Consider the following 452,352-nt stretch of genomic DNA (forward strand, 5'->3'; position numbering starts at 1 on the left):
GGCTCAGTCGGTAGAGCGCACCCTTGGTAAGGGTGAGGTCCCCAGTTCGATTCTGGGTATCAGCACCATGATTTTGTTTGACGGCAATAGCGCAGTGGCACCACCTGTACCCATGCCGAACACAGAAGTGAAACGCTGTAGCGCCGATGGTAGTGTGGCATTCGCCATGCGAGAGTAGGACACTGTCAAACTCCCATTCCAAAGCCCGCATCTGCGGGCTTTGTCTTTTGGTTTCGAACGAAACATTTTCCTATTTTTTTAGCCAGCTCTCACTCTGAGAAAGAAAGCTGTTTGGCAGGCAGAGAGTGTGAGATCGGGCAGATTTTCCTGTTCGTGCTTTTGGTTTAATAGCGCACTGAAGGGTTGTTATAAAACCCTCATAAATTCAAACCGATAAACAATGAACGAAGGAAAGTCTATGTTTAAGAAAACGCTGATGATGGTATTCGCTGCCAGCGCCTTGGTTATGTCTGGTTGTGCTTCTGATGGTAAGACCGCAGCTGCTGGTGCTACTGCTGGTGCCGGTGGTGCTGATGTATTCGGCAAAGAAATCTACCTGCGCGGCGAGATGAACGATTGGGCTGCTCTGCCAGAGTACAAAGTTGTCATGGTTGAGAAGGGTGTTTACAAGGCCAAGGCTAACTTGAAGGTGGACTGGGCTCCGTACAAGTTCAAGTTTGCAGATGGCGCTTGGACTCCAGGCACCAACTTCGGTTACGCTGAAGTTCCTGGTGTGTTCGAAATCGGTAAGGATCCTGTTGTCCTGAACCCGAACTCCAAGTTCGAAGAAGTGAAAGTCACTCCGCCGACTGATGGCGACTATGACTTCTACATCGACATCCGTGGTGAGAAGCCTGTCACCTACGTTAAGCCAGCTGGTCAATAATCGACCCTGAGCTTTACCGAAAAATTTAAGCCCGTCCTTGAGACGGGCTTTTGCTTTTTGCCGGGCTGCCGGAAACAAAAAAGCATTATAAATAAACCATTTGCATCAATCGGATAAAAAACGGACTGCCAAATCGCTCCATCTTCCTTACAATGCCGCCCCTTGAATTGTTGCACAACTCGTCACGAAAACACATTATCTAGTGATTCAAATTAATGTGGCCACACTATGTGGTGTTGGAGGCGAATTATTGATTCTGGTTTCTGGCTCAAATTTTTGTTCTGCCCGGCCTGCTAGAGTCGCTCAGTTTGTACGGACAGGAACTCATCACTTCGGGAGGATGCAATGGCAACGCAAAAAGTGGACGGTATGATACAGCTGGAACACGAGCTGGCCCCCGATATCCCGCTGCAAGAGACGTCACAGGAGATTTGGGATACGAAATACCGTTTGAAGAGCAAAGACGGTACGCCGGTCGATAGTGATATCGATGCTACCTATCAGCGCGTTGCCAAGGCGTTGGCGGCCCAGGAGCAAGATCCGCTTGCCTGGTATGAACCCTTCCTCTGGGCTCTGCGCAATGGAGCCATCCCTGCTGGCCGCATCACCTCTAATGCCGGTGCCTTTGAACACAAACCTGCGACCTCGACCATCAACTGTACCGTATCCGGAACCATCCATGATTCGATGGATGACATTCTCAACAAGGTGCATGAGGCAGGCCTGACGCTGAAGGCCGGGTGTGGCATTGGCTATGATTTTTCGACGCTGCGGCCGCGCGGTGCCTTTGTCTCTGGTGCGGGAGCCTATACATCGGGTCCGCTGTCGTTCATGGATATCTACGACAAGATGTGTTTCACCGTCTCGTCGGCCGGTGGTCGGCGTGGCGCCCAGATGGGCACCATGGATATCCGTCATCCGGACGTGCTCGAGTTTATCCAGGCCAAGCGTGAAGATGGCCGTCTGCGCCAATTCAATTTGTCGTTGCTGATTACCCGTGACTTCATCGAAGCGGTAAAGGCGGATGCCGACTGGCAGTTGATCTTCCCGCTGAACCGCAAGGAAGTAGAGCAGGATGGCATCGATCTGCAACAGGACGGGATCGTCTGGGCGGATTGGCCAAGCAAAGGGGAGGCGGTGGTCAATGAGACCGGCCTCGTCGCCTGCAAGGTATACAAGACGATGCCGGCGCGCCGCTTGTGGAACGTGATCATGACATCGACGTATGACTACGCCGAGCCTGGTTTCATCCTGATCGACAAGGTCAACGAGATGAACAACAACTGGTTCTGCGAAGACATCCGCGCCACCAATCCCTGTGGTGAGCAGCCGCTGCCGCCGTATGGCGCCTGTCTGCTGGGCTCCATTAATCTGACCAAGTTCATCCGCGAGCCCTTTACCGGGCAGGCGCACTTTGACTGGAGCGCGTTCCGTCGGGTTGTCAGTCTGTTTACCCGTATGTTGGATAACGTGGTCGAAATTAACCAGTTGCCGCTGGAAAAGCAGCGTCAGGAGATCCTGAGCAAGCGCCGTCACGGTATGGGTTTTCTCGGTCTCGGCTCGACGCTGACCATGCTCGGCATCAAATACGGTTCACCAGCTTCCGTGGCCTTTACCGAGCAGGTCTCCCAAGAGTTGGCAATGACGGGATGGCGCGAGTCGCTGGCTCTGGCCAAGGAGAAAGGTCCGGCACCGATCATGCTGCAAGAGTTTGAGCTGACTGCCGATCTGCTGCGCAAGCGTCCCGAGCTGCTGGCCGATGGCTATAAATTGGGTGACAAGGTGCCAGGACGGATCCTGCACGCACGCTACAGTCGCTACATGCAGCAGGTCGCGGATGTCGAGCCGGAACTGGTTGCGGCGCTGGCTGAACACGGTGGACGTTTCACCCATCACAGCTCGATTGCGCCGACCGGGACCATATCGCTGTCACTAGCTAACAACGCCAGCAATGGCATCGAGCCGAGCTTTGCTCACCACTATGTGCGCAATGTCATCAAGGCGGGCAAGAAGACCAAGGAGAGTGTCGATGTCTACAGTTTCGAGCTGCTGGCCTATCGCGCGTTGATCAATCCCAAGGCGATGCCGTACAGCAACGAGGCGGAGGCCAAGCTGCCTGAGTACTTCATCACTGCTGATGACGTAACCCCGACCCAGCATGTCGACATCCAGGCTGCAGCCCAGCGCTGGATCGACTCGTCGATCTCCAAGACAGCGAATGTGCCGACTGACTTCCCGTATGAGGAGTTCAAGCACATCTACATGTACGCTTATGAGCAAGGGCTCAAGGGGTGCACCACTTTCCGTTTCAATCCGGAGGCGTTTCAAGGCGTGCTGGTCAAGGAAAAAGATCTGGAGAACACCCTGTACGAGTTCACGCTCGAGGATGGTTCCGTGGTGCAGCTTAAAGGCAACGAAGAGGTGGAATATGATGGTGAGACCCATACCGCGGCCAACCTCTATGATGCGCTGAAAGAAGGTTATTACGGCAAGTTCTGATTTTGTGGCCGCAAGGCCCCCACTGATAAGTGATGCCAACATGGTCAAAAAAATTCAAAGCAAGATTGTCGGCTACAAGGTCAAAAGTAAGGAAGATCAGGCGCAGCAGGAAGCGGCGCGCGTGATCCACATGCACGAAACGGTGCAACGTCCGGAGAAACTGATGGGCACCACCTACAAGTTGAAGACGCCGGAACATATCTCCGAGCATTCGCTGTTCATCACCATCAATGACATGGTGTTGAACGAAGGTACCGAGCATGAAACGCGCCGTCCGTTCGAGATCTTCATCAATTCCAAGAGCATGGAACACTACCAGTGGATCGTGGCGCTGACGCGGATCATCTCGGCGGTGTTTCGCAAGGGGGGGGATATCACCTTTCTGGTCGAGGAGTTGCGTTCGGTGTTCGATCCGCGGGGGGGCTACTGGAATAAGGGCAAGTATGTGCCTTCGCTGATTGCCGAGATTGGCAACGTCATCGAGCAGCATCTGGTGGACATCGGCATGCTCAGGAGTGCCAGTCTGGATGAGCATCAGAAAGCATTCCTCGAACAAAAGCAGGCCGAACTCAATGACGAAGTGCCGAGCGAGGAGGCTGTCAGCAGCTTTCCGCCCAATGCGACCCTGTGTTACAAGTGTCACACCAAGGCGGTGATCCAGAAGGATGGCTGCATGACATGCTTGAACTGCGGTGACTCTAAATGCGGTTAAGACGGGACTGATGGTCTCGAAAAGCCAGTCGGTTTCAGCCGGCTGGCTTTTTCATTTCTGGCCAGCTTGTTAAGTGGGAGCCAACATGGATATTGCCGAGCTGAAGCTTGGCTTCGACAGCCATCCCGTTAGCATAGGAGGATGACTTTGCCGTATCCGCGGGCCAACGACCTTGCTGACTGCCAACTTAACTGTTACCGATCCTGCCGAACCCTACCGACAAACAGAGTTTGTCGAGCACTTGGTGGCGCAACTGTTGCTGTCGGCCGCCAGCCATCTACCGAACAAAAAGATCGCCTATCGGCACGTGCAGTACGATGCGCTGGATATGGTGCGTATGCTCGATTACGTCCTGGTTGCACACAACAGCATGATGGATGGCATCAATGTATGGGCCCGATTGCTCCCCTTGTTGGATGTGCCGGTCGAGGTCAAGGCGCGCCGTACTGACACATCGCTGACCTTGTTATTTCAGGGGTGCGATACGGTTCCTCCCTGGCTGTTCTATTTGGTGCAGGCGTTGCATGTACGCTTGCTGACGTTGTCATTACCTCCGGTCTGGAGTTGGGATCCGGGCAGTGGCAAGCTGGATGTTCCCCTGCCTGGCAAGCTTAAAATTGCCATCCCAATCGTTCGCGATGATCAGGGTGTCAGCCTTACCCTGCCTCGCCCCCTGTTATTGCAGCGTTATGTGCTCCCGCTGCCCTCGATCGGTGAGCTGCTCGTCCAATTTTTGGACTGGTTAACGCCAGAGTCGTTTGGCAAATTTGGTACTGTCGATGCCATCAAGCAGCAAATGGTGTCGCTGCTGCCGCGCATCCCGACCATAGAAGCGTTGGCCGATCACCTGTGTATCAGTGCCAGAACATTGCAGCGCCGGCTACGCCAACAGGGCTACACCTATTCGCAGTTGAGCGATGAGGTCCGCTATGCCGAGGCGATGCGGTTACTGGCCACGACTGTGGCGCGGGTCTCGGATATCGCGCATCAGTTGGGCTTCAGTGAAGCCAGCAGCTTCCAGCGCTCATTCCGTCGTTGGCACAGCGTGTCACCCAGTCAATATCGGGCGCAATTGCGGGTTGATCCGCAACATCTCGGCGATGAATTACCTTTGCAGTTGTTCTATGCCGAAAACCGGATGCGGGAGCAGCGACTGATTGTCCGACGCACGGCTCGGGTCTGGTTGCTGGTCAGTAATCTTGGATTTGAAAAAGAAGTCAGAGTTCGTTGTCTGGATATGGATGGCCTGTATCGTGAATATGATGCCAGCTTCGAATGTTTCATTTCTCCCAAGCTGGAATTATGGGCGACAGCTAATTTACCGGTGGCAGAGCCATTACATTTTATGACGTCTTTGCGTGTGGCTGGCCGTTATTATGTCGATGATAACCATGGCGCGGGATATCGTCTCGATAGTGAAGAGCAGATATTATTGGGCCAGCGCGAACTAGTCCATCCGCAAAGCCACTTGCAGTCTGTTGGCGAACAACGCTGGCTCTTGTGTGGCAGCTTATATCGACCAATAACCCACACAACAACACTCTTTATTCTGTTAAAAGAGGACATGCATAAAAAGCATCCTGTACATGCGGTATTCAGCGCGAGTAAACAGGTTGCAATTTTTCATTTCTCGATTCAAATAGTCGATCCGGATGTTAGTTACTTTATTGTCGAGCAAAATAAAAATGGAGATGAAAATATAATTGATGGTCCCTTTTCTGCGACATATATATAGCGTGATAGATGACTGGAATAATGCTTTCCGGCACCACTCAGGAAAATTTTGATAAATCTCTCCTGTATATACAGTCGCATACTCAATGGAATATGCAAAGTCACAACATGTTATCCCTCTCACACTCACTGTTTTATGTCGCTTGGCGTCATTTATTTTGTCGTGCAATGTCATCCTGTTGTGTGCGTCACCCTGACTAAACTCACTCCTGTTGCGTCACCTTGTGCTGTTTTTTTGCACAGCTGACTGCAGTAACCAAGCACCGTTGATGCCATATTCCTTGTCATGTTGACCTTCCCCCTGCTTGCAGGGGGTATTTTTTCCTGACAACGAGCCCTTTACAACCGTGTCTCTCCGGTGCGGCTAGCTGCAGATCAGGGCCCGAGGTTGACGGCACCGGCTGCTACATTTGACGTCTGATCGGTTGCACCCCCCTGGCATGGAGGCTGAGTCAACGGCGATGAAGAGGAGCTCGGACAGCCGATTTTGGCGCTCGGTCTGGCACGTGGCGTTGCCCGTTACCCTGCAAACCGTCGTCATGTCGTTATTGTCGATGACCGATCAGGTGATGGTGGGACAACTTGGCATCACCGCAGTGGCGGCGACGGGGGTGGCGGCCAAGCTGAACGCCATTGTGATCGTCGTGTTATCCGGCCTATCCAGCGGCATTGCCATCTATGCGGCCCAGTTTTGGGGGCAGGGACGGCCTGAGCGGTTACCGCCTTTGTTGGGCTATGGTTTCATGGTGGGGATACCACTGGCTGGCGTAATGGTGTTGCTGATCTCGTTCTGGCCTCAGCACGCGATAGCATTGTTCTCTGCCGATTCCCACGTCCAGCAGCAAGGCGCCACCTATGTACTGATCGTGGCCTTCAGCTTTGTGCCACAGATGGTGACCCTGCTCTATTCCGCTCTGCTGCGTGCCACTGGCGATGCACGGTTGCCGCTGTTTGCCAGTCTAGTGGCCGTGTTGCTGAATCTCCTGTTCAACTATCTGCTGATCTTCGGTCATGCCGGTTGTCCCAAACTGGGATTGTCGGGGGCAGCGTGGGCTACCTTGCTGGCGCGCAGTGTAGAACTGGCGGTGATCCTGCTGGCACTGTACTGGCGCGGCCATGTATTGGCCATCTTTCATTGGCGGGCATTGTGTGGCCTCACCAGCCACGTGCGGCGTGGTCTGCTGTTCACGACGATGCCGCTGATTCTGACGGAGGGCGTTTGGGTCTTGGGCGAGAGCGCGTATGCGATGGTGTATGGCCATATGAGCACCCTGGCCCTTGCGGCGATGACCATGACCTACCCGCTGCAGGGGCTGAGCATCGGCCTGCTGTGCGGCCTGTCGGCAGCGGCGTCGGTGCTGGTCGGCCAGCGCCTCGGTGCCGATGACTTCCGTGGCGCCATCAGCTGTGCCCACCGGCTGTTACGGCTCGGAATGGCGGCGTCACTGCTGGTGGGCTTGTTGTTGCTGGCTGGGGCGGGCAGCTATGTCGGCCTGTATGACGCCAGTGCCGAGGTGCTGTTACAAGCGCAGTGGTGTGTCTGGGTGTTTGCGTTGCTGCTGTGGGTTAAGGTCGGCAACATGATCATCGCTGGCGGCATCCTCAACAGCGGGGGCGATAGCCGCTTCGTGCTGGTGATGGAGTCGCTCGCCACCTGGCTCATCGGCGTGCCGTCGGCGTATATCATGGCGTTCTGGCTGCAATTGCCGATCCACTGGGTCTATCTGGTGCTCTCGCTCGAGGAGCTGGTGCGCCTGGCGGTTGGCTACTGGCGGTTGCGCTCACGACGCTGGATGCGCAACCTGGTGGCGACACCGGTCGACGACGCGGTAGCGCAGCCCTCCTAGCTGCGATTATTAAGTCAGATTTAATAATCGCGGCGTGCAGTCAGCCGTTTTGACGAGGAATCTGTGCACTCTGCTGCCCGCAACCCTTCTGCTCCCCACGGCCGGGCGGCATAATGGCTCCCTGTTTCCACATGGTGAGTGCCTATGTCCAGTCTGATTGACCGTTTTGTAGATAGCTTGTGGCTTGAGCGTGGCCTGTCGGCCAATACCTTGGCCGCCTACCGCAATGACCTGGGCAAGCTGGCGGCGTGGCTGGATCAACACGGCTGTTCGTTGCTGACGCTGCAGGCGCTGGATTTGCAGGCCTATCTGGCCTGGCGCGTCGATCATGGCTTCAAGGCCACCTCTACCGCGCGTCTGCTGTCGGCGCTGCGCCGTTTCTATCAATATCTGATTCGCGAACAGTTGCGGGCCGATGATCCGACGGCATTGCTAGCGGGTCCGAAATTGCCACAAAGGTTGCCCAAAGATCTGGACGAACAACAAGTCGAAGCGCTGCTCACCGCTCCGCAGGTTGATAATGCGCTCGAGCTGCGCGACAAGGCGATGCTGGAGTTGTTGTACGCCACCGGGTTGCGGGTTTCCGAATTGGTCGGTCTGACCATCGAAAACGTCAGCCTGCGTCAGGGGGTGGTGCGCGTCGTTGGCAAGGGCAACAAGGAGCGGCTGGTACCGATGGGCGAGGAGGCGCTGTACTGGCTGCAGCAGTATCTGCGTGCGGCGCGTACCGAGCTGCTCGGCGGTGTCAGTTGTGATGTGTTGTTCCCCTCCAGCCGGGCACAGCAGATGACGCGGCAGACGTTCTGGCACCGCATCAAGCTCTACGCCGAGCGGGCCGGGATCCGCGTCAACCTCTCCCCGCATACGCTGCGTCACGCCTTCGCTACCCACTTGCTGAACCATGGCGCCGATCTGCGCGTGGTGCAGATGCTGCTCGGCCACGCCGATCTGACCACCACCCAGATCTACACCCATGTCGCCCGCGAACGCCTCAATGCCCTGCATCAGCAGCATCACCCGCGGGGCTGAGCGGGCTCGGTTATAGCGGCAACCCCTCGGACTCGGCTTGTGCCGCCTGTAAAAACGCGCGCAGCAACGCCAGCTTGGGTTCGGCTTCGATCCGGGCTTGCGGCAGCAGCAGATGCGGCGCCAGCAGCAGTGCCTGCTGCAGCACCGGCAGTATCTGGCTGAAGGTGGCGTAGCGGGTATCGCGCCCCACCTTGCTCAGGCTGCGCAGCAGGCCGATGGCACCGAGCTGCTCCAGCAGGTCGGCATCATGCAGCAGCTGCGCCTCGATGGCCGTCGGGCGCGCCTCGGGGTGATGCTGGGCGATGGCCTCTTGTACCGCGCCGATCTTGTGGGGCGCAAAGCCCCAGCGGGTGAGCAGGCCCGGCACAGTGGCGATGGCGTAGGCGACGTTATCCCACTGCGCCAACGCGGCCGGATCGGCCGGACGATGGCCGATGAAGACCCCGAGATCGTGCAGCCAGCAGGCGGCAAACAGGATGTCATCATCAAATAGCGCATCGCCTGCCAGGCGGCAGGCCAGGGCATAGAGTCGCGGCTGGTGACTGAATTTGTCGCGCGGTTGCGCGTGCTGTGTCAGGTAATGCTGCAGGGCGTGGCGCCACTCCGACATGGCCGGCTCCTTAAAAAACATCAGGCCGCACTGGGCGGCCTGAATCACCGGACTAGAGTCCGAGTTTCTTGTGCAGGTAGTGGATGTTGGTTCCACCCTGCTGGAAGTGCTCGTCACGCATGATCTCTTTTTGTAGCGGCACATTGGTCTTGATGCCTTCGACGACAATCTCGTCCAGCGCCTGGCGCATGCGCGCGATGGCGATGTCACGGTTTTCGCCGTAGCAGATCAGCTTGCCGATCATCGAGTCGTAGTACGGGGGCACTGTGTAGCCGCTGTAGATGTGGGAATCCCAGCGTACACCCGGACCGCCCGGCGCGTGGAACCACTCGATCTTGCCGGGCGCCGGCAGGAAGGTGTGGGGATCCTCGGCGTTGATCCGGCACTCGATGGCATGACCCTTCATGCGGATGTCTTCCTGCTTGATGGTCAGCGGCTGGCCGGCGGCGATCTTCAGCTGTTCCTTGATCAGGTCGATGCCGGTTACCAGTTCGGTCACCGGGTGCTCAACCTGGATACGGGTGTTCATTTCGATGAAATAGAACTCGCCGTTCTCGTACAGGAACTCGAAGGTGCCGGCGCCACGGTAGCCGATCTCCAGACAGGCACGCACGCAACGCTCGCCGATGAACTTGCGCATCTCTTCGGTGATGCCCGGAGCCGGCGCCTCTTCTACCACCTTCTGGTGGCGACGCTGCATCGAGCAGTCGCGTTCGCCCAGATACAGGGCATTGCCCTGGCCGTCGGCCAGTACCTGGATCTCGATGTGGCGCGGGTTCTCCAGGTACTTCTCCATGTAGACCATGTCGTTGTTGAAGAACTGGCCCGCTTCGGACTTGGTCAACGCGATGGCGTTCACCAGCTCGGCTTCGGCACGCACCACACGCATACCGCGACCACCGCCGCCACCGGCGGCCTTGATGATCACCGGATAGCCGATGCGCTTGGCGATGGCGGCATTTTCCTTGGCATCATCGCCAATGGGACCACCTGAGCCCGGCACGCAGGGCACACCGGCCTTCTTCATCGCATTGATGGCCGAGACCTTGTCTCCCATCAGGCGAATGGTATCGGCTCTGGGGCCGACGAAGATAAAGCCGGATTTTTCCACCTGTTCGGCGAAATCGGCGTTTTCGGAGAGGAAACCGTAACCCGGGTGGATCGCCACGGCACCGGTCACTTCGGCGGCGGCAATCAGCGACGGCACATTCAGGTAAGACTCCTTGGCCGACGGCTTGCCGATACAGATGGTCTCGTCGGCCAGCTTGACGTGCTTGAGATCGCGGTCCGCGGTTGAGTGAACCGCCACCGTCTTGATACCCAGCTCCTTGCAGGCACGCAGGATACGCAGCGCAATCTCACCGCGGTTGGCGATGACTACTTTGTCCAACATGGTCAGACACCCCTTATTCGATGATGAACAGCGGCTGATCGAACTCGACGGTTTCGCCGTTGTTGACGAGGATGCTCTTGATGACGCCGGCCTTGTCAGACTGGATCTGGTTCATCATCTTCATCGCTTCGACGATGCACAATGCATCACCGACCTTGACCTGGCTGCCTTCCTCGATGAAAGGACCGGCATCCGGGCTGGCGGAGCGGTAGAAGGTACCGACCATCGGAGAACGCACGACATGACCGCTCAGGGCCGGAGCTGCGGCAGCAGCAGGCGCGGCGGCAGGCGCCGCAGCCGGTGCCATCGCTACTTGCGGCGCGGCATAGGCAACCGGAGCCGCCACGACACCACGACTGATTCGGACCGATTCTTCACCTTCGGTGATTTCCAGTTCGGCGATGCCGGACTCTTCAACCAGTTCAATCAGCTTCTTGATTTTACGGATATCCATTTGCATTCTCTGTCAACTTCTCTAGCTGTTAGTTGGAAGACCGGCGCAGGGTGCGCACGGCCGCTAGTAAAGCAAATTCATAGCCATCGGCTCCGAGGCCGCAGATCACTCCCTTGGCCACATCGGACAGGTAAGAGTGATGGCGGAACGGCTCACGGGCGTGGACATTGGAGAGGTGGATCTCGATAAACGGGATGGCCACCCCCAGCAAGGCATCACGCAGTGCCACGCTGGTATGGGTAAAGGCCGCCGGATTAATCAGGATAAAATCGACCTGACCCATCGCCTGGTGGATGGTGTCCAGCAGCGTAGCTTCGGCATTCGACTGGCAATGGAGCAACTCCACGTCCAGCTCTGCCGCGCGTTGTTGCAAGCGGGCAACAATGTCGTCGAGGGTATCGGCACCATAGATAGCCGGCTCGCGTTTCCCCAGCAGATTCAGGTTGGGGCCATTCAGCAGCAGGATACGTTTTTTTGCGGCCATCGTGCAGTTATCCTCGGCAATCATGCGGCGATCTTACCAAAAACTGGGATTAAATCACCTGTTGTCCATTTTTTAGGCTTTGAGTTGCCTGCCAGCAAGCGAAACTTCGCAATTATAGTGATTTCGTGAAAATTGGCAGCACTTTACTGGTCTAATCACTACAAGAAGACCCTTGGAGCTCGAATTTGGTTCCCTAACGAATGGCAGAGTGGACGTTTTTAGCGCAATTGTTGCCATCCTGTGCTATTCAGTCGCCGGTCAGCAAGGTAGAATGTGACCAACCCCCCAATATCATTACGCTAGAGTCAGGAGAAAGGGATGCTGAAGCGTGACATGAACATTGCCGATTACGATGCCGAGCTGTGGGCGGCGATCACCGATGAAACCGTGCGTCAGGAAGAGCACATCGAACTGATTGCCTCCGAAAACTACACCAGCCCACGCGTAATGCAGGCCCAGGGTTCACAGCTGACCAACAAGTATGCCGAAGGCTATCCAGGCAAGCGCTACTACGGCGGTTGCGAATACGTCGACATCGTCGAGTCGCTAGCTATCGAACGCGCAAAGCAGCTCTTTGGTGCGACCTACGCAAACGTTCAACCGCACTCCGGCTCACAAGCCAACAGCGCCGTGTATATGGCTCTGCTGCAACCGGGCGATAAAGTGTTGGGTATGAACCTGGCCCACGGTGGTCACCTGACTCACGGCTCTCCGGTCAACTTCTCCGGCAAGCTGTATGACATCATTCCTTACGGTATCGACGAGACGGGCAAGATCGACTACGTCGAGCTGGAACGTCTGGCGCTGGAACACAAGCCGAAGATGATCATCGGTGGTTTCTCGGCCTACTCTGGCATCGTTGATTGGGCCAAACTGCGTGAAATCGCCGACAAGATCGGGGCTTACCTGTTCGTCGACATGGCTCACGTTGCCGGTCTGGTTGCGGCGGGTGTCTACCCGACCCCGGTTCCACATGCCCACGTCGTCACCTCTACCACTCACAAGACGCTGGCTGGTCCGCGCGGTGGTCTGATCCTCTCTGCCGAAAACGACGAAGAGCTGTACAAGAAGCTCAATTCTGCCGTCTTCCCGGGTGGTCAGGGTGGTCCGCTGATGCACGTTATCGCCGGCAAGGCTGTTGCGTTCAAAGAAGCGATGGAGCCGGAGTTCAAGGCGCTGCAGCAGCAGGTCGTCAAGAACGCCAAGGCGATGGTCGAGGTGATCAAGTCTCGCGGTTACAAGATCGTCTCCGGTGGTACCGATAACCACCTGTTCCTGATCGACCTGACCGACAAGGAACTGACCGGTAAGGATGCCGATGCCGCACTGGGCAAAGCCAACATCACGGTCAACAAGAACTCGGTACCAAACGATCCGCGCTCTCCGTTCGTGACCTCCGGTATCCGTATCGGTTCGCCGGCGATCAGCCGTCGTGGTTTCAAGGAAGGCGAAGCCCGTGAACTGGCTGGCTGGATCTGTGACGTGCTGGATAACGCCGCGGATGAGAAGGTGCTGGCGGATACGCGTGAGAAGGTACTGGATATCTGTCGCCGTTTCCCTGTCTACGCCTGAGTCTGATTGTCGTGATATCGAAGAGCCGCTGATGCGGCTCTTTGCTTTTCTGCTGTGGCCAGTGCACCGGAGTGGGTTCAACCGGTTAGGGTGGCTCTGTTACACTGCAGTATCTGATTGACGGCGAGGAGTCCGCAGCCCATGCATTGTCCCTTCTGTAATGCCGATGATACCAAGGTGATTGATTCGCGTCTGGTGGCCGAGGGGCATCAGGTGCGTCGTCGCCGCGAGTGTGTCGAATGTCATGAACGTTTTACCACGTTCGAAAGTGCTGAGCTGGTGATGCCGCGGGTGATCAAGAGCAATGGCAGCCGCGAACCCTTCAATGAGGACAAGCTCAGGGGCGGAATCCAGCGGGCGCTGGAAAAGCGGCCGGTCAGCATGGAGTCGGTGGAGGAGAGTCTGAACCGCATTGAATCGCGCTTGCGCGCTACCGGTGAACGTGAGGTGGATGCCAAGCTGATCGGTAATCTGGTGATGGAGGAGCTCAAGATCCTCGACAAGGTCGCCTATATCCGGTTTGCCTCTGTCTACCGTAGTTTTGAGGACATTCGTGAATTCGGCGAAGAGATTGCCAAGCTGGAGAGGTAAGTATGTCACAACGGGATCGCGACTGGATGCAGCGGGCCTTGATGCTGGCTGCGCACGGTATCTACACCACCCATCCCAATCCGAATGTGGGGTGCGTGCTGGTCGATGCCGATGGCGTGGTGGTGGGTGAGGGCTGGCATCACAAGGCTGGCGAGCCCCATGCCGAAGTCCATGCGCTGCGCCAGGCCGGGCTCAACGCGCGCGGTGCCACGGCCTATGTGACACTGGAACCCTGTTCACATTTTGGGCGTACGCCGCCCTGTGCACTGGCTCTGATTGAGGCAGGTGTGAAACGAGTTGTGGTGGCGATGCAGGATCCCAATCCGTTGGTGGCGGGACGAGGCCTGCAGATGCTGCAGCAGGCCGGGATCGCGGTCTGCTGCGGCGTGATGCAGGCTGAGGCCGAGGCCATCAATCTCGGTTTTCTCAAGCGGATGCGTACCGGATTGCCCTATGTCCGCTTGAAGCTGGCAGCATCGCTGGATGGGCGCACCGCGCTGGCCAACGGCCAGAGCCAGTGGATCACCGGCCCCGCAGCGCGACGTGATGTCCAAGCCTGGCGGGCGCGTAGCAGCGTTATATTGTCCGGTGCCGATACGGTGCTCAGCGATAATCCCTCGCTGAACGTGCGTTGGGATGAACTGCCCGCAGAGGTACAGTCTGTCTATCCATACCAGGCGTTGCGCCAGCCGTTGCGCGTCTTGGTGGATGGCCGAGGCCGGATCCCGGCCTCGGCAAAATTGTTCTCGCTGCCGGGGGAGGTCTTGGTGGCCCGGCAACAGGCTGTGGCGGCCTGGCCACAGGCATTGACCGAGTGGATTGGGCCGACGGCCGACAATGGCAAACTGGATCTGCAAGCCTTGATGCAGGAGTTGGGGCGTCGAGGCTGCAATGAGGTTTGGGTCGAAGCCGGGCGTCAATTGGCCGGGGCGCTATTACAGGCCGGCTTGGTAGATGAATTGTTGCTTTATCTGGCTCCCAAGGTGCTGGGGGACTCGGCGCTGGGCTTGTTGCACATTGCTGAATTGGATTCTTTGGCGCAAGCCCCGCAGTTGATCTGGCACGATGTGCAGCAGATCGGTGATGACCTGCGATTGACGCTGCGTCCGGCAGTGAAGGAGAAGTAAGATGTTTACCGGAATCATCGAGGCAGTTGGCGAGATTGTCAGCATGCAGAGCAAGGGGGCGGATGTGTCGTTGCGCGTTCGCAGCGGTACACTCGATCTGGCGGACGTCAAGTTGGGTGACTCCATCGCCACCAATGGTGTCTGTCTGACCGTGGTCGCGTTGCCGGGGGATGGTTATGTAGCCGATGTGTCGGCAGAGACCATAGCGCGCACCGGCTTTGCCCACTACCGGAAAGGTCAGCGCGTCAATCTTGAAAAGGCTCTGCAACCGAGCAGCCGGCTTGGCGGACATCTGGTATCCGGGCACGTCGACGGTGTTGGTGAAGTGGTGGCGGTCTCACCGCTCGGGCGGGCCATGGAGTACTGGATTGCGGCACCAGGCGAACTTGCCCGTTATATTGCAGAGAAAGGCTCCATTACCGTCGATGGAATCAGCCTGACGGTAAACAGTGTCGAGGGGGCGCGTTTTCGCCTGACAATCGTCCCGCATACCTCACAGCAGACCACGGTGGCTGAGTGGAAAGTCGGGACGCGTGTCAATCTGGAGGTGGATGTCATCGCGCGTTATCTGGAACGTCTGGTCTTGGGTGACAAGGCGGCAGAGCCGCAAACCCAAAGCGGTGTGACGTTGGCGATGTTGGCAGAACAGGGTTTCATGCGTTGAGTAACGCTAAGGATGAATCGAAATGGCATTAAGCACTACCGCGGAAATCATTGAGGAATTTCGTCAAGGCCGCATGGTCATCCTGATGGATGACGAAGATCGGGAAAATGAAGGCGATCTGATTATGGCCGCCAGCATGGTGCGTCCTGAGGATATTAACTTCATGGCGCGTTATGGTCGCGGGCTTATCTGCCTGACGTTGACGCGCGAGCGTTGTCAGCGTTTGAGTCTGCCGCTTATGGTGGGCAACAATGGCGCTCAGTTCTCGACCAACTTTACGGTTAGCATCGAGGCCGCGGAAGGGGTCAGTACCGGCATCTCGGCAGCAGATCGCGCGCGCACTGTGCTTGCGGCGGTGGCGCCGGAGGCTAAAGCCAGTGATCTGGTACAACCGGGGCATATTTTCCCGTTGATGGCGCAACCCGGCGGGGTGCTGACCCGTGCCGGTCACACCGAGGCCGGTTGTGATCTGGCGCGGTTGGCCGGGCTGGAGCCGGCGGCGGTCATCGTCGAGATCCTCAATGAGGACGGTACCATGGCGCGGCGTCCGGATTTGGAAAAGTTTGCCGCCGAGCATGGTATCAAGTTGGGGACCATTGCCGATCTGATTGAGTACCGCAATCAACACGAGACGACGGTGGTCGAAGTGGCTCGGGCGATGTTACCGACCGAACACGGCGAGTTTGAGCTGGTGACCTTCCGTGACACCATCGATAACCAGTTGCACTTTGCATTGTGCAAAGGTGCGGTCAGCAGTCAGGACGCGCCGCTGGTGCGAGTACATCTCCATGATTTCTTCCGTGATGTATTGCTCAGCGATCGGCTGGCAGCGCGTAGCTGGCCAATTCCCAAGGCGATGGCCAAGATCGCCCAGGAAGGCGGTGTGCTCGTCGTGCTGGGACATGACGGTGGACAGCAGGAGCTGCTGGCTCAAGTAGAGCAACTTGCCGCCGGAGCGGCTGCGCCGAAACGGGCGCAAGCATCCCGTCGGGTGGGTGTTGGCTCGCAGATCCTCAAGGCGCTGGGGGTCACCCAGATGCGGCTGTTGAGCAGTCCTACGCGTTACCATGCCCTGTCCGGCTTTGGCCTGGAAGTTGTGGAATATCTGTCGGAATGACCCGACTGCGCCGGGTAAATGTGTGTGACCCGGCGCACAGGCTTTTGTCAACGCCGTCTTGTGCTAGAATACGCGCACTTTCACGCCATACAGACAGGATTTCCCATGAAGGTCATCGAAGGAAACATCGCCGCTCCCGAGGCGCGTATCGCAATCGTGGTCTCCCGTTTCAACAGCTTCATCAACGAACGCCTGATCGACGGGGCTCTGGATGTGATCAAGCGCCAGGGATTGGTACCGGATGAGCAGATCACCCTGGTGCGTGTGCCAGGTGCGGTGGAAATCCCGCTGGCAGTGAAGAAGCTGGCCAAGAGCGGCAAGGTTGATGCGATTGTTGCGCTCGGTTGTGTCATCCGTGGTGATACCTACCACTTTGAACTGGTGGCCAACGAAAACAGCAAGGGCATGGCGCAGGTGATGCTCGAGCATGAGATCCCGGTCGCATTTGGCGTCCTGACCACTGATAATGTTGAACAAGCAATCCAGCGCGCGGGTACCAAGGCGGGTAACAAGGGTGCAGAGGCAGCACTGAGTGCGCTGGAAATGATTAACGTCCTGAAGAATCTGGACGTCGAAGGAGTCTCAGAGTGAAACCATCCGAACGCCGCAAGGCTCGTCATTTTGCCGTCCAGGCCATTTATCAATGGCAAATGACACAGGACAACGTGGCGGATATCGAAGAGCAGTTCAAGCTGGAACAGCCGATGAAAGGTGTTGACATTGGTTACTTCGGTGAGTTGTTGCTAGGTGTTGCCACTAATGCCAACAAGCTGGATACCACCTTTTCGCCATTCCTCTCGCGCAAGCTTGAAGATCTGGATATGGTCGACAAAGCGATTCTGCGCCTGTCGACTTTCGAACTGCTGTATCGCAAGGATGTACCGTATCGCGTCGTCATCAATGAAGCGATCGAGCTGGCGAAGGCCTTTGCCGCCGAAGACAGCCATAAGTTCGTCAATGGTGTTCTCGACAAGGTCGTGAAGTCATTGGAAAACTAAGCGTGCTCGTCTTCAGGAACATCATTAAGCCAGCACATGCTGGCTTTTTGTTTTATCAACGCCAAATCAGGAGAATCAGACGTGGGTGAATTTGACGTAATCCGTCACTTTTTTCAGCGCCCTCCACGGCGTAAGGATGTCGTGACCGGCTCGGGTGACGATTGCGCCTTGCTGCGCGTACCCGCTGATGCGTTGCTAGCCATCAGCACTGATACGCTCGTGTCCGGAGTGCATTTCTTTGCCGACGCCGATCCGCTACGCCTGGGTCACAAGGCCTTGGCTGTGAACCTGTCCGATCTGGCAGCGATGGGCGCCGAGCCGCGTTGGGTCTCGCTGGCGCTCACGTTGCCTGAGATCGACGAGGCCTGGCTCGGTCGCTTCGCGCAGGGGTTTCTCGAGCTGGCGGATTTTTTCAATGTCGATCTGATCGGTGGTGACATGACGCGAGGCCCCTTGTCGATCACTGTTTCGATTCAGGGGGTTGTTCCAGAACAGGGCGCGCTGCACAGAAATGGCGCAAGCCCGGGTGATGCCATCTGGGTGACAGGTGAACTGGGTGCAGCAGCGCTGGCACTACAACATCAGTTGGGACAGGTTGCGTTGTCAAATGAGCAGTGGCTGCCGCTTCGGGAACGGCTCGAGAAACCAGCACCTCGCATCCTGGCGGGTATGGCATTGCGTGGTTTGGCCAGCAGCGCGCTGGATATCTCCGATGGGCTGGCGTCCGATTTGGGACATATTCTGGCCGCATCCGGTGTCGGCGCGCAGGTGGAGCTGGAACGGCTACCCTTACCACCCGCCCTGCTGGCGCAACCTGATGCGTTACGCTGGCAATTGGCCTTGGCCGGGGGAGATGATTATGAACTCTGCTTTACAGTGCCGGAGGTACAACGAGGGGCGCTGGCGACAGCCTTAGCCGGGGCAGGGGTCAAGTTTACCGAAATCGGTCGCATTGTGGCCGGTGAACCGCAGATAGAATGGTTGTATCACTCCACGCCGATGACGTTGACGTTACGGGGCTGGGATCATTTCAAGGAGTCGACATGATTAAACCAGAACTGCGCCGTCTGTCGTGGCGCAATCCACTACACTGGCTGGCAACAGGCTTTGGTTCCGGCCTCTCGCCCTGGGCACCGGGGACCATGGGGACCCTGATGGCGATACCGCTCTATCTGCTGTTGCCCCCCCTGAGCTGGCCATATTATCTACTGCTGCTGTTCGTGGGCGCCGTGGCCGGTATCTGGATCTGCGAGTCGGCGACGCGAGCCATTGGCGTGGAGGATCACGGCGGTATTGTTTGGGATGAGATCATCGGCTATGGCATCACCATGCTATTGGCCCCACCGGGGTGGCCATGGTGGGTGATCGGTTTTTTGCTGTTCCGCCTATTCGACATTGTCAAACCCTGGCCGATTCGCTGGTTTGATCAACATCTGTCTGGTGGCCTGGGCATCATGCTGGATGATGTGGTCGCCGGAATCTTTGCCTGTCTCTGTCTGCAATTCCTGGCACATTTCGTGCTTTCTCTCTAATGCTGGCGCGCTTGCTGACCGGATAATCTTCCGGTCAGCAAGCGACAGTCTCGAGCAAAATATCATCAATATTCATTTTTGTCGCATAAGGTGCGAATTGTGTCCGCCTGAGTCTTTTTGATAAAACAGAAAGAAACACTGGCTGTCACACACATCTTGGTAGATGACTCGATAACTGGACAAACCTTTCGACGATGATACTGGTGTTGGTCAGGATGCTGGCATATTACACTGCAATATTGGTTGATTATAGTGAATTAGTGCATATCTATCTGTAAAGATGCGATTTACACAGCATAATAAACGAAGTAATTTAAACCAGTTTGTCATCAAAATGCAGAATAAACTGCCTCTGACCCCCAGTGTTCGGAGGCTTTTCCAGGAAGAAATACGCGGGGGCGTCGCCCCTGCCGAGGTTGTGTCATGTCCTTGCTTGAAGTCAGGAACCTGCGGATTGAATATCCGTCCCGTCGCGGCGTGATGGCGGCGGTCAAGGATCTCTCGTTTACCATTGAAAAAGGGGAGATCCTCGGTGTCGTCGGTGAATCCGGAGCCGGTAAATCGACGATCGGGAATGCGATCATTGATCTGCTCAGTCCTCCGGGCCGGATTGCCCGTGGCGATGTGTTCCTCAATGGTCAGCAGATTTCCGGTCTGAGTCCCCAAGAGATGCGCAAGGTGCGTGGCGCCCATATCGGTTTTATCTTCCAGGACCCGATGACCTCATTGAACCCGTTGTTTACGGTTGAGCGTCAATTGGTCGAAACCATTGAGGCCAATACCGAACTGCGTGGTGATGCCGCCGTGGTTCGCGCCATCGAGCTGATGGCTGCCGTAGGGATCCCGCAGCCGGAGATCCGCATCAAGCAGTACCCCCATCAATTTTCGGGCGGCATGCGGCAGCGTGTCGTGATCGCGATTGCGCTTTCCGGTGATCCGGAATTCCTGATCGCCGATGAGCCGACAACCGCACTCGATGTGTCGATTCAGGACCAGATCCTTGAACTTATCAAGACGCTGTGCAAAGAGCGCCAGGTTGGCTGCATGCTGGTGACACATGACATGGGGGTCGTGTCCAACGTGACGGATCGTGTTGCGGTCATGTACCGCGGTGATCTGATGGAGATTGGACCCACGGCCGACGTGTTGGGCAATCCACAGCACCCCTATACCAAGAGTCTGATTGCCGCGGTACCGCGGTCAGATGTCAAACTGGTCCGCTTCCCGCTGGTCAGCTATATCGAAGAGGCGGGAGAGAGCTCGACACTGGATCTTAAGCATCACTGGTTAGGACAGGCCCAGGATCAGCGCAGTTACGACGGTGCTTTGTTGCGAGTCGAAAACGTCAGCCTGCGTTTTGTGACCAAAGATTCCTTGTTTGAGTCACGCCGTCAGTATGTTCAGGCTAACAATGACGTCAGTTTCGAGATTCACGAAGGTGAAACCTTTGGTCTGGTTGGTGAATCCGGTTCCGGCAAGTCGACGATTGCCCGCGTGATTGCCGGTCTGTACCCACCCAACGAAGGTAAAATTGTTTTCGAAGGGATCGATCTGACGGCGCTAAAAGGTGAGTCAGAACGTCGTCCCCTGCGTCGTCAGATGCAGATGGTATTCCAGAATCCCTATTCTTCAATGAACCCGCGCATGAAGGTGGCTGACATCATTGCCGAGCCGATACGTTTCCACAAGTTGGCCGAAAATGAGCGCCAAATTGAGCAGATCGTTGCCGATCTGCTGGACCACGTCGGGCTGGGGCGGATGGCTGGCTTCAAGTACCCGCATGAGTTTTCTGGTGGGCAGCGTCAGCGCATCTCCATTGCGCGCGCCTTGGCGACGCGTCCTCGCTTGTTGATCTGTGATGAGCCGACATCTGCGCTGGATGTCTCGGTACAGGCACAGATCCTGAATCTGCTCAAAGACCTGCAGGATGAACTAAAGCTGACCATGCTCTTTATCAGCCACGATCTGCCGGTGATTCGTCAAATGTGTGATCGGATTGGGGTCATGCAGAAGGGAGCCCTGCTGGAAGTGGCTCCGACCGAACAACTGTTTACGGCCCCCTCTCATGAGTACAGCCGTAAATTGATTTCCCTGATGCCGGAGTTCAAGGGGATGAGTCGTGACGGACTGCAGATTGCAGGCTGAGCACGTAACCGGTGCCAACTAACAACAACAGCAACACGGAGTAAGCAATGAAGAAAGGATTTACCAAGATCGCAGCCGCGCTGTTTGCTGCCGGCATGAGCTTCAATCTGTATGCAGCCAATGTCACAGTGGCACTGGACGCAGATCCGGAATCTCTGGACGTCTACGAGCAACTGTCTGGTGGTATCCTGCAGTTCGCTCACATGTCCTACGATCCGCTGGTGCGTCTGACCAAGGATATGAAGTTCGAAGGCCGCCTGGCCGAGAGCTGGGAACAGCTGGATCCCAAAACGGTGCGATTCCATCTGCGCAAGGGCGTCAAGTTCCACTCCGGCAACCCCTTTACCGCCGATGATGTCATCTGGACTTACAACCGCATTCTGAAGTCCGAAGACTATAAGGGCCTGTTCGAGGTCTATGAAGGCATGAAGAAGGTCGATGACTTTACTGTTGATCTGGTGGCCAAGGTTCCGTATCCGCTGGTGTTGCAGAACGCGACCTACATCTTCCCGATGGACTCCAAGTTCTATACCGGCACGACTGAAGATGGCAAGGACAAGGCTGAAATCGTCAAGGCCGCGGGTACCTATGCTGCGACCCACGTCTCCGGTACTGGCCCATACAAGGTGGTGACCCGTGAGCAAGGCGTCAAGCTGGAGCTCGAACGCAATGCGGACTACTGGGACAAGGCTTCCGGCAGCAATGTCGACAAGCTGAAGATCGTCCCGATCAAGGAAGATGCGACTCGCGTAGCGGCGCTGCTGTCCGGTGACGTCGACATGATTGCTCCGGTGGCACCGAACGACCAGGATCGCATCAAGAAGGCGGCGAACGTCAAGTTCGTGACCGAGTCCAGTGACCGTATCGTCATGTTCGAGTTGAACCAGAAGACCCAGCCGGCCTTTGCTGACAAGCGCGTGCGCCAAGCGGTCAATCTGGCCGTCAACCAGAACGGTATCGTTGATAAGATCATGAAGGGCTTCGCCACCCCGGCCGGTCAATTGAGCCCGGCAGGCTACCTCGGGCACGTGGAAGATCTGAAGCCGGGCTACGATCTGACCAAGGCCAAGGCGCTGATGAAGGAGGCCGGCTTCGAGAAGGGCTTCAAGGTGACCATGATCTCCACCAACAACCGTTACATCAACGATGCCAAGATCGCGCAGGCCGTTGCAGCCATGCTGTCCAAGATCAACATCAAGGTTGAGCTGAAGACGATGCCGAAGGCGCAGTACTGGCCGGAATTTGACAAGTGCGCCAGCGACATGCAAATCATCGGTTGGCAGTCTGACACCGTCGACTCAGGTAACTACTTCGAGTACCTGGTTCAGACCCGTGACGATAAGACCGGTAAGGGTCAGTACAACTGCGGTGGTTACTCCAACGCCGAAGTGGACAAGCTGATTGCCGACTCTAACGCCGAAGTGGATGTGGCCAAGCGTTCCGAGATGCTGAAGAAGATCGAGAAGATCCTGGCTGACGATGCAGCTGTACTGCCTATCCAGTGGCAGAACCTGGCCTGGGCCGGCAAGAGCAAGCTGAACGTTGAAGAAGTCGTCAATGGCCGTGATTTGCCGGTATATGGCAATCTGAAGGTCAGCGAGTAAGTAAACTGTGCCGGCATGTCGCCGGCCAGTGTGATTCGACAGGCGTCCTGCCCTCCATGGGGGCAGGACGCCCTGTCATGTGAGTAGCAAGAAAAACACCCTGGCCTCAGGTTCGGGTGTGGCAAGGACACTCCTGCATGTTTACGTTTCTGATAAAGCGGCTGATTCAGGCCGTGGTTGTGATGTTTGTCATCAGCCTGGTGGCGTTTGCCATTCAGGATAATCTGGGGGATCCGCTGCGCGAAATGGTCGGGCAGGGGGTATCGGAGGCCCAACGCGAGGCGCTGCGCGACAAGCTTGGACTCAATGATCCCTTCATGGTGAAGTACAGCCGTTTCCTGGCTGGTGTGGTGCATGGTGACTGGGGAACGTCCTTTATCTTCAAGAAACCCGCTTTGCAGGTGATCCTCGCCAAGTTACCGGCAACCCTGGAACTGGTGCTGGGGGCGACACTGATCATCGTGGTGCTGTCTATTCCGCTCGGGGTTTATTCGGCCATTCATCCACGGAGCTGGCTCACCAAAGTCATCATGGGGGCGAGCATCATCGGGATTTCGGTCCCCGTATTCCTGACGGCTATTTTGCTGATGTTTGTCTTCTCGGTGCAGTTGGGCTGGTTGCCTTCGTATGGTCGTGGCGAGACCCTCAATCTGCTGGGCTGGGAGTCCGGTTTCTTCACGCTAGATGGCCTGTTGCATCTGATCCTGCCATCCATTGCCCTCTCGTCCATCATGTTGCCGCTGTTTATCCGGCTGGTACGGGCCGAGATGCTGGAGGTTCTCAGTTCCGAGTACGTCAAGTTTGCCTGGGCCAAGGGGCTCGACAAGAATAAGGTCTGGTACCAGCACGCATTGAAAAACACCATGCTGCCGGTGATTACCGTTGGTGGTGTGCAGGTGGGTACCATGGTGGCGTATACCATTCTGACCGAAACCGTGTTCCAGTGGCCGGGTACCGGCTTCCTGTTCCTGGAGGCGATCAACCGTGTCGACACGCCGCTGATTACCGCCTACGTGATCTTTGTCGGTCTGATCTTTGTCGTGACCAACACGCTGGTTGATTTGCTGTATGGCGTCATCAACCCGACTGTCAATCTGACCGCCAAGGGAGCCTGATCATGAATCACGTTCAAGTTACCAGTCGCTGGACCCGGATCCGGCAGTCTGACCTGGTCTATTTTTTCCTCAAGGACAAGGTGGCCATGTTCAGCATGGCGATCTTTGTACTGTACGTCCTGTTATCGCTATTGGCTCCGGTCATTGCGCCACATGACCCCTATGATGCATCAACCTACGACATCATGGATGCCGAATTGCCCCCGGCCTGGCTGGATGGGGGCGACGAGCGCTTCCTGTTGGGGACTGACAACCAGGGGCGCGACATTCTGAGTACCATTCTCTATGGTTCACGCGTCTCGTTGTCGATCGGCTTGTTTGCCGTTGGTCTGCAGCTGGTGCTGGGGATCGTCATCGGCTTGCTGGCTGGCTATATTGGTGGCCGACTCGATAACCTGCTGATGCGGTTTGCCGATGTGCAGCTGTCGTTTTCGACCATGATGGTGGCCATTATTGTCTCGGCCATTTTTCAGGCCGCGCTGGGCGGCGAGTTTTACTCTCAATACGCGATTCTGATGCTGGTGGTGATCATCGGTATCTCGGAGTGGCCTCAGTATGCGCGTACGGTACGGGCTTCCGTGCTGGCAGAAAAGAAAAAAGAGTATGTTGAAGCGGCACGGGTCATGGGGTTCAAGGCGCCGCGCATCATGTTCCGTCATATTCTGCCGAATTGCCTGTCACCGATTCTGGTTATTTCGACGGTGCAGGTGGCCAATGCCATCATGTCCGAGGCTGCGCTCTCGTTCCTCGGTTTGGGCATGCCAGTTGACAAGCCGTCACTGGGCTCGCTGATCAGCATCGGCTTTAACTATATTTTCTCGGGTTCCTGGTGGATCACTGCATTCCCGGGTTTTTGCCTGGTGCTGCTGGTACTGGTGATCAATTTGCTGGGTGATTGGTTGCGGGATGTCTTCAATCCACGCATCTACAAGGGGTGAGTTTGCGATCTATCAAGAACGGCGAAGCGTGGGCTTCGCCGTTTTTTTTGCCTGATCCGCAAACTGTGCAAATTCGCAGCAATATGCTGCCGTGGTCGAATGGCTTCGACTTGCTGCGGTGTCTTATTTCATTCGAAAGACAGATGACCGTTTTTTATGCTGCATTGATAGCAAAAGATTCGTAGCAGGTGCTGCTTTAGACGATAAACCTAGATTGTCAGCGCAAGCGTTTGTTTGGCATACTGCCGGCGCAGTCAGGATCGACGCGTTTTTTCAACAAGGGAAGGAGGACAACGATGAGCGCTATGCCACTACGACATACTGTCGCGTCCTTTACTACCCCAACTGTTGATAAAACCGCTACACGTCGGTTCGCTGCCTGATCTCTTTTTTCACAGGCCGCGGCGTAAGCGGACTGTGGATACCCTTCTGACACCCAGTCCCCTTTGCCCCGGCCTCCGAACATCCGTTGGAGGATATTATGCGTCGTTCTGTTTTGATGAATCTTGCTCTGTTGTGTGTCAAGGCGGATATCGCCCTGGAACAAGCCAAGCTGCGTAGCGCCCTGCGTCATGCGCGTGCCGAACTTGGGCACTATTCCCCTCACTTGCTGCGCGATATGGGGCTGGATGAAACGTCCTTGGGACGCGATCTGGCGGCTCGTCAACGCGAGTCTCTGCGTCTGGTCTGTCGTTCCCGTCAGCGGCACAGGTGGCCCAGACAAAGCTGAGTCGAGTAGGCTCGGTCTCTTTACCGCCGGGCCTGCTTTATCATCACCAGAAAACCAAAACGCCCGAAAGGGCGTTTTGGTTTTCTGCACGGGAGCGTCAGTAATGCGGGGGGGGCGTCTCTTCTGCCTGGCTGGCGACCGGCGAACCGACCTGCTCACGCATCTTCTGGATCAGTATGTCCATCTGTTGGCGCATGCGTTCCATCACTTTTTGCTGTTGCGCCAGCTCCTCGCTCAGTTGTTCAAGAGCATGCTCCTGGAAGGCGACTCGGGTTTCCAGATAATCCAGCCGCTGAAGCAAAATGTCTGACATCGATGGCTCCTGATGACGTTATTGAGGACGGCGATGATAGCGTGTTGCCGAAGCGATGCACAGAGGTGGTATGTGATGGAAAACGCTGTCAATTCTTGCCGCTGTCGCCGATGGCGCTATCGGCTTCACTATTTTTTGATAATTGCCTTGCGAAGCCTGTTGTTCTGTACCTCAGTGCGGTTAGTATAAAACGCTTTATAAGACGAGCCTCTCTATAACTGTCGCAGAGAGCCAAGATTGGGTGTTTGGAGAAAATAATGAAACAGATCCTGAAAGTTTCCCTGCTGGCCGCGGCCATGAGCCTGGTCATCACCGGTTGTCAACAAGATGAGAAGAAGGCCGACGCTGCTGCAGGGAAAGCGCCGGAAGCCAAGGCTGAAGTGAAGAAGGATGCTGCCAGTTCAGCGCTAAAGACGTTTGAAGAAACGTCAGCCTATGCTATCGGTCAATCCATGGGCCGTTATATCGCCAATACGCTGGAGCGTCAGCAAGAGCTGGGCGTGAAGCTGGATAATGCCGTGATCATGCAGGGCGTCAAGGATGGCTTGGCCAAGAATTCGTTGCTGGATGAGAAGCAACTGGAAAAGGCTCTGAAGGATTACGATCAGAAGATCAATGAAGCGGCCGCCAAGAAGGCTGCGGATGATGCCAAGACCAGCCTGGAGAAGGGTAAGAAGTTCCTGGAAGAAAACGCCAAGAAGAAGGGTGTCACCGTTACCAAGTCTGGCCTGCAATATGAAGTGCTGACCGAGGGCAAGGGTGACCAGCCTAAAGCCTCTGACATCGTCAAGGTTCACTATACCGGTACTTTGATCGATGGCACCAAGTTTGACAGCTCCTATGATCGTAACGAACCGGCAGAGTTCCCGCTGGATCACGTGATCCCGGGCTGGACCGAAGGGGTTCAACTGATGAAGGTTGGCGCCAAGTACAAGTTCTATCTGCCGTCGCAACTGGCTTACGGTGAACAGGGTGCGGGTTCTATTCCGCCAAACTCCGTCCTGGTGTTTGAAGTAGAGTTGCTCTCTATCGGCAAGGACAAGGCTGATGAAGCGGCCAAGCCGGCGGAAGCCAAGAAGTAATCTGTTATTCATGCGCTAGCAAAAACGGCCTCTTGCGGGGCCGTTTTTATTTCTACCGTTGTGCTATCTGTGCCAGAAGGGTTTGCTGGACTCGCGATATTGTTCGCCGTGAGTCAATCCGATGTCTTTTAACTGGTGGTCTGTCATGCTGGCCAACAGTCGTCGGCTGCGGTAATTGTGCTGCCATTGTCGGAGGCAAGTTTGCCATCTCTTAAGCCATACTAATGCCTTCATGCCGCGCATATCGTCGTCCCTCTTGTGATTTATCGCGCTTTTTATCCATACTGCTGAAGACACATTGTTCTTATCCCCGGCTGAACAGACAAACGGGTTAAACTGCAGAGGGTATTAGTAGAACTAATGGCAATTTTGATGCATCGCCTGAAGGCGCTGGCGGTACTGGATGCGGTACTGAGCACAGGTTCGTTCAGTGCGGCCGCGGTTTCGTTGTGCGTGACCCAGTCAGCCATCAGCCAGCACATCAAGCAGCTGGAGCAGGAAGTTGGCCTGTTGTTTGAGCGCCATCCCAGAGGATTGCGGCCTACTTGCCGGGCGGAACGCATGCGGCCGTTTCTGAGTCAGGGCCTGGCACAGCTCGAGGAGGGGTGGCGGCAATTAAGATCGGACGCGGCGGACAACGTGGTGTGTCTGACTGTACTGCCCTCCTTTGCCAGTTGCTGGCTCTTACCCCGACTCGACGCTTTCAACCTGGCTTTTCCGCACATCGAACTACGACTGTCGATGAGTGAACAGGTACAGGATCTACAGGCCTCCACGCTGGATCTGGCCATTCGCTTCGGCCCGGGCGATTACCCGGGGCTGCTGGTCACGCCGTTGATGAGCGATGAGCTGTTCCCGGTGGCGTCACCGGCTTTCTTGGCCAGCGTCGGTCTGCCGGAGTCTCCTGCGGCGCTACAACACTATGCCCTGCTGCGTGATAATGCGCCCGAGCGTATGAACTGGCGAGCCTGGTTCGAGTGTGCCGGTGTCCGTGAGTTTCGTGGACAACATCATTTAACCTTGTCTGACTCGGCACAGTTAATCCGCATGGCCGTGGCCGGTCGTGGGGTGGCGTTGGCGCGTCGAGCCCTGGTAGCCGAGGAGCTGGCATGTGGCACCTTGCAGCGGTTGTTTGATATCGCCCTGCCATCGCCTTACGCCTACTATCTGGTGCAGACGGCGCGAAGTGCATTGCGCCCGGCCGTGCGCGCTTTCGCTGACTGGTTGTTGTCGCAGGTGGCCGATAGGGCGGGAGCGATTCAGCGACCGGCCTGCCAGGTCGAGGCATCAAGCCGATAACGGAGTAGCGACAAGAACTGGCCATCAGGGAGCGGCTGTTCGTCGCTCCCGCGGTAGCTGAGTCCACATTTGCGCATGACAGCACCGGAGGCCGGATTGGCGGTGTGATGCAGCGCCTCGATGCGGTCCAGCCCCAACTCTTGAAAACAGAAATCGATCATCGCCGTGACCGCTTCGGTCATCAGACCCATACCCCAATAGGGTCGACCCAGCCAATAGCCAAGACAACCTCGGCTGATGAGGCGCCCCGCTTCCCGCTGCTCATCCAGCACGACGCTGATGCTACCGATCAGTTTGCCATCCACGTCATCGATCGCCAGTATCAGGGCTTCACCTGCGCGCCAGGCACTGTCATGGCTGGCAATCCAGCGCTGTGCCAGCCCGGGAGGATAGGGGTGGGGAATGAGCACGCTGCCGGCCGCCACCTCCGGATCGCCGGCCAGCGTTTCGATGCCAGCGATGTCGTGGAATGAGAAGGGGCGCAGAATCAATCGCGGCGTCCGCAGTTCAGGATGTGTCATGCTAGCTCCTGGCTATTTTTGGCCAGCCTGCCACAAATGTGTTCATTTGCCGATGGGGCTGGCCCCATTTGCCAGCCGGCGCATCAGGCTTTCGCGCTGTCTTTGGAAAGGGGTGACCCATGGCTTGGGTTGGTCCGGCTGATTGATGTGCCGGACATCACCGGTGGCAATAAACTGGCGCATGCCATCACGGTTGAGCCAGTAATAGATGCCCCAGTTAGCAAAGTCCCATTCGCCATTATAGGGATGCGCCTCATAGTCGATGTAGAACAACCCTTGTGCGTTGAGTACAAAGTTGGTTGGGAAGTAATCGATGTGAAAACCGTGTTGTTCCAGTTGCTGTGCCATCGCAAACATCGGACGAAAGTGGCGATCATCCAGCCCCTGCCGGATCAAGAGATCGCTGATCAGTTCTCCGGCGATGAACGCCTTGGCCAGACAGTAGTATTCGTGGCTGTAAGCCAGTAAACGCGGGTGGGCGATGCCGGCACACTGCAAGCGTTGATAACTACACAACTCGAACGCCAGTGCCTGTGAAAAGTCGATGGTCTGGTGCCCGGTCTGGCAGTACCGCTTGAGTACGATCTGGGCTGGTAGGGTGCTATTCGCAGTGGTCCGTCGGTAGAGCCATGAGATCGCCGATTTGCCACGACCTAGCTCCTGTTGCAGCTCGTATTCAACATCGTCCAGCCAGAGGTGGTCTGACTGCAGGGTTAACCGATAGGGTGAGATCACATCTTGGGTCATGTCGACAGCTCCTGGTCAATTCCCTACAGCGTGGCAGAACCTGTGGTGGCCCACATCCTGCTCCGGGGTGGAGGTTGCAGGCGGAACCTGGCGATGCGAGGAGCAAGCTCGCATGACGCTTGTCTTCGGGTCCGGGCTAGCCGATGATGGACATCAGTCAACGCAACCCTCGTTTGTTGCAGGAGCCCGAGATGAAACCCATTGCCACCTTGACCTTGTCGCCATCCCTGGACAGTGCCACGGAAACCGATGCTCTGTATCCGGAAGGAAAGCTCAGATGCACGGCCCCGCGCTTTGAACCCGGTGGGGGGGGCATCAATGTTGCGCGCGCGATCCGCATGCTGGGTGGTCAAGCCACGGCCATCTATCCGGCGGGGGGACCAACCGGAGAGCACCTGACACAACTGCTGCGCCATGAAGGCTTGGAAGTCGGTGTCGTCAGCACCCTGGACTGGACACGCCAGAATCTGCATGTGTTTGCGCGACAAAGCGGTGAGCAGTACCGCTTTGTCATGCCTGGCGCTTGTTTGCACGACGAGGAGATCCATGCCTTGCGGCAGCGGGTGGCAAGCCTCCCGGAGGGGGCCTTGCTGGTTATCAGCGGCAGTTTGCCTCCCGGCATGGATGTTGCCGATCTGGTCGACTTGGTGGTGTTTGCCAGACAGAATCGCTTGCAGTGCGTGGTCGACAGTTCGGGGCCGGCGCTGGAGGCGGTCGTCAAAGAGGGGGGCTTGCTGCTCATCAAGCCAAACCGCAAGGAGCTGGCGGCGCTGACTGGTCAGCCGCTGGAGACACTGGAGCAGGTTGCCCTGGCGGCGCGGGCGCTGATACAGCGAGATGTCACCCGCTATGTCGTTGTCTCGCTGGGCGCAGAGGGCGCCTTGGCTGTCAGCCGTGAACAGCAGGTGCTGGCGACCCCGCCGCAGGTCAAGGCGCTGAGTACGGTGGGCGCGGGGGACAGCATGGTGGCTGCGCTGACATTGAAACTGGCAGAGCGGGCGTCGTTGGAAGAGATGCTGCGCTGGGGCGTGGCTGCCGGGACGGCGGCTACCCTGCGTCACGGTACTCAGCTCTGCGATCCGGTTGCCACGGCCGAATTAGTCACCCAGGTGCATGTTGGGCGCTAAGACCCTAGATGTTTGGATGACTGCCGGCGTTGAACGAGCACAGATAGATGGTATCGCGCAGCTGCCAGCCCAAATGGCGATAGAACTGCAACGCAGCCGTGTTGTCGGCATGCACAAACAGGTGTGTCTTCTCGATACCATGACGCTGCAGGGCTGCGATCCCCGCCTCCAGTAGCCGACGTCCCAGGCCCTGATGTTGCCATGCCGCAGCGATCGCCAGGTGCTGCAGGTAGCCGCGACGGCCATCGGTACCAATCAGCACGGCACCGATCAGGGTATCTTGCTGCAACAGAACCTGGCTGAGTTGCGGATTGTGGTCCAGATAACGAGCAATGGCTTCGCGCGAGTCGCTATCACGCAATGTCATGCCACTGCTGCTTTGCCACAGCGCGAGGACCGCATCGTAATCGCTAATCAGCATGGGCCTTAGTTGCATCTGTTCCGGTGATGACATCAGGCATCGCTCCACGGTAATGGGCGTACCAGACGCAGTGTCTTGTTCAGTACGCCCTGTTCCACATCCAGCTGATAGTCTCCCGAGGCGACATATAGCTGCAGCCGTTCCTGATCCAATCCTTTTAATGCCAGGTAGTCGGCGGCCTCGCTGCGGCTGGCAAAAGCCTGTTGACCGGTAAACAGCCCGTAACACCAGGGGCCCAGTACCAGCACCTCTTCACCGCGGGCAATGCGTTGTGCTTGCGCGGGGGAGGCCAGTACATAGACCGGATGACGGGGCTGGGGGCGAATCATCGGGATGCTGCGGGTCTGGTAGTCAATGCCAACCGCCATACCCAGAGCACATAGCAGTACCAGGGGAATCAGAAATCGCTGCAACGTCTTCTCCTGGTTGGTAAATATCAGGATTTCTACTGTACGGGAAAGCAACAGACTGTGCCAGATGAATGCTGCCGTTTTGCGCAGGCAAACCGTTGAATTGCAATCCTAAATAGCCAACGGCGACCATTGGCCGCCGTTGGCTATCACCAGCCGATTGGCCGTTTAGAACAGGGCCAGCCCCTTGAGCATCACCACCAGGATCAATGCGGGGGTGACGAAACGCAGCAGCAGGAACAGTATGCCTACCAGCCGCTGGTTAGCGAGGGTGCCGCGATTACTGAGTGCCTGCAGCAGACGCTCTTCACCCCAGACCCAACCGGCGAACAGGCAGATCAGGATGCCACCGAGCGGCAGCAGGAGGTTGGATGAGAGGAAATCAAACAGATCGAACATCGTCATGCCGAACAGTTTGAACTCGGCCAGGGTGCTGTTGGTCAAGGCACAGGTCGAACCGGCCAGTGCCAGGATCAGCAGGCTGATGAGCGTGGCCTTGCGGCGCGTCAGACCAAAGCGCTCGTGGATGATGGCGACAGGCACTTCCAGCAGCGACAACATGGCTCCGGTTGCAGCCACCGCGGTCAGGACGAAAAACAGCACCATCAAGAGATGCCCCATCGGGATCTGCGCAAATACGGCCGGTATGGTGATAAAGACCAGAGATGGTCCGGCAGCCGGCTCGAAACCGAAGGTGAATACCGCCGGAAAAATGGCGATACCTGCCAGCATGGAAATAAACAGATCCGCGGTCATGACCCGTACCGTAGTCGCCGGAATATTCTGCTCATCCCGGAAGTAACTACCATAGGTCATCATGGTGCCCATGCCGATCGAGAGTTTGAAGAAGGCCAATCCCATGGCCATCAAGACGACAGAGGCACTGAGTTTGCTGAAGTCAGGTTGAAACAAAAAGCGCAGTCCTTCGGCGGCCTTGTCCAGCGACAGGCTGACGGCACATAGCACCAGCAACAAAACAAACAGCAAGGGCATTAATTTCTTCGTGACGGCCTCGATCCCCTTGGCGACCCCGAGTAGCAAAATACCGCCGATGAATACCAGCACGAACCATTGCCATAACAGCGACTGCAGCGGATCACTGATCAACTGGCCAAACGCCGCACCGGTGACCGCGGGATCACTGCTGAGAATGGAGCCGTCGATAGCCTTGACGATGTAGGCAAACACCCAGGCGACGACCTCGGAGTAGAACGACATGATGAGAAAGGCCGCCAGCATGCCAAACGCGCCAATCAGCCACCACGGTAACCCGCGCGGTGCCAGGCGTTGCAGTGCCGTGATGGGGTTAGCCTTGGCTTCACGTCCCATGGCGATCTCCGCCATCATCACCGGTAGCGCAATCAGCAGCGTCGCCAGCAGATAAACCAGCAAGAATCCGGCACCGCCATTGGCACCGGTCATGTAAGGAACTTTCCAGATGTTACCTAGACCGACGGCCGAGCCGAGGGTGGCGGCTAGCACGCCGAAGCTGCTGGTGAAACCATCGCGTTTCGCGGTTGGGGCTGAGTCACTCATGTGGGTGTCTTACTCTATTAATGGGATAGATGGCGAAATAATCTTTTGCAGAAAAACGAGCGGGCCGATTTTTTCATCTGCCTATGCTGGCGCCAAGCCTTTTTTGCTGTCTGTTGAGTGAGATGAGAAGAAAAGAGAACCCCCCTCACGTTTTGCGGTCGTCGAGGGGGGGAAGGTGCTCGGCGCCCTGCGTGGTGCAGGGCGCTGTCACGCGATTATTGACCCAGGGTGATCAACGGGAGATCGTCCCAAATCAAGGGGTCCAGATCGCTGCCACCGGAGAAGTTCCAGGCCCCGGCTGCGCTTTGCAGTGGTCGGTAGCTGCTCGACAAGCCATCCAGGTCCCAGGTGGTGACGTAGAAGGTGATGCCGTTTAGCGACGAGGGTTTACCCAGCGAGGCGCTCGGAAAATCGAAGTTGATGGTCTTGCTGGCTTTATCGACTGAAAGGGTGGGGGCCGGAGCGATCGGCTCACCAAACTGGCTGGCGGTCGCGCCCTGGCTGCTGTAGAGGCTGTTCTGCCAGCCAAATGCCACGACTTGACGCTGCCAGGTTTGGCCATCCGGCATAGTGCCGCGGATCTTCGGTAGCAACGTCTGACCCGTCCCTTGTTCCGGCAGATGGATGAAGATGCTGAAGCCGACGTGGTCAAAGCCGAAGGTAGGAACCCAGGTATCCGTAACATTTGCCATCTTCAGGCTCAGGCGCACATTGTTGCCGGCTTGGAACACCTTGGCTTCTTCAATGGCCAACTGCGGTGCCGTCTTGTCGAAGCTGTTATCTCCCGGTAGACCATAGGTACCCAGCGGACCGCCACTGCCTTCGGCGGCATCCCCGGTGTCATCGACAGTGATGGCCGGTGTTTCCGGGTACGCCAATTGGCTTTGGAAGCGGATATCCGGCAGGCTGCTGCCATCTGCGGCCTCGTACAGAGCCAGGCGGTGGTTTTGCGTGCCGATCTGGAAATCTCTGACACTCACACTGCCTTGCCAGTTGCCCTCGGTGTCGACTACCACCTCTTGTGCCGCATCAAGGTTGCCATCCACGACCAGTTTGATCCGGCGGCCCGGCGTTCCGGTGCCCTGCAGTGGCAGATCGGCCGAAATCACAGCGCCTTCGAGTGGCGTGGTGAGTGTCATGCTCTGATCGGTAGGCGGGACCGCACCTGTACCATCGGCCAGTAACAGCAAGGCAGACTTGGCCGGTAAGGCCAGCGTCAGGCTACCATCGTCACCGGTGATGATCTCCTGCTCGGCATCCTGGTTCATGGCATCGAGAATCCGCAGTCGGCTGCCGGCACCCAGACCTGTGAGCATGTGATTGAGCAGAACCGGCTGACTGGCGGTATTGAGGATGATGAGCAAGCGAGTGTCATCCAGTTGGCGCCGGTAGGCAAAGGCACCTGCACCGGCACTCTCCTCGGCCAGGATGGTCAAATCCCCTCGCGACAGCGTTTTATACTCGTGGCGCAGTGTGGTCAGCTTCTGGATGAAGCGGTACATGTCGGAATCGGAGTTGAAAGAGTCAAGCTGTTGTCCATCTTCGCGATAGCCGCCGCTGAACATGGCATCGCGATAGCCGGTAAAGGCTTGTTCCGTGCCCTGATACAGCACAGGGATCCCTGGCAGGGTCAGCAGAGTGAACAATGACTGTTTGAGGTCATCCTGGCTGGCCTGAGCCAGCAGACGAGCCATATCATGGTTTTCGATGAAGTTACCCAGTCGATACGGATCCGGGTACATCTCCATCATTTTGCGCAAGCGGAAGCCGAGCTCGGCGGTGGGTTTGCCACCGGCAAAAACCTGGCTCATGGTGGCTTGCAGCGGGAAGTTAAGCACCGATTCCAGTTCGGGTTTCTCTTTGGTACCCAGGTAGGCAATCAGCTTCTCTTCCCCTTCGGTGTGGTAGGCGGTCGAGGCTTCGAAGATCTCACCGAGGCTCAAGAAGTCGTTACGTCCCGTCTCTTTGGCCTTGGCCAGGATGCCGTCGCTGCCGTGAAAGAAGTCGTTATAGAAGTCATGCTCAACAAACTTGACGGTATCGACCCGGAAGGCATCGACGCCGACCTGATCTATCCAGTAACGATAGCTTTGTTTGAGATAGTCGCGTACCGCCGGTGTGCTGGTATTGAGATCGTCCAGGTCCGACAGCTGGTAGGTAAATTGTTGCGTTGTGTTGTTATGATCCGCAATGGCCGGGGTCCAGTGGTAGATCGCCGCCTGCTGAGCCTCCGTACTGTTGCAGTCATTCAGATTCAGCGGCGGTGGCAAGGTTTGTCCTGCGGCGAGCGCGCCGGGGATCAACTCAAAGCCTTGACAGGGTTGCGCCGGGTCATAGTTGCCGCTGTAGGTAAAGAAGTTACCCAGATGGTTTACCACCACATCCTGAATCAGATACATGCCACGCTGGTGCAACCCGCTGGCAAGAGCCTGGTAACTGGCCAGATCGCCAAAGTGCTCATCCACTTTTTGCAGATCCCGCGCCCAATAGCCGTGATAGCCCCCGTAGTTCTGTGCCGGATCCCACCACTGATTGGCGACAGGCGGTGTTGTCCAGACGGTTGTGGCGCCAAGCCCGGCAATGTAATCGAGTTTCTGTTGTACCCCGAGCAGATCCCCTCCGCTGAATTTCTTGTCGCTGCTGGGATCGTATTCACCAGTGCCCTGATCGTTGTTGCTGCTATCACCGTCGTTAAAACGGTCAATCATCAGGAAATAGATTATCTGATCGCGCCAGTCAGGAGAGGCAACATGGCGATCAGGATGCGGATTGGTTGTGCTGCTGTTGTCGTTACCGCAGCCAGATAACGCAATAATGATGGCGGATGCGAGGGTTCCAAGCTTTATGGTTCGGTTTTTTTGCATTTTTTTATTCCATTGACATGAACGGGTGTGCTGATTTTATTCATCTTCACTGGAATCGAATTAGCATTATGCGCCAGAGCATTGGCGTGTAATGCCAAGCCTGCAAAGTGTGATCAGGCTCCTGTTGGCTACAGTCTTGGTGGGAGAAACCCTTCGCCGCCATTATCCAGCACGAGGCGGTTGTGTTGCTCGCTGCCAAATTCGAACCAGACCGGTGTCTCCTGGTCTGGCGGGTTAAGCTGGCAATACCAGCTCCAGGCCGGGCCGCAGCGTTCCGCACTCATCCGTTGGCGGACTTCGCCATGAGAGCTGTTCCAGACGGCTTCGGCTCTGGGCCAATCGGAGCGGGTAAACAGGCGCACCAGCCACTGCGGATGCCCTGTGGTGGGCAACCGGATCAGCTGATGACATACGGCGGCATAGCTGCCTAACAGCACAGGGGCATCCAGGCAATAATCTAGGCCGCCGTTATTATCGAGATGCAATTCGCCGCCAACGCGGTATTCGATACGAAAACGCAAGGGATCATGGACCGGCAAGGAGGGGGTCGACCACAGCTCGATATCCGCAGCCAGGAAGCGTTCAAAGGTCGCGGCATAGGGGCGCCAGATACCATCCTTGTCTTCACACAATACCTGGACGGACTTATCAAAGGCGCGGTTGTGCAAACAGATCCAGATCCGCGCACCACTGTATTGGCGCAAACTGTGCTGCTGCAGCTGATTCAATGCGTAGTAGAGCGATACGGCAGGCAGAGCCCCGGAGTCATCATGTTCAAAGTAGCGTTGCCGATAGCGGCCCGGCGTCATGCCAAACCAGCGGCGAAAGGCGCGCTGAAAACTGGGGGCATCCTGATAGCCAAGTTGCAAGCCAACCTGAGTCGCGCTGTACTGTTCATGACACAACAGACTGACGGCGCGGTTACGGCGCACATCCTCCAGCAAGGTGGAGTGAGTGGTGCCGAAGGAGTGTAACTGCCGTTGCAGACTGCGCACTGGCAGTTGTAGCTGCAGTGCCAACTCCTGGAGCGAGGGCTGCCGCGGCAGTGTCTGCTCCAGAAGCTGTTTTACCCGTTCCAGCAAACCGCGGGGTTGTGCGCCGAGGCGATGCAGGCGGTGCAATACGGTGAGCAAGGCGCCATGCAACGGTTGCCAGCTGACGTTCGGTTGCGACGTGTTGGCACTCAGTGTCAGATGCAGGGCTGGTCGTCGGCCGTAACTGGCGGCCAGCAAGTGCAACGGCACAACTTCGGTTTCCGTGCGCATCCGCTGTGGCCACTCCAGCCGCCACTGGGCGCCGTTTTCCTGAACGCTGAGGTGCCACAGCTGGAGCAGCCACCACAAGGGTTCGGGATCCGGCTCTGGCACCAAAGGCTCAAAGCGGATCAACAGGGCGAGATCGTGTTGTTGCCACTGTGGATACCATTCGCTACCCAGCAGTGGCAGGCTCTCGCACCAGACCTGGCAGGACTGGGAAAAGGTAGCGGCGGAGCGGGCGGTGAACTCGATCAAGCGCAACAGATCATCCAACTGCCACACCTCATCGCCAAGTGAAACCTGCTGGCGACGACAGCTGTCGGTCAGTTTTTGCAATAGCCAGCGGCGTGGTGATTCAGAGGGCATCATGCTAATTCCGGAAGGCCGACTTCGCCGCGGATCAGAGCCTCCTTGCGGGCCTTGGGCCATTGTTTGATGGCATATTCCAGACGCAGGGCTTCGCGGTGCGAGATGACGGCGCTACGCCAAACCAGCGTCAACGGGCCACGACCCCGCAACGCGCGGGCCCCGGTGCCGTTCTGGTGCATGACCAGGCGCCGTTCGACATCCCGACTGATGCCGGTATATAGGCGCTGATCCCGGTCGCGGATCAGATACAGATGCCAGTCGCTCATGCCAATAGCTGGTCCAGCAACAATTTGATGGGGGATAACAGCACCAGCGCGGCCATGGCCGTCAGTAACAGATTCAGCAAGGCCTTGAGCATCGGCAGACGCTGTGCCTCGGAAACGCCGATGCACAGCAGCCAGAGCGACCAGATACCCAGTAGCAGTTGCAAGGCCGCCGCGATGACAAAGCCTTTATGCTGTGCCAGTGATTGCATCAGCTCAGGAGAGCGCGGGGCGAAGACCAGAATGCCGAGCTCGGCAATCATCCCCCCCCAGGTCACGAGTCCCAACACATTCGGTAAGCCCGACCAGGCCATGACGGTACGCATTTCGGCGCTGTCGGCTTCTCCTCCCAGCCAACGACCGATACGGCTTAACAGCCAACTGCCAATCCAGAGCTCCGCCAGCCCCATCAAGGGTCCCAGCAGCAGGCAGATGGCCAATAGTGGCCACAATGCGACCTGGCTGCCAAGGCCATGTCCACTGGCTTGTCCGAGGGCGGCGGCGATACCCGTCAAGGATGCCAGTGTCAGCACGTTGTAACCGGGCGCCTCATCCAGCAGATGGCGAAACGTCCGGCGCGGGTAGCGCCATAGGCTCAACCAGGGATTGATCGCTAGTTCCGGCATAGGGTCGGGGCTCCGCAATGAAGATAAGGCGTCAGTCGCTAGAATACACCAGCTCAGGAACGAATCGGCATGGAATCCCTTTTGGCAATGCGCGAGTGTGCGAGCGATCGAATCTGGCGACCACCGACGAAAAAGCCGGCACGAGGGCCGGCTTTGTCAGGTGGGGTGACGGTTAGAAGTCGTAGCGCATGCCGACAGCCACCACATCATCGGTATTGATGCCATAGGTCTGGGTGAAGCTGTTGTCATCCAGCATGTTGATACGGTAGTCGACATAGCTTTGGAAGTTGTCATTGAAGTGATACGCGGCATTCACGCTGACGTATTCGTTAGCCTTGTCGTCAATGTTCTGGCTGGCATCCTTGACCTCGGAGCGGACATAGGCCAGGCCGGGGACAAACTTGTCGGCGACAGTGTACTGAACCACGGCCTCGTAACCCCGGCTCTTGTGGGCATAGCCATCACCGATTGCGTAATGGTCACGGCCCTCGGAATAGGTCGCGGCCGCATACAGGTTGTTAGCGTTATAGCGCACACCGACACCGGTCAGCTGGGCATCATCCTGACCGCCAAACGTGGCATTTTGCTTCTGATCGTCGGTCTTGCCGGCGCGGTTATAAACGGTGGCGATACTCAGACCGATGGGCGCGTCATAGGACAGACCGACGGCGTAACCGGCATCGCTTCCCAGCATCCATTTGCTGGTATCGTTGTTTTGCGGATCATTTTTCCCTGTGTATTGCAGGCCGAGTGTGACGCCGTTGTAGTTGAAGGCGTACTTGAACAGGCCGTTGGTACGACCGGTGCCAAAGACTTCGGTGCCTTTGCCGAGGCCATCGCCACCGAACTCTGGCAGTACGTCGGTATAGTCGTTAACCATGGAGAACAGGCCGTCCTGCCGGCCGTAAGTCAACTGACCGAAGGTCGCGTGGCGCAGGCCGGCATAACCCAGACGCAGCTCATCGTTGTCGCTGCCGGAGGTTGGGAGGTTGTATTCCACCTGGCCGATACCGCTCAACTCGCTGTTGATGGCGGTTTCACCTTTCAGGCCAAGACGGAAATAGCTCTGATCGCCGCTTAACTCGTCGTTGTCTGAACCGTAATACATGCCGGTAGCGCGACCATAGAGATCCAGTTTGCTGCCGTTCTGATCGTACACGGTGGCAGCAGAGGCGGTGCCCGCGACCAGCAGGGCGGGGATGGTCAGACAAAGGGTTGATGCTTTTTTCATGCTTGGTGTCCTCCAGAATGCGCGATGCCGGAAGCAGCCGGTCATCGCAGGTGGTGAGGTCACTCTAGCTAGTGAAAAGTAAACGGTAGTTCAACATCCCGGTCGTCTGGTGGGTGAAGCTTAACGGCGGCTAAACAAGAAAATGGAATAGATAACGCCTTGATTCATATTAACAAAGTTGTTAGCAGATGAGTGTCCTGGTAATGCGATGACACCGCCAGGACACTGGCTCAGTAGCGGCTGGGGCTTTGCTTGTCCGGTTGTGTCTTAAACCGGCGGTGTAACCACATGTATTGCTCGGGCGCTTGCCGGATGGCCCTTTCGATCACTTGGTTGCTCAGGGTGGCGTCGGCTATGTCGTCGCCGGTAGGGAAGTTAGCCAATGGCGCCTCAAGAACCAGACGATAGCCGGCATGTTCCGGCAGGCGCAGCGTGTAGCAGGGCATGACGCGGACGCCTTTCACGCGTGCCAAAGTGGCGGTTCCGGTGATGGTGGCACTGTCCTGCACGGCGAAGAACGGCACAAAGACACTGGCGTGGCGACCGTAGTCATGATCGGGGGCATACCACAAGGCTTCGCCTTGGCGCAGCGCCTTGATCATGCCTTTGACGTCACGCCGATCGAGCAGATATTTGTTGGAGCGGGTGCGTCCTCGCACCTGTGCAAATTCGAGTACCGGGTTGTCATTGGGACGATAAACGCCGACACCAGCCTGCAACAGGCCGAACATGCGCGCGTTCAACTCCAGCGTCAAAAAATGACAGGAGAGCAGCAGGATGCCATGACCGCCGGCCAATGCGGCGCGCAGATGTTCTTCGCCCTCAACCTGCATGAATTTTCGCATACGCTGGTCGGACCAGAACCAGGCCATCCCTGTTTCGAAGATGGCACAGCCCACACTCTCGAAGTTCTGTCGCAATAACACTGCCCGTGCCGGTTCATCCAGCTCCGGCATCGCCAGTTGCAGATTGCGCTGGGCAATCGCGACACGACGCGGTTGCAGGCGCATGCTGAAGCGTCCGAGCGCCTTGCCAAGGCGCATTTGCCAACCGTAGGGCAACTGGACTAGCAACCAGAGCAGGGCCTGACCTATCCAAAGTGGCCAATATTTAGGATGCAAGTAGGCGATGGTCAAGGGTGGGGTGTGTACAGGACCCATGGCAGTCGACTCCAGAGAGGGTAAAACGCCGAGCATGTTAGCAGAAGTCATGCCGTAGTGGCGAATCGACACCATTCTGTGTGCTAGAATGGCGACCAATTTGGTTGTCAGAGTAAACAAGATGAAGGTCTCACTGCCCGATTTTTCTCAAGCCCACGTATTGGTTGTGGGTGATGTGATGCTGGATCGCTACTGGTCTGGCTCAGCCAAACGGATTTCACCTGAGGCACCGGTGCCGGTTGTCAAGGTAGAGCACAATGAGGTGCGTCCCGGTGGGGCGGCTAACGTCGCGCTGAATATCGCCGCGCTGGGTGCCCACGCTGTGTTGTCAGGTTTTACCGGTGAGGATGAGGCGGCTGACCTGCTGGAGCAGGAGCTGACGGCGCTGGGGGTCGAGATGGCCTGTATCCAGTCCAGCGAGCGGCCGACTATCACCAAATTGCGGGTCATGAGTTGCAATCAACAACTGCTGCGGCTGGATTTTGAGGAGAGCTTCGCCGGTGTCGATGCTGCACCGTTGCTGGAGCAGATGAGACAGCGACTGAAACAATGCAAGTTGCTGATTCTATCGGACTATGCCAAAGGCGCGCTGCATGAGGTGCGCGACATGATCGCGTTGGCCAAAGACGCGGGTATTCCTGTGCTGGTCGATCCCAAAGGCACCGACTTTGCCAAGTACAGCGGTGCAACTTTGCTCACGCCCAATATGTCCGAATTCGAGGCGGTGGTCGGCAAGGTGATTGACGAGGCGGATCTGGTCGCCAAGGGCCAGGCGTTGATTGAACGTTATCAGTTGCAGGCATTGCTGGTGACGCGTTCCGAGCATGGCATGACCTTGCTGCAGCGAGGACAGCCTGAGCTGCACTTGCCCGCGCAGGCGCATGAAGTGTTTGATGTTACCGGGGCCGGGGATACGGTCATTGGCACCTTGGCTGCATCGCTGGCGGCAGGCATGACCTTGCCCCAGGCGTGTGCTTTGGCCAATACGGCCGCGGGAATCGTGGTCGGCAAACTGGGCACCTCCACGGTCAGTCCGCTGGAATTGGCGCAGGCGCTGCACATCGATGCCGATGCCGGTTTTGGTGTGTTAAGTGAGCAGCAACTGCTGGTTGCAGTCGACGCCGCCCGTCGTCGGGGGGAATCGATCGTGATGACTAACGGTTGTTTTGACATTCTGCATGCCGGGCATGTTTCCTACCTGCAACAGGCTCGCGAACTGGGCGATCGTTTGATCGTCGCCGTGAATGACGACGACTCGGTGCGCCGTTTGAAGGGGGAGGGACGGCCGGTGAATCCTGTCGATCGCCGCATGACGGTGCTGGCCGCATTAGGTGCCGTGGATTGGGTGGTGCCGTTCAGTGAGGATACCCCGCGCCGCCTGATCGCCAATGTCCTGCCGGATCTGCTGGTCAAAGGCGGTGACTATCAACCAGAACAGATCGCCGGCTATGAAGAAGTGGTGGCCAATGGCGGTGAAGTCCGGGTGTTGAATTTTGAAAACGGCTGTTCAACCAGTGCGATTATTCAAACCATCCGCGAGCGGGACGGCGACTGATAGCCCGCCGCGTTGGCACAAACAAACCAAGGCCGGTGTCATCGACACCGGCCTTTTTATTCGACTGAAGACGACTAAAAAAGGTGGGCTGGTCAGGCCGTCTTTTGCAACTCGTTCAATTGCCGATCCAGCATGATGTACAAGGCCAGAGCCAGACTATCTTCACCGAAGAAGCGTTTGATGCCTTCCAGATCTTCGACCGTGGCGGCTTCGTACTTTTTCTCTTCGTCATCAATCAGTGTCATGCGCTGGCAGACAAATTTATCGGTACGGGTCTGGAAGAGTTTCAAGTAGGCCAGACGGCGGTCATCCTTGTTATGCCGTTCCTCGACATTGCAGATTTGCCAGCCGACAAAACAGATGTCGCGGGCATTATCGCGACGGACCGTCTGCTCTTGTGGTTCGTCGTCTACCCCGCTGCACAGATCGCGACGTTCTTTGATGATGGCGTTGTGATGATCCTGCTCGGTAACATGATGCAGATTGCCAGAGGGTTGTCCCTGCCCAAACAGTTGTTTTGCCTTGTCCCACAAGCCCATATGTGCCTCCTTCAACAAGCACAAGCTTCAATAAAATGAATCGGTTGCATGAATGTTAACCGGTTACCAACCCCAGAAAACGCGATCAGGCTCCAAAGTGCGAAAAACACTCAACAAGATTGAGTAAAAATGCGAGCAAAGGCTTGAAAATAAGAAGGGCGCCATCGGCGCCCTGGGGAAGGAAGAGCGTGGCGGACTTAGCCTTTTGCCAGACCGCTGTTAACGTCGACCAGATCCTGTTCTTGCAAGGTTCCGGCAATCTGTTTGAGTTGTAATTGCTTGAGAATGAAGTTGTAGCGCGCCGCGGACAGCATCTGTTTGGCAGAATAGAGGTTCCGCGTTGCGTCCAGCAGATCGACGATGGTCCGGGTGCCTACTTCATATCCGGCGCGCGTGGCGGTTAACGCACTCTCCGCCGAGACTACGGATTGCTGATAGGCGTTAACCGAGCCGATGGCGGCCGTGACGTCGTTATAGCCACGATAGAGATCGGCTTGCACGCTGCGGTAGGTTTGTTCCAGACTCTCGCTGGCCGCCACGAAGTTGAACTGGGCTTGCTTGACTCGAGAGTCAATGGCACCACCGCTGTAGAGTGGCATATTGAACTGTACGCCGACATTCGCTGAATTCAGGGTACCATCTTCATAGCTGGCGCCGGTATTTTTGTAATCGGTGTAGGTTGAACCGAGGCTGGCAGTCAGATCCACCGTGGGTTCATGACCGGTCTTGGCCAAGTCAATCTGCTGTTTGGCAATGTCCTTGTTGATGCGTTGCAGATTCAAGGAGAGATTGCCATCTTCAGCTCGCTTCATCCAGACATCAGAACCGTCACTCAACGCCGCAGGACTGAAACGTTGGGTATCCAGAACATCCAGGGTTTTATATTCACTACCAGTCAGCTGACGCAGGCCTTCATAGCTGTTGGTCAGATTATTCTCGGCAGTAATGACATCGGCGGTGGCCAGATCATAGGCCGCCTGCGCTTCGTGTACGTCAGTAATGGCGGTCATGCCGACGTTATAACGTTGTTGGGTCTCTTCCAGTTGGCGCTTCAGCGCTTCCTGATTCGCCTTGACATATTCGAGAGTGTCCTTGGCTGAGAGCACGGCAAAATAGGCGTTGGCCGTACGCAGAATCAGCGACTGTTGCTCCAGGTTATAGTTGACGTCGCTCTGCGTTGCTTGTTTGGCTGTGATATCGCTGTTCAGCCAGTTGCTGCGACGGAACAGTGACTGGGACAAACCGATGGATGCTCCGGCCGAGCCCGCGGTTTTAACGTCGTTCTGGTTGGTTTTCAGATAATTGGCATCTGCGCCGAGGTTGATTTGTGGCAGGTTGGCGGCGTCAGTTTCGTTGATCTTCTCAAACGCCGCGTCGCGTTGTGCCTTGGCTTGTTGCAACTGAGGATCTTTTCCTTGCGCCTGTCGGTAAATGTCGAGCAGGTTCTCTGCGCTGGCGGCGTTGCTAAGGCCGAATATCACGAGGGCAGACAAGAATCGCATTTTCATAATCTTTTATTCTCCGTGAAGCCGCAGGGAGCCGATCTGCTGGTGGCCTGCAGGCCCTGTCGATGGCAACTCATGTTCTGAGTGTAACGAGTGTAAGAAAAAAACGCTGGGGTGCCATTAATATAGTGATTTTGTGGCAAAAAAAAACTGCCGTGACATGTGCCATTCATCACTTGTTAAGGTTACCCTTCCGAACTCATGCTGGCCGTTGGGCTGTTGTGTAACGGAGTCGCTCATGTCTGAAGTCTATTCTTTGCCTGAACCCCATTTCTCTGCTGCCGATGTCGAAATCCTGCAACAGGAGACCTGCTTCAAGGGGTTTTTCCGAATGAATCGCTATACCTTGCGCCATCGGCTATTTGCTGGCGGCTGGTCGGCGCCGCTCACCCGCGAATTGTTCGAGCGCGGTCATGCCGCCGCCATGCTGCCATATGACCCAAGCCAGGATACTGTCGTGCTGCTGGAGCAATTTCGAATCGGTGCCGTGGATGGCAAACGCTCGCCATGGCTGCTTGAGATGGTCGCCGGCATCATTGAGCCAGGTGAGGCGTCGGATGAAGTGATCGAACGCGAGGCGGCTGAGGAGGCGGGCCTGAGCATCGGACGCAGCCGTTTCGCGCTCAGCTATCTGGTCAGCCCCGGCGGGACCACAGAACGCATCGACGTATTTATCGGCGAGGTAGATAGCCGTCTGGCATCAGGCCTGCATGGCCTGGCGGAAGAGGGTGAAGACATCCGGGTGCATGTCGTCAGTCGTGAACAGGCGTATCGCTGGGTCGAGAGCGGCCGCATTGATAACGCGGCGACGGTCATCGCCTTGCAGTGGTTGCAGCTGCATCTGGATGAGGTGCGGCGTGACTGGGGAGTTTGCGCGTGATCACCGCGCGGCGCCGTCATGTACCAGATTTGGTCGATTTGCACCGAATTTGTGAAATTAACTACATGGGGCTAATGAAATTATTGCCGAAGCAGGCATTCGAGCAACAGGGATATTGCTTTTGTGCCGCAGACGGACTGAGGTTTACGTTACGCGTTCTCGAAGAGAGTCGCTTCACGACTTTGGTGGAGGTGTCACAAAATAACGAAAATTTGCCACATTATCTTCGCGCCTACCTGCAGGTTAGGTTGTATCATGATGCACGGATGGCCGAAGTGTGTGTCAGTCAGCAGATTTCACGCTTGCAGCCCAGTTATCATTATCCTAATGCGAAGATGCACCACAGGAATGAGAAAGAGCAGTGCAACCACTTCCTCGGTGAATGGTTACGCTTCTGTCTCGCCCATGGCTACGGTGCCTTTACCTTTGTTGTGGACTAAATACGAAAGAACTAGCCCCAGTGGACACCGTTACGCTTGCAGCCGGGGGCGGCGACCAACCGATTCGCCTGCTCCAGATCACGGACACTCATCTCTTTGCCCAGGCGGAGGGACAACTGCTGGGCATTCGTACCGCCGATAGCTTCCAGGCGGTTCTCGATGCTGTGCAGGCACAAAAGGCTGCGTTCGATTTGATTCTGGCGACGGGTGACTTGTCGCAGGATTACAGCACGGCCTCCTATTCCCGATTTGCCGATATGGTCCGTCCGTTGGGACGCCCGGTATTCTGGTTGCCGGGTAACCATGATGACGGCCCCCTGATGCGCCGTGTGATGCCGGACTTTGGTATCAGCCCGGCGCGGCAGGTATTGTTGCCAGGGTGGCAGATTCTGCTTCTGGATACCCAGGTCTATAGTGTGCCCCATGGCTGGCTGAAGCCGGAGCAAATGAGTTTCTTGGAGCAGTGTCTGAGCAGTGAGCCGGCGCGTTATAGTGTCATCTGTCTGCATCACAACACCTTTCCGGTCGGCAGTACCTGGCTGGACCAGCACGATTTGAAAAATGGCAGTGACCTGCTCGGATTGCTGGGACGTTTTCCAAACGCCCGCCTGGTGCTGTGCGGGCACGTACACCAGGAAACCGATCTGGAGCACAACGGGGTACGTTTTATTTCGTCGCCGTCCACCTGTATCCAGTTTGAACCCCTGAGCCGTGATTTTGGTCTCGATACCAAGGGGCCGGGGTGGCGTTATCTGCAGCTTTATCCGGACGGCCGCATCGAGACACAGGTTCATCGTCTGCCTGACGGGCATTTCGTGCCGGATGGTGCGGCGACCGGATATTGATGGCGACACTCATCTACCTGCACGGTTTCCAGTCATCAGGGCGCTCAGCCAAGGCCTGCCTGCTCGGGGAATATCTTTCCCGCCACCACCCTGGAATCACCTACCTGCGGCCGACATTGCCTGATACGCCGCTGCAAGCCTGGGACATGATTTGCCGCCTGATCGCCTCGGCATTACCGCAGGGGGAGGTGGGCCTGGTCGGCAGTTCGCTGGGAGGGTTCTGGAGTACCTGTGCCAGCGAGCGCTTTGGCTTGCAAGCCGTGGTGATCAATCCGGCGGTGCATCCGCAGTATTTGCTATCCCGGTTTTTGGGGCCCCAGATCAATCCTTATACCGGGGTTCACTATGCTTTGTTGCCGGAGCATATCCAGCAGTTGGCGTCGTTGGATGTGGCCACGTTGCAGCATCCCGAACGATTCTGGTTGCTGCAGCAACAGGGTGATGAGGTCCTCGATTATCGTCAGGCATGTGCCTACTACGCTGCGGGTCGTGTTACCCTCGAGGCCGGGGGTAATCACGCCTTCATCGGATTTGAGCATTACTGCCCGGAAATTGTAAGATTCTTCAACATTTAACTTCAGCAGAAGCCCCGACATGAGCAGCAGCAACTATCAGGCAGATGCCATTGAGGTCCTCAAGGGCCTCGAACCCGTGCGTCGTCGTCCCGGCATGTATACCGACACCAGCCGTCCGAACCATTTGGGACAAGAAGTCATCGACAACAGTGTCGACGAAGCGCTGGCCGGGCATGCGCGCAGCATTCAGGTCATCTTGCATGACGATCAGTCCCTTGAAGTCATTGATGATGGTCGAGGCATGCCAGTCGATATCCACCCGGAAGAGGGGGTGCCGGCCATTGAGCTGATCTTCTGCAAGCTGCATGCGGGCGGTAAATTCTCCGGCAAAAACTATCAGTTCTCTGGTGGGCTGCACGGGGTGGGCATCTCGGTGGTCAATGCGTTGTCGACCCGGGTCGAGGTCACGGTGAAACGTGACGGCCAGGTGTACGAGATGGCATTCGAGAATGGCGACAAGGCCAGCGAGTTGGCAATAACCGGCACCTGCGGCCGGCGGACGACCGGGACGCGAGTGCGTTTCTGGCCGGATGCCAGTTATTTCGATTCGCCCAAATTTGCTGTCAGCCGCCTGGTGCACCTGTTGAAGGCCAAGGCCGTGCTCTGCCCAGGCCTGACGATCAGCTTTACGGACAAGCAAAGTGGCGAGCAGCAGGAGTGGTGTTATCAAGATGGTCTACGCGATTACCTGACGGACACCCTCAAAGAGGTGGTGACGCTGCCTGACGCCCCGTTTACCGGCAGTCTCAGCGCTGAACATTCGGCAGTCGACTGGGCATTGTGCTGGTTGCCGGAGGGGGGGGAGAGCCTTTCTGAGTCGTACGTTAACCTGATCCCGACGATTCAGGGCGGCACCCATGTCAATGGCTTGCGCCAGGGATTGCTGGATGCGATGCGCGAGTTCTGCGAATTGCGCAATCTGTTACCGCGCGGCGTCAAACTGACCCCGGAGGACATCTGGGATCGCTGTGCCTACATTCTGTCGGTCAAGATCCAGGATCCGCAATTCGCCGGTCAGACCAAGGAGCGGCTGTCGTCTCGGCAGTGTGCGGCGTTTGTCTCCGGTGTTGTCAAAGATGCCTTCAGCTTGTGGCTGAACGCCAATATCGATGCCGGCACCCAGATTGCCGAATTGTGCATCAGCAGTGCCCAGCGGCGTTTGCGTGCGGCCAAAACGGTGGTGCGTAAAAAGGTCACCCAGGGCCCGGCACTGCCAGGCAAATTGACGGATTGTGCCTGTTCCGATCCGATGCAAGGCGAGTTGTTCCTCGTCGAAGGGGACTCGGCAGGGGGCAGCGCCAAGCAGGCTCGGGACCGGGAGTTTCAGGCCATCATGCCGCTGCGTGGCAAGATCCTGAATACCTGGGAGGTCGATGCGTCGGAGGTGTTGGCCTCCGATGAAGTGCATAACATCTCGATTGCCATCGGCCTGGATCCGGACTCTGACGATCTTTCCGATCTGCGTTACGGCAAGGTCTGCATTCTTGCTGACGCCGACTCTGACGGATTGCACATCGCCACCCTGCTGTGTGCGCTCTTCATGCGTCACTTCCGGCCGCTGGTGGAGCGCGGTCATGTCTATGTGGCCATGCCGCCGCTGTATCGTATCGACCTGGGTAAGGAGGTTTACTATGCCCTCGACGAAAGCGAGAAGGAGGGGGTGCTGGAGCGGCTGCGAGCCGAGAAGAAGCGCGGAACACCGCAGGTCACTCGCTTTAAAGGCCTGGGTGAGATGAACCCCAAACAGCTGCGCGAGACCACCATGGATCCGAACACGCGCCGGTTGGTGCAACTGACGCTGGATGAGACCGAGAGCACGTTGCAAATGATGGACATGCTGCTGGCGAAGAAGCGTTCTGCCGATCGTCGCGAGTGGCTCGAAACCAAGGGAAATCTTGCTGAGGTGTTGTAACGCGTCTTGACGTGAACCAGGCGCCCGGCCGACTAGCCGGGCGTATTTGTTTGTGGCGTGGTGAAGCTCGACAGCGGGGACATTTGGCGGTTTACTCTGCGCACAGTCGTTGTGTTTCGGGAGTAACCCGTGGCCGGTACACCCTGGTCGAGCATGTTTCGTTCGCTACAGACCACCAATTATCGTATTTGGGCGCTAGGCGCCCTGGTGTCGAATATCGGCACCTGGATGCAGCGTGCGGCGCAGGACTGGCTGGTGCTGACGCAACTGACCGACAACGATGCCGCTGCGGTCGGTATTGTGATGGCCCTGCAATTTGGCCCTCAGTTGCTGTTGTTACCCTGGACCGGGCTGATGGCCGACCGCGTGCCATTGCGTTCGCTGCTGATGTGGACTCAGGCACTCTCCGGGCTGCTGGCACTCGGGTTGGGGATACTGACCCTTGGCGGCTGGGTAGAACTGTGGCAGGTCTATCTGTTCGCCCTGTTGCTGGGTTGTGCCAGCGCATTTGATGCGCCAGCCCGGCAGATTTTTGTCGGTGAATTGGTCGCTGCGGCCGAGCTACCGAATGCCGTTTCCCTCAACTCGACCTCGTTCAATCTGGCGCGTCTGATTGGGCCTGCCGTGGCGGGGATGGTGATCGCCTCATTGGGCACTGGCTGGGCGTTTATCTGTAACGGCCTGTCGTTTATCGCTGTGCTGCTGTCACTCTGGGCGTTGAATCCGTCGCAACTGTATGTTCAGGCTCGCGCCTCGCGCCGGCACGGCGGGCTGCTGGAGGGATTTCAACTGGTCTGGCGGCGCGAGGATCTGCGGGCCATGTCGATGATGCTGTTTTTGATCGGCACCTTCGGCCTCAACTTCCCGATCTTCATCTCGACGATGGCGGTGCTGGCCTTCGATACCGATGCCAGCGGCTTTGGCTTGCTCTCCTCCGTCATGGCGTTAGGCACGGTAACGGGCGCCCTGCTGGCGGCGGGGCGAGAACGCTTGAGTTTTTCCCAGTTGATCATCTCGGCGGCTTGCTTTGGTGGCTGCTGTCTATTGGCTGCCCTGGCACCGGGTTATGGCTGGTTTGCACTTGCACTGGTTCCGGTCGGGATGGCGGCGGTGACATTCAATAATGCCAGTAACAGTCTGATGCAGTTGACCACGGCCGCCGAATTGCGTGGCCGCGTGATGGCCATCCGCATGGCGATCCTGATGGGTTGCACGCCGCTTGGCGCGCCGTTGTTGGGACATGTTGCCAACGCATGGGGCCCGCGCTGGGCATTGGGGGCGGCCGCCCTCTCCGGCGTGCTGGCGGCTGCCGTAGGACTGGGGTATCACCGGCGCCAGCGTCGGTCGCGGTAATCAGATAGTGAATCGGGTGCTAGCCGTTGCGGGTCAAACGTCGGCCGGGGGCTGGCTCTGAGGGCGCTGCGGCTGCTGTCGTGATTTATGCTCCGTCCGTTCGTCGCAGGCATGGCCTGACGGTCTGGAGCATGCTGCTTGACTCAGCCCCGAGCCGGCAGCCAGGATGATTCCGGCAGCGGCAGGTCATTCACTCACGCCGTAACGGGCCAGGATGCGGGCAAATTCGCCATTCGCGCGCAGCCGGGCCAAATTGCGGTTGAAACGATCGCGTATGCTTTGGCTACGAAAAGCAAAACAGTAGTCCGTGGGCGGGAACAGGTCATGCTTGACGAAGCGTTGGTTCACCTCATGACTCAGATACTGACCACTGCTGGCCGCGTCATGCAGATAATAATCAAAGATGCGGCGCTCCATGACGACGGCATCGATACGGCCGCGCAGCAGTTGCCGGACTTGCAGTGATTGTTTGGCTGTCTCGGCGTAATAGGGGGCGGCCGCGACGGCAGAGGTAAAATCACGGCCCAGGATCTCTCTTGCCCGCTGGAACGCCAATATTTTGAGCTGGCGAAGATCCGTTAGCCGTTGCAGGCTGCCGGCCGGCCAGCGCGTCTCGCTGGTGATCACCATGTTGCGAAAGGTCAGCACCGGCTGGCTGTAGTGTACGCCGTCTACCATGCCTGGGCGCAGGTTCAGCATACCGTCCAGCTCACCGCTCTCCAGCATCTGGAAACTACGGGCCAATGGCAGATAGAGCACCTGCAGGGGTTCAGGGGAGTCGACCAGCGCGGCGCGTAACAGCTCGATCTCGATGCCGCGATCTTCGTCGGCAATCACATAGGGGGGAATGGCAAAACTGACACCGATGCGCAACGCCGCCTGGGCCGCATTATCCAGCAGGCAGCCCAGAGCGAGTAGAGCGATGTGAAACCAGTGCCTTGTTGTCATTCTGCCCTGCCATCGGTCGTCGAGAGGCTCTGTCAGCATGGTAGCAGGTTTCTGCCGGTGGCGAAGCGCGTCATTTACTTGGGCAAAAACTGCCCTTGGGTTTATAATCCGCGGCCAAATTCCTTGAGTCATAGCCAGTTTACGGGACGGTTTCATGTCTGAGTTCCTGAACGAGGTCGGCAAGCGCCGCACCTTCGCCATCATTTCGCACCCCGATGCGGGTAAGACCACCATCACCGAGAAGGTGCTGCTGTTCGGAAACGCCATCCAGCGCGCCGGAACCGTCAAGGGCCGCGGCTCGGGCCAGCATGCCAAGTCGGACTGGATGGAGATGGAAAAGGAGCGGGGCATCTCGGTCACCACCTCGGTGATGCAGTTCCCCTATAACGACTGCCTGGTTAACCTGCTGGATACCCCGGGCCACGAAGACTTCTCCGAAGATACCTATCGTACGCTGACGGCGGTCGACTGCTGTCTGATGGTCATCGATGCGGCCAAGGGGGTTGAAGACCGGACCCGCAAGCTGATGGAGGTCACCCGTCTGCGCGACACGCCGATCCTGACGTTCATGAACAAGCTGGACCGTGAAATCCGCGATCCGATGGAGTTGCTGGACGAAGTCGAGAACGAACTGAAGATCCTCTGCGCCCCCATTACCTGGCCGATTGGCTGCGGCAAGTTGTTCAAGGGGGTGTACCACCTGTACAAGGACGAGATTTATCTGTATCAGTCCGGCCAGGGGCACACCATCCAGGAGAAGCGCATCATCAAGGGGCTGGATAATCCGGCGCTGGATCAGGCGGTGGGCGAGGATCTGATTGGCCAGTTGCGTGAGGAGCTGGAGCTGGTGCAGGGCGCCTCCCATCAGTTCGATCTGGAGGCGTTCCGTAACGGCGAGATGACGCCGGTGTTCTTCGGTACCGCGTTAGGCAACTTCGGCGTCGATCATATGCTCGATGGCCTGACCGAATGGGCGCCGTCGCCGATGCCGCGCACCACCGACAGCCGGACCGTCGCGGCTACTGAAGAGAAGTTTTCCGGCTTCGTGTTCAAGATCCAGGCAAACATGGATCCCAAGCACCGCGACCGCATCGCCTTCATGCGCGTGGTCTCCGGCAAGTATGAGAAGGGCATGAAGATGCGCCATGTGCGCCTCGGCAAGGACGTGAACATCTCCGATGCGGTGACCTTCATGGCCGGGGATCGCGAACAGGCCGAAGAGGCCTATCCGGGCGACATCATAGGTCTGCACAACCACGGTACCATCCAGATCGGTGACACCTTTACCCAGGGTGAAAACATGCGTTTCACCGGCATCCCGAACTTTGCTCCCGAGCTGTTCCGCCGCATTCGCCTGCGGGATCCGCTGAAACAGAAACAACTGCTCAAAGGCTTGGTACAGCTCTCCGAAGAGGGCGCGGTGCAGGTGTTCCGGCCGATCGAGAACAACGATCTGATCGTCGGTGCGGTCGGGGTGCTGCAGTTTGATGTCGTGGTCTCGCGGCTGAAGAGCGAGTACGGTGTCGAGGCGCTGTACGAGCCGATCAACGTCAGCACCGCCCGTTGGGTGGAATGCAAGGATCCGAAGAAGCTCGACGAGTTCGAACGCAAGTGTGCGTTGAACCTGGCGCTGGATGGTGGCGATAACCTCACCTATATCGCGCCCACCATGGTCAACCTGAACCTGACGATGGAGCGTCACCCGGATGTGGTGTTCCACAAGACGCGTGAGCACTGAGATCGGTATCTCGTTGGATAAGGCGGCCTGCGGGCCGCTTTTTCGTGGGCGCCGCTGTGATATTGGAGGAACGGATATCTATTTTCAATTACTCGCACCACGCAAATAATAAAAACGTTTTACATGTTGATTTGAATATAAATGCGGATTGTTCAGCGTCAGTTAAATATATTTTCAAATGCATCCATTTATAAATCTTTAATTAAGTCGCGCAATCGTTTTTATTTGTTTCGAAGTGTGTCTCTCGGGTTTCCATTTGCATCGAGCACAGAAAAACGTTTTTATCTCATTGTTTTAAAAGGTTTTGTTTTTTTCAGATCTCATTCCTTGAAAATAAAAACGTTTCTCCGGGAAAGTGGTGAAAAAACGAGTAATTAATGTGACAATGCGCCGCTTTTTTTGACCGGTGAATACTACTATTGGCCGCATCAATTCCCTCCTGCAAATAACAGGTTACACATATGGTCTATTTACACTTTGTTCTTGGCCTGGCGCTGGTGTTCGGTCTGGCCCTGCTGGGTAATATCAAGTCATGGCGTAGCGTCAAGGTTCGCTACGTGCTGCAACTGCTGGTCGTTGAACTGGCGCTCGCCTGGTTCATGCTCAATTCGCAAGTCGGGTTGGCGATTGTCGGCGGTTTTGCCGATGGGTTTGGCAAATTGCTGGAGTTTGCCGGCCAGGGCACCGACTTCGTGTTTGGTGGCTTGCTCAATGACGGCCAGTTCTCGTTCTTCCTCAAAGTACTGATGCCGATTGTCTTTATCTCGGTGCTGATTGGTATCTTGCAATATGTGCGTCTGTTGCCGCTGATCATCCGTGGTATCGGCAGTGTGCTGGCGCGCATTAACGGCATGGGCAAGCTGGAGTCGTTCAACGCGGTGAGCTCGATGATTGTCGGCCAGTCCGAGAATTTCATTGCCATCAAGAACATACTGCCGCACCTCAACGAGAAGCAGATGTACACGCTGGCCGCCACCGCGATGTCCACCGTGTCGATGTCGATCGTCGGGGCCTACATGCAGATGATTGAGCCGCGTTACGTGGTTGCCGCGCTGGTGCTCAACATGTTCAGCACCTTTATCGTGCTTAACATCCTGAACCCCTATCAGCCGGATGACAGCGTGACCCTGCAGAAGCCGGAATTGGATGCCAAGGACGCCGAGGCCCTGGCCGAGGGCGACCAGCACCATACGCCGGCACGCGAGAACTTCTTCGAAATGCTGGGCGAATACATCATGGCCGGGTTCAGCGTTGCGGTGATCGTCGGTGCCATGCTGATCGGCTTCATCAGTCTGATCGCCCTGATCAACTACCTGTTTACGGCGCTGTTTGGCATGAACTTCCAGACCGTGATGGGTTATCTGTTCTACCCGTTGGCCTGGGTGCTGGGCATTCCCGCCGCCGAAGCGATGCAGGCTGGCAGCATCATGGCCACCAAGCTGGTGACCAACGAGTTTGTTGCCATGATGGATCTGGGCAAGGTCAGCGCCGGTTTGTCAGCGCGTACGCTGGGCATGCTGTCGGTGTTCCTGGTCTCCTTTGCCAACTTCAGCTCCATCGGCATCATCGCCGGTGCGGTCAAGGCGCTGAACCCGGCCAAGGGCAACATGGTTTCCCGCTTCGGCCTGCGCCTGGTGTACGGCTCGACGCTGGTCAGCCTGCTGTCGGCGGTGATCGTCGGCGTCATGCTCTAGTTTTCAAGTCGAAATGACATTGTTAGCTGCTGTTCGGGCCCCGCGGGGCCCGCTTTTTTGCTCTTTTGCCGCGCGAAGAGGCGACGGTGGGCTGACAGTCGCGCGCACTGCGGTTAGCCTGAATGAGGTGGCTGCAGAGGAGGACCCGTGCTGACCGATACCCATGTTCACCTTGATTTGCAGGAGTATGCCGCAGATTTGTCCGCGGTACTGATGGCCAGCCGCGCTGCCGGCGTTGGCCGCTGGATCGTGCCGGCTGTGAGCGCGTCGGCCTGGCCATGGTTGACCCGCCTGCATTTGCAGCATCCCGGCTTGTTCTACGCACTCGGCTTACATCCCTGGTTTTTGGCCGAGGAATCGGACGCGTCACTGCAGCAGCTGGCCGACTGGCTTGAGCGCTTGCCGCCCGGGCTGGTGGCGATCGGCGAATGTGGACTCGACAGCAAGGTGACGGTGGCGATGGATCTGCAATGGCACTACCTGCAGGCGCAGGTCGCCCTGGCATGTCAGCATCGCTTGCCGTTGATCCTGCACAGCCGGGGAGGGCATGAGCCGTTGCTGGGGCTTCTGCGCCGGGTCCGGCCTCCTGCCGGCGGCGTGCTGCATGCGTTTTCCGGTTCGTTGCAGCAGGCCGAGCAATTCATCGAACTGGGGTTTGCGCTGGGCATCGGTGGTGTGATCACCTACCCGCGGGCGCAGAAGACGCGGCGCGCCGTGGCCGCACTGCCGGCGCAATGGCTGATTCTGGAAACCGATGGTCCGACGATGCCGCTCGCCGGCTATCAGGGGCAACGGAATACCCCGGAGCGGGTGGTGAATGTATTGGCCGAACTCGGTGCGTTGCGCGGAGAGGAGCCACAGCATTTGGCCGAGCAGATTGCATGCAATGTGTTGCGGCTGTTTCCGCGGTTGAGCCATGCATCTGACCCACAGGGTTCGCCAGTGCCGCACCTGGCAGGATAAACGTTTTCCAACGGGTGTCGGGCTCTCCGTTTGTATTTGATTCAGGATTTTGTCTTATCGTCGTGTTGTCGGACCGCTATAATTGCCAGAGCTGGCGCAGCGTTGACGCTTGGATTAGCGGCTTGTTGCGCAAAAGCGTTTGCCTTCTCAGCAGCGCATCGCCACCGGTTTTATGCTGTTCACCATCAGGATGTCACTGCCGTTTTACGGCGTGGCCAGCGCCACGGTTAGCACCGTGGCGTTGATGTTTTTACGGGGCTGAAAAGCGTTTGCGCGGCCCCAATGAGCCCGAGGTGAGGAATGAACGAAGTGTTGTTGTCGATGGGTGTGGGCGCCCTGGTGGGGGTGCTGTTTGCAGCACTGAAGTTGCCGATCCCGGCGCCGCCTGTGCTGTCAGGGGTGATGGGCATAGTCGGGGTATATCTCGGTGCTCAGGCCTGGAGTTATGTGGCCAGACTGTTTTGATGATAAAGACCGGGATGACAGGAGGTCGTCCCTGAGGCCCGCAGCCGCCGGTTGCGAGTGCTCGTTGCGGAACACACTCTGCATCTTCTGCCCGCGGGCTTGCGGATCCCCCGGCGGCAGGTAACGAGGCGACCCGAAAGGGTCATGATTTGACTCTCAATAGAGCTATGGAGCAACTGATGAGCGATATCCAGCAAGCGGCCCTGCGTGCCTTGAACCTGATGGACCTGACGACCCTGAACGATGACGATACCGATGCCCGTGTGATTGCGCTGTGTCATCAGGCCAAGAGCCCGGCCGGCTTGACCGCCGCAATCTGCATCTATCCGCGCTTTATCCCGATTGCCCGCAAGACGCTGCGCGAGATCGGTGCCGAACAGGTGCGCATTGCCACCGTGACCAACTTCCCCCATGGCAATGACGATATCGAGATCGCCGTGGCCGAGACCCGTGCCGCGGTGGCTTACGGTGCCGACGAGGTCGACGTCGTATTCCCGTACCGGGCCTTGATGTCCGGCAATGAAACAGTGGGTTCCGAGCTGGTGCGGCAGTGCAAGGCGGCATGTGGCGATGCGGTGCTGCTCAAGGTGATCATCGAGACCGGTGAACTGCAGAGTGAGGCCCTGATCCGCCGCGCCTCCGAGCTGGCGATTGCCGCCGGTGCCGACTTTATCAAGACCTCCACAGGCAAGGTGCCGGTGAATGCCACCCTGGAAGCGGCGCGCATCATGCTGGAGGTGATCAAGGCCACCGATAGCCGTGTCGGCTTCAAGCCGGCCGGTGGCGTGAAGAATGCCGAACAGGCGGCTGAATATCTGGATCTGGCCGCCTCGATCCTGGGGGATGATTGGGTCACTCCACGCACGTTCCGTTTCGGCGCCTCCAGTCTGTTGGCCAGCCTGCTGGCAACGCTGGGCCATGGTCCGGCACCGGTCACCGGCAGTGGTTACTGAGCCGCAGGCAGGAGACGCGATATGTTTCTGGCGCAAGAGATTATTCGCAAGAAACGCGATGGCCAGGTCCTCAGCGACGCCGAGATCCAGAGCTTCGTCCGTGGCATCGCTGACAACAGCGTCAGCGAGGGGCAGATCGCCGCGCTGGCGATGGCGATCTATTTCAACGACATGACGATGGCAGAGCGCATTGCGCTGACCTGCGCCATGCGTGACTCCGGTTGTGTCCTCGACTGGACGCCGCTGGGTCTCAATGGCCCGATTGTCGACAAGCACTCTACCGGTGGCGTCGGGGATGTCACGTCCCTGATGCTGGGCCCCATGGTGGCCGCCTGTGGTGGTGTGGTGCCGATGATCTCCGGGCGCGGCCTCGGGCATACCGGCGGCACGCTGGACAAGCTGGATGCCATCCCCGGCTACCGCACCGCTCCGGAGCTGACACTGTTTCATCGTACCGTGCAGTCGGTCGGTGTCGCCATCATAGGTCAGACTGGCGAGCTGGCTCCGGCCGACAAGCGCTTCTATGCCACGCGCGATGTGACGGCCACCGTCGAGTCGATTCCACTGATCACCGCCTCCATTCTGTCGAAGAAGCTGGCGGCCGGACTGCAGGCGCTGGTGATGGATGTCAAAGTTGGCAGTGGTGCCTTTATGCCGACGGCCGAGCGCTCGGCCGAGCTGGCACGCAGCATCGTTGCCGTCGCCAACGGCGCCGGTTGCCGCACCGCCGCGCTGTTGACGGACATGAACCAGCCGCTGGCCTCGAGCGCCGGTAATGGCCTGGAGGTGCGTGAAGCGGTGCGCTACCTGACCGGGGCCGAGCGCAACCCAAGGCTGCACGAGGTGACGATGGCGCTCAGCAGCGATCTGCTGGTGGCCGCCGGCTTGGCGCAGCATGAGGCCGAGGCGCGTCAGCGCTTGCAAGCCGCGCTCGACAGCGGGGCGGCAGCCGATCGCTTCGCGCGCATGGTGCTGGCGCTGGGTGGCCCGGCCGACTTTGTCGAACGCCATGAGGTCTACCTGCCGCAGGCCCCGCTGGTGCGCCCGATCTTGAGTGAGCGCAGTGGTTATGTCGCGGCGATGGATACCCGCGCCATTGGCATGGCCATCGTGGCGATGGGGGGCGGTCGCCGGCGCGCCGGTGATGCCATCGATTACCGCGTCGGCTTCAGTCAGTTCTGCCGGATCGGACAACAGATTGCGGCCGGCCAGCCGCTGGCCTGGGTGCATGCCCGCAGCGAGTCGGATTATCTGACGGCCGTTGGGGCGTTGCAGCAGGCTATCCGTCTGGATGAGACGGCGCCCGAGGCGCAACCCGAGGTGTACTGTCGTATCGGTGCGACCGATATTGACAAGAATTGATGGTGGGTGGCCGCGGCCGCCTATCTGCATGCAGTAAGGAGCGTGTAATGAAACGAACCTTTATTCTGATGATGGACTCTCTTGGCATCGGTGCCACGCCGGATGCTGACCGTTTCGGCGATAGTGGCGCCAATACGCTGGGGCACATTGCCGCTGAGTGTGCCGCGGGCCGTGCCGATAGCGGGCGTCATGGCGCCCTGTCCATCCCGAACCTGACCCGGCTCGGCCTGGCGCATGCCTGTGCCGAGGCGACCGGCAGCTTTCCTGCCGGCCTGGATGCCAGTGTGGTGCCGCAGGCGGCCTATGCCCATGCCCGTGAGCTCTCCTCCGGCAAGGATACGCCGTCGGGTCACTGGGAGATGGCGGGCTCCCCGGTGCTGTTTGACTGGGGCTATTTCAGCGCTCGCGAAAACAGCTTTCCGCAGGCCTTGCTCGACACGCTGGTTGCCAAGGCGCAGTTACCCGGGTATCTCGGCAACTGCCACTCGTCGGGTACCGTGATTCTCGACGAGCTGGGTGAGGAGCACATGCGCACCGGCAAGCCGATTTTTTATACCTCGGCCGACTCGGTATTCCAGATCGCCTGCCATGAGGAGACCTTCGGCCTCGAACGGCTGTATGCGTTGTGTGAACTGGCGCGAGCCGAACTTAACGCCGGTGGTTACAACATCGGACGGGTGATTGCCCGGCCGTTCGTTGGCAGTCGTCCGGGGGAATTTGCCCGCACCGGTAACCGCCACGATTATGCGGTCGAGCCGCCGATGCCGACGCTGCTGGATCGCATGAAGGCGGCGGGTGGGGAGGTGATCGCCATCGGCAAAATTTCTGATATCTATGCCGGTTGCGGTGTGACGCAGAAGGTCAAGGCGACAGGTCTGGATGCGCTGTGGCAGGCGACGATGGCGCAACAGGCGGCGGCGCCGGACCAGAGTATCGTCTTCACCAACTTTGTCGACTTTGACTCCAGCTATGGCCACAGACGTGATGTTGCGGGCTACGCTGCGGCGCTGGAGTTCTTCGACCAGCGTCTGCCGGTGTTCTTGGCAGCGCTGCAACCGGGGGATCTGGTGGTGGTGACGGCCGACCACGGTTGTGATCCGACCTGGCCGGGCACGGACCACACCCGTGAGCATGTGCCAGCGCTGTTTTTTGGCGCCATGGTCCAAGCCGGCTCGCTGGGCGCGTTCGATACCTTTGCCGATATCGGCCAGAGCATAGCGGCCTACCACGGCCTGCCGGCGCTCGAGTATGGCCGCGCGATCTGGGATCGCTAAGACGACGATAAAAATCTGGCCGCGCTCTGCCCGCGCGGCCATCATAAGACCAGTGCTACAGGAACCAATAAGGAAACACAAAATGGCCACACCCCATATCAATGCCAAAGACGGTGCCTTTGCTGATGTTGTTTTGATGCCGGGCGATCCGCTCCGCGCCAAGTACATCGCCGAGACCTTCCTTGAGGGCGCCGAATTGGTGACCGACGTGCGCAACATGTACGGCTATACCGGTACTTACAAGGGGCGCCGTGTCTCTGTGATGGGTCATGGCATGGGTATCCCCTCCTGCTCCATCTATGCCAAGGAGCTGGTGACCGAATACGGTGTCAAGACGCTGATCCGCGTCGGCTCGTGCGGTGCGGTGCGAGATGATGTCAAACTGCGCGATGTGGTGATCGGCATGGGGGCCTGCACCGACTCCAAGGTCAACCGCATGCGTTTTCGTGATCATGATTTTGCGGCAATTGCCGATTTCGAGCTGGTGCGCCATGCAGTGGATGCCGCCAAGGCCAAGGGCATTGAGGTCAAGGTGGGGAACCTGTTCTCTGCCGACCTGTTCTATAACCCGGATGCCACCATGTTCGATGTGATGGACAAATACGGGATCCTGGGGGTCGAGATGGAGGCGGCTGGCATCTATGGCGTGGCGGCCGAGTTCGGTGCCCGTGCGCTGACCATCTGTACCGTCTCCGATCACATCAAGCGCCACGAGCAGACGACCTCCGAAGAGCGTCAGTTGACGTTCAACGACATGATTGTCATCGCGCTCGAGTCGGTATTGCTGGGCGATCAGGCGGCCTGATGCGATTGGCATCCAAGCAAAACAGGGCAGCCGAGGGCTGCCCTGTTGGTTTCTGGCATGCCAAGGCCGTGCCGATGTAACGGCGTCGCCGGGCCAAATTCGTCTCAGACTTGCCTGCAACGCGACCTGCCGTTACCCTGAGCCGGCTTTCTTCTATCCGATTTGCGTACAACAGGGAGTCGTAACGCCAGATGCCGTTCTCATCATTGCCCGAACACCTAGCCGATTGGGGTCATCGTCTGACCGCCGCCCCCATCTACCTGCCTGCGGGCGATGCCCTGCAGCCGGCGACCTCGCTACCGTTTGCTGCCGGTTACCTGGTGTTGATGGGCGAGAGCCTGTCTCGCCAGCATCTGATCGCCACGGTTGACCAACTCGCCGAGCGGGGTGTGCAGTGGGCTCTGCTGACCCCGTTTACCCATGTCGAGACCGAAGTCGTCGTGCTGGCATTGTCGGCTTATGACCGCGAACTGGTTGCCTGGTGCAAGCAGCAAGCCTGGCCGCTGGATGCGGTCCATATCGAGCACTTGCCTACGCTGTCGCAGCCAGGGTTGATCTTGATGGACATGGATTCGACGGCCATCCAGATTGAGTGCATCGATGAGATAGCCCGACTGGCCGGAGTGGGTGAGCAGGTCTCTGCGGTGACTGCGGCGGCGATGCAGGGCAAACTCGAATTTGCCGACAGTCTGCGCAATCGCGTTGCTCTGCTCAAAGGTGCGCCGGTCACGATCCTCGATACGGTGGCGGCCAACATGCCACTGATGCCAGGTTTAACCTTGCTGGTGGACGGTGCCAAGGCGGCAGGCTGGAAGGTGGCGATCGCCTCCGGGGGCTTTACCCGCTTTGCCGGCAAGTTGCAGCAGGATCTGGGCCTGGACCACATCGAAGCCAACGAGATGGGGGTCGACGGTGATACCCTCTCTGGCCTGGTGCATGGTCGGATTGTTGATTCGCAGGTCAAGGCGCAGACACTGCAAAAACTACAGGCCGATTACGGTATTGCGGCCACCCAGACCGTCGCCATTGGCGATGGTGCCAACGATCTCCCCATGCTGAAGCTCGCGGCCCTGGGCGTGGCGATCCATGCCAAGCCGATTGTGCGCGAACAAGCCCAGGTTGCGATCCGGCAGGGTGATTTGGAGACAGTGCTCTGCCTGTTGCAGGCCGGCACCCGGATTGCGGAGTTACGCTAACGCCCAGCAAATCTGAAGAGAAAACAGGGGGCATTTGCCCCCTGTTCACTTCATGAGGTGCCCGAATGGGCTCAGGCTTGATCTACCCGCTTGGACGTCTCGCCAAGCCGGTACAGGGTAGACTCTGTGGTATCAACCAGATCGCAGACGCCGATGACACTCCACAGCGTCTCTTCCAACTGGCGTGCCTTGTGAATCGCGTATTTGGCGACATAATCGAGCTCCGCAGCGATGAAGTCCATATCCGGTCTGCCGGTGCGAGACAGGAATAGACGCACGGAATAGAAGCGGCCACGCTGTAATGCCCGCTGTACGAAGCGTCGCTTTTCATCGCTATTGATAAAGCTCTCCTCCAGCCGGCTTTCATAGATCAGGTTGCCTTGTTGATCGCTCAGCCGGGCGATGAACAGTTCATGCTGTTGCGGTGCATCACTGCGGTTCAATTCGCGCAGCGGGCCCAGCAGCAACTTCTTCAACAGGTCACCCTGGAACAGCGGGAGCACATTGAACGGTTTCTCGAGACAGGACTCGGTCAGCAGGCGTTGCAGCGGTCGAGGCTTGTCGATCGTGCCGATAGCGCCGAGCCGATTGGGTCGATTCTTGCTCAGATACAAGGGGTGATTGTAGAGGTGATAGGTAAACAGGTTGCGTAATGCTCGAGCCAGACCACTGGCCCTGCGAAGTTCCCGAGCCATCTTCAGCTTGTCCGGGTTACTGTCTATCAGCAACTGGAAAAAGCGCCGGCCAATGTGCAGCTCGGGTTCGCCCTCAATGCACAGGTTGAGCACTGTGTGTGCCTGATTGGTATTCACCACGCGATAGGGGAGCCCCTGCAATCGCATCTCCTTGGTCAAGGATTGCAGTTTCGGCAGGTTCAGCAGCAGCACATCCCCCTTCTGACAGGCGAGCGGCTTCTCCAGCTCCAGTTGCAGCCCGTGGGTCGAAATATCACGCGTCCAGCCCAGAGCCACGTCTGTCGGGCTGTGAACTGCTACTGCGGTCTTGTGAATGTAACGGCGCTCCTTGCGCAGTTGCACATAGTGCAAGAGTTCCAATTCACATTCGGCGACATCAACCTGGTGGGCGTAGAGTTGCAGTCGATTGGCCTGATAGTCGCTGAGGGCATCCACCAGATAGTCACGCCGCTGGCCCTCATCGTCGAGGGCGATCAGTTGGCCGACATAGCCGATATCATTGAGTTTGTGCTGAACCTGCTCCAGGTAGCCCGGCGGCATCTCTTCTTGATTGATCAAGTTGGCCAGGGCGCCACTGCTGAGTTGCACCGCTTCCAATTCGAATTTGAATACTCGCCAGCTTGGGCGCTTGGCTCCGACGGTAAAGAACAGGTTGCGCAGTCCACTCTGCTCCAGCTCTTCGCGGGTGGCCGAGAAAAAGTAGATATGGCTGCGAATGGTATGGGTGAAGCAGTACAGCCAGCAACACTTGCGGTCACCGGGTTGGGCCAGAAGCTGCTCCATACGTAATGGGTTGAACAGCCCGGCCATTTTGTCGTGGTTACGCTCATCGCGCCAGTATTCCAGCACCGGCTGGTTATTCTCGCTCTTGAGCGCAAACCGCAGCTGGGGAGTGGGGTCCGCACTGAAAAACAGTGGCAGGCCCGTCATGCGCGGCAGGTAATACTGTTCATACCCCTTGGCTTCGATAGCGCTGAGCAGATGTTCAATTCCGACGCGATAACGCAGTTTGTTGTTATCGATAAAGGTGCCCAGGTAGTGGTCGAGTTCCGTGTCCGGCTCGGCGCGCAGCAACTTCAACCAGAAACGACCATCGCGTGCCTCTTCTCCCAGGATTTGATACAGCACGGGGCGCTCAATCACGGGCGCCGGGGACTCCTTGCTCAACCCGGTGAACAGAACTTGACACAAATCGCCGGTCTCAAACGGGATCGGACTGCTCAGCAGTATGCGAACGCCGCCACAGGAGAGATCCGACGTCTTGGCGCTGATGGCCGGGCGGTTATCAATGATCAGCTGAATGGGGGAGCTATAGTGCATCCGCTCCTCGCGCCGGTAGTGATAACTGGCGAAGGGGATGGCATCGACCTCGAAACGATAGCGATCATGAGCGGGATCGGCGCTGTTGCGGCTCTCCTGTTGCAAGCGTTGCTTCTGGGCCTCCATGACGGTTTCATAAACACCCAGCGTATATTTGCCATGGTACGTTTTCAGGGCCTGCTCGAAGACTTCGATGTCGTCGGGGGTCATGAAGTGCTGTACCCCTTTATACACATAGGGGATGGCATTACGGCGTGCGCGCAAGTCGATGCTGCGAATGCTGGGAGAAGACTTGCGCTTGAGCTCCATCTTCAGCAGAAAACGGGTATTGTTGTTTTCATCATGAGTCATCCGACTGAATATCTCGTCGAAATCGGGCTCACTGATGAGAGGGAGCAACTGTTCAAGCAGAGGATGGGGCTTCTCTGTCTCCATAACCTGATAGTTCCGTTCCATCGTTTACTCAGGGTGGGCTGAATCTAGTTTACTATATCGGTCATGTCTTTGTTTTCTTGATGAGTTTGTGCGATGGCTAAGAGTAAAGTCGCGTTTGTCTGCAATGAATGTGGTGCCGAGTTCCCGCGGTGGCAAGGGCAGTGCAGCGAGTGTCATGAATGGAACACGATTTCAGAGATTAGATTGGCTCCCGCCGCGGCCAAGGGAAGTAGCCGGCTCAGCGGATATGCCGGTGAGGTGAGTGCCAAGGTTCAAACCCTTTCGGATGTCTCGCTGGCTGAAATTCCGCGTATTGGCTCCGGCTTCAAGGAGCTCGACCGGGTGCTGGGCGGCGGGATCGTCCCCGGTTCCGCAACGCTAATCGGCGGTCATCCCGGTGCTGGCAAGAGTACTTTGCTATTGCAGACCATGTGTCTGCTGGCCGAGAAGATGAAGGTACTCTATGTCACCGGCGAAGAGTCGCTGCAGCAAGTGGCAATGCGTGCCAACCGGCTCCATCTGCCAAATGATAAGTTGCGGATTGTCTCCGAAACCAGTGTCGAACAGATATGCCACCTGGCGCAGCAAGAAAAACCCGCGGTGATGGTCATCGATTCGATTCAGGTGATGCACGTGGCCGAGGTGAGTTCCGCGCCAGGCTCGGTGTCCCAGGTGCGGGAGGGGGCGGCCCAACTGACACGCTTTGCCAAGCAGAATCAGGTTGCGATCCTGATGGTTGGGCATGTCACCAAGGATGGCACCCTGGCCGGTCCCAAGGTATTGGAACACTGTGTCGACTGTTCGTTGTTATTGGAGGGCGATGGCGATTCCCGTTATCGCACGCTGCGTTGCCAGAAGAACCGTTTTGGTGCCGTCAATGAACTGGGGGTGTTTGCGATGACGGCACAGGGCATGCGTGAGGTCAGTAATCCTTCAGCCATTTTCCTGAATCGGGGCGAGGCGGACAGCCCGGGCTCTGTTGTCATGGCGATATGGGAAGGGACGCGACCATTGCTCGTCGAATTGCAGGCGCTGGTCGATTATTCCCAGTTGAATAATCCGCGTCGTCTGGCGGTCGGTGCCGAGCACAACCGGCTGGCGATGTTGCTGGCCGTGATGCACCGCCATGGTGGTGTGCAGATGGCGGATCAGGATGTGTTCGTCAATGTGGTGGGCGGGGTGAAGGTGGAGGAAACCAGTGCTGATCTGCCGCTGATATTGGCGATGGTGTCGAGCTTCCGGGATCGCCCTTTGCCAAGAGATCTGATCACGTTCGGTGAAGTCGGCCTGTCGGGGGAGATTCGCCCTGTCCCTTCAGGTCAGGAACGGCTGCAAGAGGCCAGCAAGCATGGTTTCAAGCGAGCGATTGTGCCGAAAGGAAACCTGCCTAAAACCGCGATTGCCGGCATGGAGGTCGTGGGTGTGACAACCTTAAGTGAGGCGCTGGAACTGCTATAGCTGTTCAGGCCCGCCGCGGCGGGCCCGAGATTACTTATGGTTCGCCTGTTCGTGCTCTATGTGTTCATCGAGCAGGTGCGCCAATTCACGTTGCAGCATATCGGCATTGCCGACATTCAGCTCAATCAAACGCTTCAAATGCGAGGCGCTGTCGATGTCGATGTGGTGACAGTACAGGCCCAGGCGTTGTTTTCCAACATGACTGGGTTCTACTTCCATGCGGATTTCGACATCGGAGCCGCCGAGTGCAAAGCTCAGCTCGAAACGTCCTTGAGCATCCTCTGGCCACGCACTGGGTTCTTCGACCAGCGCCCCCTGCAGAGAGAGATCCAGCAGGCGGGTTGGCCAGCAACGATCTTCCTGACACAGCTGCGCTGGCGTGGAAAAGATGACACGGAAAAAGCGTCGACGGTCTATCATGGTCTATCTCCTGAATGCGATGCCTTTAGTTTAGGCACAGCTCGCACGGGCGGTAACCCTTGACATCGAAAACTGTGCGCAAACCATGGCCTGTTTCAGGCCGCCACTATGTCATCAATGATATGCAGCGCCTTTACCAGTCTATCCTCCAGCCGGAAGCGCTCCTCGAGAATCGGCCCTAACTGGTTGAGATCGTCATCCAGCGTCATCAGTTTGTCATCATCGAGTTCATCCTGACCATAGGTGTCATTGAAGCGCAATGCGAGCTCAGTGGTGGCCTCGATGCGTGGCAATATGCGGTTGACGATGGACAGTCGTCGCCCACTGGCTTTCTCAATGGCACTGATGACGGTGTGATAGATTTCGAAGTGACCGGCTGAGATGTAGTCCACTAACTGGTTGCAGAAGTCCTGAACTGCATGGCAGGAGGGGAGACACTTCTTGCGGCTGCCTTTGGCATCGACCAAGCTGACAAATTGCACCAGCAGGGCATGTCTGGCGTCCAACAGGGCATCGATGGATGCATGTTTACCGCCCAGAATCTGACGGGTCTTGTCGAGTCGAGTAAGCATGAGGGCTCTCCCCATTCATGTAACGTTTTTGTTACCTCCATTAGAGGGAATTCGCGCTCGGCTGGTCAAGAGGATTGGGATGATTCTTTGCGCTCTGTTAACTCCCGCATGCTTTACCGGGTTTTTACGATCACTGACCTGATGTTGAACGAGTGTTACAATCTGCGTTCAATGTTGAACATTCAGGCTCCGTCATGTCCGAATTGAAGAACGATCGCTATCTGCGTGCTTTGCTGCGTCAACCCGTCGATGCCACTCCGGTCTGGATGATGCGTCAGGCTGGGCGTTATCTCCCCGAGTACCGTGAGCTCCGTGCCCAGGCCGGTGACTTTATGTCGTTGTGCCGTAACCCGGAGCTGGCCTGCGAGGTGACATTGCAACCCCTGCGTCGCTATGCACTCGATGCGGCTATCCTGTTTTCAGATATCCTGACCATTCCGGATGCGATGGGGTTGGGATTGAGCTTTGGCGCCGGAGAAGGCCCCAAATTCGCCAGGCCGGTTCACTCCATGCGTGCCGTGCAGGCGTTACCGGTACCGGATCCGGAGGATGAATTGCGCTATGTGATGGATGCGGTGCGGGTGATCCGCCGCGAGTTGCAGGGCAGCGTGCCGCTGATTGGTTTCTCCGGCAGTCCCTGGACCCTGGCGACCTATATGGTTGAAGGGGGAAGCTCGAAGACCTTCTCGCGGATTAAACAGATGATGTTCAGCGAGCCGGCTACATTACATGCGTTGCTGGACAAGCTGACCGAGAGTGTCATTGGCTATCTGAATGCGCAAATCCGGGCCGGGGCACAATCAGTGATGATCTTTGATACTTGGGGCGGTGTCTTGTCTTCCCCCTGTTATCATGCCTTCTCGCTGGCTTATATGGCTAAGATAGTGGCGGGGTTGATTCGGGAACAGGATGGGCGACGGGTGCCGGTAACGCTGTTCACCAAGAATGGTGGTCAATGGCTCGAGTCGATCGCGGAGACGGGCTGTGATGCGATTGGTCTCGACTGGACTGTCGACATGGCCGAGGCACGGCGTCGGGTCGGCGGACGGGTGGCCTTGCAAGGGAACATGGATCCCGCGATGTTATATGCGCCGGCTGCGGCCATTGAAGATGAAGTGGCCAGAATACTCGATGGTTTTGGTGCCGGCAGTGGACATGTTTTCAATCTGGGACATGGTATTGCCCAAGATGTGGAACCCTCCCGGCCTCAGGTGTTTGTCGACGCCGTGCATCGCTTGTCCCGGCGCTATCACCAGTGAGGTTGCGAGTGCGCAGTTAAATAAAAGGGCCGACATGATGTCGGCCCTTTTTGATGCGGCGGATTTCTCAACCAGCCTGATTCATCAGTCGCTTGTACTCGCGCACCTTGGCCAGGAATTGGCGCTTGGCCTTGCCGCCCATGCCTTCGTTCATTGGCAGGTCGACACGCATCGCATTCACCGGACGGTTATTGATGCGGAACTCATAGTGCAAGTGCGGGCCAGTAGAGCGGCCGGTATTACCGGACAGACCGATTTTTTGGCCTTGCTTGATCTTTTGTCCCGGTTTGACCAGCAACTTGCTCATGTGCATGTAGACAGTGGTGTATTTGCCGCCGTGGCGAATAACGACATAGCGTCCCATGTCTCGGTGGCTGGTGGCTTTGACAATGACACCATCACCTGTTGCCAACACTGGCGTTCCGACACGCACCGAGAAGTCGGTTCCGTTGTGCGGTTGTACGCGGCCGGTGACCGGGTTGCGGCGGTTCGGACTGAAACCGGAGCTGACACGACGCTGACTCGGTATCGGATAACGCATGAAGGTACCGCCACCGGAAAAATTACTGGCCGACTCATCGTAGAACTGGCCATCGGCATTACGGTAAGCGCTGATATCGCGTCCACTGATGGTGAATGTCACAGCGAGGATTTTGGCATCATCATTGTGCGGCTTGTCGAACAACACCCGGAAACCATCACCCTTGTGCAGATCCCGGCGGAAGTCGATGCGTCCGCGGAACATATTGGCGATGCGGTGAATCTGATTGTTGCTGAGCCCCGAGTTACGGGCACTGACAACAAAGGCGCCCGCAATCTTACCCTTGATCACGCGGCTAGGTTTGGCCACTGGCTTCTTGGTGGTCTCTTTCTCCGCGGCATTAACCGCCTTGGCCGGAGTTGCTGTGCTGGCTACCTGAACTGGCTTGGATACGGTATCGGAGCTGTCATCATCGGATGACTGCTGTACATTGCCGTCGATTTTCGACACATAGGTGTCTCCTTGACGCGCAAACAGCACGCGGCGATCACCATCCAGCGGAATGGCAAGTTGTTGCAGTACGTTGTTCTGATCGATCAAGAACGAGAGTTTCTGATTGATCTTGAGACGAATCAGCGAATTCTGGATATCGACTTCCAGCAATTTATGCAGCGTCTTGGCTGGCAGGTTCAATGTATTGAAGATAACGGACAGGTTGTCGTCGCCTTTGACTTGATAGTCAAGCCACTGTGGCTCCGGGGCCGTGTCATCATCCAAACCGTCTACCAGATTGGCTTCATTCCCCAGAAGCTCATGATCAGGTACGGTTACATATTCGGTATCCGCCGCCGGAATATCGGCGAGAGCGGCGTCAGCGGAGAGGTCTTCGCTATTGACGCTAATCGGATTGTTGGCCAGCAGTTCAGTCGGAGAGGGAAGAAGGGTCACGCTGGCGACAGAGAAACCTGCCAACATCAAGATGGCATACAGGTGCTGTCTGGGAATTGGCGGCTCCCACTCAGTGATTTTGCTCAGCGGAGCTAAAAATCGGTTCATCCTGTGTTCCTGTTGTTGGATCTATTAATAGCGATAATCGCGGTTTTATATCATTACATCGAGCCACGACGAAGCTAACGCTCTATATGGCATCATCAAAACCGGAGTTGTATCACGGATAGTGGGCACTCACCAAGGTTTTTGCCGTTGTCACTACGCTCTGCGCAGTTGCATGCTGTTTTTTTCATCAATCGCAGCACAGCCTTCCATGGTTCGGGCGTATCTATCCTGAGCGCGTGATCTGTGCATGATCTGGCTGATCAGTGCGAGCAAAAAATGTGCCTGATAATTTACTTCGTTGCGCAACACACATTATGTGATCAAGGCGATATTTTTGGGCGGCCAATCCGGTTTGGTATGAACCAAGGCGGGGCAGATCTCTGCTGACGTGGGCCAGCATGAGGCATGCTGGCCTTGATGACTAATATCCGGCAGAGAAATCGACCAGGTATTCCAGCGGCTCGCCTTGCTGGTAGCGGAGGTAGTTGCGCGCAAAAATTCGCACCACCTGGGCAGGAAGACTCCAAGCTGCATTGTGTGGTGTGATCAGGACGTTGGGGAGAGTCCACAACGGATGGTGACGTGGCAGCGGTTCTTCTTCAAATACGTCCAGGACGGCCGCGCCGGGGTGCCCTTGTTTGAGCGCCTGATACAGTTCGTCCGTGGCGATTAAATCGCCTCTTCCTACGTTGAAGAACAGACTGTCTGCGCGACATAACCCAAGCAGGCTGGCGTTCAGCAAATGGTGTGTTTCACGTGTCGACGGTAAAACCGAGACCACGACATCGGCTTCCGGCAACAGCCGGGGAAGCGCGGAGAGTTGATAGGTGTCATCAAAGCCGTTCACTTCACGACCACTGCGATTCACACCGGTCACCTGCATACCGAAATGATGCCCGGTTGTGGCCAGGTACTGGCCGATGCTGCCGGTGCCCAGGATCAGCAGTCTTCGTCCTGCTAGCGGTTGATAGGGGTGGGGCGCCCATAGATGTTGTTGCTGTTGCTGGCGGTAAAGCGGCAAATGCCGGCTCATGCTGAGCAGATGGCCGAAGACATACTCGCTCATCAGTGGGCCAAAGATACCCCGTACATTGGTCAGCATGTAGTCTTGCCGAAATTCCGGTGTCATCAGGGCATCAATCCCGGCATAAGTCGATTGGGCCCAACGCAATTTTCTGGCATGGGGCAGCGCCTGAGCAATCAGCGCGGGTTCCCCTAGCAGGATTTCAGCTTCGGCGGCTTGAGCTGCGATGGCTTCTGGGGTCTCGGCGGTGCGGATCAGCAAGTCATCCAGGCCGGCTTGTTGCAGCAGTTGCTGGTAGCTGACGTTATCGCGGCTGAGCAGTAGTAATGTTGGCATGAGCGACGTTCTCCCTGTGCTGAAGGCATGCTTACTCTTATCAGAATGCACTTATCTTCCCAAAGATGCATTGCATCCGATGTGCGCATACAATACTGCGCAGAATATATGAGGAGATGCAGAGTGTTTGGCGATAAGTTCTATAAGCGACTGGACGACCTGGAACCGTGGCAACAGACCGTATTCGCTCTGGCGCTGGCGGAGCGTATGTATCCGAACTATCAGCTTTATGCCGAGAGTACCGGTAATGGCAGTGCCCAGGTATTTCGTCATGCACTGGATACCTTGTGGCAGTATCTGACTGAACGCAGCTCCCGACTCGACTTGTCGGCTGAGCTTGAGGCGCTCGAAGAACAGATCCCCGAGCCAGCCAAAGAGGAACACTACGGAGCCTATCCAGCCTTGGATGCCTGTGTGGCCTTGAGTTGTGCCTATAACTCGGTTGTTTGCCGAATTGGTGAAGAGGCTACGGAAGCCAGTCATGCCTCTGTTGGCTGCGTTGCCGGCTTCCTGGAGCTGCTCGAAGGCAAACCACTTAGTGATGAAGAACTCTATGAGCAGCCGCTGATGAATGAGGAGCTCGAGTGTCAGGTGACCTTGCTTAATCAAGTCTCCCGACCTCGGGATGCCGCGGAGATCTTGCGTATTCGCGAACTGGCTTCACAAGGCGGTGTCTCCAATTTAGGCATTTCACTGACTGACGAGTAAGGCCGCGGCTTTCAGCAGTAGATCGCGACGAGAGCGCTTTCGACATGCCATTGCTGCGTTGTTTAGCGGCGCTGGCAGCGACACGCGGGGGATAAGTGTGAAGGGGCTGGCACTTCTTGTCGAAAAGCTGTTCATTCACGGCATCAATTCGGATAAAGCCTTTGCCTGCGTGGTTTTTTTTGACTAGATTGGTCGCTGATTTCAATTAGCGCCGCATAAAAAAGGACAGTCTATGAACAAAACTGAGCTTGTCGATGCTATCGCAGCCAAGGCTGATATGAGCAAAGCCCAGGCCAAGGTTGCACTGGAAGAAATCCTGAACAGCATCACTCAAAGCCTGAAAGAAGGTGACCAGGTTCAGCTGGTTGGTTTCGGTACCTTCAAGGTGAATCATCGCGCTGGTCGTACTGGTCGCAACCCGCAGACCGGTGCCGAAATTACCATCGCACCTTCAAACGTACCCACGTTTGTTGCAGGCAAAGCATTGAAGGATGCCGTCAAGTAATCGGCAGCCATGATGCAAAAAACCCGGCGTTTGCCGGGTTTTTTCATTCTGCCCGCGGCCTGCGGCAACTTTCCAGGTCTAGCCCGCTTTCTGTTACAGTGTACATCGCCGCGTTATGCGTCATTTGACGTGAGTTGTCGTGGTGGTGTGGATGGTTATATGGAGAGCTTGTGGTGGCCTATCAGTACATTCTTTTTGATCTCGACGATACCTTGTTCGATTTTCCCGCCGACCGGGCCTTGGCTCTCGCGTTGGAGCACTACTCTGTCACGCTGACGCCGGAATTGCTGGCTGATTATCAACAGCTGAATCAGGCGTTATGGCAGCAGTACAATCAGGGAAACATCGATGCTCAGACGCTCAAGTCCGAGCGGTTCCGCGAGCTTGCCCCAATGGCAGGCACAGATCCCCTGACCTTAAACAGTCGATTCCTGCAAGCCATTCTTCAGTGCAGCCAGCCGTTATCCGGTGTCGAGCAGACGCTGCAGCAACTGCATGGTCGCGTTGGGCTTGGCATCATCACTAATGGTTTTGCCGATGTGCAGCACGCGCGCTTAAAGCAGAGTGGCTTAGCCCGTTTCTTTGATTTCGTCGTGGTCTCCGAAGAAGAAGGGGTGACCAAACCGGATCCGCGCATTTTCCATAATGCCTTGTCGCGGATGCCGGCAGTCAGTGCCAACGATGTGTTAATGGTCGGCGACAACCCTGGAACCGACGTTGCCGGCGGCGCAGCCAGTGGCATGGAAACTTGCTGGTTCAATCTTTGGCGCCAGGATAAAACCGTGGCAGCAACCCATATCATTGAGGAGTTTGCCGAACTGCTGGTTTTACCCCGGGTTAAAGCGTTGCTGCCTGCGTGATTTAAGCCAGCTCCAACGTAAGGTGAACTAATCCGGGGATGCTCCCTAAGTGTTCGCGAATGCGCTGGCGTTCCAGCGTGGTCGGGGCCAAACCAACGATGGCGGCAAATCGCCCTTCACCTACTCGCCAGACATGCAGATCCGTGAGCTGCAATTGCAGCGAAGTGAGCTGTTGTTGCAACTGCTTGCGGATCTGACCGTGACTTTCGACGTCAACCAGAATGGCGGATGTTTCTACCAGCAATCCCTTGGCCCAAATCAGTATCACGGCAGCACCAACCAGTCCCATGACGGGATCAAGCCATGCCGCGCCCCACAGCATGCCCCCCAGAAGTGCGACGATAGCCAGGATGGAGGTCGCGGCATCAGCGAGTACATGTAAATACGCGGCACGCTTGTTTAAATCCCCATGAGCATGTTGGTTATGCTCATGCTCATGCTCATGCTCATGCTCATGCTCATGCTCATGGTCATGGTCATGGTCATGGTCATGGTCATGGTCATGGTGGCCATGATGATGCGGGTGATGGTGGCCACCATCACCCAGTAGCCAGGCGCTGAGAAGATTGACTCCCAGGCCGATCGCGGCGACCAGCATGGATTCGGCATAGTTGATCTCGCCTGGGGATAACAAGCGGATGATAGATTCCCAAATCATGGAGATGGCGACGATGGCTAGAAACAGGGCGCTGGTATAGGCGCCGAGAATTTCAATTTTCCAGGTGCCAAAAGCAAAGCGGTGATCGCCGGAATAACGGCGCGACAGCATGTATGCCAGCAATGAGACACCCAGAGCCAGCACATGCGTTCCCATATGCCAACCATCGGCCAGCAGCGCCATGGAGTGATATCGCCAGCCAGCCAGAATTTCAATCACCATCATAACGGCGGTCAGTATGACGACAAGGCGAATACGATGCTCACTCTGTTGCGAGGGTCGAGAAAATGCGCTGGCCTGGCCACAGGTCAGCGGTAGTACAGGTTGTGATGGTTGTGACATAAGCGGTTTTCCTGCAGAAGTCTTTTTTTCGGAATATACTCCCCCCTAGTATATGCAGCAAGTCAATCCGCTGGATAATTCATCGGTTGATTGCCGAGGTAACAAGATGAGTCATACCCAAAAAGACAAGAAAGCGCTGCTCAATCGCGTCCGACGCCTGAAAGGTCAACTGGAAGCGCTCGAGCGGGCCTTGCTTGATGAGCAGGGATGCTATGCCGTCCTGCAGCAGATTGCGGCGGTTCGTGGCGCTGTGAATGGCTTGATGTCACAAGTGATTGAAGGACATATCCGCGATCACATGCAACCGTTGATCCCGGGCGAGGATAACGAGGCCAGTGAAGGACTGATCAAGGTGCTGCGTTCCTATCTGAAATGACGGCATCGGTTGCTAGTCGCTGGGCACGGCGTTGGCGGCCTCAATCGTTGCAATCAATTGCTGACACAACTCAGGTAGCCTTTGATAATCCTGCCAGAGGCGTTCTTCCACGATATCGTGAATTTGTGCCGCCAGCTCTGATGCCTGGCGTTTGAGTCGAGCGCGAGTCTTGTGCATTGTTTCCATGATGGGCCTTTGGGCTAAGCGTCCTACATTAGTGGCTAGCAATGTTTATGCAAAAGATAAAAGTTTATAAATCAATTTGTTATGCATTCGGCGTTGGTCTGGTTGTCGACAATCACGCCGCAATGTCTTGATGGCGCCAAGACGTCGCGCTATGCTGCAACCGGTTGCATTCTCGAGGATACAAGATGTACAAACTGATAGCTCTGGATATGGATGGCACTTTATTGCGTGAGGATGGCTCTATCTCCGCGAGGACGCAGCGTGCGATAGCCGAGGCGAAGGCCAAGGGTGTCAGGGTCGTCCTGGCCTCTGGCAGACCATTGAGCGGAATGGCCCGCTTTCTGGATCAACTGGCGTTGACGTCACATCAGGATTATGTGCTCAGCTACAATGGCGCCCTGATTCAAAACGTGGGTTCGGGTGACGTACTCAGCCGCAATGTGCTGACGGGTAAGGATGTGCGCGAGTTGTACCGTCTCAGTCAGCAATTGGGTGTCAACATTCACGCGTTTTCACACACCCGTGGTCTGATTGCGCCACGCACCAGTCGCTATACGGAAGTGGAGCGTTCCCATAACGATTTGACCCTGACGTTGGTGGATTTTGCCGCGATTCCGGAAGATGAGGCGATTCTAAAAGTGATGATGGTGGATGAGCCTGCATTGCTGGCGGAGGCGATGGCTCAGCTGCCAGAAACGGTTTATCAGCATTATACCGTGTTGCTCAGTACGCCCTATTTTCTTGAATTCCTGCATCCACATAGCAATAAAGGTAATGGTGTTGCTCAGTTGGCGGCCCATCTGTCGATTGAGCCGCAGGCTGTCATCTGTGTGGGAGATGCAGGTAACGACGCTCATATGATTGATTTCGCCGGCCTCGGAGTGGCGATGGGGAATGCAACAGATGCGTTGAAGCAGCAGGCTGACTACATCACCCTGAGCAATGAGGATGATGGTGTCGCCCATGTGATTGAGAAGTTCATTCTAAAGCAGCCGTAATCCGTTCAGCATGTGGATAAAAAAAGCCGTTGCAGATAGCAACGGCTTTTTTATGCCGGCGTGGCCTGTTATTCGCGAATGACCTGGATGTCACTGAAGCCAAAACGTTCAAATTCATTTTCGCGATAATCACGCAGTGCCTTTTTATCGCGGGTCAGGCTTGCGATCTGCTTTTCCATTGCCAGAAACTGGGTCAAGTCTATGCCTTCGGCCGCGGCCAGTGCCTCGTAATGATCATGATATTTGTCATTAGCGAAGCGAATGGTTTTAGGTTCACCGTCAAAGCGATACTCAATGCGCAGCGCCATCCACTTTCACCCTTACTCTTGATTTTCACGCTGGCGAGGACGCTTGTTTTGTCCCGGCTTGCCCCATGGGGATGCGGGCTTGGCCCCTTCTGCTGCCGACTTCTCTGTTCCTCGGCTCTGAGATTGACGACGTGGTCGCTTTGCCTGCTCGCCTGTGCCTTTTTCGCTGTTCCGGCGCTCTTTGTCACCATTGCCACTGCGAGAGCCTTTATTCAGCTGCTCGGCATAGCGCTGCTGCATCATGCGCTCCTGTTCCACCGGGTCCGCATCATTGCGCCATAGCTGCTGGCTATCGGATGCTGCGCGGCGTTCGCGTTGCGCGCGCGGTGCATTCCCCTTATTGGGGCCCTGTGGCTTGCCGTCCTTGTCGCGCGGGCGGTCATTGCGCTTGCCGCGGCCATCAGCCGACTGGCGTTGCGAGCCTTTACCGTCACCACGGTTGCTCTCGCCACGTTTCCCGCGAGCACTGGAACGCGGTTTTTCCCGGTGGCTGATACGGGGGCGAATCGATGACGGGGCGGCTGAATTTTGCTCTTCCTGGTCAGTCTCTTGTTCCTGGTTTGCTCCCTCCGCCTCGGTCGGCGTTGACTCGGCGGCAGGTAGACGACGACGCAAAATCTTGCGTGGCTCTGTCGCCGCGGCATCATCGCTGGTTGCGGTTGGCTGGCTGGAGAGGTAAATCTCCTCCAGCTTGGCGCGTGCCCACGGCGTCCGGCGCAGGAAGGTGAGACTGGATTTTAACGACGGGTCGTTAAGAAAGCAGTTGATTGGCAATTTTTCTGACAGCTGTTCCCAACCATAATGATTGACCAACTGGCTCAGCATTGCCTCAAGGGTCACGCCGTGAAGCGGATTGTTCTGTTGTGCGTTGTCCATAGGAAACCTGAAGATATGATTGCGCGCCTGAAGGACCGCAAGGCTGCGATCGGCACACATGAACAACAACCCCCATCCCATACGCAGGGCACCATAGTCAGCGCCAGGGTTGTCCAGCCCGCATTGAACAGCAAAAAGCCGTCCGGGTCAAAGCCTCCGTGATGACTCAGGGCAATTATACAGGCAAATACTCAAATTGCTGTGCGCTTGCTCATCAACTGGGCGGCGATAAAGTACCTCGGGCGCCCCTGATGCCAGCGAATACAGGCCAGGACCACAGACCCGAACCGGTATTCCCATTCCTGAAAAATGGATGGCGGTTGAATACCGGCATGTCTGAGGTATTCAACAAATAACAGGGACTGATTGATTTCAAGCAATGTGGCTTCCATCGCTCTGACTCCGGAACTGAGATGGCCGGATTCTAGCGGCGATGAGCTGAATCAGAACTGAACGTTTTTTATCCTGACGCATTATTTTCGACGCTTGGGCAAGCTGCGCCATGCAATGAAGTGACGTGCCTGCACGCCAGGCATGCCGCGTGGCGTCATGACAAAAAAATGAACAGTCAGTATGAAAGAGGGCGATGACACCTGGTTTCAATGCCGGCTCCTGGGGCGTGGCTGGTGCATGGGGCTGGATGGCTACATCCAGTCTTTCCAGCTTTTCCAGTCTTGGCATATTGCCGGCTGCAGATAAAAAAGCGGGGCCTGATGGCCCCGCTTGAGGTGATGTGTTGCGGTTGCCTTATTGCAGTTGGCAAACCTGCATGCTGCCTACCGTGGCAGGGGTATTGGTCGGTACGCTGTCAAACTTGATTTGGAAGATATACTCACCTGCACCCAGGTTGAGGGTATTCTTCTGCAAGTCTTCGGTACCAGCGGTATAACCGTACAGCTCATAAGACTTGTCGAATTCCAGCGGCTTGATGGCATTGCCCCCTGAGGCAGCGATGAACTGGGTAGTCCAGCTACCATCATCGCTGGCGACCTTGAAGCCGTTGTAAGTTTGCGCAGAGTCAGACATGTCCAATGGACCCGTCACCTTGACCTGATAGATACCATTGCCCTTGTAGCTCAGCTGATAGGCGGCATCGAAGTTCCAGCTTGAGTGGCTGCCACGCAGAGCCAGCTTGGTGTCACCCAAAGTGGCGGCCTCTGAAGAGTCTGGCAACAGCGCGCACGCGGCAGCCGGTTCTTCAATGGACAGCGTCAGCGTCGGGTTATCCTTGCTCATTGCCTTGAAGGTGAAGTGGTAAGTCCCAACCTTGGTGACATCCAGTGCGATGTTGCCCTTGGCGGCATCGCCTGCACACAGGGTCAGCGGCGTACCTGCCGTCAACTTGGCGCCAGCAGTACAGACGCCGTAGTTAGCAGCACCACCCTTGCCGGTATCACCCCACACATTATCGGCGACCTTGATTTCAACGCTCTTGGTACCATCACCGACAAAATCGGCGCTGATATCTGTGGACAGCGCGTAGCTGTAGTCAGCACCCGTGAAGGTAAACAGGTTGGCATCGCTGAAATCCCAGCTGCCAATCAGGCTACCTGGCAGGTAGATGCCCAGATCACCGAACGGTGCGACAGTGGACAGATCCTGCTTGTGAGATACCGGCAGGCCAGCGCCTTGGGTTTCACCCTGGGCCTTGACGAACACGGCGGCAGACCAGGCAGGAACGTTCAGCTTGCCATCCACCACTTCAGCACCAGCACCGATAGAGGCAGTTTCCAGAGCCTGTTGTACCGGGCTCAGTGTGTAACCGCTCAGGTCGATGGCGTTGTCGGATCCATCCTTGAACTCACCGATGGACTGGCTGTCCGGGGTTGCGTTGATCACCACAATCACCCCATCGACTGCCTTATCCAGATCGCTGACGGCAGAGCCATCGTCGATGGACATGGCGATCAGGCCTGGTTGGGCATTCGGACCGACGTTGCGGAAGTCCACACGGTTCATGACATCGGTGCCGCTACCCAGCGTGAACAGCGGGGAAGACTGACGCAGTGAGGTCAATTCCTTGTAGAAGCTCTCCATTTGTAACAGCTCGGCGTTGCCAGGTGTCGCAGCGGCATTCTTGACCTGTTTGATCAGCGGGTAGTTATCGCCATCCTTGTCCTTGCGCGGCAGACCGACGTCATAGTTGTTGTCGCTCTTGGTGTAGTCGACGCGGTTGTACCAGTCGCCTGAGTCGTAGGAATCACGCTCGAAAGACTTGGAACGCAGCAACTCAGAGCCTTGCTGATCGAAGACGGTAGCCTGACCCAGCATGACGGTGGCCAGCGAGACGGCTTGCATGCGGACGCGAGTCGCCAGGTCAGCTTCTGTCGGTGCCTTGTAGGCGATGATATCGAACAGGGTCTGGTTGTCATGCTTGCTGACATAGTTCTGGATTTCAATCGGATCTTGGGCATAGCCTGCCTTCTGACCGTTGTAATCGATGTCGGAACCCTTGGTCGGGATGCCATCCTGATTAACCAGGACAAACTCCTTCAGGTTACCAGCCATGCCAAGCATCGTCAGGTCCGCCAGGTGACGGGCTGAGCTTTCAGAGACCGCATCCTTCTCGTTTGGCATCACCAGGGCGCCGTTACCGAAGCCTTGGGTGTTACGGATGCCATCGCCGCCATCGAACGGGCTGCCGCCACGAACGGCGTCACGCAAACGGTCGGAGAAGCTACCGATACCGGTGCCAGCCAGGTTCGGTTGGGTGGCCTGTTCGAAGCGGGCGTTGCCTGCTACTTCACCAAAATCCCAGCCTTCGCCGTAGAAGTACATCTCTGGTGCGACTGCCTTGACCTTGGCCAGCGCTTCAACCATTTGCGCCTTCGGATGGTGGCCCATCAGGTCGAAGCGGAATGCATCAACCTTATACTGGGTAGCCCAAGTGACCAGAGAGTCATCCATCAGCTTGGCAAACATGGCATTTTCCGGTGCCGTGTTGGAGCAGCAAGTGGAGGTGGTGACGGCGCCGGTGGTCGGATCCAGACGTTGATAGTAACCCGGTACTACCTTGTCGAGGACGGACTTGTCGGCCAGGCCTGCAGCATTGGTGTGGTTGTAGACGACGTCCATGACCACGTTCATGCCGATATTTTCCTTGATGGCCTTAACCATCTTACGGAATTCGAGGATACGGGCAGTACCATCAGGATTGGTGGAGTAGGAGCCTTCCGGTGTGGTGTAGTGGAACGGATCATAGCCCCAGTTAAAGGAGTCGGTCTCGGAGACCATGCGGTTCAGCGCTTGACGCTGTTCGCCATCCTTATCCAGCGAGGCCAGTACGTCGGCAATGGTTTCGTCACCGGAGCAGTGGCTGTTGAAATCAGCACTGTTCTTGACGTTGCTGTTGACTTCACACAGCTTGCTGAACTTGTCATCGAGGTTGGCAACCTTGGCCGGATCTTCGTTGACCGTGGCGATGTCGAATGCAGGCAGCAGTTGCAAGTGGGTAACGCCGGCAGCGGACAGCTCCTTCAGGTGCTTCACAGCCAGTGAGTTGTCATCGGTCAGGGCGACAAATTTGCCGCGTTCTGCCGCATCAATTCCGGTGTCGAAGGCGGTCAGGTCACGAACATGGGATTCGTGGATGACAATCTTGGCCAGGTCTTTCTGGGTTGCCTGGCTGTGTGGCGCTTTCAGGGTATCCCAACCATCCGGCTTCAGCGCCGCATCATTCAGGTCGACAACCTGGCTGAATTCAGAGTTGGTGGACAGGCTCAATGAGTACGGGTCGGTGACCTCGTAGCTCTTCATGCTGTCGGCATCGGCGTTGTAGATTTCCAGCGCATAACGATAGAAAGTACCTGGCTCGACGTCACCGGTGTAGCTCCAGGAGCCACTGCTGGCATCCAGCGTCATTTCCTGCACGCCAGTTTGTACCTTGGCGGCATCGTAGAGGACGACGGAGACTTTCTGTGCGGTCGGAGCCCAGACGCGGAAGGTCACGCCGGCATCACCGACAATGGCACCATATTCCAGCTTCTTGGCGGCGTCGGCATAGACACCATCCAGACCAATGGCGGTCTGTACCTTGGTACCTTGATCGATGACGCCCTTGCTGTCGGTAGAGACGGCAACCAGTTCACCCTTGAGCAGGGTCTTGATATCGACACCATCCGGCAGCGTGAAGGCAGACCACTCCTTGATGGCACGGTTCTGTGCATCCAGAACAGCCTTCTGCGCATCCGTCAGGGTGGTGGGTTTCAGGTCGAAGCGCTTGTCGTAGCTCAGCTTGTTATCGCTGCCAGCGGCAATGCCGCCATCTGCATCAAAGTACAGGTTGACGTAAGCGGCATCCTTGGCGCCTTCCCAGACAACGGTCTTGGCGTCGATCAGGTGGGCAGCCGCATTGGAAATGCCAACGCTTTGGCCCGGAACCTTGGCGAAGGCTTCGGCACGAGTTGCAAACAGTTCGCCACCGACGATCAGCGATTGCTGACGGTCACTCAGCTGAATGTGCAGGTCGCTGTTACCGCTGACCTTGTTCTTGCTGGCATCGCGGACGATGACGTTGATACAGGCCGGATCGCCATTCGGGTTAACCGGGATTTCCCAGTACGGACCGTAGTTATCCACTTTGGTCGGCGTCTTGGAGACATCGTCCCAGCTGGTGGAGGTGGCGCCATCGGCTACACCGGCGCAGGTTGCATCGTTCCAGATGTAGAGGTTGTAACCCGCATAGTCGCTTGCGGAAGCACGGCCCTTGGTCGCCGCCTCGATGATGCTCTTCTGATCGATGAGGCTCAGGACCAGCGTATCGGCCGGAACGGCATCGTCAGCATAAATTTCTGTCGGATCAGGCAGTGTCGTCACGGTTGGCAACGTGACTTCCGGGTTGGTTGGCTTGGTGGGATCAACAGGCTTGCTGTCGCTATCAGAGCCGCAACCGGCCAGTGCCAGTGCGACAACGCTTGGCATCACATACCAGGCGAGCTTCTTGAATCTGAAATCCATACCTATGTTCCTTGTTGAGGTTTACCGGGTCTTGTTTTCACTTGAAAGTGGAAAGACATACGTCGGGACTCTTTCAACTTTCAGTCTTGACTGAATGCTCTGGTCCGTACGCAGTGGGCCGCACTATAGAAAGTGAAGAAGCGTAAAGATGTGATATGGAAACGTTTTCTTGAGCTTTGGTTTTCTTTGCGATGCATCAAAAAATCAAAGTTGCGATGTAAGTCAACTGTAAAAATTTGAAAAGGTTTTCAACATTTGAGGTAAATTTTCGTAATTAAATTACGTTTTGTAATATTTTGTAACCTTTAGGGGGGCTGGCAAAACGCTGAATATTGGCTGCGAGTTTGGGACAGGAAACGTAGAAAAGAACACCAAGAAATGAAAACCTAGCAAAAAAGAAAGCTGCCCAGGGGCAGCTTTCCAGTAGATCGTCACTTTGGCTCAGGCTTGTTCGCGCGCAATGGCCCGATAGCCGATGTCGCTGCGATAGAAGACGCCATCCCAGCTTACCTGACGTGCCAGCTCGTAAGCCTTCTGCTGGGCTTCCAGCACGCTGTGACCGAGCGCGGTGGCGCACAGTACGCGTCCGCCGGCGGTCACCACCTGGCCATCCTGTTCGGCCGTCCCGGCCTGGAACAGTTTGACGTCGACATTGTTGCCGGCGTCCAGGCCTGAAATGACGTCGCCCTTTTGCGGCTCGCCCGGGTAGTTGGCCGCAGCCAGCACCACGCCGACGGCGGCGCGGGTGTCGTAGCGTGCTTCTTTCTGGTCCAGTTCACCGGCACAGGCGGCGAGGCACAGCTCCACCAGATCGGATTGCATGCGCAGCATGATCGGTTGGGTTTCCGGATCGCCGAAGCGGCAGTTGAACTCGATCACCTTGGGGTTGCCCGCCGCGTCGATCATCAGGCCCGCGTACAGGAAACCGGTATAGACGTTGCCTTCAGCGGCCATGCCCTGCACTGTGGGCATGATGATGCGTTCCATGACGCGCTGGTGGATTTCCGGGGTGACCACCGGCGCCGGCGAGTAGGCACCCATGCCGCCGGTGTTCGGACCGGTATCACCGTCGCCAACCCGCTTGTGATCCTGGCTGGTGGCCATCGGCAGCACGTTCTTGCCATCCACCATGACGATGAACGATGCCTCTTCACCGTCGAGGAACTCTTCGATGACCACGCGGCTGCCCGCTTCGCCGAAGGCGTTGCCGGAGAGCATGTCACGCACCGCGTCTTCAGCCTCCTGCAGCGTCATTGCGACGATCACCCCCTTGCCGGCGGCCAGGCCATCGGCCTTGACGACGATCGGGGCACCCTTCTCACGCAGGTAGGCCAGTGCGGGCTCGACTGCGGTGAAGTTCTGATACTCGGCGGTCGGGATCTGCTGGCGGGCGAGGAAATCCTTGGTAAAGGCCTTGGAGCCTTCGAGTTGAGCGGCGGCCTGGGTCGGTCCGAAAATGGTCAGACCGGCGGCGCGGAAGGCATCGACGACACCGATAACCAGCGGCGCCTCTGGGCCAACAATGGTCAGACCAATTTGTTCTTGCTGCGCAAACGCGACCAGCGCCGCGATATCGGTGGCGCTGATGGCAACATTCCGGACCTTGGCTTCGCGGGCGGTCCCCGGATTACCCGGCGCCACGAACACCTGCTCGGTCAATGGGGACTGGGCGGCCTTCCAGGCCAGGGCGTGTTCACGACCACCGTTACCGATCACCAATACTTTCATCTTTTCCATCCTCTGGTCGGGGCGTGGCCCCGGCGAAAAAAAGGGGGGATGCGTCGGCATCCGCACTATCAATTGCTGTGTATGAGAAGGCCGCCCGCAGGCGGCCTGACACGATCAATGACGGAAGTGGCGCATGCCGGTGAACACCATCACCATGTCGTGCTCGTCGGCGGCGTCGATCACCTCCTGATCGCGCATCGAGCCACCCGGCTGGATGACACAACGCACGCCCGCGGCCGCAGCGGCGTCGATGCCGTCGCGGAACGGGAAGAAGGCGTCGGAGGCCATGCAGGAGCCTTCGACCTTGAGCCCTTCATCGGCAGCCTTGATGCCGGCGATCTTCGCGGAGTAGACCCGGCTCATCTGGCCGGCACCGATGCCAATGGTCTGACCGTTTTGGGTATAGACGATGGCGTTGGACTTGACGAACTTGCCGACCTTCCAGCAGAACAGCAGCTCTTCGAGCTCCTTCTCGGTGGGCTGACGCTTGCTGACCACCTTGAGGTCGCGCAGGCTGACCATGCCCTGGTCGCGATCCTGCACCAGCAGGCCGCCGTTGACGCGCTTGACGTCGACCGCGTTGCTCTTCTGAGTCCAGAAACCACACTCCAGCAGGCGCACGTTGGCCTTCTTGGCCACGGCGGCGCGGGCCTCTGCGGACACCGCCGGGGCGATGATCACCTCGACAAACTGACGGCTGACGATGGCTTCGGCAGTGGCGCCGTCCAGCTCGCGGTTGAAGGCGATGATGCCGCCAAACGCCGAGGTCGGATCGGTCTGATAGGCGCGATCGTAGGCTTGCAGAATGTCGTCACCCAGCGCCACGCCGCACGGATTGGCGTGCTTGACGATGACACAGGCCGGCTCGATGAACTCCTTGACACACTCCAGCGCCGCATCGGTATCGGCGATGTTGTTGTAGGAAAGCGCCTTGCCTTGCAGCTGGTTGGCGGTGGCGACCGAGGCCTCCTGCACGTCGGCTTCGACATAGAACGCAGCGGCCTGATGGGCGTTTTCGCCGTAGCGCATGTCCTGCTTCTTGATGAACTGGAAGTTTATGGTGCGCGGGAACTTGGAGCCTTCACTGGCCTCGTCGGTGACGCCATAGCTGGGCACCTTGGTGCCGAAGTAGTTGGCGATCATGCCATCGTAGGCGGCGGTGTGTTCGAACGCGGCGATGGCCAGATCGAAACGGGTGGCATAGCTCAGCGAGTTGGCGTTGCTGTCCATTTCGGCGATCACGCGGTCGTAGTCACGGGCGTTGACGACGATGGTGACATCCTTGTGGTTCTTGGCGGCGGAACGCACCATGGTCGGGCCGCCGATGTCGATGTTCTCGATGGCGTCGGCCAGCGAGCAATCCGGCTTGGCGACGGTGGCGGCGAACGGATACAGGTTGACGGCCACCAGATCGATCGGGCTGATGCCATGTTCGGCCATGATGCCGTCATCGGTGCCGCGACGGCCGAGGATGCCGCCATGAACCTTAGGGTGCAGGGTCTTGACGCGGCCATCCATCATTTCCGGGAAGCCGGTGTAATCGGAGACTTCGGTTACCGGCAGGCCAGCATCGGCCAGCAGGCGAGCGGTTCCGCCGGTGGAGAGCAGTTCTACGCCACGAGCCTGCAGGGCGCGGGCAAACTCCACAATGCCGGTCTTGTCTGAGACGCTCAGCAGGGCGCGGCGGATCGGTCGAGTGTTTTCCATCTCTTCGGTGTCCTCTAAAGGTTCCAGGGGGTGTTCGCAAAGCGCGCTCGCCAATGGGCTGGCGGAGTGCGCTTTGCCAAACGCCCCTGTCGGTGGTGGCCATCCTGGCCGGCTCGGGTGGGCGCGTATTCTACACAAAAGTGTGATGGCTGGCGATGTTTTTGCATGGTGCGGCGCCAGTGCTGGTGCGGCAGGAAACGTTTGTCTGCAAGCGCTTGAATTCGTGCCGTTTCATTCCGCTGTCTTGTCATGGCGTTGTCACGTTACGGCGGCAGCATGGCTCCGATCGGCCGCTGGTGCCGAGGTAGCGACATGGGTTTTCTTTTTTTTTGACAGGATGTTCTGATGATGCGTCTGCATAGTTGTGCGCTCGGGCTGGCGATGGTGCTGGGATCGCTGGCCGTTCAGGCGGCTGAGCCGCAGGTAGTGGCCAAATTGACGATTCCGCTGCCGGCCGAGAGTCGGCTTCACTACCAGGGACCGTTCGCCTCGGCATTCGGAGCGGGTTTGCCGCTTGGTCTGGGCTCCGGCCTGTTTTTCGATGGTCAGGATGCGGACGGCACGCTGCACTTTGTCAGCCTGACCGACCGCGGCCCCAACGGCGATGCCCCGCAGTGGCACGGCAAACAGGAGAGCAAGATCTTCCTGCGTCCGGACTTTACTCCGCAATGGCGTCCGCTACAGGTGAAGGATGGCCAGGTCAGCGTCGGCGCCGCGGTGCTGCTGCATGACGGTCAGGGCGTCCTGCATGGCCTGCCGTTACCGGCAGGCACGGTCGGGGCGACCGGTGAGCAGGCCATCGATGCGGCGTTGCAGCCGGTTGCCGTGCCGGATAGCCGGGGGCTGGATAGCGAAGGTATCGTGGCCGATGGCCGCGGTGGTTACTGGTTGTGCGACGAGTACGGCCCCTTCCTGATCCATGTCGATGGCCAGGGCAAGGTGCTGCAGAAGTACGGCCCCGAGGCGCAGGGTGGCAGCAAGGCGGTGGCCTCGGGTCTGCCAGCCGTGCTGGCATGGCGGCAGCCGAACCGCGGTTTTGAAGGCATAGCACGCCTGCCGTCGGGCAAGATCATTGCCGCTGTGCAAAGCACACTGGATATCGAAGGAAAAACGGCCAAGCAGGCCAGCTTTATCCGGCTGCTGGAGCTGGATCCGGCCAGCGGACAGACGCGGATGCTGGCTTATCCGCTGGAGGCGGGGTTCTACAAGAAGAACAAGGATGCCAAGTTGGGGGATCTGGTGGCGGTGGATGAAACGACGCTGCTGGCCATTGAGCAGGGCAAGGATAAGGACAAGCAGATGCACAATCGCATCTACCGCCTCGACTTGGCGGCGGCCAGCGATCTGAGTGCGTTGCGTGTCGAGGGTAAGGAGCCGGAGTTTGCCTCCGCAGCGGCATTGGCTGCGGCCGGGATGCGTCCGGTCGGCAAGCAGTTACTGGTGGATTTGCAGGCGCTGGGCTGGCAGGCGGAGAAGGCCGAAGGGCTGGCGCTGATCGATGCCAGGACGTTGGCGATCAGCAATGACAATGACTTCGGGGTGGCGGTGAAGGTCACACAACCTGTGGCGCAGAGCAAGGATATCACCGACTACAGCACCGAGGGCGATGGCAAGTTGCGCTACGATGGCCAACCGGTCGCCAGCCGCGTGCAGTTGCAGCCGCTTGATGCCGCCGAGTCGGCATCCCTGTTGTGGCTAATCCAGCTGCCGCAGGCGCTGCGTTAGCGGCGCTTGCTGTGGCGATGACGGGCAATCGGTCGTGATGATGTCAGATTGCATCATTCCGTCGTCAGGCTGCGCCGCAGACCGGGTCATCTGCCGGCGAAAGACAGCGTGGGCCAGTCCAGGGACTGGCCCACGTCATTGTGGCGTCCGGCTCAAAACAGCCCTTTTTGCTTGATGCGGCGCAGCCGCTCCGGATCGGGCGCGACTGCGCTCAGGGTCGTGGTTTGCGGGCCACTCTGGCTGGTGGCGGAGCTCGGGCCCGACGTCTCGCCGGCACGGCCGCTGGCCGCCGGGGCGGCGCGCAGGCGCTGCAACTGCAGGCTCTGGGCCTCGGCCAGCTGGCGCAACTGCTGCATCTGTTCCTGCATCTGCGCCATCTGTTGTTGCTGCTGTTGCCATTGTTGCTGCAGTGCCTCGGGCAGCACACTGCTATCCACGCTGGCGGGCGCCGCCGGCGCCTCGCTTTGTTCCTGCAGCGTGCGTTGCAACCACTGCTGTAGCGCTTCCAGCTGGGCGCTGACCTGGGCATCGGCGCTTGCGGCCGGCGCCGTGGCCTCTGCTTGCCACAGGCCGCAGATCTCGAGCTGTTGCAGCAGGCTGTCGATGCGCGCCTCCGGCTCCTCGTTGGCCAGCGCCAGCGAGCGGCATAAGCGCGGGCTCAGTTGATAGAGAAACAGTCCGGCCATGTAGATGTCACGGTGGAACAGGCGTACCAGCATATCCAGATCGGCGCGTTCGCTGTGGCTCTGCCTGGCTTGCCGATACCACTGCTGCAACACCGCCACGGCGCGGCGATCCGCCTCCGAGGTCTCCGGATTGACGTACAGCGTCAGGTTGAGTTTGCGGGCGCCGCCGTTACTCATCCCCGACCTCGAGCAGAACCGGGCTCTCGATCTCGACGCTGGTATCCTCGGCGTGATACAGGCAGATCTCGCGTGACAGCGCGCTTTGCGGGTTGTCGATCAGCACGACGCGATCGCCCAGCGTGGCATAGGCTTCGCGGATCGCATCTTCGATCAGCGGCGCACCGCCGCCCACCAGATAGACGCGGTTCGGATGCTTGGCGAACTTCTTCGCCTCATAGGCTACCTGATCGCCCAGTTCGCGGATACGGGTCTCGATCTTGTCGAGGATCGCCGGGATCTTGCTCTCGTCGTTGACGATGCTGTGCACGAAGTCGAGATCGTGGCGGCGCTTGATCAGCTCGTTGGCCACCAGGTAGCTGGAGTCGCTGTCGGCAGCGGCCAGCGCCTTGCGCGCGACATCGGTCACCATGGAGACGCCAATCTCGTTGTTGCCATAGATGGCCGACACGTCGTCAAACTCGCCGACGATGATGCCCATGTCCAGCGTGGTGCCACCGCAGTCGATCACCAGGGACTTGGTAAACTCGTTGCAGTTGGCGTTCAGCAGATGGGACAGCGCCGCCGGCAGGCTCTCCGGCATCACTTCGACATGCACGATCTTGAACAGCTCGCCCTTGTTCAGGCTGATGTCGCGCGTCAGGTTGCGGCGCTTGGCCTCGATGCGTGCCTCGTTCTTCTGGCAATCGTCCGGGTGGTAATATTCGGTGATCGGCAGCGTGACGACGATGCTGACCGGTTGCGGCGGCAGTCCGGTCTGCAGCAGCGCATGGTGCACCGCCAGCAGGTTCAGATCGTCGTACTGGTACTCGATGTGGGTGGTCGAGAGCGCCTTGTCCGACGTGGCGTCATAGGTGTATTTGGTGGTGCCAATCGTGTAGTTGTACACCTTCTGGCCACGCAGCAGCGCGGCACTCTTCCAGTCCTTGCGAAACGAGTTCGGCGAGACGATGGTCTTCAGGCTGCCGTGCTCGATCCAGCTGACCTTGACGTTGGTGGAGCCATCATCGATGGCAAGTTTCATCTGTGATACCGACATGGAGCTATCCTCTGACACGCAGCGCGGCGCCAGCGCGAGATACGCTGGCATTACAGCGGTATTTTATTGTTTAAGTGATTGTTTTTAAATCATAAATTGGCTGAAATCTGCTTCCGCATGCGCGCTGGATGCGGAAGTTAATTTTCCGTATGTGTGGCGGTAATCGGTGCAACAATTCGTGCAAAAAACAAGCAAGTAATTGCCGGATAACGCTTTTTTGTTTGCTGCTTCGCAAAGGTGGTCAGCAGGCGGTTGCGAACGGGGGGATAACGGGTGTACGGTGGAATCGAGTCATAGTCCTGTCATCCGGCTGTGGTGTAACTGTCATCGGAACGTCATTGACCGGATCCGCGACCAACCAGGGAGGCTGCCTATGGAGAGCGACGATCGCAAGCTGTTTGTCCTCGACACCAATGTTCTGCTCCACGAACCCCTCGCCATTTACTCCTTTCAGGAACATGACGTCATCATCCCGATGACGGTGCTGGAAGAGCTCGACAACATCAAGGATCGCCAGAAAGATGTCAGCCGCGAAGCGCGGGTGGCGATCCGTACCCTGGAGGATGTGTTCCGCGAGGCCACTCCCGAGCAGATTGCCGAAGGGGTCTGGCTGGGACAACGGGGGGGCGAGCACAGCACCGGACGGTTGGCGATCTTTGCCGACCACAATCTGCCGGAAGGCGAGGCGGTGTTTACCAACAAGGAGAATGACAACCGCATCATCAATGCCGCGCTCTACCTGCAAAAGAGCCATCCCGAACGCCAGGTGGTGCTGGTGACCAAAGACATCAACATGCGTCTGAAGGCCAAGGGCACCGGTCTCAAGCATGTCGAGGATTACCGCACCGATCAGCTGATTGACGATATTCGCCTGCTGGCCAAGGGGTTCCAGCGTCTGGAGGGCGACTTCTGGGAGCGGGTCGGCGAGGTCGATACCACCAGCAGCGGACGCGATGTCTACCACTGGGTGGCCGAAGAAAAGGTCCCCGATACCCACATCAACCAGTATCTGCTGGACGAGCAGGAGCAGTTTGCCGGCCGCGTGCAGGGGCGCGACAACGGCCGGCTGCAGATCAAGGACATTGGCCGCGAACGCCTGATGGGGCGCCATGCCTGGGGCGTGCACCCGAAGAACATCTATCAGGCGATGGCACTGGATGCGTTGCTCGATCCGACGCTGGATCTGGTGATTTTGACCGGCCCGGCGGGCTGCGGCAAGACCCTGCTGGCGATGGCCGCGGCACTGGAGCTGGTGATTGAGCGTGGCATCTACGAGCGCATCATCGTCACCCGCAACACGCCGGAGATCGCCGAGAGCATCGGTTTCCTGCCCGGCACCGAAGAGGAGAAGATGATGCCGTGGCTGGCGGCGGTGACCGATACGCTGGAGGTGCTGCACAAGCATGATGTCAGCAAGGAGGGGTCGCTGCAGTACATCATGGAGAAGGCCAACATCCAGTTCAAATCGGTCAACTTCATGCGCGGCCGCAGCCTGCAGAACACCTTCGTGCTGCTCGACGAGTGCCAGAACCTGACGCCATCGCAGCTCAAGACCATCATCACCCGCTGTGGCGAGGGCACCAAGCTGGTCTGCTCCGGCAACCTGGCGCAGATCGATTCCACTTACCTGACCCCGGTGACATCCGGCCTGACCTATATCGTTGAACGCTTCAAGAACTTCGAAGGCAGCGCCAACATCTACCTCAACGGCGTGATCCGCAGCCGTCTGGCGTCGTTTGCCGAGGAGAATCTCTGACGCCAAGCCGATAACCGCGCGCACAATGCATGCGCGCGCATTCCGACCAAGGGGGCCAAGGCCCCCTTTTCAGCGCCGCCATAGCGGCAATGCCATCGCGGCAATCTATCTCAATTTGTGATGGATAGGGGCTGGGTTCTATTTATGAAACAGATGGCACTCCGGTGACGGGGCCGATGCGGTGATCAGCGGTGCGCGGTCGCGACGCCTGTTGCATTCCGAGCAAGGGGGCCAAGGCCCCCTTTTCCGCGCCGCCATAGCGGCAATGCCATCGCGGCAATCTATCTCAATTTGTGATGGATAGGGGCTGGGTTCTATTCATTAAACAGATGGCACTCCGGTGACGGGGCCGATACGGTGATCAGCGGTGCGCGGTCGCGACGCCTGTTGCATTCCGAGCAAGGGGGCCAAGGCCCCCTTTTCAGCGCCGCCATCGCGGCAATGTCATCGCAGCAATCTATCTCAATTTGTGATGGATAGGGGCTGGGTTCTATTCATTAAACAGATGGCACTCCGGTGACGGGGCCGATACGGTGATCAGCGGTGCGCGGTCGCGCTGGCCTGTTAGCGTGGGGGAATCCGGCCCCAAAGGGTCGCTAATCGGCGTCGTGGCCCAGATAGCGGCGCAGCGCCGCGTGTTCCGGTGCATCCAGGGCGCTGGGCGCACCACAGAACACAATGCGCCCCTGCTCCAGCAGTGCCAGCCGGTCGGCGACGTCGCGGGCCTCCTGTGGGTGGTGCGAAATCAGCAGCACGCCGATCCCTTCGACACGGGTCAGGCGGTGGATCTCGCGTAACAACTCCTGGCGCAGTGCCGGGTCGAGCGCGGAGAAGGGCTCGTCGAGCAGCAGCAGTGGCCGTTGGCGCACCAGGCAGCGCGCCAGCGCCACCCGCTGTTGCTGGCCCCCGGAAAGCTGTGGCGGCAGGCTGGCGAGGCGATCGCCCAACCCCATGCGTGCGGCGGCCTCCTGTACCTGCTGGCGCTGGGCCTGGCTCAAGCGCAGCGTCGGACTCAATCCCAGACCGATGTTCTGTGCCACCGTCAGGTGATCGAACAGGTTGTCGCTCTGAAACAGAGTGGTGAATGGTCGTTGCGCCGGCGAGAGGGCCAGCAGCGACTCGCCCTGCCAGCTCAGCGTCCCCTGCTGCGGGGTAGCAAAACCGGCCAGCAGATCCAGCAGTGTGCTCTTGCCGGCGCCACTGGGACCGACCAGCACCAGTAATTCGCCGGGTTGCAGCGTCAACGAGAAGTGAAAGGTCTCGCTGCCCCGCTGCAGCGTCAGGTCATCACAAATCAGCATCACGGCCTCCAAACAACCATTCGACCAGCGACAGCAGGCCGACACATAACAACAGCAGCAGCAGGGCCGTGGCGGCGGCCTGAGACAGGTGATAACTCCCCAGCTGCTGGAACAGCAACCAGGGCAGGGTTTGCAGTTCGGCACTGCCAAACATGGCCACGGCGCCGAGATCGCCGAGCGAGAAGATCAGCGCCAGCGCCAGCGCGCGGCCGAGCGCCTGGCGCAACAGCGGCCACTCCAGATAGCGCCAGCGTGCCCAACCCTGCAGGCCGAGGCTGACTGCCAGGCGCTCATAGCGCAGCACCGCTTGCTGCAACGCCGGTTGCAGGCAGCGCAGCGTATAGGGCAGGCTGGCCAGCGCATTAAGCAGCATCACCAGCCAGAAGCCGAGGCCAAACAGGTTGGCATAGGGGCGCAGCAGGATGAACAGACCTGTACTGAGCACGGCGGTCGGCACCAGCAGGATCAATGAACCGCTCGATTCCAGCAGCTGTGCCAGCTGGGGGCGTCCAAGCCGCAGTCGCAGGTGGCGGCTGCTGACCAGCAGCAACAGACTGAGCAGCACCGCCAGGCTGGCTGCGCCGCTCCCGATCTGCAACGAGGTGGCCAGCGCGCGCCACAGTGTCGGCATCTGCAGCGCCTGCCACAGCCCAGGATGCAGACCGCTGCTGACGATGGCCAGCAACGGCGGCACGAACAGCAGCAGTGCCAGCAGCAGCGCCGCGGCATCCACGACGCGTCCACCCAGGGTGTGACGATCCGGGCGCCACACGCCGCCCGGGGTACGACTGGCGCGTGGCGGCGGCAGTTGGCTCTGGTGGTGCCACAGCAGGGCCTGCGCCCCGAGCAGCAGGTGCCATAACGCCAGCTGGGCGGCGGTGGCCAGATCGAAGTCAAAACGCAGCGCCTGATAGACCGCCACCTCCAGGGTGGTGGCCGCCGGACCGCCGCCGAGCGCCATCACAGTGGTAAAGCTGGAAAAGCACAGCAGAAAGATCAGGCTGCCCAGCGCCGGCAGCTGAGAGCGCAACGCCGGCCATTCGACGATGCGCCAAAGGCTCCAGCCGCGCAGTCCCAGCTGGCTGGCCAGTCGCCATTGCGACTCGGGGATAGCCTCCAGAGCGAACAGCAACCAGCGTGCCGCCAGCGGCAGGTTAAAAAACAGGTGCGCCAGCAAGATGCCGCTGAGGCCATATAGATAGCTACCTGGCTGCCAGCCACAGGCCCGCAGCAGCTGGGGTAGCCACCCTTGCTGACCATGCACGGCCACCAGGCCAAACAACGCAATGATCACCGGCAGTACCAGCGAGATGCCGAACAGTTGCAGCAACAGCTGGCGCCCAGGGAAACGGCGCCGATGCAACGCGCGCGCCACCGGCAATGCCAGCAGCACACTGAGGGCCATCGACAGTCCGGCTTGCAGCAGACTAAAGCGCACCACATGGCGCAGATAGGGATCTTGCCATAGTGCGGCGGGGGCGTCGCCACCACTTAGCAACAGTGCCAGCAAGGGGCCCAGGCCGAGCAGTGCCAGCAGGCCGAGCGCCAGCGCGCCAGGCCCCCACCACAGGCGAGCGGCCGGTGACGGAAGCCGGGGAGGGGGCGAGCAGGTGGCGGAGCGTGTCACTTACTGGCTCACCGCCTGCAGCCATTCACGCAGCCAGGCTTTGCGTTCACTGGCAATGCGCGCCTGCTCCAGATGCAGGCTCTGACTCGGGGTCTCATCGACGTTGAAACCCGCCGGCAGCGCCACGGCGGTGACCGGATACATCCAGTTGCCGGTCGGGATCAGGCTCTGGAATTCCGGTTGCAGGATGAATTGCATGAAGCGTGCGGCCAGTTCCGGATGTGGGGCGGACTTGAGCTGGGCGGCGACTTCGACCTGGCGATAGTGGCCTTCACTGAACATGGCGGCCTGGTACTGGTTCTTCTGCTCGGCCAGCCGGTGGTAAGCCGGCGAGGTGGTGTAGGAGAGCACCAGATCGGCCTCACCCTTGAGGAACATGCCGTAAGCCTCGCTCCAGCCCTTGGTGACGGTCACGGTGTGCTTGGCCAGCTGTTGCCAGAAGGCAGCGGCCTGGTCGCCCTGGGTCTGCTTGACCCACATCAGCAAGCCCTGTCCCGGCGTGCTGGTGCGCGGATCTTGGTAAATGACCTTCAGGTCCTGGCGTGCGGCCAGTTCGCTCAGACTCTTGGGTACCTGCTTGAGCTTGCTGCTGTCATAGACGAAGGCGAAGTGGCCGTAATCGAACGGCAGGAAGCGGGTGTCCTGCCAGCCGCCGGGCAGCGTGATGGGTTGCAGATCCACCTTGTGTTCGGCAAACAGCTGGCTGTTGCGTGCTTCCGGCAACATGGCCTCATCCATGCCAATCACCAGATCGGCCTGACTGTGCGCGCCTTCAAGTTTCAGACGATTAAGGATGGCAACGCCGTCTTCGAGTGGCACAAAGGCGATCTCGCAGCCACACTGTTTTTCAAAGGCTTGCTTGATTTTCGGGCCTGGGCCCCACTCGGAAGCGAACGAATCGTAGGTGTAGATGGTCAATTGCGGTGCGGCTTCGGCCGCACAAACCAGCAGGCTGGCCAGCAGGATCAGGGAACGCATGTCGAACTCCTTGTCATGGATTCAGGCAGGCGTCCCACCGCACGGCGGGGTGCGGTGTTGTCTCAAATCCCTACGCCAGTGCTAACTGGATCAGGTTCCCGGGTATGATCTCAGCGGACGCCCGCACCCCGTTTGAAAACGCGGCCATTCTATTAACATTTTATGAACAATGCCAGCGCAGGCTGGCGGGTTGGCAGTCACGGGAGGAGAACGACGTGTTGACTGATCTGCATAAAGAGCGACGCGCATTCATGCGCATGATTGTCGATGCCCCGGTGACGCTGATCCGTGGTAGTGAACGTTACCAGGCCATTTGCCGCGATCTGAGCGCCAACGGCATGGCCATTGACGCCAGCGAGGGGCACTATGCGCAGGGGGATCTGATTCAGATCAGCCTGGCCACGCACAACAACCTGCTGCCGCCGTTCCAGGCCGAGGCGCGGATTGTGCGCGCCGACCCGGTGGATAGCGGTTACCTGCTCGGCATCGAGTTTGTCTCGGTCGGTTGAGTCGGTAGCGTGGTGTAGCGACCGGTTTTGATAAACAGGCGGCTCTCTTCCCCCAACTGGCCGAGCGGCAACGCAGATGGCCCGGTCGGCTCGACCAGCAACCAGGGTTGCGCCTCTAGGGTCAGCGTCTCTTCACCGGGGGCGGCCGGCAACGCCAGCGCCAGTAATGCGTGGTCGGGGATCACCACCAATCGGGTCGGGATCTCGGGCTGCAGATAGCGCCACAGGCTGGCCAGCAACACCGACTTGCTGTCACAGTCGCCCCGGTTCTCCAGCAACACCTGGCGCGGCAATAGAAAACCACTGCCGCGCTGACCATCCGCGCTCTGCAGCGCATGATAGGGAATCGTCTGCACGAACAGCAGCAGCCACTGCAAGCGGGTGCGCGGATCCGCCTGTTCACCGCCGGCCAGTTGCAACAGCGCTTCGGCGACGTCGCCCAGTTCGCTGCTGCTCTCCTCGATGATGCGGGGGTAATCGGGAAGCAGTCCCGACTGACCCCAGGCATCCTGCTGCTGTTGCAGATAGCTCTCCTTGAGCAAGGTGGCAAATTGTCGCTGTTGCTCCGCGCCAAGCCATGACTGGATCTCCGGCAGGCGCTTGCCGTCTGGGTCGTGGATCGCGATGCTCCACTCCGGTGTGGTCTGCAGGTGAAAGCGCGCCTCGGGCCACTGCTTGCCGGCCGCTTGTAGCAGACGGGTATAGAGCACGCGCCTGGCAGCGTCTGGCTGCCAGGGGCGAAAGGTGCCGAGCAGCGTCTGCGCCGGCAGCGCCAGACTAAACGACTGGATGGCGCCGCCGGCCAGGGCCGCTGGCGGTTGCAACCGATAGTGCAGCGTCAGGCCGTCACGGCGGAACGCCAGCTGGCGCGCCGGTGTGGCGGCCTGCACCGTCAGCAGCGCGGCCAGCAGCCACAGCGCGAGTGCGGCCAGCCCGCCGTGGCGATTTCGGCTCAGGCCAGCTGCCATTGGCCGTCCGCCTGCCAGCTCAGGCGCCGCTGGTGGAACGGTTGTAGCGTGCTGCGGTGCCCGACGCTGACCAGAATGGTGTTCGGCAGCTGCTGTTTCAGCAGGCCATACAGCTGGGCTTCGCTCTGTTCATCCAGCGCCGAACTGGCTTCGTCCATGAACAGCAGTGCTGGCTTGACCAGCAGGGCGCGGGCGAAGGCAACGCGCTGTTGTTCGCCGACGCTCAGGATCTGCGCCCAGGGTTCGGCATCGTCGAGACGCGGCGCAAGCTGCTGCAGCCCGACTTCGGCCAGCAGCGGGCTCAGCACGCTGTCCTCCTGCGGAGGCAGCGGGTAGCACAGCGCCTCGCGCAGCGTGCCCAGCGGCAGATAGGGTTTCTGGCTGAGGAACAGCACGGCACCCTCGGCCGGGAAGCGGACCTGCCCCTCGGCATAGGGCCAGAGACCGGCCAGGGTGCGCAGCAGCGTCGATTTGCCACAGCCGGACGGCCCCTGGATCAGCACCGATTCGCCGGCGGCCAGCTGCCAGTTGCCGTTGCACAGCAGCGCACTGTGTTGCGGGTTGCGCACCGTCACGCCGTTCAGGCTCAGGCCTGTCCCCTCGCGTTGTGGCGCCAGGCTCGGCAGTTGCTCGGTGTGATCCATGCCCTGCTGGAAGGTGGCCAGACGGTCAACCACCGCCTTCCACTGCGCCAGCGCGGTGAAGTTGTTAATCAGCGTGGACAGCGAATCCTGCACCCGGCCGAAGGCGTTGAGGATCTGCATCACACCGCCGAGCTGGATCGCCTTGGCGAAATAACTCGGGGCACTGACCAGGATCGGGAAGATGACGGCGGTTTGGTTATAGCCGAGCGTGAAGAAGCCGAGTTTCTTCTGCCGGCGCATCAGCCGGAAGTAGTTTTGCACCACGTTGCCAAAGCGCAGGTCGAGGATCTTGTCCTCTTCGCGCTCGCCTTGATACAGGGCGATGGATTCGGCATTTTCACGCAGCCGGATCAGCGAGTAACGGAAGTCGGCTTCAAACCGTTGCTGGTTGAAGTTCAGGCGCACCAGCGGACGGCCGATCAGGAAAGTCAGCGCGGTGCCGACCAGCGCATAGCCCAGGGCCAGCCAGACCATATAGCCTTGCGGCAGGTGGATCTGCTGGCCGAGCAGGGCAAATTGCAGCGGCGTCGACAAGGTCCACAGCACCATCAGGAAGGTAAACAGCATCGCGATGTCACGCAGTATGCCCAGCGACAGATCCAGCGTGCTGCTGACAAACTGGTTGATGTCTTCGGCGATCCGTTGATCCGGGTTATCGGTCTGGCGGTCGGTCAGTTGCAGGCGGTAGTAGTTACCCTTGTCCAGCCAGCTGGCCATGATGTGCTGTGTCAACCACTGCCGCCAGTGGATGCTCAGCATCTGCTGGAAGTAGGAGAGGTAGACCGAGACCACGACATGGATGGTGGCCAGGATACAGAACATGATCAGGCTGTCGGTGAAGCCCGGCAGGTTGTAATCCTGCAGCGCGTTATAGAAGCCGTTGTACCACTCATTGAAGCGCTTGGAGAGGTAGACGCTGCCGCCCATCAATACCAGCACCACCACCAGCAGCAGCCAGCCTTTGCGTCCGGCAGGGGAGACCCAGTAGGGTTTGAGAAGGCGCCAGAAATTGGGCCACAGGTGCTTGACCGGTGGGGTATCGCTCATAGTCAGGACTCCAGGATGCAAGGGGTGAGACACAGGCCGGCCCGACAGACCGGCGTCCTGCGGCGATTGTGACCGAGGCTGGGTCGACAAATCAATCTATCGTCGGTAAAGCGGTGTTAATTCATGGGCTTGTTGTCATTTTGTGCTTTTGGTGTCCATGGGAAATCGCCAGCCTGTCAACGATCACAGGGGCAGGAAAATATCCGTATGCCAGTGGCGATAATAAGACAGGCGCGCGCAGCCCGGTTCGCGGCGTTACTTTCATGTCGATGGTCAAGTATTGATAACCAGATGATTAATAGTAGATTTTTATTTGTTTTTGCCATGAGCAAATCATGTTCATGGCGTTGAGTGCTGTGCAGAAAATAGTGAATTGGCCAGCGCCGTGGTGCGGGAAATAAGCCGTCCGGCCCCGATGTGCGGGCCGGACGACAGCCGCGCGGGAGGCGGGCCTTCAGCGGGCGGCCAGCAGCGCGTCGATCTGCGCCAGCGTCGCGGCATCCAGTGCCGGGGCCTGCACTGCGGCGACGGCGTCCTCAATCTGGCTGACCCGGCTGGCACCAATCAGTGCCGTGGTCATCGCCGGGGTGCGCAGTACCCACTGCAGCGCCAGTTGTGACAGCTTCTGGCCGCGTGCCTGGGCGATGTCATGCAGGGCCTGCAGCAGGCGCAGACGCTCGGGTGTCAGTACGCTGGCGCTGAGGAACGGGCTGGCGCTGGCGGCGCGCGAGTCGGCCGGAATGCCATGCAGATAGCGGTCGCTGAGCTGGCCACCGGCCAGCGGTGAAAAAGCGATGCAACCTATGCCGTTCGCCGCACAGGCCGGCAACGTTGCCGCTTCAACCGTGCGCTCGAGCATTGAATATTTAACCTGATTGATCAGGCAGGGGGCACCCAATTCATCCAGCAGCCTGGCAGCCTGTTGCAACAGCGGCGCCGGGTAGTTCGACAGGCCGACATACAGCACCTTGCCCTGGCGCACCATGTCGGCCAGCGCCTGCATGCTCTCCTCCAGCGGTGTCGCCGGATCCGGCCTGTGGTGGTAGAAGATGTCGAGGTAGTCGACTCCCAGGCGGCGCAGACTCTGATGCAGGCTGTTGAACAGGTACTTGCGGCTGCCGCCATCACCATAGGGGCCGGGCCACATCACGTAGCCGGCCTTGCTGGCGATCACCAGCTCGTCGCGCCAGGGCGCCAGATCCTCGCGCAACAGGCGGCCGAAGGTCTCCTCGGCACTGCCCGGCGGCGGACCATAGTTGTTGGCCAGATCGAAATGGGTGATGCCCAGATCGAAGGCGCGGCGCAGCATGGCGCGGCAGTTGTCCAGATCATTGCCGGCGCCGAAGTTGTGCCACAACCCCAACGCTATGGATGGCAGTTTCAGGCCATGGCGGCCACAGGCGTGATAGGGCAGGCGGCTATAGCGTTCCTCGGCGGGGTGATAGGTCATCGCTGGGCTCCTGAATCAAGAAAGGGCCTTGCGGCCCTGATGTCGGTTAGCGGAAACGATAGCAGATGGTGTGGTCGTAGACCTGTCCGGCGGCCAGCCAGCAGCTCGGTTGCGGCCACTCCGGATGGTGCGGGCTGTCCGGCAAGAACTGCGGCTCCAGTGCCACGCCGCTGTAGTCGCGGTACTCGCCACCATCGCGGGCCGGCGTGCCGGCCAGGTAGTTGCCGGTATACAACTGCAGCGCCGGCAGCGTGGTGGCCAGCTCCAGTGTCAGGCGACCATCGCCCGATGTCAGGCGGGCGGCCCAGTCGTCGGTCTGGGTGCCGGCGGCATCGAGGACGAAACTGTGGTCATAGCCTTTGGCGATTTTTTGCTGCTCATCCTGCAGAAAGTCTTGCGCCAGCCGCTTGGGGTGACGGAAGTCGAAGCCGGTGCCGTCCACGCTGGCGATGTCGCCCAGTGGAATGCCGGCGCCATCGATGGGCAGCATGCGTGCTGCCCGGACCTGCAGTTGATGCTGACGCACATCACCGTTGACGCCGTCCAGGTTGAAGTAGGCATGGTTGGTCAGGTTGACCGGCGTCAGCTGATCGCTGCGGGCCCGCATGCGGACACTCAGGCTGTTATCGTCATCCAGGGTATAGGTGACTTCGATATCCAGGTTGCCGGGGAAGCCCTGATCGCCATCCGGCGAGTTCAGCAAGAAGCGCACATGGCGCAGGCTGTGCTCGAGGATCGACCAGCGTTGCTTGTCAAAGCCGACCTGACCGCCATGCAGCAGGTTGCAACCCTGACTGGCAACCAGCTGGCGGTCACCATTCGGGTAGGGCAGGTGGGCGTTGGCGATACGGTTGGCATAGCGGCCGATCGTTGCACCCAGATAGACCTGCTGGCGGTCATACAACTCGGCATTGGCGCAGCCGAGCAGGACTTCGCGTGGCGCGCCGTCGGCCAAAGGCACCTGACAGGAGAGCCAGGTCGCGCCCCAGTCCATCAGTGTGACCGTCATACCATGACGGTTGTGGAGCGTCACCAGACGGGGTTGCTGCGCATAGCGCATACTGCGGGTGCCTTGAGCGGTCATCGTCTGCTACCTCACACTGTTCCAGCGCCGGCGGACGGCTTGCAGATGTAGATGGTCGGTTGCAGGCCAGACACCTCCGGATAACGCGCCTTGACCGTGGCACAGACCTGTTCGGTCAGGGCATGTGGCACCAGTGACACTATGCACCCCCCGAAACCACCACCGGTCATGCGTACGCCGCCTGCGGTTCCGATCACCGCCTTGATCATGTCGACCAGGGCATCAATCGGCGGGACCGTAATGGCGAAATCATCACGCATTGAGGCGTGGGACTCGGCCATCAGTACCGCCATGCGTTCCATGTTGCCACTGGCCAGGACATCGGCGGCCTCCAGGGTACGGGCGTTCTCGGTGATGACGTGACGGGCGCGCTGGGCCACCACAGGATCCAGTTCGGCGGCACGGGCATTGAACTGCTCGATGTTCAGATCACGCAGTGCCTTGACACCGAAGTGGCGTGCGGCTTCTTCGCACTGGGCGCGGCGGGTGTTGTACTCGCTGTCCACCAGACCGCGGCGGACGTTGGAGTTGACGATGACAACATCATAGCCTTCCGGCATGGCCACGGAGCGGGTCTCGAGGCTGCGGCAGTCGATCAGCAGCGCATGATCCTTTTGTCCGAGGGCGGAGATGAACTGATCCATGATGCCGCAATTGCAGCCGACAAACTGGTTTTCTGCCTGCTGACCGTTCAGAGCGATATCCGCCTGGCTGATATCCAGGTGATTCAGCGCCTTGAACGCCTGTCCGACGGCCACTTCCAGCGACGCGGAGGAGGAGAGGCCGGCACCCTGCGGCACGTTGCCGCTGATCACCAGATCGGCTCCCGTCAGCTGATAACCACGGGCCATCAGGAACTTGACCACACCGCGCACGTAGTTGGCCCACAGGTAGTCAGGATGGGCGACGATTTCATCTTTCAGATCGAAGCTGTCCTGCTGGTTGTCGTAGTCGGCGGCGACGACGCGTACCACCGAGCCCTGACGCGGTGAGGCGCTGATCACGGTCTGGTAGTCGATGGCGCACGGCAGTACGAAACCATCGTTGTAGTCGGTGTGTTCACCGATCAGGTTGACGCGGCCCGGGGCCTGGATGTCGAGGCTTTGGGAGTAGCCGAAGACCTGCTGAAATACGGTCTGGGTACGTTGTAGGAGTGTATGCATGCTCATGCGGTTAATTCCTCAAGCTTGTTCGCGAAAATGGACATCACTGACGCTGCGCAGACGTTCTGCGGCCTGCTCCGCGGTCAAATCACGTTGGGTTTCAGCCAACATTTCGTAGCCGACCATAAACTTGCGCACGCTCGCCGAACGCAACAACGGCGGATAGAAGTGAGCATGCAACTGCCAGTGGCGTGGATCCTCGTCGTTAAACGGTGCACCGTGCCAGCCCATGGAGTAGGGGAACGAACACTGGAACAGATTGTCATAACGGCTGGTCAGTTTCTTCAGCGCCACCGCCAAATCGGCACGTTGCTCCTGGCTCAGCTCCGGTAGACGGCGCACGGCAAACTTCGGTAGCAGCAGGGTTTCGAACGGCCAGGCAGCCCAGTACGGCACCACGGCCAGCCAGAATTCGGTCTCCACTACGGTGCGGCTGCCATCCGCCTGTTCGCGGCGGGCATAATCCAGCAGCAGCGGTGAGCCGTGCTCGGCGAAGTAGTCGCGTTGGGACTCATCTTCGCGGGCCGCTTCATTCGGCAGGAAACTGTTGGCCCAGATTTGGCCGTGCGGGTGCGGATTGGAGCAGCCCATCATGGCGCCCTTGTTCTCGAACACCTGGATCCAGGGGTAGTCACGTCCCAGTTCGGCGGTCTGCTCGCACCAGGTATCGACCACGGCGTGCAGCGCCGGCACACTCATCTCCGGCAGCGTTTTGCTGTGATCCGGTGAAAAACAGATGACCCGGCTGGTGCCGCGAGCACTCTGCAGCTGGAACAGCGGATCGTCAGATTCCGGTGCCAGCGGGGTGTCGGTCATCAGGGCGGCAAAATCGTTGGTAAAGACGAAGGTGCCCTGGTAATCCGGGTTGATGTCGCCGGTGACGCGCTTGTTGCCAGCGCACAGGAAACACTCCGGATCGTGCGCCGGTTTGATGGCGCGATCCGGCTCATCCTGCTGGCCTTGCCAGGGGCGCTTGGCACGATGCGGTGAGACCAGCACCCACTGACGAATCAGCGGGTTATAACGGCGGTGCGGGTGATCGGTCGGTTCAAAATGCATGATTGACTACTTCCAAGAGCGGCCGCTTACGCAGCCGGGTAACCATTCGGATTCTGGGACTGCCAGCGCCAGGTATCGGCGGTCATGTCATCCAGCGTGCGGCTCGCCTGCCAGCCCAGTTCGCTCTGTGCCTTGTCCGGCTCGGCCCAGCACTGGGCGATATCGCCGGCACGACGTGGGGCAATCACATACGGCAACTCGCGACCACAGGCACGGGAGAAGGCGGCCAGCATCTGCAGCACGCTGTAGCCCTGACCGGTGCCCAGGTTGTAGATGTGCACACCTGCGGCGCCATGTTTGGTTTTCAGCGCGGCGACGTGACCATCGGCCAGATCCAGAACATGAATATAGTCGCGAACGCCGGTGCCGTCCGGTGTAGGGTAATCGTTACCAAATACCGCCAGGTGTTCACGGCGGCCGACGGCAACCTGGGCGATATAGGGCATCAGGTTGTTCGGAATACCTTGCGGGTCTTCGCCCATGCGGCCGCTTGGATGCGCGCCCACCGGATTGAAGTAGCGCAGCAGGGTCAGCGACCAGTCCGGCGCGGCGGCGGCAAAATCCTTGACGATGCGCTCCACGGCCAGCTTGCTCTGGCCATAGGGATTGGTCGCCGACAGGGTCGGGAAATCTTCACGGATCGGCACTGAGTGCGGATCGCCATACACGGTGGCCGAGGAGCTGAAAATGAAGGTCTTGACGTCGGCGCGACGCATCGCCTGCAGCAGGGTCAGGGTGCCACTGACGTTGTTCTCGTAGTACTCGAGCGGTTTTTGCACCGACTCCCCTACGGCCTTGAGACCGGCAAAGTGGATGACGGCATCGATCTGTTCGGCGGCAAACACCTTGTCCAGCAGCGCGCCATCGCGGATATCGCCCTGATACAGGCGAGGGCGTTGTCCGCTGAGCTCCTCGATGCGGTCCATGACACTGGGTTTGCTGTTGCAGAAGTTATCCAGCAGGATGGGGGTCATGCCGGCCGCCATCAGTTGCAAGCAGGTGTGGCTTCCGATGTAACCAGTTCCACCTGTCACCAGAACGCGTAACATTTGTGGCTCCTTAAATCATCAACACTCGCAAGAGCGTAAGTTGTGTAATCGCTTACCCTTAAATTTAAGCCCCATTAACCGGTTTGGAAAGGAACTTTTCGCTTGCTTGCGTGATCTAGCTCATAAAATCAGGGAGTTGTGGTCTCGAAGGGGCCGTCAGTTGTGTAACTGGTTGTGAAAATAGTGCAAATACACGGCTGCAAATTGAGCGATGTGCCGTTTTTTGAGAAAAGACAATGTAATGTTTGTGAAACGTGGTTAATATCCCGTCGTGCCTGAGCCTCAGGTGCGTTGTTGCAGACTACGGGATGTATATAAGATGGCCACCATCAAAGATGTCGCTCAGTTATCCGGCGTTTCCGTCGCTACTGTCTCACGGGTGATCAACAATTCACCCAAGGCGAGCAAAGCCTCTCGTGAGGCGGTGTTCAAGGCGATGGCCGAGTTGCAGTACCACCCGAACGCCAATGCCCGGGCGTTAGCGCATCAAAGTGCCGAAACCATGGGCCTGGTGGTGGCGGATGTATCGGATCCCTTCTTCGGTATCATGGTCAAGGCGGTCGAGCAGGTGGCACAGGCCACTGGCAATTTCCTGCTGATCGGTAACGGCTACCACGATGCAGCCAAAGAGAAGCAGGCCATCGAACAGCTGATTCGTCACCGCTGTGCCGGTCTGGTGGTCCATGCCAAGATGTTGCCGGATGATGAGCTGGCGCAATTGATGAGTCATGTTCCCGGCATGGTGTTGATTAACCGCCTGCTCCCGGGTTATGAGAACCGCTGTATCGCCCTCGATGACCGTTATGGCGGCTGGCTGGCCACGCGTCACCTGATCCAGGAGGGGCATACCCGCATTGGCCTGCTCTGCTCCAATCATCAGATTTCTGACTCCCAGGATCGGTTGCAGGGCTATCTCGATGCGTTGAAAGAGCATGGCATCGAAGTGAATGAACGTCTGATCTCCCGTGGCAGCCCGGATGAAGAGGGGGGCGAGGCGGCAATGACCGCGTTGCTGAGCCGCGGCCAGCAGATGACGGCGGTCGTGTGTTACAACGACTCCATGGCCGCCGGCGCACTCTCCGTACTCAGTGATAACGGCATGGATGTGCCGGGCGACATCTCACTGGTCGGCTTCGACGATGTGCTGATCGCCCGCTATCTGCGCCCGCGTCTGACCACGGTGCGCTATCCGGTGACCGCCATGGCGACCCAGGCGGCGGAGTTGGCCGTGGCGTTATCCCACGGCGACATGCCACCGGTGACCACCAATATGTTCAGCCCGACGCTGGTGCGTCGTTACTCGGTGCGTCACCACAGCTGAGCCCGGCGCCAAGGCTCGCGTTATTCCCAGCACAAGGCCGGTTTACACCGGCCTTGTGCTTTTTTATGGCTGTCGAGGCGCTGTCTGCGGCACAGGCCCAGGCATCCTAGGGTGGCTCATCAAATTATGTGTAATCGATCACACTGATAGGTGTCTCGATATAACTAATTGAATCTATTGTTTTTATTTATCTAATGCGCGTGGTGATTGCCTTGTGAGACAGCTGATTGGTGTAATCGTTCGGCTTTATCGACGGATTGATCCTCGTTTTGTGATTTTCATCATGTCCATAGGTGGATTCTTGTTCATATAATCCGTCCGTGCCAGTGAAAGCGTTTACCCTCTGTGCCTGGCCTCGACATCTGTCGACAAGAAAAAACAGTAGATTAACCAAGGAATGTCTATGAAAACCAAACTGATTACCGCGGCAGTGGCCGCCGCTCTGGCGTTGACTGCCACCTCGGCATCCGCCGTCAACTTCACCGGTTATTTCCGTTCTGGCGTTGGTATCTCCAAAGATGGTGCTACCCAGAGCTGGATGATTCCGTACGTTGGTCGCCTGGGTAACGAGGCTGATACCTATACCGAAATCGGTCTGGGTCAGGAGCTTTACAACAAGGGCGGCAAGACGTTCTATGTCGACAGCATGTTCAGCATGAACTCCGATGGCTCCAATGACTGGGAAGCAACCAGCAGTAGCAATGATGCGGTGTTTGCGCTGCGCCAGTTCAATGTGCAAGCCAAGGGATTGATCGAGTCCTCTCCGGAAGCGGTGGTGTGGGCCGGCAAGCGTTACTATCAACGCCATGACATTCACATCATCGACACCAAGTACTGGAACATCTCCGGTGCCGGTGCCGGTATCGAAAACATCAAGGCCGGTGACGGTGCCTTCGCGGTGGCCTGGATCCGCAATGATGCCGACAAGCTGAACGTCAACTACGCGGACCTGCGTTATGCCGGTCTGAAGCCGTGGGAAGGGGCCTGGGCCGAAGTCGGTATCAGCTACGCGATTCCAAATGCCACTGACGCACAGGATGTTCCGGCGACCTACAGCAACTTCGACAACAGCATGATGTTGACCGCCGAGCTGAGCCAATACTTCGCGTCGACCGGGATCAACGAGAAGATTGTGCTGCAGTATGCCGACAAGGCACTGGCGCACAACGTCATCGACCAGGGCGGTGGCTGGTATGACGTATGGAATGGCGATAACTCCGATGCCAAGGGCTGGCGTTTCATCAACGTCGGTGACCTGCCGTATGGCGACAAGTTCATCTTCAACTATGTGCTGACCTATGGTCAGGCCAATGACTACGCCGACTGGACCGACAACACCAAGCTGTTCTCGCTGGTGGGTCGTGCTCAGTACCAGTGGACTGACATCATGAAGACCATCGTTGAAGCCGGTACCTTCGACAAGAAGACCGAGTACACCGCTGGCAACACCTGGAAAGATGGCGGCCAGAAGTACACAGTGGCACAAGCCTGGTCAGCAGGCAGCGGGTTCTGGGCGCGTCCTGAGTTGCGTGTCTACGCGGCCTACCTGAAGGATGGCGGTGACGGTGACAACCTGACCTTCAACGGCAAGACCGATGACAACACCTGGAACTTCGGTGTTCAGGCGGAAGCCTGGTGGTAAGCCGCCACGCGTGCAGCTAACCGACAAGGGGGCGACAGCCCCCTTTTTCTTATCTTTGCCATCACCGGCATCAGGGTAGGGAGCAGGGCGATGAGAAGACCATGGATCATGGCGGGGCTGGCACTGGGCCTGCTCATCACGCCGCCGGCTGGCGCGCTGATTCGCGGGGCCGATATTTCGGCATTGCCGCAATTGGAGGCGGCAGGGGCCAGGTTTGCCGACGATCAGGGGGCGGCAGATCTCCTGGCGATCCTGCAGCGCAATGGCATCAGTGCTGTCCGCTTGCGGGTCTGGAATCCGCACAATCCGGCGGGCGACAGCAGTCCGGCCCAGGTCGTGGCCATGGCCCGGCGGGCGCAGGCACTGGGGCTGGATGTCATGATCGACTTCCACTACAGCGATGGGTGGGCCGACCCAGGCAAACAGGTCATACCGCTTGCCTGGCAGGGGATGACGGTGCCACAGATGACACAGGCATTGGCAACGTTTACCCAGGAGACAATGTTGCAGTTGCAACAGGCTGGCGTCACGCCGAAATGGGTGCAACTGGGCAACGAGATCACCAACGGCATGCTCTGGCCTGATGGCCGGGTGCCTGAGTGGGACAATCTGGCCGGTTTTCTCCGGGCTGGTGGCGCGGCGGTCAAAGCGGTCTTCCCTGACAGCCAGCTGATTTTGCATCTGGATTGCGGGGGCGATAACGCTACCGCCCGACGTTGGCTGGATGCCATCACTGAGCGTCAGGTTCGCTTCGATATCATAGGGCTCTCGTACTATCCGCTATGGCACGGCGCCATGACCCAACTTGTCAGCAACCTCGCGTCGCTGCAGGCGCGCTATCACAAACCGCTGATGGTGGTGGAAACAGCCTATCCCTGGACCCGCCAGAACGGTGATCGTGAGCCTAACATCTACACCCATACCGGCGTGGAGACCGAACCGATGACACCGCAGGGACAGGCGGCCTTTTTGTTGCGCCTGAATCAGGCGCTGGCGGCGGTGCCGGGAACACAAGCGGTGTTTTACTGGGCGCCAGAATGGATCCCGACACCCCATGGCGGGCGATATGCCGTCACCGGATGGGACAATGTCACCCTGTTTGATTTTGATGGCCGTGCCCTGCCGGGATTGGCGGCCTTTGGTCACGGCTCGGCGCCATGATGGAGCGGATTGCCGTCGAGGCCCAAGCCAGAGCGGATGTCGATGCCGCCTTGTCAGGCACCAGCTTGTTGATCGTTGTTTTCTAATGTTTTCTTAGCGATGGAGACGCCATGATGATGAAACCTGTTTTGATGCTGCTGCTTTGCTTGTCCGCCGTGGTAGCGGCACAGGCCGAGCCGATTATCGGTGCTGATATATCCCACCTGCCGCAGCTCGAAGCGGCCGGAGCCCAATTTTATGACCATGACGCCAAGGCGCCGGAAGATCTGCTGGTGATCCTCAAGCGCAACGGTATTAACCGTATTCGCCTCAAGGTGTGGAACGAGCCGGGCAAGTATGCCGAGTTTCCCGCCGATCAGAGCGGGCCGGAAGGCTACAACAACCCGACACATGTCGTAGCCATGGCCAAGCGCGCCCAGGCGGCCGGTCTGCAGGTCATGATCGACTTCCACTACAGCGACTGGTGGGCAGACCCGGGCAAGCAGACCATGCCGGTGGCATGGCGCAAGCTGGATGCGGCGGCCGTCAGTGAGAAATTGTATGCCTTTACCCATGCAGTGATGTTGCAGCTCAAGCAGGCCGGCGTGACCCCGGCCGAGGTACAGGTAGGGAATGAAATCTCCAACGGCATGCTCTGGCCGTTGGGCCGGGTCCCGGAATGGGACAATCTGGCGCGTTTTATCAAGGCCGGCGCGCGTGCAGTCAAGGACGTTTCGCCCAGTACGCGGGTGGTGCTGCATCTGGATGCCGGTGGTGACAACGCGCGTTGCCGACGCTGGTTTGATGCCATGCTGGCACGCGGCGTCAGCTTCGATGTCATCGGACTGTCGTTTTACCCGGTGTGGCATGGTTCACTCAGCGCGCTGCAGCAGAATATGACCGATTTAAGCCAGCGCTATGCCAAGCCGGTGATCGTCGTGGAGACGGCCTATCCGTGGACTACGGAGAACGGCGACGGTCAGAAGAACATCTATACCAGCACTGGCCCGGAAACCTTCCCGATGACACCCGCCGGCCAGCAGGCGTTCCTGACCGCGTTGTGGCAGGCGGTGACATCGCTGCCGGATGGACGCGGCCAGGGGGTGATCTACTGGGAGCCGGATTTTATCCCGCAAGCCGGTGCCGGCTGGAAGGCGGGGGCTGGCGACGAGTGGGACAACGTCACGCTGTTTGACTTTCAGGGGCGTGCCCTGCCGGGGCTGAAGACCCTGGCGGAGGGGGCGCGATGAGGGATTTTATCCGCGGTGCCGACATGTCATCGTTGCCGGAGCTGGAGTATCACGGCGGTCTCCTGCTGGCCGATGGCATCCCCTGTGACGGGCTGGCGTTGCTGCAGCAGGTCGGTGTCAATGCGGTGCGTATCAAGGTATGGAACGAGCCGGGCAGCCCGGATCACTTCCCGTCGAACCAGACCGGGCCACAGGGCTTTAACAGTCCGGAACAGGCTCTGCTCCTGGCTCAGCGCGCCAGTGCCGCCGGTCTGCAGGTGATGCTGGATTTTCACTACAGCGATGGCTGGGCCGATCCGGCCAAGCAGTTCATGCCCCACGCCTGGCAGGGACTGACGCTGCCGCAGGTATGTGATGCCCTGTACCAGTTCACCACTGACCTGCTGCGCGACATGCTGCATGCCGGGGTCAACCTGCACTGGGTGCAGGTTGGTAACGAGATTAGCCATGGCATGGTCTGGCCCCACGGCTTCCTGCCGGGCAACTGGCCGGCACTGGCGGCGCTGCTGCGCGCCGGGGTGGCGGCAGTGCGTAGTGCCGCGCCGACCGCGCAGGTGGTGCTGCATCTTGATGCAGGTTGCGATCAGGATCTGTATCAACGCTGGTTTGATCAGGCGGCGGCGCTCGAAGTGGCCTGGGATGCCATCGGCCTGTCGTTCTATCCCTGCTGGCATGGTGCCTTGTCCGATCTGGCGGCCAATCTTGACCAACTGGCAACGCGCTACGCATGCCCGCTACTGGTAGTCGAGACGGCGTATCCGCGCCAGCTGCACCCGCGGCGCAATGCGCAGTGGCTGCTGCAGCACACCGGCAGCGAGCCTTATCCTGCGACGCCCGAGGGCCAGGCGCAGTTCCTTGCCGCCTTGGGTCAGGTGGTCCGTGCCGTGCCTGGCGGGCTGGGTCAGGGGATCTTCTACTGGGAGCCGGCCTTGTTGCCGTTGCCGGATGGCAGTCGCGGCGTCTGGCAGAATGCCACCCTGTTTGCCGATGACGGTACGGCACTGCCGGGGCTGTCGATGCTGGGGCGGCTCTAGCTCAGGCCGGCAGTGCGCCATGTCGGGATCCCCTCCCGGATGTGTTGCTCCGCTTGCCGGGTGCGGCGCCGGGCTGTCTGGCTCGTCGCGCGCAAGATGGTGTGCCGGAAACGGCTTGCGTTTTGAGGTTGGCGGGATCGGCTGCGCCGGTCCCCTCCCGAGTTGAGCGCGGTGGCGGCTGATTTCGATCCGCCCTCGCGGTGCAAGGTCTGCTAGATCGATAGCGGGCAGCTCCTGGCCACGCTGCTTGCCTTGTCACTGCGGGGCGACGCCATGCTCACTCCCTCGCGATCGCTCTTCTCTTTGCGGCAGCGTGGTCAGTGTGACTCGCGCGGCAGCATCGTCAGTGTGACTCGCCCGGTGCTGTCTGCTGCTGGTGCACGGGTCATCCATGACCTGGCGCGCCCGTTTGCGCAGAGGGTTGACCGACCTGGCATGGCCTGCAACGACAGGCTGGCTCCTGCACTCACGTCAAATGCCCGCAGCAAGGCGTGCGTCGCGGCACGCTTTCCTGAAATAGAGGCCTCGTTTCTCAAACGAACCTGTTTTCTCGGAAAAACGATTGCGCTAGCCTAGGTGTTCACAAGGTCCCGGCGGTTGGCGTTAACCGGCCGCGTGGCACGCGGCATCCGGTTCTCGGCACCGCGATAGCTGCGCCCATGCGCGGTGTTCGTGTATGAGCAAGCAGCTGCGATAACCCTCAGGAGGCAAATCATGCAGGAGACGCAACGTGAGGCGCGTTGGCGGCAGATCAAGGACGTGGCGGCGATGATCTCGCTGTGCTGTTGCGGAAGTGGAGCGCTGGCCGTGTTGTATTGGCACTATTCCGGATGGTGGTTGATTTTGGCACTGGTGTTGGGCTGGGCTTTCTATTATCCGTTTATTCGTGGCTATGTTGAGCGCAACTATTTTGGCCGTTGAGTCTTTGGCGGTTGAGCCCGACCGCGTGGCAACCTGGAGCGAAGAGCCAACATCCTGTTGCCGCGTCGTGGCAGGATGGCCTGCATGCCGTGCGGCTGCTGCTGACGCCATGGTGTTAAGAAAATAATTATGAAAGGGAAAACAGGTGAAATTTGAAACCAGCAGATTAATTATCCGGCCTCCTGTTATCGAGGATGCTGAAGATATTTTTAGAAATTATGCACAAGATAGTGAGGTAACCAGATACTTAACCTGGCGGCCCCACCGGGAATTAAAGGAAACACTCAGCTGGGTTAATTTTTGTGTGCAGAACTGCAATACCCAGAGCAGTGTCATCTTTGTCATTTATGCCAAAGAAACACACGAGACCATCGGCATGATAGATTTCCGCCTGGAGGGGTATAAAGCCCACTGTGGCTATGTCTTGGCAAAAAAATATTGGAATCAAGGCGTGATGACCGAAGCCATGCAACCGGTCATCCATTACCTGGCAACCAGCGGAAATATATATCGTATCTGGGCGGTGCATGATGTCGAGAATGAAGCCTCAGGCAAGGTGTTAGAGAAATTAGGCATGCGCTGCGAAGGTGTGGTCGCCGCATCATTGCGGCATCCTAATATCTCCAATGAGCCCAGAGATGGCGTCTATTATTCGTTAGACTGTCGAACTATAACGGGTGATTGACGTCAGCGGTTTCTGTCAGCATGCAACGGCTAACAGGGGATTAGGTATTAATGTCTTACCGGCGGCGGCTGGTTGTTTGGGTGTGACGGCATTGTGTGCAATGGTCATGGTAATAACAGGCAATGAATAAACGCAGGCCTGTATTTTTGCGTACCTGTTTTGTGTGTTTACAGTTTTACATCGGCTGCCTTGCGATGACATCAATAGGCTGGCATGAGTTGAAAAGGGTGTGTCGATAGCGGTGTTGCTGGCTTGGAATAAAAACAGCACTGGTCAGGTGTGTTCAGTGCAAGATCGTCAAGTCTGCTTGTTAACCGGAAATTGAATAAAGCACGGGAGAGCACAATGAAAATCACAGCGATGGCACTGGCCGTATTTGTCATGAGCCAGGGGGCCTGGGCGGAACCGTATCCGGATCTGGATCCGAAAGGCGTCCTCGTCAAACAGCAAACCGCCGAGGGGGCCAAATACAGTATTGACCAGGTGTATCTGGATGAGATGCTGAAGGCACTGGCGGTGCACGCCAAAGCTTACCCGGTGCGCTTTGATAACGAGGCGGACAAGCGCAAGGCCATACAGGATGTGCTGGTGCTGGATGGCATGCTCTCGGTGATCAATGACGCACCGCATCAGGATCTGGCGATGGTCTTGCGTCAAGCCCAGCTCAATAGCATGGGGCACAATCTGGATATGGCTGGCGCGGCCGAAAAGGCCGACCAACTGTTTCAATCGCTACTGGCGGTCGCTCCCGATAATGCCCTGTTCAATTACGATTATGCACTTTTCCTGGCTGGGTCCGGGCAGGGGGCCAAGGCGATTCCGTTACTGCACAAGGCGGCCGATGCCAAGTTGTATGATGCGTATTTCAGCCTCGGGTTGGTTTATCTGAGCGTCGGCAATCAGGACGCGGCGATTGAAAATCTAAACACCTACAAACGGTTGACCGGACGTCATGCCGAGGCCGATAAATTTATTGCGGCAATCGAGTCGGGTCAGGTCAAGGTCAACGCCCACTAACCAGCGTCGCTGTAGTACGACAGGGCGACCTGGTGCCGGCTCACCTGGTCCTTGCTCATCTGGCGTGTTCAGCGCCTGTGGCCAGCGACCTGGCGCTGTGCCTTTGCGGCAGCGCAAGGCGTGAGCCCCCGGGATGGCAGCCGCCAGGTTGCACCTTGCGTCATTGGTGTTGCCAGTGGAGAGACTATGCGTGCAAGAGTTCAGATCCTGCTGTTGGTCATGCTTGTGCTGTTTCCGCTGCTGTGGCTGGCCGGATCGCATCTGCGCAGCGGAGAGTTGACATGGCAGTGGTTTTGGCCGAATGCGCTCTTTTATCTGGCTCCCCACGGCGTGGTGCTGGCGCTGTGCGCCTGGGCGCCGGCACGGGGGAAACCGACCCTCGTCATGCTGTTGCTCCTCAATCTGCAGTTGGCACTGATCTATGGTTGGGTGCAATGGGTGGTCCCGGGCAACGAGAGCGGATTGGCCTGGTTACTCTATATCCCTGGCTATGCGGTTTGCCTGGCGCTTTATGGGGTTTATCTGGCTTGCTGCGTTGCGCAGCGCAGCCGTCAGAAAACAGGATGATCGTCGATATGCAGGATGAACAATGGCAGCGACTGTTGGAACTTGCCCGAGCCACGCTGGGCAGGGGGCCTCGGCCAGTTGGGCGAGTGACTCCTGATGTGGCTGGACCACGTTTTCCAGTCTGGAACATCAGCTGACTTATTGGGCGCGAGGTGTACCGGATACCGGGGAGCTGCTGGCGGATAGAACCGTCGATGGAGGTTTGTGGCCGCAATCCTTTTATTATCAGGATTTGGCGCACATCATCTTCCCTGCTCGCTTTTATTGGGAACACGTGGTTGCCGGTGTGTTTCAATCAGGCTACAAGATGCAAGACATTGCCCGTCTGTCGGCTGAATTACACAAGGCTGCAATTCCACATCGTCTGACCGGGATGGTGCTGGAGGTGAAGTTCTATTGATGTGAGTACCAGCCAGGAGTGCGTCGCTCTCACTTTAATAATCACGGAGTCATGGATGCAAATCACCGCCATTGAGCCCGATCCATCCCGCTGCCCGCTGTGCGGTCAGGCCAATCACTGCCTGAATCTGGGGGCGCAGGACAGTGCTAGGCGCTGCTGGTGTAACGACCCCGCACTGCGCTTTCCTCCGGCATTGCTGGCGCGAGTAGCGCCGCCATTGCGCGGCAAGGCCTGCATCTGCCAGGCCTGTGCGCGGGCGGCGGCCGATGGTGCAAGCGAGTCGGTTACATCCTGACGCAGGCCCATGTCTGCCAATAACACTGGCCTATACTCATCACGTCAAGGTGAGACCCGCAGGGGGGCCGATGAGACCGGGCATGAATTGGAGAGCGGCTGGATGGTGCCTGCTCTGGCTGTTGGCGCTGCCAGTCCGGGCGCAGCCGTTGGCGCGTCATGCCAATATCACCCTGATTACCGAGGAGTGGCCGCCGTACAACTATGTCGAGCAAGGGCGGCTGACCGGCGTGTCGGTGCGTATCGTCCAGGCGCTGTTGCGCGAGTTGGAACGGGGCGATCCGATCCGGGTGTACCCGAGTCAGCGCGCCAAGCTGTTGCTGGATAGCCAGCCACGCAGCATGCTGTTCTCGATGTTCCGCCCCCCGCAGCGCGAGACGCAATACAAATGGATCGGCCCGATTGGTCACGATGCCATCTATTTCTACCAACGCAAAGGCAGTCCGCTGCAGATCCGTTCGCTAGCGGATGCCAAAGCGGTTCCGGTTATCGCCAGTCGTCAGGCTGGGCTGGTCTTCAACCTGCTCACCGACGCCGGATTCACCAATCTGGATGCGACCGCCTACACCGGGCGTCAGGTGTACAGCAAACTGCTGCGCGGGCGGGCCGACCTGGCCATCAGCGACTCACCGCTCGGGGTGCAATATCAGTTGCAACAGATGGGCGTGCCAGCTGATGCGCTGCAACAGACTCAGGTCAAAGTGGTGGACTCGGATCTCTATATCGCGGCGTCACTGGATTTTCCCGATACGGAAATCGCGCTGTGGCAACAGGCACTAGATCGGCTGAGGGCCCAAGGTGATATCGATCGGCTGTCACGAGAGGGGGCCGGGCTGATGTGGCCGTTTGCTCCCGCGCGCTGTCCTTCTGGCGGTGCTGGTTGCAGTAACCAACAGGGCGGTCTGGGCCGCCCTGTTGTTGACACCTTGCCGCCTTAGTAGTTCAGCAAGAAGGCGTCCAGCGCAGTGGTTGGTTTGCCACTGTTGTCCATCAGCCCCAGGCTGTAGTTTTGCCAGTTCTTGTAGCTTTGCGGCTCCCAGTAGAAGACGCCGAGCCCCTTGCCGTTGGGGATCCACTTCATCTTCTCCAGCAGGCTGGCGATGGTGTCGTAGCTGTTCTTCGGATCATCCCACGGCATGCCAACCTCGACCACCATGACCTCCTTGCCATAGCGCGTCACCATGTCACTGAGGTTGTCGAAGCACTGGTTGTTCATGGTGTACCAGTCGCCGTTGCCGGTCTGGGTCGGGTAGATCGAGGCGCCGACGATGTCCCACTTGCCACCGTTGGCCTTCAGGCCGTCGAACATCCAGCGGTAGAGGCTGTTGTTCTCGCAATTAGCGAGGTGGACGATCACCTTGGTGCTGCTGTTGACTGCCTTGACCGCGTCGTAGCCACTGTTGATCAGCCAGGCGAAGTTTTTCATGTTCACGGAGGCTTTGCCTTCCGGCCACAGCATGCCGTTGTTGGTCTCGTTGCCGACCTGCACCCATTTGGGGGTGATGCCGGCATTTTTTAGCGTGGTCAGCGAGTTATAGGTGTGCCAGTAGACGTTCGACATCAGCTGGTCGAACGTATAGCTGCTCCAGGCTGCTGGCTTGGTCTGGTTGGCCGGATCGGCCCAGGTATCGCTGTAGTGGAAATCGATCATGATGTCGAATCCGGCGGCCTTGGCGCGCTTGGCCTTGGCTACCACATCCGTGATGTTGTTCCAGCCGTTGGCCGGGTTGACCCACACCCGCAACCGGATGGCGTTCATGCCGTGGGCCTTGAGGATCGGAAACAGATCCTGCTGGCTGCCACTGTCGTTGTAAAACTTGTAGCCGGATTTCTCCATCTGCGTCAGCCAGCTGACATCGGCGCCCTTGACCATGGCCTCGGCCAGCGGTTGATACAGGGCCGTCAGCGCCAGTACGGCGGCGGCGAGGGTGTTGCACTTCCACGTCATTGTCTATCCTCCAAACCTGTTGTTGTTTTGTCGGACGCTTGCTGCGTCCTGTTGTCAGGCAATGAACGGCTTCTGCCTGCGTGGATGCGCTATCCCGTCGGCGCATACACTCAGGGGCGGGCAGGGCTGCCCGCCGCGAGGGGATTAGCCCTTTTTCACCGTAACGGTGATCTTGTTGGCATCACGACGATCCAGCGTGAAGGTGTAGCTGCCGTCGGCGTCCGGCGTGAATTTCATGTCACTCCACTGATAACCGGCCTTGACGACCACAGGCGTGTCCAGCGTGACTTTGGCGCTTGGGTCGAACTGGCCGTAGGTGGTGTCACCCTTCCACTTCTCATCGGCAAATTTGAACTTGTAGGCACCGTGGCTGGCTTGCAGCGTGACCTTGGCCACCAGAACGCCGGCTTCGCTTTCGATCAGTTGGGCTTCCTTCGGCGCTTCCCAGTTGTTCATTTCGCCACGCAGGAACAGCGGACGGGTCGCGGCACTGTCATCGGCGGAGAAGGCGGAGAAACTGCACAGCAGCAGGCTGGCCAGCATTACGATTTTTTTCAACATGTTGATTCTTCCTCTGAATAAGATGATGCAAACCGGCCTGCGAACCAGGCCTGGTGAGATGTCGCGAACAACGCCTCACCAGGCACGGCCGGAGCGGGAAGCCCCCGCTCCACCGGGTGTTACAGGGTGAAACGGCGAACCAGTTCCCGTTGCGTGGTCGACAGCTGCTGCAGCTGATCGCTGGTATCGGCGACCTGGTCGATCTCCTTGCGGTTTTGCTCGGCGATCTCGTTGATGGTGTTGAGATTGCGGGCGATTTCGGCACTGGTGCACTGCTGCTCTTCGGCGGCGGCGGCGATCTGGCTGCTCATGTCGGTCACCTCCTGCAGCGCCAGCGAGATGGCATCCATGGCCTGTTTGGCCTGCTCACTCTCGTTGGTGCAGGCACTCATCGCCTGACCACTGACACGGATGGCGTCGACGGCGGCTCCGACGCTCTGCTGCAGGGCGTTGATCATGTTCTGGATCTCGGTGGTGGCGTCGGCGGTACGCCGTGCCAGGCTACGCACCTCGTCGGCGACGACGGCAAAGCCTCGGCCCTGCTCGCCGGCGCGGGCGGCTTCGATGGCCGCGTTCAGCGCCAGCAGGTTGGTCTGCTCGGCGATCTGGCTGATGACATCCAGGATGCCGCCGATATTGACGCTGAGACCATGCACCTTCTCGATCACCTGTTGCGAGGCGTTCAGTTCATTGGCCAGACGATTGATGCGCTGGATGTTGCTGTCGCTGATCTGCCGGCCGGCATACGCCTGTTCGGTGACGCGCACCACGGATGTCATGGACTGATTGGCGGCTTTGGCGACATCCGCAACCGTGTGTTCCATCTCCACCATGGCGGTGGCGACGCTGGCTGTTTCCAGGCGTTGCTGCTCCAGTTGGCGGTTGGTTTGCTGCAGCGTAGTCTGATTGCGCTCGGCGACGACGCCCAGCTCGTTGGCGCTGTCGACGATCTGCTCCAGCATGTTGCGCATCTGGGTCGCCAGGGCATTGATGCCGCGGGCGAGATGACCAAATTCATCAGACTTCTGATAGGCGATACGCTGCGTCATATCCCCCTCGGTCAGGCCTTGCAGTGCCGACAGTGTCAACTTCATCGGCTGGCGAATGGCGGCGATGACCCGCCACAACACGACGATCGCCAGCAGCAGTGACACGGCAAGGCCAATCACCAGTGCCAGCTTGAGTTGGGTCAGTACGCTGCCGGTCTGGGTGACGGATTGCTGCAGGCGATTGTCGATCACGGCATCGACATCGCTGAGCTCGGCGAGCACGGCATCGATGATACGGGCCGATTGCTCGCTCTGGTTGCGCAACTGCTGACTCTGTTCGGTCAGTTGCAGGTGGTGGGCCAGCAAGCCGTTGTCGGCAGTGGTCTCGTGCAGCAGGGTGTCGAGTTTTTTGCCGACCGTCGCCTCAAAATCGATGCTGCCACCGAAAGCACTCTCCTGCTCAGCCAGTGCCGCTGCCAGTTCCTTGCGCTGGGCCAGCACCTTGCTGGCGAGATGGCGGTTGGCTTGCAGGCGCTGACCTACCGTTTGCGGATCATGCTGATTCAGCGATTCCTGGGTATTGCTGACCAGCAGATCCAGATTGTCCATCAGCGAGCGGCTCAATCCGACGGTGTAGTGAGCGCCGAGGGTTGAAACCAGCATCGTCAGATCGGCGTTGAACTGTTTGCCGGTGGTGGTCAGGGTATTCTGTTTGAGCAAGGCGGCCTGCTGTTCCAGGTTGGCCGCGTAGTCCTTCACCAGTTGCTGCGCCTGTTGCCAGTAGATTTGCTGTTGTTCGCTCAGTGAGGCCAGCTTGTCACTGACGCCCTCGACGCTGCCTGCCGTGGTCTTCAACCGTTCTAGTTCGCTATCAAAGTGCTGCTGCCAGGTTTCCAGCTGGCTCATATCCCGCCGCACGGCTTGGGGTTCTTGCTGTGTCAGCAGGTTGCGCAGCTGTTTGTCTTCGGAGAACAGGATACGAGTGACGGCGCGGCTCTGCACCAGCGTCGGAGCGACCTCGCTGGAGAGGGTTTCCACCTGACCGCCCAAGCGCAAACCGGCTTGCCAGGCCATCAAGACGACCAGGATCAGCAGCAGTATGATGATGCCGAAACCGGCGGCGATACGCTGAATGATAGACATGCTTCTCATAGGGTACTTCCTGTTATCGATTACACGCCGTGTATTGCCGCGGGCGTGTAGAGTGTTTGTTGATAACCTTATGTTTTACATATATAAAATTTTATTGTTATTTTTTGCTGCGCTAATGCTGAGCAGCGAAAATGGATTGTCGTGTAACCGTTTATAATTTTTGTGTAAATTACATCATCGCCGTGATGGAGAGGAGTAGTTCTGTACCAGCTTGCGATCCTGCTCTCATTCTGTTTGTCTGCTGGCGACAGCGGAGTTTAATGGGGGGGCTGCAAAGAAAAAGCCCTGCGCAAGGCAGGGCCGAATAGGGGCGAACTGTGAGTGATCAGGCGCTGATGCGGGTACCATCCTCGTTAAAAATCAACGCGTTTTCAGGGTTGAAATGCACTGTGATGGTCTGGTACGGGTGGAAGGCATTGTCCCCTGGCAGCAACATCTTGAAACCATCAACTCCTTCGCATTGACCGAACAGGTAGGTGCTGTTGCCCAGACGTTCCACCACTTCACAGTTGAAGGTCATGCACAGATCACCTTCGCCCGGAATGATGTGTTCCGGACGCAGGCCTAGCGTGATGCTATCACCGGCTTTCAGCTCGGCGGTCACGGTAGCAATCTTCAGCATGCGGTGATCGGCCAGTTGCAGTGTCACGGCATTAGGCTGCCATTCGATCACCTTGGCAGGCAGGAAATTCATCTTCGGTGAGCCGATAAATCCGGCAACGAAGCGATTGACCGGCTTGTAATACAGCTCCATCGGAGAACCAACCTGTTCCACCTTGCCGTAGTTCATGACCACAATCTTGTCGGCCAGCGTCATCGCTTCGACCTGGTCGTGGGTCACGTAGATCATGGTGGTTTTCAGCTCCTGGTGCAGCTTGGCGATGTGCAGACGCATCTCGACGCGCAGCTCGGCATCGAGGTTGGATAGCGGTTCGTCAAACAGGAACACCTTGGGATTGCGGACGATCGCCCGGCCGATGGCGACACGCTGGCGCTGGCCGCCAGACAATTGCTTCGGTTTGCGATCCAGCAAGTGTGAAAGCTGCAGTGTCTTGGCTACCATCTCGACCTGGTGCCGGATCTGATCTTTCGGCACGCCGTTGACCTTCAGGCCATAACCCATGTTCTCGGCGACGGTCATGTGCGGGTAGAGCGCATAGGACTGGAACACCATGGCAACGCCACGGTGGGCTGGCGCCACATCGTTGACTACGGTATCACCGATAGCGATTTCACCATCCGAGATCTCTTCCAGACCGGCGATCATACGCAGCAGCGTGGACTTGCCACACCCGGACGGGCCAACGAAGACGGTGAATTCGCCGTCTGCAATATCCAGATTGACGTTGTGCAGGGTGACGGTATTGCCGAAGCGCTTGATAACCTTGTTTAATTTGATGCTTGCCATTGATAACTCCTTGATAATCAAACCATTACCCGCCACCACAGTCACGAACTCCACGCCGGAGCAAAACAGGTGAGGCGGGTATGCACCCCAAGGCTGATACGCGAGGCGGCGCCTTGCTGCTGTTTGTGAGGCCACTATAACAGCGCTGTGTAATCGCTTGCACTAACCCCTGCTATTTTTGTGCATAAGATCACAGCTCCCACATCTTCTGGTGGCAGATATAGCGCCATACCCGTAACGTTACAGCATGTAGTGTAAACGCTATCCCATTTGTATCCAGCAGACGGTGTCTGAACGGGTGGTTGTCCAAGGGGGAAGCCGTTGCTCCTGGCAATTCCGAGCGCATTATGCGGCGGATTGGAGCACGACTGAGGGGGTTGTTTCAGTTGTTTACACTGGGTTTCACAGGGTAACGCAATCACTGATTGCCATAACAAGACAAAACAGGCTCCGGCCTGGCAACCAACAACACTGAAGGAGCAACAATGAAGATCAAAACGCTGACCGCTGTTGTCATGATGTCTCTGGGAATGGGTCTCGCCGCTCAGGTTGCGCATGCCGCAGACGGTGAACTGCTGGTATGGGAAGACATCAAGAAGTCCAATGGCATTGCGGATGCGGTCAAAGCATTCGAAGCCAAGTACAACGTCAAGGTCAAGGTTCTGGAAAGTCCGTTTGCCCAGCAGATCGAGAAGCTGCGTCTGGATGGTCCGGCCGGTATCGGCCCGGACGTACTGGTGCTGCCGCATGACCAGGTCGGTACCGCTGTGGTTCAGGGTTTGATCTCCGAACTGAAGGTGGATGCGGCTTACCTGGACAGCTTCACCAAGCCGGCCGTGGACGCCCAGACCTATGAAGGCAAGCTGTACGGTATCCCGAAGGCAGTTGAAACCATCGTCATGGTCTACAACAAGGATCTGCTGCCGAAGGCGCCGGAGAAGTTTGATGATCTGTATGCCTTCTCCAAGGAACAGCGTGCTGCCGGCAAGTACGGCCTGCTGGCCAAGTTCGATGAAATCTATTACGCCTACGGCGTACTGGCAGGCATGGGCGGTTACGTCTTCGGTCAGAACAGCAACGGCTCGCTGAACGTCAAGGACATCGGTCTGGCCAATGCCGGCGCCATCGATGCGGTCAATTACATCAAGAAGTTCTACGCCGATGGCGTGTTCCCGAACGGCATCGTTGGCGACACAGGTGCCAATGCCATCGACTCGCTGTTCACCGAGAAGAAGGCCGCCGCTGTCATCACGGGCCCCTGGTCATTCCAGCCGTACAAGGATGCGGGCGTCAACTACGGTGTCGCACCGTTGCCGGTGCTGCCTAACGGCGAGCACATGCGCTCATTCCTCGGCGTGAAGGGCTACAGCGTTTCTACCTACTCCAAGAACAAGGAGCTGGCACAGAAATTCATCGAGTTCATCAACAGTGCCGATAATGCCAAGGTGCGCTTCGAGAAGACAGGTGAAATTCCGCCAGTGAAGGCGCTGATCGATGATCCGTTGATCAAGAACGACGAGAAGTCCCGCGCGGTCGCCATTCAGGCCGGCTACGCCGTGCCGATGCCGAGCGTTCCGGAAATGCAGGAAGTCTGGTCTCCGGCCAACAGCGCACTGCAACTGGGCGTCACCGGCAAGCAGGACGTCAAGGCCGCGCTGGAAACGGCCGTGAAGAACATCAATATGCAAATCGAAACAAACCACGCCGCCAACGAATAATTGGCGTAGCGCGGTAGTGGAAAACATGGGTAGCCAGTCGTTTGAGTTACCCATGTTCTTTATGGATAGGAGGTGAATTGTGGTTGTCGATTCCAGCAGCGTATCTTCGGTCGGTGCAAAATCCCAGCATGCCAAGTTGGCTGCACTGTGTGCGCTGGTTCCCGGCCTGGGGCAGTGCTACAACAGGCAATGGGCCAAGGGCGCAGTGTTCTTTGTCCTGCTGGTCTGCTTTGTTAGCGTATTTCATGATTTCTTGCAGACGGGCTTCTGGGGCCTGTTTACGCTGGGCACCGAACTGCCGCGTGACAACTCCGTCTTCCTGCTGGCCAAGGGGATTATCAGTGCCTTGGTGGCCTGTTTCGGGGTAGGGGTTTATCTGCTGAGCATCCGTGATGCCTATGTCTGCGGCCAGCGCCGTGATCAAGGTGAACAGCTGCATGGCATCCGCCGTCAGTACCAGATGCTGCTCAGTGAAGGCTTTCCATACCTGATGATCACGCCAGGATTCATCCTGCTGGTGTTCGTCGTGGTGTTTCCGATTCTGTTCGGTTTCTCCATTGCCTTTACCAATTACGACCTGTACCACACACCGCCGGCCAAGCTGGTGGATTGGGTCGGCATGAAGAACTTCTTCAACATTTTCCGTCTTGATCTGTGGCGTACCACCTTCTTTGACGTGCTGCAGTGGACCGTGATCTGGACGCTGATCGCCACCACGCTGCAGTGTACTGTCGGTGTATTGCTGGCCATCCTGGTCAACCAGAAGGATCTGCGCTTCAAACCGCTGATGCGCACCATACTGATTCTGCCGTGGGCGGTCCCGGGTTTCGTGACCATTCTGGTGTTCGCCGGCATGTTCAACGAGACTTTCGGCGTCATCAACAACGGTATTCTGGCGGCGTTCGGCATCGAGCCGAAGCACTGGATGACGGATCCGTTCTGGACCAAGACCGCATTGATCCTGATGCAGACCTGGCTGGGTTTCCCGTTCGTGTTCGCGATGACCACCGGGGTACTGCAGGCAATTCCGGATGATCTGTATGAAGCGGCCACCATCGACGGCGCCAACGCCTGGCACAAGCTGACCACCATCACGCTGCCGCTGGTGCTCTACTCGATTGCACCGATCATCATCACCCAGTACACGTTCAACTTTAACAACTTCAACATCATCTACCTGTTCAACAACGGTGGTCCGGCCGTCGCCGGGTCCAATGCCGGCGGGACCGATATCCTGGTCTCCTGGATTTACAAGCTGACGATGTCCTCTTCGCAATACGCGATCGCAGCCAGCATCACGATCCTGCTGTCGATCTTCGTCGTGGGTATCGCATTGTGGCAGTTCCGCGCCACCAACTCCTTCAAGCAAGACGACATGGTGTAACGGGAGCGCGTCATGAGTAAGCACAGTGTCAAAAAGAGTAATTTCATTCGTCTGAGCCTCTCCTACCTGCTGTTGGCAGCGGTGGCGGTGATCATCATCTACCCGCTGATCTGGACCATAGGGGCGTCGTTGAACCCGGGCAACAGCCTGCTCAACACCTCGATCATTCCGGAGAACTTCTCGTTCCAGCACTACACCGAGTTGTTTGACGGCTCCATCGACTACAGCGCCTGGTACTGGAACTCGATGAAAATCAGTTTCCTGACCATGATCCTGACGCTGGTGAGCGTCAGCTTCACCGCCTACTCGTTCTCCCGGTTCCGCTTCCGCGGCCGGCAGAATGGTCTGATGCTGTTCCTGTTGCTGCAGATGATTCCGCAGTTCTCCGCGCTGATCGCCATCTTCGTGCTGGCGCAGATGCTGGGTCTGGTCAACAGCCATCTGGCACTGGTACTGGTCTATGTCGGCGGCATGATTCCGATGAATACCTACCTGATGAAGGGCTACCTGGACGCGATCCCCAAGGATCTCGATGAATCAGCGCGCATGGACGGTGCCGGTAACTTCCGCATCTTCATCGAAATCATCATGCCGCTGTCCAAGCCGATCATCGCCGTAGTCGCCCTGTTCTCGTTCACCGGCCCGCTGGGTGACTTCATTCTGGCCAGTACCATTTTGCGTACTCCGGACAAGTACACGTTGCCGATCGGACTGTACAACCTGGTTTCCCAGAAGATGGGGGCCAGCTACACCACCTACGCGGCCGGCGCTGTGCTCATCGCCGTACCGGTTGCGATTCTCTACCTCTCCCTGCAGAAGTACTTCGTCTCCGGCCTGACGGCTGGCGGTACCAAGGGCTAACAACAACAGGAAGCGAAACATGAAACTCAAACACTCACTGCTGATGGCCGCCCTGCTGGCGGCCGGTTCCCTGACCATGCCGCTGCAGGTCCAGGCCGCCGAACAGGTCACCATCAACAAGGTCGCGGGCATGCCGGCGGACTTCATCAAGGGCGCGGATGTCTCCATGCTGGCAGAAGTCGAGAAGCACGGTGGCAAGTACTTCGATGCCAATGGCAAGCAGATGGATGCAATGCAGATCCTCAAGGACAACGGCTTCAACTATATCCGTCTGCGTCTGTGGGTGGATCCGAAGGATGCCGATGGCAAGGGTTATGGCGGTGGTAACAACGATCTGGCCACCACGATCGCCTTGGCCAAACGCGCCAAGGCACTGGGCTTCAAGTTCCTGCTGGATTATCACTACAGCGACTTCTGGACCGATCCGGGTCGTCAGAACAAGCCGAAGGCCTGGGCCAACATGAACGCCGAACAGCTGACCAAGGCGGTGCATGATTACACCAAGAGCTCGTTTGCCGAGTTCAAGAAGGCCGGCGTATTGCCGGACATGGTGCAGATCGGTAACGAAATCAACGGTGGCATGCTGTGGCCGGAAGGCAAGAGCTGGGGCCAGAACGGTGGCGAATTTGATCGTCTCGCCGGCATGCTCAAGGCCGGTATTAGCGGTGTGAAGGAAAACCTCGCCAAGGATGAGCAGGTGAAGATCATGCTGCACCTGGCCGAAGGGACCAAGAATGATACCTTCGTCTGGTGGTTTGACGAGATCACCAAACGCAATGTCGAGTTCGATGTGATCGGTTTGTCGTTCTACACCTACTGGAACGGCCCGATCAGCGCGCTGAAGTACAACATGGACGACATCGCCAAGCGCTACAACAAGGATCTGATTGTGGTTGAAGCCGCCTATGGCTACACCACCGACAACTGTGACAATGCCGAGAACAACTTTACGGCCAAGGAAGCCGCCGATGGTGGCTATCCGGCCAGTGTTCAGGGCCAGGCAGATTTCCTGCACGATCTGATGAAGAGCATCGTCGAGGTTCCTGGCCAACGCGGCAAGGGCATTTTCTACTGGGAGCCGGCCTGGCTGCCGACTCCTGGCGCAACCTGGGCGACGAAGGCGGGCATGAAGTACAACGATGATGACTGGAAAGAGGGTAACGCCCGCGAGAACCAGTCACTGTTCGATTGCCAAGGTCATGTCCTGCCGTCGATCAAGGTCTTTAACTAACCCTTTTCGCGGCCCCATCTCCCCACTCGGGGCCGCGCTTTTTCGCAGTTTTTCGGAGCAGAGCATGCACAAGTTTCCCCCACTTAGTGATAAGGCGCCGGTGATGTTGCACGGTGCCGACTACAACCCGGACCAGTGGCTGGATGACCCTGAAGTGTTGCGCAAAGACATCGAGATGATGAAACAGACGCGCAGCAACGTCATGTCGGTCGGCATCTTCAGCTGGTCTGGTCTGGAGCCGGAAGAGGGGCGCTACGAGTTCGGCTGGCTGGATTCCGTACTGGACAACCTGCACCAGAACGGTATCTCCGTTTTTCTGGCCACGCCGAGTGGCGCTCGCCCGGCCTGGTTATCCAACAAATTCCCCGAGGTGCTGCGCGTCAGCAAGGAGCGGGTCCGTGCGCTGCACGGTGGCCGCCACAACCACTGCCTGACCTCACCGGTGTACCGGGAAAAAGTCCGCCAGATGAACACGGCATTGGCCAAGCGCTACGCGCACCATCCGGCGGTCATCGGCTGGCACATCTCCAACGAGTACGGTGGCGAGTGTCACTGTGATCTGTGCCAGAACCAGTTCCGTGACTGGCTCAAGGCGCGCTATGGCACTCTGGATGCACTGAACAAGGCATGGTGGAGCACCTTCTGGAGCCATACCTATACCGACTGGTCGCAAGTCGAGTCACCGTCACCGATTGGTGAAGTGTCGATTCATGGCCTGAATCTGGACTGGAAGCGCTTCAATACCGCTCAGGTCACCGACTTCTGTGCCGAGGAGATCAAGCCGCTGAAGGCCGAGAACCCGGCGATCCCGACCACCACCAACTTCATGGAGTACTTCTACGACTACGACTACTGGCAGTTGTCGAAGGTCATCGACTTCGTGTCGTGGGACAGCTATCCGCTGTGGCACAACGAGGGCGATGACTGCACGCTGGCGGCTTACACCGGCATGTATCACGACCTGATGCGTACCTTGAAGGGCGGCAAGCCGTTCTATCTGATGGAGTCCACGCCGAGCCTGACCAACTGGCAACCGATCAGCAAGCTCAAAAAACCGGGCATGCATATCCTCTCGTCGCTGCAGGCGGTGGCACACGGTTCGGATTCGGTACAGTACTTCCAGTGGCGCAAGAGCCGCGGTTCGGTAGAGAAGTTCCACGGTGCCGTGGTCGATCACGTCGGGCACATCGACACCCGTGTTGGGCGTGAAGTGCAGGCGCTGGGCGAGATCCTGAGCAAGCTGGATGCGGTGGTCGGCACAGGTGTCGATGCCAAGGTCGCCATCATCTTTGATTGGGAAAGTCGCTGGGCGATGGACAATGCCCAGGGGCCGCGCAATGCCGGCCTGTTCTATGAGAAGACCGTGACCGAACACTATCGTGCCTTCTGGGAGCAGGGGGTGGCGGTGGATGTGATCAATGCCGATTGTGATCTGAGTGGTTACCAGCTGGTGATTGCCCCGATGCTGTATATGGTGCGCGACGGATTTGCCGAGCGGGTGGATGCCTTTGTGCAGGCCGGTGGACAGTTTGTCGCCAGCTATTGGACCGGTGTCGTCAACGAGAGCGACCTGTGCCACCTCGGTGGTTTCCCGGGGCCGCTGCGTCCGATTCTGGGCATCTGGGCCGAGGAGATCGACGGTCTGTATGACGATGAGAGCAACTCCGTCAGTGGTATCGACGGCAATGCACTGGGGCTGACCGGACCGTATCAGGTGACCCATCTGTGCGAGCGCATCCAGTTGGAGGGCGCCGAGGCGCTGGCCACCTATGGCAGTGACTTCTATGCCGGAGAGCCGGCGGTGACCGTCAAGTCCCACGGTGCCGGCAAGGCCTACTATGTCGCTTCCCGCAACGATCTGGCCTTCCAGCGCGACTTCTTCGGTCGCCTGATCGCCGATCTGGCGCTGCCAAGAGCGCTGGAGAGCACACTGCCTGCAGGTGTCACTGCTCAGTGTCGTACCGATGGCGAACAGAAGTTTGTCTTTGTACAGAACTACACCCGTGAGGTGCGTTACGTGACGTTGCCGCAAGGCTATCGCGATCTGGTCTCGGGCGACGAGCTCAGTGGTCAGCTGACGCTGCCGGCGTTTGGTGTGCGCGTTCTGGCGCGTGCGTTGTGATGTGTTGGCCCGCGATGCGGGCCTCACTCATACCATGGTGGCGACAGGAGGAAGGCCATGCGTGATATCAGGGAATATAAACAGGTGCTACTGGAGTTGCTCGGCAAGAAGGCTTCGCCGCGCCAGTCGCCTGCAGAGGCGGACCCGACGGCGCTAGCGCTGATGGAGGCGCTCGGTGGCAAAGACAACATCTTCAGTCTGGATGCCTGTCTGACCCGGCTCCGGGTCGAGGTCAAAGTGCTGGGGCTGGTCAACCATGACAAGCTGCAGAAGCTCGGTGCCCTGGGCGTTGTGATTGTTGGCCATGAGGTGCAGGCGATCTTCGGCAAGCGTTCGGACTCGCTGCGTCAGGATCTTGAGCGCTGGTTTGGACTGGATCACCTGGCGCCGTGAGTGCGGTAGAGCTGCGGATGTAAGCGGCGGGCCTGGGCCCGCCCTTTTTTTTAAAATTGTGTAACCGATTTCCCTTTTATCGGTTATTATGATATCTCTTTTTCGGAAGCAACTTAGTTTCACCCGCTGCATTGCAGAGAAAGCCCCACTTTCTCTACTTTTTTTTACGCTTTTCGCCGGTAAATTCCATTTTGTTGAAAAGTGATCCAGATTGGATAATTGTGTAATCGATTCCATCATTTGCTCTGGGTTGCTGCCTGGTGCTGATAGCATGCTCAGCAGACTCTGAACATAAAAGGAATCATCCCTATGCAAACCTCTTACCCTGTAACTCGCCAGCCCAAGCGCTGGCCGCGACTGGCGGTGCTGTTGCTCAGCAGCTGTCTGATGGCTTGTGGTGGTGGCAGTAGCTCGTCCGGCGGCTCGTCCGGTGGTGACGACGATGGTGGTGACACGACGCCGGTCACGCTGGCTATCCGTGGTGTGGATATGTCGATGTTGGAGCGGGTCGAAGAGGCCGGCGGCACCTTTCAGCAAAATGGCACCACTGCCGATGGGATGGCATTGATGCAGGCCAATGGCGCCAACCTGGTGCGCTTGCGGTTGTGGGTCGATCCACAATCCGCCTCGGGGGAGGCCTACGGCGGGGGGGACAGCGATTTGGCGCGAGTGACCCGTCTGGCCAAGCGTGCCGAAGCGGCCGGGATGAGCTGGATGCTGGATCTGCATTACAGCGATTTCTGGACCGATCCGGGTAAACAGGTCAAGCCCAAGGCATGGGCCAACCTGAGCGATGATGCGCTGGTGACCCAGGTTGAAACTTACACCCAGCAGGTGATGGCACATCTCATCGGTCAAGGAGTGGCTCCAGCCTATGTTCAGGTGGGCAACGAGATTAACTCCGGCATGTTATGGCCGACAGGCAAAAACTGGGGTGACGGCAGCGGTGGCTTCGACATGTTGGCCAAGCTGCTGCAGGCCGGGGTCAACGGTGTGCGCGCCGCAGAGCAGGATGCCAGCGTGGCGACGCCCGCCAAGGTGATCCTGCATCTGGCTGAAGGGGGCAACAACGCGACGTTCCGCTGGTGGTTTGATGCCATTACCGCCCGCAGTGTGGCGTTCGACATCATCGGCGTCTCCTACTATCCCTATTGGCATGGCAGCTTGACAGACCTCAAGGCCAACCTCACCGATATCAGCAGCCGCTACAACAAACCGGTACTGGTGGTGGAAACGGCCTATGCGTTTACTCTGGAGAACGCCGATTCGCTCGGCAATAACTTTGGCTCCAGCACCGAAGTGACGAATGGCGGCTATCCGGCCACCCCGGCTGGCCAGCAGCAGTTCCTCAAGGATTTGCGTACCACGCTGGCGGCGGTGCCCAACGGACAGGCATTGGGATTTGTCTACTGGGAGCCGGATTGGCTGGCGGTGGATGCCACCTGGGCCAGTGATGCCGGTATGAACTATATCAGCACCTCAGGCAATGTCGGCAATGCGTGGGAGAACCAGGCGCTGTTCGATTTCAATGGCGATGCGCTGCCGGCGCTGGCGGAGCTGGCGGCTTCTCGCTAGGGCTAGAAGCGGCTTGAAATGGATGGACAGGGGGAGCTTTGGCTCCCTTTTTTTATGCGCTCAAAAAGCCGGCAAACTGTTTGTGTAATCGCTATCACAAATTTGTGCAAATTTGCCGTGAAACCGCTTTCTAATTTGTGGCGAGTCGCTATAGTAGCTCTCGGAAGTTCCTTTGTTTTACCGTGCTGAGTTGACAGAGAAAGCGCTGCTTTCTCTGTTTTTTTTACCCATTAAACAGAATGGGACTCAGTTGTTGATGTTGTGTAATCGATAACAAAATAGCTGTGTTTGGTGCGAGTTCGTTACGTATATCAGAATACGGGAGTGCGACTGATGGCTGTGAAAAGGTTCTACCGGCGGCATCTGCCTGCTGTCGGCACATGGGTGTTGGCCTGTGTCTTGACCGCCTGCAATGGCGAGGCTCCGACTGCCGGGACACGGCTGGCGTTGCGCGGTGTCGATGTGTCGATGCTGGAGCGGGTCGAGGAATCCGGCAGTCACTTTCAGGCTGGCGGCCAGACGGGCGATGCGTTGGCAATACTGCAGCAACATGGCGCCAACTTGGTTCGCTTGCGGCTCTGGGTCGATCCCAAGGATGCCAACGGCAAAGCCTACGGCGGCGGCAACTCGGATTTGCCGCGCGTGATGCGGCTGGCCAAGCGCGCCAAGGCGTTGCAGCTGCCCTGGCTGCTGGATCTGCATTACAGCGACTTCTGGACCGATCCTGGCAAACAGTTCAAGCCCAAAGCCTGGGAGGGATTATCCGATGCCGATCTGGTCAAGCAGGTGCATGACTACAGCCAGCAGGTGATGACGACCTTGCTGCAGGCCGATCTGGCGCCGAGTTATGTGCAGGTAGGTAACGAGATCAACTCTGGCCTATTGTGGCCCAGCGGTAAAAACTGGGCAAATGACGGCGAACAGGTCGGCGGATTTGACATGCTGGCGACGCTGCTCAAGGCCGGGATCAGTGGCATTCGCGAGGCCGAACAGGCCGCGGGTGGCAAGCATCACAGTCAAATCATTCTGCACCTGGCCAAAGGGGCGGACAGTCAGACGCTGGGCTGGTGGTTTGAGGAGATGGCTCCGCACAAGGTCGATTTCGATATCATTGGCCTTTCCTATTACCCCTTCTGGGACGGCTCGTTACAGGCGCTAAAAGAGAACATCACCCGGTTGGCCGATCGCTACGACAAGCCGGTGCTGATTGTCGAAACCGCCTATGCGTTTACGACCGAAAACGGCGATCGCCTGGGAAACAACTTTGGAGCCGATTCGGCTGCGGCAGGTGGATTTCCGGCCACGCCACAGGGGCAGCAGCAGTATCTGCAGGCATTGCGTCAGGTGCTGGCGTCGCTGCCGGATGACAAGGGGCTGGGTTATGTCTACTGGGCGCCGGATTGGCTGCGTTATGGCGGCACCTGGGCCACCTTTGCCGGCATGCAGTATCTGCACACGGGCGGTAATGTTGGCAATGCCTGGGAAAATCAGGCGCTGTTTGATTTCAACGGCGACGCTCTGCCTGCCATTGCTGAGTTGGGCGAGGTGCGTTGAGGCGACAGTGTTTGCCAAGTAATCCAAATAACAACGGCCCCGCGGGGCCGTTGTTGTTTCGTCGGCTGACAACCGGCTATTTACAGCCAGGCGGGTTGCCTGGCTTCAAATGCATCGATGGCATCCGCGTGCTGCAGCGTCAGGCCGATGTTATCCAGGCCATTCATGATGCAGTAGCGGCGGAACTCGTCTATGACGAAGTCGAAGCACAGATCGGCAGCGCGCACCTGGCGGTGCTCCAGATCCACCGTGATGGTCTGGCCTTCATTGGCTGCCACCAGCTTGAACAGTGCATCCACTTCTTCAGGCTGCAGACGCACCACCAGCAGGCCATTATTCAGCGAGTTGCCGTAGAAGATATCGGCAAAGCTCGGCGCTATGATGGCGCGCAGACCGTAGTCGGCCAGTGCCCAAGGGGCGTGTTCGCGGCTGGAGCCGTTGCCGAAGTTCTCCCGCGCCAACAGGATGCTGGCACCCTGATAGCGTGGGGCATTCAGGATAAAGTCGGGATTGGGCTGCTCGCCGGCGTCATCCAGGAAGCGCCAGTCATGGAACAGGTGCTTGCCAAACCCCAGCTTGGAGACCTTCTGCAGAAACTGCTTGGGGATGATCTGGTCGGTATCAACGTTGGCAGCATCCAGCGGCGCAGCGAGACCGGTATGTTGTTTAAACTCTTGCATGGCGCGCTCCTTACAGCTCTCGGATATCGACAAAGTGACCGGCGACCGCGGCCGCGGCGGCCATCGCCGGGCTGACCAGGTGGGTACGGCCGCCACGGCCCTGACGACCTTCGAAGTTGCGGTTGCTGGTGGCGGCACAGCGTTCGCCCGGTTGCAGACGGTCGTTGTTCATCGCCAGGCACATGGAGCAGCCCGGCAGACGCCATTCAAAACCGGCGGCGATGAAGATCTGATCCAGCCCTTCGGCTTCGGCCTGCTTCTTCACCTGTTGCGAGCCAGGTACCACCAGTGCCTGGACGCCAGCGGCCACTTTCTGTCCCTTGGCCAGTGCCGCTTTGGCGATGGCCGCAGCGGCCCGCATGTCTTCGATGCGGCCGTTGGTGCAGGAGCCGATGAACACCTTGTCGATCTTGACGTCGGTCAGCTTCTGGCCGGCTTCGATCGCCATGTACTCCAGTGCCTTCTGGCAGGAGTGCTGGGCGACGGCATCGCTGAAATCGGCCGGCGCCGGGATCGGTTGATCGACGGCAATGACCTGGCCCGGGTTGGTGCCCCAGGTCACCTGCGGCGCTATGCTCGGGCCATCCAGGGTGATCACGGCATCAAACTGTGCATCAGCGTCGCTGTGCAGCGTCTGCCAGTAGTCGACTGCGGCATCCCAGTCGGCGCCCTGCGGAGCAAACGGACGGCCCTTGAGGTAGGCGAAGGTGGTCTCGTCCGGTGCGACCATACCGGCCTTGGCGCCCATTTCGATCGCCATGTTGCACACCGTCATCCGCTCTTCCATCGACAGCGCCTGGATACCTTCACCACAGAACTCGACCACATAGCCGGTGCCGCCGGCGGTGCCGGTCTTGCCGATAATGGCGAGGATGATGTCCTTGGCACTGATGCCGGCAGCCACCTTGCCCTTGACCTCGATCTTCATGGTCTTGGCGCGGCCCTGCTTCAGGGTCTGGGTCGCCAGTACGTGTTCCACTTCCGAGGTGCCGATGCCGAAGGCCAGGGCGCCGAAGGCACCGTGGGTGGCGGTATGGGAGTCGCCACAGACGATGGTGGTGCCCGGCAGCGTCAGGCCGATCTCCGGGCCCATGACGTGGACTATGCCCTGCCATTCGTGGCCGAGGCCATACAGCGGTACACCGAAGTCTTTGGCGTTCTGCATCAGCGTCTGCATCTGGACGCGGGCCATCTCGCCAGAGGCGGCGATATCACTGCTCTGGGTGGAGACGTTGTGATCCATGGTCGCCCAGGTGCGATCGGTGCGCCGCACCTGACGCCCCATCTGCCGCAGGCCATCAAACGCCTGCGGGCTGGTCACTTCGTGCACCAGATGACGGTCGATGTAGATGATCGGCGTTTCGCCGGCGGCCTCATGCACCACATGGGCTTCGAATACTTTTTGATAAAGGGTCTTGGCCATGGCTCAAATCTCCCGGATGCGGGCGGCGATCTGGCTGCCCATGTCAGCGGTGCTCTGCACCGGATGCTTGCCGGTTTTGCCCTGCAACAGGTCGCCGGTCAGGTAGCCGGCAGCCAGCGTCTCGGCAACGGCGCGCTCGATGGCCTGGGCGGCCTGCTCCTGCTTGAAGCTGTAGCGCAGCATCAACGCCGCGGAGAGGATCTGCGCTACCGGGTTGGCAATGCCCAAGCCTGCGATATCCGGTGCCGAGCCACCGGCCGGTTCATACAAACCAAAACCGTCGGCGTTCAGGCTGGCAGAGGGCAGCATGCCCATGGAGCCGGTGATCATGGCGCACTCGTCGGAGAGGATGTCGCCGAACAGGTTGGAGCAGAGCAGAATGTCGAACTGCGCCGGATCTTTCACCAGTTGCATGGTGGCGTTATCGATGTACATGTGGTTGAGCTCCACTTCCGGGAACTCCTTGGCCACCTCATTCACCACCTGACGCCACAGGATCGAGCTTTGCAGCACGTTGGCCTTGTCGATGGAGGTGACTTTCTTGCGCCGCACCATGGCAGACTGGAATGCGATGCGGGCGATGCGCTCGATCTCATAACGGTGATAGACCTCGGTGTCGAACGCCTTCTCCATGGCGCCTTCACCTTCGCGGCCCTTCGGCTGGCCGAAGTAGATACCACCGGTCAGCTCGCGCACGCAGACGATATCGAAGCCGCGATCGGAGATATCGGCGCGCAGCGGAGACAGGGCGTTCAGCCCTTGATGGATCTGGGCCGGACGCAGGTTGCAGAACAGCTTGAAGTGTCCACGCAGCGGCAGCAGGGCACCGCGCTCCGGCTGTTCATTCGGCGGCAGGTGTTCCCACTTCGGGCCACCCACCGAGCCGAACAGCACCGCATCGGCCGCTTCACAGGCTGCGAGCGTGCCGGGGGGCAGAGGGCAGCCATGGTTGTCGATGGCGATCCCGCCGACATCGTGTTCGCTGAAGTCAAACTGGATACCGAAGGTGCTGGATACGGCGGCGAGCACCTTGCGGGCTTCGGCCATGACCTCGGGACCAATGCCGTCGCCGGGCAGAACGGCGACCTTGTAACTTCCTGTCATCAGATAGTCTCCAACTTTGATTTCTGTGAAATTTTTTCTTTTTGTTCCGCCACCTGGCAGGCGCGGTGTACGTTGTTCATCACGTGAACCAGGGCCTGGGCCGAGGATTCGACGATGTCGGTGGCCAGCCCCATGCCGTGGAACTTGCGCCCTTCATATTCGGCGACGATATCCACCTGACCCAGCGCATCCTTGCCTTCGCCCTTGCTCTTCAATTCATATTTGTCGATGCGCAGGTTGTAGCCGGTGATGCGGTTGATGCACTGGTAAACGGCATCGACCGGACCGTTGCCGGTGGCGGCCTCACACACCATCTCGCCGCCGACTTTCATGCGCACGCTGGCGGTCGCCATCACGCTGCCACCGGAGAGCACGCTCAGGTAGTCGAGCTTGAACTGCTCCGGCTCCTCCTGGATCTGGCTGAAGAACAGCAGCGCTTCGAGATCGTAGTCGAACACCTGTCCTTTCTTGTCCGCCAGCTTCAGGAAGCTGTCATAGATCTGGTCCAGGTCATAGCTGCCTTCCGGGTAGCCCATCAGCTCGAGGCGGTGCTTGATGACATGGCGGCCGGAGCGCGAGGTCATGTTCAGGGTGTTCTGGTTCAGACCGATGCTTTCCGGGGTGATGATCTCGTAGGTGTTCTTGGCCTTGAGTACGCCATCCTGGTGGATGCCGGAGCTGTGGGAGAACGCATTGGCGCCGACGATGGCCTTGTTCGGCTGGATCGGCATGTTGCACAGGCGGCTGACCAGCTGGCTGGTACGGTGAATTTCCTGGTGCTTGAGGTTGGTGTGCACACCCAGGATGTCGGCCCGGGTCTTCAAGATCATGGCCACTTCTTCCAGTGAGCAGTTACCGGCCCGTTCGCCGATACCGTTGAGCGTGCCTTCCACCTGGCGGGCACCCATCTGGATGGCGGCGATGGAGTTGGCGACAGACAGCCCCAGATCGTCATGGCAATGCACCGAGATCACCGCCTTGTCGATGTTCGGGACCCGGTTGAACAACGTCTGGATGATGCCGCCGAACTCTGAAGGCACTGTGTAGCCGACGGTATCCGGGATATTGACCGTGGTGGCGCCGGCGTTAATCGCCGCTTCCACCATGCGACAGAGGTTGTCAATCGGCGTGCGTCCGGCATCCTCGCAGGAGAATTCAACGTCATCAGTGAATTTTCTTGCATATTTAACTGCATTAACGCCCATTTCCAGCACATCCTCAAAGCGCTTGCGCAGTTTGTTTTCGACGTGAATGGTGGAAGTGGCGAGGAAGGTGTGGATACGGAACTGCTCGGCCACCTTCAAGGCTTCGGCGGCGGCGAAGATGTCTTTTTCCAGGGCACGGGAGAGGGCACAAACCCGGCTGTTTTTCACATGGCGGGCTATGGTCTGTACCGATTCGAAATCGCCCGGTGACGAGATCGGGAAGCCGACTTCCATGACGTCCACACCCAGTCGCTCCAGCGCCAGCGCGATTTGCAGTTTCTCTTTGACCGTCAGGCTGGCGGACAGCGCCTGTTCGCCGTCGCGTAATGTGGTGTCGAATATGATGACCCGATCTGACATGATGACTTCCTCTCTCGTCTATTCGTCCGTGCGCCAGAATGCGGTAATAAAAAACCCGTGCTGGACGCACGGGTTTGGTGAAATCTGCCTAGCTTACACTCAGCCAAGACTAACCCGCGCGGTTCTCCACGATTAGGGTTAGTAGTAGTAGCGGGCGAGTGAAACGCATATTTAGTCAATTCCTTCTGGCAACTGCCCATACCAATAGCCGATTTGGACCGCCGTTGTCAACTCATCTTGTGGTCGCCATCTGTCATCAAGTTGTTATCTGGCGGTCAAGGCGCTGTCATACCGCCCCCCTAGGCTGAACGCGAAATGGAGAAAAAGTGTACGCCGCACAGGGCGGCCTGGATGCGCAGGAGCAAGGATGATGAAACGACTTCAACGCCTCGATCTACGCTGCAGCGAACTGTTCCTGCAGCATGGCTACAACCAGCTTCAGGCGCGCATCAGCCGCCTGGTATCAAGAACCGGGGATGGTCCCCTCTATCTGCTCATCGCGCTGCTGCTGGCAGCCGTCGACGGCAGCCGCGGCATGGCGTTTTTGATCAGTGGCCTGACCATCTTTGCCATTGAGCTGCCGCTGTATCTGTTGCTGAAAAATTTCATTCGTCGTGAACGGCCGCGCGGTTTGCCGGTGTTTATTCGCCCTTCGGATCGCTACAGCCTGCCCTCCGGTCACACGGCGGCCGCGTTTGTGATGGCGTCGCTGGTGGCGGCTTACTATCCATACGCCAGCGGTGCGGCGTTTGTCTGGGCCACCTGCATCGGCGCATCGCGCCTGTTGCTCGGTGTGCATTTTTTAACGGATCTGGTCGCCGGAGCCGTGCTCGGCTTTGGGTGTGCCGCTCTGGTGCTGTTCTGTTGATCGTGGGGATATGAGGAAAACGCATGCGGATTCTGTATGGAGTGCAGGGCACAGGCAATGGTCACATCAGTCGCAGCCGGACGCTGGCGCAGGCACTGGCCAGGCACGGCGTGATGGTGGATTACCTGTTTTCCGGTCGCGAGCCGTCAGCCTACTTCGACATGGAGGCATTCGGTGATTACCGGACGGCCCACGGGCTGACGTTTCACTCCCACGATGGTTGCATCGATATCTGGCAAACGCTGACCCGTTCGCGGCCATTGCAATTGCTGCGTGATATCGGTGCCCTGGATCTGGAGCGTTATGATCGTGTCATCAGTGATTTTGAGCCGGTCTCCGCCTGGGCCGCCCGACGGCAAGGCGTCGCCGCGCTCGGGATCAGTCATCAGGCCTCCTTCGCCTACGAGATCCCGCGCCGCGGCGAGCAGTGGTCGGCACGTCTCATCATGCGCCGCTACGCACCCGTAACCCGGGCGATTGGTCTGCACTGGTTTCATTTCGGTCATCCGATTCTGCCGCCGATTATCGATCCGCTGCAGGCAGGTGATGAGGACGACACGATTCTGGTCTATCTGCCGTTCGAGTCACTGGCCGCGATTCGGCAACTGCTGTCGCGATTTGGGGGCGAGCGGTTTGTCTGCTTCCATCCGGAGGTGCAGGAGACCCATCTGGAGGGGAATCTCTTGTGCCAGCCGCTGGGGCGCGCGGCGTTCAAGCAGGCGCTGTGCAATTGTCGTGGCGTGATCTCGAATGCCGGATTCGAACTGGCTTCCGAAGCGCTGACACTGGGCAAGAAACTGCTGCTCAAGCCACTCCAGGGCCAGTTTGAACAGGCGAGCAATGCCATGACCCTCGAGCTGCTCGGTCTGGCGGACGTGATGCCGGTGCTGGCCTCGGCCAAGGTTCGGGACTGGCTGGATCAGCAGGCGGTCGGTGCCGTGGTCTACCCGGATGTGGCCGGTGAGATAGCCCAATGGCTGGCCGGGGGCGAGCAGGAGCCATTGTCGCTGCTGGTGAACCGGTTATGGAACCGGGTCTGCTTCCCCGAGGCAACCTGTGATCGGCTGGCGGAGCTTGGCCTGGCCGATAACCTCAAATGCGGCTTGTTGTTGAACATCCCCTGACCGGCTCTGCTAGGCTTTAAAGGCGAACCCTTGGCGAACTGGAGCAAGGAGGTGACATATGATGTTCAAGAACCAGCGTGGTGAAGAGGTCTACCTGGCCGACAACCTGACGCTGAAAGAGTTGGCGGACATGGGCATGACGATTCAACTGACAGAGCGCGCCGATCAGGAGCATCAAATCTGGCAGGATGAAGAGAACGAAGAGATCTCTGCCGGCAGGGACCGGTAGCAGGTGCAACGGCAAAACCCGATCTGCGGATCGGGTTTTTTGATCCGCCATCCCGGTGCGTGTCAATCCGCTGTGAACTTTCGTTTTATCTGTTTCTTTCTATATATATAGCGGATCAATCGGATTAGGCATTGAGCCGTGGAATATTCATCCGTCATCGTGGCTTGCGGGTATCGAAATGTGCAGTTGTGAACCGCCGTTGCCCTGTTCTGAGGCAGCAAATCCATGGACAAGGCAACGGAAGCGGGTTAATTTCAATTTTCCATTCGCAGCCAGCGGCAGGGTTTTGTTCGAATAATAACCCATCTATTCAAAAGGTTATGCTGAGTCGCTCCAATCAGGGGACTGACCATAGCCTTACCTGCCCTCAGCGTCTGGCGTCGGGGCCCGGGCCCCGACGGCGCAAACTTATATAAACGGAGTGAAGCCTGGAGGCTTGTATCATGGAGATGTTATCAGGCGCGGAGATGGTGGTTCGTGCGCTGGAGGACGAAGGGGTAGAACACATTTTTGGTTACCCCGGCGGCTCGGTGCTCGATATCTATGACGCCCTCTTCGAGAACAGCAAGATTGAACACGTGCTGGTTCGTCACGAACAGGCAGCCGTGCATATGGCGGATGGTTATGCCCGTTCCACCGGCAAGGTGGGGGCGGTACTGGTGACCTCGGGTCCCGGCGCCACCAACTGTATTACCGGCATTGCAACCGCGTACATGGACTCCATCCCGATGGTGATCCTGTCCGGTCAGGTGCCGACAACCCTGATTGGCGACGATGCGTTCCAGGAAGTGGATATGATTGGTATCTCACGTCCTGTGGTGAAACACAGCTTCTTGTGCAAACAGGCCAGCGATATTCCGCAGGCCATCAAGAAAGCTTTTTACATTGCCGCGACCGGCCGTCCTGGCCCCGTGGTGGTGGATCTGCCCAAAGATGTGCAGAACCCGAAGGAAAAATTCCCGTACGAATATCCCAAGAGTGTCAGCCTGCGCTCGTACAACCCGAGCAAGGCCGGTCACAAGGGACAGATCAAGCGGGCGGCGAAGATGCTGGCTGAAGCCAAGAAGCCGGTGCTGTATGTTGGCGGTGGTGCCGTTGCGGCCAATGCCAATGCGCAAGTCACCAGGCTGGCCGAACTGTTCAGCCTGCCGGTTACCTGTACCCTGATGGGGTTGGGGGCCTTCCCGGGCAACCACAGTCAGTTTGTGGGCATGCTCGGCATGCACGGCACCTATGAAGCCAACAAGACGATGCACAACTCGGATCTGATCGTGGCGCTCGGTGCCCGGTTTGACGACCGGGTGACCAACAACGTCGCCAAGTTCTGTCCGGATGCCAAGATCATCCACGTCGATATCGACCCGGCAACCATTTCCAAGACGATTCAGGTCGATGTGCCGATCGTCGGAGCCATCGATACCGTGCTCGATCAGATGCTCGAAGCGGTCAGCGAGCTGGGCCTGACCATCGATGATGGTGCCCTGGCGGACTGGTGGGAGCAGATTGACGGCTGGCGCGCCAAGCGCTGCCTGAGCTACGAGAAGAGCAGCAGCCAGATCAAGCCGCAGCAGGTGATCGAGACCCTGTACCGGGTCACGCAAGGCAAGGCCTATGTCGCTTCCGACGTTGGCCAGCACCAGATGTTTGCCGCGCTCTACTATCCGTTTGCCCAACCGCGGCAATGGATCAACTCCGGCGGCCTTGGCACCATGGGCTTCGGTCTGCCGGCCGCGATGGGGGTACAGTTTGCCCATCCGGACGCGGTCGTCGCCTGCGTCACCGGTGACGGTTCAATCCAGATGAACATCCAGGAGCTCTCGACCTGTCTGCAATACGGCGTACCGGTGAAGATCATTGCGCTGAACAACCGGGCGCTGGGCATGGTCAAGCAGTGGCAGAAGATGTTCTACGGCGGGCGTCACAGCCACTCCTACATGGAGTCACTGCCGGATTTCGTCAAGCTGGCCGAGTCTTACGGTCATGTCGGCATCCGTGTCGACGATCCGGCGAAGCTGGAAGAGGCGATGGCCTACGCCTTCTCGCTGAAGGATCGCCTGGTGTTCATGGATATTGCTGTTGATCCGGATGAGCATGTCTATCCGATGCAGATCAAGTTTGGCTCCATGGAAGAGATGTGGTTGAGCAAGACGGAGCGTACCTGATGCGACATTTAATTTCAGTTTTGCTGGAAAACGAATCCGGTGCCCTGAGTCGTGTGATCGGTCTGTTTTCGCAGCGCGGTTACAACATCGAGACCCTGACAGTCGCTCCGACCGAGGATCCGACGCTGTCGCGCATGACCATCGTGACGTTGGGAGATGAGCGAGTCATCGAGCAGATCACCAAGCAGCTGCACAAGCTGGTGGACGTGCTCAAGGTCTCCGATATCACCGAAGGCAGCCACATTGAGCGCGAGATCATGCTGGTGAAGAGCCGGGCCAACACCCCGGACGCCCGTGACGAGGTCAAGCGCCTGTCCGAGATATTCCGTGGTCAGATCGTCGATGTGACACCGGATCTCTACACAGTGCAGCTGGTCGGCACCAGCGACAAGCTGGATGCCTTCATCGGCACCTTGCGTCAGGCCACCGAGATCGTCGAGGTGGTACGCAGCGGCGTGTGCGGTATTGCCCGTGGCGAGCGTGCATTGCACGCCTGATGCGACGGCGCGGCCAGCCCGCATCGGTAACTAACGACCCAAACCCGCTGCGGCGGGTTTTTTTATGCCGCTCGTCAGCTGGCCGCGGTTTTATTCCCGCCGTCGGCGCACTGGCGCAGGAATAAAAGAGTAGGGTTTCGGGTGACGATGAGTAAAATAGGGCCGCTATGCGTTTTTAACTTGAGGAATCAACGTGAAAAAGAGCTATATCGGTCTGTGCTGCGCACTGCTGGCTTCTGCTTCTGCTGTTCAGGCCGCCGATCTGAGTCTGGCCCTGGCCCTCGGTACCGATTACTGGAATCCGACGCCGTCCGGTACCGTCAACGATGCCGGCGCGCACTATGATGACCAATCCCAGTGGACCTTCTGGGCCGATCTGCGCCATGGCATTCCGTTGCTGCCGAACGTCAACCTGCAACGCACGACCTACGACACCAATGGTCTGGGTGTTAACAACGATCTGGAGGCCTGGGATCTGGCGCTCTACTACCGTCTGTTCGACAACGATCTGTTCGGTATCGGTGGCGGTCTGGATCTGCGTCAGTACAACGGCAGTTGGTTTGGCAAGGATTATGACGAACTGGAGCCGCTGGCTTACCTGCAGGCCGAAGCCAATATTCCGGGCACCAGCCTGAGCGTGTTCGGTGATGCACGCGGTGCCGCCTGGGATGGCAACCACTCCCATGACTACCGCGTCGGTATGGCGCTCGAATTCGTGCCCAAGTTCCACCTGCGCGGCGGTTATCGCAACGTGCGTCTGGATGACAATGTTGATGGTGTCAAGCTGACCCAGAACATGGACGGCTGGTTTGCCGGTGCCGAATACCGCTTCTAAAGCCCGTTTCATCCGTTATCAGGCCGCGGTTGCGGCCTTTTTTATTTCCATTTGGAATTAAAAATGCGGTTTTGTTCTTTGATATGGATATAAGCACTCCTTAAGCTGACAGCATCTTGGATAATGGAAGTCGTTGTCATGAATGCTAAGGAATCTCCGGCAGCCGCTGCACTCCCGCTGCCACACCTCTCCCGCCTGGCTGAAGCCGTGGCCGGGCTCTCGGCGCCCGAGCTGATCTGGGCCAGTGGTTATCTGTATGGACTGGCGCAAGCCGGTGGCGTCGCCGCGGGCGCGGCGGCTGCCAGCGCTGTCGTTGCCAGTGCCCCGGCCGCTACGCTGACCATTCTCTACGGCTCGCAGACCGGCAATGCCAAGGGCGTGGCCGAGTCCATCAAGACGCTGGCTCAAGGCAAGGGGCTGCAGGTGCAGCTGGCCAGCATGAGCGACTTCAAGCCCAAGCAGCTGAAAAAAGAGACCCATCTCATCGTCGTCACCAGTACCCTGGGCGAGGGTGAGCCGCCGGAGAACGCCGTCGATCTGCACGGTCAGCTCAAGGCCGGCAAGCTGGGCAAGCTCGACGGACTCAAATTCGCCGTGCTGGGGCTGGGCGACTCTTCTTATGAGTTCTTCTGCCAGGCCGGCAAGGATTTTGATGCCTATCTTGAGAAGGCCGGCGCCGAGCGTGTGACTGCCCGAGCCGATCTGGATGTGGATTACCGCGCCGCGGCTGCCGAATGGGCCGAGCAGGCGGTTTCCGCCCTGGCGGCTAGCTTAGGTGGGGTGGGGGGGGGGTCTTCTGCCTCTGCCGCGCCAGCAGTAGCGGGTGTTGCCACGGCGCATAGCCAGTACGACAAGTTCAACCCCTATCTGGCGACCCTCGCGACCAACCAGAAGATCACCGGCCGCGACTCCACCAAGGATATCCGCCATATCGAGATCTCGCTGGAAGGCTCGGGCCTGAGCTATCAGCCCGGTGATGCGCTGGGGGTCTGGTTTGATAACGACGCCGCCCTGGTGGCCGAAGTGCTGGCGCTGACGGGCCTCTCCGGCAGCGAAAGCGTGACGGTGGACGGCAAGAGCCTGGCGCTGAGCGAGGCCTTGACCCGCCATTTCGAGCTGACCCGTCTGCACGGCGGCTTTATCAGCGGCCTGGCGGAGCTTTCCGATAATCCTGAGCTCAAGGCCATCGCTGCCGACAAGGCGCAGACCACGGCACTGGCCGCGTCTGCCCAGATCGTCGATGTGCTGAAGCGTTATCCGCAGCCGCTCAGCGCCGAGCAGCTGACCAAACTGCTGCGTCCGCTGACGCCGCGCATGTACTCCATCGCCTCGTCTCAGGCCGAGGTGGAAGAAGAGGTGCATCTGACGGTCGGCGTGGTGCGTTATCCGCAGGCCGATGGCACGCTGCGCTCCGGTGGTGCCTCGTCGTACCTGGCCGATCGGCTGGCCGAGGGGAGTGAGGTGCGGGTGTTTGTCGAGCACAACGACAACTTCCGTCTGCCGGAAGATGGCAATACGCCGGTGATCATGGTCGGCCCGGGCACCGGTATCGCGCCGTTCCGCGCCTTTATCCAGCAGCGTGACGCCGATGGCGCCAGCGGCAAGAACTGGCTGTTCTTCGGCAATCCGCACTTTACCCAGGATTTCCTGTACCAGGTGGAGTGGCAGAAGTACGTCAAGTCCGGGCTGCTGTCGAAAATTGATCTGGCGTTCAGCCGCGATCAGGCGCAAAAGATCTATGTGCAGGATCGCCTGCGCGAGCAGGGCGCCGAGGTCTACGCCTGGCTGGAGCAGGGCGCCCACTTCTACGTCTGCGGCGATGCCAATCGCATGGCCAAGGATGTACAAGAAGCACTGCTGGACATCCTGGTTCAGCATGGAGGCAAGAGCCGTGAAGCGGCCGAAGAGTATCTGAATGAATTGCGTCGCGCCAAGCGCTACCAGAGGGATGTCTACTGATGAGCTATCAAACTGTACCCGGTCCGGTCGAAGGGCCACTGGCGGATAACGAGCGCTTAAAGCGCGAGAGCAACTTTCTGCGCGGCACCATTGAGCAGGATCTGCGCGACCCGCTGACCGGCGGCTTCAACGGCGACAACTTCCAGCTGATCCGCTTCCACGGCATGTACCAGCAGGATGACCGCGACATCCGTGCCGAACGTGCCCAGCAAAAACTCGAGCCACTGCATAACGTCATGCTGCGCGCCCGTATGCCCGGCGGCATCATCACCCCGACCCAGTGGCTGGCCATCGACGCCTTTGCCCGTGACCATACCCTGTATGGCAGCATCCGTCTGACCACGCGCCAGACCTTCCAGTTCCACGGCGTGTTGAAGCCCAATATCAAGCTGATGCACCAGACCCTGAACCAGTACGGCATCGACTCCATCGCCACCGCGGGCGATGTGAACCGCAACGTGCTGTGCACCAGCAATCCGGTGGAGTCCAAGCTGCATCAGGAAGCCTACGAGTGGGCCAAGGCCATCTCCGAGCATCTGCTGCCGAAGACCCGCGCCTATGCCGAGATCTGGCTGGACGGTGAGAAGCTGGGGCCGGACGAGGAGCCGATCCTCGGCTCCACCTACCTGCCGCGCAAGTTCAAGACGACGGTGGTGATCCCGCCGCACAACGATATCGACGTCCACGCCAACGATCTCAACTTCGTGGCGATTGCCGAAAACGGCGAGCTGGTGGGCTTTAACGTGCTGGTCGGCGGCGGCCTGGCGATGACCCACGGCGAGAAGGAGACCTTCCCGCGCAAGGCCGACGACTTTGGCTTTATCCCGAAAGAACACACGCTAGCGGTGGCGGCGGCGGTGGTGACCACCCAGCGCGACTGGGGCAACCGCGTCAACCGCAAGAACGCCAAGACCAAGTACACGCTGGAGCGCGTCGGCGTCGAGGCGTTCAAGGCCGAGGTGGAGAAGCGTGCTGGGGTGAAGTTTGCCGACAGCCGCCCCTATGAATTTACCAGCCGTGGCGATCGTTTCGGTTGGGTCGAAGGTATCGACGGCAAGCACCACCTGACGCTGTTTATCGAAAATGGCCGCATCCTGGATTTCCCGGACAAGCCGATCAAGACCGGTCTGGCCGAGATCGCCAAGGTACACAAGGGCGATTTCCGTATGACGGCGAACCAGAACCTGATCATCGCCGGCGTGCCTGCCCGCAGCAAAAAGAAGATCGAGGAGCTGGCGCTCAAATATGGCCTGCTGGCCCCGGTCTCCAGGCAGCGCGAGGACTCCATGGCCTGTGTGGCGCTGCCGACCTGCCCACTGGCGATGGCCGAAGCCGAGCGTTTCCTGCCGGCGTTTGTCACCCAGATCGAAGGGGTGCTGGCCAAGCACGGCATCCCGGATGACAGCATCATCTTCCGTGTCACCGGCTGCCCGAACGGCTGCGGTCGCGCCATGCTGGCGGAGATAGGTCTGGTGGGCAAGGCGCCGGGGCGTTACAACTTCCATATCGGTGGCAACCTGGCGGGCACCCGTATCCCGCGCATGTACCGCGAGAACATCACCGAGCCGCAGATCCTGGCCGAGATCGACACGCTGGTGGGCCGCTGGGCCAATGAGCGCGAGGCCGGGGAAGGCTTTGGCGACTTCGTGATCCGCGCCGGTATCGTCAAGCCGGTGATTGACTCAGCGAGAGACTTCTATGAGTGATGTGCTGGATCTGCAGGGCCTGCTGGCCCTGTCTAAAGAAGAGCAGGTGGCGGCGCTGGCCGACACCAATGCCCAGCTCGAAGCGTTAAGCGCCCAAGAGCGGGTGGCCTGGGCGCTGGAACATCTGCCGGGCGAGTTTGTGTTGTCGTCGAGCTTTGGCATCCAGGCGGCGCTGATGCTGCATCTGGTCAGCCAGCAAAAATCAGATGTTCCGGTGATCCTCACCGACACCGGCTACCTGTTCCCCGAGACCTACCAGTTTATCGACCAGCTGACCGCGCGCTTGCAGTTGAACCTCAAGGTCTACCGCGCCGAGCTGTCGGCCGCCTGGCAGGAGGCGCGCTACGGCAAGCTGTGGGAGCAGGGTGTCGAGGGCATCGAGCGCTACAACCAGCTGAACAAGGTCGAGCCGATGGCGCGCGCGCTGCAGGAGCTCAACGCCCAGACCTGGTTCTCCGGCCTGCGCCGCGAGCAATCCGGCAGCCGTGGCAACCTGCCGGTGCTGGCCATCCAGCGCGGCCGCTTCAAGTTTCTGCCGGTCATCGACTGGAGCAACAAGGATGTCTTCTACTACTTCAAGGAGCACGACCTGCCGTACCACCCGCTGTGGGAGCAGGGCTACCTCTCGGTCGGCGACACCCATACCACCACCAAGTGGGAGCCGGGGATGAGTGAAGAACAGACCCGCTTCTTTGGCCTGAAGCGCGAATGCGGGCTGCATGAGGAGAAGTGATGACCGTCCGGTCATCGCTGGGGTGATGACGGTGCTGTCATCACCGGAATCGCCAAGGGCGCCGCAAGGCGCCCTTGGTGTTTCTGCTGCCAGCAGCATGCAATTGTAGGAGCCAGCGCAGCTCGCGATGAGCGTGCAGAGCACGCTTGGACAGTTTGGGAAGGCGGGGCAGACGGCGCACCGCTCGGGTAGGTTGGCGCTGAGCGTCAGCGCAGCCCAACGTTTACCTCGCGCCGGGAACTCGCTTTTGTCGGCCCGATTAGCGCAGCGTAATCGGGCGCATGGCGGATGACCGCTGGTTTTTGGCAATGGATTCTGCTTTGGCCGTTCCGCCCGTACGTGCCAGCCGCGTGAAAGTGTAGGAGCCAGCGCAGCTCGCGATGAGCGTGCAGAGCACGCTTGGGCAGTTTGGGAAGGCCTCAGCCGCGAGACGGGGCAGACGTCGCACCGCTCGGGTAGGTTGGTGCTGAGCGTTCAGCGAAGCCCAACGTTTACCGCGCGCCGGGAACTCGCTTTTGTCGGCCCGATTAGCGCAGCGTAATCGGGCGCATGGCGGCGATTATGCGGATACGGTGGGGGCTGTTCTGGCCGTACGTGCCAGCCGCGTGAAAGTGTAGGAGCCAGCGCAGCTCGCGATGAGCGTGCAGAGCACGCTTGGGCAGTTCGGTCAGGCGGGGCAGACGGCGCACCGCTCGGGTAGGTTGGTGCTGAGCGTTCAGCGCAGCTCAACGTTTACCGCGCGGGTGTTTCTCGATAATGGTTGAACGGAACGGCAGTGCTCCGTTCCGTCCATACGTGCCAGCCGCGTGAAAGTGTAGGAGCCAGCGCAGCTCGCGATGAGCGTGCAGAGCACGCTTGGGCAGTTTGGTCAGGCGGGCAGACGTCGCGCCGCTCGGGTAGGTTGGCGCTGAGCGTTCAGCGAAGCCCAACGTTTACCGCGCGGGTGTTTCTCGATAATGGTTGAACGGAACGGCAGTGCTCCGTTCCGTCCATACGTGCAAGCCGTGTGAAAGTGTAGGAGCCAGCGCAGCTCGCGATGAGCGTGCCACGCACGCCTCGATTCTATGGTGGTTTGCAGGCGGTAGCTGTATACCCACCTCGGAAAGGCGCTATTGAATAAAAACTTAATAAAACATGATCTTGGCCAAACGAAGCCATTCCCACGCAAAAACGTTTGCGCTAGCCTAGAGACTCAAAAAGCGCAAGGAGCCTGTTGGCGCTGACAGGTCGCGCCGCCATCCCGCTTATCGGCGCTGTGACAGCCGCAAGTCAGGGGCGGTAGCCAGCACATTTGCCAATGACCGTACTGTGGTTCAGGCCGGAAGTGGATCAACGGCGATTTAAAGCGACAAATTTAGATATGTTCGACTTCTAATCATATTTAATTGAATGCTCTGCGTGTCGAGTCAGAAAAATAGCGGCGCGGTAAACGTTGGGCTTCGTAAACTCAGCCCAACCTACGAGCTGGAATAGCCAAGGGCGCCGAGAGAGGCGCCCTTGGTGTTTGTGGGCCGTGTGCACGGTGCGCAGCCTGCGGGATGCCGTGTGGGTTGGCGATGAGGTTGGCCATTGGGTAGGTTGGTGCTGAGCGTTCAGCGAAGCCCAACGTTTACCGCGAGCCGGGAACTCGCTTTTGTCGGCCCGATTAGCGCAGCGTAATCGGGCGCATGGAAGAGGTGATGCGGTTACGGTGTGGGCCGTTCCGCCCTCTGTCGGCGTGGGCGAATTGCCAACCTACCGTTGGCGGGGGCGGCAAGTGGGCATAAGGCCATGCCCCTTGACCCCTGGCCTTTGGCGTATGCCGACTGTCGGGATGGCCCCGAGCTCCGGGATTCTCTTCACCGGCCGGGAGCCACACGCCATCCCTGGCGTGACGCTCCCTTGTGCGGTCATCCTGACCGCGCACCGGCTCCGTTCACCCCTCCACCCGGTCCGACAGACGGCTTTGATTATCGGTGTAATTGAAACGAGCAAGAGCGATATACGCTCTGAGTTTCGGACTGACAGATGGTTTGATCAAAATTGCGGTTATTGATGCGTGTCCACTAAAGCGGGGCAAGTCCAGCAACTACATTAAATTGTTGTTAGGCTCATTTTAATGAGTCAGTTATGCCAATTTCTCTGAGCCTTGCACTTTCCAGTGCTAGTTGTAGTAAACCAGCACTGCTTGAGTGAACTTTTTGTTTTGAAAAAATTTCTTTTAATTGATTCATGTTCACACTTGATATTTTAACTGACTCCGAACTGCCTATAATCGGTTGTGAACTATATTTTTCATCATCAATAACAATTAAAAACGATGCTTCATGCCGGAGGACTGAAAGGTCTGTAATAACACCAAGAAATTCGAAAGTTGCTTTATTTTGCGTAATTAGATTCAATAGTGCTGAAACGTGAGTCTCTGTTAATATTGAGTTGGAATCGCGACCATCACTGCAGAAAGCAAACTCTTCAATATTATAAATCTCCTCTGCATATTCTCTTAATAAAGCATTTTTGATGTCAAAACCTTGCTCTATCAATATATTGTTATCATCAGATTCATCGCCATATATTTCAAATCCACCTGCTGGCTGTATTTGCCAGACTTCTGGTTTAACAGCTACATTTTTTTGTCTTTGTGCAACAACTGCTTTCCATGAAATATTTCCTGGGTCTTTATAATCTTTATAAATAATGAGAGCTTGAACGCTAATCAAAGGGCAAGCTTGAAATGGTTTTAAAATGGCTAACGATGGTTTTTGTTTGCCGTGATATTGTGACCTGTATTTCAGGCCTTTTTCTATATTTGCTTCTTGCTTCTTGTTTCTTGTTTTTTCATAAAACTTATATAGTTCAAACTCTAAAATATGTGAAGTAACTAAATTTTGTTCATAGGTAATTGTTTTTGCATAAATTTTTTCAAGTTTACCATTATGATCTAAAATCAATTTGTCAGTTGCAAATCCTTTCATTTTTGGTCTCTTTACGGAGTCCCCAAGAAATTTAAGATATTTTTTTTGTGACTTATCAAAATCAAAAAAAACAACATCACTTGATGATAAATGGCATAGTTCTTTAAATGGGTAAGATATTTTTCCATTTGAACGTATTATCGTGGCAGGATATGTTTTATTGTATAACTCAACGAATTCTGATTCAGAGTATGTTTTTTTAAAAAAAATAAGCTGCCAGTTTAAGTAATCGTTATTAGTCATTTCCTTATATGTTTTGTATCGACGCTCTCTGTTGGTCTTGTTTATTTTTAGCTTCAGTTGAGAAATGTTTTTTCTGATTAAACCAAAAAATGGAATTACTACAAGGCAAATACCTAAAAGATTTGCCAACCAACCAAGATCGTTCCAGAATCTGTAAAAATCACTCATAAATGATATAGCTCGATGATTAATGTTTGTATGCCTGACTTTTGATTAAATGGAGGCGTATAGTGCCGTCCAATGAGCGAATGCGAACTGGTTTAAATTATTTGTTAGTTCATGCCCCTTTTTTGCTATCCCAATAATGCAGCTTCGATGGATCTAGAGGTATATTAATCCCTTGTTTAGTGCAGGAAAGGTGAAAGGCATAAATATATTTATACAATGCTCGGCACATGGCTGGGTTGATATATATGACAACTTTATTTTTTGCTGTGCCACAGTGATCTTTCGATGATGCATCTATTCTATTTAGACATCCATTTATCCTACGCCATAAAGAGTATATCTTATGATTTTTTTCATTAATCTGATATGTGAGATTGCAAGGTATATTGTCTATTTCATTCAATTCCTTGTCCTTAAATAATTTCTCTAGAAAATATTTCGTGTCAAGTTCATCGATTTTTATGGTCAAAGCATTAGTGAGTTCAAGTAGGTATTCTGTAAGTAAGCCTTCTTGTTGTTGCATCAGCGCTTGATTGTTATGTTGCTGCATTAGATATATTTGTACACAAAGCACTAACAAAGTCAGGAATGTTAATGTCGGTGCATATATGCCGCCGATATAACCACCTAATTTCTGACCAAGAAGTCGTGGTATCCCATAATCCGAATCCAAATTTATAGATGTAGAGCCCTATTGGAGTTAGTAAGATCGTGGCTGTTAATAGAAAAATTAACTTAAGTTTGGTGTTCATGCTTTCCCAAGGGAACTAAAAATTATGTTAAGCGGAATTATTCTATTATTCGCAAAATAATATTTCCGCGTTTTGTTGAGGTAGTTTGTTAAAAAATTCCCTCTCATCAATTCCTAGGATTATTTCCAGAGGACCAACCTGAATGATCGGAGGAGGGTTGCCACGCTATCCAAGCGCAAGCCTCAGTCGAGAGCGATCAGGGTCCTCCTCCAGCGATTGAATGGGCGAGCGCCAAGGCTACCGCCCCTGGCTTACGGCTGCCACAGTGCCTGGAACATCGCGGGGGCTGTCAATCTCGGCAATAACCTTGAGTTATTTGAGTCTTTAAACTACCGCACTTTGCACGGTGGGGAAAATGGATTCAGATGGGTGGAGTCACATTTTGTTCGCTGCTCACGGTTTTCGGCAGCAACCGAGTGTTGGCACTGATCAGAGCTTTGCTTTTAACCATGAAGCCATCACACAAAACACGAAGTCGTCTGTCGGGCTGAGGGGGGCTCCCGGCCGGTGGAGAGAATCCCGGAGCTCAGGGCCTTCCCGTCAGTCGACTTACGCCCAGACCGGCGTTGCGGCACGGCACCGCGTTCGTTTTTCCCGCTGTGTGTCCGAGGTTTGACGCTGTGGCCTGTTCGTCGCTAGTGTTGAAGAAATCACTTAGCCTCAGGATCGCTTTCCATGGCTTCACTGTTCCCGTTACGCCATCTGCTGCTGACGCTGCTGCTGGCGGCAAGTCTGGTCTGCGCCGAAACCATTGAGGTCTATGCCCTGGAGGCGATGCCGTATTGCGGGAGCGAGCAGGGGCGGGCCAGCGGATTGGCCGTCGAGATCCTGCAGGCGGCCAGCCGTTATGGTGCTCCCAGCTTTCACTTTCGCTTCGACGTGCCCTGGCTGCGCGCCCAGGAGTTGATCCAGCGCCCGGGCAACGCGTTGTCGGCCATCATCCCGTTCTCTCGTACCGCGGCGCGGGAGCCGCAGTTTCGCTGGTTAGCCGAGCTGTTTTTAACCCAGTCGCGCTTCTACTCCTACCAGCGGCCGGCGCCGATCGCCTCGCTGGCGGCGGCCAAAGCGGTAAAGATTGGCCTGGTGCGCGGTCATGCGCTGGTGAATGTGTTGCAAAGTGCCGGCGTCATGCAGCTGGATCAGGGCGCCACGGATGCCGGCAACAATGTGCGCAAGCTCTACTACCAACGCTTCGATACCATCGCCGATTCGGATCTGATCGTGCGCTATCACTGGAACAAGCTGGGCTATCCTGCCAACGCCCTGCTCGAAGGGGCGCCCATCGGCCCGCCGACCCGGGTCTATCTGGCCACCGGCTTGCACTTCCCCGAGCCCGTTGCGCAACGCATCCAGCAGGCCATGGCCCGGCTGCAGGCCAGCGGCGAGCTGGAGCAGATTCTGGCGCGCTGGCATGACCCTGAGTAGCACACGCCTGCCAATAGCGTCAGTGCCATGCCGCCAGCTCAGGTGGCGCTGGGGCGTCATCGACAGCGCTGACCGGGTCGCACGGTTTTTTTGCCGCCCGTTCAGCGGGGGATCTGTGCCGCTAGGCTGGATGACGTGGCTTCCGCTTGCCCGCGCCGGCCTGAGGGCGGCGGCGCACCCGGCTTGGTCGTGGCAAACGGGTGGCAATTTGTTGCCGCCGCAGCGCGCAGCGTTGCCGATTTTCTGACGCCGGTGCACAAAGGGTGTTAAATGGGACTTGTGCGCTTACAAAACTTCACGTCACTTAACGACACTTTTCGCATGGTGTTGATAAATAAGGTAATTTTTGGCTGACAATTTGCTGGTACTGGAGGCCCGCCCGTTCGGGGGAATGGCAACCGTCAAGGCGATGCCACCCGAGATTTATTATCAGCAAGGAGAACACCATGTCGATCAGCGTTGATAGCAGCAGCTACGCCACGTACCTGCAGCAGCTACAAAGTTCCAGCAAGAGCAGCAGTTCCCAGGTGCAGAGCGGCACCGACAGCCGGCCGCCTCCGCCACCGGCCGATGGCGAGAACCCCATGATGCAGGATCTCACCAGTGCCCTGTCGGAACTGGGGATCGATGTCAGCAGCCTCACCGGCAGCAGTGAGGAGAGCGACGACAGCAGCGAGGAGAGCACCACCTCGACCTCCAGCACCGATGCCGACAGCGCGTTGCAGGCCTTCATGCAGTCGTTGATGGATACGCTGCATGAACAGAGCAGCAGCACCAGCTCGCAGAGCGAAAGCGGGTCGGATGGCAGTTACGGGCAAAGCAACCCGATGCAGCAGGACATGCAGACGCTGCTGTCCAAGCTGAGCTCCGGCTCGTCCGACAGCGAAGACAGCTCGGTGTCGGCACTGCAGAGCAAGTTCGATGATCTGTTGAGCTCGTTGGGCGCCTCCGATAGCAGCGCCAGCCTCAGCGACTTCCTGAGCAGCTTCTCCAGCAAGATACCGTCGGAGGCGCCAGGCAAGGGCAGCCTGATCAATACCACGGCGTAAAGCAAGACAGAGGGCAGCCCATGGGCTGCCCTCTACATTGACATTATTTACGTTGCACTATTGCTGCTGCGCCTGGCTCGCGCTGCGGCTCAGCGGCGGCGACGCCAGCCCAGCAAACCCAATCCAGCCAGTGCCAGCCAGCCCGCGCTGCCACCGCCGTCACCATCCGACATGTCATCTTCGACCTGCACATGAACGGTCTCGGCGTCCAGCTGCATGCTGCCCTGCACTGTGCTGTCTCCGGCAGTGGCGGTGAAGGTGATGCTGCGGCTGACGGTGCCGAGGCTGCTGCCGGTGTAGCTGGCAATCAGAGTACAGCTGGCGCCGGGGGCCAGGCTCTGGCCGCTGCACTGATCGTCCAGAGTGACATCCGCGGCGACATTGCTGATGCTCCAGGTGACGTCATCCAGATTGCGGATCACAAAGCTGGCCTGGCTGGTGCTGCCACTGGTCAGCAGAATGTGCTGGTAATTGCCATAGTTGAGGCCTTGCAGCTTATCGTTGATCCAGTCGCTGTAATCGGCGACGGCGGTGAAGCCGCCGAGCGTGCTGTCATCGCCGCACAACAGGGTCGTGAAATCGCTGGTGCCGAGTACCATGCTGCTGATGCCGTACTGGGTATTGCCGATCAGCAGCGGACCACCGCTGTCGCCAAAGCAGATCCCTTCACCGTTGAAGCCACCGGCAAACAGGTGGTTCGGCAAATAGCTGCTATAGGCCTTGCCCTGATAGGGCAGGGTGACCTGTTGCAGCTGTTCCGGATACAGGGTGCCGGCACCGTTGGTCGCTCCCCAACCGATGGCCGTCACGTCCTGATAGGTGGTCAGGCTCTCCTGCTGGGCGCTGGTGGCGCGGGTGACCGGGTCTGCACTCTGGCTGGCGGCAAGGTGCAGCAGGGCAATGTCATCCTGGAAGTCGGTGAGATCCGACGTGGTGCCGTCGATGATCCCGCCCCAACCGGGGTGGATGATGATCTGATCGATGGCCACCTCACTCTTTTCATCCACGGCGCTGGAGCTGCGGCCGATCAGCAGGGTGCGCTCGGCGGTGCCGGCACCGTCAACACAGTGCGCGGCGGTCATCATCCACTCCGGACTGATCAGCGTGGCGCCACAGATGTGGCCGTAGGTGACGCCGGTAAGGCTGTTGCGGGCCTGCAGCGAGGCCATCCAGCTCGGCGCTGTGCTGACTTCATCTCCCCCGACGATTCTGGGGCTGGCGGCGTGGGCCGAGCCACAGGCCAGCAGCATGGCGAGCACTATTTTGTTCTTGTTCATCCCGTTTCTTATCCTTGAATGGTGTTATGTGTCGGCGCAGATTCTATCGAACCCGATGGCAAGGGTGTGAGACGCAGGCCAACTTTTATGGGTGTCAGCGCCGACTTGCACTCTGGCACGGATTGCGGCAGCGTAGCTCTGGAATCATGACAAGGTGAGGTGATTATGAGCAAGATGCGGTATGTCATCTGCGTACTGGCGCTGGGGTTGATGGCCTGCAACACCATCAACGGCATTGGCAAGGACATCGCCAAAGGGGGCGAGAAGGTGCAGCAGGCCGCGACCTCGGTGCAGAAGAAGATCTGATTCGACGCCTCATTCTCCCGCCAGGCAGCTGCGGTTCTTGCCGCTGTGCTTGGCCCGGTACATGGCGTCATCGGCCGCGGCCAGCAATTGTTCCGCATCCCGGTCCATCCCCGGGAAGTGCAGCGCTATGCCGATGCTCGATGAGAGCACCACCTGCGCCGCGTCCAGACAAAACGGTTGCTGCATGGCGATCAGGATCTTGTCGGCGATGCGCCGGGCGTCGCCTGGCGCGTCATTCAGATTTTCCAGCAACAGCGTGAACTCGTCGCCGGCGAGGCGGAACAGTTGGTCCGTCTCGCGGATCTGGGCGCGGATGCGGCTGGCAAATTGGCGCAACACCTCGTCGCCGGCATCGTGCCCCCAGGTGTCATTCACCGCCTTGAAGCCATCGAGATCCATGAACAGCAGTGCCAGCGGGTGGCCGGTACGATCGGCGCGCGCCAGGGCAGCCGGCAGCTGCTCCTCCATGGCCCGACGATTTGGCAGCCCGGTCAGGGTATCGGCGAACGCCTGCTGTTGCAGATCCAGCTCCAGTTGCTTGCGCGTCGTGATGTCCTGGGTCAGCACGAACAGCCCCTTGATCGTACCGTCGTCGCCGTGCTCCGGCAGCATGATGGTATGCAGGTGACGCAGCTGGCCATGCAGCCATTGCGTGCGCTCGAAGCGGCGTGTTTCCCCCTGCAGGGCCGCCTCGGCCTGGGTGCGCATCAGCGGGTAGACCTCTGGCGCCAGCAAGGAGGCCATCGACGCGCCTATCGCCTGGGACGGCTCGATGCCGTACCAGTGGCGTAGCGTGGCGTTGACAAACTGGAAGCGCAGATCCCGGTCTATGTAGGCGATCAGGGCCGGCATGTTGTCGGTGATGGTTTGCAGTTGATGGCGGCTGGCCTGCAGCGCCTGCTGTGCCGCCTTGCGTTCGCGAATGTCGTCCAGGATCAGGTTGAGGCGAAAATGAGTGCCGGCCTGGCTGGACCAGACTACCAGTTGCGCCGGAATGGTTTCGCCCTGCGCCGAGGTGAGCTGCACCTCCCGTTGCTGCGAGACGCGTGATGGCTGCGGGTCTTTGAGCTGCACCAGCCACTGCCGCAGCCAGAGATTGACCTCGGCAGAGAGCATGGACTCGGGTAACCGTTGCCCCTGGCGCTGCTCGGCCGACCAGCCGAGCCACTGTTCCGCCATGCGGTTCCAACTGATGACCAGCCCTTGTGGGTCGAGGCTGATAAAGGCGTGTGTGGCGTGCTGCAGCACATTGGTCAGCTCTGCGGTACGCTCGCCAACCTGCAGCTCCAGCGTCTGGTTCAGGCTGACCAGCGCCAGTCGCTGTTCGCGTTCAAAGGTTTGCAATTCGGCCAGCACCCGTGACAGCAGCCAGGCCTCGTAGTAACCGCTGACCTCGGGCACGCTCTGCTGGGCAGGATCTTCGAGCGAGGCTTGCAGCGTCTCCAGCGGCCGGGCCAGATGCCGCGACAGGCGGTAGGCCAGTCCGCTGAGCACTATCAGCGCCAGCAAGGCGGTGATGACGAGTTTGTCCTCCAGCAATTGCCACTCGCGCAGACCGTTCTTTTCACTTTCCCGCATCACCAGCTGCCAGTCGGGGATGATCAGGTTGGTCGCCGACATCATCGGTACCATCAGGCTGAACCAGCGCTGTCCATGGTGCCAGGCCACCGGCTTGGCCTCGGCGTCCGCCTGCCTGATGGCGGCCACCAGTTCCGGCGTCAGCTGCCGGCTGTCATGCTGCGGCAACGAAAACAGGATCCGATACTCAGGGTCGAGCAGCAGCATCTCGCTCCGCGGCCAATTGGCACGCTGCATCAACATGTTCGGCAGGAACTGAATCAGCAATTCCCAATCCAGAGCGGCGACGAACCAGCGGGAGTCCAGTAGCGGCGAGGGGATGAAGAGCAGCAGTTCAGCGCGTTGCTGGCGCGGCCCGGGCAGCGGTCCGAACAGGCTGGGGAAGGGGCCTCTCACCTCTGCTTGCTGCTGTTGTCGCGGCAGGCGCGGCAGCGTTTTGCCGAGCAGTGCCGGATTGGAGGCTTGCAGGATCTTGCCTTCCGGACTGACCAGTGCCAGCCAGAGAAACTGCGGGTTATTGTGCTGCAACTGGGCGAAATGGCGTTGTTCGTTCACGTGGCTGGCGCCGGGCTGGTTGCGCTCGAGCAGGGTCCAGTTGATCAAGGCGCGCACCGCACTGCTGTGGAACCACAGCCGCTGGACCAGTTCATCGGCGATGTCGTCACCCTCCTGGCGCAGCTGGGCGAGCACATGTTGCCGCGCCTTGTGCTCGCTGTAGCTGCCGATCATGGTCAGACAGATGATCAGCGGCAGCAGGGCGCTGAGCAGGGTGCCCAGCAAGATCCAGACAGAGAGGCGCTGACGGGACAGCAGTGGTGGACGCGTGTCGGTATGCATCGTATTTCCTGAAGCCTTTTGCAAAGAATATGGCATCTGCGGGTTTTTTCTTGGAACTGTGCCCCGGCTGTGATCAGCCGCATATTCTCGAGCCCCACACGCTCACGCTGCCGGAGGGGCTTGGCTAGTCGACGTACTTTTCCAGCAGCGCCTGCAGGCGGGCGCGGGTCTCGGCATCAGGTTCGCCATCAAAACGACTGGGGCGAAAATGCAGCTGGAATGCCTGCACCACCTGCCGGGTCGTGTCGTCGAGCACGCCACTGGCGGGTACGGCATAACCATAACGCGCCAGGTCGTGCTGTAACGCCGTGATATCCAGCTCCGGCAGGCCCTGTTGCAGCAACGCCCGGACCCGATTCTCCTCTGGCCAGGCCCCGAGCCGGTAGCGCTGGTACAGGTAGTGCCACGGGAAGGCCGGCCCCGGGTCCACCTTGCGCCCCGGAGCAATATCGCTGTGACCGAGCAGGTTTTGCGGTGGAATATGGTACCGGTCGCTCAGTTGTTGCAGCAGGCTGGCCAGGGCGTGGAGTTGCGACTGCGGAAACGGCGGCCAGTAGCGCGTCATCAGCGGGCCTCGGGCGTCGGCCGGCTGGTAGCCGGAGTTGACCACCTCGATGCCGAGGCTGCGATCGTTCATCGCCGTCTGGTGGTGCCAACTGCTGCGCCCGGCATGCCAGGCGCGTTGTGACTCGGGCAGCAGGGCATATAGCGTCGGCTTGCCGTCCGGCCCCGGCGTCGACAACAGGTAATGCGCGCTGACGCCGCTCCCCGCCGTGGTCAGCAGTTGCAGTGCCCTGGCATCGTCCGCCTGGGTGTAGTGCACGATCAGGTAGCGGATCCGTGAATCCTGATTGGGCGACGTGTAGATGCGGGAGAGGTGATACGGCGTCTGCTGGCAGCCCATCAGCCCGAGCAGCAGCGTCAGCGGAAGCAGGAGAAGAAATCGCATGGCTACAGTGGCGTCCCGGCATGGAGGCAATCTGCGAGCAGCCTAGCATGGGCGGCGACAATGCGGAAATTGCCATGCTGTGTGTCCGGCCGCACGGTTGCGGTCAACGGTTCCTGTCTACACTGATGACAGGCAGGACGGCGCGGGAGCAGGGTATGCGGGTAGCCGAGATCATGAAGGTGCGTGTAGCCACCATCGAGATGGATGATGCGCTGGAGACAGTGCGCGAGTTGTTTTCCCAGGCCCCGTTCCATCACCTGCTGGTGGTGGATGAGACGGGGCAGCTGGTCGGCATCCTCAGCGACAAGGATCTGTTCAAGGCGCTGAGCCCTTACCTGGACTCCCTGGCCGAGAATCAGCGTGATCGCGACACCCTGGCGCGGCGGGTGCATCAGGTGATGACGCGGCAACCGGTGACCGTCAATCCGCAGCTGTCGGTGCAGGATGCGGCCCGGCTCATGCTCGAACAGGGGGTCTCCTGCCTGCCGGTGCTGGAAAATGGCCAGATTAGCGGTATTCTGACCTGGCGAGATCTGCTGCGGGCCTGTGTGGATAACCGCTAGTCGCGGCGGCCGTAGACTTTGACTTCTGCCACCTTGCGTTTGGCGTAACCTTCGATGCGGATCTTGTTGATGCATTTACGCCGCTCGAGTTTTATCCAGCCGCTGCGCTGATCCTTGCCCAGGGTGCGATTGACCTTGAGGTTTTTGCTGCTGCCATCCTTGTAGTAGACCCGGATTGCCTCGATGTGGGCTTCTTGCTCTTCAACCTTCAATTGCAACTGGTTGGCATAGCGGCACACCAGGGGTTTGACGATGGCTTCGCTTTCGCCAACCGACAGCAGCAGTGTGGAGCCAAAGCGAATTTCATCACTTGCCAGGGTCAAGGGTGTGAACAGGCAGGCCAGCAGGCCAAAAACAATGCGCATCTGATTTTCTCCAAAAAAAAACCGGATGTGTCTGTTCGTAACGCAACAGAGCGCACCCGGACCTGAAACAGGGAATGAACACATAAACTATGCGCGGCGCAGTCTAGGCCAGGCGTGGCGGTCTGACCAGTCGCTTGCGGCTCTGGTTCAGGTCCGGTTTGGATTCCGGACCTGGGTGGTGATTTTTTGTGCGGATTTAGTCACTGAAGCCGCGAAACAGCGTCAGGCTGCAGTCCGGCAAGGCCAGGGTCAGTTCGCTGCCGGCGGCGCTCAGCTCGCCGTGGCCAATCAGGCGTTGCCATTCGCGGCAGGCCAGCAGTGGGGAATCGAGGCGCAGCTGGCTCGAACCCGTTCGCTGGATGGCGACCAGTACTCGCTCCTGCTCCAGCAAGCGCAGAAAGATCAGGCTTTCGCCCTCGGCGTGCAGCAGTTGCAGCGCCCCGCGGCGCAGGGCGGCGGAGTCATGCCGGATCCGCGCCAGCTGCTGGGTGTGCGCCAGCAGTTCTCCTTGCCAGCGTGTCTGCTCCCAGGGGAAGGGCGCGCGGCAGAATGGATCGTTGGCGCCGGGCAGGCCGATTTCATCGCCGTAGAACAGACAGGGCACGCCAATCCAGCTGAACAACCAGCCGAGTGCCAGCTTCATATGGGGCACGGATTCATGCAGCAGCGTGAACAACCGGGCGGTGTCGTGGCTGTCGAGCTGGTTGAACTGGCAGAGCTGGGTGGTATGACTGAGGCCGGCGCGGTACTGTTCCAGCCAGGCAGCACACTCGGCGGAATCCAAGTGAATCGGCTGGTAGGCCACATCCTGCTGGGCCAGGAAGGCGCGCACCGGCAAGTTGAAGCCCATGTAGTTCATGGCGCCGTCTTCGACGCCGGCTTGCAGCCACTCGCGGGCATCACCGAAATGTTCACCGAGCAGGTAGGCGTGCGGATTCTCCTCGCGAGCCGCCTGGCGGATACCCGCCAGATGCTGCAGGTTATTTTTCGCCGAACCGTCCTCTCCCAGCATGTGCACCACATCCAGACGCCAGCCATCGATGGCATAGGGTTCACGTAACCAGTAACGCACCACACTGTTGGGATGGCGATAGATCTGGTTGCACACCTCGGCACAGGCGTAGTTGAGCTTAGGCAGATCGGCATGGCCCAACCAGCCGATCGCCTGTTCGCCCTGAAAGCTGTACCAGTGCCGGTATGGGGAGTCCTCACTCTGGGCCGCGCCCGGGATCCCGGCCTGGGCATAGCGGTCGAACCAGGGGTGGCTGTCGCCGGTATGATTGAAGACGCCGTCAAGCACCAGGCGCATGCCACGTTCCCGGCTGGCCTGCCGCAACCGAATCAGGGCTTCATCACCGCCCAGATGGGGATCGACATGGTAGTAGTCGCTGGTGTCATATTTGTGCACGCTCGGCGCGGTAAAGATCGGATTGAGGTAGAGCGCTGTCACCCCCAATCCCTGCAGGTAGTCGAGCTTGCCGCGGATGGCATCCAGATCGCCACCGTAGAAGGTGGAGCTGGCGGCAACCGACTCCAGAGGCTGTTCCCATTGCCGGCGGCTAACCCGACGCCGTCGCGCATGGTGCTGGTACTCGGCGTCACGCACCAGATGCTCGCCCTGACCTGGCGCAAAGCGGTCGGGGAAGATCTGATAGAACACCTGATCCGGCACCCAGTTCGGATGGCTGTCCGGGACTTCCAGCAGATACTGGCGCAACCGCTCCGGCGGTGTCCGGCTCAAGCCGAGTGGCGACAGCCAGTACTGCTGCTGTGGCCATAACAGTTTGAAGGCATAGCGCTGGCGGGGCGAGGTGTGGTGCAGCGGCAGATGTGCCTGATACAGGCGGCGCTCGCCCCATTCAGCGGCCAGCGTCATGCTCACCAGCCGCTCCTCGTTATCCGGCTCGGTGCGTAACAGCACCTGTTCCGGCCAGTCGCGCGCCAGCAGCCAGAGCGTAATCAGCGGGCCTTTGGCGGTCAGGGTGATAAAGGGTGACACCGGCTGGTGCCAGGCTTGCAGCGAAACTCCGAACTTCACAGACATAATGATGATCCTGTCGGCAGTAACTCGGTGTGACTATGGCGCCATTCGACAAAGGATACATCCTCCGCTGCGGTCTATCCGCCGGGTTGAATCGCGATCGGGACTTGGCGGCAGGCGTGGAGTGGATTAAAGTAACGCCATCCTGTTTTTTTATACAGTTGTTATGCGCAAGATTATCCATGTCGACATGGACTGCTTTTTTGCGGCAGTCGAGATGCGTGATAACCCGGCTCTGCGCGAGGTGCCGCTGGCCATTGGTGGCAGTCGCGAGCGACGGGGGGTGATCTCGACCTGCAACTATGTGGCCCGGCGTTTCGGGGTGCGCTCGGCGATGGCGACCGCCACGGCGCTGCGCTTGTGCCCGCACCTGACCCTGCTCCCCGGGCGCATGGCGCTTTATCAGCAGGTGTCGGCCCAGTTGCGGGAAATCCTCGAACGCTACAGTGACTGTATTGAGCCGTTATCGCTGGATGAGGCCTATCTGGATGTCAGCGATGTGCCCTGGTGTCAGGGCAGCGCCACCCGCATTGCCGAAGCCATCCGTGCCGATATTCATCGCGAGCTGGGGCTGACTGCGTCGGCCGGGGTGGCGCCAAACAAGTTTCTGGCCAAGATTGCCTCCGATTTGAATAAACCCGATGGCCTGTTTGTGCTGCCGCCGGAGCGGGTGGCAGCGTTCGTCGCCACCCTGCCACTGCGCAAGATCCCCGGCATTGGCGAGAAGAGTGCCGAGCGTCTGGCGGCTGTCGGGCTGCAGACCTGTGCCGATGTGCAGGCTTTTTCCCCTTACGAGCTGGTGCGTCAGTTCGGCAAGACCGGACAGATGCTGCTGCAGCGCAGCCAGGGGCTTGATGATCGGCCCGTGGAGTCGAGCCGTATCCGCAAGAGCGTCGGTGTGGAGACCACGCTGGCAGTGGATCTGCAGCAGTTGCCACAGGCCGCGTCGGTCATGCAGCAGCTGTTGCCGGATCTGCTGCGCCGGGTACAGCGCCACTGCCCGCTGGCGTCGCTGGTGCGGCAGGGGGTGAAGTTGAAGTTTGCCGATTTTCAGCAGACGACGGTGGAACGCAGCGTCAGCGGCTGGCATCCGGAGTTGTGGCCACGACTGCTGCAAGAGGCCTGGCTGCGGGGCGAAGGACGGGCTGTCCGTCTGGTCGGTATCTCGGTGGGATTACCGGGGGTCAGTGACGAGGCGAACCCGCAACTGAGCCTCAACCTCTGAGCATGCTCAGGGGGCGGGGGGCGATGCCAGTGGCTGGGCGCGGTCACCCTCGACACTCGGATCGTCCGGCGGTGCTGCGGTGGCGATACCCAGCAGCGACTTGCTGCTCTCCACCCCGGCATGCCAATGCTGCTGCAGTGTGCCGAGGCTGGTGGTGAACATCTGACTGATCTGCGCACCTGCGTCGCTCAACGCCGTTTCGGTCGCCGCGGTGGCGGAATCGACACCCTGGCCGAGGCGCTCGGCCTGGCTGGCACCCCAGGCGTGGGTTTGCATCTGGCGGTGTTCGACGGCAGCCAGCCACTGCGGCCAGGCCGTTTGCCACCAGTCAGCGGAGTGTTGCCAACGCTGCGCCACCTGCGTCTGCCAATCGCAGAGCTGTTGCTCGCCCTGTTGCAACAGGACATGACCCACCGGGCTGAAGGGGATCAGCAATGCAAAAATGATCAAGATGGGCCACAGGTTTTTCATCGTTACACGCCGCCTGCCAGAAACGTTCGACACTCTACTCCACTGCGTACGCTCTGAAAAGTCCGCCGACATCCGCCATTCCTGGTCCGCGGCGCAGACTCGTGCATAGGCCCGTGCATAAAAAAGGGAAGCCGCAGCTTCCCTCTGTGTGTTACGGCCGTTACGCCTTGGTTGGGATGTTGGCCAGCAAGGTGGTCAGCAGGGTCCAGAAGCGGGCTACGGCCGGAATATGCACCCGTTCGTCCGGGGAGTGGGCCCCCTGAATGGTCGGGCCAAAGGAGACCATGTCCCAGTGTGGGTAGGAGGCCTTGAACAGGCCGCACTCCAGACCGGCGTGGATCACCATGATCTTCGGCAATTCGCCAAACAGCGCCTGATGGGTGTCCCGCAGCTGTTGCATGATCGGCGAGGCCGGATCCGGTGCCCAGCCAGGATAACCACCGCTCAGCTCGCAGCGCGCCCCGGCCAGCGCAAACAGGGAACGGGTCATCTGTTCGACATAACGACGCCCTTCTTCGGTCAGCGAGCGGATCAGGCACTGCACAAAGACCTGAGAGCCCTCGGTCTTGATCACGCCCAGGTTGGTCGAGGTTTCCACTACGCCGGCGATGGCCTGGCTCATGCGGATCACGCCGTTCGGGCAGGCGACCAGCGCCGCCAGCAAGCGTTGCTGGGTATCGCTGTCGAGAACCTGAGTCGGCACTGCGCACGGTTGCAGGCTGATCTGCAACTGGGCTTCGACCTCCTTGAGTTCCTGTTGCAATGCCGCGGCATGGCTCTGCAGACGCTGTTGCACGGCCGCGCACTGATCCGCCGGTACCAGCAGTACGGCGTTGGCCTCGCGGGGAATGGCATTGCGCAGCGTGCCGCCTGCAATGTGGCTCAGACGCAACTCGGCCTGCTCCTGCAGCGCCAGCAGCAGACGGGCCAGCAACTTGTTGGCGTTACCCCGATCCTGATGGATGTTGACACCGGAGTGGCCGCCGCGCAGTCCTTTGACCTGCAGCGCGAAGGCGTGCCAGCCGGCGGGCACCGCTTCGGCTTGGAAATCGAAGTGGATGTTGGCATCAATGCCCCCGGCGCACCCCATGTAGACTTCCCCGTCCTGTTCGGAGTCGGTATTCAGCAGGATTTCGCCCTGCAGCAGTCCGGGCTCCAGGCCGAAGGCGCCCGTCATGCCGGCTTCTTCATCAATGGTCAGCAACACTTCAATCGGACCGTGTTGCAGGCTGTCATCGGCCAACACCGCCAGGCAGGCGGCGGCGCCGATGCCATTGTCCGCACCCAGCGTGGTGCCGGTGGCCTTGACCCACTCGCCGTCAATTCGTGGCAGGATTGGGTCGCGAGTGAAATCATGAGCAGTATCGGCATTGGCCTGCGGCACCATGTCGATGTGCGCCTGCAGTACCACGCCCTTGCGGTTTTCCATGCCCGGTGTGGCCGGTTTGCGGATAATCAGGTTGCCGACCTTATCGACCTCCAGCGCCAGGCCCTTGTCCCGAGCCCATTGCTGAATCCATTGGCTTAGTGCCGCCTCATGCTTGGAGGGGTGAGGAATCGAGCAGATGCTGTCAAAAAATGACCATAACAGCGAGGGTGATAGTTGTTGCAAAGCGGTCACGGTAGACTCCTGATGTCGATGCGGGGATCGGATGCCAGTCATCCTACTGTAGCCAGCGGCTTATGTCAGCCTCGTCGGGTTAGACCATGTATTTATGCTGCAGCCCTTCCACATCTCAGAGTTATTTTGCGTTGTGGGCCTGCTGTTGGGGCAATGTGACCACTTTGGTGCAATCGCTCGACGCATGACGAGGTTGACGCAGGGTTCCGAGTGAGACGATATGACAGCCTTGCTGTCACCAAGGGTGTCAAACAGTGCTTGAACCCGACCGAAGACGACACGTTGGCAGCGTTTTCGTGCACGTCTGCACGGTTAAAGGCTGGCGAAGCGGGGCGTCGCTCCTTATAATTGCGCCCGGATTTTGCATATCACATGACAAACCACGGTTTTATCACTCGAAACCTGAATTAACCAAGGTCAAATGGCCGTCTGGGTAAACGTTTGTGTCGAAGTCGCAAACGTTTAATTTTCCGGCCAGCTTTTTGCCTGCTGTAGCAGCTTCAGGATTGTTACTGACTCTCCAAGGAACTGAGAATCCATGTTAGAAAAACTGTTCAAACTCTCTGAACACAACACCAGTGTTCGTACCGAGCTGCTGGCAGGGGTGACCACCTTCCTGACCATGGCTTACATCATTTTTGTCAACCCGAGCATACTGTCGCAAACCGGCATGGATCAGGGCGCCGTGTTTGTGGCCACCTGTCTGGCTGCTGCGTTTGGTTGCTTCATCATGGGCCTGTATGCCAACTATCCGGTCGCGCAAGCGCCGGGCATGGGTCTGAATGCCTTTTTCACCTTCGGTGTGGTCATGGGCATGGGCTACAGCTGGCAAATCGCACTGGGTGCGGTTTTCCTCTCCGGCGTGGCGTTCCTGCTGCTGAGCATGTTCAAGGTGCGGGAGTGGATTGTTAACTCAATTCCAAACAGCCTGCGTATCGGCATCGGTGCCGGTATCGGTCTGTTCCTGGCGCTGATCGCGGTGAAGAATGCCGGTATCGTGGTAGACAATCCGGCGACTCTGGTGGGTCTGGGCGATCTGACCCAGCTGCAACCGGCGTTGGCGGTGCTGGGTTTCTTCCTGATCATCGCCATGTCACACAAGAACGTGAAGGGTGCCGTCCTGTACTCCATCCTGATCATCACGGCGTTGGGGCTGGCTCTGGGTGACGTCAAGTTCAACGGCATCATGTCCATGCCGCCGAGCCTGGCTCCGACCTTCATGCAGCTGGATCTGACCGGTGGTTTTACCACAGCAGAAGGGGCGTTCAACTTCGCCATGCTGTCAGTGGTTTTCGCGTTCCTGTTTGTGATCCTGTTTGATACCTCCGGCACCCTGATTGCTGTTGCCGACAAGGCCGGCATGCTGGACAAGCAGGGCCGTCTGCCGCGTCTGGGCAAGGCACTGATGTCCGATGCCGTGTCTACGGTTGCGGGCGCCGTGCTGGGCACCTCCTCCACCACCAGTTACATCGAGAGCGCATCCGGTGTGGCCGCTGGTGGACGCACCGGCATGACGGCGGTCACCGTCGGTTTCCTGTTCCTGCTGGCGCTGTTCCTGTCTCCGCTGGCCGGCATGGTTCCGGCTTATGCCACCGCCGGTGCCCTGTTCTACGTTGCCATCCTGATGATGTCCTCGCTGGCCAAGGTCGATTGGGATGATCTGACTGAGGCGGCTCCGGTCGCGGTCGTCACCCTGATGATGCCGCTCTCCTATTCCATCGCTCACGGTATCGAGCTGGGCTTCATCGCCTATGCCGCCATCAAGCTGCTGAGCGGTCGTTATAAGGATGTCAGCGTCAGCGTCTGGGTTCTGGCTGTGCTGTTCCTGGCGCACATGGTCTTCTCCGGCGCCTGATCCCCGGGCTCGACGGATTATTCAAGCCGCCCGTAAGGGCGGCTTTTGCATACTTCGGCAGTCAACCGCGAGTGGGCCTGATCATCGCTCCGGCGACAGGTTAGCATCGCAATTGGTTGATAACGGCGGTAATATGCACCGCCATGCGGGAGAGCAGATACAGCCCGGGTTGCTGTGACTCCACCGAAGGCCGGATTCTACCGGTTTCGGCAGGGCGAGGATGCCCAAGGAGCAAAGCCGGTAAGCGCCACTGTGGCCGGCACGGGTCCCTTGTTTAATTTGAAATGGTTGAATCTTCGATGAGTAGCAAAAAATTCTATGTCTCCTGGGACAATCTGCAGCGTGAAGCCCGTCGTCTGGCGCGTCGCCAACTGCCGGCCTCCCAATGGAAAGGTATCATCGCCGTCAGTCGTGGTGGTCTGGTTCCGGCGGCCCTGATGGCCCGTGAATTGGGTATCCGCTTTGTGGATACCATCTGCATCTCCAGCTATGACCATGACAATCAGCGTGACCTGCATGTACTGAAGAAGGTGGAAGGTGACGGTGAAGGATTCCTGGTGGTCGACGATCTGGTCGACAGCGGCAACACCGCCAAGGTGATTCGCCAGCTGTATCCGAAGGCCAAGCTGATCACCATTTTCGCCAAGCCGAAGGGTGAGCCGTTGGTCGATGACTTCGAAGTCAGCATTCCGCAGGATACCTGGATCGAACAACCCTGGGATATGGCGTTGTCCTTTGTTCCGCCGCTGTGTGACGACGACAGCGCCGAATAAAATCGCACAATCTCAAGCAAGGCTCCTGCGGGAGCCTTTTCTTTTGTCATTCCGATGACTTACCTTAATACCAGTAGCGTTAATCAGGGTAATCACGATGCAGGACCAGGTTTCCGAGAATCTCAGCGAAAGACTCTTCAGCAAGGTACGCAAAATCCAGGAGACGTCGACCATCTCCAATTCGGCCGAGACGATGGATGAGCCCTGTGGTGAACAGGTGTTGATCGAGGGCGTCTGCTCGAATGCCTGGTATCGGGTGCTGCGCAGGACATACTGGATCTGGCAGGGGGCCGATCCGATCGAGCTGGAAGAGGTTCTGTCACGGATCGCGACCGGCGAGGGGGAGCGGAGTCACCCGGACAAGCTGGACACCCTCAAGGGCTACGCCCCGGGCAACTGGATCTACGAATTCAGCCAGCTCGCCGGCGAATACCTGAAGAAGGGGCGCGATCTGGAAGAGGCGCAGATGCCGGATGCTGCCCGCAATGCATATCTGTTGGCCGCCCGCTATTACTCATTGGCCAGCTACCCCCATCTCAAGGGCGATGAGTTGGCCGAGCAGGCACAGGTGCAGGGCAATCTGGCCTATCGCGATGCCGGACGTCTGATGCCGGTGGCGTTGCGGGAATTGAAGATACCCTTCCGCGACAAGGAGATCTGCGGCTATCTGCACCTGCCCAGTGATGAACATACGGTGCCCGTGGTGATGGTCAGCGGCAGCATCGATAGCCTGCAGATCGATTTTTACCGTTTTTACGAGCAGTATCTGGCCCCCAATGGCATTGGCATGTTGACGCTGGATATGCCCGGGATTGGCCATTCCAGCCAGTTTCCGCTGGTGCAGGATACCAGCCGCCTGCATCAGGCGGCCTTGCACTACCTGCGGGATGAGGTGCCCTGGGTCGACAACCAGCGCATCGGTATGGTCGGCGTGCGTCTGGGCGGGAACGTGGCGGCGCGTTTGGCCTACCTGGAACCGATGCATCTGAAGGCGATCGCCTGTATCGGTCCAGGTTTGAACCAGTTTTTTGTGGAGTCGCCGCTGTTCAATCAGGCGCCGCCGATGCTCCGGGCGTCGCTGGCGAACCGACTCGGCGCGGATGCAAAAGATTGGGCGTTGTTACAACCGCAGTGCCAGATTTTCTCGTTGAAGCGGCAGGGGCTGGTCGGCGTGACCAAGACCCGGGTGCCGATTCTGAGCATTGGTCACAAACGGGACTTCATCTGCCCGGAGTCGGATATCCGCACCCTGGCTTCGTCCAGCCATTATGGTAAGGCGCTGGTGCTGGATAAATTACCGGTTATGCAGGTGTTTGATCGCGCATTACGTGAAACTTGTGACTGGCTGAAACTTCATTTCAATATTTAGCGACTACAGTAAGGGTTCGTTTGGCGTCCGATTGCCGCAATTTCGTCAAGGAGGAACCCTATGTCCCCACTCATGCCTCACCGTCAGCTCATCAAGGAGTTCATGACGCTTGGTCCTTATCTGCGCCAGGAACAGTGCGAGCCGGGCCGTTATTTCTTCGATTGTCTGGCCTCTTGCCTGAACCTGAATGCGGCGCCGGAGCGTCGCGAATTCTGGGGCTGGTGGCTGGTGCTCGAGAGCTGCGAAGGTGGTTTCAGCTGTCAGAGTGAAATCGGCCTGTTCAATAAAGAGGGCATCTGGACCAATCGTCAACCCGGTGTCGCGGAGCAGGAGAGCGTGATACACAGCCGCCAGCGTTTTGTGCATGAATTGCAGCAACGGCTGGCGCGTTGGGAGATGGCGATGGTCGGAGATTTGATGCCGGCCGATCCCGCTTCATCCCTGGTGTAAGAGCGCTCTGTGGCGGGAAGAGGATGCAAATCCCGTTGCAGGGGGGCGGTCCCATCGGTATAAAGAAGGCCTTCTCTGCGTAGAGCCTTCTTCTTATGGAAAAGAAAACCCTTGTTGTGAAGCTGGGTACCAGCATTCTGACCGGCGGTACCCGGCGCATCGACCGGGCGCACATGGTCGAACTGGTGCGCCAGCTGGCCCAGTTGCATCGTGAGGGGCACCACGTGGTGGTGGTCACGTCCGGTGCGATTGCCGCCGGACGCGAGCTGCTGGGTCATCCGGCACTGGCCCCCACCATGCCGAACAAACAGATGCTGGCGGCTGTGGGTCAGAGCCACCTGATCCAGATCTGGCAACGTCTGTTCGATATCTATCAGCTGCACGTCGGCCAGATGCTGTTGACCCGCGCGGATCTCGAGGATCGCGAACGCTATCTGAATGCCCGCGACACCCTCAATGCGTTGTTGTCCCATCGCATCATTCCGGTGATTAACGAGAATGACGCCGTGGCGACCACCGAAATCAAGGTCGGGGACAACGATAATCTGTCGGCGCGAGCGGCCATCCTGGCCGATGCCGATTTGTTGATTCTGCTGACCGACCAGCAAGGCCTGTTCACCGCTGACCCGCGATCCAATCCCGATGCACGCTTGATCGAGGAAGTGCATGAAATCACCGATGAACTGCGTGCTCTGGCCGGTGACAGCGTCAGCGGACTCGGCACTGGTGGCATGGCAACCAAGTTGCAAGCGGCGGATGTGGCCACACGCTCCGGTATTGAGGTGGTGATCGCCAGCGGCAAGACCCCGGAACTGATCGGTCGTCTGGCCCACGGCGAGCGTATCGGTACCCGTTTCACTGCTCAGGCCAATCCGCTTGAGAGTCGCAAGAGCTGGATCCTGGCCGGACCTCCACCGCATGGTGAACTGGTGGTCGACGACGGTGCGGCACGCGCGGTGCAGTCCAAAGGATCCAGCCTGCTGCCCAAAGGGATCAGTCAGGTGTGTGGTACGTTTGAGCGCGGTGATGTGGTGCGCGTGCTGTCGTCACAAGGCAAGGAGCTGGCGCGCGGGATTTGCCGCTACAATGCCACCGATTTGCAACGGATCGCCGGCAAGCACTCCGATGAAATCGAATCCTGTCTCGGCTATGGATATGGTCCGGTGGCCATCCACAGAGATGACCTGGTGCTATTGAAAGGAGATACGCAATGACATTGAAAGCCATGGGCAAAGCGGCACGCGATGCCGCCTATGAGCTGGCGGTGGCGCCGACCCGACAAAAAAACCTGGCGTTGCTGGCGATGGCCGACGAGCTGGAGATCAACGAACAGGAGATCCTGGCTGCCAATGCCGAAGACATCGCTGCAGCCCGCGCTGCCGGTTTGTCTGAGGCCATGCTGGATCGGTTGCTGCTCAATCCATCCCGACTGGCGGGCATGGCAGCCGATGTACGCAAAGTGGTCAGCCTGGATGATCCGGTCGGCAGCGAGCTGGACTCGCGGGTGCTGGAGAATGGTTTGCGCCTCTCCCGGCGCCGGGTGCCCATCGGCGTCATCGGCGTTATCTATGAGGCCAGACCCAATGTCACCATCGACATTGCCGCCCTGTGCCTGAAGACTGGCAATGCCAGCATATTGCGAGGTGGGCGCGAGACGTTCCATTCCAACATGGCGTTGGTCAAGGTGATTCAGCGCGCGCTGGCCAAGGCCGGTTTGCCGGCGGCATCGGTACAGTATATCGAACGGCCGGACCGGGAACTGGTGTCCGAATTGCTGCGCCTGGATGAGTATGTGGACATGATCATCCCGCGCGGTGGTGCCAATCTGCATAAGCTGTGCAAGGAGCAGAGCACGATTCCGGTCATCATCGGCGGCTTTGGTGTCAGCCACCTGTTTGTCGATGTCAGTGCCGATTTGCGACGGGCTGTTGACGTCATCGATAACGCCAAAGTGCAGCGCCCTTCGGCGTGCAATGCCCTGGATACCCTGCTGGTGCACGAGGCGATTGCCGATGAGTTCCTGCCAGCCCTGGTGGCTCGCATGAACAGCCGTCAGGTGGCATTGGTGGCCGAGGAACGGGCCTTTTCCCTGTTGCAGGCGGCCGGCGCCTCGGAGTTGCGCCTGGCCGGGGCCGACGATTTCGACACCGAGTGGCTCTCATTGACGCTGGGCGTCAAACTGGTGAGTGACGTTGATGCGGCACTGGCGCATCTGCGCCAGCATAATGCCTGTCACTCGGATGCCATTCTGACCAATGATCTGGCCAATGCCGAGCGCTTCATCAATGGTGCGGGTTCGGCGGCGGTCTACGTCAATGCCTCAACCCGATTCACCGATGGTGGACAGTTCGGGCTCGGTGCCGAGGTGGCGGTGTCGACACAGAAACTGCATGCCCGTGGTCCAATGGGACTCGAGGAACTGACCAGTTACAAGTGGATCGGTCAGGCTGATTACCTAAGCCGTAGTTAAACAGCCGGCTCACAGACACCTTTGAGGCTGGAAGATATGGCGGCCCATCAGTTATGATGGGCCGCCTTTGTTTTTACTGGATGCCAATTACAGATGAGCAAGTCCCGCCTGACGGAACTGTTGCCACTGAACCTACCTTTGCCACTGGATCTGGAATGCTGGCGTGAGGCGCTGTTGCGTACCTTGCCGCCACCGATCACCGGAGAGCTGACGCTGTTTGCCGGCGTGCCGCTGAAGGTGATCATCAGCTTTGACCAGACAGGGGCCGACGTGTTGCTGCCCATGCAGGAGTCGGCCATGAGCAGCGTGTCACGGCATAAACCGGTACCGCAAGGCCGCGTCGAGCTGGCGGGAGGCTCGCTGGAGCAACTGCAGCGTCTGGTCAATGACACTATCGCTATGCGCATCAAATCGTTCCGCGAGTGTGCCTGTTGTGGGCGCCGCGTGCCGCAGGAGCTGCTGGGCAGCCTGAATGGCGCTCCTGCCTGTCGCCAGTGCTTGCAGGGCCGGCGGTTTTTGTTGTGATGCGCCACGCTGCGTATGCCGAGGTGCGGAATGGCTGACAACCTCACGACCGCCACGCCCTGGTTGCAGATCTCTTCCCGTCTGGCCATCCCGTTGACAGAGATTGAGATGACGGCGATGCGGGCGCAAGGCGCTGGTGGGCAGAACGTGAATAAAGTGTCGTCTGCCATTCATCTGCGCTTTGCGGTGGCGTCGTCATCGTTGCCCGAAGGGTGCAAGCAGCGCTTGCTGGCCTCCGGGGATCAGCGCTTGACCCGCGACGGTGTGCTGGTGATTAAAGCCCAGCAATACCGCACCCAGGAACAAAACCGGCAGGATGCTCTGGCCCGTTTGCAGGCGATATTGCTGCAGGCCTCACAGGTCCCGGTGACCCGGATCGCCACGCGTCCGACCCTGGCATCCAAGCGCCGGCGTCTGGTCGACAAGCAGCGGCGAGCCGACATCAAAACCGGGCGCAAGGCGCCCCGCCATGATGGATGAAGCGCTACGCCACTGTGTGGCACCCGGTCTGGATTTGGTCCCGCTGCGCCGCGAGCTCGCGCCGGCACTGTTTGCGCTGACCGAGGAGTACCGCTCCGATCTGGCGCGCTGGTTGCCATGGCCAAACAAGGTGCGCCAACTGGCGGACACCGAAGCGTACATTGCCCAGATGCTGTTGTTACTGGCACAACGCCAGGCCATGCAATTTGCCATCGAGATGGATGGCCAGGTGATCGGGGTTTGCGGTTTCAACAAATGGTCACGCCGGCTGGCGCGTGGTGAGCTGGGATACTGGCTGGCTCCGCCGTGGCGCGGCAAAGGGGTTATCACCGGTTGTTGTCGCTGGCTATGTGCGTATGGCTTCATTACCTTGGGGCTACAACAGATGCAGATTGCCGCCGCAACCGGCAATCTGGCCAGCCGAGCTGTCTGCGAGCGGCTGGGCATGCGCCTGCATGTGCAGGTGGCCGCAGCCGAGCAGCTGGATCATGGCCTGGTCGATCACGCCATTTATCGCCTATCGCGTTCTGAATGGGAGCAAACATGTCAGAGATCCTGATTCGTCAAGCCACAATGACAGACGTTGCACCAGTGTGCGACTTGATGGCCCAGCTGGGTTATCCCGTGGCGGAAGCGTTGTTGGCTCGGCGTCTGGCCCAACTGCTGGATCACCCGGATGCCGCCCACTGGGTCGCGTTGCAGGGGCCACGCCTGGTCGGTGTGATCAGCGTTCACTTCATACCCCAATTGCCGTTGGCCGGTGATTTTGCGCGCATCAGCTACCTGTGCATTGATGCCTGCGCGCAGGGCCTGGGGATCGGGCGACAGTTGCTACAGCAGGTCGAGCAGGCCGCGTCGGGCCGAGGTTGCGACCGTATCGAACTGCATTGCCATACGCGCCGTAGCGGAGCCCATGCCTTTTACGAGCAGTGCGGATTTGCCGATGAGCCGCGCTATTTCTGTAAACGACTACCGCCCGCCACTCGTGCTGAGGAGCCGCGATGAAGCCGTTTTCCACCCTGTTGATCCTGTTGGGGAGCCTGCTGTGCCAGGCTGAAGCCTGGTCACAACCGGAGACGGCGCCGGCTCCGGGCGGCACGCCGGAGATCCTGGGGTGGGCCGAGACTGTTCTGCTGCAGCCTTCGGCATTATGGTTGGAGGCCAAGCTGGATACCGGCGCCGAGACCTCGTCGCTGGATGCCGACCGGCTGAGCCTGTTCGAGCGGGATGGTGAAGAGTGGGTCGCCTTTGATCTGCAGGCCAGCCGTGATGGCCATCGGGTGACGCAGCGTATCGAACGCCCGGTCGAGCGCTGGGTGCGGATCCGCAGTGCGGCAAGTGCCCAATGCCCGTCAGTGGTGGATCGCCGCCCTGTGATACGCCTGCAAATCTGTGTCGCCGATCAGGAAATCAATACCGAATTTTCGCTGCGTGACCGCTCCGGGATGAGCTATCCGATGCTGATTGGACGCCGCGCGCTGGCGCTGCTCGGCGCGGTGGATGCCGCGCGCAGTCATCTGCATGCCCCTTGCCAGGCGGCAGAGATTACCCCAGTGCCGTCAGCGGCAGCTGATAGACCCACTCCAGACCATCCTCAGGATCCTGATGTTCGGTGAAGTGAATAAAGCCACGCCGCCGGGCCAAGGCAGTTGAGGCAAGGTTATCGGGGCTGATGGAGAGAATGGCCGTTGCGACCCCTTGCTGTGCAGCCAGTGACAGCATGGCGTCCAGTGCCTCGCCGGCATAGCCCTGCCGCCGCCATTGCGGATAGATCTCATATCCCAGTTCGATACCGTTCCTGACTCCCAGTTGCTGCAGGTAGTCGGGATTAGGGGCGGTGTGAAAGCCGATATGACCTATCATCTGGCCACTGTCACCATGACAGATGGCGCGCAATCCCCAGGGGCGGTAGTCGGGGTCCAGCACCATATCCTTGTGTCGTAGCGCCATCAGTTGCCACTGAGCGAGCCACGGCGCCGGCAGCTCGGCGCCCAGCCATTGCTGCGCCTGCGGGTAGTTGGCCGTCAGGCAGCTGTGCAGAAACGCCAGCTCCAACCGGCGCAGGTTGAGGCGTGTCGTGGTCAGGCAAGCGGTCAAGGGCTGCTCCTGTGTGCGGGTGATCCGGTTTTGAGACTATCGCTTTGATTCCTTGCCTGCCAGTGCTCTGCAGGGCAAGCGGCTGATTATACTGATTAGCAAGGGTGGCACGCACTATCACCTGGTCACAGGCCGGGGGGAGGTGGGAGATGGCAATGCTTGAACGACTGGGCCGTTTGCTGGCCGGCTATCTTTCCAAGCCTCATCCCCGCGATATCAATCGGCCGACACTAAGCCCGGATGTGCTGGCCTCGACGCTGCGTAAAGGCGATGTGCTGCTGGTGGAGGGGACCAGCCGTTTTGGCGCGGCCATCAAGTACCTGAGCCAGTCGACCTGGTCCCATGCCTGTCTCTACATTGGTGATAGCCTCGGCGTATCCACTGAGGGCGGTGAACCTTGCGTTCTCATCGAGGCAGACATCCTCGAGGGGGTCAGGGCCGTGCCCTTGAGCCTGTATGCGCAGGAGCATACCCGGATCTGCCGGCCGGTAGGTATCTCGGAGGCGGAGATTGCAGCATTGATCCGCTATCTGCTGTCCCGCCTCGGGGATCGCTATGATTTGAAGAATATCGTCGACCTGGCCCGTTACCTGGTACAGACCCCGCCGGTGCCGGCGCGGTGGCGACGGCATCTGTTGCGTCTGGGGAGCGGGGATCCGACGCGCGCCATCTGCTCGTCATTGATTGCGCAAGCGTTCGCCCATATCCATTATCCGATTCTGCCTGATCGGGTCATCGAACATACGGTTACCGAGGATTCGCAGCGCATGCGGCATGAATTCTTCCGCGTGCGCCATCCCTCTTTGTATACGCCCAGAGATTTCGACCTCTCCCCCTACTTTCAGATCGTAAAGCCAACGCTGGATCGTGGTTTCAACCCGCACACCCTGCAGTGGCAGGAGGATTGGCCCGGATTGCCGGTGAACCGACAGACGGTGGTTGATCCGGCACCGGCAGCGGCCTCTGCCGATAGGCATATCCCCCCTGCGGCTGCGGAATAAAGTCCAGTCTGTGGGTCAGGCCGCGGGGGGCATCGTCAGCATGGTGCGAGACAAACAGCAATTGGGTCGTGCCCGATTGCATCAGCTCCTCGACAAAATGCCGGATCCGATCTCGACTCAGCGGATCCAGCCCCTGCAGTGGCTCATCCAGGATCAACAACGGCGGGTGCTTGACCAGTGCGCGGGCAATCAGCAAGAGCCGTTGCTGTCCAAAGGACAAGCGCTGAAATGGCGTTTTCGCCAGCCGGGCCATGCCGAGGCGTTCCAACCAGCGGCGGGACAGGCTGACCTGCTCATCACCGGGGGCATCGTAGAGTCCTATGCTGTCGAAGAACCCGGACAACACCACCTCCTGCGCCGAAGCACTGACCCGGTGTTCCAGATGCAGCGCCGGGCTGACAAGCCCGATGTGGCTTTTGATCTCCCAGATGCTCTCGCCCGAACCGCGTCGGCGGCCGAACAGGGTCACGTCGTTACAATAGCCTTGCGGGTGATCACCGCAAATCACGGATAACAAAGTGGATTTTCCACAACCGTTCGGGCCGGCAATATGCCAGTGCTCGCCGGGGTTGACCTGCCAGTCCAGCCCTGCAATCACGCTGTGCCCGTCGTAATCGATGTGCAGGCGGCACAGACGAATCAACGGCGTTGAAGTGGGGGGCGATGGGGGAGCCGATGGCCGTGCCGGTAACGGCAACTGGCGTAGTGTTTCGCTGAGGGCCAGCTCGGCGACGTCCTGTTGCTTCAGGATTTCGTCGGGCAAACCGCACCGCACCAGCTGACGTTCACTGAGAATGCCCAACGCGCTGGCGAAGCGGGGAATTTCGTCATAACGGCTAAGGATGATGGCCATGGCCTGACCACCTGTGTGCAGCTCCTCCAGCAGCCGTTGCAGATCCTGTCGCGCAGCGGCATCCAGCCCGGCGAAGGGTTCGTCCAGTACCAGCAGGGGCGGAGCCATGGCGAGCGCCTGTGCCAGCAGGACTTTGCGTCCTTCGCCACTGGAAAGCACGCGATACGGGCGAGGGGCCAGTTTGGCAACATCAAGCCGTTGTTGCAGTCCGGCAGGAACCTGTTGCAGCAGTTCAGCGGTCATGATGCCGGCCTCTTCGCCCTCCTCCAGCATATCGGTATTGCGGCGGCGCCAATCTTCAGCCAGCAGCGCCTGCTGCTGCTCCGCAGATAGACGGACCGTCTCCGGGGGCTGAAGGCACTCACCCGCAGAGCAGGGCAGCTCTCCGGCCAGGGCCCTGGCCATCAGACTTTTGCCGCTGCCATTGCTGCCGACCAGCGCCAGGCAAGCACCTGGATCCAGTCTCAGGTGCCGGACCCTCAGCTGACAGTGCAGATTGACGGCGAACAGACAATCTTGCCACCGCAATAATGGCGCTGAGGGGGTCATGCCTGCTGCCACGCTTCGAGCCCCTTATGTGTCATGGTGGGCACAAATTCCAGAACCTCGTAGCGCACGACGCCGGCTTGATGAAACGGATCCTCCTGCAGAATCTGCTCCAGCTGGGTGCGGCTGGGGACGGAGGCCAGAATGACGCCCCCGGTCCGTGGTTCGCGCCGCCCGGACATCAAGAAATGGCCGCTCGCGTAGTGACGTTGCAGATAGGCGCGGTGTAACGGGATCAGGGCATCGATTTCTTCCAGCGGACGAATATACTCGAGCAGGACAATGAACATGGATTCGGCTCCTCGTGAGGCGTGTCTCTCTGGATTGGACGCCGATTAGACAGAGAGATCAAGTCACGGGAGACATCAGCGCTAAGGAGACAGTCGCGTGTTGAAGATCGAACAGGTACGTCTGGATAACCCGGAACAGGATGAGTGGGTGGCACTGCTGGATGCGTACGCCAGTGATCCCATGGGCGGTGGTGAGGGGCTGGCGCCGAGCGTGCGTCAGCGGCTGGCCGCGGCGATGGCTGACGTTCCCGGCGCCGTGGTGCTGCTGGCCCGTTACGAGGGCAACGGGGTTGGCGTGGCGACGGCTTTCATGGGGTTTTCAACCTTCGCGGCGCGTCCGTTACTGAACGTGCATGATCTCGCAGTGCTCGACGGCTGGCGAGGTCGAGGTGTGGGTTCGGCCCTGCTGGCACGGCTTGAGGAGATCGCTAGATTCCGTGGCTGCTGCAAAATGACGCTGGAGGTGCTGGCGAATAACCACGTGGCGCAGGGCGCTTACCGCAAGTGCGGCTTCGCGCCCTATGAACTGCAACCCTCGGCCGGCGTTGCGCAGTTTTGGCAGAAAAAACTGGACTGAAGCACTAACCCGATCGATGTAGCAGATCCTGCCCGTACTGATTCGGAATGAAGGCCAGCAGTTGCTCTCCGCTGAGCAGGCTCCAGCCATGAGCTTCCTGCATCACATCAATGCGGCTGCCGTCGCTCAAGCCAAACGTCGGTGCTGTCTGCTGCAGGCCGCGGACTTTGAGCATGATGCCATCGTCGCGTTGCAACTTGAGAATCGGTTGCTGCCCCTGGTGTTCGATGGTCACCAGGGTCAGTTGCTGTTGTGCGTGCAACAGGTGTTGGTGATCGGGTGAGCGCTCGTCAACCCGGCGCAGATTGGCGCCCGAGCTCGAGTCCGCTTCGGCCAGCAGAGGCACGCCGGCCAGCGCCAGGCCGAGCATCAGATACTGCATTGTCGATTTCATGATCTGCTATCCAAACCGCGTATATGAGTCGCCACTCTAAATCGTTCTGCCGATCTCGTCAGTGTTGAAGAAAGCAAGACGCGTGCTGGATCACGCCGAAATTGCATGAATTTTCAATTGAAAACAATTTCATTCACACAATTAACATTTACCTGTGCCAAGGGGCGGATCGGCCATCAAAAACATGGATAATCGGCGTTGAATGTGAGCGGTTACATTTCATGTCTCGATTTCACAAACAGAAAAATCCCATTTAACCGCTTGAAAAACATAAGAATATAGACCGGGTTTCGCCTTCATCATCCCGAGTCAGAGTGAATTCTTCTCATCATTGAGCCACACAGGATAAATACCGAATGTTGCGGCCAGCCCATCAGGCTGAGACCGTGCAGGCGACCGGCAATTGAATGCCATGCCGGTCTGCACAATCAGACGCTCAGTAAAGAGCGCACTGTGCATTCAGGTTAACGTCAACATGAAGGGAATATCACAATGAAGAAGATGAAGCTCAGCGCCCTGTCGCTGGGTGCAGCGGTTGCCATGGCATTTGCCGGCAACGCGGCCCAAGCCGGCGTCATGGTGCACCTGTTCCAATGGAAATATAACGACATCGCCAACGAGTGTGAGACGGTTCTCGGCCCGAAGGGCTATGAAGCGGTGCAAATCACGCCTCCGGCGGAACACATCCAAGGCAGCAGCTGGTGGGTCGTCTACCAACCGGTCAACTACAAGAACTTCACATCGCTGGGCGGGAACGAAGCCGAGCTCAAGAGTATGATCAGCCGCTGCCATGCCGCGGGTGTGAAGATCTATGCTGACGCCGTATTCAACCAGATGGCGGGCGGATCCGGTACCGGAACCGGTGGTAGCAGCTATTCCGCTCGCAACTACCCTTACCTGAGTTCCAGTGATTTCCACAGCGTCTGTGACATCACCGACTATAGCAACCGCTGGCAGGTACAAAACTGCAGTCTGCCGGGCTTGCCTGACCTGAATACCGGCTCATCCTATGTGCAAGGGCAGATCGCCACCTACCTGAAGACCCTTTCCGGTTGGGGCGTGGATGGTTTCCGTGTCGACGCAGCCAAGCACATGAGCACCGCCGATTTGGGGGCTATCTACGCTCAAGCTGGCAATCCGTTCGTGTATCAGGAAGTCATAGGTGCATCAGGTGAGCCTATTCAACCGAGCGAATATACCGGACTGGGTGTGGTCACAGAGTTCAAATACGGCACCGATCTGGCATCCAACTTCAAGGGGCAGATCAAGAACCTGAAGACCATGGGTGAAAGCTGGGGGCTGCTCGCCTCAGACAAGGCTGAAGTCTTCGTCGTCAACCACGACCGCGAGCGTGGCCATGGTGGCGGTGGCATGCTGACCTATAAGGACGGTGCCCTGTATAACCTGGCTAACGTCTTCATGCTGGCCTGGCCGTATGGTAAATACCCGCAAGTCATGTCTGGTTATGACTTCGGCTCCAACACCGATATCGGTGGCCCGAGTGCAGCCGCCTGTGCCTCTGGTTCAAGCTGGAACTGCGAACACCGTTGGAGCAACATCGCCAACATGGTCTCTTTCCACAACGCGGTACAAGGTACTGCGATGGCCAACTGGTGGGATAACGGCAATAACCAGATCGCGTTTGGCCGTGGCACCAAGGGCTTTGTGGTGATCAACAATGAAACCACCAGCATGACTCAGTCACTGTCGACCGGTCTGCCTGCGGGTACCTATTGCAACATCCTGGCCGGCAACGATCTGTGCAGCGGCAGCAACATTGTGGTAGATAGTGCTGGCAAGGCCACCTTTACGGTCGGCGCCAAGCAGGCGGCTGCGATTCATATCAACGCCAAGCCGTGCACCAACTGCACCGTCAACAAATTCTCCTCAATGTACTTCCGCGGTACCAGCAATAGCTGGGTGGCCACACCGATGACTGTGGATACCACGACTCGCGTCTGGTCAACCGAGGTGACCTTCACGGGGGCCGCTGACAGCACCGGCGCACAACGCTTCAAGTTTGATGTCTACGGCAACTGGACTGAAAACTACGGCGATACCGAAGCGGACGGCATTGCCGACAAGAACAGCACCAAGGACATCTATTTCACGGGTGTAGGCAAGTACAAGGTGGCGCTCAAGGAAAGTGATATGAGCTACACGCTGACGCCGATCTCTGTGAATCAGGCACCTGTGGCTGTGGTGTCACCGAAGACCATCAGCGTGAAGGTTGGCGACAGCATTGTGTTCGATGCTTCCGCCTCTACCGATGACGTAGGCGTGACGGGCTACAGCTGGTCCACCGGCGGAACGGCCAAGACCGAAACCGTGGTGTTTGACACTGCCGGAACCAAGACCATCACTGTGACCGTGACCGATGCCGAAGGTTTGACTTCAACGACATCTGCTACCGTGACCGTCACTGAAGACAACGGCACCTTCAACAGCACCTACACCACGATGAACTTCCGTGGCACTGCCAACAGCTGGGCGAGCAAGGCGATGACCCTGGTTGCGGACAATACCTGGGAAACCACCGTTACCTTTGATGGCCAGGCCAACCAGCGCTTCAAGTTTGACGTAGCTGGCAACTGGGTGACCAATTTTGGTGATACCAATGCAGATGGAACGGCTAACCAGGGCGGCTCTGACATCTATACCACTGTGGTCGGTACTTATAAGGTGCAGTTTAACGACACGACACTGAAGTACACGCTGACCAAAATCTCGGGTAATGATGTCTATACCGGTAATCTGACCAGCCTCTACTTCCGTGGCACACCGAACAGCTGGGGCTCGACGGCGATGAAGCTGGTGGCCAACAATACCTGGCAGGCTACCATCACCTTCACGGGAGCCGCAGATAGCAGTGGAACACAACGCTTCAAGTTCGATGTGCTCGGCGATTGGACCAAGAATTATGGTGATACCAATGCCGATGGCACCGCGAACCTGGGCGGCTCCGACATCAAGACCGCTATGGTGGGCACTTACCTGGTGACCTTCAACGACAGCACCTTGAAGTACACGCTGACAGCGCAATAATCGGGTTCCATACCTCCTGCCTTGCAGGTTAGGCCCAGTGGCGTATTCGCATGGATACGCCACTTTTTTATTTCCTTTTCGCCTCCGCGTGGCGGTGATAGTGTGAGCTGCATCGGTCATGCGAAAAAGGAAAATCGAAATGACGCTGGAAACCTGGTTAGGCTTTTTTGTCGCCTGTTGGATTATCAGCCTGTCGCCCGGTGCTGGTGCCATTGCTTCAATGAGCAGCGGCTTGCGACATGGATTTCGCCATGGCTATTGGAATGTGCTGGGCTTGCAGTTGGCCTTGGCAGGTCAAATCGCCATTGTCGCGGCTGGGGTCGGGGCGATTTTGACCACCTCGGCGATGGCGTTTAATGTGATCAAATGGTTTGGCGTCGGTTATCTGGTCTGGCTGGCCTGGTGCCAATGGCGCACCATTCCGCAAGCGCGCGATGTGATGCCGGAGGAGGCCAGCGCTTTGACTCCGCGTTGGCAACTGGTCTTGCGCGGCTTCTTGGTCAACGCCAGCAACCCGAAGGCGATTGTGTTCATGCTGGCCGTGCTACCTCAGTTCATTAACCCGGCCTCGCCGTTACTGCCCCAATATCTGCTGATGGCGTTGACGATGATTACCGTCGATATGATTGTGATGGCGGGGTACACCGGTTTGGCCTCCCGATTGTTGCGTCTGCAGCGCAGTGTGCGCCAGCAGCGACGCATCAACCGGACATTTGCCTCGTTGTTTGTCGGGGCCGCGGCACTGCTGGCCACGGTACACCGGGCGCAACACTGAGCCCGCCCGCGCTCTAGTTGTTGCTTTTTTGGGACGCAGGTGGTGGCACCTCAAGATACTCACCATCTGCGTTACGCCGATAAAAACGCCCGTCGCGCACATAGTAACGCCCGCCATCGATATCCACCTGCGTCAGGCCGTGTGGTTGTTCATATTCAGGTTCTGCCGCCGGCTTATCGACCATGACATAGCGCCCGCCTTGCAACTTGTACCAAATGTCATTGAGCACAAAATAGGTCAGACCGGCGATGAGTACGGTCTGGTAACCATGAGGCAACACATCCACATAGATGCCATGCTGCGGGGCAGGGATGGGCTCAGGGCCAGGCCCTGGCCCTGGCCCTCGATCTGGCATCGGTCCCCATGGTCTGGCGATGGCCGCCTGACTGATTGCCAGACAAACCAGACCCAACAGCGTGCCAGCAGCAATTTTCGGAGACATACCGATTCCTTAGCAAAAACAGACTAGCGACGGTCTGATTATCCGGGATCGCTGAGCAAGGGAGTGTGTCGGCGGCGTAAAGGGAGGTAAAGCCGGCCAAACTGGCCGGCTGTGGCTGGCTTAAGCGGTGCCAGAAGGGGCGGTTTTGCGGCGTGGCAGCAACAGGTTCAGCAACATGGCCGTGATGCCGCCGGTAGCGACGCCAAACGACAGCACACTCTTGAGCAGCTCAGGCAGATGTTGCAGCACTTCAGGTACCTGTGCTACCCCGAGCCCCATGGCCAGCGAGACGGCCAGTATCATCAACGCCCGGCGGTCGAGGACTTCGCGCGAGATGATGCGCACACCGGCGGCGGCAATGGTACCGAACATGACGATGGTGGCACCGCCCAGAACCGGTTCGGGAATTTGCTGGATCAGCGCGGCGACGCCCGGCAGCAGACCGAGTAATGCCAGCATGCCGGCAATAAAGAAGCCGACATAGCGGCTGGCAACCCCGGTGAGTTGGATGACGCCATTGTTTTGTGCAAAAACCGACATCGGAAAGGTGCCAACGACGGCGGCCAGCATGGAGTTGAGGCCATCTGACAGCACGCCGCCTTTAATTCGTGCCAGGTAGACGGGACCGTCAACCGGCTCGCCGGAGACATCGGAGGTGGCTGTCATGTCGCCGATGGCTTCCAGTGCGGTCACGACGAAAATCACGGTGATCGGAATGAAAAATTGCCAATCAAAACCCAGGCCGTAACGGAATGGCTGGGGCAGGGTGAGCCACTGTTCAGTGCTGGCCAGCGGATTGAGGCGGCCCAGGAAGAAGGCGGCGAGATAGCCGACCAGCATGGCGATGACGATAGCCGAGAGGCGCAACCAGGGATTATGGCTGCGTTGCAGCAGCACTATGGTCAGCAGGACCAGTAACGACAGCCCAAGATTTTCCAGACTACCGAAGCTGCCATCCTTCATGGCGGCAAATCCGCCCCCCATGCTGATCAGTCCGACCTTGATCAAGGTCAGCCCGATCAACAGCACCACGATACCGGTCACCAGCGGTGTGATCACCTGACGAATCAGATGCAGGCAGCGGCTGACAAGCACCATGCTGATCGCCGCGACCAGTATGGTGCCAAACAGGGTGCCGAGCATGGCTTCGTTGGGCATGGCGGCCTGTTTCAGGGCCAGACCGGAGGCAATGATCGGGCCCAGAAAGTTGAAGCTGGTGCCCTGCACCGAGAGCAGTCCCGAGCCGACCGGACCGAAGCGACGCGTCTGGATGAAGGAGGCGATGCCTGACATAAGCAGTGACATCGACACGATATAACGGGTCTCGTCACCACTGAGACCCAGGGCGCTGGCAATGATCAGTGGTGGTGTGATGATGCCGACGAACATGGCCAACATGTGTTGCAGGGCGGCAAACAGCGTCTGAGGCAGCGGTGGGCGGGCGTCCAGCCCGTAAACCAGATCTGGGTGGTGCGGCTGAGGTTGCGACATGGCAAAGCGTCCATAGTGTAAAAAATGGACGTTATTCTAGAGCCTCCATCGCTGAGGTCCAGCAATATAACGCATTGATTCTGTTAATTTTCCATATTATTGAAACGTTTGCTTGTCGCGCGTATGATCTGGCGGTTTGTCTGTGGCTTCAGCGCCAGAAAACCTGCTTTTCTGCTGTTGCCAAATGACCACTTAACTGCCGGAATTGCCCCGGAGCCAGCCCCAGCCAGCGGCGGAAGTGTCGCGACATCAGGCTGACACTGGTAAAGCCACAATGCTGCGCCACCTGCAGCAGATCCGCGGCCGGATCCCGGCTGAGCCAGGCACGCGCCTTGAGCAGACGTTGCTGCAACAACCAGGCATGGGGCGGCATGCCAAAGCTCAACTTGAACATGCGGGCGAAATGAAATTCAGACAACGCCACGGTCGAGGCCATGTCGGCCAGGGTCAATGTCTCGCCAAGATGGTGGTCCAGCCATTCGTGCAGCACCCGCTGCTGATAGGGGGACAGGCCGCCCTTGAATGGCTGCAAACCTCGCCTGGCCTGGGTCTGCAGCAGGTAGGCGGTCATCTCCTGAGTTAGCGTCTGGGCCGCGAGGCGTCCCAGGTCCTGCTGCCAGTCCAGCTGGTTCAGCTGCCGGCAGGCGTGTGCCAGGGCGTGGTCGTCGATATAGGTGCGATCGGCCAACACTATGCTGCGCGGTTCGCAGTCAAACAGTTCGACAATCTGATGGGCCAGGTATTGCGGGGTGAAGTACAGATGCAGGAAGTGAATGTAGCCGCCGACTTGCCAGTACGACTCGTGCTCGGCAGGTAACAGACAGAGTTTTCCCGGCCCGCCACGCAGTGAAGGCTGATCTCGCCGCCGTATCTGTTCGCCTCCGTGCAGATAGCAGGAGAGGGTATGGTGTCCAGGTTGCTGGTAAGCCGTATCCTGAAGCGTATGCCGTTGCCAGCAGGCGACGTGCACACCGGCGCTGATAACCGCATGCCGCTCCAGATCAGCCCGGGTGGCGGTCAGCTCCTGCATGATGCGCGGTGATGCGATGGTAAGGGACATGGCTCAGTTTCAGACGTTGGATGGGATCGACTGGCAGTGTAACTGTTTTGTCGCGGCGGGCCATCGGCGCCAGCGCGGCGCTGGCAAAAAAGCGCAAGAACAGACAAACCGGTCATCAGGTTATCGGGCATGCTGGCCCCTGTACTATCGACCTGAGTGAGGAGTAGTCGATGACCTGGTTTCTCTATCTGACGACGGTTGCTATCTGGGGAACCACCTGGCTGGCGTTGAAATGGCAACTCGGGCCGACGGCTATCCCGTTTTCCATTGCCGGCCGTTTTTTATTGGCCGCCGCCTTGTTGTTGGGGTTTCTCTGGCTGAGTGGCCGCGTGCGGGTGCCTCAGGGCCGTATTTTGCGCTTGGTACTGCTGCAGGGGCTGCTGCTGTTCTGCTGCAATTTTCTCTGTTTCTATCAGGCCAGCCACTGGCTGCCCAGTGGTCTGATCGCCGTGATCTTTTCTACCTCGACGCTGTGGAATGCCCTGGCCGCGCGGTTAGTGCTGAAACGCCAGGTGGCGTCTCGTGTCTGGTATGGTGCTCTGTTTGGACTGGTCGGGCTGATGGCCTTGTTCTGGCCACAACTGGTGAATACGCAGGCACATGCCGAGACGCTGCAGGGGTTGGGGCTGGCCTTGCTCGGCACCTTGTGCTTCTCCACGGGCAATCTGCTCTCCGCTCGTCTGCAGAGTCTGGGGGCGACACCGCTGCAGACCAACGGTTGGGGCATGCTGTGCGGCGCCACCCTGTTGCTGCTCGGGGCGTCAATCAGTGGTGTCGAGTATGTTCCGGATCCATCGCCGCGCTACTGGTGGGCCTTGGGGTATCTGGCGTTGTTCGGCTCTGTCGTCGGCTTCACCAGTTACCTGATGCTGGTTGGGCGTCTGGGGCCGGAGCGGGCGGCCTATTGTACTGTGTTGTTCCCGGTCGTCGCGCTTAACCTGTCGGTGTGGTTCGAGGGGTATCAATGGGCTCCGGTGGCGGTGCTGGGTCTACTGAGTGTCATGTTTGGCAACCTGCTGGTGTTCTGGCGCGGACGCCTGCCGTTTGCTGTGCACGCAGAAAACGGTAGCAAATAGCTTCGAATGCTTGGCTTGCACGGCTATTCTGGCAAACTTCGTGCATTACACTTGAGGTGTCAGCCAAATGACAGGAACAGTAAGATGAAAAGCACACTATCTGGCGTTGTGATTGCGATGGGACTGGTGGGTGCATTGACGGCCTGCGATATCGGCCCCGCCGAAACACCGCCGCAAAACAAGGGCAATGTCAGTGTAACGGCCAATGAAGGGCGCCTGGTCGGGCGTGGACGCATGGTGGTGGACGGTCACGTCGTCGAGGTGCAGGTGGGGCGGGTGCGAATTGACAGCGTCGACTATGGTCCTGTGACCTCTGATTCCGAGATCTATTTCCGCAGCAATGGCAGTTATCGTCAATTGCTGGTTAATGGTGAGCAACGCGGCCCGACGCGCAAGGCCAAGTGAGCGTTGTGCTGGCATGCTGCGGCAGGCAGGCAGCACTGTGATGCGGGCGTGTTGCAGAATGAAAAGCACAGCGCAGGTATCGGTTGGCGTTATGCCTGGATATCCATGACACTCAGCTCAGGCCACAGTGTTAACCACTGTTTGGTCGTCAATCTCTGCTGGAACAGCTGCGGTGGGCGACATGGATTCGCGGTGATCTGTCCTGCAAACAGGCTGCGCAGGCCAAAGGGCGCCATCACTTGCCAGGCGGATTGGGTGGGCAGGTAACGCACGGCAATTGCCGTTTCACACTCTGGCCAGAAGCGCATCGCGTCGCCGCTATTGCGATAGGGCGCATGACCATGTCGCTTGTGCATCAGCGCCTGATTTTTCACTTGCCAGCGCCACTGGGGCGCCTGCTCCTGCAGCCATTGCTCGGCGGCCCTGCCCAACGCGCCCTCGTGGTCGGTCGCATCAAAATACAACACATCAATGTCATTGACGGCAGAGGCGGGGCGTTGATGCAGGTGATCCCAGACCAGATTACGCAGTGCACCTGCGGCCACCCAAGCGTCAGGCAAGGCGAGCCGAGCGACCAGGCGCACCAGTGCAGCCCTTTGCGGTGTCTGCAACAAAAGCGAAATCAGGCGCCACTGTAACGCTGCATCAGGAAGCATCCGGCTGACACCATTTCTGCCATTTTTGCTGCGGATCCAGATCTTGGCCTGCAACATCCGGTAACTCCCAGGCGCGGATGCATTCACTCTTCGGGGCACACCATTGATATCCGGCCGAGCCGATACAACCATGCGCATCCCGGTCGCCACCAACGGCTTGGGGGGGTTCTGGTGCCGGGTCTTGCGGGGCGTTTTGCGGCGTGTCCTGCGGCTGACAACCGGTACCGAGGAGCAGACTGAGCAGCGGAACTATCCAGGTTACTTTCATTGCCATTCTCCCTAAAGGAACAGTGGGGCTGCGGGTTAGCAGGGTTCGAGATCCACCCATTCACGGCGCCAATCCGGTGGCGGGTAATCCTCCGGCCAGTATTCAACCTGGCGCGCTATCTTGCCGTCGGCAATGTAATGAAAGGTCAGCATACGAAACAGCCGTTCCCCGTCATTGACGGCCACTTCGGTGAAGATCTTCTCGTCATCACCTTGCAAGCGACACAGCAGAAACTGCATGGGCCCGGGGGCGGGATTGCTCTTGTGCAATCCGATGAAGTTATCTCGGCCAACAATCTGCTCGCGGGTCTGGGGACAGTCGCAGACATAGTCATCGGCAAACAGGGTTGCGGCGGTGTCGTAGTCACACCTGGCCATCGCCTGCCAGAAGGCAGAGACCAACTCTTTAGCGTTCATTGCCAGCTCCGAGGCATTCAGGTCCGGTTAGCATAGACCCAAGCAAGGGGTGAAATCGAGTCCATTTTATTCCTTCACTTCGGCCGGCAGCGGTGCCGTGTGTGGCGCTGAAACTTCGGCATGCTGTGTCCTGACAGGCGCCGTTGCGGGCGAATGTTGCAGATAGAAAAAATAGATCTCCCACAACAGCAGGCCAATCAGGAGGGGTAACAGGCGGCGTCGTAACATGCTTTACTCCGCTAGATGGCAGACCACACAGAGCTTGTTGCCGTCCGGGTCGCGAAAATAGCAGCCGTAGTAGTCGGCATGGTATTCGGGGCGTAATCCCGGCCGGCCCTCGCATCTTCCTCCCAGGCGCAGTGCCAGCGCATGTGCCGCAGCGACCTGAGGTCGGCTGCTGGCGTTGAATGCGACCATCTGTCCGTTACCTGCTGCATGTGGAGCGCCATCAAACGGGCGGCCGAGCAGCAGCAAGGGGCGCGGTCCCGGATGTGATTGCCAGCCTGCCCAGGGGCGTTCCGGCTCGCAAAAGCGCAGGCCAACTCCCAGCAGTTGCATCAAGGGTTCGTAGAAGGCGAGTGCGCGGTCAAAATCACTGACGCCAATAAATATATGGGAAAACATGCTGCTGCTCCGCTCGAGAAGAGTGTCCAGACCTGAGTCGATCTGGTGCAGGAGAGTGGGGCCTCGTAAAAAAAGAGGCGACGGGCGCCTCTTTTTTCGGTGGAACCTGGTTGCCACCACGTGACGGTGTCTTACTTCAACAGACGCAGCGTGAACGGCACGCGGAAATCGTTGCCTTTGGACGCGCCAATGGCACCCATGATGCAAAATACCAGATGGCAAATTCCCAACACCGGGAACAGCAGGACACCGATCAGGATAAAGCTCAGAATGATGGCGGCAACATAACCGATGATGGCGGTGATTGACCAGTTCAGCGCTTCTTTGGCCTGAGCCTGCACATAGGCATCCTCTTTCTTCACCAGATAGAGGATCAGGCAGGGAATAAAACCGAAGAACAGGGTGCCAATCCAGTTCAGTAACGCCATGTTCTTGGAGTCCTGACTGATGCTCTCTGCACTCGCCATGCTAGTGGTCGTAACAGGTGCGGTGTCCGGGCTGGTATTTTCAATTTCACTCATAGTGTGGCCTCTCCGTGGTGGTTTTTAACGCAGGGCATGGCGTCACAGGGACGTATGCCTTGTCGGTTTGATGCAAAGCAATTGAATTTTCAACGAATGATGCTATCCCAGCCCGGTCGTGAAAAACATGGCCTCATTCGGAATATGTTGTAAAAATCGATCTATCACTCGGTTTTCTGTCGCGATGTGACGATGTTAGCGGCGGTTATGCGCCGCCATGATCCTTTTGCTGCTTATTGGTGCCTCATCACGCGCGCTTCAACCAAGGAAAGAAGGGCATGCCCTGCCATGGGGCAGGCGAAGTGGTGCAAATGGGCAAGGTGGCGTGGTTGTTGCAATGCCCATGTCATTGCTACTCCTTTTCCCGTTTATGAGACTGCCCCCCATGTTGTTTGCAAATCAATGGACGATTGCCCGCAAGATCAACGCCGGCAGCTTGCTGGCCTTTGCATTGGCTCTGCTGAGCATCACGCTGGTCATTGAGACCAAGGTTAAACCGGATCTGATCGAGGAGCGTCAGACGATGCTGGAGACCAGCCAGCAGGACATGCTGTCCCTGCTCGGCGCCAAGCTGCAACAAATCCAGCAACTGACGGCCACTCTGGCGACACAAAGCCAGCTACTCCCGAAAGAGGAGGCACTGTTCAAACAGCTGTTTCCGCCCGTAATCGACAACCACGGTGACCAGACCATCGCCGGTGGTGGTATCTGGCCTGAGCCGCAGATGTTCACGCCTGGCGTGGCGCGGCGTAGCTTCTTCTGGGGGCGCGATAATGGCCAGCTCAAGTACCTGGATGACTACAATGCGCCCACTGGCAACGGCTACCATAACGAGAGCTGGTATCAGGTGGGTCGACAGGGCCAGGATGGGCAGTGCAGCTGGTCTGCGGCTTACACAGATCCGTTCACCAAGACACCGATGATCACCTGTACCGTAGCGATGCGGGCTAACGGCCAGTTTGCCGGTGTCGCGACCGTAGACATGATGCTTGATGGCATCGCCGAACAACTGGCCCAGTATGGCGAGGCGCAGGGCGGCTATGCCTTTGCTGTCGATCAGAGCGGCCAGGTGATCAGTTTTCCTGGTGACCTGGCCAAGCCCGATGCGGCCGGCAACTTGCTGCCGCTGAGCAAGCTGGTGGAGCAGCAGCCCTGGCTGGCCCCCGTGTTGTCCGCCAGCGTACAGCCACAAGCCGCGCTGACACTGCCCCAGGATGCGGTGCTGGGTGAAGAAGCCTATGTCAGCCTGCACCGGCTGCCGGCCAGCGGCTGGACCATCGGGCTGGTGGTGCCCAAAACGCACATGACCGAGGTGGCACGCCAGATGGGGTGGTTTTTGCTGCTGGCGGTGGGCGCGACCCTGGCCGTGATGCTGCTGGCCGGGCAGTGGTTCCTGCACGGCGTGTTGCGCAGCTTGCGCCAGACCACGGCGCAGATCCAGGCGCTGGCTTCCGGCAGCGGTGATCTGGACCGGCGTTTGTCGGTGCTGCATCAGGATGAGGTGGGGGCCTTGCGTCAGGCCGTCAATGACTATGCCGACAAGCTCAAGCAGATACTGCAACGCATTCAGGAGGCCGCCGGCACTTTGCTGACCGAGGCCACCGAGCTCAACAGCTTCAGCAGCCAGTTCCGTCACAAGGCCCATGAACTGCGGGATGAGAATACCCTGTTGGCGACCGGGGCCCACGAGATGGGGGCGACGGCGCAGGAGGTGGCGCGCCATGCCATCGACACCCAGCAGACGGTAGCCCAATTGCACCAGGCAGTGAAGGGCAGTGGTGAAGAGATGGATCAGGTGATTGGCACCATGCAGGCGCTGACGACGGTGATCCACCAGGCGCGCGAGGCGATCGGTCAGCTGGAGCAGGACAGTGGCCAGGTCAGCAACATGCTTGGCGTGATCCGGGACATTGCCGATCAGACCAACTTGCTGGCGCTCAACGCCGCCATCGAGGCGGCGCGGGCCGGTGAATCGGGACGCGGTTTTGCCGTCGTCGCCGACGAGGTGCGCAACCTGGCTGCCAAGAGCCAGCGTTCGGCGGTGGAGATTGAACAGGTCCTGTCCAGACTGCAGAGCACATCGCGTCACTCGGTGGCTGTGATGGGGCAGGGTCAGCAGGAGACCGACAAGGCGGTGGCGATTGCACGTCTGACGCACGAACATCTGCAGTCGGTGGTCGCCGCGTTCGGCGAAATCACCGAGCGGGCGACCCAGATTGCGGTGGCCGCGGAGGAGCAGGATCGGGTCACCCAGGAGATGGGCATGCAGTTGCAGAAGCTCAATCAGCTCACCGACGGCAATGCCGACAACGCCAGTCAGCTTAGCCAGATGAGTGATGTCCTCGCCGATGTGGCGGGTCGTCTGACTCACCTTGGTTAAGACGGTTGCCCTGGCCCCCTGCGGCCGTTATGCCTGGTCGCCCTCGGAGTCTGAGGCAAAGCGCCGCGACAGCCGGGCCGGGTTGCCCAGATAGGTGTCGGGCTGGGTGATATCGCGGGTGACCACGGCCCCGGCGCCAATCACCGCCCCGCTGCAGATCCGCACCGGCAGTATGGTAGCGTTGGAACCGATGGTGACGCGATCACCGATCTCGGTTCTGCCCCAGCTGGCCGGATCGGGATTGGGGGCGCCATTGCGGAACAGATCGTTGGCAAACATGACGCCATGACCGATGAAGCAGTCATCGCCAATCGTCACGAACTGGCAAATAAAGCTGTGTGACTGGATACGCGTGCGTTTGCCGATGCGCACCTGGGACTGGATCTCGACGAACGGACCGATAAACCCATCGTCGTCAATCTCGCTGCCATACAGGTTGACCGGTTCGACCACGCGGACACCGCGCCCAAAGCGCATGTCGCGAATGCCACTGCTCAGGCAGTGCGGGCTGAATGATTCGTCTGCTGCGTGTTCATGTATGGGGGCGTTACTGGCAGTCGTCATGGTTGGCTCCTTCAGGTTTTTCCCTGTTTAGAGCCGCTACGCTTTTCTGGCAAGCCTGCAGGCGAGAAAAATGTGAGGCGAGTAAAAGGACGGCCAGCGCACTGGCCGTCATATCGGGTTACTTCAGCTTGGCCTGCAAGGCATCAATTTGTGCCTGGGTCAGATAACTGTTGCTGATCAGATACTGGCTCATTGCCTGTTGCAAATTGACACTGCTGTCATCCAGGTCGACCTGCAGCATTTTTTCGAAGGAGTATTTCAGCAACTTGTAGTCGCGGAATTCCTTGATCGCCATGTTGTTGGAGCTTTGATAGTCGCTGACGATGTCATTCCATGACGCGCCCATCAGCGATGCAATCACGGCTGAGAACACACCGGTGCGGTCCGTGCCGAGACGGCAGTGAATTTCGAACGGCGCCTGGTTGCTGTCGCTGATGATGAACTCGACCACCTGCTTGATCCAGCCACCAAATTTGGCACTGTCCGAGGCGAAATAAACGGTGTTGTAATCCGCCTCTGGCAGATAAAGGTTATGTCCGCCGTCAATAATGGCCTGATGGTATGCCGAGATCGTTTCGTTCTTGCTGGCATCTAGGGTTGCAGTTTCATCCTTGTACAGGGTGATCACGCTCTGGACTCCATTCTGCTCCATATACTGCTGCACCAGCGCGACACGGGTATCTTCGGTGTCATACTGGGAGCGTGATTTTTTGAACGGATGGTAGGAGCGGAATAACTTGCTGGTGCCGGGAACCTGGCGGAAGTTCGCAATCTTGTGTTTATCTTCTTCGTTATTCAGATCAAAGTCCGCCAGCAGTTTGACGGTGTTGGCGATCACTCGGTTAGCATTGATCTGCGCCATGTCGTCGCCAGGATACACCACGATATGATTCCGATCGCCACCACCGGTAATATACTCTTCCGGCGTGGTGGTGGACATATTCAGCCAGGCTTCTTTGGCTGCCGTGCCATCCACAGTACCCGTGACAACAAATTTAAACTCTGGTTGTCCACTATTTCCCGGAATTGCAACCAGTTTGCTTGGTAACGATAAATACCAGATACCTTCATCAGTCTGGCTCTGGGTCATCACAAAGCTATTGTTTTTGCTCCAGCCGTTGAATGAGCCGCGTACATCCACTTCATCAATCTGGCTGACCTTATTGGCATCGAGCTGATCTTGCTGCGTCGCCATATCAAAAATAAACACAGTGGTGGTGTCATCCGGAGCGACACCGCGCACACGGACATCGTCAGTCAGCGTGGTCGGGACATCGCTTTTCGGTTGGGTTGTCGTGTCATCGTCGCTGCTGCCACAGGCACTGAGTGTTAGCACGCTGGCAAGCAGGCAGAGTGCCAGACTGATTCTGGAGTTCATGATTTGTTCCTTGGTTGCTGTTTTGTTTTGTGATTGTTAAATGTTTGTTTATATTGTCTTTTTACTCAATTAACGGCTGCATCATAGTGAAATGGCTGGCGTAAATTTGACCGTGCCATCACGGTTTGGAGCAATCATTCAGCCGTTTGCGGTTTGATAGCATTTTCAATGCGCTGTGTTTCGATCGCGGCTTGCCGTGGGGCGTCTTGTACCGCACGAGAGTCGAGAGGATTCTTTAAACAAGCAGACAATCAGACAATCAGACAATCAAATGATTAAATGATTAAATAATTAAATAATTAAATAATTAAATAATTAAATAATTAAATAATTAAATAATTAAATAATTAAATAATTAAATGATTAAATGATTAAATGATTAAATGATTAAATGATTAAATGATTAAATGATTAAATGATTAAATGATTAAATGATTAAATGATTAAATGATTAAATGATTAAATGATTAAATGATTAAATGATTAAATGATCAAATAAACAAATAAACAAATAAACAAATAAACAAACAAGCTAATAAATTGATGAAATAACCTGCTGAATGAATAGGATGCTAATGGCTGTCTGGTCAATCGGCTACCCAAGTGACGAAATAACCGCAAGGAAGCATAACAGGGATGCGCGAGTGCTTTATTCCATCACCGCTGATCACCGCGCGGATTATTTTGAAAATGCCGTTTGTATTCGCGACTGAATTGCGAGGCGCTGTTATAGCCCACCAGAACGGCGGCTTCGGCGATACCGCGCCCCTGCTGCTGGATTAATTCACGCGCCCGGTTTAAGCGGATCTGTTTCATGTACTGCAACGGCGAAACCCGGGTGACCTGGCGGAAGGCGCGGTGAAACGACGACACACTCATATGTGCGTCGCTGGCCAGCGCTTCTACGGTCAGTGCGGCGGCGTAGTCGCGATGCATACGGCCCAGCACCCGTGCGATGCGCGCATAGTGACTGTCGTGACGCACCAGCTCCAGCAGGACATGGGCATTGGGTCCGGTCAGCACCCGATACAGGATCTCCTGCAGCAGCCCGGGGCCGAGGATCGCCGCCTCGACATCATTCTGCAATGCCTGCAACAGGCGCAAACAGGCCTGATTCAGAGCGTCGGACAGTGCCACACTTGAGAGGCCGCACTCAATGGCGCTACAGCCGGTTAATGGCTGTCCCTGCGGGAACAGCTGCGCCACCATGGCATGCAACTGCTGCAGATCAACATCCACCGCTAATCCCAGAATCGGCTCACCACCGTCACTGAATGCCTCGCACTCCAATGGCAACGGAACACCGACCACCAGATAGGAGCCGGGCCCGTATGCCATTTGTTGTTCACCCATATGGATGATCTTGTGCCCCTGGCCCATGATGATGATGCCGGACTGGTAAGTCAGCGGCTGGCGAGCGTTACCGCGACTGGCACGAAAAAAGCGCACGCCGGGCAGTACGGTGGCGGTGGAACCTTCCAGCTCATTCAGACCGCGGGCGGTGACAAACTGTTGCATGGCTTCGGCCAGCTCGCGCATGAAGACTCCTTGGCACAGACGCCAGGTTGACAGGATTAGGCAAGATTTCGCGACAAATATCGCTTACCCGGGACAACTCTGGCAACTAATATGTCATTCGTCTGCCAGTCATCGCTTACCGCATCACGCCGTAAGCCGACCGGTTCACTCTGTTTGCATGGGGGCATCCGATGAACAACTTTACCTACTTCAACCCGACCCGTATCCACTTTGGCCAGGGGCAGATCGCCAAGCTGACCGAAGAGTTACCGGCCGAAGCCAAGGTGCTGATCACCTATGGCGGCGGCAGTATCAAGAAAAATGGGGTGCTGAAACAGGTGCATGCCGCGCTGGCCGGCCGCCATTATGTCGAGTTCGGCGGCATCGAGGCCAATCCGCATTTCGAGACGCTGATGCAGGCGGTCGAGGTGGTGAAGGCCGAAAGCATCGACTATATCCTCGCTGTCGGTGGTGGCTCGGTCATCGATGGCAGCAAGTTCATCGCTGCCGCGGCCCGCTATGAGGGCGATGCCTGGGAAATCCTGCAGACCTATGGCAGCAAGATCCGCGATGCCGTGCCGCTGGGTACCGTACTGACGCTGGCCGCCACCGGCTCGGAGATGAACAACGGCGCCGTGATCACCAAGGCCGAAACCCAGGACAAGCTGTTCTTCTTCTCGCCGTTCGTGCAGCCGCGCTTTTCGATTCTGGATCCGGAGACCACCTATACCTTGCCGGCGCGCCAGATCGCCAACGGTGTGGTCGATGCCTATGTGCATACGCTGGAGCAGTACACTACCTATCCGGTGCAGGCCAAGGTGCAGGATCGCTTTGCCGAAGGGCTGCTGCGTACGCTGATCGAAGAGGGGCCGGCCGCGCTGGCGAATCCGCAGGATTATGATGTGCGTGCCAACCTGATGTGGACCGCCACCATGGCGCTGAACGGCACCTTGAGCACCGGCGTGCCGACCGACTGGGCAACCCATATGATCGGCCATGAGCTGACCGGCCTGTATGGCCTGGATCACGCCCAGACGCTGGCCATCGTCCAGACGGCGGTGTGGAAGCACAAGCTGGCCGCCAAGCAAGCCAAGCTGGCGCAGTATGCCGAGCGGGTGTTTGATGTGCATGACGGCAGCGAAGCCGACAAGGCGCAAGCCGCCATTGCGCGTACCGAAGACTTCTTTACGGCGATGGGCAATCCGGTACGGTTGTCGGCCTATGGTCTGGGCGACGAGGTGATCGATGCCGTGGCTGCCAAACTGACGGCCCACGGCCACACTGCGCTCGGTGAACACGCCGACATCACCCCGGATGACGTCAAGCAAATCCTGCGTCTGGCGCTGTAAGCCGGCTCGCCACGCCAGAAACGACAACGCCACCGTAAGGTGGCGTTGTGCTATCTGTGTCAGTGCGGTCTAGGCGGTAGGGCGCTCATTAAAGCAGGGCAGGCCGTCGTGGATATGATCCCATTGTGCTTTCGAGGCGACAAAGATGTGGGCCCCCGGGCCCTGCTCCAGCGGCGTGTCGAGCGAGCCCAGGCGCAGCACCATGATGCCGGTGCCGGGTCGCACACTGACCATCGGGCTGCCACACTGGCTGCAGAATCTACGGATCAGACCCGTTTCCGGGTTGTGGTAATCGCTCAGCAACGCCTCGCCGCGGGTGATGTGAAACGCTTCCGGGGCAATCAGCGCATTGGCGGCATAGGCCGATCCACTGGCCTTGCGACAACGCTGGCAGTGACAGAAATAGCCCTTGCCGATCTCAGCGTCGAGGCGGTAGGCGACGGCACCACACAGACAACTTCCTTCGTACATCGCGATTCTCCTGGTCTGGTTGAGACGCACAGGGAGGGAGCCCCGGCGCTGGAGATCCAGTGTGCGCAGACGGCGAGGAAAAGTAAACGCCGTCTCAACGGCTGCGCGAAGCCGCTGGTGGCGCCGGGTTTGAAACCTGTCTGTTCAATGTCTGTTTACTATCGCCGCGACTACACTTGCTCTGGTACACCTCTGGCTGACAGGACGCCTCTGGACCTAGTCCGGCTTGGCCGAAAGGTGACAGAACGCTTGCTCGCGTGTCGTGCGCGCCCATTGACAAGAAAAGGGAATACCCATGATGAAGACGATGCCCCTGCTGTTGACCCTGTCCCTGCTGGCCACCGCGCCGGCTCATGCCATTAACGCCAAATACCGCGAGCAGCTGGAACGTTCCGGCTGTACTCAGGTCAGCGAGCTGCAGGGCTGTGATATTCACAAGAGCAAGGCGGAAAATGCCAAGGCCGGCTTCGTGACCGACGCCACGCCGGCGGCGACTCAGGCCGCGCCAGCCCACGGCAAGGCCAGTTATCAGCAGCAGCTGGAGCGCTCCGGCTGCACCCAGGCCAGTGAGTTGCAGGGCTGTGATATCAGCAAGAGCAAGGCGGAAAACGCCAAGGCCGGCTTCACGACCACCTCGACCGCCCCGGCGGCCAGCACTGGCAGTCCCTATGCCGGCGAGTGGATCGCCACGTTTCCGCAGACTGGGGCGACGGTGGCCAAGATCCGCATTGATGCCAAGGATCAGGTCTGGGTCAACGGCAAGAAGGTCAAGGCGAAGAAGAGCGACGGCGGCCTGATGTTCCGCGACGGCATGGTCTCCTACTTCATTCAGGGCGATCGTCGCCTGCAGAATCAGGATTACTGGACCGATACCGATGCCGGCTCCAAGGGGCCCATCAACGCCCAGTGAGCGTTGCCCTGATTGTCTGAATCCGCATCGCCCTGCTCTGCAGGGCGATTTTTTTGCCATCAGCGCGGGATATCCACCTCGGCCTCATCTTCCTGATGACCGGTAATCGGTTCGCTGTCTGGAGTGCGAGGATCCAGCTCACCCGCCAGCGGGGTATTGGCTGCCATCGGCATATAGCTCTGCTGGTTGTCGGCCGAAACCGGCAGGCGCTGCTTCTGGCGCCAGAACAGGAATAAGGCCAGGGCACCGCCGCACGTGGCAAAGTAGACAAACAGCGCGGCCGTACTGGTGTACTGCATCGCTTGCGAGGCGAGCAGCGGCCCGGTCATGGAGCCGAGGCTATAGGCCAGCAGCATGCCCTGATTGGCGCTGACCATCTGCTCAGGTGTCAGTTCGTCGCACGCCTGGCTCAGACTGATGGGATAGAGCGAAAACGCCAGGCCACCAAACAGAAAGATGATGCTGGCGCGCAGTGTGCTCCACGGCAACTGGCTGGCCAGCAGCATCAGCAGACTCAACAGCAGCAGACCAATACCCAGGGCGGCCAGAATCCGTCGGCGGTCGACCCGATCTGACAGCCGGCCCAGCGGGTATTGCAACAACATGCCGCCGAGGATCACCAGCGCCATCAGGTTGGCCACCGCCTCTAGGGCGCGACCGTTGGCGGCAAAGTAGAGCGGCAAGAGACCATAAACGCCCCCCAGAATCAGACCTGAGGCGAAGCAGCTGCCAACCGCCGACGGTGTCAGCCGCGCCAGCGACAGCAGACTGATGTTTCGTCCGGATTCGGTTTGTGGCAAGGGGACCCGGGTCAGCGCCAGGGGGAGTACCGACAGCGAGGCACTGATGGCCGCCAGCGCAAACGGCGATAACTGTAACGGATCGATATAACGCAGCAGCCACTGGCCGGCAGCCAGGCCGCCGTAGAGCAGGATCATGTACACCGCCAGCAGCCGGCCGCGGGTCGCCGCTGAGCTGGAAACCAGCATCCAGGACTCGATGACGACAAACAGACCGCCGGTGGCAAAGCCGCCGAGCAGACGCAGACCGCTCCAGATGGCCGGATCGACCAACAGGCCGTGACATAGCGCCAGCACCGCCAGCAACGAGGCATAAGCGGCGTAGGCGCGGATATGGCCGATGCGACGGATCAGGCGCACATTGACGAAGGCACCGATCACCAGACCGGCAAAATAGGCACTGCTGACTAGCCCAATCCAGCCGGCGGCGACCCCTTCGGCATTCAGACGCAGCGTCAGCAGGGTTGACAGCAGACCATGGCCAACGATGAAAATCAGCAGGCTGAGCAGCGGGGAGAGGACGGTCGGCGGGATAAAAGCCAGCATCGAAGGCTCCTTCTGGTAACGGCAACAGATGGACGGTGCAGGGCAGGCGCCTGCAGGGAGACCTTATTACATTTACCGTCCGAGCACAAAACGTTGCTTAAACAGAGAGCAGGGGGGGCCGCTGGTCGTTCAATAGCGCGATGAAGTGGCGTGCCGGAGCGCTGAGTTCGCGGTGGCGAGCCCAGACCAGCCACATCTCGGAGATAGCATCATCCTCCTCCAGTGGTAGCCAGCTCAGCTCGTCCAGCTGCAAACGCCGGTACGACGCAGGCAGCAGCGAGACGCCAAGCCCGGCAGCCACCAAACCGAGAATGGTCATCGCTTCACCGACCTCCTGTGTCACATAGGGGCGGATAGCATAGCGGCGCAGCAGGCCGAGAATATCGTCATACAGCCCGGTGCCGGCTTGCGGATCGAAGAAGACGAACGGCTCGTTTGCCAGCTCCCGCAGGCTGATGCGTGAGCGCTTGGCCAGCGGATGACGCTGGTGCACCAGCGCCAGCAGCGGCTCGCGCAGGGCAACCTGCCAGCACAGCGTCTCCGGCAGCGGCGTGTTGCGCATCAGCCCCAGATCCAGGGTTCCATCCCCCAGTGGGCCTATCTGCTCACGAGTGTGACTCTCGACGGTCTGAATATGCACGTCCGGGTAGCGCTGGCGATAACGCGACAGCGCCTCGGAGACGATACGAATAAACGGGGCCGAGGCGGTCAGACCGAGACGCAACTCGCCGGTCTCGCCCTGATGCAAGCGGGCGGCACGGGTGGCTGCGATCTCGACCTGGGCCAGCACCTGTCGTGCATCGACCAGGAACTGGCTACCGGCTGCTGTCAGGCTGACGCTGCGGTTAGTGCGTGCTAGCAGACGGGCGCCAATCTGTTCCTCCAGTGCCTGGATCTGCTGGCTCAATGGCGGCTGGGAGATGTTCAGACGCGCCGCGGCGCGGCCAAAGTGCAACTCTTCGGCAACGGCGATGAAGTAACGCAGGTGACGCAGCTCGATATTCATATCTATAGCGTATCAATTCAGACTATTAATATATTGGACGAAATAATAGCGGCTTTTTACCCTGACGCCAGGCTTTCCCCGTTGCCGTTGTCTCACGGGCCATGTCATTGCAAGGAAACTGTTGTGCGTCCTCAGTCTGTTGTCTCTGCTGCTCCGCTGATCACGACCGCGCGGCCCTCAGCGGCTGACTTGTTGCACACCACCCCGGTGAGTGCTCACTCAGCCGTTTACATCCAGCGTGGTAGCCGTGACTTCTGGCGAGTCACGCTGGCGCTGTTTGCCGCCGGTTTTGCTACCTTTGCGCTGCTGTACTGCGTGCAGCCGATTCTGCCGGTGCTCTCCCATGCCTTTGCCATCTCGCCGGCGACCAGCAGCCTGTCACTCTCCGGAGCCACCGTCATGCTGGCGCTGGGGCTGCTGGTCAGCGGGCCGCTTTCCGATGCCTTCGGCCGCAAGAATGTGATGGTGACGGCGCTGCTGCTGGCGTCATTGTGTACCCTGATTGCGGCGCGGATGCAGAGCTGGCATGGCATCTTGCTGCTGCGCATGTTGACGGGGCTGGCCTTGAGCGGGGTCGCCGCCGTGGCCATGAGCTATCTGGCCGAAGAGATCCACCCCTCGCAAGTGGCCTTTGCCATGGGGCTCTACATCAGCGGCAACTCCATCGGTGGCATGAGCGGCCGCCTGATCTGTGGCGTACTGACCGATGGTTATGGCTGGCGTGTCGCTCTGACCGCCATCGGCTGTTGCGCCTTGGCCTCCGCCCTGCTGTTCTGGAGGATACTGCCCGCTTCGCGCCACTTCCGGCCGCTGTCGCTGCGGCCGCGATCCTTGCTGCTCTCCTTGCATCTGCACTGGCGGGACGCCGCGCTACCCTGGCTGTTTGTCGAAGGGTTCCTGCTGATGGGGGCCTTCGTCACCCTGTTCAACTACATCGGCTACCGCCTGATGGCCTCGCCCTGGCACTTAAGCCAGGCACTGGTCGGTCTGCTCTCCGTGGTCTACCTGACAGGGACCTTCAGCTCGCCCAAGGCCGGGTTGATGACCGCACGCTTTGGTCGCGCCCCTGTGCTGATCGGTTTTCTCGGGCTGATGCTGGTGGGGCTGCTGCTGACGCTATTGCAGGCGTTGTGGCTGATTGTCCTCGGCCTGCTGCTGTTTGCCGCCGGCTTCTTTGCCGCGCACTCGGTGGCCAGCAGCTGGATTGGCCCGCGGGCGCGCCGTGCCAAGGGGCAGGCTTCAGCACTCTATCTCTTCTGCTACTACCTGGGCTCCAGTGTGGCCGGCACTATCGGCGGCCTGTTCTGGCACTCGTTTGGCTGGCTTGGCGTCGGCGGCTTTATCGCCGCCCTGCTGAGCCTGGCCCTCATCGTCGGCTGGCAATTGCAGCGCAGGGTGGGGTGAGGGCGGGATGAGGTTGCCGCTCCAAGGCGGGCAGATTGTTCTGCCCGCTTTTGTTCCCGCCACTAGCACTCACTTAGCGGATGATATGCCGCCGGTTGGTGACATCCGTGACAGAGACTCGGCCGCTTTGAATCGACTCGAACAGGTGCTCGAATACCTTGCCCGGTTTGCCCTGTTCATCCTCCAGAAAATAGGAGTGGCCCTTGGGATTGTCATAGCGGTTGTTGAGATCATCGCAATCGATGGCGTAGACATTCGATGGCATCTTCTCCATCGATTCGGGGCCGGTGTGGCCTAAGCGGCGCGAGGCGACCTTGTTTTTCAGGTTGGAGATCTTGCTGGCGCGCAGTGCCAGATCGTCCGAGGCGTAGTAGACGCTGACATTGCGTGATGCCTGACAGATCAGGCGGCCATCCTGATCGGCCTCCAGCGACTCATTAACGATGTCCGCCGCCATCAGAATGGTGTTGCGAAACAGCAGTGGCACGCCGTTGGCCAGATAATCCTTGTTCCAGACGCGCAGTGTCTCGCGCAGCACGCGGTTACCCATCGAGTGAGCCAGCAGGTTGATTCGTTTCAGGCATGGTACCGCCTCCTGCGTCGGTGACTCGCGCCACTGCATGAAGAACTGTAGCGCCCGGCCGAAGGCGTGGGCACTCATATCGGCGGAAGCCTGATCGTCCCAGTAGTCCTTGACGATGCCCGCATCGTCATCACAAGGCCAGATCACCGGAATCACCTCGACTAGCCCCTGCTCCTTGCTATCGAACAGCGCCTGAAGTTTCTGGGTTCGCGGAAAAATATCCGGCTCCGGCAGATTGGAGAAACCGTGAATAAAAAGCAGGATCTGCTGCGCTTTGAGTTGCTTGATGCGGCCAAGCCACTGCTGTGATCCCAGCTCGATATAGTGGTCCTTGCCGAGTCGCTCACAGCAGTAGATGGAATTTGACGGGGCGTTTTTTTGCAGATCGAACGCAAAAGGCCGGTCGATTATCGTCTGAATGTCGCCTTGCGGCTCGCGGTTGGTAATAAATAACATGATGTGCTCCAGATCTTCTGATCGCGGGTGCCATGTGCACGCGGTAACTGATGGCAGCAACAAACCGGGACGACGATGGCGCCAATGGTGGTGGGACGCGTTGCCGCATGATCAACCGTGGACCACAACAGTCAGATATGGCGAATTTTGGCGTCGCTTTGCGTAGAACAAATGGCTATAAACAGCGGCGCTATGCCGCATGAAATGACGATAAAAAATCATGCCCTGACAGATAGCGAGCCGATGGCGGTTTATTTCACCGAGCGGGTGCGTCGTGACGATGGGCTGCTCACGCTATAAGTCCGCCTGCAGCGCCAGCGCGAGTGGTTTTGACGCTGCTTTAAGCGCGCTGCTGATGGTAATAGGCGACCAGGGTTTGCATCTGTGGCAGCGTCTGCACCATCAGATCGTTGCGACAGGCGCGCAGCCCCTGGACGATCTGCGCCAGGGTTAACTGCGGGCAGCACGATACGGCCCGCGCGGCCAACAACAGGCCGCTACGGCCGACTCCGGCGCGACAATGCACCAACGGCAGTCCGCTTGCCGGCAGCAGCCGTAGCAGCGCGGACAGCACCGGCAGCGGCACCGTCTCGCGGTCAATCCAGTGCACGACATGCAGCGCCTCCAGCACATAGTCGCGATCCGGCCACTGCAGCTGTAGTCGGTAGCGCCGTGCGGTTACTCCCGCGCCGAGCGCGAAACTGGCATCCAGGCTGGCGGTGGTCATCAGCCCGGGATAGTGATGCCGACTGCGAAAGTAGGCTGGCAGCCGGTGCTGATGCAGGTCCAGCTCGCTGGCCAGCACGACCAGCTGCTCCACCTGCTGTTCGGCCAGCAGCTGCAGAAACGTGGGCAGTTGCGCCGGTTTTGGATACTGGGCCGCCAGGCCCAGGAGACTGCCAGCCAGTTGCATGCGGTTGGCATTCAAGGTGGGATGCAGCAGCGTGGTGCGGCAGGGCAATACGTCGGCAAAGCGATCTCGTGCCGCATCAAACGCCAGCAGCTCGGCGTTGCCGCCGAGTGCCATCAGGGTGTGCGCTTCGGCCCAATAGGCATCCATCTGCTGTCTCCTGACGGGTTAACCCGCAAAGTTGTGTTGCCTGCAGGCAGTGACGGCGTAATCTGACGCTGAGCGCGGAGGTGAACATGAGTCAGCTGATAGATCAGATTGCCGAACGCCATATCGCTGCGGCGCAGCGTGATGGCCAGTTCGACCAGCTTGCCGGTGCCGGTGCACCGCTGGCGCTGGAGGATGACAGCCTGGTGCCTGAGGCGCTGCGAGCCGGTTATCGTTTGTTGAAAAATGCCGGTTATATCCCGCCTGAGCTGGTGCAGCGGCGCGAGCTGTTGCAGTTGTGCGATCTGCTGGGACAGTGTGCCAGCGACAGTCCGCAGCAGCAGGCGTTGTGGCGGCGTTTGCGCCAGCTGGAGTTGCAGTTGCGCATCAAAGGTCACGATACGGCTTTTATCCAGCACTATCTGCAGAGCCTGGCGGGCCAGACGCAGCCGTGAGGCGCGGCCAGCCAGAACAGGCCCCGCCAGCCGTGTTGCCGGCGCCTGATGGAATGGCATGTGATGTCTGGCAAGGGGATGCCGTGGCGTTCCCCCCTGCTGCGGTGCTGTGTTCAGACGGTTTCGGTGTCGGCCAGCTGCTGGCGCAGTTGGGCAAAGCTGGCGCTGACGCCCTGACGCTCGGCCCATAACGCCTGTTTGCGACGGGCGATCTCGTCGCGAGCCACTGCCAGTAGCGCTTGCTGTTGTGCCGGATCCAGGATGCGGTGAATGCCCGGTGCCGCCGGATTGAACTGGCGCTTGATGGCATTGCAGTAGTAGCAGCTGACGATCAGGTTCAGATGGTCGTCGCTGGCGATGTGGCGCGGGATCAGGTGGTCGAGCTGCAGTTGCAGCCAGTCCTGTTCGGAGCGGCTGCCATCAAAACCGCAATATTGGCAGCGACACTGCTGGGCGGCATACAGCGCCAGATCGGGGTAGTGTGCCACCGCAGCGGCTGGGGATAGGGACATCTGATTCTCCTCGGGGAAAGCGCCCGCCGGCATATGCACAGACCTCTGCCTCGGGCGGGAGCCCGTCGTCACCGTGGCGGCGGGCGACAGTGGCTGGCACTGTCAGGGCCCTAGGCTACTCCAAGGCCTGGGGCGTCGCTTGACCCATGTCATGCTTTCCAAGCTTTTATTCAGTTTTTTGGCCAGCTGATGTTGGCGTGGGCTTCAGACCTGCTCGACGCAGGTTGTGCGTGGTTGGCGGCTAGCCGCCGAGTCTTGTGGCATCACAGGGTTTGTTGCCGTCGGCGGCCACCATGCCAGCCTACTGTGCAGGCGGCAGACCTCGCCGACGATGAGCAGCGTCGGGCTGGGCAAGTTGTCACCGACCTGGGGCAGTTGTGCCAGTGTGGTCAGCACCACCTGCTGCTGCGCCGTGCTACCGGCGCTGATCAGTGCCGCCGGCAAATCGGCGGCGAAGCCCAGCGCCAGCAGGCGCTGGCTGATGCGTGCGCGCAGCGCCAGGCCCATATAGAACACCAGGGTCTGGGGGCCGGGTTTGAGATGTGACCAGTCCGGCTCCGGCTGGCCGGGTTGCAGACAGGCGGTGAGAAACTGCACGCTGTGGGCCAGGCCGCGGTGGGTCAACGGTATGCCGACCGCCGCGGCGCAACCGGTGGCGGCGGTCACGCCGGGCACCACACCAAAGGTCACACCGGCGGCCGCCAGCGTCAGCAGCTCTTCCCCGCCACGGCCGAAGATGAAGGGATCGCCGCCCTTGAGGCGCACCACCTGTCGCCCACGCTGCGCCTCGCGCACCAGCAGTGCGTTGATTGCCTCCTGCGGCAGGCTGTGCTGGCCGCGCGCCTTGCCGACAAACAGCCGCTCGGTGGCGGCGGGGATCTCGGCCAGGATTGCCGCCGAGACCAGCTTGTCGTAGACCACCAGGTCGGCCTGTTGCAGCAGGCGCCACGCCTTGCGGGTCAGCAGTTCGGGATCGCCAGGGCCGGCACCCACTAGCCAGACCTGGCCACAGTTGGCAGAGGAGGCGGTATCCGATAGCGGGTGGGGAATTCGGGCGATCTCGGTCATGGGGGATCCTTGGTTTGTATCAGGGCGATCTGCGCCCTGAACAGGCAATATGGTTCACTTCAGACATAGGCTGGGGCCATTTCCTTTCGTCAACACGCCGGAAATCCGTCCGTGGGCTCGATGGCGGCATCCCAGCCGCCAACGGTTGACTCAATGGAATATCCCCCCCCGGCGTTATCTGATCGGCCTTGTCGGAAGAGGGGCCCCATCAGCGATTAGTTCTGCTGTGGCAGCACAGCGCTGGTTGTAGATGCACTGGCCTGGGCAGTGGTGGCCTCCGGACGCTGGCTGGCCGGGGTGGCATACCAGTAGCCGAGGCCCATGAAAACGACGCCGGAGAGGGTATTGCCGAGTGTCACCCACAACAGGTTGTAGCCGATGCCGGCGAGGGTGAAGTCCGGGTTGTGGGCGCCAAACCAGGAGAGGGCGAACAGCGTCATGTTGGCAATGGAGTGTTCGTAGCCGGAGGCGATAAAGGCCAGCAGGCACCACCAGATGGCGATGAACCTGGCACTGCCTTCGACGCGCTGGCACATCCAGATCGCCAGACAGACCAGCCAGTTACACAGCATGCCCTTGGCGATCAGCGCGCCGATGGGCAGTTGGGTCTTGGCCAGTGCGGCCGTGTGCAGCAGGCTGGCGCCATCGGGCAGCAGCTTGCCGCCGCCGGTCTGCCAGAACAACCAGGCCACCAGGACCGAACCCAGCAGGTTACCGCCCCAGCTCTGTAGGCCGGCGCGCAGCGCACTGCCGGTGCTGATGCGCCCGGCCTTGATACCGAACGTCAAAAACATGGTATGGCCGGTAAACAGCTCGGCGCCGGCGTTGATCACCAGGGTCAAGGCGATGCCAAAGGTGGCGCCCATCACCAGCGGGCGCAGCTCGGGTGCCACCAGATTGCCCAGGGTGAAGATGAGGATGATGCCAAGACCGACATAGGCGCCGGCCATCATCGAGGCTACCCAGAAGCCGAAGGGATTGTCGCGGTCGAGTTTGACGATGCGCTCGGCGGTGGCGGCGCACTTGTTGATGGTTTCCGTAAACATACTTGCTCCTTGATAGATGAAACGTGAATTCGCTGGTAAACCACTTGGCGGCCCGTTGGCCGGGCCGCCCCGACTTAGAGGCGCACGGCTATCTGGCCGTCGAGAACTTGCACCTCATAGGCGCGTAGCGAGAAGTCGGCGTTCTCCAGGCAGTGGCCGTCGCTGAGACGAAAATGTTGTTTCTTCAACGGGCTGGCGACCCACAGTTCACCGACGTGCTCACCAATCAGGCCGCGGGAGAGCACGCTGGCCTGGGCAAACGGGTCGAGATTGTCGAGGGCGTAGACCTGCGCCGCGGCCGTCGGGCGAAACAGCGCTATCTGCTGGCCTTCAACCAGCGCGCAGACACCGGTGCCGGGCAGGATGGCGTCGAGGGCACAGACGTGATGCCAGGGGGCGTGACTCATGCGTTTTCCTCCAGATGGACTGTGTAGACCGGGATGCGTTCGGCCGGGGTAGCGGGTCTGTGCTGGGCGCGTTCCGGCACGAACTGCACGTTCGGATCCCGCGCCGGCGAGTTGATGAAGTGGGCGAAACGGGCATGCTGCTGCACATCCTGCACCGTCTGCTGCCATTCACAGGCGTAACGGTCGCGCAGGGCGGCCAGCTCGGCCTCCAGCGTGGCGCCCAGTCCCAGCTTGTCGTCGAGGATGACGCCGCGCAGGTAATCGATGCCGCCTTCGAGGTTGTTGAGCCAGCTGGCGGTACGCTGCAGCTTGTCGGCGGTGCGGATGTAGAACATCAAGAAGCGATCTATGGTGCGGATCAGGGTTTCTTTATCCAGATCGCTGGCCAGCAAGTCGGCGTGGCGCGGCTTCATGCCACCGTTGCCGCCGACATACAGGTTCCACCCCTTGTCGGTGGCGATGATGCCGACATCCTTGCCTTGCGCCTCGGCGCACTCGCGGGTGCAACCTGAGACCCCGAACTTCATCTTGTGTGGCGAACGGATGCCCTTGTAGCGGTGCTCCAGCTCGACGCCGAGGCCGACGCTGTCCTGCACGCCAAAGCGGCACCAGGTGCTGCCGACGCAGGTCTTCACCATGCGCAGCGCCTTGGCATAGGCTTGACCGGTCTCGAAGCCGGCGTCGATGAGCCGGGCCCAGATGGCCGGCAGATCATCTTTCTGCGCCCCGAACAGGCCGATGCGCTGGGCCCCGGTGATCTTGGTGTAGAGGCGATAGTCGCGGGCCACCTCGGCCACCGCCAGCAACCCCTCGGGGGTCACCTCGCCACCGGCCATGCGCGGGATCACCGAGTAGGTGCCGTCTTTTTGCATGTTGCCGAGGAAAATGTCGTTGGTATCCTGCAGCCCGGTCAGCGTCGGCTCCAGCACATACTCATTCCAGCAGGAGGCGAGGATCGAGCCCACCGTTGGCTTGCACACCTCACAGCCGTAACCGTGGCCGTGCTGGGCAATCGCCTCGTCAAAGCTCTTGATCTGGCCGACCTGGATCAGGTGGAACAGCTCCTGACGGGAGTAGGGGAAGTGAGCGCAGAGGTGGTTTTTCACCTCGATGCCTTGCTTGCTCAACTCGCTGTTGAGCACCTGGGTGATGAGCGGCACACAGCCGCCGCAGCCGGTACCGGCCTTGGTCTCGCTCTTGATGGCGGCCAGCGTGTGGTGACCGGCGGCGACGGCGGCGGCGATCTTGCCCTTGGTGACATCGAAACAGGAGCATATCTGCGCGCTCTCCGGCAGCGCATCGACGCCGAGGGCTGGCTTGGCACCGGCATAGGCCGGCAGGATCAGGCTGTCGGGGTGTTCCGGCAACGGCAGCGCGTTGAGAGTCATCTGCAGCAGGTTACCGTAGTCCTCGACATCGCCGACCAGCACGGCACCGAGCAGCTGGCTGCCATCTTCGCTGACCACGATCTTCTTGTAGATCCCGGCCTGCTCATCCTGGAACAGGTAGCTGCGGCTGCCGGGCGTGCGGCCATGGGCATCACCGATGGAGCCGACCGAAACGCCGAGCAGCTTCAGCTTGGCGCTCATGTCTGCCCCGGTGAACGGCGTTTCGCCACCGAGCAGGTGATCGACGGCGACCTGGGCCATCTTGTAGCCGGGGGCGACCAGGCCGAAGAAGCGACCATGCCAGGCGGCACACTCGCCGATGGCGTAGATGTGCGGATCGGCGGTGCGGCAGTGATCATCAATCACGATGCCGCCGCGCTCGGCGATGGCCAAATCACCATAGCGCGCCAGCGTATCTTGCGGCCGGATACCGGTGGAGAAGACCACCACATCCACCTCCAGCACGCTGCCGTCGGCAAACTCCAGCCGGTGGGCCGCTGTCTTGCCCGCATGCATCTGGATCGCTTGGGTCTGCTTGCTGGTGTGCACCTGTACGCCCATGGCCTCAATCTTGCGACGCAGCATCTCGCCGCCGAGGCGATCGAGTTGCTCGGCCATCAGTACCGGAGCGAATTCGACGACATGGGTCTGCAGTCCCAATGCTTTGAGCGCGCCGGCCGCTTCCAGCCCCAGCAGGCCACCGCCGATGACCACGCCGGACTTACCCTGTTTGGCTGCGGCGCGGATCGCTTTGAGATCCTCTATGGTGCGGTAAACGAAGCATTCATGGTGCTGGGCGCCGCTGATCGGCGGCACCCAGGGGTAGGAGCCGGTGGCGAGGATCAGGGTGTCGTAGCCGACCGTGCTGCCTTTGTTGGAGTGCACCTGCCGGGCGGCGCGATCGATCTGTTTGACCGCCTCGCCCAGGCGCACCTGGATGCCATGACGCTCGTAGAAGCCGGGTTTGACCAGGCTGAGCTCTTCGCTGGTGTGGTGCGAAAAGTAGGAGGAGAGGTGCACCCGGTCGTAGGCCAGGCGCGGCTCGGCGCAGAAGACGGTGATCTGGTACTCGCGGCTGTCGGCGCGGTCGCACAGCTCCTCGAGGAAGCGGTGGCCGACCATGCCGTTGCCGACAACGACGAGGCGGTGTTTAGTCTCATGTCCCATCATAAAGTCCTTGTTGGGGCCTGCGGATCAAGGCAGGCAAAATACGTAGCCGGGATTAACCGAGCGCCAGTTGCAGATCGCTTCTGGCCTTGCTCGAGCAGGCCAGCACATAGCCCGCGGCCACCTGGTCAGGCGTCAGCGCCAGCGTGCTGCTGCTCTCGACGCGACCGGCCTCGACCTTGCACTTGCAGCTGCCGCAGACACCGGCACGGCAGGCGCCGATGATCGGCAACCCTTCACGCTCCAGCGCGTCGAGCAGGGTCTCGTCGGCGGCGATGGTGCTGTCAGTGCCAAAGGCCGGGACGCTCAGGGCGAAGTGGGCGCCAGCTTGCGCTGCATTGGGCGCTGTCGCCGCAGCGTTGGACGTCAGCGTCGCGGCGCTGAAACGCTCCTCGTACAGGGGCACGTCGGCGTAGCGTGGGTCGGCGAGCAGCGCGTGCACGGCATCGATGTAACCGGAGGGGCCACACAGGTAGATCTGATAATCAGCCAGTCCGGCGGTGATCTCGGCCAACAGCCCGGCCTGGAGGCGGCCCGCCACCAGACGCGCCGCGGCCAGCGGCATTGGTGCATCCGGCAGGCTTTCCAGCAGCAGCGTCAGGTGAAAGTGCGGGTCTGCAGCCGCCAGCGCCAGCAGCTCGTCGCGAAAGATCAGATCGCCGGCGTGGCGGGCGCTGTAGACAAAATGGACTGGCGTCTGCAGCCCCAGATCGCGCAGCGTGCGGGTGATGGCTATCATCGGCGTGACGCCGCTACCGGCGGATAACAGCAGCAGTGCCGATGGCAACTGGGCCGGCAGGTGGAACTGTCCCTGGGGCGGCAAGGCGGCCAGCGTCATGCCCGGTTGCAGCGTGTCGATCAGGTAGTTGGAGACGCGACCAGCGGCGACGCGCTTGACCGTGATGGCCAGGGCATGGGGGCGGGTCGGCGCCGAGCAGAGCGAATAGGCGCGGCTGTGCGTCTGGCCATCGATGGGCACATTGATAAGCAGGAACTGGCCCGGCAGGTAATGAAAACGGCTGGCCTGGGGGGCGGTCTGGAACGTGAAAGTGGTCGCCGTGACGGTATCGCCGTCGCGGGTCTCGTCGTGACGCGCCGTGCAGATCAGCTGGCGCTCACCGTGGCTCCAGTAGGGAGCCTGCAGCAGGGGGGCTAATTCGGTCATCGGATCCCTCGCTGGATGGCGATGCCATCCAGGACAACGTTGGCGAATGAAAAACAGGGCAAACGAAGAACAGGGCGGCGTGCGTGGCCGGAGCGGGTTGTCCCCGGCTGCGCAGCGTCGCCCGAATGCATCAGGCGGCCAGCATGTCGGCCAGATCCTTCTCCACGTTATCGATGAGCTTCAGATCGAAGTTCTCCTGCAGGTAAGCCAGCAGGTTCGGTGTCAGGAAGCCCGGTACCGTCGGGCCGACGCGGATGCCCTTGATGCCTAACGAGAGCAGGGTCAGCAGGATGACGATGGCCTTCTGTTCGAACCAGGAGAGCACCAGCGACAGCGGCAGTTCGTTGACGCCACAGCCGAACTCGTTAGCCAGGGCGATGGCCAGCTGGATCGCCGAGTAGGCATCGTTGCACTGACCGACATCGAGGAAGCGCGGGATGCCGTTGATGTCGCCAAATTCCAGGGTGTTGAAGCGGAACTTGCCGCAGGCCAGCGTCAGGATCACGCAGTCTTCCGGCACCGCCTTGGCCATGTCGGTGTAGTAGCTGCGTTCGGATTTGTCGCCATCACAGCCGCCGATCAGGAAGAAGTGCTTGATGTTGCCGGCCTTCACCTGCTCGATCACCGCCGGGGCGGCCGCCATCAGCGCATTGCGGGCAAAGCCGGTGCTGGTGTAGGCCGGGATCTCGTCATACGGGAACCCGTCGAGGGATTGCGCCTTGGCGATCACTGCGGAGAAGTCGTCACCGATGAGGTGGGTCGCGCCTGGCCAGCCGACGATGCTGCGGGTGTAGATGCGATCCTTGTAGTTGCCCACATCGGGATTGATGATGCAGTTGGAGGTCATGACGATGGCGCCGGGGAAGGCGGCAAACTCTTTTTGCTGGTTCTGCCAGGCGGTACCGTAGTTACCGACCAGATGCGGGTACTTCTTCAGCTCCGGGTAGCCGTGGGCCGGCAGCATCTCGCCATTGGTATAGACATTGATGCCGGTACCCGCGGTCTGTTCGAGGATCTTCTGCAGATCGTGCAGGTCGTGGCCGGAGACCAGGATCGCCTTGCCCTTAACCGCCTTGACGTTGACCTGGACCGGCTCGGGGTGGCCGAAGGTGTCGGTCTCGCCCTTGTCCAGCATCGCCATCACCTTGAAGTTCATCTGGCCGATGCGCATGGCGCAGCCGAGCAGCTCGTGCATATCGCTTGGATCCGTGCCCAGCCAGGCCATGATGGCGTGGAATTCGGCGCCGATGGCATCATCCTGCTCGCCGAGCACGCGGGCGTGCTCCATGTAGGCGGCGGCGCCCTTGAGGCCATACAGGCAGAGCAGACGCAGGCCGAGAATATCGGCACCCACCTCCGCCGCACCGCGGTTGACGGCGGCCGTTGGCGCCCAGGCCAGCAACGCGGCCTTCTCGCTGGTCAGCTCGACGGCGGCCGGCCCGGTGGCCAGATCCGGCAGCTGACCGGCGGCGACACAGGCGGCTTCGTAACGCTCTTTCAAGCTGGCGCGGGCTTGTTGGGCCTCGCTGATGAAGGCCAGGATGCGGTCACTGTCGAAGTTAACGTTGGTCAGGGTGGCGAAGAAGGCCTGGCAGACATAGGCGTCGATGGTGCGGTCGATGATGCCGAAGGTGCGGGCTTTCAGCGCATAGGCGCTGACACCCTGCAGCAGATAGATGAGCACATCCTGCAGATCGGAGACTTCGCTGGTCTTGCCACACATGCCCATGGCATAGCTGCAACCGGTGGCGACCGGGGTACGGATGGTGTGTTCACATTGCACGCAAAACATGGCGACTCCTTGCGATAAGACGATTAAGACGGGGCTGAACCCGTAGACAAAAATCGTTATTACAAGGTGCGTGCCAATAATTTTATTCTTATAAATCAGATGTTTGCTTAGGTTGTGGCGTGCCGTGGGTCATATCGACTCACCTATCGGTGTTGTCAAACTGACTCGGAGAGTTATTTCGACCCGGGCGCGGACGTCGCCAGGGACTCGCGCAAGGCACCAATCCGGCTCCATAAGGCTTCGACCTCGGCTTGATGAGCCTGGTAATAGGTTGGGTTGAACAGCAGGTAGTAATCCTTGCGCAGCAGCGGTGGCGAGAGCTTCTCAAACTGGCCGCTCTGTCTGGCAATGGCCGCATCGCCGGCCTCTTCCAGCGTCGCATAGGCACACAGACGCCCTTTGGCTAACAACTTGAGCAGCGCCTCGGCCCCTTTCCCGGCATGGGCATTCATGCGGAATTGGCTGAGATAGTCGACCACAGACCAGCCTTCGTTGTAACCCACGGCGCAGCCTTGGGGCGTGAGCTGCACACCATTCCACTGCACGTTACTGCCGAGTCGGCGATACAGCACATAGTTAAGTGTTGCCAACCGCCGGCCTGGATCGAGTTGGCCATGGCGCATCGGAAAGACGAGTTGGCGGGCTCGCTCAGTCGTCCAGGAGTAGAACAGGGCTCCGTCGATTTCGCCGCCGATGGCATCATGCAGCACGCGCAAACTGGGCATGGGTTGCCAAAAAATCTGACATCCGACTTGATGGGCGGCCAGATCGACCAGCGCGAAGGCCGTGCCGCGTGGGCCTGCGCTCGGCACGCTGCGTTCGATATACGGAGGGATGGGCTCGTCATTGAACCCCAGGTGCAACAAGCACTCTTTGGCATCCACCGTCAGCACCGTCAACAGTCCCCACGCCAACAGGGCGGCTGGCAGAGTGATGTTCATGGTCAGGCTCCATCCATCCTGTCTGTCTGGCTAGAGTATAGACGGCGATGCAATGTCACTGCCTATAGGTTGCCGGGCAACAGCTTCTCGCGCAGGAAATCCAGCCAGGCACGCAAGCGCGGATCGCGCTGGGCGTCGGTATAGAAGACGGCGTGGATCGGGCGCGAGGCACCGCTGTTGCTGCGAGCCAGCACCTCGACCAGGGCGCCGCTGGCTCGATCCGCCCTGGTCATGAAATCCGAGAGACAGACCAGCCCGGCGCCTGCCAGCGCCAGCTGACGCAAGGTTTCACCACTGCTGGCTTTCAGTTGAGGTTGAATGGGGAGTCGATCCCCGTGTTCGCCCATCAGCGGCCAGAGGTTCAGGTTGTCGCTGGTGCTGAAACCCAGCAACTGATGATCGACCAGATCGGCCGGCAGTACCGGCGTTCCGCAACGGGCCAGATATTCGGGGGCGGCCAGGATGCGTAGCCGCGAGCGGCCCAGCGCCAGGGCGCGCAGCGACGAGTCGGCCAGCTCGCCGATACGAATGGCCACATCGACCCGGCGCTCCAGCAGATTGATGAAGCCATCAGAGCTCTCCAGCTGCAACTCGATGGCCGGGTAGCGACGGCGGAATTCGCCGATAAGTGGTACCAGCTGATGCAGGATAAATGGCGTGGCGGCGTCGACCCGGAGCGTGCCCTGGGGTTGTTGGCGCCGGGATAACAACTGGTTCTCCGCGTCGGCCATGTCACTGAGAATCGTCACGGCACGCCGGTAGAACCACTCTCCCTCATCGGTCAGCGTCAGGCGGCGCGTCGTGCGATTAAGCAACTGGGTCGCCAGTTTCTGCTCCAGGCGTTTTACGCCGCGACTGACCACTGAATTGTCGATGCCCAGATTGTCGGCAGCCTGGCGAAAGCTACCGGCCTCGACCACGGCGACAAACAGCGCCAGTTCATCGGAATGACTCTGCATTATTGCTCCATTAGCAATTGTTTTATGTCTTTATAGTCATTTTTGCCATCAAAGCCCAGCGGCATACTCGCGGAAACCACTATCTCGACAGACTTTTGCAAGGAGAATCTCATGCCGCTGGCATTATTTGCCTTAACCCTCAGTGCCTTTGCGATAGGCACCACTGAATTTGTGATTGTCGGGCTGATCCCGACCATATCCGAGCAATTACAGGTCAGCTTGCCGTCGGCAGGGCTGCTGGTCAGCCTGTACGCCCTCGGGGTCGCCGTGGGCGCGCCGGTGTTGACGGCGCTGACTGGACGGCTGCCACGTAAAACGCTGCTGCTGGCCCTGATGCTGCTGTTTACTCTCGGTAATTTGCTGGCCTGGCAGGCGCCCGGCTATGGCACCTTGATTGTGGCGCGGGTATTGACCGGTTTGGCGCACGGTGTGTTTTTCTCGGTGGGCTCGACCATCGCAACCGGGCTTGTCAGCCGCGACAAGGCGGCCAGTGCCATCGCCATCATGTTTGCCGGCCTGACCGTCGCCTTGGTAACGGGGGTTCCGCTAGGCACCTGGATTGGCCAACACTATGGTTGGCGTGAGACCTTCCTAGTGGTCTCCGGTCTGGGTCTGCTGGCGTTAATTGGCTCGGCCTGCCTGATTCCAGCCAAACTGGCACACAGTGCGCCGCCGGTGTGGCGTGAACAGCTCCAGGTGCTGACGGCACGTCCGTTGCTGAAGGTCTATGCCAAGACCGCGCTCGGCTATGGTGGCACCTTTACTGCCTTTACTTTCCTGTCGCCGATCCTGCAGCAAATCAGCGGCTTTACACCCAATCAGGTCAGCCTGTTGTTGCTGGGCTACGGTGTCTCTGTTGCGTTCGGTAACTTGTGGGGCGGCCGTCTGGCTGATCGGCTGGGGCCGGTTGTTGCACTGCGGCGCCTGTTCGCCGGATTGGCGCTGGTACTGTTGCTGCTGACCTTCACTGCGCACCATACCTGGCTGGCGGCGCTGACCGTGCTGATTTGGGGCGCCTTCGCCTTTGGCAATGTGCCGGCGTTGCAGGTACGGGTGGTGCAGCAGGCACAGCGGTATGCTCCCGCAGCCGTTGATGTGGCCTCCGGGCTCAATATCGCGGCTTTCAATATCGGTATCGCTTTGGGCTCCATGGTCGGCGGCATGACAGTCGAGCATCTGGGGTTGGCCAATACCCCCTGGATTGGTGCCGTCATAGTGTCATTGGCATGGTTATTAACCTGTGCACCTAAGCGGAAACTGCGATTGCAACACCAGCCTGTCTAAGCCTTGCCTCCTCAAACCACATTCGACGCCAGCCCAGTGCTGGCGTCGTTGCGATCCGTCTGAATCCGGATGGGTGCATGTCGATTCGGAATAACGGGAGTATTGTCGGTTTACATATAACTTTTACCGAGCAGGGTGGCTGACAAGATAGCGGCGATCGGACAGAATGACCGTCACTTGCCAGCACAATAGCCACAATTTCGCGACATGAAATGGCTTTCTGGCGAGAGGAATGCGTAAGTGAACTGGAATGTGCGTCGGTAACAGGTTCGTGCTCGGGAGTCGGGATGAGTGTGCGTGATCCATATCAGGATGCGTCAGCGCAGCAATTGGTAGAGCGCATTGAGGCGTTGCAGCGCGAACTGGCCCACCTGAGCGCCTATAACGCTGAGCTGTGCCGGGAAAACCAGCTGTTGCTAGAGAAACTCAATGCCGCATTGGACGGCACTGGCCTGTGCCTATGGCAAGGCATGGTGCAGAGCGGCGAGTTGACGGTGTTTAATCTGCAGAACTTCCAACGAGGCGATATGGCCCCGCATTTTGATGTGTGGCAAGCCAAATTGCACCCGGAAGACAAGCAATACACCCTCGATTGCTATTACGGTCATCTGCAGGGGACTTACGCGTTTTATGAGGCGGAATACCGCACTGTGGCTGCGGATGGTCAAATCACCTGGTTATGGGATCGCGGCCGGGTCATTGAACGGGATGGCCAAGGCAAACCTCTGCGTGTCATGGGAGCCCACATCGATATTACCCAGCGCAAGGAGTATGAACGCCGTCTGGCGCTGCAGGCTGACTCGGATGCCCTGACCGGGCTGCACAACCGACAGGCATTTTCACGCCTGGTTCAGGCGCGGATGAAAAATCCGGTACCAGGCGCGTTGCTATTTATCGATTTAGATGATTTCAAGGTCATCAACGACCAGTTGGGGCATGCTCGTGGTGACAGGGTTCTGCTGCAAGTGGCCGAATGGTTGCAGCGCATGGTGCCAGATGGCGCTATCTGTGGTCGTTATGGTGGCGATGAGTTCGTGGTTTACCTGGACACCAATGTCAGCCTGCCGCAAGTCAGCCGCCTGGCCGAGCAACTGCTGACCCGCAGTGCCGTGTATGAGCCGGAACAGGGCTGTAATCTGCATGTCGGCATGAGCATCGGCATTGCGCTCTGGCAACGGCCGCCAACCTTCCTGCAAGGGCTGGAGGCAGCGGATCGTGCCATGTATCAGGCCAAGCAACAGGGCAAGTTGGGTTATCAGTGGATCAACATGTAACCCCATCGCTGATGTGCGGTCTCCCGAACGCTGGCGCTGAATGGAAAAAGCGCCATGCCCATCTTGCTACGGGCATGGCGTCGGCGCGGCGATTGCGGCATTAATCGAGACACGGATAGTCGGTCAGGCCCTTGGCTCCGCCCCCAAACAGCGTGGCGGGGTCATGTTGTGCCCATGGCGCCCCTTGCCGAATACGCTCTGGCAGATCGGGATTGGCGACAAACGGGCGACCAAAACCGATCAGGTCCGCCCAACCGTCACTGATAGCGGCACGTGCTCGCGCTGCATCATATTTCCCGGCGTAGATCAGCACGTTGGGAAATGCGGCCCGCAATGCCTGCTTGAACTCAACTCGCATGGTGGGGGCATCGTCCCAATCGGCTTCGGCAATGTGCAGGTAGGCGATCTGGTGCTGACCCAGCAGTCGAGCGGCGGCGGTATAGGTGGTTTCGGGATCGGCATCGACGGTGCCGTTGAGGGTTGTCAGTGGGGCCAGACGCACACCGACACGCTCGGCGCCGATTTCAGCGCAGACGGCTTGTGTCACTTCATCGAGAAAGCGCAGGCGATTCTCGAGTGAACCACCGTATTCATCGTCGCGGGTGTTGGACTCGGAATCGAGGAACTGGTTGATCAGATAGCCATTGGCACCGTGCAATTCGATGCCATCAAAACCCGCCTCCATGGCATTGCGCGCCGCGCGCCTGAATTCGGCGACGACGTCGGCAATTTCATCCCGGCTCAGCGCACGGGGGAGGGTGGTTTCGACAAATCCCGGCGCCTGGCTGCCATTATCGACAAACACCCGGACACCTTCGGCTCGCAGTGCCGAAGCCGAGATGGGCTGTTGGCCGCCGATGTTATCCGGATGCGTGACCCGGCCAACATGCCATAGCTGGGCGAAAATAAGCCCGCCCTTGGCGTGAACCGCTGTGGTGACCTGTTTCCAGCCAGCCACCTGTTCCGGACTATAGATACCCGGTGTCCACGCATACCCTTTACCGAGAGGGGATATCTGGGTCCCCTCGGCGATGATCAGGCCTGCGCTAGCTCGTTGAGCGTAGTATTCGGCCATCAAGGGGGTGGCGACATCGCCCGGCTGGCCGGCACGGGAACGGGTCATGGGAGGCATGACGATGCGGTTCGGTAACTGGTAATGGCCGAGCCGCAGTGGGCTGAACAGGCAATCTTCTGACATGAGGTGCTCCATCGGGTCACAGGAATAGCGCAACTCTAGCGCCGTACCACGGTCGGAAAAACCCTCTTCAGCTCAACAGATTGCTGCAAATTATGCAGCAATAAACCCTCAGGACTGTAAGCCTAGGCGTTTGGCCAAGCGGTTCAGATTGGCACGATCCAGCTCCAGCGCCCGGGCTGTGGCGCTCCAGTTGCCGTGGTGTGCCTCGAGAACCTGACAGATCAACTGGCGTTGGAAAGCATCCACGGCATCCCGTAACGAGGTCTCCGGCAGCGTATCCGGCCTGGTATGTTGTAGGTTAGCCGCGATGGTTGGCGGCGGTTCATCGGGGAGGTCCAGCTGCTGCGCCCGGATCAAGGGGCGATCCGAGGCTTCGCGTGCGGCTTTGAGACTGGCGCGCAGTAGCAGGTGCTCCAATTCCCGGACGTTGCCAGGCCAGTCGTAGGCTTGTAGCCGCGCCAGCGCCAGGGGATGCAGGCCAATTTGTTGCAAGCCAAGCTTGCTGCGTGCCTGATCGAGGAAATAGCCACACAGCAGGTCGATGTCGCCCTTGTGTTCGCGCAGGGCCGGCACGGCAAGCGGATAGACTTTTAGACGATGGTAAAGATCGGCCCGGAAACGACCGGCAGCCACCTCTTGCGCCAGATCGCGATTCGTGGCCGCAATCAGGCGGACATTCACGCGCAACAGGCGATCGGAACCAACGCGCTGGATCTCGCCTTGTTGCAAGGCGCGCAACAATTTGGCCTGTAACGCCAGCGGCAGCTCGCCGATTTCGTCCAGAAACAGGGTCCCGCCATCCGCCAGCTCGAATTTACCGGCGCGATCCTGGGTGGCCCCCGTGAAGGCGCCCTTGATATGGCCGAACAGCTCGCTTTCGGCTATCGATTCCGGTAAGGCGGCGCAGTTGATGTGCACCAGCACCTGATCGTGCCGGCGGGACTGGGCATGCAGGGTGCGCGCGACCAGCTCCTTGCCGGTGCCGGTCTCACCGGTAATCAACACCGCCAGATCGGTGGCCGCGACGAGCCGGATCTCTTCGCGTAATTTCTGCAGTTCGGGGCTACGGCCAATCAGTTCGCCTTCGCGGCGCTGCGCCTCCTGGACCAGCTCACGAGCCAGTGCGCGCTGTTGTTCCGTACTGCGCTCCAGTGCACGGATCAGTGCGACATTGCGCAAGGTTGCGGCGGCGAGGGCGGCAAAGGCGGCTATGGTCATGTCGTCGATCTGATCAAAGGCTCCCGGGGTCAAGGCATCTAGCGTCAAGACGCCGACCAGCTGCTGATCGACATACAGCGAGCAGCCCATGCAGGCATGGACATCGGCATTACGTTCGGTATCGATGGCCAGCCAGCCATCAAAGGGGTCCGGCAAACCGGCATCATCGGGAAAGCGCACGGGCTCCCGCATGCTGAGGATGCGCTGCAAGCGCGGATGCTCGGCCGGACGAAAGCGTTGGCCGATGAGTTCCGGCGCCAGACCATAGGTAGCAACGGGGCTCAGCTCACCTTCTTGTAATTTCAGCAGGGCAACGGCATCACAGGGCAACACATTGCAAATCGACTCCACAAGTCGCTGGTATTGCAGCTCGCCCGGCATGGAAGTGGAGAGACCCACGGCAATTTGCAGCCAGGCCTGGTCGCGCAATGGGGGTTTCATCGGCATAACGTGAGTCTTAATGACCAAGAGGTGGCCCATGTTACTCAATGATGTAGTGGCAATGCACCATTTTTAGCCGATAGGTTCGGGCTTACCGAGAAACTTCGGTTGCTTGTCCAGCAGGTAGACATCCAGCAGGCAGAGAACCCGGGCGAGCAACTCACGCAACCGGGTTTTGAAACCACTGTAGGCGCTGACATCCGCGGCATTAAACCCGATGGCCTGAATGCCGAAATGGCGTGCCAGATAGAGGGCGCGTTCGTTATGGAACTGCTGGGAGACCAGGGTGTAACTCTGCTGGCCAAATACCTCACGCGCGCGCACCACAGAGTCCAGGGTGCGGAAACCGGCATAGTCACTGTAGATGCGCTCGGCCGGGATGCCGGCTCGAATCAACGCCCGGCGCATCTCGCGCGGCTCGTTGTAGCTCAGGGTGGCGTTATCACCTGAGACCAGAAAATAGCTGGCTTTACCATGCTGATACAGGCTGGCCGCCGCCGCAATACGGTTGTGGAAGTAGTCATTTGGCGATCCATCAGCAAAATAGCGGGAGGTGCCCAGCACCACGGCGACCTTGTTGTAGGGAATTTGCGTGACATCCTGGTAGGTGAAGCGACGCATATCCGCAATCAGATAGTCGGCCAGCAATACCAGGCTGATGACAACGAGCAGCAGACTGGCACACAGGGAGAGCAACCAGCGCCACAGGTGACGTCTGGTGCGCAGCGGGCGGAGCAGACTGGCGCGCAGCCGCAACCAACCACCGGGAGTGACCGGGGTATCAGGCGGGGTTGGAATGGGCTCTGTCATCTGTCTAACCGAGATCCGCTACAGGCTAAGGCGCATGGTCATCAACACGGTTAGGTTACTATCCACGCGGCAGCGGGTAAACCGTCCCGCAGCCAGCAGCGAGGGTTTCGACTGTGATTGATGGAAAATACGGCAATCTGGCGCGCGGAAAGCAAACCGGAGGCTGAGCCTCCGGTGGGGGATTATTTGACTTCCTTGCCCTGTGCCTGCAGATCGGCGTGGTAGGAGGAGCGCACGAACGGGCCGCAGGCGGCATGGGTAAAGCCGAGATCCAGCGCGATCTGCTTGAGCTCGTCAAACTCGTGCGGTGGCACATAGCGTTTCACCGGGAGGTGGTGACGGCTGGGTTGCAGATATTGTCCCAGGGTCAGCATGGTGACGCCATGTGCACGCAAATCCTTGAGTATCTGAACAATCTCTTCGTTGGTCTCACCGAGCCCCATCATGACGCCGGACTTGGTTGGCAGGCCGGGGTGTTGCTCACCCATACGGCGCAGCAGTTCCAGCGACCACTTGTAATCGGCGCCAGGGCGGGCGGTACGATACAGACGGGGAGCGGTTTCCAGATTATGGTTGAACACGTCCGGTGGATTGAGCTTGAGGATCTCCAGCGCTGTCTCCATGCGCCCGCGAAAATCGGGGGTCAGGATCTCGATACGGGTGGCAGGCGACTCCTCACGGATGGCGGCAATGCAGTCGGCGAAGTGCTGGGCCCCCCCATCACGCAGATCATCACGATCCACAGAGGTGATCACCACATATTTGAGCTTCATCTCGGCGATGGTGCGAGCCAGCTTGCGCGGCTCCTCACTGTCCGGAGTCAGTGGCCGGCCGTGTGCCACATCGCAAAATGGACAGCGGCGGGTACAGATGGCGCCGAGGATCATAAAGGTCGCCGTGCCGTGGTTGAAGCACTCTGCGAGATTCGGACAGGAGGCTTCCTCACAGACCGAGTGCAGGTTGTTCTTGCGCATGATGTTTTTGACGGCCTGAATCTTCTCGCTGCTGGCCGGTAGACGGATACGCATCCAGTCTGGTTTCGGCAGCGGAGCTTCGTCAGCATCCGGCATGAATTTGACCGGAATCAGGGCCATCTTGTCGGCATCACGCAGCTTGATACCGGCTTCAACGCGTACGGTTTTACTCATAAGGTCAGCTCTTGAGTTGTGTCTGCCCATTCCTGAATGGACAGATGACGGCAGAGGTGAGGCAGCAGGCGGGCAGCCGCCTCCTCGACCTGTTGCGGGCCCCCGCGATCGGCGGTCTGGGTCATCGCCAGGCCGGCATAGCCACAGGGATTGATCTGTTGGAATGGCGTCAAATCCATGTTCACGTTCAACGCCAGGCCATGAAACGAACAGCCACGTCGGATCCGGAGCCCCAGCGAGGCAATCTTGGCATCGGCGACATAGACGCCAGGGGCATCCGCCTTGGGATAGGCCTGAATATGGTCTTCTGCCAGCAGCGCGACGATGGCGGCTTCAATGGCGGTGACAACATCACGCACGCCAAGCCCGCGTCGGCGCAGGTCGATGAGCAGATAGGCGATCAATTGACCTGGGCCGTGGTAGGTGATCTGGCCGCCGCGGTCAGATTGCACGACTGGAATTGCGCTGCTGTGCAGCAGATGTTCTGCTTTCCCGGCTTGTCCCTGGGTAAAGACGGCTTCATGTTGCAGCAGCCAGATCTCGTCCGGCGTCGAGGCATCACGCTGATCGGTGAACGTCTGCATTGCCTGCCAGATCGGCTGGTAGGGCTGCAATCCCAGATGACGGATGATGAGAGGAGCCGGTTGCACGCATGTTTCCCTTTTGTTAACAGCGGAACACATTATACCCACAGGGCAGGCGAATACCAGCCACAGCGATCGGGATCACAATACGACGCGAACCAGCTCCAGCTGACCCAGCGCTTCGTACATGGTCTCGAGGTGCTCTTTGCTGGTGGCCGTTACCGTGACCGTAACCGACAGGTAGTTACCTTTGGCACTGGGTTTGGTGGTGGGGACATAGTCGCCCGGTGCATGTAGCTGCAGTACACCAATCACCTGATCGGCGAGTTCTGGGTGGGCAACGCCCAGGACTTTGAACGGGAACTGGCAGGGAAAGTCCAGCAACTCATCAAACTTGGTATTGAGGGCCATAAGTTTCTCTCTTCGTGGTTTGGCGAATTAGACCGCCAAGAATAGTAAAAGTGCCAATAAACAGGCCCTGCAATGCAGGGCCTGTTGTGTCTGGATTTGCTGCCTGCCGCTATCAGGAGAGCAGTCGCTGGAACAACAGGACCAGATAGTCCCACAACCGGCTGAAGAGGCTGCCTTCGTTAACCTCTTCCAGCGCCACCAGCGGGTACTGGGCTACGTCCTTGCCATCCAGTTTCAGGTAGATGGTGCCGACGCTCTCTCCCTTCTTGATGGGGGCGTCCAGCTCGCCTTTCAACTGGAAATCGGCCTTCAATTTGCTGGCGCTGTTGCGCGGGACCACCAGATTGATCTCTTCGGCGGTACCGAGCTGGATTTCACTCTTGTCACCCATCCAGACGCGCTGGGTTGCCAGTGCCGCCCCAGCCTTGTACGGCGTCACGTTCTGGTAGAAGCGGAAGCCGTAGGTCAGCAGCTTCTTGCTCTCTTCGGCGCGTTGCGCCTCGCTGCCGGAACCGATGACGACGGAGATCAGGCGCATGTTGTCCGGACCGGTTGCAGACGCAACCAGGTTATAACCCACTTCGCTGACGTGGCCGGTCTTGATGCCATCGACAGCCAGGCTCTTGTCCCACAGCAGGCGGTTGCGGTTGTGCTGGACAATACCGTTGAAGGTGAAGTCCTTTTGCGAGTAGATCGCATACTCTTCAGGCAGATCGTGGATCAGGGCTCGGCCCAGCAGAGCCATGTCATACGCGCTGGAGTAGTGGTTCTGGTCATACAGGCCGTGGGCATTAACGAAGTGGGTTTCGTTCATCCCCAGGCGCTTGGCCCACTGGTTCATCAGACTGGCAAAGGAGTCTTCAGAGCCGGCAACGTGTTCGGCCATGGCGATACAGGCATCGTTACCGGACTGAATGATGATGCCTTTATTCAGGTTCTCGACGCTGACCTGCTTGCCGACTTCGATGAACATCTTCGAGGAGTCGGAGTAATTCTTGGCCCAGGCATTCTGGCTGATGGTCACCATGTCAGTCGGTTTGATGCGGCCTGATTTCAACTCCTGACCGATGACGTAGGAGGTCATCATCTTGGTCAGGCTGGCAGGCGGCAGGCGCTCGTGCTCATTGCTGCCGATCAGTACCTGACCTGTGTGGTAGTCCATCAACAGGAATGCCTTGGCGGCGATCTGCGGCGGGCTCGGCAGAGCGATAGGGGCTGGAGCCGGCATCGGCTTCGGGTCGAGCGTCGGTTGAGCATCCGGTGTCGGGACGACATCGGCCGCCATCACGGCAGCGGACAGGGTAAACGCGCTGCAGAAGAGAAAGGTTTTTGCCAGTTTCAACGTCGTGATCCTTGATATGTTGGCCCGGATCATCGGCCGGACCTGTTCGCGAGGGTTGCCACTATAGCAAAACGGGCTGCTAATGGCAGCCCTTGATCCGACTGTGCTGCACAGTCAGTGATCAATAAACGAAATAGGCTTGGCGCAGGCCGGCATCCCGCACCACCGTCAACATGACATCGGCTTGCTGTGGTGCCATGGGTCCCATGTGTAGCCGGTACATCTGGTTTGCATTGACGATGGTAATCGGGGTGCCAAATTTCTGGCTTAAACGGCTCGCCTCTTCCCGCGCACGGCTGGCGGAGTCGGTGGCCAGCAGCTGAATCGTCTTGGCCTGACTCTTGGCGATGATTTGGTCGGCATTGGCCGGACGTGGTGGATGAACCAGATCCAGTCTGACCTGAGCGACACCCTGGCCGACAATGCCCAGCCGTTGCGCCGCGCCAAATGACAGATCGAGAATACGATTGTCGTGGAAGGGGCCGCGATCGTTGATCCGTACGATCAGTGAACGGCCATTTTCCTTGTTGGTTACCCGGACATAACAGGGAATGGGCAAATTTTTGTGTGCTGCTGAGATAGCATATTGATCATAGACCTCACCGTTGGAGGTCAGCCGGCCATGAAACCCCGGGCCATACCAGGAGGCGGTTCCCTCCTCGCTGTACTGCTCGATATCGCGCCACACCTTGTAGGGTTGGCCAAACACCTCATAATCCCCATTGCCAATCCGGCTGTAGGGCTCGAATTGCGGAACCACGCCGGCGACCGGAATCAGGGCCGGATCGAGACGACCATAATCCTTGCGTTGGGCAAAGCGGCTGTTGTCTTGCTGTTCGGCGTCCGGCAAGGGGCTGGCGACAGTACGGAAATGGAAACCGGGGCTGCTATCGTTCTCCACCGTAATCTTGGGGGTGGAGATCCGGGTGCGGTATTCGTGAACTTCGGTCACACACCCGCTGAGGCCGACCAGTATCATGGCGGTCGACATCCACTGTATGATTCCCTTCATTCTGCTGCTTCCATGTTAATGGGGTCTGGTTGCCGCCGCAGGGCGTCCTCAGCCACAGGCGATAAGATACATCGGCCTGCAAGTGTCGGCACAGGATGCGGTTTGGTCAAGATCCGCACAAGCAGTTTGCGATCCGCATGACACCTTTTCAATTGATAAAGAACGCCTGCTGGTAGCCGCTGCTGCGCAGCCGTCGCAATGCCGCCTCGGCGCTGGCCTTGTCCAGAGGACCAACCTGCAGCCGGAATAGCGTATTGGCACTGACGATGCGCACCGCATCGCCATACTCCTTGCGCAGGTCCGAGGCGGCCGCTTCGGCTTTGCTCGCCGAGTTGGTAGCCATCAGCTGGATGGTTCTCGCCTCGTGGCGGGCAATGATCTCATCGGCGTTGGCTGGGCGCGGGACCTTGACCAGTTCCAGCCTGACGCGGGCGGTACCGGGTTTCACTATGCCCAGCCGGCTGGCTGCACCATGGGAGAGATCCAGGATCCGGTCTCCGTGGAACGGGCCGCGATCGTTAACCCGGACGACGATAGCCTGACCGTTATCCAGATTGGTTACTTTCAGGTAGGACGGCAGCGGCAAATTCTTGTGCGCCGCCGAAATCGATTCCTGGTCATACAGCTCGCCATTTGAGGTATACAGACCGTGGAAACCGGGGCCATACCAGGAGGCAGTACCCTCTTCGACATAGTGTTCGATGCCGTTCCACACTTTGTAGTCTTGGCCGAAGACCTGGTAGTCCTTGTTGCCGATGCGACTGGGCGGCTCAAAGCGCGGTGTTACCCCACCGACAGCGCTCTCGTTGGCGGGAGGCGTGGCCGGGGCCTGGGTGTTATGTATAGGAGCGGTCTGGCTGCAGGCGGTCAGCAGCAACAGGATACAAAGAACTCTAATTTGCATGGTATGCGCGCGCCAATTCCTGACTTAACTGATAAACGGCCATGGCATAGAGCGGACTACGGTTATAGCGGGTGATGACATAGAAATTCTGGCGCACCACCCAGTATTCACTGCCTTGTGCCAACTCCAGTTTAAGCAATTTCACCGCGGTGTCGGCAGGCAGTTGTGTGTCCAGCTTCACACCGGCGGCACTGAGCTGCTGCCAGGTGTGAACCAGCTCGAGTTTATCGGTCAGCACCGACGCCGGTACCGGTTCGCTGACCCGGGCCGGATAGGCGACAGCTTGACCATATTGCCAGCCATGCTCGGCAAAATAGTTGGCGACGCTGCCGATAGCATCTGCCGGGTTATGGAAGAGATCCCGATGGCCATCACCGTCGAAATCGACGGCATAATGCAGGTAACTGGTCGGCATAAACTGGCCCATGCCCATGGCGCCGGCGTAGGAGCCCATCGGTTCGCGCAGCGGCCAACCCTGCTCCTGTGCCAGGCGCAGATACTGGGCGAACTCCTTGCTGAAATAGGCGGCGCGCTTGGGGTAGTGGAAGCCCAGGGTATAGAGCGAATCGAGCACCGGATGGTTACCCATTCGCGTGCCGAAGTGGGTCTCGACGCCGATGATAGCGACGATTAGTTCAGCTGGAACCTGCAGGCGTGCCGCCGCGCGGTCCAGCAGTGATGCATGCTGGCGCCAGAATTGGACACCCTGTTCGATCCGGTCGTGAGTGATGAACAGCGGACGGTACTGGTACCAGGGCTTGGCTTCCCATGGCCGTTGTATGGCATCGAGAACGCTTTGGCGAAATTGTGCCTGCTCAACCCCGGCGGCCAGCTGCGTAGCGGGAATGTCCAGCTCACTGCTCAGTTGTTCCAACCGGGTGATATGGTCGGCGCTCAGCTCGGCGGCGGCCAGAGGCAGACTCATCCCCCATAACAACAAGATAACAACGCGCATTCTTTCTCCGTCGTTCAGGCCAGCAGGCGGCGGTGGGTCTGGATCGACATCAGGATGCCGAAACCGGCCGCCAGTGTCACCATCGATGTGCCGCCGTAGCTGACGAGGGGCAGCGGTACGCCAACCACCGGCAACAGGCCGCTGACCATGCCGATGTTGACAAAAATGTAGAAAAAGAAGGTTAAGGTCAGTGCGCCGCCCAGCAGCCGCTCGAAGGAGCCCTGGGCATTGAGGCTGATGCTCATGCAGCGGGCGATGACATACAGGTACAGGCTCATCAATAGTACGAAACCGATCAGACCGAACTCCTCACTGAACACCGCGAAGATAAAATCCGTATGGCGCTCTGGTAGGAACTCCAGCTGCGACTGGGTGCCGTTGAGCCAGCCTTTACCAAACAGGCCTCCGGAGCCGATGGCAATTTTGGACTGGATGATGTGGTATCCCGTTCCCAGCGGATCGGTTTCGGGGTCAAGGAACGTCAATACCCGCTGCCGCTGATAGTCGTGCATCAGGAAAAACCAGAGCACCGGCAGGAAGGCGCCGAGGGCCAGGACCGCGGCCAGGATCAGGTACCAGTTGATGCCGGCGAGGAAGATGACAAAGCAACCCGAGACGGCGACCAGGATGGAGGTGCCCAAATCCGGTTGTTCGGCAATCTGCAGCGTCGGAATGAAGACCAGTAACAGTGCGATGCAGACCTGTTTGAACGTCGGCGGGAGTGCGTGCCGACACAGATAGGCGGCAATGGTCATCGGCATGATGATCTTGAGGAATTCAGACGGCTGGAACTTGATGAATCCCAGGTCCAGCCAGCGCTGGGCACCCTTGCCGATGTGGCCAAAGATCATGACACACACCAGCAGCACCACGCACACCGCAAATGCCGGCGGTGCCCAACGGGCATAAAATGCCGGCGGGAACTGCGCCATGAATATCATCAACCCGAATGCCATGGTGGTCCGGATCAGTTGCCGCCCCAGCATTTCAGGATGCATGCCGGAGGCGGAGTAGAGCACAACCAGACTGACACACAAGAGTCCGAGCAGGCCCATCAGCAAGGGCAGATCAATATGGAAGCGCTGCCAGAGCGAGCGGTTCGGAGCGTTCATCAATCATCCTCCGGATTGGCTGGAACCGGGATGGGAGCATCGGTTACCGGGTTGCTGGTGGCTTCCGTCGCCTGGGGCGCGCTGTTGCTGGCTTCGCCTGTGGTGTCGGTGGGGGCCGCCGCACTGGCGGATGAGTCGAGCAAATAGGCATCCAGTACCGCACGGGCCACCGGGGCGGCATTGGCACTGCCGCCGCCCGCGTTTTCCATGATCAACGAAACCACGGCTTTGGGGGCCTCATAGGGGGCAAACGCGACAAAGAGTGCATTATCGCGGTGTTCCGCCTTCACGCGTTTGGCATCGTACTTTTGATCTTGCTTGATACTGATGACCTGAGCGGTCCCGGATTTGCCAGCGGCCTTGTAGGGGGTGTTGGCAAAGGCGCGACGACCGGTCCCCTCATGACCATTGATGACACGGAACATGCCCTCCATGGCCACTTTCCAGTAGCTGTCGTCCTTGACCTCGAGCGCCTTGTTCGTCGGTTCGCGGTAGGGCTCCTGATGGCCATCCCCCTCCTTGACCGACTTGAGCATGTGAGGAATCACATTCTGTCCATGTTGGGTCAGGATGCTGTGGGCTCGCGCCAGCTGGATCGGGGTTGCGGTCCAGTAGCCCTGGCCGATACCCACCGAGATGGTGTCGCCGAGGAACCACATCTGGTGGCGGCGGGCTCGTTTCCACTCACGGGACGGCATGACACCGCGTGTCTCTTCGTACAAATCCAGTCCCGAATACTGACCAAAACCAAATGCCGTCATGTATTTGTTCATCGTGTCTATGCCGGTGCGGTAGGCCAGGTCATAGAAGAAGGTGTCTGCGGAGACTTCGATGGCCCGGTAGACATCCAGCCAGCCGTGCCCCCATTTTTTCCAGTCGCGAAACTTGTGGCTGGAGCCTGGCAACTGGAAGAACGGGCCGCCGAAGTAGCGGCTGTAGGGGGTGATCGCCCCTTCATTCAAGCCCATGATGGCCAGCAACGGCTTGACGGTCGACGCCGGAGCGTAGCCACCCTGGCTGACCCGGTTGATCAGCGGGCGCGCCGGGTCATCCAGCAGCGCGGCGTACTCCTTGCTACGGATGCCGCGCACGAACATGTTCGGGTCGTAGCTTGGGGTGGAGACCAGTGCCAGCACGGCGCCACTGCCGGGGTCCATCAGCACCAGGCCTGCTCTTTGACCTTGCAATTGCTGCTGCACTTTTTGCTGCAGGCGGATATCGATGGTCAAGGTCAGATCTTTACCCGCGACAGGGGGCTGGTATTTCAGCGTGCGGATGACTCGTCCTCGGTTATTGACTTCGACTTCCTGATAACCAGATTGGCCATGTAGCAGGTCTTCGTAATATTTCTCGACGCCCAGCTTGCCAATATCCCGAGATGCGGCGTAATTGGCCAATTTGCCTTGTTCATCAAGTTTTTTCAGATCGTTGGTATTGATGCGGGCGACATAACCCAGGGCATGGGTCATGGTATCGGCAAACGGATAGTAGCGGGTCAGATAAGCTTCGATGCTGGCGCCGGGGAAACGGTACTGGTTTACCGAGAAGATGGCGACCTGCTCCTCGCTCAGCTTGTCGGCGAGCGAAATCGGCTGGAAGCGGCGATGGCGCTTGGCCTCCTTGAGAAAACGGCTCTTGTCCTCGTCGTCCAGGCCCAATAGCGTGACCAGCTCATCGACCTTGGCCGGGAGATCATCCATCTGCTCCGGTACTATCTCCAGGCTGAACACCGGACGATTTTCGGCCAGCAAGACCCCATTCCGGTCATAGATCAGGCCGCGAGGGGGGGCAACGGGGACGACCTTGATGCGGTTATCATTGGAGCGCGTCTGGTAGTCGTCATGATGGATAATCTGCACCACATACAAGTTGGCGAACAGCATCAAGGTCAGTACGCAGACGCCGGCCATGGCGGCATAGGCCCGACGCCGGAACAGGGCGGCTTCGGCGTGATTGTCCTTGATCGAAATGCGTTGCCCCACCATGCCTTACTCCCTGTGATACGGGTGATTGGCCGTGATGCTCCAGGCCCGATACAGGCTCTCGGCAACGACGACGCGTACCAGCGGGTGAGGCAGTGTGAGGGGGGAGAGCGACCAGCTTTGCTCCGCCAGATCTTTACACTCCGGTGCCAGTCCTTCGGGCCCGCCAATCAGCAACGCCACATCCCGACCATCCAGCTTCCAGGCTTCAAGCTGAGTGGCCAGTTGTTCCGTGGTCCAAGGCTTGCCGGGAATATCCAGCGTGACAATACGCGCACCTTTACTCGCCGCAGCGAGGGTCAGCTCGCCTTCCTTTTGCAGGATGCGGGCGATATCGGCATTCTTGCCGCGTTTACCGGCGGGGATTTCCACTAGCTCCAGAGGCATATCCTTCGGAAAACGGCGTTGGTACTCCTCAAAACCACGGGTTACCCAATCCGGCATCTTGGTGCCGACGGCGATGAGCTGGATCTTCATGCTCAGGCGGCCGCCTCGTTGAAATGACCGCTCCAGAGTTTTTCCAACTGGTACAGCTGACGCGTGTCATCCTGCATCACATGGATAATCACATCTCCCATGTCCACCAGTACCCACTCGCCGACATCCTGTCCTTCCATGCCAAGGGGCATCAGTCCGGCGTGGCGCAGCTCTTCGGCAACATGCTCGGCAATTGAGCGCACATGGCGGTTGGAGTTGCCGCTGCAGATAATCATGCAGTCGGTGATACTGGATTTGCCTCGAACATCGAGGGTAACGATGTCGCGGCCTTTCATGTCGTCTATCTTGTCGGCAATAAATGCATGCAGTGCAGGACCTTGCAAGAGTGGCCTCCGTCGGATAAGCGCTGATTCAATCAAATGGGCGGCGATTATATCACGCTACGGCAATAGATCCGCTGCTGCTGCAGATAATCGGCCGTCGCCGCTGGAATTCGACCTGCTACGGCCCGCCCTGCGGCCAGGTCGGCTCGCAACTGGGTCGCGGAGAGATCAATCGGGGTGTTTTGCATCCAATAGAGTCCGCCGTGGAGGTGCCGATGCAGGTCCGCTGGGTCACCCATTTGATGTTGCTGGATAAAATCGGCTAATTCCCCCTGTCGTGGCGCGGTCCAGCCGGGGCGGACACTGACGATCAGGTGGGCATAATCGGTCAGCTCCCGCCAGCGATGCCAATGCGGCAAACTGAGTAGCGAATCCATACCGATCAGGAAACAGAAGGGGGTATCCGGCAGCTCGAGACGCATCTGAATCAAGGTGTCTATGGTATAGGACGGACGATGGTGTCCGAGCTCGCGACCGTCGACGGTAAATCCCGGCATGCTGCTGACGGCCAGCTGCAGCATGGTCAGGCGCTGTTGTGCGCTGGCAATCGGTTGTGGCCGGTGAGGGGGGATGTGGTTTGGCATCAGGCGCATCTGTGCCAGTGCCAGTTTCTGCATGGTCTCCTGTGCTGGCATCAGGTGACCATAATGCACCGGATCAAAGGTGCCCCCCAGAATGCCGATGGCCGGTTTCACGCGGACACCAGTTTCAATGCGGCATCGTGGCGAAAGCCCAGACTCAGGCTCTGCAGCAGCAACCAGGCCTCTTCGGTCTCGAAGCGGCGAATGGCCCTGTCCAGTTGCACCGTCACGGCAATCAATTGATGCAAGCGTTCTGTGGTCAGCCGCTGTAATGCCTGCTGATACAGGGCTTGCCGGCTTGACCAGACGCGGGCTTTTTCCAGCAAGGGGCCCAGCGCCTGTCCATGGTCGCAGGCCAGACGCAACATCAGCAGTTGTTCCAGTTCCCGAGCGAGTGCCCAGGCCAGCATTCCCGCTTCCACCCCTTCGCCCCGCAGTTGCAACAACATGCGTTGGGCGCGATTGACCTTGCCATCGAGCAGGGTATCGATGAACTGAAACGGAGTGAAATGGTTCTGGCGGGTCACATTTTCTTGCAGCTGCAGCAGGCCCAGGGGTTGCGACAGATTGAGCAGAGCCAGTTTTTCCAGCTCTTGCGCCGCGCCGAGCAGGTTGCCTTCGAAGGCGTGACACATGAACTGTACGGCATCCGGTTGCAGCTTAAGGCCGTTGAGCTGGGCCCGCTGTTGCATCCAGCGCGGGAAGAATCGGCTGTCTGGAAAATTGATCGGGATGTAGACCCCTTGCCGCGACAGGTTATCAAACCATTTGGCTTTGGTTTGTGCCGCCGACAGCCGGGGGCCAAACAGGATCAGCAGCAGGTCCGGGTGCAGAGCATTAGCCAGCGATTGGCACTTCTCTGCCCAGTCCCGCGGCAGTTTTTCTCCGAGCTCAAGTTCGATGATTTGCCGGCTGGTAAACAGGCTCATGGCATGACAGCTAGCTTCGATCTGCTGCCATTCCGGGTTGTCGTCGAGGGTGTAACTGTGGCGTTCGGTATAGCCCTGTGCGGCGGCCGCCTGGCGGATGGCATCCAGACACTCCTGCTTTTGCAGAGGCTCGTCGCCAAACACCAGATAGCAGGGCTTGAGCCCTGCTTTGAGATTGTCTTGCAGCTGTTCGGCGTAGAGTCGCATCAGAACTTCACGCGACTGAGCTGGATGAGGATCAGCTCTGCCGTCTGTTCGCGCATCTCATCCCGCAGTTGTTCCTGTTCCCGGCTGGAGGCCAATGCCTCCGAACTCTTGTTCAGGAAACTGCGGTTGAACGCGGCGGTAAAGCGCTGCGTTGGGTGCCCGGCTTCAGTGACGGTATATTCGGTGTTGAACAGCATGATGTACTCAACGTTCTGGGCACGACTGTCCACCGAGGCAACCTGAATCTTGGTTTGCATCAAACCCAGCTTGAGCTCGGGAACGCCCTCCTTGGCCGGGACTATGCTGACGCCGACCCGCTGCAAACGCATGGCCACCGAGCGGTAGAGATCATCGCGCTCATCGCCGATCAAGGTGATTTCACGCACCGAGGGGATGGAATCCCCTCCGCGCATATGAAATCCACACCCGCTCAGCGTGATGCCGAGCAGCAGCAACCCCAGCAGACGGGTGAGGAAGCCGTTCACTTATGCCACCACCAGGTTCAACAGCTTGCCCGGCACATAGATGGCCTTGCGAACCTCTTTGCCGTCGGTGAATTTGGCCACACCGGCATCGGCAAAGGCCAACGCCTTGACCTGATCTTCATTCGCGTCCGCGGCGACGGTGATTTTACCCCGCACCTTGCCATTGACCTGCACCACCACCAGCTTTTCGTCTTCGACCAGCGCGGCGCTGTCAGCCTGCGGCCAGGCGGCATGGTCAATATCCCCGCTGCCCCCCAGAGCCTGCCACAAAGCGAAGCCGATATGCGGCACAATCGGATAGAGCATCAATACCACATTGCTCAGCACTTCCTGGGTCAGGGCACGATCCTGCGCGCGCTCCTGCGGGGCCTTGGCCAGACGGTTCATCAGCTCCATGATCGCAGCGATCGCGGTGTTGAAGGTCTGACGGCGGCCGATGTCATCGGAGACCTTGGCGATGGTCTTGTGCAGTTCACGGCGCAGGGTCTTCTGCTCGTTAGTCAGGCTGGCGACATCCAGCGCGGCGACGTCGCCACGCGCGACGTGCTCGGCCACCGCCTTCCACAGACGACGCAGGAAGCGTTGTGCACCCTCGACACCGGATTCCTGCCACTCGAGGGTCAGGTCAGCCGGGGAGGCGAACATCATGAACAGACGCACAGTGTCGGCGCCGTAGCGTTCCACCATCAGCTGCGGGTCGATGCCGTTGTTCTTCGACTTGGACATCTTGGTCATGCCGGCATGCACCACTTCACGACCTTGGTTGTCGACCGCCTTGGTGATGCGACCCTTCTCGTCACGCTCGACCTTGACATCGACCGGGCTGACCCAGACACGGGCGCCGTTGTCGGTGTAGTAGAAGGCATCGGCCAGCACCATGCCCTGACACAGCAGGCGAGTGAACGGCTCGTCGCTTTGCACCATGCCGGCATCGCGCAGCAGCTTGTGGAAGAAGCGCGCATACAGCAGGTGCATACAGGCGTGTTCGATACCGCCGATGTACTGATCGACCGGCAACCAGTGGTTGGCCTTGGCCGGATCGAGCATGCCTTCCTGATAGTCCGGGCAGCAGTAGCGCGCGTAATACCAGGAGGACTCCATGAAGGTGTCGAAAGTGTCGGTTTCGCGCAGGGCTGGCTGGCCGTGATAGGTGGTCTTGGCCCAGTTGGCATCGGCCTTGATCGGACTCTGCACGCCATCCATCACGACATCTTCCGGCAGGATCACCGGCAGTTGGTCAGCGGGGGCCGGCACCACGGTGCCATCTTCCAGATTCAGCATCGGGATTGGCGCACCCCAGTAACGCTGACGGGAGACGCCCCAGTCACGCAGGCGGTAGTTGATGGTCTTCTCGCCCTTGCCGAGCGCCACCAATTTGTCGCAGATGGCATTGAAGGCGGCCTGGAAATCCAGCCCGTCAAACTCGCCAGAGTTGAACAGCACACCCTTGTCGGTGTAGGCAGCAGCGGAGATATCCAGTTCGCTGCCATCGGCCGGACGGATCACGGCACGGATGTCGAGGCCATACTTCTGCGCGAATTCAAAGTCACGCTGATCGTGGGCCGGTACCGCCATCACGGCGCCGGTGCCGTAGTCCATCAGCACGAAGTTGGCGACCATCACCGGGACACGGCGGCCATCCAGCGGATGCAGGGCATACAGGCCGGTGGCCATACCCTTCTTCTCCATGGTAGCCAGTTCGGCTTCGGCGACCTTGGTGTTCTTGCACTCTTCGAGGAAGGCGGCCAATTCGGCGTTGTGTTCTGCGGCCTGCTTGGCCAGCGGGTGACCGGCGGCAATCGCCACATAGGTCACGCCCATCAGGGTATCCGGACGGGTGGTGTAGATGTCGAAGGTGTCGGTGCTTCCGTCGACCGCGAAGGTCATGGTCAGCCCTTCGGAGCGACCAATCCAGTTGCGCTGCATGGTCTTGACCATCTCCGGCCAACCATCCAGCTTGTCCAGATCGGTGAGCAGCTCTTCGGCGTAGGCGGTGATCTTGATAAACCACTGCGGGATCTCTTTTTGCTCCACCGGGGTGTCGCAACGCCAGCAGCAGCCGTCCTGGACCTGCTCGTTGGCGAGCACGGTCTGGTCGTTCGGACACCAGTTGACCGAGGAGGTCTTCTTGTAGACCAGCCCTTTCTTGAACAGTTCGGTGAAGAACCACTGTTCCCAGCGGTAGTAGTCCGGGGTGCAGGTGGCGACTTCACGATCCCAGTCGTAACCGAGGCCCAGCATCTTCAGCTGGCCCTTCATGTATTCGATGTTCTCGTAGGTCCACTTGGCCGGGGCCGAGTTGTTCTTGATGGCGGCGTTTTCTGCCGGCAGGCCGAAGGCGTCCCAGCCAATGGGCTGCATGACGTTTTTGCCATTCAGGCGCTGGAAGCGGGAGATGACGTCACCGATGGTGTAGTTGCGCACATGCCCCATGTGTAGACGACCAGACGGATACGGGAACATGGAGAGGCAGTAGAACTTCTCCTTGTCGACCTTTTCCACGGCCTTGAACGTCAGGTTCTTGGCCCAATGCTGCTGGACGTTGGATTCCAGTTCCTGGGGATTGTAGTGCTCTTGCATGGCTGACATCAGTGACATCCGATATGTGTGAATTGGATAGACTATCCTGTTGGAAAATGGCCATAGAATACTGATTAACGCCCTTGCCAACAATAGCGGGGCGGGTTGGCACTGCCGGCAATGGCATCAACCCGCCTGCCCGATGAGGAAGGAGAGCCACCATGCCAAGACAACAGCAAGCCTATGAAGTCTTTATCCAGCGCCTGAAACAGGAGTGGCAGGACGCCGATCCCGGTGCCTCACTACAGAGCCTGCTGGAGAAAACGCAGGCCTACCTGGAGGCCGCGGGTGAGCTGACGCGCGATGAATGGGCCTTGATACGCGAATATGTCCGTCGCGACTTGCAGGATTTTGATCAGGCGCCTGGCGGCTATCGGGACTCGGCTTTCTACCAGGCACTGCAGACTTCGGTCTGGGGCTGGTTGCTGGAATTGACCGATCGCACTCAGGTTGAGTGGATCTCGGTCCTGGACGAGGTCCAGCACAAGGGGGTCTTTCTTGCCGGTGAGCGCATGGGGCTGGGGGTTCTGGTGTGCGAACAATGCGGCTATCGGCGTGAGGTGTTACATCCGGAACGGATAGTCAGCTGCATCCAATGTGGTGGTACCCGTTTTCATCGCGAGCCGCTGGCGCCTTAATGCGGCATTTGCGCTCTGAAATCGAAGCCTGCTCGTTACGCAGGCTTTTTTTATGCGCCTTGTCTCACATCCAAGTTGAATTTTTATTCTCTTAGGGGAAAAATGCCGTCCCGGTTACCACGTATCCTCGAACCGCTCCGGCTTGGGGTGCGGGTCTACCTGGCTCACCAGCTTGGTGGGTTGCTTTGGCCAACGACAACGATACAGGAACGCTATGAACAAGCTCCGCTCCGCTGCCTCCGCACTGCTGGGTGCTCTGGTACTCATCAGCCAGCCGGCTGCTGCGCTCGAATATCCGCTGCCGCCAGCGGGAAGCCGTCTGATTGGTGAAAATCAGGAATACACAGTCCCGGAAGGCAATCTGCCGCTGGAAGCCATTGCGGCCCAGTTCCAGCTCGGCTTGACCAACATGCTGGAAGCGAACCCGGGCGTCGATCCCTATCTGCCCAAGCCAGGCAGCACGCTGCTGATCCCGCATCAGTTGATCCTGCCGGATGCGCCGCGTGAAGGCATCATCATCAACGTGGCCGAGATGCGTCTGTATTACTACCCGAAGGGGCGCAACGTTGTCGAAGTTCTGCCGATCGGTATCGGTCAATTGGGCACTGATACCCCGGAAAACTGGGTGACCACGGTGCAACGCAAGAAAGCCAATCCGACCTGGACTCCGACCGCTAAGGTACACGCCGAATATGCGGCCAAGGGTGAGCCCTTGCCTGCGGTATGGCCGGCTGGCCCGGACAACCCGATGGGGTTGTTTGCACTGTATATCGGTCGTCTGTACGCCATTCATGGCACCAACGCCTCCTTCGGTATTGGTCTGCGTGTCAGCCACGGTTGCGTGCGTCTGCGCAATGACGATATCGAATACCTGTTCAAGCAGGTTCCTGTCGGTACGCGTGTCCAGTTCGTCAACCAACCGGTCAAAGCCTCGGTTGAGCCGGATGGCGGGCGTTATATCGAAGTTCACGAGCCGCTGTCCCGAACTCATGAAGAGTTGAACTCAAACATGTCGGTGCCGTTGCCGATGACTCCGGCGCTGACCCGTTTCATCGCCCACGCCGATACGGACTCACTGGCCGTGAAGCAAGCGTTGGAACAGCGCACCGGCGTCCCGCTGCGTCTGAATCCGATTGTGATTGCCAGCGAGAATTGATCGCCAGCAGGGAAGAAAAGGCGACCGGATGGTCGCCTTTTTTGTCTGCGGATTCCGGCTTGCGTCGTCAGCCAGCAAGGCGGCGCAGCCGTAGCATCACTGCCAGCAAGACGAGTATTTTATTTAAAAATCATAAGCATATTGTTTTGATTGGTCATCAAAAAAGCGTCTGTCGTGGATGCGGCGAGCGCAGGGGAGCAGCTTGGCGCCTACGTCAGTGAATTTTTGGGTTTGACCTCCAGTCGGGCGTTGTCTCACCCCTCGGCGCCTGTGTACACTGCGGCCTGGTTTGCAAGGTAGCGAGCCGGGCCAGGATGGAGTAAGTCATGCCAAATCTGTTGTGGAGCGATAAACGCAAGTTTGTCTGGGCGTTGAGCCTGATACTGCTATCGGCATTTTTTCTGACCAGCTGGAGTAGTTACCGGGTTGCCCACAATTCACTGAGTGAGCAGATCGAATACAACACGCTGCCGCTGACCAGTGACAACATCTATTCCGAAATCCAGCAGGATTTACTGCGGCCGATCTTTATCTCATCGCTGATGGCACATGACACCTTCGTGCGTGACTGGGCGTTGCAGGATGAAAAAGAGCCGGCGCCCATGGTGCGTTACCTGAAGGAGCTGCAGGACCGATTCGGCACTGTTACCAGCTTTTTCGTCTCAGACAAGAGCGGCAAATATTACCACTCCTCCGGTGTCTTGAAGACGGTCAGTCCGACCGATCCGGCGGATAGCTGGTACTATCGGGTACGGGACCTGGCGCCCGGCGAAGAGTATGAGATCAACATCGATCAGGATACGGCCGATCGCAACAAGACCACAGTGTTCGTCAACTACCGGGTCTATGACTTTAACAAGGGACTGATCGGTGTCACCGGAGTCGGCTTGGCGGTCGACAAGGTGCGCCATCTGATCGAAAAGTACCAGCAGCGCTATAACCGCACTGTCTACTTTGTTGACCAATCCGGTCAGGTGACATTACACGGCAAGCGGTTTCACGGTGCCAACTCGCTGCATGAAGACCCAGTGCTGGCACCGTTGGCAACACGGATTCTTACGACCCCTAGTGGCTCATATCAATATGAGCGCGATGGCGTCCCCGTGTTCCTCAACAGCCGTCTGGTGCCTGAGTTCAAATGGTATCTGATGGTCGAGCAGACGACCCATGAATCCGAGTCGCAATTGCAGACTACGCTTTGGGGCAATCTGCTGGTCAGTGGCGCGGTTACGTTGCTGATCCTGTTCATCGCCAATCTGACGCTTGGGCGTTATCAGCGGCGCATCGAACAGATGGCTTCAACCGACAAGCTGACCGGGACCATCAGCCGTCAGGTTTTTCAGGTTACCTTCGACCACCTGTTGGCACAAAGCCGGCGCCAGCAATCGCCTATCTCGCTGATTCTGTTTGATATTGACCACTTCAAAGAGGTTAATGATCGCTTTGGTCACAACGTCGGTGACATGGCGTTGCGGCGGGTGGCGCAACAGGTGCAGTCCCTGGTTCGCAGTTCGGACGTCGTTTGCCGCTGGGGGGGGGAGGAGTTTGTCGTGTTATTGCCGGAGTGCGATGGCCTGGCGGCGGTGGCGCTGGCGGAGAAGGTCCGTGATGCGGTCGCGGTCATGACGATGGATGTAAATGGCGAGGCGCTGGCGGTGACCGTCAGTGCCGGTGTTGCCGAATATCAGGAAGAGAGCGGCACCAGTGTGCTTAACCGGGCAGACAAGGCGCTCTATCGCGCCAAGGCTTCGGGACGTAACCGCGTGGTGCTGGCGGGCTAAACGGCAACTGCAGAAAAAAAATGGGAGCCTGGCTCCCATTTTTTATGCGCTTGGCATGCACGCCCTAGGCCTTTTTCAAGTAGGCGGCCACCAGGACAATCTGGATGCCGTTGACCTTGCCTTCAATGTGCAGGGGGTTGTTGGTCAGGCGAATGCCCTTGACCAGGGTGCCGCGCTTAGCGGTGAAACCGGCGCCCTTGACCTCCAGGTCCTTGATCAGGGTGACGCTGTCACCTTCCTGCAGAGGATTGCCGTTAGAGTCGAGTGTCGGTGCCTCGGCATCGTCATCCTGTGCGCTGTGGGTGGCACCTGCTTCTGCCCACTGCCGGGTCTCATCATCCAGATAGAGCATGTCCAATTGCTCCTGAGCCCAGTGTTCACCCTGCTGGCTGAGGAAGTGCAGTTGGCGCCATGCCAGTACCTGTACCGCTGGGACCGGACTCCACATGCTGTCACTCAGGCAACGCCAGCGGTTGCTATCACCGGCGGTTTGCAGTTGGCTGCGGCAGTCGGCGCACAGCAGCACGCTATGGTCGGCATCCTCGCTGGGTGAAGCCGGAACGGCGTACACGTCCAGCGCCTGCTCGGCGGCACACAGTTCACATTTGGCGCCACTGCGCGCCATCAGGCTGGCTTCGATGCTCATGATATTCTCCTGTTCAGGATGCGAAACGGGCGTGGACTATATCACAAATCCCTATGCTTCGCAGGGTCAGCATGCCGTCTCAAACCTGTGCCCGCGGGAACAGCAGATGGTTTTCCAGGTGGATATGCAGCATCAAGTCCTCGCGCAGCTGACGTAACCCCTGATACAGGGCGCGCCAGGTCACACAGGCGCCTTCCGGCGGCGTGATGTCATTCGTCAGTTCACTGATGAGCTCCAGACTGCTGCCGTGCTGTTCATGCTCGGCCTCCATGACGCGAACAGGGCCAGCTGCCAGTGCTAATTCACCTTGCTGGAACAGCGGGAACAGGATCTGCTCCTCTTTTTGCATGTGCGACTCCAGCTCCTCGGCCATCAGCATCAGCTGGGATGCCAGGCCGCGTGGACAGCCAGGGCGGTCACGATGTACCTGCTCGACCCGACGAGCCAGGCGGATCAGCTCCGGCAGTTGTGCCCGGTGCACAGTGTGAAAGCGGGTCAACAGGTGTTCTATCAGACGGGCACTGTCGGCTTGGCGCCAGTCGATATCGTTGTCGTGTCCCTGAGGTAATGCCTCCAGTTCGGCGACAATGGGCTCGGCATCAAGGCCACGCGCAGCCAGCGCCTCGGCTAATGATTGTTGACCACCACAGCAAAAGTCGAGACGGTGGCGGTGGAAGATAGCGCTGGCGCCGGGACGGTCGCAGACCAGTTCGGCCAAAGAGCGGGCAAGCAGTGACATGACATTCTCCTATCGCATCATCAGAAATACGGTCTTCTAATGGCAAGGAAGATGCCAAATATTAAACTATTGATAATTAATGACTATTTAAAAAAATGGTAAATTTGACCTCGATAGAATATGGTTTTATATACCTTTGAATGGTTTTTTTTACCATGCTATGTCCGATCCCCGATTGTTGCACAACCTGTTAGTTGAGCAGGACCCCATGCGGCGTTTGCAGTACTTGTTGGCGTCGTTACGCCACCATTTTTCCTGCGATGCGGTGGCACTCTTGCAGTGTGACGGCGATGTCTTGAGTCCGCTCGCCATTGATGGGCTGGTTCAGGAGACGCTGGGCAGACGCTTTGTGGTTGCCCAGCAACCGCGGCTGGCCGCATTGCTGGCGGCCGAGTCGGGGGCGTATTTTTCCGCCGACTGCGACTTGCCGGATCCTTATGATGGTTTGGTGGCCGCCCACAGTGGACAACCGCTACCGGTGCATGCCTGTATGGGGATGGCGATTCGACTGGAGCGGCAGCCCTGGGGCGTACTGACCCTGGATGGCCTGCAGGACACGGCGTTTGATGCGGACTCGTTGCAACAATTGCAGCAGTGGCACGATGTGACTGCCCTGACGCTGCGAGTCAATCGCCTTGAGACACAGAGCCGGATGGCGGTGTTGGCGGCGGCAGAACCTGCGCGCCTGCACGCGGACGAGCCCTCCCTTTTGGGTCAGAGCCCGGCTTTTCGGCGTCTATTGCAAGAGATCGAGACCGTCGCCAGCTCTGATTTGCCGGTCTTGCTGTTGGGTGAGACCGGTGTCGGAAAGGAGCTGGTGGCGCGGCGGCTGCATGCATCATCGCCGCGGCAGGCTGCGCCCCTGGTGCAGGTCAACTGCGCTGCCTTGCCGGAGTCGCTGGCCGAGAGCGAGTTATTCGGGCATGCCCGAGGCACCTTCTCCGGTGCCAGCCAGGAGCGCGCCGGGCGTTTCGAGGCGGCAGATGGCGGGACCCTGTTTCTCGATGAGGTCGGGGAGTTGCCCCTGGCGGTGCAGGCCAAATTACTGCGCACGCTGCAAAATGGTGAAATCCAGCGCCTGGGCGAGGACCGACCGCGCAAGGTCAATGTGCGTATCATTGCCGCCACCAATCGCCAACTGGCCGAGCAGGTGCGTGACGGCGTGTTTCGTGCCGATCTCTACCACCGGCTGTCGGTGTATCCGCTACCGATTCCCCCTTTGCGCGAGCGCGGGAACGATGTGTTGTTATTGGCCGGTTACTTTCTGGAGCTGAACCGGGCGCGCCTGGGGTGTCGTAGTCTACGCCTGTCGGCTGCCGCCGAAGCCGCCTTGTGTCGCTATCCTTGGCCTGGCAACGTCCGCGAGCTGGAACATGTCATCAGTCGTGCGGCGTTACGGGTTGCCAGCCAAGCCTCGACTCGTAACAGCATATTGACGCTCGATACGTCGCAACTCGGGCTGTTGCCTCTGGAGGCAGAGGTGGCCACTGTCGTGGCGGAGGCGACGCTCGGTGTACCGGCGATGACGGAGCTGTCCCTGAAGGCGGCGGTGGATCAGTTTCAGCGCGAGTTGATTCGACGTACGCTAAGCCAGCAGCAGGACAACTGGGCCCAGGCCGCGCGGGTGCTGGCGCTGGATGCCAGCAATCTGCACAAGCTGGCGCGCCGGCTGGGGTTGAAGGACGCATAATGCTGTAAAAATCACCAGTGCGTGCGCCAGCGCCGATAACCGTCACGCGATTGCGGTCTCGGCCCTGTGGACACGGCATACTGGGCTCAAACGCCATGAGCTTTGAGGATAAGAACATGAAAAAAACATCACTGATGGACAGATTGCGGGCGCGCAAGCAAGCGCCGAAAGCGGCGGCAGCGGTGGCCTGGTACAATCCGGAGAACTGGTTTAAGGTCAAGGCATTAGCTGAAGATCCAGACCGTTTTGAGGAAACCTTTGAGGCGTGGCTGGTGATGGCAAGGCGTAACATCAAGGAGATGGAAGCCAATGGCTTGCGTGCGGTTGCGGTTCCCGTCGAGGTCAACGAGCTGATGCTCTGGTGTTCGATCAATGGCCGGGCCAATCGCGCCAGTCACAGGGCGGAATATGCCATGTGGAAGCTCTCCCGTGCGACGCCCGTGCGCGGTTGAGTGACGATGATCAACGCCGGAATTCTGGAACAGGCCGGCGTCAGCTCGGCCTGGCTGGCTTTGGTCTCGCGACACCAGGTCGCGCCGTTAACGTACCTGCCATTCTGGGGGCCGATACCGACCTCGGGCTCGGCTAGCGGCAAAGGCTGCCTGTGTCAGTGGTGGCCGGCAACCATCGTCTGGGAGGGCAATACCTTTGCCACGGCGGAGCACTTCATGATGGCGGCCAAGGCGCGCCTGTTCGGTGATCACGCCATTCATGCCCGGATCGCCGCCAGTCATGACCCTGCTGAAGCCCAATATCTGGGGCGTAAGGTCAGTGGCTACGATGAGGGCGTCTGGTCGGCCGCGCGCTATGCCATTGTCGAGCAGGGCAACTGGCTTAAATTTTCCCAGCACCCTGAGCTGGCCAGCTATCTGCTATCGACAGAGCGGCAGGTGCTGGTCTCCGCCAATCCGACCGATACCATCTGGAGCATTGGTCGGAATGAGGATCACCCCGATGTCGCAGCCCCGGCACGTTGGCGTGGTGCCAATTTGCTCGGCTTTGCGCTGATGGCGGTCCGTTCGCGTTTGCGGACGGCGCTCTGGCAACAACGACTGCAGTTGTTGCCGACACAAGGCCAAGACCTGCCGCTGTTGTGGGTGATGCAAAGCGATGAGCAGGCCTGCCGCTGCGCGGGTGTTGTGGCTCGCAGCGAAGCCGATTTCATGCGCCATTGGTCACAGCAGCTGCAGGATCCTCAAGTGCTGAGCCGCAGCCTGTTTCTGGATGGCGAATTGATGGGTCATCTGGTCTGCTATCGGTTGCACGAGGAGTGGCATATTGGCTACTGGTTGCACCGAGACCGGTGGCAACAGGGGATTATGACGGCCGCATTGACGATGTTCTTGCCGCTTTGTCCGCCATGCCCCTTGTTCGCATGGGTCGCCCATGGCAACCAATCATCGGTAAGAGTGTTGGAAAAACAAGGATTTATTGCTGTTGGCGAGGCTAACAGCGAGCATCACTTCCGACGCGCGCAGCGCTAAACTAAGCGTGGATGGCGTGAGGGGCATCTTTGAGTAGAAGATGATAGTTATTCCCATTATCATAGCGTCACTGTTTTCCCGCCTGAAATGAAACCATGTTTGATGTGATCGCTGCCGGTTATGCCATCGATGGCAAACCGCTGCTGCACCCTACTGACATCCGCTTTGAACAGGGGACTGTCTATGGACTGATCGGCCATAACGGCTCGGGAAAGTCCACCTTGCTCAAATTGCTGGCTCGGCAATATCCATGCAGTGGTGGTGAGATCTGTTTTGATGCCGTCCCGCTGGCCCATTGGTCGACCAAGGCGTTTGCCAGACAGGTGGCTTACCTGCCGCAACATCTACCGCTGGCCGAGAGCCTCACTGGGCGAGAGTTGATCGCCTTTGGCCGCTACCCATGGCATGGCTTGTTGGGGCGGCAAACCGCGGAGGACCGTGAGCAGATCGACAGGGCGATTGCGTTGACAGGCACGGCGGCGCTCGCCGAACGCTTGGTGGAGACCCTCTCTGGCGGCGAGCGGCAACGGATCTATCTGGCGATGCTGATTGCGCAGCAGAGCCGGTTCTTGCTGCTGGATGAGCCACTGGCTGCGCTGGATGTGGCGCATCAGGCCGAGGTGATGGCACTGATTCATCGTTTGAGCCGAGAACTGGAGCTGGGGGTGATCGTGGTGATTCACGACATCAACATGGCGGCGCGCTACTGTGACCAGCTGGTGGCACTGCATTCGGGGCGGATCCTGGCACAAGGGACACCGGCTGAGCTGATGCAACCGCAGCCGTTGCAGGCGATCTATGGTGTGGCGATGCAGGTGCTGACGGCGCCGCAAGGGCGGCACAGCGTGGCGGTGCCCGTATGACTCAAGCCTTTGCCGCGCTGCGGCTGTGCTTGTTCGGGCTGGCATTGGCACTATCGTTACCCCTGGCCCAGGCGGCCCCGCAACGCATCATTACCGTCGACTGGACGGTCGCCGAGACCCTGCTGCTGCTCGGTGTCACCCCGCTGGGTGTCGCGCAGAAAGCGGCGTATGACGACTGGGTCGCCGCTCCGGCCCTGCCGGCCGAGGTGGTGGATGTCGGTTTGCGCATGCAACCGAATCGGGAACTGCTGGCCGCCTTGCAGCCTGACCTGATCATCCTGTCATCGTTCTACAACAGCATACGCCCGACGTTGCAGCAGATTGCGCCTGTGGCCAGTGTCGCGCTCTATCAACCGGGAGAGGATCTGTGGCAGCGCCTGTTCTCGGCAACGCGCGAGGTGGCGGCGCTGGTGGGCCGTGAGCGAGAGGGTGAGCAGCTACTGCAACTCCTGCAACAGCAACTGAGCGCCATTGACCAGTGTGTATCCAGCCGGCGCCCGCTGCTGGTGGTGCAGTTTATTGATGCACGCCATGTGCGCGTCTATGGCGTCAACAGTCTGTTCCACGCCGTACTGCAGCAGCTGCACTTGCCGAATGCCTGGCGCCGCCCGACCAATTATTGGGGGTTCAGTACCGCCACCCTGGAAGAGCTGGCAGCGTATCCTGAGGCGCGCCTGCTGGTGGTGGAGCCGCTGCCGCTGGGGGTGGCCGAACAGTTGCAACACAGTGGATTGTGGCCGCTGATCCCGGCGGTGCGTGCCCAGCGCGTCGCCACCATTCCGGCGGTATGGAGTTATGGTGGGCTGGCTGCGGCCAGTCGTTTTGCCAGCGAGCTGGCGCAGGTGCTGCCAATGCAGGTGTCAGCCGAGTGCAGGAGGGCGCGCTATGTCCAGGTACAGTAACGCCACGTCGCTGCGGCGGCTGGGGATCTGCGCCCTGATGTTGCTGCTGGCGTCACTATGGGCCGCCTACCAGACGCTGCACAGCCGTTATCCGATGCTCGCCGTCACGGATCTGGGCTGGCCATCGCCGGCGGCTGGATTGCCGCAGGCGGTGTTGTTTTACACCTGGTGGCCACGTCTGGTGCTGGCGCTGTTGTGCGGTGCCGCGCTCAGCGCCGCCGGGGTCTTGTTGCAGCAGGTTTTGCGCAACCCCCTGGCTGCCCCGAGTACGCTGGGTCTCGCCTCCGGGGCCCAGCTGGCGTTGCTGCTGGCCACGCTGCTGGCGCCGGCGACGCTGCAACAGGGGACAACGGCCGTGGCGATGACTGGTGGCTGCGCCGCCATGTTGTTGGTACTGGCGTTGACTTGGCGCCGCGGTCTGGCTCCCACGCTGACGGTGCTGGCCGGGCTGGTGGTCAATCTGTTTTTCGGTGCCGTCAGTACGGCGCTGTTACTGTTTTATCAGGAGCAACTGAGCGGATTGCTGGTGTGGGGGGCGGGCTCGCTGGCCCAGACCAGCTGGCAGGGCGTCCACTGCCTGTTGCCGCGGTTAACGCTGGCACTGGCACTGGGCGTGCTGCTGTTGCGTCCGCTGGCAGTGCTGGCGCTGGACGAGGCGAGTGCGCGCAGCCTGGGGGCGGCGTTGCCACTGTTGCGGTTGCTGGCGCTGGTGTTGGCCATTTTTCTTACTGCCATCGTCGTGGCGACCGTCGGGGTAATCGGCTTCATTGGCCTGGCGGCACCGGCGCTGGTGCGGTTGCTCGGTGCGCGCACGCTGGCAGCCCGATTTGGTTGGGCGACATTGTTGGGTGGTCTGATGTTGTTGACCACGGATCTGCTTTTGCAGCCGTTGAATGAGCAACTGGGCTGGTTTCTGCCGACCGGGGCAATGACGGCGTTGCTGGGCGCCCCCTTGCTGTTGTGGCTGATTCCGCGCTTGAAACTGACGTCGTCGACACCGGCCAGCTCGCCAGTTGAAACGCCGCCGTCGCGCCATCGCCATCCCGGGCGACTGTTGTGGGGATTGGCGGCCGGCACCCTGGTCTGTTTGTTGCTGGCACTGATGACCGGTTATGGCAGCGCGGCACAAGGGTGGCAGAGCGAGCTGTGGTCTGCGGTTTATCAATGGCGACTGCCACGCGTGGCTGCGGCACTGTGTGCTGGCATGCTGTTAGCGCTGGCCGGCACCCTGATACAGCGAGTTGCACGCAATCCGATGGCCAGCCCAGAGCTGTTGGGCATCAGTGGCGGCTGTGCCATGGCGGTGATCCTGGCGTTGCAACTGTGGCCGACGCTGTCGGCCGGGGGGCTGTTGCTGGCCGGGGCGTTGGGGGCGGGCGCCATGTTGTTGCTGTTGTTGCGGCTCAACCGACGCCATGGACTGGCTCAGGATCGGCTGTTGCTCACCGGTGTGGCGCTGACGGCCCTGCTGGAGCCGGTGCAGACGCTGGCACTGGCCGAGAGTGATCCCTCCACCCAACAGATGCTGGCCTGGCTCTCGGGCTCGACCTACTTCGTCAGCTGGCACGTGGCCGCGCCTGCGCTGTTGTTGCTGTTGCTGGCCGGGCTGGGGGTGCGTTTCCTATGGCGCTGGCTGGATATGCTGCCGTTTGGTGCCGAGATGGCAATATCGCTTGGCGTACCGGTGGCTCGGGCACGGGCCGGGCTGCTGTTGCTGGTGGCGTTGCTGACGGCGGTGTCGACCCTGCTGGTGGGGCCCTTGTCGTTTGTCGGCCTGCTGGCCCCCCACCTGGCACGCATGCTGGGGCTGAGTCGAGCCCGGGAGCAGGTGTATGGTGCCATGCTGCTCGGTGGCCTGCTGATGGTGGCCGCCGATTGGCTGGGGCGTCAGTTGCTCTTTCCCAACGAGATCCCGGCGGGGCTGGTCGCCTCCTTGCTGGGCGGTAGCTATTTTATCTGGTGTTTGCGCCGGCTGTGATGCCTTGACGTATCGCGCAGGGGCTGGCACGCCCTGCGCGAATATAGCGCCACACCCCGTATGTGGCCGTGTTATTTCTCGGCCTGCAGTTTGCAGAATGATGCCATTCCCGCCTCTCTGGCCAGATAAGGGCGCTTCTGTTTGCAAGAGTGTTTAAAATCAATGCGTTACCATGAAAATTCAAATAATTAAATAATTAAATAATTAAATAATTAAATAATTAAATAATTAAATAATTAAATAATTAAATAATTAAATAATTAAATAATTAAATAATTAAATAATTAAATAATTAAGTAATTAAGTAATTAAGTAATTAAGTAATTAAGTAATTAAGTAATTAAGTAATTAAGTAATTAAGTAATTAAGTAATTAAGTAATTAAGTAATTAAGTAATTAAGTAATTAAGTAAGTAATTGAATAATTAAGCAACCCACTGACCTGACATACCTACCGCGGTCGCCATTCCCCCGCTCTGACGATCCGGGTGTGAGTGCCATGACAACCAGATTGGCCGCGGATCGGCTGGCGTGGCGGCTTGCCACGCCAGCGTGTCGAGATTAGCGGCGGCGCCGGAATGCGCCGCTGAGACCAAACGCCGACAGCAGTGCGGCCGCGACCCACAGCAGCAGTGGCCAGCTGCCGATGCGGTTATAGGGGGTTTCGCCGCTGGCGGAGGGTACCTTGACGCGCAGTACCTGTTGTTCAAACTGCGGCAGACGACCCAGCTCCTTGCCTTGGGCATCGAAGGCCACGGTGACACCGCTATTGGTGGCGCGGATCACCGGCTTGCCGAACTCGATGGCGCGCATCCGGGTGATCGCCATGTGCTGCCAGGGACCGTGGGAGGTGCCAAACCAGCTGTCGTTGCTGACCGTCAGAATATAATCGGTGTCGGCATGCACGTTCTGGCGCAATTCGTCGGAGAAGGCCATTTCGTAGCAGATCGACGGCGCGAAGCGGGCTCCGTGCACAACGACATTGGGTTGAATCATGTCGCCACGACTGAATGAGGACATCGGCAGGTTAAAGAACGGCGCCAGTGGCCGCAGCAGCTCGCCAAACGGTACAAACTCGCCAATGGGTACCAGGTGACGCTTATAGTAGCGATTGCCGGTGGCATATTGATAGTGCTGTTGACCCGCCTCGTCGATGAGCCCCATGCCGATGACGCCGTTATAGAAGCGGCGCTGCTGCGGATCCAGATACTGGATGCCAGTGATGAAACCGGTCTGGTTATCGCGCATGGTGGCGTCGAGGTTGGTCAGGAACGGCTCCATCTCGTTCTCAAGCGCTGGCACGGCGGACTCGGGCCAGATCACGACATCGGCCTCGTTGTGCGGCCGGCTCATGTCCAGATAGCGCAACAGCGTCGGCTTGATGTTATTCGGATCCCACTTGGCCGATTGGGCGATATTGCCCTGTACCAGCGCAAAATCCAGTGTCTTGCCCGGCGACGTCCAGGCATGGCCACGCAGCAGGGCGCCACCACCCCACAGCAGCAACGGCAGCAGCAGCCATGGCAGGCGGCGCTGTTGCCAGGCGACCAGCAGGGCACCGATGCTCAGCAGCAGTGCCAGCGTAATGCCCTGCACCCCCAATAGCGGCGCCCAGCCAATCAGCGGACTGTCGAGCTGGCTGTAACCGAGCCACAACCAGGGGAAACCGGTCAGCACATGGCCCAGCGCCCAGTCGGAGAGCAACCACAGCGCTGGCAGCGCCAGCAGGTGGCGCACTGCGCCGCCACGCGGGAAGTAACGCCCCAGCAGGTAGCAGGCCAGGGTCGGGTAGAGTGCCAGATAGGCAGCCAGTCCGCCGACCAGCAGGAAGGCTACCGCCAGTGGTATGCCGCCAAAGGCGGTCATGCTGACATGGATCCACCATAGCCCCGGCATGTTAAGGCCAAATGCCCAGCTAAAGCCGAGCAAGGCACTGCGGCGTGGCGTCTGCTCCTGCAACAGCCAGTACAACAGCAACAGGCTTGGCAGTACCAGGGGCCAAAGCCCCCAAGGCGCGAAAGCGGGGACGGCCAGGGCGCCGGCAAGCAAGGCCAGCACAGGGGCACGCCAGCCTGAGGTTAAGGAGTGTAACCGCGTCAACATCTTGATTTCCTGATAAACGGGCATCGGGACGACGACACCCGGTAAAGATTAGTCGTCAGCCGGCGTTTCGCCTTCGGCCTCGTGGGTCTGGGGAATGCGTACCTGCAACTGCAGTAGGCGGCGGCGGTCGGCATGCAGCACCTTGAAGCTGAAACCTGCCAGGGTCACGGCCTCGCCCTTCTTCGGCAGGTGACCAAAGGCATGCATGATCAAGCCACCGACAGTATCGACCTCATCGTCGCTGAAACTGGCATCGAAGAAGTCATTGAACTCCTCGATGGGTGTCAGGCCATGGACGGCGAATACGCTCTTGCTGAGGCGCCGGATCTGCTCCGGCTCCTCACCGGCATCGTATTCGTCCTCGATCTCGCCGACGATCAACTCCAGGATATCCTCAATGGTGACGAGGCCGGAGACACCGCCAAACTCGTCGACGACGATGGCCATGTGATAACGCTGCTGCTGGAACTCCTTGAGCAACCGGTCGACGCGCTTGCTCTCCGGGACCACGACCGCCGGACGCAAGATCTTGTCGAAGGCAAACGGATCATCGGTCAGGCCAAAGGCAAATTGCAGCAGATCCTTGGCCAGCAGTATCCCTTCGACGTGGTCCTTGTCCTCGTTGATCACCGGGAAGCGCGAGTGCGCAGAGTCGATGATGATCGGCAGGAAGGTCTCCACCGGCTGGTTACGGCGGATGGTCACCATCTGCGAGCGCGGGATCATGATGTCGCGCACGCGCAACTCGGCGATCTCGAGCACCCCCTCGATCATCTCCTTGGTGTCCTCGTCGATGACGTCGCGCTCTTCGGCATCCTGAATCACCTCGGCCAGTTCATGACGATCCTTGGGTTCGCCCTGAAACAGGTGGCTGAGGCGTTCCAGCCAGTTCTTGCGTGCATTGGGGTTGGGGGACTGACTCTGTTCGTCACTCATGGTGCTGTGGTTTGTCCTCAGATCTCATCATCCTGATATGGATTGGCGTAGCCCAGAGCGGCCAGAAACTCGATCTCCAGCGCCTCCATCTCTTCGGCTTCGTCATCCTCAATATGGTCATACCCTAACAAATGCAAGCTGCCATGCACAACCATATGCGCCCAGTGCGCCAGTAACGGCTTGTTTTGCTCCTGTGCCTCCTGTTCCACTACCTGACGGCAGATCACCAGATCGCCCAGCAGCGGCAGTTCGACACCGGGGGGGCACTCGAACGGAAATGACAGCACATTGGTCGGCTTGTCCTTGCCACGGTAGGTCTGGTTCAGCTGATGGCTCTCGGCGCTGTCGACGACGCGCACCGTAACTTCGGCCTCTTGCTGGAACGGCAAAATCGCCGCGTCCAGCCAGCGCTGGAAGTCGGCTTCCGCCGGCAGGCCGGCGCTGTCAGCGCAGGCCAGTTGCAGATCGAGGGTGACGCTCATGCCGGGTTCTCCGTAGTAGGGGCTGTTGCATTGGTGCGGCGGGGATCGTCGCGGCGTTGCTGTTCATCAAACGCCTCGTAAGCCTGCACTATGCGTGCGACAACCGGATGACGCACCACGTCGCCGGCCTGGAAAAAGTTAAACGACAGTCCTTCGACCTGGCCGAGAACCTCGATGGCATGGCGCAGACCGGATTTTTGCTGCCGCGGCAGGTCGATCTGGGTGATGTCACCGGTGACCACCGCCTTGGAGTTGAAGCCGATGCGGGTCAGGAACATCTTCATCTGTTCGACCGTGGTGTTCTGCCCTTCATCGAGGATGATGAAGGCATCGTTCAGCGTGCGGCCGCGCATATAGGCCAGCGGCGCTATCTCGATCACCTGACGTTCAATCAGCTTCTCGACGCGCTCGAAACCCAGCATCTCGAACAGGGCGTCATACAGCGGGCGCAGGTACGGGTCGACTTTCTGTGACAGATCACCGGGCAGGAAGCCGAGCTTCTCGCCCGCCTCGACTGCTGGACGGGTCAGCAGGATACGGCGGACTTCCTGACGCTCCAGCGCATCGACGGCCGCGGCGACGGCGAGATACGTCTTGCCGGTGCCGGCCGGACCAATACCGAAGGTGATGTCGTGGCTGATGATGTTAGCGATGTATTGGCCCTGATTCGGCGTGCGCGGTTTGACCATGCCGCGCTTGGTCTTGATGTTGACCTCCTTGCCGTGGGGAATGGCATAGGGGGTGTCAATCTGACTCTCTTCATCCTGCTCCAGCGCCCGGCATTGCGTGATCGCCAGATGCACCTGATCCGGTGTCAAATCGACTAGCTTCTGGCCGCGGGTCGGTTGGGTCTCGACGTATAACTGACGCAGCAGATCGCGCACCGTTTCGGCTTGGGCGCTGTTACCGTGGATCTGGAAGTGATGATTGCGATAGTTGATTTCCACGCCGAGACGGCGCTCGATCTGTTTGATGTTGTCATCAAACGGACCGCACAGGCTGGCCAGACGCTGACTGTCGGCCGGTTCAAGGTGCAGATCGAGGGTAGTGATATGTCGGCTCAAAGTATCCTCACACGCGGGCCGGCGGGCGGCCCGCTGTTCAATCAGGGACGGAAGGTGGCAACACCGAGCTCATCGGCCACCCCATCGGGGCGACGGGCCAGGATCTCGCTGGGGCGCACGCTCTGGCGCAGATCCATCTCGGCCTCGGTGCGTACCAGCTTGCCACGCAGCGAGTGCGGCAGCACTTCGGTGATCTCGACATCGACAAACTGGCCAATCAGGCGCGCATCGCCGGCGAAGTTGACGACGCGGTTATTCTCGGTACGGCCGCGCAGCTGCAGCAGATCCTGCTTCGACGGCCCCTCGACCAGAATGCGCTGGACGCTGCCAAACATCTCGCGGCTGTATTGCATCGCCTGGTTATTGATCACCTGCTGCAGGTGATACAGGCGTTGCTTCTTCACCTCCATCGGTGTCTCGTCCGGCATGTCGGCGGCCGGGGTGCCCGGGCGTGGACTGAAGATGAAGCTGAAGCTCATGTCGAATTTCACCTCGTCGATCAGCTTCATCGTGCGTTCGAAGTCATCGTCGGTTTCGCCTGGGAAGCCGACGATAAAGTCCGAGCTGATGGTGATGTCCGGACGTGCGGCCCGCAGTTTGCGGATCTTCGACTTGTACTCCAGTGCCGTATGCGGCCGCTTCATCATCGTCAGGATGCGATCCGACCCGCTTTGCACCGGCAGGTGCAGGAAGCTGACCAGCTCGGGGGTGTCCTTGTACACCTCGATGATGTCGTCGGTGAACTCAATCGGATGGCTGGTGGTGTAACGAATACGGTCGATGCCGTCGATGGCCGCGACCAGACGCAATAACTGGGCGAAGCTGCAGATGTCGCCATCATGGCTCGGCCCGCGGTAGGCATTGACGTTCTGCCCCAACAGATTGACTTCGCGTACGCCCTGTTCGGCGAGCTGGGCGATTTCGAACAGCACGTCATCCAGCGGGCGGCTGACCTCTTCACCACGGGTGTAGGGGACCACGCAGTAGGTGCAGTACTTGGAACAGCCTTCCATGATCGAGACGTAGGCGGTCGGCCCTTCGGCACGGGGCTCGGGCAGGGCATCGAACTTTTCGATCTCCGGGAAGGAGACGTCCACCTGGGCACCGTGTCCGCCCTGTACTTGCTTGATCATCTCTGGCAGACGATGCAGGGTCTGCGGGCCGAAGACGATATCAACCTGCGGTGCGCGTTCGCGGATGGCATCGCCCTCCTGCGAGGCGACACAACCGCCGACGGCGATCACCAGATTCGGGTTCTGCTTCTTCAGCTCTTTCCAGCGCCCCAGCTGATGGAACAGTTTCTCCTGCGCCTTCTCGCGGATGGAGCAGGTGTTCAACACCAGCACGTCGGCCTCATCGGCCTCTTCGGTTGTCGCGTAGCCCTGGGCCGCGCCCAGCAGATCGGCCATCTTTGACGAGTCATACTCGTTCATCTGACAGCCCCAGGTCTTGATATGCAGTTTTTTCTGGCTCATGGCGATGTGTTCTGTGCCTTGCTGATGGTGTACGAAAGACGGGCGCGAGCCCTTTGGACCGCGTATTCTACCCCCTCGCCACCGTGCTGACCAGATTGCCACCACCGCGCAGTTTGTAAGGGTTTCCCGCTGCCGACTGCGCATCAGGGCTGCAACCTGCGGCCGGCCTCGCTAGAATGGCCGCTCATCGCCATTGATACCGTTATTTGCCGTGGAGCCCCGAGATGTCCGTTGCTGCCGATCCCCAGGTTGTTGCTCACTATGATGTGTTGATCGTCGGCGGTGGCATGGTCGGTGCCGCCGCCGCCTGCCTGCTGGGCCAGGCCGGGCTGTCGGTGCTGCTGCTGGAGCAACAGGCCCCGCGCCCCTTTGCCACGGATCAGCCGCTGGATCGCCGGGTCTCGGCTATAAGCCCGGCCTCGGTTGCGCTGATTCAGGCCTGTGGTGCCTGGCCGGCGCTGCAGGCGATGCGGCTGCGCGCCTACCGCCGTCTCGAGACCTGGGAGCTGGAAGGGCACGAGACCCGCTTCAGCGCCGCCGAGCTGGGGGTCGATGTGCTGGGGTTCATCGTCGAGAATCGCCTGATCCAGCTGGCCCTGTGGCAGCAGTTGCAGACCTTGCCGAATGTCGAATTCAGTATTGGTAGCCAGTGGCAGCAGCTGGAGTCCACCCCTGAGCAGGCTGTACTGACACTGGCCGATGGCCGGCGCGTTGCGGCGCGACTGCTGTTGGGGGCTGACGGCGCTCACTCCCGGGTACGCCAGCAGGCCGGGATTGGCGTGACGCAGTGGGATTACCGCCAGGCGTGCCTGCTGGTGAATGTCGAACTCGAAGACGAGGCGCCGGAGATCACCTGGCAGCAATTTCACCCTGGCGGGCCTCGCGCCTTTTTGCCGCTGGCCGGTCGCCATGCGTCATTGGTCTGGTATGACACGCCTGAGCGGGTGGCTGAATTACGGGCGTTGCCTCCGGCGGCACTGCTGGCGGCCATCCGGCACCATTTTCCGGCACGTTTGCCGGCATGCCAGGTCCAGGGCGCAGACAGTTTTGCGCTGACCCGGCGCCATGCCCAGCGTTATGTTGCCGACCGGGTAGTGCTGCTCGGTGATGCCGCCCATACCATACACCCGCTGGCGGGGCAGGGGGTCAATCTGGGTTTCAAGGATGTCGAACTGTTATGTCAGCTGATCGTGAGCGCCCGTCAGGCGGGTGAGGCGTGGGATGCCCCGGCACTGCTGGCGCGTTACCAACGCCAACGCCAGCGCGACAACCTGCTGATGCAGACGGCAATGGATGCGTTTTATTTGGCATTCAGCAACTCGCTCCCGCCATTGCGACTGCTGCGTAACGCCGGCTTGCTGCTGGCGGATCGTGCCGGCCCGCTTAAACGTCGCGCGCTGCGCTATGCGCTCGGGCTCTAAGCCTGGGCATGCTGCCGACGCTGCACCGTAATGGCGTTGTCAAGACTAAGGTGTCGCGATGGTGTGATGGAACAAGGATAAACTGGAATGTGAACATCAAGAGGGGAATGGTGGCTATGACGGGATTCGAACCTGTGACCCCCGCATTATGAGTGCGATGCTCTAACCAGCTGAGCTACATAGCCATTTGAAGCGAGCGTTTCCAATGATACCGGCATCAACCGTATCATCCATCACCCTTAAGGTATGGCTGGGGTGCTAGGATTCGAACCTAGGTATGGCGGGATCAAAACCCGCTGCCTTACCGCTTGGCGACACCCCAAAAATGGTGGCTATGACGGGATTCGAACCTGTGACCCCCGCATTATGAGTGCGATGCTCTAACCAGCTGAGCTACATAGCCATTTGAAGCAAGTGTTTTCAATGATGCTGAAATAAAGCGTCTCTTCCATCACCATTAAAATATGGCTGGGGTGCTAGGATTCGAACCTAGGTATGGCGGGATCAAAACCCGCTGCCTTACCGCTTGGCGACACCCCATCCGGGGCAGTTTCCTGAATCTGGCCGTTCTCAATGAGAAGATGGCTGGGGTGCTAGGATTCGAACCTAGGTATGGCGGGATCAAAACCCGCTGCCTTACCGCTTGGCGACACCCCAATCGAGGATTCTGCATACACAGCGTGTGAGAGTGGGTACATCATGCTTGTGCCACGAAACCCTGGTTGCTGAGTTGGGCTTGAACCCAGGCATGATGCCGGGAGCAAACTCATCATCTGCATACCATTAAGTGATGGCTGGGGTGCTAGGATTCGAACCTAGGTATGGCGGGATCAAAACCCGCTGCCTTACCGCTTGGCGACACCCCAAATGATGGTGGCTATGACGGGATTCGAACCTGTGACCCCCGCATTATGAGTGCGATGCTCTAACCAACTGAGCTACATAGCCATTACTCTTCACGTTTGAGCAGTGTCCCGCTCAACTGTGCGGGCGAATTATGCGGATCTGACCCTAGGGCGTCAACCCCTTTTTCCCCGCCGGTGCGCTGGCTGGCGAAGAATTGGCCGCTTGAGGCTGCCGTGATGACGAAAGCAACAGCAAGCGGCTGAAAGCGCATCACTTTATAGGCTTATAAAAACAGAAACCCCTCCACGGAGGGAGGGGTTTGCTGCGCTGTTTCATTTACACGTTGAACAGGAAATTCATCACGTCGCCGTCTTTGACGATGTAATCCTTGCCTTCGGCGCGCATCTTGCCGGCTTCTTTGGCGCCTTGTTCACCCTTGTAGGCGATAAAGTCTTCAAAGGCGATGGTCTGGGCGCGGATAAAGCCCTTCTCGAAGTCGGTGTGGATCTTGCCAGCCGCTTGCGGGGCAGTGGCGCCGACCGGAATGGTCCAGGCACGGACTTCCTTGACCCCGGCGGTGAAGTAGGTTTGCAGGTTCAGCAGGGTGTAACCGGCGCGGATCACCCGGTTGAGGCCTGGCTCGTCCAGCCCCAATTCGGCCATGAACTCCTGGCGGTCTTCCTCTTCCATGCCGGCCAAATCGGATTCGATGGCGGCGCAAACTGGCACGACCACAGAGCCTTCCTGTTCGGCGATGGCCCGGACCTGATCCAGATAGGGGTTATTCTCGAAGCCATCTTCGGCCACGTTGGCGATGTACATGGTCGGCTTCAGCGTCAGGAAGCTCAGGTAGCGGATGGCGGCCTTCTCTTCAGCAGTGAGCTCAAGGGTGCGCAGCATGCCGGCCTCGGAGAGGAGCGGCAGACACTTCTCGAGGGTGGCCAGCTCCAGCTTGGCATCCTTGTCACCGCCCTTGGCCTTTTTCTGGACGCGCTGGATGGCGCGCTCGCAGGTATCGAGGTCGGCCAATGCCAGCTCGGTATTGATGATCTCGATATCCTCGGCCGGATTGACCTTGCCAGCCACGTGGATGATGTTTTCGTCCTCGAAGCAGCGCACCACGTGGCCGATGGCTTCGGTTTCACGGATGTTGGTCAGGAACTGGTTGCCCAGACCTTCACCCTTGGACGCGCCTTTGACCAGGCCGGCGATGTCGACAAATTCCATCGTCGTTGGCACCACGCGCTGCGGCTTGATGATCTCGGCCAGCGCATCGAGGCGCGGATCCGGCATCGGTACCACACCGGTATTCGGCTCTATGGTACAGAACGGGAAGTTGGCCGCTTCGATGCCGGCTTTGGTCAGGGCGTTGAACAGGGTGGATTTACCGACGTTCGGCAGGCCCACTATACCGCATTTGAAACCCATGGAGGTCTCCTTCTCAGAGGTGTCAGGATCCGGCCTTGAACGCGTGCAGACGGTTCATGGCGCGGGTCATATCTTGTTGAAACAGAATGTCGGTGCAGCGCAGCGCCTCGTCGAGGGCGGCGTCGATGAGTTCCTGCTCCTTCTGCGGCGCTTTGGTCAGCACAAAGCCGGCGACCTGGTTCTTGTCACCGGGATGACCGATGCCGATACGCAGACGGTGAAACTCTTTGTTATTACCCATCTTGCTGATGATGTCCTTGAGGCCGTTATGGCCGCCGTGACCGCCGCCCAGTTTGAAGCGGGCGACGCCCGGAGGCAGATCCAGCTCGTCATGGGCGACGAGGATCGATTCCACCGGGATCTGGAAAAACTTGGCTAATGCCGCGACCGCCTTGCCGCTAAGGTTCATAAAGGTGGTCGGGATCAGCAACCGCACCTCCTGTCCATGCATCAGCACGCGCGTCGTCAGACCAAAATACTTGCCATCCTCGCGTAGCATGCCATTGAAGCGGGCTGCCAGTTCAGCCACATACCAGGCGCCGGCGTTGTGTCGGGTGGCGGCATATTCAGGACCGGGATTGCCCAGGCCGACAATCAGGCGGATATCACTACTCATCTCACTCGCTCATTGGACCGCAAAATGACCGCAAAAACGGTCAGGCGTCAGGAATGCGCCATTCTAGCCAGCAGGGCTGAAGTGCTCAACCTTTTGCCGGTTGCCGGGGCTGACGAGGCCGGTTTACTTGCCAATCGGCGGTGTCAGAAAGCCAAGAGGCGGCCTGACGCCGCCTCTTGCCGGGGAAGATCCACTCAGGTCAACTGAACCGGAATGTCCTTGCCGGTGCGGGCGATGTTGTTCTGCGCGTCGAGATAGACCAGGCGCGGCTTGTGATTGGCAATTTCGCTTTCATCAAATACGCCGTAGGCGCAGATGATCACGCGGTCGCCGACCGCAGCCTTGCGTGCCGCCGCACCGTTGAGCGAAATCATCTTCGAGCCGCGTTCACCGGCAATGGCATAGGTGTGAAAGCGGTCGCCGGTTTCGACGTTGTAGATGTCGATCTGCTCGTTTTCGACAATGCCGGCGGCATCCAGCAGATCGAGATCGATACCGCAGGAGCCTTCGTAATTCAGTACCGCATGGGTGACTCGGGCCTGATGCAGTTTGCCGCGGAGCATAATTCGTTGCATGGTGGTTCCTCTTTCCAACTTGACCCGGCGCTGCCGGTCTGCCAGCGCGCGGACTATAAACTATCTATCTTGTGGGTGCAAATTCACCACCAGGTTGTCGATCAGCCGGGCTCGCCCCAGGAAGGCAGCCATTAAAATCACCGCGCGCTGACTCTGGGCACCCAGCGGCAACAAGGTATCGGCATCCACCAGATCGATGGCATCAGTGCGGAAACCGCCCTCATCCAACTGCTCTGTCGCTTGCTGGATCAGGGCCTCATAGTCCTGCTCCCCCTGTTCGATCCGTTGACCCAACTGGTGCATGACGCGGGCCAGCAAGGGGGCGATTGCGCGTTCGGCGACGCTCAGGTAGCCATTGCGTGATGACAGGGCCAGGCCATCCTCGGCCCGCACGGTCGGCACACCGACGATTTCGACTGGCATGGCCATATCGGCCACCATCTGGCGGATCAGGGCCAGTTGCTGATAATCCTTCTGCCCGAAGCACGCCACATCCGGCTGCACCAGGTTGAACAGCTTGGTCACCACGGTGGCAACGCCGCGGAAGTGACCGGGACGCAGTGCCCCTTCCAGCAGGGTCGAGATGCCTGGTACTTCGACGTAGGTCTGGGCGCCGAGACCATGGGGATACATGATCTCCGGCGTCGGCGTAAAGACGGTATCGACGCCAGCAGCGCGCAGCCGGGCACAGTCCTGTTCCAGGGTGCGTGGGTAGTTGGCCAGATCCTCGGCGCGGTCGAATTGCATCGGGTTGACGAAGATGCTGACCACGACGCGGCGGGCACGCTGTTGTGCCTCGCGGACCAAGGTCAGATGGCCGTCGTGCAGGTTGCCCATGGTTGGGACGAAGGCGATGGTGTCGCCCTGTTGGCGAAAATGGCTAATAGTGTGACGCAGCGTCGGGATGTCGTTGACGACAAGCATGGACTGTTCCTCGTTACGCTTCGCGTAGCCCACCCCGCGAGGGGTGGGGCGCAGGAGTCGTGGATCGGTTGATCAGTTGAAGGTCTGTTCCGGGCCGGGGAAGGAGCCATCAGCAACTTGCGCCATGTACTGGCGTACTGCTGCGCGGATGTCTCCGGTTTCGGCGAGGAAGTTCTTGGTAAATTTCGGGGTGTAGCCGGAAGTGATGCCGAAGGCATCGTGCATCACCAGGATCTGGCCATCGGTTCCGTTGCCGGCACCGATGCCGATCACCGGAATGCGCAGCGCCTTGGTGATGCGTTCGGCCAGAGCGGCAGGAACACACTCCAGCACCAGCAACTGGATGCCAGCAGCCTGCAATGCCAATGCGCTGCGGTAGATTTCGTCAGCCTGTTCGACATCGCGGCCCTGTACGCGGAAGCCGCCGAACACATGCACCGATTGCGGCGTCAATCCGAGGTGGCCACACACCGGGACGCCATTGCGGTTGAGATGGCGCACGGTATCACACAACCAGTCGCCACCTTCAATCTTGACCATGCTGGCCCCGGCGGCCATCAGCTTGGCGGCGTTGGCACAGGCACTGGCGGTATCGGCATAGCTCATAAACGGCAGGTCGGCGATCACCAGCGCATTGCTGGTGCCACGCCGTACGCAGCGGGTGTGATAGGCCATCTCGTCGACGCTGACCGGCAGCGTATCGGTGTGCCCCTGCATGACCATGCCCAACGAGTCACCAATCAGCAGGACGGGGATGCCCTCGTCGTCGAACAGACGGGCGAAGGTGGCATCATAGGCGGTGATCGAAGCGAACTTCTGCCCTTCCTGCTTCATTTTCTGCAGCTGGGTAATGGTGACTTTGCTCATCGGGTCTTCTCCGTTTACAGCGTGTCGGCGAGCGGTTGCAGTCCGTCGCGATCACAGGATTCGGCCAGTGCGCGCAACGGGGTACCGCAGGGCAGTACCAGATCGGGCACCAGATCTGACAGGGGTAACAGCACAAAGGCACGCTGCTTCATGCCATAGTGAGGCACGGTCAGGCGCGCGTCATTGATCTGCTCGTTACCGAACAACAGCAGGTCGAGGTCGAGGGTGCGCGGCCCCCAGCGCTCGTCCTTGCGGACCCGTCCCTGGTCCAGCTCGATGCGTTGCATCGCGTCGAGCAGGGCGTGCGCGGTCAGATCGGTCTCCAGCCAGGCGACGCCATTGATGTAATCGGGTTGATCGGCCGGCCCCATCGGGGTCGAGCGGTATAGTGGCGAACAGGCGACGAAGCGGCTGTGCGGCAACTGTCGCAGCGCCTCGACGGCCGCCTGAATCTGCCTCAGCGGTGCCTCGAGATTGGCACCGAGGGCAATAAACGCCGGAATCATGCCTGGGCGTCCTTGGGACGACGAGGGCCACGACGCCGGCGGCGGCGTGGTTTGCTGCGCTCACCGTCCGCTTCGCTTTGCGGGTATGGGTGCGGAGCAGCCTGATGAGGCTGCTGGTCGCCCCCTTGACTCTGCTGGTAGTTCTGCCACCACTGTACCAACTCTTTAAGACGGCCATCGACACGGCTGCGAAGCTCGAGGAAATCGAGGGCAGCACGGAACTTGGGATGGCCGAGCAGACGTTCGGCGCGCTTACCGGAGCGGCGCGGCAGGCGATCTTGCAACAGCCAGATATCACGCACGTCTGTGGTGAAGCGGCGTGGAATGGCGATGGTACGGATCTGGGTATCGATCGCCTCGTTCATTGCCAGCATCAGGGTATCCTGTGGTGGCAGCGAGCTCTCGTTGCTGAAGTCACGGCTGCGTTTTTCCACTACACCCCACAGCAGGGCGGCATAGAAGAAGGCCGGCGTCACCGGCAGGTCGGCGGCAACGCGCTCATCGGTATTGATCAGCGCCAGTTCGAGAAAACGCTCAAAGGGTGAGTTGCCCGCGGGGGTCAGCAGCGTGGCGACCTGAGGGAACAGTGGAGCAAAGAGTCCATACTGGCGCAGCAGGTAATAGGTTTTCAGCGCATCGCCGGCGAGGAACAGCTTCAGCGTCTCCTCAAACAGGCGAGCGGGTGGTATGTCCTGCAGCAGGGGAGCCAGTTCGCGGATCGGTGCCGCGGTGCGTTCACTGAGCCCCAGGTCCAGCTTGGCGGCAAAGCGGATGGCCCGCAGCATGCGAACCGGGTCTTCACGGTAACGGGTCTCGGGATCGCCGATCAGCTCCAGAAGGCCGGCTTCCAGATCTGTCAGGCCGCCGTGGAAGTCGTGCAGGCTGAAATCCTTGATGCTGTAGTAGAGCGCATTGACGGTGAAGTCGCGGCGCTCGGCATCTTCTTCGATGGTGCCATAGACGTTGTCGCGTAGCAGCATGCCTTCGTCGGAGCGGCTGGAGACATGTTTGCTGGTATTGACCTTATGATGATGACCGCGGAACGTGGCGACCTCGATGACGTCGCGGCCAAAGACCACGTGCGCCAGTCGAAAACGACGACCGACCAGACGGCAGTTGGAGAACAGCTTTTTGATCTGTTCCGGCGTCGCATCGGTGACGATGTCAAAGTCTTTTGGCTTGCGCCCCAGCAGCAGATCGCGGACACCACCGCCGACCAGATAGGCTTCGAAACCCGCTTTGTTCAGCCGGTAGAGCACTTTCAGGGCATTGTCACTGATCTGCCGACGCGAGATCGGATGCTGATCCCGAGTCAGGATACAGCGTTCACCGGGCTCACCGAGGGTGACGGTGCCGGTTTCATCTTCTTTGCCCAGGACTTTGCGGCAAAAATTAGCGATCTGGGAAAATATGGTACACCTCCGAACAGGCAGTGGCCTGTTATTGCGGCGCTATGATAGCGCAGCAGCAAAAAATGAGAAACCGCTGACTAGGAATGGCTGGCATGAGTCGTTTCGCTACTCCGGTGCGGAATCGACCGCATTGACCAATGCTGCAGGGCCCAGGTCAGCTGGATGTCCGCAGACGCACCTGCCAACTCGGCCGGGGGGCACTGCCCCAGAAACGCCAATGCTTGCCACAACGTCTGGCCGATGTGCTGTTGTGATAGCGGCGGTGCATGGTTCTGCTTGGAGAGTTTGCGGCCATCTGATTGCAGGGCCAGCGGTAGATGTAACCAGCCTGGTTCCGGGTAGCCGAGTAACCTGTACAGTGCAATCTGACGCACCGTTGGCTCAATCAGGTCGGCGCCCCGCACCACCTCGGTAATGCCACTGTCGGCGTCATCGATCACCACGGCAAGGTTATAGGCGAATAAGCCGTCACGACGCTTGAGGATAAAGTCCTCCTCGGCTAGCGCGATGGGTACGCTAATGCGCCCCAGTAGCCGATCGTCAAATTCGTACACTGGCTGGTCCATGCGCAGACGGATGGCGTGGCCGGCACCGCTAAGGTCTCTTGACCGGCAATGGCCGGGATAAATTCCCCCGGCTTCCTGGATGCGAGCCCGGCTGCAGTCACAGTGATAGGTCATGCCGCGGATACCGAGCTCATCCAGCAACTGCTGGTAACGGGGGTGGCGTCGGCTCTGGTAGACAACTTCGCCGTCCCAGTGCAATCCATAGCTATCGAGTGTGCGCAGGATCAGATCGGCGGCACCGGGGACTTCGCGCGGGGGATCCAGATCCTCGATACGAACCAACCAGCGGCCACCCTGCGCCCGTGCTTGCAGGTAGCTACCCATTGCGGCGATGAGCGAGCCAAAGTGTAACGGGCCCGACGGTGATGGAGCAAAGCGCCCGGTATAAGAAGAGATAGGCATCTGCGGGTTATGAGTTGACAAGCATGCTTCGCCGCGCAGTCTGACACAGGGGCTCGCCGGTGCCAAGTCAGATGACGGTCAAGGCAAATGGTGGCCACTTAGCGACACACATGGCACCACGGGCAGCAGTAAAAACCAAGGGCGCCGCAGCGCCCTTGATGACTCGTCAGTATAGGCTTAGCCTGCCATCTGCTTTTCCTTGATCTCGGCCAGCGTCTTGCAATCGACACACAGTTCAGCGGTCGGACGGGCTTCGAGGCGACGAATGCCGATCTCGATACCGCAGTGTTCGCAGTAACCGAAATCGTCGTCTTCGAGCTTAACGAGTGTCTTTTCAATCTTCTTGATCAGCTTGCGCTCGCGATCCCGCGCCCGCAGTTCAAGAGCAAATTCCTCTTCCTGCGCGGCACGGTCAACCGGGTCCGGGAAGTTGGCTGCTTCATCTTTCATATGATCGACGGTGCGGTCGACTTCTTCTCGCAACTGATTGCGCCAGGCCTCGAGGATCTTGCGAAAGTGCGTCTTCTGCGCTTCGTTCATGTACTCTTCATCAGGCTTGGCCTGATAAGGCTCTACACCGGCGATGGCCAGAGGACCCAGCGACTTGTTGGTATCGCCCATAGGCATGATGATCTCCTAATTCGCACCACTCAGCACTACATCGTGTGCTGGCTACTGATAATCTAAGGCCGGTATCTATATCAGAAGGTGTCGGGGGGAGCAAATAGGAACCGCATTTTTGCTATCCAGACCTTCTTTTCTTTTTTCGACCTGCCTAAGGTTCCAAAAAACCCGCGGCCATCCGCGGCTTGGTATCGCTATATTGTGTCGTTTTTGCCACTTTCAAGGCATCAATTCGACAAACTGGCTAAAAAAAATGGCCTGGTCTGTAAACCGGCCTCCATACTGGGCGCGCCGTAGCTTGGCACCGTGTTTTCTCGGTGCTCGTGCCGGTGGCGACGCTGATCAATCCCTCTCTTTTTCTGGTTATAGCAGACAAACACGATCATGGATCTATTCGAACCGACAAAAGCTGATGATGCCCTTGATGTGACGTTTCCACAGCCTTTGCAAGGAGCATGCCTGTTACGACGTTACCAACGTTTTCTTGCCGATGTCCGGCTGGATGAGGGGACAGAGATAACGTTGCATTGCCCGAATACCGGACGCATGACCGGCTGTGGTGAGCCGGGTTGGCGCGTCTGGTTTTCACTGTCCGACAATCCGGCCCGCAAGTATCCGGGGACCTGGGAGTTGGCACAGACGCCTGACGGTGACTGGATTGGTGTTAATACCAGCCGGGCGAACGCCGTGGTGGCGGCGGCGCTTCACGCCGGCCGCATTCCCGAGCTTACGGGTTACCATTCGTTGCGCCGTGAGGTGCCATATGGTGAGGAGCGCAGTCGGATTGACCTGTTACTGACGGCTCCAGACCAAGCGTCCTGTTATATCGAGGTCAAGAGCGTTACCCTGCTGGGCGATCCGGCGCGGCCATCTTTGGCAGGGCAGGGGCATGGCTTTTTCCCTGATGCGCCCAGTGCGCGCGCCAGCAAACACCTGCGTGAGCTGATCAGATTACGGCAGCAAGGGCAGCGGGCCCTGGTGCTGTTTTGCGTGTTGCATACCGGTATCCGCCAGGTGAGCGCGGCACAGCATGTTGATGCAGACTATGCCCTGGCGCTGCAGCAGGCGGTTGAGGCCGGTGTCGAGGTGCTGGCGTATGCTTGTGCGATATCACCGCTGGGGTTGCGACTGGGCGCCCGGTTGCCCGTGATGTTCACCGAGTGACCAGCTGGCTCTGGGTTGGTAGCGTACGCCTTGCGGTGTCGACAGGGATGCATAGAGATGTAATGTCTGTAACGACAGCGGGATCGGGGTAATCCGCGGGTTAGCCAGCGCACGCGCTTTGCGAAACAGGGTGACGTGAGGCCGATAGGGGCGCGGGTCGAGTGGCCAGCCCGCCTCGCTGACGGCTGAGCGCAATCCGGCTTCAAGCAGCAGTAAGGCCTCGGGGATCTGGCTGGGCCCTATCCAGCCGGCTTTGGCGCGGGGAAACAGCCCGAGCTGGTCCAGCGTCAGCGTCATGGGCGCCAGTGGCAACCGTGCCAGCGTGGTGCTGGTCAGGCGAGTCAGTGCCGGCAAGGTGCCGAGTGGGGCATTCCCCAGAAACAACAGGGTGAGATGCAGGTTATCCAGCGGTACCGGAGGGCCGGTTTCAGTACTGGCCAACTGCTGTTGGCAGGCTTGTAGCGCGGCGCCCTGCTGACAGGCATCAAACCCCCAGAACAGTCGTAGGTGTGGCTCCATCTCGCCTCCTTCATTCATTACCTTGTTCAGCTGTGTAATAGGGCTCACCGGTGTGGTAAGGCTGCAAAATCTGGCCTGGCTGCGTTGAGCGGGCGGCGGCCTGCGCAAAAAAAGCGGATGTCATGACAACATCCGCAAATGCAGGCCCCTCTCAGGCCATACAGCATTTCATGTTCATGCCTCGCAGCAGACCTCTACGCGGCCATAGAAGGCCGCCTCGTACAGGTCGCGAACATCGGCAACAGTCGGCTGTCCAGGGTTGGTCCAGGTACAGGGATCGGCATGGGCATTGCGGCTCATACGCTCCAGCACATCGTGGAAGTGGGCTTCGTCGAAGTTGACTTCATCGCATTGGCTAAAGCAGCACGGAATGTTCAACTGGGCGTTCAGGCGCTCGACCGCCTTGGCCAGATCATCAATGCCCAGCAGTTTCTCGACCCGGGCGTATTTGTCGCTGAATTGCCGGTTGAAACGAATGATATAAGGCAACAGGATGGCGTTGGCCAGGCCGTGAGTCACCCCAAATTCACCACCGATCTTGTGTGCCAGCGAGTGAACCAGCCCGAGCGACGCATTAGTGAACGCCATACCGGCCAGCGCCGAAGCGTTGTGCATGTTGAAGCGTGCCGTGGCGTCACTGCCCTGATGATAGGCCTGCGGCAAGTTTTCCAGCACCAGACGGATGGCCTCCATCGCATAAGGATCGGTAAACGAGGTGGCCGCGGTAGAGGCCACCGCCTCGATGGCATGAGCCAGGACATCCATCCCTGTGTTGGCAGTGATGTGCGGCGGCATGGTAGCCGGGAGCGCCGGATCGAGGATGGCGATATCCGGCACCATGTCTGCGGCGACAATCGGGTACTTGATGTGATTGTCGGTGTCGGTAATCACCGAGAAGGCGGTGATCTCCGAAGCGGTACCACTGGTAGATGGAATGGCGACAAAACGCGCCTTGTTGCGCAGTGGTGGCATGGAGCCGGGGGTCAGTATGTCTGCAAATTTCAGTTGCGGGTGTTCGTAGAAACACCACATCACCTTGGCGGCATCCAGTGCCGAGCCTCCGCCGATGGCAACAATCCAGTCAGGCTCAAACTCCAGCATCGCCTGGGCGCCACGTTGCACGGTGGCGACGGAGGGATTGGGCTCGACACCCTCGACGATACGGGTTTCCATGCCCGCTTGTCGCAACAGGGTCGCGGCTTGTTCGAGAAAACCGAATTTATGCATCGAACTGCCACCGGTCACCAGCATGGCGCGACGCCCCTTGAGGGTCGACAGATGATTCAGGGCATCGGCACCGTAGACGATGTCGCGAGGTATCGAAAAACGCATGACGGACATGATGACTCCTTGAGCTGAAGGGTTAAAACCGAGGCCGTCTCGAGGCCAGAACTGCAGGCATGATGACGTAGTCATTTGACTCATAAGGTGCGCTGGCTAACAAAAACCACAACCGAAACAGGCAAGTGCGCACAGCTAAATGATGTCGATACCTTCACTGTTTTGAATTGTTAATCAGGTGTTGTGTTTGTGTTGCGGTGGTGTCTTTTCTATGATGCGCCTCCTCATCGTACAAGGAGCAGGTGATGTCGGAACCGGACTCAGTGTTATCTACCCCCCCGCAATCTGCCGTTGCGCAGGATGTGCGGGGCTTCTATCAGCGAGCCTGGCGCTGGCACTTTTACGCCGGCCTGTTCGTGGCGCCATTTTTACTGCTGCTGGCGGTGACCGGTATTATTTATCTGTACAAACCGCAACTGGATCGCTGGCTGTATGCTGACTTGCAGTGGGTCACCCCGGCCGCCACGGCCTGGTCCGCCGATGCCTTGCTGGCACAGGCTCGGTCTCACCGTCCGCAGGCCAGTGTTGTCAGCTATATTCCGTCCCCGGCAGCCGATCGCAGTGTAGAGGTGGTGCTGGCGGATGCGGGGGTTGAATGGTCGCAGTTTATTGATCCCTACACGGGGCGCTGGCTGGGCGAGTACCAAACCGCCGCGACACTGCCAGCGCTGGCGCGTGAGCTGCACGCCGACTTGATGCTGGGTAAGTTTGGTGATGCCGTGCTGGAGATCGTCGCGGGCTGGGGATTGTTGCTGTTGGTGACGGGGGCGTATCTGTGGTGGCCACGGCGTGGCCCGGGCGCCCAGGGCGTCATGCTGCCGAGGCAGGCTCTACGCTCGCGCGCCGGCTGGCGCGATCTGCATGCGGCAACGGGATTTTGGACGGCCGCCGGGCTGCTGTTCTTCCTGCTCAGTGGCATGACGTGGACCGGTTTTTGGGGGGGGCAGTTTGCTGATGTCTGGAATCGCTTCCCGGCCGCAATGTGGAACCAGGTTCCGGAATCGGCGCCGCCGGCCCGCGCTTTGAATCAGGCGCATAGACAGACGGTACCCTGGGCGGTGGAAAATACCCCGCTACCGGCATCACAGGCCCACCACGCCGCGGTCACGACAGCGCCGGCGGAACCGACCGCGATCACTCTACAACAGGTGGTGACGTTGGCTCAGGAGCACGGCGTTCACCCCGGATACAGCATCACGTTGCCGCGCGGTGAGCACGGTGTCTATACCATTGCCTTATTTGCCGACGACCCGCGCCATGACGCGACCTTGCATCTGGATCAATACAGCGGTGCCGTGTTGGCCGATGTGCGCTGGCAAGATTATCCCTGGGTCGCCAAGGTGGTGGAGACTGGCGTCATGCTGCATATGGGCAAGATGTATGGCCCTGTGCACCAGGCGGTGATGCTGGTGTTATGTTTGCTGGTGATCATTCTGTCGCTCTCCGGGCTCTGGTTATGGTGGTGTCGTCGCCCGGCGCGGCGCTTTGGGGTGCCGCCGTTGCCGCATGCCTTGCCGCTGTGGCGCGGAGCCGTGATCCTCTCCCTGCTGCTCGGTCTGCTGTTTCCTTTGCTGGGGGCCTCGCTGTTGGCGGTCTGGGTGCTGGATACACTGATCTGGCGCTGGGTTGCGGCACGCCGTGCCGCCCCTCGGCGCGTGGAGTCAGCCTGACGTCTAAGCCTCCCTCCGGCTGACGGGGGCACCGTTTGGCGGCGACAGGGCTTGGTCACGGGCTCTGGCTTTGGCACAATGCCGGCTTTGCGTCACGGATCCAGGAGCCGGCATGGTGGACCCCTTTTGCCTTTCATCCCCGTTGCTCGGGCCTCTCAACGATAGTGAGCGGTTGCCGGTGCTGGCCGTTTGGCCTGCCCTGGTGACGGCCCTCGCCACGGCAACCCCCGTGGTGTTGCAGGCGCCGCCAGGGGCGGGTAAATCGACGGCCCTGCCATTACAGCTGTTGCTACAAGGGTCGGTATCCGGTCGGATTCTGATGCTGGAGCCACGCCGCCTGGCGGCGCGCAACATCGCCCACTATCTGGCGGCCCAACTGGGTGAGCCGGTGGGAGAACGGATTGGATACCGGGTGCGGGGCGAGAGCCGCACCAGTGCCGCCACCCGACTCGAGATCGTCACCGAGGGGATTTTAACGCGGATGCTGCAAGCCGATCCTGAGCTCAGTGGCATCGATTTGCTGATCTTTGACGAATTTCATGAACGGAATTTGCATGCCGACCTGGCGCTGGCGCTGGCGCTGGAGTCGCGCGCGGCGCTGCGCACCGACCTGCGTCTGCTGGTGATGTCGGCGACCCTCGACGGGCTGGATTTTTCGCCGCGGCTACCCGAAGCGCAATTGCTCAGCAGTGCGGGCCGAGCCCATCCGATCACCGTGCATTATCGCCCCGTTAACCGCCTGCAACCGCTGATTGCGCAATGGGGACAGGTGGTGCTGGAAGCGTTGCAGGCCGAATCTGGCAGCCTGCTGGTCTTCTTGCCCGGTGTCGGTGAAATCGACCAGCTGACGCTCTGGTTACAGGAGCGGCTGACCAGCGCCGACGATCTGCTGATCGCCCCCCTGCATGGCCGGTTGCCATTTGCCGCCCAGCAGCAGGCCATCGCCCCCGTTGCGGCCGCTAAACGCAAAGTGGTGCTGGCAACCAACGTCGCCGAAACCTCGTTGACCATTGAAGGCATTCGCGTCGTCATCGACAGTGGGCTGGAGCGCCGCGTGCGCTTTGATCTGGGCAGTGGACTGGAGCGGCTGGAGCTCAAACCGATTTCCCGGGCGTCGGCAACGCAGCGTGCTGGCCGTGCCGGCCGTCTCGGTCCTGGCGTCTGTTACCGGCTATGGAGCAGCGAGCAACAGGAGCGGCTGGATGAACAGAGCCCACCGGAGATGGCCTGTGCCGAGCTGACGCCCCTGGTGCTGGAAGCGCTGCAGTGGGGCTGCGAGCCGGAGGCGTTACCCTGGCTCGATCCACCACCGGCACCGGCCCTGGCCGCCGCTCGGCAGTTGCTGCAAGCGCTGTCGGCGCTGGATGCTGACCATCGCCTCACGCCGCGTGGCCGTGAGCTGGCCGCATTGCCTTGTCACCCGCGGCTGGCCCAGCTGTTGTTGCAGGCCTGTGCGCTGGAAGGGGAGTGGCCGGGAATCGTCGATGAGGCCTGCTATCTGGTGGCGTTACTCGAAGAACAGAAGCGCGGAGCGGCCAGCTTGAGTGGCTTGTTGTCGCGCCATGCCGCGGCGGTACGCCCCTTGGCCAGACGTTGGCGGGAGCGCGTGGGGCGGTTGCGTCCGGCGTTGAAAGCGCCCCTGGCCAACCTGTCCCAGACGAGCCACGCCGGTGTGCTAGCCGCGCTGGCCTGGCCGGATCGCATCGGTCGTCTGCGCAGCGGCAGCCGCTATCAGCTCAGTGGCGGCCAGAGTGCCGACCTGGCTCCGGAGCATGAATTGACCGGCCAGCCGTGGCTGGTCGCCATCGAGCCGGTGCAAAATGAACAGGGCATCCGTATTCATGTGGCCGAGACCGTGACGCTGGCCGATCTCAACCGGGCGTTACCCTCCTTGTTGCGGCGGCACAGCTGGTTTGGCTGGGATGAGCGCGAGGGACGGGTTCGGGCCGAACAGCAACTGTGCCTGGGGCAGATTGTCGTCGAGCGTCAGCCGGTCACCGATCTGAGTGATGAGCAGAAGGCCCGCTGCCTGCTGGCGGGGATCCGCAAGGCCGGACTTGCGGTGTTGCCGTGGGACGAGGAGAGCGAACAGTTACTGGCGCGGTTGCGCTGTGCCGTAGACTGGTTGCCGCAGGAGATGGCGGCCCTGGGCGCGCCCGCGCTGGATGAGGCGGCTTTGCTGGCATCGCTGGAACTATGGTTGTTACCTCATCTGATGGGGATGAGTCGGCTGGAGCAGCTAAGACGTCTCGATTTGGGTAACATACTGCGCCAATGGCTGCCGTGGCCGCTATCGCGTGAGCTAGATAGCTGGTTGCCGAGCCACTTCACGGCACCGACCGGCAGCCGGTTGCGCATCCGTTATCAGGCCGGTGCGGCGCCGGTATTGCCAGTGCGCATCCAGGAGATGTTCGGCCAGTCGCAGACGCCGACTGTTGCCAAGGGCCGGGTGGCTCTGGTGATCGAATTGCTGTCGCCGGCACAGCGACCGTTGCAGATCACCCGCGATCTGGTGGCCTTCTGGCAGGGCAGCTATGCCGAGGTAAAAAAAGAGATGAAGGGGCGGTATCCGAAGCACTACTGGCCGGATAACCCGTTGGAGGCGATGCCGACCCGTTATACCAAGCACAGGATGAATCAAGACCATGGCGCGTAAACCAAGAAGCAAAAAGAAACAGGCATGGCACCAGAAGGTGAACTGGCGACGCTGGGGGTGGTTGACCTTCAAGCTCGGGTTGGTGCTGCTGGCCTGCCTGCTGGTCACCGGTATCTATCTGGATAGCCTGATCCGCAACAAATTTGATGGTCAGAAGTGGCAGTTGCCGGCGTTGGTCTACAGTCGGCCGCTGGAGCTGTTTCCCGGTCAGCGGCTCTCCCGCGAGCAGATGCTGCATGAACTCAAGCTGCTGAACTACCGGCCGAGCAAACAACCCAAAGGGGCGGGACAGTATGCATTCGCCGGTAATAAGCTGGTGCTGATCCGGCGGCCGTTTACCTTTGCCGATGGTGCCGAGCAGGCGCGGCCTTTGCTGTTGACGTTCGAGGGGCAACGCTTGCAGCGTATCCAGAATGCCGATAACCAGCGTGATCTGGGTTATGTGCGCATGGATCCGGTGTTGCTGGACCGGCTGAGCAATGAGGAGATCGAAGATCGTCTGTTACTGCGTCTGGATGAGGTGCCGCAGTCTTTCATCGATACCCTGCTGACGGTGGAAGACCGTGATTTTTACCACCACGGTGGCGTGTCGCTGCTCTCCATTGGCCGCGCCTTCTTTGCCAACCTCAAGGCCGGGCGGGCGGTGCAGGGGGGGAGTACCCTGACCCAGCAGTTGGCAAAGAACTTTTTCCTCAGTTCGGAACGCAGCCTGTGGCGCAAGGTTCAGGAAGCCTATATGGCGGTGATCATCGACTACCGCTATAGCAAGGATCAGATCCTCGAGACCTACATCAACGAGATCTATCTGGGGCAGAACAAGTCGCAGGGGGTGTACGGTTTCGGTCTGGCGTCCTATTTCTACTTCGGTCTGCCGCTGAACGAGCTGGAGCCGGATCAGATGGCGCTGCTGGTCGGCATGGTGCGTGGCCCCTCCTATTACGATCCCTGGCGCTTTCCGGATCGGGCGCGCGAGCGGCGCGATCTGGTGCTGCGCCTGCTGCTGGATAACCTGAAGATAGAGCCGCCGGAGTATCAGACCTATCTGGATAAGCCGCTGACCCTGCTGCCGCGCGGCCAGATGAGCTATGGCCGCACCCCGGCATTCATGGGCCTGCTCAAGCGAGAGCTGAAGAGCCGCTTTGGCGATAACCTGCTACAGCAATCCGGGCTGCGCATCTTCACCAGCCTGGATCCGGTCGCCCAGCAGTCGGCTGAACTGGCGGTCACCAGCCAGCTGGATCGCATCGAGAAGGAGCGCAAGAAGCCGAATCTGCAGGGGGCCATGGTGGTGTCCAACTGGCGCACCGGCGAGATCTCGGCGCTGGTCGGTGGTCGGGATATCCGCTATGCCGGCTTCAACCGGGCGCTGGATGCGCGCCGTCCCATCGGCTCGCTGGTCAAGCCGGCGGTTTATCTGACCGGGCTGCAGAAGGGGTACAACCTGGCGACGCCACTGCGCGATGAGCCGCTGACGCTACGTAATCAGGGCGGCCAGACCTGGCGGCCGCAGAACTACGATAAGGGCTTTCGCGGTACTGTGCCGTATTACCAGGCGATGGCTGAATCGCTGAACCTGCCGACGGTCCGGCTGGGCATGGATGTTGGCGTTGGCAAGGTAGTCGAGACGTTGCAGGCGCTTGGTGTCACACAGCCGATCCAGGCGTTTCCGTCACTGTTCCTCGGTACGGTGGCGCTGTCGCCGTTCGAGGTGAACCAGATGTACCTGACGCTGGCCAGCGAGGGCCTGTATCAGCCGTTGACCACACTGCGCAGCGTGCAGGCCAGTGATGGCAAGCTGCTGTACCAGAAGGACCTGAAGGCGGAGCGTCGTGTCGATGCCCGCGACAGCTACCTGACGCTGTACATCATGACCCGGGTCGCCAGCCAGGGGACGGCCCGGGCGCTGGCGACCCGCTTCCCCAAGGCCACCCTGGCGGGCAAGACGGGAACCACCGACAACCTGCGTGACTCCTGGTTTAGTGGCCTCGACAACGACGAACTGGTCAGCGTCTGGGTAGGGCGGGATGATAACCAGCCGGCTGGCTTGACCGGTGCCAATGGCGCCCTGCAGTTGTTCGGTGACTACCTGGGGCGGCGCGGTGTCAACTCGCTACAGCTGGCGGTGCCCAAGGGCATTGTCTGGAGCAACTTCTCGCGTGGCGGCAAGCCGGTGGATGCCGGTTGTGTGGGCAGCCTGTCGTTACCGGCACGGCTGGACCAGCTTGGTCCCAAGGAGGCCTGCAGCAGCGGAGGTGAAGCGCGCCCCGATAACCCGGTAGACTGGTTCAAGCAGCTGTTTAGCTTGAATGAGGATGAGCTCCCGGCGCGGGGGTAATCTCAAACCCGCGGCCGTCATCATGCGGCAACCCGTACACTCAAAACGGCGACTCAGGTCGCCGTTTTGGCCGCTGGCAGTGAGCAACCGATTGGCGACAGGTCTGATCGCGGGTGAGCAAACGGTGGCTGACGCCTTGTTCAACTGGACAGCCAGGTGCTGCCCGATGTCCAGATCGGGCGTATAAACCGGATCCGACACCGAATTACGCAGGCGATTGCCGTCTGCCAATTTTTTCATCTCCGACCTGACTAATGCGTACCTGAGTATCGCGCCGCGTCCCACTCTTCCTGCTCGCCATTTATTGCAATTCAAAGCCATACAAAAAGTAACCCTTTTATGTTGCAAATGTGACCAGTATGGGTTTCGTATGGCGCAATAGGCGATAGCATGTCAAGCGCATAAGGATGAGTCAGACAGGCTAGTCGGACTGTGGTGTGTGAACTCAAGGATGGTTGCTTGCACGCAAGATGCTGTTGTGTACTTGGCAATTTGCGTTTTCCCGTTATGAATCGAAGCGTTATTGCTGCCGCTGTACTTGGAGCAATACGGATCGTCGCCCTCCTTTTGTTTATGACGTGATGTCACTTGGTGTCATTGTCATTTTGCCCATCGTTTCCTTGTTAGCGAATTACGAGTGCTAGCGCCCGGTTGGGTTGGGCATGGCGGCGTAATCTGTCGCGGTGGTTCGGCATGGTGGAAGAATTGGACTCAGGATTTCCAGGTCATGGCCAGGTGCAGAGCGTCCCCTGTTCCCGCCATGAAGCCCAGACGCTCGTAGAGCGTTCGGGCCGGACTAGCCGGATCAACGTGAAGCTGTATCGGTATTCCCTTTGCCGTGGCTTCGGCCTGCAATTGACGGATTAAGGCGCTACCGATGCCCAGCCGCTGGTGGCTGGGCAGCAAGGCAATATCCACTAGCCGCAGCTGCGCTGGCAACTCGGCGACTAGCAAACGGCCAATCGGTGCGCCTTGCTGCTCGATAAGGGCAAAGCGCTCTGTGGGGTAGTGAGCGAAATAGTGCCGGGATTGGGCCTCGAACTGGCTGTGCAGGAATAGTGATTTTTGTTGTTCGTTGAATGGAAAGTGCGCCATCTCTGCCTGGCGATTGAGGGCATAGAGCCTCGCCATAAAGGCGTGGTCGTCGTCGGTTATCGGGCGCAGGCGAACGTCGGCGGGCAAAGGATTGTGCATGGCGCTGTCTCCTCTCTTTGGTTCGGGATGGGATGGCATATCAATAACGGAATAAGCAAGGAAATGCTATGGAACCCTATCTGGGAGAAATACGGATTTTTGGTGGCCAGAATGCCCCGGTCGGGTGGGCCTTTTGCGACGGCCAACTCCTGTCGGTCAGTGACAACGAGACTCTTTATGCGCTGCTTGGCACCACCTACGGTGGCGACGGGGTGAACAGCTTCGCACTGCCCGATTTGCGTAGCCGGCTACCGTTGCACATGGGCAAATCCAGCTCCGGGCGTATCTATACGCAGGGTGAACAGGGGGGTACCGAACAGGTAACCCTGACAACCGATCAACTCCCTGCGCACACCCATCAGGCCAGAGGATCCGCCACCGGCAGCGTAGGCAGTCCCAAAGATGCCTGTTGGGCCGCCAGCAGTGCCGTATCCACCTACTCAACAGTAACTCCGACCACCAACATGGCGGCCCTGGCTGTGACGCCGACGGGAGCTAGCCAACCCCACGACAACCTGATGCCCTGCCTGGGCTTGAGCTTCATCATCGCCCTGCAAGGCATCTATCCCACACCGGATTAAGGAGGATTCATCATGGCTGAGCCTTTTCTCGGCGAGATACGTCTGTTCGCCGCCAATGTTGTTCCATCTGGCTGGCAGCCCTGTAATGGCCAGCTGCTGCCCATCAACCAAAACCAGGCACTATATGCCCTGTTGGGCACCACCTACGGTGGTGATGGGGTCAGTAAATTCGCTTTACCCAACTTGCAAGGCCGGGCACCGGTCCATGTCGGCAATGGCGTGACCCTGGGGCAAAGCGCTGGCGAGGAAAACCATACGCTAACGACGCAGGAAATGCCCCAGCACACGCATACTGTGATGGCTGACGTAAACAATGCCACCGCAGCCTCGCCAGCCAATGGCTACTGGTCCGCCACCCAAAGCAACTATGCCCTCTATGATTTTGACGCTAGCCAGAGCCTGGCCAGCGGCACCATTAGTAATACCGGCGGCAACCAGCCCCACTCCAATATGCAGCCCTATCTGGTGGCGAACTTTTGTATCGCCGTGCAGGGCATTTTTCCAAGCCACGGTTAAGGAGCACCTAATATGGATGCCTATCTCGGCGAGATCCGCCTGTTTGCCGGCAACTTCGCGCCATATGGCTGGGCCTTCTGTGACGGTCAGATTCTGCCAATTGTGCAATACCAGGCCTTGTTCTCCATTCTTGGTCCCACCTACGGCGGCAATGGCACCAGCACCTTCGCCCTGCCCGACCTAAGAGGCCGGGCGCCCATACACTGGGGCCAGGGAGCAGGTCTGAGCGCAAGAGAACTGGGGCAGCAGGTCGGCAGTAGCAGCGTCACCTTGAGCGCCGCTCAAATACCCAGCCACAACCACCAGGCCTGTGCCGTCAGTGGCGTCGGGCAGGCAGGCCAGGGGCCGCAAGGGGCATCTTGGGCCCAAATTGGCCTTGGCCGACAAGCGCCACCACTTTACGGAACTGGTAGCCAGCTTACCCAGATGTCCCCTCAAGCCTTGGCCGCAGCAGGGGGCAGCCAATCGCACAACAACATGCAGCCCTACCTGGGGCTGAATTTCATCATCTGTCTGGACGATGGCGAATATCCCGTGCACTCCTGACGGGCACACAGAGCCCCTCTCATCGTGAGGGCAAACGGTGGCCCGCCATACCGGGCCGCTGTTTTTGTTAAATTTCTGGCATGGCCAGGGGCCATGACCACTTTTTGAGTTGAGGAGATTGCCATGAGTCGAGCCTGGCTATGGTTGGGATTACTGGTTGCCTTCACCGGCAGCGCCAAGGAGCTGGTGCTGGTGGATGCCGATCTGGCATCAAAGATCCAGGCAAAGCCTGGTGTTGAGCTCAGGCGTCTGCACGGGCTCGACGATCTGCCCGGTGCCCTGACTGGTGAACGCTGGTCCAGGGTCAGCCTCATCAGCCACGGCCAACCGGGTGCCCTGCAACTGGGCACAGAGCGGCTCGATCTGGCGTTCCTCGCTGCGCATCCGGACTTTTTGGCGGCCTGGCGCCATCAACTGACCGCCGACGCCCAGCTGGAGCTGTGGGGCTGCGAGGTGGCCAAGGGTCAGGGGCATCAACTGGTTGATCGCCTCTCAGCTGCCATCGCTCGCCCCGTGCTGGCCTCCACCGATGCCACTGGCCCCGCCGATTTGGGAGGCAACCTGACCCTGGAATACGGCCAGGGCCTGACGCCTAACCGTGCTCCCGTTGCCCAATTGCAGCAGCTGTTGACCCCCGCCAGCCAGGATTTTGAGAGCATCGCGATTGGCACTGTCTACGGCAGCGCGGAGACCATTGGCAGTTTCACCTTCCACAGCAACAGCACAGATCCAACGCCAGGTGACGAGCTGACGGTTGACAACTATTTCTCTCATGTTGATACCAGAGGGCTGTATGTGGTCAGCAAAATTGCGAATGAGGTCACCCAGGTCCGCATCGTGGGGAGCAGTACCTTCAAGCTCAACTCCATCTGGTTAGGTGCTGGTGAGGGCAGTACGAACGTCGTCTTGCATGCCTACCTCAGTGGCTCCGAGATAGGCAGCCAGTCGGTGACCCTGAATTCCGGTTCCACTATCAATACCAGCGGCTTCAGCGAGTTCGGGAACATTGACGAGGTGCGTATCACAGGTTCAGATTTGGATCTGCTGGTGGACAACATCGTAGTTGACGCGCCGGTGATCCCCATCACGGTCACCGATGCCAATATCAGTATCAGTGGGGGCACCGGTGGGGTCTTCAAGATTGGCGATACCGTGACCGCGACCTGGAACAATACCGCCAGCGGCGATAACAACAGTGGCATTACCGGCGTCACAATGGACTTCAGCCAATTTGGCGGCGGGGCGGCCGTGACTGCCAGCAACAGCAGTGGCACCTGGACGGCAACTTACACCCTCACCTCCGGTAGCATCGACGCCATCAACAGTCATGTGTCGGTGACGGCGAACAATAGCTCAGGTGGCACAACGACAGTCGATACGACCAATGCCACAGTAGACAATCAGGCGCCGATGGTCACCGATGCGAAAATCAGCCTCAGTGGGGCGAGCGGCACTGGTGGTGCCTTCAAGATTGGCGATACGGTGACCGCCACCTGGAACAATACCGCAGGCGGGGATAACAACAGCGATATTAGCGCGGTAACAGTCGATTTCTCTGCTTTTGGCGGGGGCGCTGCGGTGGCTGCCAGCAACAGCAGTGGCACCTGGACGGCGACTTATACGCTGGTCGCAGGTGCTGTTGATGCGACCAACCGGAATGTGTCAGTCACGGTTACCGATAATGCCGGTAACACGACTACCACTGCCGATACCACGAATGCCAGCGTCGACAATGTCGCACCGACGGTTACAGATGCCAATATCAGCATCAGTGGTGGTAGCGGAACCGGTGGTGCATTCAAGATTGGCGATACCGTCACCGCGACCTGGAACAATACCGCCAGCGGCGATAACAACAGCGATACCATCAGTAGCGTCACAGTTAACTTTTTGCAGTTTGGCGGCGGAGCGGCCGTTGCAGCCAGCAACAGCAGTGGCACCTGGACAGCGACTTATACGCTGGTCGCAGGTGCAGTTGATGCGACCAACCGGAATGTGTTTGTCACTGCTACCGATAATGCCGGTAACACAACTACCACTGCCGATACCACCAATGCCAGCGTCGACAATGTCGCGCCGACGGTGACCGATGCAAAAATTAGCCTCAGTGGGGCGAGTGGAACTGGTGGTGCCTTCAAGATTGGCGATACGGTGACCGCCACCTGGAACAATACCGCAGGCGGGGATAACAACAGCGATACCATCAGTAATGTCACGGTTGACTTCTCGCAGTTTGGTGGCGGTGCCGCCGTTGCAGCCAGCAACAGCAGTGGCACCTGGACGGCGACCTATACCCTGGTAGCCGGAGCTATCAATGCCAGCAACCGCAATGTGTCGGTCACGGCCTCTGATAATGCCGGTAACATGACCACCACCAGCGATACCAGCAATGAGACTGTCGATACCACGGTTGCGAGCGTGACAGGCGTTGCGGTTCCCGGCAATGGCTCCTATACCACGGGCCAGAACCTCAATTTTACCGTCACCTTCAGTAAGGTGGTTGCGGTGGATACTAGCGGCGGTACACCTTACCTGACGTTAACCGTGGGCAGTGCCACCTATCAGGCCAGCTATGTCAGTGGTAGCAATACGACCACATTAACTTTCCGTCGCACGATCGTATCCGGTGATAGTGATAGCGATGGCATTACCGTCGGGAGCTTAAATCTCAATGGTGGCACTATTCAGGATACCGTGGGCAATAGTGCCACGTTGACTCTCAACAGCGTGGGCAGTACCAGCGGCGTGTTGGTTGATACCACAGCGCCAGCGGTAACGAGTGTTGCAGTGCCTGTTAATAGCACCTATGTCACGGGTGAACCTCTCAATTTTACGATCCATTTCGATGAGCCCGTCTTTGTCACTGGCTCGCCACAGATAGCCCTGACGGTAGGCAGCAGCACTGTCTATGCCAGTTATGTTAGCGGTAGCGGATCTTCTGCCGTGACTTTCCGTCACACGGTACAAAGTGGCGAGAACGATGCCGATGGTATAACGGTTGGTACGCTGGGCCTCAATGGCGGCACCCTTAAGGATGCGGCGGCCAATAATGCCACGCTGACGCTCAACAGCGTCGGGAGCACCAGCGGTGTGCTGGTGGATGCAGTGGCACCGACAGTGACCAGTGTGGCGGTTCCGGCTGCGGCTACCTATATCGCCGGCCAGACGCTCTCCTTCACGGTCAATTTCAGTGAAGCGGTGACGGTGAATACCAGTGGCGGCACCCCGCGTCTGGCGTTGACGCTGGGCAGCAGTACTCGGTACGCCACTTATCACAGTGGCAGCGGTTCGGCGGCGGTGACCTTCAGCTATACGGTCCAATATGGCGACAACGACGCTGACGGCATCGCGGTCGGTACGTTAGATGCCAACGGCGGCACGCTGAAGGATGCTGTAGGGAATGATGCCACCTTAACCTTGAACAGTGTTGCCAGTACCAGCGCCGTGCTGGTGGATACCTCGGCTCCGGTGGTGAGCAGCGTCAGTGTGCCGGCAAATGGAACCTATATTACCGGCCAGAGTCTCGCGTTTAGCGTGAACTTCAGCAAAGCGGTGACGGTGGATGCCGGCGGTGGCACGCCTTACCTGGCATTGACGGTAGGAAGTTCCCCGGTTCAGGCCAGCTATGTCAGTGGCAGTGGTTCAACGACACTGATCTTCAGCTACCTGATTCAGGCGGGAGAACTCGACACGGATGGTGTTGCGGTCGGATCCTTGTCGGCCAATGGCGGTACCCTCAGAGACGGGGTTGGTAATGATGCGACCTTGACGCTGAACAGCGTGGGCAGTACCAGCGGCGTGCTGGTGGATGCCGTGGCGCCGACGCTCAGCAGCAGCTCGCCTGCCGATAACAGTACCGGGGTGGCGTTTGATGCCAATGTGCAACTGGTGTTCAGTGAAACCCTCTCTGCCGGTAGCGGCACGCTTGCCATCTATGATGCGGCGAATGACGCGCTGGTCGAGGCCAATGCCGTCGGCTCTGCGCGGGTGACCCTCTCCGGGAATACGCTCACGCTGGATCCGCAGGCCACACTGCTGCCAACCCACAGTTATTATCTGCAGGTTGGTGCTCAGGCGTTGCTGGATACGGCAGGTAATGCCTATGCCGGTATCAGCGACAAGACCACACTGAACTTCACCGTGGCCAATGTGGCGCCTGTGGCGCAGGCCGATACGGCCTCGACGCAGGAAGATTCGGCGGTGCAGGTGGATGTTACGGCCAATGATAGCGATGCCGACAGTGCACTGAATAAGGCCAGTGTCGCCGTGGTCACCGCCGCTCAGCATGGGACGACCAGCGTGGACACCGGCACCGGCGTTATCAGCTATACGCCGGCTGGCAACTACAACGGCAGCGACAGCTTTAGCTATCGGGTGCAGGACATTTACGGTGCCGACTCCAATGTCGTGACGGTCAGCGTGACGGTACAGCCGGTCAACGATGCGCCACTGGCGGTGGCGGATATCGACTCGACCACCGAAGATACGGCGCTGATGGTCGATGTGCTGGCCAATGACAGCGATATCGATAGCGGTGACAGTCTGAATCCGGCGACCCTGACTCTGGTGGCCACACCGGCGCACGGTACGGCGCTAATCAGTCATGGTCAGGTCAGTTATACGCCAGCCGCCAATTTTAATGGCAGCGATACCTTCAGCTACACCGTGGCCGATCAGCAGGGGGCCGTATCCAACGTGGCTGCTGTGATCATCAACGTCGGCAGCAGCAACGATGCGCCGCTGGCGACCAATGACTCGGCCACCACGGACGAAGATAACGTCGTCAGCGTGGATGTGCTGGCCAATGACAGCGACCTGGATGGCACCCTGGTGCCGGCTACGGTCACGCTGCTGCAACAGCCAGCGCATGGCCAGGTCCTGCTCAATAGCGCGACCGGTGCCTTGGTCTATACGCCAGCGGCAAACTACTTCGGCCAGGACACCTTCAGCTACGCGGTGCAGGATAACGAAGGGGCAACCTCGAACGCTGCCAGCGTCACGGTGACGGTGAACAGCATCAACGATGCGCCAGTGGCGGCCAATAATAGCGTTACGCTGCAGGAGGATGCCAGCCTGAGTATCAATGTGCTGGGTAACGACAGCGATGTGGACGGCACCCTGGTGCCGGCCAGTGTGCAGCTGGTGAGCCTGCCTGCGCATGGCAGCGTGACAGTCGGTGCGGGGGATGGCTCGGTAAGCTATACCCCGGCCAGCAATGCCGTCGGCGATGATAGCTTCAGCTACCGGGTACAGGATGATCAGGGGGCCTGGTCGAATGTGGCCTCGGTCGCGCTGACTATTCAGTCGGTGAATGATGCGCCGCTGGCCAACGCCGATCAGGGCTCGCTGGATGAAGACAGCGCGCTGACGCTTCATCTACTGGATAACGACAGCGACATCGATGGCAGCCTGCAGAATGTGCAGATAGTGGCGCAGCCGGCGTCGGGCTCTCTGGATGTAGGCAGTAACGGAGCCGTGACCTATACCCCGGCCGCCAATTTCAATGGCCATGATAGCTTCAGTTATCAGGCCGTTGATAACGAAGGCGCACGCTCTCCGGCTGTGGCGGTCACGCTGACGGTGCGGGCGGTCAATGATGCACCGACGATCAGCGGCAGTGGCGCTGCCACGCTGCTGGAAGGGGCTCGCTACCAGTTTGCACCAGTCATCAGCGATGTGGAGGCTGATGCGCTGACCGTGACGGCAACCGGCTTGCCAGCGTGGCTGACACTGAATAGCCAAACCGGTGAACTGAGTGGTACCCCGGCCATCGGTCAGGCGGGGCAATATGACAACATAGTGCTCACGGTCAGTGATGGCTCGGCACAAACGGCTTTGCCGGCATTTGCGCTGACGGTGCTGGCGGATCTGGATGGCGATGGTGTGGCCAATATCGTGGATAGCGATGACGATAACGATGGCATGAGCGATGGCTACGAAGACGATCACGGCTTTAACCCGCTGGATCCGACAGATGCCAGTGCCGACGCGGACCAGGATGGGGTCAGCAACCAGCAGGAGTCCAGCGACGGCACCAACCCGCACGATGCCAGCGATTATCTGGATACGACGGCGCCTGTGGTCTCTGCGGTGGCCGATGTGACTGTGGATGCCAGCGGGCGGTTCACGCCGGTCACGCTGCGTAAACTGCTGGGGCTGGCGGAGACCGTCAGTGATGAGGAGGTGACGACCGCGCTGCGAGCGCTCGTCAGCGACAACATCGATGGTGCCGCCTGCTGCAGCGTGACGATTGATGGCATGGTTGATAACCAGTTGTTGCTGGCCCCAGGCCGCCATGAGGTGGTTTATCAGGCCGCCGATCGCAAGGGCAATGTCGGCACCGTGACCCAACTGGTCCGGGTCCGTCCGTTGGTCTCGATGAGCAAGGATCAGGTGGCGGTACCGGGTCAAAGCCTGAGCTTCAGCATCATTCTGAATGGTCCGGCAGCGGATTATCCATTCACCGTTCCTTATGTCATCGATGACAGCTCGACCCTGCCCTCTGCCCAGCACTCGTTGCAGGCGGGCAGTGTGACCTTTACCTCCGGACAGACGGCGCTGCCGGTTTCAGTCACTCTCGGGGCTGACGCTGCCGCTAGCGGCGATCAGACGCTGGTGGTGCGTCTGGATGATGAGACCAGTGACGAGCAGGATCTGGCGGCTGGCTACGATCCTGCGGCCCCGGATCTCCATGACATCAACGCCGGCGCCAAGCATGCCCATGTCATCACGGTGACGGCGGGCAATGTGGCACCCCAGGTCGGGCTGTCGCTGCAGCAAGATGGTCGGCAGACCATGCTGGTGACACCCAGCGCGGGCAGTGTGACGGTAACGGCCACAGTGCTGGATCCGAATCCGGCCGATACGCACACCTTTGACTGGCGTGGGACGGCGGCCGAGGTGGTCGATAGCGATGCCAACCCGGCGGATGCGACACTGGTGTTCGACCCGACTGCGTTGGCAGAAGGGGTCTATCCGGTTCAGGTGACGGTCACGGACAGTCAGGGGGCCAGCACGCTCCATGCCTTCTATTTCCGCGTCGTCGCCAGCTTGCCAGCGCTGTCGGCGGAAGCGGATACCGACGGCGATGGGCTGAGTGACGCGGACGAGGGGGTGGCGGACAGTGATGGCGACGGAATCGTTGATTATCTCGACAATCTATCGACCTCTAACCTGTTGCCGGAAGCGCTGGCGACTACGGAAGCCTTTGTCATGGAGTGCGAGCCGGGCGTTCTGTGCCGTCTGGGGCAGTATGCCTTGCAGAACGGCACCAGCGGCAGCCGTTTGCTGGCAAGTGAGCTGGCATCACTGCCATCCGTGAGCCAGGACAGTCAATTCACGCCGGTGGGCGGCATCTTCGATTTCGAGATCGCCGAACTGCCGACGGCGGGTCAGAGTGCCAGTGTGGTGATTCCGCTGAACGAGGCCATTCCGGTCAATGCGGTCTACCGCAAGTTCCTGAATGGCCGCTGGCGGACATGGGTCGAAGATGACAACAACCAACTGCATTCGGCCCCGGGTTCGCTCGGCTATTGCCCACCGCCGGGAGATGCGCAATGGACGTCCGGCCTGACGGCAGGCCACTATTGTGTGCAGCTGACGCTGGAAGATGGCGGCCCGAATGATGCCGATGGTGTCGTCAATGCCAGCATCGCCGATCCGGGGGCCGTCTCGGTTTCGAATGCGGATGATGTGGCTGACGAGGGGAGCGGCTCGCTAGGCGGTGCATCACTGTTGGCCCTGTGGGCACTGCGGCGCTATCGCCGTCGAAGCCCCGGCGCGCTGCATCACTAAACTCAGTTGCATCTCATCAATAACAACGCCGGGAGATCCCGGCGTTGTTATGTGTGCGAGGTCGTCAGGCGCGGTCGAGTGACACTAGAGCCTGTTGCCACGGGGGGCATGAGAAGGGGCGTGCCGCTAGAGGACAATCTTGGCGGCAATGCCGAGCAGCACCAGGCCACTGAGGCGATCGATGAGTAGCGATTGGGCGCGTAACCAGGCCAATACCGGGCCATGAGAGAGACCCACAGCAACGAGGGAGTACCAGAGTGCATCGATACCGCCGGCGGTGAGCATCATCAGCAGCGCTTCGGTCCAGCCGGTGTGGGCATGCACAAATTGACTGAACAGCGCGACGAAGAAGATCGCCAGTTGCGGGTTCAGGAATGCGACAGCAAAGCCCTCCAGGGCGCCGAGATGGCGTGAGCGTGTTGCCTGTGCTTGCTGTTCGGTTGCGGGGCCGGCTCCGGGTTTGGCCAGCAGACTGCGCACGCCGAGCCAGGCGAGGAAGCCTGCGCCGGCATATTGCACCAGTTGGAACAGCCAGGGCGTGGTCGTCAACAGCATCGCCAGACCATAGGCGGCGATCAAGGCATACAAGCCCACTCCCAGACCATGACCCAGTCCGGTGGCCATTCCGTGCCAGCGTCCACCGCGTACCGTGTTGCGCATGATCAGCGCCAGCGAAGGACCAGGGCTGATCGCGCCCATAAAGCAGATGGCTGCCAGGGCGAGCCAGGTGGTCAATGTCATGGTTGTTCTCCGTGGTTCAGGTGGAGCATCAGCCTAGCCCAGCTTGCATTATGCCTGAAATGAAATATGTGAATCAGCGTGATTCCATCTGGTAATGATGCAGGGCTGCGGATGCCGCCTTGGCGGTGGCATGCAGATGGCCGCTGAGAAAGCCGAACGCCAGCTGACGAAACCACTGGTGTGCCGGATCATGGGTCAGGCGTTGCGGCCAGATCAGGTGGTAGTGTTGACGGGAGCAGGGGAACGGCAGTGGCCGCAGTAGCAGCTTATGATCGCGAGCCAGTTGCCAGGCGATATGGGCCGGCGTGGTCAGTAGCGCATCGCTGTGCTGCAGCAAGCCAACGGCAGCCTGGAAAAATGGCACCTGAGCAAACCAGCGACGCGCTGCTCCAGAGGTTGCCAATGCGCTTTCCACCGGCCCCTCCTTGTCCCCCCCGCCACTGATGCGGATATGACGCGCGGCCAGATAAACACCGCGTGTCAATGGCTGGGCGGCGTAGGGATGGCCGGTGCGCATCAGGACGGCCAGACCATCTTCGCCTTGTGGTTGGCTGACCAGCCCGCTCGGCAGGTGCTCGGTCAGTGTGGAAACCAGATCCAGCGGCAGTTCGGCCAGATGTGGCAACTGACTCTTGTCCCAGGGAAGGTACTCCAGACTGGCCAGCGGGGCGGCAGTCGTCAGTGCGGCACCTATCTGCGGCAATATGTACTGGGCGACATAATCCGATGAGGCGAGGCGAAAGGTGCGCCGGCAGGCGGCAGGGTCGAAGCGGGGAGGGGCATATAGCCGCTGCACAGACTCCAGCGTCGGGCCTATCTCCAGTCGCAATGCCTCGGCCCTTGGGGTCAGTCGCCAGACAGCGCCTTCGCGAACCAGGAGGGGATCATCAAAGTCGCGGCGCAGCTGCGCCAGTTGCTTGCTGATCGAGGGCTGGCTGAGACAAAGCAGCTCAGCGGCGCGGCCGACATGCCGGGTCTCCAGCAACACTTTCAACGTGGTCAGCAGATTGAGATTGGCGTGGGACACAGTGGCTCTCCGTGATCGCGGTGGCACCATGTTAGCCGAATCGCCGGGCCTGTGATGACAGGACAGCTTTTTTTTGCGTTAACGCCAGCGTGCAGCAGCGGCGTCGTCGCTGCCCCGTGTTCTGGTGAGCCAGGATGCCGTATGCTGTGGCAAACGGGCAGTGGTGGGTTTGGGATGACGGTACCGGGAAGTGAGTGGGGTGAGCGGCGCTCGGCAGCGCTCAGCAGAAAAGGGGACGCCACGGCATCGCGGCGAGCCGATAGTGGCGAGGTCAAGGCATCAGATCTGGCATTTCTGGCGCGCATCGATCGCAGTCGCATCACCCACTCGGCGGCATTCCGCCGCCTGCAGGGCAAGACCCAGGTGGTGGGGGTCGGTGAGAACGACTTTTTCCGCACCCGGTTGACGCACTCGCTGGAGGTGGCGCAGATCGGCGCCTCGTTGACCAATCGTCTGGCCTGGTTCGGCCAGCGCGAGGGACAGGGCGAATTGATGCCCTGGGTGCCACCCGAACACCTGATCGAGACTGCCTGCCTGGCGCACGACATTGGTCACCCGGCGTTTGGCCACAATGGCGAGAAGATCCTCAACTATTACATGCTCGGTTGCGGTGGCTTCGAGGGCAATGGGCAGACGCTGCGCCTGTTGAGCCGGCTGGGTGAATACTCGGACGGCTGCGGCTATGACTTCACGCGCCGTACCCTGCTGGCGGTGCTCAAGTATCCGGTGCTGTTTTCCGAGGTGGCGCCGAGCTATCCGCCACGGCCGGAGTCGCTGCCACGCAATCTGACACCCTGGCATCCACCCAAGTGCATTCATGATGATGAGGCCGAGGTGCGGGACTGGCTGCTGGCGCCATTTTCTGCCGCCGATCGGGCCCGTTTCTGTCAGCCGGTCGAGGTGGAAAAACGCGAGGCCGGCATCTTGATCCGCGGCTTGCGCGCCGCTCACAAGAGCCTGGATTGCAGCATCATGGAGATTGCCGACGACATTGCCTATGGCGTACACGATCTGGAAGATGCGCTGGCGGTCGGACTACTCAGTCCTCACAAGGTGGCCGACGAATTGGGCGATCTGCTGCGCGAGGTGGCGCGGCTGGACAACAAGCCGAGCAAGCCGCGGGAGGGGGACTACTTTGTGCGCCGGATTGCCAGCGGCGAGCCCCGACTGCTCAAGCAGGCAATCACCAATCTGGTCAACTTTCTGGTCAAGCAGACCGAGCCGGTACGCCTGAACCAGTTCGAACACCCGTTGCTGGATTTCCGGTTGCGGCTGCGACCGGAGGCAGAAGCGATCCTCAAACGGCTCAAGGGCTATGTCTTCGATGAGGTGATTGCCCAACCGCGCATTCGTACGCTGGAGTACAAGGGGCAGAAGATCATCTCCGGCCTGTTCGAGGCGTTTCGTGATAACCCGGTGGATCTGCTACCGCGGGCCGTTTCGGCACGCCTGCAGCCGGGGAATGATGCATGGTTGCAACGCACCGTCTGCGATTACATCGCCAGCATGAGTGACGGTGAGGCAACGGCCATCTACCAGCGTCTGTTCTTGCCTGGCAACGGCTCCATCTTCGAGCCCTGGTAACGCCTATGTCAGCACGCCCTGAACGCGGATCCACGATGCCAGCACCGGTGGTCACCACGCAGGCCGCCAGCTTGGCCGACGTCGTATTCTGGCGCCCGGCCAACTGTCCCGGGCTTGAATTACGCCGCGCGCGTTATCGCCGCCATACCTTTGCGCCGCACTGGCATGCCTGCTGGTCGCTGGGCGTCGTGCTGGAAGGGTGCACCCGCTTTGAGCTGTCGGGGCAGCACTGGCAAGCCGAGGCCGGTGATCTGGTCCTGATCCCCCCCGGGGTGGTTCATGACTGCAACCCGGCAGGCATGATGCCGCTGGGCTACTGGATGTTTTATCTGGATTCGACGCTGTGGCCGCTGCCCGAGCCGATGCCGGCATGGCAACCCGTCTGGACGGCGAGCCCGCTGTTTTCTGCCTTGGAGCGGATGGCCGCTGTAGTGGCGGCACAACACACCGACTCGAGCAGCGAGGTGGCGTTGCGCGCGCTGCTGCAGCAGTTGCTGGCGCAGTGGCCAACGCACACGGCTCCGTCCGCTGCCGCGCTGGTTGAGCCCTGGCTGCTCCAGGTCGCGCATCGGCTGGCCAGTGAACTGACGCGGGCCGTGCCGCTGGCTGAACTCAGCGCCGGTTGTGGCATCAGCGCCAGTCACCTCAACCGCCGTTTTGCCGCCTGTTACGGTTTGCCGCCGCACCGCTATCAGCTGCAATGCCGGCTGGATGCGGCCAAGCGCCTGTTGCTGGACGGCCAGGCGATCAGCCAGGTCGCTCACACGCTGGGTTTTAGTGATCAGAGCCACTTTACCCGCTGGTTCCGGCGCTGTGTCGGCACGACGCCGGCCCGCTATCAGTCGGGTCACTGAGCGGCCGCCCGGACGCAGGCAAATTCGCCCTCTTTTTTGTTGGCAGCGCAATTTTGTTCCATACAGCCTGGTCGCCGCTGGCTATGCTCGGCGTCATCCAGGTGGTTAAGGAAGCAGTGAGATGGAACAACAGGCAATATTGACCGCGCCCAAGGTGCAAGCGGCGCAGGGTGAACACAGAGGAATGGCGCTGCTGGCACTGGCCGGTGCCGTGCTGCTATGGGGTACCTCGTATGCGGCGGCGAAGACGGCGCTGCAGCAGGTGAGTCCGGCGACATTGATCGGACTGCGCATGCTGCTGGCCTCGCTGGTCTTGCTGCCATTCTGGTCGCGCTTGCCGCGGCCCCGTTACCAGACTGGCGATGGACGCTGGCTGCTGGTGCTCGGTTTGCTGCAGCCGTGCCTCTATTTCCTGTGCGAGGTGGAGGCGCTGCGCCATACCAGCTCGGCCCAGGCCGGGACCATTGCCGCGCTGGTGCCGCTGTTTGTCGCTGTAATGGCGCGGATCTGGCTTGGCGAACGGCTGCGTCGGCCTGCCCTGTTGGGGCTGCTGATTTCGCTGGCCGGTGTCATCCTGTTGTCGCTGGCGGCCGTTGGCAGTGCGACGGCACCGGATCCGCTGCTCGGCAACAGTCTGCAACTGATGGCCATGGTCTGCGCTGCCAGTTACATGGTGCTGCTCAAACGGCTCAGCGATCGGTATGACACCTGGTGGCTGACGGGCGTGCAGAACCTGCTCGGGGTGCTGTTTTACCTGCCCGCGGTATGGCTGGCCCGCGAGAGTTTATGGCACGTCGACCTGCAGGGCTGGCTGGCCATCGGCTACCTGGGCGGTATTGTCACCCTGGGGGGATTTGGCTTGTATAACATGGCGTTGCGCGTGCTGCCGGCCAGCGAAGCAGCGCTGAGCATCAACCTGGTACCGCTGCTGGCAATTCTGGTCGGCTGGCTGCTGCTCGGCGAGGCGATGACGCTGCTGCAAAGCCTGGCTGCCTTGCTGATCCTCGGTGGCGTGGTGATGAGCCAGTTGAAACGACACTGACAGCAACAACACAGGGTGCAAGGGGCGGCGCAAAGCCGTCCAGTCGCGGCACGACATCTGCTATTACCTTGAAATCCTTTACAAAAGCTTACGTTTTGAGACGGTGCTCACCCTTCGCATTTCTCGTGCCTCCCGGCACTTGTGGTGTTGAAAATTTACTCTAACTTGTAGCCGTTTGAATCAGTAACTGACGGGATATTACAAGGATGAAAAAACAATTTGCCGTGATGTTGGCCCTTGGCTTGTCTGGTTGTGGCGGGGGAGGGAGTGGCGATGTGACAACCCAACCGGCACAGCCACTGCTGGAGCAGTATGGTGGTAGTCGCCAGGCGATGACGCTGAGCTATGACGAGACGCCACGCTATCTGCAACTGGCATTGCAACAGCCGGGGAGTGACATGGCTGTGATGAGTGCCATGACACAAAGCGCCACCGGTGCGGCGCTGACGCGGCAGAATGTGTCCCGTATGGGATCTGCTCGGGACAACGTGTTTGCCTGTGACGCCGGGCAGGGGTCCATTGGTGGCAACCTGAACGACAGCAGTGGTAAAGGCACCTTGACGTTCGACTTTGAGCACTGCTTATTGGATGGTATCGAGTTTCATGGGCGGCAGACGGTCTCGATCAGCCGCTGGGATTCGGTACTCGATGAGCCGATGGATTATGTGATCACCAATGCCCTGCAGCAGACATCGGAGCAAGGGGTATCGCGACAGGTTCGCGGCACCGTCTCGGTAACCAATGCCGGACAATGTGACCAGCGCATCGTGACGGATATTCTGTATAAAGCCGAACAGGCTGAAGATGATATTTATCTCGACCACATCGATAATTATCGAACCTGTAATTATTCAAGGCTTAATTATAATCAATCGTTCTCTGGGAATATTTATTTAGGCAAAGAAGGCTATCTGGAAATCCTGAGTAATACCTTGGGTGATGATTATTCAAATAGCTATTTCACTATGACGGATACGCAATGGAATAATGAGAGTTATCAGGTTCCTGATCACGGTGTTATTAACTTTTTTGGTCGTGACTCCTATATTTCATTGCGATTTGTTGACCTGTTTAATGATTATGCGAACACACCAACATTGAGTGTTGATATTCGCGCTGCTGTTGATGGGAGCTATAAGCGAGCCTATGTTCCCCGAGCCTATCTGCAGGATCCGCGCATCAGGTCCCTGCGCGATAGCGATGCCGATGGCATGTGGGATGACTGGGAAACCCTGGTCGGGCTTGATCCTGCACTGGATGATGCGGCACAGGATGCCGACCGCGATGGCTCAACCAATCTGCATGAATTCCTCGGTGCAGGGCTGCCATTGGATAGCCATGGCGTACCGCCTGCCATGTCTTATCAACTGTGGCTGTCATCCTCTTTCGTGGTGGGGCAGACAACCATGTCAACGCTTACCTGGAGCGGTGACACAGATATTCTGGCCTTAAATGATGTCAAGGCGGATATCGTGTTTGATATAAGCCAGTTGCCGGCGTTAACTATGAGCGCTCCTTTCTGTCAGCTGGAGAATAACCAGCAACAGCTGCGCTGTACTGTCTCGCCATCATCGATTGACGAGACTAATTTTATCATCGGGCGCGTCGACCTTGGCGAGTTGGCGGTGACACCGGGAACCGCAGGTGAGTTGGATATTCCTTATTACTGGGATAGTCCGGCGTTCTTGCCTCTGGTGTCGACACTCAAGATCAGTGTCCAGAGTCCTTGATCCCGACGCTGGTTGTTCACCACGAAACGGGCTGCGCTCGATACGGTAACGGTAAAGCCGGATGGGTTCCGATAGCCCAGCCATGGGCGGCAGACATGCCGCCCGCAAGCCCCGCGGATTGGGGAGCGTGGGTGATGGCAGTCTTCCGGCTTTTTTCAGCCGGGTACCGTATTCGGCTGCCGCCTGTTAGCCTGTCAGTCGCCCGTTCCGGGCTGCCATTTTTGTCAGTGCCAGCCCGCCGTCGAGACAGGCGTCGTCGAGGGAAGGCCGAGTCTGGTGCTGCGCGCGGTACCGCCCTGAGGGCTGAGGCGCCGTATCAGTGGTTGTCTATCGTCAGCGAGTGATCACTGCTGGCACCAAAATCATTGATATTGGTGAAGTGCCCGGAGAAGTGACTGGCGGTGGCCAGTTTGCCGGTCAGCGCCGTCACCAAATGACCATGGGGCTCCAGCATCTGGCCACTGAGATCCGCCAGTTGGTAACCATTCAACTCGACGGTGGCGAGGGTGATGTAGTAGGGGCTGGGGTTCTGGATGGTCAGTTGCTGCTTGGCGACCGACCAGCGCAGCGTCTCCGGCGCCTCCGTGATGCTCGGCGTCAAACCGTCCGGACGGTAGAAGAGCTTGATCCGGGATCTGACGGCAAATTGCAGATAGTTGTTGCTCTTGCCCTCTTCTGGTTGTGGCGGGATCTCCAGCGCGTTAAACCAGAACAGCGACTCCCTGTCCTGTGGCAAGCTGGCACCACTGAACATCAGCCGCAGCGTCTGTCCCTGTTTCGGTTCGATACGAACGACGGGTGGCAGGATCACAAAAGGCACCTCTTCCTCTTCCGGTTGCGCATCGGCATTGCCGTTGTCTATCCAGGACTGGATCAGGGCGGGCTGCTCGCCGACATTGTTGAGTTGTACGGCCAGTTCACGCTTGTTGCCCGGGTAGATGATCCGGGTGCCACTGATGATCACTTCGGCATGGGTGGCGGCCGGTAACAGGCTGAGCATTAACAAGCTATGGCTCAACAGGGTTCGGATCCATGATGGCATGGCGGTCTCCTCGGTAAGGCACTGGTAAGGGGGCGATGACGGTTGGCGGGCGGCAACGGCCAGCGGCCTTATGTTGCCGAAAACTGCACAGATAATAGCCACGTCAGATCTGTGATGACTAACCATAAAAAATTATAAAAAGCGTCGTTCCCTGACGCATCTATCGGTTTCCTTTGTCATTTATCAGCTCGTTATCTGTAGCTCATCAAAAACTGCACGCTGGCGTTGGCCTGGCCGGGGGTGACCCGGGGTTTGGTCTGGATATAGCGGACGGCAAAGGGAATATTCACGTGGTCATCCACGTGTTGCCATACGGTCTGTGGCTGGTTGAGTTTTAACGGATTATCGTGATCGTTAAGCAGTTGTACTGCTACTCCCGTCGCGGTGACGCCGCCAGCATGATCCAGTTGCACTATGCCGTTTAGCGCGGCATTGGTGGCGTCGGGGTCTGGATTGCCGATGAACTGGATATCTACCGCCTGCACATAAGAGCAGTTGTTGAGCGAAATGCTAAAGGGGCGGCTGCTGGTGGTCATATCCCGGCGCGTAAACTGGGATTGCAGGTGGTTACCCAGATTGACCGTGATATTTTTCGACTCGGTGGACACAGCGCAGGTAGGTTGCTGGATATTCAGGCAGAGTTGTCTGGCCAGTGTCACCTCCAGCACGACGAGATTGGAGAATTTGACATAGCCCAGTTGTGTCCCCGCAGAGAGGCAGTAGCTACCCGCCCGGGTGTCACCAATCTTCCAGAAATCCACCCGCAGCTTGCTGTTGCTATCAAAAAAGAAATCGCCACGAGGAGCCGACATGGCGCCATAGGGGTTGAAGTAGGAGGCTTGCGGCCCGTGGTAGAGATTGGTATCGCTCAGGCTGTAACCCAGACCCGGAATGGCGGCAATGGGATAGATGGCTCCTTTCTCCGAATTGCCAATCGCGGGTTGCTGGTTACCGACAAGATTGAAATAACCTGCCCGCTCGCTGCCGGCACAATGGATTTTCCAACTATTGGTGCCTGGAATGCCGCCAATGTCCGAGAGGCGATCCCCCGTATGGTGATAGGCCATATTGACCGAGATCGGGTTGGCTGTGCCGCGGTAATGGCTGGGACCAGGCATATCCCCCCAGGCACACAGGGCACTGGCACTGCTATGCCAGCACAGCATCCACAAAGCGATGAGCAGCGCAAGAACAGGGTGTGGGCGGAAACGACGTTGTGGCATGGCTGATCTCATGGTTGACACTCCAGGTGCGGGGTTTGTGTCAGCAATCCTGGCTGCTTGTTCGGTAACTGGTAGTGGAACTGGCAATGGCGATTCTGCCAGTCGAGGTGGATGATGCCGCTGGGTTGGGCCAGACGGGCATAGAGCTTGCCGCCTTGACCGACAATCCCCAGTTGGGCGCCGCTGCTGTCCTCGGCAATAGCTCCTAAAGGCACGGCGCCTTGCTGGGGAACGCGCAGTTTAAAGATCACTGGCATGCCGCTATGGGTGGCAAAGTGAAGTCGGGTTGCGGCACCCGCATCGGGGATCACCCATTGGCTGCTGCTGCTCAGTTCGCTATCGCCTTGGATCCCTTCAGGGTCCAGTTCGATCTGGTTACTGGTATAGGGGATCAGGTCTGGAACAACCGCATAGCCCTGCTCATCTACGCTCAGCTCGGGATGCCCCTTGATCGTGGCGCCTGCTGCCTGCGGAGCATCGATAATGGCAAAGGTCTCTCCCAAGTGAGGCAGGGCGGTAATGGTGCTGTCATGAGCCAGCAAGGCGCCCTGAATGCCGGCCGAGTATTGTTGTTGATGCTGACTGTCGCGGCTGTAGGTACCGCTGACGGTCGCCATGTGGCTGCGATAACTGCTGTTCAGCCCCACGCCAGTGATGGCTTCGCCTGTTTTGGGTGCCATCTGGCTGGCGGTGATGCCATAGCTGTACTCATCCTGCTCACCGAGTGTGCCGCCCAGGGCGGCTTGCAGTTGATTGCCACCTTGCTGGCTATGGGTCAACTGCAGATCCAGGCTCTGGCTGCGGCTTTCACCCAGGGGCATGGAGAGGTTCAAGGTTACCTGGTTGTCCTGATGTCCATCACTGGTGCGCAGTCGTTGCCCCGAGATCTGGTAGTCGATCTCTCCCATATGGTTGCTGTAACCCAATTGCCAACTGGTATCAGAGTGCGGCTGGTGCCAGTAGTGGGTGCGGCTGCCGGTAAAATAGACATTGCCTTCCCCCATGGGTTGGCTCAGGGTCAAATCCAGCCGCTGCTGGGTATGCGGCTGGTCGGGTACCTGGTGCCTTGCTTCGGCGTCTCTGGCTTCGATCGCCTCGCGCAGACTGCGATAATCATCGCTGGAATAGCGGTAGCTGGCCAATGACAGATTGGTATGGCTGGCGGCAAACTGCTTGCTGTAGATGGCGCGCCAGCTTTGCCCTTGCAAGGTTCTGCTGCTGCCCTGCAACGAAGAGTAAGTCATATCCAGTGAAAAGGCGCCGATCGGGGTGTTGAGTCCGGCACCCAGCAGTTCGGCATTGTAGCCTTGCATCAGACTCATACCGCTGTAAACGGAGAGCTGATTGGTCAGGCCATGTTGCACTGTGGCCTGGCCCAGCAGGGGTTTGTCACTCTGCTGGCTCTCGCGCAGTTGGCCTACTGTGGCGGTGTAACGGGTATTGCCCACCCGGATCAGCCCCGGCGTGGTGGCAAATGGCACACTATAACGGGTGACCGAGCCATCCGATTCGGTGATGGTAATGGTGAGATCGCCACCATAACCAGTGGGAGAGAGGTCATCGATGGCAAAACTGCCAGGAGCCACACTGGTTTCGTAGAGCAGATAGCCGTTTTGTTCAATTTTCACATGGGCGTAGGTGCGGGCAATGCCAAATACGGTGGGGGCGTAACCACGCTGTGATTCGGGCAGCATGCGCTCATCGCTGGCTAATTCCAGCCCCTGATAGCTGACGGAATCAAACAAGGCGCCCGAGGTCCAGCCCTGACCGACTCGCAGGCGTGAGCGCCAGGTCGGCAGGCTGCGCTCGCCATAGGCCGAGAGGGTTTGCCAGTGCTGGCTGCCATCGCTCTGTTGCAACGAGGAGTGGTGGTGAAAACGCCAGGCACCCAGGTTGACACCGGCCTGCAACCCCAGATAGCGGCTGGAAAAGTGGCTCTGCTGCGAGTCGCTACCATACAGATTGGCGCTGTAATCCAGATAGGCGACGGGCTCTCCCCAGTTCCAGTGGGCTGGATCCGTATCGGTAGTGTTGGTTTTTTGTTGCTTGCTTTGCGGGATGCTCATGTGCAGCGCCATCTCGCTCACATCATATTGCCAGGTGATCTCGCTATCGAGTTGCTCTGGACTCAGACAGGCGCCGGGATGAGCCAGGGCCTGCTGCACGGTTGTCGCGATGGCGCTCTGGCGGTAGCGGGACAGAGACAGCAGATCAGCATCCACGCAGGGTGCGACGTTGCCTGAGGCATCCGCGGCCAGGCGAATGTTGCCGTGACCGACCAACTGTTCGTTGATATAGATATCGCTGGGGTACTGGCCGGCCGTCAGCGGATTACCAGTGCGAAAGCGGCGAGTATCCAGTTCGGCACCGGGGGCTTTTTTGCTACCCAGGCGTAAAAACTGGCTGTTGAACTGGGCTTGCTGCCCGGCATGGCTAATAGATGGCAGCACCAGCAAGAACAGCAGCAGTGAGCTGTGGCGGAACTCCTTACACTGACTCATTTTGTTCTCCTGGCTTGCGATGGCAACGGGCCTTGCAACACTGTGATGGCTTACAAGCCGATGAGCTGGCACCAGAAACTGTCAGGTTTGAGCACATGAAGAGCCTCTGCGGGAGTCCGGGTAAACAGGCCCCGAAGGGCCTGGGGTCGATCAGGGGTAGATGACGGTAAAGGCGGTGCTGGCAGTCACATCGCCCGCTGTGGCTGGTGTCGTGGGTGCAATGTATTGGGCAAAATAGGTCAGGTTGGCCGCACCTGAAGAGAGGTCAACTTCCTGGCTATTCTGGTTTGCCTTCGGCAGATTCAGCGCTATGGCACTCTTGTCAGCATTGAGGAGTTGAATCTCGACATTGCTACCGGTGGCTGTACCATTTTTCAGGTATCCATTTGCCATATCTGTGTCTGCTCCCGGCTCAAAATAGAGCGCAACCTTGTGATTGGCTGGAGTACAACCCGTCAGGCTAATGGTCACAGGAGTCAGGCCGGCCACTGCGTTTGGGGTTGAGAGCGCGGATGTTGAGACGGTAGGGAGCGTCACAGCGTGTTTACCGGCAGCCCCCGAGCTGATGGTACAGGTATTGGTGACGATACGGCCATTGATGGTGATGGAGCCATCGGCTGCCTGGCTGATGGCAGGAGCCAGTGCGGTCAGCGCAATCACCGAGGCGAGGGTATGTAAACGCATATAAAACTCCGATAAGGTCATTTCAAATAGACATGTCGCATGCGTAAGCGGGCATGTAGGTCAATTTTTGCTGTGTATAGCGGTTGTTCACGTCATGCCATCACACCCGGTCAATCACGGGGCGCTGAGATAACGGGTCGGGCGGAAAATTAGCCATGTGACGCGGTTTGCACCAGGCATAAAAAATAATAAAAATATATTAATCAGTGATTTAGTTATGATTCGCAGCCCATGCGCCCTGCAGCATGCAGGAAAAGACAACCAGATCATGCGCCTGGCGCCGCCACCCATGAATGGTGATCCCATGACGATATCGGCTGGGCATGCGCTCAGGTCGGCAGTGCCAGCAGCAAACGAATGGTCAAGCCAGCGTGCTGCTGTGACGCGCAAGACGAGGAGATGAAGAATGGCCACGGTGGATGGCGAGCGGGAACCTTCTGCCCTTGCCCTGGCCGAGCGCGGAGGGAGCCGATGTCCGCGTGCGAACCGGCAGCCCCGTAGTTGGCAGCGGCAGATGCGCGTTACGCGATTGCCAATGGATGAGGCGTAGCTAGCGCCATAGTCCGGCTGCTGGTGGGCGCGGGGCTGTCCGAGCGCCAGCGCGCGGCTGGGTTCTGTTTGCCTGCAATCTGATGTTGTCGGGGGGCAACCGATGCTCTGCCGGCTGATGGCCGTCCGCAACATGGCGCCGCTTGGGTGATCTGCACTTCGGCACCCCCCTGATCTGGCAATGCTGCACCCTGCCCATCGCCGCGGTGTTACTCCTGCGCGGCACTCAAGCCGTGTTCATTACGCGGGTGATCAAGCGCCGGTTTTAGCCCCCGCAACGAGCTTGCCGCTCTCCCTGGCCAGCTCTCCCTGCCCTGGCTTTACCAGCTCGCTCACCGGGCCTGTGCCCAGGCGGAACAGGTGACTCACACGCGCAAGTCGATCTGCTGCAAGGTCCCGGCTTTGCCCTCTTCCGTCAGGTAGACACCGGTCTGGCGTAGTACCGCCGGGCTTTGCTCGCTGGCGCTATCGATACCGCCCAAGTGCTGGAATGGCGTGTTGGCCGTCTGCAGGAAGATGGCGCCGATCTGTTGCTCACCCAGCGTCAGCAGCGCTTCGCCGGGACGATACAGGCGCAGCGTGACGAAGCTGGCATCGGCTGCGTCGAGCACGCCATTTCCGTCTTGATCCAGGCTGGCCAGCTCACCAAAACCATCGCCACTGCGGGTGCCAAACAACTCGCTGCCATCATCGATCTGGCCGTTACCGTTACGATCCAGCGCCAGAAATGCCGAGCCGTCATCAAGCCGGGCCAGGGATTCGCTTTGGCCATCGGCATCCAGATCGAAATCGAAACGCGCCGAGGTGAAGCCGGCGACCAGGCCATCCAGGTTCAGCACCAGCGGATCTTTCAGGGCGGAGGTGCGGGTCAGGCGCTCGCTCCACCGGGTCTGTTCAAAATTCAGTGCAAAACCCAGATCCAGTTGCAGTTGCCGACCGTCGCTGGTGGTGACCTGGCCCTTGGCCACGAAGGCCAGTTGCTCCTGCTGGTAATGCAGATCGCTGACCAGCACCGCCTGATCCGGTTGTTGCGTTGCGTCAGCCGGGGCGCGGCTGGCCGTCGTGGCATTGTCGGCCGTCGTCACTCCGGCGGCATTCTGGCTGGTCGGCATCGCGGCCAACTGGACCTTGATGCCCATCACTTTTTCCAGCAGCGTCTTCAGGATGCGGGTCTGGCTATCGAGAGACATCTCCTGTTGCTGTGTTTCGGTCTCGGTCGTGGCACTTTGCTCGGGGCGTGAGGGGGTATCGGTGGCGGAGAGCTGATCCAGCCATTGGCTGGCCTGGCGATAAAACTCCAGCTGACCATCCACGGCAGGTGCCGCCGCACGGTCGCTGGCCGAGGGGGCTGCCCGTACTGTGTCTTCGTCTGCTGCTCGAGCCTGGCGCAGCAAGTCACGACGGGATAACAGGCGCTCATCCGCCGTTTGGCTGGCCAACTGTTCCGGCGTCACCGTCGCGTCGGACGGCGCTCCTGCCGCTGACAGGGTCGACAATCCGGCCTCCTCATAGCGAACCTGTTCACCCCGCAGCGTGAGTTCACTCAGCGGCAGAGCCTGGCCGGGGAGCGTCGTCTGTTGCCGCAGCTGCAGTTGTTGCTGCCGATATTCGCTGCTGAACGTCAGCTGCTGATCACTGATACGCATCTTCTGCTCCGGAACGGGGGGCTTGTCTGGTTATCGGCGTGATCGGTGCAGAGGTTAACACTGTTTGGCTATAACGACGGGGTTGGATAGATCCGGGGCTGTGGCGAACGCCACACAGTGTGCGTGACCGTCTGGACGCAAACGGGGCGCTGCCGCGCCCCGTTCTGCTCCCCGGTGAGTGCTTACTGCGCCAAGCTGGGCGGCAGGCAGACGCCAATGCCACCCAGACCACAATAGCCGTCCGGATTGCGGGCCAGATACTGCTGGTGGTAGCTTTCGGCATAGTAGAAGGTGGGGGCGGGCAACACCTGAGTGGTGATGGCGCGGGCATCCCCGGCCTGCTGCATGGCGCTACTGAATGCCTGCAGCGAAGCTTCGGCGGCGGCCTGCTGCTGGGCTGAGGTGGTGAACAGCACAGAGCGGTACTGGGTGCCGATATCGCCACCCTGGCGCATGCCTTGTGCCGGATCGTGCTGCTCCCAGAACAGTTTCAACAGATCGGCGTAACTGATCTGCGCCGGATCAAATACCACCAGCACACTTTCGGCATGACCGGTCTGACCGGTGCACACTTCCTGATAACTGGGGTTGGGGGTATATCCGCCCTGATAGCCGGCGGCGGTGACCACCACACCGGGTTGTTGCCAGAACAGACGCTCGACGCCCCAGAAGCAACCCATGGCAAAGTAGGCGATCTCCAAATGTGACGGCCAGGGGCCGCGCAAGGGTTGGCCATTTAGCACATGGTTTGGTTCCAGCGGCATGGGCTCGCTGCGGCCTGGTAGCGCCTCGGCGGCGCTGATCATCTCGGTCTTGCTCATCGTCTCTCTCTTGGTCTCAACCGTGGCGCAGGCGCCGACGGGGTCACGAATTAGCTGCCCAGACCCTCATTACGCAGCTGGGCAAATGCCAGATCGGCGGCGTGCAGGGTTTTTTCGATCTCGGCGTCACCGTGGGCCAGCGATACGAAACCGGCCTCATAGGCACTCGGTGCCAGGTAGACACCCTGTTCCAGCATCAGATGATAGAAGCGGCGGAAGGCGCTCATATCACAGGCCGTCACCTGTTCAAAACGGCTGACGCTGGGTTCACGGCTAAAGAAGAAGCCGAACATGCCACCGACATGGGTGATCGCCAGCGGGATACCGTGGCGCTCGGCGGCCTGCTTCAACCCTTCGGCAATGCGGCGGGTTTTGTCGGCGAGCGCCTCGTACAGACCGGGTTGCTGGATGGCCTTGAGCATTGCCAGGCCGGCCGCCATGGCGACCGGGTTGCCGGAAAGGGTGCCGGCTTGATAGACAGGGCCGACCGGAGCCAGGTACTCCATCACCTCTCGTCTGCCACCGAAGGCGCCGACCGGCATGCCGCCGCCGATGATCTTGCCCAACGTGGTCAGGTCGGGACGGATACCATAGTGCCCCTGGGCGCCTTGTAGTCCCACCCGGAAGCCGGTCATCACCTCGTCGAGGATCAATAGGGCGCCATATTCGTCACACAAGGCCCGCAGCCCCTCAAGAAAACCGGGCTCCGGCGGGATGCAGTTCATGTTGCCGGCCACCGGCTCGACGATCACACAGGCGATCTCGATGGGGTAGTCGGCAAACGCGGCTTCGACGCTGGCCAGATCGTTGAAGGTGCAGGTCAGGGTGTGCTTGACGAAGTCTGCCGGTACGCCTGGCGAGCTGGGTTGTCCCAATGTCAGGGCGCCGGAGCCGGCCTTGACCAGCAGCGCATCGGCGTGGCCGTGGTAGCAGCCTTCGAACTTGATGAACTTGTCACGGCCTGTGTAGCCTCGGGCCAGTCGAATGGCGCTCATCGTCGCCTCGGTGCCGGAGTTGACCATCCGCGACATCTCCATGGAGGGCATCAGCCGTTGCAGCGTTTCCGCCATCTCGACCTCGATGGCGGTGGGGGCACCATAGCTGAGGCCGCGCTCGACCGCTTCGAGCACCGCCTGCTTGATCAGCGGATGGTTATGTCCCAACAGCATGGGGCCCCAGGAACCGATATAGTCGACATAGGCCTTGCCATCGACATCGTACAGATAGGCACCGTCGGCGCGTTCGATAAAACGCGGCGTGCCGCCGACGCCATTGAAGGCGCGCACCGGTGAGTTGACGCCACCGGGAATGGCGTGGCGGGCTTGTTCGAACAGGCGGGCGGAATGCATGGCTGATTCTGACATCGGAGGCTCCCTTAAAATGCATCAAGAATGGATGCGGCAAGGCGTGTAATAATGACGACTCAAATACAGGCGGCACTATAGCAAAACCCCTCGGCGGACGCGACGCACGGCGTGCGCTCGAACTGGAGTCAGTATGCGACAACATCGAGTCTCTTCTCTGTCCCGCCGCGCGCGATTACGGCTGCTGCTGCGCCGGATCCTGCGCCGGGACACCTCGTCACCCAAGCTGTTGCTGCTGGCAGCCCTGGCCGGTTTGTTGACCGGGCTTATCTGTTGTGGCTTCGAATGGCTGCTGGATGAGCTGGTGGCACGACGCCTGGGCGTGTTGCAGGCGTTGCCGGATCTCTGGCGCTGGAGTGCCGCCTTTGTCAGTGGCGCTGTGCTGGCCGGTTTTGCTATCTGGCTGGCCCAGCGATTTGCCCCAGAGGCTGGAGGCTCCGGGATCCCCGAGATCGAAGGCGCGCTGGAGGGGTTGCGTCCGGTGCGTTGGGCCCGGGTGCTGCCCGTCAAGTTTGTTGGCGGATTGGCGGCACTGGGCTCCGGCATGATGCTGGGACGGGAAGGTCCGTCAGTCCAGATTGGCGGAAATATCGGCGCCATGGTGGCGACGCTGGAAAGCAAGTCTGCAGACTCCCGCCATGCGTTGCTGGCTGCCGGAGCGGCAGCGGGCCTGACGGCCGCCTTCAATGCGCCGCTGGCCGCCATTCTGTTCGTCCTTGAAGAGCTGAGGGCACAGTTTCGCTACTCATTTGTTTCCGTCAAGGCGGTCAGTGTTGCGGTCATCTCGGCGACACTGGTTCGCCATGCACTGATGGGGGATAAGCCGATCTTTGCCATGCCAGAGTTGACTGCTCCACCGTTGACCCACCTGAGCGCTTACCTGTTACTGGGCTGTCTGGCCGGGGTGATGGGCACCTTGCTTAATCGTCTGGTGGGGTGGGGGCAGGATGCCTATCTGCGCTGGCATGCCGGGCGCCGGATGGTATTGGTGTTGACGGTCGCCCTGTTCGGTGGCGTGTTTGGGCTGTTATCGCTGACGAACCTGGGCTGGCATGGTGGCGGCATGGTACAGATCCCGCAGTGGATGACGGTGCCATTGCCACTGCAGCTGCTGTTGGCACTACTGTTATGGCGAACCCTTGGCACCCTGATCTGTTTTTGCTCCGGGATCCCGGGCGGTATTTTTGCGCCGTTGCTGGCGTTAGGGACCTTGCTCGGGGTGGTGTGGGCGCACAGTCTCGGCCTCTGGTTTCCTGAGCTGTTGGATCAGCAGATGGCATTGGGACTGGTGGGCATGAGCGCCCTGTTTGCCGCCTCGGTGCGAGCGCCTGTGACCGGTATTTTGCTGGTGACCGAGATGAGCAATAATTTCAACCTGATCTTGCCGATGATGCTGGCGACGCTGGGTGCCACCCTGGTGGCTCAGGCCTTGGGGGGAAAACCGCTGTATAGCCAGATACTGGCGCGGACCTTGCGGCTGGCACAGTGGCAGCAGAACAGCCGCCATGCCCCAGGTGCCGAGAATACTTGAACTGACTGGTCGGGTATTAGATAATCCGCCGGATTGAGAGGCTAGAGGTAACGCCATGAGCGAGAGTGTCGAATTCGAATTTCCCATCCAGATGACGGATGCGGCGGCCAACAAGGTTCAGAGTCTGATCAGTGAAGAAGAGAATCCGGAGCTCAAACTGCGGGTTTATATCACCGGTGGTGGCTGTTCCGGCTTCCAATATGGTTTTACCTTTGATGAAAAGATCAATGATGGTGACACTGTGATCGAAAAGAACGGTGTCATCATGGTGATCGATGGCATGAGCCTGCAGTACCTGGTGGGTGGAGTCGTCGATTATGTCGAAGGGCTCGAAGGCTCGCGTTTCCTGGTCAGCAACCCGAATGCGACCGCGACCTGTGGTTGTGGATCCTCATTCTCCATCTGACGCTGTGCGGTTTTCGTCTACATAAATCAAGGGCCTTTTGAGGCCCTTGGTTGTTTCTGCTGGGTCCATCACTATTTTCGCTAACGGCTATCGGAAAGTTAAAGATGAGAGCTTTTCTCATTTGTGTATACTGTGCTTAGGCTTGATGGCCAACACCGTATGAATAGCAGGAGCCGAATATGAAAACACGCAAACTCATCACCGTCATCTTGATGCTGACCGTGCTGGTCGCCTCCTGGTTGGTCCGACCCACTGCGTCTGCGGCCAGCGTAGCCGGAAGTGGCGCGACTCAGTGGAGCCAGCATGGCTGATGACTTGCCGGCTAAAGACGGACTGATACACTCAAGGTTCGTTTGTTAATGGAGTCTTCATGATGTCAGACACTGTGCCGGCGTTAGCCTTGTATGTTCGTCCATCCTGCCCCTACTGCGTGCGCGTCACGGAGTTTTGCCAGCAACACCAGTTGTCACTTGAACAGCGCAACATTGCCGAGGGCTCACACCTCGAGGCGCTGATGGTCGGTGGCGGCAAGCGTCAGGTACCCTGCCTGCGCATTGAGTCGGCAAGCGGAGAGGTGCGCTGGCTCTACGAATCGCTGGATATCATCGCTTACCTCAAGGCGCATCTGGTCCGTTGAGACAGACAGGCTTCTGGCCAGCCGGATGATCTCTGTCATCCGTTTGCCATTAGTTTGTCATGTGACAAAAATGTCATATTCGTTTGCTAGGCTGCCTCATCTCGTCATCACCAAGGAGAAAAATGATGCGATTTTGCAGCCTGCTGCTGGCACTTTGGCTGGCAACCCCTAGCGCCAATGCCGCTAAATTAATGCTGGCACCGGATTGGCAACTGTTGGCCATGACTCCGGCAGCGGCGGAAGGTCAGACGCCACCGCTGTTAGCACCAGGCACTCATCACTTGCTGGTGCGTTATGAGGCGACGCTGCCGGCTCGGGTAAACGGCGACAACGATGAGACGCTGAGATCCGATCCCGTGCTGGTCACCCTGGAGATCGGACAGGAAGACGTGACGCTGAGCCCGCCGGCGTTAAGCTCGGACAAGCAAAAACGCCAGTTTGCGGCGGCACCCACAGTGATCGTGACAACGGCGTCAGGTCATAACCAGACACCGACGCAACGTAAGGTGACGGTGGATGGTTTTCAGCTGGGCCTCAATTATCAGCAATTGCTGCTGACGCAAATTGGCCAGCCGGTAATGGCAACCCCCTCTGTGCCTCAAGGCCAGGCGGCGGTAGTGGCCACCGCGACGAGCATGGATAGCCAGGCAGCAACCCCGCTGGACAGTCAATTGCAGCAGTTGTTCCTGCAAGCCAGTCCTGAGCAGCGCAAGCGGTTTATCGGTTGGGCTGTTCAGCAGTTCTGAGTGACATTTTGCTGCCGGCCCTTGGCGTGTTAACCAGCGCGGATTAAGCTGTGCTACTTGCCTGATGCATGCATTGAGAGGAGTCATGATGGCGATGAGTAGTACGGCTTTCGAATTACATCCAACGCTGGCTGCTGACACGGTCTGGCTGGGTGATCTGCCGCTGTGCCGCGTGCTGCTGGCACGGGAGAGCCGCTATCCGTGGTTGATCCTGGTTCCCCGCCGCGCGGGTGTCCGCGAAATTCACGAACTGGAAGATGAAGCGGCTGTCCTGCTGGCTGAGTCCTGCTGTGTTGCGCGCCTGATGCAGGCGTCGCTGATGCCGGACAAGCTCAATGTGGCCGCCATTGGTAATGTGGTCGAGCAGCTGCACCTGCACCATGTCGCCCGTTTTCGTGAAGATGCCGCCTGGCCAAAACCGATTTGGGGCCTGTTGCCTGCGAAGCCCTACAGTGATGAGCAACTGGCGGCAACGATATCCCGTTGGCGGCAATGGCTTGCCGTGTTGCCGGAGTTTGTGGTCGCGGTCTGAGCGTGCATGTAAGCATCATGCGCTGAACCTTTAACATGCAGATGGGGGCCTGCGGCCCCTATGTACCGGCTCAGTTTGCCGGGCAGAGGCAACCCAGAATGGCCTGCCGGCTGGCCCCGGTGACGGCGGACAGGTTGCCAGCGCGACCGTCGAGAAAGCTCTTGGCAAGCCAGGCAAACGCGATACCTTCCACCCAGTCCGGATGCAATCCCAGGGCATCAGTTGAGTCAAGTTGCCATCCCGGCAGCAGGTCGACCAGTCGATAGATCAGGGCATCGTTGTGAACCCCGCCACCACAGATAAAGAGTTCTGGCTCCTTAACGCCGGTGGCCAGAGGCAGTATGGCGTCGGCGATACTGCGAGCCGTGAACTCCAACAGGGTGCGCTGTACGTCTTCGGCACGCATCGGTGGGCGCTCGGCAAGAAAGAGTTCCATCCAGGGGAGCGTGAAGGTTTCGCGCCCCGTGCTTTTGGGGTGTGGCATGTGAAAATAGGGGTGACCTAGCAGGCGCTGCAGCAGATCGGTATTCACCCAGCCGCTGGCGGCCCAGGCACCCTTGGCGTCATAGTGTCCGCCCTTGTGCTTGCGATACCACTGATCCATCAAGGTGTTGCCGGGGCCGGTATCAAAACCGAACACTTGATCATCCGGGCCTGGCAGCACGGAGACATTGGCAATGCCGCCGATATTCAGGATCATTCGCGGGCCTTTATGCGAACCGAAAACCGCCTGGTGGAAGGCTGGAACCAGAGGTGCCCCCTGGCCTCCCAATGCCATGTCCTTGGCTCTGAAGTCACAGATCACATCAATGCCTGTTTCGACCGCCAGCCGAGCGCCATTACCGATTTGCAGGGTGAATCCCAGTTCGGGGCGATGACGTATGGTTTGGCCATGTGAACCTATGGCTCGGATTTGGTTGGGATGATGTCCGGTTTTGGCCAGCAGGGCGCGGACTGCGCCGGCAAAGTGGACAGCGACGATCTGGTCCATCTCGCCCATGCGATCAATTTCATTTATCCCGGGGTTGCACAATGCGTGCAGACGGTTGGCGACTTTCACCGGCCAGGGTTGGGCGTGACTGGCCAGCAGCTCGGGGCGCTCACCGTGAAAGCGCACAAGAACGGCATCGATGCCATCCATGCTGGTTCCGGACATCAGACCGATATACAGCTCACTCATAGTCTGTGACTCCGATAGGGCAAGGTGAGTGAGTATTTACCGGGGTAGTCTCAGTGGCCATACGGCAACAGGCTCCGGATCGAACAGGCATAGCGTTTCTCATCCCCAAGGTCATGACGTCTGGAATTCTTATTCTGGTTCAGGGTCTGTTCAGCGGTTGGCCGGAGAATCGCAGCGAAAGCCGGCCTTGACCAACGGCTTAGCGGGTCGGCGTCAGTTTACAGACTTTCCATTGCCGCCGCCATTCCGTAAGATGGTCGCGTTTTTTCATTTAATGATGTGGAGTAGAGAACCATGACCCAGCTGGAAGCCGCGCTGGCCGAGATCAAGCGTGGAGCCGAAGAAATACTGGTAGAAGAAGAGCTGATTGCCAAGCTGAAGGAAGGTCGTCCGCTGCGTATCAAGTTGGGGATGGATCCGACCGCACCAGATATTCACCTGGGCCATACCGTTATCCTCAACAAGCTGCGAACCTTTCAGGATCTCGGGCATGAAGTGTTGCTGTTGATTGGCGACTTCACTGCGATGGTGGGTGACCCATCAGGCAAAAATGCCACGCGTCCACCACTGTCTGAAGAGGCGATCAAAGAAAACGCGCGGACCTACGCAGAGCAAGCCTTCAAGATCCTCGACCCGGAACGCACCCAGATCGTCTACAACTCCTCCTGGCTCAAGGAGCTGGGGGCCACTGGACTGATCAAGCTGGCCGCCAAGCAGACCGTGGCCCGGATGCTCGAGCGCGATGACTTCAAGAAGCGCTACGCCGGTGGTCAGTCGATTGCCATTCACGAATTCTTATATCCGCTGTTGCAGGGCTACGACTCGGTCGCCCTCAAGGCCGACGTTGAACTGGGCGGTACCGATCAGAAATTTAACTTGCTGATGGGCCGCGAGTTGCAAAAAGAAGCCGGCATGGCGGCACAATGTGTCTTGATGATGCCATTGCTGGTGGGGCTGGATGGCGTCAAGAAGATGTCCAAGTCGGCTGCCAACTATATCGGTGTGCATGATGCGCCGAATGAGATGTTTGGCAAGATCATGTCCATCAGTGACGAATTGATGTGGAGCTACTACGAGCTGCTGTCATTCCGCCCACTCACCGAAATCGAGTCGTTCAAGGCCGGGATCGCGGCCGGCACGCTCAATCCGCGTGATGTGAAGATCTGGTTGGCGAAGGAGATCATTACGCGCTATCACGATGCCGCCGCAGCGGAAGCAGCGCATGAGGACTTTACTCAGCGATTCTCGAAGAATGCCATTCCGGACGAGATGCCAGAGGTGACACTGGTTGCGACCGAAGGTGGTCTCGCGGTAGCCAATTTGCTCAAGGAGGCCGGTCTGGTTGAAACCACCTCTGAGGGGCTGCGCATGATCAAGCAAAACGCAGTCAAATGCGATGGCGATGTGGTTGCCGATGGTAAACTGTTAGTTGCCGCAGGCACTGCGGTCTGGCAGGTAGGCAAGCGTAAATTTGCGCGGGTAACCGTCGCGTAACGCTGGATATCCAGCCAACAAAAACGGCGCCGTAAGGCGCCGTTTTTGTTGGGCGGCAACAGTTGCCGCCTAGCCAGGCAATACCAAATGTTAGCATCGGTTTTGTCTGCGGCTTGCTACAGAATATGGGCAAGGGCGTCGCTTGATGGTGCTGTGATAGGCGAGAATAAATGGCGTCCCCAGCAGGAATCGAACCTGCATCTAGCCCTTAGGAGGGGCTTGTTCTATCCGTTGAACTATGAGGACGCGGCGCGGCGCATTATAGCAAAGCAGAGGGTCAAATCCAGACTGGAGATAGAGATATTCCAGTCTGGACAGATAGTTACTCAAGAATGGCCAGATCGTTTGGTTGAATATTCGCCGGGGCATAGCGGCTGCCTGGCATCAGGATGGCATTGTTGTTGTAGACCCGTTTGACTTCCATGCTGGTCATCGTCGGATTGCGAATGATGCGTTCGTGGCCCTGTTCATCATTGAAGTTGGCTTTCTGTTCGATATAGAAGCGGTCGCCTACTTTAATGCCATGGCGCTTGCCGAGGTTAATGTGGTACTGATCCCCGTCGACGCGCAAAATCCGGGCGATGGGCTTGGTACATTGCAGTTTCATCTGCAAATCGACCGCGACCTTGTCCAGTTGTGCACTGACTTCGCGGCCGTAGGATGAGCGCCAGAATGGCTGACCGCCGACATCGACCTGCTCTTGTTTGTCAAACGGCCAAGTTGCGCTGCTTTGATAGCGGCCTTGGTCGACCAACTCACCTGTCAGGCCATCAAACAGATAAATTTGCAGTGCAAACTGGCGCACCGGATCTTTTAACCACCGGGTGAGTGTATTGCCATCGGCATCGCGCAATGACATGTCCTCAATCACACCAAACAGCAAGTATTGGCTGTCCGTATCGGCGGCCAGGGACTGCATCTGGCGGACATAACCACTCTCACCAAACTCCAGCCGACGGGGATCCAGTCCGAGATTGGCATCCAGCCAGCGTCGGGTGACGAAATTCTGACGCAGTAGACCGAGGCGATTGAAAAGTTGGCGCGTCAATTCGCGATTGATGTCATAAAGTTGGCCATAACTGGCCTGATCCGGCTCTGCGAGTCGAAAACGGATCAAGGTGATCCCCTTGGCATACTGGCCGCCCAGGCAACGACTGCGCTCCGCGACCACATAGGCTCTTAATTTGACACTCAATCTGTCGTTATGGCGCGCTTCTTCCAGGAGATTATATTGCCGGATCTCGCTGTTACTGCGGATTTGGAACTGGTCTTTGGTCAAGGCTCCATTACTCAGCCCCTGGATACTGGACACCGAAGCTCCAGCCTGCAGCATCGCCTGACGCAACGCGTCCTGAACCGCTTGTTCGCGGGCAAGATCGACATCGCTGTCGACGATGGGGGCGCTGCCTTGAGCGACAATCCACTGTGCCTGCGCGGGCCAGGCCAACAGCAGGAATAATGCGAGCCATAGTTTCATGGTATTCATCTTGCTAGGGGTTTGTGGTGGAAATGCATTTTGTGTGCCGAGATACGATTATCTGATTTTCGGCTTAAGGAATGCATGGGATGGCCGATAATAGGGTAATGCTAAACAGGATGCTGGAGATCATCATGAAAAAGACGGCTTTATGGGTGGGGATCCTGGTGATGCTTGCCGGTTGCTCATCCTCGCAGTCTGCCCAGCCAAAGACAGCGTATGCCGGCCCAAGTGGCAACGGTACCGAACTGAATCGTTTGGTGTCTGACCTGGCAGACCGCTTGTTCCAGACCAAGTTGGCCGGTGGGCGTCCCATGTCGCCGATCGCCGTGACGTCGTTCGTCAATCTCAGCACACTAGAGAGCACGAACTGGTTAGGGCAGCAGTTGGCCGAGGATCTGGTGCATGAATTGCATCGTCGTGGCGAAATCGTGTTTGACTACAAGCTGACCGGTAGTATCAAGGTCACGCCGGAAGGGGATTATGTGTTCAGCCGTGACTGGACTGAATTGGCAAAACGGGTACCTGTCTCTCGAGTGCTCACTGGAACCATGTCACGCAATGCCAATGGTGTGGTGATCAATGCCCGCATCGTCAGCCTGAAAACACATATGGTGGAGGCGACAGCTCAAGGGTTTGTTCCTGCCAGCTTGCTGATGCAGGGGAATTCGCTGGATAGTGGACGAGCTGTCACGATTACCAAGGGGATGCTGGTGCGAGGTGAGTATCCGGGCCAGTACAGCAACTCGGTAGAACTGACACATTGAGGTCATTATGTTCAGACGTAGTTTTATGTTGCTCTGTGTCGTGGGCATGGCCGCGTGCAGCAATAATGGCGTGACGCGCTATCAAGTTGAAGAACCAGAGCGCTTTCCGGTTTTGCATGCGGTTGGCTACGCGATTGTCGATGTGCAACCCGGGCCGAGTAAGTCCGAAAAAGTGCTGCAGGCACTGCGCGCGTCAAAACTGGATGCTTACCGCGAGTTGACGGAACAGGTTTATGGTCAATCGTTGCAAGGTGGCACCACGTTACGAGATGCGGTGCAAACCAGCAATCAGCTGCAGGCCTCGGTGGATGGCATGGTCCGCGGTGCTCGCGTCGTACGCAGTTACCCGCTGGATAACATGTATGCCACCGAGCTCGAGCTCGACACGCGGGTGCTGTTTGATTTGTATCGCCTGCAGGGCGCGTTGTAAGCACAGATTCGATGTCAAAAAAGCGCCATCAAGGCGCTTTTTTTTTCGCGACGGCAGGAGGCAGCGCTAGGCTTTGAGGTTCAGATTCAGACCACCTGCGGCGCGCGGCGTGCCTTTGTTGTCGTAAGTGGTGCTGTTGCGGTCACGAATTTGCGTCAACACAGTGGCGAGGCGGCGGTTGGAAGTCAGGCTCATCTCGATCAGCTTGCCGTTCACTTCGTTTCGTTCCTGACAGCGTTGCAATTTGTCGACCAGTTGCTCTCGCATCGGTGCCAGATCGGCGGCCAGCCGTTCACGCTCCGGGTCTTGTGCGATGCACTGATCCTGCTGCTGAATTTGCTGTAACAGGGATTGTTTCTGGATTGCCAAATCAGGAAGGGCTAATGCATTACGCTGCTGCAACAGGGCGAACTCCTGATCCAGCAGCGAATAGAGATCATCTAGAAGCGTATCTTGCGATTGAAGTAGCTCAGTCAGGGTACTCATTTATATAGCTGTTCCAGCTCCGACTCCAGAGAGACCATTTTCTTGGCCAGTCGATCACTGTCAACCTTGTATTCACCACGTTCTATCGCGGCTTTGAGGGACTCGACCTTGCTCTGATTGAAGCCGGGGGCATCCTTGACTTTTTGTTGCAACTTATTCAGGGACTGCGCTTGATCCGTCAATACGACGGCGTCCTGACGAACGGGGACCTGGCCTGTGGTGCTGCTATTGGTTGCCTGGGTACCACTGCCCTGCTGGCTGCTGCTGTTGCCAGCGACCTTGCCAGGGGAGTTGTTCATCAGGTTGCTGATGTTGTTGATGGCCATGATGAGCTACCTTCTGTTCGCCTGAAATTGCCTCTGTCCAGTCTATCGGCCATCGCCAGATAAACTTTAGAAAAAAGTGAAACCTGACTTTACATCCTTACACGTACGCGCCCCACGGCCTCGACTGTTGCGGATATGACACGTTGTGAACGCAAATTTTGTACCCGGATGGTATCACCGAAACTGCCATCTTGCAGGGCTTTGCCTGCGGTTGAGATCGCAATCCCTGAAGTGCTGGCTTCAATGGCTACGGTATCGTCCCGGCAGACCACGCAAATCTGGTTTTGGCGCACTGGTTGTCCAGGCTTCAGATCCCGCTTGCTGCGACTGCCCACCAACAGGGATGGCTCGGTGAAGTTGTCACCGCGCAGCATGACTTCATCCATGAAATCCACTTTGAGCAATCCGGCGGTCAGCACTGTGTTCTTGGTGATGGGCTCGCTGACGGTGACAAACGGCTTGAGGATGCGCACGCGAACAGGCACGTAGATCTCCCATGTCGGTGTTTCATCACAGCTGAGCTTGACCGTGGTGTTGCGTTTTATGTCGCCATTGCCGGCCAATGTTGGCGTGATATGACCGGTACAGGGATGCTGTATGCGACGGCTATCTATCGACGAAGCGGTCACCTCCGCTTGGCTGGTCGGATCGATAACTAGCTGTGTATAAACAAATTGTTCCGCCTGGGTCTGTAGTTCTGCCGTGACATCTGTCGCAGCAAAACACGTTTTGCTCAACAGGAGTGTTGGCAAGATCAGACAAACGCGACTAATCATTTTCAAGTACTTGCTGATAAAGCAAAATAACGACATATAAGAATGTACTATCCTTGCTGTTAATGGATGATACGGTTTTTACCGTTATCCTTTATGAAAGTTAACAGTCGCGACAAGCGGCTTGCTAGCGGCAATTATGCAGAAAGGGTGCCAATAGCCTCACAGGAGAGAATTATGGCAAGTATCCTGGACTCAGTGAACCAGCTGACCCAATTAGTCGGACAAAACCGCCTCGAATTGCTGCTGTTTCGTCTTAATGGGCGTCAACGCTTTGGCATCAACGTCTTTAAGGTCCGCGAGGTATTGCAATGCCCGCAACTGACCATCATGCCGAAGCTGCATCCTTACGTGCGTGGCGTGGCTCATATTCGTGGCCATACCATTTCCGTCATTGATTTGAGTATGGCGACAGGCGGCCGTCCCATCGCTGATCTGACCAAATGCTTCATCATCATCGCCGAGTACAACCGTTCTGTGCAGGGCTTCTTGGTGGGGAGCGTCGAGCGCATCATCAATATGAACTGGGAGGCCATTTTACCTCCGCCCAAGGGCGCCGGCCGCTTCAACTACATGACTGCCGTCACTGAAGTGGATGGTGAGCTGGTCGAGATCCTGGATGTCGAGAAGATCCTTGATGAAATCTCCCCGGTGAATACCGAAGTGAGCAAGGAACTGGTGGTGGAGAGTGCGCATCACGATCCCCATGGCCGTCCGGTTTTGGTTGCGGATGACTCTTCGGTTGCACGCAAGCAGGTGGAACGCGCTTTGAATGCCATTGGTGTGAAGTGCCTGCTGGCCAAAGATGGCAAGGATGCGTTGAATCTGTTGCAGGATATGGCCAAGAAAGGGCCTATCAGTGAGCAGGTCGCGTTGGTGATATCCGATATTGAAATGCCGGAGATGGATGGTTACACGCTGACGGCCGAGATCCGCAATGATCCGTCACTGCGTGGACTGCACATCATTTTGCACACCTCACTGAGTGGCGTCTTTAACCAGGCGATGGTGCAGAAAGTTGGTGCCAACAACTTCATTGCCAAGTTTAACCCGGATGAACTTGCCAAGGCGGTTCAGGATGCGATGTAACCCACTTATGCAGAATTTATAATGAAGACACTGTCCGAAGAGCTTTACAAACAGTTCAGTGCCTTTTTGGAGGCCCAGAGCGGTATCGTTCTGGGTGCCAATAAGCAGTATCTGGTCAAGAGCCGACTGGCGCCCCTTCTGGGGCAGTTTGGAGCGGCAACCCTTTCCGATCTCATCAAGCGGGCCATGGATCCGCGCGAGCGGGATTTGAAAATGACGGTGGTTGATGCGATGACCACCAACGAGACACTCTGGTTCCGGGATGTTTACCCGTTTCAACTGCTGACAGACAAGATCTTTCCCGAACTGGGTAAGGCTGGTCGTCCGTTGAAGATCTGGTCGGCCGCCAGCTCTTCCGGGCAGGAGCCGTATTCCATCGCCATGACAGCCCTGGAACAACAAATCAAGAAACCGGGCACCATGCCGGGTGGGGTACAAATCATCGGTACCGATATTTCGCCCACCATGCTCAATCAGTGCAAGGAGGGCGTTTACGATAGTCTGGCGCTGGCCCGAGGCCTGTCTCCGGAACGCAAGCGTCAATTTTTCGAGCCTTGTGGCGACAACAAGATGCGCGTCACCGACCGCGTCAAAAAATTGGTGAGCTTCCGGCCGTTCAACCTGCTCGACAACTACAGCCTGTTGGGCAAGTTTGACATTATTTTTTGCCGTAATGTGCTGATTTACTTCGCTCCCGAAGTAAAGTCAAAAATACTCAACCAGTTCGCATCCAGCCTGAATCCTGGCGGCTATCTCATGCTGGGAGCCTCCGAGTCTCTCACCGGTTTGACGGATCGTTTCGAGATGATCCGCTGCAATCCCGGCATCGTCTACAAAGTCAAATAGCCTTATATGGCACACCTCTTGCAGTATTTTTGGCAGGAGGTGCGCTATGGCCATTTCATTCGACAAAGCATTCGGTATTCACCAATACACACTCGGCGTCCGTGCAGAACGGGCGGAGGTGATTTCGGCGAACATTGCCAATGCGGATACACCCGGCTACAAGGCGAGGGATCTCGATTTCTCCTCGGCCCTGGAACAGGCTAAGAGTCAGCTGCAGTCAGGCGTCAGTCTGGCACGCAGTGACTCGCGCCACCTTCAGGCAGATAGCGCTTTTTCTGGCGCCCTTAAATATCGAAACCCGGATCAACCGGATACTGGTGATGGTAATTCGGTGGATGTGCAGCAAGAAAGAATGGCATTCATGGAGAATGGTCTGGAGTACCAGACGTCGATGGAATTCCTGAATAGCCGTATTTCTGGACTGTTAAAAGCAATCAAAGGAGATCAGGCATGAGTCTGTTCCGCATCCTTGATATCGCCGGCTCGGCGATGAGTGCTCAGTCTGTCCGGCTCAATGCTACCGCCAGCAATCTGGCGAATGCCGAGAGTGTCAGCTCCAGTGCGGAAACAACTTACCGTGCCCGCCGGCCAGTTTTTGCCGCTGCATTGGACGATGCCATGCAGGGGGGGGAATCAGCCAGCCCGGGTGTCCAAGTTAAAGGCATCGTCGAGAGTCAGGCTCCGCTGGTGCGTGAGTACAACCCCAATCATCCCATGGCCGACACGGATGGTTTTATCTATCGCTCGAATGTCAACCAGGTGGAAGAGATGGCCGACATGATGAGTGCTAGCCGTTCTTACCAAACCAATGTGCAGGTGGCCGATACGGCAAAGCAGATGCTGCTGCAGACATTGCGCTTGGGCAAGGGTTAAGGAGGTAGCAGATGTCTATTTATAGCGATATCGGCCTGAATACCACGAAGACGACCACGGCCGCCAGCTCGGCAGCCAGCAGCACGAAAAGTAACAGCCTGTCCCAAGAGGATTTTCTGTCGCTGTTGACTACCCAGCTGGCGTACCAGGATCCCACCAACCCGGTCGACAATGCCGAGATGGTGTCGCAGATGGCGCAGATTTCGACCGTTGAGGGTATTACCTCACTGAATAATTCAGTCAGCAGCTTGAGCTCGGTGGTGACATCCAGTCAGGCTCTGATGGCGTCCGGTCTGGTCGGTCAGAAGGTGCTGATGCCAACCAATACCGGCTATCTGACCAGTGCTGATGGCCTCACGGGGGTACTGGCCACCGGTTCCGGCGCCTCGGATCTGAAGGTGACAGTGACAGATGCCAACGGTGCGGTTGTCTACGAGGAGTCGATGTCCGGCGACTATACGGGCAACGTCCCCTTCTCATGGGATGGCAAGGACAGCGATGGCAATCCTGTGGCAGATGGGAAATATACCGTCAAGGTTAACGGTTTGGTGGATGGCAAGAGCCAGGATCTTTCTGCGTTGGTCTATGGCAAGGTCAGCAGTGTCACACTGGGCACCTCATCAACAGCGACCACATTGAATATCAACGGTTTGGGCTCCATCGAGCTCAGCAAGATTCTCGAAGTTACCAGTTAATTTCAGCGGCGAACGCGAAGGAGCGATTATGTCATTCAATATTGCACTGAGCGGGCTCAACGCCTCGCAAAAGCAACTCGACGTCACGGCTAACAACATTGCCAACGTCAATACGACCGGCTTCAAGGGCTCGCGGGCCGAATTTTCCGATGTCTACTCCAGCTCGGTGTTTGCCAATGCCAAAACTGTCGTCGGAAACGGTGTGCAAACTGCCGCGGTAACCCAGCAGTTTCACCAAGGTGCGCTGCAGAGTACCAACAGTGCGCTGGATCTGGCGATTAAGGGCGAAGGCTTCTTTGTCACCTCGGGCGCCTTGACCAGCCAGGACAGAACCTACACCCGTGCCGGGGCATTCCAGATCAATGATGATGGTTATGTCACGACGTCTCAGGGGCAGTATCTGCAGGTCTACCAGGTCAACGATGATGGTACGCCCAAAGCGGTGAGTCTCGATTCAACTCAGGCATTGCAGATCCCGTCTGTGGCCGGGAAGCCGACTGCGACGACCAAGGTCAATGAAAGTCTCAATCTGCCTGCCAATGGCACGGCCGTGGATCCGGCAAACTTCGACCCGACGGATTCCGATACCTACACCTCCTCTACTTCGGTGGTGATCTATGACTCGTTAGGTCAATCCCATACCGTCACCCAGTACTTTATGAAGGATTCTACGGCCACCACCAACCCGAATACCTGGCGTCTGGTGACCTATGTCGACAATCAGGCGGTAGATATCAATGGCGGCACTGGCACACCGGCAGGGGCTGTGCTGGAGTTTGATACCCAGGGCGCGCTGACTTCGCAAACCCCGGCCACCATTACCACAGAGGCGTTGGGTACGCCTGGCGCCGGGGTCATCACCAATGGTGCGGATGGGACCCAGACCTTCTCCATCGATTTTGACACCATCACCCAGTATGCGTCGGCATTCTCCGTCAGCAGTCTGTCGCAGGATGGTTCCACCGTCGGACAATTGACGAACGTCGATATCGGTTCCGATGGTCTGGTTGCGGCCACCTATAGCAATGGCACCACGGTGAACCTGGGGATGGTGGCGATGGCGAAGTTCTCCAACCCGCAGGGGCTGACACAGATTGGCGATACCTCCTGGAAGGCTTCGCTGGCTTCAGGGGAGGCGGTGCCATCGCAGGCCGGGATTGGGACAGTGGGGAGCATCCAGTCCTCGGCGCTGGAAGCATCGAACACCAATTTGTCTTCTGAGCTTGTCGATCTCATCACGGCACAGCGTAACTACCAGGCGAACTCTCGGGCACTGGAAGTCAATAGTACGTTGCAGCAGACGATCCTGCAGATCCGTTAATCCCGACGAAAAAAGAGGCGGCCTTGAGCCGCCTTTCTTTTTAATTCAATAAGTTAAATCCAACTCCTTTCGCTGTTCACGCTTTGCTCAAAGAGTGGCACGCCCATTGCATTATCTGGCTAAAGTCACCTTTTTGACTGGAGACAGACATGGATCACCTGCTTTACATCGCCATGTCGGGGGCCAAGGAAAACATGAATAGCCTGGCCGTCCGCAGCAACAATCTGGCCAATGCCAACACGGTCGGTTTCAAGGCCGATCTCGAGCAAGCCAGATCGATGCAAGTCTACGGTGAAGGATTGCCGAGCCGGGTGTTTGCGCTGACCGAAAGCCCGGGACAGCGTATGGAGGCCGGAGCCCTGATGACCACTGGCCGCGATCTGGATGTCGCGGTGCAGGGGAACGGCATGATGGTGGTTCAGGATGGCGAAGGCAAAGAGGCGTTCACCCGTATGGGCAGCCTGCGTGTGTCTCCTCTCGGCGTCCTGGAGACCACCAATGGCCTCAGCATCCTGGATGAGTCGGGACAGCCGATCGTGCTGCCATTACCGATGGAAAAGGTTGAGATCAATCAGGATGGTACCGTCGTCGGTCGCCCCGAAGGCGCCGCGCCGGACACCATTGAGGAATACCAGCGCATCAAGCTGGTCAATCCGGATACCCGGGCCTTGTCCAAGGGGACGGACGGTTTGTTCCGTCGTGCCGATGGCCAGGCCGAGCAGGCTGATGCAGGCGTGCGCCTGATGAGCGGTGCGCTCGAGGGCAGCAATGTCAATGTGGTTGATGAAATGACCAACCTGATCCGCCTGCAACGGCAGTTCGATACCCAGGTCAAGCTGATGCAGACCGCCGAAAAGAATGACGAAGTGCAGAACCAACTGCTGCGACTGAGTTAAGGACGAGGAGAAGATTATGATTCCCGCTTTGTGGATTAGTAAAACCGGCCTGGATGCCCAGCAGACCAATATCTCTGTGGCGTCTAACAACCTGGCCAACGCCTCGACTGTCGGTTTCAAGAAAGGCCGCGCTGTGTTTGAGGACCTATTGTACCAGAACGTTCATCAACCGGGTGGCCGCTCCTCAGCCGATACGACGCTGCCGTCCGGTCTGATGCTGGGTGCCGGTACCAAGGTGGTCGCAACACAGAAAAGCTTTACCCAGGGCGATGTGCAGACGACCGACAATGCGCTGGATGTGATGATTGAAGGGCGAGGCTTTTTTGAAGTCCAGATGCCGGATGGCACTACCTCTTATACCCGGAATGGTCAATTTGCGCTCAACTCTGAAGGCACTCTGGTGACATCGGGTATGGGTTATCCGGTACAGCCGGAGATCCAGATCCCTCAGGATGCTGAAAGCGTCACGGTTGGTGGTGATGGCCAGGTCTCGGTGAAGATTACCGGTCAGGCCGAAAGCCAGGTGATTGGGCAATTGACGGTGACTGACTTTGTCAACCCGGCAGGGTTACAACCGGTTGGCGAGAACCTCTATGTCGAGACACAGTCCAGTGGTGCTCCGCTGCAAGGGGTCGCCGGAGCCGACGGCCTCGGTACCATCAAACAGGGCATGCTGGAGACCTCGAACGTCAATGTGACCGAAGAGTTGGTCAACCTGATCCAGGCTCAACGGGTGTACGAGATGAACTCCAAGGTTCTCTCCACCGTCGATCAGATGATGTCATTCCTGACTCAACGTACCTGAGGAGGCGCCAGATCATGTTCCCTAGAATGGCGATATGTCTGCTGGTGTTGGGTGTGGCGGGTTGTACCTCGCTGCCCAACTCACCGCAACCAGATGACCCGGCATTTGCACCTGTGCTGCCGGAGGAGGATGTCATCAATGTCGAACCGACAGGCTCGATCTTCAGCCAGGGACAGGTCAACAGCATCTACTCGGATATCAAGGCTCACAGGGTCGGTGATTTGATCACGGTGCAATTGGTGGAATCGACCACGGCGAAAAAAAATGCCAATTCCCAATCCGGCAAGGACTCAAGCCTGGGGCTGGATGCGCTCAAACTGGGGGGTAGCACCGTCACGCTCAATGGCTATGACACGAGCGTGAGCATGGGGGCCAATAACAGCTTCAAAGGCCAGGCCAAGGCAGATCAGAGCAACAGTCTGCAGGGCAATATTTCGGTCAGCGTGGTTCGGGTCCTGCCCAACGGCAATCTGGTGGTCCGCGGTGAAAAGTGGCTGATGCTGAATAACGGCAACGAGTATATCCGCATCACCGGCCTGGTTCGCTCCGAGGACGTGAATGCCGATAACACAGTGTTATCACAGCGGATTGCCAATGCCCGCATCCAATACGGTGGCACCGGTGACCTGGCCAACAGCCAGGAGCGAGGCTGGTTCAGCCAGTTCTTTAACGGCCCCTACAGCCCCTTCTAGGAGATGGTCATGAAAGCCTTTATCAATCTGACGCTGGGTGTGGCTCTGGTCCTGGCCAGCCTGCAAACGGCAGAGGCCGCCCGGATCAAGGATTTGGCCAAGGTTCAGGGCGTCCGCAGCAACCAGTTGATCGGCTATGGTCTGGTCGTGGGGTTGCCGGGGACCGGGGAGAAGAACAACGCCTTCTCCGAACAGACGTTCAAGACCATGTTGAACAATTTTGGCATCAAGGTCTCCGACAGTCTGAAACCGAAGATCAAGGATGTGGCACCGGTGGCGGTACATGCCGATCTGCCCGCCTTTTCCAAACCGGGGCAGACCATAGACGTCACCGTGTCTGCCATCGGCGAGGCGAAGAGCTTGCGCGGTGGCACCCTGTTGCAGACGTTTCTCAAAGGCGCTGATGGTCGTGTCTATGCCGTTGCCCAGGGCTCCCTGGTCGTCGGTGGTCTCGGGGCTGAGGGGGCGGATGGATCCAAGGTGGTCGTCAATACCCCGACGGTCGGCCGCATTCCCAATGGCGCATCGGTAGAACGCGAAGTGCCCAGCTCATTCAACTCCGGCGATACCATCACCTTCAACCTGAACCGCTCGGACTTCACCACGGCCAAACGCATGGCGGATGTGATCAATGGTCTGGTCGGGGCGGATACGGCTCGGCCTCTGGATGCGACGTCGGTCCAGGTGTTTGCTCCCCGCGATCCGGCGCAGCGCGTCTCCTATCTGGCGACGCTGGAGAATCTGGAAGTCGACCCGGCAGAGGAAGGGGCGAAGATTATCGTCAACTCCCGGACGGGCACCATCGTCATCGGTAGCCAGGTCAAACTTAAGCCGGCGGCCATTACCCATGGCGGTCTGACGGTGACGATCTCCGAAAATCCGCAGGTATCTCAACCGAATGCCTTTTCCAATGGACAAACGGCGGTGGTACCGAATTCGACAATCAATGTGCAGCAGGAAAACAACCGCATGTTCAAGCTGGATACCGGGAGCACATTGGACGAACTGGTACAGGCCATCAATCAGGTCGGGGTTGCCCCCGGTGATCTGATGGCGATCCTGGAGGCGCTGCAACAAGCAGGCGCTATTCAGGGTGAGCTGGTAATTCTCTGAGGTATCAAGGAGATGGCGATGGATAAGGCAACGACTGATATCGGTTTGGTTCAGGATATTCGTGGACTGGATCAACTGCGTAAATTGAGTAATCAGGGTGATGCCAGCCAGCAACAGGCGCTGGAGGCGGCCGCTCGCCAGTTCGAAGCCATCTTCAACCAGATGTGGGTCGGCAGCATGCGGGAGGCCAATTCAGCCATTGCGCCGGACAGCCCGCTGAATAGCCGTTACAGCCAATTTTTCCAAGGCATGCTCGATGAACAGATGACGGCCAGCATGGCGTCACCGAAGAGCAACAGCAGCCTGTCCCGGCTGATCGTCAAGCAATTGTCACCGCAGTCGGACACCGGCGGCGATACGGCGCCACGCGAGCTGAAGATGCCGGATGAGCGGTTACCAGTGATGCGTCGCTTTGCCCGTTGGGAAGGGAATAACAGCCAAAATTCAGTCACCGATGCTGTTGGCACGGATGGTGCATATACGGGTAATAACGCCCGCGCTGATAGTGCTGTCCAGGCCGGCGTTGCAGCGGCAGAGCGCTTTGTGGCGCGGATGGAGCGGATGCAACGGCAAGGCGGTGGTGGCAGCGACAGCGCAGGAGCAAGCAATTTTTCGTCCCCCGAAGCGTTCGTGCGGCAACTTTTGCCGGCAGCGCGTGAGGTGGCAAGCCGGATCGGTTTATCGCCTGTCGCCTTGTTGGCCCAGGCGGCACTGGAAACGGGATGGGGTCGCAACATGATGAAAAACAGCGACGGCAGCAATGGAAACAACCTGTTCGGTATCAAGGCTGGACGGCGCTGGCAGGGGAATACCACGCAAGCGGACAGTCTGGAGTTTGAACAGGGTCAGGCCGTGATGCGCAATTCATCGTTTCGCAGCTACCGCTCGTTTGTGCAGAGCATGGAGGATTACGTGAATCTGATTGGCAACGATGCCCGCTACAGCAAGGCAAAAGCCGTGGCCCATGACCCGGATGCCTATTTTGAGGCGCTGCAGCAGGCCGGTTATGCCACCGATCCACAGTACGCCGACAAGCTTAAGCGCGTCATCCGCAGCGATGCGTTTGCCGGGCTCAGGTCTTCCGCCGAGATTTAACAGGTAAGGAGAGGGTATGTCATCTGATCTGCTGTCAATTGGTTCCTCTGGCGTTCAGGCGCAGCAGAAGCTGCTGTGGACGACAGGGAACAATATCAGCAACATCAATACCGAGGGCTATACGCGCCAGCGTACCGAACTCTATACCAATGTTGCTTCGCTCGGTGTCGGTATGAGCAATACCGAACGCATGCTCAATGTCTACGCGCAGCGCGAGATGTGGCGCGATACCTCTTCGCTGGCGATGTATACCTCGGCCTACGAGCAACTCGCCTCGACCGATCAATACCTCAGCAGCAGTGCCAATAGTCTGAATTCGGCGATGAGCAGCTATTTTTCAGCATTCGATACCGCGAATGCCAACCCCAATACCAGCAGCAGTCGTCAGGGGTTGATGAGCAGTGTCAGTTCACTGGTCACTCGCTTTCAAACGGCGTCGACCACCTTGTCCCAGCAACAGAACACGATCAATGGCAGCATCGAGAGTGAGGTCAAGGAGATCAACAGCCTGCTCAGTGGCATCAGTGATCTGAATGCGCAAATTATCAAGGCGCCCAAGAACAGCGATGGCACCACACTGAACCTGATCGATCAGCGCGACGAGATGATTCGCAAGCTATCCGAAAAGATGGATATCCGCACCGTAGCGCAAGACAACGGCAGTACCCTGGTGAACCTGTCCACCGGGCAGTCCCTGGTGCTGGCCAGCGGTGCGGCCAGCCTGGGCGTGACCAAGGGCAATCCGGACAACTCGCAAACGGGATTGCAACTGACGATTGGTACCAGCAGCGCCAGCCTGTCAACCAGCCAGGTCGGCGGGGGCCTGGGTGGCCTGTATCAGGCCCGCCAGGAGCTGGCACCGTTGCAGAACGAAATTGGCCAACTGGCGGTGGCGCTTGCCGACGCGATGAACCAGCAAAATAGCCAGGGCATGACACTGAATAATCAACTGGGTGGGGACATCTTTACCCTGCCTACTTCGCAAGGGCTGGCCAATGCCAACAACGGGGGCACAGGCGCCATCAGCGTCAGCTTTATTCCGGGCAAGGGGAGCAACGTCAGCGCCAACGACTTCGAGGTGAAGTTCACCAGTGCGACGGATTTCGAGGTCTACCGCCTCGATGGCAATAGCAAGACGCTGTTGACCAACGGCTCCACTCCGCCAAACCAGTTTCCACTGGAGGACTATGGTATTCAGCTGGATATTTCCGGGACACCGGCTGCAGGAGACTCCATTGTTCTGCAACCGACCCGTAATGCCGCGCAAAACCTGAGTGTTGCTATCACCAGTACCGATGATTTCGCGCTGGCCGCGCCGGTGACCGGTAGTGCTGATAGCAACAACTATGGCAATGGCACCATTTCGCTGGCCGGGGTTTATAACACCGGAACGGGGTCGCTGATTAACAGCTCCAGCCTGGATGCGACCGCGCCGCAACAAGTCAAGATTGATGCCAGCGGTAACTACGAGGTGTATGACGGCTCCGGCAACCTGCTGGGAGTGGCCGATGCCAGCACCAAGGGACAGAACCTGCTGGCAAACCTCAAGGACACCGCTACCGGCAGCCTGATTTATAGCGACGTCAAGACCACTCCCGGGTTTGATTTCAGCATCAGTGGCACTGTGTCGGCCAATGACAGCTTCACTATCCGTTTCAATACCGACGGCATCAATGACAACTACAACGGTTTGGCATTGGCCGATCTGCAAAACCAGGATTTGGTGCGCAAGGGTAGCAGTGTGAGCGCGGATAGCCAGCAGACCTTTTCCGAGGCGTTCTCCAGTACCTTGTCGTCGCTGGGCTCGACGGTGAGCAGCCTGAATACCAGCATGTCGGCGGCCGAGGCCAAGCTGACGCAGAGTACCAATACTTACAACAGCGAGGCAGGCGTCAGTCTGGATGAGGAAGCGGCAAACCTGATTCGTTTCCAGCAGGCCTATGCTGCGTCGGCACAGATTATTACGGCGGCGCGTGCGGTGTTTGATTCCCTGTTGAGTGCGGCGAGGTAACGGACGATGCGTATTACCACCAACATGATGTATGACCGTAATCTGACCTCGCTGATGAAGAACAGCGAGCGGTTGAGCAAGGCGCTGGATCAGATGAACACGCTGGAGAAGTTCTCGACGGCGGGTGAGTCGCCCAATGGCATGGCTCAGAAGCTCAATCTGACGACGGCCATTGAAAAGTACAAACAGTATGCGAGCAATGGTACCGATCTGCAGGCCAAGCTGACCCAGGAAGAGACCACCCTCGACGCCGTCAATACCGCGCTGGGCAGTGCTTATACCAAGGTGCAACAGATCGTCAATGGTACCAATACCGATGTCGATCGCGAGGCGTTGGCAAGCGAGCTCGAGGAGCTGCAAAAGCAGCTCTACGATCTGATGAACGCCCGCGACGAGAATGGTGAGTATCTGTTTGCCGGGAATCAAAGCCAGACGCAGCCGTTCACCAAGGACAGTAACGGAAACTACATCTATCAAGGTGACAGTGGCCAGCGTTACAGCCAGATCTCCGAGCAGGTGAAGATTGCGTCCAGCGACCCGGGCAGCAGTGTGTTCCAGCAGGTGGCCACCGCGCGTTCGGCCAGTTCTGGCACGGCAAATCTGACGGTCTCGGTCAGCGATTCCAGTCAGTTCTCCAGTTTCTATGGCCAAAAATATGACGCTGCAACCAGCAGTAACAACACCTACAGCGTCGTGACGACAGCGGGCTCACCGGACAGCTATGAAATCCGTGACGCGGCGAACAATGTGTTGCAAAGCGGCGAGTATGTCGCGGGTGACGCCATCGACTTTAACGGCCTGAGCTTGACGGTGGATGTTGCCGCCGGTGGCACGACACAAACCTTCTCGCTGGATGCGCCACAGAACGACAATATATTGAACACGCTCGATGGCATGATTTCTGCATTAAGAGATCCAACGGCCTCTACGGAGCAAATAAATGCCTTGGCGGCGAGTACGCAAACGCATATTTCAAACACCCAAACCAGTGTGAACAGTACGCTGGGTAATATCGGTGGAAGAATGAATAACCTTGATAGCGTGTTGGCGTCCAATGATTCATTGTCGGCGATAAAGAAAGAGGCGAAGGCAAATATATCTGAATTGGATATGTATGATGCCATCACCAATGTCACGAAAGAAAATACCGCGCTGACCATGGCTCAGCAGGCATATTCATTAGTGAACAAGTCGACGTTGTTTGATTATATGTGATACTCGGCATTACTTGTTTAAGTTGCTGTTTTTAAAAGATTTAATATTTTTTATGTTTTGGGCTAAAGATTTTTTAGGAGTCGGCGATAACTATGGTGCCAGTCGGTTGTAGTCCATGGTTTAAATGATAAAAAATTCTAAACTTTTTTATCAAGGTGCCGATAAATTAAACAAGCAAGGCGATGACATCTATTACAAGCCTGCACATTGCTATATTTAGATATGCTTAGGAGAAACCATTATGGCTATGTACGTTAGCACCAACGTATCCTCGCTCAATGCGCAGCGTAATCTCGCCATCGCAAATAAATCGCTGGATACTTCCTATACCCGACTGGCATCCGGTTTGCGTATTAACAGCGCCAAAGACGATGCGGCTGGTTTACAAATTTCAAACCGTCTGACCTCGCAAATTAATGGTCTGGATCAAGGGAACCGTAACGCCAATGACGGTATCTCGCTGGCCCAAACTGCTGAAGGGGCGATGGAAGAAATTACGACCATGCTGCAACGCATCCGGACGCTGGCTCAGCAGTCTGCCAACGGCTCGAACAGTACAGACGATCGGGTTGCCCTGCAGAAGGAAGTCGACCAGTTGTCTGATGAAATTGACCGTGTGGCACAGGATACGGCATTCGGTGGTCGCACCTTGCTGGATGGCACAGCCGGCACCAAGTTCGATTTCCAGGTCGGTGCTTATGACAACCAGGTCATCGGTTTCACCCTGACCGCCTACGCGTTCAACATCAATGGCTTGGCCAGTGCGGTTGCCAACGGTGGCACCTCGGTCGCAGGCTTCTCCAGTGGTGCCGGTAACATTGATGTCTCGACGGCGTCCACGTCACAGATCGTGCTGGCCGGGGTAGACCAGTTGATTAAGGCGGTGGACTCAAAACGTTCCGAGCTGGGTGCGGTGCAGAACCGTCTCGACTCGACGATTCGTAACCAGGCCAACATTGCCGAAAACGTCTCGGCGGCGCGTTCACGTATTCGTGATGCCGATTTTGCGACGGAAACGGCCAACATGACCAAGCAGAATATTCTGCAGCAAGCAGCGTCGACGGTTTTGGCCCAGGCCAACCAGCGTCCGCAGTCCGCACTGCAACTGCTGCAGGGTTAATGCAGACAAAAGAAAACAGGGCGGTTGTTCAGGCCGCCCTGTCGGTAGATGGATTAGAGGGGTGTTCGGTCCGCGGTCTCTAATCTATCGCAGAAGAGTCTCATCTCTTCGGTTACACACTGACGAGTGTGACACAGTTTGGTCCAACTGTGCAGCTTGTCAGCTCATCTCCTGAGCATCAGCTCATTTTTTGCCAGCTTTATGCTGGCTTTTTTTTTGTGACGTCGGGAAGTCGTCACACACCATAGCTTTAGCATTAACTGTGCCAATATCCTTCGCGCCCTGTTTATTTGTGACGGGTATCGACATGCCGGCTCCGAATCTGAGATGAATGCCGCTGGTGGCCTTGTTTGCCTGGCGGCAACAGGTTGCCGGGGCGTTGCGTGTGCCTGCCGGGGGGCGTTCTTGTCGCCGCCGACGATTTTTGCCGCCGGTAAAAAAAAGAGGCAAAAAATTTCCTAAAGCTTTTTCTCGCCATGCCGTTAATCAGGATGAAGCAAATTGAGGGGTGTTCGGAAAATCCAACTTTTTGCGGTGCTGCGGGTCTGACGTCCGGTTCAAACGTCAAGACCCGCCTAGGAGAAGAGGACCTGTTCAATCCTCGACTCCATACAGGTGGGACTCATCACAAAAAGAGTTGATCGAGACCCGCAGTTAATCGTCCATCGGGAGATATCATCATGGCTATGTACATCAACACTAACGTCTCTTCTCTTAACGCCCAGCGTAACCTGACTAACACCACCAAGTCGCTGGACACGTCCTACACCCGTTTGGCTTCTGGTCTGCGTATCAACAGCGCCAAGGATGACGCCGCCGGTCTGCAGATCTCCAACCGTCTGACCTCTCAGATCAACGGTCTGGATCAGGGCAACCGTAACGCCAACGACGGTATCTCCATCGCCCAGACTGCTGAAGGCGCCATGGAAGAAATCACCACCATGCTGCAACGCATGCGTACCCTGGCCCAACAGTCTGCTAACGGTTCCAACACCACCGATGACCGCGCCTCCCTGCAAAAGGAAGTCGACCAGCTGTCATCTGAAATCGACCGTATCGCCTCTGATACCTCGTTCGGTGGTATGAAGCTGCTGGATAAGAGCACCTCTTCCTTCTCCTTCCAGGTCGGTGCCTACTCCAACCAGAAGATCGATTTCAGCATGAGTATCGCCTTCAACATCGCAGGCATGGCCGGTGCTGCCGGTGCCAGCACCACCTTCACCGCCGGGGCTGGTGGTATCAACATCTCTACTGCGAGTGGCGCACAAGGCGTACTGGGTTCCATCGACGACATGATCAAGGTCGTTGACTCCAAGCGTGCGGACCTCGGTGCGGTGCAAAACCGTCTGGACTCCACTGTTCGTAACCAGTCCAACATTGCTGAAAACGTGAGCTCCGCTCGTTCACGTATCCGTGATGCAGACTTCGCAACTGAAACAGCGAACATGACCAAGCAAAACATCCTGCAACAAGCGGCTTCAACGGTACTGGCTCAGGCCAACCAACGTCCGCAAGCTGCACTGTCGCTGCTGGGCTAAACTTAGGACCCGTGTCCTGACAGGAAAGTAAGGAGGGGAATATGGCAAATGACATGGTAAACCTTGCCTCTGCCGTGAACTCTTCTGTGGTGTCAGGTGATATGAGCGGCCGAAAGGCCGCTCAAGCTCATTCTACCGAGGCCCTTGTGAGTAAGGCTGACGTGGAAAAAGCCCAAACCAGCCAGACAGTCCAGTCCGCGGAAGCGGAGGATGCGACCCAGAAGAAAGAGTCTGAGCGGCATGAAATGGAAAAACAGGCCCAAGACTTGCAAGAAATCAGTGATGCGAAGGGATGGGCGGTGAGTTTCCGGGTAGACGATGATCTTGAGCAAACCATCATCAAGGTTGTCGACAGCGATACCCAGAAGACCATCCGTCAGATTCCAAGTGAAGAGTTAGTGACGATCAGCAAACGGATCAAGGCATTGCGGGAAGGAGAGATAGGCGCCAGCGGATTGCAGGGGCTGCTTTTCGATCGTAAGGCCTGACGGTAGAGCTGACCTCAGGAGGTGAAAGAAGATGGCAACGATAACGTCCGCCGGCGCAGGCTCAGGCATTGATCTGGAGAGCGTCATCTCGGCCAGTGTGGCAGCCAAGAAAACGCAGCTGCAGCAACCTATCACCACCAAAAAAACCAATACGCAGATTACGCTGACCGGTGTCGGTCAGCTTAAGTCTGCCATTTCGACGTTCAACACCACGTTAGCCAAGCTCTCGACGGCGGGAGCTTTTAACAAGCGGGCTATCAATATCACTCAAGATAGCGATGACCCGATTCTGAAAATCAGCTCGAACACCGATGCCTCGAACGGTCAGTACAATGTCACCGTCAACAAATTGGCGACCACCAGCAAGGTTGAGGGCACCTTCGCAAGTTCGACCTCCTCGCTGATCACCGAAGATGGCACCCTGACCATCACCGCCGGCGATGGCAACGAGTTTACCGTCGATGTCAAGAAGGGCGACACGCTGCAGCAGATCCGCAAACGCATCAACAATGCGTCGGATAACTTCGGGCTGACCGCCAACATCGTCAACACCTCGGATGGTAAGGCCAAGCTGGTGATTGACTCCGGCGTGACCGGTGCTGGCAATGACCTGAAGATCAGCGGCAGTACCACAGAGCTGAAGATGTTTGAGGCCGACACCAGCAGTGCCACGCCAGTCACTGGCTCGAGCATGTCGCGGACCCAGCAGTCGACGAATGCCGAAATTGACGTCGATGGCAATATTCTGACCAGCGATACCAACACGTTCAAAGACAAGGTACAGGGGCTGGACATCACGGTATTGCGCGTTTCCGACAAGGACAGTGACGGCAACCTCAAGTCGAACAAGGTGGATATCACCACTGACAAGAGCGCCATCAAGACGCTGGTGCAGGAGTTTGTCAGCGCTTACAACACCCTGATTGACAAGAGTACCGAGCTGGGCAAGCGCAATACCATTGTCGGCGGCGAGAGCCAGGATGATGGTGGGGCCCTGGCCGGGGACTCGATGCCTCGTTCGATTCGCACCCTGATGGCCAATACCGTCATGGAGCCGAACAGCGAGATGACGGGGATCAACAGCATCTTCCAGCTTGGTATCAAGATGGATAACGACGGCAAGCTGTCAGTCGACACCGACAAGTTTGATGATGCCCTGGATGACAACTACGAACAGGTCGTTGCGCTGTTCAGTGGCGAAAACGGGGTGGCCGGCAAACTGCAGACCTCGCTCAAGGAGTACACCAAGACCGGGGGCCTGATCTCGCAGCGTCAGGATCAGCTGAACTCGGACCTGCGGGACCTGAGTAGCCGTGAGGCCACTGCGGCCGATCAACTTGAAAAGTATGAAGCCAACTTGCGGGCGCAATATGGTAGTCTCGATACCCTGTTGGCGCAGATGCAAAGCTCAGCCTCGTATTTGAGCTTGCTGAGTACGTCTTAAGTTATTCTGTTCTCAACGCCGAGTGTTGTTGATGTAGAGGACCGTGCATGTACAACCGTAATCTGAAGGCATACAAAACGACCAGTCTCGATGCGGAGATGGCGGTTGCGGATCCGCACCGCATTATCCAGATGCTGATGCAGGGGCTGCTGGAGCGGCTGGCGCAGAGCAAGGGCGCGATCGAGCGTCGGGATTTTGCCGCCAAGTCGGCATCCATCTCCAAGGCGATGGCGATCCTGAATGGGTTGCAGGATTCGCTGGATCTGTCGTTTGGCCAGGTGCCCCAGGATCTGTATGCGTTATATGACTATATGAAAACCCGCTTGATGGATGCCAGCCGGGCGATGGAGACAGCTCCCATCGACGAAGTGGCCAATCTGATGATTACCATCAAGTCAGGCTGGGATCAGATCCCCGAAAGTGAAAAGCAAAAGGCGTTCAGCCAGCAGCGTCAGGGTACATCCGCATGATTGCCCATCTGCAGTTGCTGGATGAGCTGGAGCAACAGACAGCCGCCCTCGAGGCGGCTGTGTCGCATCAACACTGGGAGGAGTCGCAGCGTCTCATGACCTCCCGCCTGGCGATCCTGCAGCAACTGAGCGCAGAGCCGGCCGCCGATCCGCAGGTTCGGCAACGCATTGTAGCCGTTGCGACCAAACTGGCAGAGCAGGAGCAGCTGCTGGTTCAGGTATTGCACCAGCAGCAGCAGGCTATCGAGCATTCGTTGCTGAACCTGCGTACCGCGGAGCGCGCCAGACAGTTATATCAACAGCATCGCTAGGAGAGGGAGATGGCCGAGGTTGAGCAAATCCTGACAGAAGCCGCGGAGATGGAGCGACGCGTAGCCCTGGTCCGGGAGCAGGAACAGGCGATGCGCGATGTGCTGCCGCAACGTTTTGAGGTCAACATGGCGGCATTTCGCCGTTTCGTACCCTCGATTGCCGAACGTTTCGAGCAGTACCGGATCCAGCGCCCATTCGAGATGTTTTGCACCGACAACGGCATTCCGAATCTGCGCTGGCGGGATGATGACAGCACTTTTTATGGTGAAGATCCCTATCAGGAGTGCCTGCAGCAGGTGGAGCTGACGCTGAGCAGCTCCACCATCATCCGTTTCAATCTGGATGTCGAAGGCGACTGGATTGGCCAGCAGCATATCAAGTATATGAATGCGCTGGTGCGGCAAATGAAGGCATTGCAGGCCGAGCATCCGCTGATGGAACAGATCCCCGAATCGATGCCGCTGGGCTTGATGTTCGGTGTCGGCCTTGGTTATCAGCTGGCCTACCTGTATGAGCGCTGTCAAATTGCCAACCTCTACCTTTTTGAACCGAATGAGGATCTGTTCTACGCCTCGCTCCACGCGTTCGACTGGGCGCCGTTGCTGGAGTACCTGCATAGCCAGAACATGGGCCTGCATATTTTCCTTGGCCAGCAAGAAGATGAGGTCCTGACGGCGTTTCGCGAGGTCAGTGAAAAACGGTCACCGTTTTTATGTTCCACGGCCTTTGGGCTGGTGCACTACCGTTCCGAAGTCTTGCAGGGCCTGGTGGGGAAAGTGGCGCGCGAGATGTTTTTCATCAGCATGGGCTGGGGATTTTTTGACGACACCCTGTTCTCCTTGTCACAAAGTCTGAACAACATGGAAGCCGGGGTGCCTTTCTTCCGTCGCGATGTCGCGCTGCCCGTGGAGTGGCGCCATGTTCCGGTGTTCATCGTGGCCAACGGTCCCTCGTTTGATCGCTCGGTGGAGCTGATCCGCCAGCATCAGGACAAGGCGATTGTCATTGCCTGTGGTACGGCCGTGACGGCGCTCCACAAGGCAGGCATCTGTCCGGATATCTATCTGGCGGTGGAGCGCATTACCTCGGTACCAGCCTCTCTGCGCAGCATTGGCGATCCGGAGTATCTGCAACGCATTCTGTGTATCGGCCCGGATGTGCTGCATCCGGAGTGTCGGGATCTGTTCCGTGATCGCATCTATGGCTTCAAGGGTGACGAGCCGATGTTCTCGCTGCTGTTTGCCAATACCGAACTGATGCAGCAGTACCGCAAGTTCGCCTTTATCAACCCGCTGGTCGGCAACATCGGGGTCAGCCTGCCGTTGCATCTGGGCTTCGACAACCTCTATCTGCTGGGGCTGGATAACGGCTACCGCTCTGCCGAACATCACCACTCCAAGTACAGTTTCTATTACGACGACAAGGGCGAGACCAAGAACGAGTTTAAACAGATGGCGCTGGCACAAGGCGACTGTGTACTGCCAGCCAACTTTGGTGGCGAGGTGATCTCGAACCGGTTGTTTGCCGCCTCCGTGCTGATGATGGAAGTCGCCCTGTCGCATTTTCCCCATGCCCAGTGTCACAACTGCAGCGATGGCGCCGCGATTCAAGGGGCCATGCCGTTGCCGCTGGAGGCGCTGGATCTTGCCGATTTTCCGGTGCTCGACAAGTCGGAACTGCGGCGCTTCTTGCTGGAGCAGATGTCAGCCCCGGTGCCCATCAGCCGTGCCGAGGTGGCGGACTATATGGACCAGACCTTCTTTAGCATGCTGCTGGCGCGAGTGAAGACAGACTGGGAGACGATGCCGACGTCACGGCTGGATCTGATTCAGTTGATGCAGAAGCAGATGGAGTATCTGAGTCAGGTGGCACTGAGCCGCCAGCGACATATCAGTCAGGTGCTATACGGAACCTTCAATTCGTTGTTTACGCTGATCACCCATCTGGCTTACAGCATCAGTGATGAACAACAGGCGCTGGCCGCTGTGGATTCACTGCGACCGACGATGCAACTGTTCTTCGATACCATCAGTCGCCTCTATCCCCACGGCCTGCAACTGATTCAGGGTCAGCACCAGGCGGTCTATCGCCAGGCGCTCGAGGAGTAATCCCATCAGGGCCGGCGACAGCACCGGCCCTGGTTACCGCTTATTCGGCCGGATTTGCTTGTAGATCATCCCAACTCAGCGGGGTATTGGCCGCCAGTGCGCGACGCGCCACGGCATTGACCACGCGATCGAAATCTGCTGGTGGCAGCCCCAGGCCAGGTCTGACGGAACGTACGTGCTCCGAGGTCAAGCGTTCGCCTGCCGAGACGGCCTTGACCAGATACAGCGAGCGTCGGAACTGGATATTGTGCTGTTCGCTGGCGCTCAGACTATAGCGCGGGGCGCCGATGGCGGACCAGGCAGTGCGGGTATCTTGCGCCAGCTGAGCCAGCTCCTCGGGCTCCATCGAAAAGGCACTGTCCGGACCGCCATCGGCACGGCGCAGTGTAAAGTGCTTCTCGATGAGCGTGGCACCGACGGCCGTGGCGGCGATGGCAGTGGCTGAACCTAGCGTGTGGTCGGAGAGGCCCACCTCGACGCCAAATCGTTGGCGCATGTCGGCGATGGTGGCCAGGTGATACTCTGCGGCGGGAGCAGGGTAACCACTGACGCAGTGCAGCAGCGCTACCTCGCCACAGCCATGTTTGTGTGCCGTCTCCAGCGCGGCAGCGATCTCGCGTTCGTTGGCCATGCCGGTCGAGATGATCAACGGTTTGCCGGTTTCGGCCGCATAGCGGATCAATGGCAGATCAATGGCTTCGAACGAGGCAATCTTGTAGGCCGGCGCATCCAGCTCGGCCAGCAGGTCGATGGCCGTGAAGTCAAACGGGCTGCTGAAGACGGTGATCCCCAGCTGCTTGCCGAGGGCAAACAGCGGCGCATGCCACTCCCAGGGCATATGCGCCCACTGATACAGGTCATATAACCGCTTGCCATCCCAAAGTCCGCCGTGAATCATGAACTCGGGGCGATCCGAGTCCAAGGTGATGGTGTCCGGACGATAGGTTTGTAACTTGACGGCATCGGCGCCTGCCTCTTTGGCGGCGCGCACTATGTTCAGCGCCCGCTCCAGGGAGCCGTTGTGATTGGCCGACAGCTCGGCAATCAGGTAGGGGGCGTGGTCGCGGCCAATTGGCCGACCGGCAATCTTCATGTATGTGTCCTCAATAGGGTGGCCAGACGGGTCAACCCTTGTCCATCCACCAGGGCTTGTCCGCGCTGGCGATACGCTTCGGCTTGCACTTGCAGTCGGGTCAGTGCGGCAGCCAAGCGTTCAGGTGTCTCGAGCTCGGCTAGCGTCAACCGCTCTCCCAGGGCGAAGTGGGCGATCACCGCATCATTAAACTGCTGATTGTCGGCGATGGGAATGCTCAATGTCGGCAGGCCGACACAGCAGCGCTCCCACATCATGCCGCCGGCTGCGCCGATGGCAAAGTCATGTGCGGCCAGCAGATCCGCCACCTGATCGCTGTGGCGCAGCAGGGAGACGCGAGCCGGATGGCGCGCCAGCCACTGCTGCAATGTCTCCCAGTCCGGATTCGCGGCACCGGCCAGCAGGGTCCATTCACAGCGCGACCACCAGTCGCTGGCCGTCAGTGCCTGCAGCGTGAGCAGACAGGCGTGGGCCGGATCGGCGCCACCAAAGCTGATGAAGCCGCGGCGGAAGGGCGTCGAGGCCGATTTGCGCCGGGCGACAAATTCCGGGCGCAGCAGTGCATAGTCGGCGCCGAGCAGCAAGCGGCAGTCGGCATTCAGCAGCGGGCGGTAGTCGGCCTCGCTGCGCAGGGGGCCCTGATCGAGCAGCAGATCGGCGTCGTGGCGACGGTCGGCCAAATCATCCAGCACCAGCAGTTTGCTGCCGTGGCGCCGGACACGGCCTTCAAATTCGGCATCCAACCCATAATGGTCGACGATGACCCAGCGCGGCGTCAGTGCGGTCAGCAGCGGCCAAAACGCGGCATCATGGTCCAGCTCCCGCACTGGATACGCCAGCAGCTTGGGGCGCAAGGTCGGTGGCAGCGGGCGGCAGGCGAAGGCGCAGCGCCCGCCTTGCGCGCTCAGGGTCTCGGCGATGGCCAGACAACGCATCAGGTGCCCGGTACCGATCTGGCTATCGGCATCCAGACGGAACAGGTAGTCAACCGGCATCATGCTGCTGCAGCGCCTGATAGAGCAGCTCGGCCAATTGCCAGTCCTCTTCGGTATCGATGTCGACCACCCGGTAACGCGGCAGCAGGTGCGCCAGCCCGTTCCCGTCGAACACCCCGCGCCCCTCGAGCCAGGCCTCACGTCGTCCCCAGTAGAACTGACCGGCATCCTGATAGGCCGGTGTCAAATCCTGGCTGCGTTTGGCCATGTTTTCCGGCCAAAACGGGGTGGCGCAGCCATTGGCCGCCAGTTGTAACGCGCGTTGGATGGGAAAGCCGAAGGCGGCGGCGCTGAAGGCAAAATCCGCAGCACAATCATTCAGCCGCTGATAAGCCGCCAACAGATCGCAGGCCCGGATCAACGGCACGGTCGCGTAGATGCAACAGTAGCTGTCAGCCGACAGTCCGCGCCGATCCAGCTGCTGGATGGCATCCACAACGACGGCGGCGGTACCGGTATGGTCGTCTGCCAGTCGGGCTGCACGCAGAAACGGTGTCGTGGCGCCATGGTCGCGGGCGACGGCGGCAATCTCAGCGTCATCGGTGGAGACGATGATGTGCTCGAAGCAGCCAGCCGCCCGGGCCGCCGCAATGGCATAACTGATCATCGGCTGACCGCAGAAGTCGCGGATATTCTTGCGTGGAATGCGCTTGCTGCCACCGCGGGCAGGGATGATGGCAATCGTCATGCAGGCTCCTGTGGCGGCCGCCTGTCGCGGCGGCGCTCAAGTTTTTGGCCAGTGGGTCGATAATAGATAGGTGCGGTTATTCTGTCACCAACTGACTGAATTATTTCAAAAAATGAGTGTACTGTCCCGCCATGTGTCACCTCCGGTGATATAGTGGACAGCGTTTTGGGCCCACGCTTGTCTGCGGCGGGTCTGCTGCAGGTAGTAAGGAGAACTGGCATGTCGCATGGGGTGGTCCCCCCGGGTTTTTGCCCGACCTTCGAACGTTACGGCATTCAGCTTAGACGGTTGCAGGCCGATGACCTGGAACGGGTACGCCAATGGCGGAATGACCCGAAAATTGCCAGCCAGATGCTGGACCAGACCTACATTACGGCGCCGATGCAGCAGGCCTGGTTCGAACGTTTGCAGCGCTCCGACAGCGCCTGCTATTACGTGGCCTGGTTTCGCCAGCAGCCGATCGGGGTCGCGTCCCTGACGGCCATCGACTGGCAGGCCGGGTCGGCCGAACCGGGGATGTATATCTACCCGGATGAGTTCCGTAGTAATCTACTGCCGTTTTGTGTCGCCTTTGCCCTCAATGACATGGCGTTCGAGGCATTGGGACTGAGCCGCCTGTATGGCAAGATTTTTACCAGCAATCCGGCGTCGATTCGCTTTCACACCGCCTGCGGCTATCAACAGCTTGGCGAGGCCGAAGGAACCCTGATCCGCTACCAATTGCTGCCGGAGTGCTATCGTCCGGCACGTGACCAAATTTCCCGTTTTATCAGGTACTGACGATGAAAAAATCCCTTGTTCAACTCTTTGCCGATGCCCTGGCGATTGCGCCCGAGCTGGTCAGTGATGATCTGACGTATCAGAGCATTCCGCAGTGGGACTCGGTGGCCCATATGACGTTGATTGCCGGCCTGGAGGATGAGTATGAGATCATGCTCGATACTGATGACATCATTGACATGAGCTCGGTGGCCAAGGCGCGGCAGATCCTGGCCAAGTACGGAGTCGAGGCCTGATGGGGTTGCTCAGTGGCAAGACGGTGCTGATCACCGGTGCCAGCCGGGGGATCGGCCGGGCAATTGCCGAACGTTTTGCCGCCGAAGGAGCAACGCTGTTCCTCGCGGTACGTGACCTTGCGCCAGGCCAAGCCCTTGCCCACCAGTTGCAGGCAGAACAGGGGATAGCCTGCCACGCCTTCAGCTGTGATGTGGCGGATGCCGAGGCGGTCAAGAGCCTGTTTCGTACCCTGTTTAGCCACAGCAAAACCCTGGATGTGCTGGTCAACAATGCCGGCGTGCTCGACGATGCGTTGATCGGCATGGTGACTCCGACCCAGGTGGAGCGCACCTTCGCCAGCAACAGCTTCAGCGTGCTCTACTGCAGCCAGTATGCGGCGCGCATGATGCAGCGTGCTGGCGGTGGCAGCATCATCAACCTGTCGTCGATTATCGGGCGGGTCGGCAATGCCGGCCAGGCGGTGTATGGCGGCAGCAAGGCGGCAGTGATTGGCATGACCCAGTCCCTGGCCAAGGAGCTGGCACCGCAGCAGATTCGTGTCAATGCCATCGCCCCGGGGTTTATCGATACCGACATGGCGCACTCGCTACCGGAGGAGAAGTTCCAGCAGCGGCTGCAGAGCATCGCCATGGGGCGCATCGGCTCGGCTGATGAGGTGGCCAAGGTGGCGCTGTTTTTAGCCAGTGGCCTGTCGAGCTATGTTACCGGCCAGGTGATTGGTGTCGACGGAGGCATGCTGATATGACGTTGTGGCAGCGCCTGCTGGCGCATGATGGCGTCGCCGTGTATGCCGACCAGCAGAGCGTGAGCTACGCCCGGCTGCGCACGCAAAGCCAGGCGTTGGCCGCGCAGTTATGGGGGCCATCTCCCCAGGCTGCCGGGCGGCAACTGGTGCTGCTGCAGGCAGACAACAGCCTGCCGAGCCTGCTCAACTACCTGGCCTGTCTGTGGGCCGGGCACGCTATCTTGCTGGTGAATGCGGATCTGCCGGCGGCCAGCGTCGAGGCGTTGCTGCAGCAGTATGACCCGCATCTGTGGCTCAGGCCGGCGGCGGCTCCGCTGCCGCGACATGCCCGCCCGCTGCCCCTGCTGCCGGAGCTGGCACTGCTGTTGACCACCTCAGGCTCCACCGGTGGCGCCAAGCTGGTGCGCCTGAGCGAGCAGAACCTGATCGCCAATGCCGAGTCGATCGTGACTTACCTTGAGATGGCAGCCGATCACCTGGCATTGACGGCCTTGCCGTTTGCCTACTCCTACGGCCTGTCCGTCATCCACTCCCATCTGCTGTGCGGGGCCGGCCTGGTGCTGACCAACGACGGGCCGTTGCAACGCGGCTTCTGGGAGTGCCTCAAACGTTATCCGGTGACACAACTGACCGGCGTCCCCTACAGCTACCAGATTTATGAACAACTGCGCCTGCGGCGTCAGGTGTGGCCCCATCTGCGCATCCTGACCCAGGCCGGCGGCCGGCTGGCCGCGGAGCGAGTGCGCGAGTATGCGCTCTGGTGCCGCGAGCAGGGCATCCGTTTCTACGTGATGTATGGTCAGACCGAAGCCACGGCACGCATCAGCTATCTGCCGCCGGAGCTGGCGGCAGAGCACCCGGATAGCATCGGCCAGGCGATTCCCGGTGGCGAGCTGTTGCTGCTCGATGACGCCGGCGTGCCGCAACCGCTGGCGTATGGGGTGGAGGCGGAGCTTGGCTATCGCGGACCGAATGTGATGCTCGGTTATGCCGAATCACAGGCCGATCTGGCCGCTCCGGCGATGCCGCCGTTGTTGCGGACCGGCGATCTGGGCTATTGCAGCGCCGATGGGCTCTGGCACATCACCGGGCGCCTGAAGCGACAGATCAAGCTTTCCGGCGTGCGTTGGCAGCTTGATTCGCTGGAGCGGCAGTGCCGTGATCTGGGCTGGGAGCTGGTGGCCTGTGGTCAGGATCAGGCGCTGCGCATCGCCTGCAGCGCGGCCGACGAGGTGGCGACGGTGAGTGACTATCTGCAACAGCAACTTGGCCTGCATCCGAGCCTGTTTCGTGTCGCCGCGATCCAGGCGCTGCCGCGCACTGCCGCCGGTAAGCTCGATTATCCGGCCCTGCAGCGCCAGATCGAGGAGGCCTGCGCATGAGCGGCTTTGCTGAGCGGGATGCCGCCGATGCTACCGAGCTGGAAGCGAGTCTGCAGGCACTGCTGGCGGCCCCCGTCTATGGTTTGCCACAGACACAAAAGTCGCGGCTGTTGCTACGGCGCCTGAACGCGCTGAGCCAGTGGCATCAACAGCAGTGTCCGGCGTTTGCCCGCATCCTTGAGGGCTACGGCTGGGATGTCGGCGCATCGGGCTATGAAGTGTTGCCCTATCTGGCCGTGCGACTGTTCAAGCATCTGCTGCTGGCCAGCGTACCGGAGGCAGAGCGCTTCAAGACCTTGACCTCCTCTGGCACCACCGGGGCGGTCTCTCGTATCGTGCTCGACCGGAGCACGGCGGCGCTGCAGAGCAAGGTGCTGGTGAGCCTGCTGCAGGATTTCATTGGCAAACAACGGCTGCCGATGCTGCTGATCGAACAACCGGCGCTGATCCAGAACCGCAGCGGGTTTTCGGCGCGCGGCGCCGGGGCATTGGGGCTCTCCTTTCTGGGCCGCGATCATCACTATGCGCTGGATGAACAGATGCAGCCCAACTGGCCGGTGATCGACGCCTTCTGCGATCGGTATGCCAATCAGCCGGTGCTGATCTTCGGCTTCACCTTCATGGTCTGGCAATGCCTGCTGGAGCCGTTGCGCGCGCGCGGTCTGCAGTTGCCCCTGCAGCAGGGGATCCTGTTCCACAGCGGTGGCTGGAAGAAGCTGCAGCACCTGGCGGTAGACAACGCCGCGTTCAAGCGCCGTTGCCAGCAGCTGCTGGGACTAAGCCGGGTGCACAATTTTTATGGCATGGTCGAGCAGGTCGGCTCGGTGTTCGTCGAATGCGAGGCCGGGCACCTGCATGCGCCGGCCATGGCCGACGTACTGGTGCGCGATCCCCTGACGCTGGCCCCTGTGCCGCTGGGGCAGCCAGGCTTGCTGCAGGTATTGTCGGCCCTGCCATACAGTTACCCGGGACACAGTGTGCTGACCGAGGATCTGGGGGTGTTGCTGGGCGAGGATGACTGCCCCTGTGGCCGACATGGCCGTTACTTTAGCGTGCTGGGTCGCCAGCAGGGAGCCGAGGTGCGCGGATGCAGCGACACATTCCAGTAACCGGGTGGCCGGAACAGGGTATCGAATTTGTGTTACCGACGTCCGGCTGGCACGGTTTCACCACGCCACCACTGGCGGTGGCCGACCCATGTGTGGTGGCCTTCTGTCACGTCCTGTCCCAGCGGTTGTTATCCCTGGGGCGGGCATGGCCGGACCTGATGGCGCTGGGTTTCTGGTTACGGCCTGCTGCGCTGCAGGCCCATCTGCCAGCCTATGCCGCGCGCTCACCGCTAGGCTTGACGTTACACCTGGTGCCATCGAATGTGCCGACGCTCGGTGTCTTCTCCTGGCTGATGGCGCTGCTGGCGGGCAACAGCGCCATCGTGCGGCTATCACGACGCCAGGATGCGGTGCAGCAACAGTTGCTGGCCGTGTGCGCGGATTTGTTAGCCAGGCCCGAGTGGCAGCCGATCGCCGATCGGGTGCGTTTCATCCGCTATGGCCACGATGAGGCGATCACGGCCGCCCTGTCGGCTCGTTGCGACCTGCGGGTCGTCTGGGGCGGCGATGCCACTGTCAATGCCATTCGCGCCATCCCGCTGCCACCGCGGGCCAGGGAACTGGTGTTTCCCGACCGCCGCTCACTGGCGGTGCTGGATGCCGCCGGCTGGCGAGCTCTGGACGAAGCAGGCAGGCAGCGACAGATGACGGCGTTGGCGCAGGACATCAGCCAGTTCAACCAGCAGGCCTGTGCTTCACCGACCACGCTGGTCTGGCTCGGTGAGTGGCAGGGCCATGAACGCGGCGAACTGTTGGCAGCGCTGGCTGCACCGTTTGCCTTTGCGCCGGCCAATGGTATGGCACGGCTGGTGAACAGCCAGCTGGCGTTGGCTACTGCTGAAGCGCAGACGCAAACGACGGCTGGAACCCTGAGTCTATTACAGGCCGCGGCTCTGCAGCCGCAGGTTATGGTGGGCGGTGGTGTGCTGCTAGAGCGGCACTATCCCGACATGGACGCATGGCTGGCGGATGGCGATCAGGTGCAGACCTGCGTCTGTGTCGGCCTATCGGCCGATGCGGTCGCTGCCGTCTTGCGTCAATATTCCGCCACCCGCATCGATCGGCTGGTGGCGCCGGGGCAGGCGCTGGCATTTGACTGGTTTTGGGATGGACAGGATCTGCTGGCCAGCATGAGCCGCCAGACGCGCGTGGGCTAACGCTACGCCGCCGGAAGTGACGGTATGCTGCAGAGTGTGAAAGCGCGCTCAACGCTGTCCGCGCCGCTACTGCAGCTGGCACACAACTTGTATCGTCCGCCACAGGGATGCAGATCGAGGCGCCATGCAGCGGACAGCGTCGTGCGGTAGCCATGTCTGTTGCCGGCGGTATTGCCCGCGGGTGATGACGAATTGAACCGATAACATAGGATGAAGAATGAAAGTCAGTGTGCTGGTGCCAGTCTACAACCTCGAGCGTTTCATCGAACCTTGTCTCGAGAGCCTGCTGACGCAACAGGTCAACTTCGATTACGAGGTGATCGCCATCGATGATGGTTCCCGCGACGGCTCCTGGGCCATCATGCAGCGTCTGGCAGAACGCTATCCGCAGCTGCGCGCGCTGCAGAACCCGCAGAATATCGGTCTGGCGCGCACGCAAAAGCGGCTGCTGAACGAGGCGCAAGGGGAGTACATCGCTTATGTCGACGGCGATGATCTGGCGTTGCCTGGCAAGCTACAGACCCAGACCGACTACCTGGATGCCCATCCTCACTGTCGGCTCTGCTATCACGAGGCGGACATGTTCGACGATGAGACTGGCGCCACGATCAAGCTGTTTACCCGTGATTTTTATAATTTCCGCTATCTGCGCCCGGTCGGTGATCGCGCCGATCTGATCCGCTATGGCTGTTTCGTCAATGCCAGTGCCATCATGTTTCGCCGGCATGAGCGCATGGGTGAGGCCATCGATGAAGGCTGCAAGATCATTCTCGATTATCCCTGGCATATTCTGAACTTGTCGCTGCAGCCTGGCACGCTGGATTTCATTCCTGCCGTGCTGGGCCGCTATCGCTATCACGCCAACAGTTTTGGTGGCCAGACGCGGCAGTCGGCGGAACGGCGTGAACAGTCGCTGCAAGATCTGCTGCGTGCCTGTGACAATGCGGCGGCATTCGGCGCGGAGCCGACGCTGATTGCCCAGGGGCGAGCACATCACCTCTATTCTGCGGCGCTCTATTTTCTGCGTCAGGGCGACACCCCGCGTTTTACGCGACTGATTGAGCAATCTGTGGCCGACGTGGCCACGCTGGCGCCGGGCTGGTTCTTTGATGATCGCCACCAATTGGCCTGGGAATGCAGACACGACCCTGCCCAGGTAGCGCAACGTTTGTTTGGAGAAACCGTATGAATTATCAGGCGATCGTGGTTGGCGCCGGCCTGTCTGGCGCCGTGATGGCCGAACGCATGGCCAGTCAGTTGGGCTGGCGTGTACTGCTCCTCGAACAGCGTGACCATCTGGCTGGCAACTGTTTTGACGAACAGGATGCGGCGGGGGTGCTGATTCACCGCTATGGTCCCCATTTGTTTCATACCGACAAGCCGGCGGTGGCCGACTACCTGTCACGCTTCACCGACTGGCATCAGTACGAGCACCGCGTGTTGTCGCGCATCGAAGGGCAACTGGTGCCATTGCCATTCAACTTGACCAGCATCGAGCGCTGCTTCCCGGCCGACAAGGCACAAGCGCTGATTACGGCACTGGTGTCGCGCTATGGCGAGGGCGCCCGTGTGCCTATCCTGACGTTGCGCCAGGAAGCGGATCCGCTGCTCGGCGAGCTGGCGGAGTTCATCTACCAGAAGGCCTTCGTTAACTACACCAGCAAGCAGTGGGGCATGCCACCCGAGGCCATTTCACCGGAGGTCACAGCGCGGGTGCCTGTGGTCGTCAGCCGCGATGATCGCTATTTCACCGATCCGTTTCAGGCGGTGCCGCAAGCCGGCTATAGCGCCATGGTGGCGGCCATGCTGGCACACCCGAATATCGAGCTGCAGCTGTCGGTCGCCATGGCGGAGCGGGTTGTGCTGGACTGGGAACGGGGAACGATCCTGCTCGACGGCGTGCCGTTTACCGGCCCGCTGATCTACACCGGCATGCTGGATGCGCTCTGTGCTGGCAGTGAAGCACTGCCTTACCGTTCACTGCGTTTCGAGCACAGCCACCTGGCGCAGCCGCAGTTCCAACCGGTGACCACGGTGAATTACCCGAATGAAGAGGCCTACACCCGCATCACCGAATTCAAGCACCTGACCGGGCAAAGACATGCGGGTACCAGTATCGTCTACGAGTACCCCTGCGCCTACACGCCGGAGCAGGGTCTGGAGCCCTATTACCCGCTGTTTACCGACACGGCGCAGCAGCGCTACGCCGCCTGTCGCGCCCAACTGGCGTGTTTTACCCAGTTAATACCGTTAGGCCGCCTGGCCGAATACCGTTATTTCGATATGGATGATGCGGTGGACAATGCGTTGCAGTGTTTCGCCGAGCTGTTGCGTGCGCAGCAGAGTTGACTGAATAAGGCGTGCTGCGTGTAGGCGCTGCTGACAGGGAATATTATGAAACCGATCTGTGTGGTGATTTGTAACTTCAACAAACAAGATTTTGTATTGGGTGCCATCGCCTCGGTGCAGCAAACAGCGGCCGATATTGCCGATATTCTGGTGGTGGATAATGCCTCGACAGACCAGTCCGTCGCGCTGATCCAGGCTCAATTTCCCGGTATCCGTCTGGACGTGCTGCCGGTCAATATCGGCGGCTCAGGGGGCTTCGCCCATGGCATGCGCGCGGCGCAACAAGCGGGCTATCGCTATATCGCGCTGCTGGACAATGATGCAGTCGTGCTGCCAGGTACCCTGGCCGGCATGATGTCGCGTCTGGAGCAGAATGCCGAGATCGGTGTCGTTGGTCCGGCAATGTGCAAGATGGACATGCCGGAAATGGTGCAGGAGGTTGGCGCGAATGTGCTGTCGGAAGATGGTGCCTTCCATCTGAATTTTCCCAGTGAACGCTATAGCGCCATCCCTGCCGAGCTGGTGGAATGTGATTACGTGCCGGCATGCTGCCTGATGACAACCGGCCCGGTTGTTGCGCAGGTGGGGGGATTCGATGAGCACTTCTTTCTATACTGGGATGATATTGACTGGTGTGTACGGGTGAAAGATGCCGGCTGGCGTGTGGTTGCCGATCCGCAGGTTTGCGCCTTGCACAAAGGTGGTGGCGTCAATGCGACCAATACGATTCCGCGTTATTACTACTGGCGCAACAAGCTGCGTTTCTTCCGCAAGCATCCCCAACGGTACCCTGCCGAAGAGATATGTGCTGCCATCACCCGGGATCTGGCACGCAGTGTGACGTTCCAGCGCCTGAATGGCATGGATGAGTTATTGGTTGCATTGCGGCAAGGGATCCATGATGCCGAAGCCGGTATCTGGGGGCGTTATCAGGGCGAGGCGTTTCCCGAGCGCGGTAATGGAAAGCGGCAATTGCTGAACAGCATGATACCGCCTGGCCATTACCAGCTGGATTTCAGCGCTGTCATGAACAGTCAGCTGTCGGCAAGTCGCAAGGTTAATAACCTGTGCCGGTTTATCACCAGTTGCAGTCAATTTCCGGCGACGACCCATAGTTTCCGTGTTGCATCCACTGCGTTACCACCGGAAGTGATGACGCGGGTACTGGCATGGCCTGCCCAGGTCAGTGTGGGTGTCGAGGACGCTGAGCGAGGCGCACAACGACTGATAGTGGTTCCTCATCTGTTTGATGAGACAGAACGGAAGCCCGTCGACGGTTGCGTGCTGACGGATCTGTTCTGGAACCTGATTCCGCCGTCGGTGAGTGGATTGACCAGCTTGCAGATTGCGACCGAAATCGCGCATCTGCAGCAACAATTGCAACGTTTTTTCGCGTTGGAGTCGGCATGATGACCATGGTCAAGCCTGAACAGAAGTTGCTGGCTGTCTACAACGTGAACCTCAAAACCCGTGGCCATTTGGGGGTCATGCGCAAGGTTGTGGCACAGGCACAGGGGTTTAGCCGAAATGGTGTTCGGGTCACCATGGTGTGTGGGGACGGTTCTGAGATTGTGAGTTTGACTGTAATCAATGGTCAGCAGGTTCGTCGTGACGTGATTGCCACGCAGGTTTCGCCTGGCGATTTTTTTATCCATGTCGCGGATTGGGTGAATCAACATATCCAGCCTTCAGATTTTGATTGGGCATATATCCGCTACAATCCGATGCATAATGACGAATTATTGCATCTAGCTGAATCCGTGGTGAATAAATCCACTCCGTTGTTTGTTGAGATGTATACGCTGGAATATCAAAATGAAATGCCGGCGGATGCTGCAATTCGTGATCAGTATTATCGATTACAGTTAGCGCAGTGGGTGACAGGCTTCTTTACTCCGAGTGCTGTTTGTGAGTCAGCGTTATTTTTGCAGCGTCCACTGTATAAAATGGGCAATGGTGCAACCTGGGTTTCAGCGCAAGAACCTGGAGGGTTAGCCGATATAAATTTGGCTTTCAATCTTATTGGTGTGGGTTATTTAGCACCATGGCATGGGTATGATCGATTATTTGCTGCTATTCCTGAGTTTATTAAAGCCTATCCCGATGTCGCCCTCCGAATCACTTTGGTAGGACAAGGACCTGGGGCAGAGGCATTGCGGAAAGAGGTACAGCGTGCCGGCGTGGAAACCTGGGTTGAATTTACCGGCGCTCTGGATGCGGAACAATTGGCAAGCCGTTATGTCCGCTCTCATGTTGGACTTGGTACTCTAGGATTCCATCGAACTGGGGTCAAGTATGCTGAACCTCTCAAACACCGAGAGTTTATGTTGTATGGCTTACCGTTTGTTTACAGTGTGGAAGACGCCTTTTCTCGAGTGGCACTTCCAGGCGTCTGGAGATTGCCGCCAGATGATTCAGTAGTCGATTTAATATGGCTCTATCAGGAGTATAAAAAACTCGACAAGGACGACGTCGCGCAAACATTGCAAACGTATGCAGAAAGTCATTATAGCTGGGAGCGGCAAACCGCCAATATCCTGCAAACGATGCGCGCCACAAGTTTGTGACTATACAGCGTAACTTTAATAAATGACCCCTGTGTTGTTAAGGAGATAACTTGGAAATAAACGTATATCACTGCCCTCTTTGTGATTATAGAGGGGAGTTGCTTTCATTCCGAGGGCGTCCTTATGCCCAGTGTCCAAACTGCTTGAGTCTTGAACGTCATCGTTTTCAATACCAAATTTTGCAAAAAGTTTTGCATGAGAAAAATACTCAGCTGATGCATGCATTGCACTTTGCTCCTGAGCCTGGGCTGAAGGCCTTCTTTGGTCATCGCTTTGCAAAATATGTTACTGCTGATATTGAAATGCCAGAAGTTGACATTAATGTAGATATTCAGTCGCTACCTTTTTTGGATGAGACATTTGATTTTGTTTTTGCATCACATGTGCTTGAACATATTCCAGATGATCGCAAGGCATTATCTGAAATTCGGAGAATTTTAAAGCCACATGGCATGGCAATTTTGCCGGTGCCGATTGTTGGTGCAACAACAATCGAGTATCCGATGCCTGATCCATTGCAAGATAATCATGTTCGTGCTCCAGGATTGGATTATTATGATCGGTATGCTGACTACTTTTCATCGTGTCAGTTTTACTCTTCAGAAGAGGTCGAAGTTGAGTGCCAGCCCTTTGTCTTTATCGGAGAAAGTTACCAACATCCGTTACGAGTTGATGCACATAAAATGAAAGATATTATACCTGTTTGCTATCGATAAGAGAGGGGGCATGGATAATATTCTGCATATTTTTGGCGATACACATCATCATAACGTTTCAATTATTGAGTATTTTTCAAAATTGAATCTTTCTGGGGTGCAGCATCAGTTTCTCGTATTTGATCGTAAAAATAGATGTGAGCTCTATGCTGGTCTATCGGCAGACATTACTTTTTTTAGCCAGAACATGGAGATATTTCCATGGTTGAGAACTAATCATTATAAATTCGACGAAGTACTGTTTCATGGGTTTTTTAATCATATTCTTTGGGAGTTGATTCTTGAAGATGAAGCATTTTGTAAGAAATCAAACTGGCTGATGTTTGGTGGGGATTTACTCATGGATCTTTATTTTAAAGAGAGTGATCCACTTTTTATTAAAACATCTGAAATCCGAAGTAAATGCATACAAAAAATGCATTCAGTGTTTTCCAATATAAGCTCGGATACAGATGAGGCAATATGCGTTCATCGCTATGGTAGGCCGAAGGTTTGCCTTAAGTATGCTTATTATGATAATTACGATGTTGAAAAGCAGTCATTACCACAAGCACTTTCTATATTTTTAAAGACAGGACATGTCGTTGTTGTTGGGAATTCTGCAGATGTGACAAACCGGCACAAGGAATTAATCACTGCCGTGCATGAAAAATGGCCAGAAAGTAAAGTGCTTTGTCCACTAACGTATTCAGGAAATCAGCAATATATCGACGAAGTGATTGCTCATGGTCGTAGCTTGTTAGGTGACAGATTTTATCCGTTGCTGGAGATGTTGCCAAAGGCGGCCTATTTCTATGCTTTGAGCTTATGTCAGGTGCTTTTACTGGGCCATCAACGACAACAAGCGGGTCATCACTGGTTGTTCTGGTTAAAAAGTGGCAAGCCGTTATTTGGTGCATGTTCTGCTCCCATCCCCGCTAATCTCATCGAATTGGGGGCGAAGATCATTGACATCGCGGAAATACCCGATGCAATGACATTAGAAAATATCGAAACTGAATTTGCTAATAACTATTATGTTTTTGAGCGGAATTTTAGCAAACAACATATAGATTTATTATGGCAACGCAATTTTACAACATTGCATGCGACGCGATAGGGTAAAAATGGCGCGACGCAATCATTGAGCGAGGATGTTAAAATATGAGCAAAAACATACCGGTCACTCAGCCGTTTTTACCACCATTAAGTGAATTTATTCCGGCGCTGGAGCAAATTTGGGCAAATAAATGGTTGACGAATAACGGCCCATTTCATCAGGAATTTGAGCAAGCGCTTTGTGATTACCTTGGTGTAGAGCATATCTCTTTGTTTGCAAATGGCACATTAGCATTAGTCACAGCGTTGCAAGCTTTGCGGGTAACAGGTGAAGTTATCACCACACCCTATTCGTTTGTAGCCACCAGTCATGCATTGATTTGGAATGATCTGACTCCTGTTTTTGTAGATATTAAACCAGGGTCCTTCAACATGGATCCCGATAAGATTGAGGCGGCCATTACACCGCGTACAACCGCTATAATGCCTGTGCATTGTTATTCAGAACCATGTGCTATGCATGAAATTCAACGCATCGCTGATAACTATGGCCTTAGTGTGATCTATGATGCAGCGCATGCTTTCGGTATCAAGTATCAGGGACAAAGCATATTACAGCATGGTGATATGTCGGTTTTAAGTTTTCACGCAACAAAGGTATTCAATACATTCGAGGGTGGGGCAATTGTTTCTCGTTCAAAAAAAATAAAGCAACGGGTCGATTATCTGAAAAATTTCGGTTTTGCTGATGAAGTTACCATCGTTGCGCCTGGTATTAATGGTAAGATGAGTGAGTTCAATGCTGCATTCGGTTTGTTGCAACTGAAATATGTTGATGAGGCCATTTCCCTGCGTGAAAAAATAGATGGTCTATATCGTGCAGAATTAGGATCAGTTTCTGGTGTATCTATTCCTGTGTTGTCAACCGAGACACAGCATAACTATTCTTATTTTCCCATTTTGATTGAGGCTGATTATCCACTATCACGTGATGAATTGTATCAAAAACTCCGGGAGCACGGCATTTTGGCTAGACGCTATTTTTATCCACTGATAAGTAATATGCCAATGTATCGTGGCCTGTCATCCTCATTGCCTGATAATTTGCCGCAGGCTAACCTCGTCGCAGATAAAATTTTGTGTTTGCCGATTTACCCCGCTCTTGAGCAACCCGAGCAGACACGAATCATTGATATTATTCGGGGAAGAGTATGAAGCGTATTCACGCCATTTACGGCGCAGGGGGCTATGGCCGCGAAGTCATGCCCATCTTGCGTACCCGCGTAGACGAACAGACCACAGTCATGTTTGTAGTAGATGATGTTACAGCCAGTACGACCATCAACGGTTATTCTGTTATTTCTTATACCGAGTTTTGTCAGCTAGAAGCCGATGAAAAATATTTCACTATTGCCATAGCTGACAGTGCTGTTCGTCAACGGATTTATAATCGATGCCTTGGGGATGGTTTGCTTCCCGCTTCAGTGTTGGCCGACAATGTGGTAATGATGGATGATGTCTCTATAGGCACAGGTGCGATACTAAGTCCGTTTTGTTGTTTAACATCGAATATTCGTATTGGTGTTTGTTTTCATGCAAATATATATTCTTATATTGGCCATGATTGTCGAATAGGTGATTTTGTTACACTTGCTCCCGGCGTTAAATGTAATGGTAATGTCGTAATAGAAGACCATGTCTATATTGGCGCCGGCGCTATTATAAAGCCTGGTTCAACTGAAAATCCTACAGTGATTGGTCGTGGGGCCAAGATAGGGATGGGAGCGGTGGTTATTCAATCCGTTGCCGAAGGAGCGGAAGTGTTTGGTAACCCTGCCAGAGTCTTCGCCATTAATAAAACCTAGTATGTGATTTCCGGAGGCGAAATGTCGGCTTGCGAGATATGTGGTGGTAAAACTGTTTTCTACTTTAAAAAAAATTATGCATCATCACCATATTCACATTTGATGTGCGACTGGGGTGATATAGAGTATATCCGTTGTGAAAATTGCGGTTTTGTTCTTTCACTTAGTCATCAACAGGCATCGCGTTCTGCTTGGGAAAAGCTGAATCATGATTATCATCATCTTATTGAAAATTGTGATGGATCATTTAGCATTCCTAACCAGCCTCCTTATGCGATGCAAGCCATGATGCTGCAATTGCTCGCCGTGAATGGAATTATCAGTCTTGCTAATAGTCTTGATTATGCTGGTGGCTATGGGCGCCTTAGTCTTTTGTTAAGCAAGTACTATGATGTTCGCCTGCCGGTCTATGATCCTTTTGTGACATCGAACGATGCGCACAATTTCTATTTCAATGATATTCAAGGAATGTCGTTTGATACTGTTTTTAATTCGGCGATGTTTGAGCATGTTCGCAGTCGTGAAGAGTTGGAACACGTCAATGAATTAATCAATCCGAATGGTACATTATTGATACATACCGTCGTTACCGAAATTGTACCCAAAGATCCAGACTGGTTTTATCTTGCCCCACCGGTACATTCTGCATTTCATACTAATAAGAGTATGAGCATTTTAATGACACAGTGGGGCTTTAATGCCTCTATTTACTCGCCTTTAAGCAAGACCTGGTGTCTGCTACGGCTTCATGATAAAACTATTGAGCAACGGGTAAATTTAATTAATCATGAGCTACAGTCTAATTTTTTAATCTATAAAGATGGTTTCGTAGACTACTGGAAATGAACATTTTCAATTTAATCATATGAAAATTGTTATTTATTCTTTTTAATAGCGAAGCTTAAGCTTTCCGATATATCCATTGTTAAATATTGAATTCGGTAATTTTCTGCAACGCAAAATTCATGCACAGCTTCAATGACGCCATATCTACACTGGCTATGCCAATTACCCTGCATGTAATCATGCCCGGCAATAATTCCGTCTGGTTTTATTTTTGTTGCATAACCCTGTAGTTCATCTCGTGTCAGCTCGTAACTGTGGGTGGTGTCGATATATACCCAGTCAAAATAACTATCTGGAAACAGTTGCAGTGCCTCGAGTGATGTCTGGCGGTGTATCAAAATCTGTCCAGTTGATATGGAATTGGCAAAGTGCGAGCTGACGTCATGATGCAGCGCGTCACCATAACGCTCCGAACTCCAGGGATCGATGAGGTGCAGCTGCTGCGGTTGGCTCAGCGCCATGATCTGGCGGCTGAAATCGCCGGCGGCAACCCCCAGCTCGGCGACGATCCCCTGCTTGGGTAGCCGCTCGAGCAAGGCCTGGCGATTGGTCAGCAGCGTTGCACCGGCGATATGCTGTTGCTGCAACGGGATCTTGGGCAGGCGGTCTTCGGCTTTGCTGCGCACGGCTTGCAGGGCACGCTCATATTCACGGCAGGTCTGCTGGATCGCGTCCAGTTCGCTGACGGCGATGCCCGGAGCTATTCCGTAACTGGCCAGCGTCTGGTTGATTTCATCGATAAAGCAGCTAGCGATCAGGATCTGGTCGAATTTTAGCTCACCGAGTTGGCTGGGATGATAAACCGGTCTGTTCATCCAGCGCGTACCCTGCCTGGCCGGGTCACTGTCAACAAATCCCAGCAGCGTATAGTTCAGGGCCAGGGCGGGTAAGAAATGCAGCGCTTGGGCTGAGGTGCCGTAGATCAGGATGTGCATGGCGGACTCCGCAAAGGTCGGTCTCAGGACGAGGCTAACAAAGCACCGAGGACGGTGTCTTGTTGCGCCTGGCTCATGGTCGGAAACAGCGGCACTGTGATGGCGCCGGCGTAGAAGTGTTCGGCCTGGGGCAGCGGTGTCTGGGCCCAGCGCTGATACCAAGGCTGTCGGTAGATCGGCATATAGTGGACGTTGGCGCCGATGCCCTGTGCTCGCAGCCGCGCAAACAGCTCTGCACGCTGTTCCGGGGCGACATGGTGGACATACAGATGAAAGGCGCTGCGCCGTGCGGCGCTAAAATAGTGTGGCAGTCGCTCCGGGGCCAGTGCCTCGAAATAACCACGCGCCAGTTCACCGCGCTGGTGGATCCAGGTTTCCAGATTTGCCATCTGGCTTAGTCCCAGCGCCGCCTGGATGTCGGTCATGCGATAGTGGAAACCGAGCAGCTGTTGTTCGTAATACCAGGGGCCGTCCGGCTCGTAGATGAAGTCTTCCGCCTCGCGGGTGATGCCATGGCTGCGCAGCAGACGCATGGTTTTGGCCAGCGTGGCGTCATTGGTCATCGCCATGCCGCCTTCGCCGGTGGTGATGATCTTCACCGGGTGAAAGCTGAAGACGGTGATATCGCTATAGCGGCCCAAGCCTATCGGCTCATGCTGGTAGCGGGCACCCAGCGCGTGACAGGCGTCTTCGATGATGCGAAAGCCATACTGCTGGCTCAAGGCATGGATCGCCTGCATGTCGCAGGGCAGTCCGGCAAAATGTACCGGGATCACCACCTTGGGCAGCGTGCCTTCGGCTTGCGCTGCCATGAGCTTGCGCTCGAGGGCGGCGACACACAGGTTGCCGGTCTCCGGCTCGACGTCGACAAAATCGACCTGGGCGCCGCAATAGAGAGCGCAGTTGGCCGAGGCGACGAAGCTGATGGGGCTGGTCCACACCCAGTCACCCGCGCCAACGCCCAGCGCCAGACAGGCAATATGCAGTGCGGCGGTACCTGAGCTCACCGCAACCGCGCACTCTGCGCCACAATAGTCGGCAACCGCTTGTTCAAAGCGGGGTACGGCCGGCCCCTGGGTCAAAAAATCCGAACGCAGGACGCTGACGACCGCCTCGATATCGGTCTCGCTGATCGCCTGACGACCATACGGGATCATGCCATGACCTGCCTGTTCAGCGCCCGCATCTCGTCAATGGAGAGGAAGTGATCGTTATTCTTCGAGTTGTACTCGAAGCCTTCGGTGACCGCCTTGCCTTTCTGCCCCAGGGCATTGGTGGAGAAGTCGTCATTGCGATGGTTGAAGCTGATGGACGGCGCTATGACGTAATAATCCTTGAACTCGTAGGTGTGGTAGGAGTCATCCGCCGGACACATTACCTCGTGCAATTTCTCGCCCGGGCGAATGCCGACAATCTTCTGCGGCAGCTGTGGTGCCATGGCGGTGGCGAGATCCGTGATGCGGATTGAGGGGATCTTCGGTACGAACAACTCGCCCCCCTTCATGCGGGCAAAGTTCTTGAGTACAAAGTCCACCCCCTGATCCAGCGTGATCCAGAAGCGGGTCATCTCGGCGTGGGTGATCGGCAGGTGGTCGTATCCATCGCGGATCAGCTTGTCGAAGAACGGCACGACCGAGCCGCGCGAGCCTGCCACGTTGCCGTAACGTACCACGGCAAATTCGGTCGGATTATTACCGGCGATGTTGTTGGCGGCGACAAACAGCTTGTCCGAACAGAGCTTGGTGGCGCCATACAGGTTGATCGGATTCGCCGCCTTGTCGGTGGAGAGGGCGATCACCTTCTGTACCTGGTTGCTGAGCGCCGCCTGAATGACGTTCTCGGCGCCGTTGATATTGGTCTTGATACACTCCATCGGGTTGTATTCGGCGGCCGGCACCTGTTTGAGGGCGGCGGCGTGTACCACATAGTCGACTCCTTGCATGGCCAGGGTCAGACGCTGGGCATCGCGCACGTCGCCGATGAAGTAGCGCATGCACGGCTGGTTGAAGGTCTGCTGCATCTCGAACTGCTTGAGCTCATCACGCGAGTAGATAATGACGCGGCGTGGCGCGTAGTTGGCGAGCACGGTTTCGACAAATTTCTTGCCGAATGATCCGGTACCGCCGGTGATGAGAATGCTCTTGTCGTTTAACATGCTGCTGTCCTTCAGAATCGGTAGCGACCGTGCCCTTGTGTGCCTTAAGCTGGCACTATACCCTGCTTACAGGTGATAACGCCTTGTTAAACTTCTCATTTCTGCTGGCTAGCAGTCAGAGAAAGCTTCGGCTGACGCCATTTTGTCGCCTTTTCACGTAGCAAGATAAATAGCAAATTTTGGACCAAATCACCTGAAGAGAATTCGATGAGCGAGTTGTTTGCGGAAAATATGAGCATATTGCAGCGGCGCTGGCCGGCCCTGGCGGCCCAGCTGGCGGCGTTGCCGGAGGCGGGCGTGGATGCCGAGTTGGTCGAGGGACAGCAAAGTACGCTGCGTATCGATGGTATCCAGTTGTCCAGCCGCCATGACCGCCTCGCCGAGGCACAGGTGCAGGCCGACAGCGTGGCGCAGAGTGCAGCCGTGGTGCATCTGTACGGTACTGCGCTGGGTGAGGTGATCCCGTTGCTGCTGGCGCGCCCGGCGCTGCAGCAGTTGCATGTCCACCTGCTCAATGAGGCACTGTTTGCGCTCTTGCTGCGGTTATTGCCGATGCCCTGGCTCGCCGCACCGCAGCTGCACCTGCAACTGGCGGCGCAGAGCAAAGAGATTCAATTGCCGTTTCTGGCCTTGCCGGCCGAGCTGCAACTGGCCAGCGAGACCAATGCGCGCATTCGCGATCGGCTGGTGGCGGAAATTCATTTGCCGTTTGTGAATCGCCGTTTCAGTGCCGATGATCCGCAGCGACAGGCGCGACTGGCAGACAACCGCAGCGGATATGCCGCCGATACCGATGTGCGTGCACTGGATGGCCGTCATGCCGGAGCCGAGTTGTTGCTACTGGCCCCGGGGCCGACACTGAGCCGGCACTATGATCGGCTGCGGCAGATCCAGTGTCAGGCCGGGCGCCCGGTGCTGCTGTGTGTGGATACCGCCTATCTGCCGCTGCGCCGCGCGGGCATCCGTCCGGATTACGTGGTGAGCATCGATTACTACATTCACCCAGGTATCTTGCCAGGTGACGATAGCCACGAGACCGCCCTGATCTACTTTCCGATGATCGACCCCCAGGTGATTCAGGGCTGGCAGGGGCCGCGCTTTGCCGCCTGCTCTGCGAGCCCGCAGTATGCTGCGCTGCAAAGCACTGTCTCGCGGGGCATGCTGTTTTCGCGTGGCAGCGTGCTGCATCCAGCGGTGGATCTGGCCGTGCGCATGGGCGCCCGTCGCATCACCTTCCTGGGAACCGATTTTGCGTTTATCAACCACGAAACCCATGCCGGTTGGCCCGCCGGTCTGTTGACGCCGAGTGACATGCCGACCGATTGGGTCGTGAACGGCCATGGCCAGCGGGTGAGCACGCTGCTGAATTTCCGCAGTTATCTGTGCGATCTGGAGCGTTTCATTGAATGCCATCCCGAGGTGGCGTTCTTCAATGGTTGCCGCGACGGGGCCCGCATCGACGGGGCTGAGTACGATGAGCACTGGTGTCAGGGAGAGGGCCATGAGTGAATCTGTGAATGGGTTATCGGCCCTGAGCCGCGATATTGCGGTGCAGTTCCGGCAATGTCATGACATCGAGGGCGCACTGGCTCTGGTGGGGCTGCTGGAACAGGTGGTGGCCTTGTTACCAGGCCTGACCGTGGCACAGCAACAGCAGGCGGCGGCGTTGATGCGCAATGCGCTGGCCTGTCAGGAGCGCAAGGACTGGCTGGCGCTGGCCGATGATCTGACGGTCGAATGGCAGGTTTTTTTCGCCTCGCTGCCAGCGCCGGAGCCAGCGTCGCGCTGAATAGGGGGTCAAAATAACGACAATTTTGAGCCAGTGTCGAAAAATTGGCACTTGCTGGCTGCGCCGCTGGAGTTGGCTTGTTATAGTTCGTGCTGATGTCTGATTGATCTGGTTTACGCCGGAAAAAAACCTACAACGAGGCGAGGGATCGTGAAATGGATCTGATGGGGAATGTGCTGATCATTGATGGTGACGAGGCGCGGCGCCAACAGCTGGAAACCATACTCTCATTCATGGGCTGCCAGTGGCAAAGCGGCGCCGAAGAGGACTGTCTGGCCTATCTGGATGCGCCGAATCAGGTCTCTGCCGTGTTGCTGGGCGATCTGGCGAGCACGACAGAAGCTGCGCTGCTGGCACAGTTTGCCCGCGTTCCGTTTATCAGTTGCCAACCCGGTGAACCCAGCCAGCGTAATCTGATCGGCATCCTTGAGCCTCCATACAGTTACGAGCAACTGACCCGCTTATTGCATTTTTGCCAATCGTTCAATGCCATGCACCCGGCGCTGCAGGGGAGCGAACACAGCCAGACCCTGCTGCGGCTGCTGGTCGGCAAGGGGAATGCCATCCAGAGTGTGCGCCTGCTGATTGAACAGGTGGCCAGCAAGGATGCCAACGTGTTGATCCTTGGTGAGTCCGGTACCGGCAAGGAGGTGGTGGCGCGGGCTATCCACGAGCTGTCGCCCCGGGCGGCGGGCCCCTTTGTTCCGGTAAACTGCGGCGCCATACCCGGCGAACTGCTGGAGAGTGAACTGTTTGGCCATGAAAAAGGCGCGTTCACCGGGGCCATCACGGCGCGTCGTGGCCGTTTCGAGCTCGCCGAGGGGGGAACGCTGTTTCTCGACGAAATCGGTGATATGCCGATGCCGATGCAGGTCAAACTGCTGCGCGTGTTGCAGGAGCGTCTGTTTGAACGGGTGGGTGGCAGCCGGCCGATTAAGGCGGATGTGCGCATCATAGCGGCGACCCACCGGGATCTGGAGCAGATGATCATCGCCCAGACTTTCCGTGAAGATCTCTACTATCGTCTCAATGTCTTTCCCATCGAGACACCACCGTTGCGCGAGCGTGCTGACGACATTCCGTTGCTGCTGCAGGAGCTGCTGAATCGCCACGGCGCAGAACACAAGGCCTGGTTGCGTTTTACCCAGCGTGCGCTGGAGTCGTTGATGCAGCATCGCTGGCCGGGCAACGTCCGCGAGCTGTCGAATCTGGTCGAACGGCTGCTGATTCTATTCCCGAATCGTATCGTCGATGTCAAGGATCTGCCGAGCAAGTACCGTTACGGCGAGGATGTCTGGCTCGAAGAGGGGCCGGTCACGGAGTTGGCCGAACGCGATGCGCTGATCCAGGTACTCTCCGAGGAGTTTGAGCAGGGTGAGGAGCCGCTGGCAGATCCGTTCAGCCAGGTGTTGCCGGAAGAGGGGGTGAACCTCAAGGAGCTGCTGTCAGATCTGGAGGTCGGGCTGATCCGTCAGGCACTGGAGATGCAGGATGGCGTGGTGGCGCGGGCGGCCGATATGCTCGGCATGCGGCGGACCACGCTGGTCGAAAAGATGAAGAAGTACGGCATGGCCGCGCGTGATATGTAATAAGTGATTGATAGTTCTCTTATAGAAAGGCGCTGAGGCGCCTTTTCTATTTTTGGCCCGTCCTTTGCATTAACCCGGATTATCCCAGTGACTAACGGGTTTATGACACATGCAGACCAATGACCAGATCCCTTCACCGGCTAGCCGTTGGCAAGAGCCGGCCTTGCTGGCCGAGTTGTTCGACGAGATCCCCTCAGGTTTGATCCTGCTGGATGAGACCGGCCGTATTGCGCGCAGCAACCGTGCGGCGGATACCCTGCTCGGCGAATCCCTGCAAGGTAAACTGTGGATCGGCGTCATTCATCGCCTGTTTTGTCTGCGGCCCGATGATGGCCACGAGGTCTCGTTACGCAATGGCCGACGGGTGCAGATCTCGACCCAGCCCCTGCGCCAGCAGACCGGGCAACTGGTGCAAATTACCGATTTGACGGAAACCCGTCGCCTGCAGGATCAGCTCGGTCACCTGGAGCGGCTGTCGGCCCTGGGCAAGATGGCGGCATCGCTGGCCCATCAGATCCGGACCCCGCTGGCTGCCGCCATGCTGTATGGTGCCAATCTGGCCAACCGGACGCTGAGCCAGGATGCGCGGAGCAGCTTTCAGCGCAAGTTGATGGATCGCCTGCGCGATCTGGAGAATCAGGTCAGCGATGTGCTGTTGTTTGCCCGCAACGGCGAACAGCAGGTGGTGAGCGTCATTGAATTGACTGCCTTGATCGACAGCGTCGAAGCTGGCGCTGAAGCCATGATCCAGCAGCATCAGGCCCAACTGCGCATCGAGATGGATTCTCCGCCGGTCCCCTTGCTGGCCAACAGCGCGGCCTTGGCCAGCGCCATCAATAACCTGTTGGCCAATGCACTGCAGGCCGGTGCGCGCTCGTTATTGCTGTCGGCGCACAAGGTTGACGACGAGGCGGTGATCCGTGTGGTCGACAACGGCTGTGGCATGGCCTCCGACGTCGTGGCCCGGGTATTCGAACCCTTTTTCACTACCCGCAGCCGGGGCACCGGCCTGGGTTTGGCGGTGGTGCAGTCCGTCGTGCACTCTCACCAAGGTAAGGTTGAGGTGGCCTCGGTGCCGGGAGAGGGCACCTGCTTCACGATTCGCCTGCCGATTCATCAGGACGCAGCGGCGCTGCGCCAAGGAGGTGTAGCATGACCCAGGCCCGGATCCTGATCGTCGAGGATGACCATGGTCTGCGCGAGGCGATCGTCGATACCCTGATGTTGGCCGGCTATCTGTGCCTGGAGGCGGACAGCGGCGAAAGCGCGCTGTTGCAGCTGGGACGACAGAGTGTGGACATGGTCATCTCCGATATCCAGATGGGGGGCATGGACGGTCATACCCTGTTGACCAACGTCCGGCAAAAATACCCGCAGATCCCGGTCCTGCTGATGACCGCGTATGCCAATATCGACGGCGCGGTACGCGCCATGCGTGACGGTGCGATCGATTACCTGGCCAAGCCGTTCTCTCCGGAGGTGTTGCTCAACCAGGTCAGCCGTTATGTGCCGCCACAGCGCATCGAACGCCGCACCCCTATCTATGGCGATCCGCGCACCGAAGAGTTGTTGCAACTGGCCAGCCGGGTCGCCCGCTCCGAGGCGACGGTGATGATTTCCGGCGCCAGTGGTACCGGCAAGGAAGTGCTGGCGCGTTACATCCACGATCAGTCGAGCCGGGCCGAGCAGCCGTTTGTCGCCATCAACTGCGCCGCCATTCCGGATAACATGCTGGAGGCCACCCTGTTCGGCTATGAAAAGGGCGCCTTTACCGGTGCGGTCCAGGGCTGTCCGGGCAAGTTTGAACAGGCGCAGGGCGGCACCTTGTTACTCGATGAGATCACCGAGATGGATCTGGCTCTGCAGGCCAAGCTGTTGCGGGTGCTTCAGGAGCGCGAGGTGGAGCGTCTCGGCAGTCGCAAGACGATCGCGCTGGATGTGCGTGTCATCGCCACCAGTAACCGCGATCTGCGTCAGGCGGTCGCGGAGGGGCTGTTCCGCGAGGATCTCTTCTATCGGCTGAATGTGTTTCCGCTGCGCTGGCTGCCGTTGAGTGCCCGCCCCGGGGACATCATTCCGATCGCTACCCACCTGTTGCAGTGGCATGCGCGCGAGCAGGGCCTGAGTGCGCCAGTGCTGACGCCGGCGGCATGCCAGCGCCTGCAGCAGCACAATTGGCCGGGTAACGTGCGCGAGCTGGATAATGTCGTGCAACGAGCGCTGATACTGGCCACCACAGGGCAGATTGATGCTTGTGAGCTGATCTTCGATGCCCTGGCTTACGCCGATGAAGGGCTGCCGAGTGGCGAGGGCTTCTGGTTGCCGGAAGCTGAGCCCAGCCTGGCTGGGCGCGAGGCCTCTGAGCGGGTGCCCGGCATGGAACGCTTGGGTAACGAGCTGCGCCAGCAGGAGCATCAGATCATCCTCGACACGCTGCAGGCCTGTCAGGGCAGTCGCAAGGAGGTGGCCGAGCGGCTGGGGATCAGCCCGCGCACCCTGCGCTACAAGCTGGCGCGGATGCGGGAAGTTGGCATCGAGGTGCCTGAATAATCTCTCTTTTTTGTGAGCCCGCCGACACGGCGGGCGCTGCGTTGTCATCCCGCCATCCCTCTCTCGCCAATCGTGATATGCTGCTGGCACTTAAATTGCAGTGACAGGTTTACATCAGGTTTACGTCAATTTACTGTCGCTCGAGGTGAGTTATGGATGTTCAGGCCAGTTCGTTGTTTCAGGAGCTGCAGTCGCTAAGATTTGAGGCGACCGGCAGAACGCCCGAACCCGTCAATGGCACTGTCCAGCAGGACTTTGGCCAATTGCTGCAATCAGCGCTGGAAAACGTCAATTCGCTGCAACAGGATACCAACTCGCTTCGTACCCGCTTCGACATGGGGGATCGCAGTATCAGTCTTTCGGATGTGATGATCGCCGGTCAAAAATCCTCAATTGCCTTCGAGGCGACGGTTCAGGTTCGCAACAAGGTGGTCGAGGCGTACAAGACCATCATGAATATGCCGGTGTAATGGAGAAACAAGATGGCTGAGGAAAAGCGCAACGAAGTCGCACTGGCCAGTGAGCCCCTGCTGGGCTCTGCGGCGCTGGATGAGGCGCCGGCCAGCAAATCCGCGATGTTCGGCTTCATGGCCAATGTCGATATTTTGCGTCAGGTCACTCTGATTCTCGGCTTGGCCATCTGTCTGGCGATCGCGGTGTTTATCCTGCTGTGGGGCAAAGAACCCGAGATGCGCCCGCTGGGTAACTTTACGACCGAGGAACTGGTCAAGACCCTCGATTTTCTCGATCAGAAACAGCTTAACTACAAGGTCGAAGGCAATACGGTACTGGTCACCGCGGATGAGTACTCTTCGATCGCCCTGCAGCTCAAGCGCGAGGGGCTGGCCAAGCCCGAGCTGCCGACGGGGGATGCCCTGTTGCTCAAGGACACCGGGTTCGGCGTCAGTCAGCGTCTGGAAGGCGAACGTCTGAAGTACAGCCGTGAGCAGCAGCTGGCGCGCGCCATCGAGCAATATCGCAACGTGGCCAAGGCAACCGTGCTGCTGGCCATCCCCAAGGATAACGTCTTCGCCCGCAACGAACGCAAGCCTAGTGCCACCGTGGTGATCGCCCTGGCCGGCAACAGCTCCCTGCGCCAGGAAGAGGTGGATGCCATCGTCGATACCGTCGCCTCGGCCGTACATGGACTCGAACCCAGCCGGGTGACCGTCACCGATCAGAATGGCCGCCTGCTGAACTCCGGCTCCCAGGACGCCGCTTCTGCCCGCTCGCGCAAAGAGTTCGAGATGCAGCAGAAGAAGGAGATGGAGTACAAGCAGAAGATTGACTCCATTCTCTCGCCGGTACTCGGTATCGGCAACTACACCGCAGAAGTGGATGTCACGCTGGACTTCACGCAAGAAGAGCAGACCCGCAAGAGCTATAACCCGGACTTGCCTGCCGTGCGCTCCGAACAGACGCTGGAGGAGAGCAACATGGGGGGCGGGGCCACGGGGGTTCCTGGCGCCCTGTCCAATCAACCGCCGGCGGCCAGTGCCATCCCGGAACAGGCTACGGGCACCGGCAGTGCTTCCCAGGCTTCCGGCCGCAATCGCAAGGAAGCGACGCGCAATTATGAACTCGATACCACGGTCAGCCATACCCAGCGCAGCATGGGGGGCATACAGCGCCTGACGGTGTCGGTCGGTGTAGACTACAAGAGCAGCACCGATGCCGAAGGCAAAACCAGCCGTGAAGCACCGTCGCAGGCCGAACTGGATAATATCCGTCGCTTGCTGAAGGGCGGCCTGGGGTTTGATGTCACCCGTGGTGATACGCTGGAAGTGGTCGCCATGCCGTTCAACCGTGCGGATCTGGGTGAGGTCGCCGATACGCCGCTGGTGGAACAGACCTGGTTCTGGCGTGCCGTTCGCATCGCCGCCTCGGTACTGGTGATCATCGTGCTGGTGGTGACGATCGTGCGTCCGATGCTCAATCGCCTGCTCTACCCGGAGAACAAGGGGGAGGGCAAGGAAGTGGATATGGACAGCTCGGTTGCGCTGGATGGTGATGACGAGCTTAGTCTGCTGGCCAGCCAGGCCGATATGCAGGAGCCGGTATTCGGTGTGCGCAACGGCCAGCTGGTACTGCCTGATTTGCATCGCGACGAGGATCTGTTGCGTGCGGTGCGGGCGCTGGTGGCCAATGAGCCGGATCTGGCCGCTCAGGTTGTCAAGGAATGGGTGGTGAGGGAAATGTCCAAATGAGTGAGAACACCAACAAGATCTCCACCGAACAGCAACAGTTGCTGGATGCCATGAGTGGCATGGAGATGGCGGCCGTGCTGATGCTAAGCCTGAACGAGGATGATGCGGCGCAGATTTTCCGTCACCTGGAGCCCAAGCAGGTGCAGCGGCTGGGTATGGCGATGGCCTCGATGAAGGACTTCAGCCATGACAAGGTCACGGCCGTGCACCGCCAATTTATTGAGGACATCCAGAAGTTCTCCAATATCGGCATCGGTAGCGAAGACTTCGTGCGCAAGGCGCTGGTGGCCGCCCTCGGTGAAGACAAAGCCGGCAATCTGGTCGACCAGATCATCATGGGCTCCGGTGCCCGCGGTCTGGACTCCCTGAAGTGGATGGATGCCCGCCAGGTGGCCAGCATCATCCAGAACGAACACCCGCAGATCCAGACCATAGTGCTCTCCTATCTGGATCCGGAGCAGTCGGCAGAGATCCTCAGCCAGTTCCCCGAGCAGGTTCGGCTCGATCTCATCATGCGTATTGCCAACCTCGAAGAGGTGCAACCTGCGGCGTTGCAAGAGCTCAATGACATCATGGAGAAGCAGTTCGCGGGCGCCGCTGGGGCCCAGGCGGCCAAGATGGGCGGCTTGAAGGCCGCGGCCAGCATCATGAACTACCTCGATACCAACGTCGAAGGTCAGCTGATGGATGCCATCCGCGACACCGACGAGGAGATGAGCCAGCAGATCCAGGATTTGATGTTCGTGTTCGAGAACCTGATCGATGTCGACGACCGCGGCATCCAGTCGCTGCTGCGCGAAGTCCCCGGCGAGTTGCTGCAAAAAGCGCTCAAGGGGGCAGACGATCAGCTCAAGGAGAAGATCTTCAAGAATATGTCCAAGCGGGCCGCGGAAATGCTGGGCGAAGACCTGGCGGCCATGGGACCGGTCCGGGTCAGCGACGTCGAAACGGCGCAAAAGGAGATCCTGTCGATTGCGCGGCGTCTGGCCGATGCAGGCGAGATCATGCTGGGTGCCGGTGGCGGCGACGACTTTGTATAAACGGCAGACCAGTTCACAGGCCGGCAGCAGGGCCGGCAAGGGGTAACGGGTGAGTAACAGCAAGACCGGGGATGACCAGCCGGGCGACTTTGCCGCTTGGGAATGGCCGATCATGGAGAGTCCGGTGCAGGTGCCGGACAGCAACGCGTTGGGGTATGCGGCCAACTGGTATCAGGAAGAGGCTGAGCCCGAAGAGCAGGACGAGGTCGAGGAGCCGCAGCAGGCGCCGTTGACCCTCGAGGAGATCGAAGCCATCCGTCAGGCGGCCTATGAAGACGGGTTCGCCGAAGGGCGACAGGCTGGCTTTGACCAGGGGCTGACCGAGGGGCGCCAACAGGGACTGCAGGAAGGTCACGCCGAGGGGGTGCAGCAGGGTCATCAGCAGGGTCTGGCACAAGGTCAGGCCGAGATCGATGCCAGCGCAGCGCACTGGCGTCAGTTGGCGGATCAGCTGGTGACGCCGTTGGCTCAGCTCGATCAACAGGTAGAGCAACAGCTGGTTTATCTGGCGATGCAGCTGGCGCGAGCCTTGATTCAACATGAGGCGCACACGGCGCCGGAGCTGCTACTGAATTCGCTCAAGGAGGCTGTCCGCCTGCTGCCATGTGCCGACGAGGGGATCACGCTGCAACTGCACCCGGATGATATCGAGCGGCTGCAGCAGGCTTTTGGTGCCGAGGAGTGTCTGCGTCGCGGCTGGACATTGCAGCCTGAACCTACCCTGCAACCTGGCGATCTGCAGCTTGTCAGTCGCACCTCAAGCATTGACTGGATGCTGGAGGAGCGAATCAATCAGCTGTTGCGCAACTTCCTGCGGCAGAACCTGGATCGCGCATCATGACGCTGCTGACGCGTCTGCAATCGTATAAGGTGCCTGAACAGGCGACCCGCCCCAGCGTAGCCGGTAAATTGACGCGGGTTGTCGGACTGACGCTGGAGGCTATCGGCTGTCGGGCCGCCGTCGGCTCCTTGTGCCGCATCGAAACACTGGACGGCAATCTGGAAGCCGAAGTCGTCGGCTTTGCCGGCGACAAGCTCTACCTGATGCCCAGTGAGCAGCTCAAAGGGGTGATCCCGGGGGCGAAAGTGACCCCCATTGGCGAAGAGCAGGGGCTGCCGGTCGGGATGGCCCTGCTGGGTCGCGTCATCGATGGCGTCGGCGAGCCGCTGGATGGATTGGGTCCGATTCTGACGGCCGATTCGGCACGGTTTGTCAGCCGCCGCCTCAATCCGCTGGCGCGCAAGCCGATCGACGAGCCGATGGATGTCGGTGTGCGAGCGATCAATGCCATGTTGACGGTCGGCAAAGGGCAACGCATGGGCTTGTTTGCCGGCTCCGGGGTTGGTAAATCGGTGCTGTTGGGCATGATGACGCGCGGGACAACCGCCGACGTCGTCGTGGTCGGCCTCATCGGTGAGCGGGGCCGGGAAGTCAAGGAGTTCATCGAGGAGATCCTCGGTGCCGAAGGGCGAGCGCGCTCTGTGGTCGTTGCGGCGCCAGCCGATGCATCGCCTCTGATGCGGCTCAAGGGCTGCGAGACCGCCCTGACGATTGCCGAGTATTTTCGCGAACAGGGGCTGAACGTCCTGCTGCTGATGGACTCGCTGACCCGTTATGCCCAGGCGCAGCGTGAAATTGCGCTGGCCATCGGCGAGCCGCCAGCTACCAAGGGTTATCCGCCATCGGTGTTTGCCAAATTACCGGCGCTGGTTGAGCGCGCGGGGAATGGTGCCGATGGACAGGGTTCAATCACCGCATTCTTTACCGTGCTCACCGAGGGCGATGATCTGCAAGATCCGATTGCCGACGCCTCGCGGGCGATTCTCGACGGTCACATAGTACTCTCCCGTGAGCTGGCCGATGGCGGCCACTATCCGGCGATCGATGTGGAGAAGTCCATCAGCCGGGTCATGCCGATGGTGACCTCGGAGGAGCACATGATGATGGCGCGTACCGTTAAACAGTTTTCCTCCCTCTATCAGCAGAACCGCGATCTGATCGCCATCGGCGCATACCAGCGCGGCGCCGATCCGCGTCTGGACCTGGCCATTGCCATACGGCCAAAGGTGGAGCAATTCTTGCAGCAAGGTATGAAAGAAGTGGTCCCTTATGACGAGTGCCTGCGCAGTTTGCAACAGGTCGCGATGAATCTGATTCAGGGGCGGGTCTGATAGTGCTGTGAGCGGAGCAAGAGCCAATGAGTAAAGCCATTACGATGCTGATCGAACGCCTGCTGGAGGCGGAAGACCGGGCCGCACGCAGCCTGGCGATGGCGCGCCAGGATCAGCAGCGCTACGAAGCCCAGCTCGATGCGTTGAACCAGTACCGTGAAAACTACAGTGGTCAGTTGACCGAGCGCGGGATTTCAGGGCTCAACAGCCAGCAGTTCACCCACTACCAGGCGTTCATCAACAAGCTGGATCATGCCGCCGAGCAGCAGTTGCACGGGTTACGGCAGGTGCGTCAGGTGACGGAAAAACGGCGCAACGAGTGGCTGGAGATCCAGCAGCAACGCAAGGCGCTGGAGCTGCTGATGTCGCGTAAGGCGGCGCGGGAGCAGGTTCGGCAGGCCAAACTGGAACAGAAGCAGCTGGACGAGTTCGCCACCTTCCGTTTTTTCCATAATCAACACGAACTGGGCTAATCTGGCCCGATTTTTGCCAGTAATCCACTAAAGACGAATGCGTTTGCCGCCGGCTTGGGTGGCGCGCAGCAGGGGGCGTGGAATGGTACAAATCACAGCTAATCTCGCTATCGAGCCTGTCATGGAGCCCAAGGCGGCCCCAGCGGCGGCATCGACCGGCCGCGAACAGGACTTTAATTCTGTCCTCAAACAGCAATCCCAACGCGACACGGCGGCCTCGACAGGCGAGTCGCGTCAAACCGCCGCCAAGCTAACCGGCAAAGATACGCCGACCAGCAAAAACGCAGCGCGTTCTGACGCGCCGCAGCGTGCGGATGCTAGCCGTGATGCGTCGCCGTCTGACGCCGCTTCGTCGGAGGCGAACGCTAGCGGTGACAAGAAAGTCAGTGCCGACCAGGAGAAAGACTCCGCCGCCGCGGTGGCCGATTCAGCTACCACGCCGGTCGCTACGGATGTCAAAGATTTGACATCTGATTTGGTCGCCACCTTGGACGTGACGCAATTGGCGAACGTCAGCCTGGTCGAATCGGCTGGCCATGCCGCGGGTGAAACATCAGACACGCCAGCGGAGGCCACAGAGGCGGAGGGGCTGATATCGGGGGACGAGTTGTTGCGGCACCTTGAAGCCAGCTTGAATGCCAAAACCGGTGTTTCTGGGGGGCAGGGGGCGGCGGTGACTCCCGAGATGAGCGCCGTGACAACGGCCGCTCAGGTGCTGGCTGCGGGCATGGGGCGCTCGGCCACTGGCGTGCCGGCAGGGGAAGGCAAATCCTTGCCGCAGGACTCGCTCAAGGCCGGCTCTGAGTCCGAGACGTCGTCGGTCTCCGCCGCAGATGCCGCCGCACCGGCAGCCGATGCTGGCAAAGCGCTGCTGACCTCGTCGACGGGACAACGTACCACTGATACCTTGCCTTGGTCCATGGCGCTCAATGCGCTCTCCACTCAAACGGTGCCGTCGAGTCCTGACGACACTGTGGATCTATCTGCCTTATCTGACGATGCCCTTGCCGCGACAACGACGGCGGCGCAGTCGGAGACGTCGTCCTCACTCGAGGCATTAACTGCCAAGTTGCTCGATACCACGACGGCCGGGCAGGGAAAAAGTGTGGCCGCCGACAGCGCCGCCTGGTTGCAGACGCTGAATACGACCGCATCGGCCTCCACCGCGCAGACAGCGAGCAGCCTCGGTGCCGCCGCAACAGCCGCTCAGGGGCGGGGAACCGAGTTGGCACAACAACTCGGTGGTAGCCTGCAGTTGCTGAACAGTCAGCAGGCCGCGCCGGAGTTGGCGCAGACGGTGACGCTGATGATGGGGCAGAAGTGGCAGGAGGCCGAGATTCAACTTGAGCCCCACGGACTTGGCAAGTTGCGGATTCAGCTCACGGTGGACCAGGATCAACAAACCAGCGTTCACTTTGTCGTTCAGCATGGTCAGACCCGTGACTTGCTTGAGCAGGCCATGCCCAGATTGCGTGACATGCTGGCCGGCCAAGGGCTGCAATTGGGACAGAGTTCCATTCAGCAGCAGGATGCCGGACAAGCCGGTGGCCAACAGTTAGGGCAGTCCGGACAGTCGGGGCGTGGTGAGGATTCCGCTGGCCGCGGGACTCGCAGTTCGGCAGAGGAGGACGCGGGCGAGGGGCAGATCGTGCAGAATCTGGCCATTCACTCGACCGGGCCCGCAGGAATTGATTTCTACGCTTGATGCCTGAGGCTTGCGGCATATGATAGCGGCAGATTGAATTGCAGATAAACGGCAGGATGCGCGATGGCAGAAGAACAACAACTCGAGCTTAAGCCTCAGACCGGCAAGAAGAAGCTACTGATCATCATAGTACTGGCCGTCCTGGTGCTGATCGGTGGGGGGGTTGGCGCCTGGTTGATGCTGGCCGGCGGCGACAAGCCGGCCGAAGGGGAGCACGGCGCCCAGACCGAGGAAGAAAAAGCAGCCGAAGCGGCGGCGAAAATGGCGTTGTATGTCGTACTGCCGCGCCCTTTTGTCTTCAATGTGGAAGCCAAACCACGCTACCGGCTGGTGCAGATCAAGGTGGCATTGATGGTCAGAGGGCCGGCCAACGAGGCTTTGGCCAAGCTGCATACGCCGCTGGTTGAAGGTGCCTTGTTCAAGGTGTTCTCGATGGCTACCTCGGAGCAACTCGCCCGGGTTGAAGGGCGGAAGAAGTTAAAGACCGATGCCCTGGTCGCCGTCAAGCAGGCGTTGCATGGCGTCGCCGATGAGAATGTGGTCGAACAAGTTCTGTTTACCGGTTTTGTGATGCAGTAGGTGACCCGTGAGCGATCTGTTAACGCAAGACGAAATTGATGCCCTGCTGCATGGTGTCGATGAGGTAGAAGAGGAGGCGGTCAGTGTCGCTGCCGCTCCTGGCGTTGTTACATTCGATTTTTCATCACAAGATCGGATTGTTCGTGGCCGGATGCCGACGCTGGAGCTGGTCAATGAGCGGTTTGCCCGCCATATGCGCATCAGCCTGTTCAACATGATGCGGCGTACCGCCGAAGTCTCCATCAACGGTGTGCAGATGCTGAAATTCGGTGAGTATGTGCACACCCTGTTTGTGCCTACCAGTCTCAACATGGTTCGCTTCCGTCCGCTGAAGGGGACGGCGTTAATCACCATGGAGGCGCGCCTGGTCTTTATCCTGGTGGAGAATTTCTTCGGTGGTGACGGTCGTTACCACGCCAAGATTGAGGGGCGTGAGTTTACACCGACCGAACGGCGCATCATCCAGATGCTGCTGAAGCTGGTGTTTGAGGATTATAAAGAAGCCTGGGCACCGGTGATGGATGTCGAATTTGAATACCTCGACTCCGAAGTCAACCCGGCCATGGCCAACATTGTCAGCCCGACAGAAGTCATAGTGGTGAGCTCTTTCCATATCGAATTGGACGGCGGGGGCGGAGATTTTCACGTCGCCATGCCTTATTCGATGCTGGAGCCGATCCGCGAACTGCTGGATGCCGGTGTGCAGAGTGACAAGGGCGACACCGATTTGCGCTGGAGCAAGGCGCTCCGCGATGAAATCATGGATGTACAAGTCGGCATCAATGCCCGTCTGTTGCAGACGGATGTCACGTTGCGGCAACTACAGAACATGAAAGCTGGTGACATCATTCCGGTGGAGATGCCCGAGTCGTTGCTGGTTTTTGTCGAAGATCTGCCGACGTTCCGCGCCAAACTCGGTCGCACGCGTGATCATGTCGCGTTGAAGATTACCGAGAAAATCAAGCGGCCGGACTCGGTCAAGAATGAACTGACCCTGGTGACGCGTGGTGGTATGCGCATTGACGGAGTCGCAGAACTCGAAGCGCTGGAAAAAAGCATAGAGGATGAAGAGTGATGGATGATCAAGATCTGATGGCAGATGCCTGGGCGGCGGCGTTGGGTGAGCAGGCCGCGGCGGATGTACAGCCGGCGCATCTGGAGGAGTTTGATGAACATGCTCCCATATCTGCAGAAGAGCGCCGCAAGCTGGATACCATACTGGATATACCGGTGACGATCACCATGGAGGTCGGCCGCAGCCAGATCAGCATTCGCAATTTGCTGCAACTGAATCAGGGCTCGGTCGTCGAGCTGGATCGGGTGGCGGGCGAGCCGCTGGATGTGCTGGTTAACGGCACCCTGATCGCCCACGGCGAAGTGGTGGTGGTCAATGACAAGTTCGGTATTCGTCTTACCGATGTCATCAGCCAGACCGAACGGATCAAGAAACTTAAATGATGATGTCACGCCTGTTGTTGGTATTGCTGACGCTTCCGCTGCCGGCCCTGGCGGTTGAAACGTCGGCGAATGTGACCCTGATGCAGTGGTTGGCCAGTTGCTTTCTGGTCATAGCACTGATTCTGGTGTTGGCCTGGTTGCTGAAGAAAAGCCGGCTGGTTCCATCTGTCATGCAGAGTCAGTTGAAGGTTGTCAGCATGTTGCCGCTGGGCAGTCGGGAGAAACTGCTGGTCGTCAAGGTGGGAGAACAGCAGCTGTTGCTGGGCATGACACCCAACCAGATCTCGCTGTTGTGCCAACTGGATAAACCGCTGCCAGAGAATGGTTCCCCCCATGCGTTTGCCGGTCAACTGAGCAAATGGATGGCGGGAGCTGGTCGTGGCCAATCTGTTGCCGGGGAGCCCGCCAGCAACGAGTTGCAAAGAGAGCGCAGTGATGAAAAGTAACTGGATCTGGCTGCTGCTGTGGCTGTTTGCGCCCAGCCTTTGGGCTCAGAACGCTGGTTTGCCGGCGGTCACGGTGACCACCACGCCAGGTGGCGGCCAAGAGTACAGCCTGACGCTGCAAGTGTTGGCGTTGATGACGGCACTGACGTTTCTGCCTTCAATCCTCATCATGATGACGTCGTTTACCCGCATTATCATAGTGCTATCTATTTTGCGTCAGGCCATCGGGCTGCAACAGAGCCCCTCTAACCAGGTGTTGCTGGGGCTGACCCTGTTTTTGACCCTGTTCATCATGACGCCGGTACTGGATCGCATCAACGCCGAAGCATTGCAGCCTTATCTCGATGATCAGATTACCTCTCAAGCCGCGTTTGAGCGCGCCCAGGTCCCATTACACCAGTTCATGCTCGGGCAAACCCGCATCAAGGATCTGAATGCTTTCATGGAATATGCCAATGTGCATGTCGACAAACCCGAGCAGGTACCGATGCGCGTGCTGATCCCCGCCTTTATGGTCAGTGAGCTGAAGACCGCATTTCAGATTGGTTTCATGATTTTCCTGCCGTTTCTGGTCATCGATCTGGTGGTCGCCAGTATTTTGATGGCGATGGGGATGATGATGCTGTCGCCGATGCTGATCTCGCTCCCGTTCAAATTGATGTTGTTTGTGCTGGTGGATGGCTGGGGGTTGATCATGGGATCGCTGGTATCGAGTTTCGGTATTGGAGGTGGCTAAATGAATCCCGAGGCCTTTGTCGATGTGTTTCGCGAGGCACTGGGGCTGGTCAGTCTGCTGGTCAGTGCCGTCATCTTGCCCAGCCTGGTGGTGGGGTTGATGGTGTCGATTTTCCAGGCGGCGACGTCGATTAACGAGCAGACATTGAGTTTTTTGCCACGTCTGCTGGTAACGCTGGCGGCACTGGCGTTTGGCGCCCATTGGGGATTGCAGGCGTTGCTGGATTTCTTTACCACCATCATTGAGCAGATCCCCGAGGTGCTGGGGTGAACTTCACGGCCGATCTGGTGATGGGCTGGCTGGCATCCTACCTGTGGCCGATGGCCCGGGTGACCGCGATGTTGATGACCATGCTGGTGATTGGTAGCCAGAATGTGCCGGTCATGATCCGTGCCAAGCTGGGGTTTGTCATCACGCTGGCGATGGCGCCGATGTTGCCGCCGATGCCGGAGATCCCGTTATTCAGTCTGCAAAGCTGGCTCGTGGTGGCCCAGCAGGTGCTCATCGGGGTGGCTATCGGCTTTGCCACCCAGCTGCTCATCCAGAGTTTTGTCATTGCCGGCCAAGTCCTGGCCACCCAGAGCGGTTTGGGCTTCGCGTCGTTAGTGGATCCGATCAACGGTGGATCCACGCCCGTCATCGGCCAATTCTATCTGATGCTGGGAACCTTGATTTTCTTTGCCATCGATGGCCATCTGACCATGCTGCATCTGGTGAATCTGAGTTTCACCACCCTCCCGGTGTCGACCAGCGGGCTGGATATCACCGGCTTGCAGGCGCTGTTCTCGTTCATGACCATTATGTTTCAAATGGCACTTTCTGTGTCGTTGGCCTCGATCACGGCCATGCTATTGGTTAATTTTTCGTTCGGTGTCATGACCCGTGCCGCACCGCAGTTGAACATCTTCAGCATGGGCTTTGCCGTCAGCATGATATGTGGCTTGCTGGTGCTTTGGGTATCGCTGGGCGGCTTCATGGAGCATTTCCTGGCACATTGGCAACAGGTTCAGGCCTTGATCTGCGAGATCATTGGCACTGAATGTAGTGGAGGCTGACGATGGCTGAAGCAGATGGTCAGGAAAAGACAGAGGACCCCACAGGTAAACGCCTTTCCGATGCCAAGGCTAAAGGCCAGATCCCCCGATCCAAGGAGTTGGGTACGGCGCTGGTGCTGCTGGCGGGCGTCATTGGCCTGTATGTGACCGGTGCCGGCATCGGCAGTGCGCTGCTGGAGATCTGCAGGCGCAACTTTTCATTTAGCCGGGATGAAGTGTTCGATCCGGAAACCATGGAGTTGGCACTGAGTACGGATATTGCCAACCTGATCGTTCCGATGTCCGGCTGGTTTTTCATTCTGCTGCTGGCCGCCTTGATTGGCAACTTGCTGCTTGGAGGCTTCAATTTTAGCTCTGAAGCCATGATGCCGAAGTTTACCAAACTCAATCCGATTAACGGCTTGAAGCGAATGGTGGGCGTGCAGAGCCTGATCGAGTTGGTGAAATCCATCGGCAAGGTGACGTTTATTGCCCTGATGGTCTGGTGGCTGTTGACCAGCCAGTTGCCACATATTCTTGACCTCAGTCAGCGCCAGTTTCCCTACGCCATCTATGACGCTCTGGAGACCTGCCTGTGGATTGCCATCGGCATCTGTTGCGCTCTGGTGCCGATCGTGGCCATCGACGTTCCGTTCCAGAAGTGGCATCACAAGGAACAACTGAAGATGACCAAGCAGGAGGTCAAGGATGAATACAAAAACTCGGAAGGTAAGCCCGAGGTTAAGGGCCGCCTGCGGCGTATGCAATATGAGATGGCCAACCGCCGCATGATGGCGGAGGTGCCGAAGGCGGACGTGATCGTTACCAACCCGACGCATTATGCTGTCGCCTTGAAGTATGACAAGCAGCAGGGCAAGGCCCCGGTCGTGGTCGCCAAAGGGGTGGATGAAATAGCCATGATGATCCGTAACATCGGGACCGAATATGGTATTACCCAGGTTGCAGCCCCGCCGCTGGCGCGGGCTATCTTCCATACCACCAAGCTGGATAGTGAAATCCCCGAAGGGCTGTTCGTGGCGGTGGCGCAGGTATTGGCATATGTCTACCAGCTGCAGGCCTATCGCCAGGGGCGTGGCCAGGCACCGCACAAGTTAGCCGATGAGCTGCCGATTCCGGATGAGTTGCGTTATTGACGTCTTTTTGACGTCGATTTTCTGATACGAATCAAATTCCATCAAAATCAATGCATTAACCAATGGCTTGATTTTTGCTAGGCTGTAGGCACTGCAGTTTTAGGTGCGTTCGCCATGGAATTGAAAGCCACATTAGCCTCCCTGGGGCAAGTCAAGAGCCTGCTGACGAAAGGGGTGGGGACACCGTTACTGGTGCTGGCCTCCCTTGGCATGGTGGTGCTGCCGATGCCGCCGTTCCTGCTGGACATCCTGTTCACGTTCAATATTGCGCTGGCCATGGTTGTGTTGCTGGTTGCCATCTATTCCCGACGGCCTCTGGATTTTGCGGCGTTCCCGACCATCTTGCTGGTGGCCACCTTGCTGCGTCTTGCCCTGAACGTGGCGTCGACGCGGGTGGTGTTGCTGGAAGGTCACAATGGTCCTGGGGCGGCAGGGCATGTGATCGAGGCGTTCGGTAATGTGGTCATCGGCGGTAACTATGCCGTCGGCCTCATCGTCTTCATCATCCTGATGATCATCAACTTTGTGGTGGTTACCAAGGGCGCCGGGCGGATATCAGAAGTCAGCGCCCGTTTCACCCTGGATGCCATGCCGGGTAAGCAGATGGCGATCGATGCCGATTTGAATGCCGGCCTGATCAACCAGGAAGAGGCGAAGCGGCGGCGTCAGGAGGTGACTGCCGAAGCGGATTTCTACGGCTCCATGGATGGTGCATCCAAGTTTGTTAAAGGTGATGCCATCGCCGGCATCATGATCCTGTTCATCAATATTATCGGTGGTTTCATCATCGGCATGGCCCAGCATGGCCTGGCGTTTGGTGATGCCACGCGGATCTATACCTTGCTGACCATCGGTGATGGTCTGGTTGCCCAGATCCCGTCGCTGTTGTTGTCTATAGCGGCGGCCATCATAGTGACACGGCAAAACGCCGATCAGGATATGGGGAAAGTGGTGCTGGGGCAGATGTTCGACGACCCCAAATCGCTGGCTATCACATCAGGCGTGCTGACCATCATGGGCTTAGTGCCAGGCATGCCTCATCTGGCATTTTTAAGCCTGGCCGCCCTGTCGGGTGGCGGTACCTGGTGGATCTACCGACGCAACCGACAGAAGAAGAACGCGCAGCTGGCCAAGCTCAATGCGCCGGTGGAAAGCAGTGCACCACAGGAACAGCATAAGGATTTGAGCTGGGATGATGTCAGCCCGGTGGACGTCATTGGCCTGGAGGTGGGTTACCGTCTGATTCCAATGGTGGATCGCAGTCAGGGTGGGGCCTTGCTCAATCGCATCAAGGGGGTGCGCAAGAAGCTATCCCAGGAGCTGGGCTTCCTCGTGCCACCTGTGCATATCCGTGACAACCTGGATTTGCAGCCTAACCAGTATCGAATCACCTTGATGGGCGTCAATGTCGGCGAGGCAGAGGTCTATCATGAACGCGAAATGGCCATCAACCCCGGTCAGGTTTTTGGCCAGATCCAAGGCATTCAGACCCGCGATCCGGCATTTGGACTGGATGCCGTCTGGATTGGTCAGGATCAGGTCGACCAGGCGCAGAGTCTGGGTTACACCGTGGTCGATGCGTCGACGGTCATTGCTACTCATATGAGTCAAATTCTTAACAGCCATGCCGCTCAGTTGCTGGGACATGAAGAAGTACAGAATCTGCTGGACATGGTGTCCCGTTCGCAACCCAAGTTAGTAGAAGGGTTGATTCCGGGTGTGATGAGCCTGGGAACCTTGGCCAAAGTCTTGCAAAATCTGTTGACAGAGGGGGTCCCAGTCCGTGATATGCGCACGATACTGCAAACCTTGGTGGAATATGCTCCCCGCAGTCAGGATCCCGATGTTTTGACGGCGGCTTGTCGGATTGCGCTGCGTCGTTTGATCGTGCAAGACATCATTGGTGGCGAACCTGTGATCCCTGTCATCACGTTGGCCCCTGATCTGGAACGTATATTGCACCAGTCTCTGCAAGCCGGTGGGGCTGAGGGGGCAGGTATCGAGCCGGGATTGGCAGAACGCATGCAGCGTTCCTTGACTGAGGCAACACAGCGGCAGGAGCTGGAAGGTCAGCCGGCTATCTTGCTGACGTCTGGTGTGCTCAGATCCACCCTGGCCCGTTTCGTGAAAAATGCCATTCCTGGATTACGTGTACTTTCCTATCAGGAAGTACCTGACGACAAGCAGATCCGTATTGTCAGTGCAGTGGGCCAGCAATGATGACGCCGGAGGAATCAGGTGAAGATTAAACGTTTTTTTGCCAAGGACATGCGAACTGCACTGGCGGAAGTCAAAGAGGTTCTCGGCCCTGATGCGGTCATCATGTCGAACAAAAAGGTATCTGGCGGCATAGAGATAGTGGCGGCGGTCGATTATCAGGCGTCCACGCCGGCGCCAGAAATTCGTCGCGAACTGCGCGAAGACAACGTCAATTTATCGACGCCAACTCGGCAGGCTGAGCCAAAAATGGCATTCTCGTTTGCCCAGAGTCAAAAAAGTGACACCAAAGAGAGTTTTCCTGACAGCCTGTCGGCTCTGTTAGCGCGTCAGCAACAAATACAGGAGTCCGGGATACCGGGTTTTGATACCGGTCCGCGGACCTTGGCGGAACAGGCGGCCATCCCGGAGCCCCAAACTGCGCGCCGTCCGGCCGCCAGCTCCAGAGCCGCACCATCCCACCGAGATCGGGAGCTGGAGTTCATGCGGACCGAGTTAGCGTCGATTCGCAAGCTGTTGCAGCACCAGGTGTCAGGTTTGATGTGGCAGGAAGTTGAACGCCGTGAGCCAGTGCGTGCGCTGATCATCAAACAACTGACACAAGGCGGATTTGAGGCGCCATTTGCCGAACAGTTGGCGAGTCATATTCCTGAAGAGGCCTCCTTGCACGAAGCGTGGCATCGTCTGCGCGAGGCGCTGACAGCGGCATTGAAAACGGGCGATGATGACATCCTCCGCCATGGTGGTGCCGTCGCGTTGCTAGGGCCGACTGGTGTTGGCAAGACCACGACGATCGCCAAATTGGCCGCACGTTTTGCCATGAAATACGGGCCGGAACAGGTAGCCCTGATTACTACGGATCATTACCGGATCGGTGCCCACGAACAACTGCAGACCTATGGTCGCATCATGGGCTGCGTCGTCAAGACAGTGGCCAACGTTGAGGAGTTGTCCAGCGCGCTCTATCAATTACGCAATCGTCGTTTGGTGCTGATCGATACCGCCGGCATGGGACAGCGGGATGTCCGTTTAACCGAACAACTCGACACCCTGGTGAAGAATGCCAAGGTCAGGATCCGCAGCTATCTGGTGTTGCCAGCTACATCGCAGCGGCGGGTTTTGCAAGAGGCGTTTGAGCATTTTCGCCGGGTGCCCCTGAGTGGATGTATTTTAACCAAACTGGATGAGAGTCTGAATCTGGCCGAGGTGATGGGGATGTGCATTCGTAATCAACTTCCCATCAGCTACATAACCGACGGGCAGCGGGTGCCTGAAGATCTTCAGACGGCGACGGCAAGCGAATTGGTCGAGATGACATTGCGTCAGCTGGAGCAGGACGGAGCCGATACCCATTTTTGGGGCCAGGACAGCGAGCGAGCCGAGCATATGGAGTTTTACAAATAATGAATAACAGCAATCTCGATCAAGCTCAGGGGCTGAGAAAAATGCGTCAGGCAAACCGGGTCAAAGTGATCACTGTCACCGGTGGTAAAGGTGGCGTCGGCAAGTCCAATGTCACGCTGAATATGGCGGTGGCCATGGCGGCACAAGGCAAGCGCGTCTTGCTGCTGGATGCAGACCTGGGGCTGGCCAACATCGACGTCATGTTGGGGTTACGGGTGCAAAAAAACCTGTCCCATGTGTTATCAGGGGAATGCACGCTGGATGACATCATAGTGGAAGGCCCCTATGGCCTGATGATTATTCCTGCGACCTCGGGTACCCAATCGATGGTGGAGCTGACGCCAGCCCAGCACGCAGGTCTCATCCGGGCGTTCAGTGATATGAAAACCACCATTGACGTGCTGTTGGTGGACACGGCTGCCGGCATCTCTGATATGGTGCTGAGCTTTGCCCGTGCAGCACAGGATATTTTGGTCGTGGTCTGCGATGAGCCGACTTCCATCACGGACGCCTATGCTCTGATCAAGTTACTGTCACGAGAGTATGGCGTGTTTCGCTTCAAGGTTGTTGCCAACATGGTTCGCAGTCTTAGGGAAGGTCAGGAGCTGTTTAGCAAGCTGACGCGGGTGACGGATCGTTTCCTTGATGCTTCATTGGAACTGGTGGCCTGCATTCCATACGACAATAATGTCAGACAGGCGGTGAAGAAACAGAAGGTGATCGTCGATGCATTCCCCAAATCGCCGGCCTCCTTGGCGTTCCGCGCACTGGCCAACAAGGCCGCCGGCTGGCCGACACCACACCAGCCTGGTGGTCATCTGGAGTTCTTCATCGAAACCCTGTTGAACAAACCGAATGTAGTTCAGGACACTGTTAGTGAATAAAGCTCAAGCCTATGCTCGTCATCAGGATCAAAACGCACTGGTAGAGCGTTATGCGCCTCTGGTGAAACGTATCGGTCTGCATCTTATGGCACGCCTGCCAAGCAGTGTGCAATTGGATGATTTGCTGCAATCAGGCATGATTGGGCTGCTGGATGCGGCTAAAAATTATGACAGCAGCAAGGGTGCCAGTTTCGAAACCTATGCTGGTATCCGGATTCGTGGCGCCATGATTGACGAGATCCGCAGCGGCGATTGGGTGCCGCGCTCGGTGCATCGCAACAGTCGACGCATCTCGGATGCGATTGATGTGATAGAGCAACGCTCGGGTCGCGACGCACGTGATACGGATGTCGCTTCAGAATTAGGTGTAACACTCGATGATTACCATACCATGTTGAATGAGGCGGCCTGTGGCCGCCTTATTGGCATTGAGGATTTGGGGGTATCGGATGATGTGTTGCACGGTGAGGAAGAGCCTGAACCGAGTAACGAAGCGTTCAGTGCCATGGTTGACGAGAGATTCCAGGTGGCGCTATCTGAAGGAATTCGTCATCTTCCCGAAAGAGAAGCGCTTGTTTTGTCGCTTTACTACGACGAGGAGCTGAACCTCAAAGAGATTGGACAAATTTTGAGCGTCAGCGAATCGCGGGTCAGCCAGATCCACACCCAGGCGATGCACAGATTGCGCGCCAGAATGAAAGATTGGTACTGACCGCACATATGCTTGTCTACACTCAAGGCTGAGTGTGATGCATAATAAAAACAATATTGCTATAAACAGAATGAGTTAGGGCTGCCCTACGCAGTCTTCTTAGGAGGGTATTTTGGATAAGAACATGAAAATCCTCATTGTTGATGATTTTTCAACGATGCGCCGGATAATCAAAAACTTGCTTCGTGACCTTGGCTTCAACAATACCCATGAGGCAGATGACGGCAATACCGCTCTCCCAATGCTGAAGAATGGTGATTTCGAGTTTGTAGTCACTGACTGGAACATGCCTGGGATGCAAGGCATCGATCTGCTGAAGGCCATCCGTGCCGATGAGAAACTGTGTCATTTACCTGTGCTGATGGTGACAGCTGAAGCCAAGCGTGAACAGATCATTGAAGCGGCCCAAGCTGGGGTGAACGGTTATATCGTCAAACCTTTTACAGCCGCCACTCTCAAAGAAAAGCTGGACAAGATTTTCGAGCGCATTGGCTGACGGAGTAGTGACTCATGAAAGTCAAGGTGCCGCTGATCAACCTTGAACAAGCCAGAATGCTGGTGATGTATCTGGAACAGGGTGAGCAGGTGGCTGCAAACGAACTGCTGGCCGAAATTTGTGTGCCGAATGCGAGCGAACTATTTGCGCATGTTGGCCAACTCACTCGCCAGCTGCACAACTCGTTGCAGGAATTTCGTCTTGATCCGCGAATTCCGGATCTGGCAACTCAGGATATTCCTGATGCCCGTGAGCGTTTGAATTATGTGATCACCATGACCGACAAGGCAGCTAACCGCACCATGGATGCCGTTGACGCCAGCCTGCCGTTAGCCAATCAGCTCAGTCAGCGCATCTCGGAGGTCTTGCCGGCCTGGAATGCACTGATGAATCGACGGATTGAGTTAGGGCATTTCAAGGAGCTTTGCCATCGGCTGGATGATCTGATCAAACAGTCAGAGACTGATGCCAACCAACTCCGAGATTTGCTGACCGAAATTTTGATGGCACAGGATTTCCAAGACCTCACGGGGCAGATGATCCGTAAAGTCATCGCGCTGGTTCATGAGGTGGAGTCGAAGCTGGTCGAGATGCTGACCTTGTTTGGCGATCCTGAACCTACAGCGCCGATAGAGCCTGCTCCGTCACGAGGTATTGAGGCGGAAGGCCCCATCATCAACAAGGAAACCCGGGCAGATGTGGTGCAGAGCCAGGACGATGTGGATGACCTGTTATCAAGTTTAGGTTTCTGAGGGAGTAAAGAATGGGCTACGAAGTTGATGAGGACATCCTGCAGGACTTTCTGGTCGAAGCATCGGAAATTCTGGAGCAGCTCTCTGAACAACTGGTCGATCTGGAGAAGCGACCAGATGATCGTGAGCTGTTAAATGCCATTTTCCGTGGATTCCATACCGTCAAGGGCGGTGCTGGTTTCCTGTCGCTGACTGAGCTGGTAGATGCTTGTCATGGCGCCGAGAACGTGTTTGATACATTACGTAACGGTGGCCGTCAGGTCGATGCTGAATTGATGGATGTCATCTTGCAAGCCCTCGACACCATCAACGAAATGTTTGCCCACGTTCAGAATCGTGAACCTCTCGAAGCGGCCGCACCGTCGTTACTTGATGCCCTGCATCATTTGAGCAAACCTGCTTCTGCCGCTGAAATCGCTGCCAAGACAGTAAAGAGCAAACCTGCCGAGGTAAAACCCGAGCCGGTATCCGCAGCGCCCGTGACGACCTCCTCTGCTGGCTCTTCGATTGATGATATCACTCAGGATGAGTTTGACCGGTTGCTGGATGAGCTGCATGGCGTGGGTAAGGCGCCGAATGTTCCTGCCAGCAGTGCACTGCCCGCTCAAGAAGGCGGGGACATTACCGATGATGAGTTTGAGGCCCTGCTTGATCAATTGCACGGTCAAGGCAAGCACGTCGGTATTCCCGAGAGCGTTGGCAGCCATATGACCCAGGCGCAATCGGAAGCCGATGCGCTGATCAACGATGATGAATTTGAGGCTTTGCTCGACCAATTGCATGGTAAGGGCAAGGCGCCTACAACCGCATCGCCGGAGAGCGTCAAGTCTGCGGTGATGGATGACGCGGATCGGGCTCCTGTGGCCTCCCAGGTCAACAAAGCTGCGCCAGCCGCACAACAAGCACAACAACAAGTTCAGAATGAGACCACAGTTCGTGTCGATACACGGACACTGGATGTCATCATGAACATGGTGGGTGAGTTGGTGCTGGTGCGCAATCGTCTGGTCAGTCTCGGCATTGCCAGCAACAACGAGGAGATGTCCAAAGCGGTCTCCAACCTGGATGTGGTGACGGCAGATCTGCAAGGCGCTGTGATGAAGACGCGCATGCAGCCCATCAAGAAGGTGTTTGGCCGCTTCCCGCGGGTTGTTCGTGATTTGGCACGCAGCCTCAAGAAAGACATCAACCTCGTGATGGAGGGGGAAGATACCGATCTGGACAAGAACCTGGTCGAGGCGCTTGCAGACCCCATGGTTCACTTGGTTCGTAACTCCTGTGACCACGGGATTGAGCTGCCGGACGTGCGCGCCAAGGCAGGCAAAGATCGTGTGGGTACCATTCGTCTGAGTGCATCACAAGAAGGTGACCATATCCTGCTCCTAATCGAGGATGATGGCGCCGGCATGGATCCTGAGAAGCTCAAGTCGATTGCGATCAAGCGTGGTGTCCTTGATGCCGAGCAGGCAGCCAGGATGAGCGATACCGAGGCCTACAACCTGATTTTTGCTCCCGGCTTTTCCACCAAGCAGGAAATCTCCGACATCTCTGGGCGCGGTGTTGGTATGGATGTGGTTAAAACCAGTATTTCGCAATTGAATGGTTCTATCCGTATTCACTCTGAGCAGGGAGTTGGTACCCGTCTGGAGATCAAGGTACCGTTGACCTTGGCGATTCTGCCGACACTGATGGTCGAGGTGGGTCAGCAGACCTTTGCGTTGCCGCTGACCAGCGTCAACGAAATTTTCCACTTGGATCTGACGCGTTCGAAGATGGTGGATGGCCAGTTGACCATCATAGTGCGCGATAAGGCGATCCCGCTGTTCTATCTACAGGATTGGCTTATCCGCGGCGCCCGTAAAGGCAGCTTCCGCAAGGAACAGGGGCATGTCGTCATTGTGCAAATTGGCACACAACAAGTCGGTTTTGTCGTCGATAACCTGATTGGCCAGGAAGAGGTGGTGATCAAGCCACTGGATAAGCTGTTGCATGGCACTCCCGGCATGGCAGGGGCCACTATTACCAGTGATGGTGGTATTGCCTTGATTCTGGATGTGCCTAATCTGCTTAAGGCTTATGCGCGACGTCGTTAATAAATAGAGAATGAGACCCCAGATGGCTGTAAAGGTATTAGTTGTAGACGATTCAAGTTTTTTTCGACGCAGGGTCACTGAGATAATCAATCAGGACCCTACGCTCGAAGTCATTGATACCGCGCAAAATGGGCGAGAGGCGATAGATAAAGCTCTGAAGCTGCAGCCGGATGTCATCACGATGGATATTGAAATGCCGGTGTTGGATGGCATTTCGGCTGTTCGTGAGATCATGGCGAAGAATCCGACGCCGATTTTGATGTTCTCTTCGCTGACGCATGATGGCGCCAAGGCTACATTGGATGCTTTGGATGCTGGGGCGCTCGATTTTCTGCCAAAGAAATTTGAAGATATCGCGCGCGATAAGGAAGAAGCGACCAAGTTGCTGCAGCAACGAGTGAAGGCTATCGCACGACGCCGGATTTTCATGTCATCGAGCCGAAGTCAGTCTGTCGCATCCCATCCGACAACCGCGGGCGGGCAAGCGAGCCCGGCAAGTAACGTGTTGTCCAGACCCTCTCCATTCGCTAATCGACCGCTGATGTCTGAACGCGTTACTGGCGCGTCAGCGGCAGCGCCGGCCACTACTTTTAAGAAAAGCGGTAAAACATATCAATTGTTGGCGATTGGAACCTCTACCGGTGGGCCCGTGGCGCTACAAACGGTATTGACTCAATTGCCAGCTGATTTTCCGTATCCCATTCTGCTCATTCAGCATATGCCAGCCACGTTTACCTCGGCGTTTGCGGCCCGCTTGAATGGGCTGTGCAAGATATCGGTCAAGGAAGCAGAGGATGGGGATCTATTGCGTCCCGGTTGTGCTTATCTGGCGCCTGGCGGCAAGCAAATGATGCTGGAAGGTCGCGCTGGTAGTGCGCGCATTCGGATTATCGATGGCAATGACAAGGTGAACTACAAACCTTGTGTCGATATTACCTTTGCTTCGTTAGCTAAAAGCCATGGCGATAAGGTATTGGCATTGGTGTTAACGGGGATGGGGGCGGATGGCCGCGACGGGGCGCGTTTGCTGAAAGAACAGGGGTCGACTATCTGGGCGCAAGATGAGGCCTCATGTGTCGTGTACGGTATGCCACAAGCCGTTGCCAAGGCGGGGATTGCATCTGAGTCGTTGCCTCTGGATCGAATTTCGCAGCGCATTCTGGTTGAAATAGGACGTTAACCATGAACTTGCTAGGTATCCTTGTCGCGATCGGTTTTATTATCGGTGCCAACATTCTGGAGGGGGGGCATCCCAGTGCCATGCTCAACCTGCCAGCCTTTTTGATCGTGATCGGTGGCGCGATCGGGGCGGTCATGGTGCAGTTCCCGATTAAAGTCCTGCTGGTCTCACTCAAACAGTTTGGCTGGTTGATCTCGCCACCAAAGCTGGATCTGCATGCCCAATCCGAGCTGCTTGAGGGGATGTCGACGACTGCCCGTCAACAGGGGTTGCTGGCGTTGGAAAATCAGGTGGCGCAGATAGGTGATGCCTTTACACGCAATGGTCTGCAGATGATCGTGGACGGTGTTGATAAAGAGCAGCTGCATCAATTACTTGAAAACGAAATTGAAATTGAGCAGCACGAGCTTGAACAGTCGGTCAAGGTCTTTGAGGCGTTGGGCGGCTATACCCCGACCATGGGGATTTTGGGGGCCGTGCTGGGTCTTATCCATGCCATGGGCTTGTTGGATCGCCCTGAAATGTTGGGCCCTGCCATCGCGGTGGCCTTTGTGGCAACTATCTACGGCGTCGGTTCTGCCAACATCCTGTTTTTGCCTGTGGCCAATCGGTACAAGGCAATCAATCATGACATCGCACACTTTAAACTGATGGTTCTTGAGGGCCTGCTGTCTATCGCCAGTGGCGAAAATACGATGCAGTTGAAACGCCGCCTGCAGGTCTACATTGGAGAGGAATAAGCGATGGGGAGAAAAAAGAAGGTTGAACCGCCAGAGAACCATGAGCGCTGGTTGATCTCCTACGCGGACTTCATGACGCTTCTTTTTGCTCTCTTTGTGGTGTTATACGGGTTTGCTATGTCCAAGCAAACCGAAGTCAAAGCATTAGTCCAGGGATTGATTCAGAGTTTTACCGAAATGGGTTTTGTAACTGCCCGCCCTGGCTCGACGGTTCTAACTGGTAGTTTCGGAATCGTTCAAAGCAACGACGACTCGGATATCAGTGCCGCTTCACCAAACCAGCAAGTGATGATAGTGCAGGCTCCGACGCAGGGGGGGGGGGGCATGCTGGATACCGGACAGCCGCCAACACAGCAACCGGTTCCCACCCAAAATTCACAGACAGAAATTAAAGATCAGTTACCGATGGATGAGAGCATCAGTAACAGCTCGGGTGCGCCTTTTGATGCGTTGAAAAAAGAGTTTAACAAGTCGCTGGAAGATTTGGTTTCGGCTGGGCTTATCGATATCAAGTCTGACGAGAACTGGCTGACCATCGAGCTCAGCTCCGGTTTGATCTTCCCCAGCGGCAGTGCCACCGTGTTGTTGCAGGCCAAGCCTGTACTCAAGCAGATTGCCAAGACGCTGGCCCCTCTGCGCAACTATGTCCGCGTTCGTGGCTATACCGATGATGTGCACATTGCCAACGAGCTGTATGGTTCCAACTGGGAGCTTTCGGCACAGCGAGCCATTTCAGTATTGAAGAGTCTGGAGAGCGATGGTATTCCCCCCGCCCAGCTGGCGATTGAGGCGTATGGAGAGTTTTCACCATTTGCCTCTAACTCGACGGTGCGAGGGCGGGAGCTGAATCGAAAAGTTGTGATAGCCGTTTCGCGTTTTTCTTATACTCCCAAACCGCTGCCGGTCATTGTGGATGACGTGCCAGCCAAGCCAGGGGAGCAACCGCTAACTGACATCATTACACCAGAAAATTACAATATCATTCAGCTGCCTGATGGCCGTCTCAAGTTAAAAAAGCAGGAATAAGACCTTGATTGTATGGACTATTGCCAACCAGAAAGGTGGCGTCGGAAAGACAACAACTGTGGTCACTCTCGCCGGCTGGCTTGCCAGCTTGCAAAAGCGTGTCCTGTTATTGGACACCGATCCGCATGCGTCTTTGACCAGCTATTTGGATTATGACTCTGATTTACTCGATGGAACTTTATTTGATCTGTTTGCGCAAGTGAGTCCGGATCGGTCGGCGGTCGAGAAAGTCATCCTGCCAACCCGTTTTGAAAATATCAGTCTGATGCCGGCGTCGATTGCGTTATCGACACTCGATCGCACCCTGGGAAGCCGAGATGGCATGGGACTCATTTTGCGAAGGGCACTGCAGCATGTAAGCGACCGCTATGATGTGGTGCTGATCGATTGTCCTCCGGTGCTTGGGGTGATGATGGTGAATGCCCTGGCTGCAAGTAGCCACATTCTGGTGCCGGTGCAAACCGAGTTTCTTGCGTTAAAGGGTTTGGAGCGGATGATAAAAACATTCGAGATCATGCAACACTCCAGCCAATTGCCCTTTAACTACACCATAGTGCCCACTATGTTTGATAAACGGACCAAGGCCTCCTTGCAGAGTCTTGAATCTGTTCGCGGCTTGTATGGTGCGCGGGTATGGGATTCTGTCATTCCCATCGACACTAAATTCCGGGATGCCAGCCACATGCATGTTCCTCCGTCGCTCTACGCACCAGACAGCCGAGGGAGCCAGGCTTACCTTGGTTTGCTCAATTATCTTTTGGCCGAGGAGAAGGTCGCGATATGAGTCAGGACTCTCAATTCAAGGCCATGGACAGTTATTTTCATTCACTGTTGAATGAGTCTGTAGTGGCTGAGCCGGCGCCTGTGGTTCAGCCAGCACCGGAACCCGCAGTGGTGACATTTGCTGAGCCACAAGGGTTCGCGGAGCAGGAAAAACTGCAAGCCCTGCTGGCGGATGTGGAACGGGTATCCAAAACGGAAATCAAGACGCCACAGAAGGTCAGCCCGTCGACGCTGTCCACACCGGTAAAAGTGGCGCCACCCGCCCCGCCAATCTGGAAGAACATTGAAACTGGCCGTGAATTTCAAGCACTGTTTTTCGTTGTTTCCGGGGTGACATTTGCCGTACCGTTAACCGAATTAGGCGGTATTCATCAGCTCAGTAAAATCAATACGTTATTTGGTAAGCCTGATTGGTTTGCCGGTGTCATGACGATGCGTGATTCGCAGCTTAATGTGGTCGACACTACGCGCTGGATCATGCCGGGCCAAGTGGCTGAACAGGCTTACGAATATCTCGTCATGTTGGGTAATAGTCAGTGGGGCCTGGCCTGCCATCAGTTGATTGGTACTGAACTGCTGCTGCGTGATCGCATTCAGTGGCGTAGTAGTGCAGGAAAGCGGCCTTGGTTGGCAGGAATGGTCAAGGACAAGATGTGTGCGCTGTTGCATGTGCAGGAACTGCTGCTATTGCTGGAAAAAGGTCTCAATATTGAGGGTTGCTAGTAGGTAGTAATCCTCTTTTGTTGCTAATTTTGTTTCATGATGCTGGATATTGAAGGAATCGGAATATGAGCCAAAAGCGTAATGTGGCGCAGAACGTAGCAGAAGATGAAGTGCTCCAGTGGGTCACGTTCCAGCTGGATCGTGAAACATACGGCATCAATGTGATGCAAGTGCAAGAAGTGTTGCGTTATACCGAGATTGCACCTGTGCCAGGTGCCCCCGATTATGTATTAGGGATTATCAATCTGCGCGGTAACGTTGTCACTGTGATAGACACTCGCCTGCGATTTGGCTTAGAGCCTGCAGAGGTGAGCGATAACTCGCGCATCGTGATTATCGAGGCAGAAAAGCAGGTAGTGGGTATTTTGGTCGATAGCGTGGCGGAGGTCGTCTATCTGCGTGCCTCTGAAATTGATGTTGCGCCGAGCGTCGGTACCGAAGAGAGCGCTAAATTCATTCAGGGCGTCTCAAACCGTGATGGTGAGCTGCTGATCCTGGTGGATTTGAACAAGCTGTTGACTGATGAAGAGTGGGATGAACTGAGCCAGCTGTGAGTATCAATTTCGAGTGGATCGCGCTGATTGGGGCTGCGGTAGCAACCTTGCTTGCCATCGCAGCCCTGATTGTCAGCTATATTCTCAGCACACATAGTCGTCGTAAACTTCAGGCGATGGAGCTTCTGGTGAAGGAGCTGCTCAAATCAAGAGACAGCACGCGCAAGCAACTCAATGAATTGCACAGCAGTGCTCTGGGTACTGGGCAGCGGTTACTGGAGATGGAAAAAGGCATTCTGGCCTTGTCTGAGCGTCAGCAGGAGCTGGTTCTGCAGGATCCGGACAGTCGTCTTTACAGCCGAGCGGCACGCATGGTCGAGCTGGGGGCTGGTCTGGACGAGGTCATGGCAGAGTGTGAGATTCCCAAAGCCGAGGCCGAATTGTTGATCTCACTGCGCGCCGGGAAGAAAGGCTAGCAGTCGCAGGCTCTTCCTCTGTGTCTAAAAGCCGGTTGTCCGGCTTTTTGTTTTTTCACACATGCTCCTCAATTGCGGCAGTGCCATCCGAGCGTCGCCAATGCTCCGGGAATTTCCCTTGCAACATGAAGGAGTAGGCCAGGATTTCTGCGATGACGACATACAACGCAGGTGGAATAGCCTCTCCCTCCTGCATGCATGCCAGCCGCTCCATCAGCGCCGGATCCTGATGAATATAGATACCGGCCTCCTCGGCCATCGCCAGGAGTTGTTTGGCCAGTTCGCCTTCTGTTTTCCCTGAGATATGTGGTGCGGTATTACCATCATAGGTCAGAGCAATCGCCCGCAGATCTTGCGTCATCGTCATACCCGTATTGAAAAGCCATCAGGCGGCTGTGCGTCTGTTTCAGGCACAGCCTGAACTTTGCCTTGCTTGCAGACAAATTGAGCCGGACTCAACCCCAACTCTCTGAATCGACTCTCGAGTTTTGGCCAGGTCTGTTTGATGCGCTCATAGGTCTGTCGTCGTTCAGCGACCATCTGCAATTGGACCTGTGGTAAATCGAGGAGCGCCTTAATCTGCAGCATACCCATATGCTCCAAATCCAGCATGAAGCTGAGCGTCCATTGATACTTTCCTTGCTCATTGCGCTGTTGTTTTAGGGCCATGTGATTCTCTTTGCCACCAGGGTAGTGCGGTGGGAGCGGTACCTGAAACAACAGCAGCGAATTTGACTCTTGTGGTGTGGCCTGAAGCCGCTCCATCTGTTGTAGAAAATGAGCCGCTGTTTTGTGTGCTCCAGAACTGGATTCCATTCCATCTTCAAGTGTGGTCGTTACTTGGGTTCGGCTGGGTTGTTGCTCTTGTGTGCTCTCGGCTTGCCAGCGTTGCAGCCGGTATGACAGCAAAGCGATGGCCCATTGCTGGATTGCTTGGCTGTGACTGGTATTCCCCAGAACCGGATTCTGAACAAACGTGAGCCACTCGGAAACTTGCTGAGCAGTCTGAATTTGCGGTGTGATAGCTGACAGCACACGGCTCAATCCTGCCAATAACGTGGGCGGGAGCTGCTTGCGCAGCAACATGACCCCTAACTGATGCAGGTAGTCGCCTTGAGGCTTAAGCGCGGTTGATGGTGTGCTTTGCTCATTAGTCGAAGGCGTTGCTGCATCGTCATGGCTGTGCATCGCCAATGTCGAGGCGGCTGTTGGCTGAGCAGTGACGGCATCAACCTTGAGCTTTGATAATGCCGTCGTCTGTAGTGGATGTTCGGCATCTGCATCGTTAACGCTTTGTGGTCGTTCAGTAAGGGGTGCAGCTGTTGGTGCCGGATTTTTAGTGACCTCGATGGCCTGTTCCTGCGTCGATGGTGCAGTCGATGGAGGAGCTAGCTGCGCGCTGATTGACGCTTTGGCTGATGCATCCTGTGTGGCGGCTGCAACCCTGGTGTCGAGCACGTGCCCTTCGACGCTAGATGGAACCGACGCGGCCGTACCGTTACGCACTCCTGTTGCTACGTCAGCTATAAATTTGACGGTCATCTCAAGGGCTTGACGGATCATTGGCTGTGCCTGAGGGGGCGTTGATTGAACGGTCAATGCATTCTGTTGCAGCTGGTGTTGTAGTGCCCCGGCAGGTGGTGTCGGTAATTTCAGCGTGATCAACTGTGCCAGCCAGTTCCACAGTGCCCGACCACTTTCGGTACCGGGTTGTAATGTGGCTGGTAAGTTCGTGATGGCGCTGGTCAGGGCTGAGTTATCAGGGCGGCTGGAACCAGGTAGTAACGGTGTCACGATCTGAGTCATTAACTGACGCAGCTGTGGATCGTCTGCCGGTAGTTGAGCGATGAGGCTGGGCAACAATCCCTGTAGACTATGGCCGGCGAGGCTAGGGCTGGGGTTGGCGTTGCTTGCCGGAAGCGGTGAATTGACAGCGGTTAATAGGGTGGTCATCTGCCGCAGCAATGCTTGTTGTTTGTCACTCAGGCTGGGGGGTAATTGGCCTTGCAACTGACTTATGCCACGTAAAAAATCACGTAGTGCACGTTCGTTTAATTCGGGTGCCAAGGTGCTGCGACTGTCCACCTCCGGCTGCACTTGCTGGGTTGATGGTGCTGATACAGCTGACAAGTCTGGGGGCTGAACACTGGCCACGTTACTCAATCCACCTTTTTCATGTGATAACGGAACAGGGACTGGGTGTTACCGTCTGCAAAATACCAGCACTCGTCCCGATATGCTCCTTTCATATATAATGCATCAAGAGCACCGCGCGGGGGGCTGCCATCCGCGTTTTCTGCAGAGGTATTGATGAAAACCCTGAATATTGGTTGGTTCTGTCTTTCTATTCTGAGCGCCGGACCGGCGCTGGCGGCTGCACCGCAATCTGACGCGCTCCCTGGCGGTGCCGTTGATCCTTACGAATCGATAAATCGTTTCTCTTGGGGACTCAACTATAACTACTTGGATCGTTATGCCTTGCGACCGGCTGTACATGCCTACGTCGACTGGGTACCTTCACCCGTCCGTACAGGTATCGGCAATGTGACCGAAAACCTTAATGAGGCGAACTACTTCGTCAATAATCTGCTGGTCGGTCGAGTGGCGGACTCCGGGAGCAGCGTATTGCGCTTTGCGCTGAATTCGACAGTGGGTCTGCTGGGCATGCTCGATGTCGCCAGCGATATGGGCCTTGAGCGCAAGAGCATGAGCATGAGTACCGTCCTCGGCAAGGCGACCATGGAGCAGGGCGCCTATTTTATGGTTCCTGTCTATGGGGCGACCACCATGCGTGGCGTGATTGGCGACACGATAGACGGGCTCTATTTCCCCTATGCCAATCTCAATATCTGGACGCGGGTCGGGATCTGGGCAACCGATAGTTTCAGTAAACGCGCCAAGCTGGTGGATCAGGAAGCCGTACTGGATAACGCGCTGGATCCTTATGTCACCGCCAAGGATTTTTACCTGCAATATGAAGAGAGCAAGGTGCAGGATGGCAAACCAGCGGCTGCAGGAAGTCCGGCGTCACAGGAGAGTGACGAGCAGCTGAATCAGTATCTGGACGAAATCGATTAAATTTTCGATCAGACCATTGGCCTGCAAACAAACAAGCCAGATACCGGCAGCCGGTGTCTGGCTTGTTTGTTTTTGCCGGCCCAAGCCGCGTGCAAGGCCGGCTATAGCGCTTGGGCCGGCAGAATTCTCTGCCAAAAGAGAGCTTGCAAATATTGACTGAGTTGCTAAGGTGTCTGCTAGTTTGAAATCAAGATTAAGTCAACAGGTGGCCTTGCTATTGGTTATCTGTTTTGTGTAAACATAAGTTTACACTGCTTTGGAGGCTGCGATGCATAAAGACACATTAAACAACGTCCATATTCAATCAGAACAAGTTCTGATGACCCCGGCGGAGTTGAAAGCTCTGGTTCCGGTTTCCGAACAGGCGATGGCATTTATCGGCGCCGCTCGCCAGACGATAGCCAACATCGTCCAGCGTAAGGACCCTCGGTTACTGGTCATCTGTGGGCCCTGTTCCATCCATGACATGGATGCGGCCAAGGAGTACGCCTCGCGGCTGAAGCAGCTACATGATACCTACGCTGACACCCTGTATATTGTCATGCGGGTCTACTTCGAGAAGCCGCGTACAACCGTTGGCTGGAAGGGTTTTATCAACGACCCAAATCTGGATGGCACCTTTGATATCGAACTGGGTTTGAAAAAAGCCCGTGAATTGCTGGCGTGGTTGGCCGAGTTGCAATTGCCCTTGGCAACCGAAGCCCTCGATCCAATCAGTCCGCAGTACCTGGCCGATCTCTTTTCATGGTCAGCGATTGGTGCGCGGACGACAGAGTCACAGACTCACCGTGAAATGGCGTCTGGTTTATCTATGCCGGTTGGTTTCAAGAACGGGACGGATGGCAACCTAGATACCGCAATCAATGCCTTGAAATCGGCTTCCGCACCCCATGCTTTTATGGGCATCAACCAGCAGGGACAGGTGGCCTTGTTGCAGACGCAAGGTAATCCAGATGGCCATGTCATCCTGCGTGGAGGTAAGCACCCCAATTATGATTCAGTGAATGTCGCGTTGGCAGAACAAGCGCTGGTCAAAGCCAAACTGACGCCGTGTCTGGTCGTGGATTGCAGCCATGGTAACTCGAGCAAGAATCATGAGTTGCAACCGCTGGTCGCGCAAAACGTCGTTCATCAGATACAGGACGGTAATGAGTCCATCATCGGCATCATGCTGGAGTCCAATATCGGCGCCGGCAATCAATCCAGTGAACAACCAAAATGCCAGATGCAATACGGCGTATCCATTACCGATGCCTGTATTGATTGGGAGACTACGGACAAGTTGCTGGCCAAATGTTACCGTGAGCTGGCTGCGCCACTTCGCGCGCGCCTGAAGCAGTAACAAACGTCTGGCTGGCAAGGAAAGCAGAAGCAATGAATCAAGAATTGAATGCGCTGAGGGATCAGATCGACACGGTTGACAGACAACTGGTGGGCTTGCTGGCACAGCGGCTGGCACTGGTCGCCAATGTCGGCGAGGTGAAGAGTCGATTTGGTTTGCCAATCTATGCTCCGGATCGTGAGGCAGCCATGTTGGCCAAACGCCGGCAGGAGGCAGAAGCTTGCGGCGTGCCGGGCGATCTGATCGAGGATGTGTTGCGCCGTGTGATGCGCGAATCCTATAGCAGCGAAAATGATTCCGGGTTCAAATGCGTAAACCCGCAGCTCCGACCGATTGTCATAGTCGGCGGTGCTGGGCAACTGGGCCGGCTTTTCAGTCACATGTTCCGACTCTCTGGTTATCGCGTTGAGATCATTGAGCGGGATGATTGGTATCGGGCGCCGGAGCTGCTATCTCAAGCCGGCATGGTTGTTGTCGCTGTGCCTATCGATGTCACCTGCGAGGTGATTGATCGTCTGACCATGCTGCCAGACGATTGTGTCCTCGTCGATCTCACCAGCATCAAGAGCAAACCGCTGGCGCATATGATGGCGGTGCATCGAGGGCCCGTGCTCGGATTGCACCCGATGTTTGGTCCCGATGTATCCAGTCTGGCCAAACAGGTGGTGGTGTGCTGCGCGGGTCGTGATGAGTCAGCCTGGCAGTGGCTACTCGACCAGATGCGTATCTGGGGCGTGCGGTTGCATCGAGTCACGGCGGAAGAACATGATGAGTCTATGAGTCTGATTCAGGCGTTGCGTCACTTCTCCAGCTATGTCTATGGCTGGCACCTGGAAGAGGAGGCGGCCGATCTGCAGCGACTGCTGGCATTGAGCTCACCCATTTATCGTCTTGAGCTGGCCATGGTCGGGCGTTTGTTTGCGCAGGATCCGGCATTGTATGCCGACATCATACTGTCGGCTCCGCGCAATCTGGAGATGATCCGTCGCTATCATCATCGAATGGGGGAGGCGATACGCTTGCTCGAAGCCGGTGATAGAGAGGCGTTTATTCAGCAATTTCACAAGGTTGCCGACTTTTTTGGTGATTATGCCGGGCAGTTTCTGCGTGAAAGCAAGATGCTGCTGGCTCAGGCACACGATAGCCGACACCATGAATCGCTGTAGTGGTTACAAAAAAAGGCGCCTGGAGGCGCCTTTTTCTTCCCGCACGTATTGCGGGGCGTTGCCATGTATCTAGAGGGGCGTTGGCATCAGATAGGCAGGCAGCTGCGTTGGTCTGACATCTTCGCTGGGATAGCAACCGAGCACCTTCATTGATCGTGCAATGGCGTTGAGTTCACGTAATGCAGTTTGCATGGCGGTGTCGTTCAGGTTTGCTGCAACATCAATGTAGAACATCTCTTCCCATGGATTGCCCTGAATTGGTCGCGATTCCAGCTTGGTCATATTGATGTCGTGGTTGCGCAATATCAGCAAGGCTTCTACCAGTGAACCGGCTTTTTGTGCTGTGGAGAGAATCAGCGTCGTCTTGGCCGGAACCTGCATGGCCACATCGATGGCCTTGCGCGCGACAACAATAAAACGGGTGATGTTGTCCGTTTGATTGGCCAGCCGCTCGGCAATGGGCATTAACCCGAACAGGGCTCCTCCAGCGGCACTGCCCAACGCCGCTGCCTCAGGTGAATTCAGCTCACGCACCTTGGCCATGGCCGCAGATGACGAGTCGCAATACTCCAGGCGTACCTCTGCCATCCGTGTTTGTAGGTAGTTTGAACATTGCTGGATGGGTTGCGGATGGGCGTAAATGGTTCGAATGTGGCTCTCGGTGGTTTCAGTCGCCGCCAACAGACAGTGCTCAATAGGCAGTGTCAGCTCCCCGACGATGGACAGACTGGTGTGCTGCATCAGGTCGTAAACCTCGTTGATGCTACCTGAGCTGGTGTTTTCGATAGGGAGCACGCCAAATTCAACCTGGCCGGATTCGACGGACTGGATAACGTCCTGAAAAGTTGAACAGCTGCATTCATGAATCGCGCCGACATGACGAGACAGATATTTACGTGCCGCCAGACTGGAGTAGGAACCGACAGGGCCGAGGAATGCAATGCTGGCCCCATCGCCGCCTTGGCCATTCAACTGTTCCTGGATAAACGCTTGCTGGCTCAACACCGAATCTTCAATGATGAGGCGATATACCTGATTGATATAGTAGGCTGATAAGCCAAGCGGGCGACCTTGGGCAATCAGGCGTTCCAGCAGTTCCTGTTCGCGGTGTTCATCGCGTATTGGCCTATGGGTGGCCTGCTTACTGCGCGCCACCTCAATGCTCAAGGTTTTGCGGCGCGACAGCAGTTGCAGCAGATCCTCATCGAGGCGGGTGATTTCCTTTCTGATTTCTTCCAGTGTGGCCATGTCAGACTCCATTGATGACCCCTTCGCCAGCGAGTAAAAAAAACCTCCCGAAGAGGGAGGCCGTGACGATCATTAGCTATTGCTGTTGACGAGCGTAACGCCTCCATTTATGAGGAGCAGATAAAAAACAGGCTCGTAAACATGTTGGCTCGTCGGTGTCGTATCGTTTGATAGCTATAGAATTACGTATTTTCGATACAATATGCAAGTCGGCTGATGTCTGGCAGGCTGAAAAATCAAAGGGGCGCGTTGCGCCCCTTTGACTACGATCTTGGCATCAGACTGCCGGTGTCAGTTCACCGGCCCGGCACTGTTCCTTGCCTGAGCGGGCCGCACGGTGGGCCGCCGGTTTGTCATTGTGGCGGGTCAGTTGACGTTCGAGCTTCTGTCCGAGCAGCGTGACGGCTGCATAGAGATCCTCATGTTGTGCCTGAGCAAAGAGTTGGCCGTTGGGTACGCTGATTTTGGCTTCGACGATGAATTCCTGACCTTCCTTTATCACTATGACTTGGGGGCTGATAAGCGGAACCTGGATCCGCTCAAGCTTGGCAAAGCGTGACTCGATCCGTTCACGGATGGCTGGGGTGATTTCGATGGCTTTGCTGGTAATGTCGATCATCATAATGAACCCCCTCGGTTCTTTTTCTTCTGTTCTCAAGTTCAGATTACCTATTTGGCATGGAGTTGAAGTGTGATCCAGATCGCCTTTCTGTGTCCTGTTTGGCATTTCACAACCGTTCTGTGACCGCTTGTTTGCTCCCGAGAAAAAAGTCTTGTCACTCGAGGGGGTGACAGGCAATATTCTGTAGGATTTAGAACGGATACTCAGCCTCAAATAGCGCTTGTTGTCCGCTTATCAAAGCGATATTCCGTGTGAATGACCGTTCGCATGATGGATATCTACTCGTGGTGAAGGTTTTTTGTGAGTTTGCATTCTGGATATGGATTGACGCAGTTTCTTGATCAGGTAACCGGTGACGTATCTGCGTTTTCGCTGCCTTCACATCTGGATTCAATGTCTGACACCGCCTCTTCTTTACTGAGCAAGAGCGACTCCTCACTGATTACGCCGGTCCCTGGCCATTCTCAGGAGCTCTTCTTTTTTTATCGCCAATTGGCGCTGCTCGCGCAGAAGATGCTTGAAGCCGAGCACGTTAGCATCTGGTTAGCGTCGCCGCGTGATGCCGAGCTCGTGTGTTCGCATACGTTGGGCAGTGGCGCGCAAGTTGGGTGCGTGTTGGATGAACAGCACACTCAGTTATTACAGCAGCTTCTGCCAAACGGCGTGGGCTCCTTGCCGAAGCAGAATGATGTGCATGCCGGGCTCTGGCGTTCACTCTACGGTGACAGCGCTCAGGGAAACCTCGACGTTGCTGTGATTCGGGGGCCGGGTACCTGGCAGGGGCTGATCTGTTGCTATCGTCGTCATGGCATGCCTTCCCAACCCGAGTTATTGCGCCAGGTGGCCCATCTTGCGGAACGGGGGTTGGACTCGCTGTCGCAGAATGAGGCCGAACAACAGTGCTTATTGCGTCAGCAACAGCTGGACCGTTTGAGTTATGCACTGCGAGCCAAGACTGGCCGGGCATTTTTTGATGAGCTGGTTGTCCAGCTGCAGCACATCGCATCGTCGCAAGATGTCTGGCTCGCCGAACTTGAATCGCCACCGATGCAGCACTGGGCGCGAGTGATGACGCGCATCACACAGGGTGAACCTGAGTTTGCTCGTTATCCGCTGGATGCCTTGCCTGCATTGGATTTATCCGGTCTGCATCAGGGAATCCTGCTGCGGGATGTCGATTTACCGTCGCCATTGTCAAAGGCCTCCAGTCTGTATCTCTATCCGCTTCGTGATGGTAAGCAGCAATTGATTGGCCATTTGGCGATGCTTTTTGACCACATAGAACCGGATCTAAAATTACTAACCACCCTCTTCCAGCTGGTTGGTCATCGCGCTGCGGCTGAACTTGATCGTCATCGCGCCGAAGCAGAGTTGCGGTTGTCAGCCGTTGCGTTTGAAACCAATGAAGGGTTGATCATCACCGACCCGGATTTTGTTATCCTGCGCGTCAACCGGGCTTTTTCCCACATTACGGGGCTGGCTGCTGAAATGGCTGTCGGTAAACGGCTCGGGAAAGATATCTGGGCTCATCAGCAGTGCCCTCTGCAGTTTGATGAGGAGGGGCGCTGGCAAGGTGAGCGAGAGCGGGAGGATGCTGCGGGCAACGCTTACCCGCAGTGGGAAACATGGACGCCGGTGCAGGACGAGTGGGGGACAGTCAGCCATTATGTTATCTGTTTCGAGGACATGTCCGAGCGCAAAGCCGCCGCCCGACAGATTCAAAACCTGGCCTATTACGATGATCTGACCGGATTGCCCAACCGCCGTTTCTTGATGGAGCAGGTGGAGCGCAGTTTTCAGTTGGCGCATCAAAATGACATGGTCGGTGCCCTGCTCTTTATCGACCTGGACCATTTTAAGACTATCAATGACTCCCTGGGCCACGCGGCAGGCGATTGGCTGTTGCAACAGGCATCGGCGCGCTTGCGCGTCTTGCTGCGGGGGGCGGATGTACTGGTTCGCCTCGGCGGCGATGAGTTCGTGATGCTGTTGCCTGCGCTATCCTCTAATCCGGCTCAGGCCGAGCTGCAGGCGACCATGATGGCAGAGGAGATCATCGAGCAGATCTCGATGCCATTCGAGCTGAATGAACATAGTCTGCATACCGGAACCAGTGTCGGAATCAGTTTGTTTCCGACGCGGGATCAGACGCCTGCCGACCTGCTCAAGCAGGCGGATACCGCCATGTATCAGGCCAAGTCAGCCGGACGCCGTGTCTGCCGTCTTTTTGATTCGGAAATGCAGCGGCAAGCCGATCGCCGGCTGCTCATTCACAACCAGTTACGTAACGCGTTGCGAAATAACGAGCTGGTTCTTTACTACCAGCCACAGCATATGGTCTCCAACGATGAGCTGATCGGACTCGAGGCGCTGGTCCGCTGGCAAGATGGGCGACGGGGTATCATCTCTCCCGCAGAGTTCATTCCGATAGCCGAAGAGACGGATCTGATCATCGATATTGGTCGCTGGGTACTGCTTGAAGGCTGCCATCAGTTCGTGCGCTGGCACGAAGCCGGCTACCAGGTTCCCCAACTCTCCATCAATGTCAGTGCGCGTCAATTCCACCACCCTGCATTTGTTGAGCACGTACATGAGGTGCTGGCTGAGACTGGAATGGAGCCGTCAGCACTGAATCTGGAAATCACTGAGTCAGTGGTCCTGGGAAATACCGAAGATACGATCCATAAGATGACAGAGTTGAAAGACCTGGGGATCTCGTTTTCGATTGATGACTTTGGTACTGGCTACTCCTCCCTGGGTTATCTGAAACGCCTGCCGGTAGATGAGCTGAAGATCGACAGGTCGTTCATTCAAGATGTTCCACACGACACCAGCAACATGGCGATTGTTGAAGCCGTGATGGCCATGGCATCGCACCTGAATTTTACCGTAACAGCAGAAGGCGTTGAGACCAGGCAGCAGCTGGAGTTTTTACGTCGCCACAAATGCGCTTTTTATCAGGGCTACCTTGCCTGCAAACCGTTACCGGCCGATGCCGTCGAGCGTTATATGACGCGGCATGGCAGTTTTGCCGCCGGATCTGTTTAGCTCTCTGGTATACTCGCAGCCTTAATGTTGGTGTCTGTCAGGTGGAAGAGAGTACTGTGCGTTTGGCTAGATTGTGGGGATTGCTCTGTCTGTTGCTCCTTGGGGTCAACAGTTCTGTGTATGCGGTGACGGCAGAACAAAGTCGTTATTTGTCTGCTCTGGAGGCCATGCGTGCTGGCAAGGCACTACAGGCTCGTCAATTGCGTCTCCAACTGGCCAACTATCCGTTAGCGCTATATCTGGACTATTACGACCTCATGTTGCAGCCGGATCCGGCCCGCGTCGCTGAGGTCACTAGCTTCATTGGCCGTGATCCGCAAGGACTGCTGGCGGGGCGAATGAAGGCACGTTATTTGCGATTACTGGCGGACAATCAGGATTGGGCTGGTTTTTTACGGTTATCGCCTCAAGCGCCGAAGAGTCTTGGATTGCAGTGCCGTTTTTATCAAGCGCGCTGGAATACGGGCCAGAAACAAGAAGCTTACCGATTTGTCGAAGATATCTGGATGCACGATGCATCCCGTCCGGGCGAGTGTTCGGCGCTGTTTGACCTATGGCAGGCGGCGGGTCTGATGACCGGCCCCAAAATCTGGCAGCGAATGCTGTTGTTGGCGAGCAATCCCGGTAACGAGCGGGTGTTAGATTACCTGGCCGAGCAGATGCCGGGCGAAAATGCCCAATTGGAAGCGAAGCGATTGGCATCGCTTTACCGGCAACCAGCGCAACTTGCGTCGATGTTACCGCCCGGGGCAAAGGATGCGGCATCCATTGCCACGCTGATGTTGAGCCGGCTGGCTCGTCAACAGCCAGACGCCGCGCGAACCTTACTCCAGCAGCAAAGCCAGCGCTATCGCCTCACTTCTGCACAAGTCATCCAGATCGAAGGCCAGATTGCCCGTAAATTCATGCTGGATCGCAATGCCGATGAGCGGCCCTGGGTGGATCAGGCGCTACGCCGGCAGCACTCGCCAGAGTTGATGGAACTTCGCTTACGACAAGCGGTTTGGGAAAGCGATTGGAATGGCGTCAAGCATTGGGTTCAGCGCATTACGCCTGCGGCACGTAGCGATGTGCGTTGGACCTACTGGCTGGCGCGTGCAGAAGAGGAACAGGGTAATCGACAGCATGCACAGGCACTGTATCGTCAAGCCAGTTATGAACGCAGTTATTACGGCTTTCTGGCGGCGGACAGAGTCGGCGCGCAAATTCCACTGAACAAACAACATCTGCCCAAGGCGCTGACGCTGCAGAGCGCTTTGCAGCGTTGGAGTGCGGTCAGTCGCGTCCGAGAGCTGCTGGCGATTGGTGAGACCGATCAGGCTCGGGCCGAATGGACATTCCTGATGGATGAGGTCAGCGCGCAGGAGAAGTTAAGCCTCGGTGCCATGGCATTGAATCAGGGTTGGTATGATCTTGCCGTATTGTCGAGTATCCGGGCTAAGGCATGGGACATGCTCGAGTTGCGCTTCCCGACGCCCTTGACGACCACGTTCCAACGCTATGCAAAGGCTACGGGGGTCGAGACCAGTCTGCTGTATGCCTTGGCGCGACAGGAGAGTGCGCTCTATCACAAGGCGCAGTCTCCCGTCGGCGCCAGTGGTTTGATGCAGCTAATGCCGACCACAGCCGCACACGTCGCAAAAAAGCGGGGGATCAACTATGTCAATCGCCAGCAGTTGATTGACCCGGATATGAATATTCGGCTGGGGAGCGCTTATCTAAAAGAGCTGCTCGATAACTATGGTGGTAACCGGGTTTTGGCGGCGGCAGCCTACAATGCTGGCCCCGGAAGAGTCCGGCAATGGCGCCGCGCCAGTGCAGGACGTGACATGGATATCTGGGTAGAAAATATTCCCTACCGAGAAACACGCAACTATGTTCAGAATGTGCTGGTGTTCAATGCCATCTACCAGCACCAGTTGCGTAACCGGGCAGGTTTCCTGACCGAGCGCGAGCGCACAATGCGTTATTAATCTTGCTGCTAGCAGTGGGAAAAAACACGAATAAATGTTAAAAATATCAAGTCGCTAGCAAACTTGGGTCCTGGTTTGGCCGCGATGGTGTGGGTGAGTAACAATAGCTGAGGGGGTGGGCATGGCCACTATTAAAGATGTTTCCAGACTGGCAAATGTGTCCATATCGACCGTTTCGCGCGTCATCAACAATACGGCACAGGTTGCGCCTGAAAAGCGCGAGGCCGTGTTGAGCGCAATGAAGGAGCTCAATTTTCGCCCCAACAGTTTTGCTCAGGCACTGGTCAGCAAACGTTCCAATTGTATCGGGGTTTTAGTGGGTGATCTCTGTGGTGGTCCTTTCTTTGCACAGATGATGCTCGGTCTGGAGCGGGTGATTGATAGGGCCAATAAATTCACTATCGTCATGTCCGGTAATCATGATGAACAGCGAGAGCGTCACGCAATCGAGGCCTTGCTACAAAGGCAATGTGATGCCTTGATCCTGCACTCCAAAGCGTTACCGGATGAAGAACTGCTTGAGTTGACGCATGGCGATACTCCCATCGTGTTTGTTAACCGCGTGGTGCCTGGGGCCGAAGAGCGCTGTGTCTGGCTGGATAACCGCGAGGGGACCTGTTGTGCCGTTCGCCATCTGATCAGTATGGGGCACAGCAAGATCGCGTTCGTGACCTCGGACGATAGCGATTTTACCGATGCCAAGCAGCGCTTCGAAGGTTATAAATCGGGGCTGGAAGAGGCTGGCATAGCCCTGGATCCGCAGCTTGTGACCTCAGCGTATGCCGATGAGGTCGGGGGTCACAAGGCGGTTGAACAGCTGCTGGAGCGGAATGTTGAATTTACGGCATTTGTCGGTTTTAACGATGCGATGGCAGCTGGTGGCATCTCTTGCCTGATGGAACGGGGATTACAGGTTCCGGAGCAGGTTTCGGTTGTTGGTTTTGATGATATCCCCTACATCCGCTTTATACGTCCTAAGTTGACCACGGTAAAATACCCGATTGAGTCAATTGGTGAACAGGCAGCAGAACTGGCCCTGCGTCTGCTGGATGGTAAGAATAGCGAAGACGTCCGGTTGAAATTTGTGCCTGAGATGGTAGTGCGCGATTCGGTGAAACAGATTTAAATTATTCTGATTGGCAGGAGAAGAGGCGAGGTGCCTCTTCTCTTTTACAAAAATATGAAAGCGTTTGCAGAAATCCCTTTCAAAGGTGATCTGGTTCAATTTTTTCGTCCTGCTTTGACGATACTATCCCCTGCGAATCTGGTTTCTCTTCACTAATTCCCGCTGTGGGAAATAGCTGGGCAAGATCCAGATATTTCCTTCGTTACTTTTAACGGCCATCATGGATGGCCGTTTTTTTTGCTTGGACAGAGGAAACATGCGTCGAATCGTGCTGGTGGGGATGGGATGGCTGGGGGCGCCGCTAGGCGTTGCCTTGATGGCCAAAGGGTATCGGGTGACAGGTACGACACGTTCAACAGACAAGGCCACCAGATTAGCCAGCTCGGGTGCTGAGGTGGTCGTGTGGCAAGCCGAACAGGGCCCCTTGCCGCTGTCATTGCAAGGCGCAGAGCTGGTGATTACGCTGCCACCTTCAGCCGTCGATGATTATCCATTACGGGTTGAACAATTGGTTCAGCAGGCCCATCGGCAGGGGAGCCGCAGGGTATTGCTGGTTAGTTCAACCGGTGTTTATGGTCAGCAAGATGAGGGGCTTGAAAGCGTCGCCCCGCAACCTGATTCGCCGCGCGGCGCCTGTTTGTTAGCCGCCGAGCAGCGGCTGGCCAGTGGCGGTATGCCATGGTTGATCGTCCGTCCGGCCGGCTTGATTGGACCTGGTCGTCATCCTGCGCGGTTTCTTTCGGGCAAGGTGACATCTGGAGGCGGGGCTCCGGTCAATCTGGTGCACCAAGAGGATGTCATTCGTTTCATCACTGCGCTGCTTGAACAGGGACAGCAGAATGCCATCTTCAATCTCTGTTCGCCGGATCATCCCACCCGACGCCAATTTTATGTCGCAGCCTGCGAGCGTCAGGGGTTGCCGTTACCGGTTTTTGCCGACGATGTGGCACAGGGTAAGCAGATTGCGGGCCAGCACATAGTCAAAGTCACAGGCTGTGCGTACCATGTCAGTGACTTGATGCAGTGGTTGGAGAGTGTTACCGAATGAAGTTCATGTTCAGCTCGAGTGTAGCCATGTTGACACTGGTATTTGGCGTGTCCGGCTGTCTGGAGATCCCGACCACGGAGTTGGAGATGACGACCAGCGGTCCGAAATTACTGGATCGTTGTCAGCGGATACCCATTCAGGATCGCAAAGGTCTCCAGGGCGGACTGGCATCGACCTTCACGCTGCTGAATTGGAATATTCAAAAGACGATTCAGCCTGGCTGGCAGGCGATGCTGGAACAACAGGCTGTCAAGGCTGACGTGGTGCTGTTGCAAGAGAGCGTAGACTCTGCAGCGATGCAATCCTGGTTACAGCTGCATGAGCATGCCTGGCAGCAGGTGATTGCGTTTCGTTATGAGGGACAGGGCGCCGGCGTCATGACGGCTAGCCAGCAGGCGGATGTTTACAGTTGCAGTGCCCGCTTTCCCGAACCCACGACCCGGATACCGAAAAGCACCTTGGTATCACTCTTTCCGTTACAAGGGAGCCGGTATCCGTTGCTCATCGTCAATGTTCATGCGGTGAACGTTGAATTGGGAATGGCAAGCTATCGAGACCAAATCAAGCGCATTGGCCAGTGGGTACGCAAGTATCCGGGGCCGGTGGTTGTGGCTGGTGACTTCAATACCTGGAGTGAACGGCGCATGAGCCTGTTGCAACAACAGATGTCGCGGTTGGGCATGTCGGCGGTGGCCTGGCAGCCTGATCAACGCAGCCTGGTTCGTAACCTGCCACTCGACCACATCTTCTATCGCGGCCTCAAAGTCCAGTCCTCAACGGTTGAAAGGACAACCGCGTCGGATCACCATCCGATGCAGGTGACGTTCAGCCTATAAAAAAACACCTCCGCAAGGAGGTGTTTTTCGTGACGGCAAGGATCACAGGCTTTGTGTGAAGGTCCGGGTGATGACATCACGTTGCTGTTCCGGGGTCAGGGCATTGAAGCGCACTGCGTAACCAGAGACACGGATGGTCAGTTGCGGATACTTGTCCGGATTTGCCACTGCATCTTCAAGGGTTTCGCGACGCAGAACGTTGACGTTCAGATGTTGACCGCCTTCTACAATCGGTTCGATATTGACCGGAATTTCACGATACTCGACTTTGCCCAGTGACTCGATGGCGACGATTTGATCTTCGACATACTCGCCCTTGGCACACAAGCAACGTGCTTCTTGCTTGTCTTCGTCCAGCAACCAGAATGAGTTGACCAGAGCGTTGTTGGCAGATTCAGTAATCTGGATACCCTTAACCATGCTATCTCTCCTCTGTCTGACATCGGGCCTGCCCACCTCGTTGCAGACGGACCCTCAAGTTGTGCCACTCCGCGGTGCGGTGGCTAATGATGCATTACGGTTACTACATTAGTAAATTTACCAACAAAGTGCAACTTATCTCCCTGAGTAAAACAGGCCTATTTACGCCTTTATATTTGATCTATGTCAATAATATGTTGATTTGCAATATCTTGTGCAACATGGGTGTGCTTTTGCGGTAAATGCGATGTTGTAAGTTTACTACAAATTTGTGAAAAATGGCGTGCCGGTTGCTCCGTTATCGACCTCAGATTATTCTTTAGCCTTTGATTTGACAGGCCTTATTCATATGACCACCTGGACCGATGTCATCGGCAACGAGAAACAGCAAGAGTATTTCAAACAAACGCTGGCATTTGTGCGCCAGGAGCGTGAAGCCGGTAAGTTGATCTATCCGCCGGCAAACGACGTGTTCAATGCGTTCAAATTCACCGAGTTTGGCGATGTGAAGGTGGTGATTTTGGGACAGGATCCCTATCACGGCCCGGGTCAGGCTCATGGCCTCTGTTTCTCTGTTCGCCCAGGGATTGCCGTACCGCCCTCCCTTGTGAATATCTACAAGGAGTTGGGGCAGGACATTGCGGGGTTTAGCCACCCAGGTCATGGTTATCTGGTGTCGTGGGCGCAGCAAGGCGTGCTGTTGCTCAATACCGTGCTGACCGTTGAGGCGGGTAAGGCTCACTCCCATGCCAAGCTTGGCTGGGAGACGTTCACTGACGCCGTCATTGCCGCACTCAACACCCAACGCGAGGGGCTGGTGTTCCTGTTGTGGGGAAGTCATGCCCAGAAAAAAGGCCAGTTTATCGACCGTACTCGTCATCAGGTCCTGATGGCTCCTCATCCCAGTCCGCTTTCAGCGCACAGAGGTTTCCTTGGTTGCCGTCACTTTTCACAAACCAACCAGTTATTGCAGCAGCAGGGGAAAGCGCCAATTAACTGGCAAATTGCGCCGATAGCGTGACCTGTCGGGCAAAGTAGCACACTGAATCGTCCTTTCGGTGGTATGGCCGTTATACTCATCGTTGGTCATTCCGAAGGAGTGAGGATCGATATGCTGCAAGCGTTACATCAGGAACATATCAATATCGCCAGATTACTGGACCTGCTGCGTCAACAATTGTTTGCCATACGTGGCGAAAAACCGGTGCGCTATCGCTTGTTAAAGGATGTCCTCAGCTATCTGAGCGAGGTCGCGGATCAATGCCACCATCCACAGGAAGACCTGATCTACGACTATTACCTCAAGTACCGCTGTGATGACGATCAAATCACCTCCCGCTTGAAACAAGAACACGATGAAGTGGTCGTTGCCGGTAAAGAGCTGACGGAATTGGTGGATATGATCCTGATGGATGCGGTTATCCCGCTGGAGCAACTGACGGCCAAGCTGGAGTCTTTTATCGTGCTGCAGCAGCGGCATATGGATTTTGAAGAAACGGAAGTATTTCCCGAACTTCGAACCCAATTGACCGAGGATGACTGGCGCCATCTGGAGCAGCACTGGCGTTACAAGACCGCTGACGACCCCTTGTTCGGACGCCAGATAGCCGAACGCTATCGCGATCTGTCGGCGTCGCTGGGATTGTGAGGCGATAAGGGGCGCAGGAATAAAAAAACGGATAACTGTGGGTTATCCGTTTTTTAATTGTGATGCCGTCCTGCGGATAACCGCATCAAAGCTCGAGTTCGGCGCCTCCTGTGTACGCAAGATCTATCGATTCCAACTCTTTTTGCAGACGATATTTCTCTTTCAGTGCCTCAATTTCACGCCATTTGCGCTTTTTTGCAATTTGACGTGCGTTGCGGGTTTCACTGTCAACAACGACCAGATCATCGACTTCAAGATTGAACCTTTCCATGGTCACTCCTTAACACCGCGTTAGTCATCGCATTTCGATATATCACAGGCCAGAAAAAAATAAAATGGTTCTGTTAATGCTTGATGACAGCGCGCATTTTCGCCCTTCCGTGGCGTGCGTTCATTCACACTCCAGGCTGACGAGAGGACGATAGCCGGCTACGCAGCAACGCCTCGAGTTTTAGCTGGTCGACCGCAAACAGGCGTATACCTTCGGCCAACTTCTCGGTGGCCATGGCATCGTCATTATGCAGCCAACGAAACTCCGCCTCGGTGAGGGGGGTGGGGGCTGGCTGGGTAGCCTGTTGTGCAGACAGCGCACAGGGCAATGGCGCTGATTCGGAGGCCAGTTGTTCGAGCAGGGCCGGGCTGATCGTCAACCGGTCACAGCCTGCCAGCGCGCGGATTTCGTCCAGGTTGCGGAAGCTGGCTCCCATGACCACAGTCTGGTATCCATGCTGTTTGTAGTAGTCATAGATGCGGCGCACCGACATCACGCCGGGATCCTGCTCCCCGCCGAGGGCCAGCTCTGGCTGGCGTTGCTTGTACCAGTCCAGGATCCGGCCGACAAACGGGGAGATTAAAAACACACCGGCCTCGGCGCAGGCTCTGGCTTGTGCGAAACTAAACAGCAACGTCAGGTTGCAGTGAATGCCTTCTCGTTCCAGTGCCGCGGCGGCTCGAATGCCTTCCCAGGTTGCGGCCAACTTGATCAGGATGCGTTCCTTACCGATTCCGGCAGCGGCATAGAGTGCAATCAATTTTTGGGCTTTACGGATGCTGGCGTTGCTATCAAAGGAGAGTCGCGCATCGACTTCTGTTGATATCCGGCCCGGGATTTGTTTCAAGATTTCACAGCCGATGGCAACGGCAAAGCGATCGGCGGCATCCTGTAGCTGTATTTCTGTGTCCTCGTGGCCGGCGGCGGCATGCAGTGCCTCGTCCAATAGCGTGACATAACGCGGCATCTCGGCCGCTTTAAGTAGCAACGATGGGTTTGTGGTTGCATCCTGAGGTTGATATTTGGCGATGGCATCAATATCACCGGTATCGGCAACGACAGTGGTCAGGCGTTTTAATTGTTCCAGTTGATTGGTCATGGCACAGCTCTCAGTAAGACTACAGCATGACGACCGGCTGGCCGTCGACACCCGTCAGTAAACGTAGCTTTGACCATTTGCGCAACTCGAAACCACGAAAGCTTGCAGGAAAGCGATTTTATGCAAACGTCAGCTTTATGAACCAATTAACGAAACACTGGTGCAAATTGCCTTTGATGTTCAAAAAATCAATATTTTGTGCTATTTTGCCGCGTTTGTTTAAGAATAAATAACAATGTTGGCTGTTTCATTCAGTCGACTGCTCCGGTGGCTTGGGAAGGCGCCGGAGTCGCCAACAAAGGAAATAATACGATGGAAATTATCATCAACTATCTGAACGACATCCTGTGGGGATCCGTGTTGATCTACCTGCTGTTGGGGGTCGGTGTGCTGTTCACCCTGCGCCTGGGCTTTATTCAATTCCGTCATTTTGCCCATATGTTCAGTGTGCTGAAACAAGGGCATCACGCAGACAGTGCCGGGATTTCGTCGTTTCAGGCGCTGTGTACCGGTCTGGCCGCACGGGTGGGTACCGGTAATCTGGCCGGGGTGGCAGTGGCCATCTATCTGGGCGGGCCGGGCGCCATCTTCTGGATGTGGATGACTGCTCTGCTGGGGATGGCTACCGCGTTTGTCGAAAGCAGCCTCGCTCAGTTGTACAAAGTAAAGGATGATCAGGGCAACTATCGCGGCGGTCCGGCTTACTACATGGAAAAAGGGCTGGGCATGCGCTGGATGGGTGTCTTGTTCTCCATCTTCCTGATCATCGCCTTTGGCCTGGTGTTCAATGCCGTACAGGCGAACTCCATTAGCGCCGCCATGCAAACGGCGTTCTCGGTGCCGGACTGGGTCAGCGGTGTGATTCTGGTTGTGGTCACCGGGTTGATTATCTTTGGCGGCATCCGTGCCATTGCCCGTTTTTCCGAGCTGGTGGTGCCATTTATGGCTCTGGCATACCTGCTGATTGCGCTGGTGGTCGTGGCGATGAATATCGAGAAGCTACCAGAGGTCTTTGCGCTGGTTTTCCGCTCGGCATTCGGTCTGGAACAGGCGGGTGCGGGGGCATTGGGTTACGCCGTGGCGCAAGGCATGATGAATGGCATCAAGCGCGGCTTGTTCTCGAACGAGGCGGGTATGGGGTCGGCCCCCAATACCGCGGCGACGGCATCCCCCTTCCCACCCCATCCGGCTTCACAGGGGTACACCCAGATGCTGGGGGTATTCCTCGACACCATTGTCATCTGTACCTGTACCGCTGCCATCATCCTGCTTTCCGATCAGTTTGTGCCGGGTAACGGTGTGACGGGTATCCAGCTGACTCAGCTCGCGCTGACTTCGCAGATTGGCAGTGTCGGCCAGATCTTTATTGCCTGTGCCGTGTTCTTTTTTGCCTTTACGTCCATCGTGGCCAACTATGCCTACGCTGAAAACAATCTGGTGTTCCTCGAACATAACCATCCGGCCGGCCTGCTGTTCTTTCGGCTGTTCGTGCTGGGCATGGTGATGTTCGGCGCCATCGGCGAGTTGCCGCTGGTGTGGGCAATGGCGGATCTGTCGATGGCGTTGATGGCGTTGACCAACCTGGTGGCACTGCTGCTGCTGTCGGGGACGGCCGTCAAACTGGCTCGCGACTATAACCTGCAACGCAAGTTGGGGAAGGTGCCTTGCTTCGATGCCAGCCGCTACCCTGAGCTGCAGGGGCAGATTGAGCCGGGGATCTGGGATCACGACCCATCACGCTAGCTTCGGTCAGGAGCAAGCAGATAAACAGGCCGCCATCAGGCGGCCTGTTTGTTGCTGCCGGAGGCGATGGTCGCCTCAGTCTCCGTGCTGCAGTGCCCGCCGTTCAAACAGACGGTACAGTTGCCATCCCAGATAGCCGAACAGACCCGCCCAGAGCACGAACCAGAACCAACGGAAGAAACTGAATGTCGAGACATCGGCCGAATCGACCATCTCAATCTTGGTCACATTGGGGAACCAGGAGAACATGTTGATGCGCCAGCCATAGGAGGTGATGCGCGCCAGCTTCTTGTCAAACTCCAAGGTTTTGGCCTTGGCCTGAATATCGGCAGAGTTGAATTTGAAGTAGAACGGCCAGCTCCAGCGGGTATCTTCGTTGCGGAAGACGCGTACCTGATCATCGTTCTTGGCCGTATAGATGTAATAGACATCCATGGTCGGGCCGTCGGCCGGGTTCTCCTTGCCGATGGGACCATCCTTGTCGACCCGTTTGACTTCAACCCCAGTGATGGTGGTGACCTGTTTTTCGGGCAGATAGAAATCGAGCCAGATGGCCGAGGCGGCGGCCAGCAGGCCCAGCAGACCAAAGCTGATTTTCTTGGCGGTTTGACTCATCGATGGCTCCTCGGCAACAAATCCAATTGACAACCTGGTGATAGTACCGTGCCTTGGGCTGCGCGTCAGCTGAAAGGCTGGGCAGAATCAGGCTCCGTATTGTGCTTCCATCCAGGACTCGAGGATTAGCACGGCCGAGATGGCATCGACCCGCCCCTTGTCCAGTGCCCGGAAGCCGCCCTGTTCAAACAATCGGGCCCGCGCATCGGTGGTGGTCAGGCGCTCATCCTGCAGGGCGATGGCGACGCCAAAGCGGCCATGCAGACGATTGGCAAATTTACGTGCCCGCTGGGTCAGCGGTTGTTCGCTGCCGTCCATATTCAGCGGCAGGCCGACGATGACGCAGTCCGGCTGCCATTCGGTCAGCAATTTGCCCACCTCGTCCCAGTTGGGGACACCGTCGTTGGCCTTCAGCGAGCAGAGTGGCTGGGCCGATGCGGTGATCTCCTGGCCGATGGCAACGCCGATGCTGCGGGTGCCATAGTCGAAGCTCAGCAGCGTCCGTTCGCCCACGCTCTTATTGCCGGCCATCAGGCGTGGCCTGCCTGCGGCGCCACGCGCCAGATATCGATGCCCAGTGCCTGGGTGGCCGCCAGCCACTTGTGCTCCCAGGGAACCGAGAAGATCAGCTCATTGGTCGCCGGCAATGTCAGCCAGCTGTTGTCCAACAGCTCCTGCTCCAGCTGACCCGCTTCCCAACCCGCGTAGCCGAGACAGATCAGGAAGCGCTCCGGCGTATTGCCGATGGCGATCTCCTTGAGGATATCCAGCGACGTGGTCACCATCAGATCCGGTGCCAGCTGCATCGAGCTTTGAAAACCCTCCTGGCGACTGTGCAGCACAAAGCCCCGGTCGGTGTTGACCGGGCCGCCTGCCAGCACATCATGCTCCTCCAGCGAGGGCATGATGTGTTCGAATTTCATCTGGCTCAACAGCTCGTGCAAATTCATATCCAGCGGCACGGTCAAGGTCAGCCCCATAGCCCCCTTCTCGTTGTGCTCACACAGGTAGATCACCGAGCGGGAGAAAAAGTTGTCCTCCATGCTTGGCATGGCAATCAGCAGATGATGCGGCAAATAATTCATCCGGACAGATAACTCCTGGCAATAATGGGGCCTTAACGCCCCGCAATTAGGATGGGTTGGCGAGCCGACGTTCGATGGCATCCATCAGCAGCCCAGTGATGCTGATAGGGTAGGCTGCCTCGATTTCGCGGACGCAGGTCGGGCTGGTGACATTGATCTCGGTCAGCCGGTCACCAATGATATCCAGTCCGACAAAGATCAGTCCCTTGGCGCGCAGTGTCGGCCCGACGGCCCGCGCTATGGCCCAGTCACTCTCGGTGAGGGGTCTGGGTTCACCCCTGCCGCCTGCGGCCAGATTACCCCGTGTTTCACCCTGGGCCGGGATCCGGGCCAGGCAGTAAGGCACGGGCTCACCGTCAATCACCAGCACGCGCTTGTCTCCGTCCTTGATCGCCGGCAGATAGGTTTGCGCCATGCAATAGCGCTGGCCGTGATCGGTCAGTGTCTCGATGATGACGCCCACGTTCGGGTCTTCCGGCTTCAGACGGAAAATCGAGGCGCCGCCCATGCCGTCCAGCGGCTTGAGGATCACATCCTGAAACTCGGCGTGGAAGGCGCGCAACTTGGCGGCAGAGCGGGTGACCAACGTCGTCGGCGTATGCTTGGCGAACCAGGCGGTAAACAACTTTTCGTTGGCATCGCGCAGGCTTTGCGGTTTGTTGACTATCAGCACGCCGGCCTCTTCGGCCCGTTCCAGCATATAGGTGGCGTAGATGAATTCGGTATCGAACGGGGGATCCTTGCGCATCAGGATCACATCCAGCTCGCTGAGCGGCTGGTCGACCACATCCCCCAGCTCGAACCAGTTCTCGGCGTTGTCCCACACGGCCACAGGGCGCATAGTGGCATAGGCGGTACCCTGTTCCAGATAGAGATCGGCCATCTCCATGTAGTACAGCTCGTAACCGCGGCGTTGAGCCTCCAGCAGCATGGCAAAACTGGTGTCTTTCTTGATTTTGATGGACTGGATCGGGTCCATTACTATGCCCAATTTGATGGCCATGTCCTCTCCTTATATCAGGTCGCCGAAACGACATTGCAGTGCGGTAATGGCCGTCATGGCGGCCGTTTCGGTTCTCAGTACCCTGGGACCCAGTAGCATATCCACGAACCCCTGCTCGGCTGCGAGCTGGATCTCTTCGCTCGACAGACCGCCTTCCGGGCCAATCAGCAGTCGAATGCCGGCATCCGGTTGGGGCAGCGTGGTCAGGCTGAACGGGGCCCGCGGGTGCAAGTTCAGTTTCAATTCTGTGGTTGGTTCGGCCAGCCACTGCGCGAGGGTCATCACTGGACGAATCTCGGGAATGCGGTTGCGGCCGCATTGCTCGCAGGCGCTGATGGCAATTTTCTGCCACTGCTCGACCTTCTTGTCCAGCCGTTCGCCCTGCAGCTTGACACCACAGCGTTCGGAAAACAGTGGCGTAATACAGGTGACACCGAGTTCGACAGACTTTTGGATGGTGAACTCCATCTTGTCACCACGGCTGATGACCTGTCCCAAATGGATGGCCAGCGGCGATTCGACTTCGATGAGCTGCTGTTCTCCCAGCAACACCGCGACGTGGCGCTTGCCGGCTTCCTGAATTGTCGCCGGATATTGCCCGCCGCGGCCATCGAACAGCACCAGCGCATCGCCAGCCTGCATGCGCAGTACCCGGCCGACATGGTTGGCGCCATCGTCACTCAACATCAGGGTCTGATGGGCGGCAAGGGGCATGGGTTCATAAATTCGTGGCACTCGCATCAGTCACACTGCTCCTGGACAAAACGGTTGTGATTACCCTGTAGCCGGGCAATGGCCTCATCCCGCTCACACTCCCAGCGGCTGACCGGATATTGCCGATTCCAGCCGTTATAGAGCTTGCGCTGCTGATCGGACAGCCGGAGCTGGTGACGTTCGGCCATATACAGGTAGGCTCGGGCGATGGCACCGCGGCTGCGTTGCGGCGGTTGGGCCTGGCGACGCTTGAAGTCGATGACCATCTCGCACTGGCCATACATGCCGGTTGCGGCGTTCCAGTCGCTGAAACCCAGATCGCCACGGTCGCCGTTGACTTCGCCGATGGCCGGCACCAGGTTATGCATATCGCCTTCGATTTGCGCGAAGCCGGGATCATTCTTCACGCAACTCTTGCGCCCGCCCTCCTGCCAGCATAGGCGCTGACGACCGAAGTCGGCGGCCGGCATGATGTGTTCCCACTCGATTCGCGCCGCGCGCGTGGCCTGCTTGCGCACCTTGTAGCCGCAACGCTCGAGATCGGGAACCATCTTCTTGCCCTGATAGCGGATCGGGCAGCCGCAATAGAAGGTGGTCTGTTGAGGATTGGCCTGGTACAGCTTGAACAGCGCCTTTTTGGCCGCGACAAAGGTTTGTGGCTGCGCAGCGGAAGCCGCTGCTGCGTGGGCTGAGAGTGGCAGGCTCAGCCACAGGGTTGCCGCCAGCCATCGAAGCTGGCGTGGCGAGAAGAGATCGTTGTTCGAGTAAGACATGCCGCGCTGGACTCTCGATATTAATGACATTGTTGTTGAATGAACCGGTTATGGTTGCCCTGGACATCGGCGATGTAGTCATCGCGATCGCACTCCCACTCGCTGACCGGGTACTGGCTGTTCCATGACTCGAACAACTGGCGTTGCGGCAATGGCAGCTTCAGCTGATAACGTTCGGCCATATACAGGTAGGCGCGCGCGATGGCGCCCCGGCTGCGAGCCGGTGGCTGGACCCGCCGGGCTTGGAAGTCGACAACCAGATCGCACTTCCCGTATTGACCCGATTGCCCATCCCAGAGGGCAAATGGCATGTCGGCGCGGTCGCGATCGATCTCGGCGATGACGGGGACCAGGTTGTGCATGTCACCTTCGATCTGCGCAAAGCCCGGGTCATTCTTGGCGCAGCTATTTCGTCCGCCCTCCTGCCAGCACAGACGCTGGCGGCCAAAATCAACGGCCGGCATCACGTGTTGCCAGACGATCCTTGCCGCGCGGGCCGGTGATTTCCGTGCCTGGTAGCCACAGCTTTTCAGCGCGGGCACCATCTTGTTGGCTTGATAACGAATCGGGCAGCCGCAGTAGAAGGTAGTCTGGTTGCGATTCGACCAGTACAGGGTAAACAGTTTCTTTTGCGCCTCGGCGAACGTCAGCGGCTCGGCATGTGCGCCAAGCGAAACCAGTACCAGTGCGAACGGGATTAACCTCAACATGAACTCCTGTCTAAAAACGGCGACCTGCCTGAATTAACAGGCAGCGTTGCCAAGGATACCATTCAACCAACAGAAGAAAAGAGGACATGCCTTGACGCCGGATGGCCAGCGACTAGACTCGGTGGCCATTGCAACGCATTTTCCGGGCCAACAAGGAGTTGTCATGGCGTATCAGCAGGTGATTGGATTGGGTGTGGCCGGCAACTTTGCCGGCCACCTGGAGCAGGCCGGTGAGGCGCGGGATTTTGTCGCCGTCAAGGTCAAAGATGCGGTCGCACCGAAGGCCATTTTCCCGTTTTATCTGCCGGGATTGAGTGATCATTTCCTCGCTACCTATCCGCTGAGTCACGATACCATTCGTTATCCACAAGGGGCGGATCATCTGCAGATCGAGCCGGAAGTCGGCTTGCTGTGTGATATCCACTATGATGCGGAGCACAGGGTCACGGCGCTGACGCCTCGTGCCTTTGGGGCTTACAACGACTGCTCTATCCGCCGCGAAGGTGCGCGCAAGATCAGCGAGAAGAAGAACTGGGGCGCCGACAGCAAAGGCGTTGCCGCCAGCCTGCTGCCTCTGGACCACCTGCAGCCCGGTGGCCGGCTCGACGGCTACCGCATCGCCAGCTTTCTGCTGCGCGATGGCCAGCTATACGCCTATGGCATTGACAGTGCCGTCGTCGACTACAGCTATTTCCATCAGACACTGCTCGACTGGATCATCGAAAAGATGAACGAACAGCCAGATGAAGGTCCCGCCGAAGACATTGCCGGCTACCTGGCGCTGTGCGGGTATCCGTCGCAGGCGCTGATCAGCATAGGGGCGACCCGCTATACCGAGTTTGGCGAGCACCATTTCCTGCAACCTGGCGACACCAGTCTGGTGGTGCTGTATCCCCAGGCCCGGTTTAGCAGCGAGCAGATTGTCGCTGGCCTGCGTGCCGGCACGCTGGTCGATGCCGAGGTTTCGATTCTGCGTCAGCAGGTGGTGTGACGCGCCAACGCACAGCAAAGATAAAGGCCGGGGTCACCCGGCCTTTTCGTTGACGGTCATGGTGACGGCCTACTCTCACCTTCGAGCGGCGGCAGCGGAGTATGTTCGGGGGCGCTGTTGAGCAGTTCGGCACTCTCATTCTGAATCAGGCTCAGGTAGCGCTCGTACTGACGCAGCACGTCGGCACTGACCTCGTCACGCGTCAGATACTGGATGTCATAGCCGGCGCGGCCATCGGCAAAGAAGGTCATGACCTCGCACAGCCGCTTGTCCTGATCGCCGCTGTGGGCAGCCGCCAATGGATTGAAGGCCGGTGCCGCCCGCGACTCCAGGCGGACGCCATAATAGAAATCGCGCCGCCCCTCCTGTGGTACCACCAATGCCAGCAGACAGTTGTCATTCTGTTCGACCCGACTGTTCAGGCCGCGTTCATTGAGCTCGTCACAGACACTTTGCAGCGCCGGCTGAGCGGTCAGCGTGATGAAGCGTTCGGCTTCGCGTGGCCCGGTGTGGCGCACCAGGCGATCGAGACGATGGCGCCAGTGCTTGCCATTCCAGAAGTCGGAAGCGGGAGACAGCCGTCGGGTCGAATGCGCCAAATCCGCCTGCAAGCCACGCCACAGGCTGTAGCACAGCAGCAGCATGATGCCGGCAAACGGCAAGGCGGCGATCAGCGTCATCGACTGCAGCGCTGCCAGGCCGCCGGTGGCCATCAGGATCGCCGCGGTCAGACCGAGCAGCGCAGCCCAGAACAGCCGTTGCCATACCGGTGAGCGTTCGGCCCCCTGAGTGGCGATGTTATCGATGACAAAGGCACCCGAGTCGGCGGAGGTAATGAAGAAGACGCTGATCAGAATCACCGCCAGTGCCGAGGTGATGCCGGAGGCGGGCAGCAGATCGAAGAAGTTGAACAGCAGGGCATCGACATTGCTGGCGCTCTGCGCCAGTGCCTGTTCGCCACCGTGCAGCGACAGCCAGATGGCACTGTTGCCAAACACCGTCATCCACAGCAGGTTGAATGCGGTGGGCACGAACAGTACGCCGAGGATGAACTCTCGCAGGGTGCGGCCGCGGGAGATGCGGGCGATAAACAGCCCGACGAACGGCGACCATGAGATCCACCAGGCCCAGTACAACAGCGTCCAGTTGCCAAACCAGCCGCTCTGATTCGGCTCTGTGTAGGTGAAGGTGCGGAACGTCAGCTGGGTCAGCTGCGAGACATAGTTGCCGATGTTCTCCGACAGCGCGCCGAGGATGTACTCCGTCGGCCCGGCAAACAGCACAAACAGCAGTAACGAGATGGCCAGCAGCAGGTTCAGTTCGGAGAGGCGGCGGACGCCCTTGTCCAGGCCGGTGACGGCGGAGATCGCGGCCAGAGCAATCACCACGCCGATCAGGCTGAAGCGGAACAGCTCGCCACCGGTATCCATGCCGGTCAGACGGGTGATCCCGGCCGAGAGCTGCAGCACGCCATATCCCAGCGTGGTGGCGATACCGAAGATGGTACCGACCAGCGCGAAGATGTCGACCGCATGGCCGATGGGGCCTCGGATCCGCTCCTTGAAGATCGGGTACAGGCCGGAGCGAATGGTCAGCGGCAGGTTATAGCGGAAGCCAAAATAGGCCAGCACCAGGCCGACAATCGCGTAGATGGCCCAGGCGTGAAAGCCCCAGTGGAAGAAGGTGGTGACCATCGCCTCACGGGCGGCGGCCGGCGTGCCAGCGCTGGCTTGGGGGGGCGAGAGGAAATGCATCATCGGCTCGCCGACACCAAAATACATCAAGCCGATGCCCATGCCGGCGGCAAACAGCATCGCCAACCAGGAGGTAAAGCTGAACTCGGGGCGAGCATCATCCGGACCGAGGCGGATGCGGCCATAGGTGCTGAAGGCAAGCACCAGCAGCAGGATCAGGAACAGGCCGACGACCAGCACATAAAACCAGCTGAAGTGCTGGGCAATCCAGCTCTGGCCGGCGCCGAAGAAACGGGCTGCCGCATCCGGTGCCAGCGAACAGGTCAGCAGCAGCAGACCGATCACAATCAGGCTGGGCACCAGAATGGGCAGGGAGAGGGTACAACGGGGTACAGGGGATGGTTGCTGTGTTGCCACTTTGGCCTCCGCTTGTCAGGTTATGCGTCCAGCATAGTGACTCGAATGGGTAAATTCGTTTCTAGACTAACGCAGCTGGCGCGCAAAAAAGAGACAATCTTGATTCATTTTTTGCGACATGTCGCCTCGGATATATCGAAATAATCTATCGGCCACCCAGATTAAGGCGTTCTTGAGTCCTTTTTTTGTTGTGCCGTTCGCACCCGAGCTCCTTCTGTGCCTCTTGTGGCTATATTTCATCTGAATGCCTCTTTTGTTGCATGAGGCGAGTGCTGCTAAACATCAAAAGGTGTCCCTATGCTCAACTCCATCAAGATTGCTCCACGCCTGTATGGCCTGCTGGGAGTGCTTATCCTGGCACTGGTAGCTGTCGGCTGGTCAGGCCTGGAAGACAGTCGGCAAAGTCACGAAGCGCTGGAAACCGTCTATCACGACAGGGTGTTGCCGCTAAAAGATCTGAAGGTGATAGCGGATCTCTATGCCGTTGATCTGGTTGCAATCAGCCATAAGCTGCATAACGGACACATGAGTTGGGCACAGGCCTTGCCGCTGATAACCGCCGCGCGGCAGGATATCGCCAAGCACTGGAACGCATATGAACACACGGAACTGGTCGCCGCAGAGCGGGCGCAAGTGGCGGTTATCCACCCCGTCATGGCGGTAGCTGATCGGACCCTCGACACGCTGCAGGCAATCATTCAGCGCCAGGATGCCGCCGCCCTGCATGATTTTGTGCTTAACCAGCTGTATCAGAGCATAGAACCCATGTCAGCCGCATTGCACCGCCTGGTCGAAATCCAGTTGGACGTGGCACAACATGAGTATGAACAGGGCGAGCGTCGCTACAATCAACTGCACACCCTGTTTGTAACGGTATTGCTGCTGGCGATAGTCATCACCATCGGCTTTGGTTGGTGGATTGCCCGCTCCGTGACGCATCCTTTATCCACCGCCGTGATTTTTCTAAATCAGCTGGCCAAAGGCGATCTGACTATGGAGATCGAGGTGCGAGGACGCGATGAGATTGCCGATCTATTCGCCGCGATGCGAAGCATGTCGCATCAATTGCGCCACATGCTGGGCGAGATGTCGGGCAACGCCTGTCAGGTGGCGAGTGCCGCGACCCAGCTCAGGGCGATTGCAGACAACATAGCGCAAGGTTCCGATGAGATGTCGAGCCAGGCACAGACAGTGGCGACCGCAGGCGAAGAGATGACGACCACCTCCAATGCCATCGCCCACAGCTGCCAGACGGCCGCCGACTCCGCGCAACAGGCTTATCACACCGCCAATCAGGGCGCCGAGGTGGTGGCCTCCTCGATCCGGGCCATGCAGTTGCTGGCGGATAAAGTGCGCGAGGCCGCTTCCGCCGTGGCGGCACTGGGGCAGCGTTCGCAACAGATTGGCACCATCATCGGCACCATAGAGCAGATTGCGGCGCAAACCAATCTGCTGGCACTCAATGCGGCAATTGAGGCGGCGCGAGCCGGAGAACAAGGGCGCGGTTTTGCCGTTGTGGCCGATGAGGTGCGCGTGCTGGCGAATCGCACCGCCAAGGCAACTGGCGAAATCAGCAACATGATCGGCGCCATTCAGCAGGAAACCGCGACTGCGGTGACCTTGATGGAGCAGGGGGTGTCTCAGGTCCAACACGGTAGTGATGAAGCCGCGCAGTCAGGTGATGCGCTCAAGGCGATCCTCGAGCTGGTAAACACGGTTTCACTGCAGGTCAGCCAGATTGCCACCGCGGTTGAGGAGCAGACCATGGTCACGGATGAAATCGCCGGCAACATGCATCAGATCACCAGCGTAATTCAGCAGGCCTCTCACGGTGCGCACGAGTCTGCCGTTGCTGCGGCGCAGCTGGATGAAAATGCCGCCGGATTGCAACGGCTGGTGGGTCACTTCCGCTTGCAACAGAACGTGGAGAGAGCAACTGGCACACTGGCGCACCCCTCATTCACCTAATCGCGCCGCAATCCGTCCGGGTGCCACACCCGTTGCCGGGCGGGCTTACAACGAGGCCGTCGTCACGGCCGTCAGTGCGTGGCCACAATGCCGACATAGATAGCGAGCCTGGTGGCGGAGCACCTTGTTGTGGCGACGCAGGCTCAACTGGTGGTCACGACAGCCGCAGCGGTACGCAAACTGCGGGCCGCTGACGGCACTGACGTCCAAATCATGCGTCACCCGTGCCGGCAAGCCAAACACCTGCCGCATCAGCCGCTGCCACTCCGGGCCATGGGGGCGGGTGCGGCCGTGGCGGGCAAACACCAGCAGATGAGCCAGCTCGTGGGCGATCACTTCGTGCAGGAACAGGGCCTGATTCTCGGCCAGCAATACCGCATTCAGACGAATTTCCCAGCGCTGCAGATGTGCGGTGCCGGCGGACTTGCCGCGCTGGTTGAAACGCAACACGGGGCGTGGCCAGCGCTGTTGCAGCGCCTGTTCTGCTTGCTGCAGCCGCTGGCTCAGCGCCTCTTCGCAGCGCGCCCTCAATGCTGGCGTCAGCGAGATCCTGCTGTCATGACTGCGCGTTCTGGTCTGTGGCGGGGTGGCAGGAATCTGGGGGGCAGTGGTCAGATCCTGGCTGGGTTCGCTTGGCTGACCTCTCAGGCGCTTGAACAGACTCATGGCTCTCACATCTTCCAGGCTAAAAGGAGGGGGCTATGATGTGGTGAAGCGGCGGCGCTGGCAACACGTGGTGATGCGGTTGTGGAAAATGAGTGTGCGGGGCAGGGGCCATGAAGCAGCATGTCGCAGCGCAGGTTCAGAAGATGAAGGCTGCCCTATCATCATGCGTGGTCCTGAGCGGCATGCTGGATGGCGATGACAGGCTTGAGGGCGCTTGGGCTGTCTCGATTGCCAGCGCCCTGAATGCGGTTTGGGGTTAGCCCTCGGAGCCGGAGTACTCGACGCCGGTTACATGGCCTTTGCGGTCGGTGAAGCACTTCCAGGGCGCATCGGCTTGCGGAGCCTGAACCATTAACACGGTAGCCGCTTCTGATTCCATGATGTCAGTGACGACCAGCCCCTGCTGACCTGTTCCCAACTGTTTGGCAACAGCCGCGATGCAGGCCGGACGAGCGTTTTTGGCTGTGCTGCTGGCATACGGGAAGGGGTCATTATTCTTCGCCGGCGCCTGGGTGACGCTGCAGACACCGTTCGCACCATTCTTGCCGGTATAAGAGGCAGAGAATTGGGATCCGCTATCACGGGATAAGGAGATGGTGTCACCATTCTTGGTCACTTCGAAATAGTTGTTGTTGTATTTCTTGACCTTCACCTGCTTGGTATCGATGTAAACCGCAGCCTGTGAGGTCAGGTGCACCGTCATGCCATTGGGGCAGGAGAAGAAGATATCTTGCACGGATGCATTGGCATAACCGGCAAACAGCAGAACGCTAAGAGTAAGGATCTTGTTGGTCATCGTCAGTTCCTAAAAGTCAGTGCTCTTGGGGATGAGGACATGCGCGGCAATCGCCTTGCTCTCATCGGCTGTCATACATCTATTGATGTTGCTCGTTAAGTGTTGCAGGTTGCAGGCCAGAACGGGATAGCCCTGTGGCTGCGACAGGATAAACAACATATGGCAACCGCATCGGGTTCTGCCACGCTCACTATTCCGCCGACAACCATTAAAAGCTAGACGTGAAATGCATGCTATCCAAATAAATAATTAAAAATTAACCCATAGTATTCATAACGTAATCAATGAATTGACGGTCATGACATCGCCTGTGGTCCGGCCGCCAAGAGGCAGTGCAACGTCGATGATGTGCTGAGCCAGAAGCGTATCCGCCCTGCTGCGAGATCATCAGATTGATGTTACATGCCGCAGGGGGCAAGGAGAGGGTTCAGCAGGCTGTACACAGTGATGAGGGAACAGCCCGCCCGAAACGGCGTTGCAAGGCTCGCCATCGACCGGGTGAGCATGAATGATGTAGAAAAACTGGCCGAACCGCAGCCAGTGACGTGATGGTGTCAGTCCGCATCACGCGGGGCACATGGTGCCGCGCTTTCTTCAGTCAGTGGCACAGAGGCTTTGCCGTCCGGCTGCGATAACGCCCTCGGGGCGATGACTCGCCCCGGGACGCTGTCCAGCAATAGGCTTAGACGCGGAACTGTGCCATGCGCCCTTCCAGCTGGTGGGCCAGCTGGTCGATCTGCTGCGCGCTGTCCTGTACCGCTTCTGACACCTGATGCGCCTCGCGCGTCAACTCGTCGAGCTGGCTGACACTCTGGTTGATTTCGTTCATGACCAGACTCTGCTGCTCGGTAGCCGAGGCAATCTGGAAGTTCATGTCTTGCACCCCGGCGACCAGGGACTGGATCGAGGCGAACGACGTCCGCATCTGCTCGGCCATCTCCACCGAGGCTTGCATCTGTTCGAAACCGCTGTCCATTGCCGCCACGGCACTGGCAACCTGCTGTTTGAGCGCGCTGATCATGGTCTGGATATCGGCGGTGGAGTTCTGGGTGCGGCCCGCCAGGGTGCGCACCTCGTCGGCGACCACGGCGAAACCACGCCCCTGCTCACCGGCGCGGGCAGCCTCGATGGCGGCATTCAGCGCCAGCAGGTTGGTCTGCTCGGCGATGCTGCGGATCACATCCAGCACCGAGGTGATGCGTTCGGACTCATTGGCCAGTTGCGTCACGATCTGCCCGGTGTGCTGAACGCTGCCTGACAGCTGCTGGCTGAGTACCATGTTCTTGTCGAGCAGCATCATGCCCTCATTGGCCGCACTCTGGGCGTCCTGGCTCTGGGCTGAGGTCTTCTGTGCATGTTGCGAGATATCCTGCACCGCATGGCTGATCTCGGTGATGGCCGTGACCAACGAGCTCAGATGCTGGTGCTGGCGGTCACTGATAGCCTCGGCGTGAGCGACCGTCTTGCCCATGCCTGCCGTGTTGTTCTCCAGCAGGCGCACATCGCTGACCACATCCTGGATCAGCCGTTGCAGTTGGTCGAGCAGCCGATTGACGCTGCGTGACAGCTGCCCCAGCTCATCCTGATTTGTGATCGGCAAGCGGCTGACCAGATCGCCGCCGCCCATGCTGATGTCATCGATCTTCTGGCGCACCGCATTCACGGCGTTGACGATCAGCTTGGGGCTCAGGTAACTGAGCACCACGCCAATCAGCAGCGAGCAGAGTGCGATGGCCAGCGTCATCTGCTGGCGGCTGCTGCTGAGTTCAAGCGTCTGCTGATGCCGGGTCTGAGCGAGGCTATCGGCCTGGTCACCGGCGAGGTTATAGAGTTCACGCAGCGTGGCAAACTTCGCATCTGCCGCCTGGTGCCGGGCATGAGCGTCCTCTCGCTTGCCCGCCGCCAGCAGCGCAAACACCTCATTCGATGGCGCCAGCCAGTCGCTGAAGTGCTGATCAAAGGCACTGAAGCGCGCCGTGACCTCGGGGTAGCCGGCCATCAGTTGCAAGAAGCGATGCATCCGATCCCGTGCCTGTTGCACGTTATCGTCAAACTCGGCCTTGATGGCCGGCAACTGGCTGAGATCGGTTACCAGCAAGGCTTCCTGTTCGGCCTGCATGGCCTGATAGAGATCGCGATCGCCGTTGAGTACCGCCTGATCGGCCGGCAGCAGGATTCCCGAAATCTGTTCTGAATTCGTGCTCAAGGTGGTCAGGGCGCGGTAGTTGATGACGCTGCTCAGCAGGATCAATACCGTAAGAATGATGAGACCAGCGCTCACTTTGACGCGCAGACTGTTCCAGTTATGCATGATATGTCATCCGTGGTTATGCGTTGTTATGGTCGCCCATGGCGCGCAGAAACAGGCTGGGGCGGCAGCCGATGGCATCATACCTCAACTGGAACCACATAAATATTACAAATCTTTTCAACTGGTTGTGATGAGGCAACCGATTGCAGACTCCGGGCACCTGGCCACCGCTGGCGGGCGGCCTCAGCATCGCGTCGGGCGTCCGGCCGGCATCAGCGGGAACAGACGGTCGTAGGCCAGGTTGTAGACAAACGCATACACGACATAAAACAGCGCCATGCCGATATCCAGCAGCAGCGCCTGCCACAACGAGATCCCGAGCCACCAGGCGGTGAGCGGCAGGGCGATCAGCAAAAATCCGACCTCGAACAGCAGCGCATGCAGCACGCGCTCCGCCAGCCGCTTCTCCAGTCGGCCCAGCACGCGCAGCATCAGGTGATCGACGCCGAGGTTGTACAGGTAGTTCCAGCCGGCGGCCAGCAGCGCGAACCCGATGGCCAGCGCCCCCAGGTGGGTGGCACCCTGGCCGGTGACCAGGCTTAGCAGCGGTACTGACAGCAACATGCCACAGAGTTCAAATCCGACCGTATGGCGTAAACGATCGGCGCCAGTGCGCATCTTCATCTTCATTCTAATCTCCCGTCTGGTGGCGTGATGCGCCGCAATCTATATAGTTATGGTTATAGAACCAAGTTAGTACCTATCAGGAAAACAGATAGATGAAACTCTCTCTCGAGGCATTGCATCTGCTGGTGACCGTGGTGGACACCGGCTCCTTCTCTGCTGCCGCCCGGCAGCTGGGCAGGGCTCAGTCCGCCGTCAGCACGGCCATCGCTCACCTGGAGATCGATCTGGGGCTGACGCTGTTTGACCGCCGCGGACGGCTGCCGCGCCTGACGGTGGCCGGCGAACGGATCCTGGCCGAGGCCCGGCTGCTGTTAACCCAGCAGAGCAACCTGCTGGCGCTGGCGGCGGAGCTGGCCGATGGCTTCGAGGCCCGGTTGACGCTGGCTATCGACGATGACGCCCTGCTGCCCTGGTTCAGTCCGGTGCTGGTGCAGTTTGCGCAGGTCTGTCCGCATCTGGAGCTGGAGCTGCTGTTTCCGATGATGGAGGATCTGAGCGACATGCTGCTGACCGGGCGGGCCCAGCTGGGAATCGGCTATCAGGGATTAACCACGCCGCAGGCCCTGTCGCGGTTCGGCCTGGGGCTGGTCGAGATGCCGATTGTGGTGGCGCCGCACCACCCTCTGGCGCAGAAGTGGCAACCGACGCGAGCGGATCTGCAGGCCGAACGCCAGCTGATGGCGACCGGCCGTCAGGCGGGGGGCGAGCGCGAGCGCTTCCGCCTGTCGTCGGACATCTGGTGGGCGGAAGGGGATCTGGCGGTGCTGGAGCTGGTAAAACAGGGGCTGGGCTGGGGCGCGGTGCCGCTGTTTTTGCTGGCCGAGCCGCTGGCACGCGGTGAGGTGATCTGCCTGCCGGAGCAGGCGTTGCCCCCCAGCTCTGCCTTGCCGATCGAGCTGCTGTGGCACAGTGCCCGGCCGTTGGGGCCCGCTGGCGCCTGGTTGCAGGCCGCCTTGCAGCAGCATCGCCTGCAGGAACAAAATCCGAATAAAAACTTGAATTTATAGCCATTTCCTCGTCTGGCGCCTGTTTTCGCTGCCGGCTTTACGGTAACGTGTTGGCCGAAGGCGGCTTGACGGGTTCAGCGGCCGATTTGCATAGAAGGAAGGGAGTTCGATGCGTTTTTTATCTGCCGCAAGCCTGTTAGGCTGCGTAATTATGCTGCAAGGCTGCAGCGATGCCATGGACCTCGACTGCAACGACGACGACAACAAACAGACGGTGCTCGATATCCTCGACCAGCATCTGTCCGCCTCGCAGTGGTATCGCGAGATGAAACCCGGCCTCGACGCGCTGACGGTCGAGAACATCAAGACCCGCTCTGCCGATGACAGCCTGGGACAGAAGAGCTGCGCCGCCGATCTGAGCTTCACCTACTATGGCCGCCCGTTCCAGCACGAAATTGAATACGATCTCGACTGGTTGCAGGACAAGGAGATGGCTGAAGTCAGTCTCGCGCTGGATGACATTCGCGTGTTCATGATGTCGGTGGGCGTCACAGTGCCGCGGCCGGCAGCCCCGGCACCGGACGTCGCTCCCGCACCTGCCCCTGAAGCCGAATCCCAGCCCGACGCGGCAGCGGCGGAGGCCGCCGAGGCCGAAGTACCCCTGAGCGCCGCGCAACAAGCCTGTGTCGATGCCAAGGTCGCGGCCTATCATCAAGAGATGGGCGATGATGCCCTGGTGCGTTATGACATGCTCGGTGAGTGGGAAGGCGAGTGCCGCCAGTAATGCACCCGTAACAACGCCGTGACTGCGCAGGCACACGGCGCCGTATGGAGGAGAGATCCCGATGCAAGACGATATGCAGACCGTATTGACCAAGCTGGCGGCCCATGGCCTGCCGGCCATTCAGCTCACCCCCCATGCCGCCGCAGCGGCGAGTGCGACCAGCAGCAAGTTTGGCGGCCTGGCGTGGTGGCCCCAGGGCATGGACTACCCGCACACCGCGGCCGGTGCGCCGCTGTGCCTGCTGGCGCAGTTCAATCTGGCCGAGCTGCCGGCGTTGCCACTCTGGCCGCGCCAGGGGCTGCTGCAGTTTTTTATCGCCAACGATGACACCTACGGCATGGATTTCGACCGTTCGCTGGATCAGGTGCTGGCCCAGCCCGATGGTTATCGCGTGGTCTATCACCCGCACTGTGATCTCCCGGCGCTGGATGCCGCGGCGATCCCGCAGCCGGATGGCCTGTGCCAGCTGCCGCTGCAGCAGGAGTACAGCCTGAGCTTTGCGCTGGTCAACGATCTGCCGGCGCCGAGCGATGTGCGCTTCGAGGCCATTGCCCGCAAGATTGACGAGATCGACGACAGCCTGATCGACAACCTGTTCGATCTCGGTATCGGCACCGGCAGCAAGCTGGGCGGCTATGCCTATTTCACCCAGGAAGATCCGCGCAGCTACGAGCTGTCGAACGAGCAGTGGCAGCTGTTGTTCCAGATGGACACCCACGACGAAGACGACGACGTCTGGATCATGTGGGGCGACTGCGGCGTCGGTAACTTCTTTATCCAGCCCGAGCGCCTCGCCGCCGGCGACTTCTCCCGCGTCTGGTACAACTGGGACTGCTGCTAAGCCTGCGCGGTCCGCTGCGGCCGCCAGTGTGATCCCCTGCCGCTGCGAGAGTGATTGCGCAGTAGCTCAACCTACGGGTCTGCCAGGCCCGTAGGCGCCTCTTCTGCTGCCGAGACAACGGCGGCGGTTTTGTCTCCCGCCCGGCTTTCCCCCGATGACCTCGGCGGCCATTGCCAGAATGTGTGCCTGCAGTGGCTCAGCCTGCGGGGCTGCTGATGGCTTGCCTGCATCAACCTCAAACGCCAGCCTCAACATGGCAGTCGGCGCCGCGGCTCAGGCCATGGCCCATGTCTCGTTACTGAATAAAAACGCCCTGCGCAGCGATCTTTCTCAATCGGAGCTATTTTGTCGGCGAAACGTTTGCGCTAGCCTAGGGACTCAAAAAGCGCAAGGTGCCTGTTGGCGCTGACAGGCTGCGCCACTATCCGCCCATCGGCACTGTGACAGCCGCAAGTCAGGGGCGGTAGCCATGGCTTTTACCGAGGTCGGCACCTGGTAACCCTAGCGAGACCATGTGCCTGATAGGCGTCATTTTGCCGCTTAAAAAGGATCGTTATGGCAACAATAAGACATGCGTGAACAAATAAAAAATCTTGTTTCTATAGGTGTTCTTCCCGCAGAAGATGTTGCTAGCGTTGAAGAGGTGAAGTTTATTGAGTTAATCGTTAGTTCGATTGATGGCCCTATCACCGATGATGAGGCCAAAGCAATAGTATCTATCTTTGGTTTTGATGAATTCTTTGGTATCGCTTGGTCTATTTTACACTTAGTTGAAACGGCACCGCATTGGCCAATTAAAGAATGTCTCATAAGGACTGATAATCCGTGGATAACAATCCTTATAGAAAGAGCGAAAAATGCAGGTGCGTTGTGAGTATTTCAAAAAATATGTCGCTTTTAATGCTGCCTACTCAGCATTGCTTAGTGCCTGCATTTAAACCGTTATGAGACGAAACATCATGAGTTCAAATTTACAAACAAAAGAAAGATTAGATGCCTGGTTTGATGGTTCAGCTATATGTGTAATAGCAGTTGGTTCACACGGGGATCCGCTTGACTTGACTGATCACGAGGTTGAATCTTTCATACAGGAACTACAAAAATGCCTCAAAGAATCACAAGAATTAAAAAACCAATTACATTAATTTGGCCATAACCAATAGTTTATGTCGTTCGCTTCGCTCACTGGGACGTGCATAAAAGCCGCGCGCCCCATAACTAAAGTGTTAGAGGTTCTATGCGTAGATTGATTGCATCGTTCATTGTCCTATCAATTCTGCCATCTATTGTATTAGCGGCAGAACCTTGCACTTCTGACTTTAATTCGTTCCTACTGAAATTCGAAAACGAACAAGAGTTTCAAAGACAGAACACCCGTTTCCCGCTTGCGGCCACATATATTGATGGCTCCGCTGAGCCGGAACCAAAGACGGTCACATACAAAATCCACAGCGCATCCGATTCCAAGTATTCGCGAGTTAATTACCCAAGCAGGACAAAGCAGGCCTCGACGCCATTCACAAAAGTGGTGACATCAAAGCCGGGGCGATTTTTGGTGCAGTTCACAAAACCGGATACAGACTATTCATTTGCGTTTCGCTTTGAAAAAACCGCCACTTGTTGGCAACTCGTAAAATTTGAGGACTATTCGCTGTGAGGTCCGTAGGTGCGATTAGCGAAGCGTAATCGCACGTATGTTAATTGCAAAGAAAAACATTTTTTGATTATTTTTTCCGATTTAGCACGTAGGTTGGGCTGAGCGTGCGAAGCCCATCGTTTACCGAGCCGCTAACGGCTTTTATAAATTAACAATGCTGCTGGTTAAACCAAATATTACGACTCGACAATGGCATTTAACTTAAACGCGGTAAACCTTGGGCTTCATTTTATTCAGCCCAACCTGCGTGCTCGAGCATGATATTTAACTTAAACACGGTAAACGTTGTGCTGTGCAAGATAAGGTGATTGATAAACATGCTATGGCTGTTAACCTGGCTTACTTTTTCGATTATTACACTTGGATGCTGGTTTGGAGTGGTGGCCAATATTAAAAATGAACATCATGGCACCATTTTTTCCAATGCCTGGTTATTTGTGCCTGATCATCTGCATGCACCAGGCCTGAAATATCGATTGACGATTATCCTCATCACGCCTATCTGGTTTTTGTTAATCGTCTATCACCTATATGGATAAGCACGTAGGTTGGGCTGAGCGTGCGCAGCCCAACGTTTACCGAGCAGCTAACGGCTTTTATCAATTAACAATGCTGCTGGTTAAACCAAATATTACGACTCGACAATGGCATTTAACTTAAACGCGGTAAACGTTGGGCTTCATTTTATTCAGCACAACCTACGTGCTGATTTAATTCATGCGTGCGATTACGCTGCGCTAATCGCACCTACGTGCTAATTTCCAATGTTAGGCCTCGTTCCTATGCATAAATTCAATCTCATAGAAAATGCTCGTGACTCGCTAGAGCATGCTTTAGCTCATATAAAGCCAATACAAAGCAATCAAACTGGTGATTGGAAAAGAATAATTATCGACATTGCTCATGCGATAGAATTGTTATTAAAAGAAAAGCTGAGACAAATTCATCCGGCGTTTGTGTATGACAATATCGATAAATATCCATCTAAGGATGCCTTTACGGTTGGCGCTGAAAAAACATTAAAACGATTACAGAATATAGGTAATATCACCTTCTCCAAAGAAGAAATAGGAGCCATAACCTCCGCAAGAGAAAAAAGAAATGAAATAGAACACTATGAGTTTTCAATTACAGATAAAGATGCCACAGTTTTAGTTGGCCAAGCATTATCATTTGTTTTTCACTTTTCAGATAAACATTTGAATTTAGATTGGAAACCAATCTTCTTTAAAGATAGGAAATGGTCGACCCTATCAGAGTACACGCAGTTCTATGAAAATATTCGCAAAACCGCAAGTGACAATATATTTGAAAATGACATATATGTCATAGGTTGTACATTTTGCCACAACGACACATTTGATGTTGAACACGAAAAGTGTTTGGTTTGCGGATACGAAGAGAAAGTTCATGATTGCAAGCATTGCCGTGAAGCATATATTTACTCTTCTTGTGGATTCAATGAAGAAGCAAATTTATGCCCTAACTGTGAATATAAAGAAGGTTATGCAGCATTTTATCATGAAAAATATTAACGCACGTAGATACTGTCTGCTTTTATGGTTTGCAAGTCTCCGGCAAGCCGTAATTCGCTTGGTAGGGTTGCCGAATTTTGAGCTCGTAGGTTGTGCTGAGCTTGCGAAGCCCAACGTTTACCGAGCCGCTAACGTCTTTTATAAATTAACAATGCTGCTGGTTAAACGGAAGATTATGACTAGATCATGGCATTTAACTTAAACGCGGTAAACGTTGGACTTCATTTTATTCAGTCCAATCTACGTGCTTATAAAAATAAATAGATTTAAAAAATGAGGATGAATCATAACTTCATCATCTAATTAATTCGCTGTGTTTTAGCTTCTTAATCCTATGCCGCTGATTTAATTCATGCGTGCGATTACGCTGTTCTAATCGCACCGACGTGCTATTCCGGCCGGATTAATAACTTTCCGTCAGCATATTACATAACAGGAAGGAACCGTGCGTTACATATTAGGGTTGATCATGGCGAGCCTGTCGGCTCCCGCCATGGCTTTTGACTGTGCCCAGGCTAAAACCGGCGTCGAGCACGCTATTTGTAGTCATCAGACCCTCAAGGCAAAGGATGAAGCATTAAATAAAAAATATCAGGCTCTGCTCGGCGTCAGCGAAAATAAGCAGCAGATCAGGCTGTCGCAGCGGAAGTGGCTGGCGGAGCGGGATGCAAGCTGCGGCGGTGATAGCGTCGAGTCGACACGCGTCGATTGTCTGGAGGAGATCACCGACCGGCGTTTACGCTATTTCTCACCTCTGCGAATTCAAGGGGCTGATGCTGTGCTGGAGTTGCTGCCTTATATTGGTTTTCAAAAGGCCAATACCAAAGAGGCTCGTACGAATGTGGATATTGAATTGTTCAAATTCAACCGGCCGACAACCAAAGGACCGCAACAATTTAACGCGCGCATGGCAACCATTATTCGTGAGGCAACCTGGTTTGCCGAACCGGCCGAAGAAGCGGATAGGTATTTCATCTCCATGCAGGCAGATATAAATGACTTCTCGCCAGCCTTCATATCGGTGACGATCATCGACGGCTCCGGTTATCCGCATACCGCCGGCGCTCAGGGCGGCGTGTCTACCGTTAATGTGAATCTCAAGGAAGGGCGGGATGCCGAATATGACGACGTCTTTAATGCTGCAGCGTTGGATTTAATAAAAAGCAGCTGCGATAAACAAATCCGCGACAACAAGGCGGAGATGGGCATCGAGCCCGACAGAGCCTCCTACCTGCCGGATATTGAACGCAAGGCTTACGATATGGACGCATGGGTGCTGACCAGGCAGAGCGCCACGCTACTCTTTGCTGCCTATGAATTGGGGGCAGGAGCAGAAGGGAGTTATGAATGCAGCTTCAGCGGTGCGATATATCGGAGCATGGTCAGCAAGGATGTTTTTGAATGAGCAATGCGTGGCAGGTGAGGCGGAATGTCAGTCTATAACAAACTCCTCATAGTGTGGCTGGCTGTTTTCTGGTTAGTCTGCCTTATCGGGCTGGCGGCATACTGGCTCTCCAGTCTCTTCGCGCTGGCGGGGCTGTTGCTGCCCTTGATGATTAAACGTTACCTCGACCGGCTGACGTGCCCGCACTGTAATATGCCAGTGACCTACCAGGGAGAAATAGTCGGTGTCGCTTATTATGGCGGCTTCCTGAACCGGGTCTGCAGAAAGTGCGGTGGACGACTCGACGTCGACTCCATGGCGCTGGGTAAATAGGTGAACCTTCAGGTCCTCGCCGGGCGGGGCCAGGTTGCGTCTTTACGCCAGAGATGGCCTATGGGCAGGCGTGGCTTATTTTCTGTCATGACGGGGCTGGCGCCGATCCAATTTAAAAACCAGGCGGTGCCGCGCAACAATATTCCACCGCAGGCGCTGACATGTTGATAATGACGCCGGCAGGCACAGGGAAAAAATGAATTTAGTTATCGTCCTGGGGGGACTGCTGTTCACCCCGGTTGTCATCGGCATCGCCAATGACCGTTTGTGTGCGGGCAGGATGAAACGTTATCTCAGGGCGCTGCTGTCGGCTCTGGTGGTTTACCTGTTTATCATCGCCTCGGCGGTGTATCGCCAATATGAATTGGACAACACCCTGGCCTCGTTTGATCTGAATGGTGATGGCGTATTTTCGGGGAGCGAGATCACCCCGCAACAAGACAAGGCCATGCTGGATGTGATTGCCGATACGGGCCGCACGCTGGCACCCTTCACCGGGGCTGTGTTCTCGGTCTGCTATTTTTTGCTGTTATGGCTGCTATTGACGCTCTGGTCAGGGTGGCGCAGGGGGAATCGGCGCCATGGGGGGGCATGAATTGCCACCTATCGCGGATATGGCTGGTGTCGAGTGGCGGATGGCCGGAACGGTCAGAGGGCGGGGATGATGTCCCGAAAAGGGTTGTGGCTTGCCACGGTTCTGCTGCTGACTGTGGTGGGTTATCTGTTGCTCTGGCATGGGGCTGTTTATCTGGAGAGCGCACAACGCGCAGGGATAACTGACATTATCGCGTCGAGCGAGGTGGTTGTCGGCTCGCTGCTGTTGTGGCCCGTGGTAGGGTATGGCTGGATAACGCAGTGGTTGACCGGTCAGTCAGGGCATATTGGTCTCTGGCTGCTCGTCGGGCTGCAGTCGGGCGGTTATCTGGCGCTGTATTTTCTGTTCCAACGTTGGCGATCTGCTCGCCCCTGATGGGCACGGGTTCGGTGTGATAGCCGATAAATGACACGGTATAGGAACAACAAGCATGCCATCGTCACCGCAAGCGCCCGAGACGGGCTATTACTTTAACCTGTTCACCCAGGCCCGGCGCTTCAGGGTGGGGCTTGAACAACGCCGCTGGTGCGACCTGTGGCATCAGCACTTCGATGTACAAGGGATAGGCAATCTCGGTTGGCCACATCGCCACCGCCACCTGACGGCGCTGTTCACGGCACTGGCTGGCGCCCGGCGGGAACTTGAGTCGAGCAAGCAGCCCTATCAGCTGTTTGCCCTGGTTCATCCGCGGGACTCGGCAAGCGACGCCTTGGTTGTTCACACCCCCAATCCCCATGGCAGCGTGTTTCCGTACGCGCTGGGCGGTCAGCCTCTTACCCGGCTGCCCCCCTGGCTTGGCGCTGTCATGACGCCGGGCCGCTACACAGTGCGGGTTGCCCGCTATGACGGGCAAACACGCTATATCATTCAACCCGCTCTGCAGTCAGAAGGCGGATCGGGCGTAGTGGCTCGTTGCCGGGCCTCCGGCCTGTGATAGCCGCTAAATCAGCGAGGTACCCATGAGTGAACGGATCCGCTGGACCTATGCACCGCCGCGGACGCGGGCGGCGCGGCAGGCCTGGCATGAGGCGCTCCCGCTGTGGCGGCGCTCACTGTTCCTGTCGCTGCTGATCACGACGCTGATCTGGCTCGGCGCCAGTGCCATCTCCACCCGGCTGCCACTGCCGTTGGCCGGGTTTGCCGCGGTGGCGGGGGGCGTGCCCTGTCTGCTGCTGTTAATGCCGCTGGCCGCCTTCGTGTTACCCGAGCAGCGCTATCAACTGGATGCGTCCGGACTGTCGATTAATGGCAAACGGCTACCCTGGCGGCATGTCGTGGCGTTCACCCACGGCCGGCAACCTCACACCCTGCTTATCGCCCAGAGCACAGGCGAGACGCTTGAGGTGCATTTGCCAGCCCCGCCGCTGGCGGATTCAGTGATGAATGGCTTCCGGCAGTGGTCGCCGGTGGCAGCGCGCCCGACCTTCAAGGTGCTGCGTTTTTCGCCTGGTGAGGTCAGCGTGTTACTGGTGGCGGTCACCGGCAACGCGCTGCTGGCCAGTCTGCTGTTCAGCCTGTTTCGAACTCAGGTTCAGCCGCATCTGCTGGGCTGGCTGGGGCTGGCTGCGCTACCCGCTGCACTGTTCGCTGCGGGGATGGCGCGGCTTTGGCATCCCGGTTTCACGCGGCTTCCGCTGCCGATGGCAATCATCGGCTTTTGTCTGTGTAGTGCGCTGACGCAAATCTATGTGTTGGCTTTCTTCGTCCGGACTTAGGTCTGGCTCAGGCCATGCGCCGCGATGAGTGTGAGCACACCACGCCTGACTACGACACATGTGGCAAGGTTACCGGGCCGGTGGACAGAGGGTTTTGGCCGACAGGCGGTGGGCAAATGTCACTATGCGTTCATCGTCGATAGAGATCTTGGGCGCATCAATGCCGATGGCGCTCTGTAATTGGCTGGTATCGACGGCGGTGACGGTCTGCTTGCTCACGCAGTAGGCGGTTATTGCTGTGGAAATCGCGGATCTCCCGTCACACAGATAGTTGCTTTGCCTGGCCACCACGGCGATGCCGTGATCATTGCGGATGACCTCCTTGGCTAGCTGATAACACACATCTGTGATGTTCTGCCATGCGTAATCGCGCTCTTCCAGGTAGAGCATCCTGGCCACCGGTTCGGTTGGCGTGTGGCGATAGCCCATACGGCGCAGGTAGTCTTCGCGCAGCGCCTGCTGTTGCGCCTTGGGGAGCCGGTACAATAGCTCATACAGGCGACTGGCAAAGGCATTGTGGACTTGTTCATACTCGCGAAAACTGTCTTGCTCGAAGGTTTCACCGTCGAAAAAAACGCTATTTTTTTGCTCGTCGCGAAAGTTGTTTCTGGCGTTTAGCCAGGTGCGTTGTTCGGCGATCAGGGCTTGCGGCTCGACCGCCTGTTTGAGCAAGCGGCGATAGCTGTCATGGATGATCTGATCGGCAAGGGCCAGTTGGGGATCGTCACAAATCTGTTTTTCGATCTCCAGCCTGGCACGCTGGCAATCAAACGACGGGCCGATGTTCTCTTCTGCCGAGCAGTTGAGGGATATCAGCAGCAGTAGCAACCCGCTGCGGTATGCGGTGGAATGGATCATTTTTCATCCTTGATAAGGCAGCGCGCTGCTGCGCCAGTATCTGAATATCCACGGCCATAACCAGTTAGCATGGTTATTTTGTCGTGCCACACAGGGTGTTGGTCGACAGGCGATCGGCAAACGCGATGAGTTGGTCATCATTCTGATCGGCTGGATTCTGAGCAGCTTGGACACGCTCGAATTCGTTATTTAGTGGCGAGGCATCCACCTGGGTGAGCTGGTTATGGTTGATGCAGTAGACCTCAAGCGACGTGCCACTCCATGAGGTGCCGCCACACTGATAGGAATAGGTATTCATCACGACAGCCAGACCGCGATCGTTGCGGAGAACATCCCACGTTACCCGGTTGCAATCATTGGCTAAGGTCTCGAAGGCATAATTTCTCTCCTGCTGATCGATCCATTTAGCCACCGGATTGGAAGGTGGGTTCCGAAATCCCATTTGCCTTAAGTAGTGCTCTCGCAGCTGCCGTTGTTGTGAGGGGGGTAGCTGTTCAAACAGCTCGGCTATCCGGCTAGCAAACGCATCGTACAGTTGAACAATTTCGTCATAGCTACCCGCGATAAATTCCTGATTGTTGAAGAAGCGCTGGTTGCGATTGTTGTCGCGGTAGTGATTTCTCGACTGCAGCCAGGCACGTTGTTCGGCGATGAGTTTATTCTTATCCGGACTCAGCTTGAGCAAGGCCTGATAGCAGTCATGAATGAATTGATCGGCCCGCGCCAATACGTCGTTACTGCAAATATCCTGTTCGATCTCCAGCCTGGCACGCTGGCAATCAAACGACGGGCCGATTTTCTCTTCTGCCGAGCAGTTGAGGGCAAGCAGCCAGAATAACCAGCAAAATTGTCGGGAGGGGGCGGCCATATTTCGTCCTTGAATGATGGGGCCGGGCTAAGGTAGCGCATCCATTTGAAACTTGACAGCAGGATTTACCGGCACGGTTAACACAGGGATGGCGCATCGACGGTAGAAAGACAACCAGGCCCGGCATTGCCGGCCTGGTTCGTTATATTTAAGGAAATAGATTCAGACGAGGTCAGTACACTATTTCGTATTAATGTGCGGTGTAAGAGTGGGTAAGGGATTGGTCACATAATTTTAGTAAAAAAACTCGATTTGTTTTTTGGTTGTTGATGTCTTGATTAAAGTTAGACTTTTTAATCAGTCAACCAATTCATCAAGCAAAAAATCATTCATGAGGCCCCATGATTAACAAATATCTTCGTCTTGCGTCTGTGCTGCTAGCAATGTCGACACTGACGGCATGTGCCAATAAACCCTTCGAGCCGGTGCCTGAAGGATATACAGGTCCTGTTGCTGATATTACCGATACCATTGATAACCAGACAGGTACCTCTGCGTACATGTATGTGGTTTATCAGGTGGATTATAAGCCTGTGGCGAACAGTATTGCTGCGTCATTGAATAAGAGTTATGGAAACGGAGCAATTTTGACATCGGAGTTGATTTCACGTCAGGTTCCAATCGAAAAAATTGCACTGTCTGTCATGGCCAAGAAAGTCTACGCCGCACCCGTGGGGAGCTGGATTAGTGAAAATCCGGTACCAGTGCAGGGTAAATTCACATTTACGCCCCAGGCAGGACATAGTTATTCCGTGAAAGGCGTATTAGGGATGGAGAGCTCTGTGGTGCAATTGGTTGATGATATAGATGGAACTATTATTGCGGAGGCCAAGGCCACAGCCGCGGACTAAATAAATTAACTATCTGATTCGGATAATTCAGCCTTAACAGGTTATTTATCGATGATATGAATATAACCAGGCCCGGCATTGCCGGGCCTGGTTCGTTATGGCGGGATGACAAACCGGCGCGCCGGTTACTTCGCTCCGCGTTACCAGTCGCGGCTGGTTACAGCTCGCGGCCGTTGCTGGCGATGACCTGCTTGTACCAGTCGAAGGATTGCTTGCGCAGGCGGGCACCGCTGCCGCTGCCGTCGTCGTGCAGGTCGACATAGATAAAGCCGTAGCGCTTCTTGTATTCGCCGGTGGTGAACGAGACCAGATCGATGCAGCCCCAGGGGGTGTAGCCAATGAGATCGACGCCATCGAGGGTCACCGCTTTGATCATCTCGCGGATATGGGCGCCCAGGTAGTCGATGCGGTACGGGTCGCGGATCTCGCCGTCGGCGTCCGGCTTGTCGATGGCGCCAAAGCCGTTCTCGACGATAAACAGCGGCCGCTGATAGCGCTCGTACAGGCAGTTCAGCGCGTAGCGCAGGCCGACCGGATCGATGCTCCAGCCCCAGTCGCTGCTGCTGATGTGCGGGTTGGCCACCGAGTAGGGGGAGCTGGCGTCCTGGCTCTCGGCGATGGATTTGGCTTCTCCGGCCTGCACCGTGTTCGACATGTAGTAGCTAAAGCCGATGTAATCGACGGTGCCGGCGGCCAGGATGGCGGCATCGTCCGGCGCCATCTGGATGTCGAAGCCACGGCGTTGCCAGTCGAGCAGCGCGTAACGGGGGTAGGCGCCGCGCACCATCACATCGGTGAAGAAGTAGCGGTCATGCATCGCCTGCTGCGCCAGTACCACATCGTCCGGGTGGCAGGAGTAGGGGTAGTAGGGAGTGAAGGCGCACATGCAGCCGATTTTCAGCGCCGGATTGAGATCGTGGGCGAATTTGACGACTCGGGCGCTGGCGACAAACTGGTGGTGCACCGCCTGATACATGGCCTGGCGCGGATCGGCCTGCTGGCTGAAGCGGACGCCGGAGCACATCCAGCCGAACAGATCCGAGTCGGTGTTCATCTGGTTGTTGATCTCGTTGAAGGTCATCCAGTAGCGCACCTTGTGCTGGTAGCGGCGGATCACCACCTCGGCGAAGCGCACGAAGTGGTCGATGACGGCGCGATCCAGCCAGCCGTGGTTGTGCTGCGCCAGGTGATAGGGCATCTCGAAGTGGCTCAGGGTGATCACCGGCTCGATGCCGTGCTTGAGCAGCTCGTCGAACAGATCGTCATAGAACTGCAGGCCGGCCTCGTTCGGTTCCATCTCGTCGCCGCGCGGGAAGATGCGCGTCCAGGCGATGCTGGTGCGGAAACACTTGAAGCCCATTTCCGCCAGCAGCGCTATGTCCTGTTTATAGGTGTGGTAGAAGTCGATGGCGGTGTGGTTGGGGTAGAACTCGCCCTCGACCACGCCGTCGGTGATGCGGCGCAACACGCCGTGAGCGCCGCCGGTCAGCACGTCGGCGACGCTTGGTCCTTTACCGCCCTGATCCCAACCGCCTTCGAGTTGATGGGCCGCGACGGCGCCGCCCCATAAGAAGTCTTCTGGCAATGAGTGTTGCATAACGCCTCCGCGTGGTTGTCTGTTGCAAATGAGGTGTCGCTGCTGTGGCCGCTGTCGGCTTCAGCCGCGAGGAATGAACGGCATGATGCCAGTCTCCGTACAGCAATGCAACCGGTTGCGTTGAGCTTTCCGACAGCGTGCATCCAGGTCATTTCGCTGAGTCGGCCCAGCGATGAATCTTCAGTATGGTGTGTTCTGGCTCGTGCTGCGCCTCGGGGGAGGGCTGGCGACCCTCCGGCCCGGAGTTGTGATGCGCCGGCGCGACGGCTAGTATCTGCGGCGCTAAACGGCGCACTGCCGCGCCGAATACCGAAGCAAAGGAGAGGGGCATGACGCCAATTCCGGGCAAGATCGCCGAATTTTTACAACGCCATCATGTGTTGAGCCTGGCGGTGCAGGATGCACAAGGGCTCTGGGCTGCCAGCTGTTTTTATGCTTGTGATCTGGCGGCGGGCCAACTGATTGTGCTGACGAGCCTGAAGACACGCCACGGCCAGCAGATGACGCAGACGCCCGTCGTGGCCGGCACCATCAGCGGACAACCCGAGCACTGGCGCGATATCTGCGGCCTGCAGTTTACCGCCCGCGCACAACTGCTCGACGGCGCCGAGGCCGACGCGGCACTGGAGTGCTTTGCCGTGCGTCACCCCATCGCCCGGCTCAAGCGCACCGATATTTGGGCATTGCGCCTTGGGCAGCTCAAATACACCAGCAACGACTACCTGTTTGCGCAGAAAACCCACTGGCAACGCGACGGGCAGGTCGAGGCCGAGTGACAGGCACGACACGCAAGCGGTGACCAGGCGCGGCGGGTGGCAGGGGGTTATTCCGGCACCACCTCGATGGCGGCGCCGGCATGCTGGGCCTGCAACAGGTAATGACGGATCGCGGCAATCGCGTAGCGCACCTTGGCGGGCAAAGCCTCGCGGCTGGTGGTGACCGCATACAGGTTGACCTGGGGCAACTGCCACTGCGGCAAGACGCGCACCAGACTGCCGGCGGCGAGCTCGGGCTGGATATCCAGCTCGAAACGGTGAAACAGCCCCAGGCCCTGCAGATTCAGCGTGGCTAGGGCCTGGGACTCATTGCCCTGGATGCGGCCGTTCAGCTCCAGCACCCGCTCCTCGCCACTGTGCAGGTGGGTGAACGGAAAGCGGGTCGGGTTGTTGCGGCTGGTGAGGATCAGCATCTGGTGCTGTTGCAGATCTTCCGGCTCGGCCGGGGTGCCCATGCGCGCCAGATACGCGGGGGCGGCAACCAGCACATAGCGCAGCGAGCCGAGCTTGCGCGCCACCAGATTCGAGTCTTCGGCCTCGCCCAGCCGGATCGCCAGATCGACGCGTTCGGCAATCAGATCGACCGGATCATTGGTCGACAGGATGCGCAGTCCGAGCTGCGGATAATCCAGCAGCAGCGGTGCCAGCGCCCGCCCCAGGTGCTGGGCGCCGAACATGATGGTACTGGCGATGCGCAGTTCGCCGCCGGGGGCATCCTGCTGCGCCGCCAGCAACGCCTCGGCCGCCCGGGCTGCGTGCAGCATCTCGCGACAGTGTTCATACACCCCTTCACCCACAGTGGTCAGTGTCAGCTGGCGGGTGGAGCGGTGCAGCAGCACCACGCCGGTCTCCTGTTCCAGCTGGCGCACCTGCTGGCTGACCGCTGACGGGCTCATCTCCAGCAGCCGAGCCGCCGCCGTCATCGAGCCGGATTCCACTACCTGCGCAAACAGCGCTAACCGTTTCATCTGTTCCATTATGAAGCCCTGCTTAATACTCCATGCAGCAAATGGCCTCTATTCTAGTGGCTTTTAAAGTAATACTGTAAAAACAAGTTCAGGGCATGACCGTTTGTCCTCTCTCTTTCTACTGGTTTCCCAAGTTATTCTGATGTCTCTGCATACATGGCGCTCCCATCCGGCTACGCAGGAGTGGCTGTTCGCCATCAAGGTGTTCAGCGCGGCGATGCTGGCGTTTACCTGCTCTATCCACCTGGGACTGGAGCGGCCCTATTGGGCCATGATGACGGCCTATATCGTCGCCCAACCGTTTGCCAGCTTGAGCCTGATCAAAGGCACGTCACGGCTGGCCGGTACCTGTGTTGGCGGTATGGCGGCGCTGCTGCTGACCACGTTGTTTGTACAGTGGCCGCTGTTGCACCTGACGGCGCTGGCGCTGTGGCTGGGCTTGTGCATCTTTCTGTCGCTGCTGGAACAGAGCCTGTTCAGCTACGCGTTTCTGCTCAGTGGCTACACGGCGCTGTTTATCACGCTGCCGTATGTCGATCACCCCGACACCCTGTTCATGGTGGCGCTGAACCGGGTCGAGGAGATCGCCATCGGCATCAGCTGTTATCTGCTACTGGATCTGCTGTTGTGGCCGCGGCGTACCGATGCCCGCTTTCTGCAGCAGTTGGCACAGTGGCAGCAGCAGTTGCTCGGCTGGCAGCAACAGGTGTTGCACGGCGCCGAGGCGGGCGAGAGTCAGGCTGCCGCCAATGCGATGGGCCCGGACACCCTGCTGCTGCAATTGGGGCAGCTGGAGCAGTTGCGTCCCCAGGCGCTTAGCGATTCGGCACGGCTGCGCGCCCATCAGGCGGTGCTGATTGAATTACACGGCGAACTGCAGGCGCAGCTGACCCTCGGCCTGGAATTGAGCGATTTGCTGCACGCCTTGTCGGCCGAGCAACGACAGGCGCCCCAGCTGCAGGCGTTGCTGACCGAGGCGCAGCAGGCACTGGTGACATTGCAGCGTGGCGCGCGCCTGGGCGCGCCGTCGCCGGCGTTACAGACGCTGCAGCAGGCCTATGAGCTGACACCGGCCTCGCGACTGGCGGCGCTGCTGGGCTACTGGTGGCAGAGTCACCATCTGCGCCAGCAGTTGCATGATTTGCTGGAGCAGGCACCGACGCGCCGTCGGCGCGTGCGGCGCAGCCATCCCCATGTCGATGTCGGCCGCGCGCTGCAGGCAGCTGCGACCGGATCGATCTCGCTGCTGCTGTGCGGCCTGGGCTGGATGCTGACCGGCTGGTCGAGCGGCTATCTGGCGGTGATGATGACCGGGGTGGCCTGCTCGCTGTTTGCCGCCAGCGATAACCCGCTGCTGCCGGCCAAAGGCTTCTTCATCGGATCTTTGCTGTCGATTCCGATTGCCGGGCTATTGTTGTTCGGCCTGCTGCCATGGGTGGATGATTTACCGGGTCTGATCGCCGTGCTGCTGCCGTTCTTTATCTGGGGCGGGCGGCGCATGGCGCGCCCCGCGACGGCAGCACGCACTGTGCCGCTGGTACTGGGCACGCTGGCGATGCTGACCTTGAACAACGATGCGCGCATGAGCTTTACCACCTTCCTGAACATGGGGGTGGCGCAGCAGGTGGGGATCGGCATCCCGCTGTTGCTGACGGGTGTGCTGCGCCGACTCGGCGCCCAGGTACAGCTGCCGCGTCTGCAGCGTGCGCTGGAGCAGGCGTTGCTGCGCGTCTTGCTGCCGGGCAGTGGCGTGACGCGGGCCGGGTTCGAGAGCCATGGCCAGGCAATCCTGCTGGGGATGGTACAGCGCTGTGGTGATGAGGCGCGCAGCGTACTCGGTGGCGGCGGCGCGCTGATCCGCATGGGGCTGGGCCTGTTGCGGCTCGAGAGCCAGACCGGACACCTGTTGCCGCACGGACGAAAAGCCCTGCAAGCCAGCCGCGAGGCACTGAGGGCGTTTTTTACCCTGCCACCGGTTCAGCGTGCGTCGGGGTTTCCCGTTCTGCTGCAGACCCTCGAGCAGAGTCGTCAGTACCTGTTGCAACCGGCGGGGGCGACGCCGCCGGCCGCCTTGCAGCAATTTGACCATCTGCTGCTGGCGTTACGGCTGCACCAGTCATTCTTTATTCGCGCATTTCGGAGGTAGGCATGCTGGAGCTGGATTTGGGCGGCCTGTTGTTGTCGCCATTGTTGTTGGCCGGCTGTCTGGCACTGCTGTTGCAGCCGCTGATCCCGGCGGCCTGTTACCGCTGGCTGTGGCATCCGCAGCTGGCGCGACTGGCAGTATTGGTGGTGAGTATTTGGGGCCTGTGGCAACTGCTGCAACAGCTGCCGGTCATGATGTAAGAGGTAAGCATCGCGATGCGTTCATTCTGGATCCTGTTGCCACGGGTGGTGGCAACCCTGTTGTTGGTTGGCGGCGCCGTGTTGGCGGCGGTACATCTGTACGACTATTACGAGTCGGCGCCCTGGACCCGCGATGCGCGGGTGCGGACCGAACTGGTGCGCGTGGCCGGTGATGTCTCCGGTTTTATCCGCGAGTTGCGGGTAGTGGATAATCAGCATGTTCATCAGGGCGATCTGTTGTTTGCGATTGATCCCAGCCGTTTTGCGCTGGCGGTGGCGCAGGCTGAGGCCAATGTTGAACGCCTGACCCTGACTCAAGCACAAAAGGCGCGGGACGCCAGCCGGGCACAAAAGTTGAACCAGATGATCAGTGAGGCGACGCGCGAGCAGACGATTTCCGAGGCGCGTATCGCCGCTGCCGAGCTGGAACAGGCCAAGGTGGCGCTACAACAGGCGCGGCTGGATCTGACGCGTACCCAGGTGCGGGCACCGTGCGATGGCTATGTCACCAACCTCAAGCTGCATGCCGGCGACTATCTGCAGGCGGGCAGCCCGGTGCTGGCACTGCTCAGCGCAAACGAGTTCTATGTCATCGGCTATTTCGAGGAGACCAAGCTGCCTCGGGTGCAACTGGGGGCACCGGTCGAGGTGCGCTTGATGGGGGTGACGACACCGCTGCGTGGCCATGTCAGCAGCATTGCCAGTGGCATTCAGGATGATGTGCAAAGTGGCAGCCAGGGTGAACTGGCGGCGGTGAGTCCGACCTTTGAATGGGTGCGCCTGGCGCGACGCATTCCGGTGCGCATCGCCCTGGAGGCGTTACCCGCCGGTGTGCTCCTGGTTGCCGGCCAGACGGCAAGTGTCGAAGTGATGACCAGCAAGCAGGCCAGCAGCGGCTTGTAACGGCCGCCGTGGAAGGCGTCACGCACACCACCATCAGACGCCGCTGCCGGGGCGGGTGAATCTCGCGGTGTGGCCTTTGTCACCGGGTTGCGGTGATGAGGTGCCGGGTAAGCGCTGGTTGGCCGACAGTCAGGGCTGCGGCTATGTAAAGTTGTGCAAAGGAGCGCCGAGTGATGTGAGAGACGCTCGACTGGTCGGATTTCGAGCAAAATGTGCCGTAACCTGGTTTACCTCGTTTTTTCCGATACGTTAAAAACAACAAAATCGGCATATGTTTTTTTAACCTGCTTTTTTCGCGATTAGTGTAAAGAAAACCGAATTGGCTACTAAAACGCCTTTTTTATACTCGTTTAATGTGATGTGCGTCGCAATGCCGTGGTGTGAACAGGGGGGATTGCCAACTTGTTTTTCGCCTGAAATGATGCCGCGGACATCGGCGCTGTCGCGCTGCTGCCCGGAGAACACAGAACATTACAACGATTGGCAAAATAGGTGAGAAGTATGCTGAGCATGAACAAGCTGATGCTGGTTTCCGCAATAAGTTTCGGTCTGTGCGGCAGTGTGATGGCGGCGGATGCCGTCAACTGCCATAACGTCCGCAACGGTAACCATGCCGACTGTGCCCGTACCAAGGTCAACATCAACCAGCGCAATGACGTGGTGGACTGCAGCAATGCGGCCAATGGCAACAAGGATGAGTGTGCGCGCATCAAGGTCAACGCTAACCAGCGCAATGACGTGGTGGACTGCAGCAATGCGGCCAATGGCAACAAGGATGAGTGTGTGCGCATCAAGGTCAACGCTAACCAGCGCAATGATGTGGTGGACTGCAGTAATGCGGCCAATGCCAACAAGGATGAGTGTGCGCGCATCAAGGTCAACGCTAACCAGCGCAATGATGTGGTGGACTGCAGCAATGCGGCCAATGGCAACAAGGATGAGTGTGTGCGCATCAAGGTCAACGCTCACCAGCGCAATGATGTGGTGGACTGCAGCAATGCGGCCAATGGCAACAAGGCCGAATGCTCCCGTGCCAAGTTCAATGTGCGGCACGGTTGAACGAGCCTACAACCTACAACAACCGGATAATAATAAACGCCATGCAACCTGTCCCGGTCTGACCGGACAGCGAAGAACACGATGACCATGCACCGCCCTCCGCTACCGGCGTGACCGGCAGCAGAGAGCACGGCAAAAAACTGGTCTGCCTATTTTGCTGGCAGAAAACAATAACGACAAATCAACAGACAGGCGGCCGACACCGCCTGTCTGTTTTTGTTTTGCCGGCTGGAGCGGGAGGCGCGCGCCGGTTAAGTGCGGCCTTGCCCCCAAATCAGAGCGTAATGATTGGGTCTGGCAACTAACTCGGTTAGTATCAACGCCTTATCGCATGAGGTGGGCATGGCCCGTCGCTCAGGCGGAGTGGATGAGCGCGCCGGGCCGGGTGTTGGTTGTCATGGCAGATGCGGCTCGGCGTTTGTTGATGGATTGGATGACGATAAGGGGCTCTTTTGCGCTATTTAGTCGTTTTGCTGCTGGGCGTTCTGGCCGGGTGTGCCTCCCGGGTCCCTAACGGGATTTACCAGGATCAATGTCCGGATGATCGTTGCACCATGCGTCTGTATGTCGGGCGCGAACAGGTACCTTGTGCGCTGGTGGTCCGGGTTGGAGAGAAGGGGCTGTTGCGAGCCTGCGAGTTAAACAGCCTGGGTGAGGATAACTACTCGATGTTGCTGATCAGCCAGACCGCGGAGGGCGACATCAAGATCAGTCGTGATCGACCAAAGTTGCATTATGACCGTGGAGAGCGTTCAGTCCTGTTGCACCTCACCGCCAGGAACCCGGCAGATAATCAGGATATTACGCTGCGCTTTATTCCCGGCAGCGAAAATCCCGTTTTCAATCCGCCATGGCCGGCTCTGGCCGCCGCAGACCCTGACGACGAGGCACCGGATCTGGGGATGAGTGATGATGCGCTGGCCAAGGCACAGGTTGGCTCCTGGGTGATAGCCCCCAAGGATGCTGATTACAGCAAGCATGGCTTCATCAGCGTTTATCACGCCAACGGCCAGGTGGATGGTTATGCCTACGCCGATGTGGCTTGCCAAAAACCGACCAGAACCGTGCATGGCCACTGGAAGATTGAAGCCGGCCAGCTGAAGTTGACCATCAGTGGCAGCTCGGATCCGGAGGCTTATCCGGTGGGGGCCGCGACGACCGACACCATCATGCAGGTGGGTAACGACAAGCAGGTGCTCAAAGCCAGTGACGGCACTTATCTCTATCGCTTGAAGCGTGATACCTGCGTAGTGCCTAAATCCTGATCCCTGGCAGAGGGGCAAGATGAGGGTGTAAGAAGGGGATGAAAGAATAGGGCGTAAAAATAGGGCGTAAGAACAGAACAAAAAAAGAGGAGGCCAGGGCCTCCTCTTTTCAATGCTGTGGAGCTTGGCCTTATTTCAGACCCGCCGCATCACGCAGCAGTGCGGCTTTGTCAGTCTGTTCCCACGGGAACTCTTCGCGACCGAAGTGACCGTAGGCGGCTGTGGCCTGATAGATGGGACGCTTCAGATCCAGCATTTCAATCAGGCCATAGGGGCGCAGATCGAAGAATTGACGCACCAGCTTGATCAGCTCGGACTCATCCAGCTTGCCGGTACCAAAGGTTTCGACGCTGATCGAGGTCGGCTCGGCGACGCCGATGGCGTAAGAGACCTGGATCTCGCAACGGTCGGCCAGTCCGGCGGCGACGATGTTCTTGGCCACATAGCGTGCGGCGTAGGCAGCGGAGCGGTCAACCTTGGACGGATCCTTGCCAGAGAAGGCGCCACCACCGTGACGGGCCATGCCGCCGTAGGTGTCGACGATGATTTTGCGGCCGGTCAGGCCACAGTCACCCATGGGGCCGCCGATGACAAAACGACCAGTCGGGTTGATGAAGTACTTGGTATCACGAGTCAACCATTCAGACGGCAGTACCGGCTTGATGATCTCTTCACGTACCGCTTCAACCAGATCGTCATAGCCAATGGCTTCGTCGTGCTGGGTAGACAGCACGACGGCATCGATACCCTGGATCTTGCCATGGCTGTCGTAGGCAAACGTGATTTGACTCTTGGCATCCGGACGCAGCCACGGCAGGGTGCCGTTCTTGCGCACTTCGGACTGACGCTTCACTAGACGGTGGGCATAGGTGATCGGTGCCGGCATCAGTACGTCGGTTTCATTGGTTGCGTAACCGAACATCAGACCCTGGTCGCCGGCACCCAGCTCTTTGGGATCCTTGCGGTCAACGCCCTGGTTGATATCCGGGGATTGCTTGCCGATGGCGCTCAGTACGGCGCAGGAGTTGGCATCGAAGCCCATATCGGAGTGAACATAACCGATCTCGCGCACCGTGTTGCGCACCAGCTCTTCGATATCAACCCAGGCGGAGGTGGTGATTTCACCACCAACCAGGACCATGCCAGTCTTGACGAAGGTTTCACAGGCGACACGCGCCATGGTGTCTTGCGCCAGAATGGCATCAAGCACCGCATCGGAAATCTGGTCGGCAATCTTGTCGGGATGTCCTTCAGAGACAGATTCGGAAGTAAACAGTCGGGCCATGATTCTCTCTACTGTTCGGGCGACGCCGGGCATCGCGAGTGGAATAAGGGTTGTGAATAGATGTATTCACATCTGGACGTCTATTCTATTTTCACTGTGTCGCCTTTGCCAGCAAAAAATAGTCCAAAATCGAGCCCATGCCATATAGATGCATCCTTGCTCGGCGATAACGCTTGCGTTCGCATAACAACTGCGCAGATTCGAGATAACATTTGCGCAGCAACAGGGTGTTTGGGACAATACGCGCCCCAAACTGGCATAGAGCAATTAAGACCCCAGGAGTTACAGATGCCTTCTCGTAAAGAGTTAGCCAATGCCATTCGTGCATTGAGTATGGATGCCGTGCAAAAAGCCAATTCCGGTCACCCGGGCGCCCCGATGGGGATGGCCGATATCGCCGAAGTGCTGTGGCGCGACTATCTGAAGCACAATCCGAGCAACCCGAAGTGGGCCGATCGTGATCGCTTCATTCTGTCCAACGGTCATGGTTCCATGCTGCTGTATTCCTTGCTGCACCTCGCCGGTTATGATCTCTCCATCGACGACCTGAAAAACTTCCGCCAACTGCACTCCCGTACGCCGGGTCACCCGGAATACGGTTATGCGCCAGGCGTGGAAACCACCACCGGCCCGCTGGGGCAGGGCATTACCAACGCGGTTGGCATGGCGCTGGCCGAGAAGGTGCTGGCCGCCCAATTCAACCGTCCGGGTCATGATGTTGTTGACCACTACACCTATGTGTTCATGGGTGACGGTTGCATGATGGAAGGGATCTCCCACGAGGCCTGCTCCCTGGCCGGTACCCTGAAGCTGGGCAAGCTGGTCGCCTTCTGGGATGACAACGGCATCTCCATCGATGGGCACGTGGAAGGTTGGTTTACCGACGATACGGCTGCGCGTTTCGAATCTTATGGTTGGCATGTCATCCGTGCCGTGGATGGTCACGATGCCGAAGCCATCAAGGCAGCCATCGAGGCCGCGCGTGCCGAACAGGACAAGCCGACGCTGATCTGCTGCAAGACAGTGATTGGTTACGGCTCGCCGAACAAGGCCGGCTCTCATGATTGCCACGGTTCACCGCTGGGGGCAGCGGAAATCGCTGCCGCACGTGACTTCCTGGGTTGGAACCATGCGCCGTTCGACATTCCGGCTGACATTTATGCCGAGTGGGATGCCAAGACAGATGGTGCCGTGGTTGAACGCGAGTGGAGCGAGCGTCTGGCTGGCTACCGCGCTGCCTATCCGGAGCTGGCAGCTGAATTTGAACGCCGTATGGCCGGTGAATTGCCAGCCAACTGGGCGGCCGATTCCGCCAAGTTCATTGCCGAACTGCAAGCCAATCCGGCCAAGATCGCAACCCGTAAGGCCAGCCAGAATGCACTGGATGCCTTCGGCGCCCTGTTGCCGGAACTGCTGGGCGGCTCTGCCGACCTGGCTCCAAGCAACCTGACCATCCACAAGAGCTCCAAATCCATCACGCCGAACGATGCCGCTGGCAACTATGTGCACTATGGTGTTCGTGAGTTCGGTATGTCTGCCATCATGAATGGCGCCGCCCTGCATGGTGGTCTGATTCCGTACGGTGCGACCTTCCTGATGTTCATGGAATACGCCCGTAACGCGGTGCGTATGGCGGCACTGATGAAGCAACGCTCCATCTTCGTCTACACCCACGACTCCATCGGTCTGGGTGAAGATGGCCCGACGCACCAGCCGGTCGAACAAATCGCCTCACTGCGTTTGACGCCGAACATGAGCACCTGGCGTCCGTGTGACCAAGTCGAATCAGCCGTAGCCTGGAAGTACGCCATTGAGCGTCAGGATGGCCCGACGGCACTGATCTTTTCCCGTCAGAATCTGGCACAGATGGCTCGCAACGAACAGCAACTGGCCGATGTGGCCAAGGGCGGTTATGTGCTGAAGGATGCGGCCGGTACCCCGGATCTGATCCTGATCGCAACCGGTTCGGAAGTTGAACTGGCCATGGCGGCGGCTACCGAGCTGGAAGGCAAGGGCCGCAAGGTACGTGTGGTTTCACTGCCTGCGACCGATGTGTTCGATGCTCAAAGCGCCGAGTACAAGGAGTCGGTACTGCCGGCGGCTGTAACGCGTCGCGTGGCCATTGAAGCCGGGATTGCGGATTACTGGTACAAGTATGTCGGCCTGAACGGCAAGATCATTGGCATGACCAGCTTCGGCGAGTCGGCTCCTGCCGAATTGTTGTTCAAGGAATTCGGTTTCACCGTCGACAACGTGGTTGCTCAGGCTGAGTCCCTGTTCTGAGTACGACGTCATGCATAACGGGAGCTTCGGCTCCCGTTTTTTTTGCATAAAATCCCGTCTGACTCTCGCCTTTACCGGTCAAGCCAAGTAAACTCGTTGCGCCGCAGCGGCAAAGCCGTTGTCTGTGATGCAGGTGGAAAATCGTTTGAACCGTCCCTGCGCCATGTCACATTTTGTTACCGGTTTTTCTGCTTGTGGCCTGATATGCGTCAAGACGCAAGGGCAGGGGTTGTGGCTAAATGCCCGCCTGCCGCCGAGAGACGGCGTTTCTCTCCCCTCTTTTTACTGTCTGGTCACTGCACGAGACAGTTGGTACTCCGCGATGGGCCGGATGCCCGTACGGTTGCCACCCATGAGACCTGAGGTCTGATGGGAAAAACAGGCTCATTGTTTTGTCTGAAAATCCATAGAGGACTGAATATGTCTGTTATCAAAATGACTGACCTGGATCTGGCTGGTAAGCGCGTACTGGTTCGTGCCGACCTGAACGTACCTGTGAAGGATGGTAAGGTTACCTCCGCCGCTCGTATCGAAGCCACTCTGCCGACCATCAAGCTGGCTCTGGAAAAGGGCGCCAAGCTGATGATTACCTCCCACCTGGGTCGTCCGACCGAAGGCGAGTACAACGAAGAGTTCTCTCTGCTGCCGGTTGTTAACTATCTGAAAGACAAGCTGTCCTGCCCGGTCCGCCTGGCCAAGGATTACCTGGATGGTGTAGAAGTTGCCGCCGGTGAGCTGGTCGTTCTGGAAAACTGCCGTTTCAACAAGGGCGAAAAGAAGAACACCGAAGAGCTGGCCAAGAAGTACGCTGCCCTGTGTGACGTCTTCGTTATGGATGCGTTCGGTACTGCTCACCGCGCTGAAGGTTCTACCTACGGTGTGGCTCAGTTCGCTACCGTTGCCTGTGCCGGTCCCCTGCTGGCTGCTGAGCTGGAAGCACTGGGCAAGGCGATGGACAAGCCGGCTCGTCCGATGGTTGCTATCGTCGGTGGTTCCAAGGTTTCTACCAAGCTGACCGTACTGGAATCCCTGTCCAAGATCGCTGACCAACTGGTGGTTGGTGGTGGCATCGCCAACACTTTCATCGCCGCGGCTGGCCACAACGTTGGCAAGTCTCTGTGCGAGCACGATCTGATCGACACCGCCAAGAAGCTGGCTGCAGAAACCTCTATCCCGGCTACCACTGACGTGGTGGTGGGCAAGGAGTTCTCCGAATCTACTCCAGCCGTCACCAAGTCTGTGGCTGACGTTTCCGATGACGATATGATCTTCGATATCGGTCCGGATTCTGCCAAGGCTCTGGCTGACATCATCATGAATGCCAAGACCATCCTGTGGAACGGTCCGGTCGGCGTGTTCGAATTCGACCAGTTCGCCAAGGGCACCGAGATCATCGCCAAGGCGATTGCCGAATCTCCGGCCTTCTCTATCGCTGGCGGTGGTGACACCCTGGCCGCTATCGACAAGTTCGGTATCGCGGACAAGGTTTCCTACATCTCCACCGGTGGTGGTGCCTTCCTGGAGTTCGTAGAAGGCAAGAAGCTGCCAGCTGTTGCCATCCTGGAAGAACGCGCTAAGGCCTAATGCCTGATAAACGGGAGGATTGAACCTCCCGTTTCTTCGTCCCCCTGCGGGTGGACACGAATCTGTCAATCTGATGGCGGCTTACCACCATCAAATTCAACGTGATAGGACCATAGATATGTCTAAGATCTTCGATTTTGTTAAACCGGGCGTGATCACTGGCGACGACGTTCAAAAAGTATTTGAAGTTGCCAAGGCTAACAAGTTCGCTCTGCCAGCAGTAAACGTAGTGGGTACTGACTCCATCAACGCTGTTCTGGAAGCTGCCGCCAAGGCCAAGGCTCCGGTTGTTGTTCAGTTCTCTAACGGTGGTGCTGCTTTCATCGCTGGTAAGGGCCTGAAGCTGGAAGGTCAACAAGCTGCCATCCTGGGCGCTATCTCTGGTGCCAAGCACGTTCACGCTGTCGCTGAATACTACGGTGTTCCGGTTATCGTTCACACCGACCACGCTGCCAAGAAGCTGCTGCCGTGGATCGACGGACTGCTGGATGCTGGTGAAAAGCACTTTGCTGAAACTGGCAAGCCGCTGTTTTCCTCCCACATGCTGGACCTGTCCGAAGAGTCTCTGGAAGAGAACATCGACATCTGCTGCGAATACCTGACTCGCATGGCCAAGATGGGCATGACTCTGGAGCTGGAACTGGGCTGCACCGGCGGTGAAGAAGATGGTGTGGACAACAGCCACATGGATCAATCTGCTCTGTACACCCAACCGGAAGATGTGGCCTACGCTTACGAGCGTCTGTCCAAGATCAGCCCGCGCTTCACCATCGCTGCCTCTTTCGGCAACGTACACGGTGTTTACAAGCCAGGTAACGTCAAGCTGACTCCGTCCATTCTCGATGCTTCCCAGAAGTATGTTTCCGAGAAGTTCGCTGTTCCGGCCAAGACCCTGAACTTCGTATTCCACGGTGGCTCAGGCTCTACCGCTGCCGAAATCGAAGAGTCTGTAGGTTACGGTGTTGTTAAGATGAACATCGACACCGACACCCAATGGGCGTGCTGGGAAGGTATCCTGGGTTACTACAAGGACAAGGAAGCCTACCTGCAAGGTCAGCTGGGTAACCCGGAAGGCGTTGATTCACCGAACAAGAAGTACTATGACCCACGCGTATGGCTGCGTAAGGGCCAAGAGTCCATGATCGCCCGTCTGCAACTGGCGTTCAAGGAACTGAACGCGATCGACGTTCTGTAATTATTTGTTGTCCGTTTGTTCGGATACGTAAAAAACACCGGCATACGCCGGTGTTTTTTTTACATGGACATCACATTTTTCAAGTGCATTTGTTTGTTTTGTATACAAGCTTTCGCATGTTTGTCTGCAAAATCGATAAAAGGCTAACAGTTATTCGAATATTGCTAACGGTTTTCTTTACATTGAATTCATATCATTGAGCCTGACTTTTTCTAACCGTCAGGGATCCCCGTTTCATGAAGCAAATTATCTGTGCTCAAGAAGTTGTTGTCATGTCATTGACGAGCAAGGCATTTATTGTCCAAGAGGACGGCAGCTTGCGAGCTTTGGCAGTGGGAGCACGGATCCCTGCGGGGGCAATGATCCAGCTGGCCGACGAGGCTGACATCCGTACAGCACCTGTTGATGCGCAAGCAGAAGCGCGCGCCGAGACTCAGGGGCAGGTTCTGGCACAAGCACAGACCGACGTTCTTTCCGACGTGGAAAAACTGCAACAAGCCTTGTTAAACGGCGAGGACCCGACGAAGCAGTTTGAAGCGACGGCAGCAGGTGGCGCAACGGGTGGTGGCGATGGTTCTGGCTCGGGTAATGAAGGATATATTACCGTTGAGCGTACCGGTGATAGCACGCTGGCCACGGCGGGTTACGATACGGACACCAGCGATACGGTCACGACGACATCGACCACCGAGTTTAGCGGTACCACTGTGACATCCGAGGCTGAGAATCAAGCCCCGACGACCGGCGATGTGGCATTGAACACGGCGGAAGATACGCCGGTCAGCGGCAGCGTGGTGGCCAGCGATCTGGATGGCGACAACCTGAGCTATGCGCTGGGCACGGCGCCGGCCAATGGCAGCGTGACCCTGAATGCCGATGGCACCTTCACCTACACGCCAGCCAGCAATTTCAACGGCAACGACAGTTTCACCGTGACCATCAGCGACGGCAACGGCGGCACCACGACCAGTACTGTCAGCATCGGCGTCAGCCCGGTCAACGACGCCCCGACGACCGGCGATGTGGCATTGAACACGGCGGAAGATTCGCCGGTCAGTGGCAGCGTGGTGGCCAGCGATCTGGATGGCGACAACATGAACTATGCGCTGGGCACGGCGCCGGCCAATGGCAGCGTGACACTGAATGCCGATGGCACCTTCACCTACACGCCAGCCAGCAATTTCAACGGCAACGACAGTTTCACCGTGACCATCAGCGACGGCAACGGCGGCACCACGACCAGTACTGTCAGCATCGGCGTCAGCCCGGTCAATGACGCCCCGACGACCGGCGATGTGGCTTTGAACACGGCGGAAGATACGCCGGTCAGCGGCAGCGTGGTGGCCAGCGATCTGGATGGCGACAGCCTGAGCTATGCGCTGGGTACGGCGCCGGCCAATGGCAGCGTGACGCTGAATGCTGATGGCACCTTCACCTACACGCCAGCCAGCAATTTCAACGGCAACGACAGTTTCACCGTGACCATCAGCGACGGCAACGGCGGCACCACGACCAGTACTGTCAGCATCGGCGTCAGCCCGGTCAACGACGCGCCGGCGACCGGCGATTTGGCATTGAACACGGCGGAAGATACGCCGGTCAGCGGCAGCGTGGTGGCCAGCGATCTGGATGGCGATAACCTGGGCTATGCGCTGGGTACGGCACCGGCCAATGGCAGCGTGACGCTGAATGCCGATGGCACCTTCACCTACACGCCAGCCAGCAATTTCAACGGCAACGACAGTTTCACCGTGACCATCAGCGACGGCAACGGCGGCACCACGACCAGTACTGTCAGCATCGGCGTCAGCCCGGTTAACGACGCGCCGACGACCGGCGATGTGGCTTTGAATACGGCGGAAGATACGCCGGTCAGCGGCAGCGTGGTGGCCAGCGATCTGGATGGCGACAGCCTGAGCTATGCCCTGGGCACGGCACCGGCCAATGGCAGCGTGACGCTGAATACCGATGGCACCTTCACCTACACGCCAGCCAGCGATTTCAACGGCAACGACAGCTTCACTGTGACCATCAGCGACGGTAACGGCGGCACTACGACCAGTACTGTCAGCATCGGCGTCAGTCCGGTTAACGACGCGCCGACGACCGGCGATGTGGCTTTGAATACGGCGGAAGATACGCCGGTCAGCGGCAGCGTGGTGGCCAGCGATCTGGATGGCGACAGCCTGAGCTATGCCCTGGGCACGGCACCGGCCAATGGCAGCGTGACCCTGAATGCCGATGGCACCTTCACCTACACGCCAGCCAGCGATTTCAACGGCAACGACAGTTTCACCGTGATCATCAGCGACGGCAACGGCGGCACCACGACCAGTACTGTCAGCATCGGCGTCAGCTCGGTCAACGACGCGCCGACGACCAGCGATGTGGCATTGAACACGGCGGAAGATACGCCGGTCAGTGGCAGCGTGGTGGCCAGCGATCTGGATGGCGACAACCTGAGCTATGCGCTGGGTACTGCACCGGCCAATGGTAGCGTGACCCTGAATGCCGATGGCACCTTCACCTACACGCCAGCCAGCAATTTCAACGGCAACGACAGTTTCACCGTGACCATCAGCGACGGCAACGGCGGCACCACGACCAGTACTGTCAGCATCGGCGTCAGCCCGGTCAACGACGCGCCGACGACCGGCGATGTGGCATTGAACACGGCGGAAGATACGCCGGTCAGCGGCAGCGTGGTGGCCAGCGATCTGGATGGCGACAACCTGAGCTATGCGCTGGGCACGGCGCCGGCCAATGGCAGCGTGACGCTGAATGCCGATGGCACCTTCACCTACACGCCAGCCAGCGATTTCAACGGCAACGACAGTTTCACCGTGACCATCAGCGACGGCAACGGCGGCACCACGACCAGTACTGTCAGCATCGGCGTCAGCCCGGTCAACGACGCCCCGGTGGCGGTGGCGGACAGCATCACCGTCAGTGAAGGCGGCACGGCCACCGTACTGGTCGGCGGCGCCGGCAGCGTGTTGAGCAACGACAGCGACGCCGAGCAGGATACGCTGTCGGCGATCCTGGTCACCGGACCTGCGCACGGCAGCCTGACGCTGAATGCCGACGGCACCTTCAGCTACGTGCATGACGGCAGCGAGACCACGGCGGACAGCTTCAGCTACAAGGTCAACGACGGCACGGCGGACGGCAATACCGTGACCGTGAACATCGCGGTCAGCCCGGTCAACGACACCCCGGTGGCGGTGGCGGACAGCATCACCGTTAGCGAAGGCGGCACGGCCACCGTGCTGGTCGGCGGGTCTAAGAATGTGTTGAGCAACGACAGCGACGCCGAGCAGAACAGCCTGTCGGCGATCCTGGTCACCGGTCCGGCGCACGGCAGCCTGACGCTGAATGCCGACGGCACCTTCAGCTACGTGCATGACGGCAGCGAGACCACGGCGGACAGCTTCAGCTACAAGGTCAACGACGGCACGGCGGACGGCAATACCGTGACCGTGAACATCGCAGTGACTCCGGTTAATGACGCGCCGGTGGCGGTGGCGGATAGCATCACCGTCGCCGAAGGCGGCACGGCCACCGTGCTGGTCGGCGGGTCTAAGAATGTGTTGAGCAACGACAGCGACGCCGAGCAGGATACGCTGTCGGCGATCCTGGTCACCGGACCTGCCCACGGCAGCCTGACGCTGAATGCCGATGGCACCTTCAGCTACGTGCATGATGGCAGCGAGACCACGGCGGACAGCTTCAGCTACAAGGTCAACGACGGTACGGCGGACGGCAATACCGTGACCGTGAACATCGCGGTGACTCCGGTTAATGACGCGCCGGTGGCGGTGGCGGACAGCATCAGCGTCGCCGAAGGCGGCACTGTGACTGTCCTGGCCAATGGTGCAGGCAGCGTGTTGAGCAACGACAGCGACGCCGAGCAGAACAGCCTGTCGGCGATCCTGGTCACGGGTCCGGCCCACGGCAGCCTGACGCTGAATGCCGACGGCACCTTCAGCTACGTGCATGACGGCAGCGAGACCACGGCGGACAGCTTCAGCTACAAGGTCAACGACGGCACGGCGGACGGCAATACCGTGACCGTGAACATCGCAGTGACTCCGGTTAATGACGCCCCGGTGGCGGTGGCGGACAGCATCACCGTCGCCGAAGGCGGCACGGCCACCGTGCTGGTCGGCGGCGCAGGCAGCGTATTGAGCAACGACAGCGACGCCGAGCAGAACAGCCTGTCGGCGATCCTGGTCACCGGACCTGCCCACGGCAGCCTGACGCTGAATGCCGATGGCACCTTCAGCTACGTGCATGATGGCAGCGAGACCACGGCAGACAGCTTCAGCTACAAGGTCAACGACGGCACGGCGGACGGCAATACCGTGACCGTGAACATCGCGGTGACCCCGGTTAATGACGCCCCGGTGGCGGTGGCGGACAGCATCAGCGTCGCCGAAGGCGGTACTGTGACTGTCCTGGCCAATGGCGCCGGCAGCGTATTGAGCAACGACAGCGACGCCGAGCAGAACAGCCTGTCGGCGATCCTGGTCACGGGACCTGCGCACGGCAGCCTGACGCTGAATGCCGATGGCACCTTCAGCTACGTGCATGATGGCAGCGAGACCACGGCGGACAGCTTCAGCTACAAGGTCAACGACGGCACGGCGGACGGCAATACCGTGACCGTGAACATCGCGGTGACTCCGGTTAACGACGCCCCGGTGGCGGTGGCGGACAGCATCAGCGTCGCCGAAGGCGGCACTGTGACTCTCCTGGCCAATGGTGCAGGCAGCGTGTTGAGCAACGACAGCGACGCCGAGCAGGATACGCTGTCGGCGATCCTGGTCACCGGTCCGGCGCACGGCAGCCTGACGCTGAATGCCGATGGCACCTTCAGCTACGTGCATGATGGCAGCGAGACCACGGCGGACAGCTTCAGCTACAAGGTCAACGACGGCACGGCGGACGGCAATACCGTGACCGTGAACATCGCGGTGACTCCGGTTAACGACGCCCCAGTGGCGGTGGCGGACAGCATCACCGTCGCCGAAGGCGGCACGGCCACCGTGCTGGTCGGCGGCGCCGGCAGCGTATTGAGCAACGACAGCGACGCCGAGCAGGATACGCTGTCGGCGATCCTGGTCACGGGACCTGCGCACGGCAGCCTGACGCTGAATGCCGACGGCACCTTCAGCTACGTGCATGACGGCAGCGAGACCACGGCAGACAGCTTCAGCTACAAGGTCAACGACGGCACGGCGGACGGCAATACCGTGACCGTGAACATCGCGGTGACCCCGGTTAATGACGCGCCGGTGGCGGTGGCGGACAGCATCACCGTCAGCGAAGGCGGCACGGCCACCGTGCTGGTCGGCGGGTCTAAGAATGTGTTGAGCAACGACAGCGACGCCGAGCAGGATACGCTGTCGGCGATCCTGGTCACCGGACCTGCGCACGGCAGCCTGACGCTGAATGCCGACGGCACCTTCAGCTACGTGCATG

General features: G+C 58.2%; 416 protein-coding genes, 8 tRNA genes, 1 rRNA gene, 3 pseudogenes and 1 riboswitch. Of the genes and pseudogenes, 247 read left to right on the forward strand and 181 right to left on the reverse strand.

What is annotated here, in order from left to right:
* The first annotated feature begins 76 nt into the window (after positions 1–76).
* The 7 genes from rrf (at position 77) to xerD (ending at position 8,707) form a co-directional block, all read left to right on the forward strand.
* Positions 77–191: ribosomal RNA gene (gene rrf, locus ACFOSS_RS00005) — 5S ribosomal RNA — on the forward strand.
* A gap of 227 nt (positions 192–418) precedes the next feature.
* Positions 419–886 (forward strand): pullulanase, encoded by a 468-nt coding sequence (locus ACFOSS_RS00010; protein ID WP_377149600.1) that lies wholly within the window; start codon positions 419–421, stop codon positions 884–886.
* Positions 887–1,255: 369 nt separating this feature from the next.
* On the forward strand, positions 1,256–3,385 hold the full coding sequence (locus ACFOSS_RS00015; protein ID WP_377150631.1) for an adenosylcobalamin-dependent ribonucleoside-diphosphate reductase: 2,130 nt from the start codon (positions 1,256–1,258) through the stop codon (positions 3,383–3,385).
* Positions 3,386–3,425: 40 nt separating this feature from the next.
* The gene (locus ACFOSS_RS00020; RefSeq protein ID WP_377149602.1) at positions 3,426–4,097 is read left to right on the forward strand and encodes a TSCPD domain-containing protein; all 672 of its coding nucleotides are present in this window, start codon (positions 3,426–3,428) and stop codon (positions 4,095–4,097) included.
* 244 nt (positions 4,098–4,341) lie between these two features.
* Complete coding sequence (locus ACFOSS_RS00025) at positions 4,342–5,832, forward strand: helix-turn-helix transcriptional regulator (RefSeq protein WP_377149604.1); 1,491 nt, start codon at positions 4,342–4,344, stop codon at positions 5,830–5,832.
* Between the two features lie 460 nt (positions 5,833–6,292).
* The gene (locus ACFOSS_RS00030) at positions 6,293–7,678 is read left to right on the forward strand and encodes an MATE family efflux transporter (RefSeq protein ID WP_377149606.1); all 1,386 of its coding nucleotides are present in this window, start codon (positions 6,293–6,295) and stop codon (positions 7,676–7,678) included.
* 144 nt (positions 7,679–7,822) lie between these two features.
* Complete coding sequence (gene xerD, locus ACFOSS_RS00035) at positions 7,823–8,707, forward strand: site-specific tyrosine recombinase XerD (protein WP_377149608.1); 885 nt, start codon at positions 7,823–7,825, stop codon at positions 8,705–8,707.
* 10 nt (positions 8,708–8,717) lie between these two features.
* On the opposite strand, the gene ACFOSS_RS00040 is transcribed toward xerD, so the two are convergent.
* Genes ACFOSS_RS00040 through aroQ form a run of 4 tightly spaced genes read right to left on the reverse strand, consistent with a single transcriptional unit; the run spans position 8,718 to position 11,648 of the window.
* On the reverse strand, positions 8,718–9,317 hold the full coding sequence (locus ACFOSS_RS00040; protein WP_377149610.1) for an HD domain-containing protein: 600 nt from the start codon (positions 9,315–9,317) through the stop codon (positions 8,718–8,720).
* 52 nt (positions 9,318–9,369) lie between these two features.
* A complete protein-coding gene (accC, locus tag ACFOSS_RS00045) occupies positions 9,370–10,710 on the reverse strand; it encodes an acetyl-CoA carboxylase biotin carboxylase subunit (RefSeq protein ID WP_377149612.1) in 1,341 nt (446 codons plus the stop codon).
* Between the two features lie 13 nt (positions 10,711–10,723).
* Positions 10,724–11,164, reverse strand: coding sequence for an acetyl-CoA carboxylase biotin carboxyl carrier protein (gene accB / locus ACFOSS_RS00050; RefSeq protein WP_377149614.1), 441 nt, complete (start codon positions 11,162–11,164; stop codon positions 10,724–10,726).
* A gap of 28 nt (positions 11,165–11,192) precedes the next feature.
* Positions 11,193–11,648, reverse strand: coding sequence for a type II 3-dehydroquinate dehydratase (gene aroQ, locus ACFOSS_RS00055; protein ID WP_377149616.1), 456 nt, complete (start codon positions 11,646–11,648; stop codon positions 11,193–11,195).
* Between the two features lie 318 nt (positions 11,649–11,966).
* Here aroQ and glyA point away from each other — a divergent pair, with 318 nt between their 5' ends.
* From glyA to ACFOSS_RS00125, 14 genes are all read left to right on the forward strand, one after another.
* Entirely contained in the window at positions 11,967–13,220 is a 1,254-nt protein-coding gene (gene glyA / locus ACFOSS_RS00060) for a serine hydroxymethyltransferase (RefSeq protein WP_377149618.1), read from the forward strand.
* 141 nt (positions 13,221–13,361) lie between these two features.
* Positions 13,362–13,811, forward strand: a complete 450-nt coding sequence (nrdR, locus tag ACFOSS_RS00065) for a transcriptional regulator NrdR (protein ID WP_377149621.1) — start codon at positions 13,362–13,364, stop codon at positions 13,809–13,811.
* A 2-nt stretch (positions 13,812–13,813) separates the two neighbouring features.
* Positions 13,814–14,938 carry a bifunctional diaminohydroxyphosphoribosylaminopyrimidine deaminase/5-amino-6-(5-phosphoribosylamino)uracil reductase RibD gene (gene ribD / locus ACFOSS_RS00070; protein ID WP_377149623.1) on the forward strand — a complete coding sequence of 375 codons (1,125 nt, stop codon included), beginning with the start codon at positions 13,814–13,816 and terminating at the stop codon, positions 14,936–14,938.
* A gap of 1 nt (position 14,939) precedes the next feature.
* A complete protein-coding gene (locus ACFOSS_RS00075) occupies positions 14,940–15,602 on the forward strand; it encodes a riboflavin synthase (RefSeq protein WP_377149625.1) in 663 nt (220 codons plus the stop codon).
* A gap of 22 nt (positions 15,603–15,624) precedes the next feature.
* Positions 15,625–16,719 carry a bifunctional 3,4-dihydroxy-2-butanone-4-phosphate synthase/GTP cyclohydrolase II gene (ribBA, locus tag ACFOSS_RS00080; RefSeq protein WP_377149627.1) on the forward strand — a complete coding sequence of 365 codons (1,095 nt, stop codon included), beginning with the start codon at positions 15,625–15,627 and terminating at the stop codon, positions 16,717–16,719.
* Positions 16,720–16,824: 105 nt separating this feature from the next.
* A complete protein-coding gene (ribH, locus tag ACFOSS_RS00085) occupies positions 16,825–17,310 on the forward strand; it encodes a 6,7-dimethyl-8-ribityllumazine synthase (protein ID WP_377149629.1) in 486 nt (161 codons plus the stop codon).
* Positions 17,307–17,717: a transcription antitermination factor NusB gene (nusB, locus tag ACFOSS_RS00090; RefSeq protein ID WP_377149631.1), complete on the forward strand. Its 411-nt coding sequence runs from the start codon at positions 17,307–17,309 to the stop codon at positions 17,715–17,717. Before ribH ends, nusB begins: the two co-directional genes overlap by 4 nt.
* Positions 17,718–17,798: 81 nt before the next feature.
* Positions 17,799–18,764 (forward strand): thiamine-phosphate kinase, encoded by a 966-nt coding sequence (gene thiL, locus ACFOSS_RS00095; protein WP_377149633.1) that lies wholly within the window; start codon positions 17,799–17,801, stop codon positions 18,762–18,764.
* On the forward strand, positions 18,761–19,249 hold the full coding sequence (locus tag ACFOSS_RS00100) for a phosphatidylglycerophosphatase A family protein (RefSeq protein WP_377149635.1): 489 nt from the start codon (positions 18,761–18,763) through the stop codon (positions 19,247–19,249). Before thiL ends, ACFOSS_RS00100 begins: the two co-directional genes overlap by 4 nt.
* 423 nt (positions 19,250–19,672) lie before the next feature.
* Complete coding sequence (locus tag ACFOSS_RS00105; protein ID WP_377149637.1) at positions 19,673–21,394, forward strand: ABC transporter ATP-binding protein; 1,722 nt, start codon at positions 19,673–19,675, stop codon at positions 21,392–21,394.
* Between the two features lie 47 nt (positions 21,395–21,441).
* Positions 21,442–22,998, forward strand: a complete 1,557-nt coding sequence (locus ACFOSS_RS00110) for an ABC transporter substrate-binding protein (RefSeq protein ID WP_377149639.1) — start codon at positions 21,442–21,444, stop codon at positions 22,996–22,998.
* 137 nt (positions 22,999–23,135) lie between these two features.
* The gene (locus ACFOSS_RS00115; RefSeq protein ID WP_377149641.1) at positions 23,136–24,113 is read left to right on the forward strand and encodes an ABC transporter permease; all 978 of its coding nucleotides are present in this window, start codon (positions 23,136–23,138) and stop codon (positions 24,111–24,113) included.
* Between the two features lie 2 nt (positions 24,114–24,115).
* Entirely contained in the window at positions 24,116–25,051 is a 936-nt protein-coding gene (locus ACFOSS_RS00120; RefSeq protein WP_377149643.1) for an ABC transporter permease, read from the forward strand.
* 481 nt (positions 25,052–25,532) lie between these two features.
* The gene (locus ACFOSS_RS00125) at positions 25,533–25,781 is read left to right on the forward strand and encodes a hypothetical protein (RefSeq protein ID WP_377149645.1); all 249 of its coding nucleotides are present in this window, start codon (positions 25,533–25,535) and stop codon (positions 25,779–25,781) included.
* 97 nt (positions 25,782–25,878) lie between these two features.
* On the opposite strand, the gene ACFOSS_RS00130 is transcribed toward ACFOSS_RS00125, so the two are convergent.
* Entirely contained in the window at positions 25,879–26,094 is a 216-nt protein-coding gene (locus ACFOSS_RS00130) for a SlyX family protein (protein ID WP_377149649.1), read from the reverse strand.
* A gap of 257 nt (positions 26,095–26,351) precedes the next feature.
* On the opposite strand from ACFOSS_RS00130, the gene fkpA reads away from it, so the two are divergent.
* On the forward strand, positions 26,352–27,176 hold the full coding sequence (gene fkpA / locus ACFOSS_RS00135) for an FKBP-type peptidyl-prolyl cis-trans isomerase (protein WP_377149651.1): 825 nt from the start codon (positions 26,352–26,354) through the stop codon (positions 27,174–27,176).
* A gap of 63 nt (positions 27,177–27,239) precedes the next feature.
* Here the strand turns inward: fkpA and ACFOSS_RS00140 are convergent, their stop codons facing one another.
* Positions 27,240–27,419 carry a DUF1127 domain-containing protein gene (locus tag ACFOSS_RS00140; RefSeq protein ID WP_377149654.1) on the reverse strand — a complete coding sequence of 60 codons (180 nt, stop codon included), beginning with the start codon at positions 27,417–27,419 and terminating at the stop codon, positions 27,240–27,242.
* Positions 27,420–27,536: 117 nt separating this feature from the next.
* On the opposite strand from ACFOSS_RS00140, the gene ACFOSS_RS00145 reads away from it, so the two are divergent.
* Complete coding sequence (locus tag ACFOSS_RS00145; RefSeq protein ID WP_377149656.1) at positions 27,537–28,475, forward strand: LysR substrate-binding domain-containing protein; 939 nt, start codon at positions 27,537–27,539, stop codon at positions 28,473–28,475.
* Here ACFOSS_RS00145 and ACFOSS_RS00150 read toward each other — a convergent pair.
* Complete coding sequence (locus tag ACFOSS_RS00150) at positions 28,436–28,996, reverse strand: GNAT family N-acetyltransferase (protein ID WP_377149658.1); 561 nt, start codon at positions 28,994–28,996, stop codon at positions 28,436–28,438. The two genes, ACFOSS_RS00145 and ACFOSS_RS00150, sit on opposite strands and share 40 nt — an antisense overlap.
* 42 nt (positions 28,997–29,038) lie before the next feature.
* Positions 29,039–29,743 carry a hypothetical protein gene (locus tag ACFOSS_RS00155; RefSeq protein WP_377149660.1) on the reverse strand — a complete coding sequence of 235 codons (705 nt, stop codon included), beginning with the start codon at positions 29,741–29,743 and terminating at the stop codon, positions 29,039–29,041.
* A gap of 191 nt (positions 29,744–29,934) precedes the next feature.
* On the opposite strand from ACFOSS_RS00155, the gene pfkB reads away from it, so the two are divergent.
* Positions 29,935–30,870 (forward strand): 6-phosphofructokinase II, encoded by a 936-nt coding sequence (gene pfkB / locus ACFOSS_RS00160; protein ID WP_377149662.1) that lies wholly within the window; start codon positions 29,935–29,937, stop codon positions 30,868–30,870.
* Positions 30,871–30,874: 4 nt separating this feature from the next.
* On the opposite strand, the gene ACFOSS_RS00165 is transcribed toward pfkB, so the two are convergent.
* The 9 genes from ACFOSS_RS00165 to lpxL all read right to left on the reverse strand — a co-directional run bounded on the left by ACFOSS_RS00165 (position 30,875) and on the right by lpxL (position 41,006).
* Positions 30,875–31,324, reverse strand: coding sequence for a GNAT family N-acetyltransferase (locus ACFOSS_RS00165; protein ID WP_377149664.1), 450 nt, complete (start codon positions 31,322–31,324; stop codon positions 30,875–30,877).
* On the reverse strand, positions 31,324–31,704 hold the full coding sequence (locus tag ACFOSS_RS00170) for a hypothetical protein (RefSeq protein ID WP_377149666.1): 381 nt from the start codon (positions 31,702–31,704) through the stop codon (positions 31,324–31,326). Before ACFOSS_RS00170 ends, ACFOSS_RS00165 begins: the two co-directional genes overlap by 1 nt.
* A 165-nt stretch (positions 31,705–31,869) precedes the next feature.
* Positions 31,870–33,237, reverse strand: coding sequence for a sodium-dependent transporter (locus ACFOSS_RS00175; protein ID WP_377149668.1), 1,368 nt, complete (start codon positions 33,235–33,237; stop codon positions 31,870–31,872).
* 215 nt (positions 33,238–33,452) lie between these two features.
* Positions 33,453–36,101 carry an alpha-amylase family glycosyl hydrolase gene (locus ACFOSS_RS00180; RefSeq protein ID WP_377149671.1) on the reverse strand — a complete coding sequence of 883 codons (2,649 nt, stop codon included), beginning with the start codon at positions 36,099–36,101 and terminating at the stop codon, positions 33,453–33,455.
* 128 nt (positions 36,102–36,229) lie between these two features.
* Positions 36,230–37,726, reverse strand: a complete 1,497-nt coding sequence (locus ACFOSS_RS00185; RefSeq protein WP_377149673.1) for a helix-turn-helix transcriptional regulator — start codon at positions 37,724–37,726, stop codon at positions 36,230–36,232.
* On the reverse strand, positions 37,723–37,992 hold the full coding sequence (locus tag ACFOSS_RS00190) for a GIY-YIG nuclease family protein (RefSeq protein ID WP_377149675.1): 270 nt from the start codon (positions 37,990–37,992) through the stop codon (positions 37,723–37,725). The genes ACFOSS_RS00185 and ACFOSS_RS00190 overlap by 4 nt, the downstream gene beginning before the upstream one ends.
* Positions 37,989–38,615: a Yip1 family protein gene (locus ACFOSS_RS00195; RefSeq protein ID WP_377149677.1), complete on the reverse strand. Its 627-nt coding sequence runs from the start codon at positions 38,613–38,615 to the stop codon at positions 37,989–37,991. The genes ACFOSS_RS00190 and ACFOSS_RS00195 overlap by 4 nt, the downstream gene beginning before the upstream one ends.
* Before the next feature lie 172 nt (positions 38,616–38,787).
* Positions 38,788–39,846 carry a porin gene (locus ACFOSS_RS00200; protein ID WP_377149679.1) on the reverse strand — a complete coding sequence of 353 codons (1,059 nt, stop codon included), beginning with the start codon at positions 39,844–39,846 and terminating at the stop codon, positions 38,788–38,790.
* A 230-nt stretch (positions 39,847–40,076) separates the two neighbouring features.
* Positions 40,077–41,006 (reverse strand): LpxL/LpxP family Kdo(2)-lipid IV(A) lauroyl/palmitoleoyl acyltransferase, encoded by a 930-nt coding sequence (gene lpxL, locus ACFOSS_RS00205; protein ID WP_377150632.1) that lies wholly within the window; start codon positions 41,004–41,006, stop codon positions 40,077–40,079.
* A gap of 121 nt (positions 41,007–41,127) precedes the next feature.
* On the opposite strand from lpxL, the gene hldE reads away from it, so the two are divergent.
* Positions 41,128–42,561 carry a bifunctional D-glycero-beta-D-manno-heptose-7-phosphate kinase/D-glycero-beta-D-manno-heptose 1-phosphate adenylyltransferase HldE gene (hldE, locus tag ACFOSS_RS00210; protein ID WP_377149682.1) on the forward strand — a complete coding sequence of 478 codons (1,434 nt, stop codon included), beginning with the start codon at positions 41,128–41,130 and terminating at the stop codon, positions 42,559–42,561.
* Between the two features lie 92 nt (positions 42,562–42,653).
* Here hldE and ACFOSS_RS00215 read toward each other — a convergent pair whose 3' ends face one another.
* Both ACFOSS_RS00215 and tolC read right to left on the reverse strand, forming a co-directional pair.
* Entirely contained in the window at positions 42,654–43,100 is a 447-nt protein-coding gene (locus tag ACFOSS_RS00215) for a hypothetical protein (protein WP_377149684.1), read from the reverse strand.
* A 197-nt stretch (positions 43,101–43,297) separates the two neighbouring features.
* Complete coding sequence (gene tolC / locus ACFOSS_RS00220) at positions 43,298–44,608, reverse strand: outer membrane channel protein TolC (RefSeq protein WP_377149686.1); 1,311 nt, start codon at positions 44,606–44,608, stop codon at positions 43,298–43,300.
* A 235-nt stretch (positions 44,609–44,843) separates the two neighbouring features.
* Between tolC and nudF the strand changes: the two genes are divergently transcribed.
* From nudF to ACFOSS_RS00250, 6 genes are all read left to right on the forward strand, one after another.
* Positions 44,844–45,485, forward strand: coding sequence for an ADP-ribose diphosphatase (gene nudF / locus ACFOSS_RS00225; protein ID WP_377149688.1), 642 nt, complete (start codon positions 44,844–44,846; stop codon positions 45,483–45,485).
* Between the two features lie 65 nt (positions 45,486–45,550).
* Positions 45,551–45,925 (forward strand): DUF1249 domain-containing protein, encoded by a 375-nt coding sequence (locus ACFOSS_RS00230; RefSeq protein ID WP_377150633.1) that lies wholly within the window; start codon positions 45,551–45,553, stop codon positions 45,923–45,925.
* Positions 45,926–45,945: 20 nt separating this feature from the next.
* Positions 45,946–46,770, forward strand: a complete 825-nt coding sequence (gene cpdA / locus ACFOSS_RS00235) for a 3',5'-cyclic-AMP phosphodiesterase (protein ID WP_377149690.1) — start codon at positions 45,946–45,948, stop codon at positions 46,768–46,770.
* Positions 46,770–47,345, forward strand: coding sequence for a YqiA/YcfP family alpha/beta fold hydrolase (locus ACFOSS_RS00240; protein WP_377149692.1), 576 nt, complete (start codon positions 46,770–46,772; stop codon positions 47,343–47,345). The genes cpdA and ACFOSS_RS00240 overlap by 1 nt, the downstream gene beginning before the upstream one ends.
* Positions 47,346–47,364: 19 nt before the next feature.
* A complete protein-coding gene (parE, locus tag ACFOSS_RS00245; RefSeq protein WP_377149694.1) occupies positions 47,365–49,257 on the forward strand; it encodes a DNA topoisomerase IV subunit B in 1,893 nt (630 codons plus the stop codon).
* A 129-nt stretch (positions 49,258–49,386) separates the two neighbouring features.
* Positions 49,387–50,610 (forward strand): MFS transporter, encoded by a 1,224-nt coding sequence (locus tag ACFOSS_RS00250; RefSeq protein ID WP_377149696.1) that lies wholly within the window; start codon positions 49,387–49,389, stop codon positions 50,608–50,610.
* Between the two features lie 186 nt (positions 50,611–50,796).
* Here ACFOSS_RS00250 and ACFOSS_RS00255 read toward each other — a convergent pair whose 3' ends face one another.
* Positions 50,797–51,558, reverse strand: coding sequence for a substrate-binding periplasmic protein (locus ACFOSS_RS00255; RefSeq protein ID WP_377149698.1), 762 nt, complete (start codon positions 51,556–51,558; stop codon positions 50,797–50,799).
* A 154-nt stretch (positions 51,559–51,712) separates the two neighbouring features.
* On the opposite strand from ACFOSS_RS00255, the gene prfC reads away from it, so the two are divergent.
* From prfC to serB, 9 genes are all read left to right on the forward strand, one after another.
* Positions 51,713–53,296, forward strand: a complete 1,584-nt coding sequence (prfC, locus tag ACFOSS_RS00260) for a peptide chain release factor 3 (RefSeq protein ID WP_377149700.1) — start codon at positions 51,713–51,715, stop codon at positions 53,294–53,296.
* A gap of 461 nt (positions 53,297–53,757) precedes the next feature.
* Positions 53,758–54,990, forward strand: coding sequence for a NupC/NupG family nucleoside CNT transporter (locus tag ACFOSS_RS00265; RefSeq protein ID WP_377149705.1), 1,233 nt, complete (start codon positions 53,758–53,760; stop codon positions 54,988–54,990).
* 147 nt (positions 54,991–55,137) lie between these two features.
* Complete coding sequence (locus tag ACFOSS_RS00270) at positions 55,138–55,953, forward strand: TatD family hydrolase (RefSeq protein WP_377149707.1); 816 nt, start codon at positions 55,138–55,140, stop codon at positions 55,951–55,953.
* Positions 55,954–56,253: 300 nt separating this feature from the next.
* Complete coding sequence (locus tag ACFOSS_RS00275; protein WP_377149709.1) at positions 56,254–56,418, forward strand: XapX domain-containing protein; 165 nt, start codon at positions 56,254–56,256, stop codon at positions 56,416–56,418.
* Positions 56,419–56,597: 179 nt separating this feature from the next.
* On the forward strand, positions 56,598–57,371 hold the full coding sequence (gene deoC, locus ACFOSS_RS00280) for a deoxyribose-phosphate aldolase (protein WP_377149711.1): 774 nt from the start codon (positions 56,598–56,600) through the stop codon (positions 57,369–57,371).
* 21 nt (positions 57,372–57,392) lie between these two features.
* Positions 57,393–58,733 carry a thymidine phosphorylase gene (gene deoA, locus ACFOSS_RS00285; protein WP_377149713.1) on the forward strand — a complete coding sequence of 447 codons (1,341 nt, stop codon included), beginning with the start codon at positions 57,393–57,395 and terminating at the stop codon, positions 58,731–58,733.
* Between the two features lie 47 nt (positions 58,734–58,780).
* Positions 58,781–60,007, forward strand: coding sequence for a phosphopentomutase (locus tag ACFOSS_RS00290; RefSeq protein ID WP_377149715.1), 1,227 nt, complete (start codon positions 58,781–58,783; stop codon positions 60,005–60,007).
* A gap of 82 nt (positions 60,008–60,089) precedes the next feature.
* A complete protein-coding gene (deoD, locus tag ACFOSS_RS00295) occupies positions 60,090–60,812 on the forward strand; it encodes a purine-nucleoside phosphorylase (protein ID WP_377149717.1) in 723 nt (240 codons plus the stop codon).
* Positions 60,813–61,003: 191 nt separating this feature from the next.
* Positions 61,004–62,008: a phosphoserine phosphatase SerB gene (gene serB / locus ACFOSS_RS00300; RefSeq protein WP_377149719.1), complete on the forward strand. Its 1,005-nt coding sequence runs from the start codon at positions 61,004–61,006 to the stop codon at positions 62,006–62,008.
* Between the two features lie 71 nt (positions 62,009–62,079).
* On the opposite strand, the gene ACFOSS_RS00305 is transcribed toward serB, so the two are convergent.
* Positions 62,080–64,458 (reverse strand): PilZ domain-containing protein, encoded by a 2,379-nt coding sequence (locus ACFOSS_RS00305; protein ID WP_377150634.1) that lies wholly within the window; start codon positions 64,456–64,458, stop codon positions 62,080–62,082.
* 93 nt (positions 64,459–64,551) lie between these two features.
* Here ACFOSS_RS00305 and radA point away from each other — a divergent pair, with 93 nt between their 5' ends.
* Complete coding sequence (gene radA / locus ACFOSS_RS00310) at positions 64,552–65,916, forward strand: DNA repair protein RadA (protein ID WP_377149721.1); 1,365 nt, start codon at positions 64,552–64,554, stop codon at positions 65,914–65,916.
* 30 nt (positions 65,917–65,946) lie between these two features.
* Here radA and ACFOSS_RS00315 read toward each other — a convergent pair whose 3' ends face one another.
* Both ACFOSS_RS00315 and rsd read right to left on the reverse strand, forming a co-directional pair.
* Positions 65,947–66,336 carry a PilZ domain-containing protein gene (locus tag ACFOSS_RS00315; RefSeq protein ID WP_377149723.1) on the reverse strand — a complete coding sequence of 130 codons (390 nt, stop codon included), beginning with the start codon at positions 66,334–66,336 and terminating at the stop codon, positions 65,947–65,949.
* A gap of 95 nt (positions 66,337–66,431) precedes the next feature.
* On the reverse strand, positions 66,432–66,908 hold the full coding sequence (gene rsd, locus ACFOSS_RS00320) for a sigma D regulator (protein WP_377149725.1): 477 nt from the start codon (positions 66,906–66,908) through the stop codon (positions 66,432–66,434).
* A 194-nt stretch (positions 66,909–67,102) separates the two neighbouring features.
* On the opposite strand from rsd, the gene hemE reads away from it, so the two are divergent.
* Entirely contained in the window at positions 67,103–68,167 is a 1,065-nt protein-coding gene (gene hemE, locus ACFOSS_RS00325; RefSeq protein ID WP_377149728.1) for a uroporphyrinogen decarboxylase, read from the forward strand.
* Positions 68,168–68,234: 67 nt separating this feature from the next.
* Here hemE and ACFOSS_RS00330 read toward each other — a convergent pair whose 3' ends face one another.
* Both ACFOSS_RS00330 and ACFOSS_RS00335 read right to left on the reverse strand, forming a co-directional pair.
* Positions 68,235–69,704 (reverse strand): peptidoglycan DD-metalloendopeptidase family protein, encoded by a 1,470-nt coding sequence (locus ACFOSS_RS00330; protein WP_377149731.1) that lies wholly within the window; start codon positions 69,702–69,704, stop codon positions 68,235–68,237.
* Positions 69,705–70,125: 421 nt separating this feature from the next.
* Positions 70,126–71,064 (reverse strand): D-2-hydroxyacid dehydrogenase, encoded by a 939-nt coding sequence (locus ACFOSS_RS00335; RefSeq protein ID WP_377149734.1) that lies wholly within the window; start codon positions 71,062–71,064, stop codon positions 70,126–70,128.
* Between the two features lie 123 nt (positions 71,065–71,187).
* On the opposite strand from ACFOSS_RS00335, the gene ACFOSS_RS00340 reads away from it, so the two are divergent.
* The 3 genes from ACFOSS_RS00340 (at position 71,188) to yjjG (ending at position 73,137) form a co-directional block, all read left to right on the forward strand.
* The gene (locus ACFOSS_RS00340) at positions 71,188–71,772 is read left to right on the forward strand and encodes a YjaG family protein (RefSeq protein ID WP_377149736.1); all 585 of its coding nucleotides are present in this window, start codon (positions 71,188–71,190) and stop codon (positions 71,770–71,772) included.
* Positions 71,773–72,004: 232 nt separating this feature from the next.
* On the forward strand, positions 72,005–72,277 hold the full coding sequence (locus tag ACFOSS_RS00345; RefSeq protein WP_377149738.1) for an HU family DNA-binding protein: 273 nt from the start codon (positions 72,005–72,007) through the stop codon (positions 72,275–72,277).
* Between the two features lie 170 nt (positions 72,278–72,447).
* The gene (gene yjjG / locus ACFOSS_RS00350) at positions 72,448–73,137 is read left to right on the forward strand and encodes a pyrimidine 5'-nucleotidase (RefSeq protein WP_377149741.1); all 690 of its coding nucleotides are present in this window, start codon (positions 72,448–72,450) and stop codon (positions 73,135–73,137) included.
* A 1-nt stretch (position 73,138) separates the two neighbouring features.
* On the opposite strand, the gene dmeF is transcribed toward yjjG, so the two are convergent.
* Positions 73,139–74,137, reverse strand: coding sequence for a CDF family Co(II)/Ni(II) efflux transporter DmeF (gene dmeF, locus ACFOSS_RS00355; RefSeq protein WP_377149744.1), 999 nt, complete (start codon positions 74,135–74,137; stop codon positions 73,139–73,141).
* Positions 74,138–74,243: 106 nt separating this feature from the next.
* On the opposite strand from dmeF, the gene ACFOSS_RS00360 reads away from it, so the two are divergent.
* Positions 74,244–74,513, forward strand: a complete 270-nt coding sequence (locus tag ACFOSS_RS00360) for a metal/formaldehyde-sensitive transcriptional repressor (RefSeq protein ID WP_377149746.1) — start codon at positions 74,244–74,246, stop codon at positions 74,511–74,513.
* Positions 74,514–74,525: 12 nt separating this feature from the next.
* Here ACFOSS_RS00360 and ACFOSS_RS00365 read toward each other — a convergent pair whose 3' ends face one another.
* A complete protein-coding gene (locus ACFOSS_RS00365) occupies positions 74,526–74,690 on the reverse strand; it encodes a CCE_0567 family metalloprotein (RefSeq protein WP_377149748.1) in 165 nt (54 codons plus the stop codon).
* 194 nt (positions 74,691–74,884) lie between these two features.
* Here ACFOSS_RS00365 and yidA point away from each other — a divergent pair, with 194 nt between their 5' ends.
* On the forward strand, positions 74,885–75,697 hold the full coding sequence (yidA, locus tag ACFOSS_RS00370; RefSeq protein WP_377149750.1) for a sugar-phosphatase: 813 nt from the start codon (positions 74,885–74,887) through the stop codon (positions 75,695–75,697).
* A 68-nt stretch (positions 75,698–75,765) separates the two neighbouring features.
* On the opposite strand, the gene ACFOSS_RS00375 is transcribed toward yidA, so the two are convergent.
* The 6 genes and pseudogenes from ACFOSS_RS00375 to purH form a co-directional block, all read right to left on the reverse strand.
* On the reverse strand, positions 75,766–76,005 hold the full coding sequence (locus ACFOSS_RS00375; protein ID WP_377149753.1) for a DUF2960 domain-containing protein: 240 nt from the start codon (positions 76,003–76,005) through the stop codon (positions 75,766–75,768).
* Between the two features lie 663 nt (positions 76,006–76,668).
* A pseudogene (locus ACFOSS_RS00380) lies at positions 76,669–76,881 on the reverse strand (VF530 family protein); the annotation flags it as partial.
* Positions 76,882–77,072: 191 nt separating this feature from the next.
* Entirely contained in the window at positions 77,073–77,273 is a 201-nt protein-coding gene (locus ACFOSS_RS00385; protein ID WP_377149756.1) for a hypothetical protein, read from the reverse strand.
* Positions 77,274–77,628: 355 nt separating this feature from the next.
* Positions 77,629–81,837, reverse strand: coding sequence for a pullulanase-type alpha-1,6-glucosidase (gene pulA, locus ACFOSS_RS00390; protein ID WP_377149758.1), 4,209 nt, complete (start codon positions 81,835–81,837; stop codon positions 77,629–77,631).
* A 441-nt stretch (positions 81,838–82,278) separates the two neighbouring features.
* Positions 82,279–83,565, reverse strand: coding sequence for a phosphoribosylamine--glycine ligase (gene purD / locus ACFOSS_RS00395; protein ID WP_377149761.1), 1,287 nt, complete (start codon positions 83,563–83,565; stop codon positions 82,279–82,281).
* A gap of 114 nt (positions 83,566–83,679) precedes the next feature.
* Positions 83,680–85,272 carry a bifunctional phosphoribosylaminoimidazolecarboxamide formyltransferase/IMP cyclohydrolase gene (gene purH, locus ACFOSS_RS00400; RefSeq protein WP_377149764.1) on the reverse strand — a complete coding sequence of 531 codons (1,593 nt, stop codon included), beginning with the start codon at positions 85,270–85,272 and terminating at the stop codon, positions 83,680–83,682.
* Positions 85,273–85,617: 345 nt separating this feature from the next.
* Here purH and ACFOSS_RS00405 point away from each other — a divergent pair, with 345 nt between their 5' ends.
* Positions 85,618–86,997, forward strand: a complete 1,380-nt coding sequence (locus ACFOSS_RS00405; RefSeq protein ID WP_377149766.1) for an esterase-like activity of phytase family protein — start codon at positions 85,618–85,620, stop codon at positions 86,995–86,997.
* A 152-nt stretch (positions 86,998–87,149) separates the two neighbouring features.
* Here ACFOSS_RS00405 and ACFOSS_RS00410 read toward each other — a convergent pair whose 3' ends face one another.
* Positions 87,150–87,860 carry a hypothetical protein gene (locus ACFOSS_RS00410; protein ID WP_377149768.1) on the reverse strand — a complete coding sequence of 237 codons (711 nt, stop codon included), beginning with the start codon at positions 87,858–87,860 and terminating at the stop codon, positions 87,150–87,152.
* Positions 87,853–88,899 (reverse strand): plasmid segregation protein ParM domain-containing protein, encoded by a 1,047-nt coding sequence (gene parM / locus ACFOSS_RS00415; RefSeq protein WP_377149770.1) that lies wholly within the window; start codon positions 88,897–88,899, stop codon positions 87,853–87,855. The genes ACFOSS_RS00410 and parM overlap by 8 nt, the downstream gene beginning before the upstream one ends.
* A 373-nt stretch (positions 88,900–89,272) precedes the next feature.
* On the opposite strand from parM, the gene ACFOSS_RS00420 reads away from it, so the two are divergent.
* Positions 89,273–90,655: a PhoH family protein gene (locus tag ACFOSS_RS00420; RefSeq protein WP_377149772.1), complete on the forward strand. Its 1,383-nt coding sequence runs from the start codon at positions 89,273–89,275 to the stop codon at positions 90,653–90,655.
* Between the two features lie 596 nt (positions 90,656–91,251).
* Here ACFOSS_RS00420 and thiQ read toward each other — a convergent pair.
* The 3 genes from thiQ to thiB are packed head-to-tail and all read right to left on the reverse strand — an operon-like array spanning position 91,252 to position 94,561.
* On the reverse strand, positions 91,252–91,956 hold the full coding sequence (gene thiQ / locus ACFOSS_RS00425) for a thiamine ABC transporter ATP-binding protein (protein WP_377149775.1): 705 nt from the start codon (positions 91,954–91,956) through the stop codon (positions 91,252–91,254).
* A complete protein-coding gene (gene thiP / locus ACFOSS_RS00430) occupies positions 91,943–93,583 on the reverse strand; it encodes a thiamine/thiamine pyrophosphate ABC transporter permease (protein ID WP_377149777.1) in 1,641 nt (546 codons plus the stop codon). The genes thiQ and thiP overlap by 14 nt, the downstream gene beginning before the upstream one ends.
* The gene (gene thiB, locus ACFOSS_RS00435) at positions 93,584–94,561 is read right to left on the reverse strand and encodes a thiamine ABC transporter substrate binding subunit (RefSeq protein WP_377149779.1); all 978 of its coding nucleotides are present in this window, start codon (positions 94,559–94,561) and stop codon (positions 93,584–93,586) included.
* Between the two features lie 50 nt (positions 94,562–94,611).
* Positions 94,612–94,702, reverse strand: a riboswitch (TPP riboswitch).
* Between the two features lie 74 nt (positions 94,703–94,776).
* On the opposite strand from thiB, the gene ACFOSS_RS00440 reads away from it, so the two are divergent.
* Positions 94,777–95,070, forward strand: a complete 294-nt coding sequence (locus ACFOSS_RS00440; RefSeq protein ID WP_377149781.1) for a PilZ domain-containing protein — start codon at positions 94,777–94,779, stop codon at positions 95,068–95,070.
* On the opposite strand, the gene ACFOSS_RS00445 is transcribed toward ACFOSS_RS00440, so the two are convergent.
* From ACFOSS_RS00445 to galE, 7 genes are all read right to left on the reverse strand, one after another.
* Positions 95,034–96,038 (reverse strand): hypothetical protein, encoded by a 1,005-nt coding sequence (locus tag ACFOSS_RS00445; protein ID WP_377149783.1) that lies wholly within the window; start codon positions 96,036–96,038, stop codon positions 95,034–95,036. The genes ACFOSS_RS00440 and ACFOSS_RS00445 overlap by 37 nt on opposite strands.
* Positions 96,023–97,729, reverse strand: coding sequence for an ABC transporter ATP-binding protein/permease (locus tag ACFOSS_RS00450; protein ID WP_377149785.1), 1,707 nt, complete (start codon positions 97,727–97,729; stop codon positions 96,023–96,025). The genes ACFOSS_RS00445 and ACFOSS_RS00450 overlap by 16 nt, the downstream gene beginning before the upstream one ends.
* Positions 97,730–98,183: 454 nt before the next feature.
* Positions 98,184–99,179: an aldo/keto reductase gene (locus tag ACFOSS_RS00455; protein WP_377149787.1), complete on the reverse strand. Its 996-nt coding sequence runs from the start codon at positions 99,177–99,179 to the stop codon at positions 98,184–98,186.
* A 46-nt stretch (positions 99,180–99,225) separates the two neighbouring features.
* Positions 99,226–100,263 (reverse strand): galactose-1-epimerase, encoded by a 1,038-nt coding sequence (galM, locus tag ACFOSS_RS00460; protein ID WP_377149789.1) that lies wholly within the window; start codon positions 100,261–100,263, stop codon positions 99,226–99,228.
* 11 nt (positions 100,264–100,274) lie between these two features.
* Positions 100,275–101,426 (reverse strand): galactokinase, encoded by a 1,152-nt coding sequence (gene galK, locus ACFOSS_RS00465; RefSeq protein WP_377150635.1) that lies wholly within the window; start codon positions 101,424–101,426, stop codon positions 100,275–100,277.
* 18 nt (positions 101,427–101,444) lie between these two features.
* Positions 101,445–102,485 (reverse strand): galactose-1-phosphate uridylyltransferase, encoded by a 1,041-nt coding sequence (gene galT, locus ACFOSS_RS00470; RefSeq protein ID WP_377149791.1) that lies wholly within the window; start codon positions 102,483–102,485, stop codon positions 101,445–101,447.
* 26 nt (positions 102,486–102,511) lie between these two features.
* Positions 102,512–103,534: a UDP-glucose 4-epimerase GalE gene (gene galE / locus ACFOSS_RS00475; RefSeq protein ID WP_377149793.1), complete on the reverse strand. Its 1,023-nt coding sequence runs from the start codon at positions 103,532–103,534 to the stop codon at positions 102,512–102,514.
* Positions 103,535–103,853: 319 nt separating this feature from the next.
* Here galE and galR point away from each other — a divergent pair, with 319 nt between their 5' ends.
* The 12 genes from galR (at position 103,854) to ACFOSS_RS00535 (ending at position 114,743) form a co-directional block, all read left to right on the forward strand.
* The gene (galR, locus tag ACFOSS_RS00480; protein WP_377149795.1) at positions 103,854–104,855 is read left to right on the forward strand and encodes an HTH-type transcriptional regulator GalR; all 1,002 of its coding nucleotides are present in this window, start codon (positions 103,854–103,856) and stop codon (positions 104,853–104,855) included.
* A gap of 403 nt (positions 104,856–105,258) precedes the next feature.
* Entirely contained in the window at positions 105,259–106,497 is a 1,239-nt protein-coding gene (locus ACFOSS_RS00485) for a maltoporin (protein ID WP_377149796.1), read from the forward strand.
* 90 nt (positions 106,498–106,587) lie between these two features.
* Positions 106,588–107,658: a glycoside hydrolase family 53 protein gene (locus ACFOSS_RS00490; RefSeq protein WP_377149798.1), complete on the forward strand. Its 1,071-nt coding sequence runs from the start codon at positions 106,588–106,590 to the stop codon at positions 107,656–107,658.
* 113 nt (positions 107,659–107,771) lie between these two features.
* Positions 107,772–108,887, forward strand: coding sequence for a glycoside hydrolase family 53 protein (locus tag ACFOSS_RS00495; protein WP_377149800.1), 1,116 nt, complete (start codon positions 107,772–107,774; stop codon positions 108,885–108,887).
* Positions 108,884–109,921, forward strand: coding sequence for a glycoside hydrolase family 53 protein (locus tag ACFOSS_RS00500; RefSeq protein WP_377149803.1), 1,038 nt, complete (start codon positions 108,884–108,886; stop codon positions 109,919–109,921). Before ACFOSS_RS00495 ends, ACFOSS_RS00500 begins: the two co-directional genes overlap by 4 nt.
* 714 nt (positions 109,922–110,635) lie before the next feature.
* The gene (locus ACFOSS_RS00505; RefSeq protein ID WP_377149805.1) at positions 110,636–110,842 is read left to right on the forward strand and encodes a hypothetical protein; all 207 of its coding nucleotides are present in this window, start codon (positions 110,636–110,638) and stop codon (positions 110,840–110,842) included.
* 145 nt (positions 110,843–110,987) lie between these two features.
* Positions 110,988–111,527 carry a GNAT family N-acetyltransferase gene (locus tag ACFOSS_RS00510; RefSeq protein ID WP_377149807.1) on the forward strand — a complete coding sequence of 180 codons (540 nt, stop codon included), beginning with the start codon at positions 110,988–110,990 and terminating at the stop codon, positions 111,525–111,527.
* A gap of 345 nt (positions 111,528–111,872) precedes the next feature.
* Positions 111,873–112,544, forward strand: a complete 672-nt coding sequence (locus tag ACFOSS_RS00515) for a tetratricopeptide repeat protein (RefSeq protein WP_377149809.1) — start codon at positions 111,873–111,875, stop codon at positions 112,542–112,544.
* 186 nt (positions 112,545–112,730) lie between these two features.
* The gene (locus tag ACFOSS_RS00520) at positions 112,731–113,111 is read left to right on the forward strand and encodes a hypothetical protein (protein ID WP_377149811.1); all 381 of its coding nucleotides are present in this window, start codon (positions 112,731–112,733) and stop codon (positions 113,109–113,111) included.
* 202 nt (positions 113,112–113,313) lie between these two features.
* Positions 113,314–113,511, forward strand: a complete 198-nt coding sequence (locus ACFOSS_RS00525; RefSeq protein WP_377149813.1) for a hypothetical protein — start codon at positions 113,314–113,316, stop codon at positions 113,509–113,511.
* 55 nt (positions 113,512–113,566) lie between these two features.
* Positions 113,567–113,806, forward strand: coding sequence for a cysteine-rich CWC family protein (locus ACFOSS_RS00530; protein WP_377149815.1), 240 nt, complete (start codon positions 113,567–113,569; stop codon positions 113,804–113,806).
* Positions 113,807–113,888: 82 nt separating this feature from the next.
* Entirely contained in the window at positions 113,889–114,743 is an 855-nt protein-coding gene (locus tag ACFOSS_RS00535) for a substrate-binding periplasmic protein (protein WP_377149817.1), read from the forward strand.
* On the opposite strand, the gene ACFOSS_RS00540 is transcribed toward ACFOSS_RS00535, so the two are convergent.
* From ACFOSS_RS00540 to ACFOSS_RS00555, 4 genes are all read right to left on the reverse strand, one after another.
* Positions 114,740–115,753 carry a glycoside hydrolase family 53 protein gene (locus ACFOSS_RS00540; RefSeq protein WP_377149819.1) on the reverse strand — a complete coding sequence of 338 codons (1,014 nt, stop codon included), beginning with the start codon at positions 115,751–115,753 and terminating at the stop codon, positions 114,740–114,742. The genes ACFOSS_RS00535 and ACFOSS_RS00540 overlap by 4 nt on opposite strands.
* A gap of 144 nt (positions 115,754–115,897) precedes the next feature.
* Positions 115,898–116,314, reverse strand: a complete 417-nt coding sequence (locus ACFOSS_RS00545) for a hypothetical protein (RefSeq protein ID WP_377149821.1) — start codon at positions 116,312–116,314, stop codon at positions 115,898–115,900.
* Between the two features lie 119 nt (positions 116,315–116,433).
* Positions 116,434–118,455, reverse strand: coding sequence for a methyl-accepting chemotaxis protein (locus ACFOSS_RS00550; RefSeq protein WP_377149823.1), 2,022 nt, complete (start codon positions 118,453–118,455; stop codon positions 116,434–116,436).
* Between the two features lie 325 nt (positions 118,456–118,780).
* The gene (locus ACFOSS_RS00555; RefSeq protein WP_377149825.1) at positions 118,781–119,863 is read right to left on the reverse strand and encodes an ABC transporter ATP-binding protein; all 1,083 of its coding nucleotides are present in this window, start codon (positions 119,861–119,863) and stop codon (positions 118,781–118,783) included.
* Between the two features lie 485 nt (positions 119,864–120,348).
* On the opposite strand from ACFOSS_RS00555, the gene ACFOSS_RS00560 reads away from it, so the two are divergent.
* The 8 genes from ACFOSS_RS00560 to ACFOSS_RS00595 all read left to right on the forward strand — a co-directional run bounded on the left by ACFOSS_RS00560 (position 120,349) and on the right by ACFOSS_RS00595 (position 130,701).
* The gene (locus ACFOSS_RS00560) at positions 120,349–121,581 is read left to right on the forward strand and encodes an extracellular solute-binding protein (RefSeq protein ID WP_377149827.1); all 1,233 of its coding nucleotides are present in this window, start codon (positions 120,349–120,351) and stop codon (positions 121,579–121,581) included.
* A gap of 79 nt (positions 121,582–121,660) precedes the next feature.
* Complete coding sequence (locus ACFOSS_RS00565; protein ID WP_377149830.1) at positions 121,661–122,965, forward strand: sugar ABC transporter permease; 1,305 nt, start codon at positions 121,661–121,663, stop codon at positions 122,963–122,965.
* A gap of 12 nt (positions 122,966–122,977) precedes the next feature.
* Positions 122,978–123,826: a sugar ABC transporter permease gene (locus tag ACFOSS_RS00570; protein WP_377149832.1), complete on the forward strand. Its 849-nt coding sequence runs from the start codon at positions 122,978–122,980 to the stop codon at positions 123,824–123,826.
* A 19-nt stretch (positions 123,827–123,845) separates the two neighbouring features.
* Complete coding sequence (locus ACFOSS_RS00575; protein ID WP_377149834.1) at positions 123,846–125,057, forward strand: glycoside hydrolase family 53 protein; 1,212 nt, start codon at positions 123,846–123,848, stop codon at positions 125,055–125,057.
* Positions 125,058–125,121: 64 nt separating this feature from the next.
* Positions 125,122–127,179 carry a beta-galactosidase gene (locus ACFOSS_RS00580; protein ID WP_377149836.1) on the forward strand — a complete coding sequence of 686 codons (2,058 nt, stop codon included), beginning with the start codon at positions 125,122–125,124 and terminating at the stop codon, positions 127,177–127,179.
* Positions 127,180–127,236: 57 nt separating this feature from the next.
* Entirely contained in the window at positions 127,237–127,572 is a 336-nt protein-coding gene (locus ACFOSS_RS00585) for a glucose PTS transporter subunit EIIB (protein WP_377149838.1), read from the forward strand.
* A gap of 309 nt (positions 127,573–127,881) precedes the next feature.
* Positions 127,882–129,147 (forward strand): glycoside hydrolase family 53 protein, encoded by a 1,266-nt coding sequence (locus tag ACFOSS_RS00590; protein WP_377149840.1) that lies wholly within the window; start codon positions 127,882–127,884, stop codon positions 129,145–129,147.
* A 333-nt stretch (positions 129,148–129,480) separates the two neighbouring features.
* Positions 129,481–130,701, forward strand: a complete 1,221-nt coding sequence (locus ACFOSS_RS00595) for a glycoside hydrolase family 53 protein (RefSeq protein WP_377149841.1) — start codon at positions 129,481–129,483, stop codon at positions 130,699–130,701.
* A gap of 80 nt (positions 130,702–130,781) precedes the next feature.
* Here ACFOSS_RS00595 and leuD read toward each other — a convergent pair whose 3' ends face one another.
* From leuD to leuA, 4 genes are read right to left on the reverse strand one after another with little or no spacing between them, the layout of a single operon-like run.
* A complete protein-coding gene (leuD, locus tag ACFOSS_RS00600; protein ID WP_377149843.1) occupies positions 130,782–131,381 on the reverse strand; it encodes a 3-isopropylmalate dehydratase small subunit in 600 nt (199 codons plus the stop codon).
* A gap of 10 nt (positions 131,382–131,391) precedes the next feature.
* Complete coding sequence (gene leuC / locus ACFOSS_RS00605; RefSeq protein ID WP_377149845.1) at positions 131,392–132,804, reverse strand: 3-isopropylmalate dehydratase large subunit; 1,413 nt, start codon at positions 132,802–132,804, stop codon at positions 131,392–131,394.
* A gap of 3 nt (positions 132,805–132,807) precedes the next feature.
* Entirely contained in the window at positions 132,808–133,908 is a 1,101-nt protein-coding gene (leuB, locus tag ACFOSS_RS00610; protein ID WP_377149847.1) for a 3-isopropylmalate dehydrogenase, read from the reverse strand.
* Positions 133,908–135,473, reverse strand: a complete 1,566-nt coding sequence (leuA, locus tag ACFOSS_RS00615; protein ID WP_377149849.1) for a 2-isopropylmalate synthase — start codon at positions 135,471–135,473, stop codon at positions 133,908–133,910. Before leuA ends, leuB begins: the two co-directional genes overlap by 1 nt.
* Before the next feature lie 370 nt (positions 135,474–135,843).
* Between leuA and ACFOSS_RS00620 the strand changes: the two genes are divergently transcribed.
* From ACFOSS_RS00620 to ACFOSS_RS00660, 9 genes are all read left to right on the forward strand, one after another.
* A complete protein-coding gene (locus tag ACFOSS_RS00620; RefSeq protein WP_377150636.1) occupies positions 135,844–136,341 on the forward strand; it encodes a phosphatase PAP2 family protein in 498 nt (165 codons plus the stop codon).
* Positions 136,342–136,364: 23 nt separating this feature from the next.
* Positions 136,365–137,465, forward strand: a complete 1,101-nt coding sequence (locus ACFOSS_RS00625; RefSeq protein ID WP_377149851.1) for an MJ1255/VC2487 family glycosyltransferase — start codon at positions 136,365–136,367, stop codon at positions 137,463–137,465.
* A 58-nt stretch (positions 137,466–137,523) separates the two neighbouring features.
* Positions 137,524–137,694, forward strand: coding sequence for a hypothetical protein (locus ACFOSS_RS00630; protein WP_377149853.1), 171 nt, complete (start codon positions 137,524–137,526; stop codon positions 137,692–137,694).
* Positions 137,695–138,137: 443 nt separating this feature from the next.
* Positions 138,138–139,856 (forward strand): acetolactate synthase 3 large subunit, encoded by a 1,719-nt coding sequence (locus ACFOSS_RS00635; RefSeq protein ID WP_377149855.1) that lies wholly within the window; start codon positions 138,138–138,140, stop codon positions 139,854–139,856.
* Positions 139,856–140,353, forward strand: a complete 498-nt coding sequence (gene ilvN / locus ACFOSS_RS00640) for an acetolactate synthase small subunit (RefSeq protein ID WP_377149857.1) — start codon at positions 139,856–139,858, stop codon at positions 140,351–140,353. Before ACFOSS_RS00635 ends, ilvN begins: the two co-directional genes overlap by 1 nt.
* 193 nt (positions 140,354–140,546) lie before the next feature.
* Positions 140,547–141,188, forward strand: a complete 642-nt coding sequence (locus tag ACFOSS_RS00645) for a TIGR04219 family outer membrane beta-barrel protein (RefSeq protein ID WP_377149859.1) — start codon at positions 140,547–140,549, stop codon at positions 141,186–141,188.
* A gap of 138 nt (positions 141,189–141,326) precedes the next feature.
* Positions 141,327–143,147, forward strand: a complete 1,821-nt coding sequence (locus ACFOSS_RS00650) for an assimilatory sulfite reductase (NADPH) flavoprotein subunit (RefSeq protein ID WP_377149861.1) — start codon at positions 141,327–141,329, stop codon at positions 143,145–143,147.
* A complete protein-coding gene (cysI, locus tag ACFOSS_RS00655; protein ID WP_377149863.1) occupies positions 143,147–144,853 on the forward strand; it encodes an assimilatory sulfite reductase (NADPH) hemoprotein subunit in 1,707 nt (568 codons plus the stop codon). The genes ACFOSS_RS00650 and cysI overlap by 1 nt, the downstream gene beginning before the upstream one ends.
* Positions 144,846–145,586, forward strand: a complete 741-nt coding sequence (locus tag ACFOSS_RS00660) for a phosphoadenylyl-sulfate reductase (RefSeq protein WP_377149865.1) — start codon at positions 144,846–144,848, stop codon at positions 145,584–145,586. The genes cysI and ACFOSS_RS00660 overlap by 8 nt, the downstream gene beginning before the upstream one ends.
* Before the next feature lie 2,090 nt (positions 145,587–147,676).
* Here the strand turns inward: ACFOSS_RS00660 and ACFOSS_RS00665 are convergent.
* On the reverse strand, positions 147,677–148,951 hold the full coding sequence (locus ACFOSS_RS00665; RefSeq protein WP_377149868.1) for a hypothetical protein: 1,275 nt from the start codon (positions 148,949–148,951) through the stop codon (positions 147,677–147,679).
* Positions 148,952–149,060: 109 nt separating this feature from the next.
* Positions 149,061–149,474, reverse strand: a complete 414-nt coding sequence (locus ACFOSS_RS00670) for a hypothetical protein (protein WP_377149870.1) — start codon at positions 149,472–149,474, stop codon at positions 149,061–149,063.
* A gap of 904 nt (positions 149,475–150,378) precedes the next feature.
* Between ACFOSS_RS00670 and ACFOSS_RS00675 the strand changes: the two genes are divergently transcribed.
* Together ACFOSS_RS00675 and ACFOSS_RS00680 are read left to right on the forward strand one after the other, a co-directional pair.
* Positions 150,379–151,128: a substrate-binding periplasmic protein gene (locus ACFOSS_RS00675; protein WP_377149872.1), complete on the forward strand. Its 750-nt coding sequence runs from the start codon at positions 150,379–150,381 to the stop codon at positions 151,126–151,128.
* A 446-nt stretch (positions 151,129–151,574) separates the two neighbouring features.
* Positions 151,575–152,177 (forward strand): hypothetical protein, encoded by a 603-nt coding sequence (locus ACFOSS_RS00680; protein WP_377149874.1) that lies wholly within the window; start codon positions 151,575–151,577, stop codon positions 152,175–152,177.
* A gap of 89 nt (positions 152,178–152,266) precedes the next feature.
* Here the strand turns inward: ACFOSS_RS00680 and ACFOSS_RS00685 are convergent, their stop codons facing one another.
* Complete coding sequence (locus ACFOSS_RS00685; protein WP_377149876.1) at positions 152,267–153,454, reverse strand: S1 family peptidase; 1,188 nt, start codon at positions 153,452–153,454, stop codon at positions 152,267–152,269.
* Between the two features lie 165 nt (positions 153,455–153,619).
* Between ACFOSS_RS00685 and ACFOSS_RS00690 the strand changes: the two genes are divergently transcribed.
* Complete coding sequence (locus tag ACFOSS_RS00690; RefSeq protein ID WP_377149878.1) at positions 153,620–153,760, forward strand: entericidin A/B family lipoprotein; 141 nt, start codon at positions 153,620–153,622, stop codon at positions 153,758–153,760.
* Positions 153,761–153,769: 9 nt separating this feature from the next.
* On the opposite strand, the gene ACFOSS_RS00695 is transcribed toward ACFOSS_RS00690, so the two are convergent.
* Positions 153,770–156,175: a diguanylate cyclase domain-containing protein gene (locus tag ACFOSS_RS00695; protein WP_377149880.1), complete on the reverse strand. Its 2,406-nt coding sequence runs from the start codon at positions 156,173–156,175 to the stop codon at positions 153,770–153,772.
* 124 nt (positions 156,176–156,299) lie between these two features.
* On the reverse strand, positions 156,300–157,124 hold the full coding sequence (locus ACFOSS_RS00700) for an N-acetylmuramoyl-L-alanine amidase (protein ID WP_377149882.1): 825 nt from the start codon (positions 157,122–157,124) through the stop codon (positions 156,300–156,302).
* 155 nt (positions 157,125–157,279) lie between these two features.
* On the opposite strand from ACFOSS_RS00700, the gene ACFOSS_RS00705 reads away from it, so the two are divergent.
* Entirely contained in the window at positions 157,280–157,687 is a 408-nt protein-coding gene (locus tag ACFOSS_RS00705; protein WP_377149884.1) for a CBS domain-containing protein, read from the forward strand.
* Here the strand turns inward: ACFOSS_RS00705 and ACFOSS_RS00710 are convergent.
* Both ACFOSS_RS00710 and malZ read right to left on the reverse strand, forming a co-directional pair.
* Complete coding sequence (locus ACFOSS_RS00710) at positions 157,684–158,052, reverse strand: DUF2541 family protein (protein WP_377149886.1); 369 nt, start codon at positions 158,050–158,052, stop codon at positions 157,684–157,686. The two genes, ACFOSS_RS00705 and ACFOSS_RS00710, sit on opposite strands and share 4 nt — an antisense overlap.
* 196 nt (positions 158,053–158,248) lie before the next feature.
* The gene (gene malZ, locus ACFOSS_RS00715) at positions 158,249–160,096 is read right to left on the reverse strand and encodes a maltodextrin glucosidase (RefSeq protein ID WP_377149888.1); all 1,848 of its coding nucleotides are present in this window, start codon (positions 160,094–160,096) and stop codon (positions 158,249–158,251) included.
* Between the two features lie 163 nt (positions 160,097–160,259).
* On the opposite strand from malZ, the gene dinB reads away from it, so the two are divergent.
* Positions 160,260–161,318, forward strand: coding sequence for a DNA polymerase IV (gene dinB / locus ACFOSS_RS00720; RefSeq protein WP_377149890.1), 1,059 nt, complete (start codon positions 160,260–160,262; stop codon positions 161,316–161,318).
* 6 nt (positions 161,319–161,324) lie between these two features.
* Here dinB and ACFOSS_RS00725 read toward each other — a convergent pair whose 3' ends face one another.
* Positions 161,325–161,789: a hypothetical protein gene (locus ACFOSS_RS00725; RefSeq protein ID WP_377149892.1), complete on the reverse strand. Its 465-nt coding sequence runs from the start codon at positions 161,787–161,789 to the stop codon at positions 161,325–161,327.
* A gap of 160 nt (positions 161,790–161,949) precedes the next feature.
* A complete protein-coding gene (locus ACFOSS_RS00730) occupies positions 161,950–163,410 on the reverse strand; it encodes an aminoacyl-histidine dipeptidase (RefSeq protein ID WP_377149894.1) in 1,461 nt (486 codons plus the stop codon).
* 538 nt (positions 163,411–163,948) lie between these two features.
* On the opposite strand from ACFOSS_RS00730, the gene ACFOSS_RS00735 reads away from it, so the two are divergent.
* The 11 genes from ACFOSS_RS00735 to ACFOSS_RS00785 all read left to right on the forward strand — a co-directional run bounded on the left by ACFOSS_RS00735 (position 163,949) and on the right by ACFOSS_RS00785 (position 172,948).
* Positions 163,949–165,265: an NCS2 family permease gene (locus tag ACFOSS_RS00735; RefSeq protein WP_377149896.1), complete on the forward strand. Its 1,317-nt coding sequence runs from the start codon at positions 163,949–163,951 to the stop codon at positions 165,263–165,265.
* A 299-nt stretch (positions 165,266–165,564) separates the two neighbouring features.
* Complete coding sequence (gene gpt, locus ACFOSS_RS00740; RefSeq protein ID WP_377149898.1) at positions 165,565–166,038, forward strand: xanthine phosphoribosyltransferase; 474 nt, start codon at positions 165,565–165,567, stop codon at positions 166,036–166,038.
* A 97-nt stretch (positions 166,039–166,135) separates the two neighbouring features.
* Positions 166,136–167,407 (forward strand): esterase FrsA, encoded by a 1,272-nt coding sequence (gene frsA, locus ACFOSS_RS00745; RefSeq protein WP_377149900.1) that lies wholly within the window; start codon positions 166,136–166,138, stop codon positions 167,405–167,407.
* Between the two features lie 60 nt (positions 167,408–167,467).
* Entirely contained in the window at positions 167,468–167,857 is a 390-nt protein-coding gene (crl, locus tag ACFOSS_RS00750; RefSeq protein WP_377149902.1) for a sigma factor-binding protein Crl, read from the forward strand.
* Between the two features lie 95 nt (positions 167,858–167,952).
* On the forward strand, positions 167,953–169,071 hold the full coding sequence (proB, locus tag ACFOSS_RS00755; protein WP_377149904.1) for a glutamate 5-kinase: 1,119 nt from the start codon (positions 167,953–167,955) through the stop codon (positions 169,069–169,071).
* Positions 169,068–170,327 (forward strand): glutamate-5-semialdehyde dehydrogenase, encoded by a 1,260-nt coding sequence (locus ACFOSS_RS00760; protein WP_377149906.1) that lies wholly within the window; start codon positions 169,068–169,070, stop codon positions 170,325–170,327. The genes proB and ACFOSS_RS00760 overlap by 4 nt, the downstream gene beginning before the upstream one ends.
* Before the next feature lie 93 nt (positions 170,328–170,420).
* On the forward strand, positions 170,421–170,852 hold the full coding sequence (locus tag ACFOSS_RS00765; RefSeq protein WP_377149908.1) for a hypothetical protein: 432 nt from the start codon (positions 170,421–170,423) through the stop codon (positions 170,850–170,852).
* 30 nt (positions 170,853–170,882) lie between these two features.
* Entirely contained in the window at positions 170,883–171,332 is a 450-nt protein-coding gene (arfB, locus tag ACFOSS_RS00770) for an alternative ribosome rescue aminoacyl-tRNA hydrolase ArfB (RefSeq protein ID WP_377149910.1), read from the forward strand.
* Positions 171,322–171,891: a GNAT family N-acetyltransferase gene (locus tag ACFOSS_RS00775; RefSeq protein ID WP_377149912.1), complete on the forward strand. Its 570-nt coding sequence runs from the start codon at positions 171,322–171,324 to the stop codon at positions 171,889–171,891. The genes arfB and ACFOSS_RS00775 overlap by 11 nt, the downstream gene beginning before the upstream one ends.
* Complete coding sequence (locus ACFOSS_RS00780; protein ID WP_377149914.1) at positions 171,876–172,337, forward strand: GNAT family N-acetyltransferase; 462 nt, start codon at positions 171,876–171,878, stop codon at positions 172,335–172,337. The genes ACFOSS_RS00775 and ACFOSS_RS00780 overlap by 16 nt, the downstream gene beginning before the upstream one ends.
* Positions 172,334–172,948 carry an ATP-dependent zinc protease family protein gene (locus tag ACFOSS_RS00785; protein ID WP_377149916.1) on the forward strand — a complete coding sequence of 205 codons (615 nt, stop codon included), beginning with the start codon at positions 172,334–172,336 and terminating at the stop codon, positions 172,946–172,948. The genes ACFOSS_RS00780 and ACFOSS_RS00785 overlap by 4 nt, the downstream gene beginning before the upstream one ends.
* Here ACFOSS_RS00785 and ACFOSS_RS00790 read toward each other — a convergent pair.
* Positions 172,878–173,429, reverse strand: a complete 552-nt coding sequence (locus ACFOSS_RS00790) for a GNAT family N-acetyltransferase (protein WP_377149918.1) — start codon at positions 173,427–173,429, stop codon at positions 172,878–172,880. The genes ACFOSS_RS00785 and ACFOSS_RS00790 overlap by 71 nt on opposite strands.
* Before the next feature lie 155 nt (positions 173,430–173,584).
* Here ACFOSS_RS00790 and ACFOSS_RS00795 point away from each other — a divergent pair.
* A pseudogene (locus tag ACFOSS_RS00795) lies at positions 173,585–173,983 on the forward strand (hypothetical protein); the annotation flags it as partial.
* Positions 173,984–174,302: 319 nt separating this feature from the next.
* Here ACFOSS_RS00795 and modF read toward each other — a convergent pair.
* Together modF and ACFOSS_RS00805 are read right to left on the reverse strand one after the other, a co-directional pair.
* The gene (gene modF / locus ACFOSS_RS00800) at positions 174,303–175,832 is read right to left on the reverse strand and encodes a molybdate ABC transporter ATP-binding protein ModF (RefSeq protein WP_377149920.1); all 1,530 of its coding nucleotides are present in this window, start codon (positions 175,830–175,832) and stop codon (positions 174,303–174,305) included.
* Positions 175,829–176,119, reverse strand: a complete 291-nt coding sequence (locus tag ACFOSS_RS00805; protein WP_377149922.1) for a YciI family protein — start codon at positions 176,117–176,119, stop codon at positions 175,829–175,831. Before ACFOSS_RS00805 ends, modF begins: the two co-directional genes overlap by 4 nt.
* A gap of 97 nt (positions 176,120–176,216) precedes the next feature.
* On the opposite strand from ACFOSS_RS00805, the gene ACFOSS_RS00810 reads away from it, so the two are divergent.
* Positions 176,217–176,696: a GNAT family N-acetyltransferase gene (locus tag ACFOSS_RS00810; protein ID WP_377149924.1), complete on the forward strand. Its 480-nt coding sequence runs from the start codon at positions 176,217–176,219 to the stop codon at positions 176,694–176,696.
* A 4-nt stretch (positions 176,697–176,700) separates the two neighbouring features.
* Here the strand turns inward: ACFOSS_RS00810 and ACFOSS_RS00815 are convergent, their stop codons facing one another.
* Positions 176,701–177,090, reverse strand: a complete 390-nt coding sequence (locus ACFOSS_RS00815; protein WP_377149926.1) for a hypothetical protein — start codon at positions 177,088–177,090, stop codon at positions 176,701–176,703.
* Between the two features lie 492 nt (positions 177,091–177,582).
* On the opposite strand from ACFOSS_RS00815, the gene ACFOSS_RS00820 reads away from it, so the two are divergent.
* Entirely contained in the window at positions 177,583–180,135 is a 2,553-nt protein-coding gene (locus ACFOSS_RS00820; protein ID WP_377149928.1) for an alpha amylase C-terminal domain-containing protein, read from the forward strand.
* A gap of 139 nt (positions 180,136–180,274) precedes the next feature.
* Positions 180,275–180,910 (forward strand): LysE family transporter, encoded by a 636-nt coding sequence (locus ACFOSS_RS00825; RefSeq protein ID WP_377149930.1) that lies wholly within the window; start codon positions 180,275–180,277, stop codon positions 180,908–180,910.
* Between the two features lie 13 nt (positions 180,911–180,923).
* On the opposite strand, the gene ACFOSS_RS00830 is transcribed toward ACFOSS_RS00825, so the two are convergent.
* The 3 genes from ACFOSS_RS00830 to ACFOSS_RS00840 all read right to left on the reverse strand — a co-directional run bounded on the left by ACFOSS_RS00830 (position 180,924) and on the right by ACFOSS_RS00840 (position 183,903).
* Positions 180,924–181,352, reverse strand: coding sequence for a DUF6515 family protein (locus ACFOSS_RS00830; RefSeq protein ID WP_377149932.1), 429 nt, complete (start codon positions 181,350–181,352; stop codon positions 180,924–180,926).
* A 120-nt stretch (positions 181,353–181,472) separates the two neighbouring features.
* Positions 181,473–182,843, reverse strand: a complete 1,371-nt coding sequence (locus ACFOSS_RS00835) for a nucleobase:cation symporter-2 family protein (protein WP_377149934.1) — start codon at positions 182,841–182,843, stop codon at positions 181,473–181,475.
* Between the two features lie 148 nt (positions 182,844–182,991).
* Positions 182,992–183,903, reverse strand: a complete 912-nt coding sequence (locus ACFOSS_RS00840) for a helix-turn-helix domain-containing protein (protein WP_377149936.1) — start codon at positions 183,901–183,903, stop codon at positions 182,992–182,994.
* A 170-nt stretch (positions 183,904–184,073) separates the two neighbouring features.
* Here ACFOSS_RS00840 and ACFOSS_RS00845 point away from each other — a divergent pair, with 170 nt between their 5' ends.
* Together ACFOSS_RS00845 and ACFOSS_RS00850 are read left to right on the forward strand one after the other, a co-directional pair.
* On the forward strand, positions 184,074–184,979 hold the full coding sequence (locus ACFOSS_RS00845) for a DMT family transporter (RefSeq protein WP_377149938.1): 906 nt from the start codon (positions 184,074–184,076) through the stop codon (positions 184,977–184,979).
* 84 nt (positions 184,980–185,063) lie between these two features.
* A complete protein-coding gene (locus tag ACFOSS_RS00850; protein WP_377149940.1) occupies positions 185,064–185,384 on the forward strand; it encodes a hypothetical protein in 321 nt (106 codons plus the stop codon).
* An 89-nt stretch (positions 185,385–185,473) separates the two neighbouring features.
* Here ACFOSS_RS00850 and ACFOSS_RS00855 read toward each other — a convergent pair whose 3' ends face one another.
* The 6 genes from ACFOSS_RS00855 to ACFOSS_RS00880 all read right to left on the reverse strand — a co-directional run bounded on the left by ACFOSS_RS00855 (position 185,474) and on the right by ACFOSS_RS00880 (position 187,869).
* Positions 185,474–186,040: a nucleotidyltransferase family protein gene (locus ACFOSS_RS00855; RefSeq protein ID WP_377149942.1), complete on the reverse strand. Its 567-nt coding sequence runs from the start codon at positions 186,038–186,040 to the stop codon at positions 185,474–185,476.
* Entirely contained in the window at positions 186,030–186,308 is a 279-nt protein-coding gene (locus ACFOSS_RS00860) for a hypothetical protein (protein WP_377149944.1), read from the reverse strand. Before ACFOSS_RS00860 ends, ACFOSS_RS00855 begins: the two co-directional genes overlap by 11 nt.
* Before the next feature lie 35 nt (positions 186,309–186,343).
* Complete coding sequence (locus ACFOSS_RS00865; protein WP_377149946.1) at positions 186,344–186,724, reverse strand: nuclear transport factor 2 family protein; 381 nt, start codon at positions 186,722–186,724, stop codon at positions 186,344–186,346.
* Positions 186,725–186,790: 66 nt separating this feature from the next.
* The gene (locus tag ACFOSS_RS00870; protein WP_377149948.1) at positions 186,791–186,952 is read right to left on the reverse strand and encodes a hypothetical protein; all 162 of its coding nucleotides are present in this window, start codon (positions 186,950–186,952) and stop codon (positions 186,791–186,793) included.
* A gap of 3 nt (positions 186,953–186,955) precedes the next feature.
* Complete coding sequence (locus ACFOSS_RS00875) at positions 186,956–187,348, reverse strand: VOC family protein (protein ID WP_377149950.1); 393 nt, start codon at positions 187,346–187,348, stop codon at positions 186,956–186,958.
* A gap of 131 nt (positions 187,349–187,479) precedes the next feature.
* Complete coding sequence (locus tag ACFOSS_RS00880) at positions 187,480–187,869, reverse strand: DUF4870 domain-containing protein (protein ID WP_377149952.1); 390 nt, start codon at positions 187,867–187,869, stop codon at positions 187,480–187,482.
* A gap of 385 nt (positions 187,870–188,254) precedes the next feature.
* Here ACFOSS_RS00880 and ACFOSS_RS00885 point away from each other — a divergent pair, with 385 nt between their 5' ends.
* Complete coding sequence (locus ACFOSS_RS00885) at positions 188,255–190,249, forward strand: methyl-accepting chemotaxis protein (RefSeq protein WP_377149953.1); 1,995 nt, start codon at positions 188,255–188,257, stop codon at positions 190,247–190,249.
* 27 nt (positions 190,250–190,276) lie between these two features.
* On the opposite strand, the gene ACFOSS_RS00890 is transcribed toward ACFOSS_RS00885, so the two are convergent.
* The 3 genes from ACFOSS_RS00890 to ACFOSS_RS00900 form a co-directional block, all read right to left on the reverse strand.
* The gene (locus ACFOSS_RS00890; protein ID WP_377149955.1) at positions 190,277–190,813 is read right to left on the reverse strand and encodes an acyltransferase; all 537 of its coding nucleotides are present in this window, start codon (positions 190,811–190,813) and stop codon (positions 190,277–190,279) included.
* A 118-nt stretch (positions 190,814–190,931) separates the two neighbouring features.
* Entirely contained in the window at positions 190,932–192,191 is a 1,260-nt protein-coding gene (locus ACFOSS_RS00895; protein ID WP_377149957.1) for a tyrosine-protein phosphatase, read from the reverse strand.
* Between the two features lie 657 nt (positions 192,192–192,848).
* Positions 192,849–193,730: an AraC family transcriptional regulator gene (locus ACFOSS_RS00900; RefSeq protein WP_377149959.1), complete on the reverse strand. Its 882-nt coding sequence runs from the start codon at positions 193,728–193,730 to the stop codon at positions 192,849–192,851.
* 170 nt (positions 193,731–193,900) lie between these two features.
* Here ACFOSS_RS00900 and ACFOSS_RS00905 point away from each other — a divergent pair, with 170 nt between their 5' ends.
* Positions 193,901–195,058 carry an iron-containing alcohol dehydrogenase gene (locus ACFOSS_RS00905; protein WP_377149961.1) on the forward strand — a complete coding sequence of 386 codons (1,158 nt, stop codon included), beginning with the start codon at positions 193,901–193,903 and terminating at the stop codon, positions 195,056–195,058.
* Positions 195,059–195,127: 69 nt separating this feature from the next.
* Here the strand turns inward: ACFOSS_RS00905 and ACFOSS_RS00910 are convergent, their stop codons facing one another.
* A complete protein-coding gene (locus ACFOSS_RS00910) occupies positions 195,128–195,529 on the reverse strand; it encodes a GFA family protein (protein ID WP_377149963.1) in 402 nt (133 codons plus the stop codon).
* Between the two features lie 295 nt (positions 195,530–195,824).
* Between ACFOSS_RS00910 and ACFOSS_RS00915 the strand changes: the two genes are divergently transcribed.
* Positions 195,825–196,439 (forward strand): hypothetical protein, encoded by a 615-nt coding sequence (locus tag ACFOSS_RS00915; RefSeq protein ID WP_377149965.1) that lies wholly within the window; start codon positions 195,825–195,827, stop codon positions 196,437–196,439.
* A 59-nt stretch (positions 196,440–196,498) separates the two neighbouring features.
* Here ACFOSS_RS00915 and ACFOSS_RS00920 read toward each other — a convergent pair whose 3' ends face one another.
* Both ACFOSS_RS00920 and ACFOSS_RS00925 read right to left on the reverse strand, forming a co-directional pair.
* Positions 196,499–197,785 carry an MFS transporter gene (locus ACFOSS_RS00920; protein ID WP_377149967.1) on the reverse strand — a complete coding sequence of 429 codons (1,287 nt, stop codon included), beginning with the start codon at positions 197,783–197,785 and terminating at the stop codon, positions 196,499–196,501.
* A gap of 97 nt (positions 197,786–197,882) precedes the next feature.
* Entirely contained in the window at positions 197,883–198,791 is a 909-nt protein-coding gene (locus ACFOSS_RS00925) for a LysR family transcriptional regulator (RefSeq protein ID WP_377149969.1), read from the reverse strand.
* A 123-nt stretch (positions 198,792–198,914) separates the two neighbouring features.
* Here ACFOSS_RS00925 and ACFOSS_RS00930 point away from each other — a divergent pair, with 123 nt between their 5' ends.
* A complete protein-coding gene (locus ACFOSS_RS00930) occupies positions 198,915–200,195 on the forward strand; it encodes an MFS transporter (protein WP_377149971.1) in 1,281 nt (426 codons plus the stop codon).
* A 73-nt stretch (positions 200,196–200,268) separates the two neighbouring features.
* Here ACFOSS_RS00930 and ACFOSS_RS00935 read toward each other — a convergent pair whose 3' ends face one another.
* Positions 200,269–201,234, reverse strand: a complete 966-nt coding sequence (locus tag ACFOSS_RS00935) for an alpha/beta hydrolase (RefSeq protein ID WP_377149973.1) — start codon at positions 201,232–201,234, stop codon at positions 200,269–200,271.
* A 340-nt stretch (positions 201,235–201,574) separates the two neighbouring features.
* On the reverse strand, positions 201,575–202,294 hold the full coding sequence (locus ACFOSS_RS00940; RefSeq protein ID WP_377149975.1) for a protein-tyrosine phosphatase family protein: 720 nt from the start codon (positions 202,292–202,294) through the stop codon (positions 201,575–201,577).
* Between the two features lie 86 nt (positions 202,295–202,380).
* Between ACFOSS_RS00940 and ACFOSS_RS00945 the strand changes: the two genes are divergently transcribed.
* Positions 202,381–202,746: a DnaJ family domain-containing protein gene (locus tag ACFOSS_RS00945; protein ID WP_377149977.1), complete on the forward strand. Its 366-nt coding sequence runs from the start codon at positions 202,381–202,383 to the stop codon at positions 202,744–202,746.
* A 113-nt stretch (positions 202,747–202,859) separates the two neighbouring features.
* Here ACFOSS_RS00945 and ACFOSS_RS00950 read toward each other — a convergent pair whose 3' ends face one another.
* The 9 genes from ACFOSS_RS00950 to ACFOSS_RS00990 all read right to left on the reverse strand — a co-directional run bounded on the left by ACFOSS_RS00950 (position 202,860) and on the right by ACFOSS_RS00990 (position 213,191).
* Entirely contained in the window at positions 202,860–203,258 is a 399-nt protein-coding gene (locus ACFOSS_RS00950) for an HNH endonuclease (protein ID WP_377149979.1), read from the reverse strand.
* Between the two features lie 204 nt (positions 203,259–203,462).
* The gene (cobA, locus tag ACFOSS_RS00955) at positions 203,463–204,326 is read right to left on the reverse strand and encodes a uroporphyrinogen-III C-methyltransferase (RefSeq protein WP_377149981.1); all 864 of its coding nucleotides are present in this window, start codon (positions 204,324–204,326) and stop codon (positions 203,463–203,465) included.
* A gap of 215 nt (positions 204,327–204,541) precedes the next feature.
* Positions 204,542–205,372, reverse strand: a complete 831-nt coding sequence (nirC, locus tag ACFOSS_RS00960; RefSeq protein WP_377149983.1) for a nitrite transporter NirC — start codon at positions 205,370–205,372, stop codon at positions 204,542–204,544.
* Between the two features lie 74 nt (positions 205,373–205,446).
* Positions 205,447–205,779, reverse strand: coding sequence for a nitrite reductase small subunit NirD (gene nirD, locus ACFOSS_RS00965; RefSeq protein ID WP_377149985.1), 333 nt, complete (start codon positions 205,777–205,779; stop codon positions 205,447–205,449).
* On the reverse strand, positions 205,776–208,334 hold the full coding sequence (gene nirB / locus ACFOSS_RS00970; protein WP_377149987.1) for a nitrite reductase large subunit NirB: 2,559 nt from the start codon (positions 208,332–208,334) through the stop codon (positions 205,776–205,778). The genes nirD and nirB overlap by 4 nt, the downstream gene beginning before the upstream one ends.
* Positions 208,335–208,389: 55 nt before the next feature.
* Positions 208,390–209,499, reverse strand: a complete 1,110-nt coding sequence (locus ACFOSS_RS00975; RefSeq protein WP_377149989.1) for a flavin reductase family protein — start codon at positions 209,497–209,499, stop codon at positions 208,390–208,392.
* A 130-nt stretch (positions 209,500–209,629) separates the two neighbouring features.
* On the reverse strand, positions 209,630–211,291 hold the full coding sequence (hcp, locus tag ACFOSS_RS00980; protein WP_377149991.1) for a hydroxylamine reductase: 1,662 nt from the start codon (positions 211,289–211,291) through the stop codon (positions 209,630–209,632).
* A 173-nt stretch (positions 211,292–211,464) separates the two neighbouring features.
* Positions 211,465–212,232, reverse strand: coding sequence for a hypothetical protein (locus tag ACFOSS_RS00985; protein WP_377149993.1), 768 nt, complete (start codon positions 212,230–212,232; stop codon positions 211,465–211,467).
* Between the two features lie 62 nt (positions 212,233–212,294).
* Positions 212,295–213,191: a LysR substrate-binding domain-containing protein gene (locus ACFOSS_RS00990; RefSeq protein ID WP_377149995.1), complete on the reverse strand. Its 897-nt coding sequence runs from the start codon at positions 213,189–213,191 to the stop codon at positions 212,295–212,297.
* Between the two features lie 111 nt (positions 213,192–213,302).
* Here ACFOSS_RS00990 and ACFOSS_RS00995 point away from each other — a divergent pair, with 111 nt between their 5' ends.
* Entirely contained in the window at positions 213,303–214,475 is a 1,173-nt protein-coding gene (locus tag ACFOSS_RS00995; RefSeq protein ID WP_377149997.1) for an MFS transporter, read from the forward strand.
* Between the two features lie 287 nt (positions 214,476–214,762).
* A complete protein-coding gene (locus ACFOSS_RS01000) occupies positions 214,763–215,749 on the forward strand; it encodes a diguanylate cyclase domain-containing protein (RefSeq protein ID WP_377149999.1) in 987 nt (328 codons plus the stop codon).
* A 100-nt stretch (positions 215,750–215,849) separates the two neighbouring features.
* Here the strand turns inward: ACFOSS_RS01000 and ACFOSS_RS01005 are convergent, their stop codons facing one another.
* The 18 genes and pseudogenes from ACFOSS_RS01005 to leuS all read right to left on the reverse strand — a co-directional run bounded on the left by ACFOSS_RS01005 (position 215,850) and on the right by leuS (position 234,469).
* On the reverse strand, positions 215,850–216,947 hold the full coding sequence (locus ACFOSS_RS01005) for an alkene reductase (RefSeq protein WP_377150001.1): 1,098 nt from the start codon (positions 216,945–216,947) through the stop codon (positions 215,850–215,852).
* A 108-nt stretch (positions 216,948–217,055) separates the two neighbouring features.
* Positions 217,056–218,606, reverse strand: a complete 1,551-nt coding sequence (gene norR / locus ACFOSS_RS01010; RefSeq protein ID WP_377150003.1) for a nitric oxide reductase transcriptional regulator NorR — start codon at positions 218,604–218,606, stop codon at positions 217,056–217,058.
* Between the two features lie 72 nt (positions 218,607–218,678).
* A complete protein-coding gene (locus ACFOSS_RS01015) occupies positions 218,679–219,416 on the reverse strand; it encodes a SanA/YdcF family protein (RefSeq protein WP_377150005.1) in 738 nt (245 codons plus the stop codon).
* A 182-nt stretch (positions 219,417–219,598) separates the two neighbouring features.
* Positions 219,599–220,564, reverse strand: a complete 966-nt coding sequence (gene lipA, locus ACFOSS_RS01020) for a lipoyl synthase (RefSeq protein ID WP_377150008.1) — start codon at positions 220,562–220,564, stop codon at positions 219,599–219,601.
* Positions 220,561–221,247, reverse strand: coding sequence for a lipoyl(octanoyl) transferase LipB (lipB, locus tag ACFOSS_RS01025; RefSeq protein WP_377150010.1), 687 nt, complete (start codon positions 221,245–221,247; stop codon positions 220,561–220,563). The genes lipA and lipB overlap by 4 nt, the downstream gene beginning before the upstream one ends.
* Before the next feature lie 42 nt (positions 221,248–221,289).
* A complete protein-coding gene (ybeD, locus tag ACFOSS_RS01030; RefSeq protein WP_377150012.1) occupies positions 221,290–221,559 on the reverse strand; it encodes a DUF493 family protein YbeD in 270 nt (89 codons plus the stop codon).
* Positions 221,560–221,671: 112 nt separating this feature from the next.
* A complete protein-coding gene (locus tag ACFOSS_RS01035; RefSeq protein ID WP_377150637.1) occupies positions 221,672–222,844 on the reverse strand; it encodes a serine hydrolase in 1,173 nt (390 codons plus the stop codon).
* A gap of 178 nt (positions 222,845–223,022) precedes the next feature.
* Positions 223,023–223,913: a septal ring lytic transglycosylase RlpA family protein gene (locus ACFOSS_RS01040; RefSeq protein WP_377150014.1), complete on the reverse strand. Its 891-nt coding sequence runs from the start codon at positions 223,911–223,913 to the stop codon at positions 223,023–223,025.
* Between the two features lie 148 nt (positions 223,914–224,061).
* On the reverse strand, positions 224,062–224,817 hold the full coding sequence (locus ACFOSS_RS01045) for a septal ring lytic transglycosylase RlpA family protein (RefSeq protein ID WP_377150017.1): 756 nt from the start codon (positions 224,815–224,817) through the stop codon (positions 224,062–224,064).
* Positions 224,807–225,772 carry a lytic murein transglycosylase B gene (gene mltB / locus ACFOSS_RS01050; protein WP_377150019.1) on the reverse strand — a complete coding sequence of 322 codons (966 nt, stop codon included), beginning with the start codon at positions 225,770–225,772 and terminating at the stop codon, positions 224,807–224,809. The genes ACFOSS_RS01045 and mltB overlap by 11 nt, the downstream gene beginning before the upstream one ends.
* Positions 225,773–225,786: 14 nt before the next feature.
* The gene (gene rodA / locus ACFOSS_RS01055; RefSeq protein WP_377150020.1) at positions 225,787–226,884 is read right to left on the reverse strand and encodes a rod shape-determining protein RodA; all 1,098 of its coding nucleotides are present in this window, start codon (positions 226,882–226,884) and stop codon (positions 225,787–225,789) included.
* A 43-nt stretch (positions 226,885–226,927) separates the two neighbouring features.
* Positions 226,928–228,869: pseudogene (gene mrdA / locus ACFOSS_RS01060) on the reverse strand (penicillin-binding protein 2).
* 3 nt (positions 228,870–228,872) lie between these two features.
* Positions 228,873–229,343, reverse strand: coding sequence for a 23S rRNA (pseudouridine(1915)-N(3))-methyltransferase RlmH (rlmH, locus tag ACFOSS_RS01065; protein ID WP_377150022.1), 471 nt, complete (start codon positions 229,341–229,343; stop codon positions 228,873–228,875).
* 2 nt (positions 229,344–229,345) lie between these two features.
* Positions 229,346–229,687 (reverse strand): ribosome silencing factor, encoded by a 342-nt coding sequence (gene rsfS / locus ACFOSS_RS01070; protein ID WP_377150024.1) that lies wholly within the window; start codon positions 229,685–229,687, stop codon positions 229,346–229,348.
* 47 nt (positions 229,688–229,734) lie between these two features.
* Positions 229,735–230,382 (reverse strand): nicotinate-nucleotide adenylyltransferase, encoded by a 648-nt coding sequence (nadD, locus tag ACFOSS_RS01075; protein WP_377150026.1) that lies wholly within the window; start codon positions 230,380–230,382, stop codon positions 229,735–229,737.
* Entirely contained in the window at positions 230,379–231,404 is a 1,026-nt protein-coding gene (gene holA / locus ACFOSS_RS01080; protein WP_377150028.1) for a DNA polymerase III subunit delta, read from the reverse strand. The genes nadD and holA overlap by 4 nt, the downstream gene beginning before the upstream one ends.
* A complete protein-coding gene (locus tag ACFOSS_RS01085; protein WP_377150030.1) occupies positions 231,404–231,889 on the reverse strand; it encodes an LPS-assembly lipoprotein LptE in 486 nt (161 codons plus the stop codon). Before ACFOSS_RS01085 ends, holA begins: the two co-directional genes overlap by 1 nt.
* Positions 231,890–234,469 carry a leucine--tRNA ligase gene (gene leuS / locus ACFOSS_RS01090; RefSeq protein WP_377150638.1) on the reverse strand — a complete coding sequence of 860 codons (2,580 nt, stop codon included), beginning with the start codon at positions 234,467–234,469 and terminating at the stop codon, positions 231,890–231,892.
* 161 nt (positions 234,470–234,630) lie between these two features.
* Here leuS and ACFOSS_RS01095 point away from each other — a divergent pair, with 161 nt between their 5' ends.
* The 3 genes from ACFOSS_RS01095 to ACFOSS_RS01105 all read left to right on the forward strand — a co-directional run bounded on the left by ACFOSS_RS01095 (position 234,631) and on the right by ACFOSS_RS01105 (position 238,044).
* Positions 234,631–235,107: a zinc ribbon-containing protein gene (locus tag ACFOSS_RS01095; protein WP_377150032.1), complete on the forward strand. Its 477-nt coding sequence runs from the start codon at positions 234,631–234,633 to the stop codon at positions 235,105–235,107.
* Positions 235,108–235,321: 214 nt separating this feature from the next.
* The gene (locus tag ACFOSS_RS01100; RefSeq protein ID WP_377150034.1) at positions 235,322–236,263 is read left to right on the forward strand and encodes a L,D-transpeptidase family protein; all 942 of its coding nucleotides are present in this window, start codon (positions 235,322–235,324) and stop codon (positions 236,261–236,263) included.
* A 326-nt stretch (positions 236,264–236,589) separates the two neighbouring features.
* Positions 236,590–238,044, forward strand: a complete 1,455-nt coding sequence (locus tag ACFOSS_RS01105; protein ID WP_377150036.1) for a sensor domain-containing diguanylate cyclase — start codon at positions 236,590–236,592, stop codon at positions 238,042–238,044.
* A 64-nt stretch (positions 238,045–238,108) separates the two neighbouring features.
* Here the strand turns inward: ACFOSS_RS01105 and ACFOSS_RS01110 are convergent, their stop codons facing one another.
* A complete protein-coding gene (locus tag ACFOSS_RS01110) occupies positions 238,109–238,690 on the reverse strand; it encodes a PhnA domain-containing protein (protein WP_377150038.1) in 582 nt (193 codons plus the stop codon).
* Positions 238,691–238,769: 79 nt separating this feature from the next.
* Complete coding sequence (gene ytfE, locus ACFOSS_RS01115) at positions 238,770–239,429, reverse strand: iron-sulfur cluster repair protein YtfE (protein ID WP_377150040.1); 660 nt, start codon at positions 239,427–239,429, stop codon at positions 238,770–238,772.
* Positions 239,430–239,589: 160 nt separating this feature from the next.
* Here ytfE and norR (ACFOSS_RS01120) point away from each other — a divergent pair, with 160 nt between their 5' ends.
* The 6 genes from norR (ACFOSS_RS01120) to fhuB all read left to right on the forward strand — a co-directional run bounded on the left by norR (ACFOSS_RS01120) (position 239,590) and on the right by fhuB (position 246,346).
* On the forward strand, positions 239,590–241,119 hold the full coding sequence (norR, locus tag ACFOSS_RS01120; RefSeq protein ID WP_377150042.1) for a nitric oxide reductase transcriptional regulator NorR: 1,530 nt from the start codon (positions 239,590–239,592) through the stop codon (positions 241,117–241,119).
* A gap of 116 nt (positions 241,120–241,235) precedes the next feature.
* Positions 241,236–241,571 carry a hypothetical protein gene (locus ACFOSS_RS01125; protein ID WP_377150044.1) on the forward strand — a complete coding sequence of 112 codons (336 nt, stop codon included), beginning with the start codon at positions 241,236–241,238 and terminating at the stop codon, positions 241,569–241,571.
* 6 nt (positions 241,572–241,577) lie between these two features.
* Entirely contained in the window at positions 241,578–242,603 is a 1,026-nt protein-coding gene (locus ACFOSS_RS01130; RefSeq protein WP_377150046.1) for a GNAT family N-acetyltransferase, read from the forward strand.
* A 95-nt stretch (positions 242,604–242,698) separates the two neighbouring features.
* On the forward strand, positions 242,699–243,466 hold the full coding sequence (locus tag ACFOSS_RS01135; RefSeq protein ID WP_377150048.1) for an ATP-binding cassette domain-containing protein: 768 nt from the start codon (positions 242,699–242,701) through the stop codon (positions 243,464–243,466).
* Positions 243,463–244,368, forward strand: coding sequence for an ABC transporter substrate-binding protein (locus ACFOSS_RS01140; RefSeq protein ID WP_377150050.1), 906 nt, complete (start codon positions 243,463–243,465; stop codon positions 244,366–244,368). The genes ACFOSS_RS01135 and ACFOSS_RS01140 overlap by 4 nt, the downstream gene beginning before the upstream one ends.
* Positions 244,352–246,346 (forward strand): Fe(3+)-hydroxamate ABC transporter permease FhuB, encoded by a 1,995-nt coding sequence (gene fhuB / locus ACFOSS_RS01145; protein ID WP_377150052.1) that lies wholly within the window; start codon positions 244,352–244,354, stop codon positions 246,344–246,346. The genes ACFOSS_RS01140 and fhuB overlap by 17 nt, the downstream gene beginning before the upstream one ends.
* Positions 246,347–246,906: 560 nt before the next feature.
* Here fhuB and lnt read toward each other — a convergent pair.
* From lnt to miaB, 5 genes are read right to left on the reverse strand one after another with little or no spacing between them, the layout of a single operon-like run.
* Complete coding sequence (gene lnt, locus ACFOSS_RS01150; RefSeq protein WP_377150054.1) at positions 246,907–248,448, reverse strand: apolipoprotein N-acyltransferase; 1,542 nt, start codon at positions 248,446–248,448, stop codon at positions 246,907–246,909.
* A 48-nt stretch (positions 248,449–248,496) separates the two neighbouring features.
* Positions 248,497–249,384, reverse strand: a complete 888-nt coding sequence (gene corC / locus ACFOSS_RS01155) for a CNNM family magnesium/cobalt transport protein CorC (protein WP_377150056.1) — start codon at positions 249,382–249,384, stop codon at positions 248,497–248,499.
* Positions 249,385–249,401: 17 nt separating this feature from the next.
* Positions 249,402–249,866, reverse strand: coding sequence for an rRNA maturation RNase YbeY (gene ybeY, locus ACFOSS_RS01160; protein WP_377150058.1), 465 nt, complete (start codon positions 249,864–249,866; stop codon positions 249,402–249,404).
* Positions 249,863–250,930 carry a PhoH family protein gene (locus tag ACFOSS_RS01165; RefSeq protein WP_377150060.1) on the reverse strand — a complete coding sequence of 356 codons (1,068 nt, stop codon included), beginning with the start codon at positions 250,928–250,930 and terminating at the stop codon, positions 249,863–249,865. The genes ybeY and ACFOSS_RS01165 overlap by 4 nt, the downstream gene beginning before the upstream one ends.
* Positions 250,931–250,971: 41 nt before the next feature.
* Positions 250,972–252,405, reverse strand: coding sequence for a tRNA (N6-isopentenyl adenosine(37)-C2)-methylthiotransferase MiaB (gene miaB, locus ACFOSS_RS01170; RefSeq protein WP_377150062.1), 1,434 nt, complete (start codon positions 252,403–252,405; stop codon positions 250,972–250,974).
* A 224-nt stretch (positions 252,406–252,629) separates the two neighbouring features.
* Here miaB and ACFOSS_RS01175 point away from each other — a divergent pair, with 224 nt between their 5' ends.
* On the forward strand, positions 252,630–253,826 hold the full coding sequence (locus ACFOSS_RS01175) for an FAD-dependent monooxygenase (protein WP_377150064.1): 1,197 nt from the start codon (positions 252,630–252,632) through the stop codon (positions 253,824–253,826).
* 108 nt (positions 253,827–253,934) lie between these two features.
* Here ACFOSS_RS01175 and ACFOSS_RS01180 read toward each other — a convergent pair.
* The 14 genes from ACFOSS_RS01180 to pcnB all read right to left on the reverse strand — a co-directional run bounded on the left by ACFOSS_RS01180 (position 253,935) and on the right by pcnB (position 260,964).
* A tRNA-Met gene (locus ACFOSS_RS01180) sits at positions 253,935–254,011 on the reverse strand.
* A 62-nt stretch (positions 254,012–254,073) separates the two neighbouring features.
* Positions 254,074–254,148 (reverse strand) — tRNA-Gln (locus ACFOSS_RS01185).
* A 4-nt stretch (positions 254,149–254,152) separates the two neighbouring features.
* A tRNA-Met gene (locus ACFOSS_RS01190) sits at positions 254,153–254,229 on the reverse strand.
* 62 nt (positions 254,230–254,291) lie between these two features.
* Positions 254,292–254,366, reverse strand: a tRNA-Gln gene (locus tag ACFOSS_RS01195).
* Positions 254,367–254,408: 42 nt separating this feature from the next.
* Positions 254,409–254,483, reverse strand: a tRNA-Gln gene (locus ACFOSS_RS01200).
* 134 nt (positions 254,484–254,617) lie between these two features.
* A tRNA-Gln gene (locus tag ACFOSS_RS01205) sits at positions 254,618–254,692 on the reverse strand.
* Positions 254,693–254,697: 5 nt separating this feature from the next.
* Positions 254,698–254,774: transfer RNA gene (locus tag ACFOSS_RS01210), tRNA-Met, on the reverse strand.
* Between the two features lie 234 nt (positions 254,775–255,008).
* Positions 255,009–256,100 carry a redox-regulated ATPase YchF gene (gene ychF, locus ACFOSS_RS01215; RefSeq protein ID WP_377150066.1) on the reverse strand — a complete coding sequence of 364 codons (1,092 nt, stop codon included), beginning with the start codon at positions 256,098–256,100 and terminating at the stop codon, positions 255,009–255,011.
* A gap of 22 nt (positions 256,101–256,122) precedes the next feature.
* Positions 256,123–256,716 (reverse strand): aminoacyl-tRNA hydrolase, encoded by a 594-nt coding sequence (gene pth, locus ACFOSS_RS01220; RefSeq protein WP_377150068.1) that lies wholly within the window; start codon positions 256,714–256,716, stop codon positions 256,123–256,125.
* Positions 256,717–256,910: 194 nt separating this feature from the next.
* A complete protein-coding gene (gene panD / locus ACFOSS_RS01225; protein ID WP_377150070.1) occupies positions 256,911–257,291 on the reverse strand; it encodes an aspartate 1-decarboxylase in 381 nt (126 codons plus the stop codon).
* 60 nt (positions 257,292–257,351) lie between these two features.
* A complete protein-coding gene (gene panC / locus ACFOSS_RS01230) occupies positions 257,352–258,215 on the reverse strand; it encodes a pantoate--beta-alanine ligase (RefSeq protein ID WP_377150072.1) in 864 nt (287 codons plus the stop codon).
* A 72-nt stretch (positions 258,216–258,287) separates the two neighbouring features.
* Complete coding sequence (gene panB / locus ACFOSS_RS01235; RefSeq protein WP_377150074.1) at positions 258,288–259,082, reverse strand: 3-methyl-2-oxobutanoate hydroxymethyltransferase; 795 nt, start codon at positions 259,080–259,082, stop codon at positions 258,288–258,290.
* 14 nt (positions 259,083–259,096) lie between these two features.
* The gene (gene folK / locus ACFOSS_RS01240; protein WP_377150076.1) at positions 259,097–259,588 is read right to left on the reverse strand and encodes a 2-amino-4-hydroxy-6-hydroxymethyldihydropteridine diphosphokinase; all 492 of its coding nucleotides are present in this window, start codon (positions 259,586–259,588) and stop codon (positions 259,097–259,099) included.
* Positions 259,585–260,964, reverse strand: coding sequence for a polynucleotide adenylyltransferase PcnB (pcnB, locus tag ACFOSS_RS01245; protein WP_377150639.1), 1,380 nt, complete (start codon positions 260,962–260,964; stop codon positions 259,585–259,587). Before pcnB ends, folK begins: the two co-directional genes overlap by 4 nt.
* On the opposite strand from pcnB, the gene ACFOSS_RS01250 reads away from it, so the two are divergent.
* Complete coding sequence (locus ACFOSS_RS01250) at positions 260,887–261,045, forward strand: hypothetical protein (protein WP_377150078.1); 159 nt, start codon at positions 260,887–260,889, stop codon at positions 261,043–261,045. The genes pcnB and ACFOSS_RS01250 overlap by 78 nt on opposite strands.
* A gap of 32 nt (positions 261,046–261,077) precedes the next feature.
* Here ACFOSS_RS01250 and gluQRS read toward each other — a convergent pair whose 3' ends face one another.
* Both gluQRS and dksA read right to left on the reverse strand, forming a co-directional pair.
* Positions 261,078–261,968 carry a tRNA glutamyl-Q(34) synthetase GluQRS gene (gluQRS, locus tag ACFOSS_RS01255; RefSeq protein WP_377150080.1) on the reverse strand — a complete coding sequence of 297 codons (891 nt, stop codon included), beginning with the start codon at positions 261,966–261,968 and terminating at the stop codon, positions 261,078–261,080.
* Positions 261,969–262,145: 177 nt separating this feature from the next.
* On the reverse strand, positions 262,146–262,595 hold the full coding sequence (gene dksA, locus ACFOSS_RS01260; protein WP_377150082.1) for an RNA polymerase-binding protein DksA: 450 nt from the start codon (positions 262,593–262,595) through the stop codon (positions 262,146–262,148).
* Positions 262,596–262,976: 381 nt separating this feature from the next.
* Here dksA and sfsA point away from each other — a divergent pair, with 381 nt between their 5' ends.
* On the forward strand, positions 262,977–263,756 hold the full coding sequence (gene sfsA, locus ACFOSS_RS01265) for a DNA/RNA nuclease SfsA (protein WP_377150085.1): 780 nt from the start codon (positions 262,977–262,979) through the stop codon (positions 263,754–263,756).
* On the opposite strand, the gene thpR is transcribed toward sfsA, so the two are convergent.
* Together thpR and ACFOSS_RS01275 are read right to left on the reverse strand one after the other, a co-directional pair.
* Positions 263,703–264,275: an RNA 2',3'-cyclic phosphodiesterase gene (gene thpR, locus ACFOSS_RS01270; RefSeq protein ID WP_377150087.1), complete on the reverse strand. Its 573-nt coding sequence runs from the start codon at positions 264,273–264,275 to the stop codon at positions 263,703–263,705. The genes sfsA and thpR overlap by 54 nt on opposite strands.
* A 174-nt stretch (positions 264,276–264,449) precedes the next feature.
* Complete coding sequence (locus tag ACFOSS_RS01275; protein ID WP_377150089.1) at positions 264,450–265,616, reverse strand: iron-containing alcohol dehydrogenase; 1,167 nt, start codon at positions 265,614–265,616, stop codon at positions 264,450–264,452.
* A 245-nt stretch (positions 265,617–265,861) separates the two neighbouring features.
* Between ACFOSS_RS01275 and ACFOSS_RS01280 the strand changes: the two genes are divergently transcribed.
* The 3 genes from ACFOSS_RS01280 (at position 265,862) to mrcB (ending at position 272,277) form a co-directional block, all read left to right on the forward strand.
* Complete coding sequence (locus tag ACFOSS_RS01280; protein ID WP_377150091.1) at positions 265,862–267,286, forward strand: PepSY-associated TM helix domain-containing protein; 1,425 nt, start codon at positions 265,862–265,864, stop codon at positions 267,284–267,286.
* A 112-nt stretch (positions 267,287–267,398) separates the two neighbouring features.
* A complete protein-coding gene (gene hrpB, locus ACFOSS_RS01285; RefSeq protein WP_377150093.1) occupies positions 267,399–269,942 on the forward strand; it encodes an ATP-dependent helicase HrpB in 2,544 nt (847 codons plus the stop codon).
* Positions 269,932–272,277, forward strand: coding sequence for a penicillin-binding protein 1B (gene mrcB / locus ACFOSS_RS01290; protein WP_377150095.1), 2,346 nt, complete (start codon positions 269,932–269,934; stop codon positions 272,275–272,277). The genes hrpB and mrcB overlap by 11 nt, the downstream gene beginning before the upstream one ends.
* A gap of 711 nt (positions 272,278–272,988) precedes the next feature.
* On the opposite strand, the gene ACFOSS_RS01295 is transcribed toward mrcB, so the two are convergent.
* Positions 272,989–273,471, reverse strand: coding sequence for a GNAT family N-acetyltransferase (locus ACFOSS_RS01295; protein ID WP_377150097.1), 483 nt, complete (start codon positions 273,469–273,471; stop codon positions 272,989–272,991).
* A 68-nt stretch (positions 273,472–273,539) separates the two neighbouring features.
* On the opposite strand from ACFOSS_RS01295, the gene ACFOSS_RS01300 reads away from it, so the two are divergent.
* The 4 genes from ACFOSS_RS01300 (at position 273,540) to ACFOSS_RS01315 (ending at position 282,908) form a co-directional block, all read left to right on the forward strand.
* Positions 273,540–274,052, forward strand: a complete 513-nt coding sequence (locus ACFOSS_RS01300; RefSeq protein WP_377150100.1) for a phage tail protein — start codon at positions 273,540–273,542, stop codon at positions 274,050–274,052.
* Between the two features lie 12 nt (positions 274,053–274,064).
* A complete protein-coding gene (locus ACFOSS_RS01305; protein WP_377150102.1) occupies positions 274,065–274,568 on the forward strand; it encodes a phage tail protein in 504 nt (167 codons plus the stop codon).
* Positions 274,569–274,580: 12 nt separating this feature from the next.
* Positions 274,581–275,114 carry a phage tail protein gene (locus ACFOSS_RS01310; protein ID WP_377150104.1) on the forward strand — a complete coding sequence of 178 codons (534 nt, stop codon included), beginning with the start codon at positions 274,581–274,583 and terminating at the stop codon, positions 275,112–275,114.
* A 123-nt stretch (positions 275,115–275,237) separates the two neighbouring features.
* The gene (locus tag ACFOSS_RS01315; RefSeq protein WP_377150106.1) at positions 275,238–282,908 is read left to right on the forward strand and encodes a tandem-95 repeat protein; all 7,671 of its coding nucleotides are present in this window, start codon (positions 275,238–275,240) and stop codon (positions 282,906–282,908) included.
* 126 nt (positions 282,909–283,034) lie between these two features.
* Here ACFOSS_RS01315 and ACFOSS_RS01320 read toward each other — a convergent pair whose 3' ends face one another.
* Both ACFOSS_RS01320 and ACFOSS_RS01325 read right to left on the reverse strand, forming a co-directional pair.
* Positions 283,035–283,649, reverse strand: a complete 615-nt coding sequence (locus ACFOSS_RS01320; protein ID WP_377150108.1) for a LysE family translocator — start codon at positions 283,647–283,649, stop codon at positions 283,035–283,037.
* 73 nt (positions 283,650–283,722) lie between these two features.
* On the reverse strand, positions 283,723–284,676 hold the full coding sequence (locus tag ACFOSS_RS01325) for a LysR family transcriptional regulator (protein ID WP_377150110.1): 954 nt from the start codon (positions 284,674–284,676) through the stop codon (positions 283,723–283,725).
* Between the two features lie 141 nt (positions 284,677–284,817).
* On the opposite strand from ACFOSS_RS01325, the gene ACFOSS_RS01330 reads away from it, so the two are divergent.
* The 4 genes from ACFOSS_RS01330 (at position 284,818) to ACFOSS_RS01345 (ending at position 289,886) form a co-directional block, all read left to right on the forward strand.
* Positions 284,818–286,260 carry an anti-phage deoxyguanosine triphosphatase gene (locus tag ACFOSS_RS01330; protein WP_377150112.1) on the forward strand — a complete coding sequence of 481 codons (1,443 nt, stop codon included), beginning with the start codon at positions 284,818–284,820 and terminating at the stop codon, positions 286,258–286,260.
* A gap of 35 nt (positions 286,261–286,295) precedes the next feature.
* The gene (locus tag ACFOSS_RS01335; RefSeq protein WP_377150115.1) at positions 286,296–287,114 is read left to right on the forward strand and encodes an AraC family transcriptional regulator; all 819 of its coding nucleotides are present in this window, start codon (positions 286,296–286,298) and stop codon (positions 287,112–287,114) included.
* Positions 287,115–287,235: 121 nt separating this feature from the next.
* Positions 287,236–288,156: a DMT family transporter gene (locus ACFOSS_RS01340; RefSeq protein ID WP_377150117.1), complete on the forward strand. Its 921-nt coding sequence runs from the start codon at positions 287,236–287,238 to the stop codon at positions 288,154–288,156.
* 206 nt (positions 288,157–288,362) lie between these two features.
* Positions 288,363–289,886, forward strand: coding sequence for a hypothetical protein (locus ACFOSS_RS01345; protein WP_377150119.1), 1,524 nt, complete (start codon positions 288,363–288,365; stop codon positions 289,884–289,886).
* Positions 289,887–290,202: 316 nt separating this feature from the next.
* Here ACFOSS_RS01345 and ACFOSS_RS01350 read toward each other — a convergent pair whose 3' ends face one another.
* The 7 genes from ACFOSS_RS01350 to hemL all read right to left on the reverse strand — a co-directional run bounded on the left by ACFOSS_RS01350 (position 290,203) and on the right by hemL (position 299,701).
* Positions 290,203–290,928, reverse strand: a complete 726-nt coding sequence (locus ACFOSS_RS01350) for a fimbrial biogenesis chaperone (RefSeq protein ID WP_377150121.1) — start codon at positions 290,926–290,928, stop codon at positions 290,203–290,205.
* Positions 290,929–291,119: 191 nt separating this feature from the next.
* The gene (locus tag ACFOSS_RS01355; protein WP_377150123.1) at positions 291,120–292,163 is read right to left on the reverse strand and encodes a fimbrial protein; all 1,044 of its coding nucleotides are present in this window, start codon (positions 292,161–292,163) and stop codon (positions 291,120–291,122) included.
* A complete protein-coding gene (locus ACFOSS_RS01360) occupies positions 292,160–294,652 on the reverse strand; it encodes a fimbria/pilus outer membrane usher protein (protein ID WP_377150125.1) in 2,493 nt (830 codons plus the stop codon). Before ACFOSS_RS01360 ends, ACFOSS_RS01355 begins: the two co-directional genes overlap by 4 nt.
* A 150-nt stretch (positions 294,653–294,802) precedes the next feature.
* Positions 294,803–295,336 (reverse strand): fimbrial protein, encoded by a 534-nt coding sequence (locus ACFOSS_RS01365; protein ID WP_377150127.1) that lies wholly within the window; start codon positions 295,334–295,336, stop codon positions 294,803–294,805.
* Between the two features lie 914 nt (positions 295,337–296,250).
* The gene (locus ACFOSS_RS01370) at positions 296,251–297,531 is read right to left on the reverse strand and encodes a hypothetical protein (protein ID WP_377150129.1); all 1,281 of its coding nucleotides are present in this window, start codon (positions 297,529–297,531) and stop codon (positions 296,251–296,253) included.
* A gap of 182 nt (positions 297,532–297,713) precedes the next feature.
* Positions 297,714–298,352 carry a peptide-methionine (S)-S-oxide reductase MsrA gene (msrA, locus tag ACFOSS_RS01375; RefSeq protein ID WP_377150131.1) on the reverse strand — a complete coding sequence of 213 codons (639 nt, stop codon included), beginning with the start codon at positions 298,350–298,352 and terminating at the stop codon, positions 297,714–297,716.
* A gap of 50 nt (positions 298,353–298,402) precedes the next feature.
* Entirely contained in the window at positions 298,403–299,701 is a 1,299-nt protein-coding gene (gene hemL, locus ACFOSS_RS01380; RefSeq protein WP_377150640.1) for a glutamate-1-semialdehyde 2,1-aminomutase, read from the reverse strand.
* Between the two features lie 148 nt (positions 299,702–299,849).
* Between hemL and clcA the strand changes: the two genes are divergently transcribed.
* The 6 genes from clcA (at position 299,850) to ACFOSS_RS01410 (ending at position 303,568) form a co-directional block, all read left to right on the forward strand.
* Positions 299,850–301,247 (forward strand): H(+)/Cl(-) exchange transporter ClcA, encoded by a 1,398-nt coding sequence (gene clcA, locus ACFOSS_RS01385; RefSeq protein ID WP_377150133.1) that lies wholly within the window; start codon positions 299,850–299,852, stop codon positions 301,245–301,247.
* Positions 301,248–301,302: 55 nt separating this feature from the next.
* On the forward strand, positions 301,303–301,653 hold the full coding sequence (gene erpA / locus ACFOSS_RS01390) for an iron-sulfur cluster insertion protein ErpA (RefSeq protein ID WP_377150135.1): 351 nt from the start codon (positions 301,303–301,305) through the stop codon (positions 301,651–301,653).
* A 179-nt stretch (positions 301,654–301,832) separates the two neighbouring features.
* Entirely contained in the window at positions 301,833–301,964 is a 132-nt protein-coding gene (locus tag ACFOSS_RS01395; protein ID WP_377150137.1) for a hypothetical protein, read from the forward strand.
* A 59-nt stretch (positions 301,965–302,023) separates the two neighbouring features.
* Entirely contained in the window at positions 302,024–302,290 is a 267-nt protein-coding gene (locus tag ACFOSS_RS01400) for a glutaredoxin family protein (RefSeq protein WP_377150139.1), read from the forward strand.
* A gap of 125 nt (positions 302,291–302,415) precedes the next feature.
* Complete coding sequence (locus tag ACFOSS_RS01405; protein ID WP_377150141.1) at positions 302,416–303,036, forward strand: DUF2057 family protein; 621 nt, start codon at positions 302,416–302,418, stop codon at positions 303,034–303,036.
* A 94-nt stretch (positions 303,037–303,130) separates the two neighbouring features.
* Positions 303,131–303,568: an HIT domain-containing protein gene (locus tag ACFOSS_RS01410; RefSeq protein ID WP_377150143.1), complete on the forward strand. Its 438-nt coding sequence runs from the start codon at positions 303,131–303,133 to the stop codon at positions 303,566–303,568.
* 70 nt (positions 303,569–303,638) lie between these two features.
* On the opposite strand, the gene ACFOSS_RS01415 is transcribed toward ACFOSS_RS01410, so the two are convergent.
* Positions 303,639–304,748 (reverse strand): anhydro-N-acetylmuramic acid kinase, encoded by a 1,110-nt coding sequence (locus ACFOSS_RS01415; protein WP_377150145.1) that lies wholly within the window; start codon positions 304,746–304,748, stop codon positions 303,639–303,641.
* A gap of 294 nt (positions 304,749–305,042) precedes the next feature.
* Between ACFOSS_RS01415 and tyrS the strand changes: the two genes are divergently transcribed.
* A complete protein-coding gene (gene tyrS, locus ACFOSS_RS01420; RefSeq protein WP_377150147.1) occupies positions 305,043–306,242 on the forward strand; it encodes a tyrosine--tRNA ligase in 1,200 nt (399 codons plus the stop codon).
* A gap of 171 nt (positions 306,243–306,413) precedes the next feature.
* On the opposite strand, the gene ACFOSS_RS01425 is transcribed toward tyrS, so the two are convergent.
* Together ACFOSS_RS01425 and ACFOSS_RS01430 are read right to left on the reverse strand one after the other, a co-directional pair.
* A tRNA-Arg gene (locus tag ACFOSS_RS01425) sits at positions 306,414–306,488 on the reverse strand.
* A 76-nt stretch (positions 306,489–306,564) separates the two neighbouring features.
* Positions 306,565–307,719, reverse strand: a complete 1,155-nt coding sequence (locus ACFOSS_RS01430) for a flagellar assembly protein FlgT (RefSeq protein ID WP_377150149.1) — start codon at positions 307,717–307,719, stop codon at positions 306,565–306,567.
* Between the two features lie 134 nt (positions 307,720–307,853).
* Between ACFOSS_RS01430 and ACFOSS_RS01435 the strand changes: the two genes are divergently transcribed.
* On the forward strand, positions 307,854–308,486 hold the full coding sequence (locus ACFOSS_RS01435; protein WP_377150151.1) for a FlgO family outer membrane protein: 633 nt from the start codon (positions 307,854–307,856) through the stop codon (positions 308,484–308,486).
* A gap of 7 nt (positions 308,487–308,493) precedes the next feature.
* Entirely contained in the window at positions 308,494–308,916 is a 423-nt protein-coding gene (locus ACFOSS_RS01440) for an LPP20 family lipoprotein (RefSeq protein WP_377150153.1), read from the forward strand.
* Positions 308,917–308,982: 66 nt separating this feature from the next.
* On the opposite strand, the gene flgN is transcribed toward ACFOSS_RS01440, so the two are convergent.
* The 3 genes from flgN to flgA all read right to left on the reverse strand — a co-directional run bounded on the left by flgN (position 308,983) and on the right by flgA (position 310,504).
* Positions 308,983–309,402, reverse strand: a complete 420-nt coding sequence (gene flgN, locus ACFOSS_RS01445; protein WP_377150155.1) for a flagellar export chaperone FlgN — start codon at positions 309,400–309,402, stop codon at positions 308,983–308,985.
* Positions 309,399–309,728, reverse strand: coding sequence for a flagellar biosynthesis anti-sigma factor FlgM (flgM, locus tag ACFOSS_RS01450; RefSeq protein ID WP_377150157.1), 330 nt, complete (start codon positions 309,726–309,728; stop codon positions 309,399–309,401). Before flgM ends, flgN begins: the two co-directional genes overlap by 4 nt.
* 89 nt (positions 309,729–309,817) lie before the next feature.
* Positions 309,818–310,504 carry a flagellar basal body P-ring formation chaperone FlgA gene (gene flgA, locus ACFOSS_RS01455; protein ID WP_377150159.1) on the reverse strand — a complete coding sequence of 229 codons (687 nt, stop codon included), beginning with the start codon at positions 310,502–310,504 and terminating at the stop codon, positions 309,818–309,820.
* Between the two features lie 174 nt (positions 310,505–310,678).
* Here flgA and ACFOSS_RS01460 point away from each other — a divergent pair, with 174 nt between their 5' ends.
* The 20 genes from ACFOSS_RS01460 (at position 310,679) to ACFOSS_RS01555 (ending at position 330,632) form a co-directional block, all read left to right on the forward strand.
* Complete coding sequence (locus ACFOSS_RS01460; RefSeq protein ID WP_377150161.1) at positions 310,679–311,590, forward strand: chemotaxis protein CheV; 912 nt, start codon at positions 310,679–310,681, stop codon at positions 311,588–311,590.
* Positions 311,591–311,611: 21 nt separating this feature from the next.
* Positions 311,612–312,436: a CheR family methyltransferase gene (locus ACFOSS_RS01465; protein WP_377150163.1), complete on the forward strand. Its 825-nt coding sequence runs from the start codon at positions 311,612–311,614 to the stop codon at positions 312,434–312,436.
* 46 nt (positions 312,437–312,482) lie between these two features.
* A complete protein-coding gene (gene flgB, locus ACFOSS_RS01470; RefSeq protein WP_377150165.1) occupies positions 312,483–312,890 on the forward strand; it encodes a flagellar basal body rod protein FlgB in 408 nt (135 codons plus the stop codon).
* Positions 312,887–313,309, forward strand: a complete 423-nt coding sequence (gene flgC, locus ACFOSS_RS01475) for a flagellar basal body rod protein FlgC (RefSeq protein ID WP_377150167.1) — start codon at positions 312,887–312,889, stop codon at positions 313,307–313,309. Before flgB ends, flgC begins: the two co-directional genes overlap by 4 nt.
* A gap of 11 nt (positions 313,310–313,320) precedes the next feature.
* Positions 313,321–314,004: a flagellar hook assembly protein FlgD gene (locus tag ACFOSS_RS01480; protein ID WP_377150169.1), complete on the forward strand. Its 684-nt coding sequence runs from the start codon at positions 313,321–313,323 to the stop codon at positions 314,002–314,004.
* 28 nt (positions 314,005–314,032) lie between these two features.
* Positions 314,033–315,325: a flagellar hook protein FlgE gene (gene flgE / locus ACFOSS_RS01485; RefSeq protein WP_377150171.1), complete on the forward strand. Its 1,293-nt coding sequence runs from the start codon at positions 314,033–314,035 to the stop codon at positions 315,323–315,325.
* Positions 315,326–315,474: 149 nt separating this feature from the next.
* On the forward strand, positions 315,475–316,221 hold the full coding sequence (gene flgF / locus ACFOSS_RS01490; RefSeq protein ID WP_377150173.1) for a flagellar basal-body rod protein FlgF: 747 nt from the start codon (positions 315,475–315,477) through the stop codon (positions 316,219–316,221).
* 16 nt (positions 316,222–316,237) lie between these two features.
* Positions 316,238–317,026: a flagellar basal-body rod protein FlgG gene (gene flgG / locus ACFOSS_RS01495; RefSeq protein ID WP_377150175.1), complete on the forward strand. Its 789-nt coding sequence runs from the start codon at positions 316,238–316,240 to the stop codon at positions 317,024–317,026.
* Between the two features lie 14 nt (positions 317,027–317,040).
* On the forward strand, positions 317,041–317,718 hold the full coding sequence (gene flgH, locus ACFOSS_RS01500; RefSeq protein ID WP_377150177.1) for a flagellar basal body L-ring protein FlgH: 678 nt from the start codon (positions 317,041–317,043) through the stop codon (positions 317,716–317,718).
* 9 nt (positions 317,719–317,727) lie between these two features.
* On the forward strand, positions 317,728–318,831 hold the full coding sequence (locus tag ACFOSS_RS01505) for a flagellar basal body P-ring protein FlgI (RefSeq protein WP_377150179.1): 1,104 nt from the start codon (positions 317,728–317,730) through the stop codon (positions 318,829–318,831).
* 18 nt (positions 318,832–318,849) lie between these two features.
* Entirely contained in the window at positions 318,850–319,926 is a 1,077-nt protein-coding gene (gene flgJ / locus ACFOSS_RS01510; RefSeq protein WP_377150181.1) for a flagellar assembly peptidoglycan hydrolase FlgJ, read from the forward strand.
* Positions 319,927–319,942: 16 nt separating this feature from the next.
* On the forward strand, positions 319,943–321,937 hold the full coding sequence (flgK, locus tag ACFOSS_RS01515; protein ID WP_377150183.1) for a flagellar hook-associated protein FlgK: 1,995 nt from the start codon (positions 319,943–319,945) through the stop codon (positions 321,935–321,937).
* 6 nt (positions 321,938–321,943) lie between these two features.
* Complete coding sequence (gene flgL, locus ACFOSS_RS01520; RefSeq protein WP_377150185.1) at positions 321,944–323,152, forward strand: flagellar hook-associated protein FlgL; 1,209 nt, start codon at positions 321,944–321,946, stop codon at positions 323,150–323,152.
* Between the two features lie 241 nt (positions 323,153–323,393).
* Positions 323,394–324,272 (forward strand): flagellin N-terminal helical domain-containing protein, encoded by an 879-nt coding sequence (locus tag ACFOSS_RS01525; protein WP_377150187.1) that lies wholly within the window; start codon positions 323,394–323,396, stop codon positions 324,270–324,272.
* Positions 324,273–324,952: 680 nt separating this feature from the next.
* Positions 324,953–325,810: a flagellin N-terminal helical domain-containing protein gene (locus ACFOSS_RS01530; protein WP_377150189.1), complete on the forward strand. Its 858-nt coding sequence runs from the start codon at positions 324,953–324,955 to the stop codon at positions 325,808–325,810.
* A 41-nt stretch (positions 325,811–325,851) separates the two neighbouring features.
* Positions 325,852–326,298 carry a flagellar protein FlaG gene (locus ACFOSS_RS01535; RefSeq protein WP_377150191.1) on the forward strand — a complete coding sequence of 149 codons (447 nt, stop codon included), beginning with the start codon at positions 325,852–325,854 and terminating at the stop codon, positions 326,296–326,298.
* Positions 326,299–326,329: 31 nt separating this feature from the next.
* Positions 326,330–327,742: a flagellar filament capping protein FliD gene (gene fliD, locus ACFOSS_RS01540; protein ID WP_377150193.1), complete on the forward strand. Its 1,413-nt coding sequence runs from the start codon at positions 326,330–326,332 to the stop codon at positions 327,740–327,742.
* A 47-nt stretch (positions 327,743–327,789) separates the two neighbouring features.
* Positions 327,790–328,212 carry a flagellar export chaperone FliS gene (gene fliS / locus ACFOSS_RS01545; RefSeq protein WP_111896840.1) on the forward strand — a complete coding sequence of 141 codons (423 nt, stop codon included), beginning with the start codon at positions 327,790–327,792 and terminating at the stop codon, positions 328,210–328,212.
* Complete coding sequence (locus tag ACFOSS_RS01550; protein WP_377150196.1) at positions 328,209–328,523, forward strand: hypothetical protein; 315 nt, start codon at positions 328,209–328,211, stop codon at positions 328,521–328,523. Before fliS ends, ACFOSS_RS01550 begins: the two co-directional genes overlap by 4 nt.
* Positions 328,524–328,532: 9 nt before the next feature.
* Entirely contained in the window at positions 328,533–330,632 is a 2,100-nt protein-coding gene (locus ACFOSS_RS01555) for a motility associated factor glycosyltransferase family protein (protein ID WP_377150198.1), read from the forward strand.
* A 40-nt stretch (positions 330,633–330,672) separates the two neighbouring features.
* Here the strand turns inward: ACFOSS_RS01555 and pseI are convergent, their stop codons facing one another.
* Genes pseI through pseF form a run of 3 tightly spaced genes read right to left on the reverse strand, consistent with a single transcriptional unit; the run spans position 330,673 to position 333,408 of the window.
* Complete coding sequence (gene pseI / locus ACFOSS_RS01560) at positions 330,673–331,725, reverse strand: pseudaminic acid synthase (protein WP_377150200.1); 1,053 nt, start codon at positions 331,723–331,725, stop codon at positions 330,673–330,675.
* Entirely contained in the window at positions 331,722–332,723 is a 1,002-nt protein-coding gene (gene pseG / locus ACFOSS_RS01565; RefSeq protein ID WP_377150202.1) for a UDP-2,4-diacetamido-2,4,6-trideoxy-beta-L-altropyranose hydrolase, read from the reverse strand. The genes pseI and pseG overlap by 4 nt, the downstream gene beginning before the upstream one ends.
* Complete coding sequence (pseF, locus tag ACFOSS_RS01570; RefSeq protein ID WP_377150204.1) at positions 332,710–333,408, reverse strand: pseudaminic acid cytidylyltransferase; 699 nt, start codon at positions 333,406–333,408, stop codon at positions 332,710–332,712. Before pseF ends, pseG begins: the two co-directional genes overlap by 14 nt.
* Before the next feature lie 219 nt (positions 333,409–333,627).
* Between pseF and ACFOSS_RS01575 the strand changes: the two genes are divergently transcribed.
* From ACFOSS_RS01575 to ACFOSS_RS01645, 15 genes are all read left to right on the forward strand, one after another.
* Complete coding sequence (locus tag ACFOSS_RS01575; RefSeq protein ID WP_377150206.1) at positions 333,628–334,188, forward strand: GNAT family N-acetyltransferase; 561 nt, start codon at positions 333,628–333,630, stop codon at positions 334,186–334,188.
* A 2-nt stretch (positions 334,189–334,190) separates the two neighbouring features.
* Positions 334,191–334,424 (forward strand): acyl carrier protein, encoded by a 234-nt coding sequence (locus tag ACFOSS_RS01580; RefSeq protein ID WP_377150208.1) that lies wholly within the window; start codon positions 334,191–334,193, stop codon positions 334,422–334,424.
* On the forward strand, positions 334,421–335,170 hold the full coding sequence (locus tag ACFOSS_RS01585) for an SDR family NAD(P)-dependent oxidoreductase (RefSeq protein ID WP_377150641.1): 750 nt from the start codon (positions 334,421–334,423) through the stop codon (positions 335,168–335,170). The genes ACFOSS_RS01580 and ACFOSS_RS01585 overlap by 4 nt, the downstream gene beginning before the upstream one ends.
* Positions 335,167–336,552: an AMP-binding protein gene (locus ACFOSS_RS01590; protein ID WP_377150210.1), complete on the forward strand. Its 1,386-nt coding sequence runs from the start codon at positions 335,167–335,169 to the stop codon at positions 336,550–336,552. Before ACFOSS_RS01585 ends, ACFOSS_RS01590 begins: the two co-directional genes overlap by 4 nt.
* Positions 336,553–336,602: 50 nt before the next feature.
* Positions 336,603–337,661, forward strand: a complete 1,059-nt coding sequence (locus ACFOSS_RS01595; RefSeq protein WP_377150642.1) for a LuxE/PaaK family acyltransferase — start codon at positions 336,603–336,605, stop codon at positions 337,659–337,661.
* Positions 337,640–338,818 carry an acyl-CoA reductase gene (locus tag ACFOSS_RS01600; protein WP_377150212.1) on the forward strand — a complete coding sequence of 393 codons (1,179 nt, stop codon included), beginning with the start codon at positions 337,640–337,642 and terminating at the stop codon, positions 338,816–338,818. Before ACFOSS_RS01595 ends, ACFOSS_RS01600 begins: the two co-directional genes overlap by 22 nt.
* 217 nt (positions 338,819–339,035) lie before the next feature.
* Positions 339,036–340,007: a glycosyltransferase family 2 protein gene (locus tag ACFOSS_RS01605; RefSeq protein WP_377150214.1), complete on the forward strand. Its 972-nt coding sequence runs from the start codon at positions 339,036–339,038 to the stop codon at positions 340,005–340,007.
* Positions 340,004–341,167, forward strand: coding sequence for a UDP-galactopyranose mutase (gene glf, locus ACFOSS_RS01610; RefSeq protein WP_377150216.1), 1,164 nt, complete (start codon positions 340,004–340,006; stop codon positions 341,165–341,167). The genes ACFOSS_RS01605 and glf overlap by 4 nt, the downstream gene beginning before the upstream one ends.
* Positions 341,168–341,212: 45 nt before the next feature.
* Positions 341,213–342,577, forward strand: coding sequence for a glycosyltransferase family 2 protein (locus ACFOSS_RS01615; protein WP_377150218.1), 1,365 nt, complete (start codon positions 341,213–341,215; stop codon positions 342,575–342,577).
* Complete coding sequence (locus tag ACFOSS_RS01620) at positions 342,574–343,734, forward strand: glycosyltransferase (protein ID WP_377150220.1); 1,161 nt, start codon at positions 342,574–342,576, stop codon at positions 343,732–343,734. The genes ACFOSS_RS01615 and ACFOSS_RS01620 overlap by 4 nt, the downstream gene beginning before the upstream one ends.
* A 50-nt stretch (positions 343,735–343,784) precedes the next feature.
* Positions 343,785–344,450, forward strand: coding sequence for a class I SAM-dependent methyltransferase (locus ACFOSS_RS01625; RefSeq protein WP_377150222.1), 666 nt, complete (start codon positions 343,785–343,787; stop codon positions 344,448–344,450).
* Positions 344,451–344,460: 10 nt separating this feature from the next.
* The gene (locus ACFOSS_RS01630) at positions 344,461–345,549 is read left to right on the forward strand and encodes a TDP-N-acetylfucosamine:lipid II N-acetylfucosaminyltransferase (RefSeq protein WP_377150224.1); all 1,089 of its coding nucleotides are present in this window, start codon (positions 344,461–344,463) and stop codon (positions 345,547–345,549) included.
* A gap of 44 nt (positions 345,550–345,593) precedes the next feature.
* Positions 345,594–346,703 (forward strand): DegT/DnrJ/EryC1/StrS family aminotransferase, encoded by a 1,110-nt coding sequence (locus ACFOSS_RS01635; RefSeq protein WP_377150226.1) that lies wholly within the window; start codon positions 345,594–345,596, stop codon positions 346,701–346,703.
* The gene (locus ACFOSS_RS01640) at positions 346,700–347,353 is read left to right on the forward strand and encodes a NeuD/PglB/VioB family sugar acetyltransferase (RefSeq protein WP_377150228.1); all 654 of its coding nucleotides are present in this window, start codon (positions 346,700–346,702) and stop codon (positions 347,351–347,353) included. The genes ACFOSS_RS01635 and ACFOSS_RS01640 overlap by 4 nt, the downstream gene beginning before the upstream one ends.
* Positions 347,354–347,374: 21 nt before the next feature.
* The gene (locus tag ACFOSS_RS01645) at positions 347,375–348,199 is read left to right on the forward strand and encodes a class I SAM-dependent methyltransferase (RefSeq protein ID WP_377150231.1); all 825 of its coding nucleotides are present in this window, start codon (positions 347,375–347,377) and stop codon (positions 348,197–348,199) included.
* Positions 348,200–348,228: 29 nt separating this feature from the next.
* On the opposite strand, the gene ACFOSS_RS01650 is transcribed toward ACFOSS_RS01645, so the two are convergent.
* From ACFOSS_RS01650 to pseB, 3 genes are read right to left on the reverse strand one after another with little or no spacing between them, the layout of a single operon-like run.
* Positions 348,229–349,134 (reverse strand): class I SAM-dependent methyltransferase, encoded by a 906-nt coding sequence (locus tag ACFOSS_RS01650; protein WP_377150233.1) that lies wholly within the window; start codon positions 349,132–349,134, stop codon positions 348,229–348,231.
* 23 nt (positions 349,135–349,157) lie between these two features.
* Entirely contained in the window at positions 349,158–350,291 is a 1,134-nt protein-coding gene (pseC, locus tag ACFOSS_RS01655; protein WP_377150235.1) for a UDP-4-amino-4,6-dideoxy-N-acetyl-beta-L-altrosamine transaminase, read from the reverse strand.
* A complete protein-coding gene (pseB, locus tag ACFOSS_RS01660) occupies positions 350,288–351,289 on the reverse strand; it encodes a UDP-N-acetylglucosamine 4,6-dehydratase (inverting) (RefSeq protein WP_377150237.1) in 1,002 nt (333 codons plus the stop codon). Before pseB ends, pseC begins: the two co-directional genes overlap by 4 nt.
* Positions 351,290–351,496: 207 nt before the next feature.
* On the opposite strand from pseB, the gene ACFOSS_RS01665 reads away from it, so the two are divergent.
* The 34 genes from ACFOSS_RS01665 to ACFOSS_RS01830 all read left to right on the forward strand — a co-directional run bounded on the left by ACFOSS_RS01665 (position 351,497) and on the right by ACFOSS_RS01830 (position 384,201).
* Positions 351,497–352,798, forward strand: coding sequence for a motility associated factor glycosyltransferase family protein (locus ACFOSS_RS01665; RefSeq protein WP_377150239.1), 1,302 nt, complete (start codon positions 351,497–351,499; stop codon positions 352,796–352,798).
* Entirely contained in the window at positions 352,791–353,078 is a 288-nt protein-coding gene (locus ACFOSS_RS01670; protein ID WP_377150241.1) for a hypothetical protein, read from the forward strand. The genes ACFOSS_RS01665 and ACFOSS_RS01670 overlap by 8 nt, the downstream gene beginning before the upstream one ends.
* A gap of 155 nt (positions 353,079–353,233) precedes the next feature.
* Positions 353,234–354,667, forward strand: coding sequence for a sigma-54 dependent transcriptional regulator (locus tag ACFOSS_RS01675; protein ID WP_377150243.1), 1,434 nt, complete (start codon positions 353,234–353,236; stop codon positions 354,665–354,667).
* Between the two features lie 109 nt (positions 354,668–354,776).
* Positions 354,777–355,823: a two-component system sensor histidine kinase NtrB gene (locus tag ACFOSS_RS01680; protein WP_377150245.1), complete on the forward strand. Its 1,047-nt coding sequence runs from the start codon at positions 354,777–354,779 to the stop codon at positions 355,821–355,823.
* A complete protein-coding gene (locus tag ACFOSS_RS01685) occupies positions 355,820–357,217 on the forward strand; it encodes a sigma-54-dependent transcriptional regulator (protein ID WP_377150247.1) in 1,398 nt (465 codons plus the stop codon). Before ACFOSS_RS01680 ends, ACFOSS_RS01685 begins: the two co-directional genes overlap by 4 nt.
* 152 nt (positions 357,218–357,369) lie before the next feature.
* Positions 357,370–357,687 carry a flagellar hook-basal body complex protein FliE gene (gene fliE, locus ACFOSS_RS01690; protein ID WP_377150249.1) on the forward strand — a complete coding sequence of 106 codons (318 nt, stop codon included), beginning with the start codon at positions 357,370–357,372 and terminating at the stop codon, positions 357,685–357,687.
* A 12-nt stretch (positions 357,688–357,699) separates the two neighbouring features.
* Positions 357,700–359,424, forward strand: coding sequence for a flagellar basal-body MS-ring/collar protein FliF (gene fliF, locus ACFOSS_RS01695; RefSeq protein WP_377150251.1), 1,725 nt, complete (start codon positions 357,700–357,702; stop codon positions 359,422–359,424).
* Positions 359,421–360,464 carry a flagellar motor switch protein FliG gene (gene fliG, locus ACFOSS_RS01700; protein WP_377150253.1) on the forward strand — a complete coding sequence of 348 codons (1,044 nt, stop codon included), beginning with the start codon at positions 359,421–359,423 and terminating at the stop codon, positions 360,462–360,464. Before fliF ends, fliG begins: the two co-directional genes overlap by 4 nt.
* A gap of 49 nt (positions 360,465–360,513) precedes the next feature.
* Complete coding sequence (fliH, locus tag ACFOSS_RS01705) at positions 360,514–361,305, forward strand: flagellar assembly protein FliH (protein WP_377150255.1); 792 nt, start codon at positions 360,514–360,516, stop codon at positions 361,303–361,305.
* Positions 361,302–362,636 carry a flagellar protein export ATPase FliI gene (gene fliI / locus ACFOSS_RS01710; protein ID WP_377150257.1) on the forward strand — a complete coding sequence of 445 codons (1,335 nt, stop codon included), beginning with the start codon at positions 361,302–361,304 and terminating at the stop codon, positions 362,634–362,636. The genes fliH and fliI overlap by 4 nt, the downstream gene beginning before the upstream one ends.
* Before the next feature lie 26 nt (positions 362,637–362,662).
* Entirely contained in the window at positions 362,663–363,109 is a 447-nt protein-coding gene (gene fliJ / locus ACFOSS_RS01715; protein ID WP_377150259.1) for a flagellar export protein FliJ, read from the forward strand.
* Between the two features lie 82 nt (positions 363,110–363,191).
* Complete coding sequence (locus ACFOSS_RS01720; RefSeq protein WP_377150261.1) at positions 363,192–364,814, forward strand: flagellar hook-length control protein FliK; 1,623 nt, start codon at positions 363,192–363,194, stop codon at positions 364,812–364,814.
* Positions 364,815–364,877: 63 nt separating this feature from the next.
* Entirely contained in the window at positions 364,878–365,393 is a 516-nt protein-coding gene (fliL, locus tag ACFOSS_RS01725; protein WP_377150264.1) for a flagellar basal body-associated protein FliL, read from the forward strand.
* Positions 365,394–365,400: 7 nt separating this feature from the next.
* Complete coding sequence (fliM, locus tag ACFOSS_RS01730) at positions 365,401–366,468, forward strand: flagellar motor switch protein FliM (protein WP_377150266.1); 1,068 nt, start codon at positions 365,401–365,403, stop codon at positions 366,466–366,468.
* Positions 366,468–366,851, forward strand: coding sequence for a flagellar motor switch protein FliN (gene fliN / locus ACFOSS_RS01735; protein ID WP_377150268.1), 384 nt, complete (start codon positions 366,468–366,470; stop codon positions 366,849–366,851). Before fliM ends, fliN begins: the two co-directional genes overlap by 1 nt.
* Before the next feature lie 2 nt (positions 366,852–366,853).
* Positions 366,854–367,297 carry a flagellar biosynthetic protein FliO gene (gene fliO, locus ACFOSS_RS01740; RefSeq protein ID WP_377150643.1) on the forward strand — a complete coding sequence of 148 codons (444 nt, stop codon included), beginning with the start codon at positions 366,854–366,856 and terminating at the stop codon, positions 367,295–367,297.
* Positions 367,287–368,033, forward strand: a complete 747-nt coding sequence (fliP, locus tag ACFOSS_RS01745; RefSeq protein ID WP_377150270.1) for a flagellar type III secretion system pore protein FliP — start codon at positions 367,287–367,289, stop codon at positions 368,031–368,033. Before fliO ends, fliP begins: the two co-directional genes overlap by 11 nt.
* Positions 368,034–368,303, forward strand: coding sequence for a flagellar biosynthesis protein FliQ (gene fliQ, locus ACFOSS_RS01750; RefSeq protein WP_377150272.1), 270 nt, complete (start codon positions 368,034–368,036; stop codon positions 368,301–368,303).
* Positions 368,300–369,088: a flagellar biosynthetic protein FliR gene (gene fliR / locus ACFOSS_RS01755; RefSeq protein ID WP_377150275.1), complete on the forward strand. Its 789-nt coding sequence runs from the start codon at positions 368,300–368,302 to the stop codon at positions 369,086–369,088. Before fliQ ends, fliR begins: the two co-directional genes overlap by 4 nt.
* Before the next feature lie 2 nt (positions 369,089–369,090).
* On the forward strand, positions 369,091–370,221 hold the full coding sequence (gene flhB / locus ACFOSS_RS01760) for a flagellar biosynthesis protein FlhB (RefSeq protein ID WP_377150277.1): 1,131 nt from the start codon (positions 369,091–369,093) through the stop codon (positions 370,219–370,221).
* Positions 370,222–370,335: 114 nt separating this feature from the next.
* Entirely contained in the window at positions 370,336–372,441 is a 2,106-nt protein-coding gene (gene flhA / locus ACFOSS_RS01765) for a flagellar biosynthesis protein FlhA (protein ID WP_377150279.1), read from the forward strand.
* An 18-nt stretch (positions 372,442–372,459) separates the two neighbouring features.
* Positions 372,460–373,842: a flagellar biosynthesis protein FlhF gene (gene flhF, locus ACFOSS_RS01770; protein ID WP_377150281.1), complete on the forward strand. Its 1,383-nt coding sequence runs from the start codon at positions 372,460–372,462 to the stop codon at positions 373,840–373,842.
* The gene (locus ACFOSS_RS01775) at positions 373,842–374,726 is read left to right on the forward strand and encodes a MinD/ParA family protein (protein ID WP_449301171.1); all 885 of its coding nucleotides are present in this window, start codon (positions 373,842–373,844) and stop codon (positions 374,724–374,726) included. Before flhF ends, ACFOSS_RS01775 begins: the two co-directional genes overlap by 1 nt.
* Positions 374,719–375,438, forward strand: coding sequence for an RNA polymerase sigma factor FliA (locus ACFOSS_RS01780; RefSeq protein WP_377150282.1), 720 nt, complete (start codon positions 374,719–374,721; stop codon positions 375,436–375,438). Before ACFOSS_RS01775 ends, ACFOSS_RS01780 begins: the two co-directional genes overlap by 8 nt.
* Positions 375,439–375,562: 124 nt before the next feature.
* The gene (cheY, locus tag ACFOSS_RS01785) at positions 375,563–375,934 is read left to right on the forward strand and encodes a chemotaxis response regulator CheY (RefSeq protein WP_449301172.1); all 372 of its coding nucleotides are present in this window, start codon (positions 375,563–375,565) and stop codon (positions 375,932–375,934) included.
* A gap of 14 nt (positions 375,935–375,948) precedes the next feature.
* Positions 375,949–376,686: a protein phosphatase CheZ gene (locus tag ACFOSS_RS01790; RefSeq protein ID WP_377150284.1), complete on the forward strand. Its 738-nt coding sequence runs from the start codon at positions 375,949–375,951 to the stop codon at positions 376,684–376,686.
* An 11-nt stretch (positions 376,687–376,697) separates the two neighbouring features.
* Positions 376,698–378,779: a chemotaxis protein CheA gene (locus ACFOSS_RS01795; protein ID WP_377150285.1), complete on the forward strand. Its 2,082-nt coding sequence runs from the start codon at positions 376,698–376,700 to the stop codon at positions 378,777–378,779.
* Between the two features lie 22 nt (positions 378,780–378,801).
* Complete coding sequence (locus ACFOSS_RS01800) at positions 378,802–379,959, forward strand: protein-glutamate methylesterase/protein-glutamine glutaminase (RefSeq protein ID WP_377150286.1); 1,158 nt, start codon at positions 378,802–378,804, stop codon at positions 379,957–379,959.
* Between the two features lie 2 nt (positions 379,960–379,961).
* Positions 379,962–380,699: a flagellar motor protein gene (locus ACFOSS_RS01805; protein WP_377150287.1), complete on the forward strand. Its 738-nt coding sequence runs from the start codon at positions 379,962–379,964 to the stop codon at positions 380,697–380,699.
* A 3-nt stretch (positions 380,700–380,702) separates the two neighbouring features.
* Entirely contained in the window at positions 380,703–381,725 is a 1,023-nt protein-coding gene (locus ACFOSS_RS01810) for a flagellar motor protein MotB (protein ID WP_377150288.1), read from the forward strand.
* A gap of 4 nt (positions 381,726–381,729) precedes the next feature.
* Positions 381,730–382,509, forward strand: coding sequence for a ParA family protein (locus ACFOSS_RS01815; RefSeq protein ID WP_377150289.1), 780 nt, complete (start codon positions 381,730–381,732; stop codon positions 382,507–382,509).
* The gene (locus tag ACFOSS_RS01820) at positions 382,506–383,231 is read left to right on the forward strand and encodes a chemotaxis protein CheW (protein ID WP_377150290.1); all 726 of its coding nucleotides are present in this window, start codon (positions 382,506–382,508) and stop codon (positions 383,229–383,231) included. The genes ACFOSS_RS01815 and ACFOSS_RS01820 overlap by 4 nt, the downstream gene beginning before the upstream one ends.
* 65 nt (positions 383,232–383,296) lie before the next feature.
* Complete coding sequence (locus ACFOSS_RS01825) at positions 383,297–383,785, forward strand: chemotaxis protein CheW (RefSeq protein ID WP_377150291.1); 489 nt, start codon at positions 383,297–383,299, stop codon at positions 383,783–383,785.
* 23 nt (positions 383,786–383,808) lie between these two features.
* The gene (locus ACFOSS_RS01830) at positions 383,809–384,201 is read left to right on the forward strand and encodes a DUF2802 domain-containing protein (protein WP_377150645.1); all 393 of its coding nucleotides are present in this window, start codon (positions 383,809–383,811) and stop codon (positions 384,199–384,201) included.
* 55 nt (positions 384,202–384,256) lie between these two features.
* On the opposite strand, the gene ACFOSS_RS01835 is transcribed toward ACFOSS_RS01830, so the two are convergent.
* Together ACFOSS_RS01835 and ACFOSS_RS01840 are read right to left on the reverse strand one after the other, a co-directional pair.
* Positions 384,257–384,562, reverse strand: a complete 306-nt coding sequence (locus ACFOSS_RS01835) for an EscU/YscU/HrcU family type III secretion system export apparatus switch protein (protein WP_377150292.1) — start codon at positions 384,560–384,562, stop codon at positions 384,257–384,259.
* A gap of 2 nt (positions 384,563–384,564) precedes the next feature.
* Positions 384,565–386,355: a flagellar hook-length control protein FliK gene (locus ACFOSS_RS01840; protein ID WP_377150294.1), complete on the reverse strand. Its 1,791-nt coding sequence runs from the start codon at positions 386,353–386,355 to the stop codon at positions 384,565–384,567.
* A 156-nt stretch (positions 386,356–386,511) separates the two neighbouring features.
* Between ACFOSS_RS01840 and ACFOSS_RS01845 the strand changes: the two genes are divergently transcribed.
* From ACFOSS_RS01845 to tyrA, 3 genes are all read left to right on the forward strand, one after another.
* Positions 386,512–387,279, forward strand: a complete 768-nt coding sequence (locus ACFOSS_RS01845; RefSeq protein WP_377150295.1) for an MlaA family lipoprotein — start codon at positions 386,512–386,514, stop codon at positions 387,277–387,279.
* A gap of 268 nt (positions 387,280–387,547) precedes the next feature.
* Positions 387,548–388,621 carry a 3-deoxy-7-phosphoheptulonate synthase gene (locus tag ACFOSS_RS01850; protein ID WP_377150296.1) on the forward strand — a complete coding sequence of 358 codons (1,074 nt, stop codon included), beginning with the start codon at positions 387,548–387,550 and terminating at the stop codon, positions 388,619–388,621.
* Between the two features lie 32 nt (positions 388,622–388,653).
* Positions 388,654–389,787: a bifunctional chorismate mutase/prephenate dehydrogenase gene (tyrA, locus tag ACFOSS_RS01855; RefSeq protein WP_377150297.1), complete on the forward strand. Its 1,134-nt coding sequence runs from the start codon at positions 388,654–388,656 to the stop codon at positions 389,785–389,787.
* A 69-nt stretch (positions 389,788–389,856) separates the two neighbouring features.
* On the opposite strand, the gene pheA is transcribed toward tyrA, so the two are convergent.
* Positions 389,857–391,035 carry a bifunctional chorismate mutase/prephenate dehydratase gene (pheA, locus tag ACFOSS_RS01860; RefSeq protein WP_377150298.1) on the reverse strand — a complete coding sequence of 393 codons (1,179 nt, stop codon included), beginning with the start codon at positions 391,033–391,035 and terminating at the stop codon, positions 389,857–389,859.
* 277 nt (positions 391,036–391,312) lie between these two features.
* Positions 391,313–391,657 carry a ribosome hibernation-promoting factor, HPF/YfiA family gene (gene hpf / locus ACFOSS_RS01865; protein ID WP_377150300.1) on the reverse strand — a complete coding sequence of 115 codons (345 nt, stop codon included), beginning with the start codon at positions 391,655–391,657 and terminating at the stop codon, positions 391,313–391,315.
* A 324-nt stretch (positions 391,658–391,981) separates the two neighbouring features.
* Here hpf and ACFOSS_RS01870 point away from each other — a divergent pair, with 324 nt between their 5' ends.
* The 5 genes from ACFOSS_RS01870 (at position 391,982) to ACFOSS_RS01890 (ending at position 399,688) form a co-directional block, all read left to right on the forward strand.
* Positions 391,982–394,705 (forward strand): putative bifunctional diguanylate cyclase/phosphodiesterase, encoded by a 2,724-nt coding sequence (locus tag ACFOSS_RS01870; protein ID WP_377150302.1) that lies wholly within the window; start codon positions 391,982–391,984, stop codon positions 394,703–394,705.
* A gap of 41 nt (positions 394,706–394,746) precedes the next feature.
* Positions 394,747–396,678: a transglycosylase SLT domain-containing protein gene (locus tag ACFOSS_RS01875; protein ID WP_377150304.1), complete on the forward strand. Its 1,932-nt coding sequence runs from the start codon at positions 394,747–394,749 to the stop codon at positions 396,676–396,678.
* Positions 396,679–396,799: 121 nt separating this feature from the next.
* A complete protein-coding gene (locus tag ACFOSS_RS01880; protein ID WP_377150306.1) occupies positions 396,800–397,804 on the forward strand; it encodes a LacI family DNA-binding transcriptional regulator in 1,005 nt (334 codons plus the stop codon).
* A 256-nt stretch (positions 397,805–398,060) separates the two neighbouring features.
* Positions 398,061–398,852 carry an SDR family oxidoreductase gene (locus ACFOSS_RS01885; RefSeq protein WP_377150308.1) on the forward strand — a complete coding sequence of 264 codons (792 nt, stop codon included), beginning with the start codon at positions 398,061–398,063 and terminating at the stop codon, positions 398,850–398,852.
* Positions 398,849–399,688 carry an endonuclease/exonuclease/phosphatase family protein gene (locus tag ACFOSS_RS01890; RefSeq protein WP_377150310.1) on the forward strand — a complete coding sequence of 280 codons (840 nt, stop codon included), beginning with the start codon at positions 398,849–398,851 and terminating at the stop codon, positions 399,686–399,688. The genes ACFOSS_RS01885 and ACFOSS_RS01890 overlap by 4 nt, the downstream gene beginning before the upstream one ends.
* Before the next feature lie 42 nt (positions 399,689–399,730).
* Here the strand turns inward: ACFOSS_RS01890 and grcA are convergent, their stop codons facing one another.
* A complete protein-coding gene (grcA, locus tag ACFOSS_RS01895) occupies positions 399,731–400,108 on the reverse strand; it encodes an autonomous glycyl radical cofactor GrcA (RefSeq protein ID WP_377150312.1) in 378 nt (125 codons plus the stop codon).
* 349 nt (positions 400,109–400,457) lie between these two features.
* On the opposite strand from grcA, the gene ung reads away from it, so the two are divergent.
* The gene (ung, locus tag ACFOSS_RS01900; RefSeq protein ID WP_377150314.1) at positions 400,458–401,129 is read left to right on the forward strand and encodes a uracil-DNA glycosylase; all 672 of its coding nucleotides are present in this window, start codon (positions 400,458–400,460) and stop codon (positions 401,127–401,129) included.
* 90 nt (positions 401,130–401,219) lie between these two features.
* A complete protein-coding gene (locus ACFOSS_RS01905) occupies positions 401,220–401,756 on the forward strand; it encodes a hemerythrin domain-containing protein (protein ID WP_377150316.1) in 537 nt (178 codons plus the stop codon).
* 85 nt (positions 401,757–401,841) lie between these two features.
* Here the strand turns inward: ACFOSS_RS01905 and ACFOSS_RS01910 are convergent, their stop codons facing one another.
* Together ACFOSS_RS01910 and tal are read right to left on the reverse strand one after the other, a co-directional pair.
* Positions 401,842–402,027, reverse strand: a complete 186-nt coding sequence (locus ACFOSS_RS01910) for a DUF3545 family protein (RefSeq protein ID WP_377150317.1) — start codon at positions 402,025–402,027, stop codon at positions 401,842–401,844.
* Between the two features lie 124 nt (positions 402,028–402,151).
* The gene (tal, locus tag ACFOSS_RS01915; protein WP_377150318.1) at positions 402,152–403,126 is read right to left on the reverse strand and encodes a transaldolase; all 975 of its coding nucleotides are present in this window, start codon (positions 403,124–403,126) and stop codon (positions 402,152–402,154) included.
* A 312-nt stretch (positions 403,127–403,438) separates the two neighbouring features.
* Between tal and ACFOSS_RS01920 the strand changes: the two genes are divergently transcribed.
* Entirely contained in the window at positions 403,439–404,869 is a 1,431-nt protein-coding gene (locus tag ACFOSS_RS01920; protein ID WP_377150319.1) for an alanine/glycine:cation symporter family protein, read from the forward strand.
* Positions 404,870–404,944: 75 nt separating this feature from the next.
* On the opposite strand, the gene ACFOSS_RS01925 is transcribed toward ACFOSS_RS01920, so the two are convergent.
* From ACFOSS_RS01925 to ACFOSS_RS01955, 7 genes are all read right to left on the reverse strand, one after another.
* Complete coding sequence (locus tag ACFOSS_RS01925) at positions 404,945–405,484, reverse strand: DUF1523 family protein (RefSeq protein WP_377150320.1); 540 nt, start codon at positions 405,482–405,484, stop codon at positions 404,945–404,947.
* Positions 405,485–405,571: 87 nt separating this feature from the next.
* Positions 405,572–406,015, reverse strand: coding sequence for a Holliday junction resolvase RuvX (gene ruvX, locus ACFOSS_RS01930; RefSeq protein ID WP_377150321.1), 444 nt, complete (start codon positions 406,013–406,015; stop codon positions 405,572–405,574).
* Positions 406,015–406,569 (reverse strand): YqgE/AlgH family protein, encoded by a 555-nt coding sequence (locus ACFOSS_RS01935; protein ID WP_377150322.1) that lies wholly within the window; start codon positions 406,567–406,569, stop codon positions 406,015–406,017. Before ACFOSS_RS01935 ends, ruvX begins: the two co-directional genes overlap by 1 nt.
* Positions 406,570–406,615: 46 nt before the next feature.
* Positions 406,616–407,572, reverse strand: coding sequence for a glutathione synthase (gene gshB, locus ACFOSS_RS01940; RefSeq protein ID WP_377150323.1), 957 nt, complete (start codon positions 407,570–407,572; stop codon positions 406,616–406,618).
* A 9-nt stretch (positions 407,573–407,581) separates the two neighbouring features.
* Positions 407,582–408,313: a 16S rRNA (uracil(1498)-N(3))-methyltransferase gene (rsmE, locus tag ACFOSS_RS01945; protein WP_377150324.1), complete on the reverse strand. Its 732-nt coding sequence runs from the start codon at positions 408,311–408,313 to the stop codon at positions 407,582–407,584.
* Complete coding sequence (locus tag ACFOSS_RS01950) at positions 408,313–409,059, reverse strand: endonuclease (RefSeq protein ID WP_377150325.1); 747 nt, start codon at positions 409,057–409,059, stop codon at positions 408,313–408,315. The genes rsmE and ACFOSS_RS01950 overlap by 1 nt, the downstream gene beginning before the upstream one ends.
* A gap of 20 nt (positions 409,060–409,079) precedes the next feature.
* Positions 409,080–409,769, reverse strand: coding sequence for an endonuclease (locus ACFOSS_RS01955; protein WP_377150326.1), 690 nt, complete (start codon positions 409,767–409,769; stop codon positions 409,080–409,082).
* A gap of 163 nt (positions 409,770–409,932) precedes the next feature.
* Here ACFOSS_RS01955 and ACFOSS_RS01960 point away from each other — a divergent pair, with 163 nt between their 5' ends.
* Positions 409,933–410,760, forward strand: a complete 828-nt coding sequence (locus tag ACFOSS_RS01960; protein WP_377150327.1) for a DUF5718 family protein — start codon at positions 409,933–409,935, stop codon at positions 410,758–410,760.
* A 56-nt stretch (positions 410,761–410,816) separates the two neighbouring features.
* Here ACFOSS_RS01960 and ACFOSS_RS01965 read toward each other — a convergent pair whose 3' ends face one another.
* The gene (locus ACFOSS_RS01965; protein ID WP_377150328.1) at positions 410,817–412,871 is read right to left on the reverse strand and encodes a BCCT family transporter; all 2,055 of its coding nucleotides are present in this window, start codon (positions 412,869–412,871) and stop codon (positions 410,817–410,819) included.
* Between the two features lie 297 nt (positions 412,872–413,168).
* On the opposite strand from ACFOSS_RS01965, the gene ACFOSS_RS01970 reads away from it, so the two are divergent.
* Positions 413,169–414,839 (forward strand): methyl-accepting chemotaxis protein, encoded by a 1,671-nt coding sequence (locus ACFOSS_RS01970; RefSeq protein WP_377150329.1) that lies wholly within the window; start codon positions 413,169–413,171, stop codon positions 414,837–414,839.
* A 45-nt stretch (positions 414,840–414,884) separates the two neighbouring features.
* Here ACFOSS_RS01970 and ACFOSS_RS01975 read toward each other — a convergent pair whose 3' ends face one another.
* The 4 genes from ACFOSS_RS01975 to ACFOSS_RS01990 all read right to left on the reverse strand — a co-directional run bounded on the left by ACFOSS_RS01975 (position 414,885) and on the right by ACFOSS_RS01990 (position 419,242).
* A complete protein-coding gene (locus ACFOSS_RS01975) occupies positions 414,885–415,505 on the reverse strand; it encodes a SprT family zinc-dependent metalloprotease (RefSeq protein WP_377150330.1) in 621 nt (206 codons plus the stop codon).
* Between the two features lie 256 nt (positions 415,506–415,761).
* Positions 415,762–416,301 carry a hypothetical protein gene (locus tag ACFOSS_RS01980; RefSeq protein ID WP_377150331.1) on the reverse strand — a complete coding sequence of 180 codons (540 nt, stop codon included), beginning with the start codon at positions 416,299–416,301 and terminating at the stop codon, positions 415,762–415,764.
* Positions 416,302–416,983: 682 nt separating this feature from the next.
* Positions 416,984–418,612: a methyl-accepting chemotaxis protein gene (locus ACFOSS_RS01985; protein ID WP_377150332.1), complete on the reverse strand. Its 1,629-nt coding sequence runs from the start codon at positions 418,610–418,612 to the stop codon at positions 416,984–416,986.
* A 183-nt stretch (positions 418,613–418,795) separates the two neighbouring features.
* Positions 418,796–419,242: a PACE efflux transporter gene (locus ACFOSS_RS01990; RefSeq protein WP_377150333.1), complete on the reverse strand. Its 447-nt coding sequence runs from the start codon at positions 419,240–419,242 to the stop codon at positions 418,796–418,798.
* Positions 419,243–419,331: 89 nt separating this feature from the next.
* Here ACFOSS_RS01990 and ACFOSS_RS01995 point away from each other — a divergent pair, with 89 nt between their 5' ends.
* The 14 genes from ACFOSS_RS01995 (at position 419,332) to ACFOSS_RS02060 (ending at position 429,030) form a co-directional block, all read left to right on the forward strand.
* Entirely contained in the window at positions 419,332–420,246 is a 915-nt protein-coding gene (locus ACFOSS_RS01995) for a LysR family transcriptional regulator (protein ID WP_377150334.1), read from the forward strand.
* A 109-nt stretch (positions 420,247–420,355) separates the two neighbouring features.
* Positions 420,356–420,970, forward strand: a complete 615-nt coding sequence (locus tag ACFOSS_RS02000) for a hypothetical protein (protein ID WP_377150336.1) — start codon at positions 420,356–420,358, stop codon at positions 420,968–420,970.
* A gap of 61 nt (positions 420,971–421,031) precedes the next feature.
* The gene (locus ACFOSS_RS02005) at positions 421,032–421,811 is read left to right on the forward strand and encodes a YwqG family protein (protein WP_377150337.1); all 780 of its coding nucleotides are present in this window, start codon (positions 421,032–421,034) and stop codon (positions 421,809–421,811) included.
* A gap of 571 nt (positions 421,812–422,382) precedes the next feature.
* Positions 422,383–422,685 carry a hypothetical protein gene (locus tag ACFOSS_RS02010; protein WP_377150338.1) on the forward strand — a complete coding sequence of 101 codons (303 nt, stop codon included), beginning with the start codon at positions 422,383–422,385 and terminating at the stop codon, positions 422,683–422,685.
* A gap of 85 nt (positions 422,686–422,770) precedes the next feature.
* The gene (locus ACFOSS_RS02015) at positions 422,771–422,956 is read left to right on the forward strand and encodes a hypothetical protein (RefSeq protein ID WP_377150339.1); all 186 of its coding nucleotides are present in this window, start codon (positions 422,771–422,773) and stop codon (positions 422,954–422,956) included.
* 92 nt (positions 422,957–423,048) lie between these two features.
* A complete protein-coding gene (locus tag ACFOSS_RS02020) occupies positions 423,049–423,468 on the forward strand; it encodes a hypothetical protein (RefSeq protein WP_377150340.1) in 420 nt (139 codons plus the stop codon).
* Positions 423,469–423,785: 317 nt separating this feature from the next.
* Positions 423,786–424,007, forward strand: a complete 222-nt coding sequence (locus ACFOSS_RS02025; protein WP_377150341.1) for a hypothetical protein — start codon at positions 423,786–423,788, stop codon at positions 424,005–424,007.
* 243 nt (positions 424,008–424,250) lie between these two features.
* Positions 424,251–425,003: a hypothetical protein gene (locus ACFOSS_RS02030; RefSeq protein WP_377150342.1), complete on the forward strand. Its 753-nt coding sequence runs from the start codon at positions 424,251–424,253 to the stop codon at positions 425,001–425,003.
* Between the two features lie 445 nt (positions 425,004–425,448).
* On the forward strand, positions 425,449–426,408 hold the full coding sequence (locus ACFOSS_RS02035; protein ID WP_377150343.1) for a DUF3298 domain-containing protein: 960 nt from the start codon (positions 425,449–425,451) through the stop codon (positions 426,406–426,408).
* 24 nt (positions 426,409–426,432) lie between these two features.
* Positions 426,433–426,720, forward strand: coding sequence for a hypothetical protein (locus tag ACFOSS_RS02040; RefSeq protein ID WP_377150344.1), 288 nt, complete (start codon positions 426,433–426,435; stop codon positions 426,718–426,720).
* A gap of 196 nt (positions 426,721–426,916) precedes the next feature.
* On the forward strand, positions 426,917–427,315 hold the full coding sequence (locus ACFOSS_RS02045; protein ID WP_377150345.1) for a hypothetical protein: 399 nt from the start codon (positions 426,917–426,919) through the stop codon (positions 427,313–427,315).
* Between the two features lie 69 nt (positions 427,316–427,384).
* The gene (locus ACFOSS_RS02050; protein ID WP_377150346.1) at positions 427,385–427,690 is read left to right on the forward strand and encodes a hypothetical protein; all 306 of its coding nucleotides are present in this window, start codon (positions 427,385–427,387) and stop codon (positions 427,688–427,690) included.
* Positions 427,691–427,745: 55 nt separating this feature from the next.
* Positions 427,746–428,249, forward strand: a complete 504-nt coding sequence (locus ACFOSS_RS02055) for a hypothetical protein (protein ID WP_377150347.1) — start codon at positions 427,746–427,748, stop codon at positions 428,247–428,249.
* A gap of 25 nt (positions 428,250–428,274) precedes the next feature.
* Positions 428,275–429,030, forward strand: coding sequence for a hypothetical protein (locus tag ACFOSS_RS02060; protein ID WP_377150348.1), 756 nt, complete (start codon positions 428,275–428,277; stop codon positions 429,028–429,030).
* Positions 429,031–429,099: 69 nt separating this feature from the next.
* Here ACFOSS_RS02060 and ACFOSS_RS02065 read toward each other — a convergent pair whose 3' ends face one another.
* Positions 429,100–429,888, reverse strand: a complete 789-nt coding sequence (locus ACFOSS_RS02065; RefSeq protein ID WP_377150349.1) for a lysozyme inhibitor LprI family protein — start codon at positions 429,886–429,888, stop codon at positions 429,100–429,102.
* A 73-nt stretch (positions 429,889–429,961) separates the two neighbouring features.
* On the reverse strand, positions 429,962–430,756 hold the full coding sequence (locus tag ACFOSS_RS02070) for a lysozyme inhibitor LprI family protein (protein WP_377150350.1): 795 nt from the start codon (positions 430,754–430,756) through the stop codon (positions 429,962–429,964).
* Between the two features lie 341 nt (positions 430,757–431,097).
* Here ACFOSS_RS02070 and ACFOSS_RS02075 point away from each other — a divergent pair, with 341 nt between their 5' ends.
* The gene (locus ACFOSS_RS02075) at positions 431,098–431,607 is read left to right on the forward strand and encodes a hypothetical protein (RefSeq protein WP_377150351.1); all 510 of its coding nucleotides are present in this window, start codon (positions 431,098–431,100) and stop codon (positions 431,605–431,607) included.
* Between the two features lie 157 nt (positions 431,608–431,764).
* Here the strand turns inward: ACFOSS_RS02075 and ACFOSS_RS02080 are convergent, their stop codons facing one another.
* On the reverse strand, positions 431,765–433,204 hold the full coding sequence (locus tag ACFOSS_RS02080; RefSeq protein ID WP_377150352.1) for a 6-phospho-beta-glucosidase: 1,440 nt from the start codon (positions 433,202–433,204) through the stop codon (positions 431,765–431,767).
* A 329-nt stretch (positions 433,205–433,533) separates the two neighbouring features.
* Between ACFOSS_RS02080 and ACFOSS_RS02085 the strand changes: the two genes are divergently transcribed.
* A complete protein-coding gene (locus ACFOSS_RS02085; protein ID WP_377150353.1) occupies positions 433,534–433,980 on the forward strand; it encodes a pyridoxamine 5'-phosphate oxidase family protein in 447 nt (148 codons plus the stop codon).
* Between the two features lie 47 nt (positions 433,981–434,027).
* Here the strand turns inward: ACFOSS_RS02085 and ACFOSS_RS02090 are convergent, their stop codons facing one another.
* Positions 434,028–434,957 (reverse strand): LysR family transcriptional regulator, encoded by a 930-nt coding sequence (locus tag ACFOSS_RS02090; protein WP_377150354.1) that lies wholly within the window; start codon positions 434,955–434,957, stop codon positions 434,028–434,030.
* A 133-nt stretch (positions 434,958–435,090) separates the two neighbouring features.
* Between ACFOSS_RS02090 and ACFOSS_RS02095 the strand changes: the two genes are divergently transcribed.
* From ACFOSS_RS02095 to ACFOSS_RS02115, 5 genes are all read left to right on the forward strand, one after another.
* The gene (locus ACFOSS_RS02095) at positions 435,091–437,094 is read left to right on the forward strand and encodes an FUSC family protein (protein WP_377150355.1); all 2,004 of its coding nucleotides are present in this window, start codon (positions 435,091–435,093) and stop codon (positions 437,092–437,094) included.
* Between the two features lie 2 nt (positions 437,095–437,096).
* Entirely contained in the window at positions 437,097–437,294 is a 198-nt protein-coding gene (locus ACFOSS_RS02100) for a DUF1656 domain-containing protein (RefSeq protein WP_377150356.1), read from the forward strand.
* A 15-nt stretch (positions 437,295–437,309) separates the two neighbouring features.
* On the forward strand, positions 437,310–438,197 hold the full coding sequence (locus tag ACFOSS_RS02105) for an efflux RND transporter periplasmic adaptor subunit (protein ID WP_377150357.1): 888 nt from the start codon (positions 437,310–437,312) through the stop codon (positions 438,195–438,197).
* Between the two features lie 510 nt (positions 438,198–438,707).
* A complete protein-coding gene (locus tag ACFOSS_RS02110; RefSeq protein ID WP_377150359.1) occupies positions 438,708–439,256 on the forward strand; it encodes a hypothetical protein in 549 nt (182 codons plus the stop codon).
* 554 nt (positions 439,257–439,810) lie between these two features.
* Complete coding sequence (locus ACFOSS_RS02115) at positions 439,811–440,521, forward strand: hypothetical protein (RefSeq protein WP_377150360.1); 711 nt, start codon at positions 439,811–439,813, stop codon at positions 440,519–440,521.
* 130 nt (positions 440,522–440,651) lie between these two features.
* Here the strand turns inward: ACFOSS_RS02115 and metK are convergent, their stop codons facing one another.
* Entirely contained in the window at positions 440,652–441,806 is a 1,155-nt protein-coding gene (gene metK / locus ACFOSS_RS02120) for a methionine adenosyltransferase (protein WP_377150361.1), read from the reverse strand.
* Between the two features lie 288 nt (positions 441,807–442,094).
* Between metK and tkt the strand changes: the two genes are divergently transcribed.
* The 4 genes from tkt to ACFOSS_RS02140 all read left to right on the forward strand — a co-directional run.
* Positions 442,095–444,089, forward strand: a complete 1,995-nt coding sequence (gene tkt, locus ACFOSS_RS02125; RefSeq protein WP_377150362.1) for a transketolase — start codon at positions 442,095–442,097, stop codon at positions 444,087–444,089.
* A 420-nt stretch (positions 444,090–444,509) separates the two neighbouring features.
* On the forward strand, positions 444,510–445,673 hold the full coding sequence (locus ACFOSS_RS02130) for a phosphoglycerate kinase (protein WP_377150364.1): 1,164 nt from the start codon (positions 444,510–444,512) through the stop codon (positions 445,671–445,673).
* 118 nt (positions 445,674–445,791) lie between these two features.
* Entirely contained in the window at positions 445,792–446,868 is a 1,077-nt protein-coding gene (fbaA, locus tag ACFOSS_RS02135) for a class II fructose-bisphosphate aldolase (protein ID WP_377150365.1), read from the forward strand.
* 236 nt (positions 446,869–447,104) lie between these two features.
* Positions 447,105–452,352, forward strand: a 5,248-nt coding sequence (locus tag ACFOSS_RS02140; RefSeq protein ID WP_377150366.1) for a retention module-containing protein, incomplete at its 3' end; no start/stop codon positions are given.

The sequence above is a fragment of the Pseudaeromonas sharmana genome (assembly GCF_042649925.1).
In the GTDB taxonomy this organism is placed as follows: Bacteria; Pseudomonadota; Gammaproteobacteria; order Enterobacterales; family Aeromonadaceae; genus Pseudaeromonas; species Pseudaeromonas sharmana.

Bases quoted from the DNA above. Each gene is read 5' to 3' on its own strand.
- ACFOSS_RS00010 (WP_377149600.1), top strand. From the start codon at position 419: ATGTTTAAGAAAACGCTGATGATGGTATTCGCTGCCAGCGCCTTGGTT.
- ACFOSS_RS00015 (WP_377150631.1), top strand. From the start codon at position 1,256: ATGATACAGCTGGAACACGAGCTGGCCCCCGATATCCCGCTGCAAGAG.
- ACFOSS_RS00020 (WP_377149602.1), top strand. From the start codon at position 3,426: ATGGTCAAAAAAATTCAAAGCAAGATTGTCGGCTACAAGGTCAAAAGT.
- ACFOSS_RS00030 (WP_377149606.1), top strand. From the start codon at position 6,293: ATGAAGAGGAGCTCGGACAGCCGATTTTGGCGCTCGGTCTGGCACGTG.
- xerD (WP_377149608.1), top strand. From the start codon at position 7,823: ATGTCCAGTCTGATTGACCGTTTTGTAGATAGCTTGTGGCTTGAGCGT.
- ACFOSS_RS00040 (WP_377149610.1), bottom strand. From the start codon at position 9,317: ATGTCGGAGTGGCGCCACGCCCTGCAGCATTACCTGACACAGCACGCG.
- accC (WP_377149612.1), bottom strand. From the start codon at position 10,710: ATGTTGGACAAAGTAGTCATCGCCAACCGCGGTGAGATTGCGCTGCGT.
- accB (WP_377149614.1), bottom strand. From the start codon at position 11,164: ATGGATATCCGTAAAATCAAGAAGCTGATTGAACTGGTTGAAGAGTCC.
- aroQ (WP_377149616.1), bottom strand. From the start codon at position 11,648: ATGGCCGCAAAAAAACGTATCCTGCTGCTGAATGGCCCCAACCTGAAT.
- glyA (WP_377149618.1), top strand. From the start codon at position 11,967: ATGCTGAAGCGTGACATGAACATTGCCGATTACGATGCCGAGCTGTGG.
- nrdR (WP_377149621.1), top strand. From the start codon at position 13,362: ATGCATTGTCCCTTCTGTAATGCCGATGATACCAAGGTGATTGATTCG.
- ribD (WP_377149623.1), top strand. From the start codon at position 13,814: ATGTCACAACGGGATCGCGACTGGATGCAGCGGGCCTTGATGCTGGCT.
- ACFOSS_RS00075 (WP_377149625.1), top strand. From the start codon at position 14,940: ATGTTTACCGGAATCATCGAGGCAGTTGGCGAGATTGTCAGCATGCAG.
- ribBA (WP_377149627.1), top strand. From the start codon at position 15,625: ATGGCATTAAGCACTACCGCGGAAATCATTGAGGAATTTCGTCAAGGC.
- ribH (WP_377149629.1), top strand. From the start codon at position 16,825: ATGAAGGTCATCGAAGGAAACATCGCCGCTCCCGAGGCGCGTATCGCA.
- ACFOSS_RS00100 (WP_377149635.1), top strand. From the start codon at position 18,761: ATGATTAAACCAGAACTGCGCCGTCTGTCGTGGCGCAATCCACTACAC.
- ACFOSS_RS00105 (WP_377149637.1), top strand. From the start codon at position 19,673: ATGTCCTTGCTTGAAGTCAGGAACCTGCGGATTGAATATCCGTCCCGT.
- ACFOSS_RS00110 (WP_377149639.1), top strand. From the start codon at position 21,442: ATGAAGAAAGGATTTACCAAGATCGCAGCCGCGCTGTTTGCTGCCGGC.
- ACFOSS_RS00115 (WP_377149641.1), top strand. From the start codon at position 23,136: ATGTTTACGTTTCTGATAAAGCGGCTGATTCAGGCCGTGGTTGTGATG.
- ACFOSS_RS00120 (WP_377149643.1), top strand. From the start codon at position 24,116: ATGAATCACGTTCAAGTTACCAGTCGCTGGACCCGGATCCGGCAGTCT.
- ACFOSS_RS00125 (WP_377149645.1), top strand. From the start codon at position 25,533: ATGCGTCGTTCTGTTTTGATGAATCTTGCTCTGTTGTGTGTCAAGGCG.
- ACFOSS_RS00130 (WP_377149649.1), bottom strand. From the start codon at position 26,094: ATGTCAGACATTTTGCTTCAGCGGCTGGATTATCTGGAAACCCGAGTC.
- fkpA (WP_377149651.1), top strand. From the start codon at position 26,352: ATGAAACAGATCCTGAAAGTTTCCCTGCTGGCCGCGGCCATGAGCCTG.
- ACFOSS_RS00140 (WP_377149654.1), bottom strand. From the start codon at position 27,419: ATGCGCGGCATGAAGGCATTAGTATGGCTTAAGAGATGGCAAACTTGC.
- ACFOSS_RS00145 (WP_377149656.1), top strand. From the start codon at position 27,537: ATGGCAATTTTGATGCATCGCCTGAAGGCGCTGGCGGTACTGGATGCG.
- ACFOSS_RS00150 (WP_377149658.1), bottom strand. From the start codon at position 28,996: ATGACACATCCTGAACTGCGGACGCCGCGATTGATTCTGCGCCCCTTC.
- ACFOSS_RS00155 (WP_377149660.1), bottom strand. From the start codon at position 29,743: ATGACCCAAGATGTGATCTCACCCTATCGGTTAACCCTGCAGTCAGAC.
- pfkB (WP_377149662.1), top strand. From the start codon at position 29,935: ATGAAACCCATTGCCACCTTGACCTTGTCGCCATCCCTGGACAGTGCC.
- ACFOSS_RS00165 (WP_377149664.1), bottom strand. From the start codon at position 31,324: ATGTCATCACCGGAACAGATGCAACTAAGGCCCATGCTGATTAGCGAT.
- ACFOSS_RS00175 (WP_377149668.1), bottom strand. From the start codon at position 33,237: ATGAGTGACTCAGCCCCAACCGCGAAACGCGATGGTTTCACCAGCAGC.
- ACFOSS_RS00180 (WP_377149671.1), bottom strand. From the start codon at position 36,101: ATGCAAAAAAACCGAACCATAAAGCTTGGAACCCTCGCATCCGCCATC.
- ACFOSS_RS00185 (WP_377149673.1), bottom strand. From the start codon at position 37,726: ATGATGCCCTCTGAATCACCACGCCGCTGGCTATTGCAAAAACTGACC.
- ACFOSS_RS00190 (WP_377149675.1), bottom strand. From the start codon at position 37,992: ATGAGCGACTGGCATCTGTATCTGATCCGCGACCGGGATCAGCGCCTA.
- ACFOSS_RS00195 (WP_377149677.1), bottom strand. From the start codon at position 38,615: ATGCCGGAACTAGCGATCAATCCCTGGTTGAGCCTATGGCGCTACCCG.
- ACFOSS_RS00200 (WP_377149679.1), bottom strand. From the start codon at position 39,846: ATGAAAAAAGCATCAACCCTTTGTCTGACCATCCCCGCCCTGCTGGTC.
- lpxL (WP_377150632.1), bottom strand. From the start codon at position 41,006: ATGGGTCCTGTACACACCCCACCCTTGACCATCGCCTACTTGCATCCT.
- hldE (WP_377149682.1), top strand. From the start codon at position 41,128: ATGAAGGTCTCACTGCCCGATTTTTCTCAAGCCCACGTATTGGTTGTG.
- ACFOSS_RS00215 (WP_377149684.1), bottom strand. From the start codon at position 43,100: ATGGGCTTGTGGGACAAGGCAAAACAACTGTTTGGGCAGGGACAACCC.
- tolC (WP_377149686.1), bottom strand. From the start codon at position 44,608: ATGAAAATGCGATTCTTGTCTGCCCTCGTGATATTCGGCCTTAGCAAC.
- nudF (WP_377149688.1), top strand. From the start codon at position 44,844: ATGTCTGAAGTCTATTCTTTGCCTGAACCCCATTTCTCTGCTGCCGAT.
- ACFOSS_RS00230 (WP_377150633.1), top strand. From the start codon at position 45,551: ATGGGGCTAATGAAATTATTGCCGAAGCAGGCATTCGAGCAACAGGGA.
- ACFOSS_RS00240 (WP_377149692.1), top strand. From the start codon at position 46,770: ATGGCGACACTCATCTACCTGCACGGTTTCCAGTCATCAGGGCGCTCA.
- parE (WP_377149694.1), top strand. From the start codon at position 47,365: ATGAGCAGCAGCAACTATCAGGCAGATGCCATTGAGGTCCTCAAGGGC.
- ACFOSS_RS00255 (WP_377149698.1), bottom strand. From the start codon at position 51,558: ATGACAACAAGGCACTGGTTTCACATCGCTCTACTCGCTCTGGGCTGC.
- prfC (WP_377149700.1), top strand. From the start codon at position 51,713: ATGTCTGAGTTCCTGAACGAGGTCGGCAAGCGCCGCACCTTCGCCATC.
- ACFOSS_RS00265 (WP_377149705.1), top strand. From the start codon at position 53,758: ATGGTCTATTTACACTTTGTTCTTGGCCTGGCGCTGGTGTTCGGTCTG.
- ACFOSS_RS00275 (WP_377149709.1), top strand. From the start codon at position 56,254: ATGAACGAAGTGTTGTTGTCGATGGGTGTGGGCGCCCTGGTGGGGGTG.
- deoC (WP_377149711.1), top strand. From the start codon at position 56,598: ATGAGCGATATCCAGCAAGCGGCCCTGCGTGCCTTGAACCTGATGGAC.
- deoA (WP_377149713.1), top strand. From the start codon at position 57,393: ATGTTTCTGGCGCAAGAGATTATTCGCAAGAAACGCGATGGCCAGGTC.
- ACFOSS_RS00290 (WP_377149715.1), top strand. From the start codon at position 58,781: ATGAAACGAACCTTTATTCTGATGATGGACTCTCTTGGCATCGGTGCC.
- deoD (WP_377149717.1), top strand. From the start codon at position 60,090: ATGGCCACACCCCATATCAATGCCAAAGACGGTGCCTTTGCTGATGTT.
- serB (WP_377149719.1), top strand. From the start codon at position 61,004: ATGCCGTTCTCATCATTGCCCGAACACCTAGCCGATTGGGGTCATCGT.
- ACFOSS_RS00305 (WP_377150634.1), bottom strand. From the start codon at position 64,458: ATGGAGACAGAGAAGCCCCATCCTCTGCTTGAACAGTTGCTCCCTCTC.
- radA (WP_377149721.1), top strand. From the start codon at position 64,552: ATGGCTAAGAGTAAAGTCGCGTTTGTCTGCAATGAATGTGGTGCCGAG.
- ACFOSS_RS00315 (WP_377149723.1), bottom strand. From the start codon at position 66,336: ATGATAGACCGTCGACGCTTTTTCCGTGTCATCTTTTCCACGCCAGCG.
- rsd (WP_377149725.1), bottom strand. From the start codon at position 66,908: ATGCTTACTCGACTCGACAAGACCCGTCAGATTCTGGGCGGTAAACAT.
- hemE (WP_377149728.1), top strand. From the start codon at position 67,103: ATGTCCGAATTGAAGAACGATCGCTATCTGCGTGCTTTGCTGCGTCAA.
- ACFOSS_RS00330 (WP_377149731.1), bottom strand. From the start codon at position 69,704: ATGAACCGATTTTTAGCTCCGCTGAGCAAAATCACTGAGTGGGAGCCG.
- ACFOSS_RS00335 (WP_377149734.1), bottom strand. From the start codon at position 71,064: ATGCCAACATTACTACTGCTCAGCCGCGATAACGTCAGCTACCAGCAA.
- ACFOSS_RS00345 (WP_377149738.1), top strand. From the start codon at position 72,005: ATGAACAAAACTGAGCTTGTCGATGCTATCGCAGCCAAGGCTGATATG.
- dmeF (WP_377149744.1), bottom strand. From the start codon at position 74,137: ATGTCACAACCATCACAACCTGTACTACCGCTGACCTGTGGCCAGGCC.
- ACFOSS_RS00360 (WP_377149746.1), top strand. From the start codon at position 74,244: ATGAGTCATACCCAAAAAGACAAGAAAGCGCTGCTCAATCGCGTCCGA.
- ACFOSS_RS00365 (WP_377149748.1), bottom strand. From the start codon at position 74,690: ATGCACAAGACTCGCGCTCGACTCAAACGCCAGGCATCAGAGCTGGCG.
- yidA (WP_377149750.1), top strand. From the start codon at position 74,885: ATGTACAAACTGATAGCTCTGGATATGGATGGCACTTTATTGCGTGAG.
- ACFOSS_RS00375 (WP_377149753.1), bottom strand. From the start codon at position 76,005: ATGGCGCTGCGCATTGAGTATCGCTTTGACGGTGAACCTAAAACCATT.
- ACFOSS_RS00385 (WP_377149756.1), bottom strand. From the start codon at position 77,273: ATGGAAGCCACATTGCTTGAAATCAATCAGTCCCTGTTATTTGTTGAA.
- pulA (WP_377149758.1), bottom strand. From the start codon at position 81,837: ATGGATTTCAGATTCAAGAAGCTCGCCTGGTATGTGATGCCAAGCGTT.
- purD (WP_377149761.1), bottom strand. From the start codon at position 83,565: ATGAAAGTATTGGTGATCGGTAACGGTGGTCGTGAACACGCCCTGGCC.
- purH (WP_377149764.1), bottom strand. From the start codon at position 85,272: ATGGAAAACACTCGACCGATCCGCCGCGCCCTGCTGAGCGTCTCAGAC.
- ACFOSS_RS00405 (WP_377149766.1), top strand. From the start codon at position 85,618: ATGATGCGTCTGCATAGTTGTGCGCTCGGGCTGGCGATGGTGCTGGGA.
- ACFOSS_RS00410 (WP_377149768.1), bottom strand. From the start codon at position 87,860: ATGAGTAACGGCGGCGCCCGCAAACTCAACCTGACGCTGTACGTCAAT.
- parM (WP_377149770.1), bottom strand. From the start codon at position 88,899: ATGTCGGTATCACAGATGAAACTTGCCATCGATGATGGCTCCACCAAC.
- ACFOSS_RS00420 (WP_377149772.1), top strand. From the start codon at position 89,273: ATGGAGAGCGACGATCGCAAGCTGTTTGTCCTCGACACCAATGTTCTG.
- thiQ (WP_377149775.1), bottom strand. From the start codon at position 91,956: ATGCTGATTTGTGATGACCTGACGCTGCAGCGGGGCAGCGAGACCTTT.
- thiB (WP_377149779.1), bottom strand. From the start codon at position 94,561: ATGCGTTCCCTGATCCTGCTGGCCAGCCTGCTGGTTTGTGCGGCCGAA.
- ACFOSS_RS00445 (WP_377149783.1), bottom strand. From the start codon at position 96,038: ATGGCAGCTGGCCTGAGCCGAAATCGCCACGGCGGGCTGGCCGCACTC.
- ACFOSS_RS00450 (WP_377149785.1), bottom strand. From the start codon at position 97,729: ATGAGCGATACCCCACCGGTCAAGCACCTGTGGCCCAATTTCTGGCGC.
- ACFOSS_RS00455 (WP_377149787.1), bottom strand. From the start codon at position 99,179: ATGACCTATCACCCCGCCGAGGAACGCTATAGCCGCCTGCCCTATCAC.
- galM (WP_377149789.1), bottom strand. From the start codon at position 100,263: ATGACCGCTCAAGGCACCCGCAGTATGCGCTATGCGCAGCAACCCCGT.
- galK (WP_377150635.1), bottom strand. From the start codon at position 101,426: ATGCATACACTCCTACAACGTACCCAGACCGTATTTCAGCAGGTCTTC.
- galT (WP_377149791.1), bottom strand. From the start codon at position 102,485: ATGCATTTTGAACCGACCGATCACCCGCACCGCCGTTATAACCCGCTG.
- galE (WP_377149793.1), bottom strand. From the start codon at position 103,534: ATGTTACGCGTTCTGGTGACAGGTGGAACTGGTTACATCGGAAGCCAC.
- galR (WP_377149795.1), top strand. From the start codon at position 103,854: ATGGCCACCATCAAAGATGTCGCTCAGTTATCCGGCGTTTCCGTCGCT.
- ACFOSS_RS00485 (WP_377149796.1), top strand. From the start codon at position 105,259: ATGAAAACCAAACTGATTACCGCGGCAGTGGCCGCCGCTCTGGCGTTG.
- ACFOSS_RS00490 (WP_377149798.1), top strand. From the start codon at position 106,588: ATGAGAAGACCATGGATCATGGCGGGGCTGGCACTGGGCCTGCTCATC.
- ACFOSS_RS00495 (WP_377149800.1), top strand. From the start codon at position 107,772: ATGATGAAACCTGTTTTGATGCTGCTGCTTTGCTTGTCCGCCGTGGTA.
- ACFOSS_RS00500 (WP_377149803.1), top strand. From the start codon at position 108,884: ATGAGGGATTTTATCCGCGGTGCCGACATGTCATCGTTGCCGGAGCTG.
- ACFOSS_RS00505 (WP_377149805.1), top strand. From the start codon at position 110,636: ATGCAGGAGACGCAACGTGAGGCGCGTTGGCGGCAGATCAAGGACGTG.
- ACFOSS_RS00515 (WP_377149809.1), top strand. From the start codon at position 111,873: ATGAAAATCACAGCGATGGCACTGGCCGTATTTGTCATGAGCCAGGGG.
- ACFOSS_RS00520 (WP_377149811.1), top strand. From the start codon at position 112,731: ATGCGTGCAAGAGTTCAGATCCTGCTGTTGGTCATGCTTGTGCTGTTT.
- ACFOSS_RS00530 (WP_377149815.1), top strand. From the start codon at position 113,567: ATGCAAATCACCGCCATTGAGCCCGATCCATCCCGCTGCCCGCTGTGC.
- ACFOSS_RS00535 (WP_377149817.1), top strand. From the start codon at position 113,889: ATGAATTGGAGAGCGGCTGGATGGTGCCTGCTCTGGCTGTTGGCGCTG.
- ACFOSS_RS00540 (WP_377149819.1), bottom strand. From the start codon at position 115,753: ATGACGTGGAAGTGCAACACCCTCGCCGCCGCCGTACTGGCGCTGACG.
- ACFOSS_RS00545 (WP_377149821.1), bottom strand. From the start codon at position 116,314: ATGTTGAAAAAAATCGTAATGCTGGCCAGCCTGCTGCTGTGCAGTTTC.
- ACFOSS_RS00550 (WP_377149823.1), bottom strand. From the start codon at position 118,455: ATGAGAAGCATGTCTATCATTCAGCGTATCGCCGCCGGTTTCGGCATC.
- ACFOSS_RS00555 (WP_377149825.1), bottom strand. From the start codon at position 119,863: ATGGCAAGCATCAAATTAAACAAGGTTATCAAGCGCTTCGGCAATACC.
- ACFOSS_RS00560 (WP_377149827.1), top strand. From the start codon at position 120,349: ATGAAGATCAAAACGCTGACCGCTGTTGTCATGATGTCTCTGGGAATG.
- ACFOSS_RS00570 (WP_377149832.1), top strand. From the start codon at position 122,978: ATGAGTAAGCACAGTGTCAAAAAGAGTAATTTCATTCGTCTGAGCCTC.
- ACFOSS_RS00575 (WP_377149834.1), top strand. From the start codon at position 123,846: ATGAAACTCAAACACTCACTGCTGATGGCCGCCCTGCTGGCGGCCGGT.
- ACFOSS_RS00580 (WP_377149836.1), top strand. From the start codon at position 125,122: ATGCACAAGTTTCCCCCACTTAGTGATAAGGCGCCGGTGATGTTGCAC.
- ACFOSS_RS00585 (WP_377149838.1), top strand. From the start codon at position 127,237: ATGCGTGATATCAGGGAATATAAACAGGTGCTACTGGAGTTGCTCGGC.
- ACFOSS_RS00590 (WP_377149840.1), top strand. From the start codon at position 127,882: ATGCAAACCTCTTACCCTGTAACTCGCCAGCCCAAGCGCTGGCCGCGA.
- ACFOSS_RS00595 (WP_377149841.1), top strand. From the start codon at position 129,481: ATGGCTGTGAAAAGGTTCTACCGGCGGCATCTGCCTGCTGTCGGCACA.
- leuD (WP_377149843.1), bottom strand. From the start codon at position 131,381: ATGCAAGAGTTTAAACAACATACCGGTCTCGCTGCGCCGCTGGATGCT.
- leuC (WP_377149845.1), bottom strand. From the start codon at position 132,804: ATGGCCAAGACCCTTTATCAAAAAGTATTCGAAGCCCATGTGGTGCAT.
- leuB (WP_377149847.1), bottom strand. From the start codon at position 133,908: ATGACAGGAAGTTACAAGGTCGCCGTTCTGCCCGGCGACGGCATTGGT.
- leuA (WP_377149849.1), bottom strand. From the start codon at position 135,473: ATGTCAGATCGGGTCATCATATTCGACACCACATTACGCGACGGCGAA.
- ACFOSS_RS00620 (WP_377150636.1), top strand. From the start codon at position 135,844: ATGAAACGACTTCAACGCCTCGATCTACGCTGCAGCGAACTGTTCCTG.
- ACFOSS_RS00625 (WP_377149851.1), top strand. From the start codon at position 136,365: ATGCGGATTCTGTATGGAGTGCAGGGCACAGGCAATGGTCACATCAGT.
- ACFOSS_RS00630 (WP_377149853.1), top strand. From the start codon at position 137,524: ATGATGTTCAAGAACCAGCGTGGTGAAGAGGTCTACCTGGCCGACAAC.
- ACFOSS_RS00635 (WP_377149855.1), top strand. From the start codon at position 138,138: ATGGAGATGTTATCAGGCGCGGAGATGGTGGTTCGTGCGCTGGAGGAC.
- ilvN (WP_377149857.1), top strand. From the start codon at position 139,856: ATGCGACATTTAATTTCAGTTTTGCTGGAAAACGAATCCGGTGCCCTG.
- ACFOSS_RS00650 (WP_377149861.1), top strand. From the start codon at position 141,327: ATGAATGCTAAGGAATCTCCGGCAGCCGCTGCACTCCCGCTGCCACAC.
- cysI (WP_377149863.1), top strand. From the start codon at position 143,147: ATGAGCTATCAAACTGTACCCGGTCCGGTCGAAGGGCCACTGGCGGAT.
- ACFOSS_RS00660 (WP_377149865.1), top strand. From the start codon at position 144,846: ATGAGTGATGTGCTGGATCTGCAGGGCCTGCTGGCCCTGTCTAAAGAA.
- ACFOSS_RS00665 (WP_377149868.1), bottom strand. From the start codon at position 148,951: ATGAGTGATTTTTACAGATTCTGGAACGATCTTGGTTGGTTGGCAAAT.
- ACFOSS_RS00670 (WP_377149870.1), bottom strand. From the start codon at position 149,474: ATGCAACAACAAGAAGGCTTACTTACAGAATACCTACTTGAACTCACT.
- ACFOSS_RS00675 (WP_377149872.1), top strand. From the start codon at position 150,379: ATGGCTTCACTGTTCCCGTTACGCCATCTGCTGCTGACGCTGCTGCTG.
- ACFOSS_RS00680 (WP_377149874.1), top strand. From the start codon at position 151,575: ATGTCGATCAGCGTTGATAGCAGCAGCTACGCCACGTACCTGCAGCAG.
- ACFOSS_RS00685 (WP_377149876.1), bottom strand. From the start codon at position 153,454: ATGAACAAGAACAAAATAGTGCTCGCCATGCTGCTGGCCTGTGGCTCG.
- ACFOSS_RS00690 (WP_377149878.1), top strand. From the start codon at position 153,620: ATGAGCAAGATGCGGTATGTCATCTGCGTACTGGCGCTGGGGTTGATG.
- ACFOSS_RS00695 (WP_377149880.1), bottom strand. From the start codon at position 156,175: ATGCATACCGACACGCGTCCACCACTGCTGTCCCGTCAGCGCCTCTCT.
- ACFOSS_RS00700 (WP_377149882.1), bottom strand. From the start codon at position 157,124: ATGCGATTTCTTCTCCTGCTTCCGCTGACGCTGCTGCTCGGGCTGATG.
- ACFOSS_RS00705 (WP_377149884.1), top strand. From the start codon at position 157,280: ATGCGGGTAGCCGAGATCATGAAGGTGCGTGTAGCCACCATCGAGATG.
- ACFOSS_RS00710 (WP_377149886.1), bottom strand. From the start codon at position 158,052: ATGCGCATTGTTTTTGGCCTGCTGGCCTGCCTGTTCACACCCTTGACC.
- malZ (WP_377149888.1), bottom strand. From the start codon at position 160,096: ATGTCTGTGAAGTTCGGAGTTTCGCTGCAAGCCTGGCACCAGCCGGTG.
- dinB (WP_377149890.1), top strand. From the start codon at position 160,260: ATGCGCAAGATTATCCATGTCGACATGGACTGCTTTTTTGCGGCAGTC.
- ACFOSS_RS00725 (WP_377149892.1), bottom strand. From the start codon at position 161,789: ATGAAAAACCTGTGGCCCATCTTGATCATTTTTGCATTGCTGATCCCC.
- ACFOSS_RS00735 (WP_377149896.1), top strand. From the start codon at position 163,949: ATGTTAGAAAAACTGTTCAAACTCTCTGAACACAACACCAGTGTTCGT.
- gpt (WP_377149898.1), top strand. From the start codon at position 165,565: ATGAGTAGCAAAAAATTCTATGTCTCCTGGGACAATCTGCAGCGTGAA.
- frsA (WP_377149900.1), top strand. From the start codon at position 166,136: ATGCAGGACCAGGTTTCCGAGAATCTCAGCGAAAGACTCTTCAGCAAG.
- crl (WP_377149902.1), top strand. From the start codon at position 167,468: ATGTCCCCACTCATGCCTCACCGTCAGCTCATCAAGGAGTTCATGACG.
- proB (WP_377149904.1), top strand. From the start codon at position 167,953: ATGGAAAAGAAAACCCTTGTTGTGAAGCTGGGTACCAGCATTCTGACC.
- ACFOSS_RS00760 (WP_377149906.1), top strand. From the start codon at position 169,068: ATGACATTGAAAGCCATGGGCAAAGCGGCACGCGATGCCGCCTATGAG.
- ACFOSS_RS00765 (WP_377149908.1), top strand. From the start codon at position 170,421: ATGAGCAAGTCCCGCCTGACGGAACTGTTGCCACTGAACCTACCTTTG.
- arfB (WP_377149910.1), top strand. From the start codon at position 170,883: ATGGCTGACAACCTCACGACCGCCACGCCCTGGTTGCAGATCTCTTCC.
- ACFOSS_RS00775 (WP_377149912.1), top strand. From the start codon at position 171,322: ATGATGGATGAAGCGCTACGCCACTGTGTGGCACCCGGTCTGGATTTG.
- ACFOSS_RS00780 (WP_377149914.1), top strand. From the start codon at position 171,876: ATGTCAGAGATCCTGATTCGTCAAGCCACAATGACAGACGTTGCACCA.
- ACFOSS_RS00785 (WP_377149916.1), top strand. From the start codon at position 172,334: ATGAAGCCGTTTTCCACCCTGTTGATCCTGTTGGGGAGCCTGCTGTGC.
- modF (WP_377149920.1), bottom strand. From the start codon at position 175,832: ATGACCCCCTCAGCGCCATTATTGCGGTGGCAAGATTGTCTGTTCGCC.
- ACFOSS_RS00805 (WP_377149922.1), bottom strand. From the start codon at position 176,119: ATGTTCATTGTCCTGCTCGAGTATATTCGTCCGCTGGAAGAAATCGAT.
- ACFOSS_RS00815 (WP_377149926.1), bottom strand. From the start codon at position 177,090: ATGAAATCGACAATGCAGTATCTGATGCTCGGCCTGGCGCTGGCCGGC.
- ACFOSS_RS00820 (WP_377149928.1), top strand. From the start codon at position 177,583: ATGAAGAAGATGAAGCTCAGCGCCCTGTCGCTGGGTGCAGCGGTTGCC.
- ACFOSS_RS00825 (WP_377149930.1), top strand. From the start codon at position 180,275: ATGACGCTGGAAACCTGGTTAGGCTTTTTTGTCGCCTGTTGGATTATC.
- ACFOSS_RS00830 (WP_377149932.1), bottom strand. From the start codon at position 181,352: ATGTCTCCGAAAATTGCTGCTGGCACGCTGTTGGGTCTGGTTTGTCTG.
- ACFOSS_RS00835 (WP_377149934.1), bottom strand. From the start codon at position 182,843: ATGTCGCAACCTCAGCCGCACCACCCAGATCTGGTTTACGGGCTGGAC.
- ACFOSS_RS00840 (WP_377149936.1), bottom strand. From the start codon at position 183,903: ATGTCCCTTACCATCGCATCACCGCGCATCATGCAGGAGCTGACCGCC.
- ACFOSS_RS00845 (WP_377149938.1), top strand. From the start codon at position 184,074: ATGACCTGGTTTCTCTATCTGACGACGGTTGCTATCTGGGGAACCACC.
- ACFOSS_RS00850 (WP_377149940.1), top strand. From the start codon at position 185,064: ATGAAAAGCACACTATCTGGCGTTGTGATTGCGATGGGACTGGTGGGT.
- ACFOSS_RS00855 (WP_377149942.1), bottom strand. From the start codon at position 186,040: ATGCTTCCTGATGCAGCGTTACAGTGGCGCCTGATTTCGCTTTTGTTG.
- ACFOSS_RS00860 (WP_377149944.1), bottom strand. From the start codon at position 186,308: ATGAAAGTAACCTGGATAGTTCCGCTGCTCAGTCTGCTCCTCGGTACC.
- ACFOSS_RS00865 (WP_377149946.1), bottom strand. From the start codon at position 186,724: ATGAACGCTAAAGAGTTGGTCTCTGCCTTCTGGCAGGCGATGGCCAGG.
- ACFOSS_RS00870 (WP_377149948.1), bottom strand. From the start codon at position 186,952: ATGTTACGACGCCGCCTGTTACCCCTCCTGATTGGCCTGCTGTTGTGG.
- ACFOSS_RS00875 (WP_377149950.1), bottom strand. From the start codon at position 187,348: ATGTTTTCCCATATATTTATTGGCGTCAGTGATTTTGACCGCGCACTC.
- ACFOSS_RS00880 (WP_377149952.1), bottom strand. From the start codon at position 187,869: ATGAGTGAAATTGAAAATACCAGCCCGGACACCGCACCTGTTACGACC.
- ACFOSS_RS00885 (WP_377149953.1), top strand. From the start codon at position 188,255: ATGTTGTTTGCAAATCAATGGACGATTGCCCGCAAGATCAACGCCGGC.
- ACFOSS_RS00890 (WP_377149955.1), bottom strand. From the start codon at position 190,813: ATGACGACTGCCAGTAACGCCCCCATACATGAACACGCAGCAGACGAA.
- ACFOSS_RS00895 (WP_377149957.1), bottom strand. From the start codon at position 192,191: ATGAACTCCAGAATCAGTCTGGCACTCTGCCTGCTTGCCAGCGTGCTA.
- ACFOSS_RS00900 (WP_377149959.1), bottom strand. From the start codon at position 193,730: ATGCGCGAGCTGGCCGAAGCCATGCAACAGTTTGTCACCGCCCGCGGT.
- ACFOSS_RS00905 (WP_377149961.1), top strand. From the start codon at position 193,901: ATGAACAACTTTACCTACTTCAACCCGACCCGTATCCACTTTGGCCAG.
- ACFOSS_RS00910 (WP_377149963.1), bottom strand. From the start codon at position 195,529: ATGTACGAAGGAAGTTGTCTGTGTGGTGCCGTCGCCTACCGCCTCGAC.
- ACFOSS_RS00915 (WP_377149965.1), top strand. From the start codon at position 195,825: ATGATGAAGACGATGCCCCTGCTGTTGACCCTGTCCCTGCTGGCCACC.
- ACFOSS_RS00920 (WP_377149967.1), bottom strand. From the start codon at position 197,785: ATGCTGGCTTTTATCCCGCCGACCGTCCTCTCCCCGCTGCTCAGCCTG.
- ACFOSS_RS00925 (WP_377149969.1), bottom strand. From the start codon at position 198,791: ATGAATATCGAGCTGCGTCACCTGCGTTACTTCATCGCCGTTGCCGAA.
- ACFOSS_RS00935 (WP_377149973.1), bottom strand. From the start codon at position 201,234: ATGTTATTTATTACCAACCGCGAGCCGCAAGGCGACATTCAGACGATA.
- ACFOSS_RS00940 (WP_377149975.1), bottom strand. From the start codon at position 202,294: ATGGATGCCTATTGGGCCGAAGCGCACACCCTGATGGCACTCGGCGGC.
- ACFOSS_RS00945 (WP_377149977.1), top strand. From the start codon at position 202,381: ATGAGTCAGCTGATAGATCAGATTGCCGAACGCCATATCGCTGCGGCG.
- ACFOSS_RS00950 (WP_377149979.1), bottom strand. From the start codon at position 203,258: ATGTCCCTATCCCCAGCCGCTGCGGTGGCACACTACCCCGATCTGGCG.
- cobA (WP_377149981.1), bottom strand. From the start codon at position 204,326: ATGACCGAGATCGCCCGAATTCCCCACCCGCTATCGGATACCGCCTCC.
- nirC (WP_377149983.1), bottom strand. From the start codon at position 205,372: ATGTTTACGGAAACCATCAACAAGTGCGCCGCCACCGCCGAGCGCATC.
- nirD (WP_377149985.1), bottom strand. From the start codon at position 205,779: ATGAGTCACGCCCCCTGGCATCACGTCTGTGCCCTCGACGCCATCCTG.
- nirB (WP_377149987.1), bottom strand. From the start codon at position 208,334: ATGGGACATGAGACTAAACACCGCCTCGTCGTTGTCGGCAACGGCATG.
- ACFOSS_RS00975 (WP_377149989.1), bottom strand. From the start codon at position 209,499: ATGACCGAATTAGCCCCCCTGCTGCAGGCTCCCTACTGGAGCCACGGT.
- hcp (WP_377149991.1), bottom strand. From the start codon at position 211,291: ATGTTTTGCGTGCAATGTGAACACACCATCCGTACCCCGGTCGCCACC.
- ACFOSS_RS00985 (WP_377149993.1), bottom strand. From the start codon at position 212,232: ATGAACATCACTCTGCCAGCCGCCCTGTTGGCGTGGGGACTGTTGACG.
- ACFOSS_RS00990 (WP_377149995.1), bottom strand. From the start codon at position 213,191: ATGCAGAGTCATTCCGATGAACTGGCGCTGTTTGTCGCCGTGGTCGAG.
- ACFOSS_RS00995 (WP_377149997.1), top strand. From the start codon at position 213,303: ATGCCGCTGGCATTATTTGCCTTAACCCTCAGTGCCTTTGCGATAGGC.
- ACFOSS_RS01000 (WP_377149999.1), top strand. From the start codon at position 214,763: ATGAGTGTGCGTGATCCATATCAGGATGCGTCAGCGCAGCAATTGGTA.
- ACFOSS_RS01005 (WP_377150001.1), bottom strand. From the start codon at position 216,947: ATGTCAGAAGATTGCCTGTTCAGCCCACTGCGGCTCGGCCATTACCAG.
- norR (WP_377150003.1), bottom strand. From the start codon at position 218,606: ATGAAACCCCCATTGCGCGACCAGGCCTGGCTGCAAATTGCCGTGGGT.
- ACFOSS_RS01015 (WP_377150005.1), bottom strand. From the start codon at position 219,416: ATGACAGAGCCCATTCCAACCCCGCCTGATACCCCGGTCACTCCCGGT.
- lipA (WP_377150008.1), bottom strand. From the start codon at position 220,564: ATGAGTAAAACCGTACGCGTTGAAGCCGGTATCAAGCTGCGTGATGCC.
- lipB (WP_377150010.1), bottom strand. From the start codon at position 221,247: ATGTGTTCCGCTGTTAACAAAAGGGAAACATGCGTGCAACCGGCTCCT.
- ybeD (WP_377150012.1), bottom strand. From the start codon at position 221,559: ATGGCCCTCAATACCAAGTTTGATGAGTTGCTGGACTTTCCCTGCCAG.
- ACFOSS_RS01035 (WP_377150637.1), bottom strand. From the start codon at position 222,844: ATGGCGGCCGATGTCGTCCCGACACCGGATGCTCAACCGACGCTCGAC.
- ACFOSS_RS01040 (WP_377150014.1), bottom strand. From the start codon at position 223,913: ATGAAGGGAATCATACAGTGGATGTCGACCGCCATGATACTGGTCGGC.
- ACFOSS_RS01045 (WP_377150017.1), bottom strand. From the start codon at position 224,817: ATGCAAATTAGAGTTCTTTGTATCCTGTTGCTGCTGACCGCCTGCAGC.
- mltB (WP_377150019.1), bottom strand. From the start codon at position 225,772: ATGCGCGTTGTTATCTTGTTGTTATGGGGGATGAGTCTGCCTCTGGCC.
- rodA (WP_377150020.1), bottom strand. From the start codon at position 226,884: ATGAACGCTCCGAACCGCTCGCTCTGGCAGCGCTTCCATATTGATCTG.
- rlmH (WP_377150022.1), bottom strand. From the start codon at position 229,343: ATGAAGATCCAGCTCATCGCCGTCGGCACCAAGATGCCGGATTGGGTA.
- holA (WP_377150028.1), bottom strand. From the start codon at position 231,404: ATGCGACTCTACGCCGAACAGCTGCAAGACAATCTCAAAGCAGGGCTC.
- leuS (WP_377150638.1), bottom strand. From the start codon at position 234,469: ATGCAAGAGCACTACAATCCCCAGGAACTGGAATCCAACGTCCAGCAG.
- ACFOSS_RS01095 (WP_377150032.1), top strand. From the start codon at position 234,631: ATGCCAAGACAACAGCAAGCCTATGAAGTCTTTATCCAGCGCCTGAAA.
- ACFOSS_RS01100 (WP_377150034.1), top strand. From the start codon at position 235,322: ATGAACAAGCTCCGCTCCGCTGCCTCCGCACTGCTGGGTGCTCTGGTA.
- ACFOSS_RS01105 (WP_377150036.1), top strand. From the start codon at position 236,590: ATGCCAAATCTGTTGTGGAGCGATAAACGCAAGTTTGTCTGGGCGTTG.
- ACFOSS_RS01110 (WP_377150038.1), bottom strand. From the start codon at position 238,690: ATGAGCATCGAAGCCAGCCTGATGGCGCGCAGTGGCGCCAAATGTGAA.
- ytfE (WP_377150040.1), bottom strand. From the start codon at position 239,429: ATGTCACTGCTTGCCCGCTCTTTGGCCGAACTGGTCTGCGACCGTCCC.
- norR (WP_377150042.1), top strand. From the start codon at position 239,590: ATGTCCGATCCCCGATTGTTGCACAACCTGTTAGTTGAGCAGGACCCC.
- ACFOSS_RS01125 (WP_377150044.1), top strand. From the start codon at position 241,236: ATGAAAAAAACATCACTGATGGACAGATTGCGGGCGCGCAAGCAAGCG.
- ACFOSS_RS01130 (WP_377150046.1), top strand. From the start codon at position 241,578: ATGATCAACGCCGGAATTCTGGAACAGGCCGGCGTCAGCTCGGCCTGG.
- ACFOSS_RS01135 (WP_377150048.1), top strand. From the start codon at position 242,699: ATGTTTGATGTGATCGCTGCCGGTTATGCCATCGATGGCAAACCGCTG.
- ACFOSS_RS01140 (WP_377150050.1), top strand. From the start codon at position 243,463: ATGACTCAAGCCTTTGCCGCGCTGCGGCTGTGCTTGTTCGGGCTGGCA.
- fhuB (WP_377150052.1), top strand. From the start codon at position 244,352: ATGTCCAGGTACAGTAACGCCACGTCGCTGCGGCGGCTGGGGATCTGC.
- lnt (WP_377150054.1), bottom strand. From the start codon at position 248,448: ATGTTGACGCGGTTACACTCCTTAACCTCAGGCTGGCGTGCCCCTGTG.
- corC (WP_377150056.1), bottom strand. From the start codon at position 249,384: ATGAGTGACGAACAGAGTCAGTCCCCCAACCCCAATGCACGCAAGAAC.
- ybeY (WP_377150058.1), bottom strand. From the start codon at position 249,866: ATGAGCGTCACCCTCGATCTGCAACTGGCCTGCGCTGACAGCGCCGGC.
- miaB (WP_377150062.1), bottom strand. From the start codon at position 252,405: ATGAGCCAGAAAAAACTGCATATCAAGACCTGGGGCTGTCAGATGAAC.
- ACFOSS_RS01175 (WP_377150064.1), top strand. From the start codon at position 252,630: ATGTCCGTTGCTGCCGATCCCCAGGTTGTTGCTCACTATGATGTGTTG.
- ychF (WP_377150066.1), bottom strand. From the start codon at position 256,100: ATGGGTTTCAAATGCGGTATAGTGGGCCTGCCGAACGTCGGTAAATCC.
- pth (WP_377150068.1), bottom strand. From the start codon at position 256,716: ATGAGTAGTGATATCCGCCTGATTGTCGGCCTGGGCAATCCCGGTCCT.
- panD (WP_377150070.1), bottom strand. From the start codon at position 257,291: ATGCAACGAATTATGCTCCGCGGCAAACTGCATCAGGCCCGAGTCACC.
- panC (WP_377150072.1), bottom strand. From the start codon at position 258,215: ATGCTTGTCGTCAACGACATCCCGACGCTGCGTCACACTATTAGCCAT.
- panB (WP_377150074.1), bottom strand. From the start codon at position 259,082: ATGAGCAAAGTCACCATTACCCAGCTGCAGAAAATGAAGCAGGAAGGG.
- folK (WP_377150076.1), bottom strand. From the start codon at position 259,588: ATGATTCCGGCGTTTATTGCCCTCGGTGCCAATCTCGAGGCACCGCTG.
- ACFOSS_RS01250 (WP_377150078.1), top strand. From the start codon at position 260,887: ATGCTGATCCCGAGTCAGGATACAGCGTTCACCGGGCTCACCGAGGGT.
- gluQRS (WP_377150080.1), bottom strand. From the start codon at position 261,968: ATGCCTATCTCTTCTTATACCGGGCGCTTTGCTCCATCACCGTCGGGC.
- dksA (WP_377150082.1), bottom strand. From the start codon at position 262,595: ATGCCTATGGGCGATACCAACAAGTCGCTGGGTCCTCTGGCCATCGCC.
- sfsA (WP_377150085.1), top strand. From the start codon at position 262,977: ATGGATCTATTCGAACCGACAAAAGCTGATGATGCCCTTGATGTGACG.
- thpR (WP_377150087.1), bottom strand. From the start codon at position 264,275: ATGGAGCCACACCTACGACTGTTCTGGGGGTTTGATGCCTGTCAGCAG.
- ACFOSS_RS01275 (WP_377150089.1), bottom strand. From the start codon at position 265,616: ATGTCCGTCATGCGTTTTTCGATACCTCGCGACATCGTCTACGGTGCC.
- ACFOSS_RS01280 (WP_377150091.1), top strand. From the start codon at position 265,862: ATGTCGGAACCGGACTCAGTGTTATCTACCCCCCCGCAATCTGCCGTT.
- hrpB (WP_377150093.1), top strand. From the start codon at position 267,399: ATGGTGGACCCCTTTTGCCTTTCATCCCCGTTGCTCGGGCCTCTCAAC.
- mrcB (WP_377150095.1), top strand. From the start codon at position 269,932: ATGGCGCGTAAACCAAGAAGCAAAAAGAAACAGGCATGGCACCAGAAG.
- ACFOSS_RS01295 (WP_377150097.1), bottom strand. From the start codon at position 273,471: ATGCACAATCCTTTGCCCGCCGACGTTCGCCTGCGCCCGATAACCGAC.
- ACFOSS_RS01300 (WP_377150100.1), top strand. From the start codon at position 273,540: ATGGAACCCTATCTGGGAGAAATACGGATTTTTGGTGGCCAGAATGCC.
- ACFOSS_RS01305 (WP_377150102.1), top strand. From the start codon at position 274,065: ATGGCTGAGCCTTTTCTCGGCGAGATACGTCTGTTCGCCGCCAATGTT.
- ACFOSS_RS01310 (WP_377150104.1), top strand. From the start codon at position 274,581: ATGGATGCCTATCTCGGCGAGATCCGCCTGTTTGCCGGCAACTTCGCG.
- ACFOSS_RS01315 (WP_377150106.1), top strand. From the start codon at position 275,238: ATGAGTCGAGCCTGGCTATGGTTGGGATTACTGGTTGCCTTCACCGGC.
- ACFOSS_RS01320 (WP_377150108.1), bottom strand. From the start codon at position 283,649: ATGACATTGACCACCTGGCTCGCCCTGGCAGCCATCTGCTTTATGGGC.
- ACFOSS_RS01330 (WP_377150112.1), top strand. From the start codon at position 284,818: ATGCTGTGGCAAACGGGCAGTGGTGGGTTTGGGATGACGGTACCGGGA.
- ACFOSS_RS01335 (WP_377150115.1), top strand. From the start codon at position 286,296: ATGCCAGCACCGGTGGTCACCACGCAGGCCGCCAGCTTGGCCGACGTC.
- ACFOSS_RS01340 (WP_377150117.1), top strand. From the start codon at position 287,236: ATGGAACAACAGGCAATATTGACCGCGCCCAAGGTGCAAGCGGCGCAG.
- ACFOSS_RS01345 (WP_377150119.1), top strand. From the start codon at position 288,363: ATGAAAAAACAATTTGCCGTGATGTTGGCCCTTGGCTTGTCTGGTTGT.
- ACFOSS_RS01350 (WP_377150121.1), bottom strand. From the start codon at position 290,928: ATGCCATCATGGATCCGAACCCTGTTGAGCCATAGCTTGTTAATGCTC.
- ACFOSS_RS01355 (WP_377150123.1), bottom strand. From the start codon at position 292,163: ATGAGATCAGCCATGCCACAACGTCGTTTCCGCCCACACCCTGTTCTT.
- ACFOSS_RS01360 (WP_377150125.1), bottom strand. From the start codon at position 294,652: ATGAGTCAGTGTAAGGAGTTCCGCCACAGCTCACTGCTGCTGTTCTTG.
- ACFOSS_RS01365 (WP_377150127.1), bottom strand. From the start codon at position 295,336: ATGCGTTTACATACCCTCGCCTCGGTGATTGCGCTGACCGCACTGGCT.
- ACFOSS_RS01370 (WP_377150129.1), bottom strand. From the start codon at position 297,531: ATGCGTATCAGTGATCAGCAGCTGACGTTCAGCAGCGAATATCGGCAG.
- msrA (WP_377150131.1), bottom strand. From the start codon at position 298,352: ATGAGCAAGACCGAGATGATCAGCGCCGCCGAGGCGCTACCAGGCCGC.
- hemL (WP_377150640.1), bottom strand. From the start codon at position 299,701: ATGCATTCCGCCCGCCTGTTCGAACAAGCCCGCCACGCCATTCCCGGT.
- clcA (WP_377150133.1), top strand. From the start codon at position 299,850: ATGCGACAACATCGAGTCTCTTCTCTGTCCCGCCGCGCGCGATTACGG.
- erpA (WP_377150135.1), top strand. From the start codon at position 301,303: ATGAGCGAGAGTGTCGAATTCGAATTTCCCATCCAGATGACGGATGCG.
- ACFOSS_RS01395 (WP_377150137.1), top strand. From the start codon at position 301,833: ATGAAAACACGCAAACTCATCACCGTCATCTTGATGCTGACCGTGCTG.
- ACFOSS_RS01400 (WP_377150139.1), top strand. From the start codon at position 302,024: ATGATGTCAGACACTGTGCCGGCGTTAGCCTTGTATGTTCGTCCATCC.
- ACFOSS_RS01405 (WP_377150141.1), top strand. From the start codon at position 302,416: ATGCGATTTTGCAGCCTGCTGCTGGCACTTTGGCTGGCAACCCCTAGC.
- ACFOSS_RS01410 (WP_377150143.1), top strand. From the start codon at position 303,131: ATGAGTAGTACGGCTTTCGAATTACATCCAACGCTGGCTGCTGACACG.
- ACFOSS_RS01415 (WP_377150145.1), bottom strand. From the start codon at position 304,748: ATGAGTGAGCTGTATATCGGTCTGATGTCCGGAACCAGCATGGATGGC.
- tyrS (WP_377150147.1), top strand. From the start codon at position 305,043: ATGACCCAGCTGGAAGCCGCGCTGGCCGAGATCAAGCGTGGAGCCGAA.
- ACFOSS_RS01430 (WP_377150149.1), bottom strand. From the start codon at position 307,719: ATGAAACTATGGCTCGCATTATTCCTGCTGTTGGCCTGGCCCGCGCAG.
- ACFOSS_RS01435 (WP_377150151.1), top strand. From the start codon at position 307,854: ATGAAAAAGACGGCTTTATGGGTGGGGATCCTGGTGATGCTTGCCGGT.
- ACFOSS_RS01440 (WP_377150153.1), top strand. From the start codon at position 308,494: ATGTTCAGACGTAGTTTTATGTTGCTCTGTGTCGTGGGCATGGCCGCG.
- flgN (WP_377150155.1), bottom strand. From the start codon at position 309,402: ATGAGTACCCTGACTGAGCTACTTCAATCGCAAGATACGCTTCTAGAT.
- flgM (WP_377150157.1), bottom strand. From the start codon at position 309,728: ATGGCCATCAACAACATCAGCAACCTGATGAACAACTCCCCTGGCAAG.
- flgA (WP_377150159.1), bottom strand. From the start codon at position 310,504: ATGATTAGTCGCGTTTGTCTGATCTTGCCAACACTCCTGTTGAGCAAA.
- ACFOSS_RS01460 (WP_377150161.1), top strand. From the start codon at position 310,679: ATGGCAAGTATCCTGGACTCAGTGAACCAGCTGACCCAATTAGTCGGA.
- ACFOSS_RS01465 (WP_377150163.1), top strand. From the start codon at position 311,612: ATGAAGACACTGTCCGAAGAGCTTTACAAACAGTTCAGTGCCTTTTTG.
- flgB (WP_377150165.1), top strand. From the start codon at position 312,483: ATGGCCATTTCATTCGACAAAGCATTCGGTATTCACCAATACACACTC.
- flgC (WP_377150167.1), top strand. From the start codon at position 312,887: ATGAGTCTGTTCCGCATCCTTGATATCGCCGGCTCGGCGATGAGTGCT.
- ACFOSS_RS01480 (WP_377150169.1), top strand. From the start codon at position 313,321: ATGTCTATTTATAGCGATATCGGCCTGAATACCACGAAGACGACCACG.
- flgE (WP_377150171.1), top strand. From the start codon at position 314,033: ATGTCATTCAATATTGCACTGAGCGGGCTCAACGCCTCGCAAAAGCAA.
- flgF (WP_377150173.1), top strand. From the start codon at position 315,475: ATGGATCACCTGCTTTACATCGCCATGTCGGGGGCCAAGGAAAACATG.
- flgG (WP_377150175.1), top strand. From the start codon at position 316,238: ATGATTCCCGCTTTGTGGATTAGTAAAACCGGCCTGGATGCCCAGCAG.
- flgH (WP_377150177.1), top strand. From the start codon at position 317,041: ATGTTCCCTAGAATGGCGATATGTCTGCTGGTGTTGGGTGTGGCGGGT.
- ACFOSS_RS01505 (WP_377150179.1), top strand. From the start codon at position 317,728: ATGAAAGCCTTTATCAATCTGACGCTGGGTGTGGCTCTGGTCCTGGCC.
- flgJ (WP_377150181.1), top strand. From the start codon at position 318,850: ATGGATAAGGCAACGACTGATATCGGTTTGGTTCAGGATATTCGTGGA.
- flgK (WP_377150183.1), top strand. From the start codon at position 319,943: ATGTCATCTGATCTGCTGTCAATTGGTTCCTCTGGCGTTCAGGCGCAG.
- flgL (WP_377150185.1), top strand. From the start codon at position 321,944: ATGCGTATTACCACCAACATGATGTATGACCGTAATCTGACCTCGCTG.
- ACFOSS_RS01525 (WP_377150187.1), top strand. From the start codon at position 323,394: ATGGCTATGTACGTTAGCACCAACGTATCCTCGCTCAATGCGCAGCGT.
- ACFOSS_RS01530 (WP_377150189.1), top strand. From the start codon at position 324,953: ATGGCTATGTACATCAACACTAACGTCTCTTCTCTTAACGCCCAGCGT.
- ACFOSS_RS01535 (WP_377150191.1), top strand. From the start codon at position 325,852: ATGGCAAATGACATGGTAAACCTTGCCTCTGCCGTGAACTCTTCTGTG.
- fliD (WP_377150193.1), top strand. From the start codon at position 326,330: ATGGCAACGATAACGTCCGCCGGCGCAGGCTCAGGCATTGATCTGGAG.
- fliS (WP_111896840.1), top strand. From the start codon at position 327,790: ATGTACAACCGTAATCTGAAGGCATACAAAACGACCAGTCTCGATGCG.
- ACFOSS_RS01550 (WP_377150196.1), top strand. From the start codon at position 328,209: ATGATTGCCCATCTGCAGTTGCTGGATGAGCTGGAGCAACAGACAGCC.
- ACFOSS_RS01555 (WP_377150198.1), top strand. From the start codon at position 328,533: ATGGCCGAGGTTGAGCAAATCCTGACAGAAGCCGCGGAGATGGAGCGA.
- pseI (WP_377150200.1), bottom strand. From the start codon at position 331,725: ATGAAGATTGCCGGTCGGCCAATTGGCCGCGACCACGCCCCCTACCTG.
- pseG (WP_377150202.1), bottom strand. From the start codon at position 332,723: ATGATGCCGGTTGACTACCTGTTCCGTCTGGATGCCGATAGCCAGATC.
- pseF (WP_377150204.1), bottom strand. From the start codon at position 333,408: ATGACGATTGCCATCATCCCTGCCCGCGGTGGCAGCAAGCGCATTCCA.
- ACFOSS_RS01575 (WP_377150206.1), top strand. From the start codon at position 333,628: ATGTCGCATGGGGTGGTCCCCCCGGGTTTTTGCCCGACCTTCGAACGT.
- ACFOSS_RS01580 (WP_377150208.1), top strand. From the start codon at position 334,191: ATGAAAAAATCCCTTGTTCAACTCTTTGCCGATGCCCTGGCGATTGCG.
- ACFOSS_RS01590 (WP_377150210.1), top strand. From the start codon at position 335,167: ATGACGTTGTGGCAGCGCCTGCTGGCGCATGATGGCGTCGCCGTGTAT.
- ACFOSS_RS01600 (WP_377150212.1), top strand. From the start codon at position 337,640: ATGCAGCGACACATTCCAGTAACCGGGTGGCCGGAACAGGGTATCGAA.
- ACFOSS_RS01605 (WP_377150214.1), top strand. From the start codon at position 339,036: ATGAAAGTCAGTGTGCTGGTGCCAGTCTACAACCTCGAGCGTTTCATC.
- glf (WP_377150216.1), top strand. From the start codon at position 340,004: ATGAATTATCAGGCGATCGTGGTTGGCGCCGGCCTGTCTGGCGCCGTG.
- ACFOSS_RS01615 (WP_377150218.1), top strand. From the start codon at position 341,213: ATGAAACCGATCTGTGTGGTGATTTGTAACTTCAACAAACAAGATTTT.
- ACFOSS_RS01620 (WP_377150220.1), top strand. From the start codon at position 342,574: ATGATGACCATGGTCAAGCCTGAACAGAAGTTGCTGGCTGTCTACAAC.
- ACFOSS_RS01630 (WP_377150224.1), top strand. From the start codon at position 344,461: ATGGATAATATTCTGCATATTTTTGGCGATACACATCATCATAACGTT.
- ACFOSS_RS01635 (WP_377150226.1), top strand. From the start codon at position 345,594: ATGAGCAAAAACATACCGGTCACTCAGCCGTTTTTACCACCATTAAGT.
- ACFOSS_RS01640 (WP_377150228.1), top strand. From the start codon at position 346,700: ATGAAGCGTATTCACGCCATTTACGGCGCAGGGGGCTATGGCCGCGAA.
- ACFOSS_RS01645 (WP_377150231.1), top strand. From the start codon at position 347,375: ATGTCGGCTTGCGAGATATGTGGTGGTAAAACTGTTTTCTACTTTAAA.
- ACFOSS_RS01650 (WP_377150233.1), bottom strand. From the start codon at position 349,134: ATGCACATCCTGATCTACGGCACCTCAGCCCAAGCGCTGCATTTCTTA.
- pseC (WP_377150235.1), bottom strand. From the start codon at position 350,291: ATGATCCCGTATGGTCGTCAGGCGATCAGCGAGACCGATATCGAGGCG.
- pseB (WP_377150237.1), bottom strand. From the start codon at position 351,289: ATGTTAAACGACAAGAGCATTCTCATCACCGGCGGTACCGGATCATTC.
- ACFOSS_RS01665 (WP_377150239.1), top strand. From the start codon at position 351,497: ATGAGCGAGTTGTTTGCGGAAAATATGAGCATATTGCAGCGGCGCTGG.
- ACFOSS_RS01670 (WP_377150241.1), top strand. From the start codon at position 352,791: ATGAGTGAATCTGTGAATGGGTTATCGGCCCTGAGCCGCGATATTGCG.
- ACFOSS_RS01675 (WP_377150243.1), top strand. From the start codon at position 353,234: ATGGATCTGATGGGGAATGTGCTGATCATTGATGGTGACGAGGCGCGG.
- ACFOSS_RS01680 (WP_377150245.1), top strand. From the start codon at position 354,777: ATGCAGACCAATGACCAGATCCCTTCACCGGCTAGCCGTTGGCAAGAG.
- ACFOSS_RS01685 (WP_377150247.1), top strand. From the start codon at position 355,820: ATGACCCAGGCCCGGATCCTGATCGTCGAGGATGACCATGGTCTGCGC.
- fliE (WP_377150249.1), top strand. From the start codon at position 357,370: ATGGATGTTCAGGCCAGTTCGTTGTTTCAGGAGCTGCAGTCGCTAAGA.
- fliF (WP_377150251.1), top strand. From the start codon at position 357,700: ATGGCTGAGGAAAAGCGCAACGAAGTCGCACTGGCCAGTGAGCCCCTG.
- fliG (WP_377150253.1), top strand. From the start codon at position 359,421: ATGAGTGAGAACACCAACAAGATCTCCACCGAACAGCAACAGTTGCTG.
- fliI (WP_377150257.1), top strand. From the start codon at position 361,302: ATGACGCTGCTGACGCGTCTGCAATCGTATAAGGTGCCTGAACAGGCG.
- fliJ (WP_377150259.1), top strand. From the start codon at position 362,663: ATGAGTAAAGCCATTACGATGCTGATCGAACGCCTGCTGGAGGCGGAA.
- ACFOSS_RS01720 (WP_377150261.1), top strand. From the start codon at position 363,192: ATGGTACAAATCACAGCTAATCTCGCTATCGAGCCTGTCATGGAGCCC.
- fliL (WP_377150264.1), top strand. From the start codon at position 364,878: ATGGCAGAAGAACAACAACTCGAGCTTAAGCCTCAGACCGGCAAGAAG.
- fliN (WP_377150268.1), top strand. From the start codon at position 366,468: ATGGATGATCAAGATCTGATGGCAGATGCCTGGGCGGCGGCGTTGGGT.
- fliO (WP_377150643.1), top strand. From the start codon at position 366,854: ATGTCACGCCTGTTGTTGGTATTGCTGACGCTTCCGCTGCCGGCCCTG.
- fliP (WP_377150270.1), top strand. From the start codon at position 367,287: ATGAAAAGTAACTGGATCTGGCTGCTGCTGTGGCTGTTTGCGCCCAGC.
- fliQ (WP_377150272.1), top strand. From the start codon at position 368,034: ATGAATCCCGAGGCCTTTGTCGATGTGTTTCGCGAGGCACTGGGGCTG.
- flhB (WP_377150277.1), top strand. From the start codon at position 369,091: ATGGCTGAAGCAGATGGTCAGGAAAAGACAGAGGACCCCACAGGTAAA.
- flhA (WP_377150279.1), top strand. From the start codon at position 370,336: ATGGAATTGAAAGCCACATTAGCCTCCCTGGGGCAAGTCAAGAGCCTG.
- ACFOSS_RS01775 (WP_449301171.1), top strand. From the start codon at position 373,842: ATGAATAACAGCAATCTCGATCAAGCTCAGGGGCTGAGAAAAATGCGT.
- cheY (WP_449301172.1), top strand. From the start codon at position 375,563: ATGAAAATCCTCATTGTTGATGATTTTTCAACGATGCGCCGGATAATC.
- ACFOSS_RS01790 (WP_377150284.1), top strand. From the start codon at position 375,949: ATGAAAGTCAAGGTGCCGCTGATCAACCTTGAACAAGCCAGAATGCTG.
- ACFOSS_RS01795 (WP_377150285.1), top strand. From the start codon at position 376,698: ATGGGCTACGAAGTTGATGAGGACATCCTGCAGGACTTTCTGGTCGAA.
- ACFOSS_RS01800 (WP_377150286.1), top strand. From the start codon at position 378,802: ATGGCTGTAAAGGTATTAGTTGTAGACGATTCAAGTTTTTTTCGACGC.
- ACFOSS_RS01805 (WP_377150287.1), top strand. From the start codon at position 379,962: ATGAACTTGCTAGGTATCCTTGTCGCGATCGGTTTTATTATCGGTGCC.
- ACFOSS_RS01810 (WP_377150288.1), top strand. From the start codon at position 380,703: ATGGGGAGAAAAAAGAAGGTTGAACCGCCAGAGAACCATGAGCGCTGG.
- ACFOSS_RS01820 (WP_377150290.1), top strand. From the start codon at position 382,506: ATGAGTCAGGACTCTCAATTCAAGGCCATGGACAGTTATTTTCATTCA.
- ACFOSS_RS01825 (WP_377150291.1), top strand. From the start codon at position 383,297: ATGAGCCAAAAGCGTAATGTGGCGCAGAACGTAGCAGAAGATGAAGTG.
- ACFOSS_RS01835 (WP_377150292.1), bottom strand. From the start codon at position 384,562: ATGACGCAAGATCTGCGGGCGATTGCTCTGACCTATGATGGTAATACC.
- ACFOSS_RS01845 (WP_377150295.1), top strand. From the start codon at position 386,512: ATGAAAACCCTGAATATTGGTTGGTTCTGTCTTTCTATTCTGAGCGCC.
- ACFOSS_RS01850 (WP_377150296.1), top strand. From the start codon at position 387,548: ATGCATAAAGACACATTAAACAACGTCCATATTCAATCAGAACAAGTT.
- tyrA (WP_377150297.1), top strand. From the start codon at position 388,654: ATGAATCAAGAATTGAATGCGCTGAGGGATCAGATCGACACGGTTGAC.
- pheA (WP_377150298.1), bottom strand. From the start codon at position 391,035: ATGGCCACACTGGAAGAAATCAGAAAGGAAATCACCCGCCTCGATGAG.
- hpf (WP_377150300.1), bottom strand. From the start codon at position 391,657: ATGATGATCGACATTACCAGCAAAGCCATCGAAATCACCCCAGCCATC.
- ACFOSS_RS01880 (WP_377150306.1), top strand. From the start codon at position 396,800: ATGGCCACTATTAAAGATGTTTCCAGACTGGCAAATGTGTCCATATCG.
- ACFOSS_RS01885 (WP_377150308.1), top strand. From the start codon at position 398,061: ATGCGTCGAATCGTGCTGGTGGGGATGGGATGGCTGGGGGCGCCGCTA.
- ACFOSS_RS01890 (WP_377150310.1), top strand. From the start codon at position 398,849: ATGAAGTTCATGTTCAGCTCGAGTGTAGCCATGTTGACACTGGTATTT.
- grcA (WP_377150312.1), bottom strand. From the start codon at position 400,108: ATGGTTAAGGGTATCCAGATTACTGAATCTGCCAACAACGCTCTGGTC.
- ung (WP_377150314.1), top strand. From the start codon at position 400,458: ATGACCACCTGGACCGATGTCATCGGCAACGAGAAACAGCAAGAGTAT.
- ACFOSS_RS01905 (WP_377150316.1), top strand. From the start codon at position 401,220: ATGCTGCAAGCGTTACATCAGGAACATATCAATATCGCCAGATTACTG.
- ACFOSS_RS01910 (WP_377150317.1), bottom strand. From the start codon at position 402,027: ATGGAAAGGTTCAATCTTGAAGTCGATGATCTGGTCGTTGTTGACAGT.
- tal (WP_377150318.1), bottom strand. From the start codon at position 403,126: ATGACCAATCAACTGGAACAATTAAAACGCCTGACCACTGTCGTTGCC.
- ACFOSS_RS01920 (WP_377150319.1), top strand. From the start codon at position 403,439: ATGGAAATTATCATCAACTATCTGAACGACATCCTGTGGGGATCCGTG.
- ACFOSS_RS01925 (WP_377150320.1), bottom strand. From the start codon at position 405,484: ATGAGTCAAACCGCCAAGAAAATCAGCTTTGGTCTGCTGGGCCTGCTG.
- ruvX (WP_377150321.1), bottom strand. From the start codon at position 406,015: ATGGCCGGCAATAAGAGCGTGGGCGAACGGACGCTGCTGAGCTTCGAC.
- ACFOSS_RS01935 (WP_377150322.1), bottom strand. From the start codon at position 406,569: ATGAATTATTTGCCGCATCATCTGCTGATTGCCATGCCAAGCATGGAG.
- gshB (WP_377150323.1), bottom strand. From the start codon at position 407,572: ATGGCCATCAAATTGGGCATAGTAATGGACCCGATCCAGTCCATCAAA.
- rsmE (WP_377150324.1), bottom strand. From the start codon at position 408,313: ATGCGAGTGCCACGAATTTATGAACCCATGCCCCTTGCCGCCCATCAG.
- ACFOSS_RS01950 (WP_377150325.1), bottom strand. From the start codon at position 409,059: ATGTCTTACTCGAACAACGATCTCTTCTCGCCACGCCAGCTTCGATGG.
- ACFOSS_RS01955 (WP_377150326.1), bottom strand. From the start codon at position 409,769: ATGTTGAGGTTAATCCCGTTCGCACTGGTACTGGTTTCGCTTGGCGCA.
- ACFOSS_RS01960 (WP_377150327.1), top strand. From the start codon at position 409,933: ATGGCGTATCAGCAGGTGATTGGATTGGGTGTGGCCGGCAACTTTGCC.
- ACFOSS_RS01970 (WP_377150329.1), top strand. From the start codon at position 413,169: ATGCTCAACTCCATCAAGATTGCTCCACGCCTGTATGGCCTGCTGGGA.
- ACFOSS_RS01975 (WP_377150330.1), bottom strand. From the start codon at position 415,505: ATGAGTCTGTTCAAGCGCCTGAGAGGTCAGCCAAGCGAACCCAGCCAG.
- ACFOSS_RS01980 (WP_377150331.1), bottom strand. From the start codon at position 416,301: ATGACCAACAAGATCCTTACTCTTAGCGTTCTGCTGTTTGCCGGTTAT.
- ACFOSS_RS01985 (WP_377150332.1), bottom strand. From the start codon at position 418,612: ATGCATAACTGGAACAGTCTGCGCGTCAAAGTGAGCGCTGGTCTCATC.
- ACFOSS_RS01990 (WP_377150333.1), bottom strand. From the start codon at position 419,242: ATGAAGATGAAGATGCGCACTGGCGCCGATCGTTTACGCCATACGGTC.
- ACFOSS_RS01995 (WP_377150334.1), top strand. From the start codon at position 419,332: ATGAAACTCTCTCTCGAGGCATTGCATCTGCTGGTGACCGTGGTGGAC.
- ACFOSS_RS02000 (WP_377150336.1), top strand. From the start codon at position 420,356: ATGCGTTTTTTATCTGCCGCAAGCCTGTTAGGCTGCGTAATTATGCTG.
- ACFOSS_RS02005 (WP_377150337.1), top strand. From the start codon at position 421,032: ATGCAAGACGATATGCAGACCGTATTGACCAAGCTGGCGGCCCATGGC.
- ACFOSS_RS02010 (WP_377150338.1), top strand. From the start codon at position 422,383: ATGCGTGAACAAATAAAAAATCTTGTTTCTATAGGTGTTCTTCCCGCA.
- ACFOSS_RS02015 (WP_377150339.1), top strand. From the start codon at position 422,771: ATGAGTTCAAATTTACAAACAAAAGAAAGATTAGATGCCTGGTTTGAT.
- ACFOSS_RS02020 (WP_377150340.1), top strand. From the start codon at position 423,049: ATGCGTAGATTGATTGCATCGTTCATTGTCCTATCAATTCTGCCATCT.
- ACFOSS_RS02025 (WP_377150341.1), top strand. From the start codon at position 423,786: ATGCTATGGCTGTTAACCTGGCTTACTTTTTCGATTATTACACTTGGA.
- ACFOSS_RS02030 (WP_377150342.1), top strand. From the start codon at position 424,251: ATGCATAAATTCAATCTCATAGAAAATGCTCGTGACTCGCTAGAGCAT.
- ACFOSS_RS02040 (WP_377150344.1), top strand. From the start codon at position 426,433: ATGTCAGTCTATAACAAACTCCTCATAGTGTGGCTGGCTGTTTTCTGG.
- ACFOSS_RS02045 (WP_377150345.1), top strand. From the start codon at position 426,917: ATGAATTTAGTTATCGTCCTGGGGGGACTGCTGTTCACCCCGGTTGTC.
- ACFOSS_RS02050 (WP_377150346.1), top strand. From the start codon at position 427,385: ATGTCCCGAAAAGGGTTGTGGCTTGCCACGGTTCTGCTGCTGACTGTG.
- ACFOSS_RS02055 (WP_377150347.1), top strand. From the start codon at position 427,746: ATGCCATCGTCACCGCAAGCGCCCGAGACGGGCTATTACTTTAACCTG.
- ACFOSS_RS02060 (WP_377150348.1), top strand. From the start codon at position 428,275: ATGAGTGAACGGATCCGCTGGACCTATGCACCGCCGCGGACGCGGGCG.
- ACFOSS_RS02065 (WP_377150349.1), bottom strand. From the start codon at position 429,888: ATGATCCATTCCACCGCATACCGCAGCGGGTTGCTACTGCTGCTGATA.
- ACFOSS_RS02070 (WP_377150350.1), bottom strand. From the start codon at position 430,756: ATGGCCGCCCCCTCCCGACAATTTTGCTGGTTATTCTGGCTGCTTGCC.
- ACFOSS_RS02075 (WP_377150351.1), top strand. From the start codon at position 431,098: ATGATTAACAAATATCTTCGTCTTGCGTCTGTGCTGCTAGCAATGTCG.
- ACFOSS_RS02080 (WP_377150352.1), bottom strand. From the start codon at position 433,204: ATGCAACACTCATTGCCAGAAGACTTCTTATGGGGCGGCGCCGTCGCG.
- ACFOSS_RS02085 (WP_377150353.1), top strand. From the start codon at position 433,534: ATGACGCCAATTCCGGGCAAGATCGCCGAATTTTTACAACGCCATCAT.
- ACFOSS_RS02090 (WP_377150354.1), bottom strand. From the start codon at position 434,957: ATGGAACAGATGAAACGGTTAGCGCTGTTTGCGCAGGTAGTGGAATCC.
- ACFOSS_RS02095 (WP_377150355.1), top strand. From the start codon at position 435,091: ATGTCTCTGCATACATGGCGCTCCCATCCGGCTACGCAGGAGTGGCTG.
- ACFOSS_RS02100 (WP_377150356.1), top strand. From the start codon at position 437,097: ATGCTGGAGCTGGATTTGGGCGGCCTGTTGTTGTCGCCATTGTTGTTG.
- ACFOSS_RS02105 (WP_377150357.1), top strand. From the start codon at position 437,310: ATGCGTTCATTCTGGATCCTGTTGCCACGGGTGGTGGCAACCCTGTTG.
- ACFOSS_RS02110 (WP_377150359.1), top strand. From the start codon at position 438,708: ATGAACAAGCTGATGCTGGTTTCCGCAATAAGTTTCGGTCTGTGCGGC.
- ACFOSS_RS02115 (WP_377150360.1), top strand. From the start codon at position 439,811: ATGCGTCTGTATGTCGGGCGCGAACAGGTACCTTGTGCGCTGGTGGTC.
- metK (WP_377150361.1), bottom strand. From the start codon at position 441,806: ATGGCCCGACTGTTTACTTCCGAATCTGTCTCTGAAGGACATCCCGAC.
- tkt (WP_377150362.1), top strand. From the start codon at position 442,095: ATGCCTTCTCGTAAAGAGTTAGCCAATGCCATTCGTGCATTGAGTATG.
- ACFOSS_RS02130 (WP_377150364.1), top strand. From the start codon at position 444,510: ATGTCTGTTATCAAAATGACTGACCTGGATCTGGCTGGTAAGCGCGTA.
- fbaA (WP_377150365.1), top strand. From the start codon at position 445,792: ATGTCTAAGATCTTCGATTTTGTTAAACCGGGCGTGATCACTGGCGAC.